Source organism: Plantactinospora sp. CA-290183, from assembly GCF_050936375.1.
In the GTDB taxonomy this organism is placed as follows: domain Bacteria; phylum Actinomycetota; class Actinomycetes; order Mycobacteriales; family Micromonosporaceae; genus Plantactinospora.
On the sequence record NZ_JBNJMX010000002.1, the window covers coordinates 1 to 458705 of the forward strand.

General features: G+C 72.7%; 400 protein-coding genes, 7 tRNA genes, 6 pseudogenes and 1 riboswitch (1 of these 414 running past the window's edge). Of the genes and pseudogenes, 187 read left to right on the forward strand and 226 right to left on the reverse strand.

The window, feature by feature from the left end; all coding sequences use genetic code 11:
* From ACQEUR_RS04905 to ACQEUR_RS04925, 5 genes are all read left to right on the forward strand, one after another.
* Positions 1 to 1053, forward strand: a 1053-nt coding sequence (locus ACQEUR_RS04905) for a sensor histidine kinase (protein WP_433025991.1), incomplete at its 5' end; no start/stop codon positions are given.
* A gap of 51 nt (positions 1054 to 1104) precedes the next feature.
* Positions 1105 to 2970 carry a fibronectin type III domain-containing protein gene (locus tag ACQEUR_RS04910; RefSeq protein ID WP_433025994.1) on the forward strand — a complete coding sequence of 622 codons (1866 nt, stop codon included), beginning with the start codon at positions 1105 to 1107 and terminating at the stop codon, positions 2968 to 2970.
* Between the two features lie 23 nt (positions 2971 to 2993).
* Positions 2994 to 3950: an AAA family ATPase gene (locus ACQEUR_RS04915; RefSeq protein WP_433025997.1), complete on the forward strand. Its 957-nt coding sequence runs from the start codon at positions 2994 to 2996 to the stop codon at positions 3948 to 3950.
* Positions 3951 to 3952: 2 nt separating this feature from the next.
* Positions 3953 to 5095: a DUF58 domain-containing protein gene (locus ACQEUR_RS04920; RefSeq protein WP_433026000.1), complete on the forward strand. Its 1143-nt coding sequence runs from the start codon at positions 3953 to 3955 to the stop codon at positions 5093 to 5095.
* Positions 5092 to 7311, forward strand: coding sequence for a transglutaminase TgpA family protein (locus ACQEUR_RS04925; RefSeq protein WP_433026003.1), 2220 nt, complete (start codon positions 5092 to 5094; stop codon positions 7309 to 7311). Before ACQEUR_RS04920 ends, ACQEUR_RS04925 begins: the two co-directional genes overlap by 4 nt.
* Positions 7312 to 7347: 36 nt before the next feature.
* On the opposite strand, the gene ACQEUR_RS04930 is transcribed toward ACQEUR_RS04925, so the two are convergent.
* Positions 7348 to 9330 carry a serine/threonine protein kinase gene (locus ACQEUR_RS04930; RefSeq protein WP_433026006.1) on the reverse strand — a complete coding sequence of 661 codons (1983 nt, stop codon included), beginning with the start codon at positions 9328 to 9330 and terminating at the stop codon, positions 7348 to 7350.
* A 53-nt stretch (positions 9331 to 9383) separates the two neighbouring features.
* Here ACQEUR_RS04930 and ACQEUR_RS04935 point away from each other — a divergent pair, with 53 nt between their 5' ends.
* Together ACQEUR_RS04935 and ACQEUR_RS04940 are read left to right on the forward strand one after the other, a co-directional pair.
* Positions 9384 to 9758, forward strand: a complete 375-nt coding sequence (locus tag ACQEUR_RS04935; protein WP_433026009.1) for a hypothetical protein — start codon at positions 9384 to 9386, stop codon at positions 9756 to 9758.
* A 186-nt stretch (positions 9759 to 9944) separates the two neighbouring features.
* Positions 9945 to 10241, forward strand: a complete 297-nt coding sequence (locus ACQEUR_RS04940; RefSeq protein WP_433026012.1) for a hypothetical protein — start codon at positions 9945 to 9947, stop codon at positions 10239 to 10241.
* Positions 10242 to 10275: 34 nt separating this feature from the next.
* Here the strand turns inward: ACQEUR_RS04940 and ACQEUR_RS04945 are convergent, their stop codons facing one another.
* Together ACQEUR_RS04945 and ACQEUR_RS04950 are read right to left on the reverse strand one after the other, a co-directional pair.
* Positions 10276 to 10746, reverse strand: coding sequence for an NUDIX domain-containing protein (locus tag ACQEUR_RS04945; RefSeq protein WP_433026015.1), 471 nt, complete (start codon positions 10744 to 10746; stop codon positions 10276 to 10278).
* Positions 10743 to 11336: an XRE family transcriptional regulator gene (locus ACQEUR_RS04950; protein WP_433026018.1), complete on the reverse strand. Its 594-nt coding sequence runs from the start codon at positions 11334 to 11336 to the stop codon at positions 10743 to 10745. The genes ACQEUR_RS04945 and ACQEUR_RS04950 overlap by 4 nt, the downstream gene beginning before the upstream one ends.
* A 249-nt stretch (positions 11337 to 11585) precedes the next feature.
* On the opposite strand from ACQEUR_RS04950, the gene ACQEUR_RS04955 reads away from it, so the two are divergent.
* The 8 genes from ACQEUR_RS04955 to ACQEUR_RS04990 all read left to right on the forward strand — a co-directional run bounded on the left by ACQEUR_RS04955 (position 11586) and on the right by ACQEUR_RS04990 (position 16843).
* Complete coding sequence (locus ACQEUR_RS04955) at positions 11586 to 11864, forward strand: hypothetical protein (protein WP_433026021.1); 279 nt, start codon at positions 11586 to 11588, stop codon at positions 11862 to 11864.
* Positions 11861 to 12157, forward strand: a complete 297-nt coding sequence (locus tag ACQEUR_RS04960; protein ID WP_433026024.1) for a hypothetical protein — start codon at positions 11861 to 11863, stop codon at positions 12155 to 12157. Before ACQEUR_RS04955 ends, ACQEUR_RS04960 begins: the two co-directional genes overlap by 4 nt.
* Positions 12157 to 12504 (forward strand): hypothetical protein, encoded by a 348-nt coding sequence (locus ACQEUR_RS04965; protein WP_433026027.1) that lies wholly within the window; start codon positions 12157 to 12159, stop codon positions 12502 to 12504. Before ACQEUR_RS04960 ends, ACQEUR_RS04965 begins: the two co-directional genes overlap by 1 nt.
* Before the next feature lie 415 nt (positions 12505 to 12919).
* On the forward strand, positions 12920 to 14815 hold the full coding sequence (locus tag ACQEUR_RS04970) for a sensor histidine kinase (RefSeq protein ID WP_433026030.1): 1896 nt from the start codon (positions 12920 to 12922) through the stop codon (positions 14813 to 14815).
* Between the two features lie 33 nt (positions 14816 to 14848).
* Positions 14849 to 15283, forward strand: coding sequence for a roadblock/LC7 domain-containing protein (locus ACQEUR_RS04975; protein WP_433026033.1), 435 nt, complete (start codon positions 14849 to 14851; stop codon positions 15281 to 15283).
* Between the two features lie 2 nt (positions 15284 to 15285).
* Positions 15286 to 15657, forward strand: a complete 372-nt coding sequence (locus tag ACQEUR_RS04980; protein ID WP_433026036.1) for a DUF742 domain-containing protein — start codon at positions 15286 to 15288, stop codon at positions 15655 to 15657.
* The gene (locus tag ACQEUR_RS04985; RefSeq protein WP_433026039.1) at positions 15635 to 16231 is read left to right on the forward strand and encodes a GTP-binding protein; all 597 of its coding nucleotides are present in this window, start codon (positions 15635 to 15637) and stop codon (positions 16229 to 16231) included. The genes ACQEUR_RS04980 and ACQEUR_RS04985 overlap by 23 nt, the downstream gene beginning before the upstream one ends.
* A 54-nt stretch (positions 16232 to 16285) precedes the next feature.
* The gene (locus tag ACQEUR_RS04990; protein WP_433026042.1) at positions 16286 to 16843 is read left to right on the forward strand and encodes a GAF domain-containing protein; all 558 of its coding nucleotides are present in this window, start codon (positions 16286 to 16288) and stop codon (positions 16841 to 16843) included.
* Between the two features lies 1 nt (position 16844).
* Here the strand turns inward: ACQEUR_RS04990 and ACQEUR_RS04995 are convergent, their stop codons facing one another.
* The 4 genes from ACQEUR_RS04995 to ACQEUR_RS05010 all read right to left on the reverse strand — a co-directional run bounded on the left by ACQEUR_RS04995 (position 16845) and on the right by ACQEUR_RS05010 (position 21577).
* Positions 16845 to 18044 carry an acyl-CoA dehydrogenase family protein gene (locus tag ACQEUR_RS04995; protein WP_433026045.1) on the reverse strand — a complete coding sequence of 400 codons (1200 nt, stop codon included), beginning with the start codon at positions 18042 to 18044 and terminating at the stop codon, positions 16845 to 16847.
* 662 nt (positions 18045 to 18706) lie between these two features.
* Positions 18707 to 20302 (reverse strand): alpha/beta hydrolase, encoded by a 1596-nt coding sequence (locus tag ACQEUR_RS05000; RefSeq protein ID WP_433026048.1) that lies wholly within the window; start codon positions 20300 to 20302, stop codon positions 18707 to 18709.
* Positions 20303 to 20305: 3 nt separating this feature from the next.
* Complete coding sequence (locus ACQEUR_RS05005) at positions 20306 to 20626, reverse strand: hypothetical protein (protein ID WP_433026051.1); 321 nt, start codon at positions 20624 to 20626, stop codon at positions 20306 to 20308.
* A 111-nt stretch (positions 20627 to 20737) separates the two neighbouring features.
* Positions 20738 to 21577 (reverse strand): Rieske 2Fe-2S domain-containing protein, encoded by an 840-nt coding sequence (locus ACQEUR_RS05010; RefSeq protein WP_433026054.1) that lies wholly within the window; start codon positions 21575 to 21577, stop codon positions 20738 to 20740.
* 170 nt (positions 21578 to 21747) lie between these two features.
* Here ACQEUR_RS05010 and ACQEUR_RS05015 point away from each other — a divergent pair, with 170 nt between their 5' ends.
* From ACQEUR_RS05015 to ACQEUR_RS05030, 4 genes are all read left to right on the forward strand, one after another.
* Positions 21748 to 22791 carry an NAD-dependent epimerase/dehydratase family protein gene (locus ACQEUR_RS05015; RefSeq protein WP_433026057.1) on the forward strand — a complete coding sequence of 348 codons (1044 nt, stop codon included), beginning with the start codon at positions 21748 to 21750 and terminating at the stop codon, positions 22789 to 22791.
* A gap of 21 nt (positions 22792 to 22812) precedes the next feature.
* Positions 22813 to 23184: a YybH family protein gene (locus ACQEUR_RS05020; RefSeq protein ID WP_433026060.1), complete on the forward strand. Its 372-nt coding sequence runs from the start codon at positions 22813 to 22815 to the stop codon at positions 23182 to 23184.
* 224 nt (positions 23185 to 23408) lie between these two features.
* A complete protein-coding gene (locus ACQEUR_RS05025) occupies positions 23409 to 24482 on the forward strand; it encodes an EamA family transporter (RefSeq protein ID WP_433026063.1) in 1074 nt (357 codons plus the stop codon).
* 54 nt (positions 24483 to 24536) lie between these two features.
* Positions 24537 to 25307, forward strand: a complete 771-nt coding sequence (locus ACQEUR_RS05030; RefSeq protein ID WP_433026066.1) for a crotonase/enoyl-CoA hydratase family protein — start codon at positions 24537 to 24539, stop codon at positions 25305 to 25307.
* Between the two features lie 21 nt (positions 25308 to 25328).
* Here ACQEUR_RS05030 and ACQEUR_RS05035 read toward each other — a convergent pair whose 3' ends face one another.
* Together ACQEUR_RS05035 and ACQEUR_RS05040 are read right to left on the reverse strand one after the other, a co-directional pair.
* Complete coding sequence (locus ACQEUR_RS05035) at positions 25329 to 25922, reverse strand: pyridoxamine 5'-phosphate oxidase family protein (RefSeq protein WP_433026069.1); 594 nt, start codon at positions 25920 to 25922, stop codon at positions 25329 to 25331.
* A 162-nt stretch (positions 25923 to 26084) separates the two neighbouring features.
* On the reverse strand, positions 26085 to 27464 hold the full coding sequence (locus tag ACQEUR_RS05040; RefSeq protein ID WP_433026072.1) for an LVIVD repeat-containing protein: 1380 nt from the start codon (positions 27462 to 27464) through the stop codon (positions 26085 to 26087).
* Between the two features lie 151 nt (positions 27465 to 27615).
* Here ACQEUR_RS05040 and ACQEUR_RS05045 point away from each other — a divergent pair, with 151 nt between their 5' ends.
* From ACQEUR_RS05045 to ACQEUR_RS05055, 3 genes are all read left to right on the forward strand, one after another.
* Entirely contained in the window at positions 27616 to 28443 is an 828-nt protein-coding gene (locus ACQEUR_RS05045; protein ID WP_433026075.1) for a helix-turn-helix transcriptional regulator, read from the forward strand.
* Positions 28444 to 28562: 119 nt separating this feature from the next.
* Complete coding sequence (locus ACQEUR_RS05050; RefSeq protein WP_433026078.1) at positions 28563 to 28898, forward strand: hypothetical protein; 336 nt, start codon at positions 28563 to 28565, stop codon at positions 28896 to 28898.
* Complete coding sequence (locus ACQEUR_RS05055; protein WP_433026081.1) at positions 28895 to 29863, forward strand: zinc-binding dehydrogenase; 969 nt, start codon at positions 28895 to 28897, stop codon at positions 29861 to 29863. Before ACQEUR_RS05050 ends, ACQEUR_RS05055 begins: the two co-directional genes overlap by 4 nt.
* Before the next feature lie 24 nt (positions 29864 to 29887).
* Here ACQEUR_RS05055 and ACQEUR_RS05060 read toward each other — a convergent pair whose 3' ends face one another.
* From ACQEUR_RS05060 to ACQEUR_RS05095, 8 genes are all read right to left on the reverse strand, one after another.
* Entirely contained in the window at positions 29888 to 30853 is a 966-nt protein-coding gene (locus ACQEUR_RS05060) for a hypothetical protein (RefSeq protein WP_433026084.1), read from the reverse strand.
* Positions 30854 to 30901: 48 nt separating this feature from the next.
* Positions 30902 to 31855 (reverse strand): hypothetical protein, encoded by a 954-nt coding sequence (locus ACQEUR_RS05065; protein ID WP_433026087.1) that lies wholly within the window; start codon positions 31853 to 31855, stop codon positions 30902 to 30904.
* A gap of 180 nt (positions 31856 to 32035) precedes the next feature.
* The gene (locus tag ACQEUR_RS05070) at positions 32036 to 34429 is read right to left on the reverse strand and encodes a discoidin domain-containing protein (RefSeq protein WP_433026090.1); all 2394 of its coding nucleotides are present in this window, start codon (positions 34427 to 34429) and stop codon (positions 32036 to 32038) included.
* 292 nt (positions 34430 to 34721) lie between these two features.
* The gene (locus ACQEUR_RS05075; protein ID WP_433026093.1) at positions 34722 to 36356 is read right to left on the reverse strand and encodes a glycoside hydrolase family 13 protein; all 1635 of its coding nucleotides are present in this window, start codon (positions 36354 to 36356) and stop codon (positions 34722 to 34724) included.
* 48 nt (positions 36357 to 36404) lie between these two features.
* Positions 36405 to 37394, reverse strand: coding sequence for a carbohydrate ABC transporter permease (locus ACQEUR_RS05080; protein WP_433026096.1), 990 nt, complete (start codon positions 37392 to 37394; stop codon positions 36405 to 36407).
* Between the two features lie 10 nt (positions 37395 to 37404).
* Positions 37405 to 38316, reverse strand: a complete 912-nt coding sequence (locus ACQEUR_RS05085; protein ID WP_433026099.1) for a carbohydrate ABC transporter permease — start codon at positions 38314 to 38316, stop codon at positions 37405 to 37407.
* Between the two features lie 143 nt (positions 38317 to 38459).
* Positions 38460 to 39815, reverse strand: a complete 1356-nt coding sequence (locus tag ACQEUR_RS05090) for an ABC transporter substrate-binding protein (RefSeq protein ID WP_433026102.1) — start codon at positions 39813 to 39815, stop codon at positions 38460 to 38462.
* A 331-nt stretch (positions 39816 to 40146) separates the two neighbouring features.
* Complete coding sequence (locus ACQEUR_RS05095) at positions 40147 to 41148, reverse strand: LacI family DNA-binding transcriptional regulator (protein WP_433026105.1); 1002 nt, start codon at positions 41146 to 41148, stop codon at positions 40147 to 40149.
* Positions 41149 to 41317: 169 nt separating this feature from the next.
* Here ACQEUR_RS05095 and ACQEUR_RS05100 point away from each other — a divergent pair, with 169 nt between their 5' ends.
* Positions 41318 to 42409, forward strand: a complete 1092-nt coding sequence (locus ACQEUR_RS05100; RefSeq protein WP_433024466.1) for an IS630 family transposase — start codon at positions 41318 to 41320, stop codon at positions 42407 to 42409.
* 7 nt (positions 42410 to 42416) lie between these two features.
* Here the strand turns inward: ACQEUR_RS05100 and ACQEUR_RS05105 are convergent, their stop codons facing one another.
* Entirely contained in the window at positions 42417 to 43871 is a 1455-nt protein-coding gene (locus tag ACQEUR_RS05105) for a dihydrolipoyl dehydrogenase family protein (RefSeq protein WP_433026108.1), read from the reverse strand.
* Between the two features lie 46 nt (positions 43872 to 43917).
* Positions 43918 to 44910 carry a phytoene/squalene synthase family protein gene (locus ACQEUR_RS05110; protein ID WP_433026111.1) on the reverse strand — a complete coding sequence of 331 codons (993 nt, stop codon included), beginning with the start codon at positions 44908 to 44910 and terminating at the stop codon, positions 43918 to 43920.
* 152 nt (positions 44911 to 45062) lie between these two features.
* On the opposite strand from ACQEUR_RS05110, the gene crtI reads away from it, so the two are divergent.
* From crtI to ACQEUR_RS05145, 7 genes are all read left to right on the forward strand, one after another.
* Complete coding sequence (gene crtI, locus ACQEUR_RS05115) at positions 45063 to 46568, forward strand: phytoene desaturase family protein (protein WP_433026114.1); 1506 nt, start codon at positions 45063 to 45065, stop codon at positions 46566 to 46568.
* On the forward strand, positions 46565 to 47134 hold the full coding sequence (idi, locus tag ACQEUR_RS05120; RefSeq protein WP_433026117.1) for an isopentenyl-diphosphate Delta-isomerase: 570 nt from the start codon (positions 46565 to 46567) through the stop codon (positions 47132 to 47134). Before crtI ends, idi begins: the two co-directional genes overlap by 4 nt.
* Positions 47124 to 48050 carry a MerR family transcriptional regulator gene (locus ACQEUR_RS05125; protein ID WP_433026120.1) on the forward strand — a complete coding sequence of 309 codons (927 nt, stop codon included), beginning with the start codon at positions 47124 to 47126 and terminating at the stop codon, positions 48048 to 48050. The genes idi and ACQEUR_RS05125 overlap by 11 nt, the downstream gene beginning before the upstream one ends.
* Before the next feature lie 122 nt (positions 48051 to 48172).
* Complete coding sequence (locus ACQEUR_RS05130; protein ID WP_433026123.1) at positions 48173 to 48994, forward strand: polysaccharide deacetylase family protein; 822 nt, start codon at positions 48173 to 48175, stop codon at positions 48992 to 48994.
* 137 nt (positions 48995 to 49131) lie between these two features.
* A tRNA-Glu gene (locus tag ACQEUR_RS05135) sits at positions 49132 to 49204 on the forward strand.
* Positions 49205 to 49228: 24 nt separating this feature from the next.
* Positions 49229 to 49302: transfer RNA gene (locus tag ACQEUR_RS05140), tRNA-Asp, on the forward strand.
* Positions 49303 to 49355: 53 nt separating this feature from the next.
* Positions 49356 to 49429: transfer RNA gene (locus tag ACQEUR_RS05145), tRNA-Phe, on the forward strand.
* Positions 49430 to 49532: 103 nt separating this feature from the next.
* On the opposite strand, the gene ACQEUR_RS05150 is transcribed toward ACQEUR_RS05145, so the two are convergent.
* Positions 49533 to 51122, reverse strand: coding sequence for a protein kinase domain-containing protein (locus ACQEUR_RS05150; protein ID WP_433026126.1), 1590 nt, complete (start codon positions 51120 to 51122; stop codon positions 49533 to 49535).
* A gap of 188 nt (positions 51123 to 51310) precedes the next feature.
* Between ACQEUR_RS05150 and eccD the strand changes: the two genes are divergently transcribed.
* Positions 51311 to 52693, forward strand: a complete 1383-nt coding sequence (eccD, locus tag ACQEUR_RS05155) for a type VII secretion integral membrane protein EccD (RefSeq protein ID WP_433026129.1) — start codon at positions 51311 to 51313, stop codon at positions 52691 to 52693.
* A gap of 1 nt (position 52694) precedes the next feature.
* Positions 52695 to 54119: a type VII secretion protein EccB gene (gene eccB / locus ACQEUR_RS05160; RefSeq protein WP_433026132.1), complete on the forward strand. Its 1425-nt coding sequence runs from the start codon at positions 52695 to 52697 to the stop codon at positions 54117 to 54119.
* 253 nt (positions 54120 to 54372) lie between these two features.
* Here the strand turns inward: eccB and ACQEUR_RS05165 are convergent, their stop codons facing one another.
* The 3 genes from ACQEUR_RS05165 to eccCa form a co-directional block, all read right to left on the reverse strand.
* Positions 54373 to 55980 (reverse strand): hypothetical protein, encoded by a 1608-nt coding sequence (locus tag ACQEUR_RS05165; RefSeq protein ID WP_433026135.1) that lies wholly within the window; start codon positions 55978 to 55980, stop codon positions 54373 to 54375.
* Between the two features lies 1 nt (position 55981).
* Positions 55982 to 56248, reverse strand: coding sequence for a hypothetical protein (locus ACQEUR_RS05170; RefSeq protein ID WP_433026138.1), 267 nt, complete (start codon positions 56246 to 56248; stop codon positions 55982 to 55984).
* 163 nt (positions 56249 to 56411) lie between these two features.
* On the reverse strand, positions 56412 to 60416 hold the full coding sequence (gene eccCa / locus ACQEUR_RS05175; RefSeq protein ID WP_433026141.1) for a type VII secretion protein EccCa: 4005 nt from the start codon (positions 60414 to 60416) through the stop codon (positions 56412 to 56414).
* Positions 60417 to 60591: 175 nt separating this feature from the next.
* Between eccCa and ACQEUR_RS05180 the strand changes: the two genes are divergently transcribed.
* Both ACQEUR_RS05180 and ACQEUR_RS05185 read left to right on the forward strand, forming a co-directional pair.
* Positions 60592 to 60960, forward strand: a complete 369-nt coding sequence (locus ACQEUR_RS05180; protein WP_433026144.1) for a WXG100 family type VII secretion target — start codon at positions 60592 to 60594, stop codon at positions 60958 to 60960.
* Entirely contained in the window at positions 60957 to 61250 is a 294-nt protein-coding gene (locus ACQEUR_RS05185; RefSeq protein WP_433026147.1) for a hypothetical protein, read from the forward strand. The genes ACQEUR_RS05180 and ACQEUR_RS05185 overlap by 4 nt, the downstream gene beginning before the upstream one ends.
* Before the next feature lie 97 nt (positions 61251 to 61347).
* Here the strand turns inward: ACQEUR_RS05185 and mycP are convergent, their stop codons facing one another.
* Complete coding sequence (gene mycP, locus ACQEUR_RS05190) at positions 61348 to 62640, reverse strand: type VII secretion-associated serine protease mycosin (RefSeq protein WP_433026150.1); 1293 nt, start codon at positions 62638 to 62640, stop codon at positions 61348 to 61350.
* Positions 62641 to 62768: 128 nt separating this feature from the next.
* On the opposite strand from mycP, the gene ACQEUR_RS05195 reads away from it, so the two are divergent.
* The 7 genes from ACQEUR_RS05195 (at position 62769) to ACQEUR_RS05225 (ending at position 84881) form a co-directional block, all read left to right on the forward strand.
* Positions 62769 to 63161, forward strand: a complete 393-nt coding sequence (locus ACQEUR_RS05195) for a YbaB/EbfC family nucleoid-associated protein (protein ID WP_433026153.1) — start codon at positions 62769 to 62771, stop codon at positions 63159 to 63161.
* Positions 63149 to 63592, forward strand: coding sequence for a hypothetical protein (locus ACQEUR_RS05200; protein ID WP_433026156.1), 444 nt, complete (start codon positions 63149 to 63151; stop codon positions 63590 to 63592). Before ACQEUR_RS05195 ends, ACQEUR_RS05200 begins: the two co-directional genes overlap by 13 nt.
* A gap of 21 nt (positions 63593 to 63613) precedes the next feature.
* On the forward strand, positions 63614 to 79969 hold the full coding sequence (locus ACQEUR_RS05205) for a hypothetical protein (RefSeq protein WP_433026159.1): 16356 nt from the start codon (positions 63614 to 63616) through the stop codon (positions 79967 to 79969).
* Positions 79970 to 80027: 58 nt separating this feature from the next.
* On the forward strand, positions 80028 to 80966 hold the full coding sequence (locus tag ACQEUR_RS05210; RefSeq protein ID WP_433026162.1) for a hypothetical protein: 939 nt from the start codon (positions 80028 to 80030) through the stop codon (positions 80964 to 80966).
* Positions 80967 to 81203: 237 nt separating this feature from the next.
* Complete coding sequence (locus ACQEUR_RS05215) at positions 81204 to 82535, forward strand: type VII secretion protein EccE (RefSeq protein ID WP_433026165.1); 1332 nt, start codon at positions 81204 to 81206, stop codon at positions 82533 to 82535.
* On the forward strand, positions 82532 to 84223 hold the full coding sequence (locus ACQEUR_RS05220) for a right-handed parallel beta-helix repeat-containing protein (RefSeq protein ID WP_433026168.1): 1692 nt from the start codon (positions 82532 to 82534) through the stop codon (positions 84221 to 84223). Before ACQEUR_RS05215 ends, ACQEUR_RS05220 begins: the two co-directional genes overlap by 4 nt.
* Positions 84224 to 84371: 148 nt before the next feature.
* Positions 84372 to 84881: an SRPBCC family protein gene (locus ACQEUR_RS05225; RefSeq protein WP_433026171.1), complete on the forward strand. Its 510-nt coding sequence runs from the start codon at positions 84372 to 84374 to the stop codon at positions 84879 to 84881.
* Here ACQEUR_RS05225 and ACQEUR_RS05230 read toward each other — a convergent pair.
* The 3 genes from ACQEUR_RS05230 to ACQEUR_RS05240 all read right to left on the reverse strand — a co-directional run bounded on the left by ACQEUR_RS05230 (position 84878) and on the right by ACQEUR_RS05240 (position 88399).
* Positions 84878 to 87079: an FUSC family protein gene (locus ACQEUR_RS05230; RefSeq protein WP_433026174.1), complete on the reverse strand. Its 2202-nt coding sequence runs from the start codon at positions 87077 to 87079 to the stop codon at positions 84878 to 84880. The two genes, ACQEUR_RS05225 and ACQEUR_RS05230, sit on opposite strands and share 4 nt — an antisense overlap.
* 102 nt (positions 87080 to 87181) lie before the next feature.
* Complete coding sequence (locus ACQEUR_RS05235) at positions 87182 to 87895, reverse strand: DUF2786 domain-containing protein (protein ID WP_433026176.1); 714 nt, start codon at positions 87893 to 87895, stop codon at positions 87182 to 87184.
* Positions 87896 to 88009: 114 nt separating this feature from the next.
* Positions 88010 to 88399 carry a hypothetical protein gene (locus ACQEUR_RS05240; protein WP_433026179.1) on the reverse strand — a complete coding sequence of 130 codons (390 nt, stop codon included), beginning with the start codon at positions 88397 to 88399 and terminating at the stop codon, positions 88010 to 88012.
* A gap of 171 nt (positions 88400 to 88570) precedes the next feature.
* Here ACQEUR_RS05240 and ACQEUR_RS05245 point away from each other — a divergent pair, with 171 nt between their 5' ends.
* The 7 genes from ACQEUR_RS05245 (at position 88571) to ACQEUR_RS05275 (ending at position 99017) form a co-directional block, all read left to right on the forward strand.
* Positions 88571 to 89929 (forward strand): ABC transporter substrate-binding protein, encoded by a 1359-nt coding sequence (locus tag ACQEUR_RS05245; RefSeq protein WP_433026182.1) that lies wholly within the window; start codon positions 88571 to 88573, stop codon positions 89927 to 89929.
* Positions 89930 to 90092: 163 nt separating this feature from the next.
* On the forward strand, positions 90093 to 90665 hold the full coding sequence (locus ACQEUR_RS05250; RefSeq protein WP_433026184.1) for a hypothetical protein: 573 nt from the start codon (positions 90093 to 90095) through the stop codon (positions 90663 to 90665).
* 87 nt (positions 90666 to 90752) lie between these two features.
* Complete coding sequence (locus ACQEUR_RS05255; protein WP_433026187.1) at positions 90753 to 91004, forward strand: hypothetical protein; 252 nt, start codon at positions 90753 to 90755, stop codon at positions 91002 to 91004.
* A gap of 304 nt (positions 91005 to 91308) precedes the next feature.
* Complete coding sequence (locus ACQEUR_RS05260; RefSeq protein WP_433026190.1) at positions 91309 to 94509, forward strand: FtsX-like permease family protein; 3201 nt, start codon at positions 91309 to 91311, stop codon at positions 94507 to 94509.
* Positions 94510 to 94570: 61 nt separating this feature from the next.
* Entirely contained in the window at positions 94571 to 97300 is a 2730-nt protein-coding gene (locus ACQEUR_RS05265; protein WP_433026193.1) for an FtsX-like permease family protein, read from the forward strand.
* The gene (locus ACQEUR_RS05270; protein ID WP_433026196.1) at positions 97300 to 98286 is read left to right on the forward strand and encodes an ABC transporter ATP-binding protein; all 987 of its coding nucleotides are present in this window, start codon (positions 97300 to 97302) and stop codon (positions 98284 to 98286) included. Before ACQEUR_RS05265 ends, ACQEUR_RS05270 begins: the two co-directional genes overlap by 1 nt.
* The gene (locus ACQEUR_RS05275) at positions 98283 to 99017 is read left to right on the forward strand and encodes an ABC transporter ATP-binding protein (protein ID WP_433026198.1); all 735 of its coding nucleotides are present in this window, start codon (positions 98283 to 98285) and stop codon (positions 99015 to 99017) included. The genes ACQEUR_RS05270 and ACQEUR_RS05275 overlap by 4 nt, the downstream gene beginning before the upstream one ends.
* 94 nt (positions 99018 to 99111) lie before the next feature.
* On the opposite strand, the gene ACQEUR_RS05280 is transcribed toward ACQEUR_RS05275, so the two are convergent.
* On the reverse strand, positions 99112 to 99321 hold the full coding sequence (locus tag ACQEUR_RS05280; RefSeq protein WP_007073996.1) for a BldC family transcriptional regulator: 210 nt from the start codon (positions 99319 to 99321) through the stop codon (positions 99112 to 99114).
* A 264-nt stretch (positions 99322 to 99585) separates the two neighbouring features.
* Positions 99586 to 100425 carry a hypothetical protein gene (locus ACQEUR_RS05285; RefSeq protein ID WP_433026201.1) on the reverse strand — a complete coding sequence of 280 codons (840 nt, stop codon included), beginning with the start codon at positions 100423 to 100425 and terminating at the stop codon, positions 99586 to 99588.
* Positions 100426 to 100653: 228 nt separating this feature from the next.
* Here ACQEUR_RS05285 and ACQEUR_RS05290 point away from each other — a divergent pair, with 228 nt between their 5' ends.
* Positions 100654 to 101736 carry a Glu/Leu/Phe/Val family dehydrogenase gene (locus ACQEUR_RS05290; protein ID WP_433026204.1) on the forward strand — a complete coding sequence of 361 codons (1083 nt, stop codon included), beginning with the start codon at positions 100654 to 100656 and terminating at the stop codon, positions 101734 to 101736.
* 276 nt (positions 101737 to 102012) lie between these two features.
* Positions 102013 to 102231, forward strand: a complete 219-nt coding sequence (locus tag ACQEUR_RS05295) for a DUF3073 domain-containing protein (protein WP_433026207.1) — start codon at positions 102013 to 102015, stop codon at positions 102229 to 102231.
* Between the two features lie 158 nt (positions 102232 to 102389).
* Here the strand turns inward: ACQEUR_RS05295 and amcA are convergent, their stop codons facing one another.
* The 5 genes from amcA to ACQEUR_RS05320 form a co-directional block, all read right to left on the reverse strand.
* Positions 102390 to 102629: a multiple cyclophane-containing RiPP AmcA gene (amcA, locus tag ACQEUR_RS05300; protein WP_433026210.1), complete on the reverse strand. Its 240-nt coding sequence runs from the start codon at positions 102627 to 102629 to the stop codon at positions 102390 to 102392.
* Positions 102598 to 103701, reverse strand: coding sequence for a cyclophane-forming radical SAM peptide maturase AmcB (amcB, locus tag ACQEUR_RS05305; RefSeq protein WP_433027700.1), 1104 nt, complete (start codon positions 103699 to 103701; stop codon positions 102598 to 102600). Before amcB ends, amcA begins: the two co-directional genes overlap by 32 nt.
* 159 nt (positions 103702 to 103860) lie before the next feature.
* On the reverse strand, positions 103861 to 105006 hold the full coding sequence (purM, locus tag ACQEUR_RS05310; protein ID WP_433026213.1) for a phosphoribosylformylglycinamidine cyclo-ligase: 1146 nt from the start codon (positions 105004 to 105006) through the stop codon (positions 103861 to 103863).
* A 140-nt stretch (positions 105007 to 105146) separates the two neighbouring features.
* Complete coding sequence (purF, locus tag ACQEUR_RS05315) at positions 105147 to 106721, reverse strand: amidophosphoribosyltransferase (RefSeq protein WP_433026216.1); 1575 nt, start codon at positions 106719 to 106721, stop codon at positions 105147 to 105149.
* A gap of 144 nt (positions 106722 to 106865) precedes the next feature.
* On the reverse strand, positions 106866 to 107225 hold the full coding sequence (locus ACQEUR_RS05320) for a sterol carrier family protein (RefSeq protein ID WP_433026219.1): 360 nt from the start codon (positions 107223 to 107225) through the stop codon (positions 106866 to 106868).
* Between the two features lie 130 nt (positions 107226 to 107355).
* On the opposite strand from ACQEUR_RS05320, the gene ACQEUR_RS05325 reads away from it, so the two are divergent.
* The gene (locus tag ACQEUR_RS05325) at positions 107356 to 109377 is read left to right on the forward strand and encodes a carboxypeptidase regulatory-like domain-containing protein (protein ID WP_433026222.1); all 2022 of its coding nucleotides are present in this window, start codon (positions 107356 to 107358) and stop codon (positions 109375 to 109377) included.
* An 85-nt stretch (positions 109378 to 109462) separates the two neighbouring features.
* Here the strand turns inward: ACQEUR_RS05325 and ACQEUR_RS05330 are convergent, their stop codons facing one another.
* The 4 genes and pseudogenes from ACQEUR_RS05330 to purS all read right to left on the reverse strand — a co-directional run bounded on the left by ACQEUR_RS05330 (position 109463) and on the right by purS (position 114118).
* Positions 109463 to 110263: a 2-phosphosulfolactate phosphatase gene (locus ACQEUR_RS05330; RefSeq protein ID WP_433026225.1), complete on the reverse strand. Its 801-nt coding sequence runs from the start codon at positions 110261 to 110263 to the stop codon at positions 109463 to 109465.
* Positions 110264 to 110571: 308 nt separating this feature from the next.
* A pseudogene (purL, locus tag ACQEUR_RS05335) lies at positions 110572 to 113187 on the reverse strand (phosphoribosylformylglycinamidine synthase subunit PurL); the annotation flags it as partial.
* Entirely contained in the window at positions 113184 to 113867 is a 684-nt protein-coding gene (purQ, locus tag ACQEUR_RS05340; protein WP_433026228.1) for a phosphoribosylformylglycinamidine synthase subunit PurQ, read from the reverse strand. The pseudogene purL and the gene purQ, both read right to left, overlap by 4 nt.
* The gene (purS, locus tag ACQEUR_RS05345; RefSeq protein ID WP_433026231.1) at positions 113864 to 114118 is read right to left on the reverse strand and encodes a phosphoribosylformylglycinamidine synthase subunit PurS; all 255 of its coding nucleotides are present in this window, start codon (positions 114116 to 114118) and stop codon (positions 113864 to 113866) included. The genes purQ and purS overlap by 4 nt, the downstream gene beginning before the upstream one ends.
* 355 nt (positions 114119 to 114473) lie before the next feature.
* On the opposite strand from purS, the gene ACQEUR_RS05350 reads away from it, so the two are divergent.
* Positions 114474 to 115154, forward strand: a complete 681-nt coding sequence (locus tag ACQEUR_RS05350; protein WP_433026238.1) for a S1 family peptidase — start codon at positions 114474 to 114476, stop codon at positions 115152 to 115154.
* Between the two features lie 228 nt (positions 115155 to 115382).
* A complete protein-coding gene (locus tag ACQEUR_RS05355; RefSeq protein WP_433026241.1) occupies positions 115383 to 115844 on the forward strand; it encodes a YbjQ family protein in 462 nt (153 codons plus the stop codon).
* A gap of 16 nt (positions 115845 to 115860) precedes the next feature.
* On the opposite strand, the gene purB is transcribed toward ACQEUR_RS05355, so the two are convergent.
* The 5 genes from purB to ACQEUR_RS05380 form a co-directional block, all read right to left on the reverse strand.
* Positions 115861 to 117285, reverse strand: coding sequence for an adenylosuccinate lyase (gene purB / locus ACQEUR_RS05360; protein ID WP_433026244.1), 1425 nt, complete (start codon positions 117283 to 117285; stop codon positions 115861 to 115863).
* A gap of 59 nt (positions 117286 to 117344) precedes the next feature.
* Positions 117345 to 119069 (reverse strand): sugar ABC transporter permease, encoded by a 1725-nt coding sequence (locus tag ACQEUR_RS05365; protein WP_433026247.1) that lies wholly within the window; start codon positions 119067 to 119069, stop codon positions 117345 to 117347.
* A gap of 97 nt (positions 119070 to 119166) precedes the next feature.
* Positions 119167 to 119745 (reverse strand): hypothetical protein, encoded by a 579-nt coding sequence (locus tag ACQEUR_RS05370; RefSeq protein ID WP_433026250.1) that lies wholly within the window; start codon positions 119743 to 119745, stop codon positions 119167 to 119169.
* On the reverse strand, positions 119742 to 120551 hold the full coding sequence (locus ACQEUR_RS05375; protein WP_433026253.1) for a winged helix-turn-helix domain-containing protein: 810 nt from the start codon (positions 120549 to 120551) through the stop codon (positions 119742 to 119744). The genes ACQEUR_RS05370 and ACQEUR_RS05375 overlap by 4 nt, the downstream gene beginning before the upstream one ends.
* A 250-nt stretch (positions 120552 to 120801) precedes the next feature.
* Positions 120802 to 122094 (reverse strand): acetyl-CoA C-acetyltransferase, encoded by a 1293-nt coding sequence (locus ACQEUR_RS05380; RefSeq protein WP_433026256.1) that lies wholly within the window; start codon positions 122092 to 122094, stop codon positions 120802 to 120804.
* 56 nt (positions 122095 to 122150) lie between these two features.
* On the opposite strand from ACQEUR_RS05380, the gene ACQEUR_RS05385 reads away from it, so the two are divergent.
* From ACQEUR_RS05385 to ACQEUR_RS05395, 3 genes are all read left to right on the forward strand, one after another.
* Entirely contained in the window at positions 122151 to 123506 is a 1356-nt protein-coding gene (locus ACQEUR_RS05385) for a 3-oxoacyl-ACP reductase (protein ID WP_433026259.1), read from the forward strand.
* Complete coding sequence (locus ACQEUR_RS05390; protein ID WP_433026262.1) at positions 123506 to 124357, forward strand: MaoC/PaaZ C-terminal domain-containing protein; 852 nt, start codon at positions 123506 to 123508, stop codon at positions 124355 to 124357. Before ACQEUR_RS05385 ends, ACQEUR_RS05390 begins: the two co-directional genes overlap by 1 nt.
* Before the next feature lie 279 nt (positions 124358 to 124636).
* A complete protein-coding gene (locus ACQEUR_RS05395) occupies positions 124637 to 125614 on the forward strand; it encodes a pectate lyase family protein (RefSeq protein ID WP_433026265.1) in 978 nt (325 codons plus the stop codon).
* Between the two features lie 64 nt (positions 125615 to 125678).
* On the opposite strand, the gene ACQEUR_RS05400 is transcribed toward ACQEUR_RS05395, so the two are convergent.
* Entirely contained in the window at positions 125679 to 126323 is a 645-nt protein-coding gene (locus ACQEUR_RS05400) for a TetR/AcrR family transcriptional regulator (RefSeq protein ID WP_433026268.1), read from the reverse strand.
* Positions 126324 to 126397: 74 nt separating this feature from the next.
* Here ACQEUR_RS05400 and ACQEUR_RS05405 point away from each other — a divergent pair, with 74 nt between their 5' ends.
* The 3 genes from ACQEUR_RS05405 to ACQEUR_RS05415 all read left to right on the forward strand — a co-directional run bounded on the left by ACQEUR_RS05405 (position 126398) and on the right by ACQEUR_RS05415 (position 129709).
* The gene (locus tag ACQEUR_RS05405) at positions 126398 to 126850 is read left to right on the forward strand and encodes an SCP2 sterol-binding domain-containing protein (RefSeq protein ID WP_433026271.1); all 453 of its coding nucleotides are present in this window, start codon (positions 126398 to 126400) and stop codon (positions 126848 to 126850) included.
* Between the two features lie 5 nt (positions 126851 to 126855).
* Entirely contained in the window at positions 126856 to 128070 is a 1215-nt protein-coding gene (locus ACQEUR_RS05410) for an acyl-CoA dehydrogenase family protein (RefSeq protein WP_433026274.1), read from the forward strand.
* A 64-nt stretch (positions 128071 to 128134) separates the two neighbouring features.
* Positions 128135 to 129709: an AMP-binding protein gene (locus ACQEUR_RS05415; protein ID WP_433026277.1), complete on the forward strand. Its 1575-nt coding sequence runs from the start codon at positions 128135 to 128137 to the stop codon at positions 129707 to 129709.
* A 25-nt stretch (positions 129710 to 129734) separates the two neighbouring features.
* Here ACQEUR_RS05415 and purD read toward each other — a convergent pair whose 3' ends face one another.
* Entirely contained in the window at positions 129735 to 131003 is a 1269-nt protein-coding gene (gene purD / locus ACQEUR_RS05420) for a phosphoribosylamine--glycine ligase (protein WP_433026280.1), read from the reverse strand.
* 32 nt (positions 131004 to 131035) lie between these two features.
* Complete coding sequence (locus ACQEUR_RS05425) at positions 131036 to 132334, reverse strand: adenylosuccinate synthase (protein WP_433026283.1); 1299 nt, start codon at positions 132332 to 132334, stop codon at positions 131036 to 131038.
* Positions 132335 to 132460: 126 nt separating this feature from the next.
* Here ACQEUR_RS05425 and ACQEUR_RS05430 point away from each other — a divergent pair, with 126 nt between their 5' ends.
* Positions 132461 to 133471, forward strand: a complete 1011-nt coding sequence (locus tag ACQEUR_RS05430; protein ID WP_433026286.1) for a hypothetical protein — start codon at positions 132461 to 132463, stop codon at positions 133469 to 133471.
* A gap of 118 nt (positions 133472 to 133589) precedes the next feature.
* Here the strand turns inward: ACQEUR_RS05430 and ACQEUR_RS05435 are convergent, their stop codons facing one another.
* Positions 133590 to 134744 carry a hypothetical protein gene (locus tag ACQEUR_RS05435; protein WP_433026289.1) on the reverse strand — a complete coding sequence of 385 codons (1155 nt, stop codon included), beginning with the start codon at positions 134742 to 134744 and terminating at the stop codon, positions 133590 to 133592.
* Here ACQEUR_RS05435 and ACQEUR_RS05440 point away from each other — a divergent pair.
* On the forward strand, positions 134737 to 136809 hold the full coding sequence (locus ACQEUR_RS05440) for a MinD/ParA family ATP-binding protein (protein WP_433026292.1): 2073 nt from the start codon (positions 134737 to 134739) through the stop codon (positions 136807 to 136809). The two genes, ACQEUR_RS05435 and ACQEUR_RS05440, sit on opposite strands and share 8 nt — an antisense overlap.
* A 71-nt stretch (positions 136810 to 136880) precedes the next feature.
* Here ACQEUR_RS05440 and ACQEUR_RS05445 read toward each other — a convergent pair whose 3' ends face one another.
* Both ACQEUR_RS05445 and ACQEUR_RS05450 read right to left on the reverse strand, forming a co-directional pair.
* Positions 136881 to 137786, reverse strand: coding sequence for a hypothetical protein (locus ACQEUR_RS05445; protein ID WP_433026295.1), 906 nt, complete (start codon positions 137784 to 137786; stop codon positions 136881 to 136883).
* Positions 137783 to 138301 carry a SigE family RNA polymerase sigma factor gene (locus tag ACQEUR_RS05450; protein ID WP_433026298.1) on the reverse strand — a complete coding sequence of 173 codons (519 nt, stop codon included), beginning with the start codon at positions 138299 to 138301 and terminating at the stop codon, positions 137783 to 137785. Before ACQEUR_RS05450 ends, ACQEUR_RS05445 begins: the two co-directional genes overlap by 4 nt.
* A 194-nt stretch (positions 138302 to 138495) precedes the next feature.
* On the opposite strand from ACQEUR_RS05450, the gene ACQEUR_RS05455 reads away from it, so the two are divergent.
* Entirely contained in the window at positions 138496 to 138999 is a 504-nt protein-coding gene (locus tag ACQEUR_RS05455) for a hypothetical protein (RefSeq protein ID WP_433026301.1), read from the forward strand.
* 27 nt (positions 139000 to 139026) lie between these two features.
* Here the strand turns inward: ACQEUR_RS05455 and ACQEUR_RS05460 are convergent, their stop codons facing one another.
* The gene (locus ACQEUR_RS05460) at positions 139027 to 139455 is read right to left on the reverse strand and encodes a DUF3151 domain-containing protein (RefSeq protein WP_433026304.1); all 429 of its coding nucleotides are present in this window, start codon (positions 139453 to 139455) and stop codon (positions 139027 to 139029) included.
* Positions 139456 to 139710: 255 nt separating this feature from the next.
* Here ACQEUR_RS05460 and ACQEUR_RS05465 point away from each other — a divergent pair, with 255 nt between their 5' ends.
* Positions 139711 to 140952: an LOG family protein gene (locus ACQEUR_RS05465; protein ID WP_433026307.1), complete on the forward strand. Its 1242-nt coding sequence runs from the start codon at positions 139711 to 139713 to the stop codon at positions 140950 to 140952.
* An 85-nt stretch (positions 140953 to 141037) separates the two neighbouring features.
* On the opposite strand, the gene fbaA is transcribed toward ACQEUR_RS05465, so the two are convergent.
* A complete protein-coding gene (gene fbaA / locus ACQEUR_RS05470; RefSeq protein ID WP_433026310.1) occupies positions 141038 to 142063 on the reverse strand; it encodes a class II fructose-bisphosphate aldolase in 1026 nt (341 codons plus the stop codon).
* A 188-nt stretch (positions 142064 to 142251) separates the two neighbouring features.
* Entirely contained in the window at positions 142252 to 142632 is a 381-nt protein-coding gene (locus tag ACQEUR_RS05475) for a phage holin family protein (protein ID WP_433026313.1), read from the reverse strand.
* A 232-nt stretch (positions 142633 to 142864) separates the two neighbouring features.
* Here ACQEUR_RS05475 and ACQEUR_RS05480 point away from each other — a divergent pair, with 232 nt between their 5' ends.
* Complete coding sequence (locus ACQEUR_RS05480; protein ID WP_433026316.1) at positions 142865 to 143092, forward strand: hypothetical protein; 228 nt, start codon at positions 142865 to 142867, stop codon at positions 143090 to 143092.
* Here the strand turns inward: ACQEUR_RS05480 and ACQEUR_RS05485 are convergent.
* The 3 genes from ACQEUR_RS05485 to ACQEUR_RS05495 all read right to left on the reverse strand — a co-directional run bounded on the left by ACQEUR_RS05485 (position 143083) and on the right by ACQEUR_RS05495 (position 146478).
* Positions 143083 to 144684 (reverse strand): glycosyltransferase, encoded by a 1602-nt coding sequence (locus ACQEUR_RS05485; protein WP_433027703.1) that lies wholly within the window; start codon positions 144682 to 144684, stop codon positions 143083 to 143085. The two genes, ACQEUR_RS05480 and ACQEUR_RS05485, sit on opposite strands and share 10 nt — an antisense overlap.
* A 205-nt stretch (positions 144685 to 144889) precedes the next feature.
* A complete protein-coding gene (locus ACQEUR_RS05490; protein WP_433026319.1) occupies positions 144890 to 145999 on the reverse strand; it encodes an LCP family protein in 1110 nt (369 codons plus the stop codon).
* Positions 145999 to 146478 (reverse strand): SigE family RNA polymerase sigma factor, encoded by a 480-nt coding sequence (locus ACQEUR_RS05495; RefSeq protein WP_433026322.1) that lies wholly within the window; start codon positions 146476 to 146478, stop codon positions 145999 to 146001. The genes ACQEUR_RS05490 and ACQEUR_RS05495 overlap by 1 nt, the downstream gene beginning before the upstream one ends.
* 260 nt (positions 146479 to 146738) lie before the next feature.
* Between ACQEUR_RS05495 and ACQEUR_RS05500 the strand changes: the two genes are divergently transcribed.
* Complete coding sequence (locus ACQEUR_RS05500) at positions 146739 to 147461, forward strand: DedA family protein (RefSeq protein ID WP_433026325.1); 723 nt, start codon at positions 146739 to 146741, stop codon at positions 147459 to 147461.
* 30 nt (positions 147462 to 147491) lie between these two features.
* Here the strand turns inward: ACQEUR_RS05500 and ACQEUR_RS05505 are convergent, their stop codons facing one another.
* From ACQEUR_RS05505 to ACQEUR_RS05535, 7 genes are all read right to left on the reverse strand, one after another.
* Positions 147492 to 148178, reverse strand: coding sequence for a class II aldolase/adducin family protein (locus tag ACQEUR_RS05505; protein WP_433026328.1), 687 nt, complete (start codon positions 148176 to 148178; stop codon positions 147492 to 147494).
* A 91-nt stretch (positions 148179 to 148269) separates the two neighbouring features.
* Positions 148270 to 148647: an ArsR/SmtB family transcription factor gene (locus ACQEUR_RS05510; RefSeq protein ID WP_433026331.1), complete on the reverse strand. Its 378-nt coding sequence runs from the start codon at positions 148645 to 148647 to the stop codon at positions 148270 to 148272.
* Between the two features lie 57 nt (positions 148648 to 148704).
* Positions 148705 to 149244, reverse strand: a complete 540-nt coding sequence (gene pyrE, locus ACQEUR_RS05515) for an orotate phosphoribosyltransferase (protein WP_433026334.1) — start codon at positions 149242 to 149244, stop codon at positions 148705 to 148707.
* 201 nt (positions 149245 to 149445) lie between these two features.
* The gene (locus tag ACQEUR_RS05520; protein ID WP_433027706.1) at positions 149446 to 150222 is read right to left on the reverse strand and encodes an SDR family NAD(P)-dependent oxidoreductase; all 777 of its coding nucleotides are present in this window, start codon (positions 150220 to 150222) and stop codon (positions 149446 to 149448) included.
* Positions 150223 to 150523: 301 nt separating this feature from the next.
* Positions 150524 to 151309, reverse strand: a complete 786-nt coding sequence (locus tag ACQEUR_RS05525; RefSeq protein ID WP_433026337.1) for a hypothetical protein — start codon at positions 151307 to 151309, stop codon at positions 150524 to 150526.
* A gap of 141 nt (positions 151310 to 151450) precedes the next feature.
* A complete protein-coding gene (gene clpB / locus ACQEUR_RS05530) occupies positions 151451 to 154042 on the reverse strand; it encodes an ATP-dependent chaperone ClpB (RefSeq protein WP_433026340.1) in 2592 nt (863 codons plus the stop codon).
* Between the two features lie 228 nt (positions 154043 to 154270).
* Positions 154271 to 155431 carry a hypothetical protein gene (locus tag ACQEUR_RS05535; RefSeq protein WP_433026343.1) on the reverse strand — a complete coding sequence of 387 codons (1161 nt, stop codon included), beginning with the start codon at positions 155429 to 155431 and terminating at the stop codon, positions 154271 to 154273.
* A gap of 95 nt (positions 155432 to 155526) precedes the next feature.
* On the opposite strand from ACQEUR_RS05535, the gene ACQEUR_RS05540 reads away from it, so the two are divergent.
* The 3 genes from ACQEUR_RS05540 to ACQEUR_RS05550 all read left to right on the forward strand — a co-directional run bounded on the left by ACQEUR_RS05540 (position 155527) and on the right by ACQEUR_RS05550 (position 157864).
* On the forward strand, positions 155527 to 156027 hold the full coding sequence (locus ACQEUR_RS05540; protein WP_433026346.1) for a cation:proton antiporter regulatory subunit: 501 nt from the start codon (positions 155527 to 155529) through the stop codon (positions 156025 to 156027).
* Positions 156028 to 156033: 6 nt separating this feature from the next.
* Entirely contained in the window at positions 156034 to 157239 is a 1206-nt protein-coding gene (locus ACQEUR_RS05545; RefSeq protein ID WP_433026349.1) for a cation:proton antiporter, read from the forward strand.
* Between the two features lie 193 nt (positions 157240 to 157432).
* Positions 157433 to 157864, forward strand: coding sequence for a hypothetical protein (locus ACQEUR_RS05550; protein ID WP_433026352.1), 432 nt, complete (start codon positions 157433 to 157435; stop codon positions 157862 to 157864).
* Positions 157865 to 158357: 493 nt separating this feature from the next.
* Here ACQEUR_RS05550 and ACQEUR_RS05555 read toward each other — a convergent pair whose 3' ends face one another.
* From ACQEUR_RS05555 to dnaK, 7 genes are all read right to left on the reverse strand, one after another.
* The gene (locus ACQEUR_RS05555; RefSeq protein WP_433026354.1) at positions 158358 to 158993 is read right to left on the reverse strand and encodes a DUF4360 domain-containing protein; all 636 of its coding nucleotides are present in this window, start codon (positions 158991 to 158993) and stop codon (positions 158358 to 158360) included.
* Positions 158994 to 159159: 166 nt separating this feature from the next.
* Positions 159160 to 159801 carry a DUF4360 domain-containing protein gene (locus tag ACQEUR_RS05560; protein ID WP_433026356.1) on the reverse strand — a complete coding sequence of 214 codons (642 nt, stop codon included), beginning with the start codon at positions 159799 to 159801 and terminating at the stop codon, positions 159160 to 159162.
* 501 nt (positions 159802 to 160302) lie between these two features.
* A complete protein-coding gene (locus ACQEUR_RS05565; protein WP_433026359.1) occupies positions 160303 to 160920 on the reverse strand; it encodes a DUF4360 domain-containing protein in 618 nt (205 codons plus the stop codon).
* 317 nt (positions 160921 to 161237) lie between these two features.
* On the reverse strand, positions 161238 to 161627 hold the full coding sequence (locus tag ACQEUR_RS05570; RefSeq protein WP_433027709.1) for a heat shock protein transcriptional repressor HspR: 390 nt from the start codon (positions 161625 to 161627) through the stop codon (positions 161238 to 161240).
* 82 nt (positions 161628 to 161709) lie between these two features.
* Positions 161710 to 162897: a molecular chaperone DnaJ gene (gene dnaJ, locus ACQEUR_RS05575; RefSeq protein WP_433026362.1), complete on the reverse strand. Its 1188-nt coding sequence runs from the start codon at positions 162895 to 162897 to the stop codon at positions 161710 to 161712.
* Positions 162898 to 162981: 84 nt separating this feature from the next.
* Entirely contained in the window at positions 162982 to 163926 is a 945-nt protein-coding gene (grpE, locus tag ACQEUR_RS05580; RefSeq protein WP_433026365.1) for a nucleotide exchange factor GrpE, read from the reverse strand.
* A 57-nt stretch (positions 163927 to 163983) separates the two neighbouring features.
* The gene (gene dnaK, locus ACQEUR_RS05585) at positions 163984 to 165855 is read right to left on the reverse strand and encodes a molecular chaperone DnaK (RefSeq protein WP_433026368.1); all 1872 of its coding nucleotides are present in this window, start codon (positions 165853 to 165855) and stop codon (positions 163984 to 163986) included.
* Positions 165856 to 166145: 290 nt separating this feature from the next.
* Here dnaK and ACQEUR_RS05590 point away from each other — a divergent pair, with 290 nt between their 5' ends.
* The 3 genes from ACQEUR_RS05590 to ACQEUR_RS05600 all read left to right on the forward strand — a co-directional run bounded on the left by ACQEUR_RS05590 (position 166146) and on the right by ACQEUR_RS05600 (position 171340).
* Positions 166146 to 168248, forward strand: a complete 2103-nt coding sequence (locus ACQEUR_RS05590; protein ID WP_433026371.1) for an ABC transporter — start codon at positions 166146 to 166148, stop codon at positions 168246 to 168248.
* 35 nt (positions 168249 to 168283) lie between these two features.
* Entirely contained in the window at positions 168284 to 169981 is a 1698-nt protein-coding gene (locus ACQEUR_RS05595) for a GTPase (protein ID WP_433027712.1), read from the forward strand.
* A 132-nt stretch (positions 169982 to 170113) separates the two neighbouring features.
* The gene (locus ACQEUR_RS05600) at positions 170114 to 171340 is read left to right on the forward strand and encodes a hypothetical protein (RefSeq protein ID WP_433026374.1); all 1227 of its coding nucleotides are present in this window, start codon (positions 170114 to 170116) and stop codon (positions 171338 to 171340) included.
* Positions 171341 to 171435: 95 nt separating this feature from the next.
* Here the strand turns inward: ACQEUR_RS05600 and ACQEUR_RS05605 are convergent, their stop codons facing one another.
* Positions 171436 to 172050: a Uma2 family endonuclease gene (locus ACQEUR_RS05605; RefSeq protein WP_433026377.1), complete on the reverse strand. Its 615-nt coding sequence runs from the start codon at positions 172048 to 172050 to the stop codon at positions 171436 to 171438.
* Positions 172051 to 172203: 153 nt separating this feature from the next.
* Positions 172204 to 173733, reverse strand: coding sequence for a M28 family metallopeptidase (locus ACQEUR_RS05610; protein ID WP_433026380.1), 1530 nt, complete (start codon positions 173731 to 173733; stop codon positions 172204 to 172206).
* Between the two features lie 503 nt (positions 173734 to 174236).
* Here ACQEUR_RS05610 and ACQEUR_RS05615 point away from each other — a divergent pair.
* On the forward strand, positions 174237 to 175709 hold the full coding sequence (locus ACQEUR_RS05615) for a vWA domain-containing protein (protein WP_433026383.1): 1473 nt from the start codon (positions 174237 to 174239) through the stop codon (positions 175707 to 175709).
* Positions 175684 to 176670 (forward strand): toll/interleukin-1 receptor domain-containing protein, encoded by a 987-nt coding sequence (locus ACQEUR_RS05620; RefSeq protein WP_433026386.1) that lies wholly within the window; start codon positions 175684 to 175686, stop codon positions 176668 to 176670. The genes ACQEUR_RS05615 and ACQEUR_RS05620 overlap by 26 nt, the downstream gene beginning before the upstream one ends.
* 19 nt (positions 176671 to 176689) lie before the next feature.
* Here ACQEUR_RS05620 and ACQEUR_RS05625 read toward each other — a convergent pair whose 3' ends face one another.
* Entirely contained in the window at positions 176690 to 177613 is a 924-nt protein-coding gene (locus tag ACQEUR_RS05625; protein WP_433026389.1) for a hypothetical protein, read from the reverse strand.
* A 418-nt stretch (positions 177614 to 178031) separates the two neighbouring features.
* Between ACQEUR_RS05625 and pdhA the strand changes: the two genes are divergently transcribed.
* From pdhA to ACQEUR_RS05655, 6 genes are all read left to right on the forward strand, one after another.
* Positions 178032 to 179216 (forward strand): pyruvate dehydrogenase (acetyl-transferring) E1 component subunit alpha, encoded by a 1185-nt coding sequence (gene pdhA, locus ACQEUR_RS05630; protein WP_433026392.1) that lies wholly within the window; start codon positions 178032 to 178034, stop codon positions 179214 to 179216.
* Complete coding sequence (locus ACQEUR_RS05635) at positions 179216 to 180205, forward strand: alpha-ketoacid dehydrogenase subunit beta (protein WP_433026395.1); 990 nt, start codon at positions 179216 to 179218, stop codon at positions 180203 to 180205. The genes pdhA and ACQEUR_RS05635 overlap by 1 nt, the downstream gene beginning before the upstream one ends.
* Positions 180202 to 181668, forward strand: a complete 1467-nt coding sequence (locus tag ACQEUR_RS05640) for a 2-oxo acid dehydrogenase subunit E2 (RefSeq protein ID WP_433026398.1) — start codon at positions 180202 to 180204, stop codon at positions 181666 to 181668. The genes ACQEUR_RS05635 and ACQEUR_RS05640 overlap by 4 nt, the downstream gene beginning before the upstream one ends.
* Positions 181669 to 181893: 225 nt before the next feature.
* Positions 181894 to 182031, forward strand: a complete 138-nt coding sequence (locus ACQEUR_RS05645; RefSeq protein ID WP_433026401.1) for a hypothetical protein — start codon at positions 181894 to 181896, stop codon at positions 182029 to 182031.
* Positions 182032 to 182386: 355 nt separating this feature from the next.
* The gene (locus tag ACQEUR_RS05650) at positions 182387 to 185350 is read left to right on the forward strand and encodes a hypothetical protein (RefSeq protein WP_433026404.1); all 2964 of its coding nucleotides are present in this window, start codon (positions 182387 to 182389) and stop codon (positions 185348 to 185350) included.
* A gap of 142 nt (positions 185351 to 185492) precedes the next feature.
* Complete coding sequence (locus ACQEUR_RS05655; protein ID WP_433026407.1) at positions 185493 to 186032, forward strand: DinB family protein; 540 nt, start codon at positions 185493 to 185495, stop codon at positions 186030 to 186032.
* Between the two features lie 12 nt (positions 186033 to 186044).
* Here the strand turns inward: ACQEUR_RS05655 and ACQEUR_RS05660 are convergent, their stop codons facing one another.
* The 5 genes from ACQEUR_RS05660 to ACQEUR_RS05680 all read right to left on the reverse strand — a co-directional run bounded on the left by ACQEUR_RS05660 (position 186045) and on the right by ACQEUR_RS05680 (position 188237).
* Positions 186045 to 186563, reverse strand: a complete 519-nt coding sequence (locus ACQEUR_RS05660) for a hypothetical protein (protein ID WP_433026410.1) — start codon at positions 186561 to 186563, stop codon at positions 186045 to 186047.
* 88 nt (positions 186564 to 186651) lie between these two features.
* On the reverse strand, positions 186652 to 186843 hold the full coding sequence (locus ACQEUR_RS05665) for a DUF397 domain-containing protein (RefSeq protein WP_433026413.1): 192 nt from the start codon (positions 186841 to 186843) through the stop codon (positions 186652 to 186654).
* A 181-nt stretch (positions 186844 to 187024) separates the two neighbouring features.
* Positions 187025 to 187216, reverse strand: coding sequence for a DUF397 domain-containing protein (locus tag ACQEUR_RS05670; RefSeq protein ID WP_433027715.1), 192 nt, complete (start codon positions 187214 to 187216; stop codon positions 187025 to 187027).
* Between the two features lie 53 nt (positions 187217 to 187269).
* On the reverse strand, positions 187270 to 187461 hold the full coding sequence (locus ACQEUR_RS05675; protein WP_433026416.1) for a DUF397 domain-containing protein: 192 nt from the start codon (positions 187459 to 187461) through the stop codon (positions 187270 to 187272).
* Positions 187458 to 188237, reverse strand: a complete 780-nt coding sequence (locus ACQEUR_RS05680; RefSeq protein ID WP_433026419.1) for a helix-turn-helix domain-containing protein — start codon at positions 188235 to 188237, stop codon at positions 187458 to 187460. The genes ACQEUR_RS05675 and ACQEUR_RS05680 overlap by 4 nt, the downstream gene beginning before the upstream one ends.
* Positions 188238 to 188779: 542 nt before the next feature.
* Between ACQEUR_RS05680 and ACQEUR_RS05685 the strand changes: the two genes are divergently transcribed.
* The 7 genes from ACQEUR_RS05685 (at position 188780) to ACQEUR_RS05715 (ending at position 195471) form a co-directional block, all read left to right on the forward strand.
* The gene (locus tag ACQEUR_RS05685) at positions 188780 to 189046 is read left to right on the forward strand and encodes a flavin reductase (RefSeq protein WP_433026422.1); all 267 of its coding nucleotides are present in this window, start codon (positions 188780 to 188782) and stop codon (positions 189044 to 189046) included.
* 132 nt (positions 189047 to 189178) lie between these two features.
* Positions 189179 to 191011 carry an NHL domain-containing thioredoxin family protein gene (locus tag ACQEUR_RS05690; RefSeq protein ID WP_433026425.1) on the forward strand — a complete coding sequence of 611 codons (1833 nt, stop codon included), beginning with the start codon at positions 189179 to 189181 and terminating at the stop codon, positions 191009 to 191011.
* A gap of 73 nt (positions 191012 to 191084) precedes the next feature.
* Complete coding sequence (gene trhA / locus ACQEUR_RS05695) at positions 191085 to 191762, forward strand: PAQR family membrane homeostasis protein TrhA (RefSeq protein WP_433026428.1); 678 nt, start codon at positions 191085 to 191087, stop codon at positions 191760 to 191762.
* 58 nt (positions 191763 to 191820) lie between these two features.
* On the forward strand, positions 191821 to 192510 hold the full coding sequence (locus tag ACQEUR_RS05700; RefSeq protein WP_433026431.1) for a TRM11 family SAM-dependent methyltransferase: 690 nt from the start codon (positions 191821 to 191823) through the stop codon (positions 192508 to 192510).
* 275 nt (positions 192511 to 192785) lie between these two features.
* On the forward strand, positions 192786 to 194009 hold the full coding sequence (locus tag ACQEUR_RS05705) for an NAD(P)/FAD-dependent oxidoreductase (protein WP_433026434.1): 1224 nt from the start codon (positions 192786 to 192788) through the stop codon (positions 194007 to 194009).
* A 201-nt stretch (positions 194010 to 194210) separates the two neighbouring features.
* On the forward strand, positions 194211 to 194840 hold the full coding sequence (locus ACQEUR_RS05710; RefSeq protein WP_433026437.1) for a hypothetical protein: 630 nt from the start codon (positions 194211 to 194213) through the stop codon (positions 194838 to 194840).
* A gap of 103 nt (positions 194841 to 194943) precedes the next feature.
* Positions 194944 to 195471, forward strand: coding sequence for a hypothetical protein (locus ACQEUR_RS05715; protein ID WP_433026440.1), 528 nt, complete (start codon positions 194944 to 194946; stop codon positions 195469 to 195471).
* 99 nt (positions 195472 to 195570) lie between these two features.
* Here ACQEUR_RS05715 and ACQEUR_RS05720 read toward each other — a convergent pair whose 3' ends face one another.
* Positions 195571 to 195849, reverse strand: a complete 279-nt coding sequence (locus ACQEUR_RS05720; RefSeq protein WP_433026443.1) for a DUF6458 family protein — start codon at positions 195847 to 195849, stop codon at positions 195571 to 195573.
* A 182-nt stretch (positions 195850 to 196031) separates the two neighbouring features.
* Here ACQEUR_RS05720 and ACQEUR_RS05725 point away from each other — a divergent pair, with 182 nt between their 5' ends.
* Positions 196032 to 196619 carry a SixA phosphatase family protein gene (locus ACQEUR_RS05725; RefSeq protein ID WP_433026446.1) on the forward strand — a complete coding sequence of 196 codons (588 nt, stop codon included), beginning with the start codon at positions 196032 to 196034 and terminating at the stop codon, positions 196617 to 196619.
* Between the two features lie 322 nt (positions 196620 to 196941).
* On the opposite strand, the gene ACQEUR_RS05730 is transcribed toward ACQEUR_RS05725, so the two are convergent.
* From ACQEUR_RS05730 to ACQEUR_RS05745, 4 genes are all read right to left on the reverse strand, one after another.
* Positions 196942 to 197211, reverse strand: coding sequence for a DUF6458 family protein (locus tag ACQEUR_RS05730; protein ID WP_433026449.1), 270 nt, complete (start codon positions 197209 to 197211; stop codon positions 196942 to 196944).
* 226 nt (positions 197212 to 197437) lie between these two features.
* Entirely contained in the window at positions 197438 to 199327 is a 1890-nt protein-coding gene (locus ACQEUR_RS05735) for an acyl-CoA dehydrogenase (protein ID WP_433026452.1), read from the reverse strand.
* Positions 199328 to 199440: 113 nt separating this feature from the next.
* A complete protein-coding gene (locus ACQEUR_RS05740) occupies positions 199441 to 200595 on the reverse strand; it encodes a PP2C family protein-serine/threonine phosphatase (RefSeq protein ID WP_433026455.1) in 1155 nt (384 codons plus the stop codon).
* Positions 200596 to 200804: 209 nt separating this feature from the next.
* Positions 200805 to 201443 (reverse strand): septal ring lytic transglycosylase RlpA family protein, encoded by a 639-nt coding sequence (locus tag ACQEUR_RS05745; protein WP_433026458.1) that lies wholly within the window; start codon positions 201441 to 201443, stop codon positions 200805 to 200807.
* Between the two features lie 185 nt (positions 201444 to 201628).
* Between ACQEUR_RS05745 and ACQEUR_RS05750 the strand changes: the two genes are divergently transcribed.
* The 3 genes from ACQEUR_RS05750 to ACQEUR_RS05760 all read left to right on the forward strand — a co-directional run bounded on the left by ACQEUR_RS05750 (position 201629) and on the right by ACQEUR_RS05760 (position 204539).
* The gene (locus tag ACQEUR_RS05750; RefSeq protein WP_433026461.1) at positions 201629 to 202180 is read left to right on the forward strand and encodes a phosphoribosyltransferase family protein; all 552 of its coding nucleotides are present in this window, start codon (positions 201629 to 201631) and stop codon (positions 202178 to 202180) included.
* Between the two features lie 63 nt (positions 202181 to 202243).
* A complete protein-coding gene (locus ACQEUR_RS05755) occupies positions 202244 to 202990 on the forward strand; it encodes a response regulator transcription factor (protein ID WP_433026464.1) in 747 nt (248 codons plus the stop codon).
* Between the two features lie 85 nt (positions 202991 to 203075).
* A complete protein-coding gene (locus ACQEUR_RS05760) occupies positions 203076 to 204539 on the forward strand; it encodes a sensor histidine kinase (RefSeq protein WP_433026467.1) in 1464 nt (487 codons plus the stop codon).
* Positions 204540 to 204576: 37 nt separating this feature from the next.
* On the opposite strand, the gene ACQEUR_RS05765 is transcribed toward ACQEUR_RS05760, so the two are convergent.
* Positions 204577 to 205233, reverse strand: coding sequence for a class I SAM-dependent methyltransferase (locus ACQEUR_RS05765; RefSeq protein WP_433026470.1), 657 nt, complete (start codon positions 205231 to 205233; stop codon positions 204577 to 204579).
* 85 nt (positions 205234 to 205318) lie between these two features.
* Between ACQEUR_RS05765 and ACQEUR_RS05770 the strand changes: the two genes are divergently transcribed.
* The 4 genes from ACQEUR_RS05770 to ACQEUR_RS05785 all read left to right on the forward strand — a co-directional run bounded on the left by ACQEUR_RS05770 (position 205319) and on the right by ACQEUR_RS05785 (position 208127).
* Entirely contained in the window at positions 205319 to 205933 is a 615-nt protein-coding gene (locus tag ACQEUR_RS05770) for a Type 1 glutamine amidotransferase-like domain-containing protein (protein ID WP_433026473.1), read from the forward strand.
* A 105-nt stretch (positions 205934 to 206038) separates the two neighbouring features.
* On the forward strand, positions 206039 to 206542 hold the full coding sequence (locus ACQEUR_RS05775) for an SRPBCC family protein (RefSeq protein ID WP_433026476.1): 504 nt from the start codon (positions 206039 to 206041) through the stop codon (positions 206540 to 206542).
* A complete protein-coding gene (locus ACQEUR_RS05780) occupies positions 206539 to 206880 on the forward strand; it encodes a YciI family protein (protein ID WP_433026479.1) in 342 nt (113 codons plus the stop codon). The genes ACQEUR_RS05775 and ACQEUR_RS05780 overlap by 4 nt, the downstream gene beginning before the upstream one ends.
* A gap of 89 nt (positions 206881 to 206969) precedes the next feature.
* A complete protein-coding gene (locus ACQEUR_RS05785) occupies positions 206970 to 208127 on the forward strand; it encodes an RNA polymerase sigma factor (RefSeq protein WP_433027718.1) in 1158 nt (385 codons plus the stop codon).
* Positions 208128 to 208339: 212 nt separating this feature from the next.
* Here ACQEUR_RS05785 and ACQEUR_RS05790 read toward each other — a convergent pair whose 3' ends face one another.
* Positions 208340 to 209017 carry a hypothetical protein gene (locus tag ACQEUR_RS05790; protein WP_433026482.1) on the reverse strand — a complete coding sequence of 226 codons (678 nt, stop codon included), beginning with the start codon at positions 209015 to 209017 and terminating at the stop codon, positions 208340 to 208342.
* 115 nt (positions 209018 to 209132) lie between these two features.
* Here ACQEUR_RS05790 and ACQEUR_RS05795 point away from each other — a divergent pair, with 115 nt between their 5' ends.
* Entirely contained in the window at positions 209133 to 210350 is a 1218-nt protein-coding gene (locus tag ACQEUR_RS05795) for an MFS transporter (protein WP_433026485.1), read from the forward strand.
* Between the two features lie 675 nt (positions 210351 to 211025).
* Here the strand turns inward: ACQEUR_RS05795 and ACQEUR_RS05800 are convergent.
* A complete protein-coding gene (locus ACQEUR_RS05800; protein WP_433026488.1) occupies positions 211026 to 211793 on the reverse strand; it encodes a DUF6082 family protein in 768 nt (255 codons plus the stop codon).
* Between the two features lie 123 nt (positions 211794 to 211916).
* On the opposite strand from ACQEUR_RS05800, the gene ACQEUR_RS05805 reads away from it, so the two are divergent.
* The gene (locus tag ACQEUR_RS05805) at positions 211917 to 212423 is read left to right on the forward strand and encodes a hypothetical protein (RefSeq protein WP_433026491.1); all 507 of its coding nucleotides are present in this window, start codon (positions 211917 to 211919) and stop codon (positions 212421 to 212423) included.
* Positions 212424 to 212438: 15 nt separating this feature from the next.
* Here ACQEUR_RS05805 and ACQEUR_RS05810 read toward each other — a convergent pair.
* Positions 212439 to 212512, reverse strand: a tRNA-Gly gene (locus ACQEUR_RS05810).
* A gap of 217 nt (positions 212513 to 212729) precedes the next feature.
* On the opposite strand from ACQEUR_RS05810, the gene ACQEUR_RS05815 reads away from it, so the two are divergent.
* Positions 212730 to 213716, forward strand: coding sequence for a zinc metalloprotease (locus ACQEUR_RS05815; protein ID WP_433026494.1), 987 nt, complete (start codon positions 212730 to 212732; stop codon positions 213714 to 213716).
* A gap of 48 nt (positions 213717 to 213764) precedes the next feature.
* Here ACQEUR_RS05815 and ACQEUR_RS05820 read toward each other — a convergent pair whose 3' ends face one another.
* Positions 213765 to 214322 (reverse strand): pyridoxamine 5'-phosphate oxidase family protein, encoded by a 558-nt coding sequence (locus tag ACQEUR_RS05820; RefSeq protein ID WP_433026497.1) that lies wholly within the window; start codon positions 214320 to 214322, stop codon positions 213765 to 213767.
* A gap of 110 nt (positions 214323 to 214432) precedes the next feature.
* On the opposite strand from ACQEUR_RS05820, the gene dcd reads away from it, so the two are divergent.
* Positions 214433 to 215011: a dCTP deaminase gene (gene dcd, locus ACQEUR_RS05825; RefSeq protein ID WP_433026500.1), complete on the forward strand. Its 579-nt coding sequence runs from the start codon at positions 214433 to 214435 to the stop codon at positions 215009 to 215011.
* A gap of 127 nt (positions 215012 to 215138) precedes the next feature.
* Here the strand turns inward: dcd and ACQEUR_RS05830 are convergent, their stop codons facing one another.
* Positions 215139 to 216044 carry an NlpC/P60 family protein gene (locus tag ACQEUR_RS05830; protein WP_433026503.1) on the reverse strand — a complete coding sequence of 302 codons (906 nt, stop codon included), beginning with the start codon at positions 216042 to 216044 and terminating at the stop codon, positions 215139 to 215141.
* 144 nt (positions 216045 to 216188) lie between these two features.
* Positions 216189 to 216328: riboswitch (cyclic di-AMP (ydaO/yuaA leader) on the reverse strand.
* A gap of 233 nt (positions 216329 to 216561) precedes the next feature.
* Between ACQEUR_RS05830 and ACQEUR_RS05835 the strand changes: the two genes are divergently transcribed.
* Positions 216562 to 218601 (forward strand): N-acetylmuramoyl-L-alanine amidase, encoded by a 2040-nt coding sequence (locus tag ACQEUR_RS05835; protein ID WP_433026506.1) that lies wholly within the window; start codon positions 216562 to 216564, stop codon positions 218599 to 218601.
* Positions 218602 to 218615: 14 nt separating this feature from the next.
* Here the strand turns inward: ACQEUR_RS05835 and ACQEUR_RS05840 are convergent, their stop codons facing one another.
* The 3 genes from ACQEUR_RS05840 to ACQEUR_RS05850 all read right to left on the reverse strand — a co-directional run bounded on the left by ACQEUR_RS05840 (position 218616) and on the right by ACQEUR_RS05850 (position 221821).
* Complete coding sequence (locus tag ACQEUR_RS05840) at positions 218616 to 219698, reverse strand: hemolysin family protein (protein WP_433026509.1); 1083 nt, start codon at positions 219696 to 219698, stop codon at positions 218616 to 218618.
* On the reverse strand, positions 219695 to 221005 hold the full coding sequence (locus tag ACQEUR_RS05845; RefSeq protein WP_433027721.1) for a hemolysin family protein: 1311 nt from the start codon (positions 221003 to 221005) through the stop codon (positions 219695 to 219697). The genes ACQEUR_RS05840 and ACQEUR_RS05845 overlap by 4 nt, the downstream gene beginning before the upstream one ends.
* 72 nt (positions 221006 to 221077) lie before the next feature.
* Positions 221078 to 221821: a hypothetical protein gene (locus tag ACQEUR_RS05850; RefSeq protein ID WP_433026512.1), complete on the reverse strand. Its 744-nt coding sequence runs from the start codon at positions 221819 to 221821 to the stop codon at positions 221078 to 221080.
* A 197-nt stretch (positions 221822 to 222018) separates the two neighbouring features.
* On the opposite strand from ACQEUR_RS05850, the gene ACQEUR_RS05855 reads away from it, so the two are divergent.
* Complete coding sequence (locus ACQEUR_RS05855) at positions 222019 to 222687, forward strand: DedA family protein (protein ID WP_433026515.1); 669 nt, start codon at positions 222019 to 222021, stop codon at positions 222685 to 222687.
* Between the two features lie 111 nt (positions 222688 to 222798).
* Here the strand turns inward: ACQEUR_RS05855 and ACQEUR_RS05860 are convergent, their stop codons facing one another.
* The 4 genes from ACQEUR_RS05860 to ACQEUR_RS05875 all read right to left on the reverse strand — a co-directional run bounded on the left by ACQEUR_RS05860 (position 222799) and on the right by ACQEUR_RS05875 (position 227222).
* Positions 222799 to 223443 carry a response regulator gene (locus ACQEUR_RS05860; protein ID WP_433026518.1) on the reverse strand — a complete coding sequence of 215 codons (645 nt, stop codon included), beginning with the start codon at positions 223441 to 223443 and terminating at the stop codon, positions 222799 to 222801.
* Complete coding sequence (locus ACQEUR_RS05865; RefSeq protein WP_433026521.1) at positions 223434 to 224582, reverse strand: sensor histidine kinase; 1149 nt, start codon at positions 224580 to 224582, stop codon at positions 223434 to 223436. Before ACQEUR_RS05865 ends, ACQEUR_RS05860 begins: the two co-directional genes overlap by 10 nt.
* 26 nt (positions 224583 to 224608) lie before the next feature.
* Positions 224609 to 226765 carry a (Fe-S)-binding protein gene (locus ACQEUR_RS05870; RefSeq protein ID WP_433026524.1) on the reverse strand — a complete coding sequence of 719 codons (2157 nt, stop codon included), beginning with the start codon at positions 226763 to 226765 and terminating at the stop codon, positions 224609 to 224611.
* Positions 226766 to 226958: 193 nt separating this feature from the next.
* Positions 226959 to 227222 carry a cell division protein CrgA gene (locus tag ACQEUR_RS05875; protein ID WP_433026527.1) on the reverse strand — a complete coding sequence of 88 codons (264 nt, stop codon included), beginning with the start codon at positions 227220 to 227222 and terminating at the stop codon, positions 226959 to 226961.
* 226 nt (positions 227223 to 227448) lie between these two features.
* Between ACQEUR_RS05875 and ACQEUR_RS05880 the strand changes: the two genes are divergently transcribed.
* Genes ACQEUR_RS05880 through ACQEUR_RS05895 form a run of 4 tightly spaced genes read left to right on the forward strand, consistent with a single transcriptional unit; the run spans position 227449 to position 231850 of the window.
* Positions 227449 to 228261 (forward strand): DUF881 domain-containing protein, encoded by an 813-nt coding sequence (locus tag ACQEUR_RS05880; protein WP_433026530.1) that lies wholly within the window; start codon positions 227449 to 227451, stop codon positions 228259 to 228261.
* Positions 228258 to 230900, forward strand: a complete 2643-nt coding sequence (locus tag ACQEUR_RS05885; protein ID WP_433026533.1) for a class E sortase — start codon at positions 228258 to 228260, stop codon at positions 230898 to 230900. The genes ACQEUR_RS05880 and ACQEUR_RS05885 overlap by 4 nt, the downstream gene beginning before the upstream one ends.
* Positions 230901 to 230907: 7 nt before the next feature.
* Entirely contained in the window at positions 230908 to 231192 is a 285-nt protein-coding gene (locus tag ACQEUR_RS05890; RefSeq protein ID WP_433026536.1) for a hypothetical protein, read from the forward strand.
* A gap of 7 nt (positions 231193 to 231199) precedes the next feature.
* Entirely contained in the window at positions 231200 to 231850 is a 651-nt protein-coding gene (locus tag ACQEUR_RS05895; RefSeq protein ID WP_433026539.1) for an aminodeoxychorismate/anthranilate synthase component II, read from the forward strand.
* Between the two features lie 81 nt (positions 231851 to 231931).
* On the opposite strand, the gene pknB is transcribed toward ACQEUR_RS05895, so the two are convergent.
* From pknB to ACQEUR_RS05930, 7 genes are all read right to left on the reverse strand, one after another.
* Positions 231932 to 233707: a Stk1 family PASTA domain-containing Ser/Thr kinase gene (gene pknB / locus ACQEUR_RS05900; protein ID WP_433026542.1), complete on the reverse strand. Its 1776-nt coding sequence runs from the start codon at positions 233705 to 233707 to the stop codon at positions 231932 to 231934.
* Between the two features lie 19 nt (positions 233708 to 233726).
* Entirely contained in the window at positions 233727 to 235136 is a 1410-nt protein-coding gene (locus ACQEUR_RS05905) for a protein kinase domain-containing protein (protein ID WP_433026545.1), read from the reverse strand.
* Between the two features lies 1 nt (position 235137).
* A complete protein-coding gene (locus ACQEUR_RS05910) occupies positions 235138 to 236643 on the reverse strand; it encodes a peptidoglycan D,D-transpeptidase FtsI family protein (RefSeq protein ID WP_433026548.1) in 1506 nt (501 codons plus the stop codon).
* Positions 236640 to 238022, reverse strand: coding sequence for an FtsW/RodA/SpoVE family cell cycle protein (locus ACQEUR_RS05915; RefSeq protein WP_433027723.1), 1383 nt, complete (start codon positions 238020 to 238022; stop codon positions 236640 to 236642). The genes ACQEUR_RS05910 and ACQEUR_RS05915 overlap by 4 nt, the downstream gene beginning before the upstream one ends.
* Before the next feature lie 142 nt (positions 238023 to 238164).
* On the reverse strand, positions 238165 to 239577 hold the full coding sequence (locus ACQEUR_RS05920; protein ID WP_433026551.1) for a BofC C-terminal domain-containing protein: 1413 nt from the start codon (positions 239575 to 239577) through the stop codon (positions 238165 to 238167).
* Positions 239574 to 240056, reverse strand: a complete 483-nt coding sequence (locus ACQEUR_RS05925) for an FHA domain-containing protein FhaB/FipA (protein ID WP_433026554.1) — start codon at positions 240054 to 240056, stop codon at positions 239574 to 239576. Before ACQEUR_RS05925 ends, ACQEUR_RS05920 begins: the two co-directional genes overlap by 4 nt.
* 4 nt (positions 240057 to 240060) lie before the next feature.
* Complete coding sequence (locus tag ACQEUR_RS05930) at positions 240061 to 240864, reverse strand: FhaA domain-containing protein (protein ID WP_433026557.1); 804 nt, start codon at positions 240862 to 240864, stop codon at positions 240061 to 240063.
* 268 nt (positions 240865 to 241132) lie between these two features.
* Here ACQEUR_RS05930 and ACQEUR_RS05935 point away from each other — a divergent pair.
* The 5 genes from ACQEUR_RS05935 to ACQEUR_RS05955 all read left to right on the forward strand — a co-directional run bounded on the left by ACQEUR_RS05935 (position 241133) and on the right by ACQEUR_RS05955 (position 245534).
* A tRNA-Leu gene (locus tag ACQEUR_RS05935) sits at positions 241133 to 241215 on the forward strand.
* Positions 241216 to 241326: 111 nt separating this feature from the next.
* The gene (locus tag ACQEUR_RS05940; protein ID WP_433026560.1) at positions 241327 to 242400 is read left to right on the forward strand and encodes an NAD-dependent epimerase/dehydratase family protein; all 1074 of its coding nucleotides are present in this window, start codon (positions 241327 to 241329) and stop codon (positions 242398 to 242400) included.
* Positions 242397 to 243203: a WecB/TagA/CpsF family glycosyltransferase gene (locus tag ACQEUR_RS05945; RefSeq protein ID WP_433027726.1), complete on the forward strand. Its 807-nt coding sequence runs from the start codon at positions 242397 to 242399 to the stop codon at positions 243201 to 243203. The genes ACQEUR_RS05940 and ACQEUR_RS05945 overlap by 4 nt, the downstream gene beginning before the upstream one ends.
* A 112-nt stretch (positions 243204 to 243315) precedes the next feature.
* Positions 243316 to 244758, forward strand: a complete 1443-nt coding sequence (locus ACQEUR_RS05950; RefSeq protein ID WP_433026563.1) for a hypothetical protein — start codon at positions 243316 to 243318, stop codon at positions 244756 to 244758.
* Positions 244755 to 245534 (forward strand): 3-ketoacyl-ACP reductase, encoded by a 780-nt coding sequence (locus ACQEUR_RS05955; protein WP_433026566.1) that lies wholly within the window; start codon positions 244755 to 244757, stop codon positions 245532 to 245534. The genes ACQEUR_RS05950 and ACQEUR_RS05955 overlap by 4 nt, the downstream gene beginning before the upstream one ends.
* A gap of 95 nt (positions 245535 to 245629) precedes the next feature.
* Here the strand turns inward: ACQEUR_RS05955 and ACQEUR_RS05960 are convergent, their stop codons facing one another.
* Positions 245630 to 247507, reverse strand: coding sequence for a S8 family peptidase (locus ACQEUR_RS05960; RefSeq protein ID WP_433026569.1), 1878 nt, complete (start codon positions 247505 to 247507; stop codon positions 245630 to 245632).
* 236 nt (positions 247508 to 247743) lie between these two features.
* Between ACQEUR_RS05960 and ACQEUR_RS05965 the strand changes: the two genes are divergently transcribed.
* Positions 247744 to 248361, forward strand: a complete 618-nt coding sequence (locus ACQEUR_RS05965) for a hypothetical protein (protein ID WP_433026572.1) — start codon at positions 247744 to 247746, stop codon at positions 248359 to 248361.
* On the opposite strand, the gene ACQEUR_RS05970 is transcribed toward ACQEUR_RS05965, so the two are convergent.
* From ACQEUR_RS05970 to ACQEUR_RS05980, 3 genes are all read right to left on the reverse strand, one after another.
* Positions 248329 to 248742 carry a hypothetical protein gene (locus ACQEUR_RS05970; protein ID WP_433027729.1) on the reverse strand — a complete coding sequence of 138 codons (414 nt, stop codon included), beginning with the start codon at positions 248740 to 248742 and terminating at the stop codon, positions 248329 to 248331. The genes ACQEUR_RS05965 and ACQEUR_RS05970 overlap by 33 nt on opposite strands.
* Positions 248743 to 249069: 327 nt before the next feature.
* Positions 249070 to 249291, reverse strand: a complete 222-nt coding sequence (locus ACQEUR_RS05975) for a DUF397 domain-containing protein (RefSeq protein WP_433027732.1) — start codon at positions 249289 to 249291, stop codon at positions 249070 to 249072.
* Positions 249261 to 250142, reverse strand: coding sequence for a helix-turn-helix domain-containing protein (locus ACQEUR_RS05980; protein ID WP_433026575.1), 882 nt, complete (start codon positions 250140 to 250142; stop codon positions 249261 to 249263). The genes ACQEUR_RS05975 and ACQEUR_RS05980 overlap by 31 nt, the downstream gene beginning before the upstream one ends.
* A gap of 604 nt (positions 250143 to 250746) precedes the next feature.
* Between ACQEUR_RS05980 and ACQEUR_RS05985 the strand changes: the two genes are divergently transcribed.
* Positions 250747 to 251049 (forward strand): hypothetical protein, encoded by a 303-nt coding sequence (locus ACQEUR_RS05985; RefSeq protein WP_433027735.1) that lies wholly within the window; start codon positions 250747 to 250749, stop codon positions 251047 to 251049.
* A 25-nt stretch (positions 251050 to 251074) separates the two neighbouring features.
* Here ACQEUR_RS05985 and ACQEUR_RS05990 read toward each other — a convergent pair whose 3' ends face one another.
* Both ACQEUR_RS05990 and ACQEUR_RS05995 read right to left on the reverse strand, forming a co-directional pair.
* Positions 251075 to 251941, reverse strand: a complete 867-nt coding sequence (locus ACQEUR_RS05990) for a PASTA domain-containing protein (protein ID WP_433026578.1) — start codon at positions 251939 to 251941, stop codon at positions 251075 to 251077.
* A 94-nt stretch (positions 251942 to 252035) separates the two neighbouring features.
* Entirely contained in the window at positions 252036 to 252713 is a 678-nt protein-coding gene (locus tag ACQEUR_RS05995) for a PASTA domain-containing protein (RefSeq protein WP_433026581.1), read from the reverse strand.
* A 144-nt stretch (positions 252714 to 252857) separates the two neighbouring features.
* Between ACQEUR_RS05995 and ACQEUR_RS06000 the strand changes: the two genes are divergently transcribed.
* Positions 252858 to 254342, forward strand: coding sequence for a hypothetical protein (locus tag ACQEUR_RS06000; protein ID WP_433026584.1), 1485 nt, complete (start codon positions 252858 to 252860; stop codon positions 254340 to 254342).
* A 9-nt stretch (positions 254343 to 254351) separates the two neighbouring features.
* On the opposite strand, the gene ACQEUR_RS06005 is transcribed toward ACQEUR_RS06000, so the two are convergent.
* Together ACQEUR_RS06005 and ACQEUR_RS06010 are read right to left on the reverse strand one after the other, a co-directional pair.
* Positions 254352 to 255830: a glutamate-cysteine ligase family protein gene (locus ACQEUR_RS06005; protein ID WP_433026587.1), complete on the reverse strand. Its 1479-nt coding sequence runs from the start codon at positions 255828 to 255830 to the stop codon at positions 254352 to 254354.
* Positions 255831 to 256112: 282 nt separating this feature from the next.
* Positions 256113 to 256691, reverse strand: a complete 579-nt coding sequence (locus ACQEUR_RS06010) for a YceI family protein (protein WP_433026590.1) — start codon at positions 256689 to 256691, stop codon at positions 256113 to 256115.
* A gap of 154 nt (positions 256692 to 256845) precedes the next feature.
* Between ACQEUR_RS06010 and ACQEUR_RS06015 the strand changes: the two genes are divergently transcribed.
* Positions 256846 to 257349 (forward strand): MarR family winged helix-turn-helix transcriptional regulator, encoded by a 504-nt coding sequence (locus ACQEUR_RS06015; RefSeq protein WP_433027738.1) that lies wholly within the window; start codon positions 256846 to 256848, stop codon positions 257347 to 257349.
* 260 nt (positions 257350 to 257609) lie between these two features.
* On the opposite strand, the gene ACQEUR_RS06020 is transcribed toward ACQEUR_RS06015, so the two are convergent.
* A complete protein-coding gene (locus ACQEUR_RS06020) occupies positions 257610 to 260234 on the reverse strand; it encodes an ATP-binding protein (protein WP_433026593.1) in 2625 nt (874 codons plus the stop codon).
* 117 nt (positions 260235 to 260351) lie between these two features.
* The gene (locus ACQEUR_RS06025; RefSeq protein WP_433026596.1) at positions 260352 to 262661 is read right to left on the reverse strand and encodes an MMPL family transporter; all 2310 of its coding nucleotides are present in this window, start codon (positions 262659 to 262661) and stop codon (positions 260352 to 260354) included.
* 235 nt (positions 262662 to 262896) lie between these two features.
* Between ACQEUR_RS06025 and ACQEUR_RS06030 the strand changes: the two genes are divergently transcribed.
* Positions 262897 to 264126: a D-alanyl-D-alanine carboxypeptidase family protein gene (locus tag ACQEUR_RS06030; protein ID WP_433026599.1), complete on the forward strand. Its 1230-nt coding sequence runs from the start codon at positions 262897 to 262899 to the stop codon at positions 264124 to 264126.
* 161 nt (positions 264127 to 264287) lie between these two features.
* On the opposite strand, the gene ACQEUR_RS06035 is transcribed toward ACQEUR_RS06030, so the two are convergent.
* The 3 genes from ACQEUR_RS06035 to ACQEUR_RS06045 form a co-directional block, all read right to left on the reverse strand.
* Positions 264288 to 265436, reverse strand: a complete 1149-nt coding sequence (locus tag ACQEUR_RS06035) for an acyl-CoA dehydrogenase family protein (protein WP_433026602.1) — start codon at positions 265434 to 265436, stop codon at positions 264288 to 264290.
* A 61-nt stretch (positions 265437 to 265497) separates the two neighbouring features.
* Entirely contained in the window at positions 265498 to 267030 is a 1533-nt protein-coding gene (locus ACQEUR_RS06040) for an acyl-CoA carboxylase subunit beta (protein ID WP_433026604.1), read from the reverse strand.
* A 119-nt stretch (positions 267031 to 267149) separates the two neighbouring features.
* Positions 267150 to 267848, reverse strand: a complete 699-nt coding sequence (locus ACQEUR_RS06045; protein WP_433026607.1) for a S1 family peptidase — start codon at positions 267846 to 267848, stop codon at positions 267150 to 267152.
* Positions 267849 to 268115: 267 nt separating this feature from the next.
* Between ACQEUR_RS06045 and ACQEUR_RS06050 the strand changes: the two genes are divergently transcribed.
* Positions 268116 to 268688, forward strand: coding sequence for a snapalysin family zinc-dependent metalloprotease (locus tag ACQEUR_RS06050; protein ID WP_433026610.1), 573 nt, complete (start codon positions 268116 to 268118; stop codon positions 268686 to 268688).
* A gap of 111 nt (positions 268689 to 268799) precedes the next feature.
* On the opposite strand, the gene ACQEUR_RS06055 is transcribed toward ACQEUR_RS06050, so the two are convergent.
* From ACQEUR_RS06055 to ACQEUR_RS06075, 5 genes are all read right to left on the reverse strand, one after another.
* Positions 268800 to 269705, reverse strand: coding sequence for a hydroxymethylglutaryl-CoA lyase (locus ACQEUR_RS06055; RefSeq protein WP_433027741.1), 906 nt, complete (start codon positions 269703 to 269705; stop codon positions 268800 to 268802).
* Between the two features lie 14 nt (positions 269706 to 269719).
* Positions 269720 to 271096 carry an acetyl-CoA carboxylase biotin carboxylase subunit gene (locus tag ACQEUR_RS06060; RefSeq protein WP_433026613.1) on the reverse strand — a complete coding sequence of 459 codons (1377 nt, stop codon included), beginning with the start codon at positions 271094 to 271096 and terminating at the stop codon, positions 269720 to 269722.
* Positions 271097 to 271185: 89 nt separating this feature from the next.
* Positions 271186 to 271800: a TetR/AcrR family transcriptional regulator gene (locus ACQEUR_RS06065; protein ID WP_433026616.1), complete on the reverse strand. Its 615-nt coding sequence runs from the start codon at positions 271798 to 271800 to the stop codon at positions 271186 to 271188.
* A gap of 123 nt (positions 271801 to 271923) precedes the next feature.
* Positions 271924 to 275088: a hypothetical protein gene (locus tag ACQEUR_RS06070; RefSeq protein WP_433027744.1), complete on the reverse strand. Its 3165-nt coding sequence runs from the start codon at positions 275086 to 275088 to the stop codon at positions 271924 to 271926.
* 59 nt (positions 275089 to 275147) lie between these two features.
* Positions 275148 to 276941, reverse strand: coding sequence for an HSP90 family protein (locus tag ACQEUR_RS06075; RefSeq protein ID WP_433027747.1), 1794 nt, complete (start codon positions 276939 to 276941; stop codon positions 275148 to 275150).
* A 263-nt stretch (positions 276942 to 277204) separates the two neighbouring features.
* Between ACQEUR_RS06075 and ACQEUR_RS06080 the strand changes: the two genes are divergently transcribed.
* Entirely contained in the window at positions 277205 to 278389 is a 1185-nt protein-coding gene (locus ACQEUR_RS06080; RefSeq protein WP_433026619.1) for an MFS transporter, read from the forward strand.
* Positions 278390 to 278430: 41 nt separating this feature from the next.
* Positions 278431 to 279054, forward strand: a complete 624-nt coding sequence (locus ACQEUR_RS06085; RefSeq protein WP_433026622.1) for an HD domain-containing protein — start codon at positions 278431 to 278433, stop codon at positions 279052 to 279054.
* Between the two features lie 63 nt (positions 279055 to 279117).
* Here ACQEUR_RS06085 and ACQEUR_RS06090 read toward each other — a convergent pair whose 3' ends face one another.
* The 3 genes from ACQEUR_RS06090 to ACQEUR_RS06100 form a co-directional block, all read right to left on the reverse strand.
* On the reverse strand, positions 279118 to 279765 hold the full coding sequence (locus tag ACQEUR_RS06090; RefSeq protein ID WP_433026625.1) for a class I SAM-dependent methyltransferase: 648 nt from the start codon (positions 279763 to 279765) through the stop codon (positions 279118 to 279120).
* 75 nt (positions 279766 to 279840) lie between these two features.
* Positions 279841 to 280941, reverse strand: coding sequence for a hypothetical protein (locus ACQEUR_RS06095; RefSeq protein ID WP_433026628.1), 1101 nt, complete (start codon positions 280939 to 280941; stop codon positions 279841 to 279843).
* 292 nt (positions 280942 to 281233) lie between these two features.
* Positions 281234 to 282103: an AraC family transcriptional regulator gene (locus tag ACQEUR_RS06100; RefSeq protein WP_433026631.1), complete on the reverse strand. Its 870-nt coding sequence runs from the start codon at positions 282101 to 282103 to the stop codon at positions 281234 to 281236.
* Between the two features lie 265 nt (positions 282104 to 282368).
* Here ACQEUR_RS06100 and ACQEUR_RS06105 point away from each other — a divergent pair, with 265 nt between their 5' ends.
* On the forward strand, positions 282369 to 282935 hold the full coding sequence (locus ACQEUR_RS06105) for a GAF domain-containing protein (protein WP_433026634.1): 567 nt from the start codon (positions 282369 to 282371) through the stop codon (positions 282933 to 282935).
* 125 nt (positions 282936 to 283060) lie between these two features.
* Complete coding sequence (locus tag ACQEUR_RS06110; RefSeq protein ID WP_433026637.1) at positions 283061 to 283621, forward strand: DinB family protein; 561 nt, start codon at positions 283061 to 283063, stop codon at positions 283619 to 283621.
* 15 nt (positions 283622 to 283636) lie between these two features.
* On the opposite strand, the gene ACQEUR_RS06115 is transcribed toward ACQEUR_RS06110, so the two are convergent.
* The 3 genes and pseudogenes from ACQEUR_RS06115 to ACQEUR_RS06125 form a co-directional block, all read right to left on the reverse strand.
* Positions 283637 to 284143 (reverse strand): hypothetical protein, encoded by a 507-nt coding sequence (locus tag ACQEUR_RS06115; RefSeq protein WP_433026640.1) that lies wholly within the window; start codon positions 284141 to 284143, stop codon positions 283637 to 283639.
* Between the two features lie 68 nt (positions 284144 to 284211).
* Positions 284212 to 284334, reverse strand: a pseudogene (locus ACQEUR_RS06120) (DUF397 domain-containing protein); the annotation flags it as partial.
* Positions 284325 to 284582 carry a hypothetical protein gene (locus tag ACQEUR_RS06125; protein WP_433026643.1) on the reverse strand — a complete coding sequence of 86 codons (258 nt, stop codon included), beginning with the start codon at positions 284580 to 284582 and terminating at the stop codon, positions 284325 to 284327. The pseudogene ACQEUR_RS06120 and the gene ACQEUR_RS06125, both read right to left, overlap by 10 nt.
* A gap of 588 nt (positions 284583 to 285170) precedes the next feature.
* Between ACQEUR_RS06125 and ACQEUR_RS06130 the strand changes: the two genes are divergently transcribed.
* Positions 285171 to 286505 (forward strand): YncE family protein, encoded by a 1335-nt coding sequence (locus ACQEUR_RS06130; RefSeq protein WP_433026646.1) that lies wholly within the window; start codon positions 285171 to 285173, stop codon positions 286503 to 286505.
* 40 nt (positions 286506 to 286545) lie between these two features.
* On the opposite strand, the gene ACQEUR_RS06135 is transcribed toward ACQEUR_RS06130, so the two are convergent.
* On the reverse strand, positions 286546 to 286953 hold the full coding sequence (locus ACQEUR_RS06135) for a hypothetical protein (RefSeq protein WP_433026649.1): 408 nt from the start codon (positions 286951 to 286953) through the stop codon (positions 286546 to 286548).
* A 71-nt stretch (positions 286954 to 287024) separates the two neighbouring features.
* Positions 287025 to 287927 (reverse strand): sulfurtransferase, encoded by a 903-nt coding sequence (locus ACQEUR_RS06140; protein WP_433026652.1) that lies wholly within the window; start codon positions 287925 to 287927, stop codon positions 287025 to 287027.
* A gap of 62 nt (positions 287928 to 287989) precedes the next feature.
* On the opposite strand from ACQEUR_RS06140, the gene ACQEUR_RS06145 reads away from it, so the two are divergent.
* Positions 287990 to 288583, forward strand: a complete 594-nt coding sequence (locus ACQEUR_RS06145; protein WP_433026655.1) for a pentapeptide repeat-containing protein — start codon at positions 287990 to 287992, stop codon at positions 288581 to 288583.
* Between the two features lie 25 nt (positions 288584 to 288608).
* Here ACQEUR_RS06145 and ACQEUR_RS06150 read toward each other — a convergent pair whose 3' ends face one another.
* The 3 genes from ACQEUR_RS06150 to ACQEUR_RS06160 form a co-directional block, all read right to left on the reverse strand.
* Positions 288609 to 289394, reverse strand: coding sequence for an SGNH/GDSL hydrolase family protein (locus ACQEUR_RS06150; RefSeq protein WP_433026658.1), 786 nt, complete (start codon positions 289392 to 289394; stop codon positions 288609 to 288611).
* Positions 289395 to 289501: 107 nt separating this feature from the next.
* Entirely contained in the window at positions 289502 to 289642 is a 141-nt protein-coding gene (locus ACQEUR_RS06155) for a hypothetical protein (RefSeq protein ID WP_433027750.1), read from the reverse strand.
* 24 nt (positions 289643 to 289666) lie between these two features.
* The gene (locus ACQEUR_RS06160) at positions 289667 to 290281 is read right to left on the reverse strand and encodes a dTDP-4-dehydrorhamnose 3,5-epimerase family protein (protein ID WP_433026661.1); all 615 of its coding nucleotides are present in this window, start codon (positions 290279 to 290281) and stop codon (positions 289667 to 289669) included.
* Positions 290282 to 290442: 161 nt separating this feature from the next.
* Between ACQEUR_RS06160 and ACQEUR_RS06165 the strand changes: the two genes are divergently transcribed.
* Positions 290443 to 290856, forward strand: a complete 414-nt coding sequence (locus ACQEUR_RS06165; RefSeq protein ID WP_433026664.1) for a CBS domain-containing protein — start codon at positions 290443 to 290445, stop codon at positions 290854 to 290856.
* Positions 290857 to 290946: 90 nt separating this feature from the next.
* Positions 290947 to 291366: a SufE family protein gene (locus ACQEUR_RS06170; RefSeq protein WP_433027753.1), complete on the forward strand. Its 420-nt coding sequence runs from the start codon at positions 290947 to 290949 to the stop codon at positions 291364 to 291366.
* 80 nt (positions 291367 to 291446) lie between these two features.
* Here ACQEUR_RS06170 and ACQEUR_RS06175 read toward each other — a convergent pair whose 3' ends face one another.
* From ACQEUR_RS06175 to ACQEUR_RS06190, 4 genes are all read right to left on the reverse strand, one after another.
* Positions 291447 to 292529 (reverse strand): helix-turn-helix domain-containing protein, encoded by a 1083-nt coding sequence (locus ACQEUR_RS06175; RefSeq protein WP_433026667.1) that lies wholly within the window; start codon positions 292527 to 292529, stop codon positions 291447 to 291449.
* 641 nt (positions 292530 to 293170) lie between these two features.
* Positions 293171 to 293722, reverse strand: a complete 552-nt coding sequence (locus tag ACQEUR_RS06180) for a YbaK/EbsC family protein (protein ID WP_433027756.1) — start codon at positions 293720 to 293722, stop codon at positions 293171 to 293173.
* A gap of 47 nt (positions 293723 to 293769) precedes the next feature.
* The gene (locus ACQEUR_RS06185) at positions 293770 to 293961 is read right to left on the reverse strand and encodes a hypothetical protein (RefSeq protein ID WP_433026670.1); all 192 of its coding nucleotides are present in this window, start codon (positions 293959 to 293961) and stop codon (positions 293770 to 293772) included.
* Positions 293962 to 293998: 37 nt separating this feature from the next.
* Positions 293999 to 294220: a hypothetical protein gene (locus ACQEUR_RS06190; RefSeq protein ID WP_433026673.1), complete on the reverse strand. Its 222-nt coding sequence runs from the start codon at positions 294218 to 294220 to the stop codon at positions 293999 to 294001.
* Positions 294221 to 294277: 57 nt separating this feature from the next.
* Between ACQEUR_RS06190 and soxR the strand changes: the two are divergent.
* From soxR to ACQEUR_RS06240, 10 genes and pseudogenes are all read left to right on the forward strand, one after another.
* Positions 294278 to 294715: pseudogene (soxR, locus tag ACQEUR_RS06195) on the forward strand (redox-sensitive transcriptional activator SoxR); the annotation flags it as partial.
* A 225-nt stretch (positions 294716 to 294940) separates the two neighbouring features.
* Positions 294941 to 299458 (forward strand): HAD-IC family P-type ATPase, encoded by a 4518-nt coding sequence (locus ACQEUR_RS06200; protein WP_433026675.1) that lies wholly within the window; start codon positions 294941 to 294943, stop codon positions 299456 to 299458.
* Positions 299459 to 299789: 331 nt separating this feature from the next.
* Positions 299790 to 301718 carry a PPC domain-containing protein gene (locus ACQEUR_RS06205; protein ID WP_433026678.1) on the forward strand — a complete coding sequence of 643 codons (1929 nt, stop codon included), beginning with the start codon at positions 299790 to 299792 and terminating at the stop codon, positions 301716 to 301718.
* A 167-nt stretch (positions 301719 to 301885) separates the two neighbouring features.
* Positions 301886 to 302470 carry a cysteine hydrolase family protein gene (locus ACQEUR_RS06210; protein ID WP_433026681.1) on the forward strand — a complete coding sequence of 195 codons (585 nt, stop codon included), beginning with the start codon at positions 301886 to 301888 and terminating at the stop codon, positions 302468 to 302470.
* The gene (locus tag ACQEUR_RS06215; RefSeq protein WP_433026684.1) at positions 302467 to 303450 is read left to right on the forward strand and encodes a GlxA family transcriptional regulator; all 984 of its coding nucleotides are present in this window, start codon (positions 302467 to 302469) and stop codon (positions 303448 to 303450) included. Before ACQEUR_RS06210 ends, ACQEUR_RS06215 begins: the two co-directional genes overlap by 4 nt.
* A gap of 63 nt (positions 303451 to 303513) precedes the next feature.
* Positions 303514 to 304491: an aldo/keto reductase gene (locus tag ACQEUR_RS06220; RefSeq protein WP_433026687.1), complete on the forward strand. Its 978-nt coding sequence runs from the start codon at positions 303514 to 303516 to the stop codon at positions 304489 to 304491.
* Positions 304492 to 304526: 35 nt separating this feature from the next.
* A complete protein-coding gene (locus ACQEUR_RS06225; RefSeq protein WP_433026690.1) occupies positions 304527 to 304901 on the forward strand; it encodes a VOC family protein in 375 nt (124 codons plus the stop codon).
* 127 nt (positions 304902 to 305028) lie between these two features.
* Complete coding sequence (locus tag ACQEUR_RS06230; RefSeq protein WP_433026693.1) at positions 305029 to 306336, forward strand: sensor histidine kinase; 1308 nt, start codon at positions 305029 to 305031, stop codon at positions 306334 to 306336.
* Positions 306327 to 307010 (forward strand): response regulator, encoded by a 684-nt coding sequence (locus ACQEUR_RS06235; RefSeq protein ID WP_433027759.1) that lies wholly within the window; start codon positions 306327 to 306329, stop codon positions 307008 to 307010. The genes ACQEUR_RS06230 and ACQEUR_RS06235 overlap by 10 nt, the downstream gene beginning before the upstream one ends.
* Before the next feature lie 180 nt (positions 307011 to 307190).
* Positions 307191 to 307952 carry a lysostaphin resistance A-like protein gene (locus tag ACQEUR_RS06240; RefSeq protein ID WP_433026696.1) on the forward strand — a complete coding sequence of 254 codons (762 nt, stop codon included), beginning with the start codon at positions 307191 to 307193 and terminating at the stop codon, positions 307950 to 307952.
* A gap of 37 nt (positions 307953 to 307989) precedes the next feature.
* On the opposite strand, the gene ACQEUR_RS06245 is transcribed toward ACQEUR_RS06240, so the two are convergent.
* The gene (locus ACQEUR_RS06245) at positions 307990 to 308247 is read right to left on the reverse strand and encodes a glutaredoxin domain-containing protein (RefSeq protein ID WP_433026699.1); all 258 of its coding nucleotides are present in this window, start codon (positions 308245 to 308247) and stop codon (positions 307990 to 307992) included.
* Positions 308244 to 308903: a class I SAM-dependent methyltransferase gene (locus ACQEUR_RS06250; RefSeq protein ID WP_433026702.1), complete on the reverse strand. Its 660-nt coding sequence runs from the start codon at positions 308901 to 308903 to the stop codon at positions 308244 to 308246. The genes ACQEUR_RS06245 and ACQEUR_RS06250 overlap by 4 nt, the downstream gene beginning before the upstream one ends.
* A 151-nt stretch (positions 308904 to 309054) precedes the next feature.
* Between ACQEUR_RS06250 and ACQEUR_RS06255 the strand changes: the two genes are divergently transcribed.
* From ACQEUR_RS06255 to ACQEUR_RS06270, 4 genes are all read left to right on the forward strand, one after another.
* The gene (locus tag ACQEUR_RS06255) at positions 309055 to 310758 is read left to right on the forward strand and encodes a protein kinase domain-containing protein (RefSeq protein ID WP_433026705.1); all 1704 of its coding nucleotides are present in this window, start codon (positions 309055 to 309057) and stop codon (positions 310756 to 310758) included.
* 97 nt (positions 310759 to 310855) lie between these two features.
* Positions 310856 to 311014, forward strand: coding sequence for a hypothetical protein (locus ACQEUR_RS06260; protein WP_433026707.1), 159 nt, complete (start codon positions 310856 to 310858; stop codon positions 311012 to 311014).
* A 91-nt stretch (positions 311015 to 311105) separates the two neighbouring features.
* Complete coding sequence (locus ACQEUR_RS06265; protein ID WP_433026710.1) at positions 311106 to 311657, forward strand: GNAT family N-acetyltransferase; 552 nt, start codon at positions 311106 to 311108, stop codon at positions 311655 to 311657.
* An 81-nt stretch (positions 311658 to 311738) separates the two neighbouring features.
* The gene (locus tag ACQEUR_RS06270; RefSeq protein WP_433026714.1) at positions 311739 to 312425 is read left to right on the forward strand and encodes a DNA alkylation repair protein; all 687 of its coding nucleotides are present in this window, start codon (positions 311739 to 311741) and stop codon (positions 312423 to 312425) included.
* Positions 312426 to 312516: 91 nt separating this feature from the next.
* On the opposite strand, the gene ACQEUR_RS06275 is transcribed toward ACQEUR_RS06270, so the two are convergent.
* The 6 genes from ACQEUR_RS06275 to gyrB form a co-directional block, all read right to left on the reverse strand.
* A tRNA-Ala gene (locus ACQEUR_RS06275) sits at positions 312517 to 312592 on the reverse strand.
* Between the two features lie 45 nt (positions 312593 to 312637).
* On the reverse strand, positions 312638 to 312766 hold the full coding sequence (locus ACQEUR_RS06280; RefSeq protein ID WP_433026717.1) for a DLW-39 family protein: 129 nt from the start codon (positions 312764 to 312766) through the stop codon (positions 312638 to 312640).
* A gap of 41 nt (positions 312767 to 312807) precedes the next feature.
* A tRNA-Ile gene (locus tag ACQEUR_RS06285) sits at positions 312808 to 312881 on the reverse strand.
* 164 nt (positions 312882 to 313045) lie between these two features.
* Entirely contained in the window at positions 313046 to 314080 is a 1035-nt protein-coding gene (locus ACQEUR_RS06290) for a DUF3566 domain-containing protein (protein WP_433026720.1), read from the reverse strand.
* Between the two features lie 3 nt (positions 314081 to 314083).
* Positions 314084 to 316612 (reverse strand): DNA gyrase subunit A, encoded by a 2529-nt coding sequence (gyrA, locus tag ACQEUR_RS06295; protein WP_433026723.1) that lies wholly within the window; start codon positions 316610 to 316612, stop codon positions 314084 to 314086.
* A 162-nt stretch (positions 316613 to 316774) separates the two neighbouring features.
* A complete protein-coding gene (gyrB, locus tag ACQEUR_RS06300) occupies positions 316775 to 318718 on the reverse strand; it encodes a DNA topoisomerase (ATP-hydrolyzing) subunit B (RefSeq protein ID WP_433026726.1) in 1944 nt (647 codons plus the stop codon).
* A gap of 605 nt (positions 318719 to 319323) precedes the next feature.
* Between gyrB and ACQEUR_RS06305 the strand changes: the two genes are divergently transcribed.
* Positions 319324 to 319878 (forward strand): hypothetical protein, encoded by a 555-nt coding sequence (locus ACQEUR_RS06305; protein ID WP_433026729.1) that lies wholly within the window; start codon positions 319324 to 319326, stop codon positions 319876 to 319878.
* Between the two features lie 44 nt (positions 319879 to 319922).
* Here ACQEUR_RS06305 and ACQEUR_RS06310 read toward each other — a convergent pair whose 3' ends face one another.
* From ACQEUR_RS06310 to dnaA, 5 genes are all read right to left on the reverse strand, one after another.
* Entirely contained in the window at positions 319923 to 320585 is a 663-nt protein-coding gene (locus tag ACQEUR_RS06310; RefSeq protein ID WP_433026732.1) for a DUF721 domain-containing protein, read from the reverse strand.
* Positions 320575 to 321750 carry a DNA replication/repair protein RecF gene (gene recF, locus ACQEUR_RS06315; protein WP_433027762.1) on the reverse strand — a complete coding sequence of 392 codons (1176 nt, stop codon included), beginning with the start codon at positions 321748 to 321750 and terminating at the stop codon, positions 320575 to 320577. Before recF ends, ACQEUR_RS06310 begins: the two co-directional genes overlap by 11 nt.
* 7 nt (positions 321751 to 321757) lie before the next feature.
* Entirely contained in the window at positions 321758 to 322630 is an 873-nt protein-coding gene (gene gnd / locus ACQEUR_RS06320; RefSeq protein WP_433026735.1) for a phosphogluconate dehydrogenase (NAD(+)-dependent, decarboxylating), read from the reverse strand.
* 29 nt (positions 322631 to 322659) lie between these two features.
* Positions 322660 to 323793, reverse strand: coding sequence for a DNA polymerase III subunit beta (dnaN, locus tag ACQEUR_RS06325; protein WP_433026738.1), 1134 nt, complete (start codon positions 323791 to 323793; stop codon positions 322660 to 322662).
* Positions 323794 to 324545: 752 nt separating this feature from the next.
* A complete protein-coding gene (gene dnaA / locus ACQEUR_RS06330) occupies positions 324546 to 326630 on the reverse strand; it encodes a chromosomal replication initiator protein DnaA (protein WP_433026741.1) in 2085 nt (694 codons plus the stop codon).
* Positions 326631 to 327369: 739 nt separating this feature from the next.
* Between dnaA and rpmH the strand changes: the two genes are divergently transcribed.
* From rpmH to ACQEUR_RS06390, 12 genes and pseudogenes are all read left to right on the forward strand, one after another.
* A complete protein-coding gene (gene rpmH / locus ACQEUR_RS06335; protein WP_433026744.1) occupies positions 327370 to 327507 on the forward strand; it encodes a 50S ribosomal protein L34 in 138 nt (45 codons plus the stop codon).
* Positions 327508 to 327539: 32 nt separating this feature from the next.
* Positions 327540 to 327989 (forward strand): ribonuclease P protein component, encoded by a 450-nt coding sequence (gene rnpA, locus ACQEUR_RS06340; RefSeq protein WP_433026747.1) that lies wholly within the window; start codon positions 327540 to 327542, stop codon positions 327987 to 327989.
* Between the two features lie 26 nt (positions 327990 to 328015).
* A complete protein-coding gene (gene yidD / locus ACQEUR_RS06345) occupies positions 328016 to 328279 on the forward strand; it encodes a membrane protein insertion efficiency factor YidD (RefSeq protein WP_433026750.1) in 264 nt (87 codons plus the stop codon).
* The gene (gene yidC, locus ACQEUR_RS06350; protein WP_433026753.1) at positions 328276 to 329322 is read left to right on the forward strand and encodes a membrane protein insertase YidC; all 1047 of its coding nucleotides are present in this window, start codon (positions 328276 to 328278) and stop codon (positions 329320 to 329322) included. The genes yidD and yidC overlap by 4 nt, the downstream gene beginning before the upstream one ends.
* 568 nt (positions 329323 to 329890) lie before the next feature.
* Positions 329891 to 330358: pseudogene (locus ACQEUR_RS06355) on the forward strand (protein jag); the annotation flags it as partial.
* 7 nt (positions 330359 to 330365) lie between these two features.
* Positions 330366 to 331238, forward strand: a complete 873-nt coding sequence (rsmG, locus tag ACQEUR_RS06360; protein WP_433026756.1) for a 16S rRNA (guanine(527)-N(7))-methyltransferase RsmG — start codon at positions 330366 to 330368, stop codon at positions 331236 to 331238.
* A gap of 80 nt (positions 331239 to 331318) precedes the next feature.
* Positions 331319 to 331609, forward strand: a complete 291-nt coding sequence (locus ACQEUR_RS06365) for a hypothetical protein (RefSeq protein WP_433026759.1) — start codon at positions 331319 to 331321, stop codon at positions 331607 to 331609.
* A gap of 192 nt (positions 331610 to 331801) precedes the next feature.
* Entirely contained in the window at positions 331802 to 332308 is a 507-nt protein-coding gene (locus tag ACQEUR_RS06370) for a SigE family RNA polymerase sigma factor (protein ID WP_433026762.1), read from the forward strand.
* Positions 332305 to 332787, forward strand: coding sequence for a hypothetical protein (locus ACQEUR_RS06375; protein WP_433026765.1), 483 nt, complete (start codon positions 332305 to 332307; stop codon positions 332785 to 332787). Before ACQEUR_RS06370 ends, ACQEUR_RS06375 begins: the two co-directional genes overlap by 4 nt.
* Positions 332788 to 334050: 1263 nt before the next feature.
* On the forward strand, positions 334051 to 335094 hold the full coding sequence (locus tag ACQEUR_RS06380) for a ParA family protein (RefSeq protein ID WP_433026768.1): 1044 nt from the start codon (positions 334051 to 334053) through the stop codon (positions 335092 to 335094).
* Positions 335095 to 335121: 27 nt separating this feature from the next.
* The gene (locus ACQEUR_RS06385; protein WP_433026771.1) at positions 335122 to 336162 is read left to right on the forward strand and encodes a ParB/RepB/Spo0J family partition protein; all 1041 of its coding nucleotides are present in this window, start codon (positions 335122 to 335124) and stop codon (positions 336160 to 336162) included.
* Positions 336163 to 337531: 1369 nt separating this feature from the next.
* Positions 337532 to 338377 carry a hypothetical protein gene (locus ACQEUR_RS06390; RefSeq protein WP_433026774.1) on the forward strand — a complete coding sequence of 282 codons (846 nt, stop codon included), beginning with the start codon at positions 337532 to 337534 and terminating at the stop codon, positions 338375 to 338377.
* Positions 338378 to 338409: 32 nt separating this feature from the next.
* Here ACQEUR_RS06390 and ACQEUR_RS06395 read toward each other — a convergent pair whose 3' ends face one another.
* Both ACQEUR_RS06395 and ACQEUR_RS06400 read right to left on the reverse strand, forming a co-directional pair.
* On the reverse strand, positions 338410 to 339444 hold the full coding sequence (locus ACQEUR_RS06395; RefSeq protein ID WP_433026777.1) for a D-alanine--D-alanine ligase family protein: 1035 nt from the start codon (positions 339442 to 339444) through the stop codon (positions 338410 to 338412).
* Between the two features lie 8 nt (positions 339445 to 339452).
* Positions 339453 to 340769: a PLP-dependent aminotransferase family protein gene (locus ACQEUR_RS06400; RefSeq protein WP_433026780.1), complete on the reverse strand. Its 1317-nt coding sequence runs from the start codon at positions 340767 to 340769 to the stop codon at positions 339453 to 339455.
* Positions 340770 to 341184: 415 nt separating this feature from the next.
* Here ACQEUR_RS06400 and ACQEUR_RS06405 point away from each other — a divergent pair, with 415 nt between their 5' ends.
* A complete protein-coding gene (locus ACQEUR_RS06405; protein WP_433026783.1) occupies positions 341185 to 341844 on the forward strand; it encodes a GNAT family N-acetyltransferase in 660 nt (219 codons plus the stop codon).
* Between the two features lie 12 nt (positions 341845 to 341856).
* Here ACQEUR_RS06405 and ACQEUR_RS06410 read toward each other — a convergent pair whose 3' ends face one another.
* The 7 genes and pseudogenes from ACQEUR_RS06410 to murJ all read right to left on the reverse strand — a co-directional run bounded on the left by ACQEUR_RS06410 (position 341857) and on the right by murJ (position 350958).
* Positions 341857 to 343023: an N-acetylmuramoyl-L-alanine amidase gene (locus ACQEUR_RS06410; protein WP_433026786.1), complete on the reverse strand. Its 1167-nt coding sequence runs from the start codon at positions 343021 to 343023 to the stop codon at positions 341857 to 341859.
* A gap of 379 nt (positions 343024 to 343402) precedes the next feature.
* Complete coding sequence (gene trxA / locus ACQEUR_RS06415; RefSeq protein WP_433026789.1) at positions 343403 to 343726, reverse strand: thioredoxin; 324 nt, start codon at positions 343724 to 343726, stop codon at positions 343403 to 343405.
* A 32-nt stretch (positions 343727 to 343758) separates the two neighbouring features.
* The gene (gene trxB / locus ACQEUR_RS06420; protein ID WP_433026792.1) at positions 343759 to 344715 is read right to left on the reverse strand and encodes a thioredoxin-disulfide reductase; all 957 of its coding nucleotides are present in this window, start codon (positions 344713 to 344715) and stop codon (positions 343759 to 343761) included.
* 183 nt (positions 344716 to 344898) lie between these two features.
* Positions 344899 to 346053 carry a hypothetical protein gene (locus ACQEUR_RS06425; RefSeq protein WP_433026795.1) on the reverse strand — a complete coding sequence of 385 codons (1155 nt, stop codon included), beginning with the start codon at positions 346051 to 346053 and terminating at the stop codon, positions 344899 to 344901.
* A gap of 140 nt (positions 346054 to 346193) precedes the next feature.
* Positions 346194 to 346847, reverse strand: a pseudogene (gene sigM, locus ACQEUR_RS06430) (RNA polymerase sigma factor SigM); the annotation flags it as partial.
* A gap of 262 nt (positions 346848 to 347109) precedes the next feature.
* Positions 347110 to 348723: a protein kinase family protein gene (locus ACQEUR_RS06435; protein ID WP_433026798.1), complete on the reverse strand. Its 1614-nt coding sequence runs from the start codon at positions 348721 to 348723 to the stop codon at positions 347110 to 347112.
* A 513-nt stretch (positions 348724 to 349236) separates the two neighbouring features.
* Positions 349237 to 350958, reverse strand: coding sequence for a murein biosynthesis integral membrane protein MurJ (gene murJ, locus ACQEUR_RS06440; RefSeq protein ID WP_433026801.1), 1722 nt, complete (start codon positions 350956 to 350958; stop codon positions 349237 to 349239).
* Positions 350959 to 351154: 196 nt separating this feature from the next.
* On the opposite strand from murJ, the gene ACQEUR_RS06445 reads away from it, so the two are divergent.
* Both ACQEUR_RS06445 and ACQEUR_RS06450 read left to right on the forward strand, forming a co-directional pair.
* Positions 351155 to 352741, forward strand: coding sequence for a CCA tRNA nucleotidyltransferase (locus ACQEUR_RS06445; protein ID WP_433026804.1), 1587 nt, complete (start codon positions 351155 to 351157; stop codon positions 352739 to 352741).
* 129 nt (positions 352742 to 352870) lie between these two features.
* Positions 352871 to 353419 carry a hypothetical protein gene (locus ACQEUR_RS06450; protein WP_433026807.1) on the forward strand — a complete coding sequence of 183 codons (549 nt, stop codon included), beginning with the start codon at positions 352871 to 352873 and terminating at the stop codon, positions 353417 to 353419.
* A gap of 91 nt (positions 353420 to 353510) precedes the next feature.
* On the opposite strand, the gene ACQEUR_RS06455 is transcribed toward ACQEUR_RS06450, so the two are convergent.
* The 9 genes from ACQEUR_RS06455 to ACQEUR_RS06495 form a co-directional block, all read right to left on the reverse strand.
* The gene (locus tag ACQEUR_RS06455; protein ID WP_433026810.1) at positions 353511 to 355043 is read right to left on the reverse strand and encodes a flotillin family protein; all 1533 of its coding nucleotides are present in this window, start codon (positions 355041 to 355043) and stop codon (positions 353511 to 353513) included.
* A 55-nt stretch (positions 355044 to 355098) separates the two neighbouring features.
* A complete protein-coding gene (locus ACQEUR_RS06460) occupies positions 355099 to 355620 on the reverse strand; it encodes a hypothetical protein (RefSeq protein WP_433026813.1) in 522 nt (173 codons plus the stop codon).
* 50 nt (positions 355621 to 355670) lie between these two features.
* On the reverse strand, positions 355671 to 356876 hold the full coding sequence (locus tag ACQEUR_RS06465; RefSeq protein ID WP_433026816.1) for a hypothetical protein: 1206 nt from the start codon (positions 356874 to 356876) through the stop codon (positions 355671 to 355673).
* Between the two features lie 118 nt (positions 356877 to 356994).
* Positions 356995 to 357519: a SigE family RNA polymerase sigma factor gene (locus ACQEUR_RS06470; protein ID WP_433026819.1), complete on the reverse strand. Its 525-nt coding sequence runs from the start codon at positions 357517 to 357519 to the stop codon at positions 356995 to 356997.
* A 213-nt stretch (positions 357520 to 357732) separates the two neighbouring features.
* Positions 357733 to 360048 carry an MMPL family transporter gene (locus tag ACQEUR_RS06475; RefSeq protein WP_433026822.1) on the reverse strand — a complete coding sequence of 772 codons (2316 nt, stop codon included), beginning with the start codon at positions 360046 to 360048 and terminating at the stop codon, positions 357733 to 357735.
* A 128-nt stretch (positions 360049 to 360176) separates the two neighbouring features.
* Positions 360177 to 360713 (reverse strand): TetR/AcrR family transcriptional regulator, encoded by a 537-nt coding sequence (locus ACQEUR_RS06480; protein ID WP_433026825.1) that lies wholly within the window; start codon positions 360711 to 360713, stop codon positions 360177 to 360179.
* Between the two features lie 225 nt (positions 360714 to 360938).
* Positions 360939 to 362480, reverse strand: a complete 1542-nt coding sequence (locus tag ACQEUR_RS06485) for an alpha/beta hydrolase (protein ID WP_433026828.1) — start codon at positions 362478 to 362480, stop codon at positions 360939 to 360941.
* 115 nt (positions 362481 to 362595) lie between these two features.
* The gene (locus tag ACQEUR_RS06490; protein ID WP_433026831.1) at positions 362596 to 362865 is read right to left on the reverse strand and encodes a hypothetical protein; all 270 of its coding nucleotides are present in this window, start codon (positions 362863 to 362865) and stop codon (positions 362596 to 362598) included.
* Positions 362862 to 363215, reverse strand: coding sequence for an ArsR/SmtB family transcription factor (locus ACQEUR_RS06495; RefSeq protein ID WP_433026834.1), 354 nt, complete (start codon positions 363213 to 363215; stop codon positions 362862 to 362864). Before ACQEUR_RS06495 ends, ACQEUR_RS06490 begins: the two co-directional genes overlap by 4 nt.
* A 111-nt stretch (positions 363216 to 363326) precedes the next feature.
* Here ACQEUR_RS06495 and ACQEUR_RS06500 point away from each other — a divergent pair, with 111 nt between their 5' ends.
* Positions 363327 to 363806, forward strand: a complete 480-nt coding sequence (locus tag ACQEUR_RS06500) for a methylated-DNA--[protein]-cysteine S-methyltransferase (protein ID WP_433026837.1) — start codon at positions 363327 to 363329, stop codon at positions 363804 to 363806.
* A 96-nt stretch (positions 363807 to 363902) separates the two neighbouring features.
* On the opposite strand, the gene ACQEUR_RS06505 is transcribed toward ACQEUR_RS06500, so the two are convergent.
* Together ACQEUR_RS06505 and ACQEUR_RS06510 are read right to left on the reverse strand one after the other, a co-directional pair.
* Positions 363903 to 364982, reverse strand: a complete 1080-nt coding sequence (locus ACQEUR_RS06505) for an inositol-3-phosphate synthase (protein ID WP_433026840.1) — start codon at positions 364980 to 364982, stop codon at positions 363903 to 363905.
* Between the two features lie 20 nt (positions 364983 to 365002).
* A complete protein-coding gene (locus tag ACQEUR_RS06510; protein WP_433026843.1) occupies positions 365003 to 365677 on the reverse strand; it encodes a PadR family transcriptional regulator in 675 nt (224 codons plus the stop codon).
* A gap of 176 nt (positions 365678 to 365853) precedes the next feature.
* Between ACQEUR_RS06510 and ACQEUR_RS06515 the strand changes: the two genes are divergently transcribed.
* The 3 genes from ACQEUR_RS06515 to ACQEUR_RS06525 all read left to right on the forward strand — a co-directional run bounded on the left by ACQEUR_RS06515 (position 365854) and on the right by ACQEUR_RS06525 (position 371168).
* The gene (locus ACQEUR_RS06515; RefSeq protein WP_433026846.1) at positions 365854 to 366330 is read left to right on the forward strand and encodes a DUF5318 domain-containing protein; all 477 of its coding nucleotides are present in this window, start codon (positions 365854 to 365856) and stop codon (positions 366328 to 366330) included.
* Between the two features lie 200 nt (positions 366331 to 366530).
* Positions 366531 to 369509, forward strand: coding sequence for a transglycosylase domain-containing protein (locus tag ACQEUR_RS06520; RefSeq protein ID WP_433026849.1), 2979 nt, complete (start codon positions 366531 to 366533; stop codon positions 369507 to 369509).
* 159 nt (positions 369510 to 369668) lie between these two features.
* Positions 369669 to 371168, forward strand: a complete 1500-nt coding sequence (locus ACQEUR_RS06525; protein WP_433026851.1) for a glycosyltransferase family 87 protein — start codon at positions 369669 to 369671, stop codon at positions 371166 to 371168.
* A gap of 24 nt (positions 371169 to 371192) precedes the next feature.
* Here ACQEUR_RS06525 and ACQEUR_RS06530 read toward each other — a convergent pair whose 3' ends face one another.
* Both ACQEUR_RS06530 and ACQEUR_RS06535 read right to left on the reverse strand, forming a co-directional pair.
* Positions 371193 to 373541 carry a hypothetical protein gene (locus tag ACQEUR_RS06530; RefSeq protein WP_433026854.1) on the reverse strand — a complete coding sequence of 783 codons (2349 nt, stop codon included), beginning with the start codon at positions 373539 to 373541 and terminating at the stop codon, positions 371193 to 371195.
* Between the two features lie 10 nt (positions 373542 to 373551).
* Positions 373552 to 374328, reverse strand: coding sequence for a deoxyribonuclease IV (locus ACQEUR_RS06535; protein WP_433026857.1), 777 nt, complete (start codon positions 374326 to 374328; stop codon positions 373552 to 373554).
* 256 nt (positions 374329 to 374584) lie between these two features.
* On the opposite strand from ACQEUR_RS06535, the gene ACQEUR_RS06540 reads away from it, so the two are divergent.
* The 5 genes from ACQEUR_RS06540 (at position 374585) to rplI (ending at position 377272) form a co-directional block, all read left to right on the forward strand.
* Entirely contained in the window at positions 374585 to 375232 is a 648-nt protein-coding gene (locus ACQEUR_RS06540; RefSeq protein ID WP_433026860.1) for a hypothetical protein, read from the forward strand.
* Between the two features lie 375 nt (positions 375233 to 375607).
* Positions 375608 to 375898 carry a 30S ribosomal protein S6 gene (gene rpsF, locus ACQEUR_RS06545; protein ID WP_208810571.1) on the forward strand — a complete coding sequence of 97 codons (291 nt, stop codon included), beginning with the start codon at positions 375608 to 375610 and terminating at the stop codon, positions 375896 to 375898.
* A 76-nt stretch (positions 375899 to 375974) separates the two neighbouring features.
* Positions 375975 to 376526 (forward strand): single-stranded DNA-binding protein, encoded by a 552-nt coding sequence (locus ACQEUR_RS06550; protein WP_433026864.1) that lies wholly within the window; start codon positions 375975 to 375977, stop codon positions 376524 to 376526.
* A gap of 44 nt (positions 376527 to 376570) precedes the next feature.
* Positions 376571 to 376810: a 30S ribosomal protein S18 gene (gene rpsR, locus ACQEUR_RS06555; RefSeq protein WP_433026867.1), complete on the forward strand. Its 240-nt coding sequence runs from the start codon at positions 376571 to 376573 to the stop codon at positions 376808 to 376810.
* 12 nt (positions 376811 to 376822) lie between these two features.
* Positions 376823 to 377272, forward strand: a complete 450-nt coding sequence (gene rplI / locus ACQEUR_RS06560) for a 50S ribosomal protein L9 (RefSeq protein ID WP_433026869.1) — start codon at positions 376823 to 376825, stop codon at positions 377270 to 377272.
* Between the two features lie 172 nt (positions 377273 to 377444).
* Here the strand turns inward: rplI and ACQEUR_RS06565 are convergent, their stop codons facing one another.
* Positions 377445 to 379769, reverse strand: coding sequence for a hypothetical protein (locus ACQEUR_RS06565; RefSeq protein ID WP_433026872.1), 2325 nt, complete (start codon positions 379767 to 379769; stop codon positions 377445 to 377447).
* A 438-nt stretch (positions 379770 to 380207) separates the two neighbouring features.
* On the opposite strand from ACQEUR_RS06565, the gene dnaB reads away from it, so the two are divergent.
* Complete coding sequence (dnaB, locus tag ACQEUR_RS06570) at positions 380208 to 382652, forward strand: replicative DNA helicase (RefSeq protein ID WP_433026875.1); 2445 nt, start codon at positions 380208 to 380210, stop codon at positions 382650 to 382652.
* A 113-nt stretch (positions 382653 to 382765) separates the two neighbouring features.
* On the opposite strand, the gene ACQEUR_RS06575 is transcribed toward dnaB, so the two are convergent.
* The 7 genes from ACQEUR_RS06575 to ACQEUR_RS06605 all read right to left on the reverse strand — a co-directional run bounded on the left by ACQEUR_RS06575 (position 382766) and on the right by ACQEUR_RS06605 (position 389519).
* A complete protein-coding gene (locus ACQEUR_RS06575; protein WP_433026878.1) occupies positions 382766 to 383479 on the reverse strand; it encodes a maleylpyruvate isomerase N-terminal domain-containing protein in 714 nt (237 codons plus the stop codon).
* Between the two features lie 155 nt (positions 383480 to 383634).
* Positions 383635 to 384033 carry a zf-TFIIB domain-containing protein gene (locus ACQEUR_RS06580; RefSeq protein WP_433026880.1) on the reverse strand — a complete coding sequence of 133 codons (399 nt, stop codon included), beginning with the start codon at positions 384031 to 384033 and terminating at the stop codon, positions 383635 to 383637.
* A gap of 19 nt (positions 384034 to 384052) precedes the next feature.
* Positions 384053 to 384688 (reverse strand): phosphoribosyltransferase, encoded by a 636-nt coding sequence (locus tag ACQEUR_RS06585; protein WP_433026883.1) that lies wholly within the window; start codon positions 384686 to 384688, stop codon positions 384053 to 384055.
* A gap of 103 nt (positions 384689 to 384791) precedes the next feature.
* Positions 384792 to 385157 (reverse strand): fluoride efflux transporter FluC, encoded by a 366-nt coding sequence (locus ACQEUR_RS06590; RefSeq protein WP_433027765.1) that lies wholly within the window; start codon positions 385155 to 385157, stop codon positions 384792 to 384794.
* A 23-nt stretch (positions 385158 to 385180) separates the two neighbouring features.
* Positions 385181 to 385627: a fluoride efflux transporter CrcB gene (gene crcB, locus ACQEUR_RS06595; RefSeq protein WP_433026886.1), complete on the reverse strand. Its 447-nt coding sequence runs from the start codon at positions 385625 to 385627 to the stop codon at positions 385181 to 385183.
* Positions 385624 to 387000, reverse strand: coding sequence for a glycosyltransferase 87 family protein (locus ACQEUR_RS06600; protein ID WP_433026889.1), 1377 nt, complete (start codon positions 386998 to 387000; stop codon positions 385624 to 385626). Before ACQEUR_RS06600 ends, crcB begins: the two co-directional genes overlap by 4 nt.
* The gene (locus ACQEUR_RS06605) at positions 386997 to 389519 is read right to left on the reverse strand and encodes a putative bifunctional diguanylate cyclase/phosphodiesterase (protein WP_433026891.1); all 2523 of its coding nucleotides are present in this window, start codon (positions 389517 to 389519) and stop codon (positions 386997 to 386999) included. The genes ACQEUR_RS06600 and ACQEUR_RS06605 overlap by 4 nt, the downstream gene beginning before the upstream one ends.
* Before the next feature lie 714 nt (positions 389520 to 390233).
* Here ACQEUR_RS06605 and ACQEUR_RS06610 point away from each other — a divergent pair.
* The 5 genes from ACQEUR_RS06610 (at position 390234) to ACQEUR_RS06630 (ending at position 396665) form a co-directional block, all read left to right on the forward strand.
* Positions 390234 to 393326 carry an AfsR/SARP family transcriptional regulator gene (locus ACQEUR_RS06610; RefSeq protein WP_433026895.1) on the forward strand — a complete coding sequence of 1031 codons (3093 nt, stop codon included), beginning with the start codon at positions 390234 to 390236 and terminating at the stop codon, positions 393324 to 393326.
* Between the two features lie 411 nt (positions 393327 to 393737).
* A complete protein-coding gene (gene moaC, locus ACQEUR_RS06615) occupies positions 393738 to 394229 on the forward strand; it encodes a cyclic pyranopterin monophosphate synthase MoaC (RefSeq protein WP_433026898.1) in 492 nt (163 codons plus the stop codon).
* Entirely contained in the window at positions 394226 to 394708 is a 483-nt protein-coding gene (locus tag ACQEUR_RS06620) for a MogA/MoaB family molybdenum cofactor biosynthesis protein (RefSeq protein WP_433026901.1), read from the forward strand. Before moaC ends, ACQEUR_RS06620 begins: the two co-directional genes overlap by 4 nt.
* A 177-nt stretch (positions 394709 to 394885) precedes the next feature.
* A complete protein-coding gene (locus ACQEUR_RS06625) occupies positions 394886 to 396094 on the forward strand; it encodes a molybdopterin molybdotransferase MoeA (RefSeq protein ID WP_433027768.1) in 1209 nt (402 codons plus the stop codon).
* 85 nt (positions 396095 to 396179) lie between these two features.
* Positions 396180 to 396665: a molybdenum cofactor biosynthesis protein MoaE gene (locus ACQEUR_RS06630; RefSeq protein WP_433026904.1), complete on the forward strand. Its 486-nt coding sequence runs from the start codon at positions 396180 to 396182 to the stop codon at positions 396663 to 396665.
* Between the two features lie 41 nt (positions 396666 to 396706).
* On the opposite strand, the gene ACQEUR_RS06635 is transcribed toward ACQEUR_RS06630, so the two are convergent.
* Both ACQEUR_RS06635 and ACQEUR_RS06640 read right to left on the reverse strand, forming a co-directional pair.
* Positions 396707 to 398155, reverse strand: a complete 1449-nt coding sequence (locus tag ACQEUR_RS06635) for a glycosyltransferase 87 family protein (RefSeq protein ID WP_433026907.1) — start codon at positions 398153 to 398155, stop codon at positions 396707 to 396709.
* 260 nt (positions 398156 to 398415) lie between these two features.
* Positions 398416 to 398961, reverse strand: a complete 546-nt coding sequence (locus ACQEUR_RS06640) for a DoxX family protein (RefSeq protein ID WP_433026910.1) — start codon at positions 398959 to 398961, stop codon at positions 398416 to 398418.
* An 82-nt stretch (positions 398962 to 399043) separates the two neighbouring features.
* On the opposite strand from ACQEUR_RS06640, the gene ACQEUR_RS06645 reads away from it, so the two are divergent.
* On the forward strand, positions 399044 to 399583 hold the full coding sequence (locus ACQEUR_RS06645) for a GNAT family N-acetyltransferase (protein WP_433026913.1): 540 nt from the start codon (positions 399044 to 399046) through the stop codon (positions 399581 to 399583).
* A gap of 80 nt (positions 399584 to 399663) precedes the next feature.
* Here the strand turns inward: ACQEUR_RS06645 and ACQEUR_RS06650 are convergent, their stop codons facing one another.
* From ACQEUR_RS06650 to ACQEUR_RS06660, 3 genes are all read right to left on the reverse strand, one after another.
* Complete coding sequence (locus ACQEUR_RS06650) at positions 399664 to 400932, reverse strand: ATP-binding protein (RefSeq protein WP_433026916.1); 1269 nt, start codon at positions 400930 to 400932, stop codon at positions 399664 to 399666.
* A 196-nt stretch (positions 400933 to 401128) separates the two neighbouring features.
* Positions 401129 to 402076, reverse strand: coding sequence for an LppU/SCO3897 family protein (locus ACQEUR_RS06655; protein WP_433026919.1), 948 nt, complete (start codon positions 402074 to 402076; stop codon positions 401129 to 401131).
* Positions 402077 to 402233: 157 nt separating this feature from the next.
* Positions 402234 to 403061, reverse strand: coding sequence for an LppU/SCO3897 family protein (locus tag ACQEUR_RS06660; RefSeq protein ID WP_433026922.1), 828 nt, complete (start codon positions 403059 to 403061; stop codon positions 402234 to 402236).
* An 85-nt stretch (positions 403062 to 403146) separates the two neighbouring features.
* On the opposite strand from ACQEUR_RS06660, the gene ACQEUR_RS06665 reads away from it, so the two are divergent.
* Together ACQEUR_RS06665 and ACQEUR_RS06670 are read left to right on the forward strand one after the other, a co-directional pair.
* A complete protein-coding gene (locus ACQEUR_RS06665) occupies positions 403147 to 404205 on the forward strand; it encodes an EamA family transporter (protein ID WP_433026925.1) in 1059 nt (352 codons plus the stop codon).
* Positions 404202 to 404945 (forward strand): prepilin peptidase, encoded by a 744-nt coding sequence (locus tag ACQEUR_RS06670; protein WP_433026928.1) that lies wholly within the window; start codon positions 404202 to 404204, stop codon positions 404943 to 404945. The genes ACQEUR_RS06665 and ACQEUR_RS06670 overlap by 4 nt, the downstream gene beginning before the upstream one ends.
* A 97-nt stretch (positions 404946 to 405042) precedes the next feature.
* Here the strand turns inward: ACQEUR_RS06670 and ACQEUR_RS06675 are convergent, their stop codons facing one another.
* From ACQEUR_RS06675 to ACQEUR_RS06685, 3 genes are all read right to left on the reverse strand, one after another.
* Positions 405043 to 408282 carry a UvrD-helicase domain-containing protein gene (locus ACQEUR_RS06675; protein ID WP_433026931.1) on the reverse strand — a complete coding sequence of 1080 codons (3240 nt, stop codon included), beginning with the start codon at positions 408280 to 408282 and terminating at the stop codon, positions 405043 to 405045.
* Positions 408283 to 408478: 196 nt separating this feature from the next.
* Positions 408479 to 408925: a hypothetical protein gene (locus ACQEUR_RS06680; RefSeq protein WP_433026934.1), complete on the reverse strand. Its 447-nt coding sequence runs from the start codon at positions 408923 to 408925 to the stop codon at positions 408479 to 408481.
* Between the two features lie 97 nt (positions 408926 to 409022).
* Positions 409023 to 409439, reverse strand: coding sequence for a MerR family transcriptional regulator (locus ACQEUR_RS06685; protein WP_433026937.1), 417 nt, complete (start codon positions 409437 to 409439; stop codon positions 409023 to 409025).
* Positions 409440 to 409533: 94 nt separating this feature from the next.
* On the opposite strand from ACQEUR_RS06685, the gene ACQEUR_RS06690 reads away from it, so the two are divergent.
* Positions 409534 to 410241: an SDR family oxidoreductase gene (locus ACQEUR_RS06690; protein ID WP_433026940.1), complete on the forward strand. Its 708-nt coding sequence runs from the start codon at positions 409534 to 409536 to the stop codon at positions 410239 to 410241.
* 284 nt (positions 410242 to 410525) lie between these two features.
* Here ACQEUR_RS06690 and ACQEUR_RS06695 read toward each other — a convergent pair whose 3' ends face one another.
* From ACQEUR_RS06695 to ACQEUR_RS06710, 4 genes are read right to left on the reverse strand one after another with little or no spacing between them, the layout of a single operon-like run.
* The gene (locus ACQEUR_RS06695; protein WP_433026943.1) at positions 410526 to 411824 is read right to left on the reverse strand and encodes a metallophosphoesterase; all 1299 of its coding nucleotides are present in this window, start codon (positions 411822 to 411824) and stop codon (positions 410526 to 410528) included.
* 12 nt (positions 411825 to 411836) lie between these two features.
* Positions 411837 to 412094, reverse strand: coding sequence for a MoaD/ThiS family protein (locus tag ACQEUR_RS06700; RefSeq protein ID WP_433026946.1), 258 nt, complete (start codon positions 412092 to 412094; stop codon positions 411837 to 411839).
* Between the two features lie 3 nt (positions 412095 to 412097).
* The gene (gene moaA / locus ACQEUR_RS06705; RefSeq protein WP_433026949.1) at positions 412098 to 413168 is read right to left on the reverse strand and encodes a GTP 3',8-cyclase MoaA; all 1071 of its coding nucleotides are present in this window, start codon (positions 413166 to 413168) and stop codon (positions 412098 to 412100) included.
* 17 nt (positions 413169 to 413185) lie between these two features.
* The gene (locus ACQEUR_RS06710) at positions 413186 to 414076 is read right to left on the reverse strand and encodes a fructosamine kinase family protein (RefSeq protein WP_433026952.1); all 891 of its coding nucleotides are present in this window, start codon (positions 414074 to 414076) and stop codon (positions 413186 to 413188) included.
* Between the two features lie 140 nt (positions 414077 to 414216).
* Between ACQEUR_RS06710 and ACQEUR_RS06715 the strand changes: the two genes are divergently transcribed.
* The gene (locus tag ACQEUR_RS06715; protein WP_433026955.1) at positions 414217 to 415269 is read left to right on the forward strand and encodes a DUF4192 domain-containing protein; all 1053 of its coding nucleotides are present in this window, start codon (positions 414217 to 414219) and stop codon (positions 415267 to 415269) included.
* 8 nt (positions 415270 to 415277) lie between these two features.
* Here the strand turns inward: ACQEUR_RS06715 and ACQEUR_RS06720 are convergent, their stop codons facing one another.
* Positions 415278 to 415766 (reverse strand): nuclear transport factor 2 family protein, encoded by a 489-nt coding sequence (locus ACQEUR_RS06720; RefSeq protein ID WP_433026958.1) that lies wholly within the window; start codon positions 415764 to 415766, stop codon positions 415278 to 415280.
* 231 nt (positions 415767 to 415997) lie between these two features.
* Here ACQEUR_RS06720 and mobA point away from each other — a divergent pair, with 231 nt between their 5' ends.
* Positions 415998 to 416606, forward strand: coding sequence for a molybdenum cofactor guanylyltransferase (gene mobA, locus ACQEUR_RS06725; RefSeq protein WP_433027771.1), 609 nt, complete (start codon positions 415998 to 416000; stop codon positions 416604 to 416606).
* Positions 416603 to 416866 (forward strand): annotated as a pseudogene (locus ACQEUR_RS06730) (DUF6457 domain-containing protein); the annotation flags it as partial. The gene mobA and the pseudogene ACQEUR_RS06730, both read left to right, overlap by 4 nt.
* Positions 416867 to 416984: 118 nt before the next feature.
* Here the strand turns inward: ACQEUR_RS06730 and ACQEUR_RS06735 are convergent.
* Positions 416985 to 417260, reverse strand: a complete 276-nt coding sequence (locus tag ACQEUR_RS06735; RefSeq protein WP_433026961.1) for a hypothetical protein — start codon at positions 417258 to 417260, stop codon at positions 416985 to 416987.
* 45 nt (positions 417261 to 417305) lie between these two features.
* Between ACQEUR_RS06735 and ACQEUR_RS06740 the strand changes: the two genes are divergently transcribed.
* Complete coding sequence (locus ACQEUR_RS06740) at positions 417306 to 417596, forward strand: hypothetical protein (protein WP_433026964.1); 291 nt, start codon at positions 417306 to 417308, stop codon at positions 417594 to 417596.
* A gap of 98 nt (positions 417597 to 417694) precedes the next feature.
* Positions 417695 to 418771, forward strand: a complete 1077-nt coding sequence (locus ACQEUR_RS06745) for a T3SS (YopN, CesT) and YbjN peptide-binding chaperone 1 (RefSeq protein WP_433026967.1) — start codon at positions 417695 to 417697, stop codon at positions 418769 to 418771.
* Positions 418772 to 418796: 25 nt separating this feature from the next.
* Here the strand turns inward: ACQEUR_RS06745 and ACQEUR_RS06750 are convergent, their stop codons facing one another.
* The 3 genes from ACQEUR_RS06750 to ACQEUR_RS06760 all read right to left on the reverse strand — a co-directional run bounded on the left by ACQEUR_RS06750 (position 418797) and on the right by ACQEUR_RS06760 (position 423253).
* Entirely contained in the window at positions 418797 to 420794 is a 1998-nt protein-coding gene (locus ACQEUR_RS06750) for a beta-propeller domain-containing protein (protein WP_433026970.1), read from the reverse strand.
* A 155-nt stretch (positions 420795 to 420949) separates the two neighbouring features.
* Positions 420950 to 422314, reverse strand: a complete 1365-nt coding sequence (locus tag ACQEUR_RS06755) for a glycoside hydrolase family 6 protein (RefSeq protein WP_433026973.1) — start codon at positions 422312 to 422314, stop codon at positions 420950 to 420952.
* Between the two features lie 480 nt (positions 422315 to 422794).
* A complete protein-coding gene (locus ACQEUR_RS06760; RefSeq protein WP_433026976.1) occupies positions 422795 to 423253 on the reverse strand; it encodes an Lrp/AsnC family transcriptional regulator in 459 nt (152 codons plus the stop codon).
* Between the two features lie 59 nt (positions 423254 to 423312).
* Between ACQEUR_RS06760 and ddaH the strand changes: the two genes are divergently transcribed.
* The gene (gene ddaH, locus ACQEUR_RS06765; protein ID WP_433026979.1) at positions 423313 to 424146 is read left to right on the forward strand and encodes a dimethylargininase; all 834 of its coding nucleotides are present in this window, start codon (positions 423313 to 423315) and stop codon (positions 424144 to 424146) included.
* A 116-nt stretch (positions 424147 to 424262) separates the two neighbouring features.
* Here ddaH and ACQEUR_RS06770 read toward each other — a convergent pair whose 3' ends face one another.
* A complete protein-coding gene (locus ACQEUR_RS06770) occupies positions 424263 to 425456 on the reverse strand; it encodes an ABC transporter substrate-binding protein (protein WP_433026982.1) in 1194 nt (397 codons plus the stop codon).
* A gap of 145 nt (positions 425457 to 425601) precedes the next feature.
* Positions 425602 to 426456: an alpha/beta hydrolase family protein gene (locus tag ACQEUR_RS06775; protein WP_433026985.1), complete on the reverse strand. Its 855-nt coding sequence runs from the start codon at positions 426454 to 426456 to the stop codon at positions 425602 to 425604.
* 111 nt (positions 426457 to 426567) lie between these two features.
* On the opposite strand from ACQEUR_RS06775, the gene ACQEUR_RS06780 reads away from it, so the two are divergent.
* Positions 426568 to 427164, forward strand: coding sequence for a bacterial proteasome activator family protein (locus tag ACQEUR_RS06780; protein ID WP_433026988.1), 597 nt, complete (start codon positions 426568 to 426570; stop codon positions 427162 to 427164).
* Positions 427165 to 427176: 12 nt separating this feature from the next.
* Here ACQEUR_RS06780 and ACQEUR_RS06785 read toward each other — a convergent pair whose 3' ends face one another.
* From ACQEUR_RS06785 to ACQEUR_RS06800, 4 genes are all read right to left on the reverse strand, one after another.
* Positions 427177 to 428049 (reverse strand): HAD family hydrolase, encoded by an 873-nt coding sequence (locus ACQEUR_RS06785; RefSeq protein WP_433026991.1) that lies wholly within the window; start codon positions 428047 to 428049, stop codon positions 427177 to 427179.
* On the reverse strand, positions 428049 to 428870 hold the full coding sequence (locus ACQEUR_RS06790) for an HAD family hydrolase (RefSeq protein ID WP_433026994.1): 822 nt from the start codon (positions 428868 to 428870) through the stop codon (positions 428049 to 428051). Before ACQEUR_RS06790 ends, ACQEUR_RS06785 begins: the two co-directional genes overlap by 1 nt.
* A gap of 155 nt (positions 428871 to 429025) precedes the next feature.
* Positions 429026 to 430282, reverse strand: a complete 1257-nt coding sequence (gene serS, locus ACQEUR_RS06795) for a serine--tRNA ligase (RefSeq protein WP_433026997.1) — start codon at positions 430280 to 430282, stop codon at positions 429026 to 429028.
* Positions 430283 to 430423: 141 nt separating this feature from the next.
* Entirely contained in the window at positions 430424 to 431266 is an 843-nt protein-coding gene (locus tag ACQEUR_RS06800; RefSeq protein WP_433027000.1) for a hypothetical protein, read from the reverse strand.
* 151 nt (positions 431267 to 431417) lie between these two features.
* Here ACQEUR_RS06800 and ACQEUR_RS06805 point away from each other — a divergent pair, with 151 nt between their 5' ends.
* Together ACQEUR_RS06805 and ACQEUR_RS06810 are read left to right on the forward strand one after the other, a co-directional pair.
* Complete coding sequence (locus ACQEUR_RS06805; protein WP_433027003.1) at positions 431418 to 431849, forward strand: OsmC family protein; 432 nt, start codon at positions 431418 to 431420, stop codon at positions 431847 to 431849.
* Between the two features lie 138 nt (positions 431850 to 431987).
* Positions 431988 to 432350, forward strand: a complete 363-nt coding sequence (locus tag ACQEUR_RS06810; RefSeq protein ID WP_433027006.1) for a metallopeptidase family protein — start codon at positions 431988 to 431990, stop codon at positions 432348 to 432350.
* 84 nt (positions 432351 to 432434) lie between these two features.
* Here ACQEUR_RS06810 and ACQEUR_RS06815 read toward each other — a convergent pair whose 3' ends face one another.
* A complete protein-coding gene (locus ACQEUR_RS06815; RefSeq protein ID WP_433027009.1) occupies positions 432435 to 433298 on the reverse strand; it encodes an SDR family NAD(P)-dependent oxidoreductase in 864 nt (287 codons plus the stop codon).
* Between the two features lie 186 nt (positions 433299 to 433484).
* Between ACQEUR_RS06815 and ACQEUR_RS06820 the strand changes: the two genes are divergently transcribed.
* Complete coding sequence (locus ACQEUR_RS06820; RefSeq protein WP_433027012.1) at positions 433485 to 434366, forward strand: LysR family transcriptional regulator; 882 nt, start codon at positions 433485 to 433487, stop codon at positions 434364 to 434366.
* Between the two features lie 106 nt (positions 434367 to 434472).
* Here the strand turns inward: ACQEUR_RS06820 and ACQEUR_RS06825 are convergent, their stop codons facing one another.
* From ACQEUR_RS06825 to ACQEUR_RS06835, 3 genes are all read right to left on the reverse strand, one after another.
* Positions 434473 to 434658 (reverse strand): DUF397 domain-containing protein, encoded by a 186-nt coding sequence (locus ACQEUR_RS06825; RefSeq protein ID WP_433027015.1) that lies wholly within the window; start codon positions 434656 to 434658, stop codon positions 434473 to 434475.
* 132 nt (positions 434659 to 434790) lie between these two features.
* Complete coding sequence (locus tag ACQEUR_RS06830; protein ID WP_433027018.1) at positions 434791 to 434982, reverse strand: DUF397 domain-containing protein; 192 nt, start codon at positions 434980 to 434982, stop codon at positions 434791 to 434793.
* Positions 434975 to 435751, reverse strand: coding sequence for a helix-turn-helix domain-containing protein (locus ACQEUR_RS06835; protein ID WP_433027021.1), 777 nt, complete (start codon positions 435749 to 435751; stop codon positions 434975 to 434977). Before ACQEUR_RS06835 ends, ACQEUR_RS06830 begins: the two co-directional genes overlap by 8 nt.
* A gap of 335 nt (positions 435752 to 436086) precedes the next feature.
* Here ACQEUR_RS06835 and ACQEUR_RS06840 point away from each other — a divergent pair, with 335 nt between their 5' ends.
* The 3 genes from ACQEUR_RS06840 (at position 436087) to ACQEUR_RS06850 (ending at position 437572) form a co-directional block, all read left to right on the forward strand.
* The gene (locus ACQEUR_RS06840; RefSeq protein WP_433027024.1) at positions 436087 to 436290 is read left to right on the forward strand and encodes a hypothetical protein; all 204 of its coding nucleotides are present in this window, start codon (positions 436087 to 436089) and stop codon (positions 436288 to 436290) included.
* Positions 436290 to 436682: a hypothetical protein gene (locus ACQEUR_RS06845; RefSeq protein ID WP_433027774.1), complete on the forward strand. Its 393-nt coding sequence runs from the start codon at positions 436290 to 436292 to the stop codon at positions 436680 to 436682. Before ACQEUR_RS06840 ends, ACQEUR_RS06845 begins: the two co-directional genes overlap by 1 nt.
* A 161-nt stretch (positions 436683 to 436843) precedes the next feature.
* On the forward strand, positions 436844 to 437572 hold the full coding sequence (locus ACQEUR_RS06850; RefSeq protein WP_433027027.1) for an AIM24 family protein: 729 nt from the start codon (positions 436844 to 436846) through the stop codon (positions 437570 to 437572).
* A gap of 42 nt (positions 437573 to 437614) precedes the next feature.
* Here ACQEUR_RS06850 and pheA read toward each other — a convergent pair whose 3' ends face one another.
* The 5 genes from pheA to ACQEUR_RS06875 form a co-directional block, all read right to left on the reverse strand.
* Complete coding sequence (gene pheA / locus ACQEUR_RS06855; protein WP_433027030.1) at positions 437615 to 438568, reverse strand: prephenate dehydratase; 954 nt, start codon at positions 438566 to 438568, stop codon at positions 437615 to 437617.
* Positions 438569 to 438578: 10 nt separating this feature from the next.
* Positions 438579 to 439190, reverse strand: coding sequence for a hypothetical protein (locus ACQEUR_RS06860; RefSeq protein ID WP_433027033.1), 612 nt, complete (start codon positions 439188 to 439190; stop codon positions 438579 to 438581).
* Positions 439191 to 439277: 87 nt separating this feature from the next.
* Positions 439278 to 439667, reverse strand: coding sequence for an ACT domain-containing protein (locus ACQEUR_RS06865; protein WP_433027035.1), 390 nt, complete (start codon positions 439665 to 439667; stop codon positions 439278 to 439280).
* Positions 439668 to 439825: 158 nt separating this feature from the next.
* Positions 439826 to 440320, reverse strand: a complete 495-nt coding sequence (locus ACQEUR_RS06870) for a hypothetical protein (protein ID WP_433027038.1) — start codon at positions 440318 to 440320, stop codon at positions 439826 to 439828.
* 118 nt (positions 440321 to 440438) lie between these two features.
* On the reverse strand, positions 440439 to 441176 hold the full coding sequence (locus ACQEUR_RS06875; protein WP_433027041.1) for a hypothetical protein: 738 nt from the start codon (positions 441174 to 441176) through the stop codon (positions 440439 to 440441).
* A 164-nt stretch (positions 441177 to 441340) separates the two neighbouring features.
* On the opposite strand from ACQEUR_RS06875, the gene ACQEUR_RS06880 reads away from it, so the two are divergent.
* Positions 441341 to 442594, forward strand: coding sequence for an arginine deiminase (locus ACQEUR_RS06880; RefSeq protein WP_433027044.1), 1254 nt, complete (start codon positions 441341 to 441343; stop codon positions 442592 to 442594).
* Positions 442595 to 442760: 166 nt separating this feature from the next.
* Here ACQEUR_RS06880 and ACQEUR_RS06885 read toward each other — a convergent pair whose 3' ends face one another.
* From ACQEUR_RS06885 to ACQEUR_RS06960, 16 genes are all read right to left on the reverse strand, one after another.
* Positions 442761 to 443702 carry a DUF5926 family protein gene (locus tag ACQEUR_RS06885; RefSeq protein WP_433027047.1) on the reverse strand — a complete coding sequence of 314 codons (942 nt, stop codon included), beginning with the start codon at positions 443700 to 443702 and terminating at the stop codon, positions 442761 to 442763.
* A 33-nt stretch (positions 443703 to 443735) separates the two neighbouring features.
* Positions 443736 to 444152 (reverse strand): ATP-binding protein, encoded by a 417-nt coding sequence (locus ACQEUR_RS06890; RefSeq protein ID WP_433027050.1) that lies wholly within the window; start codon positions 444150 to 444152, stop codon positions 443736 to 443738.
* A 73-nt stretch (positions 444153 to 444225) separates the two neighbouring features.
* Positions 444226 to 445659, reverse strand: a complete 1434-nt coding sequence (locus tag ACQEUR_RS06895) for an ATP-binding protein (protein WP_433027053.1) — start codon at positions 445657 to 445659, stop codon at positions 444226 to 444228.
* A 91-nt stretch (positions 445660 to 445750) separates the two neighbouring features.
* Positions 445751 to 446617 (reverse strand): glycerophosphodiester phosphodiesterase, encoded by an 867-nt coding sequence (locus ACQEUR_RS06900; RefSeq protein ID WP_433027057.1) that lies wholly within the window; start codon positions 446615 to 446617, stop codon positions 445751 to 445753.
* 66 nt (positions 446618 to 446683) lie between these two features.
* Complete coding sequence (locus tag ACQEUR_RS06905; RefSeq protein ID WP_433027060.1) at positions 446684 to 447019, reverse strand: rhodanese-like domain-containing protein; 336 nt, start codon at positions 447017 to 447019, stop codon at positions 446684 to 446686.
* Between the two features lie 49 nt (positions 447020 to 447068).
* Positions 447069 to 448016: an LCP family protein gene (locus tag ACQEUR_RS06910; RefSeq protein WP_433027777.1), complete on the reverse strand. Its 948-nt coding sequence runs from the start codon at positions 448014 to 448016 to the stop codon at positions 447069 to 447071.
* A 272-nt stretch (positions 448017 to 448288) separates the two neighbouring features.
* Positions 448289 to 449572 (reverse strand): LCP family protein, encoded by a 1284-nt coding sequence (locus ACQEUR_RS06915; RefSeq protein ID WP_433027063.1) that lies wholly within the window; start codon positions 449570 to 449572, stop codon positions 448289 to 448291.
* A 172-nt stretch (positions 449573 to 449744) separates the two neighbouring features.
* Positions 449745 to 450992 (reverse strand): LCP family protein, encoded by a 1248-nt coding sequence (locus tag ACQEUR_RS06920; RefSeq protein WP_433027066.1) that lies wholly within the window; start codon positions 450990 to 450992, stop codon positions 449745 to 449747.
* Positions 450993 to 451101: 109 nt separating this feature from the next.
* Positions 451102 to 452079, reverse strand: a complete 978-nt coding sequence (locus ACQEUR_RS06925; protein WP_433027069.1) for an NAD-dependent epimerase/dehydratase family protein — start codon at positions 452077 to 452079, stop codon at positions 451102 to 451104.
* A 130-nt stretch (positions 452080 to 452209) separates the two neighbouring features.
* Positions 452210 to 453886, reverse strand: coding sequence for a solute symporter family protein (locus tag ACQEUR_RS06930; protein ID WP_433027072.1), 1677 nt, complete (start codon positions 453884 to 453886; stop codon positions 452210 to 452212).
* Positions 453883 to 454308, reverse strand: coding sequence for a DUF485 domain-containing protein (locus ACQEUR_RS06935; RefSeq protein WP_433027075.1), 426 nt, complete (start codon positions 454306 to 454308; stop codon positions 453883 to 453885). Before ACQEUR_RS06935 ends, ACQEUR_RS06930 begins: the two co-directional genes overlap by 4 nt.
* Positions 454309 to 454484: 176 nt before the next feature.
* Entirely contained in the window at positions 454485 to 455102 is a 618-nt protein-coding gene (locus ACQEUR_RS06940) for a flavin reductase family protein (RefSeq protein ID WP_433027078.1), read from the reverse strand.
* A gap of 8 nt (positions 455103 to 455110) precedes the next feature.
* On the reverse strand, positions 455111 to 456808 hold the full coding sequence (locus ACQEUR_RS06945) for an ABC transporter permease (protein WP_433027081.1): 1698 nt from the start codon (positions 456806 to 456808) through the stop codon (positions 455111 to 455113).
* Entirely contained in the window at positions 456793 to 457560 is a 768-nt protein-coding gene (locus ACQEUR_RS06950) for an ABC transporter ATP-binding protein (RefSeq protein WP_433027084.1), read from the reverse strand. Before ACQEUR_RS06950 ends, ACQEUR_RS06945 begins: the two co-directional genes overlap by 16 nt.
* An 82-nt stretch (positions 457561 to 457642) precedes the next feature.
* The gene (locus ACQEUR_RS06955; protein WP_433027087.1) at positions 457643 to 457900 is read right to left on the reverse strand and encodes a Txe/YoeB family addiction module toxin; all 258 of its coding nucleotides are present in this window, start codon (positions 457898 to 457900) and stop codon (positions 457643 to 457645) included.
* Positions 457897 to 458139 carry a type II toxin-antitoxin system Phd/YefM family antitoxin gene (locus ACQEUR_RS06960; RefSeq protein WP_433027090.1) on the reverse strand — a complete coding sequence of 81 codons (243 nt, stop codon included), beginning with the start codon at positions 458137 to 458139 and terminating at the stop codon, positions 457897 to 457899. Before ACQEUR_RS06960 ends, ACQEUR_RS06955 begins: the two co-directional genes overlap by 4 nt.
* Before the next feature lie 183 nt (positions 458140 to 458322).
* On the opposite strand from ACQEUR_RS06960, the gene ACQEUR_RS06965 reads away from it, so the two are divergent.
* On the forward strand, positions 458323 to 458705 hold the 5' portion of the coding sequence (locus tag ACQEUR_RS06965; protein ID WP_433027093.1) for a SigE family RNA polymerase sigma factor. The gene runs 118 nt beyond the window's last position; the window shows 383 of its 501 coding nt (coding positions 1–383); its start codon is at positions 458323 to 458325; the stop codon falls past the right edge of the window.

Here is a 458705-nt window from a genome sequence, read left to right on the forward strand (position 1 = left end):
CGGTCATCACCACGTACGTCAACGAGGACGAGCTCAACACGAGCTGCCCGCAGTTCGCGATCCTGCCCGGCGACGCGGACGCGTTCACCCCTGCACTTCAGCCAGCGCTCCTGCGTACCGCTGGATCCCGCGCTGCTGAACAGCCTGGCCGCCGAGGGGGTCAAGACCGGCGACCTGGTCAACGGCTACGTGCGCAGCACCGAAGGGGACCTGGTGCGGGTCGGCGTGGAACCGTTCCGCAACGACAACGGGCAGTGGGTCGGTGCCGTGGTGGCGGCGGCCGACACGGCCGAGGAACGGGACCGGCACAACCAGGTGGTCCTGCTGACGGTCGGCGCCTGCGTCCTGCTCATCGGCGTCGTCGGGCTGGCCGGGCACCTGCTCTCCGGGCGCGCCATCCGGCCCGCCACCGCCGCCCTGGAGCAGCAGGAGGTGCTGCTGGCCGAGACCGCGCACGACCTGCGTACGCCGGTGGCGGCGCTGCGCGCGCTGGCCGAGACGGCGCTGGACAATCCCACCCAGCGCGCCGACCTGCTGCCGCGTACCGTCCACCTCGCCGTCCGGATGGGCACCATCATCGACGGACTGCTGGTACGGGCCCGGCTGGCGGCCGGGGTGGAGCAGCTCGCCATCCAGCCGGTCTGGCTGGACCAGCTGGTCAGTACGGTGGTGGAGGAGACCCCGACCGACGGCGCACGGGTGACGGTGACCGCCGCCCCGACGAAGGTGAACGTGGACCCGGTGCTGGTGCAACGGGCCCTCGGTAACCTGCTGGACAACGCCCTGCGGCACGGACGTCGCCCGGGCGACATCGCGGTGGTGCACATTACGGTGGCCGGCGGGCGGGTCATGGTCGCCGACCACGGGCCCGGCATCGACGCGGCGGTGGCCCGGGAGAACTTCGACCGGTTCACCAGCGGGAGCGGGTCGAGCGGGCTCGGTCTCCCCATCGTGCGCTGGGTGGCCCAGGCCCACGGCGGCATGCTGCGGGTCTACAACGCGGAAGAGGGTGGCGCCATCTTCGAGCTGGTGCTGCCCGTCATCGACTCCTGAGGGTGTACCGACGATGGACCAATTTTGTATACCTTCTTCTATGCTCGGCGGGTGACCATCTTGGGCTCTCTGCGTCGCTTCGCCCCCCGCTCCCGATGGGATCGGGGACTGCTGCGCCGCGGCCGGCTGCCGCTGGTGCTCCTGCTCGCCGCCGGCCTCGCCGCCGTGACGGCCGCCGTCTCGACCGCGGCGACCCCGAATCCGGGACTGCGCTTCGCGCAGGCCGGGCACTGGGTCGCCAGTCCGTCGCTGGGCACGGTCTTCCACATCAACGGCGCCGCGCGCACCGTGGACGCCCGGGCCGACGTGAGCGGCCTGGAGCCGGGCAGCCAGGTGGTGCAGGGCGACACCAGCGGGTACGTGGTCGGCCGGGCCCGGATCGTCGAGTTCGGCAAGTCGAGCCTCTCGGTCGAGCGGACCCTGACCACGCCCTCGGACGAGCGGCCGGTCGCCGTCGAGACCGCCGGCGGGCCGTACCTGGTCTACCGGCAGGCCGGCCGGGTCGTCCGGCTCGGTGAGACGCCGGCGACGATCCCGGCGGGCGGGGCACTCGGCGAGCCCGTCGCCACCCGCGACGGCACCCTCTGGCTGCACCGGACCGACTCCGGGGTGCTCTGCCGACTCTCCGCCGACACCGACCGGATCTCCTGCCCGGCCTCCGCACCCGTCGGGCACGCCGGCGCGCTCAGCGTGGTGGACGAGCGGCCGGTCTTCCTGGACACCGAGACGGACACCCTGAGCCTGATCGCCGACGACGGGCTGGGCAAGCCCACCCGGATCGGCGTGGACGTACCGCCGACCGCGCGCGTGGCGCCCGCCGACGTCGCCGGCCGGATCGCCATCCTCGACCCGACCGCCCGGCGGATGCACCTGGTGGACGCCACCCGGCTGGACGGGAAGGTGACCAGCCCGGCGGTCTCGGTCGACCTGCCGGACGGCGACTACTCCGCGCCGACGGTGAGCCGCTCGGCCGTGGTGCTGCTCGACCGCAAGCGCGGGGCGGTGCTCACCTACGGCAGCGACGGCCGGCAGCAGGGCAGCGTCCCGGTGCCGCCGGAGAACGGCGAGCCCGTCCTGAGCCGCGGCGAGGACGAGCGGGTCTACGTGGACGGCCCCGAGGGCCGGCACGTGCTGGTGGTCGACCACAACGGCGCGGTCGGCTCGGTGCCGGTGGCCGGCGACGGGAAGGGCAACCCCACCGGTACGCCGGTGCCGCCCGACCGGACGCCGGCGGCGCCGCCCGCCGACCGGACGCCGGAGACGCCGCGCCGTCCCGACCCCCCGGCGCCGCCGGAGCGCCGCGACGACACCCCCACCCCGGCCCGCAAGGCGGTGCCGGCGAGCCCGCCCGGCGCACCGCCCGGCCTGAAGGCCGCGGCGCAGGGCGCCAACCTGCGGGTGACCTGGGGTGCCGCCGCCAGCAACGGCGCCTCGGTCAGCCGGTACCGGATCTCCTGGGCCCGGGCCTCGGGCGGCGGGGGCGGCTCCGCCACCAAGTCGGGCGGCACCCGCTCGATCAGCCTGACCGGCCTCAGCCGGGGCGTCGCGTACCGGGTCACCGTGGCGGCGGAGAACTCGGCCGGCCGGGGCTCCGCGGCCTCGGTACGGGCGACGATCCCCCAGCCGACCCGCACGGTGACGGTGTCCCGCGGCTCGGACACCACGTACGAGGACGACTGCCACGCCCCGGACTGCGCGTACATGCGGATCGTGATGCGCGGGTTCAAGCCGAACACCAACTACCACATCAAGCCGAGCTCGGACCAGTGGCCGAACTACAACCCGGGCGGCACGCACAGGACCGACGCGCAGGGCAACCTGACCCTTGAGGACTACCCGTTCGACGCGGTCGGGCAGCACGTCTGGGTGACCGTGGACGGCGTCCGGTCCAACAGGTTCCTCTGGCGGGCGGGATGAGCGTGACCGGAGGGACGACCGGCATGAGCGGCGGCCAGGCGGCGGACGTCGCCGCGCGGATCGAGAAGAACGTCCAGCGGGTGATCCTCGGCAAGCCGGAACTGGTCCGGCTGGCGGTCGCGGGGCTGCTGGCCGAGGGGCACCTGCTGATCGAGGACGTGCCGGGCCTGGGCAAGACCACCCTGGCCCGCTGCCTCGCCCACAGCATCGGCGGGCGGTGGAACCGGATCCAGTTCACCCCGGACCTGCTCCCCGGCGACATCACCGGGGTCACGGTCTACCGGCAGAAGGCGGAGAGCTTCACCTTCCAGCCGGGCGGGGTGTTCGCGAACGTCGTGGTCGCCGACGAGATCAACCGGGGCACGCCGAAGACCCAGTCGGCGCTGCTGGAGGTGATGTCGGAGCGCCGGGTCACGGTGGACGCCGTCGCCCACGAGGTCCCGTGGCCGTTCCTGGTCGTGGCGACGCAGAACCCGATCGAGATGGAGGGCACCTACCGGCTGCCCGAGGCACAGCTCGACCGCTTCCTGATGCGGCTGCACGTCGGCTACCCCGACCTCGACGCCGAAGTTTCGGTGATCATGGGCGAGTGTGCCGGGGTCACCGCCGAGGAACTGCCAACGGTGGTGGAGATCCCGCAGCTGCGGGAGGCGATCACCGAGGTACGCGCGTCGCACACCGACCGCTCGGTGGTCGGGTACGCCGCCCGGCTCGCCACCGCCACCCGGGAGCACGCCGCCGTACGCTTCGGCGCCAGCGTGCGCGGCAGCATCGCACTGGTGCGTACCGCCCAGGCCATGGCGGCGATCGACGGGCGGAACTTCGTCACCCCGGACGACATCAAGGACGTGGCCGTGCCGGTGCTGGGTCACCGGCTGGTGCTGACCCCGGAGGCCGAGCTGAGCCAGCGCAGCCCGGTGGACATCGTCACCGAGGTGCTCGCCTCGACCCCCGTACCCCTGGTGACTGCGGGCCGCTGACCGTGCGCCTGACCCGACGCGGCCTCGCCGTGCTCGTCTCCGGGGCGCTGTCGCTGCTCTTCGGGCTCTGGGCCGGTTACCCCTTCCTGGCCGCGCTCGGTGCGGTCGGGCTGGCGGCGGTGCTGGCCGCCCTGCTGCTCACCGCCCGCCGGCTGGCGGTGACGGTACGCCGGTCGGTCTATCCGGACCGGGTCGAGCGGGGCAGGCCGGCGCTGGCCAGCCTGCGGGTGGGCAACCCCGGCGAGCGCCGCGCCGCCGGGTTCCTGGCCACCGACCCGGCCGGTGGTGTGACCCGCACCGTCCGGGTCCGGACCCTGCCGCCCGGCGCCGAGACGGTGCACCACTACGAGCTGCCCACCGGCACCCGGGGGCGGCTGACCGTGGGACCGCTGACCCTGCACCGGGTGGACCCGTTCGGGCTGGCCCGCAACCGGCTCGCGATCGGGGCGAGCGCGACGCTGTGGGTACATCCCCGGCAGCTTCCGGCGCGGCCCCCGGCCGGCGCCCATCCGCGCCACCACCACGAGGGCGTCAGCACCGACGACGCGCTGCGGGGTTCCATCGACCTCCAGGACGTCCGGGAGTACGTCCCCGGCGACGAGGTCCGGCACCTGCACTGGAAGGCGACCGCCCGCACGGGCCGGCTGATGGTGCGCGACCTGACCGACCCGGCCCAGCCCCGGTTCACCCTGCTGCTGGACACCCGCACCGACGCCCTGACCGGCGAGGATTTCGAGGAGTCGGTCGACCTGGCCGCGTCGCTGCTCTGCGCGGCGGCCCGGGCGGGGCAGCACACCCGGCTGGTCACCTCCGCCGGCCTGGACCTGGGCGTACCCGGTGGGGTGCGGTCCGCCCGGCGTGTCCTGGACGAACTCTGCGAGCTGCGCCAGGAGGGCGCCCGTGACGCCGCCGTGGTGCCGCCGGCACTCTCCCCGGTCCGGGCGGGCGGCGGTGCCCTGATGGTCGTCGCGGCCGGGACCGCCGGGCTCGCCCCGCTGGCCGGCCTGCGGCACCGCTACTCCATGATCCTCGTGGTGACGCTCGGCGACGTGCCGGCGGAGAGCCCGCCGGTGGCCGGGGTACGGGTGCTGCACGCGAGCGACGCGGCCGAGGCGGTACGACGGTGGAACGAGGCCGGCAGATGAGGCGCCTGGTGTCGACGACCTGTACGGTCCTGGCCGCGGTCGTCGCCGGCCTGCTGTTCGGGACGGTCTTCGGCGTACCCGGACTGCTGGTCCCGGTCGGCGTGCCGGCCGTGGTGGTGTTGCTGGCCGCGCTGGCCTGCACCGGCCGCCCCGCGCTGGAGTCCTGGCGTCCGCTGCTGGCGACCGGAGCGGGCCTGCTCGCCGTGGTGGAGACGTCGCTCTGGTCGACCACCCTCGCCGGGCTCCCGACCGGGCGGACGCTGCGCGCCCTCGGCGCCGGGATCACCGACTCCTGGCAGCTCACCCTGCAGTCCACCTGGCCGGCCCGGCCGGACCCGGCGCTGCTGCTCTTCGTCCCGCTGCTCGTGGTGCTCGCCGCCGTTCTCGGCATCGAACTGCTGCGCCGCCCCGGCGGTGCGCTGCCGGCACTCGCGCCGAGTCTGGCCGTCGCGGTGCTCAGCCAGTTCTACGCGCCGCTGACCCCGGGCGTCGGCGCCGCCGCCGCGCTGGCCTACGCGGCGGTCGCCGGGACACTCCTGGCCAGCGGCCGGTCGGTACCCGACGACGCCGTCACACCGGCGGGTAGGGGTCCGACCGGCGGATCGCCCGCCCGTGCGGGCGCGGTGGCACGCGGCGCGGTCGAGCGCTCCGGCGCCCTGTCGGTACTGCCGCAGCTCGTCCCGCCGGCCGTGCTGGGGCTGGTCGCGGCGCTCCTCGCCGGCCTGCTGCTGCCGACCGCCCCGGCGCGGTACTCGTTGCGGCACGACCAGGCGGCCCCGCTGCCCGACACCCGGCTGACCAGCCCGTTGGACGAGATCGCCTACCGCCTCGCGTCCCCCACCGCGCCGGTGTTCCGGGTGCGGGCCGCCGACGCGGAGGTGGATCGCTGGCCGCTGGTGGTGCTGGACACCTTCGACGGGGTCAACTGGACATCCGGCGGACGGTACCTCCGGATGGGCGCCGAGCTGCGGCCCAGCGCCGCCGTGACCGTCAACGTGCGGCGGCGGTCGGCCGAGATCGAGGCGACCGGCACCGGTGGGCCGTGGCTGCCCAGCCAGACCTGGCCGGCCGGGGTCTCCGGCATCGAGCCCCTGGTGGAGGAGGGGCACGGCAGCCTGCTCCTGCCCGGCTCGGAAGGGGTGGCGCGCTACACGCTGAGCTGGTGGCAGCCGCAGGTCGACGCCGAGGCGCTCAGCTCGGCCGCGATCGACCCGCGCGCGCCGGGCGGGTTCGGTGGCCTCGGCGAGGTGCCGGCCGGGATGGCCGAACTCGCCGAGGAGGCGGTACGCGGCGGGCGACCGACCTTCCAGACCGCGCTGGTGCTGGAGCGGTTCCTCCGGCAGAACTACCGGCTGGCGACCGGGAACGACCTGCCGACCGGGCACTCCTGGCCGCAGGTCGCCGACTTCCTGCTGCGCGGCAAGCGGGGCACCAGCGAGCAGTTCGCCGCCGCGTACGTGGTGCTGGCCCGGATGAGGAGCATCCCGGCGCGGCTCGCCGTCGGCTTCCGTACGCCGGCCGCCCGGGACGCCGACGGCGGGTACACGGTCCGCAACGCTGACGTGCTGGCCTGGCCGGAGGTGGCGGTGGCCGGGGTCGGGTGGGTGCCGCTGGACCCGAGCGGTACCGCGTCGGCCGGTAGCACCGCGGCCGGCGGCGGGCTGGCCGCCCTGACCGCCCAGGTCCGGGACCGGCTGCCCGCGACGGACGAACTCCGCGACCCGCCGGTCGCCCCGCCCACCCGGGCGTCGGATGGCGGCGGTCCCGCCCTGGATCTCGGCACCCCGCAGTGGACACTCCTGCTCGGCCTGCCGGTGCTGCTGCTGGCCGGCTGGCTGCTCGGCGTACCGGCGACCCGGGCGGGACGCACCTGGCGACGCCGGCGCCGGCCGGGCCCGGGCGCCGTGGTGGGTGCCTGGGAGGAGGTCCGGGACCGGCTGCGCGGTCACGGCGTGCCGGTCTCCGCCGGCATGACGGTGCGGGACCTGGCCGCCGAGGCGGGCCCGGTGACCGGTCCGGGTACGGCGGAGGAGCTGCGCCGGCTGGGTGCCGTGGTGGACCGGGCGCTCTGGTCCGGGGCCGCCCCGACCGGCGAGGACGTCCGGCAGGCCTGGGACACGGTCCGGGCCGTACGTCGCGGGCTGGCCCGCCGGGGTTGGCGGGCCCGGCTCCGGGCGCTGTTCGACCCGCGTACGTTGCGGCCGCCGCAGCGCTGACCCCCGGTCACCGGACCGGACGTGGCCGGGCGGTCGTCAGTTCAGGCAGTTCGCGCCCCGGATCGACTTCCGCTCGCTCTCGTAGACGGTCACGCTGTCGCTGCCCTGGATGCGGAAGCAGTACCCGCGTACCGGGTCGACCGGCACCCGGTAGGTGGTGGCGTTCCACACGATCAGCACCTTGGTCTCCTGCCCCTCGGCGGCCACCTCCACGCCGAAGTTCAGCGGCTCGCTGCTGCGCCAGGAGAGCTCGACGACGTTGCCCCGGTCCACCGGGTCGGCCAGTTCGAGCTGTACGACGCGGGTGGTCGGCGCCGGCGGGCTGTCCACCGCGAGCGGCGGCGGGGCCGGCGGCACGGTCAACTCCCCGGGCCGGTTCAGCAGGAGCAGTACCGCCACCACGGTGAGCACCGCCACGGCACCGGCCACCGCCAGCCGCACCGGCAGCCGGCGCGACCGCCGGGCCGGTGTGCTCGCGTCGAAGACCAGGATCGGTTCACCATGCGGACGCGGTGGCGCCGGTTCGAGCACGCCGGCCGCCCCGGGCAGGGTCGCGACGCTCCCGGCCGGCGCGAAGTCGTCAAAGTCCCTTGTCTGGGTCGGGTCCACCGCCTGGCTCGGGTCCACCGCCTGGCTCGGGTCCACCGCCTCCGGGTGGTCCGTCCGCCCCGGGGTCTCCGGCTCCGCGTCGGTCTCCGGCTCCGCGCGGGTCTCCAGCTCCGCGCGGGTCTCCAGCTCCGCCTGGGTCTCCAGCTCCGCCTGGGTCTCCAGCTCCGCCTGGGTCTCCAGCTCCGCCGCGACCCGTTCCGGCTCGGGCTCGACAGGCGGCTCCGGCTCGGGCTCCGACAGCGGCTCCGGGTCGGATACCGCATCGGCCGCCGGCACCGGCGCGGTCGGAGGTTCCGGCGGGGCCACGAGTACCGACGGGGCCACGGGCACCGGCGCGGCCACGACTACCGGCCCGGTCGCGGATGCCGGCGCGGTCGGGGGTTCCGGCGCGGTCCGGGATTTCGGCGGGACCACGAGCACCGGCGGGACCACGGGTACCGGCGGGATGGGAGGTACCGGCGTGGTCACGGGTTCCGGCGCAGTCACGGGTTCCGGCGGGGTCGCGTCGGCGGTCACGGGCTCCCTGCCGGCGTCGGCGCGCTCCGGCTCCGGCTCCCATCCCCAGTCCGGTTCCCATTCCGCTTCGGGTTCGGCGTCGGGCTCTACCAGCTCGTGCAGCGCGGCCAACCGCTCGACCACCGTGGCGGCGTCGGCGGGCCGATCCTCCGGATCCTTCGCCAGCAGGGCCGCGACCAGCTCCGCGAGCCCGGCGGGCAGGTCTGGACGGCTCAGCGGCGGCGCAGGCCGGGAGAGCACCCGCAGCAGCCGCTCTCCCGGCTCCTCGCCGGGCGGGCCCTGGTGCGGAGAGCGGCCGGAGAGGGCCAGGTGCAGGATGACGCCGAGGCCGTACAGGTCGGACCGCTCGTCCGCCGAGCCGTCGCGTACGGTCTCCGGCGGCAGGAAGTCGAGGGTCGGCACCGGGTCGCGCGGGTACGCGTGCCGCAGGGTGAGGCCGAAGTCGGCGAGCAGCGGCTCACCGGAGGGCCGGAACAGCACGTTTCCCGGTGTCACCCCGCCGTGCACGAGTCCCGCCCCGTGCGCGGTCGCCAGCGCGCTGGCCAGGGCGGTACCCAGGGCCAGCGTGTCCGGCACGGTCAGCGGGCCGAACGAGCCGAGCAGCTCCGGCAGGGACTGGGTGCAGAGTTCCATCCGGAGTGCGGTGCGCCCGTCCGGCAGGTCCTCGATCCGGTCGGCGACCAGGATCGGCGCCGCCGGCCGCAGGGCCGCCAGCCGGCCCAGCTCGCTCTCCAGGGCGGCCCGGGTACGCCGGTCGAGCCGACCGGGCAGGACCTTCAGCGCGAACGCCTCGCCGGTGTCGGGCTGCACCCCGGCCAGCACGATCGTCACCGGACCTTCACCCAGCGGAACCAGCTCGCTGTCTTCCCGGTCGGTGGTCATGGTGGCGCTCATCCTCGTGCTTCCGTACCGGCTCGGTGTCCACGGGCGGCTTTCGGCGCGCGGGTGTGCATCGCGATCCCCTCCCGGACGATGTCCGCGGGCGCTGCCGCGCCCGTTCCCCGCTCGGCCGGACGTCCCATCGTAGGAACGAATGTGCCCGTGGTGGGGACGGGGCGGCAGCTTGCTGCCGTACCGGGGTCTACACGGTCGGCTGCCTGCTCCCGACCAAGGCCAGCAAGCGCCTCGGCCGGTTCGCCGCCCGGACCTTCCCCGCGTCCAGCGCCGGCCGACTCAACGCGAAGCTCTGGATCTGCGCCGTCCTACTCGGGGTGCTCGCCGACCTCCCCGGCGGGGTGGTCGGCGACGTCACGGTCTGGGCTGTCGACCTGCTCACCAACCTGGTTTCACCGTTGCCCGAGTGGCTGTTTGGAGCTGCCTGATGAGTACCGCTGCTGATGAGGTTGTCCGCGGTTGGGGCGGGCCGCTCGGCATCCTCGCCGCCGTCGTCGCCTTCTGCCTGATCGTGGGAGTCGTCGAATCCCTCAAGATCCGTAACTCCTCCCCTATCCCACGGGGGCGGGGTGGCTCCGGTGTCAACCCGCAGGTCGGCGAGGTGTCTGATACCGATGACACCGACCCTGACACCAGCCCCGTGGTGGGGGCAGATCATCGACCGGGACGGCCGCCGCGTCCGCCGAGTCGCCCACGTCCTGCGCACCGGAGAGTCCCCGCCGCCGGACGACGAGGTCGACGTCGCCCTCGACGACGAGGAGCCCCCGGAACTGGAGGCGTGGATAGACGACTGCCTCGGGGCCGGGGTGTCGTACAACACGATCGTCCGCGAGGGGGTCGCCCGGTATCGGGTGAGCGAGGCGACGATGAAGCGCCGGATCCGGAACGTCCGGGGGGACCGCGCGGCGTAGGTGCTGACCGGGCTGGGGGGTTTCCCCGGCCCGGTCACCCGATGTAGGGCGGCCCGCCCGCCGTCCAGTGCCCGATCCGCAGCCGCACCGACTCGTGCATCTGGATCCCCGCCACGTCGTCCGGGTCGAACCAGGCGACCTCCGTGGACTCGTCGCTGACCGCCAACTCCCCGTCGACGGGCCGGGCGGTGAACACCACGACGAACTCCTGCCGGACCTCCCCATCGGCGTAGGCGATGACGTGACGAGGGTCGGTGTAGACGCCAAGGATGCCGGTCAGCTCGACGTCGAGCCCGGTCTCCTCCCGGGTCTCGCGCACCACGGTGCCACCCAGCGTCTCGCCGATCTCCATCTGCCCGCCCGGCAGCGACCAGTTCCCGGAGTCCGCTCGCCGCTGCAACAGGATCCGGCCCTGCTCGTCGACCACAAGGGCGGAGCCGCCCGGCACCAGCGAGTTCGCCGCCGGGGCGTCCGGGTCGTCGAAGTAGTCCACGCGTCGGCTCACCGGCTGACCTCCTGTGGGTGGACCGTGTCCCAGACTTGCATGAACTGCTCGGCGAACGTCTCGAAGATCCCGAAGGCGGACAGCCGCCGCAGGTGCAGCGCCGGGTGCTGGTAGCCGCGGTAGCGGAACAGGTGCGGTGTGGCGATGGCCTGGTTGTCGAACCGGAACCACGAGTTGTAGAGGTGCACGGTGTGCGTGCCGACCCGTACGCCGTCGACCTGGGCGATGCCGGCCAGCATGGTGAAGGCGTTGCGGATCCGGCCGGGCAGGGTACCGCCGAGCTGCTCCAGCTCGTCGCGCTCTCGGACGTGCTCGCAGTCGGGGTCGGCGAGCGCGATCCGCACCCGGCAGCCGGCTGCGCACTTCTCGGCGATCACATCGGCGGCCCGCGGGATCAGCTCAAAGATGAACGGCGCGGCGTAGACCATGATGTCGATCTGCTCCCAGGCGCCGGTGAGCAGGCTGACCCACAGGTCGGTCGGCACCTCGGCGCGGTGTGCGTACGCTGAGACGACCTCGCCGGTGGAGGCGAAGCCGGGCGCCTGGTCGGGGCGGGTGGTGGGCCACAGGGCGCCCTCTTCCTCACCCACGGCCTCCGCGACGGCGAGCCGGTTCCCCATGACGGTACAACGCGGAACGGGACGCCTCCGGAACGTCAAAACGTCCATTGAGGCGTCCTGTGGGACGTACAGGCGTCCCGGGCTCTCCGTAGCTTCGCCCTAAGGGACGCGGTGAACGCGAACTCCAAGCCTCCGGCCGTGCGCCGCGTCCATACCGGCCGGGCTCGGTGGCCTTCCCCCGGACACCGGGCCCGACCCCCCAACTGAGGGAGGGGCGACGTGGGTCTGTGGAACAGGTGGAGAACCCGACGGACCGACCAGCTCGCGCGGGAACAGGCAGCGCGGGAACAGGACGCGGCGGAAGCCGCTGCGGCCCGGCAGCGGCTGCTCGACCAGGCTCGACGGCTGAACCCTGGCCAGTATCAGCCGTCCTGGAACGAGCCAACCCGAATCGAGGGTCTACCGCTGATCACCTACGGGCAGCGCAACCAGTACCAGATTCAGGACTTCCGGCGGGACGGTTCGCGGTGGCTGAGGGTGCCGGGGCCGACCGCATGACCAGCCGGACGCCGGTCTTCACCTCGGATATTCCGGAGGTCCCCTCCGGGACCGTGCTGACGCTGCGGCCTGTCGACTGGTCCCACTGCGCCCACGTCACCCCGGGCACCTACCTGGACGTCACCGTCGTGCGGGTCCACCGCACCGTCACCGCCGTGCGGTCGGGCGCCCTGTGGGTGTGGATCGCCGGCCACCAGCACCCCGAGTGCACCTGGGCACACGTCGAGCGCCACGCCCCATGCCGGCATCTGATGGTACGGGTCGACGTGCTCCGCCGGGCGGTCGGACAGTGATGACCGAGGGGCCGCCCGGGGTGATGGCCGAGGCGGCGTACCGGATCCTGGCCGACCACAGCCACAACCAGACGTGCCGTCAGTGTGACCGGCTGCGCTGCTGGATGCTCGAGTGGGCACTCCGTACGGTGATCGGCGAGAGGGTACCGCCGGAACACCGCAAGGACGCCACCGCCACCCTTGACCGCGCTATCGCAGGCGCGGACCTGACCGCACCCATCGACATTGCCCCGGCCGAACAAGGCGTTCAGCAGGGCGGCGATCCCAGCCGTTCCGCCGACCACGCCGTCCGGCAGCGGTCACCATCGTCCGACCGGTCGCCGCCCCGAATCGCCGACCGGCCATAATGGACTCTGCGGACGACCGGTCCCGCTATTTACTCCGCCACGTTCGGTAGTCACTACACAGAGTGTCCAACAGGCAGGGAAGAGTGCTGTAAATCACAGATTTTTAGACCCACCGACGGGACCGGAAAGGGGTCGGCCATCCACTCCGGCAAATGGCATCAGTACTGGTCACCGCCGTCGGCGCGCCGACGGCGGGTCGTCCACACCGTACCCGTCGCCGAACCGCAACGTTGTTCACCGCCACACTGCAGCCCGCACAGGGACACCAGTCCTGCGATGATATTGCCGGACGCCCGCGGGGGAAGCGGAGCACTAGACTACTCGTACTTCCACAATCAACCCCTCTCGCGCAATGCAGGACGGACCGCCATGATCTGCCGTGTCGGGCGGTTCCCCTCCCGGACCGAGGACGCTGATGCCCGATCTGACCCCTCTTGACGCGCGTGCCGTTCACCGCGCCGTGGATCCCCACCTCGGGTTCACCACCGCCCCGGCACAGTCCAACGCCGGGTTCCCTGCCGGCTCGGCCAGCGCCGGCCCCCCCGCCGGGCAGCCGCAGGCCGCGCCCGGGTACCCCGGCGGACCCGGACCCGGACACGCCGCGCCCGCCGCCGGCCCGGCCCACGCCGCGCCCCCCGGCAACGGCGGGCCGCCCGGCGGCCAGCCGCCCTCCGACGGCGGGCTGCGCTCCCGCCTGGTGTGGATGTCGGCGGTTCCCGCCCTCCTGACCGCACTGCTCGGCGCGGCGACGGTCAGTTACCTGATCGCCACCTCGCCGGAGCGGGTCTCCGACCGGACCGCCGTGGTGCTGCTCGTGGCGTGCGTCGCCGGCATCCTCGTGCTGGCCGTGGCCGCCGCCCGGGCCAACCGTCTGGGCCACTGGATCAACGGCCGGATCGGCGCCCTGCGCTCGGCCGCCGTCCAGGGGCGCGGTGACGTGCAGCGCCTGGCCGAGCAGCTACAGCGCGGCGAGCGGCCGGCACCCCCCGCCGACCTCGCACCGGCCGCCAGGGAGGACGCGTTCACGCTGCTCGCCCGGGACCTGGCCCAGGCCCAGCGGGCGGCGCTGACCGCCGTGGTCCGGGCGTCGACGGTACGGCCCAGCGGCAACCCGACGCAGCAGGTGGAGGTCTTCGTCAACCTCTCCCGGCGGCTGCAGTCCCTGGTGCACCGGGAGATCAAGCTCCTGGACGACCTGGAGAACCAGGTCGAGGATCCCGACCTGCTCAAGGGCCTGTTCCAGGTCGACCACCTCGCCACCCGCATCCGCCGGCACGCGGAGAACCTGGCGGTGCTCGGCGGCGCCGTCTCCCGCCGCCAGTGGAGCCGGCCGGTGGCGCTGACCGAGGTGCTGCGCTCGGCGATCGCCGAGGTCGAGCACTACTCGCGGGTCAAGCTGGTGCCGCCGATCGAGGGCACGGTCCGTGGGCACGCCGTCGCCGACGTCATCCACCTCGTCGCCGAGCTGGTCGAGAACGCCACCAACTTCGCACCGCCCCAGACCCAGGTGCTGCTGCGGGCGCAGGTCGTGACCGCCGGCGTGGCGGTCGAGGTCGAGGACCGCGGCCTGGGCATGGCCCGCGGCGACCAGGACCGGGTGAACCGGCTGCTGGCCAACCCGGACCGCATCGACATCGGCGAGCTGCTCCGGGACGGCCGGATCGGCCTCTTCGTCGTCTCGGCCATCGCCCGCCGGCACGGCATCACGGTGCGGCTCCAGGCCAACATCTACGGCGGTACGCAGGCGATCCTGATCCTGCCGCACCCGCTGCTCGGCACCTCGACGCAGGGTCCGGACGCGTTCCAGCAGACGCAGGCGCAGCAGACGATCCAGCCGGCCCGTCGGGAACCGCTCTCCGCGCTGACCGCCGAGGCCGCGCCGCCGCCGGTGGTCTCCGCACCGCCGCCGCCGGCCTTCACGCCGCGTCCAGCTCCGCTGCCGGCGCAGGTCCCGACCGCCTCCGCCGCGCGCAGCCCCTACCCGGGACGGGCCGCGGACACCACGCAGTCCGTCACCCGGGGCGGACGGGAGCCCGGCTACGAGCCGGTGATCTCCGCCTCACCGGTCTCCACCGGAGGTCTACCGAGCCACCGCGCTCCGGAGCCCCCCGCCCGGCCCCAACTGCCACGGCGCCACCGGCAGACGCACCTCGTGCCCCAGTTGCAGCAGGCTCCCCTGGCCCCTCCGGAGGATCCCGCCGGCGAGCACGACCCGGGCCTGATGGCCACGTTCATGCGGGGCGTCAACCGGGGCGAGGGTCGGGCCGACGACGAGAACGGCCTGGCGGGCCGCACCGACAGCGACATCTGACCAAGCGTCACCATCAAGGAAGGTCCACCCAACATGCGGAGCAATGTTCCCGCCCGCCCAGCCCAGGATCTCGTCTGGCTGCTCTCCGGGCTGGTCGAGCGCGTGCCGCACACGCGTAGTGCCCTGCTGCTCTCCTCCGACGGCCTGAAGAAGGCCGCCCACGGACTGGATGCCGACGGCGCGGACCACCTTTCCGCGATCGCCTCCGGCCTCTTCTCCCTCGCCCGCAGCGCCGGCAACCGCTTCGGGAACAGCGAGGGGGTCCGGCAGGTGGTGGCGGAACTGGACGACACCCTGCTCTTCGTCTCGGCGGCGGGGGCCGGCGCGGTCCTGGCCGTGCTGGCCAACCGGGACGCGGATCCGGGCGTGCTCGGTTACGAGATGTCCCAGCTGGTGAAGAGTGTCCGTCCGTACCTGGGTACGCCGATCCGCCACGCCTTCGGCGGTCCCGGCAACGTACCGCGGTAGAGATGGTGGGATCCGAGGACGAGCATTGGCTCGACGATGCCGCCGGGCGCCTGGTGCGCCCCTACACGGTGAGTAATGGGCGCACCCGCCCCACCACCAAGATGGAACTGCTGTCGATGGTGATGGCGACCGGCCGGCTGCCGCGCGGCCCCCTCGAGCCGGACCATGCCCGGGCGCTGAACCTCTGCGGCAGCCCGACCACGGTCGCGGAGGTCGCCGCGCACCTGAAGCTTCCCGCCGCCATCACCAAGGTGCTGCTGTCGGACCTGGTCGACGCCGGCGCCGTCAGCACCCGAGCTCCCGGCCCTGCCGCCGATCCCACCAACCCCGCCGTACTGGAGACCATCCTCAATGCCCTACAACGACGACTCTGAGTTCTTCCCAACGGCACTCAAGATCCTCATCGCTGGTGGGTTCGGCGTCGGCAAGACCACGTTCGTCGGAGCCGTCAGTGAGATCGAACCCCTGCGCACGGAGGAGATCCTCACCACCGCCAGCGTCGGCACCGACAGCCTGGTGGGAATCGAGAGCAAGTCCACCACCACCGTGGCGATGGACTTCGGCCGGATCACCATCGACCCCCGGCACATCCTCTACCTGTTCGGCACCCCGGGCCAGGAACGCTTCTGGTTCATGTGGGACGAGCTCTCCACCGGCGCGCTCGGTGCGGTGGTCCTGGCCGACACCCGCCGCCTGGAGGACTGCTTCGCCGCCGTCGACTTCTTCGAGTCGCGCGGCATCGGCTTCCTGGTGGCGGTCAACCAGTTCGACGGGTCGTACCGCTACGAGCCCGACGACGTGCGGGCCGCGCTCGACCTCAAGCCCAACGTCCCGGTCGTGCTCTGCGACGCCCGCGACCGGCGCACCGCGACCGGCGTGCTGATCGCGCTGGTCCAACACCTCATCGGCGTCCTGCAGTCCCGCGCCGTGCAATCCCGTGCCCTGTAGTTCCGTGCCCCGCGATCCCCTCGACCCGATCCTCCAACAGCGACGGAGCCAGACATGACCTACGACCCCGACCAGTTGCTGACGCCGATCGACCAGGAGGCGCCCCGGCGGGTGCAGCGGCTTCGCGAGCTGGGGCTCGGTGACGAGCCGGACCCGGAGTTCGACGAGTTCGCCCGCAAGCTCAGCCAGATCACCGGCGCGCCCTACGCGATGGTCAACTTCATCGACGAGGACCGGCAGTACTTCGCCGGCCTGCACACCACCCCGGCCAACCAGGCCGGCGGCGGCAGCCCCGAGGAGGCCGCCGCCGGTACGCCCGGTCGGGTGATGTCCCGGGACCACGGCTACTGCCCGCACGTCGTGGTACGGCGCAAGGCGCTGGTCCTCGACGACGTCTGCGACTACCCCCGGTTCGCCGGGAACCCGGTCGTGGACGAGATCGGCATCCGCTCCTACCTCGGCGCACCGCTGATCGACCGCACGGGTACGACTCTCGGCACCATCTGCGTGGTGGACGTCGAGCCGCGCCCGTGGGGTCGTGAGGGGCTGGAGACGATCAAGGCGCTCGCCGCCGAGCTGGTGGACCGGATCCACCAGCGCGAACTGGACTGATTCAGGAGCCGGCCGTCGCTCCCACCACGGGAGCGGCGAGCCGTTCCGACCACTGCCCCTTCGCGGCGCCCAGCGCGACCTCGCCGAGCCGGAGGAGTTGCACGTCGGAGGTACCCGCCGGGGCGAAGATGTGGTGCGCGTCGCGCAGGTAGCGTTCCACCGGCCGGTCCGGGAAGAGGCCGCAGGCGGCGTGCACCTCCATCGCGTTGCGCGCGGAGTCCAGGGCGTACTCGACGTTGATGAGCTTGGCGTTCATCAGCTCCGCGTCGCAGGGCAGGCCCTGGTCGAGCAGGTGCGCGGCGTGGTAGGCGGCCAGTCGGGCCGTCATCAGCCGGGACTGCATCTGGCCGACCTTGAGCTTGATCGGCAGCAGCTCGGCGAGCGGCTTGCCGTAGCGCTGCTGCTGGGCCACGAAGGACGCGGTCTCCTCGATCAGGGCCTGGTGAATGCCGAGCGAGACGGCGGTCAGGTTCGGCCGGCCGTACAGGATGCTGGAGGAGTAGGCGACCGCCAGGCCGTCGCCCTCGGCTCCGAGCAGGTTGTCGGCCGGTACCCGGCAGTCCTCGAAGACGAGTTCGCCGAAGCTGAACCCGTGCAGGCCCATGGCGGGGCGGTGCGGCCCGAGCGAGAAGCCGGGGCGGTCGGACTCGACGAGGAACGCGGAGAGGCCGGTCGAGCCCGGGCCGGTGCGGACCACCACCCCGTGCACGTCGCCGACGTGGCTGTTGCCGACGAAGACCTTGCGGCCGTTGAGGATGTAGTCGTCCCCGTCCCGTACGGCACTGGCGGTCATGCCGAGCACGTGCCCGCCGGACTGCGGCTCGGTGACCGCGATGGTGGGCAGGCAGCTTCCGTCGGCGATGGCCGGCAGCCAGGTCTTCTTCTGGTCCTCGTTGCCGAAGTGGACTATCTTGGCGACGCCGAGCTGCGAGGCCTGCACCATGGCGCCCATCGCGCCGCTGACCCGGCCCAGCTCCTCGATGATGATGGTCTTCGCCAGGTGTCCCAGCCCCATTCCGCCGTACTCGGGACTGATGGTGACGCCGATCCAGCCCTGCCGGGCGATCAGCCGGGACAGTTCGTACTGGACGGTGCGGGAGGCCTCCATCTTCGGGATCCGGGGCCGGACCTCCGCCTCTGCGAATGCACGGACTTCGCTGCGTAGCTCATCATGGCGCTGCGTGGTGAAGTACGTATTCATGCAGATCTCCTCGTGAGTCGCCTGCCGACCGGGGCGCACCGTGGTTGGCATCCGTCCCGGCCAAGGGGGTGATGGGCGTCGCCGACGCGACGTCGGGGGATAGGGCCTTTGGTGAGGGCGTCGGCGACGGTCGGGGGAACCGTCGGCGCCACGTTGTCACAGCCGTCGCAAGGGAACTGCCTGAAGAGTCGCGCCTGATCCCAGGACTGGCGCGGCGCCCGTCCGGCGCCGTGCCGATGCGCACGTCATCTCTCCGCCTCCCGATATGGCTCAGCACTGATCGTATCGATGCAAATGCTCAAGGTCATTCACCTATCAGTAGGTGAGACGTCACATTGGTACGTGACTGTCCGCATAGGCCGGACCTCCGGACGCACCGATCTCCGTCCTTGTGGGACGGTCGTCGGTCGACCCGGGGTGCCTGGTCCCGCCCCGGCAGACGGTGACGATCGTCGACTCCACGGGCCGGAGCCGACCGCCGCCGTCGAGTGTGGACCGGCCGCCCCCCATCACCCGACGTGACCAATCGAACCCGGCGCCGAATGCCCAGATTCTGTGAACAAGAGCACAGTTGGTGGCTATGTGACTGATTGGTGACGGCAATGTGACAGACCTGCGCCGAACCGGCGCCGCGCGGTGCTCCGGGCAGGACACCGGACGCCTCAGCGCTTGCCGGCGATGATCTGGCCCATCTCCGTGAGCGCCTGGTTGCCATGGTCGAAGGAGACGATGTGGGCCCGTGACGGGTTCCAGGTCAGGTCCGACTCGAACACCCGCGCTCCGTACTCGGGGTCGGTGGGGTCGAGCCCGAGGACCAGGTCGTCCGTCAGGTACGGCTGCGCCCCGGGTGCCTCCGCCGCGTTGAGCCGGATGTTGGCGAGGTGGATCGGGTCGTTGGCCGGGGTGGTGGCGAAGACCCGCTGGCCCATCTCCGCCGCCGGGACGTTGTCCAGCCGGATCCCGCTGACGTGGTCGACGCCGGTCCCCGGACTGGACACCAGCACCACCTGGTCCGCGGCGAGGCTCTCGTCCCGGCCGGCGTGCCCGATCACCGTGCTGCCGTAGCTGTGCCCGATGACGGTGTTGCGCGAGGGCTCGCCCAGGTGGGTGGCCCGTAGCCCGTCCTGGAACCGGTCCAGCGGGCCCTTCGCGGCGGCGGCGTAGCTCTGGTCCAGGGCATACGGGAACATGTCGGGAGTGTCGTACCCGATCCAGGCGATGACCGAGGTGGCCGAGTTGCCCGCGACGGCCGCGTCCGCCGCGTACCACAACTGCTGTGCGCGGTCGATCTCGTTGTAGGCCCAGCCGAGCGTCGTCTCGACCCCGGGCACCAGGGTCGCCACGTTGTCCGCGGTGTCCGGATCGCCGAGCGCGATGACGGCGGTGCCGTCGCCGGTCGTGTCGAAGCCGAGCAGAAGGGCGCTCGGCTCCACATAGGCGTTCAGCCCGAGACGCGACTGGATTGCCTGCAGGCCCTTGATCTTTTCCTGGACCTGGTACAGCTCGGATGGCGGGCCCTCCAGGATCTCGAACCGGAGCTTGCGCCGCGCCTCCTCCAGGAGTACGGCCTCCCGGGCCAGCAGGCCGTCCAGCTCCCGTTGCAGGACCGCCCGGTTGGCCTCGTGCCGTACCGTCGCCGGGATGCCGTCGAGGTTGCGGATCAGGTCCGGCGACTCGCGCTTGACCAGCGCCTGCTGCCGCCAGGTCAGCCCGTCCCACCACTGTCTGACCTCCGCCGGGGTGGCTCCCTGCGGCGGGCCCCCCGGCCGGCCCAGCGGGGCACCCCCGCTGGCGGCGATCCGCCCGGCGGCCTCGGTCACCCGGCTCTGCACCTCGGCGGCGAGTTGCCGGACGAACGCCGCCTGGGCGGCCGGCACCACGTGCGCGGGGATGCTCGCCTCGATCGCCTGGTAGGTGCCGACGTTGGCCGCGACGAGATTCACGATCCACTGCTTGACCAGGGCGACCTCGGTGGCGAAGACGTCGGCGCGGCGGGCCAGCTCGATCATCTCCGACCCGATGACAGCCACGGTCCGCAGGTGCCGGCCGGTCCGCGTCGCGAAGGCCACACCCACGGCGTCCCGCCAGCCCTCGCCGAGGGCGGCCACGTCGTACCGGGCCGCCTCGAGGTAGCGCTGGCCGGTGCGGAGCCAGGCCTCGGCCATCAACCGCAGAGTGTCCTCGTTCGACTCGATCCAGCCGGTGAGGGCGCGGACCCGGGGCCACAGGACGGTGTCGTCCGGCTCAAGGACGACCACCGGTCACCGTCCGGTGGCGCGGAGGATCTCGGCCGCCCGGGCGTCCGCAGCGCAGTAGGCGGCGACACAGCTCGCCCCGATCCGCGCGTCCGCGCGTAGCACGGCCGGCAGCTCGCTGGCGGTGCCGCGGACGAGTTGGCTGTCGCCGAGGTAGATCTGCCGGAACGCCTGACTCAGCTCGTCCGCGCCGATTTCTGCCTCGCCGGCGGCGATGTCGCCCTGGCCGGCTCGCCACGCGCTGTCGAGTTCGTCACCGGTGCCGGTCAACCGGTGCAGCAGCATGTCCACCACATCGGTCTGCATGTCCAGGTGTCCAGCCGCCATCTTCCGTCTTCCCCTCCGGTAACCGGTGGGAGAACGGTGCCCCGTCGGGTGGCACGTCGATGCCGGGTTGACCGGTTGATGCCAGCACCCCGGCGGACGGCGGCCGGTTGCTCAGGGCAGCCTGGTCTGCAGGATCCCGCCGGCCACCCGGCTCTCCAGCAACTGCTGGTCGTTGGCGGCCGGACCCCGTACCACCTGGCCGTTGTCCAGCCGGAAGGCGCTGCCGTGCCACGGGCAGACCACGCAGGCGCGCCCGCCCACCTCGGCGAGTTCACCCTCGCTGAGCGGCCCGGTCTGGTGTGCGCAACGGTCGAGCATCACGGTGACGTCGTCGCCGTCCCGGTAGACCAGCACCGCCACCTCGTCGACCCGGCGGGCCAGGAGCGTGCGCTCGGGCAGGGCGTCCAGGTCCGCCAGCGGGTGCCAGCCGTCCTCCATCCGCCGCAGCTCGGGCACACCGTGGTTGACCGCGGCCGCCTGCTTGTAGGCGAGGTGCCCGCCGAGGTAGGCGCCGCCGCCGGCCGCCGCCAGGCCGAGGAAGCTGAGGGTACGGCCGAGGTTGTACCGGCCGGTGAGCCGGGCGGCGAGGGAGCCGGCGAAGAACGCCATGCCCACGCTGTTGGCCATGGCGTGCACCAGACCGACCCGGCGCTGCTCGCGGGCGAGCGAGGCCCAGTCGTTGGCGCCGGAGAGCGCGGCGGGCAGGGCGCTCGCCGTGCCGACCGCCAGCAGTGTGGTCGCGGCCCGGCGCTGGCCGGGGAGCAGGTCGAGGATGGCGGTGCAGGTCCAGGCGCCGACCGGCACCTGCACCAGCGCCGGATGCAGCGGATGGCCGAGCCACACTCCGTGCAGGAGGTCGCGTACGCGTCGTGGCCGCAGTACCGCGTGGACACCTCGCTGGAGCCGGTCCGCCGCCGGGTCCAGCCGGGTCGACCGCTCGAGTCGGGTCATCAGGGCTCGCATCCGGGGGAACTTCCCGTCGATGCGCCGGGCAAACCTCCCGCCGGCATACCGGCTGCGCCGTTTCGACCGGTGTCGACCGGCTGGCTGGGCCGCCGGGCGGTGGATCGCCACCCCGGTGCGGTGGGCATGCGCCGGCCGGGGCCGGGTAGAACCCGCCCATGCGGATCGCCATCACCGGCGCCACCGGCAACGTCGGCACCGCCCTGCTGCGCCGGCTCGGCGCCGAGCGGGACATCGAGGTGGTCGGCATCGCGCGGCGCGCGCCTGACCCGGACGCCGGTCCGCCGTACGACCGCGCGCGGTGGCACACCGCCGATCTCGGTGATCCGGCCTGCCTCGGCCCCCTGGCGGAACGGTTGGAGGGGTTCGACGCGGTGGTGCATCTCGCCTGGCAGGTGCAGCCCAGCCACCAGCGGGCCGTGCTGCGCCGGACCAATCTCAACGGCAGCCGGCACGTGCTGAACGCGATGCTGGCGGCCGGCGTACCGAGGCTGGTGCACGCCTCCTCCTTCGGGGCGTACGCGCCGGGGCCGAAGGACGACCGGGTGGACGAGAGCTGGCCGGTGAGCGGCGTCGGCCGGTCCGGTTACAGCGTGGACAAGGCGGCCGTGGAGGCGATGCTCGACCAGGCGGAACGGGACTACCCGGGGCTGCGGGTCGTCCGGCTGCGCACCGCGCCGGTCCTCCAGCACGACGCCGGCGCGGAGGTCACCCGGTACTTCCTGGGCCGGCTGGCCCCGGTCTCGCTGCTGCGGTCGGGCCGGCTGCCGGTGGTGCCCCGGCACCGGCGGCTGCGGGTACAGGTGGTGCACGCCGAGGACGCCGCCGAGGCGTACCTGCTGGCGGTGCGGAGCGACCGGACCGGCGCGTACAACATCGCGACCGAGCCGGTGCTGGACGGGCCGCTGGTGGCGGCGGAGTTGGGTGGCCGGACGGCTCCGCTGCCGCTGGCGCTGCTGCGGCTGCTGAGCCGGGCGGCCTGGCGCGGCCGGCTGGTACCGGCGGACGAGGGTTGGCTGGAACTCGGCGCGGCCGTACCGCTGCTGGACTGCTCGCGGGCGGAACGGGAGCTGGGCTGGCGGCCGCGGCACGACGCCCGGGCGGCGCTGCGGGACCTGCTGGCCGGGGTGGCGGCGGGCGCCGGTACCCGGAGCGCCCCGCTGCGCCCGACCGGGGGTCCCGACCGGCAGCAGGCGGCCTGACCGGGTGGCAGAGTGGACGGCATGGACCGCGCACGGGTGACCGAGTGGATCGACGGCTACGAGCGGGCCTGGCGTACCGCGGGTACCGAACCGTTGGCCACGCTCTTCACCCCGGACGCGAGCTATCTCCAGGGGCCGTACCGGGAGCCGGTGACGGGACTGGCGGAGATCGCCCGGATGTGGGACGCGGAGCGGGAGGGCCCGGCCGAGGCGTTCGGGATGACCAGCGAGATCGTGGCGGTGGACGGGGATGTCGCGGTGGCCCGGATCGAGGTCGAGTACGGCGCGCCGACGCACCAGCGGTACCGCGACCTCTGGATCATGCGGTTCGCCCCCGACGGCCGCTGCGCCGCCTTCGAGGAATGGCCCTTCGCTCCCCCTCCCCCCACCTGACCCCTCCCCACCGCCCCCCAAGATCCCCGTGATCAGGGAGTTGTTCGGGCGTGTCTCCGGCGTGTCGGGTCTTCCACCCCTGATCACGAGGATCTTGGCAGTGTGGGCGTGAGTGAGCGCGGGCCTGACTCGCGGGCCTGACTCGCGGGCCTGACTCGCGGGCCTGGGTCGGTGGGGCGGTAAGTCGGTGGCGGGGTGGTCGGGCGGAACGCCAGGATGGCGCCATGTCCGGGACGTACGCCCATGCTCCGAGGCCGCCGGCGACGGTGCCGGCGGCCACCCTGCCGGCCCGGCTCACCGCGGTGCTCGGGCCCGACGCGGTGCCGCCACCGCTGCTGATGCTGCTCGGCATGGTCTCCACCCAGGTCGGCGCGGCCGTCGCCAAGCAGCTCTTCACGACCACCAGCCCCGGAGGTACGACCGCACTGCGGCTCTGCTTCGGTGCGCTGGTCCTGCTCGCCCTGGCCCGCCCCTCGCTGCGGCTCGGCCTCCGCACCGCCGGAGCGGTCGCGGCGTTCGGGGTGGCGATGGCCGCGATGAACCTGGCGTTCTACGCCGCACTGGAGCGGGTGCCACTCGGGGTCGCCGTCACGATCGGCTTCACCGGTCCGCTGCTGGTCTCGCTGGCCACCAGTCGACGCCTGCGGGACCTCGCCTGGGTCGTACTGGCCGGCGCCGGGGTCGCGCTGCTCGCCGGTGCCCTCCCCACCGGTGCCCGGGACGGCGGCGTACCCGCACTGGACGGGACCTCGCTCCTGCTCTGCGGCGTGATCGCGCTGGGCTGGGGCGGGTACGTGCTGCTCGGCAAGGCGGTCAGCACCCGTCTCGGCGGCGGTCGGGGGCTGGCCCTCGGCATGGCGGTCGGCGCACTCTGCGTACTTCCCTTCGGGGTGGTGGACAGCGGCACGGCTCTGCTCGACCCGTGGACGCTGGCGCTGGGGCTCGGCGTCGCGCTGCTGTCGTCGGTGCTGCCGTACTCGGCGGAGATGGCGGCCCTGCGCCGGATGCCGGCCCGGGTCTTCGCCGTGCTGCTCAGCCTGGAACCGGCGGTCGCGGCGATGATCGGCCTGGCACTGCTGCACGAGACGCTGGGCTGGGCGCAACTGCTGGGCATCACCTGCGTGGTCGGCGCCTCGCTGGGCGCGGTCTCGAGCCGGCGGCCACCCGGTGCCGGTGGCCACTCCAGGCCCGCAAGCCGGCGGGCATCCGTCCCGTTCGCCACTCCACGCCCGCAAGATCCGGGTGATCAGGGGGCCACTCCCACGACACGCCGACGACACGCCAGAACAGCTCCCTGATCACGGTGATGTTGGGGGATGCGGAGGTGGGGTGGGGGCGGGCATCCTGGTGCGATGGGCGTACGGGTGGAGACGAGCGGTCCGGTCCAGACGGTCGTACTGTCCCGGCCGGAGGCCCGCAACGCGGTGGACGGCCCGACCGCGCGGGCGCTCGCCGACGCGTTCCGGGCCTTCGACGCCGACCCCCAGGCGTCCGTCGCGGTGCTCTGGGGCGAGGGCGGGACCTTCTGCTCCGGCGCCGACCTGAAGGCCATCGGTACGCCGAGCGGGAACCGGGTCGAGCCGGAGGGGGACGGCCCGATGGGCCCCACCCGGATGCTCCTCGGCAAGCCCGTGATCGCCGCCCTCTCCGGGTACGCGGTGGCGGGCGGCCTGGAACTGGCGCTCTGGTGCGACCTGCGGGTCGCCGAGTCCGACGCGGTGCTCGGGGTCTTCAGCCGGCGGTGGGGCGTACCGCTGATCGACGGTGGCACCGCCCGGCTGGCGCGGCTGATCGGGGAGAGCCGCGCCATGGACCTGATCCTCACCGGCCGCCCCGTCCCGGCCACCGAGGCGTACGAGATGGGGCTGGTCAACCGCCTCGTGGCCCCCGGCGAGGCACGGGTGGCGGCGGAGAAGCTGGCCGCCGAGATCGCCACGTTCCCGCAGACCTGCCTGCGCAACGACCGGTTGGCCCTGCGCAACGGTGCCGACCGCGCACTGCCGGACGCGATGCGGGTGGAACTGGCGTACGGGATGAACTCCCTGGACGTGGACGCGGCGGACGGGGCGGCCCGGTTCGCGGCCGGCGAGGGCCGGCACGGAACCCCGGCTGGCGGGGTCTGACCGCCCGCCGCACCGGCCCGGTCAGCGCGGCGGCGCCGGGAGCGGGGGCAGCGGGAGCGGGATCGCGGGCAGGCCGTCCAGGCTCGTGCCGACATGGTCCTTCTTCGCGCAGTAGGCGGCGAACTCCTCGTCGGTCTTGCGGCCGAAGTAGTCGGCGTGCAGCGTCCGCTCCTCGCGGTAGTCCATCAGCGGTACGGCGTAGCCGCAGCTGTCGCTGATCCGCTGGGCCGTGACCACGATGATCGCCCGCAGCCCCGGCGCCTCGGCCTGCTCGGGGAAGTGCCGGATCAGTTCCGGCCACCGGGGGTCGTCCCGGAAGACCGTCTCGCCCCGGCCGTGCACCCGGACGATGTTCGGCGCCCCGTCGAAGGCGCACCACATCAGGGTGATCCGGCCGTTCTCCCGCAGGTGCGCGACGGTCTCCGCGCCGCTGCCGCCAAAGTCGAGGTACGCCACGGTCCGCTCGTCGAGCACCGCCAGCGAGCCGGCGAGACCCTTCGGCGAGAGGTTGACGTGCCCGTCCGCGTCCAGCGGCGCGGTGGCCACGAAGAACACGTGCTGCGCCTCGATGAACGACCGGAGCCGGCCGTCGATCCGCTCATAGGTCTTTCCCACGCCCCCATCCTTCCCCGGCGCCGCGTCCCGGGCAAAGGGCGTTTCCGCAGGCTGGACCCGAGCACCGTACCGCGCGCCGGGCACGGGGCGGGGTGCGCGGCGCCACGCACCCCGCCCGGCGGCGACCGGAGCCGCCCGGGCGGGCACCGGTCGAGCGCGGGTTCAGCCGACGGTCGGCTTCGGCCCGGTGTAGCGCAGGATCCACACCCCCTGGTTCTTGTCGGTGATGTAGATGTAGCCCCGGCGGTCCACGACGACGTCCTCGGTCTGGAGGACGAGCTTGTCGGCGGGCATCGGCCCGTACCGGCGGGTCGGCTCCGGCGGCAGGAAGTAGCCGACCTCGCGGACCAGCCGGGTGTTGGAGACGTCGTAGACGCGCAACCCCGCGTTGAAGTGCGCCAGGTAGAACAGCCCACCCTGCGGCTGTACGTCGGGATGGTGCTGGTGGTGGTTCATGTTGTGCGGCCCGCGCCAGCCACCCCGGGTGGCGAAGTCGGGGTACGCCGCCCCGGGCGGCGGCACCGGTTCCGGGAAGAGCGACAGCAGGTACGGGTTCGCCGGGTCAGAGATGTCCACGATGGACGCGTGGTGTGCCGGTCCCTCGGCGTAGGTGACGGACTCGGAGTTGGCGAAGGCGATCCCCCGCTCGGGTAGCGGCAGCACGCCGTGCACCCCGAACCGCGAGTGGAACGGCGGACTGAACGACAGGTGGCCGACCTGCCGGGGCCGGGACACGTCGGCGATGTCCAGCACGACCAGCCCGGCCCCGCCGTACGGCAGGTAGGCCAGGTCGCCGACCACGTAGGGCGGCCCGTGCAGGGAGACGTCGTGCCCCGCCGAGCAGCAGGGGTTCGGGCTGTCCAGGTGCCCGTCCTGGGCCGCCCGGGGTTGGCTCGACGGCTCGCTCTCGTGCTGCCCCGGGACCCACCAGCGGCCGGCCTCGACCGGGTTGGCCGGATCGGCGATGTCGAGGATGACGTAGATGTTGCCGCGATAGCCGGGCATGCCCGCCGCCAGGTGCACGTACCGGCCACCGGGGTAGAGGTTGCGGTGGGTGCCGGTGCCGCCGGTGCGGTAGTGGCCGAGCCGCCGGGGTCGTACCGGGTCGGCGATGTCCCAGAGGTAGATCCCGTCCTCGAACGGCGCCGCGGGGTCGCCACCGAAGTTCGGGAAGATCTGCTCCAGCGCCGTGACCATCAGATCGCCGGAGAGATCGACCTGGAGGGTCCAGGTGTTCTCCGGCCCCGGCACGAAGGCGGCCACCTCGGGTCGGGCCGGCCGGGTGACGTCGAGGACGGTCCAGCCGGAGTGCCAGAAGTGTCCCAGGTAGAGGTACCAGCGGCCGCGCTTCTCGCGTACGGCCATCTTGAAGCCGGGCCGGTGGTCGAGGTCGCTGTAGCCGACGACCTCGACGTTGCGGGCGTAGCCGCCGCGTGGTCGCGCGACGGCATCGGCGGAGGCGGAGCCTCCCGTCCCCACCGCGCCCGCGACCGCCGCCGTGCCGAGTAGGGCATGCCGGCGCGAAATCCGGTTTCCCGTCATACCGATCTTCTCCGTCATACCGATCATGTTTGTTCGGGCCACGGCCGCCGCCCAGGGCGGATTCGTCCATCGGACCGGCCGTCCCTGGGTCTGCCGGTACCACCCGCAACGGCTGGTCGGTACGGGCCGGGGTGACCGTACGATTGCCGGCATGCCGCACCGGATCGATATCGGCGGGTTCCTCAAGTCGTGCCGGGCCCGGATCGGGCCGGCGGAGGTGGGTCTGCCGGCCGGTTCCGGTCAGCGGCGGGTCGTCGGGCTGCGCCGGGAGGAGCTGGCCCAGTTGGCGGGGATCAGCGTCGACTACTACGTCCGGCTGGAACAGGGCCGCTGCGGCAGCGTGTCGGAGGGGGTGCTGGACGCGGTCGCGTCCGCGCTCCGGCTGACCGAGGACGAACGCGACCACCTGCACCGGCTGGCCCGGCCGGGCCAGCACCGGCCCCGCCCACCGGTGCCCCAACAGGTCCGCCCCGGCCTGCGCCAGCTGGTCACCGCCGTCGGCGCCGCCACCCCCGCGTTCGTGCTCGGCCGGCGGATGGACATCCTGGCGTGGAACGCGCTGGCGTGTGCCCTGATCACCGACTTCGGCGCGCTCGCGCCGGCCGCGCGCAACCTGGCGCGGCTCGTCCTGCTCGACGACAAGGTCAGCCGGCTCTATCCCGACCGCGATCTGGTGGTCCGCAACAGCGTCGGGTTTCTCCGGCTCGACCTCGGCCGCCATCCGGACGACCCCCGGCTGGCGGCGCTGATCGACGAGTTGTGCCAGCGGAGCGCGGAGTTCCGCGAGCAGTGGCAGCTCCACACGGTCCGCCGGAAGCGGTACGGCGTCAAGCGGTTCGACCATCCGGTGGTCGGCAGGTTCGAGCTGGACTACGAGTCCCTGTACCACCCGGACGACCAGGACCAACTGGTCATCGTCTACTCGGCGCCGCCCGGCTCGCCGGCGGAGGCGAAGCTCCGGCAGCTCGCCCGCGCCTAGCCGGTCGCGGTCGGTCGCTGCCCGGTCGGACGCCGCCCGGTCGGTCCCTCCGGAACCGCCGGCCGGAATCCGCGTCTACACCGTAGACATTTCAGCGCCGCTATGTCTACGCTGTAGACATGACCTCGATCATGCTCGGACGGGTCTCCGCCGTCCTGATCAGCCTCGGCACGTTCGCCTTCCTCTTCCCGACCGACTCCTGGCGGGCCGACAACCTCTTCCTGGTCCCCGACCTCATCCTCTGCGTCGCGCTGCTGGTCGCGGCCGCGCTGCCCGACCGCCTCGCCGTTCCCGCGCTGCTCGCCGCCTTCTGCTTCTCCGCCGGTGTCCTGGTCACCGCCGTCGCCTCCTACGCCGTCGACGGCCGGATCGGCATCGGCAGCCTCATCGGCTCCGCCGGCTCGCTGATCATGGCCGTGATCTTCCTTCGCCTCCGGCCCGCGAGGCCGGCGTGACCCGTCGCCGGCGGGTCGTCATCACCCGCCTCGGCGGGCCCGAGGTGTTGCGCGTCGACACCGACGACGCGCCCCGACCCGGCCCCGGCCAGGTGCGGATCCGGGTCGCTGCCGCCGGCGTCGCCCGCGCCGACCTGCTGATGCGCGCCGGCCGCTACCCCGGCCGGACGCCCACGCCGCCGTTCACTCCCGGGTGGGACGCCACCGGCGTCGTGGACGCCGTCGGTCCGGACGTGCCCGCGCGGTGGCGCGACCGCCGGGTGGTCGCGTTGACCCTGACCGGCGGCCACGCCAGCCACGTCTGCGCGCCGGCCGCCGGCGTGGTGGAGCTTCCCGACACCCTTCAGGGGTACGCCGCCGCCTGCCTCCCGCTCAACTACGTCACCGCCTACGAACTGCTGCACCAGGTGGCCCGGGTTCGCCCCGGCGAACGGGTGCTCGTGCACGGCGCGGCCGGCGGCGTGGGTACCGCCCTGCTCGAACTGGGCCACCTGCACGGCGCCGAGATGCACGGCGTCGCCGCACCCCGCGACCACCCCCTGATCGAGGAGTACGGGGCCGAGCCGGTCCACCGCGCCCGCGCGGGCCCGACCCGAGCCGACGTGGTGTTCGACATGGTCGGCGGTGTCACGCTCCGCGACTCCTGGCGCAGCCTGCACCCCGCCGGCCGCCTCGTCTCCTACGGCTTCCTCGCCAGCCGGGCATCTCCACCGGGCGACCTGCTCCGGCTACGCCTCTGGGACGCCCTGCCGAACGGCCGGCACGCCGCGTTCTACCGGCTCAGCAGCAGCGCCCGGCGGCACCCCGAGCGGATCCGGGCCACCCTGGAGAGGCTTGTCGGGAAGCTCGCCGAGGGCCGGCTGCGCCCGCGGATCACCGCCTGCATACCGCTGGACGAGCCGGCCAAGGCACACCTGGCCACCGACGACGGCGCGTCCCGGGGCAAGGTCCTGCTCCTGCCCTGACGGGTCGACCGTCGAACACCGACGTCAGGCGCGGCCGGTCCCACCGGTGAGCTCGTCGACTTCGAAGACGTGTCGCTGCCGGCCAAAGTGGACCACGACGCCCGTGATGCCGGCCAGTTCGTCGCGGGCCAGACGGGCGGAGCCGGTCCCGGACTCGCGCAGCGCGTCGAGGACGGCGCCACGCTCGGCGTCGTAGAGCGGATGCTCGACGCGGTCCGTCCAGGCACCGATCGCCGCCCGGTACGGCGCGGGTGGGGGCTCCCGGCGGGCCCGCTCGGCGGCGCAGCGCAGCGCCCCGAGCAGGTCGGGGTCGTCCCGCCCGCCGAACCGCTCCCAGACCGACCGTTCGAGCGGATTGTCGACATCCAGCCGGATCCCGTGGTCGAGGAGCTGGAACCCGAACGCGGGGTCCGTGTTGTCCGGAAAGATCTGGAGCGTGCCTCCGGTCCGCTCGGCAAGCTCGCCGACACCGGCCAGGAACTCGTTGAGCCGGGGGGTGTGCCGGCGGGCCAGCTCTCGGTTGTCGGCCAGGTCGTCGAGATGCGCGCCCGCCTCGTACCGCGCCGAGCACCACGGCAGCCAGATGTCGGAGTACGAGCTGACCAGCAGGTCGATCTCCTCGTCGCCGTCCGGCGACCGGAAGGCGGAGAGCCGCAGCGCGACGCGGGGCGTGTCCGGCCCGGCGTGCGGGGCGGCGGCGAGCACGCCACCCAGGTTGCTGATGTCGTCCTCGACCACCGTCCCGGTGGGGTCGCCGAACGTGACGCGCGACGTCACAGTGTGGCTGGCACGGAACAGGTCCAGCGGTTCGCGTCCGGACATCCCCGAGTCGAGAAAGTCGACGAACGAACCGTGCACCGCCCGGTCGTACCCGAACCACGGCACCTCGACCACCCGGTAGACCGCGGTTTCCTCCCCCCACCGCAACACCTCGCGGAGCCCTCGTTCGGGCAGCCGAGCCAGCCAGCCGAGCACCGGCTCCTTCTCCACCGTCCACCTGTTACGCACACGCCCCCCAAGGCCCGAGGCCGGACCCGCTCACGTGCTGAGTTCGTCGATCTCGAAGATGTGCCGCCGCCGCATACCGATCTGGATCCAGATCCGGGCGATGCCGGCCAACTCGTCGCGGCTCAGCGGAGCCGAGGCGGTGTCGGGCGGGCGCAGGGCGTCGAGGAGGACGCCGCGCTCGGCCCCGGAGAGCGGATACCCGACGCGGTCCGTCCAGGCACAGATCACCGCCCGGTACGGCGCGGGTGGCGGCTCCCGCCGGGCCCGTTCGGCGGCGCGGCGCAGCGCCCCGAACAGGTCGGGATCGTCCCGCCCGCCGAACCGCTCCCAGACCGACCGTTCGAGCGGGTCGTCGACGTCCAGCCGGACCCCGTGGTCGTGGAGCTGGAATTCGAGCCGCGGCGCCGTGTCGTCCGGGTTGACTCGCAGCGCACCGCCGGTCCGCTCGGCGATCGCGCCGACCCCGGCCAGGAACTCGTTGAGCCGGGGGGTGTGCCGGCGGGCCAGCTCCCGGTTGTCGGCCAGGTCGTCGAGGTGCGCGCCCTCCTCGTACCGAGCCGAGCACCACGGCAGCCAGACGTCGGAATACGAACTCACCGCCAGGTCGATCTCGGGTGCGCTGTCCAGCGACCGGAAGGCGGCGAGATCCAGCGCGACCCGGCCGGTGTGCGGCCCGGCGTTCGGGGCGGCGGCGAGCACGTGGCCGAGGTTGGAGACGTCGTCCTCGACCACCCGCCCGGCGGGGTCGACGAACGCGACGCGCGACGTCACCCGGTGACTGGCATCGAACAGGTCGAGCGGCCCGCGTCCGGACACCCCCGAGTCGAGAAAGCCGACGAACGAACCGTGCACCGCCCGGTCGTACCCGAACCACGGCACCTCGACCACCCGGTAGACCGCGGTCTCCTCCGCCAGCCGCAACACCTCGCGCAGCCCCCGCTCGGGCAGCCGGGCCCACCACCCGAGCACCGGCTCCTTCTCCACCGTCCACCTGTTGCGCAACGGTTCCCCAGAGTCTTGGCGGCATCACCGACCGAGCGATGCGGACACCATGCCGCTACGCCCGGCCCGCCGGCCGACGATGACCGTTTGCTGCCAGGCTCGGGTGTAAGGAAGGGCCCCTTCCTATACAAAAAACGATAGGAAGGGGCCCTTCCTTACACCTCAGGAGCTGTGGACCTCGAATTCGGAGAGCTGGGCGGCGGGCCAGCCGGTGTTGGCGGTGAAGCTCAGCCGCAGGTACCGCTGCGAGGTGGCCGGGAAGGTCACCGTCGCGGTGTTGCCGGCGGCCGGGTTGAAGGTGTACGCGGACGACGACCGGACCGTCGAGAAGGACCCGCCGTCGGTGGAGCCGAGCACGCTCAGCGTCTGGCTGCGGGTGGCCCAGGCCGCCGCCGGGGGCAGCTTCAGCACCACCCGGGAGACGGACCGGGTCGTACCGAGATCCACCGTGAGCGACTGCGGGAAGGCGTTGTTCGCGCTCTCCCAGTAGGTGTCGGCGTTGCCGTCCACGACGTTGCCGGGGACGTATCCCTGGGTGTGGCTGCCGGCCACCACGGGACGGCCGGCCGCGAGGTTGCCCCCGGGTGCCGGCGGGGTGGTCGGGGGCGGCGTCGTCGGCGGGTTGGTGGGGGGCGGGCCGGAGGTCGGCGGGGTGTTCGGGCCCCCGCCCCACTGCGGCTCCGGCCACGGACCGCAGTACGGCGTGGCGGTGTACCAGCCCGAGTTGCCGGTGCCCTGGTTGATCTGGAAGCCGGTGCCGACGCAGTTGTGCACCGGGTTCGGCTGGGCGATGTTGGTGGCCCGGACGTTCGTGAAGGTCGCCGAGCCCGGCGACTGGATCTGCAGGGCGTACGTCCCGGCGCCGTCGATCCGGATGTTGCTGAAGTTCACCCCGTGCACGGCGCCCTCGATCCAGTGCAGCGCCGCGTACGAGCTGTCCAGGATGTCGGTGTCGGTCACGTTGATGGTGGCGCCCTGGATCGGCTCGTTGAGGCCGTTGAACCACATCGCCCCGACCCCGAAGCGCCAGTTGTAGTCGCTGTTGCCGTTGCGGATCAGCGTGTTCCGGGCCACCGTCCAGGTGCCGGCGACCGCCGTACCCTGTCCGGAGTTGACCCCCGGATAGCGGTTGGCGATGTGGATGCCGCCGCCGTTGGTGACCGAGTCGGCGGTCACGTTGTCGCTGATCGTGATGTTCCGGCCGCCGTACGAGACGATGTTGTTGGCCAGGATCGTCACCCCGACGGTGTTGAAGGTGAAGGAGTTGTTGACGTTCGGGGTGTTCTCGGCCCACATGGCCAGCCCGTCGTCACCGGTGTTCCGGACGAAGGTGTTGGTCACCGTGGAGTTGGTCACCCCGTAGTGGAAGTTCACCCCATCCGCGGTCTGGTCCAGGATCCGGCTGTTGCGGATGGTCAGGTTGTTCATCGGGCCGTCCATCCAGACGCCGCACTTGGTGTGCTGCATCCAGATGTTGTCGATCACCGAGTCGGAGAGCGCCCCGCCGATCGCGTTGACCTGGTCGTTGTCGACGCGTTCCCGGATGTCCCCGATGATGGCGAAGTCCCGGAGCGTGACGTTGCGGCTGCCGCCCTGGTTGGCCCATTTTCCGTAGATGCCGGCCGCCCTGGCCCGGTCGGTGGGGTGCCGGCCGCCGAGCACCGAGTACCACGGCCCGGCGCCGCGCAGCGTCACCTGGTCGACGATCACGTGGTCCCAGAGGGTGAAGATGCCCTGCGGGATCCACACCGGACGGTTTTGGGTCCGCCCGGCGTCGACGGCCTGCTGGAACCTCGCCGTCGAGTCGGTGCCGCCGGTCGGGTCGGCGCCGAAGTCGGTCACCACGTCGATCGCGCCGGCCGGCTTGGCGATCGGCGCGGCGACCTGCTCGAAGTCGGCCAGGTCGATGGTGAACGTCGGCGACTCGGCGGTCGAGGTGACCTGGAGCCGGATCTTCGTACCGGCCGGGTAGGTCGAGCCGAACATGGTCCGGGTCTCGTCGTAGAAGTGGTGCGGGTTGGTGTCGCCCGGGTTGTTGTTGAACGGGTAGCCGCCGTAGTACCAGCCGTACCGGGAGGTGACCGGCACGGACTTCAGCACCGAGCCGTTCACCCGTACGTCGATGGCGGCGTCCCGGCCGGCGCCGTTCGGGCTGTCCGGCAGGCTGTAGCGGAACGTCATCGCGTTGGCGGGCCGGGTGAGGGTGAACTCGACGTACTCGCCGACGGCGTCGAGGGTGACCGCCTCCCGGCCGGAGGCCTCGGAGGGCAGGGTGCCGTAGAGCCGGTCTGGCCCGATCTTGGTGCCGTTGTGCGCGACCTCCTCCGCCTCGTGCTCGATGAAGGGGACGGTCGCGCCCCGGCCGACGATGTCGAACGGGGACAGCCCGGCCGCCCGGGCCGGGGCGGCCGTGGTCAGGGTGACCACCGAGACGGCGGTCGCGGCGAGCGCGGCGCTGGCGAGGACGGCCAGGCCCGCTCTGGTACGGCGGGAGCGGGTGCTGCGGGGTGCGGTGGTGGTACCGGGCGTGGGCGCGCCGGCGGTGTGCTCGGCCATGAAGGGTGCTCTCCCTCGGGTCAGGTGAACCAGATCCCCCGTGTGTGGAGCCGTGGACGTGGGACGCGTACACCTCCTCCTCGCCGGTGATGCCGACGGGCGTTAGGAAGGGGCCCTTCCTATACAGAAAGCGATAACAAGGGGCCCTTCCTTGCCTCCGGGTGGCGCGCCGACGGTGGGGTCGGCGGCCCCACCGTCGGCGTGCACCACCGCGTCACCGGTGAGGTCGGCGTACTCACCGGCGACGGCGCCGCCGCGGAGAACACGGCGGTCACGCCCGGCCCGCGCACCGTCAGTCGTCCTGAGCGGTGCGCAGCCAGACGGCGGTGTCGGGGGGCAGCAGATCACCGTCGACCGGCCGGCTGGCGAGCAGCCGTTCCCGGTGCGGCGGGATCGGCACGGACGCGCCGGAGAGGTTGACCACGCAGGCGAATCCGGGACCGCGGGCGAAGGCGAGGACGCCGTCCGGCGCGGGCAGCCAGCGCATCGGCCCGTCGCCGAGGGCCGGCAGCTCCCGGCGGATCCGGATCGCCTCGCGGTAGAGCTCCAGCATCGAGTGCGGGTCGTCGGTCTGCGCCTGCACGGTCTGGTCCTTCCAGGCCGCCGGTTGGGGCAGCCAGGGGGCGGCCGGCGCACCGGCCGGGCTGAACCCGAACGGCGCGGCGTCGCCGGACCAGGGCATCGGCACCCGGCAGCCGTCGCGGCCGGGGTCGACGTAGCCGGAGCGCGGGAACATCGGGTCCTGGCGCAGCTCGTACGGGATGTCCTCGACCTCCCAGAGGCCGAGTTCCTCGCCCTGGTAGACGTAGGCGGCCCCGGGCAGGGAGAGCGAGAGCAGCGCGCCGGCGCGGGCCCGTACGGTGCCGAGTTCCAGGTCGGTGTAGGTCCCCTCGCGCTTGCTGGCGAAGCTGAACGTGGTGTCCTCGCGGCCGTACCGGGTGACCACCCGGGTCACGTCGTGGTTGGAGAGGACCCAGGTGGCCGGGGCGCCGACCGGGGCGTGTGCGGAAAGCGTCATGTCCACGCACTCGCGCAGCGCCGCCGCGTCCCAGGCGCAGCCGAGGAAGCTGAAGTTGAACGCGGTGTGCAGCTCGTCCGGGCGCAGGTAGTTGGCGAAGCGCTGGTGGTCGGGGAGCCACACCTCGCCGATCAGCGCCCGGCCGCCCGGATATCCGTCGGCGATCAGCCGCCAGCTCCGGTAGATCTCGTGTACGCCGTCCAGGTCGTGGAACGGGTGCGGTCGCTCCGGGTCGACCTCCGGCAGCGCCGGGTCCTTCATCAGCAGGGCCGCCGAGTCGATCCGGATGCCGTCGACGCCCCGGTCCAGCCAGAACCGCAGGATGCTCTCGAACTCTGCCCGTACCCGGGGATGGTCCCAGTTGAGGTCCGGCTGCTCCGGGGTGAACAGGTGCAGGTACCAGTCGCCGGGGGTGCCGTCCGGGTTGGTGGTCCGGGTCCAGGTCTCGCCGCCGAACTCGCCGACCCAGTCGGTGGGCCGCTGGTCGCCGCCCGGGCCCCGGCCGGGGCGGAACCAGAACAGCTCCCGCTCGGGGGCGTCCGGCCCGCCGGCCAGGGCGGCCTGGAACCAGGGGTGCGCGTCGGAGCAGTGGTTCGGCACCACGTCGATGATGATCCGGATGCCGAGCGCGTGCGCCTCCGCGATCAGCGCCTCCGCCTCGGCGAGCGACCCGAAGACCGGGTCGATCGCCCGGTAGTCGGAGACGTCGTAGCCGGCGTCCGCCATCGGGGACGGGTACCAGGGGCCGAACCAGACGGCGTCCACGCCGAGGCTCGACAGGTGACCCAGCCGGCGGCGGATGCCGGCGAGGTCGCCGATGCCGTCACCGTTGGCGTCGGCGAAGCTACGCGGGTAGATCTGGTAGATCACCGCGTCCCGCCACCACGGATGACTGTCTTGTGTGGACACGCGCACCTGCTCTCTGGATCGAGGGGTTGGCCAGCCGTTTCTCCCGGGTCAGCCCTTCATGCTGCCCGCCGCGAGACCGCCGATGATGCTGCGCTGGAAGACGAGGAATATCACGATCATCGGAATGCTCGCGATGACCAGGCCCGCCATCATCAGCGTCGGCGGCACCTGGCTGGTCGCGGCGAGTCGACTCAGCGCCACGCTCAGGGTCTGCACCTTGGTGTCCTGGAGCACCAGCAGCGGCCAGAGGAAGTCCTTCCAGATGCCGATGATCGCGAAGATCGAGACCACTCCGAGCACCGGGCGGGACAGCGGCAGCACGATGTTCCACAGGATCCGCCCCCGCCCGGCGCCGTCCAGGCTGGCCGAGTCGAGCAGGTCGTTGGGGATCTGGTCGAAGAACCGCTTGAGTACGTAGATGTTGAAGGCGTTCGCCGCCGCCGGCAGCCAGAGCGCCCACGGGGTGTCGATCAGGTTCACCCCGAACAGCGGCACGTCGGTGACGGTCAGGTACGCCGGCACCAGCAGCGCCGAGGCCGGCAGCATCAGGCTGGCGAGCATCAGGCCCAGGACCAGCTTGCCGAGCACCGGGCGGAGCTTGGAGAGCGCGTACGCCGCGGCGACGTCGACGATGATCTGGATCAGCCAGCCGCCGAAGGCGTAGAAGACGGTGTTCAGGAAGTACCGGAAGATCTCCATCTCGGTCCACGCCTGCGCGTAGGTCTCCGGGTGGAAGGACTCCGGCACGAAGGTCGGCGGGATCAGCGCGTACTCCTGGGGGGCCTTCACCGCGCTGGTGACCATCCAGTAGATCGGGAAGAGGAAGACCGCCACGCAGAGCAGGGTCACCACGGTCAGCACGGTGAAGTAGACGATCCGCCCCCGGCCGCGGCGCAGCTCGGTGTCGGAGATCAACGTACGGGTGCCCGGCCCGCCGCCCGCCCGGGTGCCGGTGGCGCGCGGGGTCCGGCGCCGGGGCCCCGACTCCGGGGCGGGAGCGGTCGCGGCGGGCGGCAGGGTCGGTGCGCTGAGTGTCATGTCGGTCCCCTCAGTCCGCGCGACGGGTGAGCCGGAGGTAGATGGCGGAGAAGGCGCCGAGCACGACGAAGAGCAGCACGCTCATCGCGGCGGCCATCCCGAAGTCGTGGTTGACCGTGAACGCGTACCGGTAGATCAGCACCATCACCGTGACGGTGTCCGGATTGCTGGTGCCGGTGAGCTGGTACGGCTCGATGAAGACCTGCATCGTCGTGATGATCTGCAACAGCAGCAGGACCAGCATGATGAACCGCAGCTGGGGCAGGGTGACGTGCCGCAGCCGCCGCCAGATGCTCGCCCCGTCCAGCTCGGCGGCCTCGTAGAGCTCGCCGGGAATGCTCTGCAGCGCGGCGAGGTACATCAGTGTCGCGCCGCCGAGGTTGGCCCAGGTGGAGACGAGGACCAGGCTGAGCATCGCGGTCGACGAGGACTGCGTCCACTGCGACTCCGGCAGGTGTACGCCGCGCAGCAGGGTGTTGAACAGGCCGTTGCCCGGGTCGTAGAAGTACTGCCAGAGCAGCACCACCACGATCGGCGGCAGCATCACCGGCAGGTAGACCGCGAACCGGAAGAAGCCCTTGAGGTGCCGCAGCTCGTTGAGGAGCACCGCGAGCGCCAGCGGGACCAGGTAGCCGAAGACCAGGGCGAGCCCGGTGAAGACCAGGGTGTTCTTCCAGGCGGTCCAGAACAGCGGGTCGTCGAAGATGAGCGTGAAGTTGTCCAGCCCCACCCAGTACGGGTCGGTGACGAAGTTGACCTGCTGGAAGCTGAGCAGCACGCCCCGGACCAGCGGATACCAGGAGAAGAGCGCGAAGCAACCGATGCCGGCCGCCAGGAAGGCGTACGCCAGGAGGTTGTCCTGGATCCTCCGGCGGAGCCGGGAGCGCCGCGCCTCGCGGAGCCCGGGCGTGACCACCGCCATCACGGGCGACCTTTCTGTCGTTCGGGTGACCGGTCCGGCGGTCGGGGGGTCGACCGGCGGCTCGGTCCGGGGTGACCCGGGGCGTGGTGGGCCGCCCGGTCGCGGTGCCGGCGCTGGCCGGCGGCCCACCACCTTCCGGGTGGCTACCTGACGGTGGCCAGGATCGAGTTGACCTGCTTCTCGGCGTCGGCCAGGAGCTGGTCGACGTTCGCGTTCCGGTCGGTCAGCACCTTCTGCATCGGTACGTCGAGCACCGCGTAGACCTGCTGCGCGTTCGGTGGCTCGAACTTCACCGGGATGCTGCCCATGGCGGCCGCGAACGGCGCGTAGTTCTGCTGCGGCACGTTGGCGTACTTCTTCTCGGCGGCGGCCTGCTTGGTGGCGCCCTCACCGGCGAAGATGTTCGGCTCGGGAAGCCCGACCGGCTGCTTGGTCTCGGCCTCCCACTTGCGCTCGGCCTCGACCCGGTCCGGGCTGGTGAACCAGAAGGTGAGCCACTTCAGGCCGGCGCGGATCTTCTCGGGGCTGGCCTTGGCGTTGAACATGTAGCCCTCGCCGCCGCCCAGGGTGGCCTTGCCGTCCGGGATCGGACCGAGGCCGTAGTCGGGGAACTTGCCCTTGTACTGGTTGACGATGGTCGGGATGTTGTCGGCGGTGCCGATGTACATGCCGAGCTTGCCGGAGCCCATCATCCGGAGCAGGTCGGCCCACTCCAGAAGCTGCCGGCTGCCCATGCTGTTGTCGGCCCAGCGCATGTCGTGAAGCTGGCGCAGCACCTGCCGGCCCAGGTCGTTGTTGAAGGCGGCCTTCCAGGTCTCGCCGTCCTTCGTCGCCACTTCACCGCCGAGCGAGTACAGCTCGGCGGTGAAGTGCCAGCCGCCGGTGTTGTTCTTGCTGTAGTCGCCGTAGCCGACGTGCCCGTCGCCGAGCGCGGCGATCTTCTGGGCCGCCGTCCGGACGTCCGCCCAGGTCTTCGGCGGGTTGTCCGGGTCCAGGCCGGCCCTGGTGAAGAGGGTGCGGTTGTAGATCAGGCCGAGCGAGTAGTTCTTGTACGGTAGGCCGTACACCCCGCCCTTGTCGTCGGAGAAGACCTTCAGCACCTCCGGCCGGACCTGCTGGGCCGCCGGGAAGTCCTTGAGGTACTTGGAGACGTCCGCGACCTGGCGCTTGGCGATGAGGCTGGCCGGGTCGGTGAAGTAGACGTAGAAGACGTCCTCCAGTTGCCCACCGGCGAGCTTGGCCGCGAAGGTCTGGGGGTCCATCTTGCCCTCGCGGGCGTCAATCTTGATGTTCGGGTTCTGGCTCTCGAACTCCGCGACGTTGTCGAGGAACCGCTTGTGGGTGGCCGCCTCGGTCGCCGGCGGCAGGCCGTTGACCACGAGCGTCACCTTGCCGTCGGCCGCCGGGGAGTCCTCGTCGCCGCCGCAGGCGGCGCTGGACAGGCCGACCCCGGCGACCAACAGGACCGCGAGGGTCCTGTTCAGCCTGGATCTCTTCATGGACGAAACACCCTTTCGTGGGTGGTGCGCGCGGGAGTGTGATGTGGCTCTCTCAGGTGCTTGGTTTCGTGGCGATGACCATACAAAGCCGAAAGTGTTACCGCAATAAGTGGACGAGATTTTGAAAGATGACGACTGGACGGTCGTCGAGATCATCGGAATCTCGCCCTGGCCCGCCGGCCCCCTACCGGCGGCAGAGTCGGGCGCGACGGGGCGGTATCCGGCCGGGCGTCAACCGCCGGGCGGGCCCGTCCGCGCGGGAAGAGGGCGGCCGGAGAACGCACAGAGCCCACCGACGGGCGGGCTCGTCAGCGGGCGGTACCGGGTGGGGTCAGCGGGCGGCGGCGGGAGCGGTGGAGCCGCGTACCACCAGCTCCGGCTCGAAGAGCAGCTCGTCGGTGAGCACGCCGACGCCCTCGATCTGGTTGACCAGCAGGTCCACCGCGGCCTGCCCCATCATCTCGATCGGCTGCCGCACGGTGGTCAGCGGCGGGTCGGTGCAGGTCATCAGCGCCGAGTCGTCGAAGCCGACCACCGAGACGTCCGCCGGCACCGACCGGCCCAGCCGGCGCGCCGCCCGGATCGTACCGAGCGCCATCACGTCGCTGGCGCAGATCAGCCCGGTCACGCCGCGCTCGATCAGCTTGCTCGCCGCGACCCGGGCACCCTCCATGGAGAAGCTGGAACGCTCCACCCACTTCTCGTCCTCGCCCCAGCCGGCGACCTGCGCCATCGCCGCCAGCTTGCGGCGGGACGGCACGTGGTCGGCCGGCCCGAGGACCAGCCCGATCCGCTCGTGGCCGAGCGAGCGCAGATGCCCGTACGCCTGCTCGACCGCGACCGCGTCGTCGGTGGAGACGCACGGGAAGTTGAGCTCGTCGACACCCGCGTTGACCAGCACCACCGGCAGCCCCCGGTCGGTCAGCCGGCGGTAGTGGTCGTGCCGGGCGTCGGCGAGCGCGTACGAGCCGCCGGCGAAGATCACCCCGGAGACCTGGTGGTCCAGCAGCATATCCACGTAGTCCGTCTCGGAGACGCCGCCGATGGTGCGGGCGCAGAGCGCCGGGGTGAAGCCCCGCTGGGCGAGCGACCCGGTGACCACCTCGGCCAACGCCGGGAAGATCGGGTTCTGCAGCTCGGGCAGGACGAGCCCGACCAGCCGGGCCCGCTCGCCGCGCAGCTTGCTGGGCCGCTCGTAGCCGAGCACGTCCAGCGCGGTGAGCACGGCGACGCGGGTGCTCTCCGAGACGCCGCCCCGGCCGTTGAGCACCCGGCTCACCGTGGCCTCGCTGACCCCGGCCTTGCGGGCCACCTCGGTGAGTCTTCTCGTCACGGCCGCGATCGTACGACAGCGGACTGCAAAAACCGAACGAAAGTCGGTCGGACGACTGCCGCGAGGCGTACTAGTGCCTCGTCTTGGAACGTTGATCGTGTAATCCGTTAGTTCTGAGGATCTATCGGGCAGGCTGTCTCCCAACGCTCGTGGTGGGAGGTGATGGCTGGTGGGCAGACGCCCGGAGGTGTTCGTCCGGCAGGTGTCGATGGCCGAGGGTCAGCGGTTGCAGCGGATCACCCGGACCGCGAAGGACCCGGTGAAGCTGCGCCGGGCGATCGTGGTGCTGATGTCCGCCCAGGGGCAGCCGGCCCCGGACATCGCCCACTTGTTGAAGGTGACCGAGGACTACGTGCGGGACGTGATCCATGTGTTCAACGATCGGGGGTTCGACGCGCTGGACCCAAAATGGAGCGGGGGCGCACCGAGACGGATCGATGAGCAGACCCGCGACTGGATCTGCGTCACCGCTCGGTGCGACCCCCGTTTCCTCGGCCAACCCTTCTCCTGCTGGTCGCTGACCAAGCTGCGCGACTACCTCATCGCCTCTGGTCACGTCGATGCGATCAGCGTCGAGACTGTCCGGCGGATCCTGCATGAGCGGGGGGTGTCCTGGCAGGCCACCAAGACCTGGAAGGCCAGCACGGACCCCGACTTCACCACCAAGATGCGCCGGGTCCTGGACCTCTACGACCACCCACCCGCTGACGGGCGGGTGCTCTGTGTCGACGAGTTCGGCCCGTTGAATCTGCAACCCCGCCCTGGTCGCGCATGGCGACCCCAGGGACAACCAGTTCGGCTGCGGGCCACATACACCCGTGACCAGGGCGTCCGGCACATGATCGCCGCCCTGGACCTGACCACCGGCAAGCTGCACTATCGCATCCGAGACCGCAAACGTTGGCGCGAGTTCCTCAGCTTCCTCAAGACCCTGCGTCGCCGCTGGCCCGACCAGCGCCTCTACCTCATCCTGGACAACTTCTCCCCGCACAAGCAGCCCGACGTGCGCGCCTGGTGCTCCGCCAACCAGGTGGACCTGGTCTTCCTGCCGACCTACGCGTCCTGGCTGAACTGGATCGAGGCCGAGTTCGCCGCGGTGCGGTACTTCGCCCTCAACGGCACCGACCACCGCAGCCACGCCGAGCAGGACATCGCCATCGGCGACTACATCCGCTGGCGCAACCAACACACCCGACCGAAAACCGCATTCGCCACCGGCTCCAAGATCCGCCACCCCGATTACCCGTTCAAGGCTGCATGACGAGGCACTAGCGCGTCAGATCTCGTACCGCCGTCTCGATCGCCCGGTGGAAGGTCGGGTACGCGTAGATCATCGTGCCCAGCGTGGTCACCGGCACCTCGGCGTGCACCGCCACGACCAGCGCACTCAGCACCTCGCCGCCGACCGGGCCGGCCGAGGTGGCACCGACCAGCACCCCCCGGTCTGCGTCGGCGACCAGCTTGACGAACCCCTCGTCGCCGACCTCGTGGATCCAGCCCCGGGTCGAGTCGCCCAGCGAGGTGAAGCCCACCCGGACGTTCAGCCCGCGCTCCCGGGCCTGCCGCTCGGTCAGACCCACCGCCCCCACCTCCGGGTCGGTGAAGGTCACCCGGGGCACCGCCCGGTAGTCCGCCCGCCGCCCGCCGTCGTCGTCGGCCGCCCCGGCGCGCCGGCGCAGGATGTCGTCGATCACGACCCCCGCCTGGTACATCGCCATGTGGGTGAAGGCACCGCGCCCGGTCAGGTCGCCGACCGCCCAGACGCCGTCGGTGACCCGCAGCCGGTCGTCGGTGGGTACGAACCGCTGGTGGGGGTCGACCCCGATCGTCTCCAGGCCGAGCGTGTCGAGCACCGCCCGGCGGCCGGTGGCGACCAGCAGCCGCTCGGCCCGCACCGGCTCACCGGCGGAGAGCTCCACCGTGAACGACGTGCCGTCGTGCCCGACGGCCGCCGCGCCGGCGCCGGTCCGGATCGTCACCCCGTCGGCGCGCAGTGCCGTCGCCACCCGCTCGGAGGACTCCGGCTCCTCCATCCCGAGCACCCGCTCGCCGGGCTCCACCACCGTGACCCGGACGCCGAACCGGGCGAACATCTGGGCCAACTCCACCCCGATCGCCCCGCCGCCGAGCACCGCCAGCGACTCCGGCAGCTCGGTCAGCTCCATCGCCTCCCGGTTGGTCCAGTACGGCGTGCCGGCCAGCCCGGGGATCGGCGGGATCACCGGGACGGTGCCGGAGCCGAGGACGACGCCGAGCCGGGCCCGGTAGGTCTGGTCGCCCACCCGCACCAGACCGGGCCCGGCGAGCCGGCCGTAACCCCGGACGAACCGGCCGCCTTTGCCGGTGAACCGCCCGACCCCGGCGGTGTCGGTCCAGCCGGCGGTGGCCTCCTCGCTGACCCGCTTGGCGACCGGCGTCCAGTCCGGTTCCACCCGGGCCCGACCGGCGAGGTGGTCCACCCGGCGCGCCTCGGCGAGCGCGTTGGCCGCCCTGATCATCATCTTGCTCGGCACGCAGCCCCAGAACGGGCACTCGCCGCCGACCAGGTTCTGTTCGACGCCGACCACCGCGAGGCCGGCGGCGGCGAGCGTGTTCGCCACCTCCTCACCGCCCACGCCCATCCCGACCACCACGATGTCCACGTCCGCCGCCAACCGCGCGGTCACGTCCCCGGCCTCGTCGGCGTGCGCGCCGAAGGTCACCACCCGCTCTGGTTCCGCCATACCGCCAGCTTTCCGCACGGACCGGCGGCCGGCCAGGTGGATCCGGTCACTCCGGGCCCGGTACCGGCCGGCGCGCCGCCGCCACCGCCATCCGGCCGGGACCTCGACGCGGCGGTGCGGAGCCTGACCTGACGCCCGGCGAGCCCGGTACGACGAGCGGGGCGCCGGCCGGGGCGAGCAGGGCCCGGAGGACCTCCTCGGCGCGGCGGCGGCGGGGCACCACGGCCCGGCGGGCGAAGACGTCGTAACCGGCGGCGACGACCTCGTCCAGGATGCCGCCGTACAGGACGTAGGCGGTGCGGATGCAGGACTGCGAGGCGGGGGCGAGCAGGGTCACCCCGGGCGCCGCGGCCGCGTAGTGCGACCGGGCGCGCGCCACCTCGTACTCGATCAACTCGCGGATCCGGGGCGTGGCGGCCCGGCGCCGGGCGGCGGCGACCAGGTCGTGCGGGGTGACGTCGAACCGTTCCAGGTCCTCGGCCGGCAGGTAGACCCGCCCCCGGTCCAGGTCCTCGGCGACGTCCCGGACGAAGTTGGTGAGCTGGAAGGCGAAGCCGAGCTGCCGGGCGGGCTCCCGGGCGGCGACCGGATCGGTGCTGCCCAGGATCGGCAGCATCATGGTGCCGATCGCGGCGGCCGAGCCGGCCATGTAGTCCAGCAGGTCGGGGTAGCGCGGGTAGCTGTCGACGGTGAGGTCCATGGCCATGCTGCGCAGGAACGCCGCGAAGTCGGCCCGGTCGAGGTCGAAGACCGCGATGGTGTGCAGTACGGCCGGAAGCAGCGGGTCGTCCACCGGCTCGCCGCGCAGGCCGGCGAGGAACCGCTCGGACCAGTCGGTGAGCCGGGCGGCCCGCTCGGCCGTCGGCAGGTCCTCGGTCCGGTCCACGATCTCGTCGGCGTAGCGGGTGAAGCCGTAGAGGGCGTGCACATGTCGACGTTTCCACCCGGGCAGTAGCCGGGTCGCGAGATAGTAGGTCCGGCCGTGCCGTCTGTGCAGCTCACGACACCGCTCGTAGGACCTGCCGAGACTGGCGTCCACCGGCCCTCCCCGAAGAATCGACGCATAAATCGACGCAACTTGTTGACCCTAGGGTACGCTCACCGACGCGGCCACCGGCCCGGTTCGGCACCTGTGGACGGTGCCCGCCGGCCCGTTGCCCGTGGACGTGACGGGCGGCAGGGGGTGACCGGGTGCGGACCGTACGTGGGCGGACCGGCGTGACCGGCCGGACCGACCGGGTGGTGGTGGTCGGCGCCGGCCTCGGCGGGCTCGCCTGTGCCCTGCACCTGGCCGGCAGTGGTCGGCAGGTCACCGTGCCCGAACGCGAGCCGGTGCCGGGCGGCCGGGCCGGGCGGCTGGCCGTCGGCGGCTACGAGTTCGACACCGGGCCGACCGTGCTCACCATGCCGGACCTGCTCGCCGAGGCGCTGGGCGCGGTCGGCGAGGAGCTGACCGACTGGCTCGACCTGGTCCCGCTCGACCCCGCCTACCGGGCGCACTATCCCGACGGCTCCACACTGGACGTGCTCACCGACACCGTACGGATGGCCGGCGAGGTCGCCCGGGTCTGCGGCCCCCGCGAGGCCGACGGCTACCTGCGGTTCGTCGACTACGCCCGCCGGCTCTGGCAGCTCGAACGGGCCGACTTCATCGACCGCAACCTGGACAGCCCCGCCGACCTGCTCACCGCCAACCTGCTGCGGCTGGTCGCCGCCGGCGCCTTCCGGCGGATGGGTACCAAGGTCAACCAGTTCTTCGCCGACCCCCGGACCCGCCGGATCTTCTCCTTCCAGGCCATGTACGCCGGCCTGGCACCGCAGGACGCGCTCGCCATCTACACGGTGATCGCCTACCTCGACTCGGTGGCCGGGGTCTGGTTCCCGCGCGGCGGCATCCACGCCGTCTCCCGGGCGCTGGCCGGCGCCGCCGAGAAGCACGGCGTCCGGATCCGCTACGACACCACCGTCACCCGGGTCCAGACCTCGGCCGGCCGGGCCACCGGGGTGCTGACCGCAGACGGCGAGCGGATCCCGGCCGACGTGGTCGTGCTCAACCCCGACCTGCCGGTCGCCTACCGCGACCTGCTTCCGCCCACGTCGCGCCCGCGCCGGCTGCGCTACTCGCCGTCCTGCGTGGTGCTGCACGTCGGCTCCGGCCAGGCGTACGGGCGGATCGCCCACCACAACATCCACTTCGGGCGGGCCTGGCGTACCACCTTCGACGAGGTGATCCGGCAGGGCCGGCTGATGTCGGACCCTTCGCTACTGGTCACCAACCCCAGCCGGACGGACCCGTCGGTCGCGCCGGCCGGGCGGCACAGTTACTACGTGCTCGCCCCGGTGCCCAACCTGGAGCGCGGCGCCGGGCTGGACTGGCGCGGCGGGCTGGACCGGCGGTACGCGGACGAGCTGCTGGCGACCCTGGAGCGGCGCGGCTACCACGGTCTGGCCGACAGCGTGGAGGTCCGCCGGGTGGTCACCCCCGCCGACTGGGCCGACGCGGGGATGGCCGCCGGCACCCCGTTCGCCGCCGCGCACACCCTCTGGCAGACCGGACCGTTCCGCCCGGCCAACCTACATCCCTCGCTGTCCAATGTGGTATTCGTAGGATCCGGCACCCAGCCGGGTGTGGGTGTGCCCATGGTGTTGATTTCCGGAAAGCTCGCCGCTGCCCGGGTGACCGGAGGTGGCCGATGAACGCCGATCGTGAGACGCACCTGGTGGAGCTGGTCGACGAGACCGGCTCGCCGATCGGTTCCCGTACCGTCGACGAGGCGCACCGGGCGCCGGGGCTGCTGCACCGCGCCTTCTCCGTACTGCTGGTCGATCCGGCCGGACGGGTGCTGTTGCAGCGGCGCGCCGCCGTCAAGACCCGCTTCCCGCTGCGCTGGGCCAACACCTGCTGCGGACATCCTGCCCCGGGTCAGCCGGTCGAGACCGCCGCGCACCGCCGGCTCGGCGAGGAACTCGGCATCGGGGCGCTCCCGCTCACCGAGATCGGCGTCTACCTCTACCGCGCGGAGGACCCGGCCACCGGTCGGGTCGAATACGAGTACGACCACGTGCTGCGCGGCGAGTTCACCCCGGAGGACTCGGTGCTGCCCGACCCGGACGAGGTCGCCGACCTGCGCTGGGTGCACCCCGACGAACTCCGCGCCGCCCTGGCCGCCGACCCGACCGGGTACGCGCCCTGGCTCGGCGGCGTGCTCCGCCAGCTCACGGTGCCGGAGGACGACCCGGCGGAGCGGCTGGGTGGCCGATGACGGCCTGAGCGCCGGGGCGGTCGCCCGGCGGCTCGGCGTGGCGGTCACCACCCTGCGGACCTGGCACCAGCGGTACGGCCTCGGGCCCAGCCGGCACGTGCCGGGCCAGCACCGCCGCTACTCCGTCGAGGACCTCGCCCGGCTGGAGGTGATGCGCCGGCTCACCGCCGAGGGCGTCCGGCCGGCCGACGCCGCCCGCTGGGCGCGGCGGGCCTCCGCCGTACCCGGGGCCGCCGGGACCGCCGCGACGGCCGCCGGGTCACGCGGAAGGGGCGGCGCGGTCATCCCGGTACGCCGGGCCGGACCGGCGGCCCGCGGCCTGGCCCGGGCGGCCGGCCGGCTCGACCCGGCGGCGATGCGCACCGCCATCGCCCGGTCGGTCGGCTCGGACGGCGTCGTCGCCACCTGGGAGAGCCTGCTGCGGCCCGTCCTGGCCCGCGTCGGCGAACGGCACGCCGCCACCGGCGGGTTCGTCGAGGTGGAGCACCTGCTGTCCCGGGCCGTGTCGGAGGTGCTCGGCACGGTCCCCCGGCCGCCCGACGCCGGCGAACCGCCCCGGGTCCTGCTCGCCTGCGCCGACGAGGAACAGCACACGCTGCCGCTGGAGGCGCTCGCCGCCGCGCTGGCCGAGGCCGGCGTGCCCTGCCGGCAGCTCGGCGCCCGGACGCCGGTGGCCGCGCTGGTCGCCGCCGTCCGCCGGACCGCCCCCGAGGCCGTCGTCGTCTGGTCGCACACCCCGGCCACCGGCGACCCGGACCAGCTCACCGCCCTGCTCTCCGCGCCACGGCGTCCGCCGCTGGTGCTGGCCGCCGGGCCCGGCTGGCCGCTCGACGCACTTCCCGGCGGGGTACGCCACCCGGCAACGCTGGCCGAGGCGGTCGCCCTGCTGGGGGCCGTGCCGGAGCCACCCGGCTGACGATCCGGGGGCCGGTGAGATCCGGTACGCACCACCCGAAGGCATCTGGCCGGGGATGTCGGGAACGCGCCGGCTCCGCTAGCGTGGGGCGGCCGTAACCCGAAACAACCTCGGGAGCCCCCATGACGCGACGAGCGGCCCTGGCGGCCGGTCTGGCCCTGCTGCTGGCACTTCCCGGATGCGCGGACGACCCGGAGCGCACGGGCGGGCCGGCCGACGCCGCACCGCCCGTCGCCGCGTCCGCCGGTCCGGACGGGGCGACCCCGAGCGCCGGCCCGAACCGGCCCGGCCACGGCATGCCGTCGGTCCCGACGCCGAAGCCCACCCCGAAAACGAAGCCCCGGCCGAAGATCGGGCCGCTGAAGACCGTCCGGCTGACCGGCGTACGGGCGGTCGCGCTGACCTTCGACGACGGGCCGCACCCGGAGTGGACGCCGAAGGTGCTCGACCAGCTCCGGCGGGCGAAGGTGAAGGCCACGTTCTGTGTGGTCGGGGTCAAGGTGCGCAAGTACCGGGCGCTGGTCGCCCGGATCGCCCGGGAGGGCCACACCCTCTGCAACCACAGTTGGGCCCACGACCTCAAGCTGGGCAAGAAGCCGGCGGCGCAGGTACGGGCCGATCTGCTGCGCACCAACCAGGAGATCCGGCGGGCGGTTCCCAGAGCCCGGATCGGCTACTACCGCCAGCCGGGCGGGATGTGGACCCCCACGGTGGTCCGGGTGGCCCGGGAGTTGGGGATGACGTCGCTGCACTGGGACGTCGACCCGGCCGACTGGAAGAAGCCGGCCGCATCGGTGATCAACAAACGGATCGACCAGCAGGTACGGGCCGGCTCGATCGTGCTGCTGCACGACGGCGGCGGCGACCGGAGCGGCACCCTGGGCGCCTGCCCGACGGTGCTCAGCTCCCTGAAGCGGAGGTACGGCCTCATCCGGCTGCGGTAAGGGGGCTTTGCGGCTGTTTGTCCGGAGCCGGATACCGGTTTGGTCGGGCGGCGGGGCATCACGTATGCTTTCGGAGCCTCCGGCGGGGCCGGATGGGAGCACAGCCGCAAAGTTGCATGTGTAATGATTGCGGGGCCGCCCTCATCGTCTAGCGGCCCAGGACGCCGCCCTTTCAAGGCGGTAGCACGGGTTCGAATCCCGTTGGGGGTACGACCGGCCACAGCCGGTAAGCAAGGTCCTGTGGAGCAGTTGGAGTGCTCGCCGCCCTGTCAAGGCGGAGGTCGCGGGTTCAAGTCCCGTCAGGACCGCTACGCAGATCGCCGCGCCACCTGAGCGCGGCGCTCCGCGTTTCGGAGGACCGGGCCAGGTAGCTCAGTTGGTACGAGCGTCCGACTGAAAATCGGAAGGTCGGCGGTTCGACCCCGCCCCTGGCCACATAGCCTTTCGCCGGGCTATCAGAACGCCTACCAGCGGAAACGCCGGTAGGCGTTCTTTGTCTTGGCCGGCACGCGGCCCGGGCCGCGCCGGGATCGTGGCGCTACCTGCGGCACGTCGCGCCCCGCAGCGGCACCGCCGCACTCTCGTACACCCGGGTGCCGTCGGTGGCCTGCACCAGGAAGCAGTACCGGCGCCCCGGCTCGACCGGCACCGTCATGCTGCGGTCACGCCCCGCCGGCAGCACCCGGGTCGGCTCGCCCTCCTCGGCGACCACCACGGCGAATTCCAGTTCGCCGCCGCCGCTCCGCCAGGTCAGCTTGACCTTGTCGGCACCGTCCCCGGGCGCGTCCAGTTCGACCCCGGGCGCGCTGACCCCGCTGCCGGGGGTCGCCACCACCTGCGGGGGCGTGGCCGCGATCTCCTGCGGGTCACCGGTCAGGAGCCGGGCCAGCACCCACACCAGCACGCCGACCAGCACCGCACAGCCGGCGACCAGGGCGTACCGGGTCGCCCGGCCGGGCCGCCCCGCCGGCGGCACGGCGGGGGCCGCGAGCGGCTCCGGGTCCGACGGCCGGGGATCCACCGCGAACTGGCCGCCACCCACCCCGGCAACCGGCGCGATCGCAGCCGGCCCGGCGACCGGCACCATCGGGGCCGGCCCGGCGACCGGCACCATCGGGGCCGGCTCCGCGACCGGCGCGATGGGCGCCGGCCCGGCGACCGGCGGCATCGGGGCCGGCGCGGCGAAGTCGTCGAACTCGTCGGGGTAGGCGGTCACCTGGACGGTCGGCGCCGGATCCGGAGCCGGGGCCGGCGGCGGCGGGGCCGGGGGCGCCTGCTCCGGCACCGGGACCGGCGGTGCCCCCGCGAAATCGTCGAACTCGTCCACGTCCGACTCCGGCGGCGGCTCCGGCAGCAGCGCACCGAGCTGGTCGGCCACCTCCCCGGCATCCATCGGCCGCTCCGCCGGGTCCGCCGCGAGCAGCCGGACAACCAGGGTGGCCAGCGCCTCGGGAACGCCCTCGGCGGCCGTCACCGGCACCGGCTCGCCGAGGATCCGCCGTACCCGGTCGCCGGGTTGCTCGCCGAGCCGCCCCGGGTACGGCGGCCGGCCGGTCAGCGCGAAGTGCAGCACCGCGCCGAGTGCGTACAGGTCACCGCGCTGGTCCAGCGCTCCGGTGCCGAGCGCCTCCGGCGGCAGGTAGTCGACGGCGGAGAGCGGGGCCCGGGCCATCGCCTGGCGCAGGGTGACCCCGAAGTCGGACACCACCGGCTCGCCGGAGGCCCGGAACAGCACATTGTGCGGGGAGATCCCGCCGTGCGGCAGGCCGGCGCGGTGCGCGGCGGCCAGGGCCAACGCCACCGTCCGGCCGATGACCACGACGTCCACCGGGTTCAGCGGACCGACCCGGCCGACCAGCCCGGCGAGCGACTGCGGGCACAGCTCCATCCGCGCCACCGGTTCACCGGTGGGCAGCTCGTCCACCCCGTCCACCGGCAGAATCGGGGCGAACCGCCGCAGACCCGCCAGCGTCGACTGCTCCCGGCTGAACGCCGCCATGGTCCGCTTGTCGAGACGCCGGGGGAACACCTTCAGCGCGACCGGCACACCCCGGTGCTGTCCGGAGTAGACGGTGGCGGTGGGACCGTCACCGAGCCGGACCAGCTCACCGATGTCGGGCGTCGCCATCGCCGTGCTCACCTCTGCCCGCTCTGTCCAAGGCAGGCGCGGCCCGCGACAACTCCCCGGTCACGTGTCCGCTAGCTGCCGATCCGGTTCCCCGGCGGATCGTGTCCCGTCAGGGTAGGTGTGTCCCCCCTCCCGGGTGGGCACTGCGGCAGCTTGCTGCCGCCGGAGGCGGATGTCTCGGAGTTGACATGAACACAACTGGCCTGGTCCGGGTGACCGTTGCGGCGCCGGCCCGGCGGATCGACCTGGCCCTTCCCGAACGCTCACCGCTCGCCGAACTGTTGCCGGGCCTGTTGGCGCACGCCGGGGAGAACCTGGCCGACGCCGGGGTCGACGCGGGTGGCTGGGCGCTGCGCCGCGCCGACGGCACGGCCCTGGAGCCGACCCGCACGCTGGCCGGACACCGGGTACGCGACGGCGAGGTGCTGCACCTGACGCACACCCGTACCGACTGGCCCGAGCTGGAGTACGACGACCTGGTCGACGCCATCACCACCGGCTCGGCGCGGCTCGGCGGCACCTGGGGTCCCCGGCACACCCGGGGCGCCGGACTCGCCGTCGGCGCGCTGGCCGTCCTGCTCTGCCTGGTCGCGGTGCTCCGGGCCGGCCCACCGTGGCCCGGTCCGGCGCTGTGGGCGCTCGGCGCGGCCGGCCTGCTGCTGGCCGGCGGCGTGCTGCTGGCCCGGGCCGGCGGCGACACCGGGGTGGGGGCGGTCGCCGCACTGGTCGCGTTGCCCCTGGCGGCCACCGGCGGTGGGCTGGCCCTGGCCGGGGACCGTCCGCTGACCGGGCTCGGTGCGCCACACCTGCTGGCTGCCGGTGCCGCGCTGCTGCTCGCCTCGATCGTCGGGCTGGTCGGCGTGGTGGACCGGGCCGCGCTCTTCGTCGGCGGTGCGATGGTCGGCCTGCTCTGCGTGGTCGGCGGCTGGCTGACCACCCTCGACGCGCTGGTGGCACACGAGAGCGCGGCGATCCTGGCGAGCGTCGGGCTGGCCTTCTCCCCCGCCCTCGCACCGCTGTCGATCCGACTGAGCCGGGTACCCATGCCGGTCCTGCCGCGTGCCGCCGCCGACCTGATGCGCGACGACCCCCAGCCGCCCCGCGCCGCGGTGTACGCCGCCGTGCTGCGGGCGGACAGCCTGCTCACCGGGATGGTGGGCGGCCTCGCGCTGGTCGCCGCCGGGTGCCAGGTGCTACTGCTACGCAGCGGCAGCACCGCCGCCGTGGTGTTGGCGACCATCCTGGCGATCGGGTTCCTGCTCCGTGCCCGGCTCTATCCGATCGGCCGGCAACGGATGCCGATGCTGCTCGCCGGGATCACCGGGGCGACCTGCCTGGCCACCGGGCCGCTGATGGCGGATCGCTCGGACCTGCTCGTCGTGTCCGGCCCGGTGCTGCTGCTGGTCGGCGCGCTCGTCGCACTGCTCGCCCGGCTCTACAGCCGCAAGCGGCCGGGCCCCTACCTGGGCCGGTACGCGGAGATCCTGGAGGTGCTGGTGGTGCTGGCGATCCTGCCGGTGACCTGCTCGGTGCTCGGCCTCTACGGCTACGTACGCGGGCTGGGGGGCTGACATGGCGTCCAAGCGGGACCAACTGCACGCCCACCAGTTCATGGTGGAGCGGGTCATCTCGGGGCTGGTGACCAGGGAGAGCGATCCGGAGCAGCCGCCGTTCCGCCGGCCGGTCTACGCCGCGTACGGCGGGATCGCCATCGCGGTGATCGCCCTGGCCGTGGTCGGCATCTACGGGATCATCGTGCCGGGTGGCAACGCGAGCTGGCGCAAGGGCGACGTGGTGGTGGTGGAGAAGGAGACCGGCACCCGCTACGTCTACGTGGACGGCCGGCTGCACCCGGTCGCCAACTACACCTCGGCGCTGCTGGCGCTCGACAAGTACGCGGCGACCCGCGTCGTGTCGCGCAACTCGCTGGTCGGGGTGCCGCGCGGGCCCCGGATCGGCATCCCGGACGCCCCGGAGACCCTGCCCGCGCCGAAGCGGCTGCTCGGCGGCGGCTGGACGTTCTGCTCGCAGCCGGGGCGGGACCGTGCCGGGGCGGCCGTGGCCGAGTCGGTGCTGATGGTCGGGCACGGGCCGGCCGGCGGCGCCTCGCTGGCGGACCGGGCGCTGCTGGTCGAGGTCGCCGGAACCGGCCAGCGCCACCTGGTGCTGCGCGGGCACCGGCACGAGATCGACAAGGCCGACGCGAGCGCCGTGGAGGTGGCGCTGCGGACCGGGCCGGCGATCCCGGTCAGCCCGGCGGTGGTCGACGTGCTGCCGGCGGGCCGGCCAGTCGCGCCGGTCGCGGTGCGCGACGTCGGCAAGGCGTCCCAGGCGGTGCCCGGGCGCAAGGACATCCGCGCCGGACAGGTGCTGGTGGCGACGAGTTCCGGCGGCGTACAGCACTATCTCGCCGAGGTCGACCGGCTCCGGCCGATCACCGAGCTGCAGTACGACATCCAGCTCGCCTCCCAGGGCATCGCGGCCGCGTACCCGGGCGGCGATCCGGCCGCTGTCCCGCTCAGTCTGTTGGAGGCGGCCGGGGCGAAGCAGGCGCGCGCCGTGCCCGTGGCGGTCGGGGATCCGCCCGTCCTGCGGCCCGAGTTCGCCGCCGGCGGCGCGGCGACCACCATGTGCCTGGCGTTCACCCCGGGGCAGTCGGTGCCGACCGTGCTGCTGGACCCGGCGATGCCGGCACCCGACCCGATGCGGGCGACCCCGCGCAGCACCGAACGGGGCACCCGGCTCGCCGATCGGGTCCTGGTGCCGGGTGGGAGCGCCGCGGTGGTGGAGTCGAAGCCGAGTCCGGAGGCGCCGGCCGGCACCCTGCTGCTGGTCACCGACATGGGCGTCGCCTACCCGGTGGCTCTGCCGAGGATCCTTGAGGTGCTGGGCTACCCAGGGGTACGCGGTGTCGAGATGCCGGCCGGCGTGGTCAGTCGGCTGCCGATCGGCACCACCCTGAGCCACGACGGCGCCCTGCGCCGCAGCCAGGTGTAGGCCTGGCTGGCCGTCGGGGTTGCGACTCCGGACGGGGCGGCGTCCCGGGCGGCGATCGCGGCAGCCGCGGCCCGGAGCCGGTCGGGCATCGGCGCGTCCGGTTGACGCCCGGGCGACAGCCGGGAGAGCGGCCCCGGGGAGAGATTCTCCGGGGCCGCGTCGTGCCGTCGGGGTCGCCCGCTTCGGCACCGCGGACAGCGAAGCGGCCCCGGGGAGGGATCTCCCCGGGGCCGCGCCGCGTGCGGTGGCGGGGTCAGTGGCGGCGGATCCGCGAAGCCGGGCGGGGCTCCTCCGCGCGCTTGTCGACCTGCCACAGGTCCTCGTCGATCAGCTCCACTGTGCTCGGTGCGTCCGACTCCCGGATCCGTCGCGGCCGGACCGGTGCCGCCTGCGGGTTGCCCTTGCCCGCCTTGCCGCTGAGCAGCGCCGGCATGCCGGGCGTGGGGTTCTGCGGCCCTCGGCTCCGGCCGGTCGCCCCGGATCGGGCCGCGCCCGACCCCGGCCCCGCGCCGCCTCCTCCGCCCGGCTGTGCCCCTGCCATCGGGGGCATCATGGGCGGCGGCATCATCGGCGCACCGCCGGCGGTGGCCGAGGCACCGGTCGCCGCGGCGGTGGGCAGCGCTGGCGGCGGGCCGCTCGGCGCGACCTGCGCCGGCACGCCGACCGGAGCGGCAGCCTGAGGGAGCGAGGAGGAACCGACGCCGGCAACACCGCCGCCGAACCCGCCGGAGCCGCCGAACCCGCCGAAGCTGCCCGCGCCGGCACCGCCGCCGAGAGCGCCGAGGTTCACACCCGGGACGCGGGCGCCGCCGCCGACGTTGGGACCGGGGACGCGGCTGCCCCCGGGACCGCCGGGCGGGATCGGCGGTGGGATGGTCGGGCCGAAGCCGCCGGGACCACCACCCGGCGGCACCGTCGGCGGCGGGGCGGTCATCCCACCGGGAGCGCCTCCGCCGGGCCCCGGGGCGGCGCCGGGCGGCATGGTGGGTGGAGCCGCCGTCGCCGTGCCGGAGAGCGACGGATTGGCCTCGCTTCCGGCGGGCGGGCTGGCGCCGGCCACGACGTCGTCGGTCGCCATCTCGCCGCTGGCAGCCATGGCGCTGTCGACCGCCGTGGTGCCGTTGGTCGCTCCCGGCACGCCGCCGGGCCCGCCCCCCGGAGGCTGGGCGTAGGCGTCCGACCCGCCGGGGGAGGCGCCGCCAGGATTGCCCGCCGGCGGGAGACTGATCTGCGATTCCATGCTCTGTCGCACGATATCCGGCGGAGCCGCGGCGGTCAGGACGCCGGCCGCCGTCCGGAAAACCTCGTCCAGTGCGTTCATCTTCTCAAGGGCGGCCGTCCGGTAGCCACGGATCTCGCTCTGGAGGGCGTCCCGCGGATCCTGGCGGCCCTCACTGTCGAGAAACGCGGAGGTGAACCCGGAGACCTGCATGCTGTCGATCTGTGCCTGCGCCGCCGCCGCCCTGTCGTGCAGGTCCTTGACGAAGGCGTGCGTCACGTGGATCTCGTCGATGAGTCTGGCCAGCGCGCCCCACGGGGTTCGCGGCATGCCCCCGTCAGTGCCGCCGGCCGTGCTCCGCTCGCCGCCGCCCATGCGGTACAGGACGGTATCCGTGAGGTGCCTCAGCTCGGTCGTGGTGACGTCCTGGAAGGCGACGCCGTTGCTCTCGCCGTCGGCTCCCCAGCTTGCGGCCAGTGCCTCGTTCTCCTTGCGCAGGGCGATAGCCGCGTCGTTCAGCTCCTCGTACGCGGACAACCACATTTCTCGCCGGCTCTCCAGAGCCGTCGCGTGCTGCCGCTCCCGTTCCATGATGTTGAGCAGGTCTGCCAGGGGGCCGGTTCCCGGTGGCGTGTAGGGCATCTCAGTCTCCCTCCGGGAGTTCCAGGCCCGGCAGGAACGTCGGAGCGATCCGCCTCGGGGGATTGGCGAGCAGGCCGTCGAAGGCGAGCCGGTTCTCGTCGTTCGCGTTGAGGTACGCCTTGCCGCTCGCGCCCGCGAAGGTCTGCAGCTCGTCCATCCGGGCGTTGAAGTTGCCGAAGTAGCCGCGCAGCGCGGTGAGCGAGTCGTGGTCCGCCTTCACCAGCTCCCGGCAGCCGCCCATCATGCCGCACTGAGCGGCTTCATCCATTGTCATATCGACCCGTGGGGGCTGGTAGCTCATCATCCCCTCGGGTCTACCGCTGAGAAAATTGCCTGGCTGTGTCATCCGTCCTCCCGGTCCAGCTGAGTCGGCGCCGTCGGTTCAGTTGAGCATCCGGTCGCCCGGCGAGGTGCCCGGCGACCGCAAGCGGTCACTCCGCGTCCGCGGGCGGCAGCCAGGCGAGCTGGACAAGCGCCGACCCGCCCCGGCGGGTGACGAGCCGGCCGCGGCCCGGCGGCAGCGGTTCGGCCCGGAGACCGCCGAGCAGCGGCCCCTCGTCCCTCGATCCGGAGAGCAGCAGGCCGGCCGAGCCGACGTCGCGGATCCGGGAGAGGAACGGGTCGAACATCGCCCGGCCGGCCCCGCCGGTGCGTCGGGTGAGCACCAGGTGCAGGCCGATGTCCCGGCTCTGCGGCAGGTACTGCAGGAGGGGCTGCAGCGGGTTGTTCGCCGGTGTGATCACCATGTCGTAGTCGTCGACGAGGATGAACAGCTCCGGCCCCGCCCACCAGGCCCGCTTGCGCAGCTGCTCCGGAGTGACGTCGGGGCCGGGCAGCCGGTCGACCATGGCACGGGCCGCCTCCGAGATCAGGTGCGTCGTGGTCGGCAGGTCGGTGCCGAAGCCGAGCAGATGCTCGGTCCCCACCTCGCCGAGCAGCCCGCGCCGGTGGTCGACCACGATTATCCGGGCCTGGCTGGGCTCGTACGTCTGCACGATCCGGCGGGTGAGCATCCGAAGGAACCCGGTCTTGCCGGACTCGACGTCACCGAGGAGCAGCACGTGCGGCTCGGCGTCGAAGTTCAGCCGCACCGGTGCGAGATCCTGCTCGGCGATGCCGACGGCGAGCTGGCGGGTCTGCGGGTCGTCGCTCGCCGGCAGGGCGGTGTAGGGCACCCGGTCGGGCAGCATCCGCACCGCCGGTGCCGGTTCGCCCGGCCAGGCGCCGCGCACGGCGTCGACCAGCCCGGCCAACCCGGCGGTCAGGTCGTCGGGCGTCCGCTGGCCGTCGACGCGCGGCAGCGCCACCAGCATCTCGTGCTTGGTCACGCTGATCCCCCGGCCGGGCGCGTTCGCCGGCACCCGCATGGCGACCTTGCGGTCGATCACCGAGTCGATGGGGTCACCGAGCCGCAGCTCCACCCGGGTGCCGAAGAGGTCCCGGACCGCAAGTCGCAGGTCGAACCAGCGTGCGCAGGAGGCGAGCACATGCACGCCGTAGGCCAGCCCGCGAGCGGCGATCCCGGCGACCACCTCCTCCAGGTCCTCGAAGTCCTTGCGGAGCGTCAACCAGCCGTCCACCACCAGGAAGACGTCACCGTGCGGATCGTCGGTGACCTCGCCCCTGGCGAGCAGTGCCCGATAGCTGGCCATTCCGTCGATCTCCCGCTCGGCGAACCGGCGCTCCCGCTCGGCCAGCACCGCCGCCACCTCGGCGACGGTACGCCGCACCGCCGCCGGGTTCTGCCGGCCGACCACCCCGCCGACGTGCGGCAGGTCGCGGAGCGAGCCGAGCGTGCCGCCGCCGAAGTCCAGACAGTAGAACTGCACCTCGCGCGGCGTCTGGGTGAGCGCGAGGCTGGCCATGATCGTGCGCAGCGCGGTGGTCTTGCCCGAGCGCGGTGCACCCACCACCACGGCGTGCCCCGCTCCGCCGGACAGGTCCAGCACCAGCGGGTCGCGTCGCTGCTCCAGCGGGCGGTCGACGACGCCCACCACGGCCCGCAACGACCCGTTCCGGGCGGGCTCGGCCGCCCGCAGCCCTCGACCCGGATCGGCGGTCAGCCCGCCGAGCAGCTCGTCCAGCGTCGGAGACTCCGTCAGCGGCGGCAGCCACACCTGGTGGGCCGGAGTGCCCCGGCCGGCGATCCGGTCCACCAGGATGTCCAGCAGGCTCTCCCCGACGGCCTCGTCCGGGTCCTCCGCGGGCTCGGCGGGCTCCTGGTCCTCCTCGATCTTCGGCGCGAGGTAGGCGGTCGAGTACTCGGCCAACCCGAGCTGCTCCGGTTCGCCCGGGCCGGTGGGGACCACGACGGTCGGGCTGTGCACCCCGGAGACGTACGCCGAGCGGAATCGCGTCATCGGTTCGGTGCCGAACTTGAGGAAGCCGTGCCCCGGCGCCCGGGGCAGCGAGAACGCGTCGGGCACCCCCAGCACCACCCGACTGTCCATGTCGGAGAAGGTACGCAGGCCGACGCGGTAGGAGAGGTGGGCGTCCAGGCCACGCAGGCGGCCCTCCTCCAGCCGCTGACTGGCCAGCAGCAGGTGTACACCGAGCGAGCGGCCCACCCGGCCGATCTGCACGAAGATGTCGATGAAGTCCGGCCGGGCCGACAGCAGCTCGCTGAACTCGTCGCAGACCACGAAGAGCGTCGGTACCTCGGCCAGTGGCGCCCCGGCCGCCCGGGCCTTCTCGTAGTCGCGCAGCGAGGAGAAGTTGCCGGCCGCCCGGAGCAGCTCCTGGCGCCGGATCAGCTCACCGTTGATGGCGTCCGCCATCCGGTCGACCAGCGGCAGCTCGTCGACGAGGTTGGTGATCACCGCGCTGGTGTGCGGCAGCCGGTCCAGTCGGGCGAAGGTGGCGCCGCCCTTGAAGTCGATCAGCGCGAAGTTGAGCATGTTCGGCGGGTGGGTCACCGCCAGCGCGAGCACCAGGGTACGCAGCAGCTCGCTCTTGCCGGAGCCGGTGGCGCCGATCAGCAGCCCGTGCGGACCCATGCCCTCCTGCGCGGACTCCTTGAGGTCCAGTTCGATCGGGGTGCCGTCCGGCCGGATGCCGAACCGCACCCGCAGCCGGTCCCGGCTGGGCCGCTGCACCCAGGTGTCGTCCGGGTCGAACCCGTACGGGTCGCCGAGGTCGAGCAGGTCCTCCAGGCCCAGCTCGGCGTTGAGCGGCTGCTCGCCGCGGCTGCCCCCGGTGAGCCGCAGCGGCGCGAGCTGGCGGGCCAGTGCCTCGGCGGCGACCAGCGAGAGGCTGTCGGCCCGGCCCAGCTCGGTCTCTCCGTCGGTGGTCGCGCTGGCGAGCGAGCCGTCGTCGCCGACCTCCAGGACCACGGTGGACCGCTCCAGCGCCCGCGGCGGCGGGGTGGTCAGGTCGATCACGGAGACCCCCTCGACACCGCCGCCGGTCATCAGGTGGTCGGAGCCGGCGATGGCGCCGCCGTCGAGCACCACCACCAGATGCGGACCGGCCACCCGGACGGCGCCGTTGTCGGGGTCGAAGCGCGGCCGGCTGCCCAGCAGGTCGTCCAGCATCGCCTCCAGCCCGGTGATCGTCGGGGCGACCAGGCGGACCGGACCGAGCGCGTCCGTACGCTCCGGGTGCAGCGCGTGCGGCAGCCACTTGAGCCACTCCCACTCGTCCCGGCACTCCGGTCCGGCGCAGACCGCGATCCGCAGGTCGTCCGGGGCGTGCAGGGTGGCGAGCTGGGCCAACATCGCCCGGACCAGACCGGTGACCCGATCGTGGTCGCCGCGCAGGTGGATCCGGCTGAATCCGTTGACCGCCATCGCCAGCGGCAGATCCGGGATCGCCGAGTGCGTGGTGATGAACCGGCGCAGGGCGAGCGCGGAGAGCGGCTCCAACTGCTCCAGCGGCTTGGTGTCCGGCGGGATCAGGCGGGTGGCGAGGCTCTGCCGGCCGACGCCGATCCGGGCGACGCCGAAGTCCAGGTCGTCCCGGCGCCGTTCCCAGAGCCGGTAGCTCGGCACCAGTGCCCACAGGCTTTCCGGGTCGGGGTGCAGGTACCAGAGCGCGGTCCGCTGCCGGTTGGCGGCGCGGCCGACGCGGATCCGGTGCTGGGCCAGGCCCCGCAGGTAGAGCCGACGGGCGTTGCCCATCTCCCGCTTGCTCGGCCCGCCACTGTTCAGGAAGGCCGCCGCCACCATGGCGAGCATCGCCACCCCGAACAGCCCGAAGATGACGTACCGCATCGTGGCGTACCCGCTGTTGCCGCTGCCGCCGCCGAACATTCCGCCGCTGGTGAACATGAGGACCATCGCGGCCATCATCGCGATCATGGGCAGGACCATGATCATCTGCGTCCACTGCCGGGCCGGCGGTGGCGGGATCTCCGGGGGCGCCTCCAACAACAGCTCTCCGGAGGGCATCTCCGGAGCGGGCCGGCGAGACGGCCTGCGCACCACCACCGTCGCCATGAGCGCGACCTCCCCTACGTCTTCGCGTGTGCCGGGATCGTCGCCGCTGCTGGCCACGGGTGGGCCGGGATGGCAGGAAGGTGCCGAGGTGGCCGCCGGTTGACCGGGCGCCCCTAGCGTCGACACCGGGGCCGCACCCGCGGTCTTCGGGCCGCCCGGCTCACCAGCACCCGGCATGAGCAAGAAGGAGCAGCCGATGAATCTACTTGCCGGTCAGACCGATGAGATCCAGTCGGGGGCCCAGGCCGCCGACGTGGTCCATCAATCCCTCCACAGCTATATCCAGAAGTTGGAGGCCATTGTCGCGGAGGTGATGCCCAGCTGGCAGGGGGGCGCGGATCAGGCGTTCAAGGAGAAGCAAATCGAATGGCGCGCGGCCGCCGAGAACTTCCTTCTCAAACTCGAAGGGCAGGGCACGGCCCTGCAAAAGGGCGGCCTCGCATACGGTGACGCCAACGTCGAGGCGACGTCAATCGTGAACGGTGCCGGTAGCGGTGCCCCGTGGGGCGGCGCCCTCGGTGGCCAGAGGGGAGTCACGGCATGACGGGCTGGGTAAGGGCGGACTTCGGGGCCCTGGACGGACTCCGGCAGGGCATCGCCACGACCACCGCCGGCGTCGGCGACGAACACAACACCTGGTCCTCCGTCATCAACAATCTGCAGACCGAGTGGCCGGACCTCGCCGGTGCCAAGTTCGGTGAGGTCAGCACGGCGGCGCTGGAGTTCGACAGGGTGAACGCAGATTTCCTCGGCATGCTGGGCGTCGCCGTCGACCGGGCGAACACGCTCTACCAGGACACCCTGGCCCAGGTCCGCGCCGCGATCCCCGACTGATCGGCGGACCAGCCACGACGCAGCGGCCCCGGGCGACCTGCCCGGGGCCGCTGTCCTGGAGGTCTCCACGGCACCCGTCGCAGTGGGCGCACCGCCATCAGCGCCGCGCCGGCTCCTCCACCGGGGGCGGCGGAAACAGGAAGATCTCCTCGGGCGGTTCGTCGCGGGGTGGAACGGCGGGCAGCACCTCGGCCCGGCCCGGCAACCAGCGCCGGCGCCGGCCCCTCGGCACGGCCCAGGCCAGGACCGCGGCCAGCGTGAGGGCTCCCGCCGCCGCACCGGCGCCGAGCTTCGCACTGGTGCTCGTCCGGTCCCACCAGGCAGCGGCCCGCACCGCCTCCCGATCCGCCGCGGCAGGCACCACCTCGGGCATGCCGAGCGGCCTGTGCTCGGAGAGCCCTTCGGTCACCGCCCGGTACGGGTCGACGACGCCGGCGCCGTACTCCCGACTGGCCCGCCCGCCCCGGGCCGGCGCGGCGGTGGCCATCAGCCGCTGGGCCACCTGGTCCGCGGTGAGGTCGGGCCAGGCCGAACGCACCAGGGCGGCGGTGCCGGCGACGAACGGCGCGGCGAAGCTGGTGCCGTCGTGGTAGGCGTGCCCCCGCACCCGGGTCGCGCCGACCACGCCCGCGCCCGGCGCCACCAGGTCCAGGTAGTCGCCGACCTGTGAGCCGGACGACCGGGCGCCGGCGATGTCGATCGCCCCGACGCCCAGCACTCCCGGATAGGCCGCGGGATACGACGTGGCCGGGCCGCGGTCCGCCCGGTTGCCGACGGCGGCCACCACCAGGGCGTCCTTGGACCGGGCGTAGCGGACCGCGTTGCGCACCGCCGGGAAGTCGCCGTAGCCGGAGAGCGACAGGTTGATCACCTTGGCGCCGCGGTCGGCGGCGTACCGGATGCCCTGCCCGACGGCGGCGGGGTCGATCGGGGTCGGCTCGCCCTGGTCGTTGAGTTCGCGGTCGGTGACCCGGATCGGCAGGATCTGGGCCCCGGGCGCGACCCCGCGGAAGCCCACCCCGTTCACCGCCCTGGCGGCGACGATGGAGCCGACCGCGGTGCCGTGCGAGACGCAGTCGAAGTTGCCCCGCAGGTCGCCGACGAGGAAGAAGTCCTGCCCGGCGAGGACGCGTCCGCGAAGCTGCGGGTGGTCCGCGTCCACCCCGGAATCCACCACCGCGACGACGACGCCGGCCCCGGTGCTGTGTCGCCAGGCGCCGCCCAGGTCGAGCAACTGCTGCGCCCAGGGCAGGTCGGCGATGACCGACCGCCCGGGCTCCGGGTCACGGCAGGCACCGGCCGGCGGCGCGGCCGACGCGGGTACGGCCAGCACCGACGGTACGGCCGCCGCCATCGCGACGGCCAGGAGGACGGCGGTGGGTCTTCTCATGATGCGCATGCTCCGGCCACGCCTCTCGGCCCTGGTCACCGGTGACCGGAAGCGGTCACTGTGAGCCCGCGCATCCCCGGCGGCCGAGATGCTCATGGTCGGGCGTGTGGATCGGGGAGGAGGTCACGATGGACATCTCTGCCGTCGAGCTGTCCGGACGGCTCGCCGAATACCGGCGGCTGACCGAGGACGTGCTGGCGATGCGCGACGGGATCGACCGGATCCGGGTCACCGCCGAGTCGGCGGACGAGCTGGTCGCGGCGACGGTCGGCGGCCGGGGCGAGCTGATCGACCTCAAACTGGACCCCCGGATCTACCGCGATCCGGACGCGACGGCGCTGGCCCGGACCATCGCCGACACCATCCGCGACGCGGCCGAGGCGGCGGGCCGGGACGCGGGCCGGATCATCGCGCGCCTGATCGGGGCCGGACCCGACGAGGAGGTCGACCCGTTGGCCGACCCGGTCCAGTACCTGCTCGACAGCGATCCGGAGAGGAGCCGACAGCCATGGCAACGGTGATCGGTGACGGCGGCGGCCGACCCATTGGCGACGGACCGGGTCCGGGTCCCGCCGTACCCTCAGCCGGCGAGGCGACGCTGGCGGGGACGTCGGCCGCGGCCCCGGCGGTCGGCAACGGCATGGCGATGAACGTCGAGCAGACCTCGTCGCTGATGAAGCAGGTGATCCAGACGGGCGAAACGTTCCACACCGACTTCCGGTCCTCGATGCGGCAGATCGGGGACCTCCTGCAACAGCTCGGCAACGACGAGAACGGCCGGAACTTCCGGGAGGGGATCGACCCGGCGGTCGAGCAGCTTGACTGGCTCGGCGATCTCCTGGGCCGCGACGTGAAGGGGGCCGGAGAGGTTGGCGACGCCGCCACCAGGGCGTACGAGCGGGCCAACGAGGTTGCCGCCCAGACCATCCGCTCCACCGGCCCCACCCGCTAACCGTAGGCCCGGCTGACGGTCATGGACATTCCCCCGCCGGACGATCCCAGCGGGTACTTCGAAAAAATCAAGGAGTTCTTCAACCCCTGGCCCGAGGACAGTGAGAGCGTCGCGTTCTCGGCCGCGGACCGGATGGGCGACACGGGGCGCAGAGTCCTCCGAGCCCGTGGCGACCTCGACGGGTTGACGAGGCAGGTCCCCTCGGCCTGGACGGACCAGGTCGGGGGCTACTTCGCGGCGAGCATGCATCCGCACCTCGTGAACCACACGAACCTGGCGGAAGGGCTCGCCTTCGTCGAGAGGTACACCTGGCAGTACGGGCAGAACATCCGGGAACAGAAGATCGAGGTCCTGTACGAGATTGCCCGCAACGCGGGGTGGTACCTGTTTCTCCTGCCCTTTCCGGGCGGCCTTGCCGTTGGGCTCGCCGCCAAGGCGGCCGCGAAGTTGGCGGCATCGGCCGTACAGCGGGCGAACCAGCTCGCGTCGCTGGGAATCCGCGGTCTCCCGGGGAAGCTGGTCAGGGAGGGCGTCCAGGGGGGCGCCGGCGAGCTGGGGGACGACTCGGTCGTCAAGGGCATCAGCGCGGCGACCGGCACCCGTAACGGGGTCACCGGCCAGGAGTTGGCCACAGCAGGCCTCGCCGGCACCGTCGGGGAGTGGCTCAGCGACGGCCTCCGGCGGGGTGGTCTCGGCGGCGCGGCCGACCTCCTGAGGCAGGGCCTGGAGCGGACCGGCGCATCCGAGAGGGTCGCCCGCTACACGGCGGCCGGCCTCGAGTCGGGCATCAACCAGGGTGCCAGCTCGCCGGTCGCCGGCCACACCGCCCACAACCTCGTGACCGGCAACGTGGAGGCACTGACCGACCCCGGCAGCATCGGCCAGGCGCTGCTGAACGGCGGGGGCGGCTCCATGGTGCTGGGAACGATCGACGGCGCCAACCATCAGGTGGTCAGAGACCAGCTGATGCGGAAGTACCCGGAGGCGTTCGCTCCGCCGGGCGGGACGCCGGCCGGCGTCCCGCAGGGCACACCCGCCGGGGCCGGCCCCGATACGTCCGCCACGCCGACCGGCGGGAACGCTCCGGAAGGTCACCAGGCCACCACCCCACCCACCGACCAGAGCGCGGCGCCCCCCACCAACCAGGCGGCGCCCCCCACCAACCAGGCGGCGCCCCCCACCAACCAGGCGGCGCCGCCCACCAACCAGGGCGCGGCGCCGCCGGTGGGCGATGCCGGTTCCGTCGGGGCGGACACTCCCGGTCAGCAGCAGGGTGCGCCGTCCGCGACGGGCGGTGCGCCCCCGGTGGGTACCTCGGACACCGGCGTGCCGAACTCGGTGCCGAGCCAGAGCGGTACGACGGGGTCACCGCCCTCCGGCGGTGCGGGCCCGACATCGACCGAGGCCGTCGGCGATCCTGCGACCGGCGGGCCGGCTCATCCCCCCGGTGTTGAGGCCGGGCAACCGCAGACGAACGCCCCGGCTGGTGCCGCCGGGACCCCGGACGCCCCGGTGGGCGGCGGGCCGGAAAGCGGCGCCCCGGCCGGCGGTGTGCCGGAAAGCGGCGCGCCGGTGGGCGGTGTGCCGGAAAGCGGCGCTCCGCCGGATGGCGCATCGGCCGGCGGCGCTCCGGCGGGTGCTGCCCCGCCGGGCGGTCTGTCGGACGGGGCCGCTCCGCCCTCGGGCGCGGGGGCGGGAAACCCGGGCGCCCCGCCCGCGCAGCCGTACAGCACGGTGGGCCCGGCCGCGACCGGCGGAGCACCCCCAGCCCACACCGTCATCTCGCCCGGCCCAGCCGCGGCCGGTCCCGGCGCGCCGGTCGGCACCGCGCCGCCTGCCGCCAGCGGCCCGGCGACCAACCCCGGCGCCCCGGCCCCGGCCGCCGGCCCAGCGAACCCGCCGTCGACCGGCACACCGGCGGCCGGGCTCGTCGGGGTGGCCACCAACCCCGCCGCCCTGGGGGGCCGCCCCGGCCCGGACCGCAACGGCGCCGCCGAGGTTTCGCCGGAGCCGGCGCAGGACGGCGCCGACCGGCAGGCCGAGGCCGTCGCGGAGGGACCCGACCCGACGCCGCCCGGCCGGGACGACACGCAGGTGGTCGTCGCCGGTCCGACAGCCGCCGGGGCACTCGCGGCGGCGGCGCCGGCCGCCCCTCCCAGGGACACAGCGAATCCGGCGGCACCACGGACGGCGCCCACGCGCACCCGACTCTCCGGTCCGCCCGCTCCCGGCGGTCGCGCCGTCGGCGCGGAGACCACTCCGGCAGCCGTCGATCCCGGGCCGTCCGAGCGAGGCCAGTCGAGCGGCCCGCCGCACGTCGAGCCGATCGAGGCGGCGGAGCCGGGTGAGACGGGGCCGGAGAACACCGAGCCAGAGGCGATCGGGCCCAACGGCAACGTGCCGGAGGGGATCGGGCCGGACGGCAACACGCCGGAGCGACGGCCAGACGGGGCGCTGACCGGCAACGATCCGGACGCGCCGGAGCGGCCGGCGCCAGCGAACACCGCCCCGGACCGCGCGACGTTCAACGCGACACTCGACGAGGTGCTGCCGAGGCTGAGCCCCTGGTTCAGCAGCCTGGCGCGCGACGGCGACGCGCTCGTCGCGGTCACCACGGACGGCCGGCACGCCCGGTCGGTGCCGGCTGTGCTGGACCCCGCGGGACATCCGTCCACCGAGGCGTACCAGCGGGCGGTGGCCCGGGCCGTCCTGCACGAACTCTCCACCGGCGCCGTACGTCCCGCGGCCAGAGGGCCCCGGGTCGTCCGCGCGGCCCGTACGGAGGATTCCGGTGCGAGGCGGTTCCGCCTCGGTCGACGCCGGGGGGCGGAGCTCAGCTACGAGGGTCGCGCCCGGCGCGACGAGTTCCGCTTCCTCGCCGACGAGCACGACCGGTTGGGTGTCCTGCTTGAGGCCGACCTGGCCCGGCACGGGCTGCGCCGGGACCCGGACGGCAACTTCGTGCGGTCCGCCCCGCTCGACGGGCAGGACCCGCGCGGAGTGCTGGCCGGCGCCCTCGCCGCACGCGGGTTCAGCGGCAAGGACCTGCGTACCGAACTCTCCGGGCGGCTGCCCGAGGCGCGGGCCGTGTCACTGCGCGACGCCCTGGCGGACCTCCCGCCGGAGCGGGCGCGGCAGACGCTGGTCGACGAGGTCGGCGCCGTGCTGGACGACCTCGGCCGCTCGGCACCCGGCAGTGCGGCGTACCTCCTGGTCAGCGACACCAACGGCGGGCAGCGCGCCTACGCGTTGCTGGACCGGACGCAGGACGGTCGCCGCTTCGTCGTCGGCTACGACCCGCAGACCGGCCGGGAGGTGCCGCTCACCGACGGCGTACCGGACGCGGTGCCGCTCGACCAGTTTCTCGCCGCACAGCCCCCGGCGCGCGCCGAGGTGCTTCTCGCGCGCGGCCGCGCGATGCCCTGGAACGACCCGGGGGTGCCCGAGTCGGCGCGGGCGCTCTGGGCCGAGCTGCAGGCGGTCGAGGCGGAGGCGCACCAACTGGCGGAACCGTTCGGGCTCACCGAGGGACACGGCGCCGTCCGGCGACGGGCGGCCTTCGCCGAGCCGCTGAACGGCCGGCAGCGTGACTTCCTGGACCACCTCACCCTGCCGCACGCCGGGCCGCACGCGTCCACCGTCGTCAGGAACAGCCGGTACGCAGAGCTGGTCGCCGGGTCCTCGTCGGTCTCCGGTGAGCCGCTGGATGTCAAGCACTGGAAGCTCTGGCAGGCGCTGGAGGACCGGTGGCAGCGCGGCGGCGAGACCGGCCACGTCGCCCGGGGTGGGCTCTTCAGCCAGGGCATCGAGCCGTTGTCCCAGTACGTCGACCCGAACACGGGTGAGCTGGTGACCCGGGTGTTGGTGCACCGGTACGGCAACGAGCCGATGCCGGCGGAGATCCGGTTCGGGGATGTGGGTGCGGACTCGTCCGGGGCTAGGCGGCGGGCGACGGTTGAGCTTGTTCCGCTGGCGACGCGTGGTGGGGGCCCGGCCTTCGGTTACGGGTCCACCGCGCGGCGGCCGGCCACCGCGGAGCTGCACATCACGCTGGCCAACGAGCACCCGCTCGACGACGTACACACCATGTCCGAGGTCCACGCCACGCTGGAACACGAGATCGGCGAGGCCCAGACGTTGCTCTACCGCAACCGGGGCCGGGTGCCGCGCGAGACCGCACCGGAGGAGCACCAGCCGAACCTGCTGACCAAGGGGCCGTCGCTGTGGAACAGCGGGCTGCCGGAGCGGCTCAGCGCGCACGACGTCGGTGGTCTCGGTGACCTGGCGACCAAGGTGTTGCAGTATGTGGCCGCGGTCGATCCGGCCGAGCGGGACGCGCTCGCCCGGGACATCGTGGCCATCCGGCGTCACCTCGGTCTCGATCCGGATCGGGAGCCGCGGCAGGACGTCAAGCCTCGCTGGCGGCTCGTCAACGAAGACGTGAACATCAACGTCAAGAACCTGCCGCCGGCGGCCCGTCGGCACCTGGAGGGCCTGAGTCGGCCGGATTGGGAGCAGCGGCGGGCGCTCTACGACGTGGCCAACCATCTGACGGAGGAGCGCCGGGGCAGTCCTTTCCGGCGGGTGGAGGTCACGTCGGACGGGACGCTGGAGGTGACTCCTTCCCGACGCCCGGCCGCCACGGTCGAGCTGCGGGTGGAGGGTGCGCGGCTGCCCACACACGAGCTTTACGAGCTGGTTCGGGTGCCGGACGGCGTGCAGGTGGTGCGGGTGCCGCAGGCCCTGCTGGACGATCCCGCCCGCGCGGTCGGCGCGTTGGCGCCCGCGATCGTCGGTGCGATCCGGGAGGTCCAGGCCGCCGGGCGGTTGCGGGGCGGCCGGCGCGCGAAGGGCGTGATAGCGGAGCTGTCCCCGGAAGTCGAGGCGAAGGGTGGAAAGCCGCAGCTGGGGGCGCGGGCCGCGGGGCAGTGGGCGGCCGCGGAGGCGGCGGCCGTGCGGGCCGCGACCCTGATGAAGCGGCAGGAGCAGGCGGTCGACGAGCGCACCGCCGAGGCGCTGAAGGCGCTCGCCAACGCCGAGCGAACCCGCCTCCAGGAGGTCCTGGGCTCGGGCCTGGGCCTGCTGGAGGGGCAGGCCGGGTTCGCCGACCGGCGGCACACGATCGAGTCGTCGACCGCCGTGTCCAGGATGCGCCAGCGTCTGATGCGCCTGCAGGGGAAGAACCCGAAGCTGGACCCGATGGTCGCCGGGCTGCTGACCCCGCTGGTCCGAGCGAAGCCGGACCCGGACGCGGTGCTGGCGTCACTGCGCTCGCTGCTGCCGGTGAACCACAAGGCCGACCCGCTGCTGTCGCGGATCCTCCAGGGGGCCGGAGCGCGGGGCGTGCAGATGAGCCCGACGGAAGCCGTACTGGGGGTACAGCTTCAGGACGAGGACCAGCGTGTGTACCGGATCCCGGTGGACCTGGACCTGCCGGTCGGTCACGAGCGGGCCGCCGTGCTCTCGGCTGACGGGGACATGGTGCGGCTGCGGGTGCGTCCGGACGCGACCAGGGCCGCGCTCGCCGTGGACGTCGTCGCGGAGCTGGCGGTGTTCGCGCGGCGGCAGTCCGGCGACACCGATCCGCTGTCGCTTTACCTGGCCGCCACGGTGGCCAAGCTGAAGTTCCTCGACTCCTGGCACCGGGTCGCCGGCGCCCTCGCCGAACCGGCACTCGCGGCGCAGGCCAGAGCGGAGGCGCACGCCCTGCTCGGCACGCCCGATCCCTGGGGACCCCAGCAGAAGGCGCTCACGGAGGCCGCACTCGGCCTGGCATACCGGCTGGAGCAGGGCGGCCGGACTCCGGATTTCCCGGAGAGGCCCCTCACCGCACGTCCGGGCACCAGAAGCATCCCCCCGAGATGGATGTACTTCACCGGTCGCACCCAGGGCGGCGTGGTCGGCGGCGTTCTCGGCTGGCTCGGCGGGCTGGCCGGAGAGCGGGACCCGGGACTGGTGCTCGCGCAGGGCGCGGCCGGCCTGGTCGGCCAGGTGTCGCAGGCGTACGAGGACGGGGCGCTGCGGGACGTCCTGTACCGCGACGACGAAATCCGGGCGGCCCGCGAGGCCGTCGACCCCAGGCGGCCGGCGAGAGCGCCGTCCGACGGCAAGGCATCGAGCGGCGACGGCAAGCCGGACAAGGCGCCGACCGTGCCGAAGCCCGCCGCCTGGCCGTTCTTCCAGAAGCGAATCAACCCGACGCTGCTCTCCTCCAGCGCGACCAGTCTGATCACCCTCAGCCTCGGCAACGCCGGTCCGACAGGCGCGTTGGTCGGACCGGTCGGTCCACTTGCCAGCGGCCTGGCGTACGGCGCCGCGGACACGCTCGCGGAGCAACCCGAGCAGCAGGCGCGCAGGGACCGCGCTCACGCCCTGGGCGAGGATCCCGACAAGCAGCGCAACGCCGGGCTCGAGAGCGCGTACTACTACCTGCGCGAGCTGCGGGACCGGCTGGAGAGCGCGAAGCGGGCCGGCAACCTCGACGTGGTCATTCCCGCCCGGGAGCGCGAAGCGCTGGTGGCGGTGGGACATCAACTCCGGAAGGACCTCCTGAAGAGCTCCGAAGAGCTCAAGACGCTGGATCAGCAGGCCCGCGAGGAGCTCGCGCAACGACGCCGGTTGCTGCGGTTGCTGGGCAAGGGTGTTGTCGTCGGTTCAATCCGGCTGGCCAAGGCGGTCGCCGTCGACCTGCCCGTCGCGCTGGTACGCGGGCGTCGCGGCATCGCCCCGGCCGACGGCGGGGTGCCGCCCGGCCGGGCCCCCGACAGTCACTACATCGGCCGCATGTCGGCGGTGGGGTTCGCCGGCGCGGCCGGCAGCATCGTCACGTCGGCCATCGTCGAGCCGGCGGCCCTCGGCTTCGTGCTGATGGACCGGGCTGGGAGCGCCGCGGGTCACGCCGGAATCGGGCAGGGTTGGGCGTTGCACCGTGACGACGAGGTGGCCGACGAGAAGCCGCTTGCGGTGATCAACGCAGCCGTGCACAACCAGAAGGCGCTTTACCATCTCGAGGAGGTCCTCGCCCTCCTCGGCGATCCCGGCGCCGATCCGGCCAAGCTTCCCGCACCGGATTCCCTCCGGACCCCGCCCAGCGCGCACTTCGGGTCGGCGGCGCTGCTCAAGTACGGCCCGGCGGTGCCCCATCGGGTCGCGGCCGTGTTCGGCCTCGGCATCCCTCTCGGGCAGGGCGCCACGGCCGCAATGGCCGCCACCCTCGGCGTGGCAAGCCTGACCAGCCAGGCCATCAGCGAGTCGATGTTCCGTAAGCTCGCCGCCGGTGCGAAGCAGCGCCACCTCGAGGTCACGCGGTCCGAGCACGCCAGGCAGCTCGCCGCCACCCCGCAGGACCTGGCCGCCCTCGCCTCCGAGGCCGCGAAACTGGCCAAGCCGGTACACGGCGCGGCTGTCGACAGTGGTCGGGACCCGGACGACCGGGACTCCTCCGCCAGCCAGCCCCAGCCGCACGCGGCGACGGTCGTCGAGGGCACGCGGTATGCCGAGTTGGTTGCCAATCCTGCCGGGGATGCCGTGTCGCCGGAGGTGCGGCACCAGAAGCTGTGGGAGGTGTTGGAGCGGCGCTGGCAGGGCGGTGGGTTGAGCCGTCTGGCCCGGGGTGGGTTGTCCACCCGTGGTATTGAGCCGTTGGCACAGTTCACCGATCCGAGCACTGGTGAGTTGGTGACGCGGGTTCTGGTGCACCGGTACGGCAACGAGCCGATGCCGGCGGAGATCCGGTTCGGGGATGTGGGTGCGGACTCGTCCGGGGCTAGGCGGCGGGCGACGGTTGAGCTTGTTCCGCTGGCGACGCGTGGTGGGGGCCCGGCCTTCGGTTACGGGTCCACCGCGCGGCGGCCGGCCACCGCGGAGCTGCACATCACGCTGGCCAACGAGCACCCGCTCGACGACGTACACACCATGTCCGAGGTCCACGCCACGCTGGAACACGAGATCGGCGAGGCCCAGACGTTGCTCTACCGCAACCGGGGCCGGGTGCCGCGCGAGACCGCCCCGGAGCAGAAGCTGCCGAACACGCTGAGCTGGGGACCGAAGCTGTGGACCGACGACGCGAAGCGGCTCAGTGCCCACGATGTCGGTGGCTTCGGCGACCTGACGACGAAGGTGTTGCAGTACATCGCCGCGGTCGATCCGGCCGACCGGAAGGTCCTCGCCGCCGACATCGAGGCCCACCGTCGGCGCCTCGGTCTGGATCCGGAGGAGGACGGCCGGGACGCATGGCGCCGCTGGAAGCTGGTCCACGAGGAGATGGGCAGCAGCATCAAGAACCTGCCCCCGGCGGCGCGGCGGCACCTGGAGGGGCTGCGCCACCCGGGTTGGTCGAAGCGGCGGGCACTGTACGACGCGGTCAACTATCTGGCCGAGGAGCACCGGGGCGGGCCCTTCCGGCGGGTCGAGGTCACGCCGGTCGGGACGGTGCTGGTGAACACCGGGCGGCGTCCCGGAAGCGCGTTCGAGATGTCGGTCTATGGCGCAGACCTGCCCGCCCGGGTGCCCTACCGGATCGAACGGGAGGCGGCCGGTAGCTGGATCGTGAACGTTCCCCAGGACCTGCTGGCCGATCCCAACCTCGCGGTCGGCGGGCTCAGCAGTGCGATCGTCGGCGCGGCCCGGGAGATCCAGACCGCCGGGCGGCTCCGCGGCGCCCGGCACGCCAAGAACGTCCTGCCGGCGCTGTCGCCGGCAACCCGGGTCAATGGCGCGGAGCCGCGGCTGGGCAGACACGCCGCGGGACAGTGGGCCGCCGCCGAGGCCGCGGCCGTGCGGGCCGCCGGGCTGATGAAGCAGCAGGAGCAGGCGGCCGACGAGCGCACCGCCGCCGCGCTGAAGGCGCTGGCCGCCGCCGAGCGGGACCGCCTGCAGGAGGTCCTGGGTGGAATGGCCCTGCTGGAGGGGCAGGCCGGGTTCGCCGACCGGCGAAACGCGATCGAGTCGTCGACCGCCGTGTCCAGGATGCGCGAGCGCCTGATGCGCCTGCAGGGGAAGAACCCGAAGCTGGACCCGGTGGTTTCCGGACTGTTGACCCCGCCGGTCCGGGCGGAGTCGGATCCGGACGCGGTGCTGGCGTCACTGCGCTCGCTGCTGCCGGTGAACCACAAGGCGGATCCGCTGCTGTCGAGAATCCTCCGGGGGGCCGGGGCGCGGGGCGTGCAGATGAGCCCGACGGAAGCCGTACTGCGGGTTCAGCTGCAAGACGAGGACCAGCGTGTGTACCGGATCCCGGTGGACCTGGACCTGCCGGTCGGTCACGAGCGGGCCGTCGTGCTCTCGACTGACGGGGACATGGTGCGGCTGCGGGTACGCCCGGACGCCACCAGGGCTTTTCTCGCGGTGGGCGTCGTCGAGGAGATGGCCAGGTTCGTCAGGCTGCAGTCCGGCGACAGTGACCCGCTCTCGATCTATCTCGCCGTCACCGTGGCCAAGCTGAAGTTCCTCGACGCCTGGCATCGGGTCGCCGGGGGCCTGGCCGTACCGGCGCTCGCGGCCCAGGTCAGGTCCGAGGTGGCGGCGCTCGACGAGGTGCTGCCCATGTGGCGCAGCCACGAGCAGATGCGGATCGCCCAGGCCGCCGGGCACCTCGCCGACCGGCTGGAGAAGGGGAGGTGGGATCCCCGACGCGCCGAGGAGAAGCTGGTGACCGCGCGCCCGGCCACCAGGGACATCCCACCGAGGTGGATGTACTTCATGGGTCGCGGCCAGGGCGGCGTGGTCAGCGGCGTTCTCGGCTGGCTCGGCGGCCTCGCCGGGGACCGGGACCCGGGGTTGGTGTTCGCGCAGGGCGCGGCCGGCCTGGTCGGCCAGGTGTCGCAGGCGTACGAGGACGGGGCGCTGCGGGACGTCCTGTACCGCGACGACGAGGTGCGGGCGGCCCGGCTGGCCGTCGACCCCGGGCCGCGGGCAAAAGCGTCGCCCGACGGCAAGGCATCCGGCGGCGGCAAGCCGGACAGGGCGCCGATCGTGCCCAAGTCCTCGCCCTGGCCGTTCTTCCAGAAGCGGCTCAAGCCGACGCTGCTCTCTTCCGGCGCCACCAGTCTGATCACCCTCGGCCTGGGCAACGCCGGTCCGGCGGGCGCGCTGGTCGGACCGGTTGGTCCCATCGCCAGCGGCGTGACGTACGCCATCGCGGACACGGTCGCGGAGCAACCCGAGCAGCAGGCGCGCAGGGACCGCGCTCACGCCCTGGGCGAGGACCCCGACAAGCAGCGTGACGCCGGACTGGAGAGCGCGTACTACTACCTGCGCGAGCTGCGGGACCGGCTGGAGAGCGCGAAGCGGGCCGGCCACCTCGACGTGGCCATTCCCGAGAGGGAGCGCGAAGCGCTGCTGGCGGCGGGACACCAGCTCCGGAAGGATCTCCTGGCCAGCCTCAGCGGGCTTGAGACGCCGGAGCGGCAGGCCCGCGAGGAGCTCGCGCAACGGCGCCAGGTGCTGCGGTTGCTGGGCAAGGGTGTCGTCGTCGGGTCACTCCGGCTGGCCAAGGCGGTCGCCGTCGACCTGCCCGTCGCGCTGGTACGCGGGCGTGGCGGCATCGCCCCGGCCGAGGGCGAGGTGCCACCCGGCCGGGCCCCCGACGGCCACTACATCGGCCGCATGGCAGCGGTGGGGTTCGCTGGCGCGGCCGGCAGCATCGTCACGTCGGCCATCGTCGAGCCGGCGGCCCTCGGATTCGTGGTGATGGACCGCGCCGGCAGCGCCGTGGGTCACGCCGGAATCGGGCAGGGCTGGGCGATCCAGCGCGACCTCGAGGTGCTGGAGGGGAAGACGATCGCGGTGATCAACGCGGCCGTGCAGAACCGGAAGGCGCTCTACCACGTCGAGGAGATTCTCGGCTTCCTCGGCGATCCCGGCGCCAATCCGGCCAGGTTCCCCGCACCGGATTCCCTCCGGACCCCGCCCAGTGCGCACTTCCTGTCGGTGGCGCTGCTCAAGTACGGCCCGGCGGTGCCCTACCGGGTCGGGACCGTGTTCGGCCTGGGCCTTCCTCTCGGGCAGGGCGCCACGGCCGCAATGGCCGCCGCCCTCGGTGCCGCGAGCCTGGCCAGCCAGGCGGTCGGCGAGGCGTGGTTCCGTAAGCTCGCCGCCGGCGCGAAGCAGCGCCACCTGGAGCTCACGCGATCCGCACACGCCCAGCAGCTCGCCGCCACCCCACGGGACCTGGCCGCCCTCGCCGTCGAGGCCGCGAAACTGGCCAACAGGGGGAACGCGGCTGCCGGCCGGGGTGGAGCGGCCCCGGACTCCTCCACCAACCCCACGCCACCGGATGCGCCGACGGTGGTCGAGGGCAGCCGGTCCGTCGAGTCCGCCGCCAATCCCCCGGCGAACGCCCCGTCCCGACGCGGTGAGCACCAGAAGCTGTGGGAGGTGCTGGAGAAGCGCTGGCAGCGAGGCGGCGTCGGCCGCCTGGCCCGGGGCGGGATCTTCGGCCGCGGCGTCGAGCCGCTGGCCCAGCACACCGATCCGAAGACAGCCGAGTTGGTGACCCGGGTTCTGGTGCACCGGCACGGCGGCGAGCCGATGCCCGCCGAGATCCGCATCGGGCCGGTCGGCACGGATTCCACCGGCGCCCGGCGGCGGGTGACGAGCGAGCTGATTCCGCTCGCGAGGCGCGGCGGGGGGCCGGCCTTCGGCTACGGCTCGACGGCGCGGCGGCCCTCGGCGGCGCAGCTGAACATCACCCTGGCCGACGGACATCCCCTCGACAGCGAGCTGTACGCCGCCCTGGACGAGGAGATCGGCAAGGCCCAGACGTTGCTGGACCGCAGCCGGGGGCGGGTGCCGGCCGGGGGCATCCCGGAGCAGGACCAGCCGGACCTGCTGGCCAGGGGACCGGGGGTGTGGAAGCGAGACGCGTCGGAGCGCCTCAGCGCCCGCGACGTCGGCGGTGTCGGCCGTCTGACGACCAAGCTCCTGCAGTACGTGGCCGCCGTGGACCCGGCCGAGCGGGAGACTCTCGCCAGGGACATCGAGGCGCAGCGCCGACAGCTCGGTCTCGACCCGGACCGAGAGCTCCGGCAGGACTTGCGCCTCCGCTGGAGGCTCATCCACGGAAAGATCGACGTGAAGGCCCTGCCGCCGGCCGCCCGGCGGCACCTGGAAGGGCTGCGCCATCCCGAGTGGGCGCAGCGGCGGGCACTCTACGACGCGGCCACCTATCTGATGGAAGAGCACCCTGGTCGCCTCTTCCGGCGGGTCGAGGTCACCCGGAGCGGGACGCTGCAGGTGACCCCCCGAGCCATTCGCACCGGCCGCACGGTCGAGCTGAGGGTGGAGGGTGCGCGGCTGCCCGCGCACCAACTCTACGAACTGACCCGGTCGCCGGACGGCGACATGGTCGTGCGGGTACCCCGGGCCCTGCTGGACGGTCCGGGGCGCCCGGTCGGCGCGCTGGCTCCCGCGATCGTCGGCGCGGTCCGCGAGGTCCAGATCGCCGAGCGGCTCCGGTCCGGCCGGCGGCACCGGTTCGGCCGGCACGCGGCGGAGGTGGTGGCGGAGCTCTCCCCGGACGTCGAGGTGACGGCTTTGAAGCCCCACCTGGGCGAGCGCGCCGCCGGACAGTGGGCGGCCACGGAGGCGACGGCGGCGCTGGCCGCCACCCTGATCAAGCAGCAGGAGCGGGCGGTCGACGAGCGGACCGCCGCCGCGCTGAAGGCGCTCGCCGACGCCGAGCGGGCCCGCCTGCGGCAGGTCCTCGGCGGCTTGGGCCTGCTGGAGGGGACCGACGGGTTCGTCTACCGGCGGCACGCGGTCGAGCTGTCGATGACCGCCAAGGCGCGCAACCGCCTCGACCCGGTGGTGTCGGACCTGCTGAACCCGCCGGTCCGGGCGACATCGGACCCGGAGGCGGTGATGGCGACGCTGCGTTCACTGCTGCCGATGGGGGCCGACACCGACCCGTTGCTGTCACGCATCGTGGCGGAGGCCGGGGGGCGCGGCATGCAGATGTCCGAGAACGCGCCCCTGCTGCGGTTCCAGCTCGCCAACGACGTGCGGCGGGTGTTCCTGGTGGAGGTCACCACGGACCTGCCCACCAACCACGAGCGGTTCGCGGAGCTGTCGGACGAGGGGGGCGTCCTCCGGCTGCGGTTGCGCCCGGACGCCACCCGGCACGTTCTCGGCGCGGACGCGGCGGCGGCGCTGGTCAAGGCCGTCCGGCGGGCCGCGGGCGACCACGACCCCGCGAGTCTGTACCTCGAATCCACGGTTGCCAGGCTGAAGTACCTGGACTCCTGGCATCGGACCAGCGGGGAACTGGTCAAGCCGCACATCGCCGCCCAGGTCAGGTCGATGGCGTACGGGCTGCTCGACGTGCCCGACCCCTGGGCGACCCGGGAGCGGGCCGACATCACGGAGGGGGCGCTCGAGCTGGCCGCCCGGCTGACGCAGGGGGGCCGGACGCGGGGGCGGATCGAGAGGCCGGTCACCGCACCTCCGCCCAGCCGGGCCGCCCCGCCCTGGTGGATGTACCACGGGGGTCGGCTGGTCGACGCGGTGGTCAGCGGCTGGTCCACCCTGGAAACCGGCCAGATGGCCGGTCGGAATCCGGTGGTGCTCGCCGGACAGGTCGCGGCGGTCGGCGTCACCGGCGTGACACAGGGTTGGCAGGATGCGTGGCTACAGGGGAACCTGCAGCGGAAGATGGAGGAGAAGGCCGCTCGGGACGCGCTGGCAATCAAGGCGACGGCCGCCGACGCCGACGATCCCGAGGGGCGGTGGATCGTGCCTCGTGCCCACGCCCGACCGTTCATGCAGAAGCGCGGCGTCCCCCTGGTGTCGGCCTCGGGCGTCTCCGGTGGCGTCATGTGGGTCCACGGCGACAACGGCGCGCTCGGTTTCTTCGCCGGTCTGGCGACCCCGGTGCTCTACGGCACCGCGTTCGGCGCCACGGACCACCACGCGGAGCGCCCCGAAATGCTGGCGAACGAGGAACTCAAGCGCCATCGTGCCGGGCTGCCCGACGAGGCGCGCGCCGCGGCGCTGACCGACCTCGACTACTACGCGGCCGAGCTGCGCAACCGGATCGGCGAGTTGGTGGATACCGGGCGGCTCGACGAGGCGCTGCCCGAGCCGGAGCGCGAGGCGCTCCTCGACAACCTGCACAAGCTCAGGCAGGAGCTGAGGGAGAGCGCCGCAGAGATCCATCGGCTGGACCAGGAGGCCCGCGCGGAGATCGCGGCGCGGCGCCGACTTGCCCGGCTGCTCTGGAGAGGTCCCATCACGGGGCTGTTCCACCTGGCCGGAACGTTGGCCTCGGGGGCGGCCAGCCTGGTGGGTCGCGGCTTCAAGGGTGATCCGCCGGTGGGCCGGACCTCCGACCTCTACAACGTGGGCCGCCTGGGCATACCGTACTCCGCCGGCGCCTCCGGCAACCTGCTCGTGACGGTCGCGCTCGACCCGGCGTCCATCCCGTTCGTGCTCATGACCGGCATCGCCAGCAGCACCGCCGGCGCGGCTCTCGGACAGGGCGGGGCGATGCAGCGGGACAGCGAAATCGCCGACGAGCTTGCGTTCGCGCGGATTGACGCGGCCGACCACCACCGGAACGCGCAATACCACATTGAGCACCTGCTCAAGCAGTTGGGCGACGACAGCGCCGACCCGTCCGTACTGCCGAAGCCGGGCTCCGTGAAGCGTCCGCCCGCCGTGCACACCGCCTCGATCCTGTTGGAGAGGCATGGCGGCGCGATCAGCGGCCGGGTGGCCGGTACGGGGATCAGCGGCACGCTCCTGCTGCCGCACGATCCCAGGATGGTCTGGATCACCGCCGGAGCGCAGGCCCTCACCCAGCTCATGGACGGCATGGGGCAGGTGACGTTCCACAAGCCCGCCGCCTGGTGGGGCCGTCGCCACCAGCGCATCATGCGGGAGGCGCACGCCGCGCAGCTCGCCGTGGACCCGCACGGGTTCGTCAGACTCATGGAGAGGGCTGCCGAGGCCGCGAACCAGGCCGCGACGAAGGACCCTGCCCCTCGGACCAGCAGCGCGGACCCGGACTCGGCCCCCCCAGCGACCTCCGGCAACGACGGCGCGCTCTTCAGAAAGGCCGAACCGGCTACGTCCGGCCAGAAAACACGAATGAGTCGTCGGAATGTTTTCGAAGTCGCGAGAAAATATGGCATCGACATGTCGGATGTGCGGTTCAAAGTGCGGCGCTGGGGGATGCCAAGGGGCGCTAGCGGGCAAACCTGGCCGGATGGGTTGATCGAACTGGGCCCGCGCGCCTTCAAGAACGAGGTTGAACTGGCGAGGACTCTCGTGCACGAGAAGTTCCACGTGTGGCAGTCGCGCCGGGGCGATTCATGGCCGCAAACTAGCCGGCAGGAGGAGGCCTGGGAAGAGGAGGCATACAGACACGAGAGGCTCTGGTGGGCCGCGCACCCCCACAACCCGGCGAACTGGGGGAAGAGTGAACCGGTCAGGTCCGGGAGGTTACCAATGGATATGGAGACGGTCCAAGAGGTCGCAATTCTATATGGCATCCCCCATCACTGGAAACTGAATATCAGACTGCACCACGACGAGGGCCCGCCAGGAGTCTCCGGATTGTTCCAAGCGAATAAAACCGTCGTACTGTTCGAGGATGCCTTCGAAAGCGAGGGCGAACTGGCGAAGACGATCCTGTTCAACAGACTCCTCCTGGCGGATCTGGAGCGGGGGTATCCATTCGAAGAGGTTGCGTCCTTCGTGCCGGACGCAAACGCACAGGTGAAGGCTTGGTGGGCTAAGCACCGCCGCAATCCCGCCAACCAGCCAGGCGGCGGAGAGGACATCGGCGCCGAGGCGCGGCCGGGAGACGCCCGGCAGCCCGGGCACGACGAGGCACCATCCCAGCGGCCGAGGCGACCGATCCCTCCTGGCTCCCTGGTCTATCCTCCTGGGGCGGCGGCGGGAACGCCGACTGAGGGCGGGGCCGGGACGTCCGATAAGGTGCCGGGTTCTCCTACCCAGCTCTTCAGAAAGAGCGAACCGGCCCCGTCCGACCCCAGGGTAACAATGAGCATGGGGGCTGTCCGTAATGTCGCAAGTCGATATGGCATTCCGGACCACTGGGAGATGAATTTCAGACTGCGCCGTGACGACGGCCCGCCAGGAATCTCGGATACGATCCAAGAGAATGGAATCGTCGTACTGTTCCAGGATGCCTTCGAAAGCGAGGCCAGACTGGCGAAGACGATCGCGTTCAACAGGCTCCTCCTGTGGGAGCTGGATCGCGGCGTTCCAATCGAGGAGCTTGCGCGGAGGGAGGCAACCGCACAGGTGGAAACCTGGTGGGCTAAGCACCGCCGCAATCCCGCCAACCACCCGGGCGGCCGGGGGGAGCAGCCCGGGCACGACCACCGTCCAGACCGCGAGCAGCGAAGTTGAGAAGGCGTACCATACGCAGTCGTCACGACGGCCGCCCTACTAGATCGGCACAATCGCGATGAACACCTCCGAATCGTCCGACCGGGTATCCGGACCGGGACAGTGGCCAGAACAGCGAGCCTCGTCCGAGGCGTGGTACGACGCGTACGGAGAGGCCTACTCCGCGCTACCCGGGCGCTCCGACCTCCGCTGCCCCAACTGCGGGCACCGGGCGCTCCGGATCGTCTTCACCGGGCATGTCGAGGACCGGGTCGGCTACGCCTCCTTCTGGTGTGACAACTGCCGCTACGGCATCCACATCTCGCGGGTCTCGGTGCCGGACGGCGTCGAGATCCTGCCGCTGGGCGAGTCGGCCGAGCGGCGCCGTCGCGTGGTACCCGACTACCGAATCGTCCCGCCGCCAGACCGTGACGACGTGGATCCGATGAGCGAGGTAGGGGAAGACATGCTGGTGGCCCGGTCGTCCGAGGAATGCCACCTCTACATGGAGCTGCATCCCTGCGAGTGCGGGGAGGAGTTCTTCGAGTGGTCCCGGCACCACCTGGAGGAGCGGCCCGACCATCCGCGCGTCTCGGTCTACGAGGGCACCTGCGCCCGGTGCGGCCGGGAGCGGCGGTTCGAGTTCGAGGTCCCGGCCGTGTCGCCCGAGCCCGGCCGGTACGGCGACGACGGGCCCTCGCGGATCATCGACCCCGGCGAGTTCCTGGTGTCGAGCCGGCAGTTCGCCGGGAACGTTCCGCCGGACCCGGGCGACCTCGCCGTGTCGGAACTCGGCTACGCGTACAACGCGATCGACCTCGCCGTCGCGGGAGTCGAGGAGACGCTCAAGTTCGTGCCGCCGGGCGCCGAAGCCGTGCCGCCGGAGGCGTTCACCTCGGAGCTGGGCCGCAAGACGTACGACGCCGACCCGGACGCCTTCACCCGCGACCGGCTCGAACGCACGCTGGCCGAATACATCGCCGTCCGGGACCCGTACGCGGCGGTGCTCGAGGAGTGACGACCCGACCCGGGGCGCGCACCGGCGTCACGGAAACCTCATGTTCGCTGTCCGATCGTGGTCCAGTGGCGCGGACGCGCCGTCCGGCCCGACGGACAGAGTGAGGACCGGTGCTATCTCCCCTGGTGATGGCCACGCAGGCCACGACCGTTGACACCATCGCAGCCCGCCCGCCGACCCCCGAGCCGACGGCAGCAGCCCGGTCCGGGCGCGGGCCGGCGGAGTGGAGGAGGCGCCGTGAGCGCCGCTGACCAGGCCGCCGCGCCGGTTCCCGGCAGCGTCACCCCGAACCGGGTGGCCGCACCGGCGGCGGTCGGCCACACCGGCTCCGCCGCGCCGGTACGGGTCGCCTCGGCCGGCGCGCGCTTCACGGTGGCCGCGGCCCGCCAGGCGGCCGCCGGAACCACCCGGCCGGCCCCGCAGGCCCGGTCGGTCGCCGTCCCCCGGACGCCTCCGGTACGCCCCCCGGAGCACACGGTGCTCCCCGCCGCGCCCGCGCCGCCCGCCGAGGCGGACGGCGGCGGCGGGCTCAAGGAACTCCTCGGGCGCATCGACCTGGTCCAGGTCGTCTGCTGGCAGGCCGCCGTGCTGGCGGTGGTACTCACCGCCCGGCAGTCGTTGCCGGTGCTCGTCGGCGCGGTGCTCGGCGCGGCGGCGCTGATCGTGCTGACCACCGTACGGATCGACGGTCGCCGCCTCTACGAGCAGGGCGGTCTGGGCCTCGCCTATCTGTGCCGCAGCCGGCGGTGGGATCTGCCGGAGGACGCCGGAAAGACCCCGGCGTTGCTGGACCTGCTGGTGCCGGGCTGCACGGTGCGGGCGATCGAGACCGGGCACGGTCCGGCCATGGCGACCAGCCACCGCGGCGGGCTGACCGCGCTGCTCCGCCTCGGCGACGGGGACGCCGACCCTGCCCACCGACTGCCCGCACCGGCGGCGCTGCTGGAGCTCCTCGACGGGCGGCAGCGCGACGTGGGGGTACAGGCGGTCTACCACGCCGGAGTGCGTCGGGACGGGCCGATCAAGGTGTGGCTGGCGGTGCAGGCCGCCCGCGGTGTCGGGGCGTCGGGCGACGGCGAACTGGCGCTGGTGCTGCGCAACGCCCTGCGCCGGCTGCGGCACGCCCTCGACCGGGTGGGCATACCGATCGAGCCGCTGACCGAGGAGGTCGCGCTCGCCACGGTCGCCGGGCTGGCCCACGTCACGGGCGGCCGTAACAGGGTTCGGGAGGACTGGCGGTACTGGCACACCGGAGGTGTCCGCCAGGCCACCTTCCGGCTGCAGGGGTGGCACCGGCTCGCCGATCCGCAGGCCAGCGCGCTGCTCTCCGACCTCTTCGGGGTCGCCACCGTGGCCGTCACGGTGACGGTCGCCGCCCGTCCCGGGGCCGACGGGCCGCGGGTGGAGTCCGTGCTGCGGATCGCCGCGACCAGCGAGGCCGCGATCGAGACCGCGGGCGCCGCGCTGGCGGCCCGCGCCGCCGCCCGCGGCATCGGCCTCGTCCGACTCAACGGCACGCATTCCCGCAGCGTGGCCGCGTCGCTGCCGATCGGAGTGTTCCTGTCATGAACGCACCCACCGTGGACAACGGTCCGAGCGCCGCCGGCCGGCCGGCGACCGGCGGGGTCACCCGTACGCTGCTGGTCGCGCCGGGGCGGCACGGCGCGTACCCGACGATCGGCGACGCGCTGCGCGACGCGCCGGACGGCGGCGTCATCCTGGTCGCCGACGGGAGCTACCCGGAGACGTTCGAGCTGATCGACCGCCTGTTGACGATACGGGCCTGCGAGGGCGCGACGGTGGTGCTGGACGGCACCGGCGGCGACTGGCCGGTGCTGGACGTGCGGGGCGGGTCGCTGCGCCTGGAAGGGCTGGAGGTGCGCGGCACCGTCGCCGCCGTCAAGGTCGAGAACACCGACCTGACCGTGGAGCGGTGCGCGATCAGCGCCCGGGTGGGTCCGGCGATCAGCGTGCACGGCTGCCCTCGGTTCGAGGTGCGCCGGTGCGCGGTCTCCGGCTCCGTCCAGGGCATCGTGGTGGAGAGTTCGTCCGGACGCATCGACGACAGCACCGTGGACGACGTGGCCAGTGACGGGGTGGTGGTCGGTCTCGGTGCCGATCCGGAGATCCGCAACTGCGTCATCTCCGGCTGCGGGCAGCGCGGGATGTACATCTACCAGTACGCCCGGCCGCTCGTCGAGGGCTGCGAGATCTCCCGTACGACCGGCGCGGGGATCGTGGTGGCGCACCAGAGCCGCCCGACGCTGCGCCGCACCCGGGTGCACGACGTGCAGGGCGTCGGCATCGCGTTCGGCCCCGGCTGCGCCGGCTCGGTGGAGGAGTGCCCGGTGGACAACACCGCCGAACCGGGTATCCAGCTCGCCCCGGGTGCCAACCCGGACGTGGTGGAGCCGGCGCGGCGGCAGACCGTCACGGGTGACGCCGGGCTCGACGACCTGCTCGCAGACCTGGACGGCATGGTGGGCCTGGCCGCGGTGAAGGCGGAGGTCCGGGCGCTGGTGGACGAGATCCAGGTCAACGAGTGGCGCCGCAAGGCGGGGCTCTCCGTCGGCGGCGTCAGCCACCACCTGATCTTCGCCGGCGCCCCCGGTACCGGTAAGACGACCGTGGCCCGCACCTACGGGCAGCTGCTCAAGGCGCTCGGTGTGCTCACCCGGGGGCAGTTCCGCGAGGTCTCCCGGCGTGACCTGGTCGGCCAGTACATCGGACACACCGCGGAGAAGACCTCGGTGGTGTTCGAGGCGGCCAAGGGCGGCGTGCTCTTCATCGACGAGGCGTACACGCTCTCCCGGCAGGCCGGCTCCGGCGACTTCGGTCAGGAGGCGATCGACACCCTGGTCAAGCTGATGGAGGACCACCGGGACGAGGTCGCGGTGATCGTCGCCGGATACACCAGCGAGATGAACGACTTCCTGGCCGCCAACCCCGGTCTGGCGTCCCGGTTCTCCAAGACGATCGAGTTCGAGAACTACACCCCGGAGGACCTGCTCCAGATCATGCGCAGGATGATCGCCGACGGCGACTACCTGATGGACGACGCGGCGTATCCGGTGCTGCTGGACCACTTCGGCCGGATAGCCCGGGATCCCAACTTCGGCAACGCCCGGGACGCCCGGCGGCTCTTCGAGGGGGTCCGCAAGGCGCAGTCGCAGCGGCTGCGCGCGCTCGGCCGGATGCCGGACGTGGCCGAGTTGCGCACGGTGACCGCCGACGACGTGCGGGCGGCGAGCGTCTGACCGCGCCCGGCCGGTCGCCCCGGTCGCCCCGGTCGTTCCGGTCGACGCCGGCCGGAACGGCGAGCAGGGCCGACCGTTCGTCGCATCGATCGACCGCCTGCCGAGGGAAACATGCACAGGTCCCCAGCAGCCGGTATGGTCCGGGCCTATGGGACAGGAGACCACGAACGTCGCCGATATCCAGCAGGACGTGGCCAGGTACTCCGTACGCAGCACCCTCCGTGTCCCGGCGTCGGCCGACCGCGCCTTCGCGGTCTTCACCGACCGGATGGCGGACTGGTGGGTGAAGGAGTACACCTGGTCCGGTCCGCGGTCGCTGGCCGACATCGGCATCGAGCCCGGCATCGGCGGGATGGCGTACGAGATCGGGCCGCACGGGTTCCGCTCCGACTGGGGTCGGGTGCTGGACTGGCAGCCGCCGCGCCGGCTGCTGTTCAGCTGGCAGATCGGGCCGGACCGGGTGCCGGTGCCCGACCCGGAGGAGGCCAGCGAGATCGAGGTCGAGTTCACCGCCGAGGCGGACGGCGGCACCAGGGTCACCCTGGAGCACCGCGACTTCGACCGGCACGGTGAGGCCGCCGAGGGATACCGCGAGGCGCTCACCGCCGGCTGGCACGAGCTGCTGACCCGGTACGCGACGGCGGTCGGCGCCGACTAGCGGCGCTCCCGCCGCTCAGTGCCGCCGCCCCGGAGGTGGTCGTCGCCGCCCGGTTGCAGCCGCTCCAGATCGGCGCCGACGCCGACCAGCCACACCTCCACGTCGACCAGGTTCAGCGCCGTCGAGCGGGGCTCACCGGCGGCCAGCACCGCCCGCACCCGTTCCGGGATGTCCGGCGACGGCGGCGTCCAGGCCGGCTGGCGGAGCCGGCCGATGCGCAGTTGGCGGGCCAGGTCGCCGTACCGGCGGCGGAGCCGCTGGGCGAGTTCGAGCAGCGGGTCGGCCGCGTCGGCGACGGTGGTCAGCCGGGTCCGGGTGCCGTGCCGGAGCCGGATCTCGGCCCCCCGGAGCATGTGGTGGCCGGCCTCCAGCGCGGCCTGCCAGTCCAGCGGCGGCAGCTTCGGGTCGTGCCGCTCCGACTGGTACTCCAGGAACGAGGCGTCCGCCAGCGCCCCGGCCCGCCGGGCCGTCTCCAGTACGCCGAGCCGGGCGGGCTGGCCGGCGAGGGCCCGTACGCTCGCCTCGGTCGCGACGGCGCTCGCCTCCAGATAACTGGCCATCGCCAGGCGCAGCTCACCGCCGCCGCCCTTGGGCCAGATCAGCACCCCGGCGAGCACCCCGACCGCCGCCCCGATCGCGACGTCCAGCAGCCGGGCCCCGGCGAGCTGCACGTTGGCCGGGCCGGACTGGGCGAAGACCAGGATGAACAGCACCGTGAAGAAGCTCTGCTCGATCACCTGGCCGAGCAACGGACCGATGGTGAAGGTGAGCACCAGGGCGACCGGCAGGGCCACCAGGCCGATCTGGGACATGCCCCCGGCGGTCAGCAGCAGACTGCCGGCGGCGGCGCCGAGCAGCGTGCCGAGCACCACGGGCCGCAGCGCGGTACGGGTCTCCACGGCGGAGGTGCGCACCAGGGTGAGGATCGCCAGCAGTACCCAGAAACCGTGGTTGAGGTGCAGGTAACCGGCGATCAGCCGGGCCGCCGCCAGCGCCAGGGCGACCCGCAGCGCCCCCTGGAAGTAGATCGAGCGGGGCGTCAGGTGCAGTCGGAACCGCCGCCAGTAGAGCGCGGGCGTCGACCAGCTCGCGTACCAGAAATCGTCCAGGCCCGGCGAGCCGGGCGCCCGCCGGGCCGCCGAGAGCCCGACGGCGATCCGGGCGGTCATGCCGAAGCCGCCCGCCTCGTCGGCGATGTGCAGGGCGAAGACGTCCCGCCGCAACCGGTCGGTCTCGCCGTCTCCGCCCGCCACCGGGTCCGCCGGGCGGTCGTGCAGGTGGGCCATCCGGCCGGTCAGCCCGTCCAGGTCGGCGAGGGTGACCGGCGGGCTCCCGCCGGCCAGGGTGCGGGCCGCGTCCCGGACGAGGGCGGCGGCCCGGCCCAGCAGCCCGGCCGCGTCCGCGTCGGGGTGTGCCGGCACCCTTGAGAGCCGGTGTACGTGGTTCAGCATCTGCCGCAGCAGCACGCACCCCTCGCGCAGCGCGCGGTCGCGGGCATCCGCGGCCGTCGGCCGCTGCTGCGGCGGCAGCCGCGACATGTCCACCCCGTCCAGCGCCCGGTTGGCCTCCGCCCACCGCCGCGCCAACTCGTCCCGGTCGACCGTCCCGCCGGCCGGCAGCGCGGTGACGAGTTCCAGGTACCCGGCCACCACCCGGGCCGCTCCGGCGAGCCGTTCCGGGTAGCTGGGCGGGGTCGGGCCCGGCCAGAGCAGCAGCTCGGCCAGGATCAGCAGGACGACGCCGAGTGTGACGCCGGCGAGCCGGTCCGGCAGGCTGTTCAGCGCGTACGGCGGGAACGACGCGGCGATGTAGAACAGTTGCAGCCCGGTGGCGAGCCCGACCATCCGCGGCCCACCGACCCCGGCGAACGGGACCAGGAATCCCACCACCAGCATGCCGGCCACCGCCGCGCCGGTGTTCACCGCCAGCACCGAGCCGGCGGTGACCAGGAGCCAGGCGAAGGGCAGCGCGGCCAGCAGCGTACGGGCCCGGGCCGCCGGGCTGACCGGCAGTTTGGAGATGAAGCCGGTGGCGATCGCGCCGAACAGCGTGTAGAGCGCCAACACCTGGTTGCCGAGCAGATACTGGCCGCCGAACAGGCCGGCGGCGGCCACCAGGGTCAGCCGTGCCCCCCGGCGTAGTTGCCGGTAGCCCGGATCCCGCCGACCCAGCCACGCCAGCACGCCAGTTCCGGTCATGGTCCCCTCTGCCGCCGCCCGCCCAGGCGGGTCCTCAAGGGGGGAACGCGGATCCGGCGGCCGGCGTTACGCGGCGGGCCGCGCGGGACCGCGCCGGCGCCGTCAGGCCGGCGACAGCGGCTCGGGTCGACCGGACCGCAGGCGGGTGCCGCCGAGGTCGGCCCGGTGGCCGGCCGCCGCGCCCTGCTCCAGGCCACCGCCGACCAGGCGGCGGGGTGCCGCCGTACGCAGTCGCGGGTAGGTCTCGGCGAGCCGCCGCTCGACCCGGGCGGAGCGGTCGGCGAGCACCACCGCCACCGACGGTCCCGGGGTCGGGGGTGGGGCGGAGGCGGCGGCCTCCTCGGTGTGGCGCAACCGGACGGCCACCGCCCCGGCGAACCCGGCCAGCCAGGAGCGGCGGAACGCGGCCGGGTGCTCCCCGGCCGGTACCGGCGCCGCCGCCAACCCCTGCGCGGCCTGCACCAGCAGCGAGGTGAAGAGCACCTCCACCCGCTCCAGATCACTGGCGAAGCCGAACAGGTGCACCACGAAGCCGTTGCCGTCCCGGCGGCGCACCGAGCGGCAGCGCAGGGCGGCGGCGACCCCGGCGAGGAGTCCGGCCTTGTCCAGCGCGTACGGCGCGGGCAGCTCGACGACCCGGTCACCCACCGGGTCGCTGGCCGGATCGCGGGCGGCGAGCAGTGCCCGGTCCACCCCGTACCGGGCGATCAGCTCGGCCGCCTTGGCGGTGAACGCCTCGGCCTCGGCCGCCGTACAGGCCGGGTCCTCGGCCTTGGCCAGCAGCTTCCGGACCTTGCCGAGCATCGCGTCGGACATGCACCAGAGCTATCACAGCCGGCGGGTCACCGGTGCGGACGGCACCCCCGGGGCAGCCGCCGGGCAGACCTGCAAAGATAGCCGTCGATGAAGAACCGTACCGGTGCGAACGGGTCATCCGGCCCGGTGCCGCAGCGTCGCCACGGCGGAGCCGGCGAGGGTGAGCAGACAGTCCGGCAGTTGCCCGTCGGCGAGCGCCGCGCCGAAGAGCGCGGTGCCGGTCGCGGTGTCGGAGTTGGCGTACGCGCTGACGAACCGGGCCACCCAGCGGGCGTCGTAGCCCGCCTCCTCGATGCCCGGGAAGTCCAGCGTCCAGGCGCCGCGCGGCACCCGGTCGCCGACCATCGTCGCGGCGAGACACCAGGCCACCTCGTACGCTCCGGCCACCCCGGAGCGGTCGACCACGGCGTCGAAGGCCCCGACCACGGCGTCGCTGTCACCCGCCAGAGCGGACCTGAGCACCTCGTTGGCGTCGTCGCGCGTCTCCCGGGGAACCTCCGTCACGTGCGGAAGGGTATGCCGCCGGGTCAAGCCTGGTACGACAAAACGCCCGAGGAACAGATATCCCCACCCATATCCGCCGGTGCCGCCGAGCCGCCCCGCGACCGCGGTCACGACCCCCGGGCGGGGCGCGCTAGTGTGCGCAACGGACCTTCGGGGAGGAAGGACGACCCCATGCTCGTATCACGCGGCCCGCGACGCCGGGCAGCCCTGGCCGCCGCCTGCGCCACACTCCTGCTGGGTGCCGCCGCCTGCGGTAGCGAGGAGGAGCCCTCGGAGTCCCAGCCGAGCCAGGTACGCCTCTACGGTACCGACGGCAACATGCAGAACTCCTTCGCCAAGGAGTTCCGGGGCCGGGACGGCCTGCTCAAGGGAATGAAGGGCACCACACCCCTCACCCCGCTCTCCGAGAACTTCAAGAGCCGGCTGGCGCGCGTCGACTCCAAGCTCTCCGACTTCCTCTACGCCGGTGAGGCGTACGACGCGGTCGTGATCAGTGTGATCGCCGCCCAGCTCGCCGGCTCCACCGCACCCGCCGACATCGCCAGGCAGATCATCGGGGTCACCACCGGCGGTGAGCGCTGCGAGTCGGCCGCGGACTGCCTGGAGCTGGCCCGCGCCGGCACCGACCTCGCCTACCGGGGTGTCTCGCTCAACCGGGGCGGGTTCACCGACGCCGGCGAGCCCTCCACGGCGAGCTACGCCACCCTGCACTTCGGGATGGACGAGCAACTCGACACCGGCAAGACCGAGTTCCTCGGCGCCGGTGACGAGTCGGCCGCCAGCGTCAAGAAGCCCCCCGCCGCCAAGCGGGAGACCGCGGCGGTCCGCCGGGACAGCGGCGCGCCGCTGAAGCTGGGCGGGCTGCTGCCGCGCACCGGTGACCTCGCGCTGGCGTACCCGCCACTGGTGGCCGGGACGGGGCTGGCGATCAGCGAGATCAACGCCGCCGGCGGGGTGCTCGGCGAGGACGTGGTCTGGGTGGACGGCGACGACGGGACCAACCCGGCGACCGCCAAGGCGACCGTGGCGAGGCACATCGCCGAGGGCGTACACGTCATCATCGGCGCCGGGGCGTCCGGCATCTCCCGCGCCGTGCTGCCCGACGTGGTGGCCGCCGGCCTGGTGCTCTTCTCCCCCAGCAACACCGACGCCGGGTTGAGCACCGTCGACGACAAGGGCCTCTACTTCCGCACCGCCCCGTCGGACATCCTCCAGGGGCGGGCGCTGGCCGACATGATCCTGCGGGACGGACCGCACCGGATCGCGCTGGTCGCCCGGAAGGACTCGTACGGCGAGGGCCTGCAGAGCAACGTCCGGGCCGAGTTGGAACGGGCCGGACACGGCGCGGACCAGGTGAAGCTCTTCACCTACGAGCCGCCGCCGAACCCGGACTCGCCACCGGTCGACTTCTCCGCCAGCGCCCGGGAGATCAAGGACTTCGGTGCCGACGCGGTGCTGGTGATCGGCTTCGGCGAGTCGGCGAAGGTGATCGAGGCCCTCGTGGCGGCCGGCGTGGACCTGGCGCAGTGAACCGGCGAGGTGGGTCGCCGGCGGTGAATTCGCGACGGTGACCGTGGGCGGTGCACGGCTTCTGGCACGTTTCCGGGAGTCGCCGCCGCGGCCGTACGCCTAGCGTTTGCCCGTGCCCGGCGGCGCCCGCCGGCACGGGAACCGGAAACGGGGAGGTACGACCATGAGTTACGACGGCGACCCCACGGCCCTGGGCGAGCACCTGCCGGAGCAGGATCTGCCCGGCCTCGACGAGCAGCAGGGCTTCGGGCCGGCGCTGGTCGACTCGGTGGTGACGCACTACGCCGACGGCTCCAGCCGGACGCTCGAGGACCTGGACGGCGACGGGTACGCGGACCTGGTCGGGCTCGACACCGATGGGGACGGCACGACCGACCTCAGTTACCAGGACACCGACTGGGACGGCCGGCTCGACTCGGTGACCCGGGACGCCGACCTGGACGGTGCGATGGACCAGGTGCTGGAGGACACCGACGGGGACGGCCGGATCGACACCGTCGCCGTGGACGGCGATCACGACGGGCTGGTCGACGGCGTCGTCGCCGACACCGACTTCGACGGTCGGGCGGACACCTGGCTGGCGGACACCGACTCCGACACGCGGCCGGACCAGATCCGCATCGATCTCGACTCCGACGGCCTGGCCGACCGGCTGGCCGTCGACACCGACCGCGACGGCACCGTCGACCAGGTCAGCTACCTCGACCGGGACACCAACCCGTACGTCAGCGGCTGACCCGACAGCTCCGGCCCGCATGGGCTCGGCGCGTACGGGGTAGTGCGGAAGGGTATTCGAGGCGTCAGTCGAGAGAAGGGCCACCACATGAGCGAGCCGCAGGAGACCGTGGACACCCGGGGTGACGAACGGATCGAACTGCTCCGGGCGGACGCCAACCAGGACGGCAAGACCGACGTCTGGGTGGTGGACACCGACGGCGACGGCAAGCCGGACCTGTTCCAGTTCGACACGAACGGCGACGGCCAGGTGGACATCACGATGGTCGACCGCGACGAGGACGGCAAGCCGGACGAGGTCGTGGACGGCGACGGCGGTTTTCCTCCGGCGACCGTCTGATCCCGGCGCACCGGTGACGTCCGCCACCCGCCGGACACCCCACCGTCGCCACCCGATCCGACGCCGTGGCGGCGGCTACCCTCCCGATCGGGCCGGGGAGCCGCCGCCACGGTCTTTACCTGCTGAAACGACCCGCCAGGAAGACGCCCGCACAACGGGTCGATCTCGATTCGGTCTGCGGCGGATCACAAAACCTCCGCGTCGACTTTTCCGCTCACAGGTGCGAACCTTTCGCCGCCCCCAGCCCCTCCTGCCATCAGGACGGTGATCGGCGCCGGCCGGGCAGCGGGGGGAGAGCGACGCGATGAGGCTGGTGGTTCGGCGTGCCCGGGGGGCCAAGGGCCTGCTCCTGGCGGCGACCGGGGCGACCCTGATCGCCGCCGCCCTGCTCACCGGCCTCGCCGGATACAGCCGGGAGATCGTCGACGCCGGCACCCGGAGCGCGGTCGCCGCCGCCGACCCGGACGAGCGGTCGGTCCTGGTCCGCGGCTCGGGCGGCGGGGACCGGGACGGGCTGGAGCAGCGGGACGAGGCGGTGCGGTCCCGGTTCGCCGACGGCTTCGGCGGGGTACCCGCCACCGTCACCGGCGCCGGATACGCCGCCGGCCGGCAGCTGTCCGGGCGTACCGGCGACGCGAGGCCGGACGACGACGGCGTGGTCTTCGCCTCGGTGGTCTTCCTCGCCGGGCTCGCCGAGCACGCCGACCTGACCTCGGGCGCGTGGCCCCGCCCCGGTGGCCGGCCGGTGCAGACCGCCCTCGCCGAGCCGGTCGCGAAGATCCTCGGGGCCCGGGTCGGGGACGAGATCCCGATCACCGACCGGGTCACCGGCCGGGTCACCGAGGTACGGGTGGTCGGCGTCTGGCAGCCCCGGGACGCGCGGGACGCGTACTGGCGGCTGGTCCCGGACGTGGCGGCGGGGGTCGCGCCGCAGTCCGCCACATACGGCCCGCTGGTGGTGGACCGGGCCGACTTCCTGACCGGTTTCGTCGGCAACGCCTCCGCCGCCTGGCTGGTCGAACCCGACCTGACCGGGACCACGATCACCGGCCTGTCCCGGCTGGGCGAGGCGGCCGTCGCCGCCGGCATCAGCGTGCCGGCGGAGACCGGTCTGGGCAGTTCCGGCCTGGCCACCACCCGCCTCGACCAGCTCGTCGACCGGCTCGAACGGGCCGACCTCGTCGGCCGCTCCGCGCTGGTCACCCCGATGCTGCTCGTCGTGGTGCTCGGCGGGTACGCGCTGCTGCTGGTGGCACTCCTGCTCACCGAGCAGCGACGCGGGGAGACGGCACTGCTGCGGGCCCGCGGCGCCGGTCGTGGGCAACTCGTGGGCCTGGCCGCCCGGGAGGCGCTGCTCGTCGTACTGCCCGCCGCGGTGGTCTCGCCGGTGCTCGCCGTCGAGCTGGTCCGGTTCGCCGACCGTACGCCGGTGCTGGCCGCCGCCGCGCTGCGGCTGGACCCCCGGCTCGACGCGCTGACCTGGCTGGTCGCCGGAATCGCCGCCGCCGGTTGCCTACTGGCGATGGTCGGTCCGGCGCTGCGGCGCGGCGACACGTACGTCGGCGAACTGGCCAACCGGTCCCGCCCCAGCCGGCGCACGGTCGCCCAGCGGGCCGGGGCCGACCTGGCCCTGGTCGCCGTGGCGGTGCTGGGCTGGCTGCAACTGCGGCAGTACTCCTCCCCGCTCGCCGGCGCCGGCGACCTGCGGATCGACCCGCTGCTGGCGGCGGCCCCGACGATGGGCGTACTGGCCGGCACCGTCCTCGCGCTGCGGGGGCTGCCGCCGATGGCCCGCCTCGTCGAGCGGTACGTCGACCGCCGGTCCTGGACCGCCACCATGCTCGGCATGTGGCAGGCCGGCCGCCGGCCGCACGCCGGCCCGGTGCTGCTGCTCGCCCTGGCGGTGGCGGTCAGCACCCTCGCCTGGTGCCTGGCCGCCACCTCGCAGCGGTCGGTGACCGACCAGGCCAACCACCAGGTCGGCGCTGACCTGCGGCTGGTCGAGTCCATCGGGGTGGCGCCGCCCGACCGGGCCGGGCAGCTCGCCGGGTTGCCCGGGGTGGCGCGGGTACTGCCGGCCTGGCGGGAGAGCCTGCGGGTGGGCACCGAGGGCACGCCGGCCGCCATGCTCGCCCTGGACGCGGCCGCCGCCGGCCAGGTCGTCCGGATCCGCGACGACCTGGTCGACGACGTCGGCCCGGCCGCGCTCTTCGACGGCATGGCGGAATCCCGGATCACCGCCGCGGTGACCGAACTTCCGGCCGGCACCCGGCGCCTGACCGGTCTGGTCAGCACCGTCAGCGCCGACGGCCCCACCCGGTCTCCGGTGCGTACCGCCGCGGTTTTCGCCGAACCCGACGGCGGGCACCGCCGGATCGCCCTCGGCGCCAGCGAGAACGGGGAGCCACTGCGTTTCACCGTGGAGCTGCCCGCGGGCGCCGACCCGCCGCGGCTGGCCGGTTTCCTGGTGGACACCCTCGGACCGTCCGGGCACACCGTGCAGTGGCGGCTGTCCCAGCTGCGCGCGGAGCCCGGCGGCGGCGCCGGTACGGCGGTGCCGCTGGCCGAGGACGGGGCGTGGCGGGTCGTCACCCGCTCCGGGGCGGACCAGCCGGCGCAGCTGGGCGCCGGTGGGCTGACCGCCCGCTACCGGGCACCGGAGGGGTCGGGCAGGTGGCAGGGCTCCACCTCGGCACTGTCGTTCGGGGTGGCTCCCGCGCCCAGCGCCGGCCACGTGTCGGTGGTCGCCACCCGGGAGGCGCTGGCGGCGCTGCGGTTGCGGGTCGGCGAACGGACCACTCTGGTGATCGCGGGCGGCGTCGTCCCGGTGCGGATCACCGGATCCGTCGCGGCGGTACCCGGTGTGCCGGAGACCGCCGCGCTGCTGGTCGACCTGTCCTCGCTGAGCACCGACCTCTTCCACGAGCACGGCATCGTCGGGGCACCCCAGGAGTGGTGGCTGTCGAGCCGGTCCGACGGGGCCGGCGGCGCGGCCCGGGCAGCGGCCCGGCTCGACGGGCTGCGGGTCGTCGACCGGGACGCGGTCGCCGAGGGGTCGGTCGACGACCCGTACGGCGTCGGGGCCCGGGCCGCCTTCTTCGCGACCGCGCTCGGTGCGATCCTGCTCGCCGCGGTCGGCGTCACCGTGGACGTCCGGGCCACCGCCCGACGCCGGGTCACCGAGCTGGCCGTGCTGCACACCCTGGGCGCCGGGCCCCGGTTGCTGGCCCGGTCCCTCCTCGTGGAGCAGGGCTTCCTCGCCGGCATCGGGGTGCTCGTCGGCCTGGGGGTCGGGCTCGCGGTCGCGGCCGCGATGGCGCCGCTGGTCGTCCTCACCCCGTCGGCGGAGCGGCCGGTGCCGACGCCGCTGCTGGACGTCGCGTGGCTGTCCGTCGGCGGGACCGCCGTCCTGCTGCTGGCGCTCGCGCTCGGGTTGAGCGCCCTGACCGCCGCCACGATGCGGCAACGCCTGGCGGCCCAGCTGCGGATCGGCGAGGACCGGTGAACGCCGGGGGCAGGCGCGCGGGCCGGCGGGTCGGTGCGGTCGCGAACGAAAGGGTCGACCGATGAGCCTTCCGACGTGGTCGTCCGGTCCGGTGCGCCGGGTCCGGGTGTTCGCCGGTTACCTGGGTCTGCTGGCTGTGCTCGGCCTGGTCGCCGCGCTGCTGGCCACCGGCGCGCCACGGCTGGCCAACGAGTACGCCGACGACGGGCTGGGCCGCGACGTCGGCTCGCTGCCGCACCAGGTGCGCGACCTGACGTACACGGTTTCTCCGGGCGAGGGCGGCAGCATCGACACCGGTAGGGCCGCCGCGAAGCTCGACCCGTACCGGGAGAGGCTGCCGGGGCCGCTGCCCGGGCTGGTCGGGCAGCGGTGGTTCGCCGCCCGGGTCGGCCCGGACCGGGTCGGGGTGACGGGGGACGCGGCACCGTTCAACGGTTCGTGCCGGCCCGAGCTGCCACTGCGCTACCAGAGCGGCGCCGAGCGGGAGGTCACCATGGTGGCCGGGCGCTGGCCCGCGTCCACGGACACGGTCGAGGCGGCCGTGTCCCGGGAGGCGGCCGACGCGGTCGGGTTGCGGGTGGGCAGCGCGTTCACCCTGCTCAGCAGGGGCGGGTTCGGGGACAGCGTCCCGGTCCGGATCGTCGGCATCTACCAGCCGTTCGACCCGGCCGCACCGAGCTGGGACGACGTGGCGCTCGCGGACGTGGCCTGCCCGAACCCGGACGACGGCCTCACCCACCGGGCGGCACTGCTGACCGACGTGCCGGGGCTGAACCGCGCGGCCCAGCGGGTCGGGGTGCTGACCTACGAGTGGCGCTACCGCATCGCCGAGGATCGGCTGACGACGGCGGACATCCCCCCGGTGCTGACCGCGGTGGCGACGACCCGGCGTACCCCGCCGGAGCGGGGCCTGATCCTGACCACCGGGCTCGACACCGCGCTGGCCACCTTCGACGGGCAACTCCGGGCGGTACGGGCACTCCTCGGCGTGGTGCAGGCCGGCATGCTCGCCACCCTGCTCGGGTTGGTCGCCCTCGCCGCCCGGCTCGCGGTGGAGCGCCGCCGGGAGGAGTTCACCCTGCTCCGGGCCCGGGGCGCCACGACCGTCGAGATCGGTGCCCGGACGCTGCGGGAGACCGCGCTCGTCCTGCCGGCCGCCGTGGCCGCCGGTTGGCTGCTCGGTACGCTGCCGCCCGGCCGGCCGTCCGGGGTGGAGGTGCCGCTGGTGGCGGCGCTCGTCATGCTCACCACCCTGGCCGTACCGGTGCTGGCGATGGGCGGCCAGCGCCGGGCGAGCGTGGTGACCCGACGCCGGGACCTGGTCCGGTACCGCCCGTCGGCGAAGCGGCTCACCGCCGAACTGCTGGTGCTGCTGCTCACCGTGCTCGGGGTGCTGCTGCTGCGGCGGCGTGGGCTGAGCCAGGACAGCGGCGTCGACCCGTACCTGGTGTCGGTGCCGGTGCTCTGCGCCGTGGCCGCCGCGCTGGTGGCGTTGCGGCTGGTCCCGTGGCCGCTGCGCCTGCTGGGCCGGCTCACCGCCCGGGCGCGGGCCGCCGTGCCGTTCATCGGGCTGGCCCGGGCCGGCCGCGGCGCGCCGCTCGGCACCGGTCCGCTGGCGGTGCTGGTCGTCGCGATCGCCACCGGGGTCTTCACCAGCGTGGTGACCAGCACGATCGACGGGGCCCGGGACCGGGCCAGCGACCAGGAGATCCCGGCCGACGCCCGGGTGACCGGCTCCTACACCCAGCCCGGGACCGCGGATCGGCTCGGCGCGCTGCCCGGGGTGGACGCGGTCAGCCCGCTGGCGGTCGAGTCGGGCCAGCCGCTGCGCTCGCGTACCCCGAACGGGGTGGGCGGACGCGACCTCGGGCAGACCCAGGTGCTGGTGATGGACGGACCCTCCCTGGCCCGGGTGCTCGCGGCGAGCGGGATGGACGTGGACCTTCCGGCCGAGCTGACCCGGCCGGGCCGGATCGACGGGCCGGTGCCGGCGGTCGTCTCGGCGGAGGTGGCCGCGGACGTCGGCGCGGAGGCCGTCACCGAGGTGCAGGGCCGCCGGTACGAGTTCCGGGTGGGTGCGGTGGTGGACCGGTTCCCCGGGTTGCGGGTGGAGGCCCGCCGGTTCGTCGTACTGCCCTGGCAGGCCCTGCCGGTGCCGGATTTCCAGCCGATCGCCCCGAACCAGTTCCTGGTGGCCGGCGACGGCTTCTCCACCGCCGCGCTGGGCGAGGCGGCCGACGCGGGGGCCCGGCAGTTCCTGGCCCGGGTGCTCGGCAAGCCGGCCGAGGCGGTCCGGCCGACGGTCCCGGCCACCGTCACCACCTGGCAGGCGCACCGGCGGGCCCTGGAGCGCAGTGGCGTGAACCGGCTGCTCAGCTTCACCTTCGGCACCGGGGTGGTCGGGGCCACCGCGCTGGCGCTGATCGCGGTCGCCTTCGCGGTGCTCGCGGAGGCGCCGGGACGGGGCCGGATGCTCTCCCGGTTGCGCACCATGGGGCTCTCCGCGCGGCAGGGCCGCGGGCTGCTCCTCTACGAACTGGTGCCGCTGGTCGGCGTCGCGGTGCTGGCCGGCGGCCTGGTCGGGGCGGGCCTGCCCCGGCTGCTCGGCCCGGCGCTCGGGCTCTCCGGTTTCACCGCCGGTCTACCCGCGCCGGTCCGCCTCGATCCGCTGCTGGTGGCCGGCGTCCTGCTGCTGGTGCTGGTGGCCCTGGGCGCCGCCCTCGCGGTCGAGAATCTGGTCAACCGGCGGATGCGCCTCGGCGAGGTGCTCCGTCTCGGAGAGGAGAACTGATGGCGGATACCACGACCGTCGCCCCGATGCCCGATCTCGCCGCCCTACAGCGGCAGGCCGCGCAGCGGGCGGCGGACCGGGCCGGGGGTGCGGACCGGCTGCGCGGGCACATCGTCTGCGACGGCCTGGTCCGGATCTTCAAGACCGAGGGCGTGGAGGTGGTCGCCCTCCAGGGGCTCGATCTGGTGATCGACCGTGGTGAGCTGGTCGCCATCGTCGGCGCGTCCGGGTCGGGCAAGTCCACCGTGCTCAACATCCTGTCCGGTCTGGACGTGCCGACGGCCGGGATCGTCCGGGTGGGCGACTTCGACCTGTTGTCCATGTCGCCGAAGCGCCGGTTGCACTACCGCCGGCACACCGTCGGCTTCGTCTGGCAGCAGACCGCCCGCAACCTGCTGCCGTACCTGACCGCGCGGGAGAACGTGGAGCTGCCGATGCGGCTGGCCCGGGGCCCGCGCGGCCGGGCGGCCCGGCGGCGGGCGACCGAGCTGCTGGACCTGGTCGGGGTCGGCTACTGCGCCGACCGCCGCCCGGACCAGATGAGCGGGGGCGAGCAGCAGCGCTGCGCGGTGGCGGTCGCGGTCGCCAACGACCCGGAGGTGCTCTTCGCCGACGAGCCGACCGGCGAACTGGACGAGGCGACCGCCGCCGAGGTGTTCGACGCGCTGCGGACCATCAACGCCGAGCTGGGCGTGACGGTCGTGGTGGTCACCCACGACCATGCGGTGGCCGGGCAGGTCCGCCGGACGGTCGCGATCCGCGACGGCCGGACCGCCTCCGAGGTACGCCGCTCGACGAGGTTGGGCGCCGACGGCGTCGAGGAGCTGGTCACCGAGGAGTACGCGCTGCTGGACCGCTCCGGTCGGATGCAGCTGCCGGCCGCCTTCGTGGACGCGCTGGCCCTGCGGGACCGGGTACGGCTGAACCTGGAGCCCGACCACGTCGAGGTCCGGCCGGGCGACACGGGCGAGGGGGGAGGCGCATGACGGTCCAGGATGGCGGGGCGGCCGGGGAGCTGGTCCGGGTCGAGGGCGTGGGGCGGGACTACCGCGGCGGCGGCCAGGTGGTGCACGCGCTGCGGGAGGTCTCCTTCGGTGCCGGCCGGGGCGAGCTGGTGGCGATCCGGGGCCGCTCCGGAGCGGGCAAGACCACGCTGCTCAACCTGATCGGCGGGCTCGACCGGCCCACCGCCGGGCGGATCCACGTGGCGGGGCGGGAGGTCACCGCCGCCGGTAGCCGGGAGCTGCTGGAACTGCGCCGCTCCACGATCGGTTTCGTGTTCCAGTCCTTCGGGCTGATCCCGATCCTGTCGGCGGCGGAGAACGTGGGCGTGCCGCTGCGGCTGGCGAAGCGGCCACGGGCCGAACGGGAGCAGCGGGTGACGATGCTGCTGGAGCTGGTGGGGTTGGGCGCGCACGCCGCGCAGCGGCCGTACGAGCTGTCGGGCGGGCAGCAGCAGCGGGTGGCGCTGGCCCGGGCGCTGGCGAACGATCCACCGCTGCTCATCGCCGACGAACCGACCGGTCAGCTCGACTCGGAGACCGGGCGGGGGATCATGGATCTGCTCCGTGCCCTGGTGCACTCCCGGGGGATGACGGCGCTGGTGGCGACGCACGATCCGGCCCTGATCGGCCTGGCCGACCGGGTGCTGGTCCTGCGCGACGGGCGGCTGGTGGAGGGCGCCGAGGCGGCCGCGACGGGCGCGGTCGCCGGCTGACCGGCCACCGGAGACGGTTCAGGGGTGGAGCCCGTACGGATCACCGTACGGACTCCACCCCTGAATCGAATGCTCGATCGGCGCGAGCCGGCCGTCAGTCTCCCTGACGCTGCTGGGGTATCTGGCCCTGCAGCAGGGCGCGTACCTCCGACTCGCGATACCGGCGGTGGCCGCCCAGCGTTCGAATTGCACTGAGCTTGCCCGCCTTCGCCCACCGGGTCACGGTCTTCGGGTCGACACGGAACATCGACGCGACCTCTGCCGGTGTGAGTAGCGGCTCAGGTTCATGCGTACGCGATGCCATCGGTCACTCCTCCACAGGTGCCTATAGACATCGGCCGGGGTCCCGCCGGCCGACGCGTCTCCCATGGTCCGGCTAGTCCCCGATGTCCGACATGGGCCGAACGGCCGAACGTCCTTGGATGGACGGATGAACAATGACCGATATATGGCTCTTTTTTATGGCAGAACCCGGCTTAATCGGACGTCCGATTGCCCCGGTAACGCCAATATTACGAGACGCCCTCGGCTGTGCGCGCTCCCACACGCCCCTGACCGGCATCGTTCACTAATTGCACCGCTCCAGTAACTGGACCGCCCGCCAGCGCGCGACGAGCTTCTCGTACGCCTCGGTGGCCGTCTCCGCGTCGCCCTGGGACAGCCCGGCGAGACCCGCCGCGACCAACGCCGGAGAGTCGTCCTCGGCGAGCGCGTCGTCCGGCAACAGGTGCACCAGGCCGCCGTAGTCGAGTTCCACCACCGAGCGCGGATGGAACTCCTCCAGCCACCGGGCGCCCTCCTCGACGGCCTCGGTGATCGGCGCGTCCCCGACCGACTTGCGCAGGACCGACAGCCCGCGCGAGGCCCGCCGCCGCGCCTTGGAGATCTCGGTGCGGTAGCGCAGCACCCGGCGTTCCGGCCGGATGGTGAGCTCCCGCTCCTCCGGGTCCACGAAGACGAACCACCGCAGCGGCACGCCCCAGGTCGCGATCTGCTCGTGCAGCCGGGGCACGCCGTGCTCCAGCACCCGGGCGCCGCTGCGCCAGTCCTCCACCACGGCCTTCGCCTGTCCGGCGAGGACCGGCGGCACGAACGCGTCGGCGAGGACCGGCGGTACGCCGTCGCGGGCGTTCAGCGCCGCCTCGGCCACCCGTACCCGCAGGTTCCACGGGCAGACCAGCAGCGTGTCGTCCGTCTCCAGGACGTACGCCTCCTCGGGCAGGTCGGGCAACCTCGTCCAGCCCGCGCCCAGCGCCTCGATCACCGCCGAACGCTGCCGCCCGGGTCCTTCGAGCGGGGCGACCGCTCTGCCCTCCTTGACGTACCGGCGCCAGAAAATCTGCCGGTCCCGGTCGAAGGCGGTCAACGGCTCGTACACCCGCAGGTAGGAAGCGAAGAGCGACGGCACGGCGCGATCCTCCCACGAAAGGCGGTCCCGACGCCTTCAGCATCACCGATCGGGTCCAGCGGGCGCGCAACGGCGCACGGGTCGCGCGACGATCTCCGGAGGCGCGGGCGGGTGACCGGCGACGATCGCCACTAGGCTCGGGAGCACCGGCACCATCCCCCGCCGGTACACCGGGAGGACCGCCTCCCACCGCATCCCACGAGGATGTCCATCGTCACAGGAGCGATCATGGGCGTATTCGTCAGCACCGACGGTCAGGAATCCGACGGCCACGAGCAGGTCGTGTTCTGCCAGGACAAGCAGTCCGGCCTGAGAGCCATCATCGCCATCTACTCGACCGCGCTCGGCCCCGCCCTCGGCGGCACCCGCTTCCATCCGTACGCCTCGGAGGCCGACGCCCTGCGCGACGTGCTGGACCTGTCCCGCGGCATGGCCTACAAGAACGCCCTCGCCGGCCTCGACCACGGCGGCGGCAAGGCGGTCATCTGGGGTGACCCGGAGCGGGACCGGTCCGAGCCCCTGCTGCGCGCGTACGGCCGCTTCGTCGAGTCGCTGCACGGCCGCTACTACACCGCCTGCGACGTCGGCACCTACGTCTCCGACATGGACGTGATCGCCCGGGAGACCCGCTACGTGACCGGCCGCAGCGTCGAGCACGGCGGCGCCGGCGACTCCTCCGTGCTCACCGCCTGGGGCGTCTTCCAGGGCATGCGGGCCGCCGCCGAGCACCTCTGGGGCGCCCCGACGCTCGCCGGCCGCCGGGTGGGGGTGGCCGGCCTCGGCAAGGTCGGCAAGCACCTGACCGCGCACCTGATCGAGGACGGTGCCTCGGTGGTGGCGACCGACGTCTCCGAGAAGGCCCTCGCCTGGGCCCGGCAGACCTACCCCCAGGTCGACCTGGTCGCCGACGCCGAGGCGCTGGTCCGCGCCGACATCGACGTGTACGCCCCGTGCGCGCTCGGCGGCGCCCTCGACGACGACACGGTGCCGGTCCTGCGGGCCAGGGCCGTGGTCGGAGCCGCCAACAACCAGCTCGCCCACCCCGGCATCGAGAAGCTGCTCGCCGACCGTGGGGTGCTCTACGCGCCCGACTACGTGGTGAACGCCGGCGGGGTGATCCAGGTCGCCGACGAGATCCACGGCTTCAACTTCGACCGGGCCCGCCTGCGGGCGACCCGGATCTACGACACCACCCGGGAGATCCTGCGGCTGGCCGACGCCGAGGGCGTACCGCCGGCGGTGGCCGCCGACCGGCTCGCCGAGCGGCGGATCGCCGAGGTGAGCCGGCTCCGCACGATCCACCTGCCCTGAGGGGTAAGGAAGGGGCCCTTGTTATCGCTTTTTGTATAGGAAGGGCCCCTTCCTAACACCCTGAGCCCGGAGACGTCACGAGCGGCCTGAGACGCGCTCCTTACCGGGTAAGATGGACGACCGCCCCCGACGCCCGCGCGACGCGCGGCACGGACGGTGGTAACCCGAGGTGCCGAACGTGGGCATCCCCATGTACCGTAAGAGCCACGAGAGATGCCTGACGTCATCGGGGCCCGCCTTCGGGCTGCCCCGAATTCTGTGCGAGGGGGTCGAGCCATGGGGCGCGGCCGTGCTAAGGCCAAGCAAGCAAAGGTGGCCCGGGAGTTGAAGTACCACTCCCCGAACACCGACCTCGCCGCCTTGCAGCGAGAACTCGGCGGCAGCCGCAAGTCGGATCACGACTTCGACGACGACTACAAAGAGTACGTCGACGACGATGACGAGGATCATGACGCGGACGACGGCCCGGGTAACTGGGCACCGTCCAGCGGTTGATCTCTGGTCACATCTGAGCACGCGGTAACGCCGCGTGCTCATGCGTGTCCGAGTCGCTGCGGTCGTACCGGCGCCGGTGTAAGGACCTGCTGCGGTCGAACCAGTCTCCGATCGCCGGCAGGTCCGTACGGCGAGCGATCGGAGCTACCCGCCAACCCTCATCGGGGACGATTGTTCCAGTTGTAGAAGGTCGGGATGTTCTCGAAGTGGTTCCAGGCGCAGACGGCGGACGCACCGTCACCCGCACCGGGCACCTCGGCCCGGCGCAGGCGCGCCTCCGCCGCCTCCTGGAGCAGCGGGGCCAGGCCGGCCCGGGCACCACGGACCCGCGCGGCCACCGGGTCACGCGAATCCTCTCCGACGCTCTCAGGCTGGGGACGGCGCCTGGTCTCGGGCATGGTCCAACACTCCCTCTAGTAGCCGGATCTTGCTGTTACGGCAGTGGTTGGTTTCCGTGCCGTCGAACCGTCCGTGCTCGAAGTAGCGGTTGGCGGCGTGCCCGCCACCGCAGAACCCGAAGTACGGGCAGCGCGCGCGGCAGGACTCGACGCCCGCCAGGAACTCGGCCACCCAGGGCGTACGCGCGGCGGCCCGCAGGATGTCCGGTAGCGGCGTCTCCAGCACGTTTCCACTGGTGAAGTCCCCATAGCCCGGATCGGAGAAGCCGGCGAGCTCCGGCGAGAGCAGGACCACCGAACCGTCGTACCCGACGGTCGGGATGGGGTCGAGCTGGCGCGGCAGCAGATCGTCCTCGGCACCGTCGAGCACGGCGGAGGCGTACCGCAGGGACCACTCGATCTCCCGCAGGTGGATGCGGGGGTCCCGCCGCCAGGCAGCGACCAGCTCGGCCCAGAAGCCGCGGACCGCCCCGGCGGGATGCTCGTTGAGGCGGGTGTTGACCCCCTCCATCTCCTCGATATTGATGCCCAGGACGTCGCAGCCGAGGTCGAGGAAGTATTCGTAGAGTTCGGTGGCGAGCCCCGGGGTGGGCTCGCTCACCACGCAGAGCGCCGAGAACGGGATGTCGTTGCGGCGCAGCGCCGCCACCCCGGCCATGATCCGGTCGTACGAGGGACGTCCGCCCCGGGTCACCCGCTCACCGTTGCGTTCCCGGGGACCGTCGACGCTGACGCTGACCCGGATCCCGTGCACGGCGAAGAACTCACACCAGGCATTGTCGATCAAGGTCGCGTTGGTCTGCACGTGGTGCTCGACGGCGGCGTCGAACGGCGCCAACAACGCGCCCAGGTGTTCCCGGCCGGCGGCCAGCGGCTCACCGCCGTGCCACACCACCGAGAAGCGCCCCCCGGCGGCCCACTGGTTCACCGGACCGGCCACGGCCGCCGCCACCGGGACCGGCATCCGCCGGTCCGCCGAGCGCATCGGCAGGTAGCAGTAGGCGCAGTCGAGGTTGCACAGGGTCGTCGGCTGCATCACCACGTAGCCGGGAACCGCGCCGATCCCCCGCATCCCCGAACGTTCCTGCCGCAGGGCAGCCATCGGCCCCTCCTCCCCCGGCGTCTGAGGTGCCCCTCAGGCTAGGTGCCGGTGGCCACTCGGAGAAGGCCTGACCTGGTATGCCGAGGATCACGCGAAACAACCGCGTATGCGGGTTTTGGCGTTTCGACCTCAGCCCCGGGTGTGCTGGCCGATCATGTGCACCTCGCCCGTGCCCTCGATGATCTCGCCGGCCTGCCAGGCGTCGACGCCGCGCCCGGCCAGCGTCGCGAGCGCGCGGTCGGCGTCCTCGGCGGAGACGATGGCGAACATCCCCACGCCCATGTTGAACGTGGCCTCCATCTCGTGGTCCTCGATGCGCCCCTTGGACTGCACCAGGTCGAAGACGGGCTGCGGCTTCCAGGTCGCCCGGTTGACCACCGCGTCGACGTTCTCGGGCAGCACCCGCACCAGGTTGCCGGGGATGCCGCCGCCGGTCACGTGCGCCAGCGCCCGCACCTCGGCCTCGGCGATCAGCTTCAGGCAGTCCTGCGCGTAGATCTTCGTCGGGGTCAGCAGCTCCTCGCCCAGCGTGCGCTGCCGGCCCAGGTCGTCGATCACGGTGTCCAGCCGCATCCGGCCGGCACCGAGCAGCACGTGCCGGACCAGGGAGTAGCCGTTGGAGTGCAGCCCGGACGAGCCCATGGCGATGACCACGTCGCCGATCTCGACCCGCTCCGGACGGAGGATCTCGCTCTCCTCCACCACCCCGACGCCGGTCGCCGATACGTCGTACTCGTCGGGGCGCAGCACGCCCGGGTGCTCGGCCGTCTCGCCGCCGAGCAGCGCGCAGCCGGCGTACCGGCAGCCGTCGGCGATGCCGGCGCCGATCTCGGCCACCTTGTCCGGGACGACCTCGCCGCAGGCGATGTAGTCCAGCAGGAACAGCGGCTCCGCGCCGCACGCCACCAGATCGTCGACGACCATCGCGACCAGGTCGATGCCGACGGTGTCGTGGATGTCCATCTGCTGCGCGATGACCAGCTTGGTGCCCACACCGTCGGTGGAGGAGGCCAGGATCGGGTTGCGGTACTTCTGCACGTCGAGCCGGAACAGCCCGGCGAACCCGCCGATGTCGCCCATCACCTCGGGACGCCGCGTGCCCTGCACCTTCGGCCGGAGCAACTCGACCGCACGCTCGCCCGCGTGGATGGAGACTCCGGCGTCCGCGTACGACGTGGTGCGTTTGCGGCCGGCCCGACCCACCCCGGCGGTCCAGGGCTGATGGGTGCCAGCCGGCCCGCCTCCTGCACCACTGCGCTCGGTCACGTGCGTCACGGTTCTCCCCTTAGTGGTTCTCGCGGCGGGCCGCGTCGGTCGCGGTCGAGGATCGCTCGACTTCGTGCTGGCCGGCCGGATGATCTCGGCCGGACCGGTCCTGTCGCCGGCCGCACTCCTGAGCCGCGCCCGGCGTGGTGCTACGAGAGCGACGGTTCCCCGCCGCTCGGGCTGCCGACCAGCGGCTGGCCGCCCGGAGCACGGGAGGCGGTCCCCGGCGCGCGGTCGCGCTCCGCCTCCTCGCCGGTACCGGCCGCCACCCGACGGTCAACTCCTTCGAGTACGTGCTTGCCGATCAGGTTCCCGGCGGGCAACTCGATCGGGTATTCGCCGTCGAAGCAGGCCCGGCACAACCGGGTCTTGGGCTGCTCGGTCGCCGCGATGAGGCCGGCGAGGGAGACGTACCCGAGGGAGTCGGCGCCGATCGAGCGCCGGATGCCCTCGTTGTCCAGCCCGTTGGCCAGCAGTTCCGCGCGGGTGGCGAAGTCGATGCCGTAGAAGCACGGCCAGTTGACCGGCGGCGAGGAGATGCGCACGTGCACCTCCAGCGCGCCGGCCTCGCGCAGCATCCGGACGATCGCCCGCTGGGTGTTGCCGCGCACGATGGAGTCGTCCACGACGACCACCCGCTTGCCCCGGACGTTCTCCCGGAGCGGGTTGAGCTTCAGCCGGATGCCGAGCTGGCGGAGCGTCTGCGACGGCTGGATGAAGGTGCGCCCGACGTACGGGTTCTTCATCAGGCCGGCGCCGTAGGTGATTCCGGACTGCTCCGCGTAGCCGATGGCGGCGGGGGTGCCGGATTCGGGTACCGGGATCACCAGGTCGGCCTCGACCGGGTGTTCCCGGGCGAGCTGCCGGCCGATGCCGACCCGGGCGGCGTAGACGTTGCGGCCGGCGATGGTGGTGTCCGGCCGGGCGATGTAGACGTACTCGAAGAGGCAGCCCTTCGGCTCCGGCGCGGCGAACCGGGCCGAGCGCAGGCCGTGCTCGTCGATGGCGATCAGCTCGCCCGGCTCGACCTCGCGGACGACGCTGGCGCCGACGATGTCCAGCGCGGACGTCTCGCTGGCCACCACCCAGCCGCGCTCCAGCCGGCCCAGCACCAGCGGACGTACGCCGTGCGGGTCGCGGGCGGCGTAGAGGGTGGTCTCGTCCATGAAGACGAAGCTGAACGCGCCCCGCAGCGTGGGCAGCACCTCCAGCGCGGCCGCCTCGACCGAGAGATCGGGGCGGCTGGCCAGCAGGGTGGTCACCAGGGCGGTGTCGGAGGTCGACCCGTCGGAGTCCATGCCGCGCTCGACGACGTGCCGGGCGAGCTCCGCGGTGTTGACCAGGTTGCCGTTGTGCGCCAGCGCGATCGTCGTGCCGGCGGTGTTGGCCCGGATCGTCGGCTGGGCGTTTTCCCAGGTCGAGCCCCCGGTGGTCGAGTAGCGGGCGTGGCCGATCGCCAGGTGCCCGCGCAGGCTCGCCAGCGTCGGCTCGTCGAAGACCTGGGCGACCAGCCCGAGATCCTTGTAGACGACCACGCCGGACCCGTCGCTGACGGCTATCCCGGCGGCCTCCTGGCCGCGATGCTGAAGTGCGTAGAGACCGAAGTACGTGAGCTTCGCCACCTCTTCGCCCGGCGCCCAGACGCCGAACACGCCGCACGCGTCCTGGGGGCCGGGTCGTTGGGGGTCGAGGTCATGGCTCAACCGGCCGTCGCCTCGGGGCACCTGCCGCTCCCTCTGCTGCTCTGCGCGGACTCGCATGTCGCCCGGCTGAATGCGGAAGTTCCGTCGCCTCAGAGTGTACGCGACCCGGATATGGCACAGAGAGCCACGATATCGCTCCGACAGGTGACCCTGGGTAGGCGGAGATCACGGGTAAACAGGGAGGAAAGGGGAGATATCAGCACGAATCCCGCTGGTACGCATCCGACCCTGCTCGACCGCCTCGTCCCAGGAGAGCCCGCCGGTGGCGAGTCGGACCCAGGTGAGCGGATCGGTCTCCACCACGTTCGGCGGGGTGCCCCTGGTGTGTCGTGGCCCGGCACAGCACTGGATCGCGCCGTATGGTGGCACCCGTACCTCCACGGACCGACCGGGTGCGCGCCTCGCCAACTCGGTCAGCAGGGCCCGGACCGCGTCACGGAGAGTGTCACGATCCGGTGTACGACCGGCGTCAAGCTCCGTGAGCAGCGCCGCGACGACCGAGGACTTACTGTGCGGAGAGGACACGTCGGGACGATACGACCCGGCTTCGCGGCATTTCCCGTCGGCCCTGGGTCGCGCTCATCCGGTCAGACAAGGCATAGTTGCCGACGGTGTACTCGTATGGGTTGATCCTCGACCGCCGATCTTACCGGCGGTGGCGGACCGGAAGGCGGTGGACGTGACGACACACCGACGAGCCTGGATCCCACGGGCCGGTGTGGTAGCAGCGCTGGCGACCAGCGCTCTATTTGCTCTTCCCGCCACACCAGCACTGGCCGACGAGCCGGACGTCTCGATCACCAGCGTCACCACGACTCTCTCCCCCGGGCAGAGCACGACGCTCCGCTTCTCCGTCAAGAACAACAACGGCCTGCTCGGCGGCGGAACGTCCTTCACGATCAACGTCGCCAGCAACTTCGGCGAGCTGCAGTGCCAGGGCCGGTGCAACTTCTCCGCGGAGATCGGCACCGGCGAGACGGGGTCGTTCAGCGCCACGCTCAAGGCCGGAAACGTCGCCGCCGGGCAGAACAAGTCCGGCGTGGTCCGGGTCAGCGCCCAGGTCGGCAACGACAGCGACACCGCCGAGCGGAACATCACCGTGCGTGGAGCCGAACCGCCGGAGGTGGAGACCGTCGCCGAGGTGTCGGGTCGGGTCACCGACGAGACCACCGGCGATCCGGTGCCCGGCGCCACGGTGCGGCTCAGCGACCGGGACAACCACACGTACAGCCTGGTCACGACCAGCAGCGGCAGCTTCAGGTTCAGCGGCTCGGAGAGCAATCGGATCACCCCCGGACCGCTCGAGATCCGCGCCAGCAAGGGCGGCGTGAACGACAGCGTCACCGTCAACGGCGCGGCCGGGCAGCGGGTCGCCAACCAGACGATCAAGCTGACCATCGCCGCCGCCAACGCGACACCGTCGGCCGAGCCGAGCGCGGAGGCGTCCGAGGACGCCCTGCCCGGTGAGGAGTCGGTGGAGCCCGGGGCCACCGACGAGGCGGCCCCCGGCGCCGCGACCGACGAGGCCGCGGACGAGGGCGGGATGGGCAACTGGCTGCTGATCCTCGCCGGTGGCCTGCTGGTCGCGCTCGGCGTCGGCGCCATCGTGCTGCTGGTCATGCGGCGCAAGGAGAACGACGAGGACGTCGACGGGGACGGCCCGCGCGGCGCCCCGATGGCCCCGGTCGGCGACGGCTACCGGGGCGGCGACGACGCGACCCGGATCGCCAACCCGGCCCTGTCCGGCGCGGACCCGACCATGGTCTCCCGGTCGTCGCTCGCGGACGCCCCGACGATGATGCACAACGCCCCGCTGGTCGACGAGTTCCCCGACCCGTACGGTGCACCGCTGCCCGCGCAGGGCTACGGCGGCGTCCCGCAGCAGGGTTGGGCCGGCGACGGCTACGGCGACGCCCCCGGTGCCGACGGGTACGGCAACGCCCCCGCCTCCGGTGCCGGCTACGGAAACGCCCCCGCCTCCGGTGCGGCCGGCTACGGCGCAGCGCCCGGCTCCGGTGCCGGTGTCTACGGCGCCGCCCCGGCCTCGGGCGCCGGTTACGGTGCCCCGGTCTCCGGTCCCGCCTACCACAACGGTGCGGCCGGCTACGGCGACCACTACGACGAGCCGACCGGGCGTTACACCGGCCAGGACGACGACTACGGCCCCGCCGCCGACCCGTACGACTCGGGCACGTACCAGCCCGCGGCCGGGGCGGAGCACGGCGGCTACGACCAGGACCAGCAGTACGGCCAGGAGAACGGCTACGACGCCGGGTACGCCGGTGGCCGTGGCTACGAGGGCCCGAGCGCCGGCGCCGGCTACGACCCGAACGCCGACGCATACGGTGCCGCCGCGGACGACGGCTACGGTGCGCACGGCGGCTACGGCCAGCAGGGCTACGGTGGCGAGCAGGGCTACGACCAGCCCGCCACCGGCGGCGGCTACGACCAGCCGAGCGCCGGCGGCGGCTACGAGCAGCGGCGCGGCTACGAGGCGGCCCAGGGCGGCTACGAGCAGGACGACCAGCGCGCCGAGGGCTACGACGACCGGGGCTACGACGCGCAGCAGCAGGGCGGCTACTACGACCAGGGCCAGGCCGGCGGCGGGCACAGCCGCTCGGGCGCGGCCCCGACCAGCCGCTCCGAGCGCCGGTCGCTGGACTGGCTGGACGACTGAGCCCGTAAGGGTTCCGCCCGGAACGAACGACGGGGCCGGCTCGCGTACGCGAGCCGGCCCCGCTGTCTGTCGCTCCGAGACCGGGTCAGCCCGGCGAGAAGACCCCGTTACGGAGCACGGGCACCACCGGGGACGCCCCGACCTGCACCGCCACCTCGACGTCGGCGGCGAAGCCCCGTACGGCCAGCTCCCGGCCGGAGACGCTGCCCCGGACGGCGGCGGGGACGTCCCGTACGCCGGCGAGGGCCGCCAGCGCCACCGCGGCCTCCACGGACAACCCGCCCGGGACCGTGGCGAGCGCGTCCAGCACGGCGGCGGCCCCGAGCTGGTCCTCCAGGCCCGGCCGGAGGCTGCCGTCCGGCCAGCGTTCCCCGGCGGCGATCACCCCGATCGGGGCGTCCACCGACCCGTACCCGGCAGCGGTGAGCCAGCGTCCGACGGCTGCGGCGTTCCGCAGACAGCCGGCGACCACCGGCAGTCCGGTGGCGCTGGCCGCCGCGCAGATGGCCGAGCCGTTCGGCGACGGGAGCACCAGCTCCGGTACGACGGGGGCGGAGCGCAGCGCCGCCGGGGAGAGCGACCAGGGATGTTCGGCGGTGACCGCCCGCCGGCCGACCGCGGCCACCGCACCGACCCGGCTCGCGTACTCGGCCGCCTGGGCGCCCCACGGGAACGGGTGGACCCGCATGCCCCGGCCCACGGCCACGTCGACGGAGGTGGTGAAGGAGAGTACGTCGACGACGACGAGTACCGCGCAGACCCGGCCCAGCTCGGCCGCACCGGCCAGTCCCCAGTCGAACCGCGCGCCGCTGCCCGGCTGGGCGTGGACCGACCCGGCCCCGGGCTCGACGTGTGTCGGGATGGGGACCGGGCCGGTGCCGGTCATGCCTGTCCGGTGCCGGGACTTCCCGCCGCCGTGTCCGGCGCCGCCGTCCCGTCCGCCGCCGTGTCCGGCGCCGCCGTGTCGCCCGCCGCCGTGGTCGGCGCCGCCGGGCCGGTGGTCGGCGCCGCCGGGCCGGTGGTCGGCGCCGCCGGGCCGGTGGTCGGCGCCTCGGCGGCCGTACCGGGATCGGCCGGGCCGTCCACCGCGGTCGTCCCGTCCCCGACGGGCTCCGGGATCGCGGTCGTGCCGGTGACCGGCGGGTCCACCGCCGGGACCTCGGCGGCCGGGACCGGCGCGGCCGCAGCCTCGGCAACCGGCGCCGCCGGAACCTCGGCCGGCGCCGGAACGTCAGCGGCCGGAACCCCCGCATCCGGCACCGCCGCGGCCGGGACGTGCGCACCCGGGACCTCGGCGGCCGGGACCGCCACCACCGGGGCGGGGCCGGCCACGGCGTCGGTCGGTTCGGCGAGGTTGTCGAAGAGCATCGGCAGCGTCGACGTGAAGGCCGTCCGCAGCTCGTCCAGGCCGAGCGTGAACTGCCCGCTCACCTCCAGCTCACCGCCGGCCGAGTCGGTGACGCCGATCAGGGTCCACGGCACGCCACGCTCGACGCAGAGGCCCGTGAACGCCTTCTCGTGTCCCCGGGGCACGGCGACCATGGCCCGGCCCGCCGACTCGCTGAACAGGTAGACGAACGGCATCGAGCCGGCGGCGAAGCCCTCGGGCAGCGCGATCCGCGCACCGACGCCGTGGCGCAGGGTCGCCTCCACCAGCGCCTGGGCCAGACCGCCGTCGGAGAGGTCGTGCGCCGACCGCAGGTGCCCCACCCGGGCCGCCTCGGCGATCAACCCGGCCAGGTCGCGTTCGGCCGCCAGGTCGACCTTCGGCGGCATGCCGCCGAGGTGCTCGTGTGCCACCCAGGCCCACTCGGAGCCGGAGAGTTCCAGGCGGGTCTCCCCGAGCAGGAAGATCAGATCGTGGTCGGCGCCCGTGGTGCGGGCGAAGCCCATCGGCACCCGCTGGGCGACGTCGTCGAGCACCCCGAGCACCCCGACGACCGGGGTCGGATGGATGGCCGCCGCGCCCGTCTGGTTGTAGAAGCTGACGTTGCCGCCGGTCACCGGAATGCCCAGCTCGGCGCAGCCGTCGGCGAGCCCGCGTACGGCCTCGGCGAACTGCCACATCACGCCCGGGTCCTCCGGCGAGCCGAAGTTGAGGCAGTCGGTGACCGCCACCGGCTTGGCGCCGGTCACCGCCACGTTCCGGTACGCCTCGGCGAGGGCGAGCTTCGCCCCCTGGTACGGGTCGAGCCGGGTGTAGCGGCCGTTGCCGTCCACCGAGATCGCCACGCCGAGCCCGGTGGACTCGTCGATCCGGATCACACCGGCGTCCTCGGGCTGGGCGAGCACGGTGTTGCCGAGCACGTAACGGTCGTACTGCTCGGTGACCCAGCTCTTGTCGCAGAGGTTGGGCGAGGCCGCCATCCGCAGCACGGTCTCGCGCAGCGCCTCCGGCGTCGCCGGCCGGGGCAGCGTCTCGGCCCGGTCCGCCTGGAGCAGGATCAGGTCGGCCGGCTCCCGCATCGGCCGGGCATAGACCGGGCCGTCGTCGACCAGCGACCCCGGCGGTACGTCGACCACCCGGTGGCCCTGCCAGGTGACCAGCAGCCGCCCCGGCTCCGCGCCGGCCTCAGCGCCGGTGACCTCACCGATCGCGCTGGCCGGGATGCCCCACTTCTCGGCGATGCCCAGCACCGCGTCGAGCTTCTCCGGGGCGACGATCAGCAGCATCCGCTCCTGCGACTCGCTGGCCAGGATCTCGTGCGGCTGCATGGAGGCCTCGCGCAGCGGCACCCGCTCCAGCCAGACCCGCATGCCGGTGCCGGCCGCGGCGGCGGTTTCGGTCAGCGCGCAGGTCAGACCCGCGCCGCCGAGGTCCTGGATGCCGACGACGAGCTGGGCGTCGTACAGCTCCAGGCACGCCTCGATCAGCAGCTTCTCCATGAACGGGTCGCCGACCTGTACCGACGGGCGGCGTTGTTCGCTGCCGTCGTCGAAGGTGGCGCTGGCGAGCACGGAGACCCCGCCGATGCCGTCCCGGCCGGTCTTGGCGCCCAGCAGGACGACGATGTTGCCCGGCCCGGCGGCGGCCTTGTTCTGCAGCCGGTTCACCGGGAGTACGCCGAGGCAGAGCGCGTTGACCAGCGGGTTGCCCTGGTAGCAGGGGTCGAAGACGATTTCTCCGCCGATGTTGGGCAGGCCCAGGCAGTTGCCGTAGTGGCCGATCCCGCCGACCACGCCGGGCAGCACCCGGGCGGTGTCGGGGTGGTCGGCGGCGCCGAACCGCAGCGGGTCCATCACGGCGACCGGGCGGGCGCCCATCGCCAGGATGTCCCGGACGATCCCGCCGACGCCGGTCGCCGCGCCCTGGTGCGGCTCGACGAAGCTCGGGTGGTTGTGCGACTCGACCTTGAAGGTCACCGCGAGTTCGTCGGAGATCTGGATCACGCCGGCGTTCTCGCCGATGCCGGCGAGCATCCGGTCGCTCGGCGGGGCCTTCTCGCTGAACTGCCGCAGGTGGACCTTGCTCGACTTGTAGGAGCAGTGCTCACTCCACATGATCGAGTACATCGCCAGCTCGGCCTGGGTGGGGCGCCGGCCGAGGATGTGCCGGATCCGGTCGTACTCGTCGTCGCGCAGGCCCAGCTCGGCGTACGGCTGGAGGTCGCCGGGGGTGGCCGCCGCCGCCTCGACGGTGTCCGGGCCCTGGGAGTAGCCGTTGAGGGGGAACTCGGGCGCCGCGTGGCTCGGCCCGGCCGTCTGGGCCGGGGCCACCGCGGACTGCACCGGGGGGGCCGGGTCGGCCACCGGTGCGGGGTCGGTGAGGCCGGGCTCGGGCTGGCCGAGCCGCTCACTCCGTTCGATCATGCCGGGGCTCCCGCGAAGTGCTTGAGGATCGACGTGAAGAAGCCGAGCCCGTCCAGGGACGGACCGGTCAGCGCGTCCACGGCGTGCTCCGGGTGCGGCATGATGCCGAGCACGTTGCCGGCCTCGTTGGTGATCGCCGCGATCTCCCGCTGCGACCCGTTCGGGTTGCCGTGCAGGTAGCGGGCCACGACCCGACCGGTCGCCTCCAGCTCGTCGAGGGTGCGCTCGTCGGCGACGTAGCAGCCCTCGCCGTTCTTCACCGGGATCAGCACCTCCTGCCCGGGCTGGAAGGCGTTGGTCCAGGCGGTGCCGGCCGACTCCACCCGCAGCCACTGGTCCCGGTTGCGGAAGTGCAGGTGCCGGTTGCGGGTCAGCGCGCCGGGCAGCAGGTGCGCCTCGCAGAGGATCTGGAAGCCGTTGCAGATGCCGAGCACCGGCAGGCCGTCGCGGGCGCCGGCCACGATCGTCTCCATCACCGGGGCGAACCGGGCGATGGCGCCGCAGCGCAGGTAGTCGCCGTAGGAGAAGCCGCCGGGCAGGACCACGGCGTCGACGCCGTGCAGGTCCGCGTCGTCGTGCCAGAGCGCCACCGCCTCGGCGCCGGCCAGCCGTACCGCCCGTGCCGCGTCCCGGTCGTCCAGCGAGCCGGGGAAGGTCACCACACCGATCCGAGCGGTCATGGGTGGCTCTCCGTTGTCTCCGCCAGCCGGATCGAGTAGTCCTCGATCACGGGGTTGGCCAGCAACTTGTCGGCGATCTCCCGAGCCCGGTCCAGGTCCGCCGGTCCGGAGAACTCGATCTCGATCCGGCGGCCGATGCGCACGGAGGACACATCCGTGACTCCGAGCCTCGGCAGCGCATTCGCGACGGCCTGGCCCTGAGGATCGAGAATCTCCGGCTTGAGCATGACGTCGACGACGACGCGAGGCACTGGGCACTCCTGACTGTGTACGCAGTTGGGTGCCGGCCCACGATGGGGCGAGCGGAGCCAGCCTACCCGGCAGACCAGGCGATTGACGCACGGGCCGGACCGGGTGCCCGAGCGTGCGGCCGGCGCCGGGGCGGTACGGGGCGGGAACGGAGCCGACAATCCACCGGAGACAGCCGAAACCGGGCGAGAAGTTCACTCTTGTGGATGGCTGGCGGACGCCCTAGCGTGTGGCGTCAAACGTCCGGTGATCGACGCCGAACGTTCTACTGTCCAGATCCGTATGGCGGACATCACTCCGTCTACGGCGGCTCACCGACCCGGAGAACCCGGGTAAACCCCCCGGAAGGAGCCTTCCATGCGCATTCGCCTCACTCTGGCGATGCTCGCCACAACCGTCGTCGGGGCGCTCGTCGCACCCTCGGCGGCCTCCGCCAACACGGTGACTCCGTTCATCATCGGCGGCGGCACCGTCTCGTCGGCCCCCTGGGCCGCGGCCGTGTTCAGCAACGGCTCGTTCACCTGCTCCGGCACCATCATCGCGCCACGCTGGGTGCTCACCGCCCAGCACTGTGTCAACGGCACGATGTCGGTGCGGGTCGGCAGCGTCAACCGGTCCTCGGGCGGCGTCACCAGCAACGTCTCGTCCACCTCCAGCCGGAACGACCTGGCGCTGCTCTACCTGTCCACCTCGATCAACACCTCCTACGTCACCCTGTCCGGCAGCTACCCGCCGGTCGGCTCCACCAACTCGATCTACGGGTGGGGCATGACCTGCTACAGCGGCTGCTCGGCGTCGACCCAGCTCAAGACCGCCAACGTGCAGGTGACCAGCACCAACGTCACCGACGCGTACGGCGGTAGGGCGATCCGGAGCACCCGGATCAACGGCAACGCCTGGCGGGGCGACTCCGGTGGCCCGCAGTTCTACAACGGTGCCCAGGTGGGCGTCGCCTCCACCGCCGACGGCCGGAACATCCAGAACTACGGCAGCGTCGCCTACCACCGGTCCTGGATCAGCTCGGTGGCCGGAGTCTAAGACCCCCTCCTCAGGGGTACGGCGCGGACGTTCCGGCTGGTCGGGGCGTCCGCGCCGCCCCTGTTTCCGGCACTCTGCCGGGCGTGCGCCCTGCCCCGACGATCGTGACCCTTTCCCGGCGACTGCGCCGCCGCGGGTACGAGTGCGCCGGCCGGGCCCTTTCGCAGCATGCGGTGATGTGAACAGACCTCACAAAGGGTGGGCGTCGTCTCTGCCAGCATCAATCGTGTGCTGGTCGTGACGACGGATCACCTTCCGGGGTACGAGATCCGCGCAGTGCTCGGCGAAGTCGTGTCATCCCAGGCCCGAACCCGTAACCCGTACCGCGAGGGCGTGAAGGCCCTGCGCGGTGGGGCGTACGACCCCAAGGCCCCCGAGAACCTCACCCGTTGGCGTACCGACGCGGTCGCCAAACTGGGTGAGGAAGCCCGCCGGCTCGGCGCCAACGCCGTCATCGGGATGCGCTTCGACCATCGCGAGGTCGGCGAGATGTGGATGGAACTCTGCGCGTACGGCACGGCGGTGGTGGCGGTCCGGCAACCACCGGAGCACGCACCCACCGACCGGCCGAAGGTGGCCGCCGAAACCGCCCACTTGGCCGAACCGCGCGACTCCGGCGCGATCGCGGAGTCGCCCAGCGGGCCGGACCTGGGCAGCGCCGCCACCACCCCCACCCCACGGGACAACTAGCGGGAGGCGGGACCGGTCACAGGATCGGCGCGGGGACGTACGCGGCGGCTTCGGGGTGGGCCGCGACCACCGCGGCGACCCGGTCGGCGACGGCCCGGACCTGGGCGGACGCCGCCCCGGTGAAGGCGGCCCGGTCCGCGACGAGTTCGTCGATCTCGGCCCGGCCCAGGCCCAGCCGGCCGTCCGCGGCGAGCCGGTCGAACAGGTCGTTCCCGGCCGCGCCCTTCTCCCGCATGGCCAGCGCCACGGCCACCGCGTGTTCCTTGATCACCTCGTGCGCGGTCTCCCGGCCGACCCCGCGGCGCACCGCGGCCACCAGCAGCCGGGTGGTGGCCAGGAAGGGGAGGTACCGGTCCAGCTCACGGGCGATCACCGCCGGGTACGCCCCGAACTCGTCCAGCACGGTGAGGAACGTCTGGAACAGCCCGTCGGCAGCGAAGAAGGCGTCCGGCAGCGCCACCCGGCGCACCACCGAGCAGGAGACGTCGCCCTCGTTCCACTGGTCGCCGGCCAGCTCGCCGACCATGGAGAGATAGCCCCGGATGATCACGGCGAAGCCGTTCACCCGTTCGCTGGAGCGGGTGTTCATCTTGTGCGGCATCGCGCTGGACCCGACCTGGCCGGGGCGGAAGCCCTCGGTGGCCAGCTCCTGGCCGACCATCAGCCGGATCGTGGTGGCCAGGCTGCTCGGCGCGGCGGCGACCTGGGCCAGCGCGGAGAGGACGTCGAAGTCCAGTGAACGCGGGTAGACCTGGCCGACGCTGGCCAGCACCCGCCGGAAGCCGAGGTGCCCGGCGACCCGGCGCTCCAGCTCGGCCAGCCGCTCGGCGTCACCGTCGAGCAGGTCGAGCTGGTCGGCGGCGGTGCCGACCGGCCCCTTGATGCCGCGCAGCGGATAGCGGTCGAGCAGGTCGGTCAGCCGGTCGTACGCGATCAGCAGTTCCTCGGCCGCCGTGCCGAACCGCTTGCCGAGCGTGGTGGCCTGGGCGGCGACGTTGTGCGAGCGGCCGGTCATCACCAGGTCGGAGTGCTCGACGGCGAGCCGGGCCAGCCGGGCCAGCGTGGCGACGACCCGGTCCCGGACCAGCTCCAGCGAGGCGCGCACCTGGAGCTGCTCGACGTTCTCGGTGAGATCCCGCGAGGTCATCCCCTTGTGCACGTGCTCGTGCCCGGCCAGCGCGCTGAACTCCTCGATCCGCGCCTTGACGTCGTGCCGGGTCACCCGCTCCCGGGCCGCGATCGAGGCCAGGTCGACCTGGTCCAGCACCCGCTCGTACGCCTCGACCACGCCGTCCGGCACCGGCACGCCGAGGTCGCGCTGGGCCCGGAGTACGGCGAGCCAGAGCCGCCGTTCCATCCGGATCTTCTCCTCCGGGGACCAGAGCGTGGCCAGCTCGGTCGAGGCGTACCGGTTGGCGAGGACGTTGGGGATGCTCGTCACCTCGCCATTCTCGACCATCCCGGCGCGGCGACGGCCACCGGCCTGGAGGGCCGCACCCCTCAGCCCGCCACGGCTGGTGGGGAGGAATTCGCCTCCCCGCCCGCAGCCGTCCGGCCGACCCGGATGGCGAGCCGGTCCAGGTAGCCGACCTGGAGCGCCGCGAAGGCCACCACCAGCAGCAGGACGAGGGCCAGGGGAAGGACCAGACCGAGCAGGCCGTCCGGCAGACCGGGCCCCTGGCTCGCCATGGCCTGGGCGAGCAGCGGTGCCGGCATCGTCTGGAGGTCCGTCGCCACGGCGAAGGACCAGAGCGACTGCTGCGCGTTGACCAGCCAGGTCAGCAGGACCGCCAGGGCCAGCATCGGGAGGGCGGGCAGCACGAGGGTACGCCCCAGCCCATCGCCGGGCTGCCACCTGCCGTGCTGGCCCCGGAAGAGCAGGGTGAGGGCGAAGAGCGCGGGTACGCAGAGCCAGCTCGGCGGGGTCAGGCCCAGGAACGAGTCGAGCTGGTCCAGCTCCCGGGTGCGTTCGAAATGGGCGACGACGAGCGGACCGAAACCGACGAAGAGCCACGGGGCGAACGGCAGCAGAAGCAGTTCGCTCCACCGGCCCAACGGGCGGAGCGCGCCGATGCCGAAGCCGGCGAGCGCGGCCAGGCCGACCGAAACCAGCGCGGGCAGCAGCGGCGGCAGCCAGGTGTTGACGAGCACCCGCCCCGTGCTGAGATCACCGGGTAGCTCCGCACCGGGCGCGGCGTCGCGCAGCCAGGGCGCCGACGCCCAGAGGTAGAGGCCGAGGAAGACCAGCAGCGTCAACCCGACGGCGGCCAGGAACCCCCGTCGCCCCGGGCCGGCCCCCGCGGCGGAAGTCGGGGCCGGCGCCGCCGGCCGCTCCCCCCAGCCGTCGAACTCGATCCGGGCTCGGGTCGCCAGCAGCAGGCCGAGCGCGCCGAGCCCGAGCACACCGAGCAGCACCAGCAACAGCGTGCCGACGGCGGCGGCCGCGCCGAACTGCATCCGTACGAAGCCGCTCTGCGACAGGTGCAGCAGCGGGGTTGTCGTCGTACCCTCCGGGCCGCCCAGGGTGAGCAGCGCCGGGGCGGTGTGCACCTGTATCGCCATCGCGAGGACGCCCAGGCCGAGGAACCCGGCGACGGTCAGCAGGGCCGGTCCCGGGCTCAGGCCGGGCGTCCGGCGTCGCAGCGCGCTCAGGTAGGCGGTCGTCGCCACCGCGACGACCAGCCCGAAGGACGTCGCCGCGACCACCCCGAGCAGCGCCGCACGCGGGTCCTCGGCCAGTCCGGCCGGGTCCAGCCGGTACTCCCGCCAGCCGAGCAGCAGCGCGACGGGGGCGTACCCGGCGACCGGCAGGGCGAGCACGCCGCGGGTGACCAGTCGGGCCACCCGGCCCGCCCGGTCGGCGAGCAACGCGAGTGCCGGGGCGACCAGCAGCGCGAGCGCGAGCGGCAGCAGGGCGAGCAGCAGCGCGAAGCCGACCTGTCCGGCGAGGCCGTCCGTGAAGACCTGCCGGTAGTTCTCCCCGCCGACCGGTTCCGCAGCGTTGCGTCCCAGCGGATCGGTCCGCTGGAGGCTGGTGAGCACTGTGGAGAGTGTCGGCAGGACGTACGACCAGGTCAGTGCGAGCAGCGCCGGCAGCAGCAGCACGAGCCCGAGCAGGCGGCGGCCCGACGAGCTCGGACCGCCCGACGGCTGGGGCCGGTATTGCGTGCCGTCCGGCGGCGGTGCGGAGGGAACGGCGGCCGGCCGCTCTACCGGATAGCTCATTGCCTGGACCTCCGTCACCGCTGTTGATCGCGCACGATACTCCGGCCGATCAACCACACGGTGAACTCACCATTTCGGAAGACCTCGGCGCTCCGCGTCACCCCGTCGGCCGGCCGCCGCCGGAGAGTCCCCGGTAGTCCTGCATCCGCCGACGCTGTCGCCAGGACTGGTAGCCGGCGATGCCGGCGAGCGGCACCGTCACCACCGTACGGGCGATGTCGCCGGGGTCCCGATCGCCGAGCAGCAGCATCATCAGTGACAGCACGGCCAGCCCGGCGCAGAACAGCGGCACCCAGCCCGCCGGCAGGTTGCGGGCGATGAGATCGTGGGCCAGCTCGTCGACGCGAGGATCGTCGGTGTGCCCGTCCCGGAGCGCCCGACGCACCGCCCGGCGGGTGGCCGGGTCGCTCCCCTCTACCAGTGGCGGGTCGATACGCCGCCGCCCGAACTGCCAGGCCAGGACCAGCAGGCCCGCGATCAGCAGCCCCGCACCGCCACCGATCAGGACCCAGCTCCCGGTCGACACCTCCGAGCCCACTAACAGACCACCGAGAATGACCGGCACAGCCACCGCGACCGAGACGACGATGGCGGACAGCCACATCCGTCTCGTCAGGCGCTGCCGCGCCCGGTCCCGCAGCATCGTCCGCTCGCCGTCGTCCAACGCCCCCGTCACGATGGCCACCTCCAGCCCTTGATGCCCATGGCATGCGCGGAGATACCCATCCACGCCCGGTGCGAATCCGCTTCGGTCCTATCTGGACGGTGTCGCAGGATCCGGCACCGGCGCCGCGCCGACGGCGTCCGGCAGCACGGCACCCGCCGGTACGGTCGGGACCGGGTGCTCGCCAGAGGGCGGCGTCCCGGACTCGAGTCGCCGTACGCCGGGGTCGGCCGCCGATGGCCAACACCACCGGCCCGATCGCCAGCTGGCCCAACGGGATCGCCAGGAACGAGCCGAGGGCGTCGTACGAGTAGACCCGGGCGAGCCGGTCGGCGGGAATGTGCCGCTGCATCGAGGTTTCCACCAGCGCGCCGAGCACCATCCCGGCGGTCTGGGCGGCGAGCACCAGGCCCCACGCCCGGCGGCCGATCGTCTGGTCCGCGACGGCCGGCCCGAGCACGTTGACCGCACCCACGTAGGCGAAGTTGATCAGCAGGAAGCCGAGCACCACCGCCCCGACCCAGGAGCGGGATACGAACTCCGTCCAGCCCTCCCGCAGCTCCCGGAACGGGTGGGACCGGGCCGTCGTGCGGTCGGTGACGGGCGGCACCCGTACCCGGGAGAAGGCGAGCGCGGTAGCTGGCGTTGGCGTGGGTCAGCGCCAGCTCCCGGGCGACCTCGGCCGCCGTCAGCGCCGCCGCGGTGAGCAGCGAGAGGATCCGCAGCCGTACGGGGTGCGCCAGCGCCCGCAGCCGGGTGGTCGAGTCCCGCTCGGGCTCTGGTTTCCGATCCGGTTCGCCATCAACCCCCCAAGACATGTTGGGGGGTGTAGACCCGGTCGCGCTTCCGTACTCCGGGGGCCAACACCCTGCGCGTTGCCTGTAGACCTGCCCCTACGAACGGGGCAGCCGTCCGAGGGGGGTGTCCGGACCTTCGGGTGGCGTGCGCCGGAACCGGCAAGCCCCGGCGGGCGCACAGACGGGGCAGCTCTACAGGCCGCGTCCGCACACCTCACGCCGGCCGCACCGGCACCCGGCACCCGGCACCGGGCACCGGGCACCGGGCAGCTCAGCGTTCCAGAATCGCCACCACGCCCTGGCCGCCGGCCGCGCAGATCGAGATCAGCCCGCGTCCGGATGGCGTGGCGCTGAGCAGCTTGGCCAGCGTGGCCACGATCCGGCCGCCGGTCGCGGCGAACGGGTGTCCGGCGGCCAGCGAGGAGCCGTTGACGTTCAGCTTCGCCGGGTCGATCGAGCCGAGCGGCGCGTCCAGGCCCAGTCTCTCCTTGCAGAACTCCGGCGACTCCCAGGCGGCCAGGGTGGCCAGCACCTGCGAGGCGAACGCCTCGTGGATCTCGTAGTAGTCGAAGTCGGCCAGGGACAGGCCGGTCCGGGCGAGCAGCCGGGGTACGGCGTACGCGGGGGCCATCAGCAGCCCCTCGTCGCCGTGCACGAAGTCCACGGCACCGGTCTGCGACGCGCCGAACCAGGCGAGCACCGGCAGGTTGTGCGCCTCGGCCCACTCCTGCGAGGCGAGCAGCACGGTCGAGGCGCCGTCGGTCAGCGGGGAGGAGTTGCCGGCGGTCATGCTCGCCCGGTCGGCATCCGCCCCCCGGGTGCCGAAGACCGGCTTGAGCCTGCCGAGCTTCTCCACGCTGGTGTCCGGGCGCAGGTTCGCATCCCGGGTCAGTCCCAGGTACGGCGTGACGAGGTCGTCGAAGAACCCGCGCTCGTACGCGGCGGCGAGCCGCTGGTGCGACCGTACCGCCAGCTCGTCCTGGGCCTGCCGGTCGATGTTCCAGCGCCGGGCGGTGATCGCGGCGTGCTCGCCCATCGACAGCCCGGTACGCGGTTCGGCGTTGCGCGGGATCTCCGGGCGGAACGGCTGGGTCGGGCGCAGCCGGGCGGCCGCGCGCAGCCGGGCACCGACCGACCGGGCGGCGTTGATCTCCAGGAGGGTGCGCCGCAGCTCCTCGTTGACCGCGAGCGGGGCGTCCGAGGTGGTGTCGACGCCGCCGGCGATGCCCACCTCGATCTGCCCGAGGGCGATCTTGTTGGCGACCAGGATCGTGGCCTCCAGGCCGGTGCCGCAGGCCTGCTGGATGTCGTACGCCGGGGTGCGCGGGTCGAGTCGGGAGCCGAGCACCACCTCGCGGGTCAGGTTGAAGTCCCGGGAGTGCTTCAGCACCGCCCCGGCGACGACCTCGCCGACCCGCTGGCCGGCCAGCCCGAAGCGCGCCACCAGCCCGTCCAGGGCGGCGGTCAGCATGTCCTGGTTCGACGCGTGCGCGTACCGGCCGTTGGAGCGGGCGAACGGGATCCGGTTGCCTCCGATGACCGCGACACGACGTACGGCTTCCACGGCTTCTCCTCCAGAACGCGGGTTGCCAGGACCTTACTGGTGAGTAGGCTACGCCCATGAGTGACAGGTACGCGAGCTTCGCCCACACCGGACCCGGCCGGGCGCTGGTCAGGCGTCTCGGCCTGCCCGACCCGCCCCGGCTGCGCCGCTACCGGCCCGGCGACCCGCTGGTCACCGCCCCGGTACGGCTGGACGGCGCGCCCGGCGGCCGGCTGGTCGAACCGGTCGGCAAGCTCCTCGGCGCGGCCGGCGTCGAGGTCGCCACCTCCACGGAGGCACCGCCGGCCGAGGACGGCCGACCCGGGCCGTACGGCGCGCTCGTCTTCGACGCCTCCGGGATCACCGACTCGACCGGGCTGCGCACCCTCTTCGCGTTCTTCCACCCGCTGGCCCGCTCGCTCCAGCCCGCCGGCCGGGTCATCGTGCTCGGCACCCCGCCCGAGGCGTGTGGAAGCCCCCGGGAGGCCACCGCCCAGCGCGCCCTGGAGGGGCTGACCCGCAGCATCGGCAAGGAGTTCGGCCGGGGCAGCACCGCCCAGCTCGTCTACGTGGCGCCGGGCGCCGAGCGGGCCATCGAGTCGACCCTGCGCTTCCTGCTCTCCGGCCGTTCGGCGTACGTCTCCGGGCAGGTCGTCCGGATCAGCCCGGCCGAGCCCCCGGAGGTCGACTGGTCCCGACCGCTGACCGACCGGGTCGCGCTGGTGACCGGGGCGGCGCGCGGGATCGGAGCGACAATCGCCGAGGTGCTGGCCCGGGACGGCGCCCAGGTGGTGGCGCTGGACGTACCGGCCGCCGGGGACGCGCTCGCCTCGGTGGCCAACGCCGTCGGCGGCACCGCGCTGCAACTCGACCTGACCGCGCCGGACGCCCCCGACCGGCTCGCCGCCCATCTCGCCGACCGGTACGGCCGGGTGGACGTGGTGGTGCACAACGCCGGCATCACCCGGGACCGGACGCTGGGCCGGATGAGCCCGGACTGGTGGGACGCCGTACTGGAGGTCAACCTCTCCAGCCAGGAGCGGATCAACGACGTACTCCTGGATCGCGACCTGATCCCGCGCGGCGGCCGACTGGTCGGCGTCTCCTCGATCGCCGGCATCGCCGGCAACCGGGGACAGACCAACTACGCCACCTCGAAGGCCGGGGTGATCGGGCTGGTCCAGTCGACGGCGCCGGTGCTCGCCGCCCGGGAGATCACGGTCAACGCGGTCGCCCCGGGCTTCATCGAAACCCGGATGACCGCCCGGATGCCGGTGATGCTGCGCGAGGCGGGCCGCCGGATGAACAGCATGGCCCAGGGCGGCCTGCCGGTCGACGTGGCGGAGACGATCGCCTGGTTCGCCTCGCCGGCCTCCGCCGGGATCACCGGCAACGTGGTACGGGTCTGCGGGCAGAGCCTGCTGGGGGCGTGATGACCGAGGTGGTACTGCCGGGGCTGCCGGCGACCGGACCGCTCTACCGCCGGGCGGCGATCGGGCTCGCCCCGGGGCTCGGGCCGGCCCGCCGTTCCGATCGGCTGCCCGACGTCGAGCTGGTGGTCCGCGGGGTCACCGTCGACCGCGAGCACCTGATCGCGTACGACCGGGTCTGCGGGTTCCGCATCTCCGACGCGCTGCCGGCGACCTATCCGCACGTGCTCGCCTTTCCGCTGGCGCTGCGGCTGATGACCGCGCCGGAGTTCCCGTTTCCGCTGGCCGGGCTGGTGCACGCGGCCAACCGGATCACCGTGCACCGCCCGCTGCACGCCGACGAGCCGCTCGACTTCTCGGTACGCGCCGCCGACCTGCGGCCGCACGAGCGGGGCCGGCAACTCGACGTGGTCTGCACCGCCTCGGTCGGCGGGGACGTGGTCTGGCGCGGCGTCTCGACGTACCTGCGGCGGGAGCGCGGCGGCCCGGGCGGCGGGCGGCGCGACCCGGGTGACCGGCCCGCGCCGCCGGCCCCCTCCGCGCTGTGGCGGGTCGAGCCCCGGGTCGGTACGGACTACGCCCGGGTCTCCGGCGACCGCAATCCGATCCACACCTCCCGGCTCGGCGCCCGGCTGCTCGGCTTTCCCCGGCCGATCGCGCACGGCATGTGGAGCAAGGCCCGCTGCCTGGCCGCGCTGGCGGGGCGGCTGCCGGACGCCTACACGGTGGACGTCGCGTTCAAGCTGCCGCTGCCGTTGCCGAGCACCGTGGCGTTCAGCGCGACCCCGGCCTGGACCTTCGCCCTGTCCGACGCGAGGACCGGCCGCCCGCACCTGGCCGCCGAACTCAGCTGACCTGGGGTTTCATGATCGCGGGAAGTCCGGCCCGCCGGGACGGGCCGGGCTTCTCGTGACAACCCCGGGCGGCGTCATCGGGTCGGGAGATATCGAAGTTTGTCGTTGACAGCGTCGAAACGCATCGATAGTCTTCGGCTTGGCCGGAAAGCGCTTTCCTGCCCCGTCCCCGCCACGGCCGGACAACCCGGCCGCGGCGTCCACCCACCGCTGGCGGCGTCCGCGTCCCACCCGCGAACCGGTTGCCGGGGTGGACACACTCCCCGCTCGGAGGTTTTCGTGACCAGCAGAGAAACCACCACGACACGGGTCCGGCGGCTCACCCGGGCCCCGCTCCTCGCCGCGGCCACCGCCGCCGTACTGGCGGCCACGTCGCTGGCCGGCATGCCGGCCGCCTCGGCCGCCTCGTTCAACCTGGAGGGCTGGGCCACCCAGGGCGGCGGCACCACGGGTGGCGGCAGCGCCTCCCCGGTGACCGTCACCGACTCCGCCGGACTGATCAGCAACATGCAGGCCAGCGGCGCCCGGGTGATCCGGTTCTCCGGCACCATCTCGATCAGCGGCATGCAGAAGGTCGCCGCCGACAAGACCATCATCGGCGTGGGCAGCGGCGCGACCATCACCGGCGGCGGGCTCAACGTCGCCAGCGTCAGCAACGTCATCATCCGGAACATCAACTTCCGGGGCTGGAACGACGACGCGATCAACGTGCAGTACTCGACCCGGGTCTGGATCGACCACAACAGCTTCACCGACGGTTCCGACGGCGCGGTCGACATCAAGCGCAGCTCGGACTACGTGACCGTCTCCTGGAACCGGGTCTTCGGCCACGACAAGTCGTTCCTGCTCGGCCACTCCGACGACAACGCCAGCGAGGACCGCGGCAGGCTGCGGGTGTCGTACCACCACAACTGGTTCGACGGCTCCAACCAGCGGCACCCCCGGGTCCGGTTCGGCAACCCGGTGCACGTCTACAACAACTTCTACCGGAGCGTCGGTGGCTACGGCGTGGCCTCCACCTGCGACGCGGGCGTCCTGGTCGAGGGGAACTACTTCGAGGACACCGACGACCCGTACCACCTCGGTGAGGGCGACTCGCCCAACGGCAGCCTGGTCGCCCGCAACAACCACTTCGTCAACTCGGGTACCGGGGAGACCGGTGGCAGCGTGGCCAGCATCCCGTACGGCTACAGCCTGGACCCGGCCGCCGACGTGAAGTCCATCGTCACCGGCGGCGCCGGCACCGGCCGCATCTAACCCAGCGGTAAGGAAGGGCCCCCGCCTATCGTTTTCTGTATAGGCGGGGGCCCTTCCTAACACCTCAGCTCCGCACGTCCGGCGGTCGCCAGACGTGGCCGGCCAACAGGCCGCCGGCACCGGTCCAGCCGAGGTTCATCATCCGGCTCGCCATCGCGTCCGGGTCGTCGTCCGGGTGGTCGGCCAGCCAGTCGGCCAGCGACTCCGCCGCGCCGATGAGGGCGTACGCCATCACCTCCAGCTCCGCCGCGCGGACCTCGCGGCCCTCGGCGGCCAGGCCCCGGTCGAGCATCCCGGCGACCACCTCGATGATCCGGCTCCGCATCGCCGCCAACTCGGCCGCGAACGGCCGCTCCCCCCGGGCCTGGCGGTAGAGCACGGCCCAGCCGTCCCGGTGTGCCCCGACGAACCGGAAAAACGCCCGCAGGCCGAGCCACAACCGCTGCTCGAACGGCAACTCCGGGACGACCGCGCCGACGATCGCCTCCATCAGCCGGGTGCCCTCGCGATGCAGGCAAGCTGTGAAAAGCTCCTCCTTGGAACCCAGGTACGCGTACACCATGGGTTTCGAGATCCCGGCCTGGTCGGCGATCTCGTCCATGCTCGCCGCATGGAAGCCGCGCCGGGAGAACACCTTGACCGCCGCGTCCAGCATCTGCTGCTCGCGTACGGCCCGGGGCAGCCGCCGGAAGGTGGGCGTGGTCGGCACTCTTGCGAGCCTACCTACTCGTGCGTAAGGTTACGCATCGGTAACCGATATCCAGTTCCGGAAGGTCTAACTCCATGGCTGACTTCGATCCGGCGCACTTCGCATCGGTCGAGCCCGAGCAGTTCGCGAAGCTCGTCAAGTCCACCCCGGACGACAAGCTCGCCGAGGTGATGCGGGGCGAGTTGCGCGGCACCGTGCTCGACGCGGTGTTCTCCCGGATGCCGGCCCTGTTCCGGGCCGACCGGGCCGGCTCGACCAACGCGGTCATCCACTGGACCATCACCGGTGGGCCGGACGGTGCCTCCGACACCTACGAGATCGTCATCTCCGACGGGACCTGCCAGGTCTCGGAGACCCCCTCCCACGAGCCGAAGCTCGCCCTCACCATGGGCCCGGTCGAGTTCCTGAAGATCGTTTCCGGTGGCGCCAACCCGGTGATGATGTTCATGACCGGCAAGCTGAAGGCAAAGGGCGACCTGGGGCTGGCGGCCAACATCGCCAACCTGTTCGACATCCCCAAGGCCTGAGCGACGTGCCCGAGTTCTCCCTCGACCTCAACGAGGAGCAGCGGGACCTGCGCGACTGGGTGCACGGCTTTGCCGCCGAGGTCGTACGCCCGGCCGCCGCCGGGTGGGACGCCCGCGAGGAGACCCCCTGGCCGGTGATCCAGGAGGCGGCGAAGATCGGCCTGTACGGCTTCGAGTTCCTCGCCAACTGCTGGGCCGACCCGACCGGGCTCTCGCTGCCGATCATCAGCGAGGAACTCTTCTGGGGCGACGCCGGGATCGGCCTGAGCATCTTCGGCACCACGCTGGCGGTCGCCGCGATCTACGGCGCCGGCACCCCGGAACAGCTCGTCGAGTGGGTACCGCAGTGCTACGGCAGCGTCGACGCCCCGGCCGTGGCCGCGTTCTGCACCACCGAGCCGGAGGCCGGCTCCGACGTCGCGGCGATGCGCACCCGGGCCAGCTACGACGAGGCGGCCGACGAGTGGGTGCTCAGCGGGCAGAAGGCGTACGCGACCAACGGCGGGATCGCCGCCGTGCACGTGGTGACCGCCTCGGTGGACCCCTCGCTCGGCTCGCGCGGGCAGGCCGCGTTCGTGGTGCCGCCCGGCACCCCCGGGCTGACCGCCACGAAAAAGCTCAAGAAGCTGGGGCTGCGTGCCTCGCACACCGCCGACGTCTTCCTCGACGACGTACGGGTGCCGGGCCGCTGCCTCCTCGGTGAGCGCGACGCGCTGCTCGCCCGGCTGGACCGGGCCCGCTCCGGCCAGCGGGGCAACAGCCAGGCGGCGATGCGTACGTTCGAACTGTCCCGTCCGACGGTCGGCGCGCAGGCGCTCGGCGTCGCCCGGGCCGCGTACGAGTACGCCCTGGCGTACGCCCAGGAGCGGGTCCAGTTCGGCCGTCCGATCATCGAGAACCAGGCGATCGCGTTCGCCCTCGCGGACATGCGGACGGAGATCGACGCCGCCCGGCTGCTGGTCTGGCGGGCCGCCTGGATGGGCCGCAACAACCGCCCGTTCTCGGCCGGAGAGGGATCGATGTCCAAGCTCAAGGCCGGCGAGGTGGCGGTGGCGGTGACCGAGAAGGCGGTGCAGATCCTCGGCGGCGCCGGTTACCTGCGCGAGCACCCGGTGGAGCGCTGGTACCGGGACGCCAAGATCTACACCATCTTCGAGGGGACCTCCGAGATCCAGCGTCTGGTCATCTCGCGGGCGATCTCCGGCCGGCAGATCCGCTGACCGGCCGCCGAGGCGTTAGGAAGGGCCCCTTCCTATACAGAAAACGATAATAGGGGGCCCCTCCTTGCACGCGGACCTGCCGTTTCTCGTCGGGACGCTGACCCGGCGGGGGCTGCTCAAGCCCGGTTCGCCGGTCCGGATCGCCCAGCAGCTCGGCGCGCTGCGCACCTGGGGCCTCAGCCTCGCCGGTGAGCTGCGCCAGGCCGCCGCCCGGGACCCGGACCGCCCGGCGATCATCGACGAGGCGCGGGGCGAGCTGACCTACCGGGAGCTGCTGGACCGGGCCGAGCGGCTGGCCCGGGCGCTGCGCGCCGCGTACCGGATCCGGGAGGGCGACCGGATCGGCGTGCTCTGCCGCAACCACCACGGCCTGGTCGAGACGGCGGTCGCCGGCACCCTGCTCGGCGCCGACATCGTGCTGGTCAACACCGGGCTCTCCGGTGCCCAGCTCGGGATCGTCGCCGGGGAGCAACGGCTGCGGCTGCTGGTGCACGACACAGAGTTCGCCGACCGGGCCGTCGGGCTCCCGGCCGGACTGCACCGGGTGGACGAGCGCCGGCTCGCGGAGTTGGTCGACAACGCCCCGCCCGGCGAGCTGCGCCGGCCCGGGCGGGACGGCCGGACCATCGTGCTCACCTCCGGCACCACGGGCGCGCCCAGGGGCGCCCGCCGCCCCACCCCGGGCGGGTTCGGTCCGCTGGTCGCCATCATCGACCGGATCCCGCTGCGCGCCGGGACCCGGATGCTGATCGCGGCGCCGGTCTTCCACACCTGGGGGTACGCCGCCCTCCAGGTCGCCTTCGCGCTGCGCGGGACCGTGGTGCTCCAGCGCCGGTTCGACCCGCTGGCCACGCTGCACGCGGCCGACCGGCACCGGTGCACGGCACTCTTCGCCGTACCGGTGATGGTGCAGCGGCTGCTGGAGGTCCCGGCCGAGGCCGCGCCCCGGCCCCCGCTGGAGGTGGTGGCGGTGAGCGGTTCGGCCCTGCCGGGCGGGCTGGCGACGCGCTTCATGGACCGCCACGGCGACGTGCTCTACAACCTGTACGGCTCCACCGAGGTCTCCTGGGCCTCCATCGCCACCCCGGCCGACCTGCGACGGCACCCCGGCACCGCCGGCCGGCCGCCGCACGGCACCCGGCTGGCGATCCTGGACCGGGCCGGTGACCCGGTGCCGGCCGGAGCCACCGGCCGGATCTTCGTCGGCAACGAGATGCTCTTCGAGGGGTACACCTCCGGCGCCGAGCACGCGCGGCGGGGCGAACTGCTGGAGACCGGCGATCTCGGCCACCTGGACGCCGAGGGGCTGCTCTTCGTCGACGGCCGGACCGACGACATGATCATTTCCGGTGGTGAGAACGTCTACCCGTCCGAGGTGGAGGACCTGCTCGCCGAGCTGCCCCAGGTACGCGAGGTGGCGGTGATCGGCGTACCCGACGCCGAGTACGGCCAGCGGCTCACCGCGTACCTGGTGCTGCGGCGCGGCGAACACCTCGACCCGGAGGCGGTACGCGAGTACGTGCGCCGCTACCGGGCCCGCTTCTCGGTCCCCCGGGACGTCATCTTCGTACCGGCGCTGCCGCGCAACGCCACCGGCAAGGTGCTGAAGGGGGAACTGCGCCGCTACCACCGCGCCTGACGTCGACCGGTGTCACCCCGGCGGGTCAGGCCGGCGGCGTGACCCGACCGGCGGCGGCCGCCTCGGCGATGTCCCGCCGGTAGTGGGCGCCGTCCAGACCGACCCCCGCGACCAGGGCGTACGCGGCGTCCCGGGCCGCGGCGAGGTCCGCGCCGACGGCCGTACCGCTCAGCACCCGGCCGCCCGCGGAGACCAGGGCGCCGTCGGCGGCCCGCCGCGCGGTGCCGGCGTGGATGATCCCGGCCCGGTCGGCGCCGGTGACCACGTCGCCGGTGCGTGGCGTGCCCGGGTAGCCGGCCGAGGCGAGGACGACGGTGACCGCCGCCCCGGGGCGCCAGCGCAGCGGCGGGTGCCCGGCCAGGGTGCCGGTCGCGGCGGCGTGCAGCAGCCCGGCGAGCGGCGTCTCCAGCAGCGCCAGCACCGCCTGGGTCTCCGGGTCGCCGAAGCGCGCGTTGAACTCGATCACCCGCGGTCCGTCCGGGGTGATGGCCAGCCCGACGTAGAGCAGACCGCTGAACGGCGTGCCGCGTCCGCGCAGCTCCGCGAGGGTGGGTTGGACCACGGTGGCCATCACCTGCTCGACGGTGCCCTCGGGCAGCCAGCCCAGCGGGGTGTACGCGCCCATGCCCCCGGTGTTCGGCCCGGTGTCGCCGTCGCCGACCCGCTTGAAGTCCTGGGCCGGCAGCAGCGGCAGCGCGGTCTCGCCGTCGGTGACCACGAAGAGGGAGACCTCCGGGCCGGAGAGGTATTCCTCGACCACCACCTGGCCGCAGGCGGCGGCGTGCGTCAGCGCGACCGCCCGGTCGTCGGTGACCACCACACCCTTGCCGGCGGCGAGTCCGTCGTCCTTGACCACGTACGGCGCGCCGAACTCGTCCAGCGCCCGGGCGACCGTGGCGGTCCCCTCCGGGCGGTCGGCGTCGGTCACCGCGTAGGCGCGGGCGGTCGGCACCCCGGCGGCGGCCATCACGTCCTTGGCGAACGCCTTCGAGCCCTCGATCCGGGCCGCTCCGCCCGACGGGCCGAAGCAGGCGATGCCCTTCGCCCGTACCGCGTCGGCGACCCCGGCGACGAGCGGCGCCTCCGGTCCGATCACGACCAGGTCGGCCCGGGTCTCCACGGCCAGCGCCGCCACCGAGGCGGGGTCAGCGGCCGAGACCTCCCGCAGCTCCGCGACGCCGGCCATGCCCGGGTTGCCCGGTGCGGCGGTCAGGTGGTCGACGGCGGGGTCGGCGGCCAGGCCGAGCGCGAGCGCATGCTCCCGCCCGCCACCACCGATGAGAAGTACGCGCACGACGCCCGATCCTACGGACTGCCGCCGGCGGGTCAGCGGCTGGCCGGCAGCAGTTCGTGCCGGACGACGTTCTCCTCGCGTCCCGGGCCGACCCCGACCACGCTGACCCGGGCGCGGCAGAGTTCCTCGATCCGGGCGATGTAACGGCGGGCGGCCTCCGGCAGCTCCGCCTCGGAGCGCGCCTTGGAGATGTCCTCTGACCAGCCGTCGAGCTCCTCGTAGACCGGCTTCGCGTGGTGGATCGCGGTCTGCGTCATCGGCATGTCGTCGTAGTGCTCACCGTCGATCTCGTACCCGACGCAGATCGGCACCTTCTCCAGCCCGGAGAGGACGTCGAGCTTGGTCACCACCAGGTCGGTGATGCCGTTGAGCCGTACGGCGTAGCGGCCGACCACCGCGTCGAACCAACCGCACCGGCGCTCCCGGCCGGTGGTGGTGCCGTACTCGGCGCCGACCTTGCGCAGGTGTGCCCCGTTGGCGTCGAAGAGCTCGGTCGGGAACGGCCCGGAACCGACCCGGGTGGTGTACGCCTTGGTCACGCCGATCACCTGGGTGATCGCGGTCGGCGGGATGCCGGCGCCCACACAGGCGCCCCCGACGGTCGGGTTGGACGAGGTCACGAACGGGTAGGTGCCGTGGTCCATGTCCAGCATGGTCGCCTGGGCGCCCTCCAGCAGGACCGTCTCGTCCCGGTCCAGCGCGTCCCAGAGGATCGCCCGGGTCTCGGCGATGTACGGCCGCAGCCGCTCCGCGTAGGCCAGGTACTCCTCGGTCACCGCCTCGACGTCCAGCGCCTTGCGGTTGTAGACCTTGAACAGCATCTGGTTCTTCTCCCGGAGCACCAGCTCCAGCTTCTTGCGCAGGATGCCCGGGTCGAGCAGGTCCTGCACCCGGATGCCCATCCGGGCGACCTTGTCGCCGTACGCCGGGCCGATGCCCCGGCCGGTGGTGCCGATCCGGGACGAGCCGAGGTAGCGCTCGACGACGCGGTCCAGCGCCCGGTGGTGCGGCATGATCAGATGCGCGTCGCCGGAGATCCGCAGCCGGGACACGTCGACGCCCCGCTCGGCGAGGCCGTCGATCTCGGAGAGCAGGACCTTCGGGTCCACCACGACGCCGTTGCCGATGATGATCACGGCGTTCGGGGAGAGCGCGCCCGACGGCATCAGGTGCAGCGCGTACTTCTGCCCGTCCGGGGTGATCACGGTGTGCCCGGCATTGTTGCCGCCGGAGTAGCGGACGACGTAGTCGACCCGCTCTCCCAGCAGGTCGGTAACCTTGCCCTTGCCCTCGTCGCCCCACTGCGCCCCGATGAGCACGATCGCCGGCATCTCTAACCCGCCTCCAGGGGGCTCGGGTGCCAGGTGGCGACCGCGTGGCGAGCCCGAGGTGTCAGGCTAACAAAAAGTGACGACCCGGCCAGCGGTGGCCGGGCGAGAGGCGGGAGGCCAGCTCCGGTGTACGACGTGGTACTGCTCACCCTGGGCAAGGGTGAGGACGGCGCGGCGAGCTGCGGCTCGGGCGGGGGATGCTGCGGCTCCGGCCCGGCCGACGCTCGGGGTGACTGCGTCGACACTCCACGCGTACCGGTGCTGAGCTGTGCCGACGCCCTCACCGCGCGCGGCGCCCGGGTCGAGACGGTGACCGCACGGTCCAATGCGGAGATCGACGCCGTACTGGCCCGGCTCGACGGTCCGGCACGGCCGGACGGCCTGGACTGGCCGGACCCGGACGGCAGGACCAGGCTCGTCGTGGCTACGGCGAGTGACAGTCAGTTACGCGCCGTCATGCGCCGGCTGGTCCGCCGGTACGCCCCGCCGCCGAGCCGCCGCCCGGCCGACCTCGCCGCCGACCGCACCCTGCCCGACCTCCCCGCCATCGCGATCCTTCCGCTGGATCCGGCCGGCACCGCGCGGGTCGGCACCGATGCGCCGTCGGACCTGGCCGGGCAGCTCGGGCTGCCCCGCGACCCCGCCGCCGTGGCCGCGGCGGTGCTGGAGGGCCGGGTCCGCCGCCTCGACCTGCTGCGCAACGACGGCGGTTCGGTCACCCTGGACGGCGCCCTCGTCGGTGCCGCCAACGAGGCCGGCCAGCCGCTGGCCTGGCGGGCTCGGGTGGAGGTCGACGACATGGTCCTCTCCGACGGCGACGACCCGCTGCTGGCCTGTGCGATCGGCAACGCGGGCGGCTACGCCGAACAGGCCGGGGTACGGCTGCTGTCCACCGCGGACCCGACCGACGGCCTGGTCGAGGTGGCCGTCGCCGTACCGGTGACCACCCGTTCGCGCTGGGGACGCCGGCGGGTACGCCTGGAGGTGCGCCGGGCCCGGGGCCGGGCCGTGGCGGTCAACCCCCGGGACCCGGAGGTCCCCTTCCTGGACGACGGAGTGGCGGACACCCTCAGCCGGAAGAGATCGTGGTGGACTGAACCGGGGGCATGGGCCGTGTACGACATTGATCCCTCGTGAGAGGGTAGGTAGGGGACCTCCGTGCCCGACCAGACCGATCGGCCGGGCATATCCTCGGTGGGAGGAGGGGGAGGTAAGCCGTGGCGGACAACCATCCGGATCGGGCGTACGTGCCGGGTCAAGGGCCCGTGGCGCGGCGGGAGGTCGAACCACTGTGGCCACCGGACGAGATCGTCGCCGAGCCTCGCGACGACACGAACTCCGGGCCCGCCTGGTCCGCCGGTGCTCCTCGACCCGACGTCACTCCGTCGGGGTCGCTGGGTGGCGTACCGCAACCGGTCATCGCCGAGCCGTTCCACCCCCCGACGCCGCCCGGCGCGAACCCGATCCCCTCGGCCACGCCGCCGGGGCCCGGTGCCGCCCCGCCCGGAGCCGGCCCCGCTTCTCCGTTCGCCCCCGGCGTCCGCCCCGGCACGGCCCCGATCCCCGGTGCAGCACCGTCGGCACCGGGAGCCCCCAACGTCCCGCCCCCCACGGCTCCCGGCACGGCGGCTCCGTTCAGCACCGGTCCCGGTGGGTACCGGCCGGGTGGCCCGCCCGGGCCGCCGCTGCCGGGTGGTCCACCGACGCCCGCCGCCAACGCCCCGGCGAACGACGACGAGGAGCAGTCCGGGCCGCCCACCCGCAAGTGGTCCCTGGTCGCCGGGGCACCTCCGCTGGCGCGACCCCCCGCCGGGGGAGGCGCCGGCACCCGGGGCAGCACAGCGACCCCGCAGGAGAACGGCGGAGCGTCTCCGGCACCGTCGCGGCCCGAGCCGACCTCCGGGACGGCACCGGCCCCCGACCGGCGCGCCGGCTCGACCGGGGTCCGTCCGACCGGATCCGCCTCGGTCCGGCCCTCGACCGGCTCGGCGGCCGTCCGGCCCGCCACGGGGTCGGCCTCCGTCGCCCCGACGGCCCCGTCCGCGCCGGTCAGCGGACCGGCGGGCGGATCCGCCCCGGTCAGCGGCCCGGCGGGTGGTGCGGCCTCCGTCGCCCCGGTGAGCGGAGCGGCGCTGGTGAGCGGTCCGACCGGCGCGGTCGCGCCGGCCAGCGGTCCGGCCGACGCATCGGCCTCCGTCGCCCCCGGGACCGGAACCGCAGCCGTGAGCGCCCCGACCGGCGAGGTCGCGTCCGCGCCCGTCAGCGGCCCGGCCACGGGATCGGCCTCCGTCGCCCCGACCAGCGGAACCGCGCCCGGAAGCGCCCCGACCGGCGGGATCTCATCCGCGCCGGTCAGCGGCCCGACCGCCGGGTCCGCCTCGGTCACCCCCGCCAGCGGGACCGTGTCCACGCCAGCCGGTGCGGCGACGCCGGGAACGGTCCCCGGCACCGGCGCGGCCGGCATCGCGACCACCGGTACCGCCTCGACCGGCAGTGCCACCTCGGCCACCGGATCCGCCTCGGTCAGTGGCTCCGCGGCGGCCAGCGGCCCTTCGGCGGCCAGCGGCTCCGCCTCCGTCAGCGGCCGGGCTGCCGCGGGCGGCCGGGCGGAGTCGGCTGACGACGGCAGCTCCGGCACCGACGGCACCGGCACCAACGCGCAGCGTGGATCCGACCCCGAGGCGGGCGGTCCGGGCCGGACGGGGTCGTCCCCGACCGCCGAGCCGGCGCGCGGTCGGGCCACCCTGCCCGGCGCCATCCGGGCAGCGCAGGCGGACGGCGCCGCGCAGGCCCGGCCGGCGGAGTCCCCGTGGGCACACCCGCTGCAGCGCCCGAGCGGCGCGCAGGCGGGGGCCGGAGCCCAGCCGGCTCCGCCAACCGCACCGCACGCCGCGCCGCCGCACGCCGCGCCGCCGCACGCCGCGCCGCCGCACGCCGCGCCGCCGCACTCCGCTCCGCCACACTCGGCACCGCCACACGCGGCACCGCCACACTCGGCACCGCCGACACCGCCCGGGCCGTTCCCACCGACACCCGCCCCGGGGACCTACTCCGCGACCCGCCCGATCCCGACCTACCCGCCGGGAATCGGGCAACCGCCGCAGCCACCACCGCCGCCCCCCACGGCGGCCCAGCCGGGCTACCCCGGCTACCCGCCACCGGCCCTGGGCCATCCCGGTCAGCCGGGCTATCCGCCCCAGCCCGGGTACCCGCCGCAGCCCGGCTATCCGGCCCAGCCGGGTTACCCGGGACAGCCCGGCTACCCGCCCCAGGCGGGCTACCCCGCCCAGCCGGGCTATCCGGCACCGCCGCCCCCGCAACCGGTACCCGGGCAGCCGCCGGCCCCGCCCGGCCCGCCGGCCGGTTGGCCGCAGGCGCCGCCGCCCGGGCACGAGCCGCCGCCGGTCCCCCCGCACCCCGGGGTCGCGGAGGTGCCGCAGCAGCCGTACCCGGAGGCGCCGGGCGTGGTCCGGGTGCCGGGCCAGCCGGCCCCGAACCCGGTGCAGAACTACGCCGATCCGATCTGGACGCCCGACTCGTCGTCGGCGCCCACCGCCGAGGAGTTCGCCCGCCGGCGGGCCGCCCGGCCGGCCGATCCGGTCGCCACCATGGGCGTCCGGGCCGCGGTGAACAAGACGACGCTCGGGCTGGTCCGGCTCGCACCGGGCCGGCACGAGCAGGAGATCAAGCAGGACATCGAGATGGTCCGGCGCAACTTCGGCGGGCTGCGGCAGGTGACCGTGGTCAACCCGAAGGGCGGCGCCGGCAAGACGGTGGCGATCCTGCTGCTCGCGATGACGTTCGGGCAGAAGCGCGGCGGCTACGTGCTGGCCTGGGACAACAACGAGACCCAGGGCACCCTGGGCATGCGGGCCCAGCAGGACTTCCACTCCCGTACGGTGCGGGACCTGCTGCGCGACCTGCCCCAGTTCAGGGGAGCGCAGGGGCGGGTCGGCGACCTGTCCCAGTACGTCCGCTCACAGAGCGAGGGCATGTTCGACGTACTCGCCTCGGACGAGTCGGCGACCGGTGGCGAGATGCTCACCGCCGCCGCCTTCGGCGAGATCCGCGAGGTGGTGAGCCGGTTCTACAAGCTGATCTTCGTGGACACCGGCAACAACGTACGGGCGCAGAACTGGCAGGCGGCGATCGACGCCACGGACCAGCTGCTGATCACGATGTCCGCGCGGAACGACTCGGCCGAGACGGCGGCCCGGATGCTGGACCACCTGGAGCAGAGCGGTCGGCAGCGGCTCGTCCGGCAGGCGGTGACCGTGGTCTCGATGCCACCGTCCCGCAAGGAGATCGACCTGCCCGCGATCCAGCGGCACTTCTCGGCCCGCACCCGTACGGTGCTGCTGGCCCCGTACGAGCGGTTGATCGACACCGGCGAGCCGATGCGGTACGCCCAGCTCTCGTCCGCGACCCGGGACGCCTGGTTGAAGATCGCCGCGGCGGTCGCCGAGGGGCTCTGACACCGGTCGGAGGCGCTGCCGACGCCGGGGGTACGCACCCGGCGTGACAGCGCCTCCGCTCCGGCCGTCGACTATCCGATCGCCGCGCCACCGGGAGTCGCGGCCCCGCCGAGCCCAGCAGGCCCAGGCGGAGTGCCGGGGAAACCGGGACCGCCAGGAGTGCCGGGGACGCCCGGCGACCCGGGGGCGCCGGACGGGCCGGGGCCGTCCATCGCCCACGTGGACCACCGGTCGTCGGTCGCGATCTTCCGCAGCTGGCCCAGGTCGAGCGCGGGCTCGGGACGGGTGGTCGCGTCGCCCTCCAGGTCCACCGCGTTCCAGGTCGTCACCACGACCCGTAACGCGTCGGAGCTCAGGCTGTCGACGCTCCGCCTGGTCACGGCGGAACCGCTCCGCTCGCTCGGCCCGCTCGTGGCGACCATCCGGGTCCCGTCGGGGAGCAGGCTCGCCTCACAGGTCGTGCCGCTCGGATCGGTACGCCGCGCGCAGTCGTACCGGGCCAGTACCGGATCACCACCGCCCTTGACAGCGCCGGCCGCGAATCGCGGTTGGATGTTGATCTCGACGGTGCTCCGTCCCGCCGAGTCCGCCATCACCAGCCTGGCGAGGCCCCGCTCGGCGATCTCGTCGGAAACGGTCGCGTCGGGCGGAAGCAGCGCCCGCAGCGTCACGAGCACCATCACCTCGTCGAGCGGAACGTCCGAGCGGGGCGTGCCGGTCTGCACCGCCGACGGACCGGCGGCCGGCCCCTGCGCACCCCCGGAGCCGGGCAGCAGGCCGAACGGGCCGGCGACGGCGGCCGTGGCCACGGCGAGCACGCCGAGGGTCGAGGCGCCCGCCAGCCCGGTGGCCATCCGCTGACGGCGCTGGATCGTCCGGGCGCGGGTGAAAACCCCCGCCGATCCCGCCCGCGGCGGTGGTTCGTCCACTGTCGCCGCCAACCGCAGCACGCCGCGGATGTCATCGCTTCCGGTCATTTCCCGCCCCTTCTGTTCAACGAAAACTCCGGCCGCATCTCCGCGAGCGGACCGCGCAGCGCCGCCAGTGCCTTCGCGCACTGGCTCTTGACCGTCCCGGTCGTCACGCCCAGCACCTCCGCGGTCTCCTCCGTGCTGCGGTCCTCCCAGTAGCGCAGCACCACCGCCGCGCGCTGCCGGGGTGGCAGGGCACGGAGCGCCTCGATGATCGTCAACGTCAACGCCTGGTCGTCGGGAGGCGCCGGGCGCTCCTCCGGCGACCCGAGGAAGCGCTCCCGCCACCGGGGCAGCCGCCGCCGGTCGTCGAGGTAGACCCGGGTCAGGACGATCCGGGCGTACGCGTCGAGGTTCTCGATCGCACGTCGACGCGCCGCGACCACCACCCGGGCCAGGGCGGTCTGCACCAGGTCCTCGGCACGGTGCCAGTCACCGCAGAGCAGATAGGCGGTACGGCGCAGGTGCAGGTAACGCCCTTCGACGAAGGACTGCAGGTCGCTCTCGGTGTCTGTGCCCACGGGCCGCTCCCTCTTGCTGGATCCGGCGTTCACCCGTACTAGACCGGCCCTGCCCTGACCCGGTTGCCCCGGCGACCGGGGTTTCCGCGCGGCGGCCCGGGACCCCTCCCGACCCGGTCTGTTAGACAGAGGGCCCGGCGCGGGGTGCGCCGGGCCGAAAGATGGAAGCAGATCGCTGGAACGGAGTAGAGCTGATGCGTGTCTTCGCGGCCGTCGTCCCGGCCCTCGCCCTCGCCCTGGTCGGCTGCGGCACCGTCGAGGAGAGGCGACCGGCCGCCGCTCCGAGCCTGCCGAGCCCGGCCGCGTCGGGCAGCGCCTCGCCCGGCACGCCGGACGCCTCGCCCGGCCCCGGGCTGTCCTCGCCGAGCGCCTCGGCCACCCCGGGCGGATCCACCGCCCGGCCCAGCACCAACGCCCGGGACTGCTTCGACGGGGACTGCCGGCTGCTGGTCTCCAAGGCGATCCGGATCCGGCTCGACAGCAAAAAGTTCTACTACCCGGAGCTGGCGGTCGTGGCGGCCGGCCCGGACGGCATCCAGTGGCGAATCGACCCGCCGCACGGCGGGCGGCTGGAGCAGTCGGTGGGTCCGGGTGGCCAGGGATCGGTCGGCTTCCGCTCCTACACCCACCTGGACATCGGTATGGAGCCCGCCAGCCGGGGGCGCGCCGTGCTGGTGCTCACGCCCCGGCCGTCGTAGCGGGGCCGCCGTCGGGGCGGCCGGGCCTCAGCTGCCGGAGAGAGCGTCGCCGGCGGCCGGGTCGCAGTCGCGGAGGAACTGGGCACACCGGGCGGCCTCGTCGGACTCGCCGATCTCGCCGGCCGCCCGGGACAGCAGGTGCAGGCAGCGCAGGAACCCCCGGTTGGGCGCGTGCGCCCACGGCACCGGCCCGTGCCCCTTCCAGCCGCTGCGGCGCAGCTGGTCGAGCCCCCGGTGATAGCCGGTACGCGAGTAGGCGTACGCGGCCACCGTCTGACCCGAGGCGAAGGCCCGCGAGCCCAGTGCCGCCCAGGCCGCGCTGAAGGTCGGGTGGTGCGCGGCGACCGAGGCGTACGCCTCGTCGGTGTCCACGCTCCGCGCCTCGGCGAGCGCCGCTTCGGCCTCGGCGTGCTCGGGCAGGAGCGTGGCCGGCGGTTCGGGCAAGAGGTTCTGCATCCGACCATTCAACCTGGCCCGACCGTCGGCTGGCGAGGGGCCCCGCCGCGCATGCTGGCTGAACGGCTGAGGGTTTCGTCACGCGTGCGGCCGGTGCGCGGGACGGCGGACTGGACTACAAATGAAGGTCCGGAGCCTCCCCAGGACCCGGTAACAGAGAGCCCGGTGACCGAGGTCACCGGGCTCTCGCCGGTCAGCGCGGCGGCGGGCCGCTCGAATGGGGTAGCGCTTGCCTCCGGTGGGCAAGATGGCGAGGTGCCCAGTCCACCGCCTGCCGACGTCCTCGAACCACACGACGACACCGCCGACGAGATCGAGTCCCGCGCCGAGTTCGAATCGCACCTGCGGGCCGGCAGTCTGGCCGGCCTCACCGTCCAGGGGCTGCGGCTGGATCTCCCGCCGGTGCCCGAGCTGGCCGCCGTCGACCTGACCGACACCCTCTTCGTGGGCTGCCGGTTCGCCTCGCCGGAGGTCGAGGCCGAGGTGGTACGGCGCGGCGCGCACGTCGTACCGCCGTTCGCCGGTCTGCCGTACCCGACCCAGCCGCCCCGGCTCTACACCCCGGAGGACCTGGCCGACGGCTTCGCCCAGGGCGGCTTCGCCGGGATGTACGACAGCCGGGTGTACGAGCACTTCCGGGTGCACGGCGGCGCCCTGCCAGAGGTGCGGGAGGCGCTGGCCCAGCGGTTGCACGACCACGGCATCGACAACGCGCTCGCCGACGCCACCCGGGCGTGGCTCGCGACCCACGGGCCGGGTTCGGTGATCGGGGTGATGGGCGGTCACGCGGCCCCCCGGGGCACCACCGCGTACCGGCTGGCCGCCACCCTGGGCTGGGAGCTGGCCCGGGTCGGTCGGCTGGTGGTCACCGGGGGCGGCCCGGGGGTGATGGAGGCGGCCAACCTCGGGGCGTACCTCTCCGGGCATCCGGCCAGCGAACTCGGCGCGGCGATCGACATGCTCGCGGCGGCCCCGGACTTCACCGACCACGACCCGTACACCGAGGCGGCGTTGCGGGTGCGGGCCCGGTACGCCACGCCCGTCCCGGCGGCCCGGTCGGGCGGGGACGGCACCTCGACCGACCCGCACTCGTGGGCCCGGCGCGGTGGCCTGGCCATCCCCACCTGGCTGTACGGGCACGAGCCGGCGAACCTCTTCGCGGGCCGGATCGCGAAGTACTTCTCCAACGCCATCCGGGAGGACACGATCCTGCGGCTGGCCCGGGGCGGGATCGTCTTCGCCGCCGGACGGGCCGGGACGGTCCAGGAGGTGTTCCAGGCGGCGACGAAGACGTTCTACGCCAGCGACGGCGCCAGCGGCCCGTACGTCTTCCTGGATAGTGCGTTCTGGACCAGCACGCTGCCGATCGAGACGCTGCTGCGGCCGTTGCTGGCGCTCTCGCCGGCCGGGGACCTCTCCGGCTCGGTGCACGTCACCGACGACGTGCACGAGGCGGTACAGCTGCTCACCGGGAAACCCTGGAGCACCGGCCCGTAGCCCGGCCGCGGGGCCGGAAACGACGGCGGGCGGCCGGCACCCCGATGACAGGTGCCGGCCGCCCGCCGTCGGAACGGACGGAGAACTACTTGGCGATCGTGGTGCCGGTCGAGCGGAGGTGCTCGCACGCCTCGACGACCCGCTGGGCGAGCCCGGCCTCGGCCGCCTTGCCCCACACCCGGGGGTCGTACATCTTCTTGTTGCCGACCTCGCCGTCGACCTTCAGTACGCCGTCGTAGTTGCGGAACATGTGGTCCGCGACCGGGCGGCTGAACGCGTACTGGGTGTCGGTGTCGATGTTCATCTTCACCACGCCGTAGTCCAGCGCCTCGCGGATCTCGGAGAGCAGCGAGCCGGAGCCGCCGTGGAAGACCAGGCTGAGCGGCTTCTCCTTGGCGTACTTGGCGCCGACCGCGTCCTGGATCTCCTTGAGGATCTCCGGGCGCAGCTTGACGTTGCCCGGCTTGTAGACGCCGTGCACGTTGCCGAAGGTGAGCGCCGCCATGTAGCGGCCCTTCTCGCCGAGGCCGAGCGCCTCGACCATCTGGAGGCCGTCGGAGACGGTGGTGTAGAGCTTGTCGTCGATCGCGCCCTCGACACCGTCCTCCTCGCCACCGACGACGCCGACCTCGATCTCCAGCACGATGTGCCCGGCCGCCGCCTCGTCGAGGAGCTGGGAGGCGATCTCCAGGTTCTCCGCCACCGGCACCGCCGAGCCGTCCCACATGTGCGACTGGTACAGCGGCTCCTCGCCGCGCGCCACCCGCTCCTTGGAGATGGCCATCAGCGGGCGGACGAAGCCGTCCAGCTTGTTCTTCGGGCAGTGGTCGGTGTGCAGTGCGACGTTGATGCTGTATTTCTTGGCCACCTCGCGGGCGAAGGCCGCGAACGCCACCGCGCCGGTGACCATGTCCTTGACGCTGGGGCCGGAGAGGTATTCGGCGCCACCGGTGGAGACCTGGATGATGCCGTCGCTCTCCGCGTCGGCGAAGCCCCGCAGCGCCGCGTTGAGCGTCTGCGAGGACGTCACGTTGATCGCGGGATATGCGAACCGGCCCGCCTTGGCGCGGTCAAGCATCTCGGCGTAGACCTCGGGGGAAGCGATGGGCATGTCAAACGCTCCTTACTAACCGCTCTCGGCCACCTCGGCCGCTGTCTGTCGTGCGTGCGCCGGACCGCGCTGTCCTCCGCCGGAAGTATCCCGCAGGGCGCTCGCGCCGCCGCAACCCACCCGCCCGGGTGCCGGCCGGACCGGGCGCCGGACCGTGCCGGGCCCCGGCGGCCGTCCGACCCGGCGGGTCATCTCTCGCCGCGCTCCGGCACCACGACGCTGATCAGCCAACTCACCACCGCCATCACGATGGCGCCCCAGAAGGCCGGCCAGAAGCCGTCCACCTGGAACGGCAGGTCGAACAGGTGGGCCAGCCAGTCGGTGAGCAGGAAGAGCAGCGCGTTGACGACCAGCGCGAACAGCCCGAGGGTGAGGACGTAGAACACGCAGCCGACGACGTGGATGATCGGCTTCAGCACCGCGTTGACGACGCCGAAGATGACCGCGACCACGAGCAGGGTCAGCGCGTTCTCCCAGCCCGACCGGCCGGTCACGTCGATGCCGGGCACCAGCAGGCTGGTGATCCACAACGCCACGGCGTTGATCACCAGCCTGACCAGGAGACCCACGGTTCCATCCTGGCACGCGTGCCGGACCGCGGCGGGACATTGCGCCGAGTGGACCCCGGCCGGCCGGGCGGTCAGCCGCCGCCGGGCGCGGTCCGTCCGGCGGTTTACCGCCGCCGGGGAGCGGGCAGGACAGTCGCCGACCAGGCGCCCCCCGGCGGCACGACAGGTGCCGGACACGTACCGTGAGGATGCGGCCGGACGGTCGACACGCAGCGTAGACGCAGGAGGCGGCATGGCTCAGCCCGACGAGGACTTCGCGCCCGGTGAGCATCTCAGCCCGGACGAGCGCGATCCGGAGGCCAACCCGGACGACGCGCTGGAGCAGGCGACGGTGGCGGATCCGGGCGCCGAGGACCCGGTGCTCGACGGCGCGGGGGTCCAGCGGAGCCTGGAGGTCGACGAGTGGGACGCCATGGAGCAGGCCCGGGTCGTCGCCCCGGACGACGACGACTACCGCTGATCGCCGGACCCGGCGGCAGGCCCCGCCGCCCCGGGCGCGAACTCGGGCTCGGGTGCGAGGTCCGGCCCGGGCGCGAGACTCGGCGCTGTGGGGGCACCCGGCCAGGTGGAGACCGGCAGGAGGCGTCGGTACACCCCCTCCAGGATCTCGGCCTGGGACGCCCAGGTCCAGCCGTCGAGCAGCCCCGGCCGGTCGTACGCGGCCCGGTACCGGTCCGGGTCGGCCAGCACCGCCCGCACCGCCCGTACGTAGTCGGCCACGTCACCGGCCCGGAAGACCTCGCCCTGCCCGGTGGACCGTACGGTCTGCGCCATCGTCCGTACGTCGCTGACCACGATGGGCAGCCGGGCGTGCGAGTACTCGAAGAACTTGGTGATCAGCGCGATCTCGTGGTTGGGCCAGTGGTGGATCGGGATCACCCCGACGTCCGCGCCGGCCAGGAACGGCACCAGGTGCCAGTGCGCCACGTACGGCAGCACGTGCAGCCGGTCGGTGATCCCCAGTTTCGCCGCGTGCGCGACCAGCTTGCGCACGTACGGCCGGGTCGGGTCGACCACCAGCGCGGCGTGCACGCCGGGCAGCTCCGGCAGGGCGTCCAGCATGGTGCGCAGGCCGCGCGCCTCGGCCGCGGCCCCGCTGTAGACCACCAGCGGCACGTCGGCGTCGAGGCCGCAGCGCTGGCGCAGGTCCGGCACCGGCCCGTCGCCCGGCGCGTCGCCCAGGGCCGGCGCGTTCAGCACCACCGCCGGTAGCTCGGGCAGGTCGTGCTCGGCCCGGAGCAGCTCCGCCAGGGCCGTCGAGACGGTGACCACCGCGTCGGCGTACGGGGCGTACTCCCGCTCGTGCGCCCGGTGCGCGGGCAGCCAGCGGGCGTTGTTGTGCCAGGGGCGGACCCCCGGCAGGAACTCGTGGGCGTCCCAGACCAGCCCCACCCGCCGGCCGGCGGCCTCGGCCCGGAGCTTGGCCCGGGCACCCACCCCGAGCATCCGGAAGTCGTTGGCGTGGACCAGGTCCGGCGCCAGCTCGTCGACGACCGGCCCAAAGGCCAGCTCGTAGTCCCACAGTCCCGGTTCGAGCCGACGCCAGGCGCCGTCGCCCTTGACCGCCTGCCAGAACCAGGTGTACGCCCGGTCCCACGGGTTGCGGAACCGCCGTCCCCACTGGGCCCGGTTGTGCATCTTGGTGCGTACCCACACCCAGTGGCCGAGCAGCTCCGCGAGGACCAGTTCGACCCGCCGCCACCGCTCCGCCACCGGGCGGGGCCGGCCGGCGCGGGCGGCGCGGTCAAGCAGGGCGCCCCGCACCCGCAGGTCCGCACGCCAGGCCGCCACCTGCTGTGCGCGGTGTTCCGCGATCCCGTTCGGCGGGTACGCCAGCGGCCAGCGCAGCCAGGCGCGCCGGAACTGGTGCCGTCGCCGGAACAGCGGTTCGGGCATCGGCAGCAGCCGGACCTGGGCGCGCCCGAGGCGCCAGCTCTGGGGCTGCCCGCCCGGCGCGCGGCCCAGCAGGATCACGTCCCAGCCCGCCTCGGCGGCCGACCGGGCCTGCTTCTGCACCCGGGAGTCCCCGTTGACGCCGTTGTCGACCAGCATCACGATCCGGCCGGGACCGCTGCGGAGGTCCCCGGCGTCGTCGTGGCTCATCGTTCGCCTCTCCGTCCCACCGGACCGCCCTCGGACCCGGGCGAGTGTACGGGCCGGGCCGGTCAGCGCGGGTGGGATGAGGTGACGTCCGGGTGAACAGCCGGCGTCGGGAACCCCCCGGTTCGGGGCGGCTCGGTGGATCAGCCAAGTCGGCTCAGCTGGTCACCCGCTGCGGGTGCGCCGCCACCCAGCCGGCCACGTCGTCGCGGCGCAGCGCGTCGAAGAGGCCGCGGCTCTCCGCCGGATCGAGGCTCTCGTACCGGCCGCCGTCCTCGGGGCGGTAGGACCAGCCGATGCCGACGGCGTCCCGGGCGGCCACCGGCCGCAGGGTGGTGAAGAGGTCCGCCAGGCTCCTGCCGGCCAGGTCCAGGTGCAGACCGGGGCCGGCGGCCCGGGTGATCGCCGCCAGTCGCACCGGGTTCGTCGCGACGGCGGGGTCGGCGACCTGGTGCAGCAGCGCCTCGGCGAACCGCTGGCCGTTGCGGTCGCGGTCGTGCGCCCCGGCCGACAGCCGGTAGCGCTGCCGGAGCAGGTCCAGCGCGGCGGCCCCGTCGAGCTGCTGGCACCCGGCCCGGAAGGCGTGTCCGCTGTGTACGGAGTGAACCGTCTCGGGCAGGCAGACCCGGACCCCGCCGAGGGCGTCGGTCACCTCCCGCAGCCCGGCGTACGTCATGGTGGCGGTCGCCTCGAACCGCACCCCGGTCAGCGCGGTGACGGTGCGTTCGGTCAACTCCGTACCGGCCACCAGGTCCGGCCGCTCGCCCGGCCGGTGACTGCCGTGGTAGAACGCCTCGTTGAGCTTGGCGAAGCCCCGGTCCGGCACCTCGACGCCGAGGTCCCGGGGCAGCGAGATCAGGTAGAGGCGGCTCCGGTCGGCCGGTACGTGCACCATCAGCACCGAGTCCGCCCGGTGCCCGTTGTCCCGGCCGTCCCCGCCGTCCAGGCCGAGCAGCAGGAAGTCCAGCGGTCCGGCGGGGCGGGCCGGCGCGAGCGGCACCAGCGGGGCGATCGCCTCCGGCACCAGCGGGGCGCCCACCGCCTGCCCGAGCACCGGGGCCGACACCACGGCGACCAGGGCCAGCGCCGCGCCGGTCATCCGGACGCTACGGCGGCGCCGCCGTCGCCGTACCGTGACCCGGTCGATGGCGTCCCGCAGCGGCCCGGCGGCCGGGGTCAGCGTCTCGTGCCGGGCGAACGCGGCCCGCAGTTGGTCCTCGACCACTCCCGCCCCCTCGGTCGGCCGGTGGTCGTCGTCGCTTCTCATCAGGCCTCCACGAACTCGGCACGAAGGGTGGCTAGGGCACGGGAGATGGAGGCCCGCACGGTGCCGACCGCGCAGCCGAGGACCTCGGCGATCTCCGCGTCCGGCAGGTCCTCGTAGTAGCGCAGCACCAGTGCGGCCCGCTGCCGGCGGGGCAGCCGGGCCAGCCAGGACCAGACCTGGTCCCGGTCCGCGGTCAGCTCGGCGTGGTCCAGCCGTACGACGTGCGTCTCGTCCGGCTCGGCGCGCAGCACCACCCGGCGGAACCACGAACCGCGCTGCCAGTCGATGTACTGGTTGGTGAGCATCCGGCGCACGTACCGCTCCGGCGAGTCCGCGCGGGCGACCCGCCGCCAGTTGAGCTGGACCCGCACCATGGTCTCCTGCACGACGTCCTGGGCGAGATGGGGATCGCCGGTCAGCATCACCGCGTAGCGCAGCAGCGCGGCGAGCCGGGAGTCGGCGAACTCCTCGTACGTCACGGGCACCTCTTCGGCGTCACGGGCACCTCCAGAGTCTCTCCTCCGTAGAGACGGATCGACGGGGAGAAAAGATTGCGGTTTCCCGCGCCCGGTGGATCGGTGACCCGCCACGGCCGGCGCCCGGGCGGCGGACCTCCCGGTGTGCCCTGCCGGCATCGCGCGACGGCGGGCCCGCGCCGCCGCCTAGACTGCTGTGGTACCCGCCACCCGACGGCGGATCCCTCAGCACGTCCTGCCGAACCGCTTCCGGAGGTCACCTCGTGCCGACGCCCACCACAACGCTGGCCCTGGGTCCGGATTTCCTGGATCCGGAGTGGTTGATCTCCACGTTCGGACTGCTCGGCATCCTGGCGATCGTCTTCGCCGAATCGGGCCTGCTGATCGGGTTCTTCCTGCCCGGCGACTCCCTGCTGTTCACGGCCGGGCTGCTCACCGCCGACGGGCAGTACATCACCTACCCGCTCTGGCTGGTCTGCCTGCTGATCACCATCGCGGCGATCGCCGGCGACCAGGTCGGCTACGCGTTCGGCAAGAAGGTGGGGCCCGCACTGTTCCGCCGGCCCAACTCGAAGCTGTTCAAGCAGGAGAACCTGCTCAAGGCACACGAGTTCTTCGAGAAGTACGGCGCCCGCTCGGTGGTTCTGGCCCGCTTCGTGCCCATCGTCCGCACGTTCACCCCGATCGTGGCCGGGGTCAGCGGGATGCGGTACCGCACCTTCGTGGTCTACAACGTGATCGGCGGGATCCTCTGGGGCACCGGGGTCACGGTCCTCGGCTTCTTCCTCGGCCAGCTCCCGTTCGTCAAGGAGCACATCGAGCTGATCCTGATCGCGATCGTGGCGATCTCGGTCATCCCGATCGCCGTCGAACTGCTCCGGGCCCGGATGGCCGCTCGGCGCGGCACCACCCAGGCCGAGCGGGCCGAGCTGGAGCACGCGGCCCGGGAGGCCCAGCAGAACCGGCGGGAGTACGGCGAGTACTAGCAGAGCCGACCCGCCGACCGGTCGGGCAGCTCAGACGGTGTCGGTGCCCATCCGGTCGAGCCGGGCGAGGAACTCGGCCGGGCAGTCCGGCAGGTCGTGCAGGCGGCCGGCCGCCATCGCCCGGTAGCTGAGCTGGGCGGCCTCTTCCAGATTGCGCGCCCGCTTGTGCGCCAGCTCCACGCTGTCGCCGAGTACCGAGCAGCCGTGCTGGCTCAGCACGAGGCAGTTCGTCCCGTCCCGTACGGCGTCGGCGGCCAGGTCGGCCAGTTCCGCCGTACCGGGCGGCCGGAACGGCACCCGGGCGATCCGGCGCAGGTAGAAGCCGTGATCGGTGGTGACCAGCCGGACCCGTTCACCGAGCGCGTCCAGCAGCAGCACCGACTGCGGGTGCAGATGGACGATCGCCCGTACGTCGGGCCGGGCCCGGTACGTCGCCAGGTGCAGCGCGACCTCGCTGGTCGGCGTCACGGGCAGGGTCGAGCCCGCCGGGTGCTCCGCCTCGTCCGGGTACGTCATCCCGTCCGGGATGCGCACGCGGACGAAGGAGGCCCGGTCGAGCCGGTCCAGCCAGGTGCCACTCGCGGTGACCCAGCACGAATCGTCGCCGGGCAGCCGGACGGAAAGATTGCCACCGGAGCCGACCACGAGGCCGCTCCGGACGACATCCCGCCCGACGTACGCGAGCTGGTCCCGCAGGTCACCCTGCGGATAGTTCACGCCGGCCGGTCCTGAGCCGTCGCGCCATCAGCAGCCAGGCCGCCTGGCGCCGCCCTACGAGGGACGGACACCAGACGGACCGGTCGCTGATTCAGCGAGCCTTCTTGGTGGCTCGCTTACGCGGCGGCGTCAGGAGGTCGGCGATCGTCGCGATCGCCGTCGGCACCAGCCGGTAGTAAGCCCACACGCCGCGCTTCTCCCGCTCCAGCAAGCCGGCCTCGGTGAGGATACGCAGATGGTGACTGACCGTCGGCTGCGAGAGGCCAAGCGGCGCGGTGAGGTCACACACGCACGCCTCGCCCTCTGGCGCAGACTGGATCAGGCTGAGCAGCCGGAGCCGAGCGGGGTCGGCAAGGGCCTTGAGGACCCCCGCCAGTCGCTCGGCGTCAGCACGCTCGATCGGTTCGCCGGCAAGCGGCGAAATTTGAGGCATAGTCATTTCGGCCAACGCAGTTCCCACGGTTTCCATCCTTCCACCAGCAGCATCGACCCGCCTGCATATCAGCAGATCCGAATCGGCAAACTTTTAGGCCACTAGGCCGAGGTCAGCCAACGCATAGGCTGCCCGGTATGGCAATCCGGCCGCTCGTACGGCGTCGCCCGCACCTCGATCAACAATAACCGCCACACCCACGACCTCGGCTCCGGCCTCCTGTAACGCCTCCACTGCGGCCAGCACACTGCTGCCCGTCGTCGAGGTGTCTTCCACCGCCACCACCCGGCGACCCCGCACCTCCGGACCCTCGATCCGCCGCTGCAACCCATGGGTCTTGCCGCTCTTGCGGACCACGAAGGCGTCCAGTGGACGCCCCGCAATCGCGGCGTTGTGCAGCATCGAGACGGCGATCGGGTCGGCACCCAACGTCAGGCCGCCGACCGCGTCGAAGTCCCACTCGGCCGTGACGTCCAGCATGACCCGACCGACCAACGGTGCCGCCGCGTGATGCAGCGTCACCCGCCGCAGATCGACGTACCAGTCGGCCTCGCGTCCGGAGGAGAGCACCACCCGGCCATGCACGACGGCGAGGTCAGTGATGAATTTACGCAGGTCGTCGCGGTCGCCCATGGCGGCTAAGGGTACTGCGCCTGACTGTGAGCCGAACGGCCGACCCGGCGCGGGAGGTTCGGCGGCCGATCATCCGGTGGCCGGCGAGGCCCATTATCGGCTACTCTCCGCACTGAATCTTGCCCTCGACCGGCCGCTCCGGAACGGGTTCCGCCCCTCCCCGAAGTCGTTACCCGGTGTACATCTGGCCGGCCCGACCGTTCAGGTGTCCTCGCGGCCGATCCGGCCCCGGGTGTCCCGGGCGACCGCCCGCCACAGTCGACCGGGCGCGTGCCGCAGACCGAAGGCGACCAGCTTGTACTTCCAGTCCGGCACGCTCACCAGACGCCCCCGGTCCAGGTCACGCAGCGCGTCCCGGACCACGTCGTCGGCCCGTAGCCACAGCCACTCCGGGGTCTTCGACATGTTGATGCCGGCCCGCTCGTGGAACTCGGTACGGGTGTAGCCGGGGCAGAGCGCCATGACCCGTACGCCGAAGGGGCGCGCCGACAACGCCACGGCCTCGCTGAAGTTGGTGACCCAGGCCTTGCTCGCCGAGTAGGTCGAACCGGGCATGACCGCGGCAAAGCCGGCAACCGAAGAGACATTTATCACTGCCCCTTGTCTCCGCTCCGTCATGCCGGGCAGGACCGCCAGGGTCAGCCGGAGCACGGCGTGCACGTTCAGCCGGAGCAGCCGGGCCTCGGCCTCGACCGTCGAGCGCAGGAACGGCCGGTTGAGGCTGATCCCGGCGTTGTTGACGAGCAGGTCGACCGGCTCGGCCGGGTCGCTGAGCCGCCGTTCGACCGCCGTGGCGCCCTCGTCGCCGGCGAGGTCGGCGGGGAGGACCTGGACGTCGGTGCCGTACCGCGCGGTCAACTCGGCGGCGACCCCGGCCAGCCGGTCGCCGTCGCGGGCCACCAGCAGCAGGTCGTAGCCGTCGGCCGCGAGCCGCCGCGCGAAGGCCGCCCCGATGCCCGCGGTGGCTCCGGTGACCACCGCGCGGGGTCGGTCACCCGCCGGCCGGGGGCCGGGGCCGGAGGCGGTACCACGACGGTCGGACGCTGGCGCCACGGGCGGTTCCTCAACTCGGCGGGCGGGGACGGCAGACGGCACCGTCCGCGAGGGCGGCCGCCGGGGACGGCGACGCCCGCGCCCGCCGGCACCGAGGCTACTGGGCAGTTAAGTTAGCGGAGCGCCGGCGCCAGGCAAAGGGGGCCCACGACCCCGGACGTACCTCCGGCGGGCCGCGATCGGTCGCGGCCCGCCGGAAGCGGAGTCGGGTCGTCCGGCTGGAAGGTCAGCCGGCCGACGGTGGGTTGTTCGGCGGGTTGCCCTGCTCGCCCGGCGGGTTGCCCGGACCGGCAGGGTTGCCCGGAGCCGGCGGGTGACCGCCCTGCCCCGGCTGATCCGGCCCGGACGGGTAGCCCGGCGCCGACGGGTAACCCGGCTCGCCACCCGCCGTCGCCTGCGGGTAGCCGGGGTAGGCCGCACCGGGCACCGGCGGCTCCCAGCCGGGCTGCGGCTTACGGAAGAACTCGTTGGAGGCGGGCAGCGCGAGCAGGATGATCGCGGCGAGCAACGCCAGCAGCGCGAGGACCGAGCAGACGTTGCTGACCGGCTCGACCCAGGACGGCATCTCGTCGGTGAGCCGGCGCTGGATGTCCTGCGGATCGGGCAGGTTGGCGCCGGAACCGGCGCCGGTGCCCATGCCGCTGAATGCGTTGCCGGCCAGGCCCAGCCCGGTGCAGCAGAGGGCGAGCCCGGCGAGCACCCAGGTGATGATCCGGGTGACGTTGTTGCCCCGGTTGTTGAGCAGGGCGAGCACCACGAAGCCGGCGGCGAAGAGGAACTGCACCACCGCGGAGACCACGATGACCCCCACCGCGAACGTCTCCGCGCCCTCGACCTCGGTGCCGGCGTACGCCTCCCGCAGCACCTCGGAGGTGACGCCGATGGTGGCCAGTGCGGCGATCCCGATGACGACGAGCAGGATCGCCACCAGGTAGAGCAGATAGCTGGAGACGGTGACGCTGCCGGGGCGCTGCCTCGCGGCCGGCGCCGCGGGGTTGGCTGGTACCGACACGACTCTCCTCCCTGGATCGACTTACCTAGATCGGACCGCATCCGATCAGGGAACCCACCGTATCGGTACCGGACCAATGACGCGCGCAGGCGAAGGCGCCGGCGGTGTCCCGGGGGTGGGCAGCGGACCGGCCCGCCCGGGTCAGGCCGCCGTGACGGTCAGGGTCTCCTTGTCCTCGGCCAGCTCCACCCGCACGGTGTCGCCGTCGCGCACCTCAGCGGAGAGCAGCGCCCGGGCCAACCGGTCGCCGATCGCCGACTGGACCAGCCGGCGCAGCGGCCGGGCACCGTAGATCGGGTCGTACCCGCGCTCGGCCAGCCAGGTCCGGGCCGCCTCGTCGACGTCCAGGACCAGCCGGCGGTCGGCCAACCGGCGCCGCAGCCGCTCCAGCTGGATGTCCACGATGCCGCGCAGTTCCGGGCCGGTCAGCGTCGCGAAGACCACGATGTCGTCCAGCCGGTTGAGAAACTCCGGCTTGAAGTGCGTCCGCACCACGGCGAGCACCGCCTCCCGGCGCTCGTCCTGGGTCAGCGTCGGATCGGCGATCAGCGACGAGCCGAGGTTGGAGGTGAGGATCAGGATGGCGTTGCGGAAGTCGACCGTACGGCCCTGACCGTCGGTGAGCCGGCCGTCGTCGAGCACCTGGAGCAGTACGTCGAAGACGTCCGGATGGGCCTTCTCCACCTCGTCCAGCAGGATCACCGAGTACGGGCGGCGGCGCACCGCCTCGGTGAGCTGCCCGCCCTCCTCGTACCCGATGTAGCCGGGCGGGGCGCCGACCAGCCGGGCCACCGAGTGCTTCTCGGCGTACTCGCTCATGTCGATCCGGACCATGGCGCGCTCGTCGTCGAAGAGGAACTCGGCGAGCGCCTTGCCCAGCTCGGTCTTGCCGACGCCGGTGGGGCCGAGGAAGAGGAAGCTGCCGGTGGGCCGGTCCGGGTCGGCGACTCCGGCGCGGGCCCGGCGGACGGCGTCGGAGACCGCCCCCACCGCCTCGGCCTGGCCGACCACCCGGGCACCGAGCGAGCTCTCCATCCGGAGCAGCTTGGCGGTCTCGCCCTCCATCAGCCGGCCGGCGGGGATGCCGGTCCAGGAGGCGACCACGGCGGCGATGTCGTCGGCGCCGACCTCCTCCTTGAGCATCGCCCCGTCGGCCTGGAGCCCGGCGAGTTCCGCCTCGGCCCGGGTCAGCGCGGCCCGCAACTCCGGGATCCGGCCGTAGCGCAGCTCGGCGGCGCGTTCCAGCTCGCCGTCCCGCTCGGCCCGCTCGGCCTCGCCGCCCAGGCGCTCCAGCTCCTCCTTGGCGGTGGAGAGGCGGGTGATGTGGTCCTTCTCCAGCCGCCACCGCTCGCTGAGCGCGGTCAGCTGCTCGCGCTTGTCCGCGAGCTCCTTGCGGAGCCGTTCCAGGCGCTCGGCCGAGCCGGGGTCGGGCTCCTTGGCCAGCGCCATCTCCTCGATCTCCAGCCGGCGGACCGCCCGCTCGATCTCGTCCACCTCGACCGGCCGGGAATCGATCTCCATCCGGAGCCGGGAGGCGGACTCGTCGACCAGGTCGATCGCCTTGTCCGGCAGGAACCGCTCGGTGATGTACCGGTCGGAGAGGGTGGCGGCGGCGACCAGCGCGGCGTCGGTGATCCGTACGCCGTGGTGCACCTCGTAGCGCTCCTTGAGGCCGCGCAGGATGCCGATGGTGTCCTCGATGGTCGGTTCGCCGACCAGCACCGGCTGGAACCGCCGCTCCAGCGCCGGGTCCTTCTCGATGTGCTCGCGGTACTCGTCCAGGGTGGTCGCGCCGACCATCCGCAGCTCGCCGCGGGCCAGCATCGGCTTGAGCATGTTGCCGGCGTCCATCGAGCCCTCGCCCTTGCCGGCGCCGACCACGGTGTGCAGCTCGTCGAGGAACGTGATGACCTGGCCGTCGGAGTTTTTGATCTCCTCCAGCACCGACTTGAGGCGCTCCTCGAACTGGCCGCGGTACTGCGCACCGGCGACCATCGCGCTGAGGTCGAGGGAGACGAGCTTCTTGTCCCGCAGCGACTCGGGTACGTCGCCGGCGACGATCCGCTGCGCCAGCCCCTCGACGATCGCGGTCTTGCCGACGCCGGGCTCGCCGATCAGCACCGGGTTGTTCTTGGTACGCCGGGAGAGCACCTGGATGACGCGCCGGATCTCGGAGTCCCGGCCGATGACCGGGTCGATCCTGCCGTCCCGGGCCTGGGCCGTGAGGTCGACGCCGTACTTCTCCAGCGCCTGGTAGGTCTGCTCGGGGTCGGCGGTGGTGACCCGCCGGTCGCCGCCGCGCACCGCCGGGAAGGCGGCCACGAGGTTCTCCTCGGTGGCACCCGCCTGCCGGAGGGTCTCCGCGACCGCACCGCCGACCCGGGCCAGCCCGGCGAGCAGGTGCTCGGTGGAGGTGTACTCGTCGCCGAGGGGGCGGGCGATCAGCTCGGCCGCGCCGATCGCGTTGACGAACTCGCGGGACAGGCTCGGCTCGGCGACGCTGGAGCCCCGGGCGGCCGGCTGGTTCTCCACGGCCCGCGCGGCGGCCCGCCGGACGTCGGCCGGGTTGGCGCCGACGGCCCGCAGCAGCCCGCCGGCGGTCGACCCGCCGGTGTCCAGCAGCGACAGCAGAAGGTGCCAGGGCTCGACGGTGGCGTGGCCGCGCTGGTTCGCGGTGGCGACCGCGCCGGTGATGACTTCTCGGCTCTTGGTGGTAAGACGTTCGGCGTTCATCTGCTCCCCATACGCTCCGCCGGCCGCGGGGCACGGGCCGGCACCGGACGCGCGTCTCTCCGCCTGGGCGAGACGACCTCCAGTGATGACGACACAACCAGACTTGAGTCTATTCCGCTCAACTCTAGCGGAGTAACGCGCGTCACGGTTCCTCGCCCGGCTCGGCCGGCCGGGCACTCTCCCCGGACGGCTCGGCCAGCGCCCACACCGCCGGCGGACAGAACCGGCTCAGACCCGGTCGAACCGCACCACCGTCCACGCCCGGTCGATCCCCCGGCCGGTCCCGAGCCAGAACCGCCCGGCGACCGGATCGGCGGCGAAGATCGTCCCGCCGTCCAGCATCCGCAGGTGGTTGCCGCCCACCGGCCAGTCCAACCGGGCGTACCGCCCCCCGCTGACCAGGCCAGGACCCTGCGGACCGGTCACCGCCAACAGCCCACCACCGAGCGGCACCGCCGAGGTGAACCCGGCCGGCTGGTCGGCGACCTCCCTCGGCAGCCACCGGGGCGCCGCCGGGACGCCGAAGTCGCGCCACAGCCGGGGGAACCGGGTCGGATCGCCCGCCTGCCCGAGCAGCCAGGCGTCACCGTCGGCAGCCACCTGGACCCGTACCGCGAAGAGGCCGCCGTCCGGGTCCGGCGCCGTCGCCGGGCTCCAGCTCCGCCCGCCGTCACCGGAGACCGAGACGTACGGACGCCCGTGGCGCAGGCCCGCGGCCACCAGCCGCCCACCGCCGTACGCCACCGTGCTGAGGTCGGGCAGCGGCGGTTGCGCCGGCAGCGGGTCGAAGCCGTCGCCGCGCCACTGCCACACCTTCGGCCGGTCGTCGGTGTCGCAGCAGACCTGGAGCCGGCCGTAGATCCGGCGGTACGCCGCCGGCGGGGTGTCCGAGCGGCGGTGGTGGGCGAAGCTGCGGCCGGCGTCGAGCGAGACGAACCAGCCGTCCGGCTCGGCGAACAGGACCAGCACGCCGTTGCCGGCGTAGAGCTGGTGCTCCCGGGCCAGCGGTCGCGGATGCCGCACCGGCCGCCAGGAGCGTCCCGCGTCCACCGTGCCGAACAGGACGGCGTTCTCCCCCGGCGCCGCGGAGGAGCGGGGACCGCCCGAGGCAGCCGCTCCGACCGCGGCCCCGGCGGTGGCCGGACCGACGAACAGGGCGTAGCCGTGCGCCGCGTCGACGAACTCGACCTGTCGCAGGGCGTGGTCCGCCGGCACCGGCACCGGCACCGGCACCTGTTCGACCGTCGTACCCGCCGGCGAGGAGACCGGACCGGGCGGCGGCGCGGTACGGCGGATCCCTCCGACGGAACAGCCGGCGATCAGCAGGGAGAGCGTCACGGCGGCGGTCGTCACGCGGAACACGCCGGGCCGCAGCGGTGGATCGGGCATCGGCAACCTCCGCAGTATCTCGAGCCCCCGCCCAGCTCCCCGGTTCCCCGGTACTCCCATTCCTGTCCAAGTGACCGCGCGGTAGCGTTGCCGCCGTGCGAGTACGCGTGGAGCAGACGGCGTTGCCCGGGATCGGGGTGCGGCACGACGTGGTGACCGCCTCGGGGCGCCGGTTGGGCGTGGTCACCCACCGCAACGGCCGGCGGGACCTGGTCCTCTACGACCCGGACGATCCCGACTCCTGCACCGCGGACATCCCGCTGACCGACGACGAGGCGGAGGCGCTGGCCGACATCCTCGGCGCCTCGCTGATGCTCGGTCAGCTCTCCGGGCTGCGCCAGCAGGCCGCCGGTCTGCTCACCGAGCAGATCGCCATCCCGGCCGGCTCCCGGTACGTCGGCCGGCGGCTGGGCGACACGCAGACGCGTACCCGTACCGGCGCCTCCATCGTCGCGGTCCTGCGGGAACGCGAGGTGATCGCCTCTCCGGAGCCGAGCTTCCAGTTCGACGCCGGGGACGTGGTCGTCGTGGTCGGCACCCGTCAGGGTCTCGACGGTGTCACCGCGATCCTCGCCGAGACCGACCCGGACGGCTGAAGGTAGATGCATCACACGACGATCCTGCTCATTGAGGTCGGCGCGCTGCTGCTCATCCTCGGTCTGCTCACCCGGCTCAGCCGGCGGATCGGGCTCTCCCCGATCCCGCTCTACCTGCTCGCCGGACTCGCCTTCGGGCACGGCGGCGTGCTGCCCCTGTCGGCCAGCGAGGAGTTCTTCGCCGTCGGCGCCGAGATCGGCGTGATCCTGCTGCTGGTGATGCTCGGTCTGGAGTACTCGGCCGGCGAACTGGTCGGCAACCTGCGGGCCTCGGCGCCGGCCGGATTGATCGACGGGCTGCTCAACGCGCTGCCGGGAGCCGCCTTCGGGCTGCTGCTCGGCTGGGGGTGGATCGCCGCCATCGTGCTGGCCGGCGTCACCTGGGTCTCCTCGTCCGGGGTCATCGCCAAGGTGCTGGGCGACCTGGGCCGGCTCGGTAACCGGGAGACCCCGGTCATCCTCTCCATCCTGGTCATCGAGGACCTCGCGATGGCGCTCTACCTGCCGCTGGTCACCGCGCTGCTCGCCGGTCAGGGACTGCTCGGCGGCGGGATCGCCCTGGCCGTCGCGGTCTGCACCGTCGTCCTGGTGCTGCTGGTGGCGATTCGGTACGGCCACGTCATCTCCCGGATGTTCTCCGCCCAGGACCCGGAGGCGCTGCTGCTCGGCGTGCTCGGCCTGACCCTGCTCGTCGCCGGGGCGGCGGCCGGCCTGAAGGTGTCGGCGGCGGTCGGCGCGTTCCTGGTCGGCATCGCGCTCTCCGGACCGGTCGCGCACAACGCCACCGAGTTGCTCTCCCCGCTGCGGGACCTCTTCGCGGCCGTCTTCTTCGTCTTCTTCGGGCTCAACACCGATCCGCGGGACATCCCGCCGGTGCTGCTGCCGGCGCTCGCGCTGGCCGTGGTGACCATGGCGACCAAGGCGCTCACCGGGTACCTGGCCGCCCGGCGGGCCGGCATCGGCCTACCGGGCCGGTGGCGTACCGGGCTCGCCCTGATGCCCCGGGGCGAGTTCTCCATCGTCATCGCCGGGCTGGCCGTGACCAGCAGCGTCATCATCCACCCGCAGCTCGCTCCGCTCGCCACCGCGTACGTGCTGATCACCGTGGTCACCGGCCCGATGCTGGCCCGGTTGCCGGACACCGCCCGGTTCAAGAGCTGGCTGCGCCGGCGGGCCGCGGCAACCTCGCCGCCGGTGGCCGCCACGGAGTAGCCGGGAGGGGCGACCGCTCCACATACCGGGACTGCGCCGCCGCCGCGACCCGTGCCACGTAACGGGTTGATGAAATGGCACACGGCGACTCTTTCGCATTCCGGCAACAGCGCGTTACCGTGTCGCCGCAGTAGCTACCGGTGTCCGCGGGGGCCGGTGGGTTCCGCGTTCGCGCGAGTGGAAGGTCTGCCCGTTGAGCCTGCAGGAGTCGTCGTTCCGGGGCTTCGCCAACCCGGTCGACCCATCACCGGCTGAACTGCGGGCGTGGGCGTACCAACCGGACTCGGTGCCGTTGCAGTCGATGCCGCAGGACTGGGACCTGCTCGTCTCCGGCGACCGGCTGATCACCACGCTCTTCGACCTGGCCATGGACCGGTCCTGTCCGGCCCGCCGGTTCGCCCTGCACTGCCTCTACATCTACGCCGCGGACGGCATCCGGACCAAGTTCCGGGCGCATCCGAAGCGGCGGCTACGCAAGCTGGTCGAGCAGGCCGAGCGGCTCGGTGACGAGCCGATGGCGATCTGGGCGCACAACAGCCGGATGCTCCAGGCGAGGCCGGAGCTCTTCGACTACCACGACTGGTGCGAGGGCGGGCTGGTCCGCCAGGGCCGCCGCCTGGGCTGAGGCGTCCCGCCGCCAGGACGGATCCGGCCGGGTCGTGTCGGGAGGCCCGGGCCGGTTCGGCCGGGTCGTGTCGGGAGGCCGGGGTCGGTTCGGTCGGGGCGTGCGGCAGGCCGGGGCCCCCCGTGGATCCCGGCCTGCCCGCCCTTGGATGCCGGGCGTTCCCGCCCGTCCCGCACCGCGGCCCGCGCCCTGTTCCGGCGCGGTAACCCGGACCCGGCGGACCGGCTCGTTGCCACCCTGACCGGCCCGGGTGACCCGTCGGCACCTGAGCATGACAATAGCCAGCCGGAGGAGTCGGCCACAGCGAAACCGCGGCCGGGACCCCGTACCGGGACCGCGTCGCCGGCCCGACGACGACGGACGCCCCCCGGTACCGGCCGTCCGGACGTGGCGTCCGCGCGTACCGGGTCCAGGGGGCGTCCTGGGGACCCGCACACCCTGCCGCGTGGGTGTACGCCTGACTCGTCACGGCCGCGGCGCCGGGACGGGACGACTAATCGCATCGCTTCCAATCGAAGTGGTACGTGGTACTGACGCTGCCGTCAGTCGAGTCCATCGCCATGAAACTCGTCGTGGTCGCCGGGTTCGACGTACCGGCGCTCACCCGCAGCTCCGTGTTGACGTTGAGGTTGCGTACCTCGCCGCAGGGGGCGTAGACCAGCGACACGACCTCCGTCGCGTCGGTCGCCTGCCAGTTGTCGCTGACCGGGCCCGCGAAGGAGTGACTGCGGTACGCCGTCGGGGACGTCCCCATGAAGTAGTAACCCGCGCGCTGCATGCCGGTGGCACCGCGCTGGAGGTGCGCGAAGCCCCGGTAGTCGGCCTGGGCGATCGCGTAGGTGAAGCCCTGCGGGACGTTGACCCGGAGGCTGAGCTGACAGTTCTTGCGGAAGTCGGTCGGTCGGGCGCCGACGCCGACCTGGGCCAGGTAGTCGCTGTAGGTCACGGTGAAGGCGGTGTTGTCGGCCGCGGTGGCCACCGCGACCGTACCGGCCGGGCAGCCGGAGCCGTTGACCGTGACGACCTCGATGGTGATCTTGTCGGGCGGCGGGGCCAGGGCCGGCTCGGTGGCGAGTGGGGGTCCTAAGAGAGACATCGCCAAGCCGCCGAGAGCAAGCATGCTCAACATTGAAGTTCCTTTCGATCGTCGTGCCGGGGCCGTGCGGAAACAGGCCGCACGGGGCGGAAATCAGTCGGCGCATGTGGAGAACGGCCGGGGGAACCGCGCCCGGCCCGCCGGGCCGGGATGCCGCGGGCGTACGTCGCCCCGCAGCATCCCAGCCCGGCGGGGAATGTCACTCGTCGCACTTCTTCCAGGCGAAGTGGTAAATCGTGTTGATGCTGGCGTCCGTCGAGTCCATCGACATGAAACTGGTGGTCTTGGTGGTATTCGACGTGCCGGCGCTGACCCGCAACTCGGTGTTGATGTTCAGGTAGCGCATCTCGCCGCAGGGCGCGTAGCTCAACGACGTGACGTCCGAGGTGTCGGTCGACTGCCAGTTGTCCTCCAGGGGCCCGCTGAACGGGTGGCTGGTGTACGTCGTCGGCGACGTCCCCTGGAAGTAGTAGTTCGCCCGCTGGGTGGCCGTGGCCCCGGCCGCCAGGGAGGCGAAGCCCCGGTAGTCTGCCTGCAGGATCGCGTACGTGAAGCCCTCCGGCACGTGCACCTGGAGCGCCAGCTGACAGTTCTTCCGGAAGTCGGTCGGCTTGGAACCCACACCTACCTGGGCGAGGTATTCGCTGTAGGTGACGGTGAAGGCCGTGTTGTCGGGAGCGACGGCCACGGCCGCCGTTCCGACCGGACATCCCGAACCGTTCACCGTGACGACGTCGATGACAATCTTCTCGGCGGGCGGCGGTTCCGTCGGCTGGATAATAATTGGCCCGAAAGACATCGACGCGGCAACGAGGCTCCCAAGAGCCAACATGCTGATCATGGACTTTCCCTCCCGATCGTGGTGGTACGGTGGCGCGCGCATCTTTACTTTAAAGATCATATTCACTAGCGTCAATATATGAGGGAATGATGGACGACTCGTCCAGGACTTCTGACCGTAAAGGGGAGAGGGCGGATCGGAGGAACGGTTTACCACCCGACAAGGGCCACCGGAAATGGGTGCATCCTGGTGGGAAGTCACTGGCCGATCAGCACCTGCTGCGATTGCGCCGGCTCGGCCGTACCGGCGTCATTCGCACAGACGATTCCGTGCCGGGTAATCCTCCGGCTTCCCCCGGGATCTGGAGCTGCCGTACGGCATTGACGTCACTTCCCGGCCGGGTTCCCGATGCCGCCGAGGTGGGCGGAAGGTGCCCGGAGTCGCCGATGCCCTCTGGGCCGGACCGGTGGAGGATGTTGCCTCCAACAGCCCGGCCCAGAGGGCATCGTCTGCTTTACGTCCCCAGTTATGGAATGGGGGCGACGCACTGGGCCGGCAGCCCTAGCACGTCCTCCAGCTGAGGTGGTAGATGGTCCGGACCCCACCCCGGGAGGAGTCCATGGTGATGAAGCTGGTCGCCGAGTCGGAGTGGCCGCCATCCACCCGCAGTTCGGTGTTGATGTTCAGGTTGCGCTGCGAACCGCAGGGGGCGTAGATCAACGCCGCGGCCTGGTCGCTGGTCTGCCAATCACCGGTGTACGGCCCGCTGAACTCGTGGCTCACGTGGGCCGTGGGGGAGGTCCCGGTGAAGTAGTAGTGCGCGAGTTGCTGGCCCGTCGCCCCGTTCTGCAGGTGCGCGAACCCCTGGTGCTCCACCCGCGCGATGGCGTAGGTGAAGCCCGCCGGTACCCGTACCGCCAGGTTGAGCTGGCAGTTCTTGCGGGAGTCCACGGGCTTGGCGGCGGGGCCCGCCTCGGCCAGGAAGTTGCTGTAGCTGACGGTGAAAGCCGTGTTGTCCGCCGCGGTGTTCACGTTGGTCGTGCCCGCCGGACAGCCCGACCCATTGACAGTCTCGACACTTATCTCGATCCTGTCGGGTGGGCCCGCCGATGGTTCGGCGAGCACCGAGGCGGCGAGCAGCGAGGCGACTACGCCGCCGATGGCCATCAGAGTGGGCATGGGAGTTTCCTTCCGATCGTCGCGATACGCTGGTGCCCGCGACTCACCCTAATGACACTATCGATTTCCGTCAATGTTAATTCTTTGATCAGGAGTTTACATTCTTGATCGGGCTCCGACCGGCCTCGCGACCCCTCAGTCGAAGGCCGCAGATCCACCCTAAAGAACACGCATGGGACGGGCTCGCACGTGCGATTTGACGCGAATGGTGGACTCAAGTCTAATTCGCGGAAAGAATTCTGCACATCGGGGACGCGCACGGAAAAACCCACCCGGAAATTGACCGTAAGGGCGACCGGGGGATCCAGGCGGCGGCGTCAGGCCGAGGGGTCGGACCGGCGGGGGCGCCAGACGACCAGCGCGGTCGACGCGCGGTTGGTGGGTACCAGGTCCCGGCGTTGCAGCGTGCCCATGGCCTCCAGCTCGGCCACCCGCCGGTACGCGGCGTCCAGCTCGGCCTCCAGCTGGGCCACCCGGTGCTGGAGCTCGTCGACGAACTGCTCCAGCACGATGATCCGCTTGATCCCGGCCAGGTTCACGCCGTCGTCCTGGCTGAGCCGCTGGACCTCGCGCAGCAGCGCCACGTCGCGGGCGCTGTACCGGCGCCCGCCGCCCGGCGCCCGGCCCGGCTGCACCAGCCCCATCCGGTCGTACTGCCGCAGGGTCTGCGGGTGCATGCCCGCCATCCGGGCCGCCACCGAGATCATCAGCACCTTGGCGTCGGACGTCTGCTCGATGGAGACGATGATCTCCTCGGTCACCTTCCTCACCTCCGCGTCGGCGAACCGGTCAGTTGAAACGACGCACCCGGGCGTCGAGATGTTCCCGCCCTGCGGGCGGCGTCTGGGCGGCGAACCGCTCCAGCGCCTCACGGGCCTCGCCGGACAACTGCTCCGGGACCGCGATCTCCACCGTGACCAGCAGGTCGCCGGCCTGGCCGTCCCGCCGGACCACGCCCTTGCCCCGGGCCCGCAGCCGTCGGCCGCTCGGAGTACCGGGCGGCACCCGCAGGGTCACCGCGCCGTCCATCGTCGGCACCCGCAGGTCCGTGCCGAGCACCGCCTCCGCGATCGTGATCGGTACGGTCAGGGTCAGGTCGTCGCCGGTACGCCCGAACAGCTCGTCCGCGCGCACCTTCACCAGCACGAACAGGTCACCGGCCGGCCCACCGCGCTCACCCGGCTCCCCGCGCCCGGCGAGCCGGATCCGCTGCCCGTCGCCGACACCGGCCGGGAACCGCACGTTCAGGGTGCGGGTCTTGGTCACCCCGCCGGTGCCCCGGCACTCCGGGCACTTCTCCTCCACGATCGTCCCCACGCCCTGGCACTCCCGGCAGGGCTCGGAGAAGCTGAACGACCCCTGGTTGCGGGTGACCACCCCGGCGCCCCGGCACTGCGGACACGTCCGGGGCAGGGTGCCCGGCTTCGCCCCGTCACCGTGACAGGTGTCGCAGACCCCGGGCGCCCGCAGCGTCAACGGCACCGTCACGCCGCGCACCGCGTCGTCGAAGTCCAGCACCACCTCGGCCTCGACGTCCCGCCCACGGGCCGGACCACGGGCCGGACCGGGGCCGGCGCCCCCGGAGAAGATCGAGCTGAACAGGTCGGAGAAACCGGCGCCGCCGAACCGTCGGTCGCCGGCCCCGGCACCGCCGGCCGCGCCGAACAGGTCGGAGACGTCGAACGGGTAACCGCCGCCCGACTGCCCGCCCGACCGGGCGTTGCGCCGGAACGCCCCCGAACCGAAGAGCGAGCGCATCTCGTCGTACTCCCTGCGCTTGCGCTCGTCGGAGAGCACGTCGTACGCCTCGGAGGCGGCCTTGAACCGATCCTCGGCCCCGGCGTCGCCCGGGTTGTGGTCCGGATGTGACTCCCGGGCCAGCTTCCGGTACGCCTTCTTGATCTCGTCAGCGGAGGCGGACCCGTTCACGCCCAGCACGGCGTAGAAGTCCTTCTCCAGCCAGTCCTTGGAACTCATCGATCGTCCACCTCCCCTCACGCGTCGTGGCCGAGGCCCATCCGCCGTGGCGGCTGGATGGCACCTCGACCACGACGCACCGGCCTACTCGGGATCGGCCACCGCGACCAGTGCCGGTCGCAACAGCCGGTCGCCCAGCAGGTAACCGCGACGCATCACCTCGACACAGGTCGGCTCGGTGACGTCGGCCGAGGTCTGGTGGGCCACCGCCTCGTGCCGGGTCGGGTCGAACGGGTCGCCCTTCTCGCCGAACGCGGTGAGCCCGAACTTGCCCAACCCGGTGGTGAGCTGCTCGGCCACCGTGCCGAACGGCCCGACCAGGTCCCCGTGCTCGCGGGCCCGGTCCAGGTCGTCGAGGATGGGCAGCAGCGCCGTCAGCACCGCTCCGGTGGCCTGTTCGGTCACCAGTCCCCGGTCCCGGTCGACCCGCTTGCGGTAGTTGGCGTACTCCGCCGAGACCCGTTGCAGGTCCCTGGTCCGCTCGTCCAGCTCGCCGCGGAGCGCCTCCAGTTCGGCGCCGAGCGGGCCGCGCCCGTCGGCCTCCGACGCCGGGTCGATCGGCTTCGCCGGGGCGTCGACCACCGGACCGTCGGTGCCCGACGGCTTCTCCGCCTCCAGCACCTCGGCCAGCTCCGTGTCGTCGATGACCGGCGTGGCCGGCTCCGGGTCGCCCACACCGTCGATCGCGTCGAGCGGATCCGTGCCGGCGTCGCCGGTCGACTCCGCCCCGTCGGTCGCGGCCGGCTCCGCCTCGACACCGGCGGGCTCGTCGACCACGGCGTCGTCCGCCGTACCGACGTCCTCGCCCGCCTCGGCGACCTCCACCGGACCGTCCCCGGTGGCGGCGTCCGCCGTACCGGCGTCGTCACCGGCCCCGGCGGCCGGTGCGGTCTCCGCCGGGCCGTCGGCCTGGCCCTGCTCTCGCTCGTCCCGGATGACGACGCGCTCGTCGGCCTGGCCGTCGGGCGCGGAGCCACCCGGCGCCGACCCGGTGGTCTCCGGGTCGGCGGCTCGTGGCTTGTCCGTCATGCGACTACCTCGATCCGTTCTGCCGGTGTGCATGGGATGTGTCGCGGTGACGACCGGTCACTTCTTGTCGTCCTCGTCGACGATCTCCGCGTCCACCACGTCGTCCCCGTCCTTGGCGCCACCCGCGCCGGGACCCGCGGCACCCGGACCGGCGCCCGGAGCGGCCTGCTCGCCCTGCTGCGCGTAGAGCAGCGAACCGGCCTGCTGGGAGACCTGGGCGAGCTTCTCGTGCGCCGACTTGATCTTATCCAGGTCGGTACCGCCGAGCGCGGAACGCAGGTCGCCGAGCGCCTCGTTGAGCTGGTCGCGGGACTCCGAGGGCAGCTTGTCGCCGCTCTCCGCGAGGAACTTCTCGGTCTGCCACTGGAGCTGCTCGGCCAGGTTGCGGGTCTCCGCCTCCTCGCGCCGCCGCTTGTCCTCGTCGGCGTGGTCCTGGGCGTCCCGCATCATCCGCTCGATGTCGTCCTTCGGCAGCCCCGAGCCGCCGGTGATCGTCATCGACTGCTCCTTGCCGGTGCCCAGGTCCTTCGCGTTGACGTGCACGATGCCGTTCGCGTCGATGTCGAAGGTGACCTCGACCTGCGGCACACCGCGCGGCGCCGGCGGCAGGCCGGTCAGCTCGAAGGTGCCGAGCTTCTTGTTGTACGCGGCGATGTCGCGCTCGCCCTGGAAGACCTGGATCAGCACCGACGGCTGGTTGTCGTCGGCGGTGGTGAAGACCTCGGAGCGCTTGGTCGGGATCGTGGTGTTCCGCTCGATCAGCTTGGTGAAGATGCCGCCCTTGGTCTCGATGCCCAGGCTCAGCGGGGTCACGTCGAGCAGCAGGACGTCCTTGACCTCGCCCTTGAGCACGCCGGCCTGCAGCGCCGCGCCGACCGCGACGACCTCGTCCGGGTTCACGCCCTTGTTCGGCTCCCGGCCGGTGAGCTGCTTGACCAGCTCGGAGACGGCCGGCATCCGGGTCGAGCCACCGACCAGGATCACGTGGTCGACGTCGGCGACCTTGATCCCGGCGTCCTTGATCGCCTGCTCGAACGGGCCCTTGCAGCGGTCCAGCAGGTCCTGCGACATCCGCTGGAACTCCGCCCGGGTGAGCGTCACGTCCAGGTGCAGCGGCGCCGAGGGGGCACCGTCGCCACCCGCCGGGCCGGCGGTGATGTACGGCAGGTTGATGCTGGTCGTGGTCGCGGCGGACAGCTCGATCTTGGCCTTCTCGGCCGCCTCGCGGAGCCGCTGCATCGCCATCTTGTCCTGCGACAGATCGACCCCGTGCTGCCCACGGAAGGTCTTGACCAGGTGGTCGATGATCCGCTCGTCCCAGTCGTCGCCGCCGAGGTGGTTGTCACCGCTGGTCGACTTGACCTCGATGACGCCCTCGGCCAGCTCCAGCAGCGACACGTCGAAGGTGCCGCCGCCCAGGTCGAAGACCAGGACGGTCTGCTCCTTGGAGCCCTTGTCCAGGCCGTACGCCAGCGCCGCCGCGGTCGGCTCGTTCACGATCCGCAGGACGTTGAAGCCGGCGATCTCCCCGGCCTCCTTGGTGGCCGTCCGCTGGGCGTCGTTGAAGTACGCCGGGACGGTGATCACGGCGTCGGTGATCCGCTCCCCCAGGTACGCCTCGGCGTCCCGCTTGAGCTTCATCAGCGTGCGCGCGGAGATCTCCTGGGGGGTGTACTTCTTGCCGTCGATGTCGACGGACCAGTTGGTGCCGACCTCCCGCTTGACCGACCGGATGGTCCGGTCCGGGTTGGTCACCGCCTGACGCTTGGCGACCTCACCGACGAGCACCTCACCGTTGCGGGCGAACGCGACGATCGAAGGAGTCGTCCGCGAGCCCTCCGCGTTCGCGATGACGGTGGGCTCGCCGCCCTCGAGAACGCTGACGCAGGAGTTCGTCGTGCCGAGGTCGATGCCGACCGCACGTGCCATCTTCGTTTCCTCGCTTCGTACTAGAGCAGGTGACGGGCACCGCCCGCAGCGCACCCACCACAAGTTGAGTGGACCGGACTCAATAGTGCCACGGCGAGCCCCAACGTCAAAGTCGACTTGAGTCACATCGACGCAACCCGCTTCCAGGCCCGGGTACGGCGAACCGGCCCCTCATCGACGGAGGTCGCGGCGGCCGACCACCGTACGCGCCCGGCACGCGGCGACGGCGCGCTGATCCGTCGGTAACCGTGCCTGTTGTCTGTGTTGCAGGGATCGGGCAGTCTTTACCCGTGACGACCCACGGCGACGCGGCCAGCGACCTCGGCACGTCCGTGGTCGAGGACGGGCGCCAGCACGGTGACGCCCCGGACGAGCGGGTCGGTCCGGGCCGGAGCGGGACGCCCCGCCCGGACCGGGACCTACCCGACACCGGCGTGGTCCCGGACGGCCCGGCGGAGCCCGGCGGCGGATCGACACCGGCGGGGACGAGCCCTCCCGGGCCCGGTCCGGACCCCCTCGGCTCGCCGCTGGCCGATGCCCCGCCGCCGACCGGCACCCGGGCCGGGACCGGCACCGAGCCGGACCTCTCCGAGGCGCTGGCCGGGCTGCGCGATGCCGTGCACGCCACCGCGTACCCGCTGGCACTGGCCGATGCGGGCCAGGCGCGACGACTCGCCGACGGGCTCGTCGCCCAGCTCGACGACTACCTGCTGCCCCGCCTCGCCCGACTCGACGCCCCGCTGCTCGTGGTCGTCGGCGGCTCCACCGGCGCCGGCAAGTCGACCCTGGTGAACAGCCTGGTCCAGGCCCGGGTCAGCGCCACCGGCGTGCTCCGGCCGACCACCCGGTCACCGGTACTCGTCTGCAACCCGGCCGACTCGGCCTGGTTCCGGCAGGGTGACCTGCTACCGGGCCTGACCCGCACCGCCGAGCCGGGCGACCGGCCGGACACGCTGCAACTGGTCTCCGCGCCGGCGCTGCCCGCCGGGTTGGCCTTCCTGGACGCCCCCGACATCGACTCGGTGGTCGACGCCAACCGGGCCCTCGCCAGCCAGCTGCTCGCCGCTGCCGACCTGTGGCTCTTCGTCACCACCGCCGCCCGGTACGCCGACGCGGTGCCGTGGGAACTGCTCCGCACCGCCCGCGCCCGCGGCACCGTGATCGCGCTGGTCCTCGACCGGGTGCCGCCGGGAGCGGCCGACGAGATCAGCTCCCACCTCGCCGAGATGCTGGCCGAGCAGGAACTGGGCGCCGCACCGGTGTTCGTGCTGCCGGAGACGGTGGTCGACGGGCAGGGCCTGCTGCCGGACCGGCTCACCCAGCCGCTCCGCTCCTGGTTCGGCCGGCTCGCCTCCGACGCCGAGGCCCGGTCGGCGGTGATCCGGCAGACCCTGGACGGCGCGCTCGGCGCGCTCGGTCCGACCGTCGCCGGGCTGGCCACCGCCGCCGACCAGCAGGCCGCCGCCGCCGAGGCGCTCGACGACCGGGTCCACGCGGCCTACCGCAACGCCCGCCGCACCGTCGAGGACGGGCTGCGGGACGGCCGGCTGCTCCGCGGCGAGGTCCTCGCCCGCTGGCAGGAGTTCGTCGGCACCGGAGAGCTGTTCCGCACCCTGGAGGCCCGGATCGGCCGGCTGCGGGACCGGCTCGTCGCGGCGGCCACCGGCCGTCCCGCGCCCAGTGCCCAGCTCCGGAATGCGATCGAGTCACAACTGGTCACGCTGCTGCGGGAGACCGCCGCCGTGGCCGCCGAACAGAGTCACAGCGCCTGGCAGGCGCACCCGGCCGGCGCCGCGCTGCTCACCCCGGAGTTGGCCCGGCCCGGCGCCGACCTGCCGGAACGGGCCGAGCGGCTGGTCCGGGACTGGCAGCGCGGCGTCCTGGAGCTGGTACGCACCACGGGCGGTGACAAGCGGTTCGTGGCGCGCAGTGCGGCGTACGCGGTCAACGCCACCGGGCTGGCCGTCATGATCGCGGTGTTCGCCTCCACCGCGTTCATCCCGACCGGGCTGGAGGTCGCGGCGGCCGGCGGGACCACGGTGGCGGCGCAGAAGGTGCTGGAGGCGATCTTCGGTGACCAGGCGATCCGTACGCTGGCCAACCGGGCCCGGGCCGACCTGATGACGATGGTCGGAACGCTGTTGGACGAGGAGGCCGCCCGCTACCTGACCCGCACCTCGGCGGCCGGCGTGCACGGCGACCCCGGTGAGCGGCTGCGCCGGGCGGCCGAACTGGTGCGCGACGCCCGCTCCCGCACCTCGCTGACCGGTACCGTTCCGCCGGCCGGAGACGATTCCGGGGCCGGCGACGCCGGGCAGGCCGGGGCCACGCCGCAGGTCGGGGCTGCGCCGGCCGTGGAAGAGCCGCCGGCCGGAGCGGGGACGGCCCGGTGAGCGGGGTCAGCCACACCGGCGGCGCGGTGACCGACATGATGGGCAGGGTGCGCGACGTGTTCCGGGCCGACGAGCGGGTCGACGCCGACCGGCTGACCGAGCGGCTGACGGCGGTCAGCCGGTTCCTCACCGCCGTCGAGGGCCACCTGCCCGACGAGCGGCTGGTACCGGCGCACACCCTCGTCGAGCGGGCCGGCACCCGGCTGGCGCTCTCCCGCGACCACACCGTGGTGGCGCTGGCCGGCGCGACCGGCAGCGGCAAGTCCAGCCTCTTCAACGCGCTGGCGCGGTTCGAGATGTCCCCGGTCGGGGTCCGCCGGCCGACCACCGGAGTGACCCACGCCTGCGTCTGGGGGCCGTTGGACGGCGCCACCAAGCTGCTCGACTGGGTCGGCGTACTGCCCCGGCACCGGTTCGTCCGGGAGAGCGCCCTGGACGGTGCGGACGAGGCCGACCTGCACGGCCTGGTCCTGCTCGACCTGCCCGACTTCGACTCGGTGGAGCGGTCCCACCGGCTGGAGGTGGACCGGCTGCTCGGCCTCGTCGACCTGGTCGTCTGGGTCGTCGACCCGCAGAAGTACGCCGACCGGGTGGTGCACGCCAGTTACCTGCGCGAGTTCCACCGCCACCGGGACGTCACCGTCGTGGTCCTCAACCAGGCCGACCGGCTGCCACCGGCCGAGGTGCCCCGGCTGATGGCCGACCTCCGGCGGCTGCTCAACGCCGACCAGCTCGCCGGGGTCCGGCTGCTCGCCACGTCCGCACTGAGCGACCACGCCACGGCCCCGCTGCGTTCGGTGCTCGGTCAGGCGGTCGCCGAACGGCAGGCGGCGCTGCGCCGGCTCGCCGGTGACGCGGACGCGGTGACCGAGCGGTTGGCCGAGATGATGGGCTCGGCACCGGCCAGCGACGACGTCGACCGGCCGACCATGCGCCGGCTCATCGACGCCCTCGCCGCCGCGGCGGGCGTACCGGCGGTCGCCGAGGCGACCGAGCAGGCGTACCGGCACCGGGCGGTCGCCGCGACCGGCTGGCCGGTGGCGCGGGGCTGGCGACGGCTGCGGCCGGACCCGCTTCGCCGGCTGCACCTGGCCGGGCCCGCCGACGACCGGTCGAGGCAGCTCGCGGAGACCGGCGAGGCCGTCGTTCCGGCGGCGGCCACCTCGCTGCCCGAGCCGACCGTGGCACAGCGCTCGGCGGTCGGGCTGGCCCTGCGGGCGGTCGCCGACCAGGCCGGTACGTCCCTGCCCGCCCCCTGGGCGGCGGCGGTGACCACCGCGGCCCGCTCCCGGCTCACCGACCTCTCCGACGCGCTGGACCGGGCGGTCGCCACGACCGACCTCGGGGTGGCCCGCCGGCCGATCTGGTGGCGGCTGGTCAACGGGGTGCAGTGGCTGGTGACCGTGGCCGCCGTGGCGGGCCTGGCCTGGCTGGTCCTCGGCTACCTGGTACGCGCCGTCGGGCTGCCCCGCCTGGAATATCCGATGGTCGGCGAGGTGCCGCTGCCGACCCTGCTGCTGCTCGGCGGACTGCTCCTCGGGGTACTGGTCGCGCTGCTGGTCAAACCGGTGATCCGCTGGGCCGCCCGGCGGGCGCGGTGGCGGGCCGAGGGCCGGATGCACGACGCGGTGGCCGAGGTGGCCCGGGCACAGGTCGTCGCGCCGGTCCGCGCGGTGCTCCGCTCGTACGCCGAGGCGCGGGCCGCGCTCCGCGCCGCCTCGTCGTCCAGGTGATCTTCCGGCGGGTACGGGAGCGAGCTGACCGGCGCCGATCTCCGCGCCGGGCGTACCCGTTGATCTTCGGGGTGCCCGCTCCCGGCGCGCTCCTGGTGCTCGATGGCCGGCCCCCGGCGTAGGGTCGATTTCATGGCCACGCCGCAGAACCCCTATGACGCAGTGCTGCACGCCGCTCGCGACGTGACAAAGCTCGACTGCGCGCTGGACGCCGAGATGCTCGGCACGGCGCTGCTGGGCAGCGTCTACGCCATCGCCGAGGAAGATCGCAACAGTGCCGTCCGCGAGTTCGTGGGCGGCTTCCTCACCGCGACCTCGCGCCGCCGCACGGCGGCGGCGCGCACCATCCGTACCGTCTTCGCCTCGCTGGTGCCGGACGCCGCCGGCGCCGCGGCGGTCAAGCCCGGCACGCAGTCGCCCTCCTGGTCCGAACAGCTCGGGAAGGTACGGCTGACCGGCAGTTACGCCTACGGCGACGTGTACGGCGACCAGACCTCCTACCTGGCCACCTTCGCCTACGACGACACCGAGACCGGCGGGCCGGAGCATGCCGTGGTGGCGCTGGTCGACCACAACATCGGGATCACCAAGGACGTCTTCGTCGGCGGCCCCGCCGAACGGATCCTCGGACAGGTGCGCGAGATGTGCGCCGGTGACGCGCTGACCTGGTTCCGCGAGGAGGACCCGTCGCGGCTGCGCGGCGAGGTGGCCCGGCACCTGAACATCACCGACGAGTTGGGAGCGCTGCCCGACGAGGGCTCGCTCGCCACCGACCGGGCGCTGGTCGGTGCTCGGCTGGCCCTGCTGCCCACCCCTCTCCTCAGCGCCGTACGGGACGAACCGGAGGCGCTCTCGGCCGACGGACGCGACCGGTTGGTCCGTGGTTTCCTCGGCTCTCCGGAGGCCGCCCGGCTCAACCTGCACCAGGTGCCGGAGGCGGATCTCGCCTCGCTGCACTTCTGCCTCAGCCTGGTGCTGGACCACTCGGCGACGCTGCCGGACGCGGACCCGATGCGCTGGAGTCCGGCCGTGGCCGGGCTGTTCCTGCTCGACTGGGTGCACCGGCGGGCGGTGCTGGACATGGACGACGCGGCGATGCTGCCCCGGGTGGTCCGGGGTTGGGCCGCCTACGCGGCCCGGCAGCGAGGGCTGCCGGCCGAGGCGGCCGCCCAGACCGACGAGGCGATCGACGAAATGGTCCCGGAGTTCGTCCGGCTCTACACCACGGGTGAACGGCGCAGCCCGGCCACGGCGGCGGTGGCCCAGCTGATCGCCGAGGGCGTCGACCCGGACGACCCGGAGGCGTTGGACGCCTGGATCGAGGCGAACCGGCAGCGGCTGGGCGACGACCCGGCGTAGCCGACCGGCGAACGGTGCTGCCCCGGCCCCCGCGCCCCGCGCGCGGGGGCCGGGCACACCTGCCGAGTGGACGCCGCCCGGTCAGCGCCGCCCGGTCAGCGCTCGCCGTCGGGCTGCCCGAGCAGCCGGGCCCGGCGCGCGGTCAGGCCGGGCAGGTCCACCCGGACCGGCCACGGGCTGTCGGTCGCGAACGGCTCGGTCGTGTAGTGGGTGACGTAGCGGTACTGCCGGCCGCCCGGGTCGAGCACCAGCTCGGCGAGCGCGATCGTCGGCTTGTCCTCCTCCGGCACCACGATCCAGTACGCCGGCACGCCGGCACGGGCGTAGAGGGCCCGCTTGGTCTCGGTGTCCCGCAGCGCCGAGGTCGGCGAGACGACCTCGACGACCAGGAGCGCGTCGGTGATCGGGAACGGGGTGCAGCGCAGGTGCTCGGCCCGGGTCACCACCACGTCCGGCCGGGGCTCGTTGTGCTCGTCGACGGTGGTGGACTGGTCGGTGCCGACCGCGTATTCGTCTGAGGGGACCGAATCCTCCAGCAGGTTGGCGATCCAGCGGGCGATGGTGTTGTGGTCGATCGTGGCCGAGGGGGACACGATGAGGCTCCCGTCAATCAGCTCGTAGCGCCGGCCGTCATCGGGCAGGGCGTGCAGGTCTGCCGTGGTGTAGCCGTGCGGGCCGGGCCGGTCGAGGGCGATCGGGGCGGCGGTCATCGGACGACCTCCGGGATCGGTCGGGGAAGCCACGAGGTCAAGGCTACGGGTGGGGCGTTCACGGGCGCCAGCGTAACGGTGAGCACTGACAAGATCACGCAAACGGCGGCGGGGGCGGCCCGATGGACCGCCCCGCCGTACTGTTGCGCTGACTCAGATCTCGACCTCGTGGTGGTCGTCGTGCAGGCCGCCGCCGCCACCGGCCGGCGCGGTGGTGCCGCGGGTCGGCCCCGACAGCGGCCGGGTCAGGCTGCGGGTGTCAAAGGCGTACGTGACGATGGCGTGCGCCACCGCGTCGGACATCTCGTCGATCGCCCTGGTGCTGATGTTGTCGATGTCGTCGCAGGCCTGGTGGTAGCAGGGGTCGTAGGGCTGCCCCGCCGTACCGCCGTAGACCTCGGCCTCCTCGGGCGTCTTGACCAGCTCGGCTCCGGTGAAGAGGCCGCCGGACGGGATGTCGACGCCGGCCGCGATGAACGGCCCGTAGTCGCTGCGTCCGGAGAACGGCGTCTCCGCCGAGGCGAGCCGCTGGGACCGGAAGTAGTCGTGGAACAGCTTCTCGATCGCGCCCGAGCCGGGCGGGCCGGCCGCCGACCCGGTGCCGACGGGGAAGGCCGAGTTGTCGCCGTCGTAGACGAAGCGGACGTAGTTCGGCGAGCCCACCATGTCGAAGTTCAGGTACAGCGCGATCCTGTCCTGCTCGGCGGCCGGCAGGTTGGCGATGTAGTGCGTCGAGCCGACCAGGTTGGCCTCCTCGGCGCCCCAGAGCGCGAATCGGACCTTGTTGCGGGTGGGCAGCCACCGCATCTGCTCGGCGATCTCCAGCAGGGCGGCGCTGCCGCTGCCGTTGTCGTTGATCCCCGGGCCCTCCGGTACCGAGTCGAGGTGCGCCCCCGCCATCACCACGTTGTCCGGGTTGCCCCAGCGCGACTCGGCGAAGATGTTCTCGGTGGTGGCCGTGCCGCGGAAGGTGTCGGTGAAGACCCGCAGGGTGAGCCCGCCGGCGACCTGCGCGACGAGTTCCTGGCCGATTTCCTGGGAGACGCCCACCGCGGCGAAGTCCAGGGTGTACGTGTTGCCCAGGGTCCCGGAGAGGTCCCCGCTGATGTTGTTGTAGATGACCACGGCGGCCGCCCCCGCGGCGGCGGCGTTGCTGGCCTTCTGTCCGAACGCGCAGGTGCCCCGGCTGATCACGACGATGGTGTCGACGTTGGCCGGTCCGAAGTCGCCGGCGGCGCAGCCCTGGGAGTCGCCGGTCGGCACGCTGCCCGGTGCGGTGACGTCCGCGCTGCCCGAGTAGCTCATGATCCTGTGTGGCAGGTCGCCGGCCGGGGCCGACACCCGCTCCAGTTCGGACGGTGTGTTGATCAGGAACGTCTGGAAGTCGAACGACTGGCGGCTGACCCGGTATCCGGCCCGGCGGAAGATCTTCTCCGCGTAGTCGACCGACTCGTTGTAACCCTCCGCGCCGGAGGCGCGGTTGCCCCCGTTGCGGTCGGCGATCTTCTGGAATTCCTTGAGATGCTGCACGACACCCTTCGCCGTGACCGCCTTGCGCACGGCCCAGGAGCCGAGGCTTCCCGAGCTGGCCTCGGCGGGCGAGGGGGTCGCCACCACCACGAGCGCTCCGACGAGCGCCGTGGCCACCAGGCCTCGGCCCCATCTACCGCTGGTCTGACCCACGATGACTCCTACTCTGCCGACGCCGGGTTATCCGGCCTGTCGAGGGAGGTCAGCATAGCCAGGGGTCACTGGCTCGTGAATCGTCCAGATGAGCCCCCTGGCCCGTCGTTCGGGTCCCGGGGTCACCAGGCAGGTGGTGCTCGGGATCCGGCCAGATGGCGATTGGCACCGCGCAGGCGGTTGGGTGACGCGGTGGACGCGGTGGACCGAAACCCTGCCGACAGAATTGATCAGAGCCGATCGCCAGCCGCGGCACCACAGCCATCCTTGCCGGAAGCGCTGGTGGCGGTCGGACTTCGGACAGCGGCCGGTTCCGCCGGGGATATCGCATCCGATCGCACCCGCCTAGGGTGCAGGGGAAGGCGCGCCAGGGGCCTACGGCGCCTCATCGCGTACGCGCCCGGACCAACCAACTCCGCAAAAGAACACTCCACCGAACCAGCCGGCCATCGAGCAGGCACCCCGTCGGATCCGGCACCCCATCGGATAAGGAGTCGATCGTCATGAGTTCCGCCAAACTCGATCTCCGCGTGGTTCCCGAGCGGCCGACGGCCCGCAACGATGTCCCGTCCGACCTCGACCTGGTGGTCGAGGTGACGACCAGCCGGGGTATCGGTGACCAGCCAGCGATGCACGCGCTGAATCTCTGTGTCGTCATCGACCGCAGCAGCTCCATGGCTACCAATGACAAGCTGGAGCAGGCCAAGCGCAGTTGCGTCAGCATCTGGGAGAGTCTCAACCCGGCCGACCACCTCACCGTCCTCGCGTTCGACGACGAGGTCGTCTCGGTCGTGAACCCACAGACACCGCCGGACGAGGTGAAGAAACGCATAATGGCCCTTCAGCCCGGCGGGATGACGAACCTCTCCAACGGCTGGTACCTGGGCCTGCTCGAACTGCAGACCTACGCCTCGCCCGGCCACATCAACCGGCTCGTACTGCTGTCCGACGGCCATGCCAACCTCGGCGAGCAGAAGCCGACGGTCCTCGGGGCGGAGTCCGCGCGGGCACTGGACGAGCTGTCCGTCACGACCTCGACCATCGGCATCGGGAACGACTTCCAGGAAGATCTGCTCGCCGCGCTCGCCCGGCAGTCCGGCGGCCGGTTCTGGTACATCGGCGATTCGGCGATCGAGGAGATCATCCGCGAGGAGTTCAGCGGAGCGCTGTCGGTGTTCCTCGAACGACCCAGCGTGCAGGTGAACCTTCCACCGGGCGTCACGATCCAGCAGGAGCTCAACGATCTGCCGAAGATCGGCGGCCGCTACCGGCTCCGGCCGGTCAAGGCCAACGACCAGGTGTGCTTCGCCGTACGGCTGCGCGTCAACCCGGAAAAGGTCGAGGACGGCCGGATCACCATCGGAGCGGCCCTTCTGGATGGTGGTGCGCAGGCACGGGAGGCGGTTGTTGACATCGGGCTCGGGACGCTGGACGAGTTCGCGGCGAGCCCGGAGGAACCATTCGTCGCGCTTGTCGTGTCGAAGTACGTCGCGGCGGTCGCCGACGAGCAGATCATCGAGAAAATAGATGCCGGGGAGGTGACGACCATGGTCGAAATGCTGCAGAGCCAGTCCACGTTGATGAAGGAGCTGCAGAGCAAGCTCGGCGGCGCCCGGACCGTCGCGTGGGACGAGATGGATGACCGCCAGGCACGTGAGCGGCGCCGGCTCGAACGGGAGATCCTCGAAAACGATGCGCTGATCGCGGTCGGGCAACTGATCGGCCTGCTGCGCGCTCTCGGCGAGGACGGGAGGGCGGACGGGCTGTTGGAGCTGGGCCGCAAGAAGCATCGCCTCCGTGGAGAGAACAACATGGCGTGGAACTCGCGGTCTCTCAGCGACGACTGGTCGGCCAAGGAGGCTCTGCTACGAGCCCGCCGGGCTATTCCGGCGCTGCTTCGGCAGTATCCGGACCTGGCGGAGGAGTTCGGCGGGATCCAACGGGATATCGATGAGCGACTGGCGCGTCTTTCCTGAGCGGACCTGGTCGGCGATCGGCCGGACCATGAGCGGGTCTGGTCCCGGTGAGGGCCCGTACGGGCTGTCGTACGCGGTCGACACCGGCATCGGTCCGTTCCTCAACGGTCGTGTCTCCGCGCGCATCCGGCTTGCGCGGCGGTCCGGAACCCAGGCTGCCGGGCTGGTCTGCCGCGCCGACGAACACCGGTCGCTGGTGGCGTACTACTTCGTGACCGAGCCCGACTCACCTGAGCTGTTCGCCCTGCGGATCGCCACGTTCAAACACGGGCAGCTCTCCTCGATCGTCGGGCTACGCAAGCCGGTCGACCTCGGCGCCAACGACGAGGTCCACCTGGCGCTGCAATTCTTCTCCGGCGAGATCGTCGGCCAGGTGATGGTCGGCGACGAGGTGCACACGCTCAGGAGCAGTGTCCCCGGGCTGCCCTTTCCCGGGTACGGCGGTGTCGTCCGGTTCTACAACACCTCGGTGCTGGTCCGCGGAGTTCACATCGAGGAGATCGGCACCAAGCCCGTCCTGCCGGAGGAGCCGGAGAGCGTTGACCACCCGCACCGCTTCGCCGCCTTCATCTCGCACTCGGCGACCGACCAGGAGGCGGTCGCGCAGCTCGTGGCGAGGCTGCGCGAGGCCAACATCCCGTACTGGATCGACCATGAGCAGATCACGTTCGGCGACCCCATCGTGGCCAAGATCGAGGAGGGCTTGCAGCAGAGCCGCTCGGTGGTGGTGTGCCTGAGTGCGAACCTCGTGTCGTCGGGATGGTGCCGCGCCGAGTACGGACCGATCCTGTACCGCGAGTTCAGCGGCGACACGTCGCGCCGGGTGATCCCGCTGAGCCTGGACGGTTCGACCGGTTCGGGATCGACGCCGCTGCTGCTCTCGGACAAGATGCGGGCCGACTTTACCGACCAGGCCAGCATGGGCCGGTTCCTGGCGTTCCTCGCGCGGCCGTCGGCATAGTCGTCGGATGGCGGCGGCGTTACCAGACGACCGGTGACGGCGCCTCGGGCCTGCGCACGAACGCCGCCGGGTCCGCGGGCGACACGCTGTCCGCCGAACCCGTCGCACTGACCGTCGGCTCCGGTGCGGTGGGCTCCGGTGCGGTGGGCTCCGGTGCGGTGGGCTCCGTGCTCACGGTCGGCTCCGTGCTCACGGTCGGCTCCGGCACCGGCGAGGTGTAGCTCGCCGTCGGCCCGGGGGCTCCGGAGGAGTCGCTGGGCTCCGGTGTCGGCGGCTCGCTCGGCTCCGGGGTGGGCGGGTCGGTCGGCTCCGGTGCCGGCGGGTCGGTGGGATCCGGTGTCGGGGACGGTGGCCAGCCCGGGTCCGTCGGCTCGGGCGCCGGGAACTGCGGGCCGGTCGGCTCGGGTGCCGGCGGGAGCGGCGGCCTCGGCCCGCCCGGTCCCGGCCCGCCCGGCCAGGGGGGCCGGCCCGGTTCCGTACCCGACGGTCCGGTGCCGGCCGGTCCGGGCCCCGGCACGGGCGCCAGCGCCCGCCAGCTTCCCGGCACCCCGCCCACCCCGGCGGACGTGCGCCGCACGGGCGGCGCCGGGGGTACGAGCACCAGCGGACCACCCAGCGGCGGCGCGATGAACGGGGTGGTGCCGGACGGCGCCATCCCGCTGCTGACGGTCGCCGAACCGGTGCTGATCGCCGCGAGGATCGGCAGGGACGAGGTACCGGCCAGCAGCGCGACGGTGAACAGGTAGCGCCGGGTGGGGCCGGCGAGCCCCTCGGCCCGGTGCACCCCCTTCACCCGGCGGTGGACCTGGTGGGTGCCGCCTGCCCGGCGGTGCCGGGCGAGCAACGACGGGACTCGGTCGTCGGCGCCGTGTTCGGGCACGGGAAACTCCTCGTCGTCGGCGTGATCGGCCAGGTGGGGCCGGGCGGACCTCGTCTCGACCACGGCTGCTTCTCGTCCCTCACAGTGTCGTAGTGACCCTGAGTTCGCCAGCGTCACACAGCGTGTCGGCCCCGGAGTTTGTCGTGTCTTCGCCGACGTACCAGAGCAAATCGCCATAGTTGTGGCGAACCCGGCGCCCGTCGAAATCCGAGCCCCACCGAACTACAGGTGTGCTGACCTGCTCTGCGAATATGGAGCCGACGGCATCGCGGCCGTACCCTCCGCGCACCCGCGGTAGGCGCGGCTCGGAGCCGACGCTCGGCGGACCAGGTTCGCCCCCAAGGACCCTGGTCCATGCCGCGTGGCTGCCCCTACCGGGGTCAGGCGCGGTAGCCACCACCGCCCGGCAGCAGCCGGACGGGCTACGAGCTGCGCGGTCGGGACACCCCCGCTGCCGACGCACACACGACAGGAGATAGGGATGGCGAAGGGCGATCCCGCGGGCACGGCCCGCGGCAAGCGGGCCACACCCCGGTCTGGACGGGCTCGCGGTCAGACCGCGGGCACCCCGGATCTCGTGCAGCTACTCACCCCCGACGGCGAGCGCATCGACAAGGTGACCTGGTCGGACGGTACGGAGTACCAGGTCGACTTCACCGACGAGGAGTACCGCGGGCTCTACCGCGACCTCGTCGTGGTCCGCAAGCTGGACAGCGAGGCGACCGCGCTGCAGCGGCAGGGCGAGCTGGGCATCTGGGCCAGCCTGCTCGGCCAGGAGGCGGCGCAGGTCGGCTCCGGCCGGGCGCTGCGACCGCAGGACATGGCCTTCCCGACCTACCGGGAGCACGGCGTGCTCTACTGCCGGGGCATCGACCCGATCATGCCCCTGGGGCTGTTCCGGGGCGTCGACCTCGGCGGCTGGGACCCGAACGAGTTCAAGTTCAACATGTACACGATCGTCATCGGGGCGCAGACCCTGCACGCCACCGGGTACGCCATGGGCATCACCATGGACGGCCGGACCGGCGCCGATGACGGCGAGGCCGTGATCGCCTACTTCGGTGACGGTGCCTCCTCCCAGGGCGACGTGAACGAGGCCTTCATCTGGTCCAGCGTGCTGAACTCCCCGATCGTCTTCTTCTGCCAGAACAACCAGTACGCGATCTCCGAGCCGCTGGAGCGGCAGACCCGGATCCCGCTCTACCAGCGGGCCGCCGGATTCGGCTTCCCCGGCGTACGGGTGGACGGCAACGACGTGCTGGCCACGTACGCGGTGACCCGGGCGGCACTGGACCACGCCCGGCACGGCCAGGGCCCGACCCTGGTGGAGGCGTTCACCTACCGGATGGGCGCGCACACCACCACCGACGACCCGACCCGCTACCGGATCGCCAGCGAGGTCGAGGCGTGGCAGGCCAAGGACCCGATCGCCCGGGTCCGGACGTTCCTGGCGAAGCAGGGCATCGGCGACGACGCGTTCTTCGCCGAGGTCGACGAGGAGGCCCGGCAGACGGCACTGCGGCTGCGCGAGCGGGTGCTGGAGATGCCCGATCCCCAGCCGTTGACCATGTTCGACCACGTCTTCCCGAACGGTTCCCCTGAGTTGGACGCCCAGCGGGAGCAGCTGGCCCGGTACCTGGACTCGTTCGAGGGGAGCGCGCACTGATGGCCACCGAGACCCTCACCCTGGGCAAGGCACTCAACCGCGGCCTGCGGCGCGCGCTGGAGCAGGACCCCAAGGTCATCATCATGGGCGAGGACGTCGGCAAGCTCGGCGGCGTCTTCCGGATCACCGACGGCCTCCAGAAGGACTTCGGCGAGAACCGGGTGATCGACACCCCGCTCGCCGAGTCCGGCATCATCGGCACCGCGGTCGGCCTCGCCATCCGCGGCTACCGGCCGATCTGCGAGATCCAGTTCGACGGGTTCGTCTACCCGGCGTACGACCAGATCGTGTCGCAGGTGGCGAAGATGCACTACCGCTCGCAGGGGCGGGTCCGGATGCCGATCGTCATCCGGATCCCGTTCGGCGGCGGCATCGGGGCGGTGGAGCACCACTCCGAGTCCCCGGAGGCGTACTTCGCGCACACCGCCGGGCTGAAGGTGGTGGCGTGCAGCTCGCCGCAGGACGCGTACACGATGATCCAGCAGGCGGTCGCCTCCGACGACCCGATCGTCTTCTTCGAGCCGAAGCGGCGCTACCACGAGAAGGGCGAGGTGGATCTGGAGGCGCCCCTGGACGCGGCGTACCCGCTGCACTCCGCCCGGGTGGTCCGGCCCGGCCGGGACGCCACGCTGCTGGCGTACGGGCCGATGGTGCGTACCGCCATGGAGGCGGCGGCCGCGGCCGAGGAGGACGGTCGGCAGCTTGAGGTGATCGACCTGCGTACGCTCTCCCCGCTCGACCTGGCGGCGGCGTACGAGTCGGTCCGGCGCACCGGCCGCTGCGTGGTGGTGCACGAGGCGCCGAACAACCTCGGCCTCGGCGCCGAGATCGCGGCCCGGATCACCGAGGAGTGCTTCTACTCCCTGGAGTCCCCCGTGCTGCGGGTCACCGGCTTCGACACGCCCTACCCGGCCGCCCGGCTGGAAGAGGACTACCTGCCCAACCTCGACCGGGTGCTCGACGGCGTCGACCGCACCTTCGGGTGGTGAGCGGCATGTCGCGAGTCAGGGAGTTCCCCCTGCCCGACCTCGGCGAGGGACTGACCGAGGGCGAGATCCTCAAGTGGCTCGTCGAGGTCGGCGACACCGTCGAGCTCAACCAGCCGATCGTCGAGGTGGAGACGGCGAAGGCGGCGGTCGAGATCCCGGCGAAGTGGGCCGGCCAGGTGACCGCGATCTTCCACCCGGAGGGCACCGTGGTCGACGTCGGTACGCCGATCTTCGCCGTCGACACCGATCCGGGGGCCGGCGACCTGCCGGTGCCCTCGGCGGCGTCGCTGGCCGCGGTCGAGCTGGCGCCCCCGGAGGGCGCGATCGAGCCCGGCCTGATCGGTGGTCCCGCGCCGGGCGGCCGGACGGCGGTGCTGGTCGGTTACGGTCCGAAGACCGGCGCGGCCAAGCGGCGGCCCCGCAAGAGCACCGCGCCGGCGGCGGGCACCTCCGCCGCTGACGCGCCGGCTGCCACGCCCGAGCCGGTACGCCCGGCGCCGGAGCCGGTCCGCGCGGCGGTGCCGGCGCAGCCGGTGGCCGGGGTCGCGGCGCCGGCCGTGAACGGGGCGAATGGACTGGTGCTGGCGAAGCCGCCGGTACGCAAGCTCGCCAAGGATCTCGGCGTCGACCTGCGTACGGTCACCGGGTCCGGCCCGCTCGGGTCGATCACCCGGGACGACGTACAGCTGGCGGCGAGCGGGGGCACGGCGGCGGCCGAGCCGGCGGTCCGGGCGGCGCTCAGCTCGGCGCCGGCCTTCGGGCCGGATCGCGAGCGGCGGATTCCGGTCAAGGGCGTCCGGAAGCTGACGGCGCAGAACATGGTCTCCTCGGCGTTCAGCGCGCCGCACGTGACCGAGTTCCTCACGGTGGACGTGACGCGGTCGATGAAGGCGCTCGACCGGCTGCGGCAGCGGCCGGAGTGGCGGGACGCCCGGGTCTCCCCGCTGCTGCTGGTCGCGAAGGCGGTGCTGCTCGCCGTCCAGCGGCATCCCATGGTCAACTCGACCTGGGCCGGCGAGGAGATCGTCGTCAAGGAGTACGTCAACCTGGGCATCGCGGCGGCCACCGAGCGGGGCCTGATCGTGCCGAACATCAAGGACGCGGGTCGGTTGTCGCTGCGCGAGCTGGCGGACGCGCTGACCGACCTGGTCCAGACGGCGAAGGCGGGGCGTACGACGCCGGCGGACATGTCCGGCGGCACGCTGACCATCACCAACGTCGGGGTCTTCGGGGTCGACACGGGCACCCCGATCCTGCCGCCGGGTGAGTCGGCGATCCTCGCCCTCGGCGCGGTCAAGGAGATGCCCTGGGTGCACAAGGGCAAGGTCAGGGTTCGCCAGGTGACCACGCTGGGTCTCTCCTTCGACCACCGCATCATCGACGGCGAGCTGGGCTCGAAGTTCCTGCGGGACGTCGGGGTGTTCCTCACCGATCCGGAGGCGGCCCTGCTGGCCTGGACCTGACGCTCCGCCGTCCGGCACGACGCGGCCGGTGTGCTCCGGGTTACGACCCGGCACACCGGCCGCGTCCGTCAGGTGACGAAGAACCGTCGCTCACACCTCGCTGTCACCTAAGATTATTAGGCACGTGGTCCACCTCACCTAATAATCGATGGCAATCCTCGGTCTGATGAGGTTGAATGGACACATCAGACGGGACGACAACCGAATAGCCAGGGGGCGCACACCATGAGCATGATCAACCGATTCCGCAACCGCCGCAGCGACGCCCGTCGGGCCCGGGCCATCCAGCGCGCACTGCGTTCGGCCAACTCGCCGGCGGTCCGCGACGAGATCCTGATCGCCGCGCAGCGCTACTACGGCTGAGCTGAGCAGACTCCTCACCTCCGCACCACCGAAGACCCGTACCGGCCCGGCCGGTACGGGTCTTCGGCCGTTCAACCCCGCCGCCCACCGGGATTCCGTCCCCACCGCACCGCCCGGTACGGTGGGGCTCGGTCGTCGCCCGTCCGATTGCCCGAGATGCCCGAACAGATGCGACCGTTCGGCGAACCTCGGCTGAACCGGACCCGACGACCGGCGCTGCCCGAGCGGCACCGGTCCAGACCGGCTACGGTGCGGGGAGCTTGCTCAGCCGGTTCCCGCGCCGGTGTCGCCGGCCGTCAGCCGGAGGTATGGCGGGAGACCGGTGCGGCCGACATGTGATGGAGGAGGCAACCGCATGACGTCCGAGGATCCGCAGCACCCCGGCCGACGGCCGGACGAGGCTGCGCCGGGCGCCGCAGGCCCTGCCCCGTACGGCAGTCATGCACCATACGGCGACGATCGGTTCCCGCCGCAGGGCGAGAGCGACCGGTTCCCGCCGCAGGGCGGCGCGCCGCCCACCGACTTCGGCTGGGCGCCCCCGCCCCCGGCCGGCCGGGCGAACGCGGCCGGCGCCTGGGACGGCCCGCAGGGCGGTCCGGGTGCCGGACAGTCCGCTCCGCCCGGCTGGGACGAGCCCGGTGCCGGGGCCAGCCCCTCGGGTTGGGGCGGACCGGGCGGCGACGGAGCCCCCCAGCGCCCGCAACCCGAGCCCGCCTGGGGTCCACCACCGGCCGCCCCGACCGGCCGGGCCACGCCACCGGGACCGGGCGTGCCAACCGGACCGGGCACCGCGCCCGTCGACGGGCCGGGTGCCTCGTCCGACTGGGGCGCCGCCCCCGCCGGACCTCCGCGCTGGGCCGGCGCCGGCCAGCCCCCGGCCAACGGCACGGCGCCGTACCCCCCGCCGACCCCCGCGTCGTACCCGGTCCAGTCCGCCGGCGGCCCCGGCTACCCGCCACCGCCCCCCGGTGGCCCGTACCCGCCGGCCGACGGCCCGCGCCGCACCGAGGCGGGACCGGACGGTTCCGGCCAGCCGGGCGACGGTCCAGGGCAGCCGGCCCCCGGCCGGGCCGCCGCGGCGGTCGCCGAACCGTGGGCGGCGAACGAGACCTGGAGTCCTCCGGCGCCCCGCTCGGAATCCGCGCCCCCGCAGGCCCCGCAGCCGGCCGAGTATCCCGAGCCCGGTGGCTCCGGCCCGGCCGCCGCCGCGCGGGCGACGGCCCAGCCCGCGGCCTGGGCGCCGCCGGGCGGTTGGCCCGACGCCGGGCCGCAGGGCTCCGCCGGAACGGATTCCGCCGGCCCGGCTGAGTCGCGCGGCGACGAACTGCCGCGCCGCGCCGACGACCGGTTCGGTGCCGACCCGTACGACCGGGGCGGGTTCCCCGGGGACGGTTCCGGCGCGGGCGGATCGAACGGAGCCGGCGGCGCGGGTGGTGCCTTCGAGCCGCCGCGCCAGGAGTTCGACCGGCGCGAGCCGGACGGCCCGCCCTACCGGCCGACCTCCGCGCCCGGCATCTCCGCCGGCAACCCGGTGCCGCTGCCGCCGCAGGAGACCCGCGTTCCGGGCGCCAGCCTGGCCGCCGCACCGCCCGCCGGTTACCAGCCGCCGGGCGACTACCCCGCTCCCAGCGGCTATCCGCAGCCGCCGGAGGCACCCGGGCAGGCCGGCTATCCGGCCCGGGGCGGGTTCCAGCCCGGCGGTGACCTGCCACCGGGTGCCGGCACCGACCAGCGGTCCCCCGCCGGCTACGGCCAGCCGTCCCGGGAACCGGCCGGCTGGGCTCCGCCCGGCTTCGCGCCGGACCCGGGGCCGCAGGCCGCTCCGGGCGCACCGGTCGTCCCGCAGCCACGGGTACCGGGCGACGCCGCGGCCGCCGCCCGGGTCTCGGTGCCCGGGTCGGACCAGCAGGAGCAGTCCGCCGACCGTGAGCGGCCGGCCACCGGTCGGGCCGTCGCGGGAAGCGCCTCCGTGCCGTTGGCGAGCCGGGTCATGCCCCCGACCGACCATGCCATGCGGCCGTCCGCGATGCCGGTGCCCCGGCCACGCGTCTACGGCCGGCCGGCCGACCCGGACGCGCCGGGCCAGGCGGGGCCGGCCGAGCCGGGCCGGGACCAGGAGCGGCCGGACGGCGAGGCCGCCGGGCGGGGCGGCGTCTACGGCGCTCCGCCGGCACAGGGCGGCCCCGACCGCGCCCCAGACCGCTTCGGCGACGTCCCCGGCGACCGGTTCGCGGACAGGCCGGGCGAGAGGCCGGATGACGGCCCCGGCGACCGCTTCGGGGAGAGGCCCGGAGACGGCCCCGGCGACCGCTTCGGCGATGCTCCGCCGAACCGGTTCCCGGACGCGAACCCGAACCGGTTCGCTGACGCGCCGCCACCGGAGCGGCTCCCCGGCGGACCCTCGGAGCGGTTCCCCGGACCTTCGGACGGGTTCCCCGGCGGACCTTCGGACCGGTTCCCCGGCGGACCTTCGGACCGGTTCCCGGAGACGCCCGAAGACCGGTTCGGGGCACTCGCCCCCGGTACCGCACGGGTGGGCGCGCCGACCCCGGAGGCACCCGGCGCACAGCCGCCGGGCCAGCGCCCCGGAGCCGGGCCGGCGCCCTTCGCCGACCTACTCGGCCCCGGACAGGCCCCGGCGAGTTCGCCGCCGAATGCCCCCGGCGGCGCGGACGGCGGACGGTTCGGTGGCTCCGGCCAGGCGGACTTCGCCCCGGTGGTACCCGCCTCCGGCAACGCGCCCGGCTACGGCGTGCCGGGCTCCTACGGTTCACCGGCCTCCTACGGCCCGCCCGGGGTGGGCCAGCAGTCGGGTCCGGGCCAGCAGTCGGGTCCGGGGCAGCAGCAGTCCGGTTCCGGGCAGACGTACGGGTCGGCACCGCAGTCCAGCCCGGACTGGGGCACGCCGGACAAGGCCGAGCAGGGCCGGTTCGACTCGTTCAAGCCGGAGCCGCGCGAGGAGGCCAAACCGGCCGAGCCGGCCGAGCCGCCGATCCCGCAGGTACGCAACGGCAGGGTGCTGCTCCTGGTGCTGACCGCCGCCGTACTGCTGCTGGCGATCCCGCTCGGCACCCTCTGGCTGCTCGGCAGGACCGGTGGGGACTCCCCGCCGCCGTTCAACCCGGCCGTGGGCGAGTGCGTCAAGGAGGATGGCGGCAAGCCGGTCGCCGCGGACTGCGCCGCACAGGACGCGTTCAAGGTGGTCTCCAAGGTCGACGACGCGCAGCAGTGTGCCGACCCGACGCTGCCCACCGTCGTCATCTCCAACGCGGAGGGCAGGCGGCAGGTGCTCTGCCTCCAGCAGGCCACCGCGGGGTAGCCGTACCGGCCAGCACAACCGGCATCCGCGAGCGCCGGTCGGACCGTTCACCGGTCCGGCCGGCGCTGCGCCGTCCGGTACCCGCGATGGCGGGTACCGCGACCGCCCCGGCCCGCCGGTCCGGCGGGTAAGCTCGCCGCCCATGACCCAACTGGACGAGCAGGGACGCCCGGAGCCTCCGCTAACGGGCGACGAGTCCGCCACTCTGCTGGGCTTCCTGGACTACCAGCGCGCGACCCTGGCCTGGAAGTGCGCGGGGCTGGACGAGGCCGGCCTGACCGCGACGGTCGCCGCCTCGTCGATGACCCTGGGCGGGATGCTCAAGCACCTGGCCCACGTCGAGGACTGGTGGTTTTCGCACTGGTTGCACGGGCGGGGCCTGGGGTCCCCGTGGGACACGGTGGACTGGAAGGCCGATCCCGACTGGGACTGGCACTCGGCCGCCGAGGACAGCCCCGAACAACTTCGTACGCGGTGGCAGGAGACCGTGGCCCGGTCCCGCTCCCTCACCACGGAGGCGCTGGCCGACGGGGGCCTGGGACGGCTGGCCCAGCGCCCCTGGCCGGACGGTCGGGCACCGAGCCTGCGCTGGATCCTGTGCCACATGATCGAGGAGTACGCCCGGCACAACGGCCATGCCGACCTCATCCGGGAGTCGCTGGACGGGCTCACCGGGGAGTAGCCGGGCGGCGGGTCAGCTCTGCGGACGCAGCGAGATGACGGCCCTGCTTCCCTCGGTGGCGACCACCCGCATGGCGAGGCCCTGCTTGGCGCTCGGCCCGGCCCACTCTCCGGAATACGGGGGTTCGAGGAATTTCAGCGACCCGCTCCCGCCCTCGGGATAGGTGTACCGCCAGGTGGAGTCGGCGGGGTCGAACGAGAAGGTCTTGAAGCCGAAGCGGGGATCGAGCGGGATCGTCACCCGCTTCGTCACCAGGATCTCGCAGCTCCCGTCGTAGCAGGACCGCACGTTCGTGCCGTTCGCCGCCGCCGGGAACCCCGCCTCCGGCGTCGCGTCCGGACTCGGTGCGCCGCTCGGCGTGGGACCGGGCGTGCCGGAGGACGGGAGGCCGGGTGTGCCGGAGGACGCCTCGCCCCGGGGCGCGCCGCCGGACCCGCCGCAACCGGCGACCGCGACCGCCAGCAGCAGGCCGGCGACCAGGCAGAGCGTTCTGGGGGTACGGGCAGCCGTCGAATCGATCACCGCTGTCATGCCAGACAGTGTGGCACCGCCACCCGGGACCGGTCCCCATGCCGCGAGCGGGGGATGCGCGAGCGCCCTACCGCAGGCGCCTCGGCAGCTACGGCCGGGGGGCGACCTCGGCGACGAACGCACGCCACGCGTCCGGGCCGAAGGCCAGCACCGAACCCTGCCGGTCCTTGCTGTCCCGGACCAGCACCCGGCCGGGCAGATTGCCGGCCACCTCGACACAGTCGCCGCCGGACTGGTTGCTCCGGCTCGACGTCCGCCAGCGCGGGTTATCGATCGTCACAGCTCATCCACCAACTTCACGATCAGGTCTCGCGACTGGTGCGGGACTCGGTTACCGGCTTCCACGCCATCGCTCAGCTATCCGAAGTGGCGCAAGGGCGGTCACAGCCGGTTGACGACGCAGCGCCCCAACGCCCGGTTGATCCGGGGCGGCGGAGGCTCCGTCGCATCTCTGGCCAGCCCTATGGCCGGAGGGCGACCTCGGCGACGAACGCACGCCACGCGTCCGGGCCGAAGGCCAGCGCCGGCCCCTGCCGGTCCTTGCTGTCCCGGACCAGCACCCGGCCGGGCAGGTTGTCCGCCACCTCGACGCATGCGCCGCCGTTTGCGTTGCTGCGGGCCGCCGTGCGCCAACGTGGAGTATCGGTGCCGATCACAGTCTCTCCACCAACTTCAGGATCAGGTCTCGTGTCTGGTCACTCCGCCGCTACGGCCGGTCGGCGGCCTCGGCAACGAACGCGCGCCACGCGTCCGGGCCGAAGGCCAGCACCGAACCCTGCCGATCCTTGCTGTCCCGGACCAGTACCCGGTCCGACAGGTTGTCCGCCACCTCGACACAGTTGCCGCCGGACTGGTTGCTCCGGCTCGACGTCCGCCAGCGCGGGTTATCGATCGTCACAGCTCATCCACCATCTTCAGGATCAGGTCTCGCGACTGGTCGCAGGGCAACGCGACCGCGCTCACAGACTGCCATGTCCGGTCGAGTCCGGTCACCCGGGCGGGCTCGGCGAGCACCCGCCCCTCGAAGAAGTCTTCGAGGTAGCCGGCCATCCCACCGGTGTCGAGCGTGGCAAGCGCGAACGCGCCGGACCGTCCGGGATGTATCCCGGCCGTATCCGGAATGACCTGAACGTATACGCCGGGCCGCTCGCCCGCCTCCACCAGATGCGTCAGCTGGGTCTTCGCCACCTCCGCAATGCCGCAGCGCAGCACGGCGGCGTCCAGGACGAAGGCACAGGCCGGCGGATTGTCGCGATCAAGGACGGCGCTCTGCCGCTCCATCCGGATGGCCAACTGCTCCTCGATTTCCTGGGCGCACCGCAGTCCACTGTCGAGTACCGATCGGGCGTAGGCCTCCGTTTGCAGTAGCCCGGGGATCAGGCTCACGTCGAAGTATCGGAGCGTGGAGGCGGACTCCTCTATTTGCCGCCACGGCCGGAACCACGGGGCTGTAGGGCGGCCCTGCTTTCGAGCTTCGGCGGACGACGCCTGGATCTGATCCCCGCTGCCGAAGAAGGCATCCAGCCGCTCGGCCGTGTCGGGCTGCGGGACCAGCCGGCTGGTCTCGAAGGCCGCGATCAACGAGCCACTGACCTGGATCGACTCCCCGACCTGATCCTGGGTCACACCACGTTCCGCGCGAAGACGCTTCAGGATCATCGGAAGACCGCTCACCTAGTCACCTCCGTATAAGCGATTTCAGCCGAGGTATCGGCTTTTAGTGCCGTCGCTCTATCTTCCGCTGCTTTGTGGCCACCGTCCAGGGTGGAACAAGCGGAACCGTTCAGCGGGCAATGACGCGGGACGGAACTGCGCGGGGCCGCTCCGGCGGCAAACGGAGCGGCCCCGCGTCGATTTCGGAGAGGAGGAACAAATGATGATCAGGAAACACCGAGGGGTGTGGTATTTCCTCTGGTTGTTCTGTGCCTGCGGGTACCGCTGGCGTCGCCGGTGCACGCGCCCGCACCGGCCCATCGCACCGCCCGCGCCACCCACACCATCGGCCCTGCCGTCCCCGCCGGCCCGAGGACGGGTCAGAAACACCCGGCCCGCCTGGGACCGGCCGACCGCGGTCCACCTGAGCAACGGTCGACCCGAGCGGTTGACCCCGGCGCAGGAGTACCGCGCCCGGCACGCCGAGCGGCCCGCCCCGGCCGGACGACCTCGGTGACCGGGCCCGGGAACGAGCCCCGGCGCCCCGGCCCGGCGGGATGGCCGTGACCCGGCACCTCCCGCACGCGCGCCGCCGCCCGCACGTACCCGCGCGCCCGTCGTTCCGGTGCTGCGTGTGTGGCGCCCCGTGGCCCTGTTCGCCCGCCCGGCTAAACCTGCTGCACGCGTACCGGAAGGACCGGATCGGCCTGCGGATCTACCTCGCGGCACAGCTCACGCGGGCCCTCCAGGACCGGCCCGACCTGGACCCGGGGCACCTGGCCGCCCGGATCGTCTATTGGGTGCCGCGCACCCCGCCCCGCCGCCCCTGACTCCCCCGCCCCTGGGTCGTCCCGTGCCGGGCCGGCGCGGGGCGGCCCGGCCGGGGGCGGGCGGCTGTGCCGGAGCGGACAGCCGCACGGGTCGGCCCGGCGGTTCCCCCGCGCGTCCTGCACTATGGGGCCATGAGCGCACGAGTGCGGGCCCCGGAGTTCCGGGGACGGGGCTGGTTGAACACCGGCGGCCGGGACCTGACCCTGGCCGACCTGCGGGGACGCATCGCGATCCTCGACTTCTGGACGTTCTGCTGCATCAACTGCCTGCACGTGCTGGACGAGCTGCGCCCGCTGGAGGAGAAGTACGGCGACGTCCTCGTGGTGATCGGGGTGCACTCGCCGAAGTTCGAGCACGAGCGGGACCCGGACGCCCTGGCCGCCGCCGTCGAGCGGTACGGCGTGGCGCACCCGGTGCTGGACGACGTGGAGATGGCCACCTGGGAGCAGTACGCCGCCCGGGCCTGGCCGACGCTCTGCGTGATCGACCCCGAGGGGTACGTGGTCGCCACCATGGCCGGGGAGGGGCACGCCGAGGGGCTGTCCCGGCTGCTGGACGAGCTGATCGCCACGCACGAGGCCAAGGGCACCCTGCACCGGGGCGAGGGGCCGTACGTCCCGCCCGCCGAACCGGCGACCACGCTGCGCTTCCCCGGCAAGGCACTGGCGCTCGACGGCGGCAACCTGCTGGTCTCCGACTCGGCCCGGCACTCCCTGGTCGAGCTGGCGCCCGACGCCGAGACGGTGCTGCGGCGGATCGGGGCGGGCGAACGCGGCCGCACCGACGGGCCGGGCGAGGTGGCGCGGTTCGCCGAGCCGCAGGGCCTGTGCCGGCTGCCCGAGCACACCGCCGAGATCGCCGGCTACGACCTGGTGGTCGCGGACACCGTCAACCACCTGCTTCGAGGGGTACGGCTGGCGACCGGCGAGGTGACCACCGTCGCCGGTACGGGCCGGCAGTGGCGCTCGACCGTCGACGACCATGCCCACGACGCGCTCTCGATCGACCTCTCCTCCCCCTGGGACCTCGCCTGGTACGACGACAAGGTGATCATCGCGATGGCCGGGATCCACCAGCTCTGGTGGTTCGACCCGGTGAAGCGGACCGCCGGGATCTACGCCGGCACCACGGTCGAGGCGCTGCGCGACGGCCCGCTGCCGGACGTCTGGCTGGCCCAGCCCTCCGGGCTCTCGGTCTCCGCCGACGGCCGGCGGCTCTGGCTCGCCGACAGCGAGACCAGCGCCCTGCGGTACGTCGAGGACGGGGCGCTGCACACCGCCGTCGGGCAGGGGCTGTTCGACTTCGGGCACGTGGACGGGCCGGCCGGGCAGGCGCTGTTGCAGCACCCGCTGGGGGTCTGCGCGCTGCCGGACTCCTCGGTGCTGGTGGCCGACACCTACAACGGCGCGATCCGCCGGTTCGACCCGGCGACCGGGCTGGTCTCGACCGTGGCCGGCGGGCTGGCCGAGCCGAGCGACCTGGTGCTCACCGCCGACGGGGAGGTGCTGGTGGTGGAGTCCGCCGCGCACCGGCTGACCCGGCTGGCCCCGGGGTCGCTCTCCGCGGCCGGCGCCAGCACCGTGGCCGGCGCCCGACACCGTACGGAGCGACCGCCGACCGACCTCGCCGCCGGTGAACTGACCCTGGACGTGATCTTCGAGCCGCCGCCGGGGCAGAAGTTGGACGACTCGTTCGGCCCGTCGACCCGGCTGGAGGTGTCGGCGTCTCCGCCGGAGCTGCTGCTCGACGGTGCCGGTACCGGCACCGAACTCTCCCGGCGGCTGGTGCTCAGTGACCGGGTGCCCGCCGGAGTGCTCCAGGTCGTCGCCCAGGCCGCCACCTGTGACGCCGAGGCCGAGCACGCCGCCTGCCACCTGACCCGGCAGGACTGGGGGGTGCCGATCCGGGTCACGGTGGACGGCGCGCACCGCCTGCCGCTGATCCTGCGGGGCATGGACGCCTGAGGGTCACCCGAGGTACGGCGACGTGACGCGTTCCACTACCCATTAGTAACCTACGCTGTCGTAACCTGTCCTGGTGAGCACATCTGCCCCACTCCGACGACGCCCGGCCGACCTGGGCAAGCCCCGGATGCGCGGCTGGCTGCACGCGTACGCCTTCTTCGTCGCGGTCGTGGCCGGCATCGTGCTCTGCGCGATCGCCGCCACCCGGCCCGGCTGGACGCCGCTGATCAGTTGCGCCATCTACAGCGTCACCGTCTGCGGGCTCTTCGGCGTGAGCGCCCTCTACCATCGCCGGGTCTGGTCCGAGCGCGGCTACCAGACCATGCGGCGGATGGACCATTCGATGATCTTCGTGTTCATCGCCGGCACGTACACGCCGTTCTGCCTGCTGCTGCTCTCCGCGCGCAGCGCCACGATCCTGATGCTGATCGTCTGGTCCGGCGCGGTGGCCGGGGTGGCGCTCAAGCTGGTCTGGCCGCACGCGCCCCGCTGGGTCTCCGCGCCGCTCTACCTCGCGCTCGGCTGGGTCGCCGTGGCGGTGCTGCCGGACATCCTGCACCGGGGCGGGGCGACCGTCCTGACGCTGCTGGTCGCCGGCGGCGCGGCGTACAGCGTCGGGGCGATCTGCTACGCGCTGCGCCGGCCCAATCCGTGGCCGACCGTCTTCGGCCACCACGAGTTCTTCCACGCCTGCACACTGGTCGCGGCGATCTGCCACCACATCGCGATCTACTTCGCCCTCTTCGCCTGACCGCCGCCAGCGGGGCCGGGGTCACGCCGGCAGGGCCGCGCCAGACGGCGGACACCCCATGATGGCACCCATGAAGCCCTGGCTGCGCCTCAAGATCGCCGAGTTGGCGGACCAGCGACCGGTCGGGGCCGAGCCCGACGTCCGCTTCCCGGAGTCTCTGGTGGCGACCGTTGTCGACGAGTACACGACACGTGGGCAGTGGGTACTTGACCCTTTCGCCGGCTACGGCACGACGTTGCTGGTGGCCGAACGCATGGCACGGCACGCGATCGGCGTCGAACTGCTGCCGGAGCGGGTGCGACTCATCCGGAGCCGACTGGCCGGCGACGCCGAGGTGATCAACGGCGATGCCCGCAACCTCACCGCGCTGGTGCCCGGACCGGTGGACCTGTGCGTCACCTCCCCGCCGTACATGACCGCCACCGACCATCCGGAGAACCCGCTCAACGCCTACCAGACGCTGGACGGCGACTACCCGACCTACCTGGCCGAAATCGGTGACATCTTCCGGCAGGTGGCAGTCCTGCTGCGCCCCGGCGGACACGCCGTCATCAACGTCGCCAACATCAAAACAAGGGGTACGCTCACTCCGCTGGCCTGGGATGTCGCGCGCACCGTCGCTCACCATCTCACGCTCCGGCAGGAGTCGTTCCTGTGCTGGGACGAACAGCCCGATGGAATCAGCGGCGACTACTGCCTCGTTTTCCAACGCACCGGCGAGCCGACCAGCGCCCCTGATACCCGCTGACGTCGGCTGGGCCGCGTCTCAGGCCGACGATCAGGCCGGCCCTCGACACTTCCGGCCGTCCTGGCCGATGACGGGCCGGCAGGCAGGTCCTTTCGACACGGCACCTTTACGTGACGCAGGTCACCCCTCTATAGGCCGATTTCCAATATGCGAATACGGCCGCCGGTCCGCTAGCGTCGGTTCGGGAATTCGGGTTTGACATTTCGGATCACGAATTCCCAACCCCCATTGGCGCGCGCGATCGTGTGTGCGCAGCAGGCCCGAGAAGAACGAGGGTGAACAAGGTGGATCGATCCGATGTCGTGGTGATCGGTGGCGGAATCCTCGGTTGCGCGACGGCGTTGCAGCTGCTGGCGGCCGGCGTATCCCATGTTCGGCTGCTGGAGCGGGATGACGTCGGCGGCGGAACCACCGCGGCGGGTGGTGGATTTCTCGGGAACTGGACCCCGCAGGGTCCTGAAACGGCCGCCTATCGCTACGGCCGGGAGTTCTATTCCGGCCTTCATGCGGCCGGTGTCGATATCGACTACCGCGAGAATTCCATGCTGTACGTCGCGGCCAGCGAGTCCGCTTGGGAAGACCTCGGGCGCGACGGGGACCCATCGACCCGGGTCGTCAGCCCGCAGGAGATCGAAGAGCTGACCGGCGGCATCGTCCGGGCAGCCGCGATCCGTGGTGGTCTACACGACCGCGACGGCGCGCAGGTGCATGCTCCGAAGGTCGCGGCAGCCCTGGCAGCCCGGGTCCGCGCCGCCGGGGGCATCATCGACACCCGCCGACCCGTCACCGAGATCACCACTCGCGGCGGCCGGGTCGAAGCGGTGCAGACGGCTCACGGTCCCGTGGCCTGCGACGCCGTCGTGGTGGCCGCTGGCGCGTGGAGCAGCGACCTCTGCCGTCAGCTGGGCTTCTTCCTCCCCGTGGTGCCCCAGGTGACGTCGAGGATCACGACGGGAGCGAGGCAGGTGCCGCTGACGCTGCCGACGCTGTTCTTCTCCGGGCTGGTTCCGGACGAACCGGGAGGCGGGACGATGCTGTGGGTGCGCGGGCATCACGGCGGCCTGGTGTGGGGCGGAACCTACGACGTGCACCCACGCCACATCTTCGTCGACGCGCCGGTGCCCGACCGGCTGGACGAGCTACCGATCGACGGCGTTCTGGAGATCCTTCGAGTCGCCGACCGCGGCGCCGAGGCGATCCCGTCGCTGCCAGGCCGAGAACGGCTCGTGGTCAAGCACGGCGCACCGTGCTACACCCCTGACATGCGCGCGCTGGTCGGCCCGATCCCGGGCGTCAGTGGCGGGTACGTCCTCGCCGGCGACAACGAGTCGGGCATCACCTACGGACCCGGCTACGCCAAAGCCCTCGCCGAACTCATCACCGGACGCCAGGACGACGCCAACGAGTTCGGCCTGCTCCGTCCGGACCGTTTCGGTGACACGGTCACCACCCAACAGCAGGTACTCGACGCCATGATGGACAGCTACCGCGCCATGTGAGCGCACATCACCATTCGGCTCAATCCCGCAGCGAGATCCGGTGCGCTTCCAGGCCAGACGGCCCGGTTCAACGCCGTTCGGAAACTCCGTCGCCCTCTCGTGCCGGGTTCGGCGACAATGCTCGCGAAAGGCGAGACGGCGAATGGTCGAAGGGTACTGCTGGAGTGGGGTCAACGGTTGGGCGGGCGCAGGTGGCCGGTGATGGTCAGCACAGTCCAGCTCGGATGCCACCAGTACCGAGTCGTGCGGCCGGCGAAGGCGCCGAGGTTTGCCGGCCTCTACGAGGGCCGTCTCGGAGCCCAGTTCTGCCTCGACAAGGAGACAGCGGTGATGTTCGCCCAGGCGTGGGGCCTGGCCGCCCGGTCGCCGCGGACGATCGTCTACCTCCCACTGCGCCGCGCGGAACTGCCCACCCACCATGCCTGGGGACGCCCGCTCGACCTGGTGCTGCTGCACCACCGTCTCGCGTTCCCGCCGTCACGATGGAAGCAGGTCCGTTCCCGGCTGGGCACCGGCAGACCGCACAGCATCGTCCTATCCACCCACGCGTGGTCGTCGCGGTCGATCGCCGACCACGCGCGGTTTCGGTACCAGGAGTTCCGCGATCATCTTCGGTGGGACATAGCCGCCGACACGTTGGTGCTCACCGGCAGCCGCGAGGCGTTCGAACTGGAAGCCGACCGGGTCCGCGCCTTGGCCGAGGAGTGTCCGGCTCATCGTGCCCGCGCACCGGGGACGCACTGCTGCGCCGAGATCGGCATGGGTAGACCCCGGCCCTACCCCGACCAACGCCGGCCGTACACCCACCTGCACGTTGAATACTCACCGTAGTACCCCACCCCGGCGGGGCAGTCGGGGCAGACGGCGGCGAGCGCCTCGCCGCAGGTACGGATATCGGCTGGCGGGTGGTACGCGGGCTGGGTGAAGCTGGGGTGTGATCGTCATCCAGCGGGTTCGTGTGCGGTGGACCGCCGCGGCGCGCGGTGCGCCGGCCGCGAATGCCCGTCGCGGCCTCGACCAGGCGGTGGCCCTGCCCCGGTCACTGCCGGAAACCGACGTGGTGATCCACGAGGTCCTGGCTGACGAGGCGGTCAACTACGAACGCCATGACGAGGTACTGGCCGGAGGCGTCAAGCGGGCCCGCGACATCGGTCTTCGGCTGAGCCGTGACGAGGCCACGGTGACCGTGGACCGGCTACCCGGTTCGGCGGCCTATCCGCGCCCGGGTGTGTCAACTCGCCTGTTCACGCTGACACCGGGGCAGGTTGGCCGCTACCGGGCCAACTTCCGGTTCACCGGCTGCGAAAGCGACCCGAGCTGGTACTACGAGGATTGGCTGCTGCACGTCAGCTACGGCCAGGTGCCCCACGACCGCTTCGTGCACGGCCAGCCGGACCACGATGCCGACCACCGCGTGCATCTCTACGGCGGGACCGGCCGCCGCCCACGCCCCCATCCGTGAGCTGGGCAACCCCAAGCCGCACCACCCGGGTCCTGCGTGAGCCGGCCCGGGCGGCACGTGCGGACACCGCCGCCTGAACGAAGAAACCCGCTCCCGGGGTCAGACCGGCGGTGCGGGACGACGAACCTCGTGGTACTCCTCGACCACCTGCTCGCGCGGCGCCGGAACGACCCGGGTCGTCGTCGGTGCGGCGGTCTCCGCGACGACCCGCCGACGGCGGGTCCGCGAGAAGCGCAGGGTCAGGGCGAGGCCGACCAGGCCGGCGAGCATCAGCACCCAGCCGACGACGTGGATGTTGAGCCAGCCCAGCTCGACGTTGACCGCGAACGCGAAGATCGCACCCAGGGCAAGCAGGAAGATGCTTCCACCGATGCCCACTGTGTCGCCTCCTTGGCTATCGGCTGACCTGCGTCAGCCGGCTGCTGCTGGTGAGGTTGCGGCACACATCGACTTACCCAGGCGTTTCAATCCCCAATCAGGCAAGCTGGTGGGAACGTCGCACTGTCCCCGCCGACGCGCCGGCTTCCCGGGACAGTGCGGACAACGGAGGAGGGACTGACGTGACCGAGACCAGTGGGGCGGGCCCGACCGGAGCCGGCTGGCCCGTGGACCCGTCGCACCGTACCCTCGTGCTGCTCCGTCACGCGAAGGCCGAACGACCGACCAGCGCCGCCGACGCGGACCGCCCGCTGACCGCCCGGGGCCATGCCGACGCCGCCGCCGCCGGGGCCTGGCTGGCCCACGGGGGTTTCCTGCCGGCGGTGGTCATCTGCTCGCCGGCGAAACGGACCCGGCAGACCTGGCATGACGCCGCGCTCGGGATGGGGGCGCCGCCGTCCCGGCCCGTCGGCGGGACCGGCGGGAGCCCGGCTGCCGTGCCGCAGGTCCGCTACGACCGGCGCGTCTACCAGGGCCACCCCGGTGACCTTCTGGACCTGATCCGCGCCACGGACCCGGACGCGCGGACCGTGCTGCTGATCGGGCACAATCCGACCATTTCGGAGCTGTCCACCCTGCTCGATCCGGTACACGCCGACCCGGAGGGGCTGCGCACCAGCGGAATGGTCATCCACCGGATCGACGGCGACTGGGCGGACGTCTCGGCCAAGAGCGGACCGATCGTGAAGTGGCACACCGCCCGGGGCTGAGAACGGACACCACCCGTCGCTCCCGCCCCCGGAAGCCCCGTCCACGCGCCTCAGGCCGGTAGCGCGCCGCCGTCACGTCCGCAGCCTCTCAGGTGGGTCGCGCCCGTGCCGTCACGCCCGCGCGGTTCCAGGTCGGTCGCGCCCGGCCGTCACGCCCGCGGGCCTCTCAGGGTCGGTCGCGCCCGGCCGTCACATCCGCGGGCCTCTCAGGGTCGGTCGCGCCCGGCCGTCACATCCGCGGGCCTCTCAGGGTCGGTCGCGCCCGACCGTCACGCCTGCGGGCCTCTCAGGTCGGTCGCGCCCGGCGTCGCGTCTGCGCGCCTCAGGTCGGTGGCGCGGGCGGCGGAGGCGGATCGGGTGGCGGCGGCATCATCGCGGTCGGATGCGAGAGCCGGTTCTCCTCGACGATCAGGGTCCGGGCCCGCTTCTTCCGGTCCTGCCAGTACCAGAGCGTGGTGATCAGGACGCCGGCACCGGCCACGATGAAAACCCAGCCGACGGCGCGCAGGTCCAGCCACCAGACATTCGCCCTGACCGCGAAGGTCAGGATGGCGCCCAGGGTGATGAGGAAGATTCCCGTACCGATGCCCATGTCCGCTGCACTCCCTCGTGCGATGGGTCGTGGGCTTGCCCGACAGATGAGGCAGCTGCACGGCGGCACCGCCTCAGCCCCTGGGGTACCCGGTCGGGCTGCCGTCACGCCGTCTCCACCCCGCCCGAAGTCCGGCCGGTCCGGCCGTCCGGCTGGTCCAGCCGGTTAGGAAGGGGCCCTTCCTATACAAAAAGCGATAAGAAGGGGCCCTTCCTTACACAGCAGCTCAGAAGGCGTCTTCGTCCAGTTCCATCAGGTCGAGGTCGGCGCTCTCCAGGATCCGGCGGTCGGCGCCGATCCGCGGCAGCACCTCGCGGGCGAAGAACCGGGCTGCGGCCAGCTTGCCGGTGTAGAAGGACTTGTCGGCGGCGGATACCTCGCCGCTGAGTGCCCGCAGCGCCACCTCGGCCTGCCGCTGGAGGAGCCAGCCGACGATCAGGTCGCCGATCGCGAGCAGGAACCGGCGGCTGCTCAGTCCCACCTTGTACAGCGCCCGCGGGTCGTCGCCCTGCGCCTCGCCGAGCCAGCCGGTCATGGTGCCCAGCATCCGCTGCACCTCGCCGAGCGCCCGGCCGAGGGCGAGCCGTTCCTCCTTGAGCTGGCCGTCCACCGGGTCGGCGGAGCCGGCGACCGGGTCGGAGCCGACACCGGACTCGACGAAGGCGTTGATCTCGCCGGCCAGCACCGTCAGACTCTTGCCGTTGTCCCGGACGATCTTCCGGAAGTAGAGGTCGAGGCTCTGGATCGCCGTGGTGCCCTCGTACAGGGTGTCGATCTTCGCGTCCCGGACGTACTGCTCCAGGGGGTAGTCCTGGAGGAAGCCGGAGCCGCCGAAGGTCTGTAGCGACTCGTGGCCGAGCAGTTCGTACGCCCGCTCCGAGCCGACGCCCTTGACCAGCGGCAGGAGGAAGTCGTTCACCCCCTTGGCGACCTTGGACGTGGCGGCGTCACCGGCCGCGTCGGCCAGGATGATCCGGTCCTGCCAGCTGGCGGTGTAGCAGACCAGGGCGCGCAGGCCCTCGGCGTACGCCTTCTGGAGCATCAGCGACCGGCGTACGTCGGGGTGCTGGGTGATCCGCACCCGGGGCGCGTGCTTGTCGGCGGAACGCAGCAGGTCGGCGCCCTGGACCCGGTTCTTCGCGTACTCCAGGGCGTTGAGGTAGCCGGTGGAGAGGGTGGCGATGGCCTTGGTGCCGACCATCATCCGGGCGTACTCGATGACCAGGAACATCTGCCGGATGCCGTCGTGCACGTCGCCGAGCAGCCACCCCTGGGCCGGTACGCCGTGCTCGCCGAAGGTCAGCTCGCAGGTGTTGGAGACCTTGAGACCCATCTTGTGCTCGACGTTGGTGGCGTAAACGCCGTTGCGCTCGCCCAGCTCGCCGGTCTCCTCGTCGAAGTGGAACTTGGGGACCACGAACAGCGACAGGCCCTTGGTGCCCGGCCCGCCGACGCCCTCGACGCCGACCGGCCGGGCGAGGACGTAGTGGATGATGTTGTCGGTCAGGTCGTGCTCGCCGCTGGTGATGAAGCGCTTGACGCCCTCGATGTGCCAGGAGCCGTCGGGCTGGGGGATCGCCCGGGCGCGCCCGGCGCCGACGTCCGAGCCGGCGTCCGGTTCGGTGAGGACCATCGTGGAGCCCCACTGCTCTTCGACGAAGAGCTTGGCCCACTTCTTCTGCCGCTCGGTGCCCTCCCGGTGCAGGGTGTGGGCGAAGGACGGACCGCTCGCGTACATCCAGAGTGGAGCGTTGGAGCCGAGCACCAGTTCGGCGGCGGCCCACCAGAGCGCCCGTGGGGCGAGGGTGCCGCCCAGCTCGGTCGGGAGGTCCATCCGCCAGAACTCCGACTCCATGAGCGCCCGGTAGGACCGCTTGAAGGCCTCCGGCAGCGGGGCGGAGTGGGTGGCCGGGTCGAAGACCGGCGGGTTGCGGTCGCTCTCCGCGTAGCTGGCCGCCAGGTCGTGGCGGGCCAGTCGGTCCACCTCGGCCAGGACGTCCCGGGCGGTTTCGGTGTCCACTTCGGAGTACGGGCCGGTGCCGAAGACCTGCTCGGCACCGAAGACCTCGAAGAGGTTGAACTCGAGATCACGCACGTTGCTCTGGTAGTGGGTCATGGCAGCAGGCCCCCCGACGTCTGGACAGGTGTTACCCAGCAGTAACACAGCTCATATTACTCGCCGGTAGCTAGTCATGGACGCCGGTCCCGAGTGACGACCGCCACAACCGTTCACCCGTCCGAGGCGCCGACCTCCCAGCTCGGCACCACCGTGGTGCGCACCGGGCGCGGCCCGAGGTACTCCATCAGCACCAGCGCGATGTCGTCGTCCAGCCGGCCGTGCACCCACTCCACCAGCGCGGCCTCCAGCGACACCAGCCCGTCGGCCACCGTGCCGTGGCCCAGCAGCCGCCACGCCCGGTCGGCGGTGGGGAAGAACTCGCCATCCCGGCGCGCCTCACCCAGACCGTCGGTGAACAGCAGCAACCGGTCACCCGGCTCCAGCCGCTCCACCCGGGGGCGTACCACCGGCATGAAGCCCAGCGGCGGCGCCGGGGCCGGCGGCTCCAGCGGGATCACCTGGCCGCGACGCAGCAGCAGCGGCGCCGGATGGCCGCAGTTCACGATCGTCAGGGTGCCGCCCCGCTCCTCGACCAGCGCGGCGGTCACGAAGTCCTCGTCGCCGACGTTGCGGGCGACCGCCCGGTCGAGGTCGGCGACGATGGCCCGCAGGTCGGCCCGTTCGTAGGCCACGTGCCGGTACGACCCGAGCACGATGCTGGCCAGGCGGACCGCGTCCAGCCCCTTGCCCCGGACGTCCCCGATGATCATGCGGACGCCGTACGGGGTGTCGATCGCCTCGTACAGGTCGCCCCCGATCTCGGCGGAGGCGGTGGACGAGATGTAGTGCCCGGCCACGGCCAGGCTCCCCACCTGCGGCCCGAGCGGTCGCAGCACGGCCTGCTGGGCCACCGAGGCGAGCTTGGTCAGCTCGGCGATCCGCTCGACCTGACGCTGCCGGATCCTCGCGACCAGGGCGGCCACGGTGGTGGCGAGCACGACGCCGACGGCGTTGACCGAGGCGACCTCGGAGACCAGGTGCCCGGTCGCCGCCAGCGACACGCTCAGCGCCATGGCCACCACCCCGACCGCGACCACCACCCGCCAGGAGGCGAAGGCGGCGGCCAGGAAGGGTGCGACGAGGATCAGGCCGACGTAGTCCACCGGCGGTTCACCGGGTGGCCGGTCGGCCTCCGGACGGCTGGCCAGCTCCGTCACGGCCACGAGGGCGAGCAGCACAAAGGCCGCGCCGAGACCGGCGCGGGAACCAGGGCTCAGCGGGCGGGGGCCCGGCGGCAGAAGTTGCATGGGTACGCGGAACAGCATGCCTGATCGACGGGCACGATTGTACGAAGTTGGCTCCTCGTCCGATCCGGTTCTGCCCACCCGGCGCATCCAACCGTCCCGGTTCCGCCGAAGGCCGTCCGGCAGTCAGCCAGCGGTTGCCCGCCGAATGAACAATCTTCGGATGTCGCCCCCGGGACGGGGTGCCGCCCCGGGGCGGCCCGGCGGGCGGGACGACCCGGCGGCCGGGGTCAGCCGAGGACCTCGTACCGCACGTTGAGTTCGCCCTGGTCGAGCGAGGCGATCGCCGCGAACGCACCCCGGGACAGGTCGATGCACCGGCCGTCCACGAACGGCCCGCGGTCGTTGATCCGGACCACCACGGACCTGCCGTTGTCCGGGTTGGTCACCCGTACCCTCGTGTTGAAGGCCAGGGTCTTGTGCGCGGCGGTCAGCGCGTCCGGGTCGAACGCCTCGCCGTTGGCGGTGACCTGGCCCTGGTCGTAGTAGGACGCGCCGCAGGAGCCGGTCTCGACCACCCGGGGCGACGCCGTCTTCTTCGCCGGCTGCTTCGCGGCGGCCCGGGTCGTCGCGCTGGACCGGGCGGCGGTCGGGGTCGGGCGGCTGCTCGACCGGGACGCGCGCTGCGGCGACCGGCTCGGCTCGGGAGTGCCCGGGGTCGCGGTCGGGGTGGCCGGGGCGCTCGTCGGTCCGGTGGGCCCGAGGTCACCCACGGCGACCCGCTCGCTGCCACCGGCGTCGTCGTGCCCCGCACCGAGCTGGGCCACGCCCAGCGCGCCCGCGCCGAGCACCGCCATCGTGACCACACCGGTGGCCGCCAGGCCGGTACGTGAGCCGAACATCCGCGCCCGTGCGTGCTTTCCCGCCACTGACCCCTCCTACCTGCGAAAACGAAGATCGGGTCGGACCGTAACGAGAGAGGCACTTCGGAAGTCAACGTGATCATGGCCGTTTGCCCGGTTATGTGGGGAAACGTGTGACCGATCATCCGACCCCGCCTGGGCTGGACGTGCCCGTACGCCGGTCGGCGCGGCCGTGCCGCAAGATGGACCGCGTGCGCACGGAGCTGAGCAGGCGGCTGGTCGAGGTGTTCCGCTGGACGGATCCCGGGCAGGGCAGCACCCACCTGGTCAGCGACGTCTCCGGCTGGTGGCGGGACCCGGACCTGCTGGCCGGGATCGGGCCGGCGCTCGCCGACCTGTTCCGGACCGAGCGCCCCACCGTGGTGGTCGCCCCGGAGGTGACCGGGCTGCTGCTGGGGCCGCTGGTCGCGACCGCGCTCGGGGTCGGGTTCGTGCCGGCGTACAAGGAGAGCGGTGACCGGCGGATCGTCGAGCCCACCACCTGGGCCCGGACCGCGCCGGACTACCGGGGACGCAGTCTCTCCCTCGGGGTACGCGACCGGCATCTCGGTCCCGGCGACCGCGCCCTGGTGGTCGACGACTGGGCGGCGACCGGCGCCCAGCTCCGGGCCCTCTACGAGGTGGTCGCCGCGCGCGGCGGGCGGGCGCTCGGCGCCGCGGTGCTGGTCGCCGACTGCCCACCGGAGGTGGCCGCCGAACTGCGGCTGCGCGCCCTGTTGACGGCGGACGAGCTGGACGGCTGAGTACACAGCCGGCGCACAGCTCGGGCCGAGCCGGAGCACAGGCGCCGGCCGCACCATGGTCGGATGACCAGGGATGCACGCTCGCCCGGTCGGCAGTCGGACCTGCGCCGACCCGACGGAGCGCCGGTACGGGTGCTGGTCGTCGACGACGAGGCGGCGCTGACCGACCTGCTCGGGATGGCGCTGCGCTACGAGGGCTGGGAGGTGTCCACCGCGGACACCGGCGTACGCGCCGTCCAGGTGGCGAAGCGGTTCAAGCCGGACGCGGTCGTCCTCGACGTCATGCTCCCCGACCTCGACGGCCTGGAGGTGCTGCGCCGCCTGCGCGGGCACTTCCCGGCCGTACCGGTGCTGTTCCTGACCGCGCGGGACGCGGTGGAGGACCGGATCGCCGGCCTGACCGCCGGCGGGGACGACTACGTGACCAAGCCGTTCAGCCTGGAGGAGGTGGTGGCGCGGTTGCGCGCGCTGACCCGCCGGGCGGGGGTGGGCGTGGCCGTCGAGCCGGACGCGGTGCTGGTCGTCGGCGACCTGACCCTGGACGAGGAGAGCCACGAGGTGCACCGGGCCGGGCAGCTCATCCCGCTGACCGCGACCGAGTTCGAACTGCTCCGCTTCCTGATGCGCAACCCGCGCCGGGTGGTGAGCAAGGCACAGATCCTGGACCGGGTCTGGAACTACGACTTCGGCGGGCAGGCGAACGTGGTCGAGCTGTACATCTCCTACCTGCGGAAGAAGATCGACGCGGGCCGGGAACCGATGATCCACACGCTGCGCCGGGCCGGATATGTCCTCAAGCCGGCCGGCTGACCCTCCGGTTCCCCAGCCGTCGCCGGCCAGGGCGGCCCGGTCGCTGCCGGCCGAGCCGCCGAGCGACGCTCCACCATGGAGTCCGTTGACCGGCTGGTCCCTGCGGACCCGGCTGGTGGCCGCCGTGGTGGCGCTGCTCGCGGTGGTGTGCGTACTGATCGGTGCCGGCACCACCGTCGCGCTCCGGCACTCCCTGCTGGACCAGCTCGACCAGCAGCTCGACGCGGTCGCCACCCGGGCCGGCCGCCCATCCGGTGCCCGGGTGCCGGTCGCGCCGGCAAAGCCCGGCACGCCGGGCGTGGAGAGCGCGTTTCCGCGCGGGCAGCCGGTCGGCACCCTCGCCGCCCGGGTGCGGGACGGACGGGTCAGATGGGCCGCCACGCTGCCCGCCGACACCACCGCACCGCAGGAAGAGGTCCCGGCCGCGCAGCAACCGGTCCTGGCCGCCCTGCCGGCGGACGGCAGACCCCGCACCCGGAACCTGGGCCGGTTGGGTGACTACCGGCTGGCCGCCGACCCGATGCCGAACGGCGACGTGCTGGTCACCGGCCTGCCCCTGGCCGGGCTGGAGCGGACCGTGTGGCAGATGATCGGCCTGGAGGCGGGGATCGCCGTCGTCGGGCTGCTCCTCGCCGGCACCGCCGGAGCGTTGATCGTCGGACGGTCACTCCGCCCGCTGCGCCGGGTCGCGGCCACCGCCGGGCGGGTCGCCGAGCTGCCGCTGGACCGCGGCGAGGTCGCGCTCGCCGTCCGGGTGCCGGCCGCCGACACCGACCAGCGCACCGAGGTGGGCCAGGTCGGCGCCGCGCTCAACCGGATGCTGGGCCACGTCGGCGCCGCGCTCAGCGCCCGGCAGGCCAGCGAGACCCGGGTACGCCAGTTCGTCGCCGACGCCAGCCACGAGCTGCGTACGCCGCTGGCGGCGATCCGCGGCTACGCCGAGCTGACCCGCCGGAGCCCCGACCCGGTGCCGCCCGACATCGCCCACGCGCTGCGCCGGATCGAGTCGGAGAGTGTCCGGATGACGGCCCTCGTCGACGACCTGCTGCTGCTGGCCCGCCTCGACGCGGGGCGCCCGCTCGCGGTGGAACCGGTCGACCTCTGCGCGGTCGCGATCGACGCGGTCAGCGACGCGCACGTCGCCGGCCCGGAGCACCGGTGGCGGCTAGACCTGCCGGACCGGGCGCTCCGGGTCGAGGGAGACCGGGCCCGGCTGCACCAGATCCTGGCGAACCTGCTGACCAACGCCCGTATCCACACCCCGCCCGGGACCACCGTCTGCACCAGGTTGGGCGCCACCGGCGACGGCGGGGTCGAACTCGTCGTGCTCGACGACGGGCCGGGCGTACCGGCCGCGCTCCAGGGCGAGGTCTTCGAGCGGTTCGCCCGGGCGGACACCTCGCGCTCCCGAGGGGCCGGCAGCACCGGGCTCGGGTTGGCCATCGTGGCGGCGGTGGTCGAGGCGCACCGGGGGACCGTCCGGCTCACCAGCCGCCCCGGGCACACCGCGTTCTCGGTACGGCTGCCCCGCCTCGCCGCCCACTGGTGACCGGCACTCTCCGGGCGCCGCCCGGGGCGTCCCGCCGTCAACCGGTGCGGCGTACCCGCAGCAGGTTGTCCGTACGGGTCCCGGGCTGCCCCTCGGGTCCGGGGAAGTCGCGGGCGATGACGTCCTCCAGCTCGACCCGCCAGCGACCGGGCTCCAGGCCCAGCGCGTCGAGCACCTCGGCGGTGCTGGGCAGGTGCACGTGGTGGGCCGGCGGGGTCTGCATCCACGACGGCCAGCCCTCGTGGCCGGCGACCAGCAGGATCCCGTCCGGCGCCACGACCCGGGCCGCGGCGCGGAGGGCCTGCTCCCGTTCCCCCGCGAGCGCGACCGGGGAGTGGAAGAACTGGGCCGACACCAGGTCGAAGGTGCCGGTCGGGAAGGAGTCGGGAAGGTCGTGCCGCTGCCAGTCGATCCGCTCGCCGACGCCCAGTCCGGCGGCGCGTACGGCCGCTCGTTCCAGCGCGGTGGCGGAGATGTCGACGGCGGTGACCCGCCAGCCCTGCTGCGCCAACCAGATCGCGTCGGCGCCCTCACCGCAGCCGAGGTCCAGGGCGGTACCGGGGGTCAGCGCGGCGACCTCCCGGACCAGTAGCTGGTTCGGCCTGCCGCTCCAGACCTGCTCCCGCTCCCGGTAGAAGTCCTCCCAGTACTGCGCGTCGGGGCTGCCCGGCCTGGTGTCCGTCGTCTCGGTCATGTCCGTACCCTGCGTCGGCCCCCGCCGTCCCGCAAACTTCCTTGCCACTCCGGCAACAGGGGCGCCGGCTCGGCATACTGGGCGGGTGCGCCTGTACCTGTCGTCGTTCCGCACCGGGGCGCATCCCGAGCGGCTCCTCGAACTGGCCGACGGCGGCCGTACCGCCCTGATCCCCCACGCCCTGGACGGACTGCCCGCCGACGTGCGCGCCGCGGGGCTGGCGCGGGACCTCGACGACCTCTCCGCGCTGGGACTCGACGTGACGGTGGTCGATCTCCGCCGGCCCGGGGCACCGCGAAGCCTCGCCGACCACGACATCGTCTGGGTACGCGGCGGCAACGTCTTCGTCCTGCGTCGGGTGCTGGCCGACACCGGGGCCGACACCGTACTGGTCGATCTCGTGCGCCGCGACGCGGTGGTCTACGGCGGCTACAGCGCGGGTGCCTGCGTGCTGGCCCCCGACCTGGCCGCCCTGGCGCTGATCGATGATCCCGGCGCCGTGCCGGACCCCGTCACCGCCGGTCTCGCCCTCCTCGACCGGCCGCTGGTCCCGCACGTGCGCACCCCGGACCATCCGGAGAGCGCGGCCTGCGACGCCCTGTCGGCCGCGTACACCGCCGCCGGGCAGCCGCACTGGGCGCTGCGGGACGGCGAGGTGCTCCTCGTCCACGGAGAGCGGACCGAGCTGCTGCCGGGATAGCTCCGGAGGCTGCCGGCCCGGAGCCGGCAAAAAAATCTTGGTAACGGCGGTAGTGGAGCGCCTGGCCCGTTCGTCATCCAGCTGACGTACGGGAAAGGAGAACTCATGGACATGGTTACCGGCGCACAGGTCGCGGTCACCCTGGCCGTCCCGATGCCGCCCGAGCGGATCTGGGACCTGATCACCGCCGTGGAGCGGATCGGCGAGTGGAGCCCGGAGGCGACCGGCGCCAGTTGGTGCGACGGCACCCACGGCCCGGCTCCGGGTGCCCGATTCACCGGGCGCAACCGCTTCCCCAGCGGGTTCGAAAGTACGGTGACCTGCGTGGTCATCGAATCGGAGCGGCCAAGGGTCTTCGCCTGGACGGTCCTGGACGGCTCCGGGCTGGTCGGCTCGACGTGGCGTTATGAGCTACGCGAGGGCGGCGAGCCAGGAACAGCCCTCGTGCATCACTCGTTCACCCACGGTCCCGGCGCCAGCGGCGCCCGCGAGCCCGGCCAGGCCGACCCCCGAGCGCTCAACGGCCGCCTCGCCACCCTGGGTCAGAACATGACCACGACGATCGCCGCGATGACCGCCGGCACTACCGGAACAGGAGAAACCCGATGAAGTACCTCATGCTGGTCTGCATCGACCCGGACTACACCCCCGGACAGGACGAAGGCGCCCCGGACGTACAGGACTGGGTCACCGAGATGGACGGCAAGGGGATCCGGCTCATGGGCAACCGCACCCGACCGGCGAGCGCCGCCACCACGGTTCGGGTCCGCAACCGTGAGGTACTGCTGACCGACGGCCCGTACGCGGAGACCAAGGACCAGATAGCCGGCTTCGACATCCTCGACTGTGCCGACCTCGACGAGGCCATCGAGGTCGCCGCCAAACACCCGATGGCCTGGTCCGGGATGATCGAGCTGCGTCCGTTCTGGCCCGACGACGAGGACTAGCGACCGGACGGGCGACGCTGGTGACAAATCAGGTGAAGGACCTGATCGCCGGGATCTACGCCGACGGGTGGAGCCGGATCGTGGCCACCATGGTCCGGTTCACCGGCGGCGACTGGGACCTGGCCGAGGAGTGTGCGCAGGAGGCGTTCGCGCAGGCACTCGTGAAGTGGCCGGAATCAGGCGTACCGGACGAGCCACTGGCCTGGCTGACCACCACGGCACGCCGTCGCGCGATCGACCGGATGCGCCGGGCGTCGACCGAGGCGGCGAAGCTGCGAGAGGTGGCCGCGATGCGACCGGAGCCGCCGTACGCCGGCGACAGCGACATCCCGGACGAGCGTCTGGAGCTGCTGTTCACCTGCTGCCACCCGTCGTTGAATCTCGACGCCCAGGTGGCGTTGACCCTGCGCAGCCTGGCCGGCATGAGTACCGCCGAGATCGCGCGCGCGTTCCTCCTGCCGGAACGCACCATGGGCCAACGCCTCTTCCGGGCCAAGCAGAAGGTCGCGCACGCGGGCATCCCGTTCCGGGTCCCACCCGCGCACCTGCTCCCGGACCGCCTTCCCGCCGTACTCCACGTGCTCTACCTGCTGTTCAACGAGGGGTACGGCGACATCCGCAAGGACAGGCTGTGTCAGGAGGCCATCCGGCTCGGCCGGGTACTGGCGATGCTGATGCCCGACGAGCCCGAGGCATCGGGCATGCTCGCGCTGATGCTGCTGCACGACGCCCGGCGGCCGGCGCGGCTGGACGCGGCCGGGGATCTCGTCACCCTGGCCGACCAGGACCGCTCGCGGTGGGACCAGGCGCAGATCGCGGAGGGCGCCGCGCTCTGCGAACGGGCCCTGCGCCAGCGCCGGGCCGGGCCGTTCCAGCTCCAGGCGGCCATCGCGGCCTGCCATGCCACCGCGCCGACCGCCGCCCGGACGGACTGGCCACAGATCGTCGGGCTGTACGCGCACCTCGCCCGCATCGCACCCAGCGTGATCGTGGACCTGAACCGTGCCGTCGCGATCGGCATGGCCGACGGCCCCGAGGCCGCGCTGCCACTGGTCGACGCGATCACCGGGACCGGACAGCTCGACGGCTACTACCTGCTGCACGCCACCCGCGCCGACCTGCTGCGCCGCGCCGGCCGCCGGCAGGAGGCGAGCGAGAGCTACCGGGCGGCCCTCGACCTCGCGCCCACCGACGCCGAACGTCGTTTCCTGCACGGCCGACTGCTGCTCACCGAGGGCCGTACCTGACCCTTGCCGGCTGTTCGAGTCACCAGATGTGTGCCCGCTCGTCGTTAGACTGGGGGTACGGAGAGTTCCGGAGGTGTTCGATGATCGAGACAGCAGTGGTTGTGGTGCTGGTCGTGATCGAGGTGCTGTTCTGGGCCGGCCTCCTCGCCACCGTCCGCCGCGACCACGTGCACAGGCGGCGGAGCTGGTAGCGGAGCCGCACGGGCCCGTCGCTAGAACGACGTCGACAGCTCCATGATCTCCCTCGCGACACCTGCTGGGTCGCGCAACATGTGGAGGTGTCCCCCCGGCATCGTGCGCACCGGCCAACCGCGGGCTCGGGCATCCTCTCGCTCGTCGGCATAGGTGTCACCGAAACTGAGGTATCCCGCGGACACCGCGTCCCAGCCGTCAGGCAGGTCCACCCGGGCGGTGAGGTACGCGAACGGCACCCGCGCCTGCTCCGCCTCCACCCGGGCGCGCGTCTCGGCATCGGGGAACAACCCGGCCACGGATTCCTCCGGCCACCAGCGCGTCCACAGCGGCAGGCTGCCGTCCGGGCCCACGCGATCACGGAGCATGTCACTCAGGTCAGCCCGTGCCACAGGCACGCTGCCCCTCGCTGGCGGCAGCACCGCGTCCACGAAGACCGCGCCGCGCACAGGATGCCTCGTGACGAGCGCCGGAACGTACAGACCCGCGTTGCTGTGGGGCACGAGCACCAGGTCGTCCGCGTCGGGGAGCCCTTTTTCGATGGCCGCCAGGACCGCTGCGGGTGAGGAGGTCGCCGGATCGGGCGGCGCGGGCACCGTCGCGGTGATCCCGAAATCGGACCGCAGCACCGAGGCGACAGACGCCCACACCGCCGGACCGAGGAAGGGACTGGGGATGAGTACCGCGGTGATCGCCATGACGCGTTTTGTAGCATCCACAGCGGACGGTGATGCCTGTGCCACGAGCACGGCGGCGGTGCGGTTGCTGGCCTGCGAGGCCCCACGCCGTGACCCCGCGCCTTAGCGTGGCGTGGTGGCAGCACCCCGGGTGGCACCGCCGTCGGAGATGAGCCCCCGACTTACGTTCCTGTTCGCAGTGGCGGCGGGAGCAGCCATCGCCAACCTGCACTGGGCGCAGCCGATACTCGGCTTCATCGCCGGCGATCTACGCGCCGCCACCGCGACGGCCGGCTGGCTCGTCACCGCGACGCAGATCGGGTACGCCGCCGGCGTACTGCTGCTCGTGCCGCTCGGCGACGTCCTCGACCGCCGCCGGTTCGTCCCGGTACTGCTGCTGACCTCGGCCGCCGCACTGCTGCTGTGCGCGTTGGCGCCGTCGATCGGCGTACTCCTGCTCGCACTCGGGTTACTCGGCGTGACGACGATCTCCGGGCAGGTCCTCACGCCGCTGGCCGGAGACCTTGCCACCGATGCCCACCGTGGTCAGGTCGTCGGCGCCGTCGGGTCCGGGACCCTCACCGGCATCCTCGCCTCCCGTACGATCAGCGGTTTCGTCGCCGGCGCCGCCGGGTGGCGTACCGTCTTCGCCCTCGCCGCGGTCGTCGCCGTCCTGCTCGCGGTCCTGCTCTACCGCGCGATCCCACCGCTGGCGCCGCGGACACGCATGCCGTACCCGGCGCTCATCGCCTCGGTCGGCGCGGTGGTCCTGCGCGAGCGGGCGGCCCGATGGACACTGGTCCTCGCCGCAACCGGGTTCGCCGTGTTCTCGTTGCTGTGGACGGCGCTGACGTTCCTGCTCAGCGGCCCACCGTTCGAGTACCCGGTACCGATGATCGGGTTGTTCGGACTGGCCGGCCTCGTCGGTGCTCTCGCCGTCCAGCACGCCGGTCGGCTGCACGACCGTGGTTGGTCGCTTCCGGCCACCGGCGCGGCATGGGTACTGGCCCTCGGCGCCTTCGTCGGCGCGGCGTTCGCCGGCCGGTCCGTCGTGCTCCTCGTCGTCGTGATCGTCATCGTCGATGTCGCCCTCCAGGCGCAGGCCCTGCTCAGCCGGGCCCGGCTGTTCGCCATCTCCCACGAGGCCCGCAGCCGGCTCAACACGGCGCTGGGGACCGGCAACTTCATCGGCGGCGCGATCGGCTCCGCCGCCGCTACCGCCCTCTGGTCCGCGGCCGGCTGGACAGCGGTCACGATCGCGGGAGCCGCGCTCTGCTGCTTGGCGCTCGCCGTGTGGACGCTGGGGCGTCGGGGTCCACTTATAACGGCTACGCCGTGCCGGACGCCGCTGTAGCGGACCTCAGTCAAGCCCACTCAACCGCGCGACATTCGCATGTAGTGCACGATGCGGTCGTCGGCGGTTCGGCAGCATCCGCAAGCGGAAATCCGGCCGCTACCAGGTGCGGGCGGCCGATTTGGCGGGGAAATTTGAGCAAGCTCGTCGCTGGTCGACGGTGGCCGGCAAACCCGGCGCGCCGGGGCTGCACTCCCACGACCTGCGGCACACCGGGAACACCCTGGCGGCCCGGACCGAGGCGAGCGCGAGAGCTGATGGCGCGGATGGGCCACCACTCGGCAGTGTCCAGGTGACGCGCGGGACGGGCGTGGATTGCGGGCCGGCTGACTTTCCGCCCCGGCCCCGTAAGCGGCCGGGGCGGCGGCTCCGCAGGAGCCGGTTTGCCGCGCCTGGCCCGCACCTTGCTCTAATAGAGGCTAATTCGGCAGGCAGGAGCGATAAGAGACCTGACTCACCGCTCGGACAAGTTGGATGTGCGAATTCTAGGCCAGAGGAGCAGGTTCGGGCAGTCAATGTTATGGCGCTAGATGTAGCGCAACTTCGACCCGTAGTCAGCGACACCAAAGTTCGTCGACGTTGAGTGGTTGAACCGAATAGCCGCCGATGTGCTTGGCTGATCCTTGTACATTCGCTCGGACATATGAGATAAACACTGGGGCGGGGGCTGAGCAGCTACGTTCCCTGTCGCCCCATGGGCACCCCAGCAGAGTCGCTGCTTGAATGGGAGCCTGTTGGAGGTGGCGCGTCAGCGGAGAACCTGCCAGCCGGTTCATCTTGCAGGGCAGCGCGGTAGCAATTTGTAGCAATTTGCATAAACTCTCGGCGTTCTCGGGACCTAACCGTTCCCCAGTCTTGGCCCCATTCGCTCCACCACTGGCGAGATACCTCATCTCTAAACAACTCTACAAAATTTTGGCGCAAGCTTGTTCGATCTATACTCCCGACGTCCCAAAGCATTCCCCAGTGAGCGACCCAAAGGTTCAGATACATCTTTTTACCATGCGCCTCGATGCTCTCGTCGGTGCGCCGCTGAAACATCAGCTCCGGCCTCTCTAGGGCAAGCTTAACTAGCTCAAAATGCCTCTCGCGGGCGCTAACAACCTGCGTCAGCCGGTTCTGCCTCGACTGCAGTATCAGGGAGATAGCGACGCCACAGAACGCCAATCCCGAAAGCACTGCCGACACCCCGCCGTACGCCTGCCCGATCTCCGACAACTCATGCCAGGTAGCCCCATCTCCGGAGATTCCCCGCATAACGGTTGGAATGAGAAGAATGAACGAGATGAACACCAGGCCGCATACGGCGGCGAGGATGTGAAGCAACAACCTGCGGCTTTTATACAGCTGACGGCTCATAACGCCATCGTCGCAAACGACGTCCACTGGGAGTGGCCATGATCTAACCAAATGCCCGCAACAAGGCTCAGCGACGCTGAACATGCTAAGTAAACGATCGTTTGGCCCAGCGATCTTCGCATGCCCATAAGAGCGCGCCCCGCACGATGTCCACCGCCGCCTCAACTACCTGTGCCTGCGCCGAGGTCGACGACAACGTGGACGCCTGTGTGTTCACCACCGAGAACGGGCGGGCCGATCTGGCGGGGCAGCTTCAACAAGCTGGCCAACTGGAAGGCGGCCGTTGCCAAGGTCGGTCAGCCGAACCTGCACTTTCACGACCTGCGGCACACCGGGAACACCCTCGCTGCGCAGACCGGGGCGAGCACCCGTGACCTGATGGCCCGGATGGGTCACGACTCTCCGCAAGCCGCGCTCATCCATCGGCACGCGACGGCCGAGGCTGACAAGGCCATCGCTGCCGCGCTCAACGCGGCCGTGCGGGCCGAACAGAAGGGCGAGCGGAAGAAGGCGAAGAAGACCGACCGGAAGGCGGACAAGAAGTCCGGCGGCAAGAAGGGCAGGAAGAAGGCTGGCACGAAGGGCGGCGAGCGGTCCGAAGATCCGGACGACGGCGCGACCGGCGCCCTGGTGCGACGGGGCTGGGCTAATGGCACGCGGCCTGATTGCGGATCTTGGAACATCGAAGGGCCCTGGCTGGGACTGACGTCCTGACCAGGGCCTTTGGGTTGGAGCGGGTGACGGGAATCGAACCCGCACTGTCAGCTTGGGAAGCTGATGTTCTGCCATTGAACTACACCCGCGAGCGGCCCCCACTGTACCTGGTCGACCGGGACGGCGCACTCACCCATCCCCCCTCGCGCGCCGGCTCACCCCGGCACCCCACCGGCAGATTTCGTACGTAACCACACCGATCAGCCTCATTTGCCGGGGCGATGACCCAAGGTAACGTCCGCCTCACCTGCAACAGTGGCACTGTGCAATGATCACGCCACTTTCAGTGAGCGAAGAGGAGAGGCAATGGGGTTGCACCGCATCAGGTGGGCGCCGCGCTGGGTTGGCGCGTCGGCCACGTCCCTGGTACTGCTGGTCGGGTCCACCGCGTACGCGGTACCGGTGGTCGCGGCGGTGCCGCCCGTGACCGCCCCGGACTGCGCGGGGTCGACCGAGAGCGGGCCGTACGCCAGGGCGAGACCGGGCACCCCACACGTACCGGATCCGAACGAACTGACCGCGGTTCAGGCGGCCGAGCTGGAGCGCGAACTCGACGCGGCGTACGCGGAGCGGGTCGGCAGGGCGCCACTGGCCGTCTCTCCACTGCACCTGATCGTCATCCCGGTGGTCTTCCACGTCGTCGCGAAGAACCGCACCCGGGCGGGCGGCAACATCCCGCAGTCCCTGATCGACGACCAGATCAGGGTGCTGAACGAGGCGTACGCCGGGCGGACCGGCGGGGCCTGGACGCCGTTCCGGTTCAAGCTGAAACGCGTCAACCGCGTGGTCAACCCGGCCTGGTACCCGATCGTGCTGGAGAGCCCGGCGGAGTCCCAGATGAAGCGGGCGCTCCGGTCGGGCGGCAAGGAGACGCTCAACATCTACAGCGGCCAGCTGAGCGACGAGTTGCTGGGCTGGGCGACGTTCCCGCAGCGGGTCCTCGACCCGTACGACGGGGTGGTGGTGCTGGCCGAGTCGTTGCCCGGCGGCACGGCGGAGCCGTACGACGAGGGCGACACGGCCACCCACGAGGTAGGGCACTGGCTGAACCTGTACCACACGTTCCAGGACGGCTGTGGCGGCCACGGCGACCTGGTGACGGACACTCCGGCGGAGGCCGAGCCGGCCTTCGGCTGCCCGGCGGGGCGGGACAGTTGCCCGCGCAGCCCCGGCCGCGACCCGGTCCACAACTTCATGGACTACTCGGTCGACTCGTGCATGTACGAGTTCACCTTCGGCCAGACGACGCGGATGGTCCGGGCCTGGCGGGCCTACCGGCAGCCCTGGGGCTGACCGCGGACCCGCCCGACCTCCGAACCAGCCCGCCGGTGCCGGCCCCGCTCACGGGGTCGGCACCGGCTCCTCTTCCAGGACCGCCCGGCGCCGGCCCCGGCGGCGGGACGGGGCCGGCGACGCGGAGGCGGACGCGGGATCCAGCCAGACCTGCACCGCCGGACGCTCGGACCGCTCGTTGGCGAGCGGGGTGGCGCCGTTGCTGCCGTGCCGGGCGACCATCGCCACGTCGACGGTGAACTCGAAGAGCCGCCAGTCGACCTGCGGGGCGGCCCGCAGGTTGCCGGCGAGCCGGTCGACCCGCGCCTGGTCGGTCACCGGCCGGGCCCGGCCCGCCACGTACGCCTCGTCGTCGCTGTCCTCCGGTGGAAAGGAGTGCAGCGCGTAGCGCCCGTCACGTTCGAGGTCGCGCCGCTTCGGCGAGTCGACGACGAAGCAGAACAGTCCCTCGTCGGTGATGACCGGCGAGACCGGGTGCACGCGCGGGCCGCCATCGGCGCGCACGGTCGCCAGGTAGCCGAGACCCGGGCCGTACTGCTGGAGGAGGAGGCGGATCGCGGCCGCGAGGCGGGGCTCGTCGGTGGCGAATTCGGACCAGGAAGCCATACGAAGATTCTATCGAACATGTGTACGAGAAGACACCCCGACGCGCCCCGACCGCGCGCGTCGCCGGCCCGGTGGACCCTGCCGGACCCCGCACTCGCTAAGGTGGCACGGTGCTGCTCTCCGACCACGACCTCGTGATGGAAGTCAAGGCCGGGACGCTGGCGTTGGAGCCGTTCGAGCCCGCCCTGGTGCAGCCGTCGAGCATCGACGTACGTCTGGACCGGCTGTTCCGGGTCTTCAACAACCACCTCTACACGCACATCGACCCGGCGCTCCAGCAGGACGACCTGACCTCGCTGGTCGACGTGCCGGACGGGCAGCCGTTCGTGCTGCACCCCGGCGAGTTCGTGCTCGCCTCCACGCTTGAGGTGATCTCCCTCGGCGACCAGCTCGCCGGCCGACTGGAGGGCAAGTCGAGCCTCGGCCGCCTGGGCCTGCTCACCCACTCGACGGCGGGTTTCATCGACCCCGGCTTCTCCGGTCACGTCACGCTGGAGCTCTCCAACGTGGCGAACCTGCCGATCACCCTCTGGCCCGGCATGAAGATCGGCCAGCTCTGCATCTTCCGGCTCTCCTCGCCCTCCGCGCACCCGTACGGTTCGGCCGTCTACGGCTCGCGCTACCAGGGCCAGCGGGGGCCCACGCCGAGCCGCTCCTGGCAGAACTGGCGTACCTGGCCCACCCGCTGAGCCACCGCGGCGCCGCCCACCCGGAGCGACGGCCGCGCGCCCCACCGAAACGGACCCGTTACGAGCAGGACCCCGGTCGCGCGGGAGGCGACCGGGGTCCTGCTCGATGCGGTGATGATGCCGGAGATCAGCCAGGTCTGCCGAAGCTGTGGATCTGGCCGTCGTCGACCCGCTTCATCTTGATCGGTACGCCGGCCCGGGAGGCGTGCACGATCCAGCCGTCGCCGACGTACATCCCGACGTGGCTCAGGTCGGCGTAGTAGAAGACCAGGTCACCGGGGCGGAGGTCGGACCGGCTGACCCGCTTCATGACGCCGCGCTGCTGGCGGGCGCTGTGCGGGAGCGAGATGCCGGCCTGGCGCCAGGCGGCGGAGGTCAGGCCCGAGCAGTCGAACGAGTTGGGTCCGTCGGCGCCCCAGACGTACGGCTTGCCGATCTGGGCGCAGGCGTACTTGACCGCCTTGCCGGCCCCGCCGCCCGGGTACGTGGCGGGGCAGGGCGCCGGGCGCAGCGAGCCGCCGGCCCCGTTGCCGTACGCCCGGATCCGATCGGTCTGCAGCTTGTCGATCTGGGCGTCGATCTCCTTGGCCTTCTTGGCCAGCTCTTTCTCGGTCTTGCTGAGCTGGGCGACCAGCCGGTCCAGCGGGGCCTTCTGGGCGGCGTACTTCGCCCGGAGGTCCACCACGGACTGCACCTCGCGCTGCTGCCGGCGGGCGAACTGGTCGAGCACCGTGAGCTGGCCGACCAGCGCGCTGGGCGACTTGCTGGTCAGCACCGCGTTGACGGCCGACGCGCGGTCACCCTTGTACGCCTCGACGGCGAGTTCGCTGACCCGGTTCATCGCCGCGTCGATCTGCTTCTGCAGCGGCTCGATCTTCTTGGCCAGCTCGGCGACCTGCTTCTTCTTGGCGTTCAGGTCCTGCCGCGTGGTGTTGTGCTTCTCGATGATCGGCTCGATCTTCCGCCACGCCTCGTCGATCTGCCTCTCGATCTCGGCGACGGTGGGCTCGGCGTGCGCCGGCGGGGGGCCCACGACCAGCACCGCGACGCTGGCCAGAGCGGCGAGGGCGGTGGTGAGAATGGACCGACGTGAGCGGATCCGCGTAGTTCCCTCGGTGGTGGTCGCCCACCTGGGGAATCGCGGCCGCGGGGCAGAAAGGGCCACCGAGGTCCGTGCTCCTTCTTCCGTAGCCCGCCTACCGGGTTAGCTGACGGGTTCGGGCGGGAAGAGATTCGCCCTACCGCTGTTCTGCGGATTCACCCCATGATGCCCGGGTCCCCGGTTCGCCGATGTCGACGATTCGGCGGTGTCGAGCCGTTGTCGCCCGGCTGGGCGGCGTGCCTGCGGTCTCGACGGTCCCCAACCATAGAGAAGGCCGTTATGCAAAAGCAACCCGTGACGCAGGTCGATTCGTTACGTATCGGGGTGATCGCACAGGGTGTGGTGAAGGTTTCTTACGTCGCGAGGACGTAACGCGGAACCCATTGACGACTTCGCGTCCGGGGTGGAGGGTGACCTCAACGCCCACCCCCGGCGGAACGGAGTCCCCATGCCTCCCACGACAACCCCGTTGAGCAGACGAAACAGGCTCGGCGCCGCCGTGCTCGGCGCCGCCGTGCTCGGCGCCGCCGTGCTCGGCGCCGCCGCGCTGGTGCCGATCGGCGCCGCGCCCGCGGCGGGCACACCGCCGCAGCGGCAGCAACCACAGGGCCAGCACCCACAGGACAGCCGGCAACGGGAGTACGCCGCGGCGGCTGCCGAGTTCGGCGTACCGGAGAGCGTGCTGCTCGGCGTCTCCTACCTCCAGTCCCGCTGGGACACCAACGCCGGCACCCCCAGCACCAGCGGCGGGTACGGCCCGATGCACCTCACCGACGCCGCCCGGCTGGCCACGGCGGCCGGCCCGGCCCACGAGCACGGCGAGGACCGGCGCGGCGACCCCGCCCGGCCACTGCCCCACGCCACCGGCCCGCACGCGCCCGGGACGGCCCCGAGCGCCGGTACCCCGGGTGGGCAGACCCTGGACGCCGCCGCCGCGCTGACCGGGGCCGCCGCGCCCGCCCTGCGTACCGACGCGGCCGTGAACATCCGCGGCGGCGCCGCGCTGCTCGCCTCGTACCAGCGGGCCCTGGCCGGGCCGACCGGCCGGGCGAGCGACCCGGCGACCTGGTACGGCGCGGTGGCCCGGTACTCCGGCAGCGACCGCGCGGACGCCGCGGCGGCCTTCGCCGACGAGGTCTACCGGACCATCACCGAAGGGGCCAGCCGGACCACCGACGACGGCCACCGGCTCACCCTGCCCGCGCACGCCGGACTGACCCCCCAGCGGTCCTGGTTGGACCGGCTCGGCCTCGGCGGGCCGGCGCCCCGGCCGGACGGGCTGGAATGCCCCCGCGACATCTCCTGCGAATGGATCCCGGCGCCCTACCAGGCGTTCGGTGCCGGCGACTACGGCAACCACGACCTCTCCGACCGGCCCGGCCGGCAGAAGATCGAGTACATCGTCATCCACGACACCGAGGGCAGCTACGACACCACGCTGCGGCTCGTGCAGGACCCCACCTACGTGAGCTGGCAGTACACGCTGCGATCGGCGGACGGGCACATCGCCCAGCACGTCAGGGCCAAGGACGTGGCCTGGCACGCCGGCAACTGGTACGTCAACGCCAAGGCGATCGGCCTGGAGCACGAGGGCTTCGCCGCGCAGGGCACCTGGTACACCGAGGCGATGTACCGGACCTCGGCCAAACTGGTCCGCTACCTCGCCGCCCGGTACGACATCCCGCTGGACCGGCAGCACATCATTGGGCACGACAACGTGCCCGGCACCATCCCGTCGACCGTCGCCGGCATGCACTGGGACCCGGGACCGTACTGGAACTGGTCGCACTACTTCGACCTGCTCCGGGCGCCGTTGCGCGGCGTCGGTACCCCGCGCGCCGGCCTGGTCACCATCGACCCCGACTTCGCCACCAACCGGCCCGCCTTCACCGGCTGCGAGACCGCCGGCGTACCGTGCCCGTCCCGGGGCTCGTCGTCGGTCGTCCTGCACACCGCGCCGGCCGCCGACGCGCCGCTGGTGAACGACGTCGCGCTGCGCCCGGACGGCACCCCGAACACGATGCACATCTCCGACCACGGGGCGCGCGCCTCGGCCGGCCAGACGTACGCGCTGGCCGACCGGCGGGGGGACTGGACCGCCATCTGGTACCTCGGGCAGAAGGCCTGGTTCCACAACCCCGCCGGCAACCCCACCGCGAAATGGACCGCCGGTCTGGTCGCGACCCCGAGGCCGGGCCGGGCGACGATTCCGGTGTACGGCCGGGCCTACCCGGAGGCGGACGCCTACCCGGCCGGCGTGCCGTACCAGACGGTCACGCCGTTGCCGTACACCCTGCCGGCCGGTCAGCGGTACGCCGTCGGCGACGTGCTGCCCAGTGAGTACTACCGGGCCACCACGTTCGACGGCTCGTCACCGGGTGACTGGACGGTGATCCGCGGCGACCTGCGGTACGTACAGATCCAGTTCGGTCACCGGATCATGTTCGTCAACCTGGACGACGTACTGCTGCTGCCGTCACCGCGCTGATCCCGTGCGCATGGTCACGGGGTTGTCGCCGTCTCCGCCTCCGGAGCCGGCGACGACCTCGTGGCCGGCGGACTCTCCCCGGAGGGCTGCCCGGGTGCGCCGACCACCGCGGTCAGGACGTCGTCCAGGGTCACCACACCCAGCGGGACCCGGCCGTCGCTGACCAGCACCACGTGCCGACGCTCGCGGCGCATCGCCAGCAGCAGGTCGGCCAGGGTCTGCTCCGGCGGCACCACGGCCAGCGGGCGGATCAGGGTTGCCGGCACCGGCGCCCGGCGGGCCGCCCCCTCGTACCCGAGGATGTCCTTGACGTGCACGAAGCCCAGTACCCGGCGGGTCGAGCGCTGCACCACCGGGAAGCGGGACCGTCCGGTCCTGGTCGCCAGCACCTCCAGCGAGGCCGGTGAGACGTCCTCGGCCACCGTGGTCACCGCGGCCCACGGCCGCAGCGCGTCGGCGGCGGTGCGCTGGTTCAGTGCCAGCGCGCCGGTGATCCGGGCGTGCTCCTCCGAACCGAGCAGCCCCTCGGTGCGGGCCTGGGAGACCAGCCCGGCCAGTTCCTCGGCGGTGAAGACCGTCTTCACCGAGTCGGTGGCCTCGATCCGCCACAGCCCCAGGATCCGGGCCGAGGCCCACTTCATCGCCAGCAGCAGCGGCTTGGTGGCCACGCAGAACGCCAGCATCGCCGGGCCGAGCCAGAGCGCGGAGGGCTCCGGGCCGGCCAGGGTGATGTTCTTCGGCACCATCTCGCCGACCACGGTGTGCAGGAAGACGACGATGCCCAGTGCGATGACGAACGCCACCGGATGGATCGCCCGCTCCGGCAGGCCCAGCGAGTGGAACGGCCCCTCCAGCAGGTGGGCCAGGGCCGGCTCGGCGATCGCGCCCAGGCCGAGCGAGCAGACGGTGATGCCGAGCTGGGCGCCGGCGATCATCAGCGGGATCTGGTTCATCGCCGAGAGCGCCCACCGGGCCCGTCTGGAGTGCGCGGCCAGCGGCTCGATCACGGTACGCCGGGAGGCGATCAGGGCGAACTCACTGCCCACGAAGAAGGCGTTGCCGAGCAGCAGCGCGACGGTGATCAGCAGATTCGTCACCGGTCGACCGGCTCCTCGGGGCGGACCACCCGGACCTGCTCGATCCGGTGCCGGACCACCTCCACCACGGTGAACTCGTAGCCCTGCTCCTCGACCGTCTCCCCGGCGACCGGGATGTGGCCGAACCGCGCCAGCAGGAACCCGGCCAGTGTCTCGTACGGCCCCTCGGGCAGCCGGAAACCGGTCTGTTCGGCGAGTTCGTCCTCGCGCAGCACCCCGTCGACGAGCAGGGTCCGTTCGCCACCCGGCACGGTCAGTTCGAGCCGTCCGCTGTCGTCGACGATGGCCGGGTCGAACTCGTCGGCGATCTCCCCGACCAGCTCCTCCACCAGGTCCTCCACCGTCACCACGCCGTCCGTGCCGCCGTACTCGTCGACCACGATCGCCAGGTCGGCGCCGGCCGCGCGCAGCGCCGCGAGGACGCCGTCGAGGTCCAGGCTCTCCGGCACGTAGACCGGTTCGCGCGCCACCGCGGCCACCGTCGTGCCGTCCCGGCGGTTCGGCGGTACGCCCAGCGCGTCGGAGACCCCGGCCACCCCGGTGACCAGGTCCAGGGTCTCCTCGTAGACCGGGAACCGGGTCCGGCCGGTCTGCCGGGCCAGCGCCAGCAGCTCGGCCACTGAGGCACTGGTCCGCAGCGCGACCACGTCGACCCGGGGGGTCATCGCCTCGGCGGCCCGCTTCTCGCCGAACCGGATGGTCCGCTGGAGCAGCATCGCGGTGTCCCGGGGCAGCGCACCGGCCCGCGCGGAGATCGCGGCGAGCAGGCCGAGTTCCTCCGGCGACCGGGCGCTGGCCAGCTCCTCCTGCGGTTCCACGCCGAGCCGGCGGACCAGCCAGTTGGCCGAGTTGTTCAGGGCCCGGATGAGCCAGCCGCAGACCCGGGAGAAGGTCCGCATCGGTGCGGCGGTGGCCAGGGCGACCGGCATCGGCCGGGCCAGCGCGGCGTTCTTCGGCACCAGTTCGCCGAAGAGCATCGAGAGCAGGGTGGCCAGGGCCAGCGCCAGCAGCGGGGTGACCTGCCCGGTCGCCTCCCCGGCGAGCGGCCGGAGCGCCGGCGCGAAGAGCTTCGCCAGCGCCGGTTCGGCGAGGTAGCCGGTGAGCAGGGCGGTGATGGTGATACCGAGCTGCGCGCCGGAGAGCTGGAAGGAGAGTTCCCGCAGCGCCTTGCGGACCGTCTGGGCCCGGCGGTCCCCGGTCGCCACCCGCTGGTCCAGTTCGGAGCGGTCGACGGTGACCAGCGCGAACTCGGCCGCGACGAAGAACGCGTTGCCGGCGGTGAGCAGGAGGAAGCCGAGCAGCGGCAGCAGCGTGGTCAGGACCAGGGCGTCGATGTCGAGCAGACTACCGGCCGGACCAGCGGGTCCGTGCCGCGGCGGTCAGTTGCGGAAGCAGCGCCAGCCGTAGGCGTCACCGGGCTCGGTGTTCCGGGCGAACGCGCCGTCGCCGTAGGTGTCGCGGCAGGCGACGTCCATGTCGACGATCCGGGACGAGAGCAGCTGCCCGCACTCCCAGCGGCCGTCACCGCGGGCGTCCGCCCAGCTCAGGCTGCCGACCCGCCGGTCGCAGTAGCGCTCCACCAGCTGCGTCAGCTCGCCCCTGCCGCCGGGGCCGAGCAGAACCGGCTGCGGGGGCGGCAGCGGAGGCGGCGGCGGGACGTCGGCGACCGGCGGCGGGTTGACCACCGGTGACGACGGCGTCGCCGACGGGGTCGGCACCGCGGCGGCGCTCGGCGAGGTGGACGTGCTCGGCGTCACCGAGGGGGTCGGCGTCGGCGTCGCGGGCGACGACGGATCCGGCGTACCGCTGGCGGGCCCGGCGGTCGGGGTCGGCCCCGGTACGTCCGCCGGCGCCGGCTGGCGCAGCGGCGGCGGGCTGGCCACGGCGACCGGCACACCGACCTGCGGCTCCGGCCCGCTGTCGAAGATGAACGGGCGCAGGGTGTCCCCGCCGAAGCCGATGGCGAGGACGATCAGTCCGACGCCGAGCCCCACCACCGAGACGATCCGGATGCCCAGGTCCGACCGGTCACGCCGCCTCGCGGCTCCGGCCGGTCTGCCGGACCGGGCCCGATGCCGCCCGGACGGGTCCAGATCCGATCGGGCCGCTGCATTCTCCGCCACGGGCCGCCAGCCTCCTCGCGGTAACGGGCCGGTCCAGTGTGGACCGGATCAGCGATCGTGACTCTAACCCAACTCGTGGAAAGGTACGGGCCCGCCGGGAATGCGGTTCACCGCAGTACGGAACTGTGGCGAACGGGTGGTGAATCGGGCGTGGATCCTCAGGGTTCGTACAGGCGCCGCCGGCTAGCGTCGTAACCATGATCGATAGTACGGCCTCACTCGCCGCCGAACCGCCCCCGCTCTCCGGAATCGCCGAATGGGCCACCGACCTGATGGACCGGCTCGGCGCCCCCGGCGCGGGGCTCGCGGTGGCGCTGGAGAACCTCTTCCCGCCGCTGCCCAGCGAGATAATCCTGCCGCTGGCCGGGTTCGCCGCGAGCCAGGGCGAGATGAGCCTCTGGTCGGCGATCTTCTGGACCACCCTCGGCTCGGTCGTCGGCGCGCTCGCGCTCTACTACGTCGGCGCCCTGCTCGGCCGCGACCGCACCCGGGCGCTGGCGGCCCGGTTGCCGCTGGTGAAGCTGAGCGACGTGGACCGCACCGAGGCGTGGTTCCTCCGGCACGGGCGAAGCACGGTCTTCTTCGGGCGGATGATCCCGATCTTCCGCAGTCTGATCTCCATCCCGGCCGGCGTCGAACGGATGCCGCTCGGCGGTTTCCTCCTCTTCACCGGCCTCGGCAGCCTGATCTGGAACACCGTCTTCGTGCTGGCCGGCTATCTGCTCGGGGAGAACTGGCACCGGGTCGAGGAGTACGCCGGCGTACTCCAGAAGGTGGTCATCGTCGCCGTCCTCCTCACGGTGGCCTGGTTCGTCGTCGACCGGCTGGCCCGGCGGAACCGGCCGCGCAGCCGGCACCGGGCCTGACCCCTCGCCGGTCACGTCCCGCCGGCGGGGCAATGCGACGTCGAGCGTGATGACTTTGAGGCATGAATATGACTGACAGGCATATCGCTCCGCCGCGGTATGCCTGTCAGCTCATCCACCGAGGTAACGCAGCACGGCCAGGACCCGCCGGCTGTAGCCGGTGACATGTGACAGGTCGAGCTTGTCGAAGATCGCGTTGACGTGCTTCTCGACGGCGCTCTGCGAGACGTGCAGGTGTTCGGCGATGGCGCCGTTGGTGTGCCCCTGCGCCATGTGGTCGAGCACCGCCCGCTCCCGCGCGGTCAACCGGCCCAGCGGATCGGCGTGACTGGTCCGGGCCAGCAGCTGGCGTACCACCTCCGGGTCGAAGGCGGCGCCGCCGTCGCCCACCCGGGCCAGCGCGTCGAGGAACTCGCCGACCTGGGCCACCCGGTCCTTCAACAGGTACCCGACCCCGCCGCTGGAGTCGGTCAGCAACTCCACGGCGTACCGCTTCTCGACGTACTGCGACAGCACCAGGACCCCGACGCCCGCCCAGCGGCGGCGGATCTCCAGCGCGGCGCGCAGCCCCTCGTCGGTGTGGGTCGGCGGCATCCGTACGTCGACGACCACGGCGTCCGGCGGGTCCGCCGCGACGGCCGCGACCAGCGCGTCCGCGTCTCCCACGGTCGCGGTGACCTCGTGCCCCTCCTCCGCGAGCAGCCGGACCAGACCCTCGCGGAGCAGGATCGAGTCCTCGGCCAGGATCACCCGCACGGCAGCTCCGCGACGACGGTGGTGGGCCCGCCGGCCGGGCTGGTCAGCCGGAACCGGCCGTCCAGCGCGGCGACTCGGCGGCCCAGCCCGGAGAGCCCGCCGCCGCCCGGGTCGGCGCCGCCGGTGCCGTCGTCCACGACCGCGACCACGAGCCAGCCGTCCCGGGCGCGGACCTCGACGTCGACCCCGGTGGCCCGGGCGTGCTTGGCGGCGTTGGTCACCGCCTCGGAGATCACGAAATAGGCGGCGGTCTCGACCGCCGCCGGCGGCCGCTCGGTGAGCCGGTAGTCGATCCGGACCGGCAGTCCGGCCCGCTCGGCGACCCGGGCCAGGGCGTCGGCCAGCCCCAGGTTGTCCAGCGCGGTGGGGTAGACCCGCCAGGCCACCTCGCGCAACTCGTCGAGGGCCCGCCCGGACTCCTCGTGCGCCTGGCGCAGCAGCTCCGCCGCCTTCGCCGGATCCGTGCTGCGCCGGGCCCGGCCGACCAGCAGGCCCAGGGCGACCAACCGCTGCTGTACGCCGTCGTGCAGGTCCCGTTCGATCCGGCGGCGCTCGGCGTCGACCGCCGCGACCACCCCGGCCCGGCTGGTGGCCAGCTCGGTGATCCGGCGCTCCAGCGCCTCCCGCCCGCTCGGTCCGAGGAAGCGCCGGGCCAGCCGGCGGTCCAGCGCGACCAGGCCGACCGTGCCCTGCACCACCAGGAAGAGGCCGACCAGTCCGAGTACGAGCTGGCCGAGCAGGATCAGCGGGGTGCTCTCGCCGCGCACCGCCTCCCAGATCCAGACCCCGCCGGCCAGTACGCCCCAGCCGAAGAGCGCCAGCACGAAGCCGCCGAGCATCCCCACCGCCCAGCGCACGGCGAGGTACCGCACGGCCCGGCGACCGCTGTAGTCGGACGCGTTCTCGCTGTCCAGGAACGTCGCCAGCCGCCACCGTTCCACCTCGGCGAGATGGCGGGCGCCGGCCTCGATCCGCTCGACGATCCGCTGGACGGTCGCCCGCCGCCCGTCCGGACGGGCCCTGGCCACCAGCAGGACCGACCCGAGACCCAGGAGGTACGTCAGTTCCACCGTCGCGGTCACCGCGCCGAGCAGCACCCCGACGCCGAGCCGGAGCCAGCGGCCGGTCAGGGCGCGCACGAGCGGCCCGATCCCGCCGCGCGGGGTCACGTTCCCTTGACGGAGCGGAGCAGCACCGTGGCCACGTCGACCACCTCGACCTGCTCGGCCGCGCCCTTGCCGGTGACACCGTCACCCAGCATGGTCGAGCAGAACGGGCAGCCGACGGCGATGGTCTTCGCACCGGTGGAGAGGGCCTCCTCGACGCGTTCGACGTTGATCCGCTTGCCGATCCGCTCCTCCATCCACATCCGGGCACCGCCCGCGCCGCAGCAGAACGACCGCTCCCGGTTGCGCGGCAGCTCGGTCACCCCGTCGGCCGCCGCCGCGCCGAGCACCTCGCGCGGCGGGGTGAAGACCCGGTTGTGCCGGCCGAGGTAGCAGGGGTCGTGGTAGGTGACGCCGCCGTCGACCGGCTGGACCGGGGTGAGCCGGCCCTCGGCGACCAGGTGGGCCAGGAGCTGGGTGTGGTGTACGACGTCGAACTGGCCGCCGAGTTCGCCGTACTCGTTGCCCAGGGTGTTGAAGCAGTGCGGGCAGGTCGCCACGATCTTGCGCTTCACCGGCTCCCGGTCGCCGAACGCCTCGTTCAGGGTCTCCACGTTCTGCTGGGCGAGCATCTGGAAGACGAACTCGTTGCCGATTCGCCGGGCCGGGTCACCGGAGCAGGTCTCACCCTCGCCGAGGATGGCGAAACTGACGCCGGCGGAGTGCAGCAGGGTCGCCACCGCCCGGGTGGTCTTCTTGGCCCGGTCCTCGAAGGCCCCGGCGCAGCCGACCCAGAAGAGGTATTCGAAGTCCTCGACCTCGCCGACCCGGGGGACCTCGAAGTCCAGACCCTTGGTCCAGTCCTCCCGGGTGTTCGGCGGGGCACCCCACGGGTTGCCCTTGTTCTCCAGGTTGCGCAGCATGACGCCGGCCTCGGACGGGAAGCTCGACTCGATCAGCACCTGGTAGCGGCGCATGTCGACGATGTGGTCCACGTGCTCGATGTCCACCGGGCACTGCTCCACGCAGGCGCCGCAGGTGGTGCAGGACCAGAGCACGTCCGGATCGATGACGCCGCCCTCCTCGGCACCACCGATCAGCGGCCGGTCCGCCTCGGCCAGCGCCAGCACGTCCATGTGCGCGAGCTGCGCCGCGGTCGCCTTCTCCTCGCCGGTCAGGTCCTTGCCGCCGCCGGCCAGCAGGTACGGCGCCTTGGCGTACGCGTGGTCGCGCAGCGACAGCACCAGCAGTTTCGGCGACAGCGGCTTGCCGGTGTTCCAGGCCGGGCACTGCGACTGGCAGCGCCCGCACTCGGTACAGGTGGTGAAGTCGAGCAGCCCCTTCCAGGTGAACTGCTCCACCTGGGCCACCCCGAACTGGTCGGACTCGGGGTCGGCCTCCTCGAAGTCCAGCGGCTTGCCCCCGCTGGTCATCGGGCGCAGCCCGCCGAGCCCCGAGGCGACCCTGCCGGGGTCCCGCTTGAAGAAGATGTTGAAGAAGGCGGCGAACCGGTGCCAGGCGACGCCCATGGTCACGTTCAGCGCGATGACGATCAGCCAGGTCATCGAGATGATGATCTTCACCAGGGCGGTCACGCTGACCCCCGCCGACCAGGCGGGCAGCAGGCTGCCGACGGCGTGGCTGACCGGGGTGGCCCAGGCCGGGAACTCGAAGTGGTCGGTGGCGACCTTGAAGCCCCGGATCAGGAAGCCGCAGACCAGTACGGCGGCGACCACGGCCTCGACGAAGTAGCCCTGCCACATGGTCGATCCGGTGAACCGGGAGAGACCACCGGGCCGGGTGGGCCGGTTGCGCAGCCGGATGGCGGTCAGCACCGTGATCCCGACCAGCCCGAGTACGCCGATCAGCTCGGTGACCAGGCCGTAGACCACCCAGTGGCCGATCACCGGCAGCCCACCGGTCGGCGTGACGACCTCGAAGTACGCCTCCAGCACGAGCAGCGAGAGCACCACGAAGGCGACCATCACGAACCAGTGCGCGGCCCCGACCACGGTCCAGCGCAGCATCCGGGTGTGGCCGACCGTCTCGGTCAGCATCGTCCTGAACCGGGTGCCCTTGTCCGAGAAGCGCTCGGGGGCCGGTTGACCCAGCCGGATCACCGCCACCATCCGGCGGACCGCCCGCACCGCCAGCCACACCGCGACCGCGGTGATGCCGGCGGCGAGGATCGTGGTGACGATCTGGACGCTGCCCATCCCTCTGGCCTCCCCGTCTACTGCCCGACCCGGCTGGCTGCCGTGCGCCCACCGGGACCGACCAGCGATCCATGACACGGCTGCCAGCGCTCTGCGCAGCCTACGCGGCCAGGTTACCCGTTGGTAACGTGAGCATCATCGCAGTGAACCCGACGCGCGGCCGAGCGGGCCGCGCCGGGTGGGCGTCCGGCGTTCAGCGCCAGCGGGAGAGCAGGGCGAGCGAGCTGACCATCGCGCCGAAGCCGATGGCGAGGTTCCAGTAGCGCCAGGTGGCGACCGGGTACTGCATCTCGGACAGGTAGAAGACGACCAGCCAGCCGATGCCGAAGACGATCAGCGACACAGCGGTGACCGGCAACCACACGGGGCTAGGCTTACGCGTCGTCGCGGCGGACGTCGGTCGGACGTCGGTCGGCGGCGTGTACACCTTCTTCTTGCGGACCTGGGACTTGGGCACGGCGCTCTCCTGAGGGGGTGGTGATCCTCGTCCGGCCTGACAACCGGACGCAAGGGCGACGGTCCATGGCCAATAATGTTCGACAGCTAGCGTAGTCGCGAAGACCCGTTCAGGCCACGGACCCGATCAGATGGCTGTCGACGGCGGATCGCCGGATACCCTGCGGACCGTACCGTCGTTCGGGAGATAATCGGTTAAATCGGTACGATCCGGAGGAGGAGCATCGGTGGAGTACACATCCGGCGCCGCCTCCTGGCGCAAGGTGCTCCGGCGCGTCGTCGTCGCCCTGCTGCCCCGGCGTGCCGCGCAGCACCGCCGATCGGTCTGGACCGTGGGCGTCCCCCTGATCGCCCTCGCCGCCGGACTGCTCTTCACCACTACGGCCACCACGGCCGGCGGCACGTCCCTGCGGGAGGACCGCCGCCCGGAGCTGGCCCAGCTCATCGAGGACCGCCGGGACCGGGTCGAGGCGAGCGAGGAACGCGCCGCCGCACTGCGCGACAAGGTGGAGGACCAGACATCGGCGCTCGGCGGCTCCGACACCGGAGTCACCGCCCAGCGGGAGCGGGCCGCGGCGAGCCGGCAGGCCGCCGGGTTCACCGCGCTGACCGGTCCCGGGATCAGCGTCGAGCTCGACGACGCACCCCAGTACGGCGACGGCACCCAGCCGGAGGACGCGAGCAACGACGACCTCGTGGTGCACCAGGGCGACGTACAGGCCGTGGTGAACGCGCTCTGGGCCGGCGGCGCCGAGGCCATGTCAATCATGAATGTCCGCATCCTCGCGACCAGCGCGGTACGCTGCGTCGGTAACACCCTGCTGCTGCACGGTCGGGTGTATTCGCCACCCTTCAAGATCACCGCGATCGGTGATCCCGCCGCACTCCAGCGGGCTCTCGCCGCGTCCGAAGGGGTCCGGTCGTTCAAGGACGCCGTCGTCCACTACCAACTCGGATACAGGGAAACCGTGGAGCCCACCGTGACCGTACCCGCGTACGACGGCCCCAGCGGTCTGCGGTCGGCGAAGGTTCCCGGATGAGTCCGGCGCCCGGGGAATACGACCCCCTCCGGGACGGCCGGCACCGCGCGCCCACCGAGCCGGACCGGGCACCGCGACCGGGCCCGCCCGCCCGCCGTCCCAAGATCACGGTTGATCACATCCTGCCGCCGCAGGGCGACCCGGACGACGTCGACACCGCCGAGTGGGCCGCCGCCTCCGCCCCGCGCCCGCCCGGCGACGACCCCACCGGCCGCTCCGACGACCACGCGCGCCCGTCCGGTACCGCGCCGGAGGACCGCTACGGCCAGCCGCGCCCCGACCCCGAGGACCGGTACCGCCAGCCGGGCGCCGCCCCGCAGAAGTGGCCCGGCGCGGACCGGTACCACCCGCGCGACCCGGCCCCCGACGACCGGCACCCGCGCGACCCGGCCCCCGACGACCGGCACCCGCGCGACCGGGTCCCCGACGACCGGTACCCGCCACGCGGCGCCGCGCCCGACGACCGCTACCCGCCGCGCGGGGTGGCATCTGACGACCAGTACCCGCCGCGCGGAGCGGCATTTGACGACCAGTACCCGCCGCGCGGAGCGGCATTTGACGACCAGTACCCGCCGCGCGGAGCGGCATTTGACGACCAGTACCCGCCGCGCGGAGCGGCATTTGACGACCAGTACCCGCCGCGCGACCGGGCCCCCGACGACCGCTACCCGCCGGGTGGGGCGGCCTCCGACGCCCGGTCGGCGGTGCCCCCGGCGGACCGGGGTCCGTGGGAGGTCGCGTCCCCCGGACGCTGGGAGCCGAGGCCGGCGGCGGCCGCCGGCACCTGGGGAGACACCCCGGCCGACCACACCGCGCGCCCGGCACCGAGACCGTCTCCGCACTCCGACCGCTGGCCGCCCGCGACCCCGCCCGGCGCCGACCGCCGCGACCCCACCACGGGCGCCGGCCCGGACCACTGGGAACCGGCACCCGGCTCCACCCGGGATCGGTGGGAGCCCGGACCGGCCCCCGCCCCGGATCGCTGGGCGCCGGCACCGGACCCGGCACCGGACCCGGCGCAGGACCGCCGGCAACCGCAGGAGCGCCGGGAACCGGCCGCGGGCCCGGCGCAGGACCGCTGGGAGCCCGCCGCAGGGCCGGCGCAGGACCGCTGGGAGCCCGCCGCAGAGCCGGCGCAGGACCGCTGGGAACCGGCCGCAGGGCCGGCGCAGGACCGCTGGGAGCCCGCCGCAGAGCCGGCCCAGCGCTGGGAGCCGGCGGGCGGCGGGCCCGAGCGCCGGCGGCGGTCACCCGAACCCGAGCACTGGGAGCCCGCCCCCGAAACGGACCGGTGGAGTCCGACACCCGAACCGGAGCGGTGGGGATCTCCGCCCGACGCCGACCACCCGCACCGGGCACCCGGGATCGACGGCTGGCAGCCGGCACCCGAGCGGGACAGGTGGCAACCTGGGCCGGACCACCGGCGTACCGGCGCCGCCGCGACACCGCCCGCCGATCCGGATCCCTGGGTGCCGGCTCCGGGCCGGGGCACCGCCGCCAGCCCGCCGTCCAGCCGAACCGAAGGGCCGGACGAGCGCACCGGCCCGCTGCCCGGGTTGCTCCCGGACGAGCGCACCGGCCCACTGCCCGGCATGGGTGGCGGCGCCGTCGACGGTCCGACCACGCTCATCCCGCAACTGCCCGCCAGGGACCCCGGCGCCACCGCGCTGATCCCGGTGCTCCCCGCCGGCCGGTCCGGCACCGAGGAGCAGACCGCCGCGCTGGTACCGAACGTGCGCGGAGCGGTGCCGGGGCGCGCAGCGGCCGGACCACCGCGCCGGGACGACATGGAGGCGACCGCACTGATCGGCGCCATCCCCCCGGCGCCCGCCGACGACGACGGGGACGGGCCCTCCGGCGGCGACGGCCGACCGCCCCGCGGCGCGCGGGTCGTCCCGCTGCGCCCCGAGCAGACCGGCGAGGGCTACAAGAGCGTCTACTCCGAGCTGACCCGACCGTCGCTCGGCTCCCGCATCCGCACCGGCGTACGGGCCACCGGAGAGCTGCTGATCACCTTCGGGCTGGTCGTGCTGCTCTTCGCCGCGTACGAGGTCTGGGGCAAGTCGACGATCGTCAACGCGCACCAGGACGACCTGAGCCAGCAGTTGGCCCAGGTCTGGGACCAGCCCGACCCCACGGTGGGCCCCACCCGTGCCGCCACCGCCCCGGGCAAGCCGGTAGCGGGCAAGCCGATGGCCGGCCTCTACATCCCCAAGCTGGACAAGCACTGGGTGGTGGTCGAGGGCGTGAGCCAGAAGGACATCCGGTACGCGCCCGGTCACTACCCGAAGAGCGCCCTGCCCGGACAGGTGGGCAACTTCTCCGTCGCCGGCCACCGGAACCGGGCCACCTTCTGGCGCCTGGACGAGCTTCGCGAGGGCGACCCGATCGTGGTCGAGTCCAAGGAGGCGTGGTTCGTCTACCACGTCTCGCAGAGCCGGATCGTCCGGCCGTCCCAGGTCGAGGTGGTCGCTCCGGTCCCGGGGCAGCCGCGCGCCAAGCCGACCGAGGCGATGCTGACCTTGACCACCTGCAACCCGAAGTTCGACAACTACCAGCGACTGATCGTGCACGCCGAACTGGTCCGCACCGAACCGAAGACCCCCGGGGCGGTACGGCCGGCCGAGTTGGACGGCTGAGGCGCGGATGTACGGCTGGATCTGGCGCAAGTTCCCCCTCGGGCTGCCGGGCAAACTGCTCGGCTCGCTGTTGCTCACCGCAGGCGTGCTCGCCCTGCTCTGGTACGTCGTCTTTCCGTGGGCCGAGCCGCTGCTGCCCTTCGACGACGTGCAGGTGACCCAGGACTCCGGCGTACCGTCCGGTGGCGAGCCCGGTGTCGAGGAGGAGCCCACCGAGCCGGCCGGTGACGGTCACGAGCTGCCGTACAACCCCAGCCGGAACAACACCCCGCCCCCGAGTCCCACCAGGTAGGCCCCGCATGCGCGTCCTCGTGATCGACAACTACGACTCGTTCGTCTTCAACCTCGTGCAGTACCTCGGCCAGCTCGGCGCCGAGTGCGAGGTACGGCGCAACGACGAGATCGACCTCGACGAGGTCGGCAGGGTCGGCGCGGCCGGGATCCTGCTCTCACCCGGACCGGGCACCCCCGAGCGGGCCGGCATCTGCCTGGACGTGATCCGGCGGTACGCGGGTGAGCTGCCGATCCTCGGCGTCTGCCTCGGCCACCAGGCGATCGGCGCCGCGTACGGCGGGACCGTGGAGCGGGCCCCCGAGCTGCTGCACGGCAAGACCTCCGAGGTACGGCACACCGGGGACGGCGTACTGGCCGGGCTGCCCGACCCGTTCACCGCCACCCGCTACCACTCGCTGGCCGTACTGCCGGAGACGCTGCCGGCGGAGATCGAGGTCACCGCCCGGACCGGGTCGGGTGTGGTGATGGCGATGCGGCACCGCAGCCTGCCGGTCGAGGGCGTGCAGTTCCACCCCGAGTCGGTGCTGACCGAGGGCGGGCACCTGATGCTGGCCAACTGGTTGGCCGGATGCGGGCTGCCGGGCGCGCTGGACCGGGCGCCCGCACTGGCCGCCGAGGTGGAGGCGCGGCGGCGCGGCGCCTTCGCCACCGCCTGAGCGGCGGCTCGCTTCGTCCCTACCTGAGCGACGGGCCGCCGCCGTCACCGCACCCGAGCGGGGGGCGGTGACCCGGGCGGGTCAGCGGCGGATCGTGGGCGGGGTCAGCGGCGGGAAGATCCCCCCGATGCCCCCGGCGCCCGGGGTGGGCGGCGGACTCGAACTGGGCGGCAGCGGCTCCTCTTCCCTCGCCACCGTCACCGTGATGGTGACGGTCGAGCCCTGCGCCCGCTTCGAGCCGCCGCGCGGATCCTGGGCGGTGACCTGGCCGGCGTCGTCGGGGTCGACCTCCTGCCCCGCCCGCACCCGGACCCGGTAGCCCGCGTCCTCCAGCGTCTCCCGCGCCTCCGCCTCCTGGTCGCCCACGACGTTCGGCACCTCGTCGACGTTGCCCTTGGAGACGGTGACCGTCACCGTCTCGTTCGGCTGGACCTCCCGGCCCCCCGGCGGGTCCACCGCGAGGACGATGTCCGGCGGCTCCTCGCTGTCCTGCTCCTTGCGCTCGACCCGCAGGCCGAGGTCCTCCAGCTGGCCCTTCACGGAGTCGTACTTCGAGCCCACCAGGTTGGCCGGGATCTTGACCGTCCCGGGACCGGCGCAGACCTGGAAGCCGACCTCGGTGCGCGGCGCGACCTGGCTGTCCGGCTCCCGGTCCTGCCCGGTGACCTGGCCCTCGGTGCAGTTGGCCGCCGTCACCGACTCGGCCACCGGGACCAGGTTGGCGTCCCGCAGTGCGGCCTCGGCCGCCGCCTGGGTACGGCCGACCACGTTCGGTACCGTCGCGGTCTGCGGGGTCTCCTGCCCGTTGAACATCAGGGCCGCCACCAGGGCGATCACCGCGAGCACACCGAGCCCGCTCAGCGAGGCGATCACCCAGGCCGAGGCGCGGCGCCGGCGGGCGTCGCCGCGCTGCGGCGGCATCGGCCGGGTCGACCCCGGAGGCGGACGGACCCCGCTCGGCGCCATCGCGACCGTCTCGTCCTGGCGAAGCACCGGAGTGGCCATCACCGGCCGGCCGGCCGCCGCCCGGAGCAGGTCGGCGCGCATCTCACCGGCGCTCTGGTAGCGGTTGAGCGGGTTCTTCGACAGCGCCTTGAGCACGATCGCGTCGATCGGTGGGGTGACGTCCCGGTTGATGTCGCTCGGCGCCGGCGGGTCCTCCCGGACGTGCTGGTACGCCACGCTGACCGGACTGTCGCCGACGAAGGGCGGATGCCCGCAGAGCAGCTCGAAGAGCACGCAGCCCGCGGCGTAGACGTCGGAGCGGGCGTCGACGGCCTCGCCGCGAGCCTGCTCCGGGGAGAGGTACTGCGCGGTACCGATCACCGCGCTGGTCTGCGTCATCGTGCTGGCACCGCTGGCCAGTGCCCGGGCGATGCCGAAGTCCATCACCTTGACCTGGCCGTTCAGGGTCATCATCACGTTTCCGGGCTTGATGTCCCGGTGGATGATGCCGTGCCGGTGGCTGAACTCCAGCGCGGCGCAGACGTCGGCGGTGATCTCCAGGGCCCGCCGGGGCATCAACCGGCCCTCGGCGGCGAGCACCTCCTTGAGGGTGCGACCGTTGACGAACTCCATCACGATGAACGGCAGGGTCTCGCCGGTGGGGGCGATCTCCTCGCCGGTGTCGTAGACCGCGACGATGGCCGGGTGGTTCAGCGAGGCGGCGTTCTGCGCCTCCCGCCGGAAGCGCATCTGGAAGGTGTCGTCCCGGGCGAGATCGGTACGCAACATCTTGATCGCGACGTCGCGGCCGAGCCGGAGGTCGCGCCCCCGGTGCACCTCGGCCATGCCGCCGTAACCAAGCAGCTCGCCGACCTGGTACCTGCCACCGAGCAGGCGGGCCTGCGCCGTCATCTCGTCTGTCGTCCTTCGCTCATCTGGTCACCCCGCCGGGATACACGACTCGCTCCACCTGACGGTACGGCGCAATCCGTGGCGCGTCGCGTCCGTCCTCGGTCTGTGAGCCTGACAGCGCCGCCGAGGTGGCCGGTGCGGCATTGCCCCTGTTGTTCTCCGTCACCCGGTAGGAAATCACGCCGGAGCAGATGAGCACCAACAGGCCGAGCACGACAGCCAACACGATCAGCAACGGACGGGTTCCGGAGGGCTGCGACGGCACCGCCTCCGGCCGGCCCGGATAGGCGTACCCGCCCGCCTGCCGGGGCGATCCCGGTGCCGGGACGGACGCCGCTCCCCGGTTGTAACCGGACGGCCCGCCCGGGGCACCGGCCGGTTGGCGGGCCACCGGCGCGGTGGCCGCGACCGGTCCGCCCGGCGGACGGGACGACCCGGCCGGCGGGGCGTACGGGGGCGCCACCCGGGCGCCACCCGAGGTCGGCCGTACGGGTGCCCCGGAGACCGGACCGTGCGGAGGCGAGGGCTGGTGCGGGGCGGCGGGCGAGTGGGGCGCCCCGACCGGGGGCGATGCCGGCGCCGCCGCCGGCCGTCCGGAGTGACCCGGGCCGGCGATGGTGGCGGCGGCCTGCCGGGCCACGGCGGCCAGCGCGGCCGCGGTCGGCCAGCGGGCCCCCGGCTCCTTGGCCAGTGACCGTTCGACGATCGCCCGGATCGCCGGCGGAATGTCCCCGGGCAGCGGCCGGGGCACGTCCCGGACGTGCTTCATCGCGATCTCGACCGGGCTGTTGCCCTCGAACGGCCGGCGGCCGGCCAGGCACTGGTACGCCACCACGCCGAGCGCGTAGACGTCGGAGGCGGGGGTGGCGACGGCGCCCGACGCCTGCTCCGGCGAGATGTACGACGCGGTGCCGAGCACCGAGCCGGCCGCGGTGAGCTGGCCGACGAGATCCGAGCGGGCGATGCCGAAGTCGGTGAGCACCAGGGTGCCGTTCGGCCGGACCAGCAGGTTGCCCGGCTTCACGTCCCGGTGCACGATTCCCTTGTCGTGCGCGGCCTGCAACGCGTCGGCGGCCTGCGCCACCAGCGCCATGGTCCGGGCCGGGGTCAGCCGTCCGACCCGGCCCAGGGTGCGGGACAGCGCGTCGCCCTCGACGTACTCCATCACCAGGAAGGCGATCTGCTGGTCGCTGCCGTAGTCGTAGACGTCCACCACGCCGGGGTGGTTGATGGTGGCCATGGTCCGGGCCTCGCCGCGGAACCGCTCCGCGAAGCCCGGCTCGTCCAGCAGGGCCGGCAGCAGGATCTTGACCGCCACCGTACGGCCGAGCACCTCGTCGGTGCCCCGCCAGACGTCGCCCATGCCACCACCGGCGATCCGCTCGTCGAGACGGTAGCGGTTGCCGAGCAGCACCCCGGGCTTGAGCATGTCAGCGGCCCCCTCGGTCGGCGATCACCGCGCGCATGATTTCGCGGCTGATCCGCGCGGCCTCGGCGCTGCCGCCGGAGCCGGCCGACTCGAGCATCACGCAGACGGCGGAGACGGGCTTGCCGTTGTCGTCGAGCGCGAACCCGATGAACCAGCCGTGGTCGTCGGTGACCTCGCCGGCCTGCGCCGTACCGGTCTTGCCGCCGACGCGGTAGCCGTCGATCCGGGCGTTGCGGCCGGTGCCGTTCTGCACCACGCTGACCATCATGTCCTGCAGGTCGCCGGCGACCTGCGAGTCGACCGGCCGGCGCAGCTCGCGCGGTGCCGCCGTGTAGTGGGTCGTCGTCCGGTCCGGGCCGAGCTGCTTCTGCACCAGGTACGGGCGCATCTGCCGGCCGTCGTTGGCGATGGCCCCGGCGATCATCGCGCCTTCCAGCGGGGTCATCCGGACGTTGTTCTGCCCGATCGCGGACTGCGCCACGGACGGCGGGTCGTCCCGGCCGTCGGGGGTCAGCATCTCGCCGGTACGGCTGGGCGCCACCGGCAGCCCGCCGTCGCCGAGCCGGCCGGCGGTCAGCTCCTGGTCCTCGAAGCCGAACTGCCGGGCCTCGTCCTTGAGCTTCGCCGAGCCGAGGGTGACGCCGAGTCGGGCGAAGCCGGTGTTGCAGGACTCGGTCAGCGCCTCGATCAGGGTCACCGACGACTCGGGGCAGATGCTCGACGCGGCGTTGCGGATGTCGTCGCCGGCGGTCGGCGGCAGGTAACTGGAGCCCGCCGGAATCCGGGTTTCCTTGGTGTACCCGTTCTCCAGCGCCGCCGCCGCGCCGATGACCTTGAAGGTCGAGCCCGGGGGCAGCACCTCGGAGAGGGCCCGGTTCTTCAGCGGGCCGTTCTTGTCACCCTCCAGCCGCTGGTACGCCGCCTGGGCAGTGTCCGGGTCGTGGTCGGCCAGCGGGTTGGGGTCGAAGCTCGGCATGGAGACCAGCGCCTGGATCGCCCCGGTGGCCGGGTCGATCGCCACCGCCGCGCCCTTGCTCGCCCCGACCTGGTTGTCGGCGAGCTGCTTGAACGCCGTCTCCTGGGCCCGGGGCGAGATGCTGAGCAGCACGTTGCCGCCGGCGGTCTGGTCGCCGGTGAAGAGGTCCTTCACCCGGTCGGCGAAGAGCTGGTCGCTGGTGCCGGCGAGGTACTCGTCCTCCAGTCGCTCGATGCCGGTCTCCGCCCCGTTGACCGGCTTGTACCCGACGACGTGGGCGTACATCTCGCCCTTCGGGTACGTCCGGAGGAACTTGAGCCGGCCGCTGGTCTCCCGGTTCGTCGCGACGGTGGTGCCACCGGCCTCGACCAAGCCCCGCTTGCGCTCGTACTCGGCGACCTGGACCCGGCCGTTGTAGTCGCTGTTGCGGTACTCGTCGGCCTTGTAGGCCTGCACGTAGTTGAGGTTGACGAAGAGCAGGCCGAACAGGACCATCACGACGACGCCCACCCGGCGCAGGGGTGCGTTCACGGTCGGATCACCTCCGTTGTCGCGCCGTGCAACTGGGGCGGCGGTCCCGCCGGCACCCCGCTCGCCCGCGGTGCCGCGGCCGAGTCGACCGGCCGGCGCGCGGCGTCGGAGATCCGCAGCAGCGTCGCGACCAGCAACCAGTTCGCCATCAGCGACGAGCCACCGGCGGAGAGGAACGGCGTGGTCTGGCCGGTCAGCGGGATGAGCTTGCTGATCCCGCCGACGATGACGAAGACCTGGAGGCCGAGGGTGAAGGCCAGGCCGCCGGCGAGGAGCTTGCCGAACGAGTCCCGTACGGCCAGCGCCGCCCGCAGGCCCCGCTCGACGATCAGCAGGTAGATCACCAGCAGCGCGGAGAGGCCGAAGAGGCCGATCTCCTCACCCATCCCGGCGAAGATGAAGTCGTTGTGCACCTCGGGCAGGATGGTCGGCTGACCGCCACCGGGCCCGGCGCCGAACAGCCCGCCGGTGCCGAGGGCCAACAACCCCTGGACCAGTTGGTAGCCCGAGTCGTGCGGGTCGGCGAACGGGTCGAGCCAGATCTCCGCCCGTACGTAGAAGTTGGCGAACGGACCGCCGACGGTGCTGCCGAGGAAATACGCCAGGAACGCCCCGCCGAAGAAGAGCAGCAGGCCGATGATCAGCCAGCTGACCCGCTCGGTGGCGATGTACAGGGTGACCACGAACATGCCGAAGTAGAGCAGCGAGGTGCCGAGGTCCTTCTCGAAGATCAGCACCAGGAGGCTGATCAGCCAGACCACCACGACCGGCCCGAGGTCCCGCCCCCGGGGGAAGTCCACCCCGAGGAAGCGCTTGCTGGCCAGCGAGAGCACCTCGCGCTTGCGTACCAGGTAGTAGGCGAAGAAGACCAGCAGGGCCAGTTTGGCGAACTCGCCGGGCTGGATGGAGAAGCCACCGATCCGGACCCAGAGCTTGGCGCCGTTGATCTCGGAGAAGCGGCTCGGCAGCACGGCCGGGATCATCACCAGCACGATGCCGGCGAGGCCGAGGGTGTAGGCGTACCGGGAGATGGAGCGGTGGTCGCGGAGCAGCACGAGCAGCCCGGCGGCGAGGACCACCGCCCCGAGGGTCCAGGCGAGCTGGCGGCCACCGACACCGGCGAAGATCGGCAGGTCGCCCCGCTCGTCCGGGGACGCCTGGGCCAGGTCCAGCCGGCGCAGGAACGCCACGCCGAGGCCGTTGAGCAGCGCCACCGCCGGTACCAGCACCGGATCGGCGTACGGGGCGAGGAAGCGGATCACCAGGTGCAGGGCGAGGAAGACCGCGGTGAGCGAGGCGGTCGGCACCCAGAAGTCGAGCGACACGGTGTCGAGTTGGTTGGCCTCGACGGCCGCCGCGTACGCCGCCACGACGGCCATCGCCAACAGCAGCAGGGCCAACTCGGCATTGCGCCTGGTCCTGGCGAACCGGACGCGCGGAAGCTCGCCCGTTGGCGCGGGCGTTGCTGCCGATCCAGGCGGGGCGGTCACGATAGTTCCCTCGGATCGTCGGAGCTGACGCTCACTCGATCGACCGACAGTCCGCCGGGTCGACCGGCGTGATCGGATCGGACGGTGGCGCGTCGGGCGTACCCGCCGGGGTGGCGGAGGCCCGCACGGTCGGACCGGGGGTGGTGGGGTCGGGACCGGGACGCGACGGGGTGCCGGAGGGGGAGACGGCGGTCGCGCTCGGTGAGGTGCTGGGCCGGCAGAGCGGCTTGAGGTTGGGGTTGCCGGGATCCTCGGTCGTCAGTTCGGCGAGCCGACGCTGTGCGTCCGGCTCGTTCTTCGCCTGGATGCCCTGCTTCACCTCCTCCTGCGCGGCCTCGGTCAGGTCGTCCAGCTCGGTGGGGCTGGTGGAGTGCACGTTCGACAGGTCGAGGCCGGCGATCCGCCCGGGGACCCCCTGGAAGACGGCGAGCTGGCCGTCGTCGGTGGCCCCGACGTAGTACTGCCGCTGGGTGTAGGTCCAGCCGAACCAGAGGCCGCCGCCGATCACGGCGAGCACCACGACCAGCAGCAGCGCGGTCCGTACGGGATGCCGGCGCGGCCGGTCGGCCTCGTCGTCGGAGCCGGAGTCGGCCGGCTCCGGGCTGGCCGGGCGGGGCGGGGAGAGCGCGGAGGCCCGCGCGGCGGGGGTCGAGTCGTCCGCCGAGGTCGCCATGCCCCGGTCCCGGGCGGCCGCGCCGCCGACGATCGGGGCGGCCTCCACGATGTCCTGGTCGCTGGCGTCGGCGATGATCACGGTGATGTTGTCCGGGCCGCCGCCGCGCAACGCGAGCTGCACCAGCCGCTCGACGCAGTGCTGTGGGTCCGGATAGTCGCGCAGGGCGTCCGCGATGGTCTCCGCGCTCACCACGCCCGAGAGGCCGTCGCTGCAGATCAGGTACCGGTCGCCGGGCAGCACCTGGCGGACCGAGTATTCGGGGTCGATGTCGCGGCCGTCCAGTGCCCGGGTGAGCAACGAGCGCTGTGGGTGGCTGCTCGCCTCCTCCAGGCTGATCCGGCCCTCGTCGACCAGCATCTGGACGTACGTGTCGTCCTTGGTGATCTGGGCGAACTCGCCCTCGCGCAGCAGGTACGCGCGCGAGTCACCGATGTGCACCATGCCGATCTTGCTGCCCGAGAAGAGCAGGGCGGTCAGCGTGGTGCCCATCCCCTCCAGGTGCGGATTGGCGTCCACGGTGTCGCGCAACTGTTGGTTGGCGGTGTCCACGGCCGACCGCAGGGCGTCGACGAGGGCGTCACCGGGGACGTCCTCGTCGAGCGGGGCCATGGCACCGATGACGATGTTGCTGGCGACGTCACCGGCGGCCATCCCGCCCATGCCATCGGCGACGGCGAGCAGCCGCGGCCCGGCATAGACGGAATCCTGGTTGCCGTCTCGGATCAGCCCGCGGTCGCTGTGCGCCGCATAACGCAGGGTCAGAGTCATGGCCGTAATTCGAGGGAAGTGCGGCCGATTCGGATCGGCACGCCGAGGGGGACGGGGGTAGGTCCGGTGACCTTAGCGCGATCGAGGTACGTACCGTTAGTGGATCCGAGATCTTCCACGAACCACTGCCCGTTCCTCGGGACGAGCCGGGCGTGCCGCGCGGAGGCGTAGTCGTCGGTGATCACCAGGGTGGAGTCCTCCGCGCGCCCGATGGTGATCTGTGTTTCGCCCAGGGTTATTCGGGTGCCGGCGAGCTGGCCGGCGGTGACGTGCAGCTGGTGTGCCGCCCGGCCCCGCTTGACCTTCGCCGGCTTGTTCCCACCCGTCGCGGCCCCGACCCCCCGCGGTGCCGCGACGAGGCGGGTGGACCTCGCCCCGGCGAAGAGGTCCCGGCGGATCACGCCGACCACCGTGAACACGAAGATCCACAGCAGGACGATGAACCCGACCCGGGCGACGGTGATGACGAATGGAGGCAAGGCCTCAACCGTCCACGCGGAACGTCAGGGTGGTCGTGCCCAGCTGGATCATGTCGCCCGGGTTCAGCGCCACGGCCGAGACGCGCTGGCCGTTGACCATCGTGCCGTTGGTCGAGCCGAGGTCGGTGAGGACCACCTGGGCGCCGTCGAAGTCCAGCCGCGCGTGCCGGCGGGAGATGCCGACGTCGGGCAGCCGCAGGTTGGCCTGGTCACCACGGCCGATCACGGTGGAGCCCATCTGCAGCGGATAGGTCCGCCCGTCGCCGGAGACCAGCCGGATGTTGCGGCCCCCGGGCGCGCCGTGCCCGGGTGGCGGGCCGTAGCCGCCCCCCTGGTCGTACGGCGGGTAGCCGGGTTGCTGACCCGGCGCGGCGTCGTACGGCCCCTGGTGCACCGGGGCGACGTCGCCGCCGGTGTAGACCTCGGCGGTGACCCGGAACATGCCCGTGTCGAGGCCGTCGCCGCGCTCGATCTCGACGATCACGTCGCCGTAGACCGTCCACGCCTGCTCGCCGATGAACTCGGCCTGCGACTGCGCCAGCTCCTGGGCCAGCGCGGCCGCGTACGGCGCCAGCCGACTGTGGTCGTACGGCGAGAGATCGATCACGTAGCGGTTGGGTACCAGGGTGCGCCCACCAGCGAGGATCGCCTTGTGCGCCTCTGCCTCCCGCTGCATCGCGTTGAGGATCTCGACAGGGTGCACGACCCCCTTGAACACCTTTGCGAAGGCCCCCTCTACCAGGCCCTCCAGACGCTTCTCAAAGCGTTGCAGCACGCTCACCGGCTCCTCCTCGGGTTCCGAGGACATGATGGTATCCGGCCGTCGCTCGCGCAGCTCGCACGCCGCTCGGCCGCCCTACTGCCGGCCCTGTCCGGGGGCCGGCAACTGTCGTGCTACTCTTCCATCCGCCACGAGCGGTAACGTCCGTGGCCGCAGTAGGGATAGCGTAGTATGTCCCGGCACCTGCCGATCAGCGGGCTCCGGACAGAATTGTTATTGTCCCGTGCTGCGCTGGAGGTTGAGGCGTTCGGTCGGGCTCCGCGAGGAGTTCCGGGTGACGCGGTTCACCCTCCAAGGGGAAGTGGCGGAATGGCAGACGCGCACGGTTCAGGTCCGTGTGCCCGAAAGGGCGTGGGGGTTCAACTCCCCCCTTCCCCACAGCAGAAGGGCTCCGTGGCGACGCGGGGCCCTTCGTTCATATCGGGGCAAAGCCACCTCCGCGCTATGCTCCGGTGGTTTCCGACCCCGAGGGCGATCCAGGAGTGACGTGTGACTGTCGCGTTGGTTACCGGCTCAGGCGGCCTGATCGGATCCGAGGCGGTCCGACACTTCGCCGGGCTCGGTCTGGACGTCGTCGGGATCGACAACGACATGCGCCGCCGGTTCTTCGGCGCGGAGGCCTCCACCGCCTGGAACGTGGTGCGGCTGACCAGCGACCTCGGTGACGCGTACACGCACCACGACGTGGACATCCGCGACCGGGAGGCGCTGGCGGGGATCTTCCGGCGCTACGGCCGCGACATCGGCGTGGTGATCCACACCGCCGCACAGCCCTCGCACGACTGGGCCCTGCGCGACCCCTTCACCGACTTCGACGTCAACGCCGGCGGCACTCTCAACGTCCTGCAGAACGTGCGCGAGCACTGCATCGACGCCCCGGTCATCCACTGCTCCACGAACAAGGTGTACGGCGACCGCCCCAACAGCCTGCCGCTGGTGGAGCAGGAGACCCGGTGGGAGCTCGCGCCGGACCACCCGTACCACAACGGCATCAAGGAGGACATGTCGATCGACGGCTCGCTGCACTCGGTCTTCGGCGCCTCCAAGGTCGCCGCCGACGTCATGGTGCAGGAGTACGGCCGCTACTTCGGCATGCGTACCGCGTGCTTCCGGGGCGGGACGCTGACCGGGCCCGCGCACTCCGCCACCGAGCTGCACGGCTACCTCGGGTACGTGATGCGCTGCAACATGGAGCGCCGGACGTACAAGATCTTCGGCTACAAGGGCAAGATGGTGCGGGACGCCATCCACAGCCACGACGTGGTCGCCGCCTTCGAGGCGTTCTTCCGCAACCCGCGCTCGGCGGCGGTCTACAACCTCGGCGGCGGGCGGCACTCCAACTGCTCCCACCTGGAGGCCTTCGCGCTGGCCGAGCAGATCTCCGGCCAGGAGATGATCACCGAGTACCACGAGGCGAACCGGATCGGCGACCACCAGTGGTGGATCGGCTCCAACGCCGCGTTCCAGCAGGACTATCCGGAGTGGAAGCAGGTGTACGACGTACCGATGATCCTGCAGGAGATCCACGCGGCCAACGTCGACAAGTGGGTGCCCAAGCCGTGATCTCCAAGGGCAAGCGCAACGTACTCGGTGTGCTGGTCGACGCGCTCGACTACGAGGCGGCCACCGAACAGGTGCTCGCCGCCGCGCGGGACCGGCGTCCGCTGGCGCTGACCGCGCTGGCCGTGCACGGCGTGATGACCGGCGTGCAGGACCCGGCGCACAACGCCCGGCTGAACTCCTTCGACGTGGTGACCCCCGACGGTCAGCCCGTGCGCTGGGCGCTCAACCTGCTGCACCGCGCCGCGCTCACCGAACGGGTCTACGGCCCGCACCTGACCCTGCGGGTGTTGGACCGGTGCGCCGACGAGGGCCTGCCGGTCTACCTGTACGGCTCCACCGACGACACGCTCGGACGGCTCATCCCGGAGCTGGAGCGGATGTTCCCGGCGCTGAAGATCGCCGGCGTGGAGTCGTCGAAGTTCCGCCCCGCCCGGCCCGGCGAGGACGTCGAGATCGCCGACCGGATCCGGGCCTCCGGTGCCCGGCTGGTGCTGGTCGGGCTCGGCTGCCCCCGGCAGGAGGTCTTCGCGTACGCCATGCGGCCGCTGCTCGACATGCCGCTGATGGCCGTCGGCGCCGCCTTCGACTACCACGCCGGCCTGCTGCGCAAGCCGCCGGCGTGGATGCAGCGCCGCGGCCTGGAGTGGCTGTGGCGGCTGGGTCTGGAGCCGAAGCGGCTCTGGCACCGCTACCTGGTGCTCAACCCGCTCTACGTGGCCCGGCTGACCGCCCAGAAGACCGGGTTGTGGAAGGCCACCCCGCCACCCCCGGCCACCGAGTCCCCCGCCGGCTTCGCCGTCTGAGCGTGTAAGGAAGGGCCCCTTCCAATCGCTTTTGGTAGAGGAAGGGCCCCCTCTTAACAGCCATCGGCCGGGTGGGCTGTCGCTCGGGATAGCGCTTTCCTATGCTGGGCCGATGATGAGGATCGACCAGGATCTGACCCCCGCCGCGCTGCTCCCGAAGATCGACCGGCTCTGGGAGGCATCCGCGCAGAAGATCGACTCGATCGAGCGGAGCTGCCCGCCCGACTTGGCGTCGCCGGTCTTCACCGTCGCCGGCCGGTACACGGCGCGGGGCTGGACCGAGTGGACCCAGGGTTTCCAGTACGGCTCGGCGCTGCTCCAGTTCGACGCCACCGGCGACCGCCGCTTCCTGGACTCCGGGCGGGAGCGGACGGTGGCGGTGATGGCCAGCCACGTCAGCCACATCGGCGTACACGACCACGGGTTCAACAACGTCAGCACGTACGGCAACCTGTGGCGGCTGATGAACGAGGGGCGGATACCGGCCGACCGCGCCGAACGCGACTTCTACGAGCTGGCGCTGAAGCTCACCGGGGCGGTGCAGGCGGCGCGCTGGCGGGACACCTCCGACGGCACCGGTTACATCTACTCCTTCAACGGCCCGCAGTCGCTCTTCGTCGACACCATCCGCTCCTGCCGGGCGCTCGCGGTCTCGCACCTGCTCGGGCACGTGCTGATGGGCGAGCGGGACGAGCGCATCTCGCTGCTGGGCCGGCTGGTCGAGCACGCCGCCAACACCGCGCGGTGGAACGTCTACTACGGCGAGGGCCGGGACAGCTACGACCTGTGGGGCCGTACCGCGCATGAGTCGATCTTCAACGTGAACGACGGCAGCTACCGGTGCCCGAGCACCCAGCAGGGCTACTCGCCGTTCAGCACCTGGACCCGGGGACTGGCCTGGGCGATGCTCGGCTTCCCCGAGCAGTTGGAGTTCGTCGCCACCCTGCCGGACGAGGAACTGAGCCCGTACGGCGGCCGGGCCGAGGTCGAGGCGATGCTGCTGAGGGCCGCCACCGCCACCTGCGACTTCTACCTGTCGCACACCCCGACGGACGGGGTGCCGTACTGGGACACCGGGGCACCCGGGCTGACCCGGCTCGGCGACTACCTGGACCGCCCGGCCGACCCGTACAACGCGCACGAGCCGGTGGACTCGTCCGCGGCGGCGATCGGCGCGCAGGGCCTGCTCCGGTTGGGGCGCTACCTGAGCGGGAACGGGCGCACCGAGGAGGGGCGGCGCTACTGGCAGGCCGGGCTGACCGTGGCCGGCACCCTCTTCGACGAGCCGTACCTGAGCACCGATCCCACGCACCAGGGCCTGATCCTGCACTCGGTCTACCACCGGCCCAACGGCTGGGACCACGTACCGGCCGGGCAGCGGGTGCCGAACGGCGAGTCCAGCATGTGGGGCGACTACCACGCCCGGGAGCTGGCCCTCTACCTGTCGCGGGTGGCCCGGGACGAGCCGTACTACACCTTCTTCGGCCCCCCGCGCGACAACGCGGCGCCGGTGGCGTCGGCCGTCGCCGCGGTCGGGAACGGGGCGACCGCGTGAGCGGGCGTCCGGCCGCCGTCGTCACCGGCGGCTCCCGGGGAATCGGTCGCGGCATCGTGCTGGCGCTGGCCGGCGCCGGGTACGACGTGGTGGTCAACTACGCCAGCAACGCGGAGGCGGCGGCCGAGGTCGGCAAGGAGGTGGAGGCGCTCGGGGTACGGGCCCACCTGGTCCGCGCCGACGTCTCCGTCGACGCCGACCGGCGACACCTGATCGACGAGGCGACCGCCGCGTTCGGCCGGCTCGACCTGCTGGTGAGCAATGCCGGGGTCGCACCGTCCGTCCGGGCCGACCTGCTGGAGGCGGGCGAGGAGTCGTTCGACCGGCTGGTCGCCATCAACCTCAAGGGGCCGTACTTCCTCGTCCAACTCGCCGCGAACACCATGATCGAGCAGCAGGCGGCCGGCCGGACGACGCGGCCGAAGATCGTCATCATCTCCTCGATCAGCGCGTACGCCGCGAGCGTCAACCGGGGCGACTACTGCGTGGCGAAGGCGGGGCTGGCGATGACGGCCCAGCTCTACGCCGCCCGGCTCGCCGAGCACGACATCAACGTGTACGAGATTCGGCCGGGCATCATCGAGACCGACATGACCGGCTCGGTCCGGGCCAAGTACGACGACCTGATCTTCAACCAGGGGCTGACCCCGATCCGGCGCTGGGGACAGCCGGACGACGTCGGCCGGGCGGTGGTGGCGGTCGCCACCGACCTGCTCCCGTTCAGCACCGGTCAGGTGATCGACGTGGACGGCGGCTTCCACCTGCGTACGCTCTGACGCCCGAGCGCCGGAGCCACGGACGGCCCGAGGTGTTAGGAAGGGCCCCTTCCTATGCAAAAAGCGATAAGAAGGGGCCCTTCCTTACAGGCTCGTCAGAGGGTGAGGGTCCAGGTGTTGAGGTACCCGGCGTCCCCGCTGTAGACGTCCCGCACCCGCAGCAGCCAGGTGCCGTTCGCCGCCTCCGAGGAGAGGTTGCCGGTGTAGGTGGTGTTCACGTTGTCCGCGCTGTCGAAGTAGCTGCTGCCCTTCAGCCCGTACGCCGTGCCGTCCGGGGCGATCAGGTCGATGACCAGGTCACCACGGAAGGTGTGCACGATGTTCACCGCCACCGTGGACGCCGAGGAGGCGTTCCGGTCGCAACCGGCGATGGTGATCCCGCTGGTCACGTTGGTGTTCGTGTCCGGGATCGACACGTCTGTGCCGTTGGTGCCCGAGCAGCCGCCGCCACCCGCGCCGGTCACCGTCAGCGTGTAGGTCGCCGTCCGGCTGCCCGCCGCCCCGGTACCGCTGACCGTCACCGGGTAGGTGCCGGCCGGCGTGCTCGCCGAGGTGGCGATGGTCAGCGTGGACGAGCCGCCCGAGGTGACCGTGGCCGGGCTGAACGATGCGGTCGCCCCGGCCGGCAGGCCACTCGCGGAGAGGCTCACCGACTGGGCCGCCCCGGAGGTGGTCGTGGTCGCCACGGTCGCCGACAGCGAACCACCCGGCGCGGTCGACCCGCTGGTCGGCGAGACCGACACGGCGAAGTCGTTGGCCGGCGGCGTGCCGTCGTTGACCAGGTAGAGCAGCCGGTTGGGGGTTCCGGTGCCCACGTTGCTGACCACGTTCGGCGTGGAGTTGTTCACCAGGTAGTCGCGGACCTGCTGCGGGCTCCACGTCGGGTTCGCCGAGAGCACCATCGCGGCCGCGCCGGCCACGTGCGGTGACGCCATCGACGTACCGCTGATGGTGTTGGTCGCGGTGTTGCTGGTGTACCAGGACGAGGCGATGCTGACACCGGGCGCCAGGATGTCGACGCAGGTGCCGTAGTTGGAGAAGCTGGCCGCGGCGTCGTTGCTCTGGGTCGCCCCGACCGTGATGGCGTTCGGCACCCGCGCCGGCGAGAAGCCGCAGGCGTCCAACCGGTTGCCGAGGGTGTCGCCGTTGCCGGCCGCGACCACGTAGGTGATGCCGGTGTTGATGGAGTTGTTCATCGCGGTGTCGATCGCGGCGTTCGCCGAGCCGCCGAGGCTCATGTTGGCCACCGCCGGACGCACCGCGTTCGCGGTGACCCAGTCGATACCGGCCACCACCTGGGCGTTGCTGCCGCTGCCGGAGCAGTTGAGCACCCGTACGCCGTAGACGCGCGGGCCCTTGGCCACCCCGTACGACGAGCCGCCCACCGTGCCGGCCACGTGCGTGCCGTGGCCGTGGCAGTCGTCGGCGGAGCCGCCGTCGATGGCGTCGAACCCGCTCACCGCCCGCCCCGCGAACTCGTTGTGGCTGAACCGGATCCCGGTGTCGATGACGTACGCGTTGACGTTCGCCGCCGCGTTCGGGTAGGTGTACGAGCTGTTCAGCGGCAGGTTGCGCTGGTCGATCCGGTCGAGGCCCCAGGACGGGGGGTTCGGCTGGGTGCCCGTGATGTGGACCGTGTGGTTCTGCTCGACGTACGCCACGCTGGGGTCGGCCGCGATCCGGGCCGCCGCCTTCGCGGAGGCACTGATCTCGAAGCCGCGCAACGCCGCCGTGTAGGTGCGGGCCACCGACCCGCCGTGCCTGCCGGTCAGACCGTGGGCGGCCGTACCGACCCCCGTGCGGCTGACCGCGTTGTCCTTGAATACCACGATGTAACTGTCCGAAATAGCGGTGACACCCCCGGCGCTGCGGATGACACCCTCTGGTTCGGCCGCCACGGCCGGTACGGCCACAGCGGCAATCAGGGCCAGCGTCGTCGCACCAACGACAACGGACCTACGCGGGAGACTCATCTCCCTCCTCCCCTCCGACCGGCACGACCGTCCACTCTTTTCACCTGAGGGATCAGCGAGACCGATCGAGCTGAGATTAGTCAGCGCGGAGCGGAAATGGCAGATGTCGAAACTTCTATACCTCTGACAGGATGCCCCCTACGGGTCCGTTCCCACCCGACGAAGGGGACTTCTCCGGGCTGTGCGGGGGACGGTCCCCGATTTGCCGGCGGCTAATTCGGGCAATGCTTCATGTCATGGACACCGACCTTGTCATCCTGCTCGCGGTCGCCGCCGTCTGGCTGGTCGCCGGTGTCGTCGCCGAGGGGTTGCCGGGGCTGCGTACCGCCCGGGCGCTGCGCCGACGTACCGGCCTGCTGCTCAATCTCGTCCTGGCCGGCCTGGCCGGCCTGGCCGGCCTGGCCGGCATCGTCGGGATGGCGGTGGCCGGACCGCTCGGTGCGGAGCCGACCCTGACCGGCCGGGCCGCCGGAGCCCTGGCGCTGGCCGCCGGGCCCGCGCTGGCGGTCGCGGCACTGACGCTGCGCCGGTTGCGCCGGATCCGGTCCGGCACGGGCGCCTTCGCCAGCGCGCCGCAGACCCCGGCGTCGCCCCGCTCCCGGGCCGCGGCGGCGCATCCGATGATCGCGCTGCCGGTGCAGGTGACCGGCCTGGTCATGCTGCCGGCGCTGGTCACCGCCGCCGGGCTGGCCCCGCTGACCGAGCCCGGCACGATCGGGCTGGTGCTCACCGTGGCCGTCGTCGCGGTTGGCACGATCGGCGTACGGCTCGCGCTGCGGCACAGCCGGCTGCTCGACCGGGCGGTCACCGTCCGGACGCGGTCACCGAGGACGTCGCGCGTCCTGCACGTATAGCAGCTCCAGGATGGAGCGGGCCGCCTCGAACCACCGGTCCAGCCAGGCCGGGTCCGGCATGGTGCCCTTCGGCGGCAGCTCCAGCAGCAGGCCGCGCAGCAGCGGGTGGTCGACGAGCGGCTCGGCCGGCAGGTCCGGCCAGTCCGGCGGCGGGAAGACGGGTTCGGTCAGCCCGTCCAGCGACGGCAGGGAGGGCAGCCGCTCGCGCGGGCGCTCCGGCGGCAGGTCGGGCACCCGGTTCTCCGGCGAACCCAGCTCCGGTACGGGTAGCGGCTCCTCCACCGCCGTACCGCCGTCGCGACGGGCACCTCGGTACTTGCCGACGAACCGGTCCGGCTTGGCCGCACCGTTGCCCAGATTCTCCGACCCGATCGTCATCAGCCTCGCCTGCCTCGCTCGGTTGGGCACCCTCGCGGCGGGCCGGCGTTCGCGGCGCCGTACCGCCGATGCCGCGCCGTCGACGTACGACACCGCGCCGTCCGGTACAACGATCCGGCCGGTCGCGGGCGACGGCGTGGCCGGCCACGATCGACGGGTACGCCTACGCCGAAGCGCGCGGCCACCCGGCGGCTCGTCGCCGACCGGGTGACCGCGCGCAGGCCGGATCACCGGCAGTTCTCTTCCAATCGGATTGGCCGTCGGTCCGGGTCGGACCACAGGGTCGGTCGAACCATCAGTTCGGCCGAACCGTCAGTCCAGGTCGGACCGTCAGTCCAGGTCGAATTCGCCGTCCTTGGTGCCGCCGACGAACGCATCCCACTCGTCCGGCGTGAAGATCAGGGCTGGCCCGGTCGGGTTCTTCGAATCTCGTAACGCGATCGCGCCGCCCGCGAAGGCCACCTCGACGCAGTTGTCACAATTGGGTCCGCTACGCGAACTCTTGTGCCACACCGCCCGAGTCAGGTCGACGCGGAACCCCTTTGTCTCCACTTCCACAATGGCTCCTCTGCCACCTTCGCAATCAGAGCGACGGACTCCTCCGGGCGCATTGCCGCTGCTCGGATATGGTCGAAGATAAAGATGTACTTTTGCAATTCATCCCGCTTTTCCAGGAAGAGTCCGCCCGTGGCATTTTCGGCGTACACCACGTCCGGATCACCCGGTTCCGGAAAGCTGAGGATGGCGAAGGTACCGTCCATGCCGGCATGCGCGCCGACCTCGAACGGCAGGACCTGGAGCGTGACGTTCGGTAGGTCGGCGGCGTGCACCAGCCGCTCCAACTGGGTCCGCATGACCGCGTCACCGCCCACCGGTCGACTGATCACCGCTTCATCGAGCACCACCCAGAGGTCGATAGGATCGTCCTGGCTCAGTAACGACTGACGCCCTAATCGGACACGGACCCGCTGGTCGACCTCTGACGCGACCCAGTCCGGACGGGCCGAACGGATCATCGCGGTGGCGTACTCCTTCGTCTGCAGAAGGCCGGGCACCGTCTGCTGCTCGTACGCCCGGACGGAACCCGCGGCGGCCTCCAGGCCGACGTACGCCCCGGCGAGGACCGGGCTGTACGGGTGCCACCAGCCCTTCTGCCGGGCCTCGCGGGCGATCTGGATCAGTTCCTCGCACTCCGCGCCGGTCACCCCGTAGATGCCGAGCATGTCGCGTACGTCGCGGACGGTGGCCGTGGTGTGTCCGGTCTCGATGCGGGAAACCTTCGACGCCGAACACTCCAGAAGATCCGCGACGGCCTCGATGGTCACCTTGGCTCGCTCGCGGTGCTGGCGGAGTTCGGCCCCGAGTCGGCGGCGGCGGATGGTCGGGCTCCGGCGCTCGGTCACCGGGTCACCTCCGGTCGATCAATGGAGAGAGGTCGGAATCGCCGCTGCGGGTGCGACCGCCGATCGGCGAATGATCGTTCTGGACGGTGGAGCGATCGAATGATCGTCCCGGACGGGTGGAACGGCGAACGGTGGCCGCGGCGGAGCGAAACCTGGTCCAGTCTGCCGCTTCGACGTTCGGCCCATCAAGGACCGTGCGGCCGACTGTGCCATCCCGGAGCAAAGGGCAAACTGCAACTTGCATTGATCATGTCCTTGATGCACCCTGTCCGTATGCCTAGGGCTACACAGCGTCTCCATCCGGTCAGGCGACGCGATGCTCCCCCATTCTCGCCTGACCCGGGCGACGGTCGTGCCACCAGCACGGCGAGGAGCCCCGCTCCGGGGTAAGAGCCCCCGCCGCTGTAAGCCAGGGCCGCTACGGCGGCTGGCGCGTCCCGGAGTAGACAGGTGTTGGCCGGGGCGGGGCGTCGACTCGTCTCGGCGCGTCGCCCCGGCCAACGCCCCAGAAATCCATTCACATACGCCGGCGCCAGACGCATCCGGCCCATTCCACCGCCCGCCACCCACGCCGGTTCTCCGGCCAGTCGGACAGGAGCTGATGGTGCTTCCCCGCTCCGGTGATGTGCTCCACGTGACCCGCACGGCGAGCGTCCAGTTCGCCGAGCCGATCTTCTTCCGGGTGATCCGGGTACATGACTGGCCGACCTATTACGGCTGGATCTGGCTCGACGGCTACGAACTCGACTCCGCCGGGGACGCCGTCGAGCGCCGGTCCATCTTCGTACAGCTCAGCGGGCTGCGGCAGTTGCACACCAACGCCGTACGCCGCAACCACCTGCCGCCGGCCCGGCGTCCCACCCGGAACAACTCCTCCGTGCTCGCCCACCGGGTCCGGGTCGGCTGAGACTCCGGTCCGGACCGGGCCGGGGTCAGCGCGTGGGGGTGGGCTGGTCCGGCGTTGCCCCGGTGGGCGTGGCCGGGGTCGGGGCGAGCGGTTCGGCGACCACCAGGGTGACCAGGTCTCCGGCACCGACCGGTTCGCCGGCCCGGGGGTCCGTCTCCAGCACCGTCCCCGCCGGCTGGTCCGAGGGGCGCAACCGCACTCGGGGTACGAGCCCGAGCTGGTCGAGCAGGTCGCGGGCGGCCTGTTCCGGCAGCCCCACGAGGGTCGGCATCGGCACGGTGGCGGCCGGTGTGGTGGCCGTCGGGGTGTTCGTCGGCGCCGCCGAGGTGGCCTGGGAGGTGGCCACCGGGGCACTGGTCGGGGCCGGCGGCGGCGGGCCGGGGTCGGCGCCCCGGGGCGAGGAGTAGATCAGCCAACCGGCGACCGCCAGCACGGCGAACAGGATCAGTGCGAGTACCCCGATCAGGATCGGCATCCACCACCGCCGGTCGTCCGGCTCGGCGCCGTACGCCCACTCGGTGGAGCCGGGATCGCCGGCCGGGTTGGCGGAGCGTACCGGCACTCCGGCCCGGCCCGACCAGGACGGCGGCCGGGCGGGCGGGGTGGCCCCCTCCGGGGGCGTGGCCGGACAGGCGCCGCGACGGGGTAGCCGCGCCGTCGGCTCTGCGCCCACCGGCGGTCCGGCGCCCGCCGGGCCCGGCAGCGGCGCGGTGGCATCCGGCGGCGGCAGCGCCGCGGTGGCATCCGGCGGCGGCCCTGCGGTGGTGGCGTCCGGGGCGGCACGGTCGGCGGTCGGCGGCTCGTCGTCGGGGCCACGGCCACGCCGCTGCGCGCCCCCGGCCTTGCGGGGCTCCTCCGGGGTGTTCCGGGATTCCTGCGGGTCCTCGGCCATGGCGCGTCCTCTCGGCAGCCACCACAAACCTATCCGGCGGGACGCCGACCGGCCGGCGTCAGGCGACCCGGGCGTGTCCGCCGGCCCCGGGCGGTCACCCGGCCGGCGGGGAACTCGGACCGTCCGCCTCGCCGCAGTAGATCCGGACCTGCCCGTTCCACTGCGAGGTGGCCGCCGGCTCCGGGTCCTGGCTGCGCACCTCACCGCTCCTACCGGCTGGATAGTCCGGGGAGAGGCCCTCGTCGACCAGCCGCTTCGCCGCCTCCTGGCAGGACCGTCCGACCAGATCGGGGACGGCGACGGAGGGCGCCGCCCCGACCACCGAGAGGCGTACGGTGATGCCCCGCCGCACGGTGGTGCCGGCCCGGGGATCGGTGCTGCCGACCCGGCGGTCGCTGCCGGCGCTGCCGAAGACGATCCGCCAGCCCAGCCCGCGCTGGCGCAGCTCGTCGCGGGCCTCCTCGAAGTCCGTCCCGACCAGGTCGGGCAGCACCATCTGGCCGACGGGTGGCGGCGTCGACACCGATCTGGAGGGGCGCGGCTGGGTCGGCTTGACGCTCCTGGTCGTGGCGGTGGGCCTCGCGGACGCCGTCGCCGCCGGCGGCGACCCCGCCTCGGAGCCCGGATCATCCCCGTCTCCGTCGGCCAGCAGGTAACCGCCGACCGAACCGACGACGGCGCAGATGACCAGCCCGACGGCCGTACCGGCCAGCAGAGTGGTCCGGCTCGACCCGGCCGGTTGTGGGCGTACCGCCACGCTCTCATCCGTCATGACGACCCTGCCTCCCCATCCGGCGCCCCTGCCTCCGCTGCGGCGGTACGTGCCCACCGGTCCGCACCGCCAACCGGTGTGAGTGTGCCGTACGACCGCATCGGCGGCTCGCCCCACCGGCGGGTGAACGCTACGCTGCCCGGCATGGCCGTACGAGGCTGGGGAGCAACGGTCGCGACGGCAGTCGGGGTCGCGGCCGGCGCCGGTGCCGCACAACTGGGCTTCGGTTATGGGCTCGGCATCATCGCGTGGTTGCCGCCCGCCGATGCCGGGGGCGATGGCGGCTGGGTCGCCAGCCTCACCTGGGCCGTCTGGATCGCCGCCACCTCGACCATCGCCGGTGCGGTCTGCGCGCACCGGTTCACCGCGCCGCCCGCACCGGAGGATGCCCCCGGACGCCCCGGACGCCCCGGACGCCCCGGACGCCCCGGACGGCACGGCGCCCCGGCTACCGCGACCGCTCCGCCCGCCCTGCTGTGGCGGGCCGCGGTGGCGGTCGCCGCCGCGCTCGGCGGCCTGCTCACCGTGCTGCTCGTGGCCGTACCCGCCCGGGCCGCGATCCGGACGGACACCGGGTCGGCGCCGGCCAGCGCCGCCGGGTACGCCGCGCTCGGCGTACTGATCGGCCTGCTGGTCGCGCTCTGGGCGATCTCCTCGCCGACCGTCGCCGGCAACATCGCGCTCACGGTCGGCTGGCTCTGGGCGCTCGCGGTCGTCGAGGTCGTCGACGGCGTACTCTCCGGTGCCGGCCTGGCCGACGCCCAGCTCGGCGTCTGGCGGATGACGCCCGAGAGCGGCCTGTTCTGGTTCCGGGACTACCTCTACTGGCCGGGTGCGGCGCTGTCGGTCGGCGCGGCGCTGCTGATCGGTGCCCTCGCCGCCCGGCGGGCGGTCCGGCGTCCCGAGGCCCGGGTCGGGGCCGTCGTCTCCGGTCTGGCGGGTCCGGCGCTGGTGGCCGCCGCCTACCTGGTCGCGACGCCCCGGCTGCCCGGCCTGCGTCCCGAGCAGCTCTCGGCGCACCTGGTGGCGCCCTACGCGCTGGTCGCCGGGCTGGTCGGGTCGGCGCTGGTCGCCGCGCTCGCGCAACGTGCCGACCCGATGCCCGAGCGGGACGGTGAGCCGACGCCCCGATCGGCCGACGACGCCGGACCGGACGACGCCGGCCGGCCCGGACCCGATGGCGACCCGACGGCCGCGCCGGCCGCCGAGGCCACCCCGGAACCGGACGGCGACCCGACCTGGCGGCTCGGCTACCCGACCCGGCAGCTCGGCGACCCCGCCACCTCGGCCGGGGCCCCGGACACGGCGGCGAGCGGCGCCGACGCCGCGCCGGGAAGGTCCGGGGAGCCGGGTCCGGAGCACGACGCCCCGGGCCGGCCCGGCCGGGTGCCCGCGCAGTCCCGGGGCGAACCCGACCGTCCGCTCGACGAACCCGACGGGGCCGGCCGACCGGCGGACCTCTTCAACGACCCGGGGGAACCGCCGGTCGGGGTCGACGGCGGACCGCCACGGGCGGCCGACCACGCACCGGAGCCGGCCGCCGGGACGGACCCGTCCCGGCGCGTCGAGCCCGCGCCGGAGGCGAGGTCGAAGGGCCGGCTGGGCCGGTTCGGCCGCCGCTCGGGGTGACGCGACGGGTCAGTCGACCGGCCAGGTGTGCACCGGTTCGTTCGTGTGCTGCAGCTCGCCGTAGCGCCGCAGCATGTGGTGCAGGGCCGCCGTACGGTCCATCCCCCGGCGGTGCTCGGCCGACCGTACCGCCTCGGTCTGCCAGACCGCACCGTTGCGCCGGGTGAGGCAGCGCTGCTCGATGACGCCGAGCAGCCGGTCCCGGTGCGCGGCGCCCACGCCGAACCGGTCCAGCCCGGTGGCGGCCCGGGGCAGGAGCACGTCGAGCACGAGTTCGGTCACCCGGATGTCGCCGAGCCGGGGCCAGTGGACGACCGCGTCGATGCCCCGCCGGGCCGCCGCGTGGAAGTTCTCCTCGGCCGCGCTGAAGGTCAGCTGACTCCAGATCGGCCGGTCCCCCTCGGCCATCTCCCGGGCCAGCCCGAAGTAGAAGGCGGCGTTGGCGAGCATGTCCACCACGGTCGGTCCGGCCGGCAGGACCCGGTTCTCCACCCGCAGGTGCGGCCGGCCGTTCATGATGTCGTAGACCGGCCGGTTCCAGCGGTAGACGGTCCCGTTGTGCAGCCGCAGCTCGGACAGCTTGGGTACGCCGCCGGAGTGCAGCACCTCCACCGGGTCCTCGTCGTCGCAGATCGGGAGCAGCGGAGGGAAGTACCGCACGTTCTCCTCGAAGAGGTCGAAGATCGAGGTGATCCAGCGCTCGCCGAACCAGACCCTCGGCCGTACGCCCTGGGCCTTGAGCTCGTCCGGCCGGGTGTCGGTGGCCTGTTCGAAGAGGGCGACCCGGGTCTCGGCCCACAACTGGCGGCCGTGCAGGAACGGCGAGTTGGCGCCGAGCGCGACCTGGATCCCGGCGATCGCCTGCGAGGCGTTCCAGTAGTTGGCGAAGCTGTCCGGCGCGACCTGGAGGTGGAACTGCACGCTGGTGCAGGCCGCCTCCGAGGCGATCGAGTCGGTGTGGGTCTGCAGCCGCTCCACACCCCGGATGTCCAGCTCGATGTCCTCGCCCCGGGCGGCCACGATCTGCTCGTTCAGCACCCGGTAGCGCTCGTTCGTGGAGAGGTTGTCCAGCACCAGGTGGCGGGGGGTCAGCGTGGGCAGGATGCCGATCAGGACGACCTTCGCGTCCGACTTGCCGGCGCGGTCCTCCGCCCGCCCCAGGCTCTCCCGGAGATCCCGCTCGTAGTCGGCGAAGCCGCCGCCCTCGATGAGCCGTGGGCTGGCGTTGAGTTCCAGGTTGAACTGGCCCAGCTCGCTCTGGAAGCTGGGGTCGGCCAGGTTCTCCAGCACCTCCGCGTTGCGCATCGCGGGCTCGGAGTTGGCGTCGACCAGGTTCAGCTCGATCTCCAGGCCGGTGGTCGGCCGGTCGGCGTCGAAGCCGAAGTCGTCGAGCATGAGCGCGAAGACATCCAGGCAGCGGCGTACCTTCTGCCGGTAGCGGATGCGGTCCTCCCGGGAGAAGGTGAGCTGCGACACCTCCTGACCCATGTGCCCTCCCGCCGCAAGGCGCTGTCGGCGCAGTCCGGAAGGCCTTGCCCGCCCGGAAGCGTGTTCGAACTATCACCGTAAGAGCGCCGCGCGGGTGGCTTCAACCACCGGAGCCGACCGGCCCGGGTGACCGGACGGCAGCGGTGGGTCCACCATCGCACACGATCGTGACGCCCCTACTGTCGGGCGGTCTTACCCACAGAAGCGCCCGGGTCACCATGAAGCGCCCCGGTCACCACGAAATTGTGACCGGGGCGCCGTCGTCCGGGCCCGCGTCGGGGCTCAGTCCTGGCGGATGGCCTCGCCCTCGATCTCAATCTTGATCTTCCGGCTGACCAGCACGCCGCCGGTCTCCAGCGCGACGTTCCAGGTCAGCCCGAAGTCCTCGCGGTCGATCTCGGTGCTGGCGGTGAAACCGAAGATGTCCTGCCCGAACGGGCTGCGGCCGACGCCCTCGAACTCGACCTCCAGGTCGACCTGCCGGGTCACGCCCTTGATGGTCAGCTCGCCGGCGAGGACGAACTCGCTGCCGCTGTACGACTTGACGCTGGTGCTGCGGAACTCCAGGGTCGGGTACTTCTCCGCCTCCAGGAAGTCACCGCTGCGCAGGTGGTTGTCCCGGTCAGTCTGGCCGGTCTCGATGCTGGCCGCCTGGATGGTCGCGGAGACCGAGGACTCCAGCGGGTTCTCGGCCACGGTGATCGTCGCCTCGGCCTCGCCGAACTGCCCGCGCACCTTGCTCACCATCATGTGCCGGGCGAGGAATCCGACCCGCTTGTGCGCCTGGTCCAGCAGGTACGTCCCGGGGGCGGGAATGGTGAGCCCTTCCCAGGATCGGGTGACGGACGGGGTGCTGGTCATGATGACACCTTCCCAAGGTCTCGATCGTTCGTGCGGTCCAATGTCTGACGAAGCAACTATAGTCAGAGCAATATTCCTCATGTCAAGTACTGCTAGGATGGGACGCGTGACCGACCAGTACGAGGACCCGCGCATCACCGCCATCGGCCTGCTGATGGAGGTGCAGGCCGGCCTCATGTCCAGGTTCGCCGTCCAGTTCGAGCAGCACAACCTCTCGGCCGTGGAGTTCGAGGTGCTGATGCGGCTCGCCCGCTCGCCCAACCACGAGCTGCGGATGACCGACCTGGCCGCCCAGACCTCCCTCTCCACCAGCGGCGTCACCCGGGTTGTGGACCGGATGGAGCGCGACGGGCTGCTCTGCCGCCGCGCCTGCCCCTCCGACCGGCGCAGCGCGTACGCGGTCGTCACCGAATCCGGCATGAACCGGCTCACCGAGACGCTGCCGGGGCACGTCCAGCTGATCCAGGACTGGTTCGTCGGTCAACTGGAGCCGGCCGCGCTGGAGGGCCTGCTCGACTCGCTCCGGGTCGTCCGGGACGCGGTGCATCCGGGGGCGACGGCCGGCAGCAGCGCATCCGGAGGCGTGGCCGCCGGAGGCGCCACCCCGCCGGACGCCACCGCCGACGCGGCCCGCGGCGGCGCCCCGGGCGCCCGCTGATGCCATGGACACCCGGCGGCGATACCGGCAGAAAGACCGGCAGAAGTCACGGCGGAAACGGGACAGCAGCTCGGTTTAGGGGATAGACCGGACGTTCCGCCTGGCTACTGTTCAGCAGACCGGGGGTCTGGGGGACGTGGCGCGGGCGAGGAGAAGCGAGGGGCTCTGTCGGGGGGCTGCCTCGCCCGCGCCACACCCCCGAGGCGGTCGAGCCCAGTTCGGGAGCAACAGGCCGACAGCGGCGCGCGCATCCGTCCACGTCACCCGCCCAGTAGCGCCCGCTCCCGGGGCAGCAGGCTGATCCCGCCCTCCCGGCACACCTGCTCCAGCCGCCGCAGCGCCGCCGCCCGACCGCCCGCATCGTCGGTCGCGGCAACGAGCCCGACCAGCGCCTCCACCACATCTCTGAGGTCCCGGAACCCGGCCTGGGAGTGGGCAGCCGAGGCGAACCACTCCGCCGCCCATTCCCGATCACCGCGCTGCATCGCCAGACTCGCCTCGATCAGCGCGCAGATCCCGTCGTCCCGGGGCCCCGCGTCCTCACCCGGCTCGGCGCGGGTGCCGAGCGGGTCCGTACCGAACCCCTCGTCGAGACTCTTGCGGGCACGCAGCTCGGCGAGCACCGCCCCGGCCTCCTCGATCCGGCCGTCCTGGGCGAGCGCCAACCCGACCGTACCCAGCACCCGCCGGCGGTGTCCCGGATCGCCGAGGTCGGCCAGCGCCGCCACCGCCCGACGGCCCTGCCGGACCGCGTCCGCGTACCGGCCCTCCAGCCGGGCCACCTCGGCCAGGTTCGCCCGGGCCAGTACGCGCAACCGCTCCTCGCCACACTGGCCCGCCAGCCGGTCCACCGCGGCCAGCCGGCGCCGGGCCGCCCCGAGATCACCGACCCGGATCTCGTGCCAGGTCAGGTTGTTCTGCGCCACCGCCATGTCCCGCACCCGCCCAGTACGGGTGGCCAGGGCCAGCACCGCCTCGCCGTGCTGCCGCGCCTCGTCGTGGCCGCCGACCCCGGTCCACAGTCCACAGAGCACGCTCCGGGCGGCGAGCTCACCCGCGACGTCCCCGGTCCGCTGGAACTCCGCCAACGCGGCCTCTGCGGCGGGAAGCTCCTGCGGACCGGCGCCGTGCTCCTGCGCGAGCTGCGCCACACCCACCCGGGCCCAGGCCCGGGCCGCCGGCTCCGCGTCGTCGGTACGCGGATCGTCGAGAAGCCGCCGCAACCACTGCCGGCCGGCGACGTCCCGGCCCCGGTAACGCCACCAGCGGGCCAGGTTGGCAGCCAACCGGAGCCCGGTGTGCGGATCGTCGTTGGCCGAATGCGCCAGGGCCGCCCACAGGTCGCCCGTCACCTCGTCGAGCAGGCTCACCGCGTCGAGGAAGCGGGCACCCGTCAGGTCCGGCGCGACCCGCGCGGTCAGCTCGGCGAAGACCGACGCGTGGCGGCGGCGGATCGCGCCCAGCTCGCCGTTGGCCGCCGCCCGTTCCATCGCGAAGTCCCGCACCACGTCCAGCAGACGGAACCGGAGCGGCCCGCTGCCCCGGGAGCTGACCAGCCCCAGCGCCAGCAGCCGGTCGAGCAACGGAACCGGGTCGGCGCCGCCCGGGGAAGACCCGCCGGCGACCGCCGCCCCGGCGCTGCCCGACCCGGCCGGAACGCCGGACCCGGCCCCAGCGTCCGCGCCGGGGCGGCGGTCGGCGAGCATCGCCTCGGCCAGCTCGACCGACCAGCGATTGCGCAGCACCGACAACCGGCGCAGCGCCACCCGCTCGTCCGGCTGGAGCAGGCGGTAGCTCGCCGCCACCGCGTCCCGCAGGGAGACCCCCACCGCCTCCCGGGCCACCGGCGGCGTGGCCAGGTCCAGCAGCCGGTTGCCGTACCGGTCCAGGATCTCGTTGAGGTTGAGCACCCGGGTGTGCGCCGCCGCCAGTTCGATGGCCAGCGGCAACCCGCCGAGCCGGCGTACCAGCTCGACCAGCGCGCCGACCTCGTCGGGCCGCGGCGGCTCGTGGCGGACCTGGCGAAGCCGGGCGAGCAGCAACGCCACCGCCGGATAGCGGGTGACCGCCGACAGCTCGGCCGGCGCGTCGGCCGGCGGCACCTCCAGGGGCGTGACCGGCCAGACCCGTTCACCGGGCAACCCCACCGGATGCCGGCCGGTGGCCAGCACCCGCAACGTGGGCGCGACGACGGCGAGCCGTTGCAGTGCGCTCGCCGTCGCTCCCGGCGCCCGTTCGATCGCGTCGACCAGCAACAGCGACGGTGCGTCCGAGAGCCGGCCGGCGAGGTCGCTGGGGCGGCCGACCCCGAACACGGTCGCCGCTGCCGACAGGACGTCGCTCTCCGTCGACCCTTCGATCACGACAATGCCGTTGGCCCCGCCCGGATGCTCCTCGGCCACCCGCTGGGCGACCGCCAGGGCCAGCCCGGTCTTGCCCACTCCGGCGAGGCCGACCAGGCTCACCGGGCCCCGGGACACCCCGGGGGCGCCCGTCAGCATGGCGGCCAGCTCGATCACGTCCCGGTCCCGCCCGATCAGCTCGCCCGGCGCGGGCAGGCCGAGGCCGGCGGGGCGGTGCCGGGCCGGGCCGGCGGCGGCCCGGCGGCCGGCCGGCTCGGCCGCCGACCCACCCTGCCCCCGGGCGGCGGCGGCGAACTCCGCCCGCTCCGCACCGGTCAGGCCGAGCGCCTCGGCGAGCAACTCCACCGTCGTCCGCTGTGGGCGGGAGGATCGACCACGTTCGAGATCACGAACGGTACGGACCCCCACGGCGGCCCGGCCCGCCAGCTCGGCCTGGGTCAGGCCGGCCGCCAACCGGCGCCGACGCAGCAGCTCGGCGAAGCCCGGGGCGGGGACCTGGCCAGCGCCATGATCCGAGGTCATGGCCAGGAAGACTACGGGTCCGGACAGGCACCGTCAGGAATGCGTCGCGCTGCCGACGCAGCCGGCACAGATATCTGACAGATCGGCCGTGATCCGTCCCAGATGGACACCGTTCCATCACGTACCGTCAATGTCGGCCCGCGCTGCGGCGCCCACCGGGACCGGTGCGGCCGGCGCGGCCCCGGGCACCGGCCGACGGGCCGAGAACCGGTCGTACAGCCGGCGCAGCGGTGCCGGCGCCCACCAGTTCCACTCGCCGAGCAGCGTCATCACCGCCGGCAGCAGCAGCCCGCGGACCACCGTGACGTCGAGCAGTACCGCGACCACCAGACCGAAGCCGATCTCCTTCACCGCGGTCAGCTCGCCGAGCAGGAAACCGAGGAAGACGATGACGATGCAGACCGCCGCCGCCGTCACCACCGGACCGGTACGGGTGATCCCGGTCAGCACCGCCCGCTGGCCGGCCCGGGCGCGGGCGGCCGGGGTACGCAGCCCGGAGAAGCGGTCCCACTCCTCCCTGATCCGGGCGAGCAGGAACACCTCGTAGTCCATCGAGAGTCCGAAGACGAAGACGAAGAGCAGCACCGGGGTGGTCAGGTCGATCGCGCCCCAGCTCTCGACGCCGAGCAGCGCCGCGCCGACGCCCCACTGGAAGACCACGACGAGCACGCCGAGGGTGGCGAGCAGGGTCAGCGCGTTCATCAGCAGCGCCTTGACCGGGATGACCAGCGAGCCGGTCAGCGCGAAGAGCAGCACGCCGGTGACCAGCAGCAGCACCAGTACGGCCAGCGGCAACCGGTCCGCGACCGACTCCCGGTAGTCGACCAGCTCGGCGGCCGGACCGCCGACCAGCAGCGGCAGGGGCTGGTCCAGCGTCCGGACCGCGCGTACCACCTCCCGGGACTCGGGACCGCCGGTCTCGCCCCGGGGGGTCAGGTCGATCACCACGGCGTTGCCGGGCACGTCCGGGCGGGGCTGCATCCGGATCACCTGGGGCAGGACGTTGAGCTGGTTCATCAGGTCCCGTACCGCGGCGCTGGCCGGATCCGCCTCGACCACCACCGTCACCGGCGCGGCCCGGCCCGCCTCGAAGTCCCGCAGCAGCACGTCGTGCACCTGACGTGCCTCCATGCCCGACGGCAGGGCCCGGGCGTCGGAGTTGGCCAGGTTCGCGCCGAACAGGAACGGCAGGGCGAGCAGCAGCAGGCCGGCGCAGACCGTCCAGGTGACCGGCTGCGGGTGACGCTGGGCGTACCCGGCGAGCCGGCCGAGCAGGCCGGTGCCGGCTGCCGGCGTACCCCCGGAGGTCCGGGACGCCGGTGCGGTGCGGGCCGGCGCGCCCCGACGGAGCAGGCGGGTCACGGCGGCCCGGCCCCGGCCGACCCGGGTGTCGGCGCGAAGGTCCGGGATGCGCCGGTGGGCGACCGCGATCAGGGCCGGCAGCAGGGTCAGGCCGGCGGCGGTCGCCACGGTCACCGCCAGCGCGCCGCCGAGTGCCATCGCCGCGAGCAGCGGTTCGGCGAAGACGGAGAGGCCGGTCATCGCCGCCGCCACCGCCAGGCCGGAGACGAGTACGGCCCGGCCGGCGGTCGCCATCGTCCGGGCCAGCAGGACGGCCGGTTCCGCCCCGCCGTCACCGGCGGCGGCCCGCTCCTCCCGGAACCGGTAGATCACCAGCAGCGCGTAGTCCACCGCCAGGCCGATGCCGAGCAGGGTGACCACGTTGACGGTGAACTCGCCGACCTCGGTCACCGCGCCGAGGCCGAGCAGCCCGAGCAGCGTCACCGCGACCGCGCCGAGCGCCACCGCCAGCGGAATCAGGCCGGCCAGCAGGCCGCCGAGGATCACCACCAGGGCGACCAGGAGTACGCCGAGCGCGATCGACTCCCCGACGGCCGCATCCCGGACCGCCTGCTCGCCGAAGGCCCGCTCGGCCAGTTCCTCGCCCCCGACCAGCACCCGCGGGGCGTCGATGTCGCGCAGCAGGACGACGACCCGGTCCTCGACCCGTTCCCGCTCGCCGTCGCGGCCGGTGGCGGCCAGTGCCCCGGCCAGCTCGACCCGCACCAGCGTGCTGCGGTTGTCGGCGCCGATCCGGCCACCGGCCGCGTTGTAGAGGTCCTCGACCGCCACCACGCCCGGTACGGCCAGCAGCTCGGCCCGGACCCGGCCCACGCTCGCCACCAACCCCGGGTCGTACGGGTCGCGGTCGCGGACCACCGCCACCACGGTCGGCCCCTCCGGCAGGAGCTGGTCGACACGGCGCTGCGCCTGCTGCGACTCGGCGTCCGGGCGCAGGCTCTCCGTGCTGCTCAGCCGGTCGAAGACCTGGCCACCGAAGGCCGCCCCGCCGACGGCCAGCGCCAGCCAGACGAGCAGTACCGGCCAACGCCACCGCCACATCGACCGCCCGAGCGCAGCGAACATGCCCTGAACCTCCCGGCCGCGACGTGGGTCGTCGCCCTCGGCGCATATGCAAGCACCCTGAGCAGTCGGCCGGCCAGTCTCCGTTCCGGCAGAGTTGGCGGCATCATCAGCAGTGCCGTCCGTCAGCCGTCGGCCGCGGCGCCCTGGTCGGCGAGGTCGGCTCCCGAATTCGGGGGCACGCGCGGAACGCCGCAAACCGCCACCGGTACGGATTACCCCGGTTACTCTCCGGATTATGGGCTGCTCGCGTTCGATTCGACTGCTCAGTACCCTGCTTCTGGTGTTGCCGGCGGGCCTCACCTGGCAGCCGGCGCCCGCTTCGGCGCGTACCCCGCAGCGGCCCTGCCCGGTGCCGACGCCGCCGGTGCCCCGACCGACCCGGCCGGCACCGCCGGCCGGCGATCCCGCCGCCCGCGCGGTGGGCGGGTCGGACCTGGCCACCGCCGGGCTCGTGGTGCCGGCCGGCGTGCCCGCACCGCCGAGGGTGACGGCGACCTCCTGGCTGGTCGCGGACCTGACGACCGGCGCGGTGCTCGGCGGCTGCGGACCACACGAGTACGGCGTGCCGGCCAGCGTGCAGAAGCTGCTGCTCGCGGCGGCGGTGATGCCGATGCTGGATCCGGCCGACGTGATCGAGGTGACCGAGTCGGACCTGGACTTCGAACCGGGCAGCTCGGCGGTGGGCCTGCTGCGCGGCGGCCGCTACAGCGTGGCGACGCTCTGGTTGGGGCTGCTGCTCAACTCGGGCAACGACGCGGCGAACGTGCTGGCCCGGCTCGGCGGCGGGACGGCCGGCCAGCCGGGCGGGCTGGCGGCGATGAACGCGGCGGCGCGGCGGCTGGGCGCGTACCAGACGCATGCCGCGACCCCGTCGGGGTTGGACGGCCCCGGCCAGTACACCAGCGCGTACGACATGGCGCTGATCGCCCGCGCCTGCTTCGCCCGCGAGGACTTCCGCCGGTACGTCGGCACGAAGCTGGCCCGGATTCCGGCCCAGCCGCCGACGGACCCGAAGGGGTACCCGATCTGGAACGACAACCAGCTCCTGCACCGGTACCCGGGTGCGCTGGGCGGCAAGACCGGCTACACCGACCTGGCCCGACACAGCTTCGTCGGCGCCGCCGAGCGGGGCGGCCGCCGGCTCCTGGTCACCCTGCTCGGCGCCGAGTCCCAGCCGTTGGCCGGCTGGCAGCAGGGCGCCGCGCTGCTGGACTGGGGTTTCGGACTGCCCGCCGGCGCGAGCGTCGGGCAGCTCGTCACCGAAGGCCAGGTTTCCGCCGCCGGGCGGAGCCCGGCACCGGTCGCCGGAGTCCACCAGGTGCGGCCGGGCGAACCGCTCGCGGGCCGGCACCGGGATGGCCACTGGCTGCTCCTGGTGGGCGGCCCGACCGCCGCCACGCTCGGCACCCTGCTCCTGCTACTCCTGCTGGTGCGGCGGCGAGCCCGCCTGACCGGACGCGACTGAGCGTCATGCCCGCCCCGGCGGGCGCGGACCGGACCGGGACCGAACACGGTTTTGAGCGTGATGCCTGAGCGGCATAATCATGCCGCTCAGGCATCACGCTCGATCGCCGTACTGGTCCGACCCGTCCCGACGGCCGCGGATGCCGGTGCTGGTCCCTACAGCTAGAGCCCGAGATCGCGAGCGATGATCATCCGCTGTACCTCGGAGGTGCCCTCGCCGATCTCCAGGATCTTCGAGTCCCGCCAGAAGCGGGCCACCGGGAACTCGTTCATGAAGCCGTACCCGCCGTGGATCTGGGTCGCCTCCCGGGCGTTGTCGACCGCGGACTCGCTGGCGTGCAGCTTGGCGATCGCCGCGTGCCGCTTGAAGTCCGCACCGGCCAGCATCCGGGCCGCCGCGTCGTAGTACGCCAGCCGGGACGTGTACGCGCGCCGTTCCATGTCGGCGATCTTGAACTGGATCGCCTGGTTGTCGCCGATCGGCCGGCCGAACGCGTGCCGCTCGGTGGCGTACCGGATCGACTCGTCCACGCAGCCCTGGGCCAAGCCGACCGACAGCGCGGCGATGGCGATCCGCCCCTCGTCCAGGATCCGCAGGAACTGCGCGAAGCCCCGGCCCCGCTCGCCGAGCAGGTTCTCCGCCGGCACCCGGCAGTCGTCGAAGGTCAGCTCGTGGGTGTCCGAGGCGCACCAGCCGACCTTGGAGTAGCCCGGCGCCACCGTGAAGCCCGGCGTACCGGAGGGAACGATGATGGTGGACAGCTCCTTCGTGCCGTCCGCCCGCACCCCGGTCACCGCGGTGACGGTGACCAGCGCGGTGATGTCGGTGCCCGAGTTGGTGATGAACGCCTTCGAGCCGTTGATCACCCACTCGTCGCCGTCCAGCACCGCCCGGGTGGCCGTACCGGCGGCGTCCGACCCGGTGCCCGGCTCGGTCAGGCCGAATCCGGCCAGCGCCTCGCCACTGAGCAGCTTCGGCAGCCAGCGCGCCCGCTGTTCGTCGGTGCCGAACCGGTAGATCGGCATGGCGCCGAGCGACACCGCCGCCTCCAGGGTGATGGCCACGCTGGAGTCGACCCGGGCCAGCTCCTCCAGGGCGAGGCAGAGCGCGAAGTAGTCCCCGCCCATGCCGCCGTGCTCCTCCGGGAAGGGGAGCCCGAACAGCCCCATCTTGCCCATCTGCGCGACGACCTCGTACGGGAAGGTGTGCCGCTCGTAGTGCCCGCCGATCACCGGCGCGACCACGTCGCGGGCAAACTCCCGGACACTGGCCCGCAGTGCCTCGTGCTCCTCGCTGAGCCGGAAGTCCATCGGTTCCTCCTAAGACGCGATCGGGTGTACGCGGTGGACCGTCGCGGGCGCTCGTGGCGCCTCAGACGGGGGTGACGCCGTGCCGGCGCCGGGAGAACCGCCGGTCCTTACCGCGGGCGGCGGCGAACCGCCGGACCAGTTCGGTACGCAGGTCGGCCGGTTCGACGATCGCGTCGACCACCAGCTCGCTGGCGAGCCGCACGATGTCGATGTCCCGCTCGTAGGCGGCCCGGCGTTCGGCGACGAACGCCGCGCGCTCCTCGGGATCCGAGATGGCGGCGATCTTGTTGGCGTAGACCGCGTTCACCGCCGCCTCGGCGCCCATCACCGCGATCTTCGCGGTGGGCAGCGCGATCGTCGCGTCCGGTTCGAAGCCGGGACCGGCCATCGCGTAGAGCCCGGCGCCGTAGGCCTTCCGGACCACCACGCAGATCTTGGGTACGGTCGCCTCGGAGATCGCGGTGATCATCTTCGCGCCGTGCCGGATGATGCCCTGCTTCTCCACCGCCGTACCGACCATGAACCCGGGTACGTCGGAGAGGAAGAGCAGCGGCACGTTGAACGCGTCGCAGAGCTGCACGAACCGGGTCGCCTTGTCGGCCGAGTCGACGAAGAGCACCCCACCCTTGAACATCGAGTTGTTCGCGACCACGCCGACGACCTCGCCGTTCAGCCGCCCGAAGCCGATGGTCAGCTCCTTCGCCCAGAGCGCCTGGATCTCGAAGAAGGAACCCTCGTCGAGCAGGCCCTTGACGTACCGGCGCATGTCGAAGGCCTGCCGCTCACTGGCCGGCACCAGCGCGGCCAGGTCCACGTTGCCCGGCGCCTGCACGGCGGGCGCGGCGGGTGCCGGCTGGGTCCAGTTGGCCGGCAGGTACGACAGGTAGCGCCGGACCACGTCGAGCGCGTCCGCCTCGGTCTTGCAGAGGAAGTGCCCGACCCCGGACTCGGCGCAGTGCACCCGGGCCCCGCCCATCTCCTCCAGGGTGGTCTTCTCCCCGGTGACCATCTCGACCATCCGGTCCGAGCCGAGGTACATGCTGGCGTTGCCGTCCACCATCGCGACCACGTCACAGAACGCCGGGATGTACGCCCCGCCGGCCGCGCTGGGGCCGAAGAGCGCGCAGACCTGCGGAACCGAGCCGGAGGCGCGTACCTGGTTCCAGAAGATCTTGCCGGCGCCCCGCCGGCCGGGGAAGAGCTCGACCTGGTCGGTGATCCGGGCCCCGGCGGAGTCGACCAGGTAGACCATCGGCAGCCCGGCGTCGTACGCCCGCTCGATGATCCGGATGATCTTCTCGACGGTACGGGCGCCCCAGCTGCCCGCCTTGACGGTCGAGTCGTTGGCCATCAGGCAGACCGGCCGCCCGTCGATGCTGGCCTGGCCGGTGACCACGCCGTCGGCGGGCAGCCCCTCGGCCAGCGCGTTGGCGTAGAGCCCGTCCTCCACGAACGTGTCGGGATCGACCAGCAGCGCGATCCGTTCCCGGGCGAAGAGCTTGCCCTTGGCGGCGTTGGCCGCGTGGTACTTCTCCGCGCCACCGGCCCGGACCCGCTTGCCGAGCTGCTCCAGCTCGTCGCCGTCGAGCGTCACGCCGACCCCCTAGCCAGTACAGACCGACCTGAACGATCGTTAGGCTAGCGTACCGGAGCCTGGCGCAGCCAGCCGGTCCGTCAACCTCGCGGTTGGCGGACCGCCGGGTCGAGACCGCCTCAGACGCCGCTGACCGACCGTATCCAGGCCCGGTTGGCGGCCACGCTGCTGTAGTTCTGGACGCCCAGGCCCGCACCGGTCGCCGCGTCTACCAGGACCGTCGACGCGACGCCGACCACCGCGCCGTCGTGGAACATCGGACCACCGGAGTCACCACTCCAGGCGTAGCCGTTGACCCCGGCGCTCTCGATGGCCCGGCCACCCTGACGGTCCTGCGCGTCGAGGCGGGTCACCCGCACGGAGGCGGTCTTGAGCTGGCTCGACCGGTCGCAGCCCTCCTCGCAGGTGAGGCCCCAGCCGTAGATCGACCCGGTGGACCCGACGGCGGGGTCGCTGCCGGCCAGTCGCGCGGCGGCGCCGGTCGCCTGCCAGTCCAGCATCAGCAGCGCCACATCGTTGCGGGTGTGGGTGGAGATCACCTGGTGCTGGGCGCCCCGACCCGCGTAGACGTTGCCGACGTTGACCGACATGTTGCCGCTGACGCAGTGCCTGGCGGTGAGCACCCACCGGGACGAAATCAGGGTGCCGGAGCAGCGGTACGCGTAGCCGCTGTACACGGCGGCGGCCCAGGACGCCGACGAGACGGTGCCACCACCGATGATGAACGGCACGGCCGGCGTTGCCGAGGCCGCCGAGGGCGCGACGAGCGCGCCCGCCAGGGCGGCGGCAAACACTGCCAGGGCACGACGAATGGGCATGGAGGAACTCCTCGGGGGTGGTGGGATCCGCCGGTCAGAGCGGGGTAACGCCTGCCGTTGATCACACACCGTAGGTGGCTGGTTGCGCACGCACAAGGATCTGTTCCTGCCGGGAACCCGACATCGCCCGCCGGCGAAGGCCGACCCCGGCCGCCACGACCGGGCGCCCATACCAGAGGACCACGTACCAGGGCGGGATGTTGAATCCATGGTCTTCGATAACTAGGCTCCTGGCACCCCCACAGCACCGAATCTGGAGAGTGCGCCATGACCTCACGGATCAGTCGGCTCGCGGTCGCGTTCCTCGCGACGGCGGGTGCCACGCTCGGCGTCACCATCGCCAACCCGGCACCGGCGTCCGCCGCCGCGACCATCTGCTACAACACCAGCCAGGCCCCCAGCTACGCGAGCATCGCCAACCAGGCCGCCTCGATCTGGAACAACGCCACCTCGAACCTGACCCTGACGGCGAACTGCGGCACGAACCTGCGCATCTACCAGATCACCGGCGGCGGCTCGTACGCCGTCCGGACCAGCCTCGGCAACGGCCGTGTCTACATCGACACCCAGCAGGCCGCGCAGTACAGCCCGCTGCGGATCATGACGCACGAGATCGGGCACATCCTCGGACTGCCGGACAACTACAACGGCAACTGCGCGCTCCTGATGTCCGGTGGCAGCGCCGGCACGGGCTGCACGAACCCGTACCCGAGCAGCGCCGAGGCGAACCGGGTGAGCAGCCTCTTCGCCGGCAGCCGGGTCAGCGCCGAGAAGGACGCCGCCGGTAGCGAGGTCTTCCGGGACAGCTGGCCGGCGCCGGCCCTCGCCCCGATCGGCTGAGCTGTCACAGCGAGGGCCCCTCCCGCACGGGTGGGGCCCTCCGCTGTGACAGCTCAGCCCGGTTAGGAGGGGGCCCTTCCTATACCGAAAACGATAAGAAGGGGCCCTTCCTTACGTCTGGGTCAGGCGGGTGCGGGGGCCGGCGCGGAGCACCCCGGAGGGGAGCTGACGGCCGACCAGCTCCTCGGCCAGCGCCGCCGCCGCCAGCAGCACGTCGAGGTCGATGCCGGTCTCGACGCCCATGTCGTGCAGCATGTGCACCACCTCCTCGGTGGCGACGTTCCCGCTCGCCCCGGGCGCGTACGGGCAGCCGCCCAGGCCGCCGACGCTGGCGTCGTACTCGGTGACGCCCAGTTCGAGCGCGGTGAGCAGGTTGGCCAGGGCGGTGCCCCGGGTGTTGTGGAAGTGCAGCAGCACCGGGATCTCCGGTTGCCGGTCCCGGACGGCGGTGACCAGCTCCCGGACCCGGCGCGGGGTGGCCATCCCGGTGGTGTCGCCGAACGCGACCCGGTCCGCCCCGTCGGCGACCACCCGGTCCACGATCCCGGCCACCCGGGCCGGGTCGACGTCACCCTCGTACGGGCAGCCGAAGCTGGTCGCCACGATCACCTCGGCGCTGGCCCCGGCGTCGTGCAGCAGGGCGATCAGCCCGGCGATGTCGTCCAGCGACTCGGCGGTGGACCGGTTGACGTTGCGCCGGTTGTGCGTGTCACTCGCCGAGACCACCACCTCGATCTCGGTGAACCCGGCGGCCAGGGCCCGCTGGGCGCCGCGCGAGTTCGGCACCAGGGCCGAGTAGCGCACCCCGGGGGCGCGGCTCGCCCGTTGCCACACCTCGTCGGCGTCGGCCATCTGCGGGATCGCCTTCGGGTGGACGAAGGAGACCGCCTCGATCCGGCGTACCCCGGTGGCCGAGAGCGCGTCGAGCAACCGGATCTTGCCGTCGGTCGGGATCGGGTCCTCGTTCTGCAGCCCGTCGCGCGGCCCGACCTCCCGGATCGAGACCGCGCGCGGCAGGTCGGCGGGGCTGCTCACTTCTTCGCCCGCATCCGGCCGACGATGCCGGTGTCGTAGTCGCCGCCGACGAACTCGGCATTGTCGAAGAGTTCGGCGAAGAACGGCAGGTTGCATTTCGGGCCGGTGATCTCGAAGCCCGCCACCGCCGCCCGGGCCCGTTCGATCGCCTCGGCCCGGTCGGCGCCGTACACGATCAGCTTCGCCATCAGCGAGTCGTAGAACGGGGTGACCGTGGTGCCGAGGGCGTACCCGGAGTCGACCCGGATCCCCTCGCCGGTCGGCTCGGTCCAGGTGGTCACCGCGCCCGGTCCGGGCAGGAACCGCTTCGGGTCCTCGGCGTTGACCCGCAGCTCGATGGCGTGCCCGCGCGGGGCGAGGGCGTCCGGGTCGAAGTTCGGCGCCAGGCCGGCCGCCACCCGCAACTGCTCCTCGACCAGGTCGACCCCGTAGACCAGCTCGGTCACCGGGTGCTCGACCTGAAGCCGGGTGTTCATCTCCAGGAAGAAGAACTCGTCGGAGTCGGGGCCAGCGCCCTGGGGGTCCCGCTGTCGCGGCACCAACAGGCACTCGACGGTGCCGGCGTTGCGGTAGCCGACCGCCTCGCCGGCCCGGACCGCCGCCGCGAGCAGCCGCTCGCGCAGCTCGGCCGAGACCGCCGGCGACGGCGACTCCTCGACCAGCTTCTGGTTGCGCCGCTGCACCGAGCACTCCCGCTCGCCGAGCGCGACGACGCGGCCGTCGGCGAGGCCCAGGATCTGCACCTCGACGTGGCGCACCCGGGGGAAGTACCGCTCGATCAGCACCGAGCCGTCGCCGAACATCCGCTCGGCGAACGCCCGCACCCTGTCGTACTCGGTGCGCAGGCCGGCGGAGTCCGCGGCGACCGCCATGCCCATCCCGCCGCCACCGGCGGCGGCCTTGACCATCACCGGGAAGCCGATGGTCGCGGCGGCGGCCAGCGCCGCGTCCACGTCGGCGGCCGGGTCGGTGGTGCCGGGCGCGACCGGCACCCCGGCCGCCGCCATCAGGTTCCGGGCGTTGATCTTGTCGCCCATCGCGGTGATCGCGTCCGCGCCGGGCCCGACCCAGATCAGGCCGTTCGCCTCGACGGTACGGGCGAAGTCGGCGTTCTCCGACAGGAAGCCGTAGCCGGGGTGGACGGCCTGCGCGCCGGTCGACTTCGCGGCGGCGAGGATCGCCTCGGCGTTGCGGTAGCTCTGCGCCGGGTTGGCCGGTCCGACGCAGACCGCCTCGTCGGCCTCGCGGACGAACGGCAGGTCGGCGTCCGCCTCGGAGTAGACGGCGATCGTCCGCACCCCGAGCCGCCGGGCGGTACGGATGATCCGGCGGGCGATCTCGCCACGGTTCGCCACGAGCAGCGACTCGATCATGTCTGCTCTCTTCCTCTTCCTCACGGGTCCTTGGTGCGTCCCCATGGTGCGGGTGCCGGGCACCGGTGCAGCACCGGGGGCCGGACGGGTCAGTCGGCCGACTCGACCAGCAGGGCGGCGAGGGTCGCGGCCCGCAGCAGGACGGCCCGGCGCTGCCGGTCGACCTCGCCGCCGAGGAACGGCGTGGAGTTCATCAGGCCGAACGCGGCGTGTGCCAGCACCCGCGCCTCGCCGGCGGAGAGCTTCGGGTGCAGGGTGGTCAGCACCCCCACCCACTCCTCGACGTAGAGCCGCTGCAACCGGCGGATCTGCCGGCGCGGCTCCTCGGGCAGCCGGTCCAGCTCGTGCAGGTGCAGGGCGATGACCGCCGGGTTGGCCAGGGCGAAGTCGACATGGAAGTCGATCAACGATTCCAGGGCTCCCCGGGCGTCCTCCGGGTGCTCGGCGACCCGCTGCCGGCCACCGGCCAGCAGCCCGTCGCTCACCGGCATCAGCGCGGCGATCAGCATCGCCTCCTTGCCGGCGAAGTGGTGGTAGAGCGCCGGCCCGGTGACCCCGGCCGCCGATCCGATGTCGTCCATCGAGACGCCGTGGTAGCCCCGGGCCGCGAAGAGCCCGACCGCGATCTCCAGGATCTCGTCCCGGCGGGAACGCCGCCGCCGGCCGCCGGCCGCCGCCTGAAGTACCTGCTCTTCCACCGTCACCCGACCAGCCTAGTCAGCTGTCAATCGCCGGCCACCCGACAAGTGTCGGTCGCCACTCGCCGCGATCGCGGACCGGTCACGGATCGGCGGAAGCCGATCAACCGGGAACGGTGCCCGGCGGAGTCACTCGTCGGGGTCCAGGGCGTACTCCTCGCGCAGGGCGTCCGCCTCGGCGGTCCGGTCCAGCCCGCTGAGTGCCTGCACGAGCAGCCAGGCGACCCGGCGTACCGCCTCGGAGTGCTCGGGCAGGCCGCCGAGGGTGCTCCGCAGCAGCGGTTCGGCCTCCGCGGGCCGGTCCAACCGGAGCAGTACCTCGCCGGTGAGGATGTCGACGTGCAGCGCCTCGCCGAAGGCGTGGATCGACCGCAGCGCGTCGGCCACCCCGGCCAGCCGGTCCAGCGCCTCCTCGGCCCGGTCCGCGCCGACCAGCGCCCGGGCCGCCGCGTCCGCCAGCATCGCCCGCTCCCAGCGCACCGCGGCTTCGCCCGCACCGTCGCCGGCCGCACCGTCGCCGCCCGAGTCGTCGCCGCCGGCCTCATCATGGTGCGCCGCGTCGTGCCCGGTCCCGTCGCGCCCGGCCGGGTCGCCGCCCGACCGGTGGTGCCCGGCCGGAGCGTCGCCCGCCGCGTCGCGCCCGGCCGGGTCGTCCGGGTCCGGGTGCTCCGCCGGGCCCGCCGGCTCCGCCGCGCGCTCCAGGAGGTTCCCCGCCACCCGGTCGGCCCGCTCCAGCGCGGCCAGCGCCGCCACCGGGTCGCCGGCCCAGTGCAGCGCCGAAACCTCCCGGCGCCGGGCCCGCAACTCGTCGAGCACCAGACCCTCGAGCTGGTACGCCGTCGCCGCCGCCGCGAACCGCTGTGCCGCGAGATGGTCCCGGTCCTGCCGGTAGAGCAGGTCACCGGCCTCCTCCAGCACCTGTGCCCGCCCCAGGAGGTTGTCCGGGCCGTCGAGGTTGCCGGCGAGCTGGTCCAGCAGCGCGAGCGCCGCGGTCTCCTCGCCGAGCGTGACGTAGACCGTGGCGAGCAGATGCCGGCACCGGTCCGCGTCGGCCTGCTGACCCAGCCGGTCCAGCTCGCCGACCGCCTCCTCCGCCGCCTCGGCCGCGTCCACCTCCCGGCCCGCCTGCCGGTACGCGTCCGCCAGCTCCCAGCGCAGGTAGGCGGCCCGGTCGGGGAAGTCCCGCTCGACACAGAGCGCGACCGCCTCCACCAGGTCGTCGACCGCCTCGTCGGCCCGGCCCGCCGCCATCAACGCCCGCGCCCGACCCACCCGGGCCGGCAGTACGGTCCCCGCCCAGGCGACCCCCACCGCCTGGTCGTAGGCCACCACCGCCTGCGCCGGGTCCACCAGGCAGCTCGCGTAGCCGAGACAGGCGGCCGCGTACCGCTCCGGCATGCCCAGCTCGCGGTAGAGGTCGCGGGCCCGCAGCGCCGATTCGGCCGCCTCGGCCCGCCGGTCGAGCAGCTCAAGGACGTGCACCCGGTGCAGGGCGACCCGGGCGGTCAGGTACGGGTCCACGGCGTCGACCACCTCGGCCGCGGCCCGGTCCGCCGCCGCCAACGCCTCGTCGGCGTGCCCCAGCTCGGTCAGCGCGACGGTCAACCGGTCGTACGCGGCGGCCCGCTGTGCGGCGTCGCCGTGCTCGGTCAGGTAGTCCGTCGACGCCCGGAGCAGGGGGAATCCCTCGTCCGGCTCGCCGGTCAACACCAGCAGCATGCCGAGCCGGCCGGCCGCCACCTGCGTACCGGGTTCGTCCGACGCCTGCCGGTACAGCTCCAGCGCCTCCCGGTGGGTCGCCTTCGCGCCCGCCGGATCCCCGGCCGCCTGCCGCTCCACCGCCCGGAACTCGGTCCGCCGGGCCAGCACCGCGAGCTCCAGCTCCGACCCGCCGAAACGGTCGTCGAACGCGGACAGCGCCGTCGTCCACTGTTCGGTCCGCTCGGCGCGCCAGGCGTCCTCGGCGAGGTCGAGCAGGCGTTCCGGGGTGGCGTCCGCCGGCAGGTCGAGCGGCGCCGGTGGCCGGACCGGCGACGGATCCGGGGTCACCCGGGTCGCGGCCGCGCCACCGTCGACACGCCGGTCGCGGTCCGCGCCCGCTCCACTGTCGACACCCCGGGCGCGGTCCGGCTCCGCTCCACCGTCCGCGTTCCGGCCGGAGTCCGGGTCCGCTGCGGTGCCGGACTGCGGCCCGGGACCGGTGGTACCCGGGACGGGCCGGCGCCGCGCCGTGGCGGAGAGCGGCAGATGGTCCACGACCGGCTCCAGCGCCATCCGCTCGACCACCCACTCCGACTGGGCGGTGCTGCCGTTGCGCTCGTCGAACCGGGCCGCCAGCCCGGTCGCCATCCCGGCCAGTTCGTCGGCCAGCTCCGTCACCGGCACGTCCGCGGCCGGCCGCTCCGCGTGCCCCTGCCGGCGTACGGTCAGCGTGGGGTGGCCGGCCGCGACGAGCCGGCGCAGCAGCAGCGCCGCGCTGGCGGCGAAGGCCATCGCGGCGGCCGGCGACGGCGGCCGGTCCAGCCACTCCAGGTGCCGTTCGACCAGCTCCAGCCCGCGCGCCTCGTTGCCGGTCACCGCGCAGAACGTCACGTGGTCGCCGATGTCCCACAGGTCCGCCAGGTTGCCCCGGTGCCGGCGGTACGCCCGCAGGTGCGCGTCCCGCGCCTGTTCCCGCCGGCCGGTGTGCAGGTATGCCCCGAGCAGCGCGGTGAGCACCCCCTGCGGCTGCTCGGTGCAGCTCAGCCGGCCGGCGAGCACCGGTTCGGCCAGCGCGACCGCCTCCTCGTGGCGTCCGGTCGAGGAGAGGTAGTCGATCTGCGAGGAGGGGTCACAGCCGGCACAGTCGGAGAGGTCGTCGCGCGGCGTGGTGGTCCAGCGCCGGTACCACTCCGCCGCCTCCTCGTCCGCGCCCAGGTGCCGGGCGACCCGGTGCCGGTGCTTGTAGACGGCCTGGAGGCTGTGCCCGCCCTCCCGGTAGCGCCGCTCCATGTCGTCGAGGACCGACCTGGTCCGGTCCAACGGCACCTCGGGGAAGTTCAGCAGGGCGTTGACCATGTACTTGAAGTACCAGAGCAGGTTGTGCTCGTAGCGCCGGTGGAACGGCTTCGGGTCGCGGTCGAAGTCGGCCAGGCACCAGGAGAAGGTGACGAACGAGCGGGCCGGCTCGCCGCCGTACACGTAGGCCGTGGTGGCGAGCATCCGGGAGGCGAACGCCACCTGCTCGTCACCGGCGGCGTCCGCCTGCCGGATCAGCTGCTCGACCGCGGCGATCTGACCGCTGCCGTACGGCATCTCGCTGACCCGGTCCAGGACCCGCCAGAGTTCGTCGTTGCTGGGAGGCACGTCGGTGTCTACTCCTGTCCGGGCACGGCCCGCCCGAGCAGGCCGAGGAACGAGCTGTTGAGCAGGGCCGCGTCCGCCGGCCGGATCGGGTGGTAGCCGAGCAGCAGCGCCTGGCCGTAGAGCGCCTCGACGGCGAGCCCGACCAGTGCCGGGTCCCCCAGCGCGGTGACCCGGCGGACCAGCGGGTTGCGGTGGTTGAGCACCAGTTGCGGCCGGTCCGGCGGGCCGGAGGCGGCGAGCGCGTCCAGCACCCCCGCCCACATCTCGTCGGCCCGCTCCCGGGTCGACTGCAACTGTTCCTGGAACGCGGCCGAGCGGCTGACCAGGTAGAGGGCGGGCAGCGAGGCGGGCGCGTACGAGCGCAGCACCACCTCGCAGCCGAGCCGGTCCAACGCCCGCTGGGCGGCGGTGAGGAACGGCCGCAGCGCCAGCTCCACCCCCGGGTCGAGGGCGTCGAACCGGGTGGTCAGGTCGCTCGGCTCCAGCCGCTCGATCAGCACGGACCGGTCCATCGTCGGCAGCCGCTCGATGATCTCGGCGTCGTACGTGTAGCCGGCGTTGACCACCGCCAGGTCCTGGGCCGCCGCCACGGCCGCGAGCTGCCGGAACTCGTCGATGGTGGCGGCGTAGCGGATCAGCCCGTGCCGCTCGCGGAACTCCGCGAGCGTGGTCTGCCCGGTGTTGGTCTCCATCGGCCACCAGCGCTCGACCAGCCGGAGCATCTCGTCGTCGTGCAGCGCCAACGCCTTGACCCCGAGGTGGTGCACCTGGAGGAACTCGCCGAGCCGCCGGGGGTCGGTGGCGGCCAGCCGGACCAGCCAGCCCCGGAGCTGGTCGCCGAGCGCCTCCCGGGTGCTGGACAGCAGGCCGTCCTCGTACAGGGCCTCGCGGCTGGCGGTCGGGCGCAGCTCGCTGGCGTCGACCACGCACCGGGCGAAGAACGCCCAGTCCGGCAGCAACCCCTCGGCGCCCTCGGTGAGCAGCATCCGCTTGAGGTAGACCCGGTGCCCGGCCCGCCCGGCCGGATTGACCGGTACCGGCAGCACGAAGGCGGCCCCGGTCAGCCCCGCCTCCGGCACCGACAGCGGTACGACGTCGAACGGGGTGAAGCCGAGCACCTCGCGGGCGTACCGGATCAGTTCCTCGCGGCGGGCGGCGGCGGAGGTGCCGGCGGCGGCCGACCACGGCGGCGGCCCGGCGGTCGTCTCGACGTCGCCGACGAGGACCCTGATCGGCAGCAGCGAGCCGAAGAGGCGGGCCAGTTCGGTCACGGTCGGCCCGGCGAACCACTGGTCGGCGTCGCGGCGCGGCACCAGCGTGACGGTGGTGCCCGGTTCCGCGCGCTGCGCGTCGGCGGGGGCCACCTCGACCCGGTAGCGGCCGTCGGCGTAGCCGGTCCAGAGCACGGTCGGCTGGTCGGCGTGCCGGGTGCGGACCCGGACCTCGTCGGCGACGAGGAAGCAGGAGAGCAGGCCGATGCCGAACTGGCCGAGGAACTCGTGCCGGGCGAAGCCCAGCTCGTCCCGCTTCGAGCTGCGGCCGATGGTGGCCAGCAGCTCGTGCACCTGCGCCTCGGTCAGCCCGATGCCGGTGTCGTGCACCCGCAGCGTGCCGTCGCCGGTCAGCTCCGGCGGTTCGATCCGGACCACGGCCGGCGCGCCCGGCTCGGTCGCGCGGCGGGCGGTGACGGCGTCCACCGCGTTCTGCAACAGCTCCCGGACGTAGACCCGGGGACTGCCGTAGAGGTGGTGGCTGAGCAGGTCGACCACGCCCCGGAGGTCGACCTGGAAGGTGCGGTCCACGATGTCCTTCACTCCCGTTCGGCGACGGGACTTCTGCCGCTCCCGTGCGATGACGGCGCTCACCGTACCGGGCCGGCCCGACGCTCCGCTTCCTCCTTTCATTCCGGCCGCGTTTCCGCCGGCTGCTTTCCGGTTCCCTGTCCCGTTTCCTGCCGAATTTCCTGTGCCCAGCCGCGGCCGGCACCGCCCGGTTGACCCTCGGCCCGGTCGAGGCGGCAACGTCACCGGCCGGCACCGGGACTGGACGGAACAGAGGTGGGACCGTGGGTGGGTTCGGGCGGCTGTGCAGCGCCGCGGTGGTGTCCCGGCTGGGAGACGCGCTGCGTACCCCGGCGCTGGCGCTGCTCGCCGCGTCGCTCACCCGCGACCCTCGGACGATCGCGGCGGTGGTGGTCGCCGGGCAGCTCCCGCCGCTGCTCTTCGGCCTGCTCGGCGGGGTGTACGCGGACCGCTGGGACCGGCGGCGGACGATGGCCACAGTGGACGGCGCTCGGGCGGTGGTGGTCGCCGGGTTCGCCCTGCTGGTCGGCACCGGCAACGCCGGCATCGGCGCGCTCGCCGGCTGCGCGTTCCTGCTCGCCGCCCTCGGCACCCTCTTCGACGCCGCCGCGCTCGCCATGGTGCCGGCCGTCGTGCCCGCGGACCGGCTCGCCGTCGCCAACGGCCGGTTGCAGGCGGGTACGGCGGTGGCCGGCGGATTCGTCGGCGCCCCGCTGGCCGGGGTGCTCTTCGCGGTCGCGGCGGCGCTGCCGTTCGCCGTGGACGCGCTCAGCTTCGCGGTCGCCGCGCTGCTCGTCCTGACCCTGCGCCCGACGGTCCCGCCGGCGGCGCCCGCCCAGGTCCCGGCGCCGCCCGGCCCCGCTGCCTGGCGGACCGTCGGGGACGGGCTGCGGTGGATCTGGCGCGACCCGACCCTGCGGCTGGTCACCGTACTGACCATGGTGACCAACGTGGCCACCAGCGGACTGATCGCGGTCGTCGTGCTGTACGCGCTGGAGGTGCTGAAGGTCCCCACCGCCGGGTACGGGCTCTTCATGTCGGCGGCGGTGCTCGGTGCGCTGGCCGGCGGGCTCCTCGCCGGACGGCTCGCCGCACGGCTGGGCACGCTGCCCGGACTGCGCTGGGTGCTGGTCGCGGAGACGCTCGCGCTCGCCGGGCTGGCGCTGGCCCGGCACCCGGTGCCGGGGGCGCTCGCGCTCGCCGTCTTCTCCGCCGGCACCGCGAGCTGGAACGCGCTCTGGTCCGCGTACGGCCAGCGGAACGTGCCGGTCGGCCTGCTGGGGCGGGTGGGCAGTGCCCAGCGTACGGTCGGGTTGCTGGCCGCACCGGTCGGCGCGGCGGCGGCCGGGTTCCTCGCCGGCGCCGCCGGACTGCCCCCGGTGCTCTACGCCGCGACCGCCCTCTTCGCGCTCGTCACCGTCGTGTCGTGGCGAAGACTGGTCGGTTGAGTGCTCCATGGGTGTCGGTGGGGCGGTCTACAGTGGGCGCCATGGGGAGACAGGCATTGCGGACCTTCGGGCCGGTACGGGCCTGGGCGCCGCTCCGGGCGGAACTGTCCGGCAGGCTGCCCGCCGACACTCTGGCGGCGCTGGACGACGCGGTGGACTTCGCGACCGCGCGCCACGGCGGGCAGACCCGCCCGGCCGGCGAGCCCTATCTTGAGCACCTGCTGGAGACGGTCACGGTGCTGACCGACGGGGTGGGGGTGAGCGACCCCGACATGCTGGTCGCCGCCGTGCTGCACGACGTGGTCGAGGACACCGACACCACGCTGGAGGAGGTACGCGACCGGTTCGGCCCGCGCGTGGCCACGCTCGTCGCCTGGGTGACGAAGCCGGACGCCCGCCCCGAAGAGGACAAGGCGGCGACCCGGGCCCGCTATCTCGCCCGGCTCACCAACGCGCCGGACGACGCGCTGTGCCTGAAGCTGGCCGACCGGCTGAGCAACGTCCAGCGCCTCGACACGCACCCGCGACCGGCCAAACGACGCTCGTACTACCGGGAGACGGTCGCCACCTTCCTGCCGCTGGCCGACCGGCACCTCTGGTACGCGACCTGGTACGCCAACTGGCGCCAAACCTTCGCGCACCTGGACGACACCGCCCGCACGTGACACCCGTGCCCGCACGCGGCCGGGGTGGAGCGCGTACCCGCATCGAGCTAGTCTGAGCCACTCCTACCGGGCTGGGCGGCGCGCGAAGATGACGGCCCCTGGGAGGCTTCCGTCGGGATCGATCAGCATCTGGGCCTCGACCGCGAATCCGGCGGCACGCAGCCAGGCTGCCACCTGACCAGGCTGGCGGCGGTGGACGACGACCTTCATGGGGTGCCCGCCATAGCCCTGCGTCTTCAGTCGCGATTCGTCGCCGACGTGAAAGCCGAGCAGCAGTGGTCCGCCGGGACGCAACGCCCGCCGGAAGTGCCCGAGGACCGCGGGAACCGCGTCGTCGGGCACGTGGATCAACGACCAGAAGGCGAGCAGGCCGGCGACCGAAGCGTCCGCGAGGTCGAGGTCGGTCATCGAGCCGACCTCGAACCGCAGGTGGGGTTGGTCGCGCCGAGCCACGTCGATCATCACGGGTGAGAGGTCGATGCCGAAGACGTCGACACCCAGCCTGTGCAGGTGGGCAGCCACGACTCCTGGCCCGCAGCCCACGTCCGCGACCGGCCCGCCGCCTGCGGCGTGCACCAGGTCGGCGAACAACGCCAGAACAGCTCGTAGGTACGGTGCCCCGAGCAGGGCTTCGCGGGTCTGCTCGGCGTAGCTCACCGCGACGGTGTCGTAGGAAGCCCGGGTGTCCGCCAACCAGCCGTCCGCGTTCATCAACCGACACGGTAGTCCGATGATCAGGATCTCGTGCACAGCCGACGTCACATGATCATCTTCCGGTCACAGGACCTAACCGACGGCCTCGCCGTCGACGAGCGCGGACAGCTTCGCGGCATAGGCGGCGTCGTCCGGCGCGGTGTCGCGCTCGTCGTAGGTCGCGTCGCGCTTCGCATAGGTGAATTCCGCGCAACTGCCGCCGGACGTACCGTCGACGGGAACGGAAGCCACCCGACGACCGGTACGGACCTCGTGGACATCGATCCGGTACCGGCCCTGGAACATGACAAGGGTGTAGCCACCCTCGTAGTCACAGGATTCGAGCATTTCCGGGGACACCCGGCCGATGAGGTGCAGACAGCCGACGAGCTGCACGTCGTCCGGCGGCGGCCAGCCGTCGGCGTCGTCGAGGCCCGCCAGGTGTCTCGGGTAATCCGATTCGCCGGTGTACACGGCCACCGGGTGCGGGCCCGGCCCCCGGTAGGGCACGGCCCGGCCGAAGGCGTCGCCACCCTCGCACATCCGGGAGAGGGCCGTGATGTCGTGCGGGCGCTCGCCGAGCACGATGTCCAACGCCACCGGTCCGGCCGCGAGCCCCAGCACGACCGCGAGCGCCAACCCGACGCCGCCGGTGGCGGCCAGCCGGCCGATCGGCCACCCTGGCACGGGTGCGCCCTGGCCGACCGCCCGGACCAGGTCACCGCGTCCGACAACGGCCGCCAGGGCGAGCTCGTGTGTCTCCGTACCGTCGCTCCACACCAGCCAGTCGGCCGTTTTCCCCGGAAGGACGGCCCGACTCGCGACGCGCGCCTCGGGCCACGGAACGGCCGTCGGCGGCTCGGCGGACTCCGGCTGCCACACCAGCAGGCCCCGCTCGGTGACCACCAGTCGCAGTCGCCGGTCCGGGTCGTCGACCGGCCCCCAGCGCCAGCACGCGTACGTGGCCCCGGCCAGCGCCGTCCAGGCGAGCACCGGCAGCCGCCACTGCGGCGCGCCGCTGATCAGCAGCCCGAACACGATCAGGGCCGCCAGGACCAGGCCCACCGCGCTCAGCCCCGCCAGGGCGTTCGCCAACGCCGATTCCCGGCGCTGCCAGTGCACCCGTGCGATTCGCCCGAAGCCGATCCGCTCGGCGTACACGGCGATTCCGCTTCGCGACAGTGTTCCGGTCATGTCCGCCCCTCGACCCAGTCCGCCGTCCCGGCTCACACCGGACCCACCCGGTCGTACCGCGTCGGTGCCGGGACCCCTCCCCGGTCCGTCACCGGGACGAGGTCGGCATCATCGTCGAGCGCCGCGTCGTGCGGACCGAGGTGGCGTCAACCGGCCGTGCTGGCATCATCGCCGGATGCGCTCCTCGGTCGCAACCGTCCACGATCTGGTCTCCGCGCTGGTGCCGGCAGACGACCTGGAGGCCGAGCGGCGCGTCAGCCCCTGAAGGCTGTCTGGACGCCCTCGGGGCCGGTTACGTCGGTTCGACGGGTAGCCACAGCTCGCAGGTCGCGGTGCTGAAGTCGTCCGCGCGCTCGAGGACCGCGACGATCGACGGACCTGGCCGCAGCCGCCACGGGTTGGACGGGAACCACTCCGTCGCGGTCGCGGCCCAGGTCTGCTGGAGGGCCTGTGGATGCGGTCCGGCGGTGCGGAAGACCGCCCACCTGCCGGCCGGTACCTCGATGGCGTCGAGGTCGTCGGGGACCGGCGTGTCCCGGCAGACGGCGACCCCGTGCAGATAGGTCAGCTCGCTGCCCTCGGTGGCGTCGGGGTCGAGGTCGTCGCAGACCTGCAACAGGCCACCGGGTTCGGTGTCGCCGAGGCCCTTCAGCCGGAGATGCTCCTGCGGCGGCAGTGCGGTGATGTGCTGCTGGATGTGCGGGTTGATGCCCTGGTGGACGAGCGGAACCCGGGCCGCGTGTCCGACGAGCCGGAACACGGGGCGGTCGACGATGCGGGTGTCCATGGGGGTGCTCCCTTCGACGGTCAGGCGGAACCTGAGCTGCGGTTGTGTGCGAAGGGGGCCTCCGTCGCGGCGAACGTCACCGGGGCCGGCGCCGTGGACTGCCCGGAACGCACGTCCGAACGCCTCGGTCGAGCCGTACCCGTGCCGGACGGCGATGCTCAGCAGATCGTCCTCGCCCCGGACGACGTCGGCGACGGCGAGGGTCATGCGCCGCCGGCGGACGTACTCCGACAGCGGCATGCCGGCCAACGACGAGAACATCCGGCGCAGGTGGTATTCGGTCGTGCCGAGCGCCGTGGCCAGTCCGTTGACGTCGAACTCCTCGGTGAGGTGCTCCTCGACAAGGTCGACGAGCCGGTTGAGTGCCGAGATCACGAGAGGCCTCCTTCCGACGTCAATCCTGGCCGCGTACACCCCGGCCGTGCCCGACCACCGCGGTCCAATCCGATCATCCGCTGCTCGCGGGCTCGAAGCGGGCTATGGTTGTGGCCTGTAGTCGACGCCTTTCCGGGCGTTGACGTGCGTGCGTCACAGTGGCGTGGGTCCCGAACCTGCTCGAAGGTTCCTGCAGTAACCCACGCATCTCTGCGGATCCTGACCCGGTCGCTCGCGGTGCCCGACGCAAGGGACACCCTTCGTCATGACCGACAAATACCTGCTGGACCGGACCGACGCGTTCGCCGCCGTCGCCGGGATCGATCTCAGCGCCACGGACCTCGACGGCGTCCTGAAAGACCTTGCCGAACTGGCCAAACGGGCCATCCCCGGCGCTGTGGAGGTGTCGGTGACCCTCAGGCAGGGCGGGGACGCCTCCACGGTGGCGTTCACCGGCGGCCTGGCCCTGTCGCTCGACGAGACGCAGTACGAGCAGGGCCGTGGGCCGGGAATGGATGCCCTCGCCTCCGGTGACACCCTGGTCATCGACGAGATGGGCAGCGAGGACCGGTGGCCGGACTTCACCACGCGCGCCCTCGACGCCGGTTGTCACAGCTCGTTGTCGGTCGGGCTGCCCGGCTACGAATCCGCCTCCGGCGTGCTGAACATCTACGCCATCGAACCGAAGGCGTTCGACGAATACGCGATCGTTCTGGCGCAGGCGTTCGCCGGCCACGCCGTCGTCGCGCTCGCCAACGCCCGTCTGTACGACGTCCAGACCGCCCTGGCCGGCCACCTGGACCGCGTCCGCCGCCCCGGCCGTTCTGGCTAGCCGCCGGCCGCGGTGGACTCCGCGCAACGGGTGCTGGGCCGGCACCGGGTGAGATCGGTGTGCCGGTCGGGCGCCGCTCGGATACTCGCTTGCGTATCGGGCCACTGCTCAGCACCGTGAGCAGGATGAGCGACGTACCCGAGCGGTGGGGCCAGGCCAGCGTCTACCCCGACATGTGGGCGGATCCGGACAAGGATCCCCGGAACAATGACGGGGTCAGCCCGGACGGCGAGTTGGCGACGCTGGAGGACTTCCTGCGGAACTATCGACTGACCCTGCGGATGAAGTGTGAGGGGTTGGACCCGGAGCAGTTGGCCCGTCGGTCGGTGCCGCCGTCGACAATGTCGTTGCTCGGACTCCTCCGCCACCTGGCCGAGGTGGAACGGGACTGGCGCAACTGGATCCGGCCAGGGGACCCGGCGCCGAAGCTGTACGGAGCGGGTGACGGGGATTTCGACGGAGCCGTCGCCGAGCAGGCGGTGGTCGACGGCGCATTCGCCGATCTCGCACGCGAGCAGGCGGCCACGGACACGGCACTGGCCGCGCATCCGGATCTGGGTGAGCGGGTGGGTAAGGACGGCTTCGCCGTCCGCGAGCTGTGGGTCCACCGGATCGAGGAGTACGCCCGACACTGCGGGCACGCCGATCTGCTCCGCGAACGCATCGACGGCCGGGTCGGGCAGTAGCGCACGTCGCGACGGCTACCGGGCGTAGACCTCCGGGATCGCGCTCCTGATCCGACGCACGGTCTCGGCGACGTCCAGACCGGTCGTGTCCACGCCGACGTACCGGTAGTCGGGATCGGTTGCCTGCCGGATCGTCCGGTCTTCCGGGATCGTGTCGACCATGGCGCGCCACTCCCGCGTGGTCTGCTTCGCTCGGGTCACGCGCCGGTGGTCACGCACGTCCTTGTCGACCAGGAGCTCCACCAGGAACACCGCCGGCGGCCGGGTCAGCAACCGGCGGAACGCCAGGTAGTCGGGGTAGTCGCGGAGGAAACTGCCGGCGACGACGTTGACGTAACCGGCGGCCCAGAACCTCTCCACGAGGCCGGCGACGTTACGGCGAAGCAGATCGAAGAACTCGTCGTCCATCGGGCAGGGGTTGGTCTGTCCGATGTCCTCCGCGTCGATGCGGGCGCCGTTGGGGGTATGGGGCAGCAGCGCACGGATGATGGTCGACTTGCCGGCGCCCTCCTCGCCGTGCACGAGGACGAGACAATTTCCCGGCGTCGGAGATGTCCGATCGCCGCTCACGCTGGCCACGGCGAGGCCCGGCTCGGGTCCTTGCTGTCCCGCACCCCGACCACACCGGCCAGATTGTCCGCCACCTCGACGCAGGCCCCGCTGGCCCCGTTGCTGCGGCTGCTCTTGCGCCAGGTCGCCCCGATCAGCTCCATTGCTCCGCCACTCCCGAGATCAGCTCGATGGACTGCTGGTGCGGCAGCGCCTCCGTCTTGACGGACTCCCACACCTTGGCAATCCACACTACGTCCGACGGGTCGTGCACCAGTAGGCCCGTCTGCCCGGCGCGACCCCGCCCGTCAGCCGCGCCCGCACCCGCCGCGCGCGGCTCGGCGCCACCGGCCAACCGGGGCCACTTCCGGGCCTGGAACGCCACCACCGCGATCCACGAACCCGGCCCCACCCAGCACACCCCGGCCCGGGCCCACCGCGCCCGAGGCGCCACCGGATGACCGACGCCACGAACCCACCGACCAACCTGTAGACCTGGGCGCACCACCGGGACACCCCCGGGCCACCCGACCAAACCGACCCCGGCCCAGTTACGCACACCACCGGGACACCCCGGGCCAACCCAGCACGGCCCAGTCGCGCACACCACCGGGACAAACCCCGGACAACGGCCCGACCCGAACCACCCCGGCCCCCTTGGGCGCACCACCGGGACACACCCCGGGCCACCCGACCGAACCCACCCCGGGACAGTTGGGCGCACAGGCGGGGCAGCTCTACAGGTCCGCGCCACCCCTACAACACCTGCCACAACGCCCGATCTGGCTCTGCCGGACCTGCGCCGTCGACTGGCCCTGCCCCACCGCCCGCAACCTGCTCACCACGATCCCGGCCGCGACCCGGCCCAGCTCTTCAACCGGTTCCTCGGCTGGCCGAAACCCCGGCTCGTCATCGCGCGGGCCCGCCGCCAGCGGAATCGATGAATCAGGCGACCTCGGCCAACCCGGAACCCGCCCGGTCCGTCGCGCCTCTACCTGGCATGACGACAAGGCGTACGGCACTGCGGCTGGCCGGCGTCACGGCAGGCGTGGCGGGGGCCGGGGCACTGACGGCGGTCGCGGGATGTCGGTTCCGATCCGATGACCGATCCGCCGGCGGTGAGCCGGCGTCCCGGGACGTGCTCGTGGTGGAGGTGGCCGGCGGGGCGCTCGCCGTGGTTGACGCGCTCACCGGGCGGCTGCTGGTCAACCCCGCCCCGGCGGTACTCAGCGGCGACGGGAACCGGCTGATCCGGGCCGACCAGCCGGACGGCGCCACCGGCGGCACCCGGCTGGCCGCGCACCGGCTGCCCGATGGGACGGCGGTCGGCGGCGGCACCCTGGACGACCGGCTCGCCGTCCGGGTCAGTTCCCCCGACGGGTCGCTGGTGGCGCTCGCCGATCCGGGCGGAACGGGTGGAACCACATACCGGCCGGGGCCGCGCGAGCGGACCACGATCGTGGTCGCCGACGGCACCGGGCAACGGAACCGGCTGGAACTGGCCGGCAACCTGGAGCCGGAGGCGTTCGACGCGTCCGGGCGGCAGCTCTTCGTCCTCGACTACCTGCCGCCGGCCGCGCCGGACCGCTACCGGGTGCGGGTCGTCGACCTCGCCACCGGGCAGGTCGGGCCGCTGCTGACCAGGACCAAGACGGCGGTACCGCCGGGTGCCGAGGAGGAGATGCGCGGCGAGGGGCGGCAGGCCGTCTACGACTGGCGGACGCAACGGCTGTTCACCCTCTACACCCACCAGCCGGACCACCTGCACACCCGGGACCGGATCGCCGGAGCCCGACCCGACGCCCCGCACGTCCACGCCTTCGTGCACACGTTGAGCCTGGTCGAGGGATGGGCGTACTGCGTCGACCTGCCCACGCCGTTCGGCGAGCGGGCAGCGGCCGGGCACACCATCGCGCTCAGCCGCAACGGCGACACCCTCTACGTCGCGGACAGCGGCAGCGGCGCCCTGGCCGCGGTCGACCCGGTCGGGCTCACCGTGGCGCGTACCCTCCGGTTCGCCGCACCGGCGGCCCCGGCCGGCGGCGGAACGGCCTCAGCACCGGCCGGCGCCGCCTTCGACCGCGCCGGGATGCTCCTGGTCGGCGCCGGACGCGAGGTGGTCGGCGCCGCGGTCACCGCCGGCGGCGGGACGGATCCCCGCTGGTCCACCCCCGCCGAGATACGCGGCCTCGCCGGCCCACCCGACGGCGCCCGGCTGTACGTCGGGCAGCCCGACGCGGTGCTCCGGGTCGACGCGGGCACGGGGCGGGTACGCCAGCGGATCGCCGTACCGGGCCTGGTGGCACTGCGCCACGTCGTGGCCCGGAACTCGTGACGACCGTCCCCACGCTGGGTACCCGCCCCGGGCAGGTTGTCTAGTCGAGGTAGGTCGCGCAGGGGCCGCCGATCACGCACGCGAACCGACCACCCGGGTACCAGCCGGTCTCCGCCTGACCCTCCCAGGACTCGCGCCGGTCGGAGGCCAGGACCACCCCGTTCGCACCGATCAGCTCCACCACCGTGCCGACCGGCCCGGTCGCAGCGGCGGCGTACAGTCCGCCCTCCCCGAACAGGCAGGCCGTGTACCCGCCGCTGGAGCCGCACCACTGGGCCGGCAGCGGGGCCGCGACGCCGGGTGCCCGCGCCGGGCTGGCGGGGGCCGCCTGGGCCGGGGCCCCGGCCGCCACGACGCCGAGCAGGGCCGCACCGGTCAGCGCGGCGGCGGAGATCAACCGGTTGACGCGTCCGGACCGGCGCGTCGCCTTCGTCATGTTGTCTGTCATGAACCCATGCTGGCCGGGCGCCCTGTCACGGGCCTGTCACCCGGCTGTCAGGGCCGCCGGACCGGTACGGGTCAGGGGGTGAGGCCGCCGGGCTGGTCGCCCTGGACCACAGGCGCCCGGACCAGGTTGCCCCACTCGGTCCACGAGCCGTCGTAGTTGCGCACCCTCGGGTAGCCGAGCAGGTGGCGCAGCACGAACCAGGTGTGGCTGGACCGCTCGCCGATCCGGCAGTACGCGACCACGTCGTCGTCCGGGGAGAGGCCGAGCTGGTCGGCGTAGATCGCCCGCAGTTCGTCGGGGCGCTTGAACGTGCCGTCGTCGTTCGCCGCCGCCTTCCACGGCTTGTTCACCGCGCCCGGGATGTGCCCGCCGCGCAGCGCACCCTCCTGCGGGTAGTTCGCCATGTGGGTCAGCTCGCCCGTGTACTCGGCCGGTGACCGGACGTCGACCAGCGGCCGGGCCGCCGCGATGTGCGCCAGCACCTGTTCCCGGTACGCCCGGATCGGCGCGTCGTCGCGCTGCGGGACCGGGTAGTCCGCCGCCGGCCGCCCGGTCCTGTCCCGGGTCATCTCCCGTCCCTCGGCGACCCACTTCTGTCGACCGCCGTCGAGCAGCCGCACGTCCGGGTGGCCGAAGAGGGTGAAGACCCAGAGCGCGTACGCGGCCCACCAGTTGAAGTTGTCGCCGTAGAAGACGACGGTGTCGTCCCGGCCGATCCCCTTGGCCGAGCAGAGCTTGGCGAACGCCTCCGCGTCCAGGTAGTCCCGGGTCACCTGGTCGTTCAGCTCCAGGTGCCAGTCGACCTTGACCGCGCCGGGGATATGGCCGGTCTCGTAGAGGAGCACGTCCTCGTCGGCTTCGACCACCACCAGGCCCTCGGAGCCCAGGTGCTCGGCCAGCCACTCGGTGGTGACCAGGCGCTGCGGGTCGGCGTAGTCCTGGAGACTCGGGGCGGGATCGCTCGGCATCGGCATGATCCCCACGCTACGCCCGCGGGCTCGCCGGAGATGTCAGCTCCGTCCGTTAGCGTCGCCACATGACCGAGCCGATCCGGGGGCAGACCTTCCGGCACGAGGACTGGTACGGCGACGAGCTGGCCGACCGGGAGTACGTCGACTGCCAGTTCTTCGACGTCGACCTGACCGAGTCCGTCACCCGGCAGGTCAGCTTCACCAACTGCGCCTTCGGCAACGTGCGGTTCAACGCCTCCCGGCACACCGACTCGGCATTCCTGCGCTGCACCTTCCGGCGCTGCAACTTCTTCGAGGCCGAGTTCTCCGGCTGCAAACTGGTCGGCAGCGGCTTCGAGCAGTCCACCCTGCGACCGCTCACCGTGCTCGGTGGAGACTGGTCGTTCGTCGGTCTGCCCGGCGCCGACCTGCGCGGGGTGACCATCCGGGGCGTTCGGATGCGCGAGGCCGACCTCACCGGGGCCAACTGCTCCGACGCGCTGCTGGTCGACGTCGACCTCTCCGGCGCGCAACTGCACTCCGCCCGGTTCACCGGATGTGACCTGCGCGGCAGTGACCTCAGCGCGCTCGATCCGACCGTGGTCGAGCGGACCGGCGCGATCATCGACGCCGGGCAGGCGGTCGTGCTGGCCCAGGCGCTCGGCTTCGAGGTCGGCTGAGCCGGCCCCTGCCGGTCGGCGGTGGTCAGCCGGTGAACGGGTGCTCGTCGGTGAACGGGCCGAGCATCGGGCGCTTCGCGGTCACCGTGTCCCCGGAGGAGCGGCCGGTGAGCCGCCGCTTGACCCAGGGCGCCAGGTGCTGCCCGGCCCAGCGCAGGTCGGCACCGCGGGCGGCCAGCCACGGCGTCGGCGCCGGCCGGGGCGGCACCACCAGCCACCGCTCGTCCGGGGACAGCCCCAGGGCGGCGAGCACCAGGGCCGCCACCCGGCGGTGCCCGGCCGCCGACAGGTGCAGCCGGTCCTGGCTCCACAGTGCCGGGTTGCCGAACGCGTCGTCGGCGAAGAGGTCGACCAGCTTCGCCCCGTGCCGCTCGGCGATCTCGCCGACGGCCTGGTTCAGGATCGTCACCCGGGGGGCGACGAGGCGCTGCCCGGGGAGTCGGGACATCAGGTCGGCGAACCGGAACAGCAGGACGTCCGCCCCGGTGGACCGCAGTTCGGCGATCACCGTGTCGAAGCGCTCCACCAGGGCGTACGGGTCGAAGTTGCGGCGCAGCACGTCGTTGCCGCCGGCCGCGAAGCTGACCAGGTCGGGGCGCATGTCGATCGCCGTCGGCACCTGCTCGGCCACCACGGCGGGGAAGAGGCGGCCCCGGACGGCCAGGTTGGCGTACCCGAAATCGGGCCCGACCTGGGCGGCCAGGGTCGCGGCGACCAGGTCGGCCCAACCCCGGTAGCGGCCGTCCGGGTACGCGTCGTCCAGGCCCTCGGTGAAGCTGTCCCCGACCGCCACGAAACTGCGCCAGCGCATTTCCGCCTCCCCCGCATCGCCCCTTACCGCGCGGGTCAGTCTGGCAGCCGCCCCGATCGGCGCGACAGTCCCGACCGGCCGAAGGTGACCCGCACCGCACCGGCCTGTCACGGCCGGACGGTGAACCAGATCACCAGCACCGGGTCGGCCGGTGCGCTCGCGGCGAAGAGCAGCGCGGTCGCCGTGATCGCCGGCCACCGGCCGAGGACCGCCTCCAGTCGGGTCTGGAGCAGCACCCGGTAGAACAGCTCCGGAGGAGTACGCCAAGTCGGCTAGGAAACGGACCGTCCCACGCGCCGGGCCTGGTAGAGCCGGTGGCACTCGTCGTAGCGGGGCAGCAGGTCGGCGGCGCGCACCTCGGCCAGGCCGGGTGCGTTCGCGTCCCGTTCGGAGAGGATCGGGTCGAGGTCGGCGGGCCAGTCCAGCCCCAGCTCCTCGTCGCGTACGTGCACGATCCGCTCCCGGGTCGGGGCGTAGCGGGTCGAGCAGAGGTAGTTGACGACGGTGTCCTCCTCCAACGCCAGGAAGGCGTGGCCCAGCCCCTCGGAAAGGTAGACGGCGCGATGGTCGACGGAGTCCAGCCGGATCATCTCGTGCCGGCCGAACGTCGGCGAGCCGACCCGGAGGTCGACCACCACGTCGAGCACCGCCCCCTGCGGGCAGTAGACGTACTTGGCCTGCCCGACCGGGACGTCCGCCCAGTGCACGCCCCGGATCACCCCCCGGCGCGAGACGCTCTGGTTGACCTGTGCGACGGTCAGCTCGAAGCCGAGCGCGTCGGCGAAGGCCGCCGAGTCGTGCCAGACGAGCAGGCTGCCCCGGTCGTCGGTGAAGCGCGGCGGCAGGAACTCCCAGGCACCGGGGATCGTCAACTCGGTGGCCTTCACGCTCACCTCCAGGGCTGACTGCGGAACCACTCCGGCTTACCGGGGCAACCGCACCATACCGCCGACAACCGAGAGTGGCCGATCAGAAACGCGACAGGGTGTTAGCGTTCCGGCTCAGGGGTACCGGGTGGTATCGGAAAGCTGGAGGTTCGGAGGCTCTCGTGACTGGTGTCAGGGTCCGCGACGTCATGACCAAGGAGGTCGTCTACCTGCCGGCGGGCACCCCCCTCGACGAGGCGGCGCGGGCGATGCGGGACGCCGACATCGGTGATGTGGTGGTGACCGACGGGCCGGGCCTCTTCGGTCTGGTGACCGACCGCGACATCGTGGTACGCGCCATCGCCGAGGGCCGGGACGTCCGGCAGACCACGCTCGGGTCGGTGGCCACCCGGGAGATCGTGATGATCGAGCAGAACTCGACCGTCACCGACGCGGCCAACCTCATGCGGGAGCGCGCCGTACGCCGGATCCTGGTCTGTGACATCGATCGCCAACTCGTCGGCATCGTCTCCCTGGGTGACCTGGCGCTGCGCCTGGACCCGGCCCCGGCGCTCAGCGACATCGCCGAGGCGTGACGTACGCCATGGTGGCCCCGGGCCGCGGCCCGGCTCCGACGCGGCGGCATCGGTAACCTGGGCCCCATGTCGCAGCCCACGCCGCAGTCGATGCCACCGAAGCTCGCCGAGATCGTGGCGGAGTTCGCCTCCGCCCCTCGCGAGCTGGTGCTGGAGATGCTGCTGGAGTTCTCCGACGCGGTACCGCCGCTGCCTCCGGCGCTGCTCGACCGCAGCGGCATGGAGCAGGTGCCGGAGTGCCAGACGGCGTTCTTCCTCCGCGCCGAGGTGGCTCCGGACGGGCTCGTCACGACCTGGTTCGACTGCCCGCCGGAGGCGCCCACCACCCGCGCCTTCGCCGGCATCCTCGCCGAGGGGCTGGCCGGGGCGAGCGCCGAGGAGGTGCTGGCGGTTCCGGACGATCTCTACCAGCGGATGGGGCTGACCCAGGCGATCAGTCCGCTGCGGGTCCGGGGCGGCAACGCCATCCTGGCCCGGCTCAAGCGACAGGTGCGGGAACAGACCGGCTGACCTGCCGGTCAGGCTCCTGTTGAAGATGGCGACGTTTCACGTGCAACGGCATTGATCGGCATCGCTTCATCGGCGGGCCGTCAGTGCGGCGCGGCGGTGACCCGTTCCACCTCGGCGAGCAGCAGCCGCAGCGACAGGCTGTGCCGCTCCGGCGGCAGCCGGTCCAGCGCCCGCCGGGCGTGGTCGAGCCCGCCCGCCGCGTCCCCGGCGGCGGCCATCATCAGGCCCCGGTGCAGCTCGATGTGGGTCGCGAAGCGGGGCAGGGTGGCCGGCCGGGTCCGGTCCGCCGCCTCCTGTGCCGCGACCGCCCGGGGGTGACCGAGCCGGGCGAGCAGCATCGACTCGAAGGTGTGGAACCGCCACTCCGGCACCGCGAAGTCCGAGATCTGCTCGTCGCTGCCCGCGGTGTCGAAGACCCGCCGGGCGTCGTCCAGCCGGGCCAGGCTGGTCGCGGCGTCCCCCCGGAACGCGGCGACGTGCGCCTGCGCGGTGAGCGCGGTGAGTCTCCCGAGCGTCGGTCGGTCCGAGAGCGCGACCGCCTGCTCGGCGAGCCGGGCGGCGACCGGCAGGTGCGCCCCCTCGTACGCCAGTGCCAGGGCGGCCCGGCCGCGTACCCAGACCCGGATCTCCAGGTCGCCACAGCGGTCCGCCGCGATCGCGGCCATCTCGTACGAGCGGATGGCGCCGCGTCCGCCGTCGTTGCCGGGCAGCGTCTTGCCGTGCACCGTCATCAGCCGCGCGGCGACGCCCCACAGGTGCGGGTCGTCCAGTTCCTGCTGCAACACCACCAGGTCGGCGGCGAGCCGGCCCTGCAGTTCCGCCGCGCCGAGCGACATGTAGTCCTGGCCGTACGCCTCGGCGCGGGCCACCCAGTCGTCGACCTCGCGGCGCCCGTCCATCGCGGCGGCGAAGCCGTGCTGGATGAGTTCGGCGACCGCGGTGGGGGCGACCAGGGTCGCGGCGAGGGTCAGCACCCCCCTACGGTTCACGCTCTCTCCCAACACCCGTTCGTAGGCCAGCACCAGGTCCGGGGTGGCCGGCCGTTTGCCCAGCTCCACGTTGCAGAGGTGGCTCTTGCTGTAGTTGGTCCGGGCCGCCATCTGGGTCAGCGTGACCGCCGCGGCCTCGCGCGCCACCCTCAGCCTTGCGCCCACGTGATCCATCCGTCCACCGTCTGTGCGCTTCGGAAAACACCTGAAAACCGCGCCTACTATCGGTAGTTCTTCCGCTACGGGAATGTGGGGGGGTGGATCGCTCTCGCTCAATGTTCTACCGCTCGCCGGCCATGAACGTAAGGCGCCAGCGATTTCCGACCGGGTCGCGGGCACCGGCTCCAGGGCCGGTCGGCGGGCGTGGCATGCCGTGAACTGACCGGCATCGCCTACGTCGGGGAACTGCCGCGTCCGCCCCGACCGGGGCGCGTGACCGTCGCCCTCCCCCCGGAGGCGGTCACGCGCTCCACCGGGTGCGGCGGCCGGTGCCGGCGGTCGCCGCACCTCCCCGGGTACGCCCGCGCGCCGTTCGTGACCCTTTCGTGCCCACGCGACCGCTCGGCGGTGTGGTAGACATCGACATCCGTACCGTGTCCCCCGATCGGGGGACCGGCCGGAGCGGACCGCACCGCCGGGGCGGCCGGGGAGGATGGCGGATGGGCGAGACGACGCTGTGCCTGCCGTGCACCCTTGCGCTGCGGGCACCGGTCACCCCGCCGCCGCACGGCTGCCCGGGGCAGCTGCGGATGCCCGCCGGGATCGGCGAGCCACGGGTGGTGTCCTGCGGATGTCCGGTGTGCTGGCCGGAACGGTCAGTCGACGGGGCGGGCGAGACCCTCGACGACCTCGACGCCGGGCAGGACGGCGAGGGCGGGGCCGGGCATCGCGATCTTGCTGTGCCGGACCCCGGACCCGACGATGACGTACGGCGTGGCGAGTACGCGCGGGTCGACCAGCACGGGCCATGACCCGGGCAGCCCGATCGGGGTGATTCCGCCGTACTCCATCCCGGTCAGCTCGACGGCCTCGGCCATCGGGGCGAAACTCGCCTTGCGTACGCCGAGATGCCGGCGTACCACCCCGTTCACGTCGGCCCGGGTGGTGGCCAGGACGACACAGGCGGCGTAGCGGACCGTTCCCTCACGCTTGCCGGCCACCACCACACAGTTGGCCGAGACCTCCAGCCCCACCTCGTACGCCGCGCAGAAGGCGGCCGTGTCGGCGAGAGTGGCGTCGATGGACGCGACGAGCACCCCGTCGACCCCGACCGACGCGTCGACCGGCCAGCGGTCCAGGGCGGCGGTCACCGGGGGCGCGAGCAGGTCCGGCCGGGAACGGGCCGGCTCCGTCTTCAGCGTTCCGATCATGCCTGCGATCCTCGCACCGGTCACCGGGCCGGGGAGGGTCGAGGTCAGTTGCCGGCCAGGGAGGGGTTGTCCGGCACCAGGCGCTCCTGGAGTCGCGGACGCTCCGGCGCCCGCTCCGCCAGCTCGCGCCGGGCGTGGACGTCCCCGATGCCGTGCCGCACGGCGAGCCGGACCACGCCGTAGAGGAAGACGAAGCCGCAGATGTACATGAGGGCCGCGAATGCGATGAAGAACATGCCGTCAGCGTAGGAGCGGTCGACGGCTGAGGAGTTCTCACATATCCCGAGGTCCCCCGTACGGGTGCGGGCCGGCGGCCGGTGCGGGCCTCACCCGCGCGGCTGGCGCAGCACCGCGTCCCCAGCGGGCCGCCGCCGTCATCGCCGCCTCGGCGGTGGGCGCCTCACGCAGCAACCGGTCCCGGTCCAGCCCGGAGACCGCCGGCGCGGCGGGTACGAAGTCGTCGGAGATCGGCCGCAGCTCGGTGTAGAAGGTCAACTCGGGCCGGCCAGCGACACCTCAACATTAGTTGAGGTAACCGGTACCCTGGGATCCGTGACCCAGCTTCCGTTCACGCTCACCGTCGGCCAGCTCGCCGAGCGCAGCGGCGTCGCCGTCTCGGCCCTGCACTTCTACGAGGCGAAGGGGCTGATCAGCAGCACCCGGACCAGCGGCAACCAGCGCCGGTACGGTCGGGACACCCTGCGGCGGGTCGCCTTCGTCCGGTTCGCCCAGCGGGTCGGCGTGCCGCTCGCCGAGATCCGCGAGGCCCTGGCCGGCCTTCCCGAACAGCGCACACCCACCCGCGCCGACTGGGCCCGGCTGTCGGCGACCTGGCGTACCCAGCTCGACGCCCGGATCACCGCGCTGCAACGGCTGCGCGACGACCTCTCCGACTGCATCGGCTGCGGCTGCCTCTCGCTGGACCGCTGCGCGCTGTCGAACCCGGACGACGTGCTGGCCAAGGCTGGCCCGGGGCCTCGCCGCCTGATCACCGGGATCCTGCCCGCCGAGGACGGCGCCGAGGACGGCCCGGCCGGCGCCGGACCGGGCAGCACCCGATCCGGCAGCGGAGCCGCCGACGACCGGTCCGACTGCGTGACCACGTCGACCGGGTGCGCATAACCGGCCGCCGGCCGGGAAGGCAGCGCGTCCCGGGCGGGTCGTACGCCGCCCGGGGCGACTGACGACCTGACGCGCGGGGAGGGTGATGGCCGGATGACCCCTCCCGGGCTGCGGCTCCCCGGCGTACGCCTGCCCCGCGTCCACCTGCCCGACCTGCCGGCCGCGCTCGCCCCGCCGGGCGTGCCGGACCTCGTCGCCGGGCTGTCCCGGGGCGCCGAGTCCGCGGTCACCCGCGCCGCGCGCGCCGCCGGCCTGAGCCGGCGGGCCATCTGGTCCCGGCCGGGCCGGCACCACATCGAGGTGCACGGGGTCGCACAGGCCGGCGGGGAGCGGCTGGCCCGGCAGATCGAACTGGCGCTGGAACGGTTGCCCGGGGTCGCCTGGGCACGGGTCAACTCCCCCTCCGGCCGGGTGGTGGTGGCGGTCGAACCCCCCGAGCCCCGGATCCGCGACCTGGTCGCGGCGATCAGGGCGGTGGAGCGTACCGACGGACTGGAGCCCGACCCCGACTGCGTGGAACCGCATCCGCCGGAGGAGGGACCGCGGACCCGGCGCGCCGTGTCCCGCCTCGCCGCCGACGCCTTCGGGCTCGGCCTCTCCGCGGCGGTCCGGGTCCTGCCGTTCACCCGCGCGCCGGGCGAACTCGCCGGCCTGATCCGGGCGGTGGATCTGCACCCCCGGCTGCACGCCCTGGCGGGCCGGGGACTGCGCGGCGACCATCGGGCGGACTCGGTGCTGCCGCTGGCCACCGTGCTCGCCCAGGGCCTGACCGGCGGCTGGGCCGGCATCCTGCTCGACGGCGCACAACGGGCGCTCCAGTGGGGCGAGGCCCGCGCCCAGCTGGCGGCCTGGGAGGCCGCCGAACCCCTGCTCGCCGGCACCCCGGAGCGGGCCACCGCACCACCACCGCCGGACGAGCGACCGCGTCCGAAGCCGGACGGCCCGGTCGAACGGTACCTGGACCGGGTGCTGAAGGCCGGCGCGGTCGCCGGCGGCAGCGTGCTGGCGATGGCCGGGCGCAAGCGGGCCGCCGCGCTCGCCCTGTCCAGCCTGCCCAGCGCGGCCGTCAGCGGCCGGGAGGCGTACGCCTCCCGACTCGGTTGGTTGCTGGCCCGCCGGGGTGTCATCGCGATGGACCGCCGCGTGCTCCGGGAGCTGGAACGCCTGGACACGCTCGTGCTCGACGCCGCCGCGCTCCGCTCCGACCGCGGGGTGCTCACCGACCTGGTGCCGCTGCCCGGCAGCGACGCCGAGGAGGTCGCCGTCCGGGCGTTCGGCCTCTTCGACCCGGACGCGCCGGACCGGGTACGGGAGACAGACGGCTGGACGCTGGGACCCCTCGCCGCGCTGCGGCTGCCCCACGGGGCCGGCGCCCCGGAGACGGAGCGACTGCGGGCCGAGGGCGGCAGCGTGCTCGGCCTCGCCTCCGGGGGCGCGCTGGCGGCCGTGGTGCGGGTCTGCCCCGAGCCGGCACCCGGACTCGACGCCCTGCCGGCGGCGGCCCGCCGCGCCGGCTTGCGCGTCCTGGTCGCCGACGACGAACACCGTCCCGGCAGTGCCGACCCGCGGCAGTACGGCTTCGCCGACGCCGTGCTGGCCGGCGGGCCGGACCTGGCGACGTCGATCCGGTCGTTGCAGGCCGACGGCGCGATGGTGGCCCTGGTCTCCGCCGACCGGCGGGCGCTGGCCGCCGCCGACTGCGGGCTCGGGGTGTGGCACACCGGCGAGCTGCCGCCGTGGGGCGCCCACCTGCTGGTCGGTACCGACCTGACGGTGGCGGCGCTGGTGGTCGAGGCGGCCGGCGTCGCCCGCACGGTGGCCCGGCAGAGCATCGCGCTCGCCGGCGGGGGCAGCGGGCTCGGCGCGCTGGCGGCGTTCACCTCCGACCCGGCCCGGCTGCCCGGATCGGCGGTGGCGGCGGTCAACGCCGCCGCCGGGCTGGCGATCGGCAACGGTGTCTGGCGGGCGGGCCGCCTCCCGCAGCCCCCGGCGACGACCTCGACGGCACCGACGCCCTGGCACCTGATGCCGGTCGACACCGTGCTGGCCCGGCTGCGGACCCGACCGGGCGGTCTGGCCGCCGACGAGGTCGGCGGGCGCGCCCGGGGCGGCAGCACCGACGGGACCGGCGAACTCGACCTCGCCCGGGCCTTCGTGGAGGAGCTGGCCAACCCGCTCACCCCGGTCCTCGCCGCCGGTGCCGGGCTCTCCGCGGCGGTCGGTTCGCTGGTGGACGCCGCCTTGGTCGGCGGCGTGATCGGGCTGACCGCGTTCATCGGCGCCGGGCACCGGGTCTCCACCGAGCGGTCGCTCGCCGCGCTGCTCTCCCAGTCGGCGGTCACCGCCACCGTACGGCGGGACGGCTCCGAGCGGGTGCTGGCCAGCACCGACCTGGTACCCGGCGACGTCGTGGCGGTCCAACCGGGCGACGCCGTACCGGCGGACTGCCGGGTGATCGAGGCGGTGGGGCTGGAGACCGACGAGTCCTCCCTCACCGGGGAGTCGCTGCCGGTGTCGAAGACCACCCAGCCGGTGGTCGCCGCCGCCGTCGCCGACCGGCGGTCGATGCTCTACGAGGGTACGACCGTGGCGGCCGGCCGGGGCCTCGCCGTGGTGGTGGCGACCGGGGCCGACACCGAGGTCGGCCGGGGCCTGGCGCTGGCCGGCGAGGCCACCCCGACCAGCGGGGTGGAGGCGCGGCTGGGCCGGCTCACCCGGATGGCCGTCCCGCTGGCGGCCAGCTCGGCGCTGGCGGTGTCCGGGGCCGGGCTGCTGCGCGGGGTACCGCTGGCCGAGTCCGCCGCCACCGCGGCCAACCTCGCCGTGGCGTCCGTACCGGAGGGGCTGCCGTTCCTGGTCAGCGCCGCCCAGCTCGCCGCGGCGCGCCGGCTGGCCGAGCACGGTGCGCTGGTCCGCAACCCGCGCACGATCGAGGCGCTCGGCCGGGTCGACGTGCTCTGCTTCGACAAGACCGGCACCCTCACCGAGGGCCAGCTGCGGCTCGCCGGGATCGGGGACGGCGACCGGTACGCCGACCTCGACGGGCTGGACGCGCACCTGCGGCGGATCCTCACCGCCGCGTTGCGGGCCACCCCCCGGGCGGACCGGCCGGAGGACCTCAACCAGCAGACGGACCGGGCGGTGCTGGCCGGTGCCCAGCGCGCCCGGGTCGACACCGGGACCGGGGCGGACAACTGGCGGCAGGCGCACGCGCTGCCGTTCGAGCCGTCCCGCGGCTACCACGCCACCGTCGGCGAGCACGGCGGCGCGTACCTGCTCAGCGTCAAGGGAGCACCCGAGACGATCCTGCCCCGCTGCGCCCGGCGTCGCGGCCGGGACGGGGACCGGGCCCTGGACGACGCCGGCCGCCGGGCGCTGCGCGAGGTGCTGGACCGGCACGCCGGCGCCGGCCAGCGGGTGTTGGCGGTGGCGGAACGGGCGCTGCCCGGCAGCGAGGTCACCGAGCAGGACGTCGACGCGCTGACCTTCGTCGGCTTCGTGGCCCTCGCCGACGGCGTACGGGACAGCGCGGCGCCGGCGGTACGGCGGATCCGCCAGGCCGGCGTGCACACGATCATGATCACGGGTGACCATCCGGCCACCGCCGAGGCGATCGCGGCGGTGATCAGCCCCGACGACACCCACCAGCGGGTGGTCACCGCGACCGAACTGGAACAGCTCGACGACGACGCCCTGGCCGAGCGGCTGATCCACACCGACGTGGTCGCCCGCTGCACCCCGACGCACAAGGTCCGGATGATCCGGGCCCTCCAGAGGTGCGGCCGGACCGTGGCGATGACCGGGGACGGCGCCAACGACGCGCCGGCGATCCGGCTCGCCGACGTCGGCATCGCGCTCGGCCAGCGCGGCACCCCGGCCGCGCGGGCCGCCGCCGACCTGGTGGTCACCGACGACCGGCTCGAAACGATCATCGCCACCCTGGTCGAGGGCCGCGCCATGTGGTCCTCGGTACGGCACGCGTTGAGCATCCTGGTCGGCGGCAACCTCGGCGAGATCGCCTTCAGCGTGCTCACCGCCGCGCTGACCGGCCGGTCGGCGCTGACCGGCCGGCAGATGCTGCTGGTCAACCTGCTCACCGACCTGGCACCCGCGATGGCCATCGCGGTACGGCCACCGCCACAGGACCACACCGACAGCCTGCTCACCGAGGGGCCGGAGACCTCCCTCGGCCAGACCCTCACCCGGGAGATCGCGCTGCGCGCCGCCACCACCACGCTCGGCGCGACCACCGGCTGGACGCTGGCCCGGTGCACCGGTCGGCGGCGGCGTGCCGGCACCATCGCGCTCGCCTCGCTGGTCGGTACGCAACTCGGCCAGACCCTGCTGGACGGTGGGGCGAGCCCGAGCGTCCTGATCTCGACGGCCGGCTCGGTTGCCGTCCTCGCGGCGGTCATCCAGACCCCCGGGCTGAGCCACTTCTTCGGCTGCACCCCACTCGGGCCGGTCGGGTGGAGCATCGCCGCCGGCAGCGCCGTCAGCGCCACGCTCACCAACACGGCACTCGGCCGCCTGATCACGCCCCCGTCCGAGGACGGCGCCCCCACCGCGGCCGACCGGGAACCCGGCGACGGCGCACCCGCGGCCGGCTGACCACCGGGGCCGACTGACCACCGAGACACCCAGCAGCCCGGCGCGCGAGTCGCGACTGTCGGCTGGGCGAGCCCGACGATCATCCAGCCGGCCGGCCGAGCGTGGTAGGCAGGTCCCTTTTCCGTAGCTGACCTGCGACTGTCCTCTGCGTCCGTCCGACGCCTCACGGCGCCCGACGCCGGCCCGATTCCCCGATGGACGGTGTATCCGGCCGTCGTGTTGCATCAATTCGTCTATCTCACTCCTTCTATTAATTCTCCGTCCAGGTCAGTAGCGTCACGGATGCCGCCGGCGGCGGGGGCCACCGGCATGGCACGACGGAGGGGGATATATGCGCCGACCTATCGCGATCACGGCTGCCGCCGTACTGGTGGCAGCCATGTTGTCGCCGGGCAGCGCCTCGGCCGGACCCGGCTCGGGGGAGGGGGCCGAGGCCCGCAAGGCGGCCCTGCGGGCACTGGCCGGATCGATCAGCAAGCCGGCCGCGCCGGGCAAGGCACCGACCGGGGTCAATCCGTACCTCGCGCTGCTGCCGGACCCGACCAAGGCCGACTACATCGGCTGGCAGAAGTGGATGAACGCGCAGGGGGACCAGCGCGCCGCACAGCGGGCCCAGCAGCGGGCGGCCGCGGCCGCGCCGCTCCTGGCCGACGAGGAGGAGCCGACCGGCGTACGGGGCGGCAACGACACCCCGGCGAACGCACAGCGGATCAGCGGGTTCGGCACCGGCAACAACCAGAACCACCTGCTCCGGGTGCTCGGCACGCTCTCGCCCGAGCGGGTGGAGCTCACCAACCTGGAGCCGAACACCGAGGACGACGGCGCGATCCCACTGGCCCGGGAGACCGGTGTCGGCGCCACGGAGGCCGGCGTCACCACCTCGGGTCAGATCGGGGACGGCCCGCACGGCAGCGCCGGGGCCGGCACGGGCGACTTCGACTTCTACGAGGTCACCGGTGTCACCGGCGAGACGCTGACCGTCGACATCGACACCGCCGCCGACAGCGGGCTGGACTCGATCGTGCTGCTCTTCGACGCCGAGGGCGGCCTCGTCGCGGCGAACGACGACACCGCCTCCGGGTTCGACAGCCTGCTCGTGCACCAGTTCACCGCCGACGGTGCGTACTTCGTGGCCGTCGTCGGCTGGCCGTCGGTGCCGGAGGACCCGTTCGACCCGGCCAGCGGGCTCGGCGTCGGCACCGAGGGTCCGTACAACGTCGCGATCCACACCGGAGAGCAGGACACCGACTTCTTCGCCGTACAGCTGCGTCCGGGTGACGTACTCGGCGCCTCGGTCGAGGGGTCGGCCGGCCGGATCACCATCTACGACACCGATCGGCGTGAGGTGCACGGCTCCGCCCAGGACGCCTCCTCGCTCTACCCCGCCAACAGCCCGCTGCCGGGCGGCGGCAACGCGGTCACCGAGCACGTCGCCGACAAGGCCGGCTGGCACTACGTCGGGGTGAGCGGCGGCGACGGCACGTACGACATCACCGTCGAGGCGTACCGGCCGGCGCTGGAGGGGCAGCGTCCGAAGCAGACGCTCTTCCTCGACTTCGACGGGGCACGGATCAACACGGCGATCTTCGGCGGCCCGGGCGTGCGTACGCTCAGTCCGCTGCGGGCGTTCCTCGGGCGTTGGGGGCTGACCGCCGACGACGAGGACGCCCTGATCGACGCGGTCGTCGCCGGGGTCGAGGAGAACCTGCGCCACGACCTGGCCGAGAGTGGCCTGAACCGCCGGTTCGACCTCCGGATCCTCAACAGCCGGGACCACGCCGACCCGTTCGGCCAGCCCAACGTCAGTCGGGTGATCGTCGGCGGCACGATCGACGAGTCGCAGATTCCCACGATCGGCATTGCCCAGACGATCGACCCGGGCAACTTCGGCACCGAGGAGTCGGCGCTGGTGCTGCTCGACCTGCTCAGCGACCCGGCCGGCGAGGATACCTCGCTGAACACGTACCTGACCGAGGCCAGCGACAAGATCGCGTTCGTGGGCCGGGCGCTGGGGAACGTGACCTCGCACGAGGCGGGGCACTTCTTCGGTGACTGGCACGTGGACCAGTTCAACGAGCAGGCCAACATCATGGACCAGGGAGGCAACTTCCCGGTCATGTTCGCTGTCGGCCCGGACAACGTCGGTGGCACCGCCGACGACCCCGACGTCGACTTCGGCGAGGACGTCTTCAACCCGAACGAGGGCTCCACCGGGATCGAGGACACCCTGACCCGGCTCTCCTTCGCGCTGACCCGCTAGCCGGCACGCTCCACCGACGCGGCCCGGGGGCCGACCACAACCGGTCGGCTTCCGGGCCGCTCGCCGTCCGGACGGCGGATGCCCCGCGACCCGGTGACCGGATCGGTCCGCCGCCGGGCAGGATGGTGTCTGTCGGCGCGGCACCGGAGCGGACAGGATCTCAGGACATGAAGCGCGCACTCGTCGTCATCGACGTCCAGGAGTCCTTCCGTCAGCGGCCGAACTGGGCCGCGAGTTCCAACCCGGAGATCGTGAAGCAGGTGGGCCGGCTGACCGAAGCGTTCCGGGCCACCAACGGGACCGTCGTCTGGGTGCTGCACACCGAACCCGGTACCGGGAACGTCTTCGACCCCGCCTCCGGTTTCGTCCGGCTGATGGACGGGCTCGACGCCGGACCGGGCGAGCCGGTCCTGCACAAGACCTCGCACAACGCCTTCACCACCACCAACCTGCAACAGCTGCTCACCACGCTGGGCGTACGGGAGCTGGTGCTGTGCGGGATCCGGACCGAACAGTGCGTGGAGACCACCGCCCGGCTCGGCGCCGACCTGGGCTACCAGGTGACGTTCGTGACCGAGGCGACGGCCACCACCCCGATCGAGCACCGCGACGCCCCGCCCGGCCGGTCGGTGGCGGAGATCCTCGCCGACCCGCGCACCCTGCCGGTGGCAGAGGTCATCGCCCGGACCGAGTACGCCCTCGCCGGCCGGTTCGCCACCATCCGTACGGTCGAGGAGGTGGTCTCCGGGTGACCCGGGTGCTCTTCCTGCTCGCCCCGCGGCTGCACCTGCTCGACCTGGCCGGGCCGGCGCAGGTCTTCTCCACGGCGGCCGACTTCGGCGCGGACTACGCGCTGGACTACCTGGGCGAGCGGGAGGAGATCCCGTCGAGCCAGGGGGTGACGCTGCGGGCCCGGCTCGACTGGCCCACCTTCGGCGGAAACGACCTGGTCGTGGTGCCGGGCTGGCGACCGGCGCGACCGGTCGGGCGGGCCGAGGCGGAGGGCGCCGCGCCGGCGTACCCCGGGTTCTCGGCCGCGACGCTGGAGCGGCTCGCCGCCCACCACGGCCGGGGTGGCACGGTGGCCAGCGTCTGTGCCGGCGCGTTCGCGCTGGCCCGCGCCGGCCTGCTCGACGGGCGCCGCTGCACCACCCACCACGACCTCCAGGACGAGCTGGCCCGCCGTTGTCCGGGCGCGACCGTGGTCCGGGACGTGCTCTACGTCGAGGACGGCCGGGTGATCACCTCCGCCGGGATCGCCAGCGGCATCGACCTCGCACTGCACCTGCTGGCGACCCGGCACGGTCCGGGCTTCGCCGCCCGAGTGGCCCGGGAGATGGTGGTGTACGCCCGGCGCAACGGCGACGAGCGGCAGGCCAGCGCGATGCTGCGGCACCGGGGCCACATCAGCGACGTGGTGCACCGGGTGCAGGACGTCATCGACGCCCGGTTCACCGAGCGTCTGGCGCTGGCCGAGCTGGCCGCCGCCGGCCGGGTCAGCGAACGGACCCTGACCCGGGCCTTCAGCCGGGCGGTCGGGCTGACCCCGCTGCGCTACCAGCAGCTCCTGCGGATCGAGCGGGCCGAACACCTCATCGGGCACGGCAGCACGGTCGAGGCGGCGGCCCGGGTCGTCGGCTTCGAGGACGCCCGGATGCTGCGTCGACTGCGTCACCGTGCCGACCCGTCACGCTCAGTGGTGGGCGTTGCCAACCGGAGCACGCTCACCTAGCGTCCTCCTCGCGACGGGCGAGACCCGCCTCCGGCCGTGCCGGGAGCGAGACGAGGAGCGTTGATGCGGTACGTACGGTTGGGCGGCTCGGGCCTGGAGGTGTCGGGCATCGTCCTCGGCTGCATGAGCTACGGCGACCCGCGGCGCGGCCCGCACGAGTGGTCGCTCGACCTGGACGAGTCCCGGCCGTTCTTCCGGCAGGCGATCGAGGCCGGCATCACCACCTTCGACACCGCCAACAGCTACTCCGACGGCACCAGCGAGGAGTTCGTCGGCACCCTGATCGGCGAGTTCGCCCGCCGGGACGAGGTGGTCATCGCCACGAAGGTCTACGGCCGGATGGGTGCCGGGCCGAAGGGCGGCGGGCTGTCCCGGGCCGCCATCCTCGCCCAGGCGGACGCGAGCCTGCGCCGGCTCGGCACCGACTACATCGACCTCTACCAGATCCACCGGTACGACCCCGAGGTGCCGATCGAGGAGACGATGGAGGCCCTGCACGACCTCGTCCGGGCCGGCAAGGTGCGCTACCTCGGCGCGTCCTCGATGTGGACCTGGCAGTTCGTCCAGGCCCAGTACGTCGCCGACCTGAACGGCTGGACGCGGTTCGTCTCGATGCAGGACCAGTACAACCTCCTGATGCGGGAGGAGGAGCGCGAGATGCTGCCGTTCTGCCTCGACCAGGGCATCGGGGTGCTGCCCTGGAGTCCGCTCGCCCGCGGCCGGCTCACCCGGGACTGGCAGGCCCGGACCCGGCGCAGCGACACCGACGTCTTCGGCGGCACCCTGTACCGGCAGGCGGAGGAGTCCGACCGCCGGATCGTGGACGCGGTCGCCGCGGTCGCCGCCGAGCGCGGGGTGCCGCGCGCCCAGGTGGCGCTCGCCTGGCTGCTGCACCAGCCGGCGGTCACCGCACCGATCGTCGGCGCGACCCAGCAGGAGCACCTGGCGGACGCCGTCGCGGCGGTCGACCTGATGCTGGACGAGGATGAACTGCACCGGCTGGAGGAGCACTACGTGCCGCACGCGCCGGAGGGTTTCTGAGCACGTCCGCTCGCCGTACCACGGGAGGCGTTTCCATGACCCGCCCCAACGGGCTGACCATCACCACCGTCAACCTCAGTGCCCCGGATCCGGTCGCGCTCGCCCGGTTCTACCAGCGCCTCCTGAAGATGGAGGTCGTGGAGGAGGCGCCGGACTGGGTACTGCTGCGCGACCCGGCCGGTGGGGTGGGACTGGCGTTCCAGACCGAGTCGCCGTACGCCCGGCCGAACTGGCCGGCCGGACCGGGTGAGCAGCAGATGATGGCGCACCTGGAGATCCGCGTCGACGATCTGGAGTCGGCGGTCGGGCACGCCACCGCCTGCGGGGCGTCGGTGGCCGACTTCCAGCCCCAGGACGACGTACGGGTCTGCCTCGACCCGGCGGGCCACCCGTTCTGCCTCTACCTCTAGCGCGGCGGCCTGTCGGCGCGCTACGGCGGCGGCGCCGGGTGAAGGCCGGTCGATGGCTGGAGGACGGCCATGTCTCGTCGTTCGCCGCTGTCCGTCACCTTTCCGCCATGCTCCTATCCTGAGCACCGTGATTCCCGGGACGCTCTGGTCTGCGTTGGCAGGTCCGCCGCTGCGGCTCATGCGGTCGGCGTGGCCGTGGCGGGCGTTGGCGTACCTCCTCGGGGACGCGGCGCTGGGGGTCGCGGTACTTGTCGCGCTCGCCGCCCTGGCCGCGCTCGGGCTGACCACGATGCCGTTGCTCCTCGGGGTGCCGGTAGTGATCGCGACCCTGCTGATCGGCCTACCGGTCGCCGGCGTCGAACGCCGGCTGTTACGCCTGATCCGGCCCGGGCAGGGATCCGCCAACCCGCACCGGACGCCGTCCAGGCCGGGCCTGTGGGTGTGGACGACGACCCGGTTGCGGGAGGGCCACACGTGGCGGGAACTCGGGTACGCGCTGCTGCTCGCTGGCCCGCTGTGGGCCCTCGATCTGGTGATCGTCGGCGGTCCGCTGCTGGTCGGTGGCACCCTGCTCGCCGCGCCGCTGCTGGTCGGTACGGACCTGGCCGGGATGGTCGTACTCCGGGAACTGGCGGTCATGGACAGCCTGGGGAAGGCCTGGTTCGCCACGGCGGCGGGCGTGCCGGTCCTGCTGCTCTGGCTGTATCTGGTCACCGCCTACGCGGGTGCGCGCTCCGCGCTGAGCCGGGTCCTGCTGGTGCCGGACGAGGCGGTGCTGCGGTCAGAGTTGGTGCAGGTCAGCCGGTCCCGAGCCCGACTGGTTGACGCCTTCGAAGCCGAACGCCGACGGATCGAGCGGGACCTGCACGACGGAGCCCAGCAGCAACTGCTCGGTGTCTCCGTGACGCTCGGGCTGGCCCGTCTGGAGGCGGCCGAAGCGGGTGCCGGACGGGATCTGGTCGACCGCATCGAGCAGGCCCACGACCAGGCCCGGCAGGCCATGGCCGACCTCCGTGCGCTGATTCACGGCATCCATCCGCAGGTGCTGACGGACCGTGGGCTGCCGGCCGCGATCGCGGCTGCGGTCGACCGGTTGCCGGTGCCGGTCACGGTTGACGTCGACCTGCCGCGCCGACTGCCGCCGGCCGTGGAATCGGCCGGCTACTTCGCGGTCTGTGAGGCGTTCGCCAACATCGCAAAGCACAGTCGGGCTGGCGACGCCCGCGTCCGCGCCGGGCTTGACGGCGACCGGCTGGTCATAGAGGTTCACGACGACGGGGTCGGCGGTGCCCGCACCCGGCCGGGCAGCGGGCTGGCCGGGCTGGCGGATCGGCTGGCTGTCGTGGCCGGCACCATACTGTTGTCCAGCCCGCCCGGCGGGCCTACTCTCGTCCGGCTGGAGATTCCGTGTACCCCAGACCACAGTTGCGAGTGATCCTCGCCGAGGACGGCGCGTTGGCCCGTGACGGCCTTACCCAGATCCTGGTCCGGTTCGGGCATCGGGTGACCGAGGCGGTAGCAGACTCCGCGGCGCTGGTACGCGCGGTCGAGCGCGCGGAGCCGGACATCGTGGTGACGGACGTCCGGATGCCCCCCTCGTACACGGATGAGGGCCTGCGAGCCGCGCTGGTGTTGCGGGAACGGGTGCCGCACCTGCCCATTCTGGTGCTCAGCCAGTACGTGGAACTCAGCTATGCGGCCGAGCTGCTGCAGAGCGGCCGGGGCGGTGTCGGGTACCTGCTGAAGGACCGGATCGCGGACGTGGTCGACTTCGTCGACGCCGTGGTGCAGGTGGCCGGCGGCGGAACGGTGATCGATCCGGAGGTGGTGCGTCAACTGCTGCGCCGCACGCGATCCACCGCGCTGGTCGACCGACTCTCTCCGCGCGAGGGGCAGGTACTCGCGCTGATAGCCGAGGGACGGTCCAACGCCTCGATCGCCCGGGCACTGGTGATCAGCGAAACGGCGGTGGAGAAGCACGTACGGGGCATCTTCATGAAGCTGGACCTGCCACCGAACGAGGAGCAGCACCGGCGGGTGCTGGCCGTCATCACCTATCTGCGGGAGTGCGGCCATCCCGGGGGTACGGCTAGCACTGCCACGCGGTAGGGGGACAGCGTAGGCGCGGCGCCCACCCGCCCGGCCCTACCGTCGGAGGGTCCTGTCGGCTGCTGCGTGAAAGTGGTACTGATGTCAACGCGTGATCGCGAACGGCGAGTCCGGTCCGAGTCAGACAGTGATCGGGCGCTCGGGAATGTAGTCGGGACAAACCCGCTCGTCGTATTCTTCGTGCTGGTCCTCGCACTGAGTTGGGGGCTCTACACCCTGCTGCCCGTGCCCGGTGGGTTCGGCGTGGTCTCCCTGGAGAGCCCGGCCGGCCGAATCGTCATGTACGCCAAGCAGTTCTCTCCGTCGATCGTCGGCCTGCTCGTTCTGGCAGTCGCGTTCGGTCGGCGGGGCCGACGTCATCTGCTGGGCGTGGCGCTGAACTGGCGGGCGCCGATCCGGTGGTACGTCCTGACGATCGTCGCGTTTCCGATGCTCATGCTCGGTACGACCTGGCTGGCCGCCTCGGCCTCCGGTGAGCCGTTCCTCGCCACCGACACTGTCTCCGTCCTGACGACGCTCACGGTCTGTTTGCTCGGGCCGGTCGGAGAGGAGCTGTTTGGCTGGCGCGGGATCGCATTGCCCCTGCTGGTGACCCGTCTCGGTGATCTGAGCGCGGCGGCGGTCCTCGGTGTGATCTGGGCACTGTGGCATGTGCCCCCGTGGGTCACACCCAGCGGTGGTATCCCGCTGCTGAGCCTCCTGCCCGGCCTGGTGTTCGGGGCCTCCCTGTCTGTGCTGATGCTGTACGTCTACCGTCGTTCCGGCAGCGCACTGCTGGCCGGGGTGGGTGTGCACGTCGTCCACAACACCAGCGCCTTCGTCGTCAACGGTGCCGTGTGGATGGGCGCCTTCTGCCTCATCCTCATCGCGGTCGGAGTCGCGGTGAGGTATGCGGTCCGGCTCCGCCGGCGCCGTCGGCCGGCGGGTCACGGGCCGGAGTAGCGATCTCCCGGTTCCTGGAACGACAAGCTCAGGGCTGTCACCCGCTCTGGCCCGGGAGCAGGTCACGTATCTGCCGGACCCGGGGGTTCACCAGCCAGCGCACGCCGACGGAGACCGTCGGCACCGTCTCGTTGCCGTCGGCGACGGCGCGTACCGCCGCCGCGGCGGCGGGATCCTGCCAGATGTCCACCTCGGTGAACGGGATCCGGTGCCGGCGTAGCGCCCGGCGCAGCAGGAAACAGTACGGGCAGCCGGGTCGGGTGTAGACGGTGACCGTCGGTTCGGCGTCGCTCATCGTGCCGGCTCCGCGACGGGCCGGACGGCAGCTCCGAGCACGTGCGGGCCGACGAGCGCCAGCGGCGAGTCGGGAAACCGGAACCGGTCCAGCGAGCTGATCTCGAAGCCGGCGGCGTGGATCGCGCTGACGGTGTCCCGGCTGGCGTGGCAGCCGCCGCACAACACCGGCCAGATGGTGGCGTCGACCGCCCGCTGGACCCATCGCAGCGGACCGGGGTGCGCCGCGACGACGTGTTCGAAGAAGCGCAGCTGCCCGCCGGGCCGGAGCACCCGGTACGCCTCGGCCAGGGCGGTGCGCTGGCTCGCCACCGAGCAGAGGACCCACGACATCACCACCGCGTCGACGCTGCCGTCCTCGACCGGCAACTCCTCGGCCACCCCGTCGACCACGGTCACCGCAACCGGCGCGGCGTCCGCGGCGCGCTGCCCGGACGCCCGTAGCCGCCGTTCTGGCTCCACCGCCAGCACCTCGGTGACCTGTGCCGGGTAGTGCGCGAAGTTGCGGCCGTTGCCGGCACCCACCTCGACGATCCGCCCGGACAACCCACGGACCAGTCTTCGCCGGTGCGCTGTCCCACCGGCGTCGTCCATCCGCGCACTGGCCCGTTCGAAGACCCGGGCGAAAACCGGATGGGAGACCGCCGTACGCGCCACTGGTTCCTCCCCGCGTCACCGTCGTCCGCGCCGCTGCGCTCACCTGCGGAGGCTAGCGGGTCACCGCCAGTGAGGTGCCCGGCCGGCGGCTGGCGATGTACCCCGCCGCCACGGTGGAAGGCCCGGACGCGCCGCCGGGTACCGTGATCCGGTGCTGTCTCCGGGACTCGTGCTCAACGACCGCTACCTGCTGAACGAACGGGTCGCGACCGGCGGCATGGGTGAGGTGTGGTCGGCGACGGACACTCTGCTCAGACGTCGGGTGGCGGTCAAGGTCCTGCTCCCCTCGCTGGTCTCCGACACCGAGTTCATCACCCGGTTCCGTACCGAGGCGCGGCTGATGGCCGCCGTGCGGCACCCCGGCATCGTCCAGGTCTACGACTACGTCGAGGACACGGTGGTCGAGAGCCGCCGGGTCGACTACCTGGTGATGGAGTACATCGAGGGGGTGCCGCTGTCGGAGCGGATCAGGGCGGCCGGGAAGCTCGACACCACGGAGACCATCTCGGTGGTGACCCAGGCCGCGCGGGCGTTGCAGGTCGCGCACGCCGCCGGCATCGTGCACCGCGACGTCAAGCCGAGCAACCTGCTGGTCCAGCCGGACGGCAGCGTCGTCCTCGTCGACTTCGGCGTGGCCCGGTCGGCGAACGTCACCAGCATCACCGGCACCAACATCGTGCTGGGCTCCGCGCACTACATGGCGCCCGAGCAGATCGCCGGCCGGCCGGTTTCGCCGGCGACGGACATCTACGCGCTCGGCGCGGTCGCGTACTGCTGCCTCACCGGGCGTCCGCCGTTCACCGGCAACAACCCGTTGCAGGTGGTGACCCAGCACCTCCAGGAAGCCCCACCGGCACTGCCGGCGGAGGTGCCGGTACCGGTGGCGACGCTGGTGAGCCGGGCCCTGGCGAAGGAGCCGGGGGATCGCCACCCGAGTGCCGCCGCGTTCTCCGACGCCGCCCGCGCCGCCCTGTCCGGTACGGCTGGCACCGTTCCTGCCGGTACGGCCGGTGCCACGTTCCCCGGCGCCACCCTTCCCGGCGCCACCCTTCCCGGCGCCACCGTTCCCGGTACCGGTGGTGCCCCGCACGGTGTCGGAACGGTCGCGTCGCCGGCGGGCAACGGCGAACCGACGATGGGTCTCGGACCGCACGGCCACCCGGAGCTGCGATCCATCGTGCCGACCAGCTCCGGCCGCAACCGACGTCGCAACGCGGCCCTCGCCGGGGCCGCGGGGGCGGTCGCCGTCGCGCTGGTCGGGCTGGTCGCGGTCATGGCGTTCCGGCCCTCGGGCGGCGGCGAGCAGCCGACGGATCTGGTGACCGGGGTGCAGGGCGGGTCACCGGTCACCGGTGCCGACGTCGACGACACCGGGGTGCAGGCGCGGGCGAGGGCGACCGCGCAGCCGCACCAGTCGGTCGCGGCGCCGGAGAAGTCGGTGCCGGTGCCCCCGGAGGCCGAGCCGACCAGGGTGGGGAAGCCGAAACCGACGGCCACCCGCACCGGGACCTCGCCGAGCAATCCGTACACGGCCGGCAGGGTCTGCGGCAGCGGTTACCAGGTCATCGACTCGGCCACCCTGACCCGGGACGGGACGGTGCAGGGCAGGGTGTACCTGCTCTACAACGCCGGCAGCGGGTACAACTGCACGGTCGCGCTCAAGGCCGCATCGGTCGGCGCCAAGACAGCGGTCTCGACGTACCTGGAGGTGCAGGGCGGCGCCCGCAGCACCGACCGGGGCTCCTACGCGTACTACGCCGGTCCGGTGCGTGCCCGGGCCGCCGGCGTCTGCGTCAGGTGGGGCGGTTCGGCCGGCGGGGCCAGTTACAACAGCGCCTTCGAACACTGCGACTGAGCGGCCCGACTCCGACGCGGTACCCGTGCAGTCATCCACTCGACCGGGTCGACCGCGCGTCGGTGGGCCGCGTGCACGAGGTCGTTAGCGTGCAGGCATGCCCGCCGCCGACCAGATCCCTGAGCTGGTGTTCGCGCTCGCCCTGAGGCTTGCCCTGTCCGTGGTCATGATCGTGGTCCTGTACTGGGTCATCCGCCTGGCGGTACGCCATGCGATCGAGGACGCCGACCGCCGCCGGACGAACCGGCAGAGGTAGCGACCGGGCGCTGGAGGTGATGTCGGCTCCGGCCGGAGCGGCGCCTCGCCCTGGTTTGTACGACCATGGCGGCCCTCCGACAATGGCGCGCGTGACCAGCACCGCCCCGCGCACCCAGACCTGGAAGGTGGCCCCGGCCCTCGTCAGCTCCGCCGAGGCGGCAGCTCTGCTGCGGGACTACTACACCGAGGTCAGCCACCGCTACCACCAGCTCCACCTCGGCCGCCCGTCCACGCCGGCCGAGATCGAAGAGGGCCTTGCCGCCACCCCGAGCGGCGATCTCGCCCCGCCGACCGGTCTCTTCCTGCTTGCGCGATACGGCGACGAGCCGGCCGGCTGCGCGGGTCTGCGGATACTCGACCCGCATACCGTCGAACTGACCCGGGTGTTCGTCCGCCCCGCGCTGCGGGGCCTGGGCGGCGGTGCCCGGCTGCTGGTTGCGGCGGAGCGAACCGCGCATGACCTGGGCGCGGAACGGATCGTGCTCGACACCCGTCTCGACCTGGTCGAGGCTCGCGCGCTCTACCTGCGGCACGGATATGTCGAGATCCCCGCGTACAACGACGGCACGTACGCGGAAATCTGGTACGGCAAGCAACTGCCCTGTTCGAGGAGTAGGCGAAGGCGACGGGGGTTCCCCTAACATGGGACCGGCGCTGATTCTCTGAGTACCCGCATTTCCCTGGTAGGAGCTTTCCGGGCAGGTGATGGAAAGGAGGTCGAGGTGGCCGAGACGACGCTGACCGGAACGACGGTGGCCGAGGTGATGGCCGAACTGGCCGAACTCGACGACCCGAGGGCACGCGAGGTGAACGAGCGACACGGTGACGATCACGGCGTCAACCTCGGCAAGCTGCGCGCGATCGCGAAGCGGCTGAAGACGCAGCAGGACCTCGCGCGCCAGCTCTGGGCAACCGACGACACCGCAGCGAGACTGCTGGCGCTCCTGATCTGCCGCCCGAAGGCGTTCGAGCGGAACGAGTTGGACGTCATGGTGCGCCAGGCGCGCGCACCCAAGGTGCACAACTGGCTCGTGAACTACGTGGCGAAGAAGAACCCGCACTCCGAAGAGCTGCGCCTGGCCTGGTCCGCCGATCCGGATCCCGTGGTCGCCAGTGCCGGCTGGGCACTGACCAGCGAACGTGTGACGAAGAAGCCCGGCGGCCTCGACCTCGCCGGACTGCTCGACATCATCGAGGCGGAGATGAAGGACGCCCCGGATCGCCTGCAGTGGGCGATGAACGAATGTCTGGCTCAGATCGGGATCGCGCACCCCGAGCACCGGCGCCGGGCACTCGACATCGGTGAGCGTCTGGGGGTGCTCAGGGACTACCCGACCTCCCCGGGCTGCACGTCGCCGTACGCGCCCACCTGGATCACCGAGATGGTGCGCCGACAGCACGACAGGTAGGAAGGGGCTTCAAGCTCCGGGGCGCGCGATCGCGCCGGCTTCGTACCCGACGATCTTGATAGGAAGACAATGCCCTGGTACGAGCGTTGATTGGTGGAGCCGAGGGGACTCGAACCCCTAACCCCTGCCTTGCAAAGGCAGTGCTCTGCCAGTTGAGCTACGGCCCCGGGGCTGGCAGACGCCACCCGGGGAGGTCGTCCGCCGAGAGGAAACTACCGCAGGTCGGGTGCGTTGGTGGCCTCGTGCCACAGCGCGCGCTCGTCGTTCGATTCCTTGACCTTCTTGAACACGAGCGCCGCGACACCGACCACGCCGACGACGAACAGAACCTTCTTCAACATGAGTCTTCCTCACGCTCGACCTGTTGTCGGACGGTGTGAAGTGGGGCTAGATGGAATCGAACCATCGACCTCAGAGTTATCAGCTCTGCGCTCTAACCGACTGAGCTATAGCCCCCTGTGCGACGAGCAAGGTTACCGTACCCCGGCCACCGAACCCAACTCGGGTCGGCCCCGCCGGATCACCGCGCGCCCGCGAACCACGCAGACAGTACCGGAACGACGAACGCCGGAGCCACCGCATTGCGGCGGCCCCGGCGTCCGTGCTGCTCAGTCGAGCGGTCAGTCCCGCTCGGCGAGGGTCAGCTCGACGCCGCCGACCAGGTCGGCGCAGACGTTGTAGACGAACGCGCCGAGCGTGGCCAGCGCGGTGAAGAGCACCACGTTCAACAGGCCGATCAGGCCGGAGGTGAGGATGACACCCTTCGCCGTGATCTTGAAGGTGCCACCTTCCTGGCCGCCGGTCGCGCTGAGCATGTCGGTCAGCGTGCCGTTCACGCTGTCGAAGACGCCCATGGCGTCCAGCGCGAGGTAGAGCACGGAGGTGGCGACGATCACGACGATGAAGAGCACCAGGGAGACCGCGAAGGAGAACTTCATCACGGACCAGGGGTCGATCCGCTTGAGGTTCAGCCGGGCCCGCCGAGGACCGCGTGACGCGGCGGAGCTGACCGTGCTGCGGGCCGCCCGGACCGCCTCGGTCACCCGGGCCGCACCGACCGCGCCGGCACTGCCCGTGGCGGCCGCGCCGGCCGTACGGCCCGGAGTGCCGAACCCGAACCGTCCGGTACCGCTCGACTGGGACGCGCCCGCCGGCCTGGCCGTGCCGTAGCCGCTCTGCGCGCCCGGAATCGGCCGGGTCGTCTCGGCACTGCCGCCGGCGGACGCCCGCGACGGTTCCGGCCGGCCGGGCGTACCGGCGCGACCAGCGGCACCGGTCTGCTCGGCGCGGGCGCTGGTGGTCAGCCGCTGGGTGCTGCTCGCCTCGTCGGCGGCCGCCGACCGCTCCGCCCGGATCGCCGCACCGATGTCGACCGTGGCCGAACCCGCCTGGGAGTCCGCCTCGGCGGCCGGGGCGGCCACGTCGGTGTCTCCGGTCGGATCCGATCCGCTCTCCGACTCCTCGGGGAGCTGGTCCGGCGGCGGTGGCATGCCCGGGGCCCGGGTGAACTTCGGGGACGGCGCGTCGGCGGTGACTGCCGCCCGGCCGACGGCCGCGCGACCGGTCGCTGGTGCGCCACCGCCGTCGGCGGCCTCCTCGTCGACCGGGTTGGTCGAGGTCCCCGCAGCCCCCGACTTCGCCTGTGTCTCCGTCATCAACTAGTCCTGTTCGTCAGGCTCGTCGGCATTGCGAGCAATCGCCACAATAGTCACGCCGTCAGGTAGGTCCATCAGCTTGACCCCCATTGTGTTCCGGTCACGCGTGCGACGTACAGGCTTCACGGGAGTCCGGATCACACCGCCGTTGCTGGTGATGGCGAACAGCTCGTCGTCCGGGCTGATGACGACCGCGCCGACCAGACCGCCGCGGCGCTCGGTGATCTTGGCGGTCAGCACCCCTTTACCTCCCCTACCCTGCACGGGGTATTCCTCGATCGGGGTACGTTTCGCGTATCCCCCGTTCGTTGCCACGAGGACATCCAGATTCATGCCCTCGCGGACCACCTCCATCGCCAGCAACACATCGTCGTCGGTGAACCGCATCCCGATCACGCCCGAGGTGGCCCGCCCCATCGGCCGGAGCGCCTCGTCGGTGGCGTTGAACCGGATCGCCTGCGCCTTCTTGGACACCAGGAGGAGATCGTCCCCGGGTCCCGCCAGCGCCGCCCCGACCAGCTCGTCCTCGTCGCGCAGGTTGATCGCGATGATGCCGCCGGAGCGGTTGGAATCGAACTCCTCCAACCTCGTCTTCTTCACCAGGCCGTTCCTGGTGGCCAGCACCAGGTACGGCGCGACCTGGTAGTCGGCGATCTGGATGACCTGGGCGATCTGCTCGTCCGGCTGGAAAGCGAGCAGATTGGCCACGTGCTGACCCTTGGCCACCCTACTGGCCTCCGGCAACTCGTACGCCTTGGCCCGGTACACCCGCCCCTTGTTGGTGAAGAAGAGCATCCAGTCGTGGGTGGAGGAGACGAAGAAGTGGCTGACGATGTCGTCCTGGCGCAGTGAGGCCCCGCTGACACCCTTGCCGCCCCGGCGCTGCGAGCGGTAGAGGTCGACCTTGGTCCGCTTGGCGTAACCGGTCCGGGTGATGGTCACCACCACGTCCTCCCGGGCGATCAGGTCCTCCATCGAGACCTCGCCCTCGAACGGCACGATCTTGGTACGCCGCTCGTCGCCCCACTTGGCCACGATCTCGCCGAGCTCGTCGGAAACGATCTTCCGCTGCCGCTCCGGCTTGGCCAGGATGTCCTTCAGGTCCGCGATCTCCACCTCGATCTTGGCCAGCTCGTCGATGATCTTCTGACGCTCCAGCGCGGCGAGCCGGCGCAGCTGCATGTCCAGGATCGCGGTGGCCTGCACCTCATCGATCTCCAGCAGCTGGATCAGGCCCTGCCGGGCCTCGTCCACGGTCGGCGAGCGCCGGATCAGCGCGATGACCTCGTCGAGCGCGTCCAGCGCCTTGACCAGGCCGCGCAGGATGTGCGCCCGCTCCTCCGCCTTGCGCAACCGGTACGCCGTACGCCGGCGGATCACGTCGATCTGGTGGGCGACGTAGTGCCGGATGAACTGGGCCAGGTTGAGCGTCCGCGGCACGCCGTCGACCAGCGCCAGCATGTTGGCGCCGAACGTCTCCTGGAGCTGGGTGTGCTTGTACAGGTTGTTGAGCACCACCTTGGCGACCGCGTCGCGCTTGAGCACCAGCACGATCCGCATGCCCGTACGTCCGGAGGACTCGTCCCGGATGTCGGCGATCCCGGCGAGCTTGCCCTCCTTGATCAGCTCGGCGATCCGCTCGGCCAGGTTGTCGGGGTTGACCTGGTAGGGCAGCTCGGTGACGACCAGGCTGGTACGCCCCTTCGCGTCCTCCTCGACGTCCACCACCGCGCGCATCCGGATCGAGCCGCGCCCGGTCCGGTACGCGTCCTGGATCGGGGTGGTCCCGACGATCAGCCCGTACGTCGGGAAGTCCGGCCCCTTCACGATCCCGATCAGCGCGTCGAGGGTGGTCGCCTCGTCACTGTCCGGGTTCTCCAGGCACCACTGCACCGCCTCGGCGATCTCCCGCAGGTTGTGCGGCGGGATCTTCGTCGCCATGCCGACCGCGATGCCCTCGGAGCCGTTCACCAGCAGGTTGGGGATGCGCGACGGCAGGATCGTGGGCTCCTTGGCCCGGCCGTCGTAGTTGTCCTGGAAGTCGACGGTGTCCTCGTCGATGTCCCGGAGCATCTCCATCGCCAGCGGGTCGAGCTTGCACTCGGTGTAGCGCATGGCCGCGGCCGGATCGTTACCCGGCGAGCCGAAGTTGCCGTTGCCGTCGACCAGCGGGTAGCGCAGCGACCAGGTCTGGGCCATCCGGACCAGCGCGTCGTAGATGGCCGAGTCGCCGTGCGGGTGGAACTGGCCCATCACGTCGCCGACCACCCGGGAGCACTTCACGTAGCCCCGGTCCGGGCGGTAGCCGGAGTCGAACATGGCGTAGAGGATCTTGCGGTGTACGGGCTTGAGCCCGTCCCGTACGTCCGGCAGCGCCCGCCCGACGATCACGCTCATCGCGTAGTCGAGGTACGAGCGCTGCATCTCCACCTCGAGCCCCACCGGCTCGATGCGGTCGTGCTGGGCGACCACGGCACCGGCGGCAGCCGGCTCCGCCGGTTCGCCCTCGAAGGCCTCGGGAGTATCCGTCACTGTCAACCCTTATCAGACTCTAAGCCGCATTCCGCTGTGGATAACGGCTGTGGAAACCGTGAAAGCTGTGGATAACTGTGTGGAACGGCATCGCCAGCTGGCCGTTCGGCCGAGGTCCGGCGGTCCCGGCGAACGGGTCGCCGGGCACCGCCGTGGCCGGCGTCAGATGTCGAGGAAACGGACGTCCTTGGCGTTGCGCTGGATGAAGGAGCGCCGCGCCTCCACGTCCTCGCCCATCAGCACGCTGAAGAGCTCATCCGCCGTCGCCGCGTCGTCGAGGGTGACCTGCCGCAGCGTACGGGTGGCCGGGTTCATCGTGGTCTCCCACAGCTCCGGGTAGTTCATCTCGCCCAGACCCTTGAACCGCTGGATGTCGTCGGGCTTGGCGTTCGGCTTCTTCTGCTGCCGCAGCGCGATCAGCCCGTCCCGCTCCCGGTCGGAGTACGCGTACTGGGCGTCGTCGCCCTTCCGGTTCCACTTGATCTTGTAGAGCGGCGGGGCGGCGAGGTAGACGTGCCCCAGCTCGACCAGCGGTCGCATGAAGCGGAACAGCAGGGTGAGCAGGAGCGTCTGGATGTGCTGGCCGTCGACGTCGGCGTCGGCCATCAGCACCACCTTGTGGTAGCGCAACTTCTCCATGTCGAAGTCGTCGTGGATGCCGGTGCCCAGGGCGGTGATCAGCGCCTGGACCTCGTTGTTCTTCAGCACCCGGTCGATCCGGGCCTTCTCCACGTTGAGGATCTTGCCGCGGATCGGCAGGATCGCCTGGGTCCGCGGGTCCCGCCCCTGCTTGGCCGAGCCGCCCGCCGAGTCACCCTCGACGATGAACACCTCGGACTCGCGCGGATCGGTGGACTGGCAGTCGGCCAGCTTGCCCGGCATCGAGCCGGACTCCAGCAGCGACTTGCGCCGGGCCAGCTTCCGGGCCTGCTGCGCGGCGATCCGGGCCCGGGCGGCCTGGGTCGCCTTGGTGATGATCAGCTTGACCTCGGCGGGGTTGCGGTCGAACCAGTCGACCAGCCACTCGTTGCAGGCCCGCTGCACGAAGCTCTTCACCGGGGTGTTGCCGAGCTTGGTCTTGGTCTGGCCCTCGAACTGCGGTTCGGTCAGCTTGACCGAGATGATCGCCGCCAGCCCTTCCCGGATGTCCTCGCCGGAGAGCTTCTCGTCCCCCTTGAGCAGCTTCTTCTCCGCCCCGTACCGGTTGACCACGCTGGTCAGCGCGGCCCGGAAGCCCTCCTCGTGGGTGCCGCCCTCGTGCGTGTTGATGGTGTTGGCGAAGGTGTAGACCGACTCGCCGTACGACTCGTTCCACTGCATGGCGATCTCGACCGACATGCCCTCCTCCTCGGCCCCGAACTCCACCACGGTCTTGTGGATCGGGCTCTTGGAGTTGTTCAGGTGCCGGACGAAGTCGGCGATGCCGCCCTTGTAGCAGAAGGTGACCTCGCGCGGCTTGCCGTCCTCCTCCTGCACCCGCTCGTCGCGGAGCTGGATGGTCAGGCCACGGTTGAGGAAGGCCATCTCCTGGAGCCGGCGGTAGATCGTCTCGAAGGAGAAGTCGGTCGTCTCGAACACCGCCGGGTCAGGCCAGAAGGAGACCGCCGAACCGGTCGTGTTGGTGGTCTCACCCTTCTCCAGCGGGGACGGCTTGGAGTTGTCGTAGCTCTGCCGCCACACGTACCCGGACTTGTGGATCTCCACGAACATCCGGGTGGAGAGCGCGTTGACCACCGAGACGCCCACCCCGTGCAGGCCGCCGGAGACCGCGTACGACTTGCCGTCGAACTTGCCGCCGGCGTGCAGCACAGTCAGCGCCACCTCGACACCCGGCTTCTTCAGCTTGGGGTGCAGGTCGACGGGGAAACCACGACCGTTGTCGGTGACCCGGACCCCGCCGTCGGCGAGCAGGACCACCTCGATCGTGTCGCAGTAGCCGGCCATCGCCTCGTCCACCGCGTTGTCCACGACCTCCTGGACAAGGTGGTGCAGACCGCGCTCACCGGTCGATCCGATATACATACCGGGCCGCTTCCGGACGGCTTCCAGGCCCTCCAGCACGGTGATCGATTCGGCGCCGTACTCCTGCTTCTTCTGCGCTGCCACCTTGGCCACTTTCTCGCGTCGGTCCGGGCCGGAACGGCACGGAGAGCGCGGGTTTGGTGGGCGGCCACGAACGCAGCGCGTGGGGCCGGCACCACGATGAGTTCCCGGGGTACGACCGGACACGCCGGTCGCCGCGGCTGCCCACGGATCGCGATCGGCTTGGACGCGGCGCTGCGCTGCCCCGGACCGCGTGGCCCGGGTCGTCGCGCACACCGTGTCGTCGTCTCGCCGTCAATCTTACTGTGCCGAGATGACAGATCGGTTATGCGGCACCCCTGCGGGGCGCCCTCAGACCCTCGTAGGCGGCCGTACCCCTCCGCCCACGACTCCCCCCACACGCACCCCGTCGGATCGGGGGCGGTATCGGGCGCCGCCGGACGACCGACCTGGCCAACCGACCCTACCCGCCGGTCACCCCCGCAGAGCGCCCGCGACCGCCCGCCGGACGACCGCGCCGCGCCCCGAGGGCCCCGGGGGTCGCGCAGAGGGCGCGCGGTGCCGTAATTTGGCGACGCCGTGAGTAAGCTCCGTGGCCAGGATGCCCGGAAAGCGCACCGGACGGCCCGACCGACCGGTTCGTCAGGTGCACAGGAAGGTGACGCTCGATGGGGCTGGACAACGTCGCGGTGCGCTGGCCGCGGACCGGCCGCTTCTACGATCCGGTGGCCCCGGCGGAGTTCGTCGACTTCGGTGAGCTGGCAGATTCGCCGGACGTCGCCGCGCCGACGGCGGCCCTGGCCGGCTACATCGCCAAGAACGGCTCGGTCCGGGCGACCGCCTACACCGAGCTGGTCGACCTGCTGCTCGGCCTGGACGGTGTGCTCTACGCCACCGAGGCCGCGGCCGAGGACGAGGATCCGGTCATCGACCCGGACGGCTGCACCTGGATCGCCGGCGGGTTGGAGCGGTTCGTCGACGGACACCGCGAGCACGGCGACTCGGTGACCTTCGACACGGTCGGTGCCGTGCTGCGCGCCGCGCTCGCCGGCGGCCGGCTGGCCGAGCAGCAGCTGCGCTGGCTGGAAAGCCGGCTCGACGCCCTGCGCGACGAGTCCGGCGCACCCCCGCAGTGGAGCTTCGCCCGCTCCGAACTCGCCGTCCTGGCCGGTTTCTACCGCCGGTGCGCCGACCGCGGGTTCGCCGTCTACGCCGACTCCTGAGCCCGCCCGGGACGCCCCGGGCCGACACCGCCGGCCGGGCCCGGTCAGCCGTACGTGTCCCGTGGGCCACGGCCCCGTACCCGCCGGGGCCCACGGTTCCAGGACGGTGCGGCGGGGCCGTGGATGTGCAACCGGCGAACCACGTTGTGCCCGACCACCGCAGCTATCCGCTGGAGCAGCGAACCGGCCAGCAGCCGGAGCTGCGTCGCCCACGCGGTCGACTCCGCCTCGACCGTCAGCTCCCCGTCCTCCAGCTTGACCGGGCGGCTGTGCTTGGCCACCTCGGGCCCGACCACCCGCTCCCAGGCGCCGAAGACGGTCGCCTCGGCCGCCGGCTGCTGCCAGCCCCGGGACTTCACCAGCCGGGCCAGCACCGCGCCGAACAACTGCGGATCGCGGGGATCCGGTCCCGGACCGGAGTAGCCGCGCAACCGGCGCCGCGGCTGGCCCGGCCGTCCCGCCCCGGGCTCGCCCCCCGTCGCGGCCGCGTCGAGGTCGCCACCGGTCCGGTTACGCCGGGCCGGACCGCCCGCCCGCCGCCGGGCCAGGGCGGCGTCCACGACCGCCCGGGCCAGCTCGGGACCGGTCAGCTCGCCGGCTCCGTCCGGCTGCCCGGCGTCGGCCGGCGCGCCCGCGCCGGACGGCTGCCCGCCCCCGCCCGGCGCGCCCGCACCGGACGGCCGCGCGGCGCCCGATTCATCCGGCACGGCGTACCTCCCCCTCGATGACCTGGTAGCGGGCACCAACCAGGGCCACCGGCACGTCGTCGGGGACCGCGCAGGTGACCAGCAGCTGACTCGCCCCGCCGACCAGCCCGGCGAGCCGCTCCCGCCGGCCGGCGTCCAGCTCGGCGAAGACGTCGTCGAGGACCAGCACCGGTTCGACACCGTCCGCGCGGAGCAGATCGTACGCGGCCAGCCGCAGCGCCAGGGCGAACGACCAGGACTCGCCGTGGCTGGCGTAGCCCTTGGCCGGCAACGGGCCGAGGGTGAGGGCCAGCTCGTCGCGGTGCGGCCCGACCAGGGTCACCCCGCGCTCGATCTCGGCCCGGCGCGCCTCGGCCAGCGCATCGGTGAGCGCCGCCTCCAGCGTCGGCCGGTCCGGCACCGGCTCGGCGAGTTCCACCGACGGCCGGTACACGACGCCGGCCGCTCCGCGCCCCGCCGCCACCGCGTCGTACGCCTTGGTCACGTGCGGTGCCAGCGCGGCGACGAGCTCCAGCCGCCCGGCCAGGAGTTCGGCACCGTGCCGGGCCAGGTGGGTGTCCCAGACCGCGAGCGTCGCGAGGTCCGAGCCGCCCTCCGCCGGTGGCTCCTCCGAGGCGACCGGTCGGGCGGAACGGTCCCGCCCGGCCCGGCGCGCCAGATACGCGGTACGCAGCAGCGCGTTGCGCTGTTTGACCACCCGTTCGTAGTCGGCGCGGACGGCGGCGTACCGGGGCATCCGGGTGACCAGTAGCTCGTCCAGGTAGCGGCGGCGTTCGGCCGGGTCGCCCCGGACCAGCTCCAGGTCCTCCGGGGCGAAGAGCACCAGCCGCAGCGCACCGAGGACGTCCCGGGCCCGCCGGGCCGGCGAGCGGTTCAGCCGGGCCCGGTTGGCCCGCCCGGGGGCGATCTCCAACTCGACCAGCAGCTCCCGCCCGTCGTGCACGATCGCGCACCGGATCACCCCGGTGGTCGCCCCGGCCCGCACCAGCGGGGCGTCCGTGGCGACCCGGTGGCTGGCCAGCGTCGCCACGTAGCCGAGCGCCTCGACGAGGTTGGTCTTGCCGACCCCGTTGGCGCCGACGAAGACGTTCGGGCCCGGCTCCAGGTCGACCCCGACGCGCTCGTAGGAGCGGAAGTCGACCAGTTCGAGCCGGCGGACGTACACGAGGACGTCAGCGCTTGCGGGTGGCGTGTCCACCGAACTGGTTGCGCAGCGCGGAGACGGCCTTCATCGCCGGGGAGTCGTCCTGCCGGGAGGCGAAGCGGGCGAAGAGCGCGGCGGCGATCACGTTCATCGGTACGCCCAGCCGGACGGCCTCGTCGACCGTCCACCGGCCCTCGCCGGTGTCCTCGGTGTAGCCGCTCAGGTTGGCCAGCTCCGGGTCCTCGTCCAGCGCCCGGTCGAGCAGGTCCAGCAGCCAGGAGCGGACAACGGTCCCCTCCCGCCACGACTTGAAGACGCCGGGCACGTTCGTCACCAGCTCGGACCTGTCCAGCAGCTCGTAGCCCTCGGCGTAGGCGTGCATCAGGCCGTACTCGATGCCGTTGTGCACCATCTTGGTGTAGTGCCCGGCACCGACCGGGCCGGCGTGCACGAAGCCGAACTCGCCCTCGGGCTTGAGCGCGTCGAAGATCGGCATCAGCCGCTCGACGTGCTCGCGGGAGCCGCCGACCATCAGGCCGTAGCCGTTCTCCCGGCCCCAGATCCCGCCGGAGACCCCGACGTCGACGTACCCGATGCCGTGCTGGTCGAGCTTCTCCGCCCTCGGCAGGTCGTCGCTGAACCGGGAGTTGCCGCCGTCGATGATGACGTCGCCGGGGTCGAGCACCTCGATCAGCCCGTCCACGGTGGCCTCGGTGTACTCCACGGGCACCATCACCCAGACGGCGCGCGGCGCGGTCAGCTTGGCGGCCATCTCGGCCAGGCTGGCGACGTCGGTCACGCCCGGGTTCCGGTCGAACCCGACGACCTCGTGACCGCCGGCGCGCAGGCGCTCGCGCATGTTGCCGCCCATCCGGCCGAGCCCTACGAGGCCGAGCTGCATTGACTTTCCCTTCGGTGGAACCGGTGCGATCAGCGGGTGACCCGGATCGGCATGATCAGATAGCGGTAGCCGGGGACGATCTCGCCGTCGTCGCCGCAGGCCGCGATCACCGCGGGCTTGAACGCGTCCACGAAGGAGAAGACCGCGGTTGCCGAGCCGAGGTTCTGCAGCCCGTCGACCAGGTACTGCGGGTTGAAGCCGATGGTCAGCGGCTCACCGGTGAAGGTGGCCTCCATCGCCTCGCTCGCCCGGGCCTCCTCGGTGCCGCCGGCCTCCACGACCAGCCCGTCCGAGCTGAAGTTCAGCAGCACCGGTGTGGTCCGCCCGCCGACCAGCGACACCCGCTTGACGACCTCGGTGAGCGCCGCCACCCCGACCCGGGCCTCGGCGTTGTGGCTGCTCGGGAAGAGGGAGCGCACCGGCGGGTAGTTGGCGCCGTCGAGCAGGCGGCTGGTGGTGCGCCGGGTGCCGCCGCTGAACCCGATCAGGCCCTCGCCCGCGGCCCCCTGCGAGAGGGCCATCGTGACGGTGCCGCCCAGCGGGCCGAGCGTCTTGGCGGTGTCGTGCAGGGTCCGGGCCGGCACCAGTGCGTTGATGCTGACCTCCGGGTCGTCCGGCTGCCACTCGATCTCGCGCAGTGCCAGGCGGTAGCGGTCGGTCGCGAGCATGGACAGCGTCGAACCGTTCAGCTCGATCCGTACCCCGGTCATCATCGGCAGGGTCTCGTCCCGGCCGGCGGCGACGGCGACCTGCCCGACGGCGGTGGCGAAGGCCGCCGCGTCGATGGTGCCGGCGCTGGCCGGCATCTCCGGAAGCGTCGGGTAGTCCTCGACGGGCATCGTCGGCAGGGTGAAGCGGGCGCTGCCGCAGACCAGCTCCAGGTGCGCTCCGGCGGCGGCGATGTCGACCGGCTTCGCGGGCAGCGCCTTGGTGATCTCGGCCAGCAACCGGCCGGAGACCAGCGCGGCACCCTCCGCCTCGCTCTGCACGTCGACGCTGACCTGGCTGGAAACCTCGTAGTCGAAGCCCGAGACGTGCAGGCCACCGTCGGTGACCCGGAGCAGGACGCCGGCCAGCACCGGCACCGACGGACGGTTGGGCAGACTCTTCGCCGTCCACGCCACGGCGTCGGCGAGCGCGTCACGCTCCACGCGGAACTTCATGCCATGCCTCCGGGTCGACATCAGCGACAACTGTCTCATGCCGGCGGCCGCCTAACGGCCCCGCCAACCGTGCGGGTCTCCATCGCACCTTAGGGCCCACCGGCATCGGCTGTGCGCCCGACCCCGGTGCTCGGCTGCGACCGCACCCCGCCGGTGGGCGGAACGCAGGAATCCACAGCATGCCCAACGCCGGTGATTGGTTTTTGTTCTTTAGTAGAGATAACTCAATCGTCTTCATCGGTGCTGTGCAAACTGTGGAGAAGTGCCGTCGAGGCAGGTCAGAGGCTTATCCACCGGTGTGCGGGGTGTGGAGAACCGGCCCGAAACCGGGGTCGGCGATCCACAGCCCCGGGTGACGTGAGAGTTGTCCACGGTTGTCCACCGGTTGTCCACCGGGTTGCCCACCGTCTTTTCCCCAGTTGTGGGGACGGCGTACCGGAGATCGACGACGACTGTCCCCAGAACCTTCAACAGGCCGTGCACAGCGGGACGGCGGCGGTGGAGAACTCGGTCACTCTCCGTGCCTGTCCACAGCGGTTTCCCCAACCCTTGTCCACAACATGTGGGTCCAGCGCCCCGACCCCCGGCGGCGGTTGTCCACCGTTGGGGACGACGGGCTGTGCATAACCCGAGAAGCTGTGCACGAGGAACCGGGGGGCTGTGCATGAAAAACCGGGGGGCTGTGCATGAAAAAAGGTCGGGCCCGGCCGTCGGAACGGCTCGGGCCCGACCCGGAGGAGTCGGCGAGGCTCTCAGGTGTTCTGCTTGATCCGGTTCGTCAGCTCGGCGATCTGGTTGTAGAGCGAGCGCCGCTCCGCCATCTGCTGCCTGATCTTGCGGTCGGCGTGCATCACGGTGGTGTGGTCGCGACCGCCGAAGGCCTGGCCGATCCGGGGCAGCGAGAGGTCGGTCAGCTCCCGGCACAGGTACATGGCCACCTGGCGGGCGTTCACCAGCACCCGCGACCTCGACTGGCCGCGCAGGTCCTCCAGGCTGACCCCGAAGTAGTCGGCGGTGGAGACCATGATCTGGTCGGCGGTGATCTCCGGTCCGGAGCCGTCCGGGATGAAGTCCCGCAGCACCTCCTCGGCGAGCGAGAGCTCGACCGGGGAGCGGGTCAGCGACGCGAACGCGGTGACCCGGATCAGCGCGCCCTCCAGTTCCCGGATCGAGTTGGCGATCCGGGAGGCGATGAACTCCAGTACGTCCGGCGGGGCGAAGAGCCGCTCCTGGGCGGCCTTCTTCTGCAGGATCGCGATCCGGGTCTCCAGGTCCGGCGGCTGGATGTCGGCCAGCAGCCCCCACTCGAAGCGGGTACGCAGCCGGTCCTCCAGCGTGGCCAGGTCCTTCGGCTTGCGGTCCGAGGTGATCACGATCTGCTTGTTGGCGTTGTGCAGCGTGTTGAAGGTGTGGAAGAACTCCTCCTGGGTCCGTTCCCGGTTCTCCAGGAACTGGATGTCGTCGATCAGGAGGATGTCCACGTCCCGGTAACGACGCTGGAACGCGCTCGTCTTGTCGTCCCGCAGCGAGTTGATGAAGTCGTTGGTGAACTCCTCGGTCGAGACGTACCGGACCGAGCGGGCGTTGCCCAGCGTGGTGGCGTAGTGGCCGATGGCGTGCAACAGGTGGGTCTTGCCCAGCCCGGAACTGCCGTAGATGAAGAGCGGGTTGTACGCCTTCGCGGGCGACTCGGCCACCGCCACCGACGCGGCGTGGGCGAAGCGGTTGGACGACCCGATGACGAAGGTCTCGAACATGTATTTCGGGTTCAGCCGGTTGCCGCCGACGTCGCCGGCCCCGCCCACCCCGCCGGGCCGGCGGTCGTCCCGGCCTCCGGGCCGGCGGTCGGCCAGCCCGCCACCCCGGCCGGGGCCGTTGTCGGTCGCGCCGTCCCGGCCCAGGTGCCCGCTGTCCCGCCCACCGTCGTAGCGTCGCTCCGACGACCGGGGGTCGACGCCGAACTGGCCCATGTCGCGGGGGTCACCGCGCCGCTCGTCCAGATTCCGCCGTTCCTGCTGCGGCGGGCTCGGCCGGTACGGCTCGGGGTAGGGGGCGGCGAAGAGCGTCTCCTGGGCGTCCCGGCTGTTCGGAATCATGGGGGACCTTGGGGCGGGCTGCTGCGCCGAACCGGGGTACGCGTTCTCACCGGGGTAGGTGTTCTGGTCGGGGTACGCGTTCTGGTCGGGGTAGGGCGCGCCTCCCCGGTCGCCCGGGTCGGACTCCGGCTCGGCGCCGCGGTGTGCCGGCCCGTCCTGCCCCGTCCCGCCGGCGTAGCGCCCCTGGTCGGCCCCGCCGGAATAGCGGCTCTGGTCCGGCCCGCCGGGGTAGCGGTCCTGCTCCGGCGGACCGGAATAGCGGTCCTGGTCCGGCCCGCCCGAGTAACGCCCCTGGTCGCCGCCGTACCCGCCGCTCTGGTCGGGTCCGGGGTACCCGCCGCCGGGTCCCGCGGGGTATCCGCCACCCGACTCGGCCGGGCCGTAACCACCGGCGGCCGGATCCGGTCCGCCGTAGCCGGGGTGCGACTCGGTGGCCGGCGGGGCGCCGTAGACGGTGCCGGCCGGGCGGCCCGAGGGATCCTCGGGCGGCCGTACCGTGACCGCCACCTGGACCGCCCGTCCCAGTCGCCGGGAGAGCGCCTCGGTGATGGCCGGGCGGAGCCGGGACTCGATCACGTCCCGGGTGAAGGCGTCCGGTACGGAGAGCAGTGCGGTGTCCTCGACGATCGCGCGCAGGCGGGTCAACCGAAGGTAGGCGCGCTGCTGTGCCGAGATGATCTCGTCGGCCAGTTCCTCGGTCGCCGCCATCCACACCGCGGCAAGGTCGATCGTGTCGGCCACCGTCGCGCCACCCCCATCGCCTCTGCGTTTCCGGCCGCCGTTGCCGTCCCAGCCGACCGTTCCAGGCTTGCTATCGTGCTCGAACAGGCACGACGCGGCGCATTGGCCACCGACGTCGTCCACAGGTTATCCACAACCTGTGTATCGACCGATTGTGTCGCCCGGCTGGCCGTCGGTGTTGCCGCCCCCTGTGCGATCCGGCGTTGACGCGGGTTCCCCTGGTCGAACGATCGACGAGCTTGTCCGGTTTTGCCCGGCAGCGACACCCCGACCCCCCGACGCTGACGTGCAATCGGGCACGCTAACAGCGTTGTCCACACCCCTTCAACCGTCGCCCCCGCCGAGGCCTTCTCAACATCGGTGAAAAACCCCGCCCGCCGGAAGGCCGCGGTACCGGGCCGCCGGGGTCGGTGGCTTCGTGCGGTACGCCTGGTTGGCCGGCTCTCGACGGGGCGGACCGGGTTCGTCCCGATCGGCGCGGCCGGGGCGCGCCGGGGGTGCCGGACGGGAGCGTTTGACGCTGGTCGCCGGCCTGCGTAGGCTCCAACGGTTGCTCTGCCGCCCTCTGCTAGGGTGGTGGGCGACTGCTGACCACGGCCCGTGCCGAGCAGCGCGGGCACCGGCCGGACCTCGACGCCGGGCGGTGCCGGAACCGGTCGCCCGCCGAGGCGACCAACGCCAGACCACCACACGACCCCGGTGTCGCGTCATCGGGGCGTACGAAGACGGAGAGCCTGACGTGAGCAAGCGCACGTACCAGCCGAACAACCGCCGGCGCGCGAAGACCCACGGCTTCCGGCTGCGCATGCGCACCCGGGCCGGCCGCGCCATCCTCTCGGCCCGCCGCAGCAAGGGTCGCACCACCCTCTCGGCCTGACGGCCGGCGAGGCCGATCCGGGGTAGGTAGTCGTGCTTGCGGCCGCACAGCGACTTCGCCGCAGCGACGACTTCGCCGCGGCGATCCGAGGCGGGCGACGGTCCGGTCGCGGCACCGTCGTGGTCCATCTGGATCTCGCCGGCAGCCCCGACGCACCGGACCCGGCCGAGAACACCGCAGCACCGAACAGAGCAGCACGCGAGCCGGCGCAGGCCGACGGCGCGGGGCGACAGCCCGCACCGTCCCGCGCCGGCTTCGTCGTATCCAAGGCGGTGGGCGGGGCGGTGGTGCGCAACAAGGTCCGCCGCCGGCTCCGGCACCTCGTCCGCGAGCGCCTGGCCGGACTGCCCGCCGGCGCCACCCTGGTCGTACGGGCGCTGCCCGATGCCGCGTCGGCCTCGTACGCCCGGCTCGGCGCCGACCTCGACGCCGCGCTCCACACGGCGCTGGCGCCCCGAAAACCGGGCCGGCGGTCCCGGTGAGCGGCGGGACCACGGGTTCGTCCGGGATGACACTCGGTGCCCGAGTGCTGGCAGGACCCATCGTCGCGTACCGTCGTTGGATAAGCCCGGCGCTGCCGGCCCGCTGTCGGTTCTACCCGTCGTGCAGCGCGTACGCCCTGGAGGCGGTCGTGCGGCACGGTGCACTTCGGGGAGCCGTCCTGGCGGTCCGGCGGCTGTTGCGCTGTCACCCCTTCCACCCCGGTGGATATGACCCGGTGCCGGAGCCGGGCGGACGCCGCCACGTCAACGTGACTGGAGCCCCGAATTGAGTCTCGACTGGATCTACTGGGCGATCTCGTGGATCCTGCTGCGCTGGCACTCCGCGTGGGAGGCCGTCGGGGTGTCCGCCGACGCGGTCCTGGGCACGAACTGGACCTGGATCCTCGCGATCATCTTCCTGGTGGTCACCCTCCGGGTGATCCTTTTCCCGATCTTCGTGAAGCAGATCAAGTCGCAGCGGGCGATGCAGGCGCTCCAGCCCAAGCTGAAGGAGCTCCAGGAGAAGCACAAGGGTGACCGGGAGACGCTCCAGAAGGAGATGATGGAGCTCTACCGGAAGGAGAAGGCCAACCCGCTGATGGGCTGCCTTCCGATCTTCCTGCAGGCTCCGGTCTTCCTCGGCCTCTTCCACGTGCTGCGCCGTCTCGACCCGGCGAAGCAGAACAAGACCCTGTACGGCTGGTCCGTCGACCAGTTCGAGAGCGCGACCCACGCCCGGCTCTTCGACGTGCCGATCGCCGGCAAGTTCGGCTCCAGTGCCGCAGAGCTGGCCCGGCTGAACGCCAGTGGCACCTCCGTGAAGATCCTTGCCGGGGTGCTGGTGGCCATCATGATCATCACCACCTACCTGACCAGCCGGCAGATGATCCTCAAGACCGGCTGGGCGGAGGACCCGCAGCAGCGGATGATCCAGCGGCTGATGCTCTACGGCATCCCGGCCTCGCTGCTGATCTCCGGCGCGATCTTCCCGATCGGTGTGGTCATCTACTGGGTCACCAACAACCTCTTCACCCTCGGCCAGCAGCAGTGGGTGCTCCGCAAGTACCCGCCGCCGCCCACCCCCAACATGGGCCGGCTGCCCAAGCCGGGCGAGAGCCCTCGCCGTACCACCACGACCACCGGCCCGCGCCGGGGCACCGACGCCCGCAACCCGGTGCAGCCGGCCAGGTCGGGTGGGCTGTTCGGCCGGGGCAAGGCCAACGGCAGCCAGCCGGAGAGCAAGCCGGCGGTCGACACCAAGGCGCTCGCCCCCAAGCCGGGCGCCAAGCCGGTCAACCCCAAGAAGGGTCGTCCGGCGAAGCGCCAGGGTTGACGCGACGGGTCGCCGGCCACCCCCCGCTGGCCGGCGGCCCGACAGGATCTCCGGACCGAGCGGCCGCCAGCGCGCCGGCGCCGGTACGGAGTCCTCCGCGCCCCGCGCGAGGAGGGCGGTAGCGCCCCCGACAGACGTGCCCGTGGCACTCGGCGATCGCCCGCCGGACACGGGAAACCAGCGGGACCGTACGGTCCGGCCGAGAGAGTACGGAGATGAGACCGTGACCGACACGAGTATTCCGCGCGCCGAACAGCCGCTGGAGGACAGCGATCCGACGGTGGTCGCCGGTTCCGCAGAGGAGGCCGAGACCACCGAGGCCATCTCGACCGTCGGCGACAACGCCGAAGCCTCCGGCGACGACGCCGGCGACGTCGAGGCCTCGGGCGACAACGCCGTCGTCGACGCCGCCGTCCAGGACGCGGAGGACACCGACGGCGCGGAGGACGACGAGGAAGAGGACGACAAGGAAGAGGACGACGAGGAGGACGAGGAAGAGGACGAGGAAGAGGACGAGGAAGAGGACGAGGAGGAGGGAGACGAGGCGGGCGAGCGGCCGGCCTCGGCGACCAGCGACTCGGACCTGTTCCGGCAGAGCGAGATCGCCGCGGACTACGTGGAGGGCCTGCTGGACATCCTCGACTACGACGGCGACATCGACGAGCTGGTCTCGGCCGGGCGCCCGGTCGTCGAGGTGGTCGGCGACCGGCTCCAGGCGCTGGTGGGCCAGCGCGGAGCCACACTGGAGGCGTTGCAGGAGCTGACCCGGCTGGCCGTGTTCCGGCAGACCGGTTCGCCCAGCCGTCTGCTGCTCGACGTCGGTGGCTACCGGGCGAACCGGCGCAAGGAACTCTCCGCCGTGGCCAGGAACGCGGTGGAGAAGGTCAAGCAGCACGGCGAGGCGGTCCGGCTGGAGCCGATGTCCGCGTTCGAGCGCAAGTGCGTACACGACGTGGTGAACGCGATCTCCGGGGTGGAGAGCGAGTCGGAGGGCGTCGAGCCGAGCCGCCGGATTGTCGTCCGTCCGGCCGGCTGAGCAGCTGATGACGCACGATCGTACGTCCGGCCCGGATGGCGAACCGCCGTCCGGGCCGTTTCCTGTCCCCGGTCCCGCCCCGGCCGACGCGGCGGCACTTCCGGCCGAGTTGGCCGCCGCCGCCCGTACGCTCTTCGGTGACCGGCTGCCGCTCGCCGAGGCGTACGCCGGGCTGCTGGCCACCGACGGGGTCGTCCGTGGCCTGATCGGCCCTCGTGAGACGTCCCGGATCTGGGACCGGCACCTGCTCAACTGCGCGCCGTTGGCGGAACTCATCCCGCAAGGACGCGCCGTGGTCGACGTCGGGTCCGGCGCGGGCCTGCCCGGGATCGTCCTCGCGGTCGCCCGGCCGGACCTGCCGATCCTGCTGGTCGAGCCGCTCGCCCGGCGCGCGGCGTTCCTGACCGAGGTGGTGGCCGCGCTCGACCTCGGCGGCTCGGTCACGGTGCTGCGGGCCCGGGCGGAGGAACTCGCCGGTACCGCTCGGGGCGGCGATGCGGACTGGGCCGGGGCGGTGACACTGCCGGCCGAGGTGGTGACGGCGCGGGCCGTGGCGCCGCTGGACCGCCTCGCCGGATGGTGTCTTCCGCTCGTGGCACCGGGCGGCCGACTTCTCGCGTTGAAGGGTGCCAGCGCCGCCGACGAGGTGGCCGAACACGCGGTCGCGGTGGGTCGGCTCGGCGGGTCCCGGCCGGTCGTCCGCCGGTGTGGCGTCGGCATCGTCGAGCCGCCGACCACTGTGGTGGAGATCGTCCGGGAACGGGTGGTCGGTCCCGGGCCGACGAAGCCGTCCCGCTCGTCGGCCCGGTCGTCGTCGCGCTCGGCCGGGGGACGGCGCGGTGGCGGCCCCACCGGACGGGGCCGGACCCCCCGCGGCTAGCCCGGGCTCGTGGACCCTCGGTGGCCCGCGGCGGCGCCCGGCGCCCACCGGCTCACTGCGGCAGCGGTGGCTGTCCCGGCGTGGACGGTGTCGGGCTCGCGGTGGGCACTGGCGGCTGCCCGGGCGTGGACGGGGTAGGGCTGGCCGTCGGCACTGGCGGCTGCCCCGGCGTCGACGGGGTCGGGCTCGTGGTCGGCAATGGTGGCTGCCCGGGTGCCGTGGGCGCCATGGTGGGCGGGGGTGGTTGCCCCGGCGCCGCGGCCCGGTCCGAGGCGGCGCTGGCGACGAGCGCCCCGGACAGCACCAGCGCGGCGACCGCCGCGGCGAGCCCGGTACCGATGACCAGTGGGCGTCCTCGCGATCCCGGATAGCGGCTGGCCAGACCTGCTGTTCTGTGAAGCACGGCTCCTCCTCGATCTCCTCGCGCCCGAGGGACGCGGCCGGATGCGTCTGCACCGGTGACCTACGAGCGGTGGGACGGAAAAGTTGCGTCGCCCCGGGCACAACCTTTCGGTCCGCTCACTCGTCTGACCGGTGCGCGCTTCGGCGGCGAGGGGGCATGCATGGCACAGGGCGACGAGGAGTTCGTACGGTTCGTCGAGGACAGCTCGGGCCGCCTGCTGCGGGCCGCGTACCTGCTCACCGGTGACCGCCACCGGGCGGAGGAGGCTACCCAGGCCGCCCTGGTCCGCACCTATGCGAGCTGGTCGCGGGTACGCCGGGACGACGCGTACGCCTACACCCGGCGGGTGATGGTCAACGAGGCGATCGACGGCTGGCGCCGCCCGTTGCGCGAGTACGCCACCGCGGAGGTGCCGGAGTGCCCGGCCGGCCGGGACATCGCCGACGAGGTGGCCCGGCGTCGTTGGGTGGTGGACGCCCTCTCCGCGTTGTCAGCGCGGGAACGGGCCGTGGTCGTGCTCCGCTTCTTCTTCGACCTCGCCGAGGCCGAGGTGGCCGCCGAGTTGAACGTGTCGCTCGGGACGGTGAAGAGCACCTCGTCCCGGGCGCTCGCAAAGCTTCGGGTGACCGGAGCCGAGGCGCCCGAACTGGTGAGGAGGACGCGATGACGGACCTCGACGCGTTCCGTACGGCACTGCGCGGCGGCCGGGACGAAGAGCCCGGCCGGCTGGACCTGGCCCTGGTCATCCGACGTGGTCGGCGGGTACGCCGCCGGCGACGGGTGCTGGTCGCGGGTGCCGCGACGGGGCTGGGTGCGGCGGTGCTGATCGGCGTCCTCGCGCTGGGCGGCCTGCCGACGCCACCGCCGGGTCCCGCCGTACCGTCCCGCCCCGACCCGACCCGTCCGTCGCCGGTGCCGGGGTCGACCGTGCCGGATCCGACGTCGCAGCTCGGGCCGACACCCGCCCCGACGGCGCCGGTCAGCACCCAACCCGGCCTCGGCGGGCCGGCGGGCAGTCAGCCCCGCCACCCCGCCTCCCCGTCGACCCAGGCCGGCGTCGCCTCGCCGTACGGCCAGCGCCCCGACCCGCGTCGGGGCGGTTGTGCGGTCTCGCCGGCCGGCCAGGGCGCCGGTGGCTGCCGGTAACGGGCGGGTGTTCCGCCGTCCGCGCCGCGGTGCCGCCGGGCTGGTGTGGCCGCTCGACGCCCGCGCCTTCCGGCCCTCGGCGGACCTCGACCGCCGAGGGCCGGCCTCCCGGTGCGCGAATCTCCTCTGTGGAGCGTCCTCCGGGAGCGCTCGTTCCCGCCCGGCGGTCGGCACTTTCCCCGTTGACCGCGATGCCTTTGAGGCAATATTTATGACTCTCAGGCATGGCGGTCATCCCGGCAGCCTCGGCGTCCCGCTTCTCGGCCCCCGGTTCTCGGCTCCGACTCTCGGCCCCCGGCCCGGGCGCCCCGGCCCCTGGCCCCTGGCCCCTGGACCCTGGACCCGTCCCCGGCGCCCCGGTCCCCGGGCCGCGACCTGGGTGCGACCGGGGGAGGCGGACGTGGTATGCCTCCGCTGGGGTTCCGCGCCGCCTGTCGGGTCGAGTAGAGGGCCGCCTCGGCGGCTGGTCACGCCGACGCGCGAGGGGCTGACGTGTTGGCCCGCCCACACCCGGGGTTCGTCGACGGTCGGCTTGGCAGCCGAATTCCCTGTCCAGGCGGGGCGTCCGGGACATCTCGTTCGTTGACCGGAGAGCTCAACTCGCGGACAGGCCGTGGCCACATGCGCCCATCACCCGTAGGCTGACCGCGCGTCGATAATGTAGACCGGGCGGTGGCTGGCAGGCTGAGGCCGCCGCCGCTTCTTGCCGGACCGCACGCTACGCCCGAGGCGCGGGCAGGAGTGCCGACGGTGCCGACCCCATCCGAAGCTGGCAGGGATGAAACGGTGCATGACAACGGTAGGTACGACGATTCAGGGATGACGGACTCCGGGGACTATCACCCCGGCGGCGCCGACGTTTCACGTGAAACCGACTACGAGGGTTGGTCTGCCAGTGGTCGGGTCCGCCCGCCCGTTCGGAGCGACGACCGGGAGAACCCCGACAACGGATACGGCACGCCCCCGTCACCGCCCGGCCGAGGCGCGGCCCGAGTCGTCCCGCCCGCAGGGGCGTCGGAACCGGCTCAGGCGGTCCGTCCGGGGCCGCACCCGCCGTACCCGGGGACGGTTGGCCCCCCGTACCCGCCGGGCGTGAGCGGGTCTGCCCGGGTGCCGGAGCAGGCGGTCCCGGTGACGTCTCCGGGCCCGGTGGTTCCTCCGCGTCCGGCGGCATCTCCGGGGTCTGCCGCCCAGGTCGAGCCGCCCGTTCCGGCCCGGCCCGCAGGGCGGCGGAGTGCGGCGCCTCCGGGTGCGCCGGTCGAGATGGCGGCCTCCGCCACGACACCGACAGCGGCCACGACCGGCGCCACGCCGAATCTGGATGCGCCACCTGGCCAGGCCGTCGACCCGGCCGGCGCGCCAGCCCCACCCCTCACCGAGGAAGCTTCAGCCGACGCGTACGTTTCACGTGAAACGCCGTCGCGCGAACAGGACGATCCCCCGCTGGCAATGGAGGCAATGCGCGCTGTGCAAATCCTGAATCCGAGCGGCGAGGTGACCATGCCTCGCCCGGACCGGCCGCGGATCATGTGTGTCGCGAACCAGAAGGGAGGCGTCGGTAAGACCACCACCACGGTCAACCTGGCGGTCGCCCTGGCGCTGCACGGTAACCGCGTCCTCGTCGTCGACCTCGATCCGCAGGGGAACGCCTCGACCGGCCTGAACGTGCCCCACCACGCCGGCGTACCGGACGTCTACGACTGCCTGATCGACAACGTTCCGTTGGCCGAGGTGGCCCAGACGGTCGAGGGGATCCCGAACCTCTGGTGCGTACCGGCCACCATCGACCTCGCGGGTGCGGAGATCGAACTCGTCTCCGTCGTGGCACGTGAGTCCCGGCTCGGCCGCGCCATCGCCGGCCACCCGGCCGAGTTCGACTACGTCTTCATCGACTGCCCGCCCTCCCTCGGGCTGCTCACCGTCAACGCGCTGGTGGCCGCGCAGGAGGTGCTGATCCCCATTCAGTGCGAGTACTACGCGCTGGAGGGGCTCAACCAACTGATCAACAACATCAACCTGGTGCGGCAGCACCTCAACCCCACGCTGGAGGTCTCCACCATCCTGCTCACCATGTACGACCGCCGTACCCGGCTGGCGGACGCGGTGGAGCAGGATGTCCGGAACCACTTCGGGGACAAGGTCCTCCAGGCGGTCATCCCGCGCAACGTGCGGGTGTCGGAGGCTCCCAGTTACGGCCAGTCCGTGATGACCTACGATCCCGGTTCGCGGGGCGCCACGAGCTACTTCGAGGCCGCGCAGGAGATCGCCCTGCGCGGCGTGAAGGAGACCGTTGGCCGCAATGTCTAGGTCGAGCGATTCGCTGGGAGGCGTGGCATGAAGAACCGTCCGCGGGGCGGGCTGGGGCGGGGTCTGGGTGCGCTGATCCCCACGACTCCGCCGCCGGCCGGTACCGGAGTGGCCACGGCGGAGGTTCCGTCCCACCGCCCGGAGGCCGCCGAACCGCCGCTGACCGCACAGCCCGCGCAGCCCGAGCCGACTCCGGCCGTCGCCCCGGCACCGCCGGCCGGCCCCGAGCTGGCGCCGGTGCCTGGCGCGCGGTTCGCCGAGATCCCGCTCGACGCCATCGTGCCGAACCCGAAGCAGCCCCGGCAGGTCTTCGACGAGGACGCCCTGGAGGAGCTGAAGCTCTCGATCGAGGAGGTGGGTTTCCTCCAGCCGGTCGTGGTACGCCAGCTCTCCGACGACCGGTACGAGCTCGTCATGGGCGAGCGGCGGTGGCGCGCGGCCCAGGCCGTGGGCCGGGAGTCGATTCCGGCGATCGTCCGGGACACCAAGGACGACGCAATGCTCCGGGACGCGCTCCTGGAGAACATCCACCGGGCCAACCTGAACCCGCTGGAAGAGGCGGCGGCGTACCAGCAGCTCCTGGAGGAGTTCGGCGCGACGCACGAGGAGCTGGCCCGGCGGATCGGCCGGAGCCGGCCGCAGATCTCCAACACAATCCGGCTTTTGAACCTGCCGAACGAGGTGCAGCAGCGGGTGGCGGTGGGGGTGCTCTCCGCCGGTCACGCCCGGGCGTTGCTCGGGCTGGACGATCCGGCCGCGCAGGAGGAGCTGGCCCGGCGCATCGTGGCCGAGGGGCTCTCCGTACGGACCACGGAGGAACTGGTGCAGGTGGCCGACCAGACGCCCACCCGTGCCGGTACGGCGAAGCGACGGCCCAAGGTGCACGCTCCCGCCCTCACCGATCTCGCGGACCGGCTGTCGGACCGGTTCGACACCCGGGTCAAGGTCGACATCGGGCGGAGCAAGGGAAAGATTACGATCGAGTTCGCGACGGTGGACGACCTGGAGCGGATCGTCGGGATCATCGGCATGGAGAACCAGGACTCCCAGGGCGACTCCGCGGACTGACCGCGGATAGCTGCGCCACCGAGATGGCTGCGGGCCCACGACGGGACCGCGGCCATCCGCTTTTCCAGCGGACGTCTGGTCTTCCGGGGCCGTCTTCCTCCCAGCGCGCGTCTACCTCCCAATGGGGCGTCTGCCTCCGACGGGTCCGCCTTCCACCGGACGTCTGCCTCGCAACGGGGTCTGCCTTCCGGCGGGGTCTGCTCTTCCAACGGGCGCCCGTCCGGCTGCCCGGCGGAGAAGACGCATCGCCGACCAAGGTCCTATCCAACGATTCGGCCAGACCCAGCGTCCCGGGGATCCTCGCGGGCACGGTCCAGGTGCCGTCGGCCCGCCCGTTCCCAGAACGCAGACGACGTAGACAACCGGGTGCGACGGAGCGCTCCGACCCGGCCGGTTTCACGTGAAACGGCGGGCGACGGACCGGCCGCCCCCGAGCAACGTGCGCTGTGGCGTGACTGGAGAGCCACGACGTGGCTGGGGTTGAGCGTGACTCCAAAGCCAACCCCGACGCGCCTGGGGATTGGGCGTGCCAGGAGAGCCCCCCGACGCGGCTGGGGATTGGGCAAGAGAGGAGAGCCCTCCGACGCGGCTGGGGATTGGGCGACGGGAGAGCCCCCGAACCGCCTGGAATTGCGCGCGCGCCGGAAGAGCCACGCCGACGCGCCTGAGGTTGAAGGCGGCGGGAAAGCCAGCCGACACCGCCGGGGTGGCTGTGCATGACGTGGATGCCGCCCGGCCCGGGCCACCCTGGGCGGCGGGCGCGGCGTCGGGAGCCACGGAGGCGGGCTCGGCGGATCGGGCGCGGCACCCTCCCCACTCCACCTCGGCCGCGCACCGAGCTGACGCGGGGTCGGTGCCGGTCCGCCGGGTCCCGGGGATCCGTCCCCAGTCACTCACGCCGCTGTCTCCGAGCACTCCGGTGGCGTCATTCCCGCGCCGCCGCGAGGCGGGGCCGAGGGCCCGAATCGAGAGGCGGCCGGCGCTCGGCGGCGTTCCGGGGGATCGACGAAGGGCGCCACCGAGGCCGACGCGCGTCATCCACAGGCGTTTTCCACAGGGCACCCCCGTTTCACGTGAAACCGCGCGTGGATGGGGGTGTGTGCCTGTGGACGACGCGCCGTATTTTGCCCCTGACACCGCCGTCGGCGGGTCGATCCCGGGTGTCGAGCGCCGTCCGTCCGTGTCGTGACCGCCGGTGTCGCGGCGATCGGTGGGCGTACCGATGCGGATCTCGGGGATCCTTCGCCAACCACCGAGCAAGCGGAGGTGGGCGGTCGAAATCGTCCATCCGAAGCCGCTGCGGACCCGTGCCGGGTGACGGCCAAAACGGGTAGGGACAGCCGCCTCGAACTCGGTTAGGGTCAGCCTCGTGTCCCACACCCCTCCCGTTCCAGAATTCACCAAGTGGCCGTCCTTCCCCTTCGAGGGCGACTTCCGGGTCAAGCCACTCGACGAGCCCGTCGCCGTCGAACCACCGCGCAAGGGGGAAGGCGCCGGGGAGTGCCATTCCTGCAACGCGCCCGACGACGCCTACATCTGGGTCAGCGAACGCTGGCGGGTACGTGCCATGGACCGTCCCACCGGCCTGCCCATGGTGCTGATCCTCGAATCGCGATCGCACCTGGACCTGGGCGATCTACCGAACCTGCTCGCGGCCGAGCTGGGCGTGATGACGGTACGGCTGGAGCGGGCCGTACGGTCGCTGGACGGGGTGGCCCGGGTCCACGTGAACCGTTGGGGTGACGGTTCGGCACACCTGCACCTGTGGTTCCTCGCCCGGCCGTACGGGCGGCTGCAACTGCGCGGCACCTTCCTGTCCCTGTGGGAGGACATCCTTCCGCCGATCTCCGAGTCGCAATGGCGGGAAAATCTCGCGCTGGTGGCCGCCTGGCTGGCCGACTTCGGCGGTCGTCCACTCGCCGAACCGCCGCGTATCCAGTGGCAGGCGCCGTCCAGCCTGGCCCAGCAGGCCGCCCCCGGGAGGCAGACCGGCGAGCCGGCCGACGTGCCGTCGGTCGCGGTCGCCGAGGCGCCGCCGGAGGAGGATCCCGAGAACGCCACGGAAGAACCTGCCGAGGAGGCGTCTCCGGCGGCGGGTGCGGACGCGGCCGGGCCGGAGACGGCGGAGTCAGCCGGGCCAGGGGCCAGGCCCGGTCGGTCGGATGGCTCGATCGTCGGACGGGAGTCCTTCGGCGAGAAGCCCGCCGGCGCCTAGACCCGCCTCCGGCGGCGGAACGGGCGGACGGGTCAGGGCTGGTCCGGGAGACGGCGACGGGCCGCCCGGGCCACCATCGTGCCGAGCAGTTCGCCGAAGTCGAGACCGGCCGCCTGCACCGCGAGCGGCAGCAGCGACGTCTCGGTCATCCCCGGCGAGACGTTGACCTCCAGCACGTGGGGCTGGTCGTTCTCGTCGACGATCAGGTCGACCCGGGACAGGTCCCGCAGGCCGAGGGCGGCGTGCGCGGCGAGTGCGGTCTCCGCCACCCTCGCCGCCGCTCTCGGCGAGAGCCGGGCGGGGGTGTGCCAGGTGGTCAGCCCGGCCGTGTACCGGGCGGCGTAGTCGTAGATGCCGTTCCGGGGCACGATCTCCACCGCCGGCAGGGCCCGCGGACCGTCGCCGAGGTCCACCACGGAGACGGCCAGGTCCTTGCCCGGAACGTAGCGTTCGACGAGCGCGGTCGAGTCGTACGCGAAACAGCCGACCATGGCGGCGGGCAGCGCCGCCGCCTCCCGGACCACCGCGCCACCCAGACCGGAACCGCCCTGCGCCGGCTTGACCATCAGCGGCAGCTTCAACCGTTCGGCGATCCGGTCGAGCACGGCGACGGCGCCGAGTTCGGAGAAGCGGTCGTGTGGCAGGGCCACCCAGTCCGGCGTGGGGATGCCGACCTCGCGCAACACCGCCTTGGCCGAGGGCTTGTCCCAGGCGACTCGGGCGGCCCGGGCGTCGCAGCCGACGTACGGGACGCCGCAGAGGTCGAGCACGCCGCGCAGGGAACCGTCCTCACCGGTCGCCCCGTGCAGCGCGATCACCACGGCGTCCGGTGGATCCTCCGCCAGGGTCGGCAGCAGCGTGGCGTCGGCGTCCCGCAGTTCGGCCTCGACGCCGACCGAACGGAGCGCGTCGAGCACCCGGCGCCCGGACTTCAGCGACACGTCCCGCTCGTACGACAGCCCGCCGGCCAGCACCAGCACCCGGAGTTCGGCGGCGCTCTCCCGGGAGATCGGATGCGGCCACTCGGCGGTGAGCAGGGGGTCGTCGGCGGGGAAGTTCGTACCCATGCCGGAGATCATGCCAAGTCGGGGCCCGGCACGTCCGCACTGGCCTGCCCCCGGCGGCCCCGGCTCGGGCCGACCGCGGTGCCGAAGACCTGCCGCATGGCAGTCTCCTGCTCCATCACGGTGGCGAGTCGGCGCACGCCCTCCCGGATCCGCTCCGGCGGGGGGAAGGAGAAGTTGAGCCGCATGTTCCCGGCGCCCGTGCCGTCGGCGTAGAAGCCGGTGCCGGGCACGTACGCGACCCGGGCCGCGATGGCGCGGGGCATCATCGCCTTGGCGTCGAGCCCCTCGGGCAGGGTCACCCAGACGAAGAGTCCACCGCCCGGCACGGTCCAGGTGGTGCCGGCGGGCATGTAGTCGGCGAGCGCGTCGAGCAGCGCGTCCCGGCGCTCCCGGTACACCTCGCGGTAGATCTTGAGCTGTTGCCGCCACGGCATCGTGGCGAGGTACGTCGTGACGGCGGCCTGCGCGAACGCGCTCGGACAGAGGATCTGCGCCTCGCTGGCGATCACCAGCTTGTCCCGTACCGCGTGCGGGGCCAGGATCCAGCCGACCCGCAACCCGGGCGCGAAGGTCTTGGAGAAGGTGCTGAGGTAGAAGACGCCGTCCCGGCGGCGGGCCCGCAGCGGCCTCGGCGCCTCGGCGTCGAACCCGAGCTGCCCGTACGGGTCGTCCTCGACCACCAGCAGGCCGGCCCGCTCGCAGATGTCGAGGATGCGCTCCCGCCGCTCCTCGGTCAGGGTCACGCCGGCCGGGTTCTGGAAGGTCGGAATGGTGTAGAGGAACTTCGCCCGCCGACCGGAGCGCGCCACCTCGGCGATCGCCAGTTCCAGCGCCTCCGGGATGAGCCCGTCGTCGTCCATCGGCACGTGCACCACCTGCGCCTGGGCCGCCTGGAAGACGCCCAGCGCACCGACGTAGGTCGGCCCCTCGGCCAGCACCACGTCGCCGGGGTCGAGGAAGAGCCGGGCGATCAGGTCGAGCGCCTGCTGGCCGCCGACGGTCACCACGACGTCCTCCGGGGACGCGCCGCAGCCGACGTCGATACCGGAGAGCGCCATCACCTCGCAGATCCGTTCCCGCAGCTCGAGCGTGCCCTGGCCGATGCCGTACTGGAGGGTGGTGGTGCCCTGCTCGGCGGTGAGCCGGTTGAGCATCTCCCCGACCGCGTCGAGGGGCAGTGCGGCGATGTAGGGGGCACCACCGGCGAGCGAGACGACCTCCGGCCGGCTGGCCACGGCGAAGAGGGCGCGGATCTCCGACGCCGTCATGCCGCGTACCCGTCGGGCATAGCGATCCGTGTAGTCGTCGAGCGTCGTGCCGGTCATGGGCCCTCCTCGCTCCGCTCGTGCACCTGCTATCGTCGTGCCGGCCGTCTCCGCGGCGCCCCCGTCTCATCGGGGTGCCGGCGACATCCCGACCGCCGCGCCTGCTGACGTCCCACCGCCCCCGAGGGGCCCCCGGCGACTCTGCCGGAGGGCGCGCGTCGGTCGATCGTAATCCCGCGGGCCGTGATCCGCCCTCGCCCGATGCGCTCCGTCCACATGCCGGACCGGTTGATCCGCCCGCCGGTCCACATGCCGGACGCAACCACCCCCTGCCACCTGCGGCGGGAGGGCCAGGTCCGGTGGTCCCCTCCCGGCTCGCGATGTTCCGGCGTACGATCACTGGTTGGGGGTACCGACCGGAGATGGCGATATTTGCGGTCTTTTGCGCCTCCTACCGGATTGTGGGGATGCGCCGATGTCGCGACGTCTGGTCAGTCTGACCCTCGACACGCTGGAAGACCTGCCACGGCCGTGCCGCCAGTGTGTCTACTGGGAGTTGGACCCGGTGGCGGCCGAGCGCGCCTGCGCGGCGGGCGATCCGGGCCTCGAAAAGGAGGCCTGGGTGTCGCAGACGCTGCTCGAGTGGGGCTCCTGCGGCAAGCTGGCATACGTCGACGGTATGCCCGCCGGATTCGTCATGTATGCGCCGCCGGCCTATGTTCCCCGGGCGATGGCCTTCCCGACCTCGCCGGTCTCGGCGGACGCCGCCCTGCTGACCACGGCGCACATCGTCACCGCGTTCGCTGGCGGCGGGCTGGGGCGGATGCTCGTCCAGGGCGTCGCGCGCGACCTGACGAAGCGGGGGATCAAGGCGATCGAGGCGTTCGGCGACGCCAAGTTCGGCGACGCCGGTGACGGGGAGGCCGGCTGCGTCGCTCCGGCCGACTACTACCTCTCGGTCGGCTTCAAGACCGTACGACCGCATCCGCGCTATCCCCGGCTGCGGCTGGAGCTGCGTACGGCGATGTCGTGGAAGTCCGACGTCGAGTACGCGCTGGAGAAGCTGCTCGGCTCGATGAGCCCGGAGGGACTGCTCCGGCCGGTACGCCCGGCGACCCGGTCGATCCCGGGCTGACGGCCCCCGCGCTCAGTCGCGCGTCGCGCTCGCGGCGACCATCGCCCGTAGTTCGCTGACGTCGATCGAGCCCGTCGGCACGTCCTCCTCCACCGGGAAGTACATCCGCTGCACCGCGGCGACGACCGCGTCCACGACACGGTCGCGGAACCGGGGGTCGACCAGGTTCGCCCGGTCGGTGGGCGAGGTGAGGTAGCCGACGTCGACCCGGACCGCGGGCATCCGGGTCAGCCGGAGCAGCTCCCAGGTCTTGGCGTGGGTGTGGCAGTTGCGCAGCCCCGTGCGGGCCACGATCTCGCGCTGTACCAGGCCGGCCAGTCGTTCCCCCACGGTGGAGGTGACGCCGTTGGAGGTGCCGTAGTGGTAGGTGGCCACCCCGTCCGCCTCCGGATTCCGGTGGCCGTCGAGGTGCAGCGAGATGAGCAGGTCGCCGCCGAGTTCGTTGGCCAGGTCCGCCCGGGTCAGGTCGGTCAGCGGCGCGGCCGGGGCCGGACCCCGGGTCAGGTGCACCCGCATCCCGGCGGCGGCGAGCCGCCCCTCCAGGCGTGCGGCGAGGTCGTACACGAGGTCGGCCTCGGTCCACCGCAGCGGGCCGTCCGTCACCACGAAGCCGGGGTCGAAGGGATCGTGCCCGGGGTCGATCACCATGACCTTGCCGACGAGGTTCGGACCCGACTGCCGGAACGCGTCGGACTCGCGCAGCCACTGCGGCCGGCCGCCGACCACCTTCCGGCCGAGCCGGCGCAGCGCGTTCATGGTCTGCGGTCCGCACGCGCCGTCCGGGCCCAACCCGACCTCCCGCTGGAACTGGGCGACGGCGCGGGCGGTACGGGCACCGTAGATGCCGTCCGCGCGCGCCACGTCGTACCCCATCTCCAGCAGGCGTTCCTGCAGCGTCCGGACGTCCTCGCCGATCAGCGGGTCGGGGATCGCCTGGTAGAGCGTGCGGGCACCGAGTCGCCAGCGGGCCGCGTCGAGTGCCCGCCACGTCTCGGCGCCGACCTGGCCGTCGACGTTCAGCCCACGGTCCTGCTGGAAGGTCTGGACCGCGCGCTCGGTCTCCGCCTCGAACTCGTCGGCACCGGGTGGCCCGCCTGCGGGAAGCAGGTTCAGACCGACCAGGACGGCGCGGATCTCGGTCACCGCGGGGCCGCGGTCACCGCGTCGGATCGGACGCACGGGCGACCTCCCTCTGCGTACTGGCTGGCTGCCCGGTCAAGGGGCGCTGCCGGGGCCGGCGGCGACCGGTCGGCGGACCGTCCGTCCCCGTGCGGGCCCGACGGAGCCGTCGATGGAAGACCGGCGCACGTTCCGCCGGCTCACCTTCGCGAGGAGGAACGCTTCCGGAGCGTACCGTGACGCCCTTCCCGCCGCCCGCTGTTGACCCTACGACGCCCCGGTAGAACCGACGCCACCTGGGGGATGTGCCTCGGGGAGCCCGAGGCGTACCGGCGTGGGGGAGGTGCGGACGGCAGCGCCCGCGTCCGGAACGTACCGGACGCGGGCGCGGACACTCAGCCGGCGGCGCGCGTACCGCGCCGTTGCGACGACCCTCGTGCTACAGCGCGGTCTCGATGAGCTTGACCAGATCGCTCTTCGGGCGGGCGCCGACGATCGACTGGACCGGCTCGCCCCCCTTGAACATGGTGAGGGTCGGTGCCGACATCACCCGGTAGGCCCGGGTCGTCTCCGGGTTCTCGTCGATGTTGAGCTTGACGATGCGGACCTTGTCCCCCATCTCGCTCGCGATCTCCTCCAGCAGCGTGTCGACCTTGCGGCACGGCCCGCACCACTCGGCCCAGAAGTCCACCAGCACCGGCGTGTCGGACTGCAGCACGTCACTGGCGAAGTTGGCGTCGGTGACGGCCTCTGTTGCTCCCACTAGACCCTCCTCAGGGGGTTGCGCTCAGTTCTTCAGTCTTCTTCCAACGTCGCGAGGAACCGTTCGGCGTCGAGCGCGGCGGCACATCCGGTGCCTGCCGCGGTGATCGCCTGGCGGTACGTGTGGTCAACGAGGTCGCCGGCCGCGAAGACGCCCGGAATGCTCGTCCGGGTGCCCGGCGCCTCGACCCGCACGTAGCCGTTCTCGTCGAGCTCCACCTGGCCCCGGAAGAGTTCGCTGCGGGGGTCGTGGCCGATCGCCACGAAGACGCCGCTGACGTCGAGCGTCTTGGCCTCGCCGGTGTGCGCGTTGCGCAGCCGGACCCCGGAGACCTTGCCGTCGTCGCCGAGCACCTCCTCGACCACGCTGTTCCACTCGACGCGGATTTTCTCGTTGCCCAGCGCCCGGTCAGCCATGATCTTGCTGGCCCGGAACTCGTCGCGGCGGTGCACGATCGTCACGCTGCTGGCGAACTTGGTGAGGAACGTCGCCTCCTCCATCGCCGAGTCGCCGCCGCCGACCACCACGATGTCGTGGCCCCGGAAGAAGAAGCCGTCACAGGTGGCACAGGACGAGACGCCGTGCCCCAGGTACTCCTGCTCACCCGGCACGCCCAGCGGGCGCCAGGCGGAACCGGTGCTCAGGATGACCGCCTTCGCCCGGTACGCGGTCTCGCCGACGTACACCGTGCTCACCGCGCCGGAGCCGGGTACGCCGGTGTCGACCAGCTCGACCCGGGTCGCGTCGTCGGTGAGGAACTCGGCGCCGAACCGCTCGGCCTGCTTGCGCATCGAGTCCATCAGCTCCGGGCCCATGATCCCGTCCGAGAAGCCGGGGAAGTTCTCCACCTCGGTGGTGGTCATCAGGGCACCGCCGGACTGCACGCCCTCGATCACCAGCGGTTTGAGGTTGGCCCGGGCGGCGTACACCGCCGCGGTGTACCCGGCCGGCCCGGAGCCGATGATGATCAGGTTGCGGACCTCGTCCACTGCCGTCTCCCGATATAGGTCTCTGCGCCACCGGCGCCATGCGCCGACGGCGATCCGAGCGCCGGCCAGGTGGGGCACCGGCACCTGCAAGGCTGAACGTCATCGTACGAACCGGGGATTCCCGAGCCGGGCATCCGGTGGGTCACGTCACTCCGCCGACGAAAGGGCCGGTGAGGCGTTGTTTCACCCTACCCGGGTCTGATACACCGTGTCCGCACCGGCACTCGACGTACCGCAGTCCGGACCGGTCACCCAGATCCAGCGCGACCCGGCGCGATCGGTGAAGAGCACCACCAGCGCGGCCCGGCCCTGGTAGGAGGCGTAGTCGACGAGGTTGACCTTGATCGGTCCGTCGGCGTGCTCCGTCGTCACCATGTCGAGGCAGCGGGCGAGCGCGTCCCGGTCGCGCAACCGGTCCAGCCCGGTACCGCCGTCCAGCGGCATCGCGTCGGTGCCGGGGCTCGCCAAGGTCTCGGGCGCCGCCGGGGCCGCCAACGGGGCCGGGCTGGTGGGCGCCGCCCGGTCGGGCGCGGAGGCCCGGTCCGCCGCCGCCGAGACGGCGCTGGGCAGCGTGTTGGGGGTGTAGTCGGTGCCGCTGGATCCGACCCGCTCGGCCAGCGGGTCCAGCGCGGTCGGCGGCACCGCGGAACTCGGGACCGCGGCCTGCTCTCCGGCCGCGTCGGAGGCGGATCCGTAGGTGGTCGCCGCCTGCTCCCCGGAGTCGCTGGCGCCCAGCAGGCGGAAGGCCGCGAACCCGGCGAAGCCGGCGACCGCGGTGGCGACGGCGACCGGACCGGCCAACCGCCGCGCCCACCTCCGCCGGCCCGGACCTCGGCCGCCGGGCCTCGTCGGCGCACCGGACTGAGTCGGTACGGCGGTGAGCTGGCGCCCCGGGCGGCGGGGGTGGTGCGGGGTGCCCGACCCGCCCGGGGCGCCGACGAGTTCGTCCGGGGTCGAGCCGCCGCCGGTCGACGGCTGCTCCGCCCCGTCCGGTGCGTCGTCGCCGGACGGGCTCTCCGGGATGCTCTTGAGGCCGGCGTCGCCGGTCGCCGACCCACCCCGGCGCTGGCCGGCGTCGACCGGGGGCGCCGAGGCGAGGGCGGAGCTGAGTCGGGCGACCACGTCGGCGGGCATCGGAACCGGTTCCGTCGCCCACGCCGTCAGGCTCGACCGGATCGCGCCCACTCCGGCGACCACGGCCGCGTGCGCCTCCGCCCACGCCTCGTCCTCGCCGATGAGTCGGCTGACCTCGGCCGCGTCCGGGGTGCCGTCGAGCGCGCCACCGACGTAGTCGGCCAGCAGGTCGAGATCGACCTCCCTGAACTGGCCCGCGGTCACCGTGCCTCCTGGTTCTGTCCGGCGCCACCCTGATGCTGCCCGGTGTCACCCTCGCGCTGTGCGGTGCCGTCCTGGCTGTGTACGGCGGCACCCTGGTGCTGACCGAGCTGCTGCCGACCGATCTGCTGCTGACCGATCTGGTCCGTCCCGCCCCGGATCGACTCCGATCCGACGCCGTCCACGGTCGTCAGGTTCCCCGTGGTGACCGGCGGCACGCCAACCCGCGAGCCCGTACCCCGGGCGGTGCCGGCCGGCCGGAGGTGGCCGAGCAGGACGGCGAGCCGGGCCCGGCCCCGGGCACACCGGCTCTTCACCGTCCCCTCGGCGACGCCGAGGATCTGGGCGACCTCGGCGACCGGATAGCCCTGCAGGTCGACCAGGACGAGGGCGGCCCGCTGTTCGATCGGAAGTTGCGCCAGCGCCTGCCGTACGACGAGCGCGGTGTCGTGGTCGGGGACCGGCGCGGCCGGTTCCACCCCGCCCACCCACCGGCCGGTGTCGCCCGGCCGGGTGCTGTCGGGCAGCGGCACGGTGGGGTGGGCCTGCCGTCGGCGGATCCGGTCCAGGCAGGCGTTGACCACGATCCGGTGCAGCCAGGTGGTGACAGCGGCCTCGCCCCGGAACCTCGGAGCCGCCCGGTGTGCGGAGAGCAGGGCGTCCTGGAGGGCGTCCGCGGCGTCCTCCCGGTCGGCGACGGTCCGCAGCGCCACCGCCCAGAGGCGGTCCCGGTGCCGGCGGAAGAGCTGCGCGAACGCCTCCGGGTCACCGGCAACGTGCGCGTGCAGCAGGTCGATGTCGCTGGGCCCGGCGGCGTCGACCGGGTCGGGGCCGGCGCCGGCGCCGGTCGGGTCCCCACCCGTGGCCGGCCGGCTGTCGCCGGCGGGACCCGTGCCGTCGCGAGCGGGGTCGACGCTGTCGTCGGTCGGCCGGCCGGAGTCCGCCGGCGGCCTCGGGGCGGCCGACGTGCTGGCCTGGCCGGCCGCGTCGGAGCCCACCGCACCGGTCATGGCCGCACGATAGCCCACCCGGGTGGCCGGCGCCGCGACCGCCCGGTCGTCACCGCGCCTGGACCGTGATCTCCTGTACGCCGATCTTGTAGCGGCCGTCGTCGCTGCGGGGCAGGTCGGTGATCCAGAGCAGGAGGTACCGGTACTGCTGGTCCGGCTCGAACATGCTGCTGAACGTCATGCGGGTGCCGTCGTAGTCCTCGAACGGGGCACCGAGCCGCTTGTAGTCGGCGATCAGCTGCTTGTCGCCGGTGTTGTCCTCCGGGTAGTCCCCCCGCTGCCCGACCCGCAACTCCGCGGACGCGCCGGTGGCGGAGAGCTCCACCACCACGCTGCTGACCGCCCGGGCCTGGCCGAGGTCGATCAGGACCCCCATGCCGGACTTGGAGTTGCCGAAGTTCGAGGCACGCTGGTAGCTCTCGGTCTCCCACGCCTCGTTGGGGTCGCCGTCGACGACCTTCTCCGCGCCGTCCACCTCCGAGCGGGTGCCGTCCGGGTCGACGATCCGGACCTGGTCGCCCTTCAGGTCGACCTTCTGCGGCTTGGCGGGGGGCGGACCCGGATCCCCGGCGTCCGCGCCGGCCGTGCTGGCGCCCGGACTCGGTACCGGACCGGCCTGGTTGTCGGGCTCCTCGCCGCCCAGCACGTTGATCCCGATCAGCAGGCCGACCAGGGCCACAGCCACCAGCGCGGCGATCCCGAACATGATCCGACGGCCGCCACCCCCGGTGGCGCCGCCGCCCTCGTCGCCGCTGGCGAAACGCAGTGGGCCGGTGTCGAGGTACTGCTCCTCGGCTGCGGCGTCCAGCCGGCTCAGCTCCGCGGCGAGCACGTCGGAGGAGGGCACCGCGAGCTGGGAGTCGAGCAGGTCCATGGTCAGGTCGTCGAGGTACGCCGGCACGCCGGCGCGCACCTGCCGGGGGGCGGCGATGCTGCCGCTCGCGTCGCGTACGGCGTCGGGGACGGCCGCGCGGGCCCGGCGGCCGGTGCCGCCGGCGAGGGACGCCTCGGCGTGCGGCCAGTGCCCGGTCAGCGAGTAGTAGAGGATGCCGCCGACCGCGCGCACGTCGGTCTCGGGGGTGTCCGCGCCGTCGACGCGGGCGTCGGCGAGCACGACCCGCCCGTCGTCGCCGACCATCACGGTCCCCGGGTGGAGGTTGCCGTGCACCATCCCGGTGGAGTGGATCGCGGCGATCGCCCCGGCGACCGCGTGCGCGATGCTGGTCGCGCGGGCGGGGTCGAGGACGCCCTCGGTGACGAGTTCGCGCAGCGAGTGCCCGTCGACCCACTCCCGGACGACGTACGCCCGGTCCTCTTCGTCGATCGCGTCGTAGACGCCGATCAGATTGGGGTGGATCACCCGGCTCGCCGCGACGGCGGCCTGGAGCATCTCCTTGGCGGAGTCACCGCCGGGGTAGCGCAGCACCACCGCGACCGGTCGGCGCAGGATCACGTCGACACCGCGCCACACCTGCCGGCCGGCGCTGTCGTCGTTGATGTGTTCGGCAAGCTCGTACCGCTCGGCCAGGATCTCACCGACGGCGGGCGCACCGAAGGTCATCACGGAGGGAGCGGCTTCGTCCGCCTCCTGACCTTCGCCGACCTGGGTCACCCGTCCTCCCTCGATGATCGTGTCGATCGATGGACCCGTACTGCTGGGCATGTGGCTTCCCGTTCCGCCTTCGAAGGATTCAGACGGGCATCGGCTCTTCCTAGCCTAGGCGCTCGCCGCACCTGTCGAGAGCGACCTTACCCGGGTCTGACTGATCCCCGACACGTCATCTTGCGGCCGTAGTCCACCGGCTGCCGGAAGTGTCGGGAACCGCACCCGGACGCCCACTGTCATCCACCTTGATGGCACGCGCTTTCAGCAATCTATAGGTTGTTTTCCCCGGTTTGCCACAGGCCCGTGCGCCGGTCGGCGGGTCGACCCGAGCGTCGTGGCCGGACCGTCCTGGTCGTGCGGCGCATCGGCGGCACTCCTGGCGCGTTCCCGGCGGGGCGCGAAGTATGCCCGATCGCCGCCGCCGGACGACGGGCTTCCTGACAGTGGGTCAGTCGATCCTGACGGCGTGTTATCCACAGGTGCCGACCAGCGATGAGCCGTGAGCGGGCGAGTTATCCACAGCTCTGTCCCCAGGCTCGCCCGACGGCGCGGGCATGCCGGGTGCCGCGCTCATCTGCCGATCTTGCGGCGGACCATCGCGACCACGTCGGTGATCTCGTGGATCCGCAGCAGCATGGCGAGGCCGAGGTACGTCCCGCCGATCGCCGCGCCGCCCACGGCCACCTCCACGAACCCGAGCCAGCGGTTCGAGACGGCCTCACCGGGCAGCAGCGCCACGACGAGCAGCCCGACCAGGGCCGCGCCGAGCGCCGCCGCGAGCACCCGGCCGAAGGTCCGCATGATCGCGCCGAACCCGATCCGGCCGATCCGGGGGCGGAGCAGCCAGGCGGAGATCACGGCCGCCGCGACGTACGAGACCGCGTTGCCGATCATCATCCCCGAGGCCAGGAACGAGGTGGAGAAGGCGACGAAGACGCCTACCTGGACCAGGATCCGGATCGCCACGACCGGCATGTTGATCAGAGCCGGCATCCGGGTGTCCGGCAGGGCCCAGAAGGCGAAGGTGAAGACCTGGCTGACCGCGAACGGGATCAGCGCCAGCGCGGCGACCAGCAGCACCGGCGAGATCGCTCCGGCATCGCCCCGCGCCGCGCCGTAGTCGAAGAGGCTGACCGCGATCGGCTCGGCGAGTACGGCGTAGCAGACCGCGATCGGGGCGAGCACGGCCGTGACGGTACGGACGGTCCGGGACAGGTCGGTCGCCATGTCCCCGAACCGGCCGTCGGCGGCGGCGGCGCTCATCCGGGGCATCAGCGCGGTGATGATCGAGACCGCGACGATGCCGTGCGCCATCATCAGCAGCAGGAAGACGTTGTTGTAGATGGCCGGACCGGCCGAACCCTTGTCCACCTGGTTGAGCAGGTTGAAGAGGATGACCAGCCCGAACGAGTTGACGGCGACGTAGCAGAACATCCAGCCGCCGAGCCGGCCCAGCTCGCGCAGGCCGAGTGCCCGGAAGTCGAACCGCCACCGCCACCGGAAGCCGACCTTGCGCAGCGCCGGCAGCAGGCCGCACGCCTGGACCGCGACGCCGAGCAGGGTGCCGCCGCCGAGCAGCAGGATCCGGCCCGGACCCATCTCCTCCGGGTCGATCACCTCCGCGCCGTAGATCGCGATGTAGAGCCCGGCGGTGGCGATCACCACGATGTTGTTGAGGATCGGCGTCCACATCGGGGCCGCGAAGTGCCCCCGGGTGTTGAGCACCGCGGCGATCAGCGCGCTCAGCCCGGAGAAGAAGAGGATCGGCAGCAGCAGGTAGGAGAGGTTGGTGACCAGCTCCCGGTACTCCTCGCCCCGGCCGCCGGCGTAGATCCGGCTCAGCACGGAGGCCAGCGCGAGCGCCAGCGCCACCGCCACGCCGAGGGCGAGCACCGCCAGGGTGAGCAGCCGCTGGGCGTACGCCTGGCCGTCGTCGGCGTCCAGCTTGCGGCGGCGTACCAGCACCGGGACCAGCACGCTGGTCAGGATGCCGCCGAGCAGGAACTCGTAGACCATCCCCGGGATGATCTGCGCGGTCGTGTAGGCGTCGTTCACCGCGAACGCGCCGAGCGCGGCGACCAGGACCAGCTGGCGCAGGAAGCCCGTACCCCGGCTCACCAGGCTGCCGATCGCCATGATCGCGCTGTTGCCGGCGGCGCTGCCGCCGGCCGTGTCCGGCGGCGGGTTGGTGCTCTCGATGATCGGCGACGTCGAGATCAGCATGGCCCCGTCCTGGGGCGGCGGGACGCCGTCGGGCGTGGCGTTCGCGCTGCGATACAGCCCGCCAGCCATGACAGCCTCCCAAGGGGTACGGCGGGCAGGGCACCCACCCGCACTGGTGCAGACCTTAGTCAACCCCGGCACCAGCCGTCGGACGGCGTCCGGCACCCGGGTTCCGGGCCGAGCCGACCGGCGACCGGTCCGCCGCCCAGCCCCCGGTGTGCCCGGCGGCGCCGGCATTCGGCAGGCCCGATAGGCTGGCGATCCCATGTCCGAAACATCCGCCCCGAACGCGGCAGCCCACTCCGCACCGGCCACCACCCGGCCGGCCGGCTCCGCGTCGTCCGCAGAGTTCGCCGCCCCCGACCTCACCGACGCCGCCACCGGGGCCGGGGCGAGCCCGCCGGACGCCCCCCAGGAGGCGCCGAACCCCCGGCTGACCGCCGCGCAACGCAACGCGGTCACCGAGCTGCTCCGGGTCTCGCCGGTCGCCGACGAGCTGGGCCGGCGGTTCGCCCGCGCGGGCCACGAGCTGCACCTGGTCGGTGGTTCGGTCCGGGACGCCCTGCTCGGGCGGCTCGGCGACGACCTCGACTTCGCCACCGACGCCCACCCGGACCAGACGCTGCGGGTGCTGAAGGGCTGGGCGGAGGCGATCTGGGAGACCGGACGGGAGTTCGGCACGATCGGCGCCCAGCGCGACGGGCTGCGCCTGGAGATCACCACCTTCCGCGCCGAGTCGTACGACCAGGTCAGCCGGAACCCCGTCGTCGAGTACGGCACCAACCTCGTCGACGACCTGCGGCGGCGGGACTTCACCGTCAACGCGATGGCGGTCAGCGTCCCCGAGCACCGGTTCACCGACCCGTACGGCGGGCTGGGCGACCTGGCCGCCCGGGTGATCCGTACCCCCGGCACCCCGCAGGAGTCGTTCGGCGACGACCCGCTGCGGATGCTGCGGGCGGCCCGGTTCGCCGCCCAGCTCCGCTTCGAGGTGCAGCCGGCGGTGCGGAGCGCGATGACCGCGATGGCCGCCGACCTGGACCGGATCACCGCCGAGCGGATCCGCGACGAGTTCACCAAGCTGCTCTGCGGTGCCGACCCGATCACCGGGCTGCGCCTGCTGGTCGACACCGGTTTGGCCGACCGGTTCCTGCCGGAGCTCTCCGGCCTGAAGCTGGAGATCGACGAGCACGCCCAGCACAAGGACGTCTACGAGCACACCCTGACCGTGGTGCGCAACGCCGTCTCGATGGAGGAGGACGGGCCCGACTTCGTCCTGCGGATGGCCGCGCTCATGCACGACGTGGGCAAGCCGGCGACCAAGGCGGTCGGCCCGGACGGCCGGGTCAGCTTCCACCACCACGAGGTGGTCGGCGCCCGGCTGACCAAGCAGCGGATGAAGGCGCTGCGCTATCCGAAGGACGTGACCGGCCAGGTGGTCTCGCTGGTCCGGCTGCACCTGCGGTTCTACGGGTACGGGCGCGGCGAGTGGAACGACTCGGCGGTGCGCCGGTACGTCACCGACGCCGGTGACCTGCTGCCCCGCCTGCACAAGCTGACCCGATCCGACTGCACCACCCGCAACCGGCGCAAGGCGGCGGGGCTGTCCGCCGACTATGACGCGCTGGAGGAGCGGATCGTCCGGTTGCAGGCGGAGGAGGACCTGGCCCGGGTCCGACCCGATCTCGACGGCAACGCGATCATGGAACTGCTCGGCGTCCCGCCCGGTCCGATCGTCGGCGAGGCCTGGCGGCACCTGAAGGAACAGCGCCTGGAACGGGGGCCGCTGAGCCGCGACGACGCCGAGGCGGAGCTGCGGCGCTGGGCCCGGGAACAGGGCATCGGCGGTTAGCGGCCCGCCGGCCGGCGCGACATCGGGGCCGGCCGTCGCAGTCCCCCGGCCGACCCGGCGGATGTCGAGCCGCCGAACCGCCCGCTACCGTCGCAGGCAGCGGACGCGGGGTGAGGCGGGGAGACGGTCGTGGCGGTGTCGGGTTGGCCGGGTAACCGGTCCTTCCTGGTCCCGCTGGTCGCGCTGGCGTCGACGCTGGTGGTGCTCGTCGTCGCGATCGTCGTCGTCCTCGCCTCCCGCCGCGACGAGCCGACCGGTGGCGCCGCCTGCCTGACCGGCAGCTGGGCGGTCACCTCCCACCGCGAGCGGGTCGACGTCCCCGACGCCGGCCGGCTGGAGTTCACCGGCGGCACCGGCGCCACCATGTCGTGGAACGCCGAGGGCCAGGCCGTCACGGACTACCGCACCGGCACCTTCTACCGCAGCGCTCACGCCGGGCAGGAGGTCGTACTGGAGCTGCGGGGCACGGTCGAGTACCGCTACCGGCTGACCGCCGAGCGGATCGAACTGCCCGACGTACGCTCCCACGCCACGGTCCGGCTGCGCGTCGGAGACGGTACGGCGGGACCGTGGCGGAACTTCACCCCGTCGACCGAGCCGCTCGGCTACGTCTGCGCCGGGGACACCCTGACGGTTGAGTCCCTGCTCTTCACCACCGGCTACGCCCGGCTGCGCTGAGGACGGGACCGCCGCGCCGAGGGCCCGACAGCACGGCGGCCCGCCGCCCGAGCGGATCGGGTGGCGGGCCGCACCGGGGCCCGGTCGCCGCTCAGTTCGGCTCGACCGCCGACTTCCCGCCGTTGGTGACCGCGCCGTCGACCACCGGGCCGCCCTCGGTGCCGCGTACCGCGCCGAGCCGGGCGAGCAGCCCGGACAGGTCGACGCCGGTCAGGTCGGTGCCGAGTTGCAGGCCCTGGGCCACGTTGGCGGCGACCGACTTGGTCAGCGAGGAGGCACCGTCGGTGGAGATCACCGTGATCTTGTCGATCGCACCCACCGGCGCGCTCGCCGCCTCGACCACCTGCGGCAGCACCTTCACCAGCAGGTCGAGCACGGCCGCCTCGCCGTACGTCGCGAAAGCCTCGGCCTTGCGCGACATCGCCTCCGCCTCGGCCTGGCCCCGGGCCAGGATGGCCGCGGCCTCCGCCTGGCCCTCGCGCTCGACGGCGTCGGCGATCGCGGTACGGCGGCGCTGCTCGGCCTCGCCCTCCTTGGCGCCCTCGATCGCGTTCGCCTCGGCCAGCGCGGCCCGGCGGGCCCGCTCGCCCTCACCGGTCAGCCGGGCCTGCTCGGCCGCGGCCTGTGCGGCGGCGATCGTGGCCTGCCGCTGCGCGTCGGCGCGCAGCACCGCCGCGTTCCGGTCCGCCTCGGCCTCCTGCTCCACCTTGTACCGTGCCGCGTCGGCCGGCTTGCGGACCTCGGTGTCGAGCTGGCGCTGCTTCAGCTCGGCGTTGCGCTCGGCGACCTTCTGCTGCTCGGAGAGGATGGCCTGGTCCCGTTCCGCCTGGGCGAGCGGACCGGCGGCGGCGGACCTCGCCTTGGCGGCGTCGATCTCGGCCTGGATGCCGGCCTGCTTCAGGGACAGGTTCCGGTTCGCCTCGGCGATCGCCTCCTCGGCGAGCAGCCGCTCCGTCTCGGCGACCTGCCGGGCGCGGGCCTCGGCGATCGCCGCGTCCTTGAGCACCCGGGCCGCCTCCGGCCGCCCCAGATCCTGCAGGTACGAGCCCTCGGCCAGGATGTCCTGCAACTGGAAGGTGTCGAGCACCAGACCCTGGTTGGTCATCGAGTGCTCGGCCTCCTCGGCCACCGCGCTGGCGAACGCGGCGCGGTCCCGGATGATCTCCTCGATGGTCAGCCGGCCGACGATCGAGCGCAGCGCGCCGGCCAGCACCTCCCGGGTGAAGCTGTCGATCTCGTCCTGCTGGTGCAGGAACCGCTGGGCCGCCGCCCGGATCGCGTCCTCGGTGCCGCCGACCTTGACGATCGCCACGCCGTGCAGCTCGGCCCGGATGCCCTGCTTGCTCACCGCCCCCTTGATGCTGACGTCGATGCGCCGGCTCGACAGGTCGAGCGACTGCAACTTCTGCACCACCGGCAGGACGAAGACGGAGGCACCGAGCACCACCTTCTGCCCGGACATGTCCGTGGAGCGGATGCCCTCGGCGGTCTGGGTGGTACGGCCCTTGCGGCCGGTCACGATGAAGGCCTCGTTCGGCCCGGCGACCTTGATCCGGGAGAGCACGAACATGACGAGGATGAGAGCGAGCAGTACCGCTCCGCCGATGGCGACGAGGATCAGCATGGCAGGTCCGTTCCGGGTGAGAGTTGGCCAGTGGTGCCGAAGTGGACTGCGCGGGTCAGTACGTCTCGACCAGCACGCTGGTTTCGCTGAGCGCCTCGACGACGAAGATCTGGGCGCCCAGCCCGACGGCCCGTTCCGCCTTGGCGTTGAGCTTGACCGGGTGGCCGCCGACGGTCACCCGCACCTCGCCGTAGCCGGCGGCCGGGATCGGGGTGACCACCACCCCGAGGGAGCCGACCAGGTCGTTGCGGGTGGGGGTGGCGTCGGTGCGCATGGTGCGGGCGGCCCGGCTCAGCCGGGACGCGAACCAGCCGGCCGGCAGCGCGGCGGCCGCGCCGAGGCCACCGGCCGCGGCCAGCGCACCGGGAGTCCGCGCGTCGAGCAGCTCGCAGGCGATGGCGCCGCCGAAACCGAGGACGCCGGCGAATCCGGCGATCGCCTCCAGGCCCACCGGCCCCTCGAATCCGGCGTCGCCGACGCTGACGAGTTCGGTGCCGAGCAACGCGAGCACCAGCACCGCGACGCCGGCGGCGCCGATGATGAGAAAGACCAGGGTCCCCGTTGCCACGACTTGCAAGGTAACCGGCCCCGGCAAGCCCACCGGGCCGGCGGCGGATCGGCGAGCCTTCACCAGCCCTTCGGCAGGGGGCCGAGCGTGATGTTCGGGATCGCCCCGAGTTCCTCGGGCAGCGGACGACGTTCCAGTTCGGTGCCGCGCAGGTCGACGAGGACGGCGTCGAGGGTGCGCTCGGGTGCGGCGGTGCCGGGGGTGGCCGGGGCGAGGGGTCGACCGGGTTCGAGGTAGAGCAGCCGGGCGTCGTCCACCCAGTGGACGTCGGCGCTGGGCAGCTCCCGCAGCACGCTGCCGGTGGCGACGTCGACGAGCTGCGGGGTCTGTTCCCCGTCCACCACCACGAACCGGCCGTTCGGCGACCAGGCGGCGGGGCCGGAGACGGTGCCCCGGGCCGGCACGGTCCTGTTCGGCGCCGGGCTGCCCACAGCGAAGACCTGCAACCCACTGTGCGGCGGCGGTGCGTCCTCCGGCCGCCCGGCGGTCAGGTCCGGCTGCGGCAGGGCGACCTCCTTGCCGTTCGGCAACCAGGTGAACCGGCAGGAATCGGGGCAGGCCGGGGTGCTCGTCTTCACCGCGTAGTGCCGGAAGCGCAGGTCGCGGTCGAGGATGCCGAACGAGATGACGGCGCCGCGCTCCCTGTCCACCAGGGTCAGCAGCAGCCGGGAGCCGTCCGGTGACCACTGCGGAGGGAGGGTCTGCGGCCCGGTACGGGCCCAACGCACCGTTCCGCCCGGCACCTCCAGCAGCCCTGTCTCGTTCGGGCGGTTGTACGCGCGCACCGCCGCGAGGTCACCGGTCGGCGAGGCCCACACCTCGTCGTACTTGCCGGTGGTCTCCAGGTAGCGCCCATCGGCCCCGTCGAGGAGGTAACCGCGGCCGGACTTGCCGGTGGTGGTGGCGCCGATGACGGTCCAGCCGGCGGGCAGGGCCAGCGGGGCCGCGAGCCAGTCCGCCGTCGGCCGGGGCTCGGCGCCCGGTTGCCAGAGCGTCGGGGTCGGCGTCGGCCGGGGTGCGGCGCCGACCTGGGCGGGTGGCGGCTCCGCCACCGGCCTCGGGTCCGCGCCGGGCCGGAGCCAGACGAAGGGGGCCGCGATCACCGCGACCGCGAGCAGTGCGGTGGCCACGCCGCCGGCCCGGCGCCGCATCCGGATCCGCCGCCCCTGCCGGACGGCGACGGCCGCCAGGTCGGTGCTGGGCCGCGCCTCGGCGGCCAGATCGTGTACGGCCTGCCGCAACAGGCGGTCCGCGTCGCGGGTCATCGGGTCCCACCTCCGTTTCGTGGCTGCGGGGCTCGCAGGCCCGGCTCACTGGTCGCACTCGCGGGGTTGCCGGTGGTTCGTGACTGCGGGGCTCGCAACCCCGGCTCACTCCTCGCACTCACCGGACCGCCCTCTCACGGTGGGTCATGTCGTCGAACTCCGGCACCAGCTCGCGCAGCTTGGCCAGGGCCCGGGACGCCTGGCTGGCCACCGTGCCCGGCCGGCAGCCGAGGGCCTCGGCGGTCTGCTCCACGCTCATGTCCTCGAGGTAGCGCAGCACGAGTACGGCCCGCTGTCGGGGCGGGAGCATCAGCAGCGCCTCGCGCAGCAGCAGCCGTACCGCGGTGTCGTGGTCGTGGGGCGAGCCGATGGCGTCCGGCTCCGGCACCTCCGCCGTGGGCACCTCGGGACGCCGGCCGCGCCGTCGCCAGGTGGAGACCTGGTCGTGGTAGAGGATGCGCCGGATGTACGGCTCCGCGTCGCCCCGGATCCGGGGCCACCGCGCGTACGCCTTGGCCAGCGCGTTCTGCAGCAGGTCCTCGGCGGCGTACCGGTCTCCGGCGAGCGCGTACGCGACGCGTAACAGCACGTCACCACGCTCGTGGACAAACGCGGTGAACTCCCGTTCGGACTCACGTCCCACGGCCCACCTCCCGTTGTACCGACGCCGGGTGGTCCGGAAAGTTTGCCTCCCGTCGCCGCGATCCGGGCTGTGGCCTCCGTCACCCGCCGTGATGCCGGAGCGCGGGGCGCCCGGTCGAGCGCGCATCCCGCCGGGCGCCGTGACTCTGCGGCACGCGTTGTGCCCCAGAGTCACGGCGCCCGGTCACACCCGGTCGTAGCCGGGGACCGGCGGTCAGACGCCGGCCGGGACCCGCTTCGGCTCCGTACCGGTGCCGAGGTGCTCGCGCAGGCGCTCGCCCTCGATGTCCACGTTCGGCAGCGCCTTCGACAGCCAGCCCGGCAGCCACCAGGCGCTCCGGCCGAGCAGCGACATGACGGCCGGCACGATCGTCATCCGGACGACGAACGCGTCGATCGCCACACCGATGGCGAGCGCGAAGCCCATCGACTTGATGACCGGGTCGTCGAGCAGGATGAAACCGGCGAAGACCGACGTCATGATGAGCGCGGCGGCGGTGACCACCCGTGCGCCGTGCCCCATGCCGTTGATGGTGGCCTGCGTCGGCGTGTCGCCGTGTACGAAGTCCTCCCGCATCCGCGACACCAGGAACACCTCGTAGTCCATCGCCAGCCCGAAGAGGATGCCGATCAGCAGGATCGGCAGGAAGCTGACCAGCGGGCCGGGAGTGTCCAGCCCGACCAGTTCGCTGAGGTGTCCCTGCTGGAACACCAGCACGGTGAGGCCGAAGGTCGCGCCGACGGTCAACAGGAAGCCCAGTGCCGCCTTCAACGGCACCAGCAGCGAACGGAAGACCAGCATCAGCAGCAGCACCGACAGGCCCACCACGAGCAGCAGGTACCACGGCATCGCGGCGGAGAGCTTCTCCGAGACGTCGATGCCGACCGCGGTCTGGCCGGTGAGCGCCACGTCCGCGCCGTCGACGTTCGCGACCTTGCCGCGGATGTCGTGCACCAGGGCCTCGGTCGCCGGGTCGGTCGGACCGGTGGTCGGGATGACCGCCAGCAGGGCCGTCCGCTGGTCACCGCTGAGGCTGGGCGGTGCGACCGCGAGCAGGTTCTCGGTGCCCCGCAGCGCCCCGGTGACCTCCTGGGCCGCCGCCGACGTCCGCTCGGCCGAGTCGCTCGACACGACCAGTACCAGCCGGTTGTTGAAGCCGGGCCCGAAGCCCGTGCTGATCAGGTCGGCGGCCTCCCGCGCCGGGGTACCCTCCGGGCTGGTGCCGTGGTCCGGCAGCCCGACGCGCATGTCGGCGGCCGGGATGGCGAGGGCGCCGAGGCCGAGCAGGCCGACCAGGATCAGCGGTACGCGGAACCGGACGACAGTCCTCGCCCAGCGGAACCCGAAGCCCTCGGCGCTGGGTGCGTGGGCGCCGCCCCTGGTGCTGGTCGGCCGGTCGCCGCTTGCGGCGTTGCTCGGCTGGGTGCCGCTTGCGGCGGTGCTCGGCTGGGTGCCGCTTGCGGCGGTGCTCGGCTGGGTGCCGCTTGCGGCGGTGCTCGGCTGGGTGCCGTTTCCGGTGCGGAGCCGGCGCGGCAGGATGCGCAGACCGGCGAAGCCGAGCAGTGCCGGCAGCAGGGTCACCGCGACCACCACCGCGACCGCGACGGTGCCGGCGGCGGCCAGACCCATGACGGTCAGGAACGGGATGTCGACCACGGTGAGGCCGGCCAGCGCGATCACGACGGTGACCCCGGCGAAGACCACGGCCGAGCCGGCGGTGCCGATGGCCCGGCCGGCCGCCTCCTCGGGTTCCAGCCCTTCCAACAGGTGTTGCCGGTGCCGGGAGGTGATGAAGAGGGAGTAGTCGATCCCGACCGCCAGGCCGAGCATCAGCGCGAGCACCGGTGCCGTACTGGTCAGCTCGACGGTGCTGCTCAGGGCGTACAGCCCGGCCATCCCGGCGCCCACGCCGATCAGCGCGTTGAGCATCGTCATCCCCGCCGCGACCAGCGAGCCCAGGGTCACGACCAGCACCACCAGCGCGACCACCACGCCGATCGCCTCGGTGCCGCCGATCTCGGGCACGCTCGACATCACCTCGCCGCCGTGCTCCACCCGCAGGCCGGCGTCCGTCGCCGCCGCGCCGCTCCGCTCGTACGCCTCGCGCTGCGCCTCGGTGATGTTGTCCGCCTGCTCGGCGAACTGGACCTGGATCAGGGCGTGCCGCCCGTCCGGTGACACCGAACCGGTCGCGAACGGGTCGAGCGCGCCGACCGCGCCGGGCAGCGTGGCGGCCTCCCGGACGAGGTCGCGCACCGCGGCCTGCTGGGTGGGTCCGGCGATCGTCTGGCCCTCCGGCACGGCGACCACGATCGTGCCGGTCGCGCCGCTGGCCTCGGGGAACTCCCGCTGCAACGCGTCGATCGCGCGCTGCGACTCGGTGCCGGGGATGGAGAAGTTGCTTGAGGTCGAGCCCATGAAGGCCGCTGCCGCACCACCGAGCGCGGCCAGCGCCACCAGCCACAGGGCCACGACGAGCCTGCGGTGCCGGAACGAGGCCCGACCGAGCCGGTACAGGACGGTTGCCATGTCGGTCGCTTCCTTTGTCGAGGGGGGAGCCGTCTTTGTTACGGGGCGCCGTCTTTGTTGAGGGGCGCTGTCTTTGTCGAGAGGGCTCCGCCGCAGGGGTGCGGGGAGCGGGCTGCGGGAAGCAGGGGTCAGGCGTCGGGCCGGAGCGCGCGCCGGGCCACCCGGACGAGGGCCGGCCGGAGCACGCTATCGCCATCGTCGCTGTGGTCGATGGCAACCGCGGAGATGCCGGCGAGCAGCACCTGCGCCGCGATCTGCGCCGCCGGGTCGGGGGACCGGCCGGCGAAGGCCTCGACCAGCCGGGCGGTGACGGGTTGCAGGTCCGCGAACGCCGGGTGCTCGAAGAGCTGGAGGTCGTGGTAGATCAGCGCACCCTCGCGCCGGTACGCGAGCACCAGGTCGATGAAGCCCTCGATGGCGGCTTCCCGGGCGGCGGCGGGGTCCAGGGGACCGAGCCGGGCGTCGAGGTCGGCCAGTTCCCGCGCGGCGGGGGCGATCAGGGCGAGGAGGATCGCTTCCTTGCTGTCGAAGTGGTAGAGCAGAGTGGCCTTGGAGCAGCCCACCTCGACCGCGATGTCCTGTAGCGACGTGCCCTTGAAGCCCGCGTGGGCGAACTGCCGGGCCGCCGCGCCCAGGATCTCGTCGCGGGTCCTGCCCCGTGCCATCCCGGCCTCACCTCCGTACCCGAGCATGCCTGACCGATCGGTCAGGAACTGGCCGATCGGTCAGGATGTGAGCCAGGTAACTGTCGGTCGCCGGACGTCGTCGCCGCGCCGTCCCGCGGAGGAACGGCCGGACCGCCGCCCGATGCGGCGGCCCCGCAGAGCCCGACCATGCGGCGGGCTCTACGGGGCCAGGCCGGGCCACCGGCCCGCCTCGTCGTCCGGGGACTACCCGGCGTCGTCCGGGGCCGGCTCGACGGCCGGGCAGGTCGCGCCGCGGGCGGGCAGGGTCAGTGAGACGAGATAGCGGTCGACCGCCCCGGTCATGCACGGCCCGCTGTTGTAGCTGCCGTGGCCAGCGCCGTCGTAGCTGAGCAGCACGCCGTGCCGGCCGAGCTGCCGGGCCACGTTCGTTGCCCACTCGTACCCGCCAGCCGGATCGTGCCGGGAGTTGATCAGCAGCAGCGGCCGGTCGGTCTCGACGTCGAGGCGGTGCTGCGGATTGGCCACCGGGACGGGGGTGCCGAGGCAGGACTCGACCACGGCGAGTGCCCGCGGGTAGCGCACGTCCGGGCCGGTCCGGGCCATCCGGCGCAGCAGCCCGGCGTACTCGCGGTGGTCCCGGATCGGCAGGCTCCAGTCCTGGCAGAAGATCGCCAGCTCGTTCGGGGCCGTCGGCTCCGGCTCGGCGTTCCCGACCGGCGCCGCCGGAGTATCCGGCCCGCCGGCGTGCAGTGCGCGCAGGGTGCGGGCGAACTCCGCCCAGTCCGGTCCCTTGAACGCGCGGTGCGCCCGTTCCGCGCTCAGGACGTACGGCGTCAGGTTCCTCGCCGGGTCCGCCGGGTCCGGCAGCTCACCGCGTCCGGCCCGGGCGAGCAGGTCGGCCCAGACCGCGCGGACGTCCCGCCCGTGCAGGGCACAGCTTTCGGTACGGTCGCACCACGCCACGAACTCGTCGAACGAGTCCTGCGCGGTGGCGGTCTGGGTGTCCAGGAAGGCGCGGGTTTCCAGGCTGTGGTCCACCACGCTCTCCAGCACCATCGCCCGGATCCGGTGCGGGAACTTCTCGGCGTACTGCGCCCCGAGCAGCGTCCCGTACGAGCTGCCGTGGAACGTCAGCCTCGGTTCGCCCAGCGCGGCCCGGATCGCCTCCAGGTCCCGCACGGTGCTGAGCGTGTCGACGTGGTCGAAGACCGGCCCGGTGTGCCTGCGGCAGTCCGCCCAGAGCCGGCGGTTGTACGCCACCGTGGCGTCGAAGTCGGCCTGGCTCGTCAGTACCGGCGCAGGGCGCTGGCCGAGCAGTTCGGTGGAACACCGCACCGGGTTGCTGGCGCCGACACCGCGCGGGTCGAAGCTGACGATGTCGAACCGGCGGCGCAGTTCCGCGCTGAACCGGCTCATGCCCGTCACGATCCGGCCCACCCCGGAGTCGCCGGGACCGCCGGGGCCGAACACCAGCGTGCCGACCCGGGCGGCGGGGTCGGCCGCGGTCCGCCGGGCCAGCGCGAGGTCGAACCTCGGCCCGGCCGGCCGGTCCCAGTCGACCGGCACGGACAGCGTGCCGCACCGGGCGGTGGGGTCGGCCGGACAGGGCGTCCAGGCGATGGTCGGGGCCGGCCCGGGGGGTGGGGTGCGGTCCGCCGCTGGCGCGGCCCCGCCCGTACCGGGGCTGCCGAGGCCGGCCAGGGTGACGGCCGCGACGAGGGCGGCGGTCCAGGTGACGACCCGGGGCGGGCGACGCCGCCGGGTCGAGTTGCTTCCGCACAGCATCAAGTGCTGTCCTTTCGGAGAAGGAGTGTCGCGCTGAAGACTCGCCCTGGGGCGAGGTGGTGCTTCTTCCACCTGGGCCGTCGAGTTGGCGCTCGGCGGCCCAGGGCCCGGACCGCTACTCGACGTCCTTGAGGACCCGTTCCAGCGAGGCCATCCGGGTCTCCATGGCGGCCAGCCGGGTGGCGAGTTCGGTCAACTGGTGTTCGGTGCCCGCCTGGGCGCGTACGGCGGCCTCGGCGAGCGCCCGGTAGTCCCCGTCGCGTCCGGCGGCCATCCGGGTCCGCCAGTTCCGGGAGAGCTGCACGATCACGGTGGTGATCACCGTGATGAGCAGGGCGAAGATGCCGAGTGCCCCGATGACCTCGGTCCAGTCGTGCTCGCTCATGACCGCGATCCCTCCTCGTCGTGGCGCTCGCCCGACTCCGGGAGGCTGAGCGTCTGCGCCGCCGCCTCGACGGCGTCCGGCGTGAGCCGGATGTCGAACTGGTTGACCTCGTAGAACTTCATTGCCTTCCCGTCCTCCGACAATTCGAGGTGCGCCGACACCAGGCCGGCCGTCTCCAGCTTCCGCAGGTGGACCTGGAGAAGTGCCCGGCTGATGCCCAGCTCCCGGGCCAGCCGGCTCACGTAGTTGCGCTCCCGGACCAGCGCCGCGACGACCCGCAGCCGGTGCGGGTTGGCCAACGTGGACAGCACCCGTACCAGGTCGTCACCGGTCGGGGCGGCCCTGCTCATAGCGGAACCCTGCACATGCCAAAGAAAGTTAGCAGGTGCTCATTCGGGTTGCCAACCGGTTGTGCCCCCTACGGGGCCGGAGCGGTCGGTGCTCCGGTGGACAATGGCGGGATGCGCTGGACCGTCCTCGATTCGCCGATCGGCGAGCTCTCCGTCGCCGTGGACGAGGTGGGCATCTGCGGCGTGCGCTTCGGCCCGGTCGGGTCGGCGGTACCGGAGGCCGACCTCCCCGAGCTGGCGGCGGCGCTCACCGAGCTGCGGGCGTACTTCGCCGGCGAGCTGACCGGCTTCACCGTGCCGCTGCACGTACTGCGGGGGTCGGAGTTCGAACGGGCCGTCTGGGCCGAGATGTCGAAGATCCCGTACGGCGAGACCCGCACCTACGGCGAGGTGGCCGCGGCCGTGGGCGAACCGGGGGCGGCGCGGGCGGTGGGGGTGGCCTGCAACCGCAACCCGATCCCGGTCATCGTGCCCTGCCACCGGATCGTCGGTGCGGGCGGCAAGCTGGTCGGCTTCGGCGGCGGCCTGCCCCGCAAGCGCCACCTGCTCGAACTGGAGGCCGGGGTCGCGCTCCGGCACGCCTGGACGTGAGCCCGGTCGCCCGGCCGGTGGCGGCACCGGCGACGGCGGACAGAACGACGCGGGGCCGGACCGTTTCCGGTCCGACCCCGCATTCGACTACCTCGATCAGCGCTCGATCGTGCCGGCGATGAAGTCCTCGACGGCCTGGTGGGCGTCGTGGTCGGCGTACTGCTCGGGCGGAGACTTCATGAAGTAGCTCGACGCGGAGAGGATCGGTCCGCCGATCCCCCGGTCCAGCGCGATCTTCGCGGCCCGGACCGCGTCGATGATGACGCCGGCCGAGTTGGGCGAGTCCCACACCTCGAGCTTCAACTCGGCGTTGAGCGGCACGTCGCCGAAGGAGCGGCCCTCCAGCCGGATGTACGCCCACTTGCGGTCGTCCAGCCACGGCACGTGGTCGGACGGGCCGATGTGCACGTCGCCCTTGGTCATCTCGTGCGGGATCTGCGAGGTGACCGACTGGGTCTTGGAGATCTTCTTGGAGACCAGGCGGGTGCGCTCCAACATGTTCATGAAGTCCATGTTGCCGCCGAAGTTGAGCTGGTACGTGCGCAGCAGCTCGACGCCCCGGTCCTCGAAGAGCTTGGCCAGCGCCCGGTGCACGATCGTGGCGCCGACCTGGCTCTTGATGTCGTCGCCGACGATCGGCAGCCCGGCGTCGGTGAACTTCTGCGCCCAGACCGGGTCGGAGGCGATGAAGACCGGCAGCGCGTTGACAAAGGCGCAGCCCGCGTCGATCGCCGCCTGGGCGTAGAACTTGTCGGCCTCGTCGGACCCGACCGGCAGGTACGACACGACCACGTCGACCCGGGCGTCCCGCAGTGCCCGCGCGACGTCGACCGGCTCGCGGTCGGACTCCTGGACGATCTCGCGGTAGTACTGGCCCAGACCGTCGAAGGTCGGGCCGCGCTGCACGGTGACGCCGGTCGGCGGCACGTCGCAGAGCTTGATCGTGTTGTTCTCGCTGGCGACGATCGCCTCGGCGAGGTCCATGCCCACCTTCTTGGCGTCCACGTCGAACGCCGCGACGAACTCCACGTCAGAGACGTGGTAGTCGCCGAAGGTAACGTGCATGAGACCCGGAACGCGGTCGTTGGGGTCGGCATTGCGGTAGTACTCGACGCCCTGGACCAGGGACGAGGCGCAGTTACCCACACCGACGATGGCGACACGGACGGAGCCCATCGCGTTTGCCTCCTTCTTGTTCACGGCCGCTCCGGCTCATTCCTGGGCTGCCCAGGCGGAGGCGGGCTGTTGTCTTGTGCTGGCCCCGTGGCGGTGCCGCCCGGGGAACCCGGGACGCCCCCCGGGGTGGTGGTGGACCCCGACGGGTCCCGGCCGGAGCGCTCGTTGGCGATGAGCTCCTCCAGCCAGCGGACTTCGCGCTCGCAGGCGTCCAGGCCGTGGCGCTGAAGTTCGAGCGTGTAGGCGTCGAGACGTTCGGCCGCCCGGCTCAGCACGTCGCGCAGACCCTCGCGACGCTCCTCGACCTTGCGACGACGGCCTTCGAGGATCCGCAGCCGGGTCGCCTGGTCGGTACGGGCGAAGAACGCGAAGTGAACGCCGAACCCGGTGTCCTCGTAGGTCTCCGGGCCGGTCTGGGCGATCAGTTCGGCGAAACGTTCCTTGCCCTCTGCTGTGATCTTGTAGACGATCCGTCCGCGTCGGCTGGTCAGGGCCGGGATCTCCTCGGCCGTGGCCGGCGTCTCGGACGCCTCGCTGATCCAGCCGGCCGCCTGGAGCCGGCGCAGCGTCGGATAGAGCGAGCCGTAGCTGATCGCGGCGCGGATCGCCCCGAGCTTGGCGGTCAGCTCCTTGCGCAGCTCGTAGCCGTGCATCGCGGATTCCTGCAGCAGGCCGAGGATGGCGAGCTCAAGCACTGAGCACCCCTCTCCACGCCCCGTTAGGACTGCCGTAACCGGCGCGATGTATCGGGCCGATACATCGCACCGTAGACCCTGGCGCGCGTCGAGGCAAACCCGCCGCTCGGCACGCCTTCAATCACTCTCCGTGACCATGGTCGCCTCGCCCGGCCGGAGCCAGTACTCTTCTCCGCATGCGTACGCAGCGCCGGGTCGTCGACTACTCGCTTCAGAAGCGAGCGCTGCTGCGTGAGGTGCATTCGGGGCGGGTCGGCACGTACGAGGTCTGTGACGCCTCCCCGTACCTGAAGAACGCCGCTCGGTTCCACGGCGAGCCGACCGAGACGCTCTGTCCGGTCTGCCGCCGGGAAAATCTGACCCTCGTCCACTACATTTACGGCGATGAGCTCAAGCAGTCCGCCGGCCAGGCCCGCACCCGTGCGGAGCTGTCCATGTTGGCGATGACGCTGCGTGAGTTCCAGGTGTACGTGGTGGAGGTGTGTCGCGGCTGCGACTGGAACCATCTCGTCGAGCAGTTCCTGCTCGGCCGGGACGGCGTCGTCACCGGGGAGGGCGCGGAGGCGAGCGCCGTCGCCGGTGATCCGACCGGTGCTGCCGCCGCGCTGGCGTCCGGGCCCGCGTCTAGACGAAGGCGTGAGGCTCGACGGTGAGCGCGACTCGTCTCCCGGCGCCCGGGACGCTCAGCCCGGGTGGGGACGAGTACAAATCAGCAAATCGGATAAGTCCGGTTATTTCCGATGCCGCCGCACGACCGAGTCGGCCAGTCCGACGTCGGTCGCGGCGTGTTCCAACTCACGGCAACCCGGTGGTGGCGCGAGTGGCCATCACCGCGACCGGCAGGGTGTGACGAATGAACTCGTACGGCGACCCTAGTTCCGCGCGCGGTCGGGCCCAGTACCCGGGCGCGGACGGCGACGCAGGCCCCGTGGACGACCCCTACCAGCGCCCCTCGTGGGACGGACAGGCCGGCCACCGGCAGTCCGCCAACGGCGGCGACCGGGGCGGTTGGCCGGCCAACGGCCGGGCCGACGCCCCGTCGGGCCGGGCGGGCGCCAGTGGGCGCGCGCCAGCGGGCCGGGCCACACCGCCCGGCCGGGCTCCGGCCGGCGGCGGCTGGACCGGCGCGGCTCCCGCCCCGGGTGCGGCATCCGTCGACGGCGGTGGTGGCTGGAACGGCGCCTCCCCTGCCTCGGGCTCGGCCTCGGTCGGTTCCGCCTCGGTCGGCCCGGCCTCGGCCGGGCGGGCCCGGGTCGGCCGGGCCGGTGTCGGCGGAGCACCGGTCTCCGGCGCTCCCGGCTCCGGCGGCGCGTACGGCGGCCGGGCATCGGCCGGCCGGGCGGCCGTGGGCGCGGCCTCGGTGAGCGGCGCCGGTGCCAACGGTGCGGCCGGACGAGCCCGGGTCGGCCGCGCGTCGGTGCCGGTCTCCCCGGCCGGTCCCGGTGGTCCGGGCGGGCCTGGCGGTCCGGGCGGGCCGGGTGGTTCCGACGGTCCGGGTGGCCGGCGCGGCCGGCGCCCCGAGCCCGATCCGTCGGCGGCGCGCAAGGCGAAGAAGCGCAAGCGGATGAACATGATCATCGGCGCGTTCGCCGTGTTCATCATGTTGATCGGTGGCGGCGTGGTCGCGATGACCTGGTACTCGACCAGTGTCCCGGTGCCGAACGAGCTGCCCGTGCCGCTCTCCACCACCATCTACGCGGCCGACAACAAGAACAAGATCGCCGAGCTGGGTGAGCAGAAGCGGCAGATCGTCACCATCCAGCAGATCCCGGAGCACGTACAGCACGCGGTGGCGGCGGCGGAGGACCGCAACTTCTACAAGCACGACGGCGTCGACTACGCCGGCATCGCGCGGGCCGCCTTCAACAACTTCACCGGCGGCAGCAAGCAGGGTGCCTCCACCATCACCCAGCAGTACGCCCGGAACGCCTACGAGAACCTCCAGGACGACAGCTACACCCGGAAGGTGAAGGAGGCGGTGCTCGCGTCGAAGCTGAACGACAAGTTCAAGAAGTACGAGATCATGCAGCACTACCTCAACATCATCTACTTCGGTCGTGGCGCGTACGGCATCGAGATCGCCGCACAGACCTACTACGGCAAGCCGGCGAAGAACCTGACGAAGGCCGAGGGTGCGGTGCTGGCGGCGTTGATCAAGCAGCCGGTGCCCGACGAGGTGACCGGGCACAAGGGCTTCGACCCGGCGGACAACCTGGAGGACGCCAAGGGCCGCTGGGCCTACATCCTCGACGGCATGGTCGAGGAGGGCTGGCTGCCGAAGGCGGAGCGGGACCAGATGAAGTACCCGATGCCCAAGGCGAAGACCAGCGCCACCGCCTCGTTCGGGGTCAAGACGCCCAAGGGCAACGTGGTCAACTACGTCAAGGCCGAGCTGGCCGAGATGGGCGTCTGCACCACCGGCGAGACCCAGCCGGGCGGGAAGCCGAACTGCTCGGACGCGCTCCGGGACGGTGGCTACAAGATCAAGACCAGCATCAACTGGAAGATGCAGGCGGCCGCCGAGGCCGCGGCCCAGCGGAAGAAGGGCTCGGAGATCTACGACCAGCCCAAGAACCTCCAGGCGGCGATGGTCTCGATCGACCCGAAGACCGGCCGGGTGCTGGCGTACTACGGCGGGGACAGCGGGGCCGACTACGACTACGCCGGCAAGAACGTGGACAGCACCGGCTATCTGAGTGGTGGCCATCCGCCGGGATCGAGCTTCAAGGTCTACACCCTGGCGGCGGCGATCGAGGCCGGGATCTCGCTCGAGTCCCACTGGGACTCCACGCCCTTCACGGTCAAGGACACCGAGATCAAGGTGCAGAACGCGGGTCGCAACGCGGACTGCAAGAAGTGGTGCACGCTGGAGCACTCGACGATCCAGTCGTACAACGTGCCCTTCTACCACGTCACCGAGAAGATCGGCGCGGACAAGGTCCTGGACGTTGCGAAGCGGGCCGGCATCACCACCATGTGGGAGACCAGGGACAACCCGCCGAAGTACCACGACCTGCGCGAAGAGGACCCGAAGGACCTCTCCCCGGAACCGTTCTTCAACGTGGTCGCCTACGGCCAGTACCCGGTGACGGTGCTCGACCACGCCACCGGGCTGGCGACGCTGGCCAACCGGGGCACCTACAACAAGCCCCACTTCGTGTTGTCGGTGGAGCAGCAGGACCGGGAGACCGGCAAGTGGAAGCGGGTTGCCAACACCGGTGAGAAGCTCGCTCCGAAGAACGTGATCCCGGTGGAGGTGGCCGACGAGGTCACCTCGGTGCTGAAGAAGATCCCGGAGAAGAACAGCGCGACTCTGCAGGGTCGGGACGCGGCCGGCAAGACCGGCACCTGGGAATACAACAAGACGGAGTTCAACGCGCACGCCTGGATGGTCGGCTACACGCCGCAGTTGGCCACGGCGGTCTGGGTGGGCAGCAAGGACTCGAAGAAGCCCGAGATCAAGGACGACGACGGCAACAACATCGGCGGTAGCGGTCTGCCCGGCGACATTTGGCAGCGCTACATGAACGACGCCCTCAAGGGCGCCGCGGTCGAGTCGCTGCCGGACTCCAAGGGGATCGGCGACAAGGACGCCGGCAACGGCGAGGAGCCGCCGGCACCGCCGCCCACCGACCCCGGTCAGGGCGGTCCCGGCGGACCCGGCGGTCCGGGTGGCCCCGGCGGACCCGGTGGACCGGGCGGCCCCGACCCGTGCGCGATTCCCGGCGCCTGCCCGCCGGGCGACGGCGGTGACCCGCCCGGTGGCGGGGGGGACACTCCGGGGTTCCCCTTCCCGCCTAACCCGGACGACGCCGGGCGCGGCGACGAATAGCCGCCCCTCGCCGTCCGAGGCCGGCCGGAGATATCGATCATGACGGCGGTGGCCGGGTCCCGGTGGGCCCGGCCACCGCCGTCGGTACGTCCCGGCCCGGTCCCCGACACGCCGACCGGGCCGGACGGATCCGCGGCCGGTGAGGCAGGATGCCTGTTCATGAGCACGCGGTCGACGGCAGGCATCGACGAACCCGATAAGGCGGACCACCCGTCCCGGTCGGACGGCTTCGTCCGGGGGCTCTCCGAGGCGATCGGCGGCCCGCTCGGCGCGCACGCCAGCGGCCCCGACCGGCGCGGTACGCAGTGGAGCGGGCGGTTCTGGACCGCGGCGCGGATCGTGCTGGCGCTGACCTGCCTGACCCTGGCCCTGCACTGGGTGCAGAAGTCGCCCTGCCAGGACGGTGCCTGGAAGAACAACGTGCAGTACACACGGTTCTGCTACACCGATGTGCTCGCGCTCTACTACGCCGAGGGCCTGAACGAGGGGAAGGTGCCCTACCGGGACCACCCGGTCGAGTACCCGGTGGTGACCGGGTACTTCATGGGTGCCCTCGGCCTGCCCGTGCACAGCGTCGGCGAGGACCGTCCCGGGATCAACCAGGCGCAGTGGTTCTACAACCTGAACGCGCTGGTGCTCGGTGCCCTCGCGGTGGCCACGGTGGCGATGATCCTGGCGCTGCGCCGCCGCCGGCCGTGGGACGCCGCGATGTTCGCGCTCTCCCCCGCGCTGCTGGTCACCGCCACGGTCAACTGGGACCTGCTGGCCATCGGGCTCGCCGCCCTCGGCCTGTACGCCTGGGCCAGACGACGACCGGTGGCCGCCGGGGTCCTGCTCGGCCTGGCCGCCGCCGCGAAACTCTGGCCGCTCTTCGTCCTCTGGCCGCTCTTCGTGCTGGGCCTGCGTACCGCCCGGGTGCGGGCGATGCTGACCACCGTCGGCACCGCCGTCGTCACCATCGTCGCGGTCAACCTGCCGGTGGCGGTGCTCTACCCGGAGAACTGGCGGCGCTTCCTCGACCTGAACACCGAGCGCGCCATCGACTGGGGCACCCTGTGGTACATCGGCCGCTACCTGGACAGCAAGTTCCACGGCGGCGGCCCCGGCGACCAGGGGCCGTTCCAGTGGCTCGGCGACCACATACCGACGCTGAACACCGTGTCGTACGCGCTCATCACGCTGGCGTTCCTCGGCATCGGCGCGCTGGCGCTGTTCGCGCCGCGCCGCCCCCGGCTGGCCGCGCTCGTCTTCCTGATGGTCGCGGCGTTCCTGATCTTCAGCAAGGTCTGGTCGCAGCAGTTCACCCTCTGGCTGCTGCCGCTCGTGGTGCTGGCCCGACCGCGCTGGGGTGCCTTCCTCGCCTGGCAGTTCGCCGAGGTCTGCTACTTCGTGGCGTTCTACGGAGAGCTGCTGGGTGCCTCCGGCAAGCCGGTGTTCCCGGAGGGCGTCTTCGTGCTCGCCGCCACCCTGCGGCTGGTCACCGTCGTGGTGCTCTGCTGGCTGGTCGTCCGGGAGATCCTTCGGCCGGAGCGCGACGCGGTCCGCTCGACCTATCCGGACGATCCGGACGGCGGCGACTTCGACGGCGCCCCGGACGGCGGATGGCTGCGTCGCCGACGCAATGAGGTGACCGAGCCGGCGGCGGTGCCGGCCCAGTAGGTCGGGCCGGCCGGGCCGCGCGGATCAGGACAGCCGGTAGACCACCGTCTCGCCGATCTCCTCACGCTGGAGGCCCAACCCCTCGACCGGCAGCTCGATCGCGGCCTCCAGCGGGGTACCGGCGATCCGGTCCCGCAGCACGACCACGGTCCGTACCCCGAGGTTGCGCAGGTACTCGACGCTCACCGCATCCGGGAAGTTCGCCGTCACCTGCCGCACCTCGGCCAGCCTGTTCGGGGTGAAGCCGCTGCCGCCGTTGACCACGTCCTGGAACCGGCTGGTCGTCCAGAGCATCACGTGCTGGTCGGTGTTCTGGTCGGAGGGGAGCACGAGGATCGGTCCGGACGAGATCCGCATCGCCGTCGGTTGTGCCGGCACGATCGGGTGCGGGGTGCTGTTGAGGCCCTCGGCCAGCACCAACAGCAGCGGCAGCAGGGTGACCAGTCGCAGCCACGGCCCGGGGCGCGGTGGCACCCGCTCGGCCGCGGAGATCTGCCGCGCCCGCTCCGCGAAGGCGCCGACCGAGCCCGCCGCGAGGACGCAGAGCAGTAGCGTGCCCCAGATCATCAGCCGGCCCGGCGTACGCAGGCCGTCCCATCCCGGCAGGTGCTCGAAGAGGAGCAGGTAGGTGTAGGTGCCGCCGAAGAACCGGGTGCCCATCGCGAACACGCCGGTCACCAGCAGTGCGGCCAGCATCAGCAGCCGCTGGCGGCGGGTCCAGATCGAGAGGAACAGCCCGGCGGCGGCGAGCGCGTAGAGCACGAAGCCGGGCAGCAGCGTGGTCTCGGGGTGCCAGGGCAGTCCCGCCCGCGCCGCCTCGTGCAGGTCACCCCAGACCAGCGACTCGGCCGGGGCGGTGAAGAAGCCGCCGGGCGGGGGCGAGTAGCTGTGCAGCTCCTCGGCGGTACGCCGGGCGTTGGGGTGCAACTCGGCGACCTTGTAGTAGGGGATCGCCAGCAGGGCGCCGGTCGCCGCGAAGACGGCACCGCCCCAGAAGTCGGCGAGCAGCAACCGGAACCCGAACGGCTGGCGCGGCCGCCGCAGCGCCCGTCGGACCAGCCAGGTCAGCACCACCACGACCGAGATCAGACCCAGGACGTACGCGAAGACCAGGCCGATGCCGAAGCCGAGGCTGAGCTGCCAGGCGGCCACCAGCCAGCCGGCGAACGCCCAGCCGGAGCGGCGGCGCTCGGGCCGGTAACCGTGCCGCAGCGACCAGCCGTGTCCCCGGGCCAGCATCGCCAGCGCCAGCGGAATGGCACCGTTGGAGATGATGTGCAGGTGCCCGGCCTGGGCGAGCAGCCACGGCGCGTACGCGAAGCCGACGCCGGCCACCGCCGCGCCGATCCGCCCGGAACCGAGCTGGCGCACCAGCGCGTACGCCCCGAGGGTCGCGAGGGCGTGCGCGAAGACGAACAGGATGTTGTAGCGCAGGACCGCGGTCTCCGGCCCGTGACCGAGCATGCCGACCGGGGCGTAGCCGAGCAGGGTGTCGGAGAACGCGAACGTCCACGTCTCCGGGAAGAAGGCGTTGCTCTGCCAGAGCTGGGCCGGGTTGGTCAGCAGGATGTGCCCGGACCACGCGAGCTGCCAGGCCTGCAGGGTCGGGTCCCAGGTGTCCTGCGGCAGCGTGTGGCGGGGATAGCGCAGCGTGGGCCAGGTCATGAGTACGGCCAGCGCCAGGCTGGCCAGGCCGGCCAGCGTCCACTCGTGGACGAGGCGCCGCCCGACGGCCCGACCGATCCGCCGCAGTCGGCCCGGCACCGGTTCGGGGACCGGCGCGAACGCCGCGAACGGGTCGCCCGGCTTCTCCGGCTCACCCGGTTTCGCGGGGTCGCCCGGCTTGGCGGGGTCGCCTGGTTTCGCGGTCGGTTCTGCGGCGCCGGCCGGTGCTGCGGAGTCGCCCGGTTCCGCGGGGCCGGCGGGCTTCTCGGAGTCGCCCGGCTTTGCCGCGTCGCCCGGTTTCGCGGGGTCGCCCGGTTTCGCGGGGTCGCCCGGTTTCGCGGGGTCGGCCGATCTCTCGGAGTCAGCCGGCTCTGCCGGGTCGGCCGTGGCGGACTGCCCGTTGCCGGCGGTGGACGCCGGGTCGGTGGTCGCCGGTGGCCTGACCCCGGTCTTCCCCGGCCCGTGCTCCGTCGGGTCAGCGCTGCTCGGGTCAGCGCTGGGCCCGCCGGTGGTGGCCGCGTCCGTGGTGGGCGCCCCGTCCCCGGGGCGGGCCGCCGGCTCGCCGGACGGCGAGGACGGCCGGACGACCGGGGAGATCGGCCCGCCGAGCGGCGAGCTGCCGGAGTGCCCGGGGGCCGGCGCGTCGCCGCCCGTCGGCGTGGCGCGTACCGGGGTTTCGCCAGCGACGTTGGACTGGTCGGTGGACATCCCGGCCGCCCTACCGGCCCACGCGGTCGCGCAGGAACGCGATGTCCGCGGCCTGGCCGTCGACCCCGTTCGGCGTCTCGACGATCACCGGCGCGCCGGCCGCCCGTACGACGGCCACCAGCAGTTCGGGATCGATCACGCCGCTGCCCAGGTTGTCGTGCCGGTCCCGGCCCGAGTCGAAGCCGTCCTTGGAGTTGTTGGCGTGGATCAGGTCGATGCGGCCGGTGATCGCGCGTACCCGGTCGACGATGTCGAGCAGGTCCTCCCCGCCGGCATGCGCGTGGCAGGTGTCCAGGCAGAAGCCGACGTCGTACTCGCCCACCGCGTCCCAGAGTCGGGCCAGGTTGTCGAACCGCCGGGCACACGCGTTGTCCCCACCGGCGGTGTTCTCGATCAGCACCGGCGTACCCGGTCCACCGCGCTCGGCCGCCTGGGCGAACGCCTTGCGCCAGTTGTCGAAGCCGACCGCGATGTCGTCGCCCTTGTTGACGTGCCCGCCGTGCACGATCAGCGCCCGCGCGCCCACCTCGGCGGCGGCGTCGGCGTGGCTGAGCAGCAGTTTGCGGCTCGGGATCCGGATCCGGTTGTTGGTGGTGGCGAGGTTGACCACGTACGGCGCGTGGACGTAGACGTCCACCTCGGAGTCGCGCAGCAGGGCCGCGTCGGGGCGGGGTTGCGGTGCCTTCCAGCCCTGCGGGTCGGCGAGGAAGAACTGGACGACGTCCGCCTTCCGCAGGGTTGCCTCGGCCAACGGGTCCGTGGGATCGACGTGGGCTCCGATACGCATGAGGGCGAGCCTACGTCGCGTACGTCGCGGCGCGGGGAGGGGCCGTTCGCCGAGTGGTCCGCCGAGGCGGCGGAGGTGGGACCGGCGCGGCGCCCGGCTGGTCCCGCCCCGCGTGGGGCCCGGCGGGCGCGGTCGCGGGGCACGGGGCGCGCAGGTCGCGTCACCGGCCGGTGGGTGGCTCGTTTACCCAGGTGAGATCCGTGGCCCGGGTACGGGCCACCGGTGCAGACCGTGAGCCGTGCCGAGAGAGGAAGACGTGTCCCTGTCGCTCCGACACCGCCGAGCCACCGTGGCCGTCGCCGCGCTCGTCGCGGGTACGCCGCCGCTGGTGCCCGACGTCGCGACCGCCGAGCCGGTCGCGCCGCCGTCGGTCGGCACGCGGGAGAGCCACCGGGACATCCGGTTCGGCGGTACGGGGCTGGGCGGCCTGCGCTGCGTCGCGGCGCCGGAGGAGACGACCGTCAGCGTGCCGGCGGAGAGCACCGTACGGGTGGTCAACGGCACGGGCCGGCGGGCCCGGCTGATGCTCGACGGGGTGGCACGTGCCGAGTTGGCCGCCGGGTCCTCGGCGGAGGTGCTGCTGCACCACGGTCCGGTGTCGCTGGCGCTCAGACCGATCTGTATGTTCCCCGCCGGGTCGGCGGTGCGCGTCGAGGTGGGTCCGGCGGCGCAAGGTCCCGATGCGCCCGGCCCCTGGACCGCCGTGGCGGTGCCCGGCGACCAGCCTCCGCCGCCCGACCGGCCCGGCGGGGCCGCCGAGCTGACCGGCCCGGTCGCCCCGGTGCGGCCGAGCGAGCCGATCGGGCTGCTGGCGTTGATCGCCACCGTCTGCGTGGTCGGCGTCTCCGCAGGAGCAATTCGGGCGATTCTCGCTCATCGTGCAACACGGACTGTTGTCGCGTAAGATGACAATACAATAGGCTCCGCGGGGCGCCTCTCGTCCAACTCATCGGTGTGGTCGTTCCTCCCCAGGTCCCACCCAAAGAATGCGGACGGGTTGCGCCCCGCGGCCCGGTGTGGCGGGAACCCCCGCCGGTCGACCGACCGGCGGGGGCTCCGTCGTCTTCCGGGGTGTGCCGACGCCCGTGCCCGGAAGGGGCGGTGCCGGAGGCCCGGGGCCGGCGACCCGGCGCGGCGCGGGTACCGACGGTGTCCGGCGCGGGTGCACCAGGTATCCTGCTCAGGTTGTCCGTGGGCAAACCTGGCCCGCGCGACAGCGACGCACGACCTCCTGCCACGGAAGGACCGTGGCCGTTAGCCCAGAGGAGGTGAGCACGTCTTGCGTCATTACGAGATCATGGTCATCCTCGACCCCAGCCTCGAGGAGCGCACCGTCGCCCCGTCGCTCGACACGTACCTCAACGTGATCCGGACCGCGGGTGGCTCGGTGGAGAAGCTCGACGTGTGGGGCCGTCGGCGCCTCTCGTTCGAGATCAACAAGAAGGCCGAGGGCATCTACGCCGTCATCGACCTGCAGGCGACGCCCGCGGCGGTGGCCGAGCTGGATCGGCAGCTACGACTCAACGAGTCCGTGCTGCGCACCAAGGTCATCCGGCCGGAGACGCGCTGACGCGTCCCCGGCACGCCCGGATCAGCTCATCGCCTCTGTCGTACTGCTCTGGCAGCCTGTACGGCGGGATCGATGAGTGCGCGAGGAGATGGTCATGGCAGGAGACACCACCATCACGGTCATCGGCAACCTGACCGATGACCCCGAGTTGCGTTTCACCCCGTCCGGCGCCGCGGTCGCCAAGTTCCGGGTCGCCTCGACGCCCCGGTTCATGGACAAGGCCTCCGGCGAATGGAAGGACGGCGAGCCGCTCTTCCTGGCGTGCACCGTCTGGCGTCAGGCGGCTGAGCACGTCGCGGAGTCGTTGCAGCGGGGCGCCCGCGTGATCGTGTCGGGCCGGCTGCGCCAGCGGTCCTACGAGACACGTGAGGGTGAGAAGCGCACCGTCATCGAGCTGGAGGTCGACGAGATCGGTCCGTCGCTGCGCTACGCCACGGCGAAGGTGCAGAAGATGGCGCGGTCCGGCGGCAGCGGTGGCGGGTTTGGTGGCTCCGGCGGCGGCGGCGGTGGCCAGGGGGGCGGCGGAGGCAACTTCGACGACCCGTGGGCCACGGCGGCTCCGGCTGCCTCACGTTCCTCCGGTTCCGGTTCGGGCGGCGGAAGCTTCGACGAAGAGCCCCCGTTCTGACCCGGGCGCCGAGCGCCCGAGATCGCAAACCAGGAGCAAGAGCAATGGCAAAGGCTGCGGCACTGCGCAAGCCGAAGAGGAAGGTGAACCCGCTCGACAAGGACGGGATCACCTACATCGACTACAAGGACACCGCGCTGCTGCGCAAGTTCATCTCCGATCGCGGCAAGATCCGCGCTCGGCGGGTGACCGGGGTCACCTCGCAGCAGCAGCGGCAGATCGCCCGTGCGGTCAAGAACGCCCGCGAGATGGCGCTCCTGCCGTACACGGCCACGGCGCGCTGAGGGGGCACCGATATGAAGATCATCCTGACTCAGGAGGTGTCCGGTCTCGGCTCCCCGGGTGACATCGTCGAGGTGAAGGACGGCTACGGCCGTAACTACCTGCTGCCGCAGGGCTTCGCGATCACCTGGACCAAGGGTGCGGAGAAGCAGGTCACGGTCATCCAGCGGGCCCGCGCGGCCCGGGAGATCCGGGACCTCGGCCACGCCAACGAGGTCAAGGCCCAGCTGGAGAACCTCAAGGTCAACCTGGTCGCCCGCGCCGGTAACGGCGGGCGGCTCTTCGGTTCGGTCACCCCGGGCGACGTCGTGGACGCCGTCAAGGCGGCCGGCGGACCGTCGCTCGACCGGCGCCGGCTGGAACTGCCGGGCGCCATCAAGGCGGTCGGCAGCCACCAGGTGCGGGTCAAGTTGCACCCGGAGGTCACAGCCCGGTTCGACCTGAAGGTCGTCGCGGGCCAGTAGGGCAACGAGACCAGGGGCGCCACCCGATCACGGGTGGCGCCCCTGTCTGTTCTCCGGCCGCTCCCGCGCTCCCGGCCGTCCGTCGCTTCCAGCCGCTCCCGGCCGGCCCCGCTTGCGGCCGTGCCAGCCGTCCGGCCGTTCCGGTTGTCGCCGGGCCGGATGGGCGGGTGGGTCAGCCGAGCGGCTGGCCGCTGATCACACTGAAGAGCACGGTGGTCAACCCGCCGCCGACCACGGCGGCGGCCAGCCCGATGGTCACCGCCCGCCAGGCGTCGTTCCACCAGCGCAGCAGCACGGCGAGGACGAGGCTGGCGGTCAGGGCGGCCACGAACCGGGGGATCGCGTTGACCAGGGCCGCCACCGCCTGCCCCCGGTCCGACCGGCACACGCCGCCGGTCAGCTCCGGCACGCAGTCCACCGGCACGCTGGCGTCGAGGGTCAGCACCCAGACCAGGAAGAGCAGCGCCGGTACGGCGTACCAGGCCGCGGCGTAGAGGACCGCGCTGAGCGGGCCACTGGGCCGGCTGTCCAGCAGGTCGTCCTCCAGCCGCCGGCTCAACGGGCTGGGTCGGCGGGCCGTACCCGAGGCGGGCCGCCCCGTCGGCCGGCGACGCGGCGCGGTATCCAGCCCGCCACCGCGGGCCGTGGCCGACGACGCGCCGGAACGCTCCCAGCCGGCCCCCGTACCGGTGCGTTGGCGCGGCACCGCGGCCCGCCGGCCCCCGCTTCGGGCCGGCGGCGCCGACCGGGGCGACGCCGGGTAGGAAACCGCCGGCGACCGGGGCGCGGAGGCGGGCGTGGCCGTCCACCGCGGGTCGTCGCCGGCGAGTCGGGCACCGGACCAGCCGGCGCCCCCGCGCTCCGTGGCGCCGGGCGGCTCGGGGCCGACCAACTCGTCCCGCCGCCACTCGGTGGTGTCGGTGAACCGGTCCCACTGGCCGGTGTCGGTCATCCCGCCCCACGGGCCGGTGCCGCTGACCGGCTCCGCCCGGCCGGCTTCGCGGCGCTCGTCCAACGGGTCGTTCCCGGAAATCCGGCCCAGCGTCCCGGTGTCGGTGAACCGGTCCCACTGTCCGGTGTCGGCGGTGCCACCACGCCGGCCGGTATCCGCGCGGCGGCGCCCCGGGCTGGCCTCCGAGTGCCGTCCACCCGGGCGGTCGTCGCCGTACCGGCGCACCGGCCCGGTGTCGTCCTGCCGCCGTACCGGTTCGGCGTCGGGGGCGCGTCGGCGACCGGGCACCCCGCGACGCTCCGGTGCCGTCCCGCCGTCGTCGGCGTGCCGCCCCGCACGGCCCTTCTCGCCGCCGAGCTCCTCCGGTGAGCGCACCCACCGGGCGGCCGCCCTGCCGGAGCGCTGCTCCCGGGACGGATCGGCCGCGCCGGACCGGGCGACCGGAGTCGTACCGGCGGACGAGGTCGGCTCCGTCCACGTCGGGCCGGCCGACGACGTCGGTTCGGGCCAGGGGGTCGCGCCGGTCGAGGTCGGCTCGACCCACGGGATGGGGCCGGCGGAGGAGGTGGGTTCGGGCCAGGGGGTCGCGCCGGTCGAGGTCGGCTCGACCCACGGGATGGGGCCGGCGGAGGAGGTCGGTTCGGGCCACGGGGGTGCGCCGGTCGAGGTCGGAAGCGGCGGAAGGGGCCGCTCCGCGCCCGTGCCGCTCCGGCCCGCGGTGTCGCCGAACCGGTCGCGTGAGCGGGTCCGGCGCCCTGCCGGCCGATCCCACCGACCCGGCTCGTCCCGCTCCCACCCGTCCCGACCGCCGGGTCCCGGATCGGCGCCGGCCCGGCCCGGACCAGCCCCGGTGACGGCTCCGCCCGCCGCGCCGGTCGGGCCCGGCGATCCGTCGTCGCCGGCCGGACGCCACCCCTCGGCGCTCCGCTGCGACCAGCGACCGGCCGGCTCGCCGAGGTCCCGGCCCGGGCCCGGTACGGCCGGTCCCGGCTCCTCCGCGTCGGCCCGCCGCCGCCCACCGCCGCCGCGCGGCCGGTCGCGGCCGGGATCGCTCTCCTCGTCCGGAGCGGTTCCCCGGCGCCACCCGCCGGTCGACGCCGTCAGATCCCGGCCGGGATCCGCGGGGACCGGGGAGGCAGGCTCACCGGCCCCGGTACGCCGTCGCCAGCCTTCCGCGCCCGTCGTCTCCTGCCACCGGCTGTCGCTGCTCTGCCACGGCGGATCCGTCCGGGGGCCGGGCGGATCCTCGCCGGTGGCCTCGACCCGATGGTGCCGTCCGCCCCGACGGCCGCGTGGGGACTCGGCGCCGGCATCCGCGGGATCGGCCGGTGCCGGGGAACCCAGCGCCCACGGGGGCAGGTAGCTGTCGGCCGGCTCCGGGGCACCGCGCTCCCGGGCCCTTCGCCGGCTCGGGGTGCGGTACGTCTCGTCCGGACGGGAGTACGGGTCTTCCCGCGGCCAGGGGTTCGGATGACCGCCCCAGGCGTCGCTGTCGTGCCGCTCGTGTCGGGCGAGCTCACCCCGCCCCCGGTCCCGGTGGTCCACGGCCGGAGCGTGACCTTTCTGGTAAGTCGATCGCGAGGAGTCGTACCTGAGAAATTGTCGAGGGTGATGATACGCCGTCGATCCGGCGGAAAATCGACCGGCTTTCTTTCCTCCACATGCTGGGGACCAAGTTTCCGCAGCTCACAGCCGGTTCTGGCGCTCTTCCCAATCGATTTCCACAGGCTGTGCACAGGGCTGCGCACATCCCTGCCGGCAGCGTCCACAGGTTGTCCCGAGTTCCGTCCACCGCCCCGGTTGAGCCGTTGACCTCGTCTTCCGTATGGTTGCGACTCGACCTCGCCACGTCGGGCCGACTTCCCCCGGTCGCGCCGGCTGGTCGAGTCGATCCGGTGTCGTGGGTCGACCCGGATGCCGTGGTCGGTGGATCGGGCTGAAACTGTCGTACGCCAGCGGTTGGCTGGACCGGCAGGCGGTGCGGTGGAGGGGGTAGCGGTGTCGGTCACCGATGACATCCGCGGTGAGGCGCGCTCGTCCGGTCCACCCGACGTTCCGGCGCCCCGGGACGGCCAGTACGACAAGACTCCCCCGCAGGACATCGCGGCCGAGCAGTGCGTGCTGGGCGGCATGCTCCTCTCCAAGGACGCGATCGCCGACGTCGTCGAGATCCTCAAGTCCAACGACTTCTACCGGCCGGTGCACGCGACCATCTTCGACGCGGTCCTCGACCTCTACGGCCGGGGAGAGCCGGCCGACGCGATCACCGTGGCGGCGGCGCTCGCCGACGCCGGTGACCTGGGCCGGATCGGTGGCGCGCCCTACCTGCACACGCTGATCGCGAGCGTGCCGACGGCCGCCAACGCGGCCTACTACGCGCGGATCGTCGGCGAGCGGGCCGTACTGCGCCGGTTGGTCGAGGCGGGTACCCGGATCGTCCAACTCGGCTACGGCTCGGCCGGGGGCGGCGGGCGCGACGTCGACGACGTGGTGGACCTGGCCCAGCAGGCGGTCTACGACGTGACCGAGCGGCGGGTGAGCGAGGACTTCGCGGTCCTCGCCGACATGCTCCAGCCGACGCTGGACGAGATCGAGGCGGTCGGCGCGCAGGGTGGCGTGATGACCGGCGTCCCGACCGGCTTCACCGACCTCGACCGGCTGCTCAACGGGCTCCACCCGGGACAGCTGGTGATCGTCGCCGGCCGGCCCGGTCTGGGCAAGGCACTGGCCCTCGACACGCCGCTGCCGACGCCGACGGGCTGGACGACGATGGGCGAGGTCGCGGTCGGCGACCGGTTGATCGGTGCCGACGGCCGGCCCACGACGGTGACGGCCGCTTTCGAGATCCGCCACGGCCGCCCCTGCTACGAGGTCGAGTTCTCCGACGGCTCGGTCATCGTCGCCGACGCCGAGCATCTCTGGCGGACCAGCACCGTGGCGCTCGCCGTTCCGGCCGGGCGGTCGGTGCCGGCGGCGCCGGCTCGGGCGGCTCGGGGCGTGGGCCGGACGCCGGGCCCGGTCGCGGCGCCGACGGACGGGGTCGGGTCGCCGGGTCGGTCGGTGCTGACCACCGAGCAGATCGCCGCGACACTGTGGATCGACGGCGACGAGATCCCGGGTGCCGCTGGTGCTCCCCTCCGGCCCAACCACCGGGTGGAGAACACCGCGCCGCTGGTGCTGCCCGAGCGGGAGCTGGCCGTTCCCCCGTACGTCCTGGGGGGCTGGCTCGGCGGTGGCCGCCCGGCTCCGGCCCATCCCGAACACGGCTGCTACGTCGATCGGCTCCACGCGCTCGGGGTGGGCGGCCGGGGCCACATCCCGGTCGACTACCTGCGCGCCGGGCAGGCGCAGCGGCGGGCGCTGCTGGCCGGTCTGCTCGACGCGGCCGGGAGCGTCACGCCCCGGGGCGAGGTGCGGTACGCCTCGGCCTGTCGCCGCCTGGTTGAGGATGTCCGCGAGCTGCTCAACAGCCTCGGTTACCCCGCTACGCTGCGCTCCGCGCCCGGGGACGGGGGCCCGGCGGCGACCTACCTGCTCGACTTCACCACCCCCGACGAGGTGTTCCGGCTCTCGGGCCAGCGACTGACCCAGGTCCGGCGGGTGGCGGCCGGCGGCGCCGGGGGCGCGGAGGGCCGGGCGATCGTCGCGGTACGGCCGGTGCCGAGTGTGCCGGTGCGCTGCGTCACCGTCGACAACGACGAGCATCTCTTCCTGGCCGGGCGGGGCATGGTCCCCACGCACAACTCGACCGCCTCGATGGACTTCGCGCGCAACGCCGCGATCCGGCACAACTGCGCCAGCGCGATCTTCTCGCTGGAAATGAGCAAGGTCGAGATCGTCATGCGACTGCTCTCCGCCGAGGCGCGGGTACCACTGCACGTGCTGCGCAGCGGCCAGCTCTCGGACGACGACTGGACCAAGCTCGCGCGCCGGATGGGTGAGATCAGCGAGGCGCCGCTCTTCGTCGACGACACCCCGAACATGAACCTGATGGAGATCCGGGCCAAGGCGCGGCGGCTGAAGCAGCGGCACGACCTGAAGATGATCGTGGTCGACTATCTCCAGCTGATGAGTTCACCCAAGCGGACCGAGAGCCGCCAGCAGGAGGTCGCCGAGCTGTCCCGGGGGCTCAAGCTGCTGGCCAAGGAGGTCGAGTGCCCGGTCATCGCGGTGAGTCAGCTCAACCGCGGTCCCGAGCAACGTACGGACAAGCGGCCGCAACTGTCCGATTTGCGCGAATCCGGCTCAATTGAGCAAGATGCCGACGTTGTCATACTGCTCCACCGGGACGACTACTACGACAAGGAGTCTCCGCGCGCCGGTGAGGCGGACTTCATCGTGGCCAAGCACCGGAACGGTCCCACCGACACGATCACCGTCGCCGCCCAGCTGCACCTGTCCCGCTTCGTCGACATGGCGATCGTCTGACCGCCGTCCGGAAGCCGGGCGGCGTGACCAGGCCGGGCGGCGTGACAGGCCGGACAGCGCGGCAGGTCTAGCAGCGCCACAGGCCGGGCAGCGCGGCAGACCGGCAGCGGTGCTCAGCCGAGCAGCGGGAACCAGCCCGCCGCCTCGCCGAGCGCTGTCCGGTCGTGTTCGGTGAGCGACAGCCGCCCGGTCGCCTTGAGCAGATAGTCCAGATCCGACCAGTCGGTGGGTCGTACCGCCTCGTCGCTGAGCAGGCCGTCGACGGTGCCGACGGCGACGTCGACGGCGGCCTGGTCCGGCACGGGGGCGTCCGGCAGCTCCACCGCCAGGTCGAGATGGTGCACCACCGCCTCGGTGACGAGCGTGGCGAGGAAATCGAGGACGCTCAGTACGTGTCCCTGGGTGGCGACGAAGCCGCGCGGGTCGGCCCGGTGGGCCGCGCGTACCGCCGCCGACGCGGTCTCCGTCCAGGACGCGACCGTACCGGTGGGGCGGTCGAAGGCCGACGCGGACCGCCGTACCCACCAGGCGTGCCGGCCGTCGTCGGGGCCGGTGAAGCCTCGCCAGTAGCTGACCGCGTCCGTGTCGCCGGGCCCGGCCGTCGGCGTGGCCAGCGCGACCAGGGCCCGCCGGGCGTCGCCGGTGAGGTGCACGAGGAGGTCGGCGACCACCCATCCCCGGCAGCGCGTCGCGCGGAGCATGTCCCGGTCGTCGAGGCCGTCGACGGTCGCGGTGATCCCGGCGTACGCCCGTGCGAGCGCGCCGTGGTGCGGGGGCGGGAGCGGACCGGCGTCGCCCGTTCCGCCCACCCCGGTCAGTGCGTCCACCCCGCCCAGCCCACCCAGGTTGACCTCGTCACGTGCACAAGATCTCCGTGATCAGGGAGAGGTACCCACGACACGCGGACGACACGCGGGATCAGCTCCCTGATCACGGGGATCTTGGAGATGGGGCGGCCGGGGGGGCCGGACGCCGGGGACGGTCAGTCGAAGAAGTCGTTCAGGAAGCTCTTCTTCTTCTTGTTCTTGTAGTGGCCGTGGTAGCCCTGGTGGTGCCCCTGCGCGTGGCCGTACGCCGGTGCCGGCGGGTAGCCGTGCGCGGGCGGCGGCTGCGGGACGTGGCTCGGCGCCGGGTAGCCCGGCTGGTGCGGAGCGGGCGGCGGAGGCGCGTACCCGCCACCGGGTGCGGGCGGCACGTGCGACGGCTGCTGCGGCGGCCGTCCCTGCTGCTGGCTCCAGTTGGACTCGGCCTCGAACAGCTTCTCCAACTCACCACGGTCCAGGAAGATGCCGCGGCATTCGGTGCACTGGTCGACCGTCACGCCGCTGCGCTCGTACTGCCGCATCTCGCCGTGACACTTCGGACAGGTCATCTGCATCACTCGACGGTACCCGGTCAATTCACCCGGACGCCGTCAGCGCCGCCACCACTTCGTCGTCGGATACCTCGTGGAAGTCGTCGTAGTACCGGCTGACCGCCCCGAAGTCGGCCGGCCGGACCGGGCAGACCACCTCGTCGGCCGCCCGGGACAGGGCGGCGTACGCGTCCGGCGCGCCGACCGGGACCGCCAGCACCACGCGTCGGGCGCCCAGTTGCCGGGCGACGGCGACGGCCGCGCGGGCGGTGGCACCGGTGGCCAGCCCGTCGTCGACGATCACCGCGGTACGCCCGTCGAGCCGCAGCGGTGGGCGCCCCGACCGGTACCGCCGCTCGCGGCGGGCCAGCTCGGTCGTCTCCCGCCGGACCACCGCGTCCTCCTCCTCGAACGTGAGCCGGTCGGCGATTTGCTGGTTGAGCACCCGGACCCCGGCCGGGCCGACCGCGCCGAAGGCGACCTCGGGGGCCTCGGGCAGGCCCAGCTTCCGCACCACCAGCACGTCGAGCGGGGCCCGCAGCCGGGCCGCGACGGTGGCCGCCACCGGTACGCCGCCGCGGACCAGCCCGAGGACGGTGACGTCGGGCTGGCCGGCGAGGGCGCTCAGGCGCTCGGCGAGCACCTCGCCGGCGTCGTCCCGGTCCTGGTACGTCGGGTTCATGCCTCAGGTCTACGCCCGCCGGGAGCGCTCTGCCGGCGGACCGCCCAGAAACTGGCGGAGCGGGGGAAACTCCGGCCGGGGTCCGGAGGCCTCGGGGGCAGGTCTAGAGCATTCCGCCGAGCAGCCAGCCGAGACTCGCGGCGCCGACACCCACCCCGAGGGTGGCGACGACGTTCAGCAGCGCCCAGCCCCGCCCGGCCGGACCGCCGGCGGCCAGCCGGACCGTCTCGTAGCCGAACGTCGAGTACGTGGTCAGGGCGCCGCAGAAGCCGGTGCCGACCAGCGTCCCCAGCCAACCGGGCAGCCTGCTGCCCGCCCCGGCCAGCACGCCCAGCAGCAGCGCGCCGACCACGTTCACCAGCAGGGTCGCCCACGGCAGCGGCCGGGCCCGGCGCTCGGCGAACCGGATGGCGCCGAATCGGCAGACCGCGCCGACGGCCCCGCCGAGCAGCACCAGCGCCCAGGTCAGCACGGCCCCGCCGGCAACACCGGTCACCACCGGCGTACCCGCGCCGCCGCCCACATCCCCAGCCGTACGGCGGCGAGCGCACCGGCCAGCGTACCGAGCAGGTATCCGGTGGCGAGGGTGGCCCGACCCGCGTCGAGCAGTGCGCGGAAGTCGACGGCGTACGTGGAGAAGGTGGTGAACCCGCCGAGCACCCCGGTGCCGAGGAACGGCCGGAGCAGCCGGTGCGGGGCGAGGCGCGTGCCGGTCACCTGCATCAGCACCCCGATCAGGGCACAGCCGGCGAGATTGGTGACCAGGGTCGCCCAGGGCAGGCCGTCCGGCTTGTGCGGCCAGAGCAGCAGCAGGCCGTACCGCGCGCCGGAGCCGAGGGCACCGCCGAGGGCGACCACCGCGAACACGTCCCATCGGGCCCGGCCCGCGATCGGTGCACGGGGAGCCGGCCGGGGGGCACCGGGACGCGGCCGGTTCACCGGGCGGCAGCCACCGTGGGCCGGCTCCGCTCGACGGGCGGGCGGATCGCCGACCCGGCCAGCCGGAGCGCCGGCACCCAGGCCAGGAAGGCGACCGGGTAGAGCAGGTAACCGAAGCGGGTGGCGGGCATCAGCAGGATCGCGGCGAGCAGGCCGTACCCGCAGAAGACGGCGACCGACGCGGCAGTGCGGGGCGGACGGCGGACGAGCTGGACGGCGATCAACAGGCCGGTCGCGACGAGCAGCCCGGCGGCGACGAGCCGGCCGGCCGGCATCGCCTGGGCGATCAGGTAGCCGGGGAAGGGCGACTGCGCCGGGCTGGTCACCAGGCCGTGCCCGAGCGGGAAGCGCAGCACGTTCTCGACCAGCGCCGCCGAGTCGACCAGCTGGGCCGGCAGCAGCGCGGCGACCGGCAGGCCGACCGCGCCGGCGGCCAGCCGCACGCCGGCCCGGCGACCCCGGACGACGGCGTGGACCAGCAGCACCAGCGCGACCGGCCAGGCGAAGAGCTTCAGCGCGGCGGCCAGGCCGACCGCCACCCCGGCACCGGCGTACCGGTCCCGGGCGGCGCAGGCGATGGCCAGCAGGCAGAGCGCCAGCACCGGGATGTCGTCACCGCCGGTGGCCAGCGTCAGCGCGCAGACCGGCAGTACGGTCGCGAGCTGCACCGCCCGGACCAGGGCGCCGTCCCGGGACCGGTCGCCCCCCGGCGCCGCCCCGGTGCCCCGAAGCAGCAGCCGCACGGCGACGGCGAGCGCCACCGCGGTGGCGAGCGCGAACCAGATCCGCGCGTCGGTCCACCAGGCGGTGCCGGCGAGCGCCCGGGGCAGCCCGAACACCGCCATCCCCGGCTGGTACGGCGTGTAGCCGAGCAGCTGCTCACCGCCAGGCAGCGCCGCGATGGCCTCCCGGCCGAGGTACGGCGTGCCGTGGTCGAGCAGCCGCGCGCCGGACCGCTCGATGACGAGTACCTCCTCCTGCGCCCGGTCGACGCGGCCGCCGGCCCGCTCGACGGCCTGGATGATCATCGGCAGCAGTGCGGTCGACGCCCAGGTCAGCACGGTCAACCCGGCGCGGGCGGCGGGGCCGGCCAGCCGGGTGTCCGGGCGGCGGCGCCGGGCCAGGAGCTGACCCAGCACCAGCAGGGTCGCGACCGAGTAGCCGAGCGCGGCGACCTCGCCCCAGGCCCGGTGCGGCAGCAGCGTGGAGGTGGCCGCGGTGACCGCCGCGAAGGCGGCGGCGAGCGCGTAGAGCCCGAGGTCGGCGCCGAGGCCCCCGGCGGCGCGGTCCAGGCGGCGCCAGATCCCCCGGTCCCCGGACGGACCGGACGGACCAGACGGGGCGGGCGGGCCGGGCGTTTCCGCGGAACTCACGCGGGCAAGTGTGGCAGACGGTCCACGCGTCGCGGCCCGGATCGCCGGCCGGGTGACAGCCGGACCACGGCCCCCTCGTCGTGCAGGGCCGGCGCGAGCGTGCCGGGACGGCCGCCCGCCCCCTGGTGCAGCGCGGCGAGCAGCCGGGCCGCCGGCATCGGCCGGGCGAACAGGTGTCCCTGCCCGGCGACGCAGCCGAGCTCCCAGAGCGCCCGGCGTTGCGGTTCGCTCTCCACCCCCTCCGCCACCACCAGGAGGTCGAGGCTGCGGCCGAGGTCGACCGTCGAGCGGATCACCGCGATCGCCTCGGTCGAGGTCTCCATCGCGGTGACGAAGGTACGGTCGATCTTCAGCTCGTGCACCGGGATCCGGGACAGCATCGACAGCGACGAGTAGCCGGTGCCGAAGTCGTCCAGGGCCAGCCGGATGCCGGCGTCCCGGAGCTGGCCGAGCACCTGGTCGACGACCTCGAGCTGGCTGAGCGTCAGCGTCTCGGTCAGTTCGAGGATCAGCCGGTCGGGGGGTAGGTCGTGGGCCCGCAGCCGGGCCAGGACGGCGCCGGGGAAGCGGGCGTCCAGCAGGCTGCGGGGCGAAACGTTGACCGCCACCGGGAGGTCGAAGCCGGCCTCCCGCCAGTTGCCGGCGGCGATCAGGGACTGGTCGAGGACGGCCTCGGCGAACGCCGGCAGCAGTCCGGAGCGCTCGACCGCTTCCAGGAACCGGAGCGGGTCGATGGTGCCCCGGGCGGGGTGCCGCCACCGGGCCAGCGCCTCGGCGGCCACCACCTCCCCGGTGCCGAGGTCGACGATCGGCTGGAAGTTGACGGTGAACTCCCGCTCGGCGACCGCCCGGGGCAGGTCACCGCCGAGCGCGAGTCGCCCGAGGTCGGCGGTGTCCCGGGCGATCGCGTACGTGGCGATCCGCCGCCCGGTCCGCTTCGCCTGGTACATCGCCACGTCGGCGCGGCGCAGCAGCTCGGTGATGCCGCCGCCACCGGGCGCCACCGCGATCCCGCCGCTCGCCTCGACGCTGATCCGCATGCCGTCCAGGTCGATCGGCTCCTGGAGGGCGGCGAGCAGCGCCTCGGCCCGGTGTGCGGCGACCGCCGGGGCGGGCAGGCCCCGGAACAGTACGGCGAACTCGTCCCCGCCCAGCCGGGCGACCAGGTCGTCGCCCTGTACGGCGGCGCGCAGCCGGTCGGCGACCTGGATGAGCACCCGGTCGCCGGCGGTGTGCCCGAGCGTGTCGTTGATCTCCTTGAAGTGGTTCAGGTCGATCAGCAGCAGCGCCATCACCCCGTCGGCGCGCCGCTGGCCGAGCTGTTCCGCGCCCCGGTCCAGCAGCTGCCGCCGGTTGGCCAGGCCGGTGAGGGCGTCGTGTGACGCCGCGTGCGCGTGCTCCTCGGCGGCCCGGTTCAGCTCCGCGTACGCCGACGCGTTCCGGACCGCCGTGCAGAGGGCGGAGGCGAAGGTGCGCAGCGTGTACTGCTCGCGCTCGGAGAGCTTGACCGGCCCGTGGAACCGCAGCCGGAGCAGTCCGACGTCGCTGCCGTCGTACCCCTTGAGCGCGATCGGGATGACGGAGCCGGTGACCGGGGAGGGCTGGCTGGCGAAGCCGTCGTAGGTGACCGCTTCGCTGTTGCCGCGTACCGACCGCCCGATGGTCTGTAGTTCGACCTCCACCTCGTCGGCGGAGAAGAGATCGGCGGCCCGGGCCACCGCGGTGTGCAGCACGGCGTTGATGTCGACCACGTTGAGCGCGTCGGTGGTGTGGGCCAGGTGCTGCCAGGCCTGGCGTTCGGCGCGGGCCCGGACCCGGGTGGAGTAGGCCAGGTGCAGGCTCAGCACCAGCGGGGGGACCGCCACGAGCAGCCAGGTCTCGGCCCGCAGCAGCGTCAGCGTGAGGAGGGTGACGACGAAGTGCACCGCGTAGCCGATGAACCTGAGGTCCCCGTGGTTGGTGAACTGGCGGCGGATCTTCGTGCGGCTGGCCAGTGCGATCACCGGGATGGCGATGGCCTCGTCGACCAGTGCCGCGACCGCGTACGCCACGGCGAGCGGGGCGAGCATGTGCTGTAGCTCGACCGGTGGCCAGACCCAGCCGAGGAGCATCAGCGTCGTGCCCGCCGCAGCGGCAACCAGCATGTTCTTGCTGATGGTGAAGATCGCCTTAATCGACGGCAGGTGGAGAATCCGCACCGCGATGGCCAGGCCGATCCCCGTACACAGCACCACCCACGAGGTGGGCGCCACGGCGACGCCGATGACGATGGCGGTGTCGTTCCAGGTGATGGCCTGGGTCGTTGAGCGGATTCGGATGGGTGCCTGCACGATGGCGCTGATCATGATGGTGGAAATCAGCGCCAGCACCGTGGTCAGGTCGGAGATCGAGTTGAGTGGGTTGGCGATTATGTCCAGTATGGAGGCAACCGCCACAATGGCGGCAGAAACAGCGACGAGACCGACGAGCGGCAGGAGCCGCTGATCAGTCCCGTTGTCGCTTCGCTGTGTCTGACTCACGCCGGTTCCTGGGGGTTACCGAGACCTGGTGGCCCGGTAACGGTAGCAACCAAACCCCTACCGTGTGATGGTCAGATCGCTCTCAGTACCACTCGACGCTGCGCATGGCTGCCTCCCCTGCCCTTCGCTGAAGCTCTCCACTCGCGACCCGGATCGGGAATGTGTCCCGACCACGTGCTGCGTTCGATCGATGAGGGAAGCTTAGGGATAGTAGGGCAGGGTTAGCGACAATAAATGTCGCTATGCTCACTATTAGTCAAGTAGTGGAGTGTTCGTCACGCTCTGTCCAGATCCGAGAACTGAGAGCGGTTACTCCTCCCTCTTCCGTCGGCGGCCGGCCATCCGCTCCCCCTGACATACCCGGTCGGTGGCGGGAATGGAAGATCGACGCGGACCGGAACATTCGAGCATCGGCGGCCAGGGTTGGCGACTGCCGTCGCGATGTGATGCACTGCACTCACTCCTGTCGAGTGTCGGCCCGTCACCGGCTCGGCCTCTATCGGATGACCTGGCAGAACTCGCTTTGTGTCAGCGCGTTGACCCTCGGTCGATTGGCAGTGTCCGGGCATGCTATTCCTACGGCGTCAGCAGGCGGAGATTCTGGGCGCATGGTCCGTATGCCAATAAATGATGTCAGTGAATGTCTGTCGGCGGTAGTCGATACGCTTCGCGGGGTAACTGTGAGGGTCCTTTTTGCCTGACTTGGGGCTGCGAGTGATCGAAGTCCAGCTTCTCGGGCCGCTGGAGGTCGTCACCGGCGGCGCCTCCCTGCCGCTCGGCACACCGAAACAGCAGGCCGTACTGGCGATGCTGGCGACCCGGCCCGGGCGGCTGGTCAGCCTGGACGAGCTGGTCGACGAACTGTGGCCGACGGACCCCCCGCCGTCGGCCGTCGCCAACACCCGCAGCTACGCCGCCAACCTCCGGCGGACACTGGACAGCGCCGGGTCGACGAAAGGCGTCCTCGTGCGCCGGGCGTCCGGCTACGAGCTGCGGGTGCCGCCGGAGAACGTGGACCTGATCGGGTTCACGGCCGAACACCGGCAGGCGGGCGAGGCGCTCGCCCGCGGTGACATCGCCACCGCCGCCGACCTGCTGGCCCGCGCCGGGGCGCGATGGCGGGGCCCGATGCTCGCCGGGGTTCCGCTCGGACCGGCGCTGTCGGTGTGCCGCGCCGCCGCCGAGGAGCAACGGCTGAGCCTCACCGAGCAACGGGCCGAACTGCACCTCGCCACCGGCCAGCCCCGGTCCGCCATCGTGCTGCTCCGCGACCATCTCCAGGCGCATCCACTGCGGGAGCGCGGCCACGCGCTGCTGATCCGGGCCCTCTACCAGGATGGGGACGCGCCGGGTGCGCTGGCCGCGTTCAGCGTCGCCCGTTCGACACTGGTCGAACAGCTCGGCATCGAACCGGGTACCGAGTTGCGGCAACTGCACCAGGCCGTGCTCCGCCGGGAGGTCGCGCCGTACCGCCCGCGGCCCGCCGAGCGGTCGCCACGCCTCGACGCGGCACGGCCGTCCGCCCGGGGTGCCCCGCCGGAGGACCGGGACGCCTCGCCGGCGGCACCGACCTGGTGGCTGCCCCGGCCGGTGCCGGACTTCACCGGCCGGGCCGACGCGGTACGCCGGTTGGTCGAACTCGCGGAGCGCTCGGATCCGACGGGGCCGGTGGTGCAGGTCGTCGACGGGATGGCGGGGAGCGGCAAGACGACCCTCGCCGTACACGTCGCCACCCGGCTCGCCGACCGCTATCCCGACGCACAGCTCTTCGTCGACCTGCGCGGCCACAGTGCGAACAACCAGCTCGAACCGGCGGCCGCGCTCGTCACCCTGCTGCGCCAACTCGGCGTGGCGGCGGGGCGGATACCACCGGAACTCGAACACCGCACGGCGCTGTGGCGTTCCGAACTGGCCGCCCGCCGCGCCGTCGTCGTGCTGGACAACGCCGCCAGCAGCAGCCAGATCGGTCCGCTGCTGCCCTCGGCACCGGGCACGCTGGTCCTGGTGACCAGCCGACGCCGGCTGCTCGGGCTGGGCTCCGCGCCGGAGTCCCTGGCGGTCCTCACCGCGGCCGAGGCGGTCGACCTGCTCGCGAAGATCGCCGGTCGGGAGCGGATCGCGGCCGAGCCGGAATCGGCCGCCACGCTGGTCCGGTGCTGCGGGCACCTTCCGCTGGCGATCCGGATGGCCGGCGCCCGGCTGGCCCACCGCCCCGCGTGGCGGGTCGCCGACCTGGCGGGCCGGCTGGATCGGGGGGCACCCGTACTCGCCGAGCTGTCGGCGGAGGACCAGACCGTGGCCGGCGCCTTCACCCTGTCGTACGAACCGCTTCCGGAGCCGGTACGGCGGACGTTCCGGCTGCTCGGGCTCTACCCGGGGGAGTTCTTCCGGGTGACCGCCGTGGCGGCGTTGACCGGTCTGCCGCTGCCCGAGGCCGAATCGGCGATCGCGGAACTGGTGGACCACCACCTGGTCGACGAGCCGAGCGCCGGCCGGTTCCGGCTGCACGACCTGCTCCGCCAGTACGCCCACGACCTGGTCACCACCGCCGAGTCGGCCGACCAGCGGCGGCGGGCGGTCGAGGAGCTCCTGGACCACTACCTGCAACTGGCGGTCTCGGTCACCGACATCCAGGACTACTCGCCGCCGACCTTCACCGTCAAGCTGGGCCGACCGCACCGGCCCGACCTGGTCCGGGCGCTCGTCCCCGTCGACAGCGGCTGGCTGGAGGCGGAGCGGTCCAACCTGAGGGCACTCGTGCGTCTCGCCGCCCGCTCCGGACACGACCACTACACGTGGCGACTGGCCCGGGCGGCCTGGCGGTTCAATTTCACCCGAGGCTATTTCGACGACATCCTGGAGACGCACGCGTACGGACTGGAGTCGGCGGAACGCCTGAGGGACGACTTCGCCATTGCCGCCATGCACAATTACGTGGCATCGGCACACGGGCGGGTCGGCAACTACGACAAGGCGCTTTCCCACGTGGAAACCGCGATCGAATACCGGCAACGGGTCGGTGACACCGACGGCGTCATGACGGGTCGGGGAAATCTCGCCGTCGTCTACTGGTTGCTCGGCCGGGTACGTGAGGCGGTCGAAATGAACGAGGAGGTGACGGGATACTGGAATCAGCGCGGAAAAATGCCGGCGGCGGCCTCGTTCAACCAGGGGATGTTCCTGACCCAGGCCGGCGAGTACGAACGCGCACTGCGGCTCTACCGGCGGCACCTGCAGACCGGGTGCGAACAGGGGGACACCTTCACGGTGGCGAACACGCTCGGCAAGATCGGCGGAGTGCGCCTGCGGATGGGGCAGACCGCCGCGCCGCTGCGGCTGCTCCGGGCCTCCCTGGCGCTGCGGCGGCGGGCCGGGCACCACTACGGGGAGGCGGAGGTCCGCAACGACCTGGGCACGCTGCTGCGCCAGCTGGGTGACCTGGCCGAGGCGGAGCACCAGCACCGGGTCGGGCTGGAGGTCGCCATCGCCAGCGGGGAGCGGCACGTCGAGTCGGCGGTCCTCAACGGGCTCGGGCTGACCCTGGCGGCGAAGGGGCAGTGGCCGGCGGCGCTGGAGGCGCACCGGCGGGCCCTCGAACTGGCCACCCGGATCAGCCACCCGTACGAGCAGGGACGCGCGCTCGCCGCCCTCGGCAGCCACCTGAGATCGCAGGATCCGGCCGAGGCGCGGCGGCACTGGAAACGGGCGCTGGCAATCTTCGTCAAGATGGGGGTTCCGGAGCGCTTCGAGGTCGAGCGGCACCTTGCCGACCTGCCGGATTCCGCCGGAGGCCGGACCGGGAGCTGATTTGTCGGGCGGGCCGGGGACATCGCCGCGGGAATGACGCGGTCGATGGCGTCTTGCATACCGCATGTTCCGTCCGCAAAATGCACTCCGGCGGTGCTGGCGTGCCGCGCGGCACGCCGGCCACCGTTTCGGCGGGGCCGCCGACCGGCCCGCCGATCAGTCGCTTGTCGATGCCTTATCGAAATCCTGTCGAATGCCGGCCTAGGGTCTGTCCCGTCGACCACGGGGGGTTTCGCCAGTCGGGGCGGGAAGGTCGGCACGCTCCCGCCGTCGCGGTCATCCCAGCGACCGCCGGCGGGTTCCGCGGGGAGGGATCGGGATGGCCGGGCCGCGTCTCAGCGCCCGGTGGCCACCGGCCGACTCTCGATCCCTCGCCCGCCCCACCGCGCCCGGCTCGATAGGCTCGCGGTCGTGACCGAGCCCGCGCACCTCACCCACGTCGATCCCGCCGGTTCGGCGCGGATGGTCGACGTCTCCGCCAAGGCGGTGTCGGTGCGCCGCGCCGTCGCCGCCGGACGGTTGCGGACCACGGCGGAGGTGGTCGAGCTGCTGCGCCGGGACGGCCTGCCCAAGGGGGACGCGCTGGCTGTCGGCCGGCTCGCCGGCATCATGGGCGCCAAGCGCACCCCGGACCTGATCCCGCTCTGCCATCCGATCGCGCTGCACGGCGTGACGGTCGACCTGGCGGTCGGCGACGACAGCGTGGAGATCACCGCCACGGTCCGGACCGCCGATCGGACCGGCGTCGAGATGGAGGCGTTGACCGCCGTCGCCACCGCCGGACTCGCCCTGATCGACATGGTCAAGGCCGTCGACCCGGCCGCTTCGATCGAGGGGGTACGCGTGCTGCGCAAGGAAGGCGGCAAGACCGGCGACTGGACCCGACCGGCGGACCGGCCGTGATCCGGGCCCGGGTGGTGGTCGCCTCCAACCGGGCGGCCTCCGGGGTGTACGCCGACACCAGCGGCCCGCTGCTGGTGGCCGGCCTGACGGAGCTGGGCTGCCAGGTGGACGAGCCGGTGGTGGTGCCCGACGGGGAGCCGGTCGGCGTCGAGTTGCGCCGCGCGGCGGCCGAGGGCGTCGACGTGGTGCTGACCAGCGGAGGCACCGGCATCAACCCGACCGACCGGACCCCCGAGGTGACCCGGGGACTGCTCGACTACGAGATCCCGGGCATCGCCGAGGCGATCCGGGCGTACAGCCGGGACCGGGTGCCGACGGCGGCGCTCTCCCGGGGTCTGGCCGGGGTGGTGGGCCGGATGCTCGTGGTCAACCTGCCCGGCTCGACCGGTGGTGCCCGGGACGGTCTCGCCGTGCTCGGGCCGATCCTGGGGCACGCGGTCGACCAGCTCCGCGGCGGTGACCATCCCCGTTCCGACTGATCCGGACCCGGGCGCTGATCCGACTCGGCGGCGAGCGGTCGTACCGCGGCGATAGGCTCGGACGGTGAACGCGAGGAGCCAGTCGCATCCGGAAGCCGCCCGGCCCCGGACGCCGGGGCGTGCCGGGTGAGCGCCGACACCAGCGTCGCCGCCGATCCGCACGCCGGGGCGTCCACGGTGGCCTGGGCCGAGGCCCGCGCCCGGGTGCACGAGGCCGGCCGCGCCGCCGCGCCGGACCCGGTCGAGTTGCCGCTGGCCGAGACCGACGGGCAGACTCTCGCCGGCCCGCTGTCCACCCTCACCGACCTGCCGGCGTTTCCGACCTCGAGTGTGGACGGCTGGGCGGTGCGCGGCGCCGCCCCGTGGCGGGTGCTGGGCCGGGTGCTCGCCGGTGGCACGCCCGCGCCGTTGACGGCGGACGGGACCGCGGTGGAGATCGCCACCGGTGCCATGCTGCCGGACGGCGCGGACGGGGTGCTCCGGGTCGAGGAGTCGGGCCGGACGGCCGAGGGGCTGGTGACCGGGGCGCTGCGTCCGGCGCCGGAGTGGCGCGCCCCGGGCGAGGAGGCGCACGCCGGGGAGGAACTGCTGCCCGCCGGCACGCCGGTCGACCCCGGGGTGATCGGCCTGGCCGCCTCGTGCGGCTACGACACCCTGCGGGTGCGCCGGTCCCCCCGGGCCAACCTGATCGTCTTCGGCGACGAGCTGCTGACCGCCGGCCGGCCCGCCGCCGGGCGGGTACGCGACTCGCTCGGTCCGGCCGTCCCCTCCTGGCTGCGCCGGTACGGCTGCGCGATCGACGCCTCCGACGTGGTCGGCCCGGTGGCCGACACGCTGGCCGCGCACGTCGCCGCGCTGCGTGAGGGGTTGAGCCGGGCGGAGCTGGTCTGCACCACCGGGGGCACCATGCACGGGCCGGTGGACCACCTGCACCCGGCGCTGCGCGAGCTGGGCGCGGAGTACGTGGTCAACACCGTCGCCGTACGCCCGGGGTTTCCGATGCTGCTGGCCCGGGTCGCCGGGCCCGACGGTCGGCCCCGGTTCGTCGCCGGCCTGCCCGGCAACCCGCAGTCGGCGATCATCGCGGTCGTCTCGCTGGTCGCCCCGCTCCTCGCCGGCCTGCGCGGCCGACCGGTGCCGGAGCTGCCCCGGGCGACCCTGGCGGAGCCGGTCCCGGGTCGGGGCGACCAGACCCACCTCGCGCTGGTGCGGATCGATCCGGTCCGGCACACCGCCCATCCGGTCCGGCACGTCGGCTCCGCGATGCTGCGGGGGCTGGCCAGCGCCGACGGGTTCGCGGTGATCCGGCCCGGCACCCGGGGCGAACCGGGTGACGAGGTGCCGGTCGTGCCGCTGCCGCTGCTGCCCGGCGAGCGGTCGGGGTGACCGTGCCGGGCGGTGGCCGCGGGCGCGCGGGGCTGTCCCGCCGGCGGCCGGAGTGGGCGGCGGGCGAGCGAGGGGAGATGCGGGCATGAGCGTGCGAAGTGAGCCGGTGGCGGGAGCCGGGTCCGTGGCGGGAGCCGAGCCGGTGGCGCCGGGCCGGTTGGCGCATGTCGCGGTCGGTCTGGAGCCGTTGGACCTGGCCCGGCACGAGGCCGCGGTCGCGGACGCCTCGGCCGGCGCCGTGGTCTCCTTCCAGGGCGTGGTACGCGACCACGACCACGGCCGGACCGTGCTCCGGTTGGAGTACGAGGGACATCCGAGCGCGGCGGACGTGCTGCGGGAGGTGGCGGCCGAGATCGCGGCCGACCCGGCGGTGCACGCCGTGGCGGTGTCGCACCGGCTCGGGCCGCTGGAGATCGGCGACGTGGCCCTGGTGGCGGCGGTGAGCACGGCGCACCGGCAGGCCGCCTTCGCGGCGTGCGCCCGGCTGGTGGACGAGGTCAAGGCCCGGTTGCCGGTGTGGAAGCGGCAGGTCTTCGCCGACGGCACCGAGGAGTGGGTCAACTGCCCGTGACCCCGGGGGCGCCGACCTGACGGCGGCGCGGCCCGGGAGGGTCAGTTCCGGCCGGTGAACGTCCGGCGGTCCAGCCGGAGGCGCTCGGGGTAGAAGGCGGGTTCCGCGTTGGGCCGCCAGGGCAGCGCGGCGACCAGCACGATCAGTGCCAGCGCCAACGAGTTCTCCATCAGGGCGCCGAACAGCCCGTCCTGGTAGTGCGACATCTCGGGTAGCTGGTGTTCGTACGGCCAGATGGGCGAGATCAGGAAGAGCAGGTAGAGCCCGATCGCGGCACCCCCGTGCCGCAGGCCGGTCAGGGTCGGGAACCAGATCGGCGTACGCAGCCCGCCCAGTACCGCCGCGTTGGCGCCGGTCACGGCGAACCCGGCCCGCTGCGCCGGCCCCCGGCTGGCGGCGCGCCGCCGGCTCGCCGCGTCGGCGAGCACCACCATCGCGGGGATGACCCAGACCAGGTGGTGTGACCAGGAGATCGGGCTGATCACGTTGGTGGTGAGCCCGACCAGCGTGAACGCGGTCAGCTCGTCGCCGTCGGAGTGCGCGTGGGAGGCGCGGGAGAGCCCCACCGCCAGGATCAGCATCGCGAACGAGAGCCACAGCAGGGTGGGCGTCTCGATCGAGTCGTAGAGCCGGGCCAGCACCCCGGCCAGCGACTGGTTGGGTGTCATGTCCGCCGCGCCGACCCGCTCGGTCTGCCAGAGCACCGAGGTGAAGTAGGTGGTCGACTCGCGGCCGGCGATTGCGAAGGTGCCGAGCGTGACGGCCAGGGCGGTGCCGATGGCGGTCATGGCGGCCCGCCACTGCCGGGTCAGCACCAGGTAGACGATGAAGAGCGCCGGAGTGAGCTTGACCGAGGTGGCGAGGCCGATGCCGACTCCGGCCCACGCCCCGCTGAACCAGAGCCGGCGCAGCGGGCCGTCAACCGGGTTGACCCGGCCGCCCCGCCGGGCCCGCCAGCGCAGCGCCACCATGTCGGCCATGATGAGGCCGAAGAGCAGCAGGTTGACCTGGCCGTAGCCGATGGTCTCCCGGACGGGTTCGAGGGCCACGGCCAGCGGTACGGCGATGCCGACGGTGAACCAGAGCGACCAGCCCAGCCGGTCGGTGATCTGCTTCAGCAGCGCGGCGAGCACGAGGGCGAGCGCGGCGACGCTCGCGATGCCGTTGAGCCAGCCGGCCAGCCCGAGCGGGATCTTCGCCATCGGCAGCATGACCAGGCCGGCGAAGGGGGGGTAGGTGAAGCCGAGGGTGGTCCTGGGCGCGATGAAGTCATAGAGCTCGTGCCCGCCTGCCCACCAGACCACCGCACCGTGGTAGATCTTCATGTCGAAGAAGTTGTACGGCCGCCCGAACGTGACTACGGCGAGCCACGCGGCGTAGCAGACCACGGCCACGATGCCGGCCCGTACGACTGTCCGACGGTCGATCCCACGAACAATGCGGCGGACTGGGGCAAGGCGGCCTAGCCGTCTTTCGACGGTCGCCGGCATGGCGTGGCCACCCCCGTACCGATGTCGGTGTTCCGCCCAGGTCCTCCAGGGAGCCTAGAACGGTGGGTCACTCGAATGCCTCCTGCGTTATGCGACCGTGTCCGATCCCACACTGGTTCGCGACATTTCCACCGCGTTAACGCAGGGAGTGCGGTTCAGGTGATTGACAGCCGCTCAGTCAGGTGAAACTAGCATATGTCCGGCGTGGAGCAGACCGGAAGCAACCGGAGGAAACCCGTTCGGGTACGGGAACGTGCGGCTCAGCCGGGCAGCCGGCGCGCCGTCGCAGCGGACCTGACCGCGATCCGCGCGTCCCGGCGGGCACTGCGCACCGCCCGGCGTACCGTCCGGCGGCTGTCGTCCATCGCCCGACCGGTCCGCCAGCGCAACCCCGGCCGGCCCTCGGTGTCGGCCGCCGCCAGCAGCAGCCCACCGAGCAACCCGAGGTTCTTCATGAAGTGCACCTGCTGGTTCGTCCGCTGCGCCGGGTCCTCCACGGTCCAGAACGGATGACCGGCGGCCGTGGTCGGCAGCAGGGTGCCGGCCAGTACGGCGGCGGCCGGCCGGGTGCAGTGGCCGGTCGCCAGCAGCAGCCCGCCGACGAGCTGGGCGGCGGCGTTGACCCGGACCAGCGTGGCGGGGTCCTGGGGGATCCCGGAGTGGACCCCGGCGAGCAGGGGGCCGACCCGGTCGGTGACCCGCCTGGCCCGCTCCACATGGTGCTCGGGGTTCGCCAGGGCACGGGCGCCACCGACGACGAAGATGGTGCTCAACAACGTTCGGGCGACGGTACGTACCGGTCTCATGGGTCAAGTCTTACCCGTTCGTCCCGCGTTTCACCCCGCGAAGTCGCGTACTGACGGTCCGTGGACGGTACCGTCGCGAGCTGTGACGACTCTGCGGCTGCGGCCCGAAGGGCTGGCCGACACCGCGGCGATCCGGCAACTGGTCGCCGACGCGTTCGCCACCCCTGATCACCGGGTGCCGGCGGAGGTCGGTCTGGTCGAGGCGCTGCGGGACAGCGACGCCTGGCTGCCGGAGCTGTCCATGGTGGCCGAGGGCGACGGCGAGCTGGTCGGGTACGCCCTGCTGAGTCGGGTCACGGTGGAGCCGGGTGCGATTCCCGCCCTGGTCCTCGGTCCGGTGGCCGTGCCGCCGGAGCGCCAGCGCCGCGGCTACGGGCAGGACGTCGTGCGGGCCGCGCTCGACGCGGCCACCGAACTCGGCGAGCGGCTGGTGGTGGTCCTCGGCAATCCCGCCTACTACCGCCGGTTCGGCTTCGAGCCGGCGGCCCGGTTCGGGCTGACCAGCCCCTGGTCCGGGCTCGGCGACCCGTGGCAGGTCCTGCTGCTGCCGTCCGTGGACGGCAGTCCCGGCCGGGTGCCGGGCGGCGAGGTGGTCTTCCCGGCGCCCTGGTCGCGGGTCTGAGCACCGCCGGGCGTTCTTCCCGCCTGGTCGCGGTCTGCGGGCCGCCGCGCCGAGGGCGACCTCGGCGGGGCGGCGGGCGGTCAGGCGGGCTGGGTGCGCAGGTAGCGGCCGAAGTGCGGCACGGTGAACGCCACCGTGCCCCGCTCGCCGGAGTAGATCAGCCCCTTCTTGATCAGGGCGTCGCGGGCCGGGGAGAGGCTGGCCGGCTTGCGTCCCAGGGACCGGGCGATCTCGGCGGTCGAGACGGCGGCGTCCATGTCGTCCCGGCCGGCGCCGGTGCCGTCCGGCCCCGGCTCCGCTTCGACCAGGGAGAGCGCGGCCATCGCCCGCATGTACTCCCGCTCCGCCGGGGTGGCCCGCTCGAAGCGGGAACCGAAGAACCCCACCGCCAGCTCGGCCTCCGCCTCCGGAGCGGCGACCCGGACGTCGGCGGCGGTCACCGGGGTACGCGGCGCGTGGTCCCAGGTGGCCTTGCCGTACGCCTGGACGAAGTACGGGTAGCCGCCGGACTTCTCGTACAGCAGGTCGAGCGCCTTCTGCTCGTACTCGACGTCCTCGCGGGCGGCCGGCGCGCAGAGCGCCTGGTCGGCGGCGATCCGGTCCAGCCGGTCGATCCGCTGGTAGCGGAAGAGCCGTTCCGAGTAGGACTTCGCGGCGGAGAGTACGGCCGGCAGGTGCGGCAGCCCGGCGCCGACCACGATCAGCGGCGCGCCGAGCTGGGACAGCTCGTGGCAGGCGGCGCAGAGCGCGGAGACGTCCTCCGGGCCGAGGTCCTGCATCTCGTCGATGAAGACCGCGACCCCGGTGCCGACGTCGGTGGCCACCTCGGCCGCGTCGGTGAGCAGTTCGACGAGGTCGATCTCGATGTCGCCCGAGTCGGCACGGCCGCTCGCCGCCGGCACGTCGATGCCGGGCTGCCAGCGGTCCCGCAGCCGGGTCCCGGCCGCACCCCGGGCGGTGCCGCCGCGCGCCGCCGGTGCCGCCCGCAGCGCGAACGCCTTGAGTACGCCGAGGAACTCGTCGATCCGCTCCGGGGCCCGGTGCCGGGGCGCCAGCTCGCGGATCGCCATGTGCAGGGCGGCGGCCACCGGCCGGCGTACGGACTGGTCGGGCCGGGCCTCGATCTTGCCGGTGCCCCAGAGCCGGCCGATGGCCTGGGACCGAAGAGTGTTGAGCAGCACCGTCTTGCCGACGCCGCGCAGGCCGGTCAGCATCAGGCTGCGCTCCGGCCGGCCGCGCGCGATGCGTTCCAGCACGATGTCGAAGACCTCGAGCTCCCGGCCCCGCCCGGCGAGTTCGGGCGGGCGCTGGCCGGCGCCCGGTGCGTACGGGTTGCGGACGGGATCCACGTCTCGCACCGTATCGGCCCGTCTACACACAGCGCTAGACGTGGGTAGATCGGGTTAGGCGTGTCGCGCCGCCCCGCCCGGTGGTCCGGGGCGACGTGCGCCCGGCGTCCGGCGGGCCCGGCGGCCGTCGAGACGAAACTAGGGCTGTCTAGTGTCTCAACTAGACAGCCCTAGTTTCCGGTCGAAGCCCCTGCGGTCACCGCCGCTTCAGGCAGAGCACGTAGTCGGCGACGTCCAGCGAGTTGTCGTGCACGTAGGTGACGTCGGTCTCGGGCGACCCGAAGATCGCGTCCGACTCGCACCGTTCCTCTTCGATGGTGAACGGGATCCGGGACAGCACCTCGTAGGTGTTCGGACCACACGGCACCTTGCGCAGCTCCGGGTCGCTGTCGGTGCCGTCGTTGACGACGCAGTCACCCTTGCTGTAGCTGTCCGTCGAGCCGGTAAGACCGGGCGACGGCAGGTCCAGGCCGGGCCGGCTCGACGTCGGGCTGGGCGCGCTGATCGACGGCCCGTTCTCGTCGGCGATGTTCGAGGCCTGGTCGTAGATCCACCAGGCGGCGACGCCACCGCAGGTGCAGAGCAGCAGCACGGCCACGATGGCCGCGATAATGATGATCTTGGCAGTGTTGCCCTTCTTCGGCGGCGGTCCGGCCGGCGGCCCGTACGGCGCACCCGGCGCGCTGAGCGGAGCACCCGGCGGCCCGTACGGCGGGGCCGGCGGCCCGGACTGCGGCTGCTCCGGCCCGCCCGGGTACGGCGGCTGCTGTGGGCCGCCGCTGGTCGGCGGCGGTCCCCACTCCGGTGCCGGCGGTGGATAGCCGGTGTTCGACTGCTGCTGCGGCGGCGGTCCCCACTCCGGTGCCGGCGGCTGCGGCGGCTGGCTCCACTCGGGCTGCTGCTGCGGCGGCGATTGGCTCCACTCCGGTGCCGGCGGCTGCTGCGGCTGGCTCCACCCCGGTGCCGGCGGCTGCGGCGGCTGGCTCCACTCGGGCGCGGGCGGCGGCGGTGGGTACCCGGTGTTCGGTGGCGGCGGGTACTCGCCCGGTGGCGGCGGCGGGTACTCGCCGGCCGGCGGTCCTGACGCGGGCCGCTGCTGAGGGTCTTCGGGCTGGCCGGAGCCCGGTGTTCCGTAGATCGACATGCTTCTCCAGGGTCGTCGGTGCCGCGAGTTCCGGGTGTCATACGGAACCTGGGATGGTTAGCGCAGCGTGCGGGGTCGGCGCAAGTCTGTCTGGCGGCGCTGCCGACGAACCGGGGTGCGTCCGGGGTCGATGCGTCCGTCGGAGCCGGTCCGGAGGCTATCGCCTCCGGAGGCAGAGCACGAAGTCCAGGTCGTCCAGTCCGCTGTCGAAGAAGTAGAAATTGGTGTACCCCTCGACCTTCCCGCACTTCGTCTTGGCGTCCTCCGGGCCGGTGGTCGACCCGTCGATCCGGGCCAGCACCTCGTACGTCTGCGGCGCGCACCGGGTGATCGTGAGCCTCGGCGCCGCCTCCGACCCCTCGTTGGTCACGCACTGGCCGGTCTTCACGAACCGGGCGTCGGTCGACGGCGACGGTGCCCCGGCGGTCGGCGGCGCCGGGGCGGACGCGCTGGGCGCCCCGGTCGGCTCGCCGAAGGGTCCCGTGCTCGGCCGGGCCTCCGGCGGCGGGACGTCCCGCCGCAGCAGGTAGGCGCCGAGGCCCGCACCACCGCAGACCAGCAGCGCGAGCGCGGCGAGCGTCCCGACGAAGAGCACGCCGTTGCGCCGCCGCGTCGGCTCGGGCTCCGAGGTGGACCACGCCGGGTCGATCCCCGGCGATGCCCGGGCCGGCTCCGCGACCGGCGGATGCCATCCCGGAGCGCCCTCGCGCGGATCCCACGCGGGAACCGCGTCGCGGTCCGCCGGGCCTGGTCGGTCCGCCGGGTACGAGCCCGGGTGACCGCCGTGGACGACCGGGGCGCCCGGACCGACCGGCGGGACGGCGGGCCCCTGCGCACCCCGGTCGGAATAACCGGCCGGAGCGCCCTGGCCACCCCACGGGTCGGTCGGCTGGCGGTACTGCTCCGTGGGCTCGTCGTCCGGATCCGACCACGGCTCCCGCGACGGTCCCGGGTAGGGCCCGCCCGGCGGACCGTAGTTAGCCATCGACTGTCCTCCTGGAACCGAACGGTGAGAGCCTGGCCACTCGCCTGGGACGGAACTGCTGTGGTCACCGTAGCGTGGCCCCCCGATGGGCTCACCTCCCGGAAACGCGCCACATTCCGATCCGGCCGCGCCGGTCCGTCCCGCGCTGGTCTGGGCCGCCCTGGCCGTCGTCTACGTGGTCTGGGGCTCCACCTACCTCGGGATCCGGATCACCGTGGAGACCCTGCCGCCGCTGCTCTCCGCAGCCGTACGGTTCGTGGTCGCCGCCGCCGTGCTCGCGCTGATCCTGCGACTGCGGCGCGGCCGGGGCGCACTCCGGGTCGACCGCCGGCAGCTCAGCGGCGCCGCCCTGGTCGGGGTGCTCCTGCTCGCCGGCGGCAACGGCCTGGTGGTGCTGGCCGAGGCCGGGCCGCCGTCGGTAGCGGTCTCCTCCGGTGTCGCCGCGCTGCTGGTCGCCATCGTCCCGCTGCTGGTGGTCGTGCTGCGGGCCAGCACCGGCGACCGGCCCCGGACGGCCACGGTCGCCGGGGTCACCACCGGTTTCGCCGGCCTGGTCCTGCTGGTCCTGCCGATCGGCGACGCCGGGGCGGTACCGATCGTCGGGGCGCTGACCGTGGTCGTCGCCGCCGCCTCCTGGTCCGTCGGGTCGTTCCTCTCCGGCCGGATCAGCCTGCCGGCGGACCCGTTCGTCGCCACCGTGTACGAGATGCTGACCGGAGCCGCCGCGCTGGCCGCGCTCGGGCTGGCCCGGGGCGAACTGCACCGGTTCGACGTCACCGCCGTCTCGGCCCGGTCGTGGTGGGCGCTCGGCTACCTGACCCTGGCCGGTTCACTGGTCGCGTTCACCGCGTACGTCTGGCTGCTGCACCACGCGCCGATCTCGCTCGTGTCGACGTACGCGTACGTCAACCCGGCGGTCGCGGTGACCCTCGGCGCGGTGCTGCTCGCCGAGCCGGTGACCACGCAGGTGCTGCTCGGCGGCGCGGTGATCGTGGTGGGCGTCGCGCTCGTAGTGTCGACCGAACGACCCGGGTCGCGACCGAGAACCGCCCCGGGCGCAGCCACCGCCCCGGCCGCAGCCACCGCCGGCCCGACGCCGGAAACGCCCTCGGGGCCGGCGCCCACGACGGTACGCCGCCGGTGAACCCCGGCGCGGTGGTGGCGGCCGGGCTCGCCGGCGCCGCGCTCGGGCCCCTGCTGCGCGCGCGGATCCTCCGGTACGCCGTACCCGCCGGCACGCCCTGGCGCCGGGACTGCCCGTACTGCGCCACCGCGCTGGTCCGGCCCGGACCGCGGGGACTCGCCGACATCCTGCCGCCGACCGGCGCATGCCCCCGCTGCGGCGAGCGGATCGGCCCGGCCCCCGGGCTGGTGGAGGTGGTCGCCGCGACCGTCCTCGGCGCCCTCGCCTGGCGGATCGGCGGGACGTCGCCGCTGCTGGCGTACGGCTGGATCGCCGGCTTCGGGATCGTCCTCGGCTTCGTCGACGTGGCCGTACGGCGGCTGCCGGACCGGCTGACCCTGCCGGCCGCTGCCGGGGGCCTCGCGCTGTTCGGCCTGGTCGTGCTGGCCGGCGAGGCGCCGCCCGGCCGGCTCGGGACGGCGCTGCTCTGCGCGCTCGCCGTGACCGGCTGCTACCTCGGCCTGGTCCTCGTCTCCGGCGGCGGCCTCGGCCCCGGCGATGCCCGGCTGGCGTTCGGCACCGGCCTGGCCACCGGCTGGTACGGCACCGACGCGGCGTTCCTCGGCGTGGTCGGCGCACTGCTGCTGGCCAGCGGGTACGCCGGCACGCTGCTCGCACTGCGCCGGATCGGCCGTACCGACCCGCTCCCGCACGGCCCGTTCCTACTGACCGCCGCGCTGGTCGCCGTCCTGCTCCGCTGAGTGAAAGGAAGGGCCCCTTCTTATCGCTTTTTGTATAGGAAGGGCCCCCTCCTAACAGCCGAGCCAGCCGAGCCAGCCGGGCAGCCGAGCAGCCGGCTCAGAGCAGCCGGAGCTGGCGCTCCTTCGGCCGGCGCGGTGCGGCGTCGCCGAGCCGTTCGAAGAGCCCGGCGTCGATCGCGGAGAGGAACGGTGTGGGTACGCACTCCCGCTCCTGGCCGTGCCGCAGCCGCCGCCCGACGTGGCTGAGGTAGAGCCGGTCCTGCGCCCGGGTCAGCCCGACGAAGAAGAGCCGCCGCTCCTCCGCCACCTGCTCCTCGGTCGGCGCCGAGCCCGGGAACCGCATCGGCAGCAGCCCGTCCTCGCAGCCGACCAGGAAGACCACCGGAAACTCCAGCCCCTTCGCGGCGTGCAGGGTGAGCAGGGTGACCGCCTCGGCGCGCGGGTCGAGCGCGTCGACCTCGGCACCGGTGGCGACCTGGGACAGGAACAGCGCGAGGTCGTCGCCGCAGCGTCGGGCCAGCGGGGTCAGCACCTCCACCGCCGTCCAGATCTCCTCCGGCCCCACCCCGCCGGCCGCGTCCAGGGTGGGCGCCGCGTGCCGCTCGGCGAGCACCTGGCCGGCCAGCCGTACCCGGGCGGCGACCGAGCCGCCGAGACCGTCGGCGTGCCGCAGTTCGCGGGCCAGCACGGACACGCCGGGCCGGTCCCGCAGCCGGTTGTGCGAGCGCTTCTGCACCGGGATGTTGGCCCGGGAGAGCGCGTCCAGGATCGGGGCCGCCTGCGCGTCGGTGCGGTACAGCACCGCGATGTCGGAGAAGGAGACGGTCGAGGTGCGCCCGTCGATCCGCCCCGAGTCCAGGGACCGGTGCGAGAGCCCGCCGACCAGCTCGTCGACGGTCCGTACCACGAAGTCGGCCTCTTCGGCGACGGACGCGGCCGGATAGCGGCCGACGAGCGGTGCCTCCGGGTCCAACCGGGCCGGGTCCAGCCGCCGGCCCCGGACCAGGGACGACGGCGCGATGGCCTGTACGGCGGCGGCCAGGATCGGCGCCGACGACCGGTAGTTGCGGGTCAGCCGGACCAGCCGGGCGTCGGTGAAGTCCGTCGAGAAGCGCAGGAAGTACGCCACGTCGGCCCCCCGGAACGAGTAGATCGCCTGGTCCGGGTCGCCGATCGCGCAGAGGTTCCCGTCCGCCGGGCTGAGCAGCCGGAGCAGTTCGTACTGGGTGGCGTCCACGTCCTGGTACTCGTCGACGAAGATCCACCGCCAGCGGTCCCGGTACCGCTCCACCAGCTCCGGGTCGTCGCGCAGCAGCGCCACCGGCAGGGTGACCAGCTCGTCCAGGTCCACCAGGTCCTGACCCCGGAGCAGCTTCAGGTAGGTCGCGTCGTCGTCGCCGGCCTCGGCCCGGGCGGTGGTCCGCTCGGTGTCGTCGGCGATCCGGAACTCCGGCGGCAGCCCGGCGGCCCGGGCGTTCTCCCGGAGGATGCTCAGGCCGAGCGAGTGGAAGGTGCCGACGGTGACGTCCTCGGCCACCGGCCCGAGCAGCCCGTCCAGCCGGTGCCGCAGCTCCTCGGCGGCCCGCCGGGTGAAGGTGATCGCCAGGCAGTGCTCCGGATAGACGTTCAGCTCCGCGCAGAGGTACGCGATCCGGTGGGTGAGGGTCCGGGTCTTGCCGGTGCCCGGCCCGGCCACGATCAGCAGCGGCCCGCCCGGCGCGGAGGCGGCGACCCGCTGCATCGCGTCGAGCCGGTCGAGCAGGCCGGTGCCGACCTCCTCCATGCCGGCGAGCATCGGCTCGAACGGCTCGTGCGGGGAGACCGGCGGGGCCAGCGGCGGGGCGGGCTCCGCCGGCTCGGCGGCCGGCTTGGCCCGGCGCCGGGACTCCGACTTCGCGGCCGCCGTCGGGGCCGGGGCCCGGGTCGACGCCGCCGGCTGCGCGGCCGGGCGCTGCCGGGGCACCGGTACGTCGAAGAGCGCGTCCGCGAAGAGGGTGCCGGCCCGGTTGCCGGCCGAGGAGCCGGAAAGTTCACCGGGCTCGAAGACAGTGATCACGCCGTACTCGCCGTCGTAGCCCGGCACCCGGCGGACCTGGCCCCGGCGCAGCCGCTCGATCGCCTCGGCGACCAGTTCGCCGCCGACCCGGCGGATCTCGTCGACCGGGGCGACGGTGAGGATGTCCAGTTCGGAGCCGAGCCCGGCGACCAGGGTGTTGAGCTGCCCCTCCACCGTCTTCGACTTCGGACCGACGTTGTTGATCTCGCCCAGGATCTCGGCGAGCTGGATCAGGTGCGTGACCCGGGGCGCCCCGGCCGGCAGGTGCCCGTCCGGACGGTCGGCGAGGTCCTCCACCCGGCTCAGTACGCCGACCGTCAGCGGCTTGCCGCACTCGGGGCAGCGCCCACCGGCCTGCCGGGTCCGCTCCGGCGCCCAGTTGACGCCGCAGAGCCGGTGCCCGTCCGCGTGGTACTTGCCCTCCTCGGGGAAGAACTCGATGGTGCCGTGCAGGCCGTCTCCGGTGCGCAGCGCCTCCCGTACCGCGTAGTAGTCCAGGGCGGTGGCGAAGACCGTGGCCTCGCGGGCGAGCGCCGGCGGCGAGTGCGCGTCGGAGTTCGACACCAGCCGGTACCGGTCCAGGCTGGACACCCGCCAGTTCATCTCCGGGTCGGAGGAGAGCCCGGTCTCGACCGCGAAGATGTGCTCCGCGAGGTCGGCGTAGCAGTCGGCGATCGCGTCGAAGCCGGACTTCGAGCCGAGCGCGGAGAACCACGGGGTCCAGATGTGCGCCGGCACCAGGTAGCCGTCCGGGCTCGCCTCCAGGGTGATCTCCAGCAGGTCCCGCGAGTCGAGGCCGAGGATCGGCCGGCCGTCCGAGCCGAGGTTGCCGATCCGCCCGAGCGCGGTGTTGAACCGGGCCACCGCATCCAGGTCCGGCAGGTAGATCAGGTGGTGCACCTTGCGGGTACGGTCCGCTCGCTTGTAGATGGTGGAGATCTCCACACTGAGCGCGTACCGGACCGGGTCGGCCTCGGCGGCGCTGGCCAGCCGGGGCGGCAGGCGCCGGGCGACATCCCGCTCGGCCTCCGGGCTGAGCCGGTAGAGCCCCGGCTCGGCCGGGTGCAGTGTCTCGCGCAGGTGCTCGTACCAGGCGGGATGGGTGAAGTCGCCGGTGCCGAGGAGGCTGATCCCCTTGCGCCGGGCCCACCAGGCCAGGTTCGGCAGCGTCAGGTCGCGGCTGCAGGCCCGGGAGTACTTCGAGTGGATGTGCAGGTCCGCGACGAATTCAGCGGCGACGCTGGGGGAGCCGTCAGCGGGTGCGGCGCGCAACGGAGACACGCCGCATCCTGTCACGGGCCGGTACGCGAGCGCGTGTCGCCACGCGCGAGTGTGATTTCTCGCCGGTACGCCGTGCGTGCGCCCGCCGGAGGTGGTAGGGCCGTCTACCGGTCGCCGATCCCCAGTGCGCGTTCATAGCGGCTGACCGGGGTCGTCGGTCCGTCGTCGTGGCGCTGGCCGGGGGCGCCGCCGACAGTCACGTCGCCCCGGTATACGAACCCTGCCGCCTCGTAGTACGCCCGCAATCGCCGGTTGGTGGCGACACAGTCCAGTCGTAGCGTGTCACGCCCGTGCCGACGTACGGTGTCACCCGCCAGGCGATCAGGACGGCGCCAAGGCCGGCGGCCGAGCGGCACACCGCCAGCCGGTGCAGGTATCCGGCGCGGCCCTCGATGTCGTCCCAGAGCGGGTCCGACCAGTTGAGGGTGAGCGTCGCGGCGACCCTGCCACCGGCGCGGACCAGCCAGGTCTCGCCCTGGGCGATCGCATCTGTCACCCAGTCCGGTTCGAGGCGCGCCGGCCATGGCTGATGTCGCGACCGAAGCCATGCCGCCGCCTCGTCCAACACCGCGAGGACGTGCGCGGTCTCGTCGAGCGTGGCGGCCCGGAAGGTGACCTGTCCGCCGGTCCAGGTTCGCGTCACGACGACCGATGATGCCAGCAAACCGTGGCAGCAACGTTGTTTCAACTCACCCTTCTGATCTTGGTCTCATACCCCTCTGAGGGTTCCGAAGACCGGGTCAGCTCCGGGGGGTGGACCTGCGGCGTTGGTGCTCGGTGATGGTTTCGGGCGAACACGAGCTGGAGGGATGGTTGACGGAATCGTTGGCGGCGTCGATGACGGCGTCGAGATGGTCGCGGGCGGCGATCAGCCCGTCGATCTGCAGGTTGATGCGGTCGCGTTCGGCGACCAGCCGGGCCATCGACTCCGGGGTGCTGACCCCGGCGTCGACACAGGGCAGCAGCTCCAGGATGGTTTTGCTGGCCAGGCCGGCCGCATAGAGCTGCTGGATCAGGTTGACGCGTTCGACCGCGCTGTCGGGGTAGCGGCGCTGGCCGCTCTCGCTACGCAGGGCGGAGAGCAGGTGCTGCTCCTCGTAGTAGCGCAGGGCCCGTACGCTCACCCCGGTCTTCCCGGCCAACTCTCCGATCCGCATGTGTGCGCCCTCCTGGTGACCCCGCTCACGGGACTTGCCTCTGACGTCAACGTCAGGTTTTAGCGTAGCGGCAGGTTCTACCAGGGAGGCAAACATGAAGGTTTCCGGATCTGTCGCGCTCGTCACCGGCGCCAACCGTGGCATCGGCCGGCAGTTCGCCCGGCTGCTGTTGGAACGGGGTGCGAGCAAGGTCTACGCGACCGCGCGCAACCCCGAGTCGATCGACATCCCCGGCGTGCAGACGCTGCGGCTCGACATCGCCGATCCGGCGTCGATCGAGGAGGCGGCGTCGGTCGCGACCGACGTCGACCTGCTGATCAACAACGCCGGTATCTCGACCCACACCAACCTTGTCACCGGTGACCTGGAGACGATCCGGCTGGAGATGGACACCCACTTCTACGGCACCCTCGGCATGATCCGGGCGTTCGCCCCGGTGCTGGCGACCAACGGCGGCGGCGCGATCGTCAACATGCTCTCCGCGACGTCCTGGTTCTCCCACGACGGCGACAACGCGTACGCCGCCGCCAAGGCCGCCGCGTGGAGCCTTACCAACGGCGTACGTCTCGAACTCGGCAAGCAGAAGACACTGGTGACCGGCGTGTTCCTGGGCTTGGCCGACACCGACATGGTGGCCGACTTCGAAGGTCCCAAGGTCGACCCGGCCGACGTGGTCCGCGCGGCACTCGACGGTGTCGAGGCCGGCAAGCTGGAGGTGCTGGTCGACGAGTGGAGTGCCCACGTCAAGGCGTCCCTGGCCCGCGACCCGTTCGAGTTCTACGGCCCGTCGCTGTCGAGCTGAGGTGTCGGAATCGTGGAGTCGGGTTGACGTTCCCATGACTGTCGCGGTCACGGCGACCCGGCTCCAGGATCTCGGATCAAGAGCTGCACCGTCCGGAATTCGACGTACGTGTCATCAGGGGTTGAAGGACCAGCCGAACCTGCCTTACATCAAAGGTCAGTCCTGGGCGCTCTACGCTGGCCCTTTCTCCTCGCGCCGAGCGACGATTCGATCCCAGCTCACCATCGCGGTCAGGATTTTGACGAACAGTCCGACAATGGTCACGGTCGGCAGCCCGACCAGGGTCAGGGGGTGCGGAGTTCGACCAGGGTCACCTGCGGCGGCGCGCCGACCCGGACCGGTGGACCCCAGAAGCCGGCGCCGTTGGTCACGTAGACCTGGGTGCCGTCGACGGTGGCGTGGCCGGAGACGACCGGCTGCTGCAACCTGACGAAATAGTTGAACGGCACGATCTGCCCACCGTGGGTGTGCCCGGAGAGTTGCAGGTCGACCCCGTACTTCGCCGCCTCGTGCACCTGGACGGGCTGGTGGGCCAGGAGCACCACCGGGCGGCTCGGGTCCCGGCCGCCCAGCGCCGCCGCGAAGTCCGGGCCGGCGCCGAACTCCAGCTCCGCGCCGGTCGGGTCGTTCACCCCGGCCAGGTCGAGCGCACCGCCCCGGGCGAGGATCTCCTGCCGCTGGTTCTGTAGTACCCGCAGCCCGAGCCGGTCGACCTCGGCCACCCACTCCCGCACCCCCGAGTAGTACTCGTGGTTGCCGGTGACGAAGAAGTTGCCGTACCGGGAGCGGAGGCCGGCCAGCGGGGCGGCGGCGTCGCCCAGCTCGGCGACGGTGCCGTCGACCAGGTCGCCGACCACCGCCACCAGGTCGGCGTCGAGCCGGTTGATGGTGGCCACGATCCGCTCGGTGTGCCCCCGGCCGAGCAGCGGTCCGATGTGGATGTCGGAGACGGTGGCGATGCGCAGCCCGTCCATGCTCCGGGGCAGCTTGGCGAGCGGGATCCGCACCCGGTCGACCTGCGGCGGGCCCAGCGCCGTGCGTACGCCGTACCCGGTGATGCCGGTGGCGGTGAGCCCGGCGAAGATCGCGGCCCCACGGGCGAGCAGGAGCCGGCGACCGGGGTCGTGGCCCGGCTCGGCCGCCGGGGCCGGCTCGGTCGTCGGCTGGGCCGCCGGGGCTGGCTCGGCCGGCGGCTCGGCCCGCTTGATCGGCGGCTCGGCCGACGGCACGGTCAGCGGCTCGGCCGGCGGGTTGACCGGCGGCTCGGTGGTGGCCGGGGCGCGCCGGCGGCGCAGGGCCAGCCGGGCCGCCAGCATCGGCAACTCCAGGATCACCAGCACGATGAACAGGTAGAACATGACGGCGAGCCAGAGGTAGCCCGGCCAGGCCAGCCAGTAGAGGCCCTCCCGGGTGCCGACCACGGCGGCCGGGGCGAGCAGGGCCAGCAGCAGCGCCGCCACCCCGCCGATCCGGCGCCACCGCGCCGCCCGGGTGGTGTCCCGGACCAGTCGCTTCCAGAGGTAGAGATGGACCAGACCGGTGCCGAGCGCCAACGTTCCCACGAAGCCCAGCAGGGCGAGCACCGGACCTCTCCCTCAGCCGCCCGCGAAGGGCGGCAGCACGTCGATCGTCGCCCCGGGTGGCAGCGGCGCCTGCCGATCATGCCAGGCGACCCCGTTCACCAGGAAACTCGCCATTCCCAGCACGGTGCCGAGCCGGTCGCCGTGCCGTACGGTCAGCTCGCTCGCCAGCTCGTCCAGGCCGTGCCCGCCGGGCAGCGTCTCCTCGGCCACCCCGGCGGCGGCCCGGGCCGCCGCGAAGTAGCGCACCAGCACACCGGTGTCGGTCTCCATCCCTCAGCCGCCGATCGCCGACATGGGGCGGGCGGGTTGCAGGAAGGAGGGATCGTCGATGCCGTGTCCGGCCCGCTTGCCCCACATGGCGATCCGCCAGCGCCGGGCCAGCTCCTCGTCGTCCGCCCCGGCCCGCAGCGCGCCGCGCAGATCCGACTCCTCGGTGGCGAAGAGGCAGGCCCGGACCTGCCCGTCGGCGGTCAACCGGGTGCGGTCGCAGTCGCCGCAGAACGGCCGGGTGACGCTGCCGATCACGCCGACCCGCGCCGGCCGGCCCGCCCGGTCGGTGAAGCCGTCCACCAGCCAGGTCTCGGCCGGCGCACCGCCCCGCTCGGCGGGATCGGCCGTGAGGCGGAACTCGCTGCGCAGCGAGGCCAGGATCTCCTCCGCGGTGACCATCTCGGCCCGGTCCCAGCCGTGCTGGGCGTCCAGCGGCATCTGCTCGATGAAGCGCAGCTCGTAGCCCTCGGCCAGGGCGAAGCGGAGCAGCGCCGCCGCCTCGTCGTCGTTGACACCGCGCATCAGCACGGTGTTGATCTTGACCGGGGTCATCCCCGCCGCCGCCGCCCCGGCCAGCCCGGCCAGTACGGCGTCCAGCCGGGGCCGCCGGGTCAGCTCGGTGAACCGGGCCGGGTCCAGGGTGTCCAGTGAGACGTTCACCCGGTCCAGCCCGGCGGCCCGCAGCGGCGCGGCCAGCCGGTCCAGGTTGATCCCGTTGCTGGTCAGCGAGATCACCGGGCGGGGGGTCAGGGCGGCGGTGGCGGCGATGATGGCGGGCAGGCCGGGGCGGATCAGCGGCTCGCCGCCGGTGAACCGCACCTCGGTCACCCCGAGCAGGCGTACCGCCACGCCGACCAGGCGGATGATCTCGTCATCGGTCAGCACCTGCGTGCCCGGCAGCCAGGGCAGGCCCTCGGCGGGCATGCAGTACGTGCACCGCAGGTTGCACCGGTCGGTGAGCGAGACGCGCAGATCCGTCGCCGCCCGGCCGTACCGGTCGACGAGGCCCGTGGCGTCCGGCCGGTGGGGCGCCACTGGGTCCGGCGCCGCCCCGGATCGAACCGGAATGGTCATCGCTCGACGGTAGCGCGTCAGACCGACAACGCGGCCCGAGCCGCCGCACCTACCGCATCCCGGTACGCCCCGCCGAAGAGCGTCGTGTGCACCAGCAGCAGGTGCAACTGGTGCACCGGGACCCGGGCCCGCCAGCCGTCGGCGAGCGGCCAGACCTCCTGGTACGCGGCCAGGATCACCTCCAGGTGGGGTGCGCCGCCGAAGAGGGCGAGCTGGGCCAGGTCGGTCTCCCGGTGCCCGCCGTGCGCCGCCGGATCGACCAGCCAGGCCCGCCCGTCGGCGCCCCAGAGCACGTTGCCGGGCCAGAGATCGCCGTGGATCCGGGCGGGCGGCTCCACCCCGCCGTAGGAGCCGATCCGGGCCAGTACCCGCTCCACCAGCGCGACCTCGGTCGCGGAGAGCGCGCCGCTGTCCGCGGACCGCCGCAGGTAGGGGGCGAGCCGGCGCTGCGCGAACCAGTCCGGCCAGGCGTCCGTGGACGGCGTGTTGTCCTGCGGCAACGCGCCGACGAAACCCGGCCAGTCCGCCCCGAACGCGGGGGCGCCGGCCCGGTGCAGCGCGGCCAACCCGGCGCCGAACCGCCGCGCCGCCTCCGGGGTGGCATCGCCCGGCTCCACCCACTCCAGCGCCAGCAGGTCGGGCAGGGCCGCGACCACCTCCGGCACCGGCACCGCGCCCGGCTCGCGCAGCCAGCGCAGCCCGGCCGCCTCGGTGGCGAAGAAATTCGCGGGTACGGGCTCCGCCGCGCCCTCCGGCCAGGTCTTGGCGAAGACGGAGTTGCCGTCGTCCAGGGTCAACCGGCGGGCGGTGCAGATATCACCCCCGGACACCGGGGTCTCGCGGATCCGCTGGTGGGTGAGGAAGAGGGGCAGGTGCGCCGGATGTGCCCGCAGGTACGCCAGATCCATCCGGGCAAGGTAACCCGGGGTCGTGGTGCGGCACCGAGCAGGGCGACTACGCGGGGTAGCTGTGGATAGCCGGGCGTGTCGTCCACAGCCCGGCCGGGCCGCACTTCCGATCATCGATCCGTTCCGGCCAGGCTGCCCGCATGACCTGGACCGATCACGCCACCCTCTCCGTCCGCTCCACCGCGGACCTGCTCTCCGCCGTGCCGTACCTGCTGGGCTTCCATCCCGCCGAGAGCGTGGTGGTGATCGCGCTGCGTGGCAACCGGGTCGTCTTCGTCGCGCGCGGCGACCTGCCCGGGCCGGGCGCCGCCGTCGAACGTACGGAGGCCGCCGGCCACCTCGCCGCGATCGTCGCCCGACAGGGTGTCGAGGCCACCACCGTGATCGGGTACGGCGGACCGGAGCGGGTCACCCCGGCCATCGACGCGCTGACCGCGGCCCTCGCCCGGGTACGGCTGCCGGTGCTGGACGCGCTGCGGGTGACGGGCGGCCGCTACTGGTCGTACGTCTGCACCGAACCCGGGTGCTGCCCGCCCGAGGGCACCCCGTTCGACGGCGCCACGAGCCAGGTGGCCGCCGCGGCCACCTTCGCCGGCCAGGTGGCCCTGCCGGACCGGGCCGCCCTGGTCCGGCAGGTCGCCCCGGTGGGTGGGCGGCAGCGGCGGGAGATGCGCCGGGCGAGCCGGCGGGCCGAGGAGCGCCTCGGCGAGCTGCTGGCGAGGGCTCCGGCCAGGGACCCGCGCGGCCGCCGGGCCCTGCTTCGGGCCGGCCGCTCGGCGGTACGGGCGGCGATGGACCGGTACCTCGCGGGCGGCCAGCTCACCGACGACGAGTCGGCCTGGCTGGCCCTGCTCCTGCTGCACCTGCCGGTGCGCGACCACGCCTGGCAGCGCACCGGCGGCGGTGAGGAGCACCTGCGGCTCTGGACGGACGTGCTGCGCCGGGCCGAACCGGAGCTGGTCCCGGCGCCCGCGAGCCTGCTCGGCTTCGCTGCCTGGCGGGCCGGGCAGGGTGCGCTGGCCAGCGTCGCGGTGGAGCGGGCCCTCGACGCCCTGCCCGACTATCCGCTGGCACTGATGCTGGCGGACGCGCTACAACGGGGCCTTCCACCGTCCATCCTGGACGACTGGTTGGATGACGAACGGCCCGGCCGGCCCGGCCGGCCGGGTCGTGGCCGGGGTGGTCCGGGTTGAGTGGCCGGTCAGGCGGTGCAGGCGAGGGCGACGCCGAGGCTGTCCTCGTAGACGTGGTGCCGGGTGATCAGCCCGGCTTCGACGGTGAGGTGCAGGGCGAACCGGATGCTGAACCTCTTCCCGGTGGCCCGTACGGTCTGCGCCGTCTCGCCGATCAGCACGGCGTCCGGGCCGTCCACCAGGATGCGGTCGATGGTGGCGGAGCCCTGGCCGGGGACGTTCTGCGCGGCCAGCGTCCGGTGGTGGTCGACGACGTCGTCCCGGGTCGACCGGGGGCGGATCCACGGTACCGCCGGGTGGGTCGGCTCCGGCCAGTTCACCTGCCAGTCGACCTGCTCGGCGTAGAGGCCGGCGATCCGGGCCGGATCCCCCTCGCCGATCCGGCGCAGCAGTTCCCCGACCACGTCCCGGGTTTCCATCGCCGGCTTCCTCCCGCGCCGGGCACGTTCCTGCTCGTCGCGTTCCGGCTGGTCACGTTCCTGTGCTGTCTCGCTCACCGGTCGAGCGTGCCAGCCAGGCCGCGTTGCGGCGATTACCTCCCGGGTAAGGCCGGCGGGCACGGGACGCGTCCTCCGCCGCGATCCGGCGACCGGGGCGGGATGCGCGGGCTGTACCGCCCGGGTCAGCCGGGCAGCACCTTCGTCCATTCGGCGACCAGCCGGTAGCGGCGCTGCTCGGCTCCCTTGCCGGCGAACGGTTACGGTAGCCCGATGGCGGGGTTCGCGGCGGTGGTGCTGACCGGTGGTGCCGCCCGCCGCATGGGCGGCGCGGACAAGCCGCTGCTGCCGGTGGGTGGCCGCCCGATGCGGGACCGCGTGCTCGCGGCGGTCGCCGACGCGCGACCGCGGATCGTGGTCGGCCCGGCCGACGGGCTGCCGGCGGGCGTACGCGGCGTCCGGGAGGAACCCGCCGGTGGTGGACCGGTGGCGGCGATCGCCGCCGGGATCGCCCTGCTGGCGGAGCCGAGCCACGCCGAGGAGTTCGCCGGCAGCGGCGCCACCGTCGCACTGCTCGCCGCCGACCTGCCGCTGCTGACCACCGACGCGGTACGGGATCTCGGGGCCGCGCTCGCCCGGTCCGCCGCCGACGGTGCCGTCTACCTGGACGACGACGGGCGGCGGCAGTCGCTCTGCGGCGTCTGGCGCCTCGGGTCGCTGCGGCGGGCGCTGGACCGGCTCGCCACCGGGCGCGGCGGCACCCTCACCGGTGCCTCCGTACGCGGGCTGCTGGCGGAGCTGACCGTCACCGAGATCTCCTGGCGCGGCTCCGGTCCGCCGCCGTGGTTCGACTGCGACACTGACGACGACCTGCGCCGCGCGGAGGAGTGGATTCGATGACGGTGATGGACCGCTGGCTCGCGGCGGCCTGCGCGGAACTGGACCTCGACCCGGCCGACGTGCGGGTGCCGGTGGTGCTCGACCTGGCCCGCGACGTCGCCCACGAGGTGCTGCGGCCGGGCGCGCCGGTCACCGCGTACCTGCTGGGGATCGCGGTGGGTCGCGGCGCGGACCCGGTGAGCGCCGCCGCCAGCCTGGCGGCCCTCGCCCACCGCTGGAAAGAGGCCGACGCGGAAGGCCGGGGCGACGCGGAAGGCCGGGGTGACGCGGAAGGCCGGGGTGACGCGGAAGGCCGGGGTGACGCGGAAGGCCGGGGTGACGCGGAAGGCCGGGGCGACAAGGCAGGCCCGGGGGCCGGGGGAGACGGGGCCGGTCGGGTCAGCGTCCCGCTTCCCGACGCCGGCTGAGTTCGGCCATCCGCTCGGCCAGCCAGCGGTACCAGGCGATCCTCGGTGGCGTGCCGGCCAGCGCGAGTTCCAGGGTGGCGTACGCGCCGAACTGCGGGTGGCCGGGATCGTCGGCGTGCCGGCTCAGCAGGTCGGCGTGCTGCTCCCGGAAGTCGTCGAGTCGTCGCTGGTAGGCGTCGGCCTCGGCGAGATAGAACTCGCGCATCCGCGCCGGGTCGGCCGCCGCCCGGGCGTACGTCTTCAGCACGGCCTCCGGGCGACCGGCGACGACACCTACAAGCCGTCCCGGCCCGTGCCGCTGATCACCTTCGTCGGCTACGACGACCGCAACGCCTCCGGGATCTACGCCGGGCTGGCCCGCTGGCAGCGCAACCTCGGCTGCGCGGTCGGCAAGCCGGCCTGGGTCGACCCGGCCAGGCGGGTGAACCGTACGGTCAGCACCTGCGCCGACGGGAGCGAGGTCGTCGACTACACGGTCAACGGCATGGGCCACGCCTGGCCCTCCGCCACCGGGTTCCGGGCCGCCGTGGACGCCAGCGCCGCGATGTGGGACTTCTTCGCCGCGCATCCCCGCAGTTCCTGACGGTTCGCCGCCACCGACTGTCCGATCCGGGTCCGCACTGTCCCCGCCGTCCGGCCCGCTGGGTAGGGTGTGCGGTGCCCGGACGTACGGAGGCGATCATGACGGCTGACAAACCGGCCGAGCCGGCTGACCAGCACGAGTCGATCCTGCTCGACGAGCCCAGCACCGCTGACCTGCGGGTCAAGGTGACCGAGGCGTGGCAGGACTTCGCCCGCGCCCTGGCCAGGCAGCTCCCGAGCCTGCCCACGGGGGCGCAGGTCGCGCTCACCCTCGACCCCACCGCCTCCGGCACCGGAGACGCGGTCTACTCGGTCAGCCTGGACATCGGGCCGGACGGCCTGATCGACGCGCGGGCGGTCGGCAACGCCGTACTGCCCCAGGGCTACCGGCTGGACCGGTCCGCGGTCGCCGACATGATCGCCCTCGGCTGGTCCCCGCCCGGGGTGGTCGAGGGCTCGAAGGACCACTTCGGCGTCCGGGCCGGTACGGCGGACTCGACCCGGCTGGCCACCATGGTCTCCCGCACCCTGCGCGACGTGTACGGCGCGCCGCACCCGGCCTTCCTCGTCTTCCAGGTGCACGACGAGGAGGACGAGCCGATCCGGGTCGAGCCGCTCGGCACCGCCCGCTACGAGGTGGCCGCCGACCAGAACCTCGAACTCGACCTGGACGAGGCGCTGGCCGCGGCCCGTCCCGCCCAGGCCGGGGACGAGGCGCTGGCCCTGGAGGACCGGGTCCGCACCGTGGTCTCCGCAATGCTGAAGTCGTCGGCCGAGCAACTCCAGGTCGACTCCGACGGTGACATCGGCATCCGGGCCGGCTCCGCGATGGTCTTCGTCCGGGTGCGGGACAATCCGCCGCTGGTCGACGTCTTCTCGCCGGTGCTCACCGAGATCGAGCCGACCGAGCAGTTGTACGTGAAGCTCTCCGAGCTGACCAACCGGATGCCGATCGGCCGGCTCTACTGCACCAACGACACCGTCTGGGCCTCGGTACCGGTCTTCGGCCGCAACTTCCAGGCGACGCACCTGATGCTGGCCGTACAGGTGATGACCGGGCTCGCGGACGAGCTGGACGACCGGCTGCACGGCGAGTTCGGCGGACGCCGGTTCTTCGGCGAGGGGGACAAGCCGAGCCAGCGCAGCGGTGAGCACCGCACCGGGATGTACCTGTAGGCGCACCCCGGCGCGTCGGCCCGCCTCAGATCTCCAGTACGCCCAGGGCGCCCATCGTGGCCAGGTCGGTGGCCTTGACGGCGTTGTCGGAGACGGTCCAGAGCACGCCGTCGACCACCAGCGACCGGCGGATCATCTCGGGTCCCGCTCCGGCGGCGGTCGCTTCGGCGTGGCGCACCAGCCCCGCCTCGGTGAAGGCGTTGCCGGTGACCCGCAGGACCAGCGCGCCGCTCTCCGGCGCCCGGCCCTCGGCCCCGCCCGTGCCGTACGTCGTCACGGGCACCACCAGCGTGCTGGTGGCCGGCCAGTAGAGGAAGGCGTGCGGGTCGAACTCGGCCTCGGAGTGCCCGTACCGGACGTGGTGCTGGGCGATCCGGGTCGGCTTGGCGAGATCGGAGACGTCGAAGAGGGAAACCTGGGTGCCCTGGGTACGCCCCTGCGTGTCGGCCTCCTGGCCGATGCCGAGCAGCCGCCCGTCCCCGACGGGGTGCAGGTACGCCGAGTACCCGGTGATCTTCAGCTCCCCGGTCACCTTCGGGGCACGCGGGTCGCGCAGGTCGACGCTGTAGAGCGGATCGGTCTGCCGGAACGTCACCACGTACCCGATGCCCTGGGTGAACCGGACGCTGTAGATCCGCTCCCCCTTGCCGAGCCCGGTCACCCGGCCGGTCTCGGTCAGGGTCCGGCCGTCGGCGCGCAACACGTACACCCCGGAACTGGACTTCCCGTTCTGGTCGGTGGTGGTGGCCACCCGCAGGTGACCGTCCCACTCGGACATCGCGTACTGGTTCACCAGCCAGCCCGGCACCGAGGCGGCGGTGACGTACCGGGGACGGCCGGTGCCGGAGGTGTCGAACTGGAAGATCTCGGTGCGCTCGTCGGCCGGGTTCGGCGCGATCGCGGAGTCCTGGTTGGGCCGGGCCCGCCAGCGCTGGTCGGTGCCGACGTAGAGCCGGGCGCCGTTGCTGTAGACGGTCTGCGCGTCGGCGACGACCGTCACCGGGTCGCCGTCGCCGAGGGTGGCGGCCCCGAGGTCGAAGCTGAGCACGCTGACCAGGGAGGTGCCGGAGTAGACCGCCGGCCGGCTGAGCCGCTCGCAGCCGACCCGTCCGGTGCTGGTCCGGCCGTCGGTGATGCTCTGGTAGCGGGGCAGCCAGGCCTCGATCCCGGCCTCGTCGATGATCCTCTGGTTGGCGGCGAGGTTCTTCTTCTCGTCGGTGCCCGGCCCCTTCTGCGGCGGGAACTCCAGCCGGGGCGCGGAGCGGACCACGACCCGGGCGGTCGCGCCCACCTGACGCGCGTCGACCAGTTGGCCGTCGAACCGGTACTCGCCGACCACCCTGGGGGCAGCGGCCAGGTCGACCAGGATCAGCCGGGGCCCGGCGACGGCCGTGTCGTCGGCGGGCGGGACACCGGGGCCGGGCCGGCGGATCGCGGCGGGCCTGCCGATCCCGTACTCCCGGACCAGGATCAGCGCGCGGTCGCCGTGCAGCAGCAGGTTGGCCTCGGCCCAGCCGCCGCGGTCGGGGCTGCGGTCCACTTCGAGGCTGCCGGTCAACCGCCGGCTGGCCGGGTCGACGACCCGGAGCATGCCCTGGCTGACCGTGACGATGCGCCGGCCGTCGGTCTTGACCAGATCCGGCTCGTCGACCCCCGCCTCGTGGGTGTTGGTGCCCGAGTATTCCGGCGCTGCCGCGCCGGCCGCCGAGTCGGCCGCGCCCCGTTCCGCGTTGCCGGCCACCGCCTCGGGGCCGCCGCCGCTGCGGGCGACATCGCCGGCGAAGCCGTACGCCCCGACGGATGCCCGGGCGGCCGACCGGAGCCCGGCCAGCGCGTCCGCGCAGGAGTCGAAGGAGACGAGCTGGAACCCGCCGGCCGGCACCCCGGGGTCGCGTGGTGCCGGCGCGGGCGTGCCGGCCGGGTCCGAGGTGCAGCCGCTGAGCAGCGTGCCGGTGAGCAGCGCCAGCCCGGCGACCAGGGCGGTGCCGACGGTGGCGGTTCCGGTTCCCGGTACGCGTCTCATGGTCGGTTCGACGCGCCGGCCGGCACCCGCGTTCCCCGGCGGACCCGGAGACGGACGCGGACCTGGTGCGGTCGATGTCGACCGCACCAGGTCCCCTTCCACCTACCGTGTCGCTGCCGGGTCAGATCCTCAGTTCAGTGGCAGAGACTGATGGATCACAGCGCCGGGTAGGCGTTGGCGAGCAGCTCCTGGAACTGAGCCTCGAACCAGTGGCCCGAGAGCGGAGCGTCCGGCAGGGCGCCCGACATGTTGTTCTGGTTACGCGGGTTGCCGTTGTACGTCGGGTCGCACATCCGGTCGAAGCCCTTGCCCTCGTCGTTCTGGATCTCCCGGCTGGCGCCGTCGGACTCACCCGGGGGCTTGATCCAGACGTACGCGTCGATGCCGTCCTCCGGGGAGGCGGTCGGCCGCTCGCCGAGGCCGGCACCGGCCTGGTTGCACCAGTTGCCGAGGTGGATCCGGCGGTCGATGCGCGACTCGTTGACGAAGGTGTTCGGGTCGGTCGAGCTGCTGGCCTGGGTGGGCCGGTCCGGACCGCCCCAGCCGTTGCGGGAGGTGTCGATCAGCATGCCGATGTCGTCGTTGAAGCCGACCGAGATCAGTTCCTCCCGGTACGCCTGCGCGTACGACAGCTCGTCGACGAAGCGGTTCCAGTCGACCCAGGTCGTGCTCTCCCGGACCGGGCGGCCGCCGACCGAGGTGTCGGCGTCGAAGAACTCCTCGCGCAGCACCCCGTAGTTGGCGGTGTTGCTGATGAAGCCGTGCACGTTGTCCACGGTGGCGCCGTTGGCGTTGGCGGCCTCGTAGAAGAGGTCGGCGGCGGCGGTGAAGTTGTCGTCCCAGCCGAGCCAGCCGTGGTGCCCGATGTCGATGTAGTTGTAGGTGTTCTCCAGCGACCCGAGCTGGGCCAGCGCGTAGCCGACGCCCTCGACGTAGTTGCCGTTGGCCAGCATCTCGTCGCACTCCGGCGTGGCGGTCTCCCGCGACCCGACGTTGGTGATCAGGTTCGGCAGCGAGTCGATCTCGATGATGTTGACGATCCGCAGGTCCGCATAGGCCGGGTCGGACATGATCTCGACGATCGGGTCGATGTACTCGGACTCGTAGATGTCGATGTCATCCGGGCCGAGTTCACCGTTGGAGGCGAGCGCGGCGCAGTCGCGGCCGGGCAGGTTGTAGATGACGATCTGGATCAGGTCGGCACCCTGCTCCACCGCCGTGTCCAGGTGTTCCCGCAGACCGCGGGCGCCCTCGGTGCCGGTGATCGCGGCCCGACGGTCCATCCAGACCCCGGTCGGCTGGTCGGCGATCGCCTCGCCGCCGCTGGCGGTGGCCTTCGCCGCCCAGTCCGGGTTGACGTAGACGGTGGCGCCCTCGTACGGGTTGTCCACCCGAGGGGCCGCGCTGGCCGGACCGGCGTTGCCGATCATCAGGCCGGACACGAGCGTGGCGGCGGCGGCAGCGGCCAGCCCCCGGCGCGCCGGTGTCCACGCACCCCGGGATAAGGGGTTCATTGTCATTGCGATTACTCCTCGCGATGGTGTCGACCGCCGCCGTGGACCGGGTGGGTCCCCGCGACGGGATTTACGGGTCGGGTGGTGCGTTGCCGAGCCCGCGTCTGCGGTAGCGGGGCCCAGCGGTCGCGATCGCCCGTTTCCGGATATTGGTTGCCCTGGGCGACCTAGTGTTCTTGCCCGGCTCGTGACTCAAGTACCAATTGATAGCCATCATTACATGGGAACGCTCCCATCGCAACCGTCAAGAAACAGGGCAGAAATGTCAACGTGATCAAATACCGCGTCTGCGCCGGTCAGCCCCACAGTGGTGGGACCAAGATCGATCGGGATCAAGGCTGCGGAACGGGCTCCGGGGTGTCCCCCGGGCCGTGCCGGTGTCGGCCCCGGGCGGCCCCGCGCCGTCACGCCGGCACCGCACGCCGCCGTCGGTCCGGCGGCGTGCGCCCGGCGGCGTCCAGCCCGGCGGCGTCCAGCCCGGGGCTGTCAGCTCGGCGGCGGTACGACCGGCGGCGAGTCGACCAGCCGGGACAGCACGATCATGCTGCGGGTGGAGGTGACGAAGGGCTCCGCGCGCAGCCGCTCCAGCGCCTGCTCCAGGTGGGGTATGTCGGCGGCCCGCAGGTGCACCAGCGCGTCGGCCTCGCCGGAGACGGTGTACGCGGCGATCACCTCGGGATGCCGCCGGGTCGCCACGGTGATCTGGGCCGGGGTGGTGCGGCCGGTGCAGAAGAGCTCGACGAAGGCCTCCGTGGTCCAGCCCACGGCGGCCGGGTCGATGACGGTGGTGAATCCCCGGATGATGCCGGCGGCCCGCAGTCGATCGACGCGTCGCTTCACGGCCGGCGCGGAGAGGGAGACCCGGGCGCCGATCTCCGCGTACGAGGCGCGGGCATCGGCAACCAGAGACGCAATGATTCGCTGGTCCACCCCGTCCATCTGCAATGTTCCGCCTCTTTGAAGCAACAGTTCCGGCTGTTCCCGAACCTCCACCGTACCTACCCTTGTTTTTCGTGAACCAACCGAGGATCCCAAGAAAGCGGACATATCTCCTGTGCCCGCCCGAGCACTTCACCGTGCGGTACGCGATCAACCCGTGGATGGACACCGCCACGGCGGTCGACACCGAGCTGGCGGTGAAGCAGTGGACCGGGCTGCGGGAGACCCTTCAGGAACTCGGTCACACGGTCCACGTACTGCCGCCGGAAGCCGGCCTGCCCGACATGGTCTACGCGGCCAACGGCGCCTTCGTGGTCGACGGCACCGGCTACGGCGCCCGGTTCCGGCACGCCCAGCGCGCCCCGGAGGCGGCCGCGCACCGGGCCTTCTACGAGGGGCTCGGCTGGCGGTTCGTCGCCCCCGCTGAGATCAACGAGGGCGAGGGCGACTTCGCCTACCTGCCCGAGGCGTACGGCGGCACGATCCTGGCCGGGTACGGCTTCCGGACCGAACCCGGCGCGCACGCCGAGGCGCAGGAGGTGCTCGGACGCCCGGTGGTCTCGCTCCGGCTGGTCGACCCGCGTTTCTACCACCTGGACACCGCGCTGGCCGCCCTCGACGACCGCACCGTCACCTACTTCCCCGGGGCGTTCTCGGTCGCCTCGCAGCGGGTGCTCGCCCAGCTCTTTCCGGACGCGGTCCTGGCCGACGAGGTCGACGCGTTCGCGTTCGGGCTCAACCTGGTCGGCGACGGCCGGCACGTGGTGCTGAACAGCGAGGCCAGCGCCATGGCCGACCGGGTGGCCGCCGCCGGCTACACGCCGGTGCCGGTCGAACTCTCCGAGCTGAAGAAGGGCGGCGGCAGCGTCAAGTGCTGCGTCGCCGAACTCCGGCCCTGAGGCACCGGCCCGACGTGCCCGAGGCACCCGCACGGCGTGCCCGAGGTACCGGTCCAACGTGTTAGTAGGGGGCCCTTCCTATACAAAAAGCGATAACAAGGGCCCCTTCCTTACACCTAGCCGAGGGTGGCCAGCTCGTTGATCAGCACGTTGGAGAGCACCTGGCCGTCCCGCTGCACCCGGCGCAGGTACCACTTCTGCTGCGGGGTGCGGGGCTGGTTGAACTGCCAGGCACCGCGCGGGCTGTCCACCTGACCGATCTTGCCCAGCGCCAGGTTGAGCTGCAACGGGGAGAGTTCGGTGGCGATCCGGATCGCCTTGCTCAGCACCTGCGCCGCGTCGTACGAGGCCATCGCATACGTCGTCGGCGACGCGCTGTGCGCCTTGCGGTAGGCGGAGGCGAACCGGCGGTTGGCCGCGTTGTTGATGTCCGCCGAGTAGTTGAGCGAGGTGAGGATCCCCTCCGCCTCGGCCCGCTTCAGCCGGCCGAGGACGCCGCCCTCGGTGAGGAAGCCGGGCGCGTAGATCGCCCCGCGGTAGCCGCCGGCGTAGAGCTTCTTGAGGAACTGCACCGCCGCGTCCCCCTCGAAGTGGCAGAAGACCGCGTCCGGATTCCGGGAGATCAGCTCGGCGATCTCCGGGTTGAACGTGTTCCGGCCCGGGGTGGCGGTGAACGGCGTCCAGATGACCGGGTCGGCGATCCGCTCGTCGGTCCCGAAGTTCTGCCGGAAGCCCTGTACGGCGTCCCGGCCCGCCTCGTGGTCCGGCGCGATGATCGCGATCCGGCCGCCCAGTGGCACCCGCTGGGCCACGTACGGGGCCAGCGCCCGTCCCGCCTCGTCGTCCACGTACGAGGTGCGCCAGATGTAGACGACGCTCTGCAGGGCCGCCGGTGAGGCGTTGGAACCGATCAGCGGCACCTTGGCCTGCTCCACCGCGTCCCGGATGCCGAGCATCACCGCGGAGTTGGCCACGCCGGTGAGCGCGAGGACGCCCTGCTTGATCAGGCTGTCGAGGGCGGCCCGGCCGGACTGCACCGTGGCGCCCTCGTCGGCGACGATCAGCTCCGCCGGGTGTCCGCCGAGCCGCTGGTCGTTGAGATCGAGATAGAGCTGGAAACCCCGGAGGATCTCGTCGCCGACCGGTTTGAAACCGCCGGTCTGAGCCGTGATCATGCCGATTCGGACCGGCCGGTCGCTGACCAGATCTCCCGCTTCGTCGTCTGCCGAGCGGCTGCAGGCGGCGGCCAGCCCGGTCACGCCCAGCGCGCCCAGGAGCTTGAGCGCCCGTCTGCGGTCCAGTTGCGACACGAAATTCCTCCTAAGCATGGGCGGGTCCCCGCCCCGAGCACGGGGTCTCGCCCCGAGGATGGGTTTTCGGCCCCCGGTGAGCGGCCCGAATCGCAGCCCCTCCGGCGTTCTACCGGGTGTGCGACGCCGCGTCAATGCAAGATGATCATCTGACGAGCGAATGTAATGCGGCTATCACCGACTCCCAACTGGGGAAATGTGGATCGATGACGCCGAAATGCTCACAGTCCGGCAGTTCGACCAGCCGTACGTCCGCGCCCCGGCGCCGGGCCGCCGCCACGTAGCCGGCGCTCATCTCCGGCGGTACGTGCCGGTCCAGCGCGCCGTGCACGACCACCGTGCGGACTCCCGGGGCCGTCGTCCGGCCCGGATCCGCCGCCGCGTACCGCTCGGGCAGCTCCGCCGGGCCGCCGCCGAGGAGCGCGGCCACCGCGCCACCGTCCAGGTCCAGCCGGTACGCCTCGCCGAGATCGGTGACCGGGGCGAGGGCGAGTACCCCGCGCACCTCGGCCGGCGCTTTCGCCGCGTACCAGAGCGCCAGGTGCCCGCCGGCGGAGTGGCCGAGCAGGACCGGTGGACCCGGTGCCACCCGGCCGGGCGGGAACGCCGCCCGGGCGAGCGTGGGCAGTGCGGCCAGGCCCGCCGCGACGTCGTCGAAGGTGCCGGGCCAACCCCCGCCGGGCTGCCCGGTCCGGCGGTACTCCAGTTGCGCCACCGGGAAGCCCCGCGCGGCCAGGTCGGCGGCGAGCGGACCGGTGTGCCCGCGGTCGTACTCGGCCCGCCAGAAGCCGCCGTGCACGACCGCGACCAGGGGCCGCGGCGCCCCGTCGTACCCGGTGGGAAACCGCAGGTCGGCGACCTGCTCCGGATGGTCGCCGTACCGGATCCGGGCGTCCGGGGCCGGCGCCGGACGGCTGAGCACGGCTCTCGGGTCCGGGTTCGGGACAGCGGGTCGGGGCCCGGCGGCGGGGGTGGAGAGGGTGGGCGGATCGGCGGGCATGGCTGAGGCTACCGCCCGGTACGTGCCGGCCGGCAGGCCCCCGGGGGGCGGAGACGGGGCGTCGGTGTCCCCGCCGAGCGCGCAGGGCGGCGACTGCGCGAAGATGGGGGCATGACCGAGGTGGCAGGTTCCGGGGAAGAGCAGAACGAGTCGACCGAACCGGGCAACCGTCCGGGTGCGGTGCTGGTGGTCGGCCCGGACGGCCGTCCGGTGGGCACCGTCCGGCCCGACGGCGAGTCGGCGGGGGAGGACCCGGCGCGGCTGATCGAGCAGCCGGCCAAGGTGATGCGGATCGGCAGCATGATCAAGCAGCTGCTGGAGGAGGTGAAGTCCGCGCCCCTGGACGACGCCAGCCGTACCCGGTTGCGGGAGATCCACCAGCGGTCGATCGTCGAGCTGGAGGACGGCCTCGCCCCGGAGCTCCGCGACGAGTTGGAGCGGCTGTCGCTGCCGTTCAGCGAGGACGCCGCGCCGAGCGAGGGTGAGCTGCGGATCGCCCACGCCCAGCTCGTCGGCTGGCTGGAGGGCCTGTTCCACGGCATCCAGGCCGCGCTGGTGGCGCAGCAGATGGCCGCGCGGATGCAGCTGGAGCAGATGCGTTCCGGTGGCCGTCCGGCGCTGCCGATGGGTCCGGGCGGCGCCGCCGGCCTGGTGCCCGGCGCTGGAAACCAGCCGGGTGAGGGCCCCAGCCCCGGTCAGTACCTCTGACCCGCTGACGGGTCAGGCGGCGGGGCCCGGCTCGGCCCCGCCCGAGCCCACGGCCCGGTCCAAGCCCTCGGCCCGGTCCAAGCCGAACAACGCCTCCAGGTACGCCGCGACGCCGTCGGAGTCGTTGTCCGACGTCACCTCGTCGGCGATCTCCAGCACGGCCGGGTGCGCGTTGGCCACCGCGACCGCCCGGCCGACCCAGGTCAGCATCGGCAGGTCGTTCGGCATGTCACCGAAGGCCACCGTGTCCTGCGCGGTCAACCCGTGCTGGGCGCAGTACCAGGCCAGCCCCGCCGCCTTGGTCACCCCGGCCGCGGAGATCTCGACCAGCCCGCTGTACGACGAGTGGGTCGCCTCGGCGAGCCCGGCCAGCGCGCCCGTCACCACCTTCACGAAGGCGTCCGGGTCCTGGGCGCCGGCCCGGGCCAGCAGCTTCACCGCGGGCGTGCCGACCAGCTCCTCCGGGCTCTCCACGGCCCGCAGCCCCGGATCGCTACGGTCCCAGCTCAGCGCGTACGCCGACTCGTGCCACAGCTCCCGCCCGTCGGTGACCTCCACCGCGAAGGCCACCCCGGGCACCTCGGCGCGGAGCCGCCGGACGACCTCGGCGAGCAGTTCCGGGGCGAGCGGGTCGGCCCGGAGCACCTGGTCGGTCGTCGGGTCGTACACCACCGCCCCGTTGGCGCAGATCGCCGGCATCGGCGCGGCGAGCTGGTCGTACACCTGGTTGAGCCAGCGGATCGGACGGCCGGTGACCAGCACGACCTGGGTGCCCCCGGCGGAGATCCGCGAGATCACCTCGGCGGTACGCGCGCTGAGCGTCCGGTCGGAACGGAGCAGGGTGCCGTCGAGGTCGGTCGCCACCAGCCGGGGTAGTTGCCGCATCAACGGGAGAGTAGTCGATCGAGGTAGATCGCTACCCCGTCGTCGTCGTTGCGCAGGGTGATCTCGTCGGCGGCCCGCCGGACGAGGGGGTGCGCGTTGGAGACGGCGACCCGGCCCCAACCGGCCCACTCGAACATCGGCAGGTCGTTGGGCATGTCCCCGAAGACCAGCACCTCGGCCGGGTCCACGCCGAGCACCTGGGCCACCACCGCCAGGCCGGTCGCCTTGTCCACCCCGGGCGGGCAGATCTCGATGAAGCCGAGCCCGGCCTGGGTGATCGAAGCCACCTCCGGCGGCACCACCCGGCGGGCGGTGTCGAGCAGCGTGTCCACGTCGTGGTCGGGGGTCCGGGCGAACGCCTTGATCACGTCGGTGTTCAGGCATTCCAACCGGGCACGCGCCTCGAACCGGTCGGGATAGGGCCAAGTCAGGTCGAAGTCGCCCCAGAGCGGAGCATTCGGGCTGTCCAACGCCTCGACCATCACGGTGAGCGGCCCGACCTCGGCCTCGACCGCGAGCAGCAACTCGGCCAGCTTCCCGCCGGAAAGCCGCTCGTCGAGCAGCACCACCGGGCCGGCCGGGTCGGTCTGGTCGACGACCCGGCCGCCGCCGGCCATCACGAGGAAGTCGGCGGCCCGGATGTCGTTGCGGGTCAGTTCCGCCAGCCGAGGCCCGCGCCCGGTGGCGCCCACCACCGGGATGCCGGCGGCCCGGACCCGGTCCAGGACCTCGTGGGTGTACGCCGACACGGTTTCGTCGCTACGCACCAGCGTGCCGTCGAGGTCGGTCGCGATCAGCTTCGGCAGTCCGGGTCGGGGCATGCGGCTCTCCCTTCGCCCGCCACCCGCCGCACCCGGCGATGACCTGGGCGGATCCGCTTCTAGCGGATCGGCTGGCGGTGGCGGGGGAGCAACCGTATCTCACCTTTCGCTGCCGAACCATGACTTCTGCGTGAAGTGGTCCTCACCTCTGGGGGTCAGCTCGGTTCGAGCAGATCCCGCCCGCCGAGGTACGGCTGGAGGGCCTTCGGCACCCGTACCGAGCCGTCCGGCTGCTGGTGGTTCTCCAGGATCGGCACCAGCCAGCGGGTGGTGGCGAGGGTGCCGTTGAGCGTCGCCGCGGTCTGCGGGCGGCCCTGCTCGTCCCGGTAGCGCACGTTCAGCCGGCGCGCCTGGAAGGTGGTGCAGTTGGAGGTGGAGGTGACCTCGCGGTAGCGGCCCTGCGACGGGACCCAGGCCTCGCAGTCGTACTTGCGGGCGGCGCTGCTGCCGAGGTCGCCGGCGGCCACGTCGATCACCCGGTACGGCAGCTCGACCTTGGCCAGCATCTCCTCCTCCCAGGCCAGCAGGCGCAGGTGCTCGGCGTGCGCCTCCTCGGGACGGCAGTAGGAGAACATCTCGACCTTGTCGAACTGGTGCACCCGCATGATGCCCCGGGTGTCCCGGCCGTACGACCCGGCCTCGCGGCGGAAGCAGGACGACCAGCCGGCGTACCGGACCGGTTCGGCGAGGTCGAGGATCTCCTGCGCGTGGTACCCGGCCAGCGCCACCTCGCTGGTGCCGACCAGGAACAGGTCGTCGGCCTCCAGCTTGTAGACCTCGCTGGCGTGCGCGCCGAGGAAGCCGGTGCCCTCCATCGACTCCGGCTTCACCAGGGTCGGGGTGATCGCCGGGATGAAGCCGTACTCGACGGCCTGGGCGATGGCGAGCTGGAGCAGGCCGAGCTGGAGCAGGGCGCCGACCCCGGTGAGGTAGTAGAACCGGCTGCCCGAGACCTTCGCCCCGCGCTCGGTGTCGATCGCCCGCAGCGCCTCGCCCAGCTCCAGGTGGTCGCGCGGGTTGGCGATCTCCGGCTTCGCGCCCACCTCGCGCAGCACCACGTAGTCGTCCTCGCCGCCGGGGGGCGCGCCCTCCTCAACCACGTTCGGGATCGCGTACTGGGCGCGGCGCAGCGCCGTCTCGGCCTCGCCGACCGCCGTCTCGGCCGCCTTCACCTCGGTGGAGAGTTCCTTGGTACGGCCCAGCAGCTCGGCCCGCTCGGCCGGGTCGGCCTTCGGCATCCGCTTGCCGAGCTGCTTCTGCTCGGCCCGCAGCGCCTCGAAGCGCTGGACCGCCGCCCGGCGCTCCTCGTCGGCCCGGAGCAGGGCGTCGACGGCGGACTCGGCCTCGCCCCGGGCCCGCTGGCTGGCACGTACGGCGTCCGGATCGTCGCGGAGCAGGCGCAGGTCAATCACGGGGACCGAGCCTACCGGGGCGGCTGCCGAAGGTATATCCAGATACGCCCCCTGCCGCTGGCCCGGGAGGGGTGTAAGGAGGGGGCCCTTCCTATACAAGAAGCGATAACCGGGGGCCCTTCCTTACAGCCGGGCGCGGGGTCAGCGCTCCGGCGGGGTGAAGGGCCGGGTCGGCGTGACGGTCAGGTCGATCGGCGGGGGCCGGTCGTCGCCGTCGTCGTCCGGGTCCGGCAGCGTGGTCGCGGCGCGGGGCCGCCGCCAGGGCCAGTCGGGCTCCTCGGCGGCGGCCGCCGGGTCGGTCGACCCCGCCGGTCCGCCGGCTGCTGGGCCGGGGCCGGGACGGCGCGGTACGAACCGGCCGGCGAGCAGCAACGCCAGGCCCAGGCCGGCGGTGCCGAGGTACGCCAGGATCAGGCCCCGGCCGTAGTCGACGCGGAGGCCGTCCACCTCGCCGTACATCCGCCAGCGGTCGCTGAGCGCGTCGAGGGAGAGCGTCGCGGTGGCCAGTACGCCGAGCACCCCGACCGCCAGGGCGAGGCCGAGGATCCGCAGGTTGTGCCGGACCGGGACGGAGCCGAAGAAGACCAGCCCGAGGCAGCCGAGCAGGCCGAGGATGCCGAGCAGGTATCCGGTGCCGAAGGTGCTCATCTGGGCGAGCCCGTCCGCCACCTGCACCGGGGTCTCGGAGGAGGTGATCCCGGGCGGGAGCGTGGTGATCGCCCACTCGTCGGCCATCGCGGCGAAGGCGGCCAGCGCGCCGAGGGCCGCGACCACCACCACGAGCCGGCCGTCCCTACCGAGGCGGGCCAGCGCCGGGGGCGTCCGGCGGCCGTCGTGGTCGGCGCCGCCCCAGGCCACGACGGCGGCACCGTCGGGTGTGGTGCCGGCGATTCCGTCCGGGGTCGTCGCGGCGGTCGGGTCGTCCTCGCCGGCCGGCCCGTCCTGCCGACTGTCCTGCCGGGGTATCGGAAAGTCGTGGGACATGGCTGACCCTTCCACGGCGGGGTGCTGTGCCGATGATGACACAGCGGCCGGCCCGCCCCGACCCGCCGCTCCGCCGCCCGCCGGTGCTTCCGCGACCCTCTCGTCGGCTGGATCGTCGCGCCGCCGGATGGTTTGAGCTAGCGTCGTGACCATGCCTATCCGCACCGCATCCGCCATCTGGCAGGGCAATCTCACCGACGGTTCCGGCACGATCAGCACCGGCAAGGGTGGTCTGCAGGGGAACTACTCGTTCAAGTCCCGCTTCGAGGAGGGCGAGGGCACCAACCCGGAGGAGCTCATCGCGGCGGCGCACGCCGGCTGCTTCTCGATGGCGTTCTCCAAGGCGCTCGCCGACGCCGGTTACACCTCGACCTCGGTCGACACCACGGCGAAGGTGCATCTCGACAAGACCGACGCGGGCCCCACGGTGACCCGGATCGACCTTGAGACCGTCGGGAACGTGCCCGGCATCGACGAGGCCGAGTTCGGCAAGCTGGCCGAGGGGGCGAAGGCCAACTGCCCGATCTCCCGCCTGCTCTCCCCCGGCGCCGAGATCTCCCTCACCACCCGCCTCTCCTCCTGACCCACCCATAACCCCCAGCCCTTCCAAGATCGCGGTGATCAGGGAGCCACTCCGGCGTGTCGTCGGCGTGTCGTGCTAACAGCTCCCTGATCATCGCGATCTTCGACGTCGGCGCCCGACCCCGGCCGATACGGCACAATGGGTCGCGTGCCGGTCGAGATGAGCCGCGAGCGTTTCGAGGAACTGGTCGGTGAGGCTCTCGACGAGGTGCCGGAGGAACTCCTCGGTCTGATGAGCAACGTGGTGATCCTGGTCGAGGACGAGTCACCCAGGGGCGAGCCGGAGCTGCTCGGCCTCTACGAGGGCTACGCGCTGACCAGCCGCGGCTGGGACTACGGCGGCGTCCTGCCGGACCGGATCCTGATCTACCGCCATCCGATCCTGCGGATCTGCGACACCGAGGACGACGTCGTCGACGAGATCGCCATCACCGTCGTACACGAGATCGCCCACCACTTCGGCATCGACGACGAGCGCCTACACGACCTCGGGTGGGCCTGAGAGTGTTGGATACACGAGCCATGCACAGCCACTACGCCCGACAAGCCCTCATCGAGCCATGATTCACAATCCCCGGCTGGAGTATCAGCCGGTGAGGTACCCGCCCGAGGCGTCGATGTCTGTCCCGATCACGGCGGTGGCGTCGTCGGAGGCCAGCCACATCACGACTCGGGCGATCTCGTCCGGATTGACGATGCGCTTTATCGGGTAGTCCTGGGCGATCTGCTCGTATGTCACGCCGAACCCGGCCGCGGCACGCTCGAGCATCGGGGTGTCGACCGCACCGGGCGCCAGCGCGTTGACCCGGATGTTCCGGTCGGCGTACTCCAGCGCGGCCACCTTGGTCAGCGACGCGACCGCGTGCTTGCTCGCGTTGTACGGCGCGATCGTGGCGAAGCCGACCTCGGACGAGATCGAGGCGGTGTTGATGATGATTCCGCCGCCCTGCCGCAGCATGTGCGGTAGTTCGTATTTCATGGCGAGGAAGACACCAGCGGCATTGGTCCGCCACACGTCCTCAAACACCTCGATCGACTGCTCGTGCAGCGGCGCCGGGCGGGGCGTCTCCACACCCGCGTTGTTGAAGGCGATGTCGATGCGCCCGTACCGGCGTACGCACGCGTCGACGAACGTGGCGACGTCCCGCTCCCGACGGACATCTGCCCGCATGAACGTGGCTTCGCCGCCGAAGTCCCGGATCTCACGCTGATTGCGTTGGCCCAGGTCGACTCGGCGACCACAGAAGAATACGTGCGCGCCTTCGCGCGCCATCGCGTACGCCGTGGCCTTGCCGATGCCGGAGGTAGCACCCGTGATCAGCACAACCTTGTCGGCGAACCGGCCGTTCGGGTTTGCCGGGCCACGCCCCGGCCCTGGTGGATGTTGGGTATTCGCTCTGGCCGATCCCATGGCGAGGCCGGCCATGGAGATGCCGGCGGCACCGGCCACCAACAGGCCACGCCTCGACGTCCGCCCGGTTACTTCGGACATTGCTCTCCTCCGTTGTGATCCGCGTTGGCTGCCAGTCTCGCCACGTCGGCGTGGTACGCGCCAAGACCTGTCGCGATAACCGGTGGTTATGGGGTACGGCGCCAGGGTTCGGAGGAGCGAAACCGGCTGTGATAGCCATGGGTTATGGACGCACACCTGCGGGAGCTGCGCTACTTCGTAGCGGTCGCCGAGGAGTTGCACTTCACCCGGGCGGCCGAGCGGCTGTTCGTATCCCAACCGGCACTGTCCAAGCAGATCCGGGCCCTGGAGAGACGGCTCGGGTTTCTCCTGTTCGCTCGTGAAACCCGCGGAGTACGGCTGACACCCGGGGGCGAGGCGCTTCTGCCCGCCGCCCGCGAGGCCATCGCCGTGGTCACCCGCGGGCTCGAAGCCGCTCGGGCCCTGGCCGACCGGCAAGTCTTCACGGTGGGCATGCAGACCGCCGTCGGACGCGACCTGCAACGGCCAGCCCTGCGGAGGTTCCGCGAGGTGGCCAAGAACTGGACGGTCTCGATGCGGCTGGTCGGCTGGGAGGAACCAACCGCCGGGCTGGCCGACGGCACCAGCGACGTCGCCTTCGTGTGGCTGCCGGTGCCGGGTGACGGGCTGTGTACCCGTGTCCTGGCCCGCGAGCGGCGGTGGGTGGCCCTGTCCCCAGGCCACCGGCTCAGCGACCGTACCGAGATCGACTTCGCCGACCTGCTCGCGGAGCCGTTTATCGCCCTGCCGGCTGCGGCTGGGCCGCTGCGCGACTTCTGGCTCGCCACGGACGCCCGCTTCGGGCGGGAGACGGTCCTTGGCGGCGAGGCGGCCTCGCCGGACGAGGTGTTCGAGGCGGTCACCTCGGACCTGGGCGTGGCGCTGCTGGCCGAGGGCAACGTCGGCCTCTACCGGCGGCCCGGCATCGAATGCCGGCCGGTGACCGGTCTAACGCCGGCCGAGTTGGCCGTGGTCTGGCGCGCCGACGACCACCGGCAGGTCCTCACCACCTTCCTCGAGTGCTTGCTTACGCCGCAGCTCCCCTAACGCATGTACACGCTCGGGTAGCAAGGCCGCGCAGCCGCCCAGCGGGCGGGTCGTCGGCTCGGTCCCGTGATCGATCGCCTGGCCGCGCGGAAAGCGCGGGCCGGGGTCAGCCGGGCCGCTTCGCCAGGGTGACGAACGAGCGGAAGGCGGCCGGCGCGAACGTCAGGTGCGGCCCCTGCGGGTCCTTGCTGTCCCGGACCAGTACGCGGCCGGGAAGGTTGTCGGCAACCTCGACGCAGTTGCCCTGGTTGGTGCCGCTACGGCCGCTCTTGCGCCAGTGGGACTCAGTCATGGTCGCACCGCCTTCACGATCAGGTCTCTCGACGGACTTCCGGGCAGGGCCGGGGGCCGTCGCCCTGCGGACGGGGCCACCCGCTCGGCCGGGTGATCGACCGCATGGCCGCGCGGGAAGCGCGGGCCGGGGTCAGCCGTGCCGCTTCGCCAGGCTGACGAACGAGCGGAAGGCGGCCGGCGCGAACGTCAGGTGCGGGCCGTGCGGATCCTTGCTGTCCCGGACCAGTACGCGGCCGGGAAGGTTGTCGGCAACCTCGACGCAGTTGCCCTGGTTACCGCTGCTACGGCTGCTTTTCCGCCAGACTGGCGGCAGGTCAGTCATGATCTTTGATCCGTCCTGCTATGAGTTCTCTCGACAGGTGCACCGGCAGCGCTAGGCCGGTGACAATCTCCCACGATACTTCCAACTGGTCCAGATCTCCCGCCTCAGTTACGAGCCGCCCTCGTAGCTGGTCATCCACGTAACCGGCCCGCCCGCGCTGCGGAAGGGTGGCTATGACGAACGCCCCCGAGAGGCCAGCATGGAGGCCGGCGGTCCATGGCACCACCAGGACTTGCACGTGCGGAAGATCAGTCATCTCCAAGAGGTGTTGTAGCTGCCCCTTCAAAACCTCGGGCGGTCCACAATTGAGCGCGGCCTCACCGATGATGGCCGACAACATTGGCGGCTCTGGTCCGTCGACAGTGGCGGCTTGGCGGTCTTGCCGAACCTGGGTTGTCTTCTCGACTGCCTTGACCGGTAGCCGGCTACCGCGCAGAACGGCCCGGGTATACGCATCGGTCTGAAGCAGCCCGGGGATCAGGTGGGGTTCCCACGTTCGTAGCAGGACAGCCCGGTGCTCGTGGTCCGTCCAGGGACGAAGCCACGGCGGCCGTGCGTCCTCTCGGGCTGCCTCCGTGGCACGCTGGATCTGATCGCCGGTCCCGAACAGTTCGTCAAGGGCGCGAGCAGTGTCGTCCTGCGGGATGATGCGCTCGGTCTCGATCGCGGCGATCAATGATGCGCTCACATTGATCGCCGCCCCGGCCTGTTCTTGACTCCACCTGCGCTTGGCTCGCTGTTGCCTGAGGATTTCGCGTAACTCGCTCACGTACTACCTCCGACTAAGGATTTCGGCTCTTTTTTCCCTACGTACTCCCTGCGGTCAATATTCCGTTACGCGGGTCCCGTCGTCCAGGGTGGATATCGACGGAGGAGCGGTAACCGGCCTCGCCGGGACGAACCCGAACCCCTCGCGGGCCGCTCCCGTCAGCGGGGGCCGTCCTTCCCGGTGGATCCGGGGCGAGCAGGGGCGGTCCCCGTTCCACATCCGACGGTCTGTGAGGTGATCGCGTGCGAAGACATCGACGGCACTGGCGGTACCTGTGGCTGCGCTGTTGGTGCGGATTCCGGTGGACGTGCCCGGACGCCGCGCCGCAGGTGCCGATGCCGTATCCCCAGGCGCCGCATCCGGCGGTCGCGGCGGCCCCGGTTCCCGCATCCCCGATGCCCTGGGCAGCGGTCGTGCCCGACCCGCCGACCCCGCCGCCTCGGCCCCGGCCGCGCAACCAGCGGCCGGGCTGGGACGCCGCCACCGGGACGTTCCGGCTCACCCGGGGGCAGGCGCACCGGGCCGGCTCCGGTCGGTGATGGGCGTCCTCGTGTTACGGGACGCCGCCACGCTCGACGATGCGGGCCGGCCACACGTGCCCCGCCGCCCGTTGTGGACGTGCCGCGCCTGCGAGCTGCCCTGGCCGTGTCCGGCGGCGCGGCTGGCGCTGGTGGAGGAGTTCCGGCTGGAGCCGTTGAGCCTCTTCCTCTACCTCGGGCTGGCCCTGTACGACGCGGCCGGGGACCTGCACGCGCTGAACCCGAACCCCGGGGTCACGCCGGCCGAACTGCACGCGCGTTTCATCGGCTGGGTTCGGGAAACCGACCTGGTCCGGCGGGCGCTCGGCGCTCGGGGGCACGGGGCATCTCCGGCAACCCCGCCCCCGTCGGGGAGGTACCCGAGTTGGCGGGCCGCGAACAGCGGCCCGTAACCCTCCCCGGGCACAGACCCGCCCCGGCGTCGCCGCCACCCCTGCGGCGGCCCGGGGCGGGGCGCGCCTGGTCAGCCGGGCCCCGGAGTACCCGGATCGGCGATCTGCCCTTGCCGGCGCCTCCTATCCTCGGTGATCAGTTACACCGACAGGAGGACCCGATGCGCAGCGCCCTGTTTTCCGCCGACAACCTGGAGAAGGAGTCCGACCAGCCCGGGATGCGGCTGCAGAACTCCAAGATGTTGAAGATCGAGCTCAACGGCGAGGCGATGGCCCGGGTCGGGTCGATGGTCGCCTACCAGGGACAGGTGCAGTTCCAGGCGCTGGGCTCGGGCGGCGTCGGCAAGTTCCTCAAGCAGAAGCTCACCGGCGAGGGCGTACCGCTGATGCGGGTGACCGGCCGGGGTGACGTCTTCCTCGCCGACCTCGCCTCCGACGTGCACCTCATCGACCTGGAGCCGGGGGACGCGCTGTCGATCAACGGTTCCAGCGTGCTCGCCTTCGACTCCACCCTCCAGTACGACATCAAGATGGTCGGCGGGGCCGGCATGATGTCCTCGTCCGGCCTGTTCAACTGCGTGTTCACCGGATACGGCCGGATCGCCGTCACCACCAAGGGCACCCCGGTGGTGCTCAACGTCGACCAGCCGACGTACGTGGACCCGCAGGCGGCCGTCTGCTGGTCGGCGAGCCTGCAGACCGGCTACCACCGGGCCGAGCAGATGGGCCTCGGCACGCTGCTGGGCCGCCGCACCGGGGAGGCGTTCACGATGAGCTTCGCCGGCCAGGGCTTCGTGGTCGTGCAGCCCTCGGAGGAGCCGCCACTGATGGGCAGCGGCCAGCAGCAGAGCGGCAGCAGCGGCGGTCTGCTCGGCGGGCTGCTCGACTGACCCGGGGGCGCCGAGCGGGCGCCCCGCCGGGCCGGCCGGTGGTCAGGCGAGTTCGCCGGCCCGCAGCCGGGACAGCCAGGCCGCCGCGTCGGCGTAGTCGCCGTCGGAGAGCCCGGCCGGCGCCGGCACCGGGCGCCCGGCGCCCGCGCTCCACCGATGCCGGGGGTACGACCCGAGGAAGCGGACGTCGGCGCAGATCCGACGCAGCCCCTGCAACGCCTCACCCACCCGGTCGTCGGCGACGTGCCCGGTGCAGTCCAGAAAAAAGGCGTACCGGCCGAGCGCCTCGCCGGTCGGGCGGGACTCGATGCGGGTCAGGTTGACCCCGCGTACCGCCAGCTCCATCAGCACCGCGAGCAGCGCGCCGACCCGGTCGTGGCTGATGTAGACGGCCAACGAGGTCAGGTCGTCGCCGGTGCTCGGCGGCGGCGGGCCGGGCCGGCTCAACAGGACGAACCGGGTGACCGCGTCGTCGTGGTCGGCGATCTTGTCCGCCAGTACGGTGAGCCGGTGCCGGCCGGCGCTGAACGGCGCACAGATCGCGGCGTCCTGCTGCCCGTCGAGGACGGCGGCCGCGGCGGCGGCGTTGGACAGCACGTCCACCACGACCGCGTCGGGCAGGTGGTCGCGCAGCCAGCGCCGGCACTGGGTCGACGCCTGCGGATGCGCCGCCACGGTACGTATCCCGGCCAGCGTCCGTCCGGCGGGGGCGGCGAGCACGAACTCGACCGGCAGCACCACCTCGCGCGTGATCACCAGGGGCTCGCCGTCGACCATCTCGTCGAGGGTCACCGCCACGGCACCGCCGACGGAGTTCTCCAGCGGCACCAGAGCCGCGTCGGCGTCCCCGGTCCGTACGGCGTCGAGGGCCTCCGGGACGCTCCGGGCCGGCGTGCGCTCACCCCGCTCGGCGGCGGGAATGGTCCGCAGTGCCTGCTCGGCGAAGGTCCCCTCGGGACCCAGGTAGACGAAGCGGGTGGGCGGTGTTCCGGGCATGGCACCCAGCCTACAAACCGGTGGTGCCGAGCGGGCCGCCGTCACACGCGGCGGCCCGGATCGCCGGCGGTGCCTCGATCCGGACCGGAATCGCGCAGACGTCGTTGCCGGCGGTGACCAGCTTCAGGGCGTCGGCCGGCCCGCGCGACACCACCTGCAACGGGTCCCGGCCGGTCACCTGGACGATGCTGTACTGCCAGCCGGCCGCGCAGAGCGGCCCGACCTCGAAGGTGACCCGGGCGCCGGCGGGCAGGCCGGCCGAGCGGCGCAGCAGGGCGGTCACCTGTGCCTTGCTCGGCCGTCCGGCGCAGTCGACCGCGGTCGTGCCGGCGTCGGCGGTCGGGCTGGGCGTCGGAACCGGGGTCGTCGCGCCGGGCGTGGGGGTCGGCGACGCCGTCGGGCTGGGCGTACGGCGACTCGGTGTCGGGGTGGCCGCGCCGAGTTCGGGCGGTACGCCGCAGCCGGTCAGCGCGAGGCAGCCGGCGAGCGCGAGGCAGCCGGCCAGCGGACCGCGCAGCCGCACCCCGAGGAGCCGGGTACGCCGGGCGGCGGGGTGCGGTGCGCGGGGCCGACCCGCGCGCCATCGGGGTCGGCGCGGCGACGGTGCGGGGGGACGGGGCACGGCCGGGTCCTCGGGCATAGGTGGGTGCCGTCATGGTTCGGCGGATCGTCCGGCCAATGGTAGGGCGTCGGCGCGGACGAGCGGGCGTCAGGTGGCGAGCCGGTGTCCCGCCCGGACAAGGGTGGCGAGCGCCTCGGGGAGCCGGACCGACGGCACCAGCAGATAGTCCGTGTCGTACGTCGAGAAGGCCAGGATGTTGACCCGCGCCTCGGCCAGGGGCACCACGAGGGAGGCGAGGATCCCGGTCAGGGCGAGATGCAGCGGCCCGACCACCCGCAGGCAGCGCCACGGTGTCTCGACCACCGCGTCGGCCGGCACCCGGTCGGCACGACAGATGATCGACATCTCCTCGGCGGTCCAGGTCACGGAGAGGACTCCGGACTGCGCCGGAGCGCCGAGCAGGCCGGGAGGCACCGGCGAACCGGCGGGCAGCCGGCACACCGCGTACTCCTCGGGCAGCAGGGCGACGTCGAGCATGAGGGAACCCTACGGTGCCGGGACCGGCCGCCCAACGTGGCGGTCCGCCGACCGGGCGTGATTCCCGGCACGGGCGGAACGCGGAGCGTCGGGAAGCGGCCCGGAGATCGGATCGGCGTCCGGATGTGCGGGGCGGCGCCAGGGCCGGGAAGCGGCGCTCAGACCTCGGCGAAGAAGGTCAGCGCGCCGACCACGTCCTGCCCGGTCAGCACCGGAGTGGAGACCGCGTCGACGGTGATGTCCGTCTCGTCCGTCGCGCCCCGCTGCACCCGCAGCAGGCCACGGGCGAGCCGGCGCGAGTGGAGCACGAGCAGTGGGGGGATCTTCTCCACGTCCTGCTCGGTGAGCTCGCCCCGGGCGGCGGTGAAGTCGAGCAGCCGCAGCGAACTCTCCAGCAGCGGCAGGCCGACGGCCTCGGCGGGGGTGCCGAGGCCGAGCAGCTCACAGCAGATCGGTGAGACGGCGGAGATGATGGTCTTCTCGTCGATCAACAGGCACGGCTCCGCGGCCGTGGCGACCGTGCCGGACCAACGGGTCAGCCCGTCTACCTCGTGCCGGCCGTCGGCGGCGGTGAAACTGTCGGACCCCTGCTCCAGCGACGAGGTCGCTGGCGGCACAAACGTCTCCGAGAGCGAGAGTTCGACGTGGGCCACCGCGCCTCCTATGCACTTCACCCGGAGATCCCACGCTAGCCGGTACGTCCCGAAGTGGCGACCCCCCGGCGCACCCGGCGACGGGGACCGCCGCCGGGTGGCTTGCGTCGGCGTGACGCTACCGGTGACTCGCCCGCTTGTCAGCGGCCATTCGGCCGCCCTCGTACCACCGGTAGTCGGCAGCGGACCGATAGGGGGCGTTCAGCCAGGTGGAGGGCGCCTGGGCGACCCGGGAAAGCTTTTCGGCGGTGGCCGGACTGATCCGGTTGCCACCGGCCACCAGCAGCCGGTCCAGCTCCCGGTGCGTCGCCACCAGACAGTCCTTGGGCAGCCCGTATACGCTGATGACGCCGGAACCGACGAAGGTCAGCACCGGTGCGACCGGGATGGTGTGGCCGACGGCCGCGGAGAGCGCCCGGCTGGCCCGCTTGGCGTCCCGGCGGGCCTCGGCCACGTAGCTCGGGCGCCGGCCGTTGATCTGGACGACGTCTCCGGCGATCAGCACCCGGGACCGGCCGTGGTCGGCGACGGTCACCGCGAAGAGGCCGCTGGGGCCGATGGCCAGGAAACCCGCGCGTTCGTCCCGGGACTGGTAGTCGAGATCGAGCATCGTCGACTCGGTTAATTCGGTACGCGGCCAGTCCACCACGTGCCACGATGGACCGAGGTGGTCGAGCTGGCTGAGCGCTCTGGCTCCGGCCGCTTCGATCCGTCGTGCCTCCCGTTCGGCGCGGCGGCGACGGGCCCAGTCCATCGGGCCCGGCCGTGCCGCCTCCAGTGTCGGCAGTGGAGCGCTGGGGGAGGCGGGTAGCGCGCGTTTCGCGGGTACCGCTGATCGCTCAGCAAAGACAGTCATCGTGACCTCCGGCAAAAGGTCCCTCGAAGTTATGTCTCCACTACGGTACGTGGTGACAAGGGGGGTTCTGCAAGTTGCAGCACCGGAGTGAGTATGGATGAATGCCCCATTCATCCGAAGCCTTTTTTCCCGGATGGCGCCAACCGCTGCCCTACGCTGCGAGGATGACCCATTTCGTGGACAGTGAGGTCGGACGGCTCGGCACTGTGATCCTGCATCGGCCCGGACCGGAACTCGCCCGACTCACGCCGCGCAACAACGACTCGCTGTTGTTCGACGCGATCCCCTGGGTCGGCAGGGCGCAGGAGGAGCACGACGCCTTCGCCACGGCGTTGCGGGAGCGGGGCGTCGAGGTACTTTACATCGGAACGCTGCTCGCCGAGACGCTGTCGGTCGCCGACGCGCGGACCGAGTTGACCGAGCGGGTGCTGAGCGACCCCCGGCTCGGCGACACCCTGCGACGCCGGGTCGCCGACCACCTGACGTACCTCGATCCGGCCGCGCTGGCCGGGGTCCTGGTCGCCGGGCTGGCCCGGGAGGAGCTGCGGGTCGGCTGGGACCGGCCCGGCGGCCTGGTGCACCGCCTGATGGACCGGCACGAGTTCATCATCGACCCGCTGCCCAACCTGCTCTTCGCCCGGGACTCCGCCACCTGGATCGGCGACCACGTCGCGGTGACCAGCCTGGCCATGCCGGCCCGGCGCCGGGAGACCAGCCTGACCAACGCGATCTACCGTCACCACCCGCGGTTCGGCGGCACCTCGTTCGTCTACGGCCCCGGGCTGGAGCACCTGGAGGGGGGCGACGTGCTGCTGCTGGCGCCGGGGGTGGTGGCGGTCGGGGTCGGCGAGCGGACCACGCCGGCCGGTGCCGAGCGCCTCGCCCGGCGGGTCTTCGAGGCCGGCCTCGCGCACACGATCCTGGTGGTGCCGATCGCGCAGGAGCGCGCCACGATGCACCTGGACACCGTCTGCACCATGGTCGATGTCGACGCGGTGCTGATGTACCCGAACATCGCCGACACGCTCTCGGCGTACACCGTGGTCGCCGGGGCCGACGGCGAACTCCAGCTGGACGGGCCGGCGCCGTTCCTGCGGGCGGCGGCCGACGCGATGGACCTGGACCTGCTCCGGGTGATCGACACCGGCCTGGATCCGGTCACCGCCGAACGCGAGCAGTGGGACGACGGCAACAACACGCTGGCCCTCGCGCCCCGGCTCTGCGTCGCGTACGAGCGCAACGTCGAGACCAACGCGCAACTGGAGCGGGCCGGCATCGAGGTCGTCCGCATCACCGGTGCCGAACTCGGCTCGGGTCGGGGCGGACCCCGCTGCATGTCCTGCCCGATCGACCGGGAGTCGCTCCGCCCGCCGGACGGGCCGTGGGGACCGGCGGCGGCACCCTCCGCACCGGCGTGAGCTGCGGGTACGGATGCGTGAGTCAACCCGCCCCGTCGGATGAGTCGGAACCCGGACCGGTAGATCCGCTGGTCAGCCGGGTGGTTACGGACAGTTAACCCATCGGTTGGGTAGGCTGTTCCGGCAGGTCAGCGGCGTCCCGCCGGCTCGGCCCGACACCGTCGGCTCAGCGGAGCGTGAGCTGGCGGCCGAGCAGCCCCTGCTTGGCCCGGCGGCCGGCGGCGTCCAGCTCCCCCGGCTCGGCCAGCGCGGCGGCGTACCGCTTCGTGAGATCGGCCAGCGGGCCCTCCCACTCCTCGGCGCCCGCCTCCCGGGGCAGGTCCCAGACCGGTACGAGCCGGCCGTGCGCCCGGAACATGCCGGCGAACTTCGTACCCTCGGCGAGCCGCAGCTCGTCCGCGGCGGAGAGCCGGGCCAGCGCGTCCAGCGCGGCGTCCTCGTCGTCGGGGAGCACCCAGCGGACGTGGCTGCGGTCCGGCACCCGGCACCAGTAGGCGGCGGGTGCGGCGGCCAGCCGGACGGTCGGGTAGATGGAGGCGTTCGCCCGCTCCAGCGAGGCCTTGACGCCGGGGTCCTCGTCCGCCCCCGGGGCCAGCCAGAACTCGAAGCCGTCGTGCATCGTGACGTCCAGCGGACCGTCGACCAGGACATCCGGCAGCCGTGGCCCCGGACCGGGCAGGGCCGGAACGGAGACCGTACGGCCGGGCTCGGTCGCCAGCGCGCAGAGCAGCGCCTCGGCGAGGTCCCGGGAGACGTCGCCGGACTGGATGTGCCGTTGCAGGCCGATGAAGACCCGCCCGTCCGCCCGGGCGATCGCCGGGGTGGCCATCGGCAGCACGGTGGCCAGGGTGACCGGACGGTCGGGGAAGCGCTCAGCGAGGTCGGGGCGGAGCGTCAGCGGGGCGGAGGCCGCCGGCACGAGTTCGCGGAGGGCGATCCACTCCGCCTCGTCCGTGAGCCCCTCGAAGGGCCGGGGAACGAAGACGTCCCGTACCTTCTGCCGCTTCTCGACCCTGGTCGCGTCCGCTGCCGCGGACCGGTGACTCTTTCGACGCTTGCCCACGGCGAGACAGCCTAGGCGCATCCGGCCCGTCCCGTGCGCCCGCATCGCGGACCCGGCCGAGATCGGGGTCCGCGCCGCTCAGCCGGCGCGCAGCTCGGCCCAGACGGTCTGGCCCAGCCCGTCGCGTTCGACGCCCCACCGGGCGGCGAGCGCCGCGACGATGTACAGGCCCCGACCGTCGGGCGCGTCGGGGCCGACGACCCGAACCCGGGGTGCGGCGGACGCGCCGCCGTCGGTCACGCGCACCTCGACCGCCTCGGCGGAGGCGTCGGAGCACAGCCGCCAGGCGACCCGGACCGACCGGCCGGGCAGCGGCTCGGCGTGCCGGACCGCGTTGCCGACGAGTTCACCCACCACCGCTACCGCCTCGGCGAGCAGCGGCGGCGGGACGACGTCACGGAGTTCGGCGGCGAGCCGGTGCCGGGCGTCGCGCGCGCCCCGGGCGTCGTGCGGCACCGACACGGACCACGCACGTTCGGTCAGGACGATCGACACTGCTGGTGCCTCCTCAGCAGAACACCGGAGCGCATCGGGGGGCTCAGCCCCAGAGGGCTCAGCCACAGGGGGCTCAGCCTCGGGGAAGCCGCACCTCTGCGACCGTACCGCCGCCCTCGCGCGGGCGGAGCGAAACCCACCCATTCTGTCGCTCGACGATCCGGCGTACGAGGTAGAGGCCCAGGCCGGCGCCCGGGTAACGACGCCGGTCGCCCGACTCGCCCTGCCAGAACCGTTCGAACGCGCGCTCCACATGGTCCGGACGTACCCCGATTCCGCGGTCGGCTACCCGGAATGCCACGGTCCGGTCGTCCGCCTCGGCGGTGAGTTCCACCGGCGTGCCGGCCGGGGAGTACTTGCCCGCGTTGGTCATCAGCTCGGTCAGCACGGTGGGCAGGCTGGCCCGGTCGCCGAGTGCCTTGGGAAGGTTCTCCGGCAGCCGGAGGGCCAGCCGGTGGCGCAGGTCCGCCGGCAGGTCGGCCGCCGCCGAGCGCAGGGCCTCGACCAGGTCGAAGGGTACCGGGGGTGAGTCGCCCACCGGGCCCACCACGTTGGCGGCGGAGAGCAGCCGGTCGACGAGCCGGGCCAGTTCGCCGGCGCGCTGCCCGATCAGCCGGGCCGACTGGTGGCGGTCGGAGTCGTTGAGCGACGCCCAGTGCGTGCTGAGCGTGTCGGCGTACCCCTTGATCACGGTCACCGGGGTGCGCAGTTCGTGGCTGGTGACCGCCATGAAGAGGTCCCGGTCGTGGTCCCGGCGATGCTGGTCGGTGCCCTCCCGGAAGGTGACCACCCGCGCCGCGACCGGGCCGGGCAGGTCCCCCGAGGTGATCTTCAGCCAGCGTCCGTCGGGCAGCCGGTGGTCGAGGACCTGGCCCGGTGGCGGCACCGGAAACGGCAGGGGCCGACCGAGCAGGTCCGCCGCCGGCCACCCGGTCACCTTCTCGGCCGCCGGGTTCCAGAGCTGCACGGTGCCGTCCCGGGCGACGATCGCCAGCCCGTCGGCGAGCGCGGCGACGACCGGTCCGTCGCCGTGCACCGGCAGCCCGGCCTGGTCGCCGTAGAGGTGGGCGGCCCACGAGGCGACGTACGCCAGCACCGCCTGGTGTTCGGGGCCGGGCGGGTCGGCCGACTCGGATGTGCGGGGGTGGACCGCGTGCACGCTGCCGACCGCGACCCCGCCGACCTCCGCGCGGGCGGAGACGATGTGTCGCCGGCCGTCCGCGTCGAGCAGCCGGGCCAGCTCGGGAAGCGGCTCCGTGCCGGTCACCGGCCCGGCGGAACCGCCCACCGGCCGGCCGACGGCCCACTCCGCCTCACCGGTCGCCGAGACGATCCGCCCGCCGTTCGGCCCGTACTCGACGAAGGCCGCGCCGGTGGCGCCGACGGCCTGCTCGGTCACGGCCAGCAGGCGGTCGAGGACCGGAAGACCCACCGCGCCGGAGTTGACCATGTGCAGCACGGCGGCGTGGCCGGCGATCAGCGCGGGATAGTCGGGGCGGTCCGGCATCCCCCGAGTCTGCCCGCTCGGCCACCCCTTTGGGCAGTCCCACCATTCGCGAAGATCCCAAGGGGCGCTCGGGCGCGGAGGATCACCCAGGTCAGCGGCCGAGCCGGTCGAGGACCATCGCCGGCCGGTCGGTGATGATGCCGTCCACCCCGCGCGCCAGCGCGAGTTCCAGCTCGTCGGGTTCGTTCACCGTCCAGACGTAGACCCGGTGGCCCGCCGCGTGCAGCGCCGGGACCAGCCGGGGCCGGGCCCGGAGCAGGTGCGTGCTCGGCCCGGCGATCCGGGCACCGAACGGCAACCGGCCCCGCCGTACGCCCGGTGGCAGCATCTCCAGCAGCAGCGCGGTGGGCAGGCGCGGGGCCAGCCGGCGGATCTGCCGGGCGGCCAGCGGCGAGAACGACATCACGGTCACCCGTACCGGATCGCCGGGCCGGGGCTCGGCGAGCCCGTACCGGTGCAGCAGCGCGACCAGCCGCCGTTCGACCTCGGAGCCGTACCGGGCCGGGTGTTTCGTCTCCACCAGCAGTTCGACGTCGCGGTCAGCGGCGCGGACGGCGGTCAGCAGGGACTCCAGGGTGAGCAGCCGGGTCCGGTTCGGATCGGCGGGGACGTCACCGACCGCCGCCTCCGGCAGCCCGGCGGTGTGCCAGGAGCCGTAGTCGAACCGGTCCAGCTCGGCCAGGGTGTACGCACTGACCAGCCCCCGCCCGTTGCTGGTCCGCTCCAGCCGCCGGTCGTGTACGCAGACCAGGTGGCCGTCCCGGGTCATCCGGACGTCGCACTCCAGCCCGTCCACCCCCTCGGCCAGGGCGTGGCGGTACGCGGCCAGGGTGTGCTCGGGCAGCACGTCCGAGGAACCGCGGTGCGCGAACACCAGCGGCTGCGGCCGGGCACCCACCGACCCGCCGGGACCGGCCGGCTCCGGGGGCGGTGGTCCCGGCTCACCGCTCGGATCCATCGAGTTTCCGTTCGTCGCGGCCGTGCCGCCCGCGGACCCGGCTCGCTGGCCGACCCCTCGCCGGGGTCAGATGACCCGGGCCGGCGTGCCGTCCTCGCTGTCGATCGCGCGGCCGGCGGCGGCCCACTGCCGCATGCCGCCGTCGAGGTTGCGGACGTTGTCCCAACCGTTGTTCATCAGGTAGCCGACCACCTGGCCGGACCGTCCGCCGGAGCGGCAGACCACGACGACGTCGGCGTCGGTCGGAATCTCGTCCAGCCGGGCGGGCACCTCCATCATCGGCAGGTGGTGGGCGCCCGGGGCGTGCCCGGCCGTCCACTCGTCCACCTCCCGCACGTCGAGCAGATAGGCATCGGCCGGCACCTCGGCCGCGGTCACGGAGGGAACCTGGGATCCGAACACGGTTACCAAGGGTAGAGCCTGGTCGGTGGGCGTGTCGGGGCATGGCCGGTCAGAGCCGGTTCACCCATGTCGGGTTGGCCCGCGCCCAGTTGTCCAGGTCGGCGACGCGCATCGAGGCGAAGAGGCCGTCCGCCGCCTCGTCCAGCAGCACGTACGAGGTTTCGTCGATCGTCTCGGCGTGTGACGGGAGCTGTATCCCGAGCAGGGCGTCGGCGCGCAGTCCACGGAGCGCGAAGATCAACTCCTCCAGCGGCACCCCGTTGGTGTCCACCGTGAAGGAGGAGCCGACGGCCCGGATGACCTGGTCCATCCGGAGCGGGTTGCGCATCATGTCGGTGGTGGTCGCCTTGTCCATCATCGCCCGCAGCAACTGCTGCTGATGCCGCTGCCGGTCGAAGTCCCCGTTCGGCAGGTCGTAGCGCTGGCGGGCGTAGTCGAGGGCGCGCGCCCCGTCCATCTGCTGGCAGCCCACCTCGAAGACGGTCCTGGTGTGGATCGAGCGGATCGGGTTGTCGACGCACATCCGTACGCCGCCGAGCAGGTCGATCACCCGGCGGAAGCCCGAGAAGTCGATCAGCGCGGCCCCGTCGAAGCGGATCCCGGTGAGCCGGCTCAGGGTGGCGGAGAGCAGTCGGGTGCCGCCCTGCCCGCCGCCGCCGTACTGGAACGCGGCATTGATCTTGTCGGGTCCGCCGGGATAGCCGGTGGCGGGCGCGGCCGGAATGTCGACCAGCAGATCCCGGGGTACGGAGATCAGGTGTGCCCGGCCCAGTCCGGCCGGCACGTGGGCGATCATGATCGTGTCGGACCGCTGGTCGGGGCTCGGGCTGGCGGTGGGGCGCTGGTCGGAGCCGACCAGCAGGTAGTTGAGCGGACCGGAGACGTCGCCGCGTTCCCCACGGGCGGCCGGGTCGAGCAGCAGTTCCTTGACCACGCTGTTGTCGTACCGGTTCGTCAGCATGTGCAGGCCGGCGCCGCCCAACCCGGAGAGGACCAGCAGGAACAGGCCGAACCCCAGGGCCACCTTGGCCCAGACGGGTGCCCTGCGCCGACCCTTGCCGGGCGCCCGACGGACCGTCCCGGACGGCTCCTCGTCGTCGGGTTCGCGTCGTGGCCGGCCCGGTTCGCCCGAGGCCGCCGGCATCGATGTGGACGTGATTCCTCCCGGACCCGTGGGTGAAGCCTTCTCAGGGTCAGGCTAAGGGTCCGGTTTGCGCGTCTAGCGGCTTTCGAGGATTTCGCCGGGTGGCTCCGGCCGGAGCGGGATGCTCAGGAACTGCCCGACGCCGCCAGCACGCCGGGATGGGCGATGATGAAGTCGTCCATCCGGTCGCTCCTGACCGCGGCGAACATCTCCCGGCTGAGCGGCGTGAGCACCTCGCGCCCGCTGGAGTTCCCGCTGAAGTCGCCGTTGTTGGTCCGGAGCAGGACCAGGTCGTTGGCGGCCACGCCGCGCAGGGTGAAGACGAAGTCCGCCACCGGTGTGCTGCCGGTGTCCAGGATGAAGGCCTCGCCGGCCGCCTTCATCAACCGCTGGAGCTTGAGCGGGTTGGTCATCACCCCGTCAGCCACCGCCTTCTTGGCCATCGCCTTGATCAGCTGCTGCTGGTTCTGCTGGCGGTCGTAGTCGCCGCGGGTGAGCCCGTAGCGCTGGCGGGAGTAGTCGAGAGCCTCCCAGCCCGCCATCTCCCGGCAGCCCTTCTTGTGCACCACCGGCTTCTTGACGCCGCTCATCCGGTCCGCGTCGTGGTTCCACTCCGGTTCCCCGTTGACCAGCGTCATGTGGTACGACTTCACCTCCTGCCGCACGCACATCCGGATGCTGCCCAGGGCGTCGATCACCTTCTTGAAGCCGCTGAAGTTGATGATCGCCGCACCGTCGAAGCTGATCCCGGTCAACCTGTTGACGGTCTGGGCCATCAACTGGGCGCCGCCGGCCAGTCCGCCGCCGTTCTGCGCCCCGTGGAAGAACGCCTCGGTGGCCTTCGCCGTACCGCCGCCGTACCGGCTGGTCTTGAAGGCCGGCACCTGGACCTCGGTGTCCCGCGGGATGGAGAGCAGGTACGCCTGGTCGTGGGTGGCCGGGATGTGCAGCACGATGATGGTGTCGGCCCGGACGTTGTCGGCGTCCAGCCGGGCCCGGGAGTCGATGCCGAGCAGCAGCAGGTCGATCGGCCCCTCAAGGTCCTTGCCGCCCTCGGCGTCGGACTTGCCGGCCGCGCCGAGCAGGTTGTCCTGCTGGATGTTGCTGGTGGCCTCGCCGATGACGACCTGCATGCCGACCAGGGCGACGCCGCTGGTGAGCATCAGCACGACGCCGAAGACCAGCGTCAGCCGGGCCCAGATCGGACTCCTGGGCCGGCGGGGCTTCGATCCGCCCCTGCCACCCCTGCCCGGCCCACCACCCTTGCCCGGTCCGCTTCTGCTCGGTCCGCCGTCCGCTCCGCTCGGCCCGCCGACGCTCGCGCGGGACGGTGCGACCGTCGCCGCGGCACGGGCGGGCGCGACGCTCGCCGCGGCCGTGGGTGGACGTCGGCGGGACTGCACCGGCATGCCTGCTCCAGAGTCAGGTGTGGGAGATCGGCGGGTTCGGGACGCCGTACGGACATCCGTCGTTTCCCGCCAATTCAGTTACGTTACATTCTCCGATCAACTTCTGGGGGAGCCGTTCCGGCTGTCCCCGGGGGCCTTCCGGTCCCGGGTGGTCGATGCGGACCGGGTGCGTTCAGCCGCCGTTGCCCGGAGCCGGGGAGGCGTTCGCCCCCACCCACTGGTCCATCGTGTCGGCGGCCATCGCGCGGTACATGGTCAGCGCCTTCTCCCGGTCCGAAACCACCACCGACTCGCCGTTGATGGTGTCGCTGCCGTTGTGCGGGCTGGTCAGGAAGTGCAGGTTCTCCCCCCGCAGGCTGCGGAACTGGATCGCCATGTCGACCAGCGAGAAGCCCTCGTCGACGGTGACCGCGCTGGTCACCGACCGCAGGAAGGCGTTCAGCTTCGCCGGGTTGGTCAGCGTGCCGGTGCTGGCCGCCTTGTCCATCAGGGCCCGCAGGAACTCCTGCTGGTGCCGCATCCGGGCGAAGTCACCGTCCGGGAACTGCTTCCGCTGCCGGATCCAGTCCAGCGCCTCGGCCCCGTTCATGTGGTTCACGCCCTTGGCGAACTTCCGGTACGGCTTGTGGATCGAGGTGGTGTTCCGCTCCACGGTCAGCTCGACCCCGCCCAGCGCGTCGGTCACCTCCTTGAAGCCGGCGAAGTCGATCGCCATCACGTGGTCGATGCGGACGTCGCTGAAGCACTCCACGGTGCGTACCGCCAGCGGCAGCCCGCCGAAGGCGAAGGCCGCGTTGATCTTCCCGCGCTGGCCGCTGCCGCAGTCCGCCCTGGCGTTCTCCGGGATCGGCACGTAGAGGTCGCGCGGTATCGAGACCAGGTAGGCCTTGTCGTGGCTCGACGGGATGTGCATCACGATGATCGTGTCGGCCCGCCACTCGCTGCCCTGGTCGACCGGGGCGTCCGGGTCGCGGGAGTCGCTCCCCACCAGCAGGATGTTCAGGGCGCCGCTGACCGACTCGGGCCGGCCGCCGGCCAGCTGGGAGAAGGGGTCGGTGCGGGCGAGATCGGAGTCGAGGCCCTTGACGTAGACCCAGAGGCCGCCGCCGGCGAGCAGCCCGAGCACCAGGACGGCGACGCCGGCGACCAGCGCGATCCGCCCCCACCGGGGCCGGGGACCGCGCCGGGCGGGTCCGCCGGGCATTCCCGGACCCCCGGGGCCGCCGGGACCGGCCGGTCCGCCGGGACCGCCGTACGACGGGCCGGGCTGGCCCGGCACACCGCCGGAGACCCGGGCCCGGCCGGAGGTCCGCGCGGTGTCGGCCGCGCCGGGAGCGGGCACCGAGGCCCGGCCCGCGGAGGCGCTGGACGTCATCCGATAGCCATCGACGGATCGGGGCGGGGGCATGGCAGCGAACATGCCCTCAGGGTACGTAGCGAAACCAAGAACCAGCTGTGTGCCACGGCCGGCGCGGCGCACAGCGGTGACAGCCCGGTAATCCCGGCACGTTCCCGCCGGACGGGCCGGTTCAGCCGAGACGCTGGCTGAAGTGCTCGATCGTCCGGCGCAGCCCCTCCTGCGGCGTCACCTGCGGGGCGTAGCCGAGCCGCTCGCGGGCGAGTGTGAGGTCCGGACGGCGCATCTCCGGGTCGTCGGCGGTACGGGTCACGTAGGTGACCGTCGACTCGCTGCCGGTCAGCGCCACGATCGTCTCGGCGAGCTCCCGCATCGACACCTCGTGCTCGGTGCCGCAGTTGATCGGGCCGGTCTCGGTGGAGTCGAGCAGCAGCAGGATGCCCCGCACCAGGTCGTCCACGTAGCAGATGGACCGGGTCTGCGTGCCGGTGCCGTGCACGGTGAGCGGCTCGCCGTGCAGCGCCTGGGTGATGAACGTGGGGATCGCCCGGCCGTCGTCCGGACGCATCCGGGGGCCGTAGGTGTTGAAGATCCGCACGATGCCGACGTCGAGCCCGTGGTAGCGGTGGTAGGCCATCGTGCTGGCCTCGGCGAAGCGCTTGGCCTCGTCGTAGACGCTGCGGACGCCGATCGGGTTGACGTTGCCCCAGTACGTCTCGACCTGCGGGTGCACCTGCGGGTCGCCGTACGCCTCGGAGGTGGAGGCCAGGACGAACCGGGCCCGGTCGGCGACCGCCCGGTCCAGCAGGTGCAGGGTGGCCAGCGAGCCGACCCGGAGGATCTCGATCGGCAGGGTGGCGAAGTCGGTGGGGCTGGCCGGCGAGGCCAGGTGCATGATCGCGTCGAAGCGCTCGCCGATCGCCGGGTGGTGGCTGGGCAGCCCGTCCGAGACGTCCGCCTCGACCAGCGTGAACCGGGGGTGGTCGGCCAGGTGGGCCACGTTGTCCTTGGACCCGGTCACGAAGTTGTCCACGGCCACCACCGTGCAGCCGCGCGCGATGAGCGCGTCGACCAGGTGGGACGGGACGAATCCGGCACCGCCGGTGACGAGGATCCGGTGACCTTGGCCGAAACGCGGAGTTACCACCATGCGTTCAGCCTACCCACGATGCTGATCTCCGGCACCCCGCGCCCACCCCTGGTGGCGGTACGCCCGGATCTGCCCGACCTGGTGCCGGGTGACCGTGGTCACCCGGCACCAGCCGTCACGCAACGACGACTCAGTGCGCGCCCGCACCGGTCAGCGACCGCACCTCCAGTTCGGCGTACTTGTCCTCGTCGGTCTCCTTCGAGAGCAACGCGCCGAGCCAGCCGCAGAGGAAGCCGATCGGGATCGAGATGATGCCCGGGTTCGACAGCGGGAACCACTGCCAGTCCTGGTCGGGGAACATCGAGCTGGGCGCCCCGGACACCACCGGCGAGAAGAACACCAGCAGTACGGCGCTGACCAGACCGCCGTAGATCGCCCAGACCGCGCCGGAGGTGTTGAACCTCTTCCAGAACAGGCTGTAGAGGATCGCCGGCAGGTTGCCGGAGGCGGCGACCGCGAAGGCCAGCGCCACCAGGAACGCCACGTTCAGGTTCTGCGCGAAGATCGACAGCACGATCGAGATCGCGCCGATCACCAGCGCCGCGATCCGGGCGACGTTGACCTCCTGGCGCTCGGAGACCTGCCCGCCCTTGACCACGTTCGCGTAGAAGTCGTGGGCGAGGCTGGACGACGAGGCCAGGGTCAGCCCGGCCACCACGGCCAGGATGGTGGCGAAGGCCACCGCCGCGATCACCGCCAGCAGGGCCGCCCCACCGATGTCGCCGCCGAGGAAGTCGACCCCGAGCGCCTCGGCGAGCTGTGGTGCCGCCGTGTTGCCGGCCGCGTCCTGGGCGGTGATCGCCTCGCGGCCCACCAGGGCCGCCGCGCCGAAGCCCAGGGCCAGGGTGAACAGGTAGAAGACGCCGATGATGCCGATCGCCCAGAGCACGCTCTTGCGGGCGGTCCTCGCGGTCGGCACGGTGTAGAACCGGATCAGGATGTGTGGCAGACCGGCCGTGCCGAGCACCAGCGCGATGCCGAGCGAGAGCAGGTCCATCTTGTTGTAGAAGGTCTTCGCCGGGTCGCCGGCGACCTCGACGCCGTACCGCAGCCCCGGTTCCAGGAAGGCGCTGCCCTTGCCGGAGGCGGCCGCCGCGTCACCGAGCAGCGCGGAGAGGTTGAACTTGTAGTGCGCCAGCACCAGCAGGGTCATCACCAGCGCGCCGGTCATCAGCAGGAACGCCTTGACGATCTGCACGTAGGTGGTGCCCTTCATCCCGCCCACCGTGACGTAGATGATCATCAGGGCGCCGACCATGATGATGGTGGCGATCTTCGCCGCGTCCGCGTCCATGCCCAGGAACGTGGTGCCCGGCCGGATGCCCAGCAGCAGCGCGACCAGCGCGCCCGCGCCGACCATCTGGGCCAGCAGGTAGAAGATCGAGACGGTGATCGTGGAGACCGCCGCCGCCGTCCGGACCGGCTTCTGCCGCATCCGGAACGCCAGCACGTCCGCCATCGTGTACCGGCCCGAGTTACGCAGCAGCTCCGCCACCAGCAACAGGGCCACCAGCCAGGCGACCAGGAAGCCGATCGAGTAGAGGAAGCCGTCGTACCCGTACAGCGCGATGATGCCGGCGATGCCGAGGAACGAGGCGGCCGACATGTAGTCGCCGCCGATCGCCATGCCGTTCTGGAAGCCGGAGAACGACCGTCCGCCGGCGTAGTAGTCGGTGGCCGTCTTGGTCTGCCGGCTGGCCCAGACGGTGATGCCGAGGGTCACCGCCACGAAGACCAGGAAGAGCGTGATGGTCAGCGTACGGGCGGTGTTGTCGCCGGCCTCGGCGGCGAGCAGGACGGGGTTCACCGGCCTACCTCCTTGTCCTGCTTCTCCTGCTGTTCGGCCTCGTCGGGCCCGGTCTGCCGGGGCGCCGCCCCGCCGGCCACCGATCCGGTCCCCTCCAGTTCGGCGCGGAGCCGGTCCGCGGGCGGGTCGAGGTTGCGGTCGGCGTACCGCGAGTAGAGCCAGGCGATCACGAAGGTGGAGACGAACTGCAACAGCCCGAAGACGAGGGCCACGTTGATGTTGCCGATGAGCTTGGTGCCCATGAAGCCGCGCGCGTACGCGGACAGGATCACGTAGAGCGCGTACCAGAGAAAGAAGGCCGCGGTCATCGGGAAGACGAAGCCGCGCAGGGCCTTACGCAGCCCGGCGAACTCGTCCGACCGCTGTACGGCCACGTACCGGTCCGGAGTGGCGCGGGTCGGAGCCGGGGTATCCGTGGACATTGCGGGTCTCACCACCTCTACAGGTGTGGGGGAGTTTCGCGCACCGTAGGAAGCGGCCCGGCCAGCGGATAGCGGTGATCCGAACCCCGGTCACCGGCTGCGCCGAACGGGGGGTTGGCTGCGCCCAGTGACCACGGTCACGCCGCTGGGCGACGCGCCCGGGACCCGCCCGCCGGTCAGTCCGCCAGCTCCCGGTAACGCCCCCGGTGGTACAGCAGGGGCGCCGCCGCGCCGTCCAGCTCGACCGTCTCGATGGTGGCCTCGACCAGCAGCGCCCAGCCGTACTCCCGGGCGCCGTCCAGGCGGCAACCCGCCCAGCCGCCCGCTCCGGCCGGCACCGGGCCGTAGCCGGTGCCGGCCCAGTCGCCGCTGGCGAAGAGGCCGCCGGGGGCCGGGAAGAGCCCGGCGAAGCGGTCGGCGAGCTGCCGGTGCGTCGGGCCCAGCGGCGCGACCGCGAACCGCCCGCTGGCCGAGACCGCCGCCCACAGCTCCGACTCCTCGTCCACCAGGCCGAGCAGCCGTCCGGGCTCGCCGTCGGCGACCAGCGTCGAGGAGACCGTCAGTCCGGCCGGCACCCCCGGGCCGGGTGCACCGCCGCCCGGCCGCGCGCCGGCCGCGCCGCCCCACCCGGCCCGCCCGGCGGCCCCCGGGGCGTACGCGGTCCAGAGCGTCACCGGCGACGCCAGCCGGCCACGGAACCGGCGCACCGGCGAGCGCTGCTGGTCGGGGGTGGCGAACGGGTCGGTGTGGTGGATCTGACCGCCCGGCGGCTCGCTTCGACTCACGGGGACCATTGTGCCGGTCAGCCGCGCGGCGTGACCTTGAGCAGCAGTTCCGGCATCCGCCGGTCCAGCAGGTCACCGGCGAGGTGGCTGCCGAGCAGTGCCGCGCCGAGCCCGTAGCCGATCCCCACCGGTGCGGCCAGCCACAGCCACACGTCGGGCAGCAGCGCTCCCGCCACCACCATCGGAATGGACACCGCGATCCCGACGGCGATCGCCACGAAGGTGAGCAGGCTCTTCGCCGCGCCGCCGCCGCTGTTGACCGCGAACGGGTTGCTGGTCTCCGGCAGCGCGTACGCGCCGATGATCGAGACGAAGAGGGCGACCGCCAGCCCACCGCCGTACGCGGCGAAGAGCGCGCCGACCATCAGTCCCGCCCAGCGCGGCTCGCGCAGTAGGAAGGCCAGGACGATCGAGATCACGGTGAGCAGCGGCACGATGTAGAGCGAGAAGGCGAACACCCGGGCCCGCAGCTCCAGCCGCCCCGGCACCCCGGCGATCACGTTCGCGCCGTACGCGCTGCCGTCGAAGCCGAACTGGTTGACCAGGGTGATGGCGGCGAGCGATCCGACGAAGATCATGGAGAGGCTGACCAGGGTCGGCGAGGCGTCGAAGTCGGCCTGCCCCTCGACCATGCCCCGGCTGCCGAGGTTCGCGATCAGCGGGACGAAGACACCCGCCACGGCGATGCTGATCAGGTTGGCCCGCCGCCGGGTGTCCCGCCACCAGTAGCGGACCTCCCGGGCCACCAGCGCACCGTACCGGTCCCGGGGCAGCCACCGGACCACCCGGGGAAAGAGCTGCGCCACCGGTGCCTCCGGCGGGGCGCCCGTGCCGGCGCGGGCACCCCCGGTGCCGATGCCGGCGGCCGTGCCGACCATCGCCGACTCCAGCGACCGGGACCACCACCAGAGCAGCGCGCCGAGGGTCGCGACCGTGATGACCAGCTTGACCGGCACCGCCCAGGCGCGGCCGTCGGCCAGGTCGAGACCGATCGTGTACGGCGCGGCCAGCGGGGTCCACCCGACCAGCCGGGCCACCCCGGCCAACTGGTCCCAGTCGGCCCGCCGGGCGGCGCCGAGCAGGGCGATCTGCAACGGTCCGAGCAGCGCGGCGAAGACGGCGAGCAGGACCGCGGCGAGGTCACGTACCCGGCGCGAGCGGAGCATCGTGGCGAACGCACTGGTCACCGCCCGGCTCGCCGCGACGCAGACGAGCAGCCCGGCGACCACCCCGAGCGCGGCCACCACCCCGGCGGACCAGCCGCCGAGCGCGGCGGCGGAGACCACCAGGCCGGCGGTGGCGACCAGCGTCGCGGCGGCGGGGATGCCGATCAGGGCCGCGGCCAACAGACCGGTGAGCAGGGTACGGCGGGGCACCGGCAGCAGCGCGAACCGGGCCGGGTCGAGGGTCTCGTCCACCCCGAAGAAGACCAGTGGCAGCAGGACCCAGCCCAGCACCAGCAGCGCACCGCCGAAGCCCGCCACCAGCTCGGCGATCTCCCGGTTGCCGGCCAGGCCCGGCGCGGCGAGGGCCAGGAACGCCGAGCCGGCGAACCACAGCCCGGCGAGGATGCCCAGTACGAACAGGGCGATCCGCCAGCCCCTGCCGGTCAGGCCGTTGGCGAGCAGCCGCAGCTTGAGCCGGGCGAAGTGGCGGGCCGAGACCGGCCGGCCGGTGATCTCCCCGGTCGCCCCGGTGGTCAGCTCGACAGCCACGTCAGCTCCTCGCCGGTGGCGGTACGCCCGCCGACGGCCTCCACGAAGACCTCCTCCAGGGCGCGGTCGCCACGGACGTCGGCCAGGGTCCCGATCCGGCGGATCACGCCGCCGGCCAGGATCGCCACGTGGGTGCAGAGCCGCTCCACCACCTCCATCACGTGGCTGGAGAAGACGACCGTGCCGCCGCCGGCGACGTACCGCTGGAGGATGTCGCGGATCAGCGCGGCGGAGACCGGGTCGACCGCCTCGAAGGGCTCGTCCAGGACGAGCAGCCGCGGCCCGTGCAGCAGGGCGCAGGCCAGGCCGATCTTCTTCTTCATCCCGGCGGAGTAGTCGACCACCAGGGTCCGTCCGGCGTCGGCGAGCGCGAGCACGTCGAGCAGCTCGCGGGCGCGTTGGTCGATCACCGCCGGGTCCATGCCGCGCAGCAGACCGTGGTACGCCAGCAGCTCGGCCCCGGTGAGCCGGTCGAAGAGGCGTATCCCGTCCGGCAGCACGCCGAAGAGGCGCTTGGCGTGCACCGGGTCGGCCCAGACGTCGTGCCCGAGCACCCAGGCGGAGCCGCCGTCGGGGCGCAGCAGGCCGACCGCCATCGACAGGGTGGTGGTCTTGCCCGCGCCGTTGGGCCCGAGCAGCCCGTAGAAGGAGCCGGCCGGTACGTCGAGATCGACCCCGGCCACCGCCAGATTGGTGTCGAACCGCTTGACCAGGCCTCGAAGCGCGAGGGCCGGACGTTCCGTGTCGGGCATGTCCCGACGTTATCCGGCCGGCGCACGCCGGTTGTCGGACCCGGGAACGAGCCCGCCGTCCTCCTCAGGCAGGAGCGGCGGACTATTCGTAGTGGTAGCGGCACTGCGCGACGCGGATCTCGTCCTCCACGATCTTGTAGATCAGACGGTGCTCGTCGTTGATCCGGCGTGACCAGTACCCGTGGAACCCGTGCTTGAGCGGCTCCGGCTTACCGATGCCCTCGTTGCCGTTGCGGGCGATGTCCTCGATCAGCGTGTTGATCCGCCTGAGCAGCCTGCGGTCCTGTCGCTGCCACCAGAGGTAGTCCTCCCAGGCGCTCTCGTCCCAGACGAGCTTCACTCGGCGAGTTCCCGCACGGTACCGCCCCCGCTCTCCAGACGCTCGATCGAGGTCAACAGGCGGCGTACGTTCTCCGGGCTTCGCAGCAGGTAGGCCGTCTCCTTCAGGGACTGGTAGTCGTCCAGCGAGACGACCACGACGGGTTCGTGCCCGGCACGCGTGATGACCACCTCCTCGCGGTCGTTGACCACCGAGTCCAGCATTTCGGCGTAGTGTGCCCGTGACTCCGAGTAGCTCATGGTCTTCACGGTGCTCCTCCCTCGACGCACAGAACCGACGTACAGAATATTGTACGTCGCCTCGTCGGGGATCCGGTTCTCGACGGGCGTGCAAAGGGTTGACGGGTCCAGAGGGTCCCGCTCGCGGGAAACCCGCACCGCCTACCGGGGGTGTAAGCGGTAGGAACCGCACGGGGAGGCGCGATGGCCGATGGCAACGACTTCGACGAGTTCTACCGTTCGACCCGGCACCGGGTGGTGACGGTGCTCTACGCCCTCGGCGGCAACCTGCCGGACGCCCAGGACGCGGCGCAGGAGGCGTACGCCCGCGCCTGGCAGCGGTGGTCCCGGGTGGGCGGGTACGCCGATCCGGAGGCGTGGGTCCGCACGGTCGGCCACCGGATCCAGATCAACCGGTGGCGGAAGGTCCGCAACGGCCTGACCGCGTACCGCCGGCACGGGCCGCAACCGGCGGTGGAACCACCCTCGGAGAACACCCTCGCGCTGGTCACGGCGCTGCGCCGGCTTCCCGCCGAGCAGCGGGAGGCGATCGTCCTGCACCACCTGGTGGACCTCCCCGTCACGGC

Bases quoted from the DNA above. Each gene is read 5' to 3' on its own strand.
- ACQEUR_RS05195 (WP_433026153.1), top strand. From the start codon at position 62,769: ATGGACATCTCTGCCGTCGAGCTGTCCGGACGGCTCGCCGAATACCGG.
- ACQEUR_RS05070 (WP_433026090.1), bottom strand. From the start codon at position 34,429: ATGGCCGAGCACACCGCCGGCGCGCCCACGCCCGGTACCACCACCGCA.
- ACQEUR_RS05040 (WP_433026072.1), bottom strand. From the start codon at position 27,464: ATGACGGGAAACCGGATTTCGCGCCGGCATGCCCTACTCGGCACGGCG.
- ACQEUR_RS05390 (WP_433026262.1), top strand. From the start codon at position 123,506: ATGACCGAGGTGGTACTGCCGGGGCTGCCGGCGACCGGACCGCTCTAC.
- ACQEUR_RS06305 (WP_433026729.1), top strand. From the start codon at position 319,324: ATGGGGCTGGACAACGTCGCGGTGCGCTGGCCGCGGACCGGCCGCTTC.
- ACQEUR_RS05775 (WP_433026476.1), top strand. From the start codon at position 206,039: ATGGACATGGTTACCGGCGCACAGGTCGCGGTCACCCTGGCCGTCCCG.
- ACQEUR_RS04995 (WP_433026045.1), bottom strand. From the start codon at position 18,044: ATGAATACGTACTTCACCACGCAGCGCCATGATGAGCTACGCAGCGAA.
- ACQEUR_RS06475 (WP_433026822.1), bottom strand. From the start codon at position 360,048: ATGGCAACCGTCCTGTACCGGCTCGGTCGGGCCTCGTTCCGGCACCGC.
- ACQEUR_RS05445 (WP_433026295.1), bottom strand. From the start codon at position 137,786: ATGACCGGAAGCGATGACATCCGCGGCGTGCTGCGGTTGGCGGCGACA.
- ACQEUR_RS06535 (WP_433026857.1), bottom strand. From the start codon at position 374,328: ATGCGTATCGGAGCCCACGTCGATCCCACGGACCCGTTGGCCGAGGCA.
- ACQEUR_RS05090 (WP_433026102.1), bottom strand. From the start codon at position 39,815: ATGAAGAGATCCAGGCTGAACAGGACCCTCGCGGTCCTGTTGGTCGCC.
- ACQEUR_RS05185 (WP_433026147.1), top strand. From the start codon at position 60,957: ATGACGGGCTGGGTAAGGGCGGACTTCGGGGCCCTGGACGGACTCCGG.
- ACQEUR_RS05365 (WP_433026247.1), bottom strand. From the start codon at position 119,069: ATGAGCTATCCGGTAGAGCGGCCGGCCGCCGTTCCCTCCGCACCGCCG.
- ACQEUR_RS06140 (WP_433026652.1), bottom strand. From the start codon at position 287,927: ATGCCGATGCCGAGCGATCCCGCCCCGAGTCTCCAGGACTACGCCGAC.
- fbaA (WP_433026310.1), bottom strand. From the start codon at position 142,063: ATGCCCATCGCTTCCCCCGAGGTCTACGCCGAGATGCTTGACCGCGCC.
- ACQEUR_RS05290 (WP_433026204.1), top strand. From the start codon at position 100,654: ATGGGCGTATTCGTCAGCACCGACGGTCAGGAATCCGACGGCCACGAG.
- ACQEUR_RS05560 (WP_433026356.1), bottom strand. From the start codon at position 159,801: ATGATCAGCATGTTGGCTCTTGGGAGCCTCGTTGCCGCGTCGATGTCT.
- ACQEUR_RS04970 (WP_433026030.1), top strand. From the start codon at position 12,920: ATGCCCGATCTGACCCCTCTTGACGCGCGTGCCGTTCACCGCGCCGTG.
- ACQEUR_RS05205 (WP_433026159.1), top strand. From the start codon at position 63,614: ATGGACATTCCCCCGCCGGACGATCCCAGCGGGTACTTCGAAAAAATC.
- ACQEUR_RS05330 (WP_433026225.1), bottom strand. From the start codon at position 110,263: ATGACCGGCACCGGCCCGGTCCCCATCCCGACACACGTCGAGCCCGGG.
- ACQEUR_RS06405 (WP_433026783.1), top strand. From the start codon at position 341,185: ATGTCGCGACGTCTGGTCAGTCTGACCCTCGACACGCTGGAAGACCTG.
- ACQEUR_RS05730 (WP_433026449.1), bottom strand. From the start codon at position 197,211: ATGGGCATCGGTACGGGAATCTTCCTCATCACCCTGGGCGCCATCCTG.
- ACQEUR_RS06505 (WP_433026840.1), bottom strand. From the start codon at position 364,982: ATGGGCTCCGTCCGTGTCGCCATCGTCGGTGTGGGTAACTGCGCCTCG.
- ACQEUR_RS05780 (WP_433026479.1), top strand. From the start codon at position 206,539: ATGAAGTACCTCATGCTGGTCTGCATCGACCCGGACTACACCCCCGGA.
- ACQEUR_RS06020 (WP_433026593.1), bottom strand. From the start codon at position 260,234: ATGACCTCGGATCATGGCGCTGGCCAGGTCCCCGCCCCGGGCTTCGCC.
- ACQEUR_RS06400 (WP_433026780.1), bottom strand. From the start codon at position 340,769: ATGACCGGCACGACGCTCGACGACTACACGGATCGCTATGCCCGACGG.
- ACQEUR_RS06385 (WP_433026771.1), top strand. From the start codon at position 335,122: ATGAAGAACCGTCCGCGGGGCGGGCTGGGGCGGGGTCTGGGTGCGCTG.
- murJ (WP_433026801.1), bottom strand. From the start codon at position 350,958: ATGGCTGGCGGGCTGTATCGCAGCGCGAACGCCACGCCCGACGGCGTC.
- ACQEUR_RS06755 (WP_433026973.1), bottom strand. From the start codon at position 422,314: ATGACAATGAACCCCTTATCCCGGGGTGCGTGGACACCGGCGCGCCGG.
- ACQEUR_RS05255 (WP_433026187.1), top strand. From the start codon at position 90,753: ATGAGCGAGCCGCAGGAGACCGTGGACACCCGGGGTGACGAACGGATC.
- ACQEUR_RS05045 (WP_433026075.1), top strand. From the start codon at position 27,616: ATGCCGCACCGGATCGATATCGGCGGGTTCCTCAAGTCGTGCCGGGCC.
- ACQEUR_RS05790 (WP_433026482.1), bottom strand. From the start codon at position 209,017: ATGGCGATCACCGCGGTACTCATCCCCAGTCCCTTCCTCGGTCCGGCG.
- mycP (WP_433026150.1), bottom strand. From the start codon at position 62,640: ATGAGAAGACCCACCGCCGTCCTCCTGGCCGTCGCGATGGCGGCGGCC.
- ACQEUR_RS05545 (WP_433026349.1), top strand. From the start codon at position 156,034: ATGCATCACACGACGATCCTGCTCATTGAGGTCGGCGCGCTGCTGCTC.
- dnaN (WP_433026738.1), bottom strand. From the start codon at position 323,793: ATGAAGTTCCGCGTGGAGCGTGACGCGCTCGCCGACGCCGTGGCGTGG.
- ACQEUR_RS05710 (WP_433026437.1), top strand. From the start codon at position 194,211: ATGGTCAGCACAGTCCAGCTCGGATGCCACCAGTACCGAGTCGTGCGG.
- ACQEUR_RS05085 (WP_433026099.1), bottom strand. From the start codon at position 38,316: ATGGCGGTGGTCACGCCCGGGCTCCGCGAGGCGCGGCGCTCCCGGCTC.
- idi (WP_433026117.1), top strand. From the start codon at position 46,565: ATGAACGCCGATCGTGAGACGCACCTGGTGGAGCTGGTCGACGAGACC.
- ACQEUR_RS05765 (WP_433026470.1), bottom strand. From the start codon at position 205,233: ATGACCGAGACGACGGACACCAGGCCGGGCAGCCCCGACGCGCAGTAC.
- eccCa (WP_433026141.1), bottom strand. From the start codon at position 60,416: ATGGCGACGGTGGTGGTGCGCAGGCCGTCTCGCCGGCCCGCTCCGGAG.
- clpB (WP_433026340.1), bottom strand. From the start codon at position 154,042: ATGAACGCCGAACGTCTTACCACCAAGAGCCGAGAAGTCATCACCGGC.
- ACQEUR_RS05885 (WP_433026533.1), top strand. From the start codon at position 228,258: ATGAGTCCGGCGCCCGGGGAATACGACCCCCTCCGGGACGGCCGGCAC.
- ACQEUR_RS05990 (WP_433026578.1), bottom strand. From the start codon at position 251,941: ATGGCCGAGGACCCGCAGGAATCCCGGAACACCCCGGAGGAGCCCCGC.
- ACQEUR_RS06395 (WP_433026777.1), bottom strand. From the start codon at position 339,444: ATGGGTACGAACTTCCCCGCCGACGACCCCCTGCTCACCGCCGAGTGG.
- ACQEUR_RS05820 (WP_433026497.1), bottom strand. From the start codon at position 214,322: ATGGCTTCCTGGTCCGAATTCGCCACCGACGAGCCCCGCCTCGCGGCC.
- ACQEUR_RS06485 (WP_433026828.1), bottom strand. From the start codon at position 362,480: ATGCTGTGCGGAAGCAACTCGACCCGGCGGCGTCGCCCGCCCCGGGTC.
- ACQEUR_RS06500 (WP_433026837.1), top strand. From the start codon at position 363,327: ATGCGCTGGACCGTCCTCGATTCGCCGATCGGCGAGCTCTCCGTCGCC.
- ACQEUR_RS06095 (WP_433026628.1), bottom strand. From the start codon at position 280,941: ATGACCGGAACACTGTCGCGAAGCGGAATCGCCGTGTACGCCGAGCGG.
- ACQEUR_RS05785 (WP_433027718.1), top strand. From the start codon at position 206,970: ATGGTCCGGTTCACCGGCGGCGACTGGGACCTGGCCGAGGAGTGTGCG.
- ACQEUR_RS06780 (WP_433026988.1), top strand. From the start codon at position 426,568: ATGACCGAGGTGGCAGGTTCCGGGGAAGAGCAGAACGAGTCGACCGAA.
- ACQEUR_RS06200 (WP_433026675.1), top strand. From the start codon at position 294,941: ATGACCCCTCCCGGGCTGCGGCTCCCCGGCGTACGCCTGCCCCGCGTC.
- ACQEUR_RS06090 (WP_433026625.1), bottom strand. From the start codon at position 279,765: ATGAACGCGGACGGCTGGTTGGCGGACACCCGGGCTTCCTACGACACC.
- ACQEUR_RS06885 (WP_433027047.1), bottom strand. From the start codon at position 443,702: ATGCGGGCGCACGGGACGGGCCGGATGCGCCTAGGCTGTCTCGCCGTG.
- ACQEUR_RS06110 (WP_433026637.1), top strand. From the start codon at position 283,061: ATGAGCGACGTACCCGAGCGGTGGGGCCAGGCCAGCGTCTACCCCGAC.
- ACQEUR_RS06685 (WP_433026937.1), bottom strand. From the start codon at position 409,439: ATGCGGATCGGAGAGTTGGCCGGGAAGACCGGGGTGAGCGTACGGGCC.
- ACQEUR_RS05600 (WP_433026374.1), top strand. From the start codon at position 170,114: ATGGCCACGCCGCAGAACCCCTATGACGCAGTGCTGCACGCCGCTCGC.
- ACQEUR_RS06220 (WP_433026687.1), top strand. From the start codon at position 303,514: ATGCGGTACGTACGGTTGGGCGGCTCGGGCCTGGAGGTGTCGGGCATC.
- ACQEUR_RS06940 (WP_433027078.1), bottom strand. From the start codon at position 455,102: ATGGTCCCCGTGAGTCGAAGCGAGCCGCCGGGCGGTCAGATCCACCAC.
- ACQEUR_RS05165 (WP_433026135.1), bottom strand. From the start codon at position 55,980: ATGCCCTACACGCCACCGGGAACCGGCCCCCTGGCAGACCTGCTCAAC.
- ACQEUR_RS05275 (WP_433026198.1), top strand. From the start codon at position 98,283: ATGACGGTCCAGGATGGCGGGGCGGCCGGGGAGCTGGTCCGGGTCGAG.
- ACQEUR_RS05930 (WP_433026557.1), bottom strand. From the start codon at position 240,864: ATGTCCTCGGAACCCGAGGAGGAGCCGGTGAGCGTGCTGCAACGCTTT.
- ACQEUR_RS05915 (WP_433027723.1), bottom strand. From the start codon at position 238,022: ATGGCCGTCGTGGCGGCGTACGCGGCGGCCGTCGAGGCCAACCAACTC.
- ACQEUR_RS05020 (WP_433026060.1), top strand. From the start codon at position 22,813: ATGGACCGCGCACGGGTGACCGAGTGGATCGACGGCTACGAGCGGGCC.
- ACQEUR_RS06490 (WP_433026831.1), bottom strand. From the start codon at position 362,865: ATGAGCGAGCACGACTGGACCGAGGTCATCGGGGCACTCGGCATCTTC.
- ACQEUR_RS05385 (WP_433026259.1), top strand. From the start codon at position 122,151: ATGAGTGACAGGTACGCGAGCTTCGCCCACACCGGACCCGGCCGGGCG.
- ACQEUR_RS05460 (WP_433026304.1), bottom strand. From the start codon at position 139,455: ATGCAGAACCTCTTGCCCGAACCGCCGGCCACGCTCCTGCCCGAGCAC.
- ACQEUR_RS05425 (WP_433026283.1), bottom strand. From the start codon at position 132,334: ATGCCGGCGATCGTGCTCATCGGGGCGCAGTGGGGCGACGAGGGCAAG.
- ACQEUR_RS05230 (WP_433026174.1), bottom strand. From the start codon at position 87,079: ATGACCGGAACTGGCGTGCTGGCGTGGCTGGGTCGGCGGGATCCGGGC.
- ACQEUR_RS05375 (WP_433026253.1), bottom strand. From the start codon at position 120,551: ATGTCTTGGGGGGTTGATGGCGAACCGGATCGGAAACCAGAGCCCGAG.
- ACQEUR_RS05565 (WP_433026359.1), bottom strand. From the start codon at position 160,920: ATGCCCACTCTGATGGCCATCGGCGGCGTAGTCGCCTCGCTGCTCGCC.
- ACQEUR_RS06810 (WP_433027006.1), top strand. From the start codon at position 431,988: ATGGGTCGCGTGCCGGTCGAGATGAGCCGCGAGCGTTTCGAGGAACTG.
- ACQEUR_RS06225 (WP_433026690.1), top strand. From the start codon at position 304,527: ATGACCCGCCCCAACGGGCTGACCATCACCACCGTCAACCTCAGTGCC.
- grpE (WP_433026365.1), bottom strand. From the start codon at position 163,926: ATGACGGACAAGCCACGAGCCGCCGACCCGGAGACCACCGGGTCGGCG.
- ACQEUR_RS06655 (WP_433026919.1), bottom strand. From the start codon at position 402,076: ATGTCGATCTACGGAACACCGGGCTCCGGCCAGCCCGAAGACCCTCAG.
- ACQEUR_RS05105 (WP_433026108.1), bottom strand. From the start codon at position 43,871: ATGGCGGAACCAGAGCGGGTGGTGACCTTCGGCGCGCACGCCGACGAG.
- yidD (WP_433026750.1), top strand. From the start codon at position 328,016: ATGACACTCGGTGCCCGAGTGCTGGCAGGACCCATCGTCGCGTACCGT.
- dnaJ (WP_433026362.1), bottom strand. From the start codon at position 162,897: ATGAGTTCCAAGGACTGGCTGGAGAAGGACTTCTACGCCGTGCTGGGC.
- ACQEUR_RS06790 (WP_433026994.1), bottom strand. From the start codon at position 428,870: ATGCCCCGACCCGGACTGCCGAAGCTGATCGCGACCGACCTCGACGGC.
- ACQEUR_RS06525 (WP_433026851.1), top strand. From the start codon at position 369,669: ATGAGCACGCGGTCGACGGCAGGCATCGACGAACCCGATAAGGCGGAC.
- ACQEUR_RS06290 (WP_433026720.1), bottom strand. From the start codon at position 314,080: ATGACGGAGACACAGGCGAAGTCGGGGGCTGCGGGGACCTCGACCAAC.
- ACQEUR_RS05740 (WP_433026455.1), bottom strand. From the start codon at position 200,595: ATGCTGTTCCGCGTACCCATGCAACTTCTGCCGCCGGGCCCCCGCCCG.
- pheA (WP_433027030.1), bottom strand. From the start codon at position 438,568: ATGCCCGGAACACCGCCCACCCGCTTCGTCTACCTGGGTCCCGAGGGG.
- rsmG (WP_433026756.1), top strand. From the start codon at position 330,366: ATGACGCACGATCGTACGTCCGGCCCGGATGGCGAACCGCCGTCCGGG.
- ACQEUR_RS06515 (WP_433026846.1), top strand. From the start codon at position 365,854: ATGCGTACGCAGCGCCGGGTCGTCGACTACTCGCTTCAGAAGCGAGCG.
- ACQEUR_RS06445 (WP_433026804.1), top strand. From the start codon at position 351,155: ATGTCCGAAACATCCGCCCCGAACGCGGCAGCCCACTCCGCACCGGCC.
- ACQEUR_RS05650 (WP_433026404.1), top strand. From the start codon at position 182,387: ATGACGTCCGAGGATCCGCAGCACCCCGGCCGACGGCCGGACGAGGCT.
- ACQEUR_RS05080 (WP_433026096.1), bottom strand. From the start codon at position 37,394: ATGACACTCAGCGCACCGACCCTGCCGCCCGCCGCGACCGCTCCCGCC.
- ACQEUR_RS06630 (WP_433026904.1), top strand. From the start codon at position 396,180: ATGAGCGTGCGAAGTGAGCCGGTGGCGGGAGCCGGGTCCGTGGCGGGA.
- ACQEUR_RS05485 (WP_433027703.1), bottom strand. From the start codon at position 144,684: ATGCTGGTCGACAACGGCGTCAACGGGGACTCCCGGGTGCAGAAGCAG.
- ACQEUR_RS06435 (WP_433026798.1), bottom strand. From the start codon at position 348,723: ATGCCCAGCAGTACGGGTCCATCGATCGACACGATCATCGAGGGAGGA.
- gnd (WP_433026735.1), bottom strand. From the start codon at position 322,630: ATGCAGCTCGGCCTCGTAGGGCTCGGCCGGATGGGCGGCAACATGCGC.
- ACQEUR_RS05235 (WP_433026176.1), bottom strand. From the start codon at position 87,895: ATGTCCGACGCGATGCTCGGCAAGGTCCGGAAGCTGCTGGCCAAGGCC.
- ACQEUR_RS04965 (WP_433026027.1), top strand. From the start codon at position 12,157: ATGACCGAGGGGCCGCCCGGGGTGATGGCCGAGGCGGCGTACCGGATC.
- moaA (WP_433026949.1), bottom strand. From the start codon at position 413,168: ATGACCATTCCGGTTCGATCCGGGGCGGCGCCGGACCCAGTGGCGCCC.
- ACQEUR_RS06175 (WP_433026667.1), bottom strand. From the start codon at position 292,529: ATGGATCACGTGGGCGCAAGGCTGAGGGTGGCGCGCGAGGCCGCGGCG.
- ACQEUR_RS05200 (WP_433026156.1), top strand. From the start codon at position 63,149: ATGGCAACGGTGATCGGTGACGGCGGCGGCCGACCCATTGGCGACGGA.
- ACQEUR_RS05735 (WP_433026452.1), bottom strand. From the start codon at position 199,327: ATGACCCACTACCAGAGCAACGTGCGTGATCTCGAGTTCAACCTCTTC.
- ACQEUR_RS06925 (WP_433027069.1), bottom strand. From the start codon at position 452,079: ATGGTGGTAACTCCGCGTTTCGGCCAAGGTCACCGGATCCTCGTCACC.
- ACQEUR_RS05270 (WP_433026196.1), top strand. From the start codon at position 97,300: ATGGCGGATACCACGACCGTCGCCCCGATGCCCGATCTCGCCGCCCTA.
- ACQEUR_RS06455 (WP_433026810.1), bottom strand. From the start codon at position 355,043: ATGCTGATCCTCGTCGCCATCGGCGGAGCGGTACTGCTCGCTCTCATC.
- ACQEUR_RS05690 (WP_433026425.1), top strand. From the start codon at position 189,179: ATGAGCGCACGAGTGCGGGCCCCGGAGTTCCGGGGACGGGGCTGGTTG.
- ACQEUR_RS06715 (WP_433026955.1), top strand. From the start codon at position 414,217: ATGACCTGGACCGATCACGCCACCCTCTCCGTCCGCTCCACCGCGGAC.
- ACQEUR_RS05965 (WP_433026572.1), top strand. From the start codon at position 247,744: ATGGACACCGACCTTGTCATCCTGCTCGCGGTCGCCGCCGTCTGGCTG.
- ACQEUR_RS05295 (WP_433026207.1), top strand. From the start codon at position 102,013: ATGGGGCGCGGCCGTGCTAAGGCCAAGCAAGCAAAGGTGGCCCGGGAG.
- ACQEUR_RS06665 (WP_433026925.1), top strand. From the start codon at position 403,147: ATGGGCTCACCTCCCGGAAACGCGCCACATTCCGATCCGGCCGCGCCG.
- ACQEUR_RS06260 (WP_433026707.1), top strand. From the start codon at position 310,856: ATGCCCGCCGCCGACCAGATCCCTGAGCTGGTGTTCGCGCTCGCCCTG.
- ACQEUR_RS05635 (WP_433026395.1), top strand. From the start codon at position 179,216: ATGGCCACCGAGACCCTCACCCTGGGCAAGGCACTCAACCGCGGCCTG.
- ACQEUR_RS06105 (WP_433026634.1), top strand. From the start codon at position 282,369: ATGACCGACAAATACCTGCTGGACCGGACCGACGCGTTCGCCGCCGTC.
- ACQEUR_RS05905 (WP_433026545.1), bottom strand. From the start codon at position 235,136: ATGCTCAAGCCCGGGGTGCTGCTCGGCAACCGCTACCGTCTCGACGAG.
- ACQEUR_RS06895 (WP_433027053.1), bottom strand. From the start codon at position 445,659: ATGCCGGACCGCCCCGACTATCCCGCGCTGATCGCCGGCCACGCCGCC.
- ACQEUR_RS05050 (WP_433026078.1), top strand. From the start codon at position 28,563: ATGACCTCGATCATGCTCGGACGGGTCTCCGCCGTCCTGATCAGCCTC.
- ACQEUR_RS06380 (WP_433026768.1), top strand. From the start codon at position 334,051: ATGGCGGCCTCCGCCACGACACCGACAGCGGCCACGACCGGCGCCACG.
- ACQEUR_RS06785 (WP_433026991.1), bottom strand. From the start codon at position 428,049: ATGCGGCAACTACCCCGGCTGGTGGCGACCGACCTCGACGGCACCCTG.
- eccB (WP_433026132.1), top strand. From the start codon at position 52,695: ATGGCGTCCAAGCGGGACCAACTGCACGCCCACCAGTTCATGGTGGAG.
- ACQEUR_RS05210 (WP_433026162.1), top strand. From the start codon at position 80,028: ATGAACACCTCCGAATCGTCCGACCGGGTATCCGGACCGGGACAGTGG.
- ACQEUR_RS05015 (WP_433026057.1), top strand. From the start codon at position 21,748: ATGCGGATCGCCATCACCGGCGCCACCGGCAACGTCGGCACCGCCCTG.
- ACQEUR_RS05490 (WP_433026319.1), bottom strand. From the start codon at position 145,999: ATGAGAAGCGACGACGACCACCGGCCGACCGAGGGGGCGGGAGTGGTC.
- ACQEUR_RS06660 (WP_433026922.1), bottom strand. From the start codon at position 403,061: ATGGCTAACTACGGTCCGCCGGGCGGGCCCTACCCGGGACCGTCGCGG.
- ACQEUR_RS06950 (WP_433027084.1), bottom strand. From the start codon at position 457,560: ATGCCCGACACGGAACGTCCGGCCCTCGCGCTTCGAGGCCTGGTCAAG.
- ACQEUR_RS05280 (WP_007073996.1), bottom strand. From the start codon at position 99,321: ATGGCATCGCGTACGCATGAACCTGAGCCGCTACTCACACCGGCAGAG.
- ACQEUR_RS04960 (WP_433026024.1), top strand. From the start codon at position 11,861: ATGACCAGCCGGACGCCGGTCTTCACCTCGGATATTCCGGAGGTCCCC.
- ACQEUR_RS04990 (WP_433026042.1), top strand. From the start codon at position 16,286: ATGACCTACGACCCCGACCAGTTGCTGACGCCGATCGACCAGGAGGCG.
- ACQEUR_RS04985 (WP_433026039.1), top strand. From the start codon at position 15,635: ATGCCCTACAACGACGACTCTGAGTTCTTCCCAACGGCACTCAAGATC.
- ACQEUR_RS05535 (WP_433026343.1), bottom strand. From the start codon at position 155,431: ATGCCCGATCCACCGCTGCGGCCCGGCGTGTTCCGCGTGACGACCGCC.
- ACQEUR_RS06935 (WP_433027075.1), bottom strand. From the start codon at position 454,308: ATGTCCACGGATACCCCGGCTCCGACCCGCGCCACTCCGGACCGGTAC.
- ACQEUR_RS06920 (WP_433027066.1), bottom strand. From the start codon at position 450,992: ATGTTCGCTGCCATGCCCCCGCCCCGATCCGTCGATGGCTATCGGATG.
- ACQEUR_RS05265 (WP_433026193.1), top strand. From the start codon at position 94,571: ATGAGCCTTCCGACGTGGTCGTCCGGTCCGGTGCGCCGGGTCCGGGTG.
- ACQEUR_RS06025 (WP_433026596.1), bottom strand. From the start codon at position 262,661: ATGTTCGCTGCGCTCGGGCGGTCGATGTGGCGGTGGCGTTGGCCGGTA.
- ACQEUR_RS06840 (WP_433027024.1), top strand. From the start codon at position 436,087: ATGCCGTATCCCCAGGCGCCGCATCCGGCGGTCGCGGCGGCCCCGGTT.
- ACQEUR_RS05150 (WP_433026126.1), bottom strand. From the start codon at position 51,122: ATGGCGACGCCCGACATCGGTGAGCTGGTCCGGCTCGGTGACGGTCCC.
- ACQEUR_RS05835 (WP_433026506.1), top strand. From the start codon at position 216,562: ATGCCTCCCACGACAACCCCGTTGAGCAGACGAAACAGGCTCGGCGCC.
- ACQEUR_RS06700 (WP_433026946.1), bottom strand. From the start codon at position 412,094: ATGGAGACCGACACCGGTGTGCTGGTGCGCTACTTCGCGGCGGCCCGG.
- ACQEUR_RS06900 (WP_433027057.1), bottom strand. From the start codon at position 446,617: ATGGATCCGAGCGGTGAGCCGGGACCACCGCCCCCGGAGCCGGCCGGT.
- ACQEUR_RS06170 (WP_433027753.1), top strand. From the start codon at position 290,947: ATGCCACCGAAGCTCGCCGAGATCGTGGCGGAGTTCGCCTCCGCCCCT.
- ACQEUR_RS06530 (WP_433026854.1), bottom strand. From the start codon at position 373,541: ATGTCCACCGACCAGTCCAACGTCGCTGGCGAAACCCCGGTACGCGCC.
- ACQEUR_RS06000 (WP_433026584.1), top strand. From the start codon at position 252,858: ATGGCCGTACGAGGCTGGGGAGCAACGGTCGCGACGGCAGTCGGGGTC.
- ACQEUR_RS06150 (WP_433026658.1), bottom strand. From the start codon at position 289,394: ATGCGCTGGCGCAGTTTCGTGGCGGTCGGGGACAGCTTCACCGAGGGC.
- ACQEUR_RS06070 (WP_433027744.1), bottom strand. From the start codon at position 275,088: ATGCCGTACGGCAGCGGTCAGATCGCCGCGGTCGAGCAGCTGATCCGG.
- rplI (WP_433026869.1), top strand. From the start codon at position 376,823: ATGAAGATCATCCTGACTCAGGAGGTGTCCGGTCTCGGCTCCCCGGGT.
- ACQEUR_RS05950 (WP_433026563.1), top strand. From the start codon at position 243,316: ATGATGAGGATCGACCAGGATCTGACCCCCGCCGCGCTGCTCCCGAAG.
- ACQEUR_RS05180 (WP_433026144.1), top strand. From the start codon at position 60,592: ATGAGCAAGAAGGAGCAGCCGATGAATCTACTTGCCGGTCAGACCGAT.
- ACQEUR_RS04940 (WP_433026012.1), top strand. From the start codon at position 9,945: ATGACACCGACCCTGACACCAGCCCCGTGGTGGGGGCAGATCATCGAC.
- ACQEUR_RS06145 (WP_433026655.1), top strand. From the start codon at position 287,990: ATGACCGAGCCGATCCGGGGGCAGACCTTCCGGCACGAGGACTGGTAC.
- ACQEUR_RS06880 (WP_433027044.1), top strand. From the start codon at position 441,341: ATGACCCATTTCGTGGACAGTGAGGTCGGACGGCTCGGCACTGTGATC.
- ACQEUR_RS05620 (WP_433026386.1), top strand. From the start codon at position 175,684: ATGAGCGACTGGCGCGTCTTTCCTGAGCGGACCTGGTCGGCGATCGGC.
- ACQEUR_RS05405 (WP_433026271.1), top strand. From the start codon at position 126,398: ATGGCTGACTTCGATCCGGCGCACTTCGCATCGGTCGAGCCCGAGCAG.
- ACQEUR_RS05225 (WP_433026171.1), top strand. From the start codon at position 84,372: ATGGGACAGGAGACCACGAACGTCGCCGATATCCAGCAGGACGTGGCC.
- ACQEUR_RS05655 (WP_433026407.1), top strand. From the start codon at position 185,493: ATGACCCAACTGGACGAGCAGGGACGCCCGGAGCCTCCGCTAACGGGC.
- rpsR (WP_433026867.1), top strand. From the start codon at position 376,571: ATGGCAAAGGCTGCGGCACTGCGCAAGCCGAAGAGGAAGGTGAACCCG.
- pdhA (WP_433026392.1), top strand. From the start codon at position 178,032: ATGGCGAAGGGCGATCCCGCGGGCACGGCCCGCGGCAAGCGGGCCACA.
- ACQEUR_RS06465 (WP_433026816.1), bottom strand. From the start codon at position 356,876: ATGACCCGCGACGCGGACCGCCTGTTGCGGCAGGCCGTACACGATCTG.
- ACQEUR_RS06245 (WP_433026699.1), bottom strand. From the start codon at position 308,247: ATGAGCGACGCCGAACCGACGGTCACCGTCTACACCCGACCCGGCTGC.
- ACQEUR_RS05010 (WP_433026054.1), bottom strand. From the start codon at position 21,577: ATGACCCGACTCGAGCGGTCGACCCGGCTGGACCCGGCGGCGGACCGG.
- ACQEUR_RS05260 (WP_433026190.1), top strand. From the start codon at position 91,309: ATGAGGCTGGTGGTTCGGCGTGCCCGGGGGGCCAAGGGCCTGCTCCTG.
- ACQEUR_RS06010 (WP_433026590.1), bottom strand. From the start codon at position 256,691: ATGACCAGCACCCCGTCCGTCACCCGATCCTGGGAAGGGCTCACCATT.
- ACQEUR_RS05555 (WP_433026354.1), bottom strand. From the start codon at position 158,993: ATGTTGAGCATGCTTGCTCTCGGCGGCTTGGCGATGTCTCTCTTAGGA.
- ACQEUR_RS06750 (WP_433026970.1), bottom strand. From the start codon at position 420,794: ATGAGACGCGTACCGGGAACCGGAACCGCCACCGTCGGCACCGCCCTG.
- ACQEUR_RS06820 (WP_433027012.1), top strand. From the start codon at position 433,485: ATGGACGCACACCTGCGGGAGCTGCGCTACTTCGTAGCGGTCGCCGAG.
- ACQEUR_RS05645 (WP_433026401.1), top strand. From the start codon at position 181,894: ATGAGCATGATCAACCGATTCCGCAACCGCCGCAGCGACGCCCGTCGG.
- ACQEUR_RS05480 (WP_433026316.1), top strand. From the start codon at position 142,865: ATGGCTCAGCCCGACGAGGACTTCGCGCCCGGTGAGCATCTCAGCCCG.
- ACQEUR_RS06005 (WP_433026587.1), bottom strand. From the start codon at position 255,830: ATGGGTCAGGAGGTGTCGCAGCTCACCTTCTCCCGGGAGGACCGCATC.
- ACQEUR_RS05005 (WP_433026051.1), bottom strand. From the start codon at position 20,626: ATGGCGGCTGGACACCTGGACATGCAGACCGATGTGGTGGACATGCTG.
- ACQEUR_RS06875 (WP_433027041.1), bottom strand. From the start codon at position 441,176: ATGACTGTCTTTGCTGAGCGATCAGCGGTACCCGCGAAACGCGCGCTA.
- ACQEUR_RS06375 (WP_433026765.1), top strand. From the start codon at position 332,305: ATGACGGACCTCGACGCGTTCCGTACGGCACTGCGCGGCGGCCGGGAC.
- ACQEUR_RS04915 (WP_433025997.1), top strand. From the start codon at position 2,994: ATGAGCGGCGGCCAGGCGGCGGACGTCGCCGCGCGGATCGAGAAGAAC.
- ACQEUR_RS06775 (WP_433026985.1), bottom strand. From the start codon at position 426,456: ATGCCCGCCGATCCGCCCACCCTCTCCACCCCCGCCGCCGGGCCCCGA.
- ACQEUR_RS06085 (WP_433026622.1), top strand. From the start codon at position 278,431: ATGGGGAGACAGGCATTGCGGACCTTCGGGCCGGTACGGGCCTGGGCG.
- ACQEUR_RS06280 (WP_433026717.1), bottom strand. From the start codon at position 312,766: ATGTTGAAGAAGGTTCTGTTCGTCGTCGGCGTGGTCGGTGTCGCGGCG.
- ACQEUR_RS06690 (WP_433026940.1), top strand. From the start codon at position 409,534: ATGAAGGTTTCCGGATCTGTCGCGCTCGTCACCGGCGCCAACCGTGGC.
- ACQEUR_RS06865 (WP_433027035.1), bottom strand. From the start codon at position 439,667: ATGCTCGACGTCGCCCTGCTGCCCGAGGAGTACGCGGTGTGCCGGCTG.
- ACQEUR_RS05960 (WP_433026569.1), bottom strand. From the start codon at position 247,507: ATGAGTCTCCCGCGTAGGTCCGTTGTCGTTGGTGCGACGACGCTGGCC.
- amcB (WP_433027700.1), bottom strand. From the start codon at position 103,701: ATGCGGGGGATCGGCGCGGTTCCCGGCTACGTGGTGATGCAGCCGACG.
- ACQEUR_RS06135 (WP_433026649.1), bottom strand. From the start codon at position 286,953: ATGACAGACAACATGACGAAGGCGACGCGCCGGTCCGGACGCGTCAAC.
- ACQEUR_RS05755 (WP_433026464.1), top strand. From the start codon at position 202,244: ATGACCAGGGATGCACGCTCGCCCGGTCGGCAGTCGGACCTGCGCCGA.
- ACQEUR_RS05855 (WP_433026515.1), top strand. From the start codon at position 222,019: ATGATCGATAGTACGGCCTCACTCGCCGCCGAACCGCCCCCGCTCTCC.
- ACQEUR_RS05815 (WP_433026494.1), top strand. From the start codon at position 212,730: ATGGGGTTGCACCGCATCAGGTGGGCGCCGCGCTGGGTTGGCGCGTCG.
- ACQEUR_RS05510 (WP_433026331.1), bottom strand. From the start codon at position 148,647: ATGGAAACCGTGGGAACTGCGTTGGCCGAAATGACTATGCCTCAAATT.
- ACQEUR_RS05700 (WP_433026431.1), top strand. From the start codon at position 191,821: ATGATGGCACCCATGAAGCCCTGGCTGCGCCTCAAGATCGCCGAGTTG.
- amcA (WP_433026210.1), bottom strand. From the start codon at position 102,629: ATGCCCGAGACCAGGCGCCGTCCCCAGCCTGAGAGCGTCGGAGAGGAT.
- ACQEUR_RS04980 (WP_433026036.1), top strand. From the start codon at position 15,286: ATGGTGGGATCCGAGGACGAGCATTGGCTCGACGATGCCGCCGGGCGC.
- ACQEUR_RS05800 (WP_433026488.1), bottom strand. From the start codon at position 211,793: ATGTTCAGCGTCGCTGAGCCTTGTTGCGGGCATTTGGTTAGATCATGG.
- ACQEUR_RS04930 (WP_433026006.1), bottom strand. From the start codon at position 9,330: ATGAGCGCCACCATGACCACCGACCGGGAAGACAGCGAGCTGGTTCCG.
- ACQEUR_RS06960 (WP_433027090.1), bottom strand. From the start codon at position 458,139: ATGAGCTACTCGGAGTCACGGGCACACTACGCCGAAATGCTGGACTCG.
- ACQEUR_RS06060 (WP_433026613.1), bottom strand. From the start codon at position 271,096: ATGATCGAGTCGCTGCTCGTGGCGAACCGTGGCGAGATCGCCCGCCGG.
- purQ (WP_433026228.1), bottom strand. From the start codon at position 113,867: ATGACCGCTCGGATCGGTGTGGTGACCTTCCCCGGCTCGCTGGACGAC.
- ACQEUR_RS06640 (WP_433026910.1), bottom strand. From the start codon at position 398,961: ATGAGACCGGTACGTACCGTCGCCCGAACGTTGTTGAGCACCATCTTC.
- ACQEUR_RS05660 (WP_433026410.1), bottom strand. From the start codon at position 186,563: ATGACAGCGGTGATCGATTCGACGGCTGCCCGTACCCCCAGAACGCTC.
- ACQEUR_RS06035 (WP_433026602.1), bottom strand. From the start codon at position 265,436: ATGGACTTCCGGCTCAGCGAGGAGCACGAGGCACTGCGGGCCAGTGTC.
- ACQEUR_RS06015 (WP_433027738.1), top strand. From the start codon at position 256,846: ATGGAGGTGCAGGCCGGCCTCATGTCCAGGTTCGCCGTCCAGTTCGAG.
- ACQEUR_RS04925 (WP_433026003.1), top strand. From the start codon at position 5,092: ATGAGGCGCCTGGTGTCGACGACCTGTACGGTCCTGGCCGCGGTCGTC.
- ACQEUR_RS06495 (WP_433026834.1), bottom strand. From the start codon at position 363,215: ATGAGCAGGGCCGCCCCGACCGGTGACGACCTGGTACGGGTGCTGTCC.
- ACQEUR_RS05595 (WP_433027712.1), top strand. From the start codon at position 168,284: ATGATGGGCAGGGTGCGCGACGTGTTCCGGGCCGACGAGCGGGTCGAC.
- ACQEUR_RS05570 (WP_433027709.1), bottom strand. From the start codon at position 161,627: ATGATCTCGGTGGCGGCCCGGATGGCGGGCATGCACCCGCAGACCCTG.
- ACQEUR_RS06210 (WP_433026681.1), top strand. From the start codon at position 301,886: ATGAAGCGCGCACTCGTCGTCATCGACGTCCAGGAGTCCTTCCGTCAG.
- ACQEUR_RS06825 (WP_433027015.1), bottom strand. From the start codon at position 434,658: ATGACTGAGTCCCACTGGCGCAAGAGCGGCCGTAGCGGCACCAACCAG.
- ACQEUR_RS05250 (WP_433026184.1), top strand. From the start codon at position 90,093: ATGAGTTACGACGGCGACCCCACGGCCCTGGGCGAGCACCTGCCGGAG.
- ACQEUR_RS06915 (WP_433027063.1), bottom strand. From the start codon at position 449,572: ATGCCGGTGCAGTCCCGCCGACGTCCACCCACGGCCGCGGCGAGCGTC.
- ACQEUR_RS06635 (WP_433026907.1), bottom strand. From the start codon at position 398,155: ATGCCGGCGACCGTCGAAAGACGGCTAGGCCGCCTTGCCCCAGTCCGC.
- eccD (WP_433026129.1), top strand. From the start codon at position 51,311: ATGAACACAACTGGCCTGGTCCGGGTGACCGTTGCGGCGCCGGCCCGG.
- ACQEUR_RS06130 (WP_433026646.1), top strand. From the start codon at position 285,171: ATGACGACAAGGCGTACGGCACTGCGGCTGGCCGGCGTCACGGCAGGC.
- ACQEUR_RS05615 (WP_433026383.1), top strand. From the start codon at position 174,237: ATGAGTTCCGCCAAACTCGATCTCCGCGTGGTTCCCGAGCGGCCGACG.
- pknB (WP_433026542.1), bottom strand. From the start codon at position 233,707: ATGACGGCGCAGGCCCGCCTGCTCGGTGGCAGGTACCAGGTCGGCGAG.
- ACQEUR_RS05030 (WP_433026066.1), top strand. From the start codon at position 24,537: ATGGGCGTACGGGTGGAGACGAGCGGTCCGGTCCAGACGGTCGTACTG.
- ACQEUR_RS06830 (WP_433027018.1), bottom strand. From the start codon at position 434,982: ATGACTGACCTGCCGCCAGTCTGGCGGAAAAGCAGCCGTAGCAGCGGT.
- ACQEUR_RS06585 (WP_433026883.1), bottom strand. From the start codon at position 384,688: ATGAACCCGACGTACCAGGACCGGGACGACGCCGGCGAGGTGCTCGCC.
- ACQEUR_RS06030 (WP_433026599.1), top strand. From the start codon at position 262,897: ATGGGCTGCTCGCGTTCGATTCGACTGCTCAGTACCCTGCTTCTGGTG.
- ACQEUR_RS05245 (WP_433026182.1), top strand. From the start codon at position 88,571: ATGCTCGTATCACGCGGCCCGCGACGCCGGGCAGCCCTGGCCGCCGCC.
- ACQEUR_RS05995 (WP_433026581.1), bottom strand. From the start codon at position 252,713: ATGACGGATGAGAGCGTGGCGGTACGCCCACAACCGGCCGGGTCGAGC.
- ACQEUR_RS06185 (WP_433026670.1), bottom strand. From the start codon at position 293,961: ATGTTCTTCATCGCATTCGCGGCCCTCATGTACATCTGCGGCTTCGTC.
- ACQEUR_RS06850 (WP_433027027.1), top strand. From the start codon at position 436,844: ATGCGCAGCGCCCTGTTTTCCGCCGACAACCTGGAGAAGGAGTCCGAC.
- ACQEUR_RS05890 (WP_433026536.1), top strand. From the start codon at position 230,908: ATGTACGGCTGGATCTGGCGCAAGTTCCCCCTCGGGCTGCCGGGCAAA.
- ACQEUR_RS05350 (WP_433026238.1), top strand. From the start codon at position 114,474: ATGCGCATTCGCCTCACTCTGGCGATGCTCGCCACAACCGTCGTCGGG.
- ACQEUR_RS06845 (WP_433027774.1), top strand. From the start codon at position 436,290: ATGGGCGTCCTCGTGTTACGGGACGCCGCCACGCTCGACGATGCGGGC.
- ACQEUR_RS06710 (WP_433026952.1), bottom strand. From the start codon at position 414,076: ATGGATCTGGCGTACCTGCGGGCACATCCGGCGCACCTGCCCCTCTTC.
- ACQEUR_RS06205 (WP_433026678.1), top strand. From the start codon at position 299,790: ATGCGCCGACCTATCGCGATCACGGCTGCCGCCGTACTGGTGGCAGCC.
- pyrE (WP_433026334.1), bottom strand. From the start codon at position 149,244: ATGGGCGACCGCGACGACCTGCGTAAATTCATCACTGACCTCGCCGTC.
- ACQEUR_RS05455 (WP_433026301.1), top strand. From the start codon at position 138,496: ATGCGTGTCTTCGCGGCCGTCGTCCCGGCCCTCGCCCTCGCCCTGGTC.
- ACQEUR_RS05025 (WP_433026063.1), top strand. From the start codon at position 23,409: ATGTCCGGGACGTACGCCCATGCTCCGAGGCCGCCGGCGACGGTGCCG.
- ACQEUR_RS05130 (WP_433026123.1), top strand. From the start codon at position 48,173: ATGACGCGACGAGCGGCCCTGGCGGCCGGTCTGGCCCTGCTGCTGGCA.
- ACQEUR_RS05220 (WP_433026168.1), top strand. From the start codon at position 82,532: ATGAACGCACCCACCGTGGACAACGGTCCGAGCGCCGCCGGCCGGCCG.
- ACQEUR_RS05170 (WP_433026138.1), bottom strand. From the start codon at position 56,248: ATGGATGAAGCCGCTCAGTGCGGCATGATGGGCGGCTGCCGGGAGCTG.
- ACQEUR_RS06480 (WP_433026825.1), bottom strand. From the start codon at position 360,713: ATGGCACGGGGCAGGACCCGCGACGAGATCCTGGGCGCGGCGGCCCGG.
- ACQEUR_RS06800 (WP_433027000.1), bottom strand. From the start codon at position 431,266: ATGTCCCACGACTTTCCGATACCCCGGCAGGACAGTCGGCAGGACGGG.
- ACQEUR_RS06050 (WP_433026610.1), top strand. From the start codon at position 268,116: ATGACCTCACGGATCAGTCGGCTCGCGGTCGCGTTCCTCGCGACGGCG.
- ACQEUR_RS05605 (WP_433026377.1), bottom strand. From the start codon at position 172,050: ATGACCGCCGCCCCGATCGCCCTCGACCGGCCCGGCCCGCACGGCTAC.
- ACQEUR_RS06805 (WP_433027003.1), top strand. From the start codon at position 431,418: ATGCCTATCCGCACCGCATCCGCCATCTGGCAGGGCAATCTCACCGAC.
- ACQEUR_RS05870 (WP_433026524.1), bottom strand. From the start codon at position 226,765: ATGGGCAGCGTCCAGATCGTCACCACGATCCTCGCCGCCGGCATCACC.
- ACQEUR_RS05895 (WP_433026539.1), top strand. From the start codon at position 231,200: ATGCGCGTCCTCGTGATCGACAACTACGACTCGTTCGTCTTCAACCTC.
- ACQEUR_RS06745 (WP_433026967.1), top strand. From the start codon at position 417,695: ATGACGGCTGACAAACCGGCCGAGCCGGCTGACCAGCACGAGTCGATC.
- ACQEUR_RS05920 (WP_433026551.1), bottom strand. From the start codon at position 239,577: ATGACTCTGACCCTGCGTTATGCGGCGCACAGCGACCGCGGGCTGATC.
- ACQEUR_RS06370 (WP_433026762.1), top strand. From the start codon at position 331,802: ATGGCACAGGGCGACGAGGAGTTCGTACGGTTCGTCGAGGACAGCTCG.
- ACQEUR_RS06520 (WP_433026849.1), top strand. From the start codon at position 366,531: ATGAACTCGTACGGCGACCCTAGTTCCGCGCGCGGTCGGGCCCAGTAC.
- ACQEUR_RS04975 (WP_433026033.1), top strand. From the start codon at position 14,849: ATGCGGAGCAATGTTCCCGCCCGCCCAGCCCAGGATCTCGTCTGGCTG.
- ACQEUR_RS06045 (WP_433026607.1), bottom strand. From the start codon at position 267,848: ATGCCCATTCGTCGTGCCCTGGCAGTGTTTGCCGCCGCCCTGGCGGGC.
- dnaK (WP_433026368.1), bottom strand. From the start codon at position 165,855: ATGGCACGTGCGGTCGGCATCGACCTCGGCACGACGAACTCCTGCGTC.